At 39.4% G+C, this 461373-nt stretch carries 436 protein-coding genes, 1 other RNA gene, 10 pseudogenes and 4 riboswitches (1 of these 451 only partly in view); of the genes and pseudogenes, 89 read left to right on the top strand and 358 right to left on the bottom strand.

Features of this window, described 5'->3' with window-relative positions:
- The first annotated feature begins 718 nt into the window (after positions 1 to 718).
- From ACIQZD_RS11225 to ACIQZD_RS11240, 4 genes are all read left to right on the top strand, one after another.
- Complete coding sequence (locus ACIQZD_RS11225; RefSeq protein ID WP_402902122.1) at positions 719 to 1384, top strand: HAD family hydrolase; 666 nt, start codon at positions 719 to 721, stop codon at positions 1382 to 1384.
- A gap of 215 nt (positions 1385 to 1599) precedes the next feature.
- Positions 1600 to 2829 (top strand): FAD-dependent monooxygenase, encoded by a 1230-nt coding sequence (locus ACIQZD_RS11230; RefSeq protein WP_402902125.1) that lies wholly within the window; start codon positions 1600 to 1602, stop codon positions 2827 to 2829.
- Positions 2830 to 3269: 440 nt separating this feature from the next.
- A complete protein-coding gene (locus ACIQZD_RS11235; protein WP_402902128.1) occupies positions 3270 to 3764 on the top strand; it encodes a cysteine hydrolase family protein in 495 nt (164 codons plus the stop codon).
- 1021 nt (positions 3765 to 4785) lie between these two features.
- On the top strand, positions 4786 to 5130 hold the full coding sequence (locus ACIQZD_RS11240) for a hypothetical protein (RefSeq protein WP_402902131.1): 345 nt from the start codon (positions 4786 to 4788) through the stop codon (positions 5128 to 5130).
- A gap of 1099 nt (positions 5131 to 6229) precedes the next feature.
- Here the strand turns inward: ACIQZD_RS11240 and ACIQZD_RS11245 are convergent.
- From ACIQZD_RS11245 to ACIQZD_RS11345, 21 genes and pseudogenes are all read right to left on the bottom strand, one after another.
- On the bottom strand, positions 6230 to 6454 hold the full coding sequence (locus tag ACIQZD_RS11245; protein WP_402902134.1) for a hypothetical protein: 225 nt from the start codon (positions 6452 to 6454) through the stop codon (positions 6230 to 6232).
- Between the two features lie 930 nt (positions 6455 to 7384).
- Positions 7385 to 8362, bottom strand: a complete 978-nt coding sequence (locus ACIQZD_RS11250) for an NAD(P)H-dependent flavin oxidoreductase (protein WP_402902137.1) — start codon at positions 8360 to 8362, stop codon at positions 7385 to 7387.
- A gap of 71 nt (positions 8363 to 8433) precedes the next feature.
- A complete protein-coding gene (locus ACIQZD_RS11255) occupies positions 8434 to 10323 on the bottom strand; it encodes a sigma-54-dependent Fis family transcriptional regulator (RefSeq protein ID WP_402902140.1) in 1890 nt (629 codons plus the stop codon).
- A gap of 201 nt (positions 10324 to 10524) precedes the next feature.
- The gene (locus tag ACIQZD_RS11260; protein WP_402902142.1) at positions 10525 to 11301 is read right to left on the bottom strand and encodes an acetoin reductase; all 777 of its coding nucleotides are present in this window, start codon (positions 11299 to 11301) and stop codon (positions 10525 to 10527) included.
- Between the two features lie 19 nt (positions 11302 to 11320).
- Positions 11321 to 12703, bottom strand: a complete 1383-nt coding sequence (lpdA, locus tag ACIQZD_RS11265; protein WP_402902145.1) for a dihydrolipoyl dehydrogenase — start codon at positions 12701 to 12703, stop codon at positions 11321 to 11323.
- A 16-nt stretch (positions 12704 to 12719) separates the two neighbouring features.
- Positions 12720 to 13943 (bottom strand): dihydrolipoamide acetyltransferase family protein, encoded by a 1224-nt coding sequence (locus tag ACIQZD_RS11270; protein WP_402902147.1) that lies wholly within the window; start codon positions 13941 to 13943, stop codon positions 12720 to 12722.
- A gap of 107 nt (positions 13944 to 14050) precedes the next feature.
- Positions 14051 to 15085: an alpha-ketoacid dehydrogenase subunit beta gene (locus tag ACIQZD_RS11275; protein ID WP_241591709.1), complete on the bottom strand. Its 1035-nt coding sequence runs from the start codon at positions 15083 to 15085 to the stop codon at positions 14051 to 14053.
- Positions 15086 to 15102: 17 nt separating this feature from the next.
- The gene (locus tag ACIQZD_RS11280) at positions 15103 to 16095 is read right to left on the bottom strand and encodes a thiamine pyrophosphate-dependent dehydrogenase E1 component subunit alpha (protein ID WP_402902152.1); all 993 of its coding nucleotides are present in this window, start codon (positions 16093 to 16095) and stop codon (positions 15103 to 15105) included.
- A 311-nt stretch (positions 16096 to 16406) separates the two neighbouring features.
- Positions 16407 to 16949 carry an NADPH-dependent FMN reductase gene (locus tag ACIQZD_RS11285; protein ID WP_402902154.1) on the bottom strand — a complete coding sequence of 181 codons (543 nt, stop codon included), beginning with the start codon at positions 16947 to 16949 and terminating at the stop codon, positions 16407 to 16409.
- Between the two features lie 73 nt (positions 16950 to 17022).
- The gene (locus tag ACIQZD_RS11290; protein WP_402902157.1) at positions 17023 to 17346 is read right to left on the bottom strand and encodes a putative quinol monooxygenase; all 324 of its coding nucleotides are present in this window, start codon (positions 17344 to 17346) and stop codon (positions 17023 to 17025) included.
- A gap of 109 nt (positions 17347 to 17455) precedes the next feature.
- Positions 17456 to 18049, bottom strand: a complete 594-nt coding sequence (locus ACIQZD_RS11295; RefSeq protein WP_402902160.1) for a TetR/AcrR family transcriptional regulator — start codon at positions 18047 to 18049, stop codon at positions 17456 to 17458.
- 213 nt (positions 18050 to 18262) lie between these two features.
- Positions 18263 to 20251, bottom strand: coding sequence for an acetoacetate--CoA ligase (locus ACIQZD_RS11300; protein ID WP_402902163.1), 1989 nt, complete (start codon positions 20249 to 20251; stop codon positions 18263 to 18265).
- A 106-nt stretch (positions 20252 to 20357) separates the two neighbouring features.
- On the bottom strand, positions 20358 to 21629 hold the full coding sequence (locus ACIQZD_RS11305; RefSeq protein WP_402902166.1) for an ATP-binding protein: 1272 nt from the start codon (positions 21627 to 21629) through the stop codon (positions 20358 to 20360).
- Between the two features lie 176 nt (positions 21630 to 21805).
- Positions 21806 to 22029 (bottom strand): annotated as a pseudogene (locus ACIQZD_RS11310) (Lrp/AsnC ligand binding domain-containing protein); the annotation flags it as partial.
- Between the two features lie 167 nt (positions 22030 to 22196).
- Entirely contained in the window at positions 22197 to 22529 is a 333-nt protein-coding gene (locus ACIQZD_RS11315; RefSeq protein WP_402902168.1) for a (2Fe-2S) ferredoxin domain-containing protein, read from the bottom strand.
- A 21-nt stretch (positions 22530 to 22550) separates the two neighbouring features.
- Positions 22551 to 23414, bottom strand: coding sequence for a hypothetical protein (locus tag ACIQZD_RS11320; protein ID WP_402902170.1), 864 nt, complete (start codon positions 23412 to 23414; stop codon positions 22551 to 22553).
- Between the two features lie 28 nt (positions 23415 to 23442).
- On the bottom strand, positions 23443 to 25863 hold the full coding sequence (locus tag ACIQZD_RS11325) for a heavy metal translocating P-type ATPase (protein WP_402902173.1): 2421 nt from the start codon (positions 25861 to 25863) through the stop codon (positions 23443 to 23445).
- Positions 25864 to 25981: 118 nt separating this feature from the next.
- On the bottom strand, positions 25982 to 26191 hold the full coding sequence (gene copZ / locus ACIQZD_RS11330; RefSeq protein WP_402902176.1) for a copper chaperone CopZ: 210 nt from the start codon (positions 26189 to 26191) through the stop codon (positions 25982 to 25984).
- Positions 26192 to 26308: 117 nt separating this feature from the next.
- A complete protein-coding gene (gene copZ / locus ACIQZD_RS11335) occupies positions 26309 to 26515 on the bottom strand; it encodes a copper chaperone CopZ (RefSeq protein ID WP_402902178.1) in 207 nt (68 codons plus the stop codon).
- Positions 26516 to 26634: 119 nt separating this feature from the next.
- Positions 26635 to 26841 (bottom strand): copper chaperone CopZ, encoded by a 207-nt coding sequence (gene copZ, locus ACIQZD_RS11340; protein WP_402902180.1) that lies wholly within the window; start codon positions 26839 to 26841, stop codon positions 26635 to 26637.
- 15 nt (positions 26842 to 26856) lie between these two features.
- Positions 26857 to 27198 carry a metal-sensitive transcriptional regulator gene (locus ACIQZD_RS11345; protein ID WP_402903696.1) on the bottom strand — a complete coding sequence of 114 codons (342 nt, stop codon included), beginning with the start codon at positions 27196 to 27198 and terminating at the stop codon, positions 26857 to 26859.
- Between the two features lie 332 nt (positions 27199 to 27530).
- Here ACIQZD_RS11345 and ACIQZD_RS11350 point away from each other — a divergent pair, with 332 nt between their 5' ends.
- Positions 27531 to 28142, top strand: coding sequence for an urease accessory protein UreH domain-containing protein (locus ACIQZD_RS11350; protein WP_402902183.1), 612 nt, complete (start codon positions 27531 to 27533; stop codon positions 28140 to 28142).
- A 55-nt stretch (positions 28143 to 28197) separates the two neighbouring features.
- Here ACIQZD_RS11350 and ACIQZD_RS11355 read toward each other — a convergent pair whose 3' ends face one another.
- Positions 28198 to 28887 (bottom strand): C40 family peptidase, encoded by a 690-nt coding sequence (locus ACIQZD_RS11355; protein ID WP_402902186.1) that lies wholly within the window; start codon positions 28885 to 28887, stop codon positions 28198 to 28200.
- A 296-nt stretch (positions 28888 to 29183) separates the two neighbouring features.
- On the opposite strand from ACIQZD_RS11355, the gene asnB reads away from it, so the two are divergent.
- Entirely contained in the window at positions 29184 to 31079 is a 1896-nt protein-coding gene (gene asnB / locus ACIQZD_RS11360) for an asparagine synthase (glutamine-hydrolyzing) (RefSeq protein WP_402902190.1), read from the top strand.
- Positions 31080 to 31279: 200 nt separating this feature from the next.
- Here asnB and ACIQZD_RS11365 read toward each other — a convergent pair whose 3' ends face one another.
- From ACIQZD_RS11365 to ACIQZD_RS11390, 6 genes and pseudogenes are all read right to left on the bottom strand, one after another.
- Positions 31280 to 32677: a HAMP domain-containing sensor histidine kinase gene (locus tag ACIQZD_RS11365; protein ID WP_402902193.1), complete on the bottom strand. Its 1398-nt coding sequence runs from the start codon at positions 32675 to 32677 to the stop codon at positions 31280 to 31282.
- Positions 32674 to 33372 carry a response regulator transcription factor gene (locus ACIQZD_RS11370; protein WP_402902196.1) on the bottom strand — a complete coding sequence of 233 codons (699 nt, stop codon included), beginning with the start codon at positions 33370 to 33372 and terminating at the stop codon, positions 32674 to 32676. Before ACIQZD_RS11370 ends, ACIQZD_RS11365 begins: the two co-directional genes overlap by 4 nt.
- 695 nt (positions 33373 to 34067) lie before the next feature.
- Positions 34068 to 34670, bottom strand: a complete 603-nt coding sequence (locus ACIQZD_RS11375; RefSeq protein WP_402902199.1) for a YdhK family protein — start codon at positions 34668 to 34670, stop codon at positions 34068 to 34070.
- Positions 34671 to 34763: 93 nt separating this feature from the next.
- Entirely contained in the window at positions 34764 to 35684 is a 921-nt protein-coding gene (locus ACIQZD_RS11380) for a F510_1955 family glycosylhydrolase (protein ID WP_402902202.1), read from the bottom strand.
- A 58-nt stretch (positions 35685 to 35742) separates the two neighbouring features.
- Positions 35743 to 36413 (bottom strand): annotated as a pseudogene (locus tag ACIQZD_RS11385) (response regulator transcription factor).
- On the bottom strand, positions 36413 to 37786 hold the full coding sequence (locus ACIQZD_RS11390) for a sensor histidine kinase (RefSeq protein ID WP_402902205.1): 1374 nt from the start codon (positions 37784 to 37786) through the stop codon (positions 36413 to 36415). The pseudogene ACIQZD_RS11385 and the gene ACIQZD_RS11390 overlap by 1 nt, the downstream one beginning before the upstream one ends.
- Before the next feature lie 156 nt (positions 37787 to 37942).
- On the opposite strand from ACIQZD_RS11390, the gene ACIQZD_RS11395 reads away from it, so the two are divergent.
- Complete coding sequence (locus tag ACIQZD_RS11395) at positions 37943 to 38269, top strand: four-helix bundle copper-binding protein (RefSeq protein ID WP_402902208.1); 327 nt, start codon at positions 37943 to 37945, stop codon at positions 38267 to 38269.
- A gap of 121 nt (positions 38270 to 38390) precedes the next feature.
- Here ACIQZD_RS11395 and ACIQZD_RS11400 read toward each other — a convergent pair whose 3' ends face one another.
- Both ACIQZD_RS11400 and ACIQZD_RS11405 read right to left on the bottom strand, forming a co-directional pair.
- Positions 38391 to 39851, bottom strand: coding sequence for a UDP-N-acetylmuramoyl-L-alanyl-D-glutamate--2,6-diaminopimelate ligase (locus ACIQZD_RS11400; protein WP_402902211.1), 1461 nt, complete (start codon positions 39849 to 39851; stop codon positions 38391 to 38393).
- A gap of 240 nt (positions 39852 to 40091) precedes the next feature.
- Positions 40092 to 41006: a plastocyanin/azurin family copper-binding protein gene (locus ACIQZD_RS11405; protein WP_402902214.1), complete on the bottom strand. Its 915-nt coding sequence runs from the start codon at positions 41004 to 41006 to the stop codon at positions 40092 to 40094.
- A 339-nt stretch (positions 41007 to 41345) separates the two neighbouring features.
- On the opposite strand from ACIQZD_RS11405, the gene ACIQZD_RS11410 reads away from it, so the two are divergent.
- Positions 41346 to 41903 (top strand): TVP38/TMEM64 family protein, encoded by a 558-nt coding sequence (locus ACIQZD_RS11410; protein ID WP_402902217.1) that lies wholly within the window; start codon positions 41346 to 41348, stop codon positions 41901 to 41903.
- Between the two features lie 136 nt (positions 41904 to 42039).
- Here the strand turns inward: ACIQZD_RS11410 and lgt are convergent, their stop codons facing one another.
- The 4 genes and pseudogenes from lgt to ACIQZD_RS11430 form a co-directional block, all read right to left on the bottom strand.
- Positions 42040 to 42846: a prolipoprotein diacylglyceryl transferase gene (gene lgt, locus ACIQZD_RS11415; protein ID WP_402902220.1), complete on the bottom strand. Its 807-nt coding sequence runs from the start codon at positions 42844 to 42846 to the stop codon at positions 42040 to 42042.
- A 235-nt stretch (positions 42847 to 43081) separates the two neighbouring features.
- Positions 43082 to 43159: pseudogene (locus tag ACIQZD_RS11420) on the bottom strand (hypothetical protein); the annotation flags it as partial.
- Positions 43160 to 43419: 260 nt separating this feature from the next.
- Positions 43420 to 43971, bottom strand: a complete 552-nt coding sequence (locus tag ACIQZD_RS11425; protein ID WP_402902223.1) for a TlpA family protein disulfide reductase — start codon at positions 43969 to 43971, stop codon at positions 43420 to 43422.
- 779 nt (positions 43972 to 44750) lie between these two features.
- Positions 44751 to 45566, bottom strand: coding sequence for a ZIP family metal transporter (locus tag ACIQZD_RS11430; RefSeq protein ID WP_402902226.1), 816 nt, complete (start codon positions 45564 to 45566; stop codon positions 44751 to 44753).
- 338 nt (positions 45567 to 45904) lie between these two features.
- On the opposite strand from ACIQZD_RS11430, the gene ACIQZD_RS11435 reads away from it, so the two are divergent.
- Positions 45905 to 47509: a multicopper oxidase family protein gene (locus ACIQZD_RS11435; RefSeq protein ID WP_402902229.1), complete on the top strand. Its 1605-nt coding sequence runs from the start codon at positions 45905 to 45907 to the stop codon at positions 47507 to 47509.
- 105 nt (positions 47510 to 47614) lie between these two features.
- On the opposite strand, the gene ACIQZD_RS11440 is transcribed toward ACIQZD_RS11435, so the two are convergent.
- The 9 genes from ACIQZD_RS11440 to ACIQZD_RS11480 form a co-directional block, all read right to left on the bottom strand.
- The gene (locus ACIQZD_RS11440) at positions 47615 to 47806 is read right to left on the bottom strand and encodes a metal ABC transporter solute-binding protein, Zn/Mn family (protein ID WP_402903699.1); all 192 of its coding nucleotides are present in this window, start codon (positions 47804 to 47806) and stop codon (positions 47615 to 47617) included.
- A 231-nt stretch (positions 47807 to 48037) separates the two neighbouring features.
- Positions 48038 to 48565, bottom strand: a complete 528-nt coding sequence (resA, locus tag ACIQZD_RS11445) for a thiol-disulfide oxidoreductase ResA (protein ID WP_402902232.1) — start codon at positions 48563 to 48565, stop codon at positions 48038 to 48040.
- Positions 48566 to 49449: 884 nt separating this feature from the next.
- Entirely contained in the window at positions 49450 to 49752 is a 303-nt protein-coding gene (locus ACIQZD_RS11450) for a hypothetical protein (RefSeq protein ID WP_402902237.1), read from the bottom strand.
- Between the two features lie 246 nt (positions 49753 to 49998).
- Positions 49999 to 51264, bottom strand: coding sequence for a D-alanyl-D-alanine carboxypeptidase family protein (locus tag ACIQZD_RS11455; RefSeq protein WP_402902240.1), 1266 nt, complete (start codon positions 51262 to 51264; stop codon positions 49999 to 50001).
- Positions 51265 to 51614: 350 nt separating this feature from the next.
- Positions 51615 to 51743 (bottom strand): hypothetical protein, encoded by a 129-nt coding sequence (locus ACIQZD_RS11460; protein ID WP_402902243.1) that lies wholly within the window; start codon positions 51741 to 51743, stop codon positions 51615 to 51617.
- Positions 51744 to 52139: 396 nt separating this feature from the next.
- Positions 52140 to 53279, bottom strand: coding sequence for a stage II sporulation protein P (gene spoIIP, locus ACIQZD_RS11465; protein ID WP_402902246.1), 1140 nt, complete (start codon positions 53277 to 53279; stop codon positions 52140 to 52142).
- 192 nt (positions 53280 to 53471) lie between these two features.
- Positions 53472 to 53816: a hypothetical protein gene (locus ACIQZD_RS11470; RefSeq protein ID WP_402902249.1), complete on the bottom strand. Its 345-nt coding sequence runs from the start codon at positions 53814 to 53816 to the stop codon at positions 53472 to 53474.
- Positions 53817 to 54461: 645 nt separating this feature from the next.
- Positions 54462 to 54713: a chromate resistance protein ChrB domain-containing protein gene (locus ACIQZD_RS11475; RefSeq protein ID WP_402903702.1), complete on the bottom strand. Its 252-nt coding sequence runs from the start codon at positions 54711 to 54713 to the stop codon at positions 54462 to 54464.
- 113 nt (positions 54714 to 54826) lie between these two features.
- Positions 54827 to 54994 (bottom strand): hypothetical protein, encoded by a 168-nt coding sequence (locus ACIQZD_RS11480; RefSeq protein ID WP_402902252.1) that lies wholly within the window; start codon positions 54992 to 54994, stop codon positions 54827 to 54829.
- Between the two features lie 213 nt (positions 54995 to 55207).
- Here ACIQZD_RS11480 and ACIQZD_RS11485 point away from each other — a divergent pair.
- Positions 55208 to 55810, top strand: a pseudogene (locus tag ACIQZD_RS11485) (cell division protein FtsZ); the annotation flags it as partial.
- A 264-nt stretch (positions 55811 to 56074) separates the two neighbouring features.
- On the opposite strand, the gene ACIQZD_RS11490 reads toward ACIQZD_RS11485, so the two are convergent.
- From ACIQZD_RS11490 to cdaS, 5 genes are all read right to left on the bottom strand, one after another.
- A complete protein-coding gene (locus tag ACIQZD_RS11490) occupies positions 56075 to 57223 on the bottom strand; it encodes an acyl-CoA dehydrogenase family protein (protein ID WP_402903705.1) in 1149 nt (382 codons plus the stop codon).
- 110 nt (positions 57224 to 57333) lie between these two features.
- Positions 57334 to 58581, bottom strand: a complete 1248-nt coding sequence (locus tag ACIQZD_RS11495; protein WP_402902255.1) for a GTPase family protein — start codon at positions 58579 to 58581, stop codon at positions 57334 to 57336.
- Positions 58582 to 58698: 117 nt separating this feature from the next.
- Positions 58699 to 59451: a PadR family transcriptional regulator gene (locus tag ACIQZD_RS11500; RefSeq protein WP_260357622.1), complete on the bottom strand. Its 753-nt coding sequence runs from the start codon at positions 59449 to 59451 to the stop codon at positions 58699 to 58701.
- A 244-nt stretch (positions 59452 to 59695) separates the two neighbouring features.
- Complete coding sequence (gene map, locus ACIQZD_RS11505; RefSeq protein ID WP_402902259.1) at positions 59696 to 60442, bottom strand: type I methionyl aminopeptidase; 747 nt, start codon at positions 60440 to 60442, stop codon at positions 59696 to 59698.
- 254 nt (positions 60443 to 60696) lie between these two features.
- A complete protein-coding gene (gene cdaS / locus ACIQZD_RS11510) occupies positions 60697 to 61317 on the bottom strand; it encodes a sporulation-specific diadenylate cyclase CdaS (RefSeq protein WP_402902262.1) in 621 nt (206 codons plus the stop codon).
- Positions 61318 to 61592: 275 nt separating this feature from the next.
- On the opposite strand from cdaS, the gene ACIQZD_RS11515 reads away from it, so the two are divergent.
- Positions 61593 to 61913 carry a 2Fe-2S iron-sulfur cluster-binding protein gene (locus ACIQZD_RS11515; protein ID WP_101222115.1) on the top strand — a complete coding sequence of 107 codons (321 nt, stop codon included), beginning with the start codon at positions 61593 to 61595 and terminating at the stop codon, positions 61911 to 61913.
- An 81-nt stretch (positions 61914 to 61994) separates the two neighbouring features.
- On the opposite strand, the gene ACIQZD_RS11520 is transcribed toward ACIQZD_RS11515, so the two are convergent.
- Both ACIQZD_RS11520 and ACIQZD_RS11525 read right to left on the bottom strand, forming a co-directional pair.
- Complete coding sequence (locus ACIQZD_RS11520; protein ID WP_402902266.1) at positions 61995 to 62375, bottom strand: VOC family protein; 381 nt, start codon at positions 62373 to 62375, stop codon at positions 61995 to 61997.
- A gap of 189 nt (positions 62376 to 62564) precedes the next feature.
- Complete coding sequence (locus ACIQZD_RS11525; RefSeq protein WP_402902269.1) at positions 62565 to 63056, bottom strand: hypothetical protein; 492 nt, start codon at positions 63054 to 63056, stop codon at positions 62565 to 62567.
- Between the two features lie 153 nt (positions 63057 to 63209).
- Here ACIQZD_RS11525 and ACIQZD_RS11530 point away from each other — a divergent pair, with 153 nt between their 5' ends.
- The 4 genes from ACIQZD_RS11530 (at position 63210) to ACIQZD_RS11545 (ending at position 65750) form a co-directional block, all read left to right on the top strand.
- Entirely contained in the window at positions 63210 to 63677 is a 468-nt protein-coding gene (locus ACIQZD_RS11530) for a DinB family protein (protein WP_402902272.1), read from the top strand.
- Positions 63678 to 63740: 63 nt separating this feature from the next.
- Positions 63741 to 64154, top strand: a complete 414-nt coding sequence (locus ACIQZD_RS11535) for a VOC family protein (RefSeq protein WP_402902275.1) — start codon at positions 63741 to 63743, stop codon at positions 64152 to 64154.
- Between the two features lie 310 nt (positions 64155 to 64464).
- Positions 64465 to 64965, top strand: coding sequence for a VOC family protein (locus ACIQZD_RS11540; RefSeq protein WP_402902278.1), 501 nt, complete (start codon positions 64465 to 64467; stop codon positions 64963 to 64965).
- A gap of 233 nt (positions 64966 to 65198) precedes the next feature.
- Entirely contained in the window at positions 65199 to 65750 is a 552-nt protein-coding gene (locus ACIQZD_RS11545; protein ID WP_402902281.1) for a DUF402 domain-containing protein, read from the top strand.
- Between the two features lie 74 nt (positions 65751 to 65824).
- Here the strand turns inward: ACIQZD_RS11545 and ACIQZD_RS11550 are convergent, their stop codons facing one another.
- The gene (locus ACIQZD_RS11550; protein ID WP_402902284.1) at positions 65825 to 66472 is read right to left on the bottom strand and encodes a lysozyme family protein; all 648 of its coding nucleotides are present in this window, start codon (positions 66470 to 66472) and stop codon (positions 65825 to 65827) included.
- Between the two features lie 229 nt (positions 66473 to 66701).
- On the opposite strand from ACIQZD_RS11550, the gene ACIQZD_RS11555 reads away from it, so the two are divergent.
- Positions 66702 to 66857, top strand: coding sequence for a DUF4021 domain-containing protein (locus ACIQZD_RS11555; RefSeq protein WP_402902287.1), 156 nt, complete (start codon positions 66702 to 66704; stop codon positions 66855 to 66857).
- Positions 66858 to 67075: 218 nt separating this feature from the next.
- Here the strand turns inward: ACIQZD_RS11555 and ACIQZD_RS11560 are convergent, their stop codons facing one another.
- The 5 genes from ACIQZD_RS11560 to ACIQZD_RS11580 form a co-directional block, all read right to left on the bottom strand.
- Entirely contained in the window at positions 67076 to 67861 is a 786-nt protein-coding gene (locus tag ACIQZD_RS11560) for a glucose 1-dehydrogenase (RefSeq protein WP_402902290.1), read from the bottom strand.
- 52 nt (positions 67862 to 67913) lie between these two features.
- Positions 67914 to 68666 carry an SDR family NAD(P)-dependent oxidoreductase gene (locus ACIQZD_RS11565; protein WP_402902293.1) on the bottom strand — a complete coding sequence of 251 codons (753 nt, stop codon included), beginning with the start codon at positions 68664 to 68666 and terminating at the stop codon, positions 67914 to 67916.
- Between the two features lie 34 nt (positions 68667 to 68700).
- A complete protein-coding gene (locus tag ACIQZD_RS11570) occupies positions 68701 to 69489 on the bottom strand; it encodes an SDR family NAD(P)-dependent oxidoreductase (protein ID WP_402902296.1) in 789 nt (262 codons plus the stop codon).
- Between the two features lie 113 nt (positions 69490 to 69602).
- Positions 69603 to 70253 carry a GntR family transcriptional regulator gene (locus ACIQZD_RS11575; RefSeq protein ID WP_402902299.1) on the bottom strand — a complete coding sequence of 217 codons (651 nt, stop codon included), beginning with the start codon at positions 70251 to 70253 and terminating at the stop codon, positions 69603 to 69605.
- A gap of 254 nt (positions 70254 to 70507) precedes the next feature.
- Complete coding sequence (locus ACIQZD_RS11580; protein ID WP_402902302.1) at positions 70508 to 71305, bottom strand: DUF2935 domain-containing protein; 798 nt, start codon at positions 71303 to 71305, stop codon at positions 70508 to 70510.
- A gap of 183 nt (positions 71306 to 71488) precedes the next feature.
- Between ACIQZD_RS11580 and ACIQZD_RS11585 the strand changes: the two are divergent.
- Positions 71489 to 72163, top strand: a pseudogene (locus ACIQZD_RS11585) (formylglycine-generating enzyme family protein).
- A gap of 240 nt (positions 72164 to 72403) precedes the next feature.
- Here ACIQZD_RS11585 and ACIQZD_RS11590 read toward each other — a convergent pair.
- A complete protein-coding gene (locus ACIQZD_RS11590; protein WP_137023549.1) occupies positions 72404 to 72664 on the bottom strand; it encodes a hypothetical protein in 261 nt (86 codons plus the stop codon).
- Between the two features lie 177 nt (positions 72665 to 72841).
- On the opposite strand from ACIQZD_RS11590, the gene ACIQZD_RS11595 reads away from it, so the two are divergent.
- Entirely contained in the window at positions 72842 to 73555 is a 714-nt protein-coding gene (locus ACIQZD_RS11595; RefSeq protein WP_402902306.1) for a class I SAM-dependent methyltransferase, read from the top strand.
- Between the two features lie 102 nt (positions 73556 to 73657).
- Here ACIQZD_RS11595 and ACIQZD_RS11600 read toward each other — a convergent pair whose 3' ends face one another.
- The 12 genes from ACIQZD_RS11600 to ACIQZD_RS11655 form a co-directional block, all read right to left on the bottom strand.
- Positions 73658 to 75208 carry a histidine kinase N-terminal 7TM domain-containing diguanylate cyclase gene (locus ACIQZD_RS11600; RefSeq protein ID WP_402902309.1) on the bottom strand — a complete coding sequence of 517 codons (1551 nt, stop codon included), beginning with the start codon at positions 75206 to 75208 and terminating at the stop codon, positions 73658 to 73660.
- Between the two features lie 232 nt (positions 75209 to 75440).
- Positions 75441 to 77240 (bottom strand): S9 family peptidase, encoded by a 1800-nt coding sequence (locus tag ACIQZD_RS11605; RefSeq protein WP_402902312.1) that lies wholly within the window; start codon positions 77238 to 77240, stop codon positions 75441 to 75443.
- Positions 77241 to 77539: 299 nt separating this feature from the next.
- The gene (locus ACIQZD_RS11610; RefSeq protein WP_402902315.1) at positions 77540 to 78541 is read right to left on the bottom strand and encodes a C40 family peptidase; all 1002 of its coding nucleotides are present in this window, start codon (positions 78539 to 78541) and stop codon (positions 77540 to 77542) included.
- 25 nt (positions 78542 to 78566) lie between these two features.
- Positions 78567 to 79649, bottom strand: a complete 1083-nt coding sequence (locus tag ACIQZD_RS11615) for a dipeptide epimerase (protein WP_402902318.1) — start codon at positions 79647 to 79649, stop codon at positions 78567 to 78569.
- Between the two features lie 15 nt (positions 79650 to 79664).
- On the bottom strand, positions 79665 to 80825 hold the full coding sequence (locus ACIQZD_RS11620; RefSeq protein ID WP_402902321.1) for a DUF819 family protein: 1161 nt from the start codon (positions 80823 to 80825) through the stop codon (positions 79665 to 79667).
- A 162-nt stretch (positions 80826 to 80987) separates the two neighbouring features.
- Entirely contained in the window at positions 80988 to 81305 is a 318-nt protein-coding gene (locus ACIQZD_RS11625; protein WP_241591774.1) for a DUF3870 domain-containing protein, read from the bottom strand.
- 291 nt (positions 81306 to 81596) lie between these two features.
- On the bottom strand, positions 81597 to 82463 hold the full coding sequence (locus tag ACIQZD_RS11630) for a carbon-nitrogen hydrolase family protein (RefSeq protein WP_402902324.1): 867 nt from the start codon (positions 82461 to 82463) through the stop codon (positions 81597 to 81599).
- Between the two features lie 71 nt (positions 82464 to 82534).
- Positions 82535 to 84019 (bottom strand): sodium:solute symporter family protein, encoded by a 1485-nt coding sequence (locus ACIQZD_RS11635; RefSeq protein ID WP_402902327.1) that lies wholly within the window; start codon positions 84017 to 84019, stop codon positions 82535 to 82537.
- Positions 84016 to 84216, bottom strand: a complete 201-nt coding sequence (locus ACIQZD_RS11640) for a DUF3311 domain-containing protein (protein WP_137016757.1) — start codon at positions 84214 to 84216, stop codon at positions 84016 to 84018. Before ACIQZD_RS11640 ends, ACIQZD_RS11635 begins: the two co-directional genes overlap by 4 nt.
- 129 nt (positions 84217 to 84345) lie before the next feature.
- Positions 84346 to 85578: a Zn-dependent hydrolase gene (locus ACIQZD_RS11645; RefSeq protein ID WP_402902330.1), complete on the bottom strand. Its 1233-nt coding sequence runs from the start codon at positions 85576 to 85578 to the stop codon at positions 84346 to 84348.
- A 106-nt stretch (positions 85579 to 85684) separates the two neighbouring features.
- Positions 85685 to 87304, bottom strand: coding sequence for an amidohydrolase (locus ACIQZD_RS11650; protein ID WP_402902333.1), 1620 nt, complete (start codon positions 87302 to 87304; stop codon positions 85685 to 85687).
- A 307-nt stretch (positions 87305 to 87611) separates the two neighbouring features.
- Positions 87612 to 88496 carry a hypothetical protein gene (locus ACIQZD_RS11655; RefSeq protein ID WP_402902336.1) on the bottom strand — a complete coding sequence of 295 codons (885 nt, stop codon included), beginning with the start codon at positions 88494 to 88496 and terminating at the stop codon, positions 87612 to 87614.
- 164 nt (positions 88497 to 88660) lie between these two features.
- Between ACIQZD_RS11655 and ACIQZD_RS11660 the strand changes: the two genes are divergently transcribed.
- Positions 88661 to 89392, top strand: a complete 732-nt coding sequence (locus ACIQZD_RS11660) for a hypothetical protein (RefSeq protein WP_402902339.1) — start codon at positions 88661 to 88663, stop codon at positions 89390 to 89392.
- Between the two features lie 94 nt (positions 89393 to 89486).
- On the opposite strand, the gene ACIQZD_RS11665 is transcribed toward ACIQZD_RS11660, so the two are convergent.
- From ACIQZD_RS11665 to ACIQZD_RS11675, 3 genes are read right to left on the bottom strand one after another with little or no spacing between them, the layout of a single operon-like run.
- Positions 89487 to 89660 (bottom strand): hypothetical protein, encoded by a 174-nt coding sequence (locus ACIQZD_RS11665; protein WP_402902342.1) that lies wholly within the window; start codon positions 89658 to 89660, stop codon positions 89487 to 89489.
- Complete coding sequence (locus ACIQZD_RS11670) at positions 89651 to 90091, bottom strand: MFS transporter (RefSeq protein ID WP_402902345.1); 441 nt, start codon at positions 90089 to 90091, stop codon at positions 89651 to 89653. The genes ACIQZD_RS11665 and ACIQZD_RS11670 overlap by 10 nt, the downstream gene beginning before the upstream one ends.
- Before the next feature lie 28 nt (positions 90092 to 90119).
- Positions 90120 to 90545 (bottom strand): hypothetical protein, encoded by a 426-nt coding sequence (locus ACIQZD_RS11675; RefSeq protein WP_402902349.1) that lies wholly within the window; start codon positions 90543 to 90545, stop codon positions 90120 to 90122.
- 492 nt (positions 90546 to 91037) lie between these two features.
- On the opposite strand from ACIQZD_RS11675, the gene rocF reads away from it, so the two are divergent.
- Complete coding sequence (gene rocF / locus ACIQZD_RS11680) at positions 91038 to 91988, top strand: arginase (protein ID WP_402902353.1); 951 nt, start codon at positions 91038 to 91040, stop codon at positions 91986 to 91988.
- A gap of 370 nt (positions 91989 to 92358) precedes the next feature.
- Complete coding sequence (locus tag ACIQZD_RS11685; protein ID WP_402902357.1) at positions 92359 to 93795, top strand: amino acid permease; 1437 nt, start codon at positions 92359 to 92361, stop codon at positions 93793 to 93795.
- A gap of 293 nt (positions 93796 to 94088) precedes the next feature.
- Here the strand turns inward: ACIQZD_RS11685 and ACIQZD_RS11690 are convergent, their stop codons facing one another.
- A complete protein-coding gene (locus tag ACIQZD_RS11690; RefSeq protein WP_402902360.1) occupies positions 94089 to 94367 on the bottom strand; it encodes a hypothetical protein in 279 nt (92 codons plus the stop codon).
- Between the two features lie 389 nt (positions 94368 to 94756).
- On the opposite strand from ACIQZD_RS11690, the gene ACIQZD_RS11695 reads away from it, so the two are divergent.
- Both ACIQZD_RS11695 and ACIQZD_RS11700 read left to right on the top strand, forming a co-directional pair.
- Positions 94757 to 96088 carry an oligosaccharide flippase family protein gene (locus tag ACIQZD_RS11695; protein ID WP_053534965.1) on the top strand — a complete coding sequence of 444 codons (1332 nt, stop codon included), beginning with the start codon at positions 94757 to 94759 and terminating at the stop codon, positions 96086 to 96088.
- A gap of 172 nt (positions 96089 to 96260) precedes the next feature.
- Complete coding sequence (locus tag ACIQZD_RS11700) at positions 96261 to 96452, top strand: DUF3934 family protein (RefSeq protein ID WP_402902362.1); 192 nt, start codon at positions 96261 to 96263, stop codon at positions 96450 to 96452.
- A gap of 194 nt (positions 96453 to 96646) precedes the next feature.
- Here ACIQZD_RS11700 and ACIQZD_RS11705 read toward each other — a convergent pair whose 3' ends face one another.
- Together ACIQZD_RS11705 and ACIQZD_RS11710 are read right to left on the bottom strand one after the other, a co-directional pair.
- Positions 96647 to 97012 (bottom strand): DUF948 domain-containing protein, encoded by a 366-nt coding sequence (locus tag ACIQZD_RS11705; RefSeq protein WP_402902365.1) that lies wholly within the window; start codon positions 97010 to 97012, stop codon positions 96647 to 96649.
- Positions 97013 to 97104: 92 nt separating this feature from the next.
- Positions 97105 to 97494 (bottom strand): DUF948 domain-containing protein, encoded by a 390-nt coding sequence (locus ACIQZD_RS11710; RefSeq protein WP_101222076.1) that lies wholly within the window; start codon positions 97492 to 97494, stop codon positions 97105 to 97107.
- A 161-nt stretch (positions 97495 to 97655) separates the two neighbouring features.
- Between ACIQZD_RS11710 and ACIQZD_RS11715 the strand changes: the two genes are divergently transcribed.
- Positions 97656 to 97985: a four-helix bundle copper-binding protein gene (locus ACIQZD_RS11715; RefSeq protein ID WP_402902368.1), complete on the top strand. Its 330-nt coding sequence runs from the start codon at positions 97656 to 97658 to the stop codon at positions 97983 to 97985.
- Positions 97986 to 98216: 231 nt separating this feature from the next.
- Positions 98217 to 98528 carry a hypothetical protein gene (locus tag ACIQZD_RS11720; protein ID WP_137023222.1) on the top strand — a complete coding sequence of 104 codons (312 nt, stop codon included), beginning with the start codon at positions 98217 to 98219 and terminating at the stop codon, positions 98526 to 98528.
- 113 nt (positions 98529 to 98641) lie between these two features.
- Here ACIQZD_RS11720 and ACIQZD_RS11725 read toward each other — a convergent pair whose 3' ends face one another.
- The gene (locus ACIQZD_RS11725; RefSeq protein ID WP_402902372.1) at positions 98642 to 99313 is read right to left on the bottom strand and encodes a hypothetical protein; all 672 of its coding nucleotides are present in this window, start codon (positions 99311 to 99313) and stop codon (positions 98642 to 98644) included.
- A 230-nt stretch (positions 99314 to 99543) separates the two neighbouring features.
- Between ACIQZD_RS11725 and ACIQZD_RS11730 the strand changes: the two genes are divergently transcribed.
- On the top strand, positions 99544 to 99753 hold the full coding sequence (locus ACIQZD_RS11730; RefSeq protein WP_402903708.1) for a YqaE/Pmp3 family membrane protein: 210 nt from the start codon (positions 99544 to 99546) through the stop codon (positions 99751 to 99753).
- Positions 99754 to 99829: 76 nt separating this feature from the next.
- Here the strand turns inward: ACIQZD_RS11730 and ACIQZD_RS11735 are convergent, their stop codons facing one another.
- Positions 99830 to 102400: a DEAD/DEAH box helicase gene (locus ACIQZD_RS11735; RefSeq protein WP_402902375.1), complete on the bottom strand. Its 2571-nt coding sequence runs from the start codon at positions 102398 to 102400 to the stop codon at positions 99830 to 99832.
- Between the two features lie 571 nt (positions 102401 to 102971).
- Between ACIQZD_RS11735 and ACIQZD_RS11740 the strand changes: the two genes are divergently transcribed.
- Positions 102972 to 103931 carry a sensor domain-containing diguanylate cyclase gene (locus ACIQZD_RS11740; RefSeq protein WP_402902378.1) on the top strand — a complete coding sequence of 320 codons (960 nt, stop codon included), beginning with the start codon at positions 102972 to 102974 and terminating at the stop codon, positions 103929 to 103931.
- Positions 103932 to 104208: 277 nt separating this feature from the next.
- Here ACIQZD_RS11740 and ACIQZD_RS11745 read toward each other — a convergent pair whose 3' ends face one another.
- Both ACIQZD_RS11745 and ACIQZD_RS11750 read right to left on the bottom strand, forming a co-directional pair.
- The gene (locus ACIQZD_RS11745) at positions 104209 to 104388 is read right to left on the bottom strand and encodes a hypothetical protein (RefSeq protein ID WP_076369116.1); all 180 of its coding nucleotides are present in this window, start codon (positions 104386 to 104388) and stop codon (positions 104209 to 104211) included.
- Complete coding sequence (locus ACIQZD_RS11750; RefSeq protein WP_350302866.1) at positions 104385 to 105131, bottom strand: type II toxin-antitoxin system SpoIISA family toxin; 747 nt, start codon at positions 105129 to 105131, stop codon at positions 104385 to 104387. The genes ACIQZD_RS11745 and ACIQZD_RS11750 overlap by 4 nt, the downstream gene beginning before the upstream one ends.
- A 311-nt stretch (positions 105132 to 105442) precedes the next feature.
- Here ACIQZD_RS11750 and ACIQZD_RS11755 point away from each other — a divergent pair, with 311 nt between their 5' ends.
- Entirely contained in the window at positions 105443 to 106528 is a 1086-nt protein-coding gene (locus tag ACIQZD_RS11755; protein WP_402902381.1) for an MBL fold metallo-hydrolase, read from the top strand.
- A gap of 40 nt (positions 106529 to 106568) precedes the next feature.
- Here ACIQZD_RS11755 and ACIQZD_RS11760 read toward each other — a convergent pair whose 3' ends face one another.
- Positions 106569 to 107516 (bottom strand): DMT family transporter, encoded by a 948-nt coding sequence (locus ACIQZD_RS11760; protein ID WP_402902384.1) that lies wholly within the window; start codon positions 107514 to 107516, stop codon positions 106569 to 106571.
- Between the two features lie 272 nt (positions 107517 to 107788).
- On the opposite strand from ACIQZD_RS11760, the gene ACIQZD_RS11765 reads away from it, so the two are divergent.
- Positions 107789 to 108115 carry a YnfA family protein gene (locus ACIQZD_RS11765; protein ID WP_101222067.1) on the top strand — a complete coding sequence of 109 codons (327 nt, stop codon included), beginning with the start codon at positions 107789 to 107791 and terminating at the stop codon, positions 108113 to 108115.
- Between the two features lie 156 nt (positions 108116 to 108271).
- Here the strand turns inward: ACIQZD_RS11765 and ACIQZD_RS11770 are convergent, their stop codons facing one another.
- From ACIQZD_RS11770 to ssrS, 3 genes are all read right to left on the bottom strand, one after another.
- Entirely contained in the window at positions 108272 to 108706 is a 435-nt protein-coding gene (locus ACIQZD_RS11770) for an MFS transporter (protein WP_402902388.1), read from the bottom strand.
- A gap of 788 nt (positions 108707 to 109494) precedes the next feature.
- Complete coding sequence (locus ACIQZD_RS11775) at positions 109495 to 110862, bottom strand: MFS transporter (RefSeq protein WP_402902391.1); 1368 nt, start codon at positions 110860 to 110862, stop codon at positions 109495 to 109497.
- 286 nt (positions 110863 to 111148) lie between these two features.
- Positions 111149 to 111336: non-coding RNA, 6S RNA (ssrS, locus tag ACIQZD_RS11780), on the bottom strand.
- 363 nt (positions 111337 to 111699) lie between these two features.
- Here ssrS and tatA (ACIQZD_RS11785) point away from each other — a divergent pair.
- Positions 111700 to 111906: a twin-arginine translocase TatA/TatE family subunit gene (gene tatA / locus ACIQZD_RS11785; protein ID WP_101222064.1), complete on the top strand. Its 207-nt coding sequence runs from the start codon at positions 111700 to 111702 to the stop codon at positions 111904 to 111906.
- Between the two features lie 325 nt (positions 111907 to 112231).
- On the opposite strand, the gene ACIQZD_RS11790 is transcribed toward tatA (ACIQZD_RS11785), so the two are convergent.
- Both ACIQZD_RS11790 and bcaP read right to left on the bottom strand, forming a co-directional pair.
- On the bottom strand, positions 112232 to 113530 hold the full coding sequence (locus ACIQZD_RS11790) for a protoglobin domain-containing protein (RefSeq protein WP_402902393.1): 1299 nt from the start codon (positions 113528 to 113530) through the stop codon (positions 112232 to 112234).
- Between the two features lie 469 nt (positions 113531 to 113999).
- Complete coding sequence (gene bcaP / locus ACIQZD_RS11795) at positions 114000 to 115412, bottom strand: branched-chain amino acid transporter BcaP (protein ID WP_402902396.1); 1413 nt, start codon at positions 115410 to 115412, stop codon at positions 114000 to 114002.
- 508 nt (positions 115413 to 115920) lie between these two features.
- On the opposite strand from bcaP, the gene ACIQZD_RS11800 reads away from it, so the two are divergent.
- Positions 115921 to 116982 carry a DUF3900 domain-containing protein gene (locus tag ACIQZD_RS11800; RefSeq protein ID WP_402902399.1) on the top strand — a complete coding sequence of 354 codons (1062 nt, stop codon included), beginning with the start codon at positions 115921 to 115923 and terminating at the stop codon, positions 116980 to 116982.
- 252 nt (positions 116983 to 117234) lie between these two features.
- On the opposite strand, the gene ACIQZD_RS11805 is transcribed toward ACIQZD_RS11800, so the two are convergent.
- The 4 genes from ACIQZD_RS11805 to ACIQZD_RS11820 form a co-directional block, all read right to left on the bottom strand.
- Positions 117235 to 117495, bottom strand: a complete 261-nt coding sequence (locus ACIQZD_RS11805; RefSeq protein ID WP_402902402.1) for a hypothetical protein — start codon at positions 117493 to 117495, stop codon at positions 117235 to 117237.
- 162 nt (positions 117496 to 117657) lie between these two features.
- Positions 117658 to 117906: a hypothetical protein gene (locus ACIQZD_RS11810; RefSeq protein ID WP_402902405.1), complete on the bottom strand. Its 249-nt coding sequence runs from the start codon at positions 117904 to 117906 to the stop codon at positions 117658 to 117660.
- A gap of 98 nt (positions 117907 to 118004) precedes the next feature.
- Positions 118005 to 118559: a hypothetical protein gene (locus ACIQZD_RS11815; protein WP_402902408.1), complete on the bottom strand. Its 555-nt coding sequence runs from the start codon at positions 118557 to 118559 to the stop codon at positions 118005 to 118007.
- Positions 118560 to 118812: 253 nt separating this feature from the next.
- The gene (locus ACIQZD_RS11820) at positions 118813 to 119037 is read right to left on the bottom strand and encodes a hypothetical protein (protein WP_402841928.1); all 225 of its coding nucleotides are present in this window, start codon (positions 119035 to 119037) and stop codon (positions 118813 to 118815) included.
- A 189-nt stretch (positions 119038 to 119226) separates the two neighbouring features.
- Between ACIQZD_RS11820 and ACIQZD_RS11825 the strand changes: the two genes are divergently transcribed.
- Positions 119227 to 119496: a hypothetical protein gene (locus tag ACIQZD_RS11825; protein WP_137016856.1), complete on the top strand. Its 270-nt coding sequence runs from the start codon at positions 119227 to 119229 to the stop codon at positions 119494 to 119496.
- Positions 119497 to 119557: 61 nt separating this feature from the next.
- Here the strand turns inward: ACIQZD_RS11825 and ACIQZD_RS11830 are convergent, their stop codons facing one another.
- The 4 genes from ACIQZD_RS11830 to ACIQZD_RS11845 all read right to left on the bottom strand — a co-directional run bounded on the left by ACIQZD_RS11830 (position 119558) and on the right by ACIQZD_RS11845 (position 122030).
- Positions 119558 to 119719, bottom strand: coding sequence for a hypothetical protein (locus tag ACIQZD_RS11830; RefSeq protein ID WP_402902414.1), 162 nt, complete (start codon positions 119717 to 119719; stop codon positions 119558 to 119560).
- A gap of 53 nt (positions 119720 to 119772) precedes the next feature.
- Positions 119773 to 120048 (bottom strand): hypothetical protein, encoded by a 276-nt coding sequence (locus ACIQZD_RS11835; RefSeq protein ID WP_402902418.1) that lies wholly within the window; start codon positions 120046 to 120048, stop codon positions 119773 to 119775.
- Positions 120049 to 120337: 289 nt separating this feature from the next.
- Positions 120338 to 120589, bottom strand: a complete 252-nt coding sequence (locus ACIQZD_RS11840) for a hypothetical protein (protein WP_402902421.1) — start codon at positions 120587 to 120589, stop codon at positions 120338 to 120340.
- A gap of 541 nt (positions 120590 to 121130) precedes the next feature.
- Positions 121131 to 122030: a R2-like ligand-binding oxidase gene (locus tag ACIQZD_RS11845; RefSeq protein ID WP_402902424.1), complete on the bottom strand. Its 900-nt coding sequence runs from the start codon at positions 122028 to 122030 to the stop codon at positions 121131 to 121133.
- A 575-nt stretch (positions 122031 to 122605) separates the two neighbouring features.
- Between ACIQZD_RS11845 and ACIQZD_RS11850 the strand changes: the two genes are divergently transcribed.
- A complete protein-coding gene (locus ACIQZD_RS11850) occupies positions 122606 to 123358 on the top strand; it encodes an alpha/beta fold hydrolase (RefSeq protein ID WP_402902427.1) in 753 nt (250 codons plus the stop codon).
- A gap of 7 nt (positions 123359 to 123365) precedes the next feature.
- Positions 123366 to 123962, top strand: coding sequence for a TetR/AcrR family transcriptional regulator (locus ACIQZD_RS11855; RefSeq protein WP_402902430.1), 597 nt, complete (start codon positions 123366 to 123368; stop codon positions 123960 to 123962).
- A gap of 246 nt (positions 123963 to 124208) precedes the next feature.
- On the opposite strand, the gene ACIQZD_RS11860 is transcribed toward ACIQZD_RS11855, so the two are convergent.
- The 4 genes from ACIQZD_RS11860 to ACIQZD_RS11875 form a co-directional block, all read right to left on the bottom strand.
- Positions 124209 to 125807, bottom strand: coding sequence for a phosphodiester glycosidase family protein (locus ACIQZD_RS11860; protein ID WP_402902433.1), 1599 nt, complete (start codon positions 125805 to 125807; stop codon positions 124209 to 124211).
- A 428-nt stretch (positions 125808 to 126235) separates the two neighbouring features.
- Complete coding sequence (locus ACIQZD_RS11865) at positions 126236 to 127162, bottom strand: acyltransferase (protein ID WP_402902436.1); 927 nt, start codon at positions 127160 to 127162, stop codon at positions 126236 to 126238.
- Between the two features lie 427 nt (positions 127163 to 127589).
- A complete protein-coding gene (locus ACIQZD_RS11870) occupies positions 127590 to 128561 on the bottom strand; it encodes a peptidoglycan-binding protein (protein WP_483878405.1) in 972 nt (323 codons plus the stop codon).
- Positions 128562 to 128710: 149 nt separating this feature from the next.
- The gene (locus tag ACIQZD_RS11875) at positions 128711 to 128920 is read right to left on the bottom strand and encodes a hypothetical protein (protein WP_350302574.1); all 210 of its coding nucleotides are present in this window, start codon (positions 128918 to 128920) and stop codon (positions 128711 to 128713) included.
- 694 nt (positions 128921 to 129614) lie between these two features.
- Here ACIQZD_RS11875 and ACIQZD_RS11880 point away from each other — a divergent pair.
- The 3 genes and pseudogenes from ACIQZD_RS11880 to ACIQZD_RS11890 all read left to right on the top strand — a co-directional run bounded on the left by ACIQZD_RS11880 (position 129615) and on the right by ACIQZD_RS11890 (position 132288).
- Positions 129615 to 130439, top strand: a complete 825-nt coding sequence (locus ACIQZD_RS11880; RefSeq protein ID WP_402902444.1) for an alpha/beta fold hydrolase — start codon at positions 129615 to 129617, stop codon at positions 130437 to 130439.
- An 18-nt stretch (positions 130440 to 130457) separates the two neighbouring features.
- Positions 130458 to 131671: pseudogene (locus ACIQZD_RS11885) on the top strand (SpoIIE family protein phosphatase).
- Between the two features lie 371 nt (positions 131672 to 132042).
- Positions 132043 to 132288: a hypothetical protein gene (locus ACIQZD_RS11890; RefSeq protein WP_402902447.1), complete on the top strand. Its 246-nt coding sequence runs from the start codon at positions 132043 to 132045 to the stop codon at positions 132286 to 132288.
- Between the two features lie 377 nt (positions 132289 to 132665).
- On the opposite strand, the gene ACIQZD_RS11895 is transcribed toward ACIQZD_RS11890, so the two are convergent.
- The gene (locus ACIQZD_RS11895) at positions 132666 to 132905 is read right to left on the bottom strand and encodes an MBL fold metallo-hydrolase (protein WP_402902450.1); all 240 of its coding nucleotides are present in this window, start codon (positions 132903 to 132905) and stop codon (positions 132666 to 132668) included.
- A gap of 370 nt (positions 132906 to 133275) precedes the next feature.
- Entirely contained in the window at positions 133276 to 133377 is a 102-nt protein-coding gene (locus ACIQZD_RS11900; protein ID WP_402902453.1) for a hypothetical protein, read from the bottom strand.
- On the opposite strand from ACIQZD_RS11900, the gene ACIQZD_RS11905 reads away from it, so the two are divergent.
- Positions 133343 to 134227 (top strand): iron-hydroxamate ABC transporter substrate-binding protein, encoded by an 885-nt coding sequence (locus ACIQZD_RS11905; RefSeq protein WP_402902456.1) that lies wholly within the window; start codon positions 133343 to 133345, stop codon positions 134225 to 134227. The two genes, ACIQZD_RS11900 and ACIQZD_RS11905, sit on opposite strands and share 35 nt — an antisense overlap.
- A gap of 176 nt (positions 134228 to 134403) precedes the next feature.
- Here the strand turns inward: ACIQZD_RS11905 and ACIQZD_RS11910 are convergent, their stop codons facing one another.
- The 11 genes and pseudogenes from ACIQZD_RS11910 to ACIQZD_RS11960 all read right to left on the bottom strand — a co-directional run bounded on the left by ACIQZD_RS11910 (position 134404) and on the right by ACIQZD_RS11960 (position 142826).
- A complete protein-coding gene (locus ACIQZD_RS11910) occupies positions 134404 to 134871 on the bottom strand; it encodes an antitoxin YezG family protein (RefSeq protein WP_402902459.1) in 468 nt (155 codons plus the stop codon).
- A 57-nt stretch (positions 134872 to 134928) separates the two neighbouring features.
- Positions 134929 to 135054 (bottom strand): annotated as a pseudogene (locus ACIQZD_RS11915) (recombinase family protein); the annotation flags it as partial.
- 539 nt (positions 135055 to 135593) lie between these two features.
- Complete coding sequence (locus tag ACIQZD_RS11920) at positions 135594 to 136079, bottom strand: antitoxin YezG family protein (RefSeq protein ID WP_402902462.1); 486 nt, start codon at positions 136077 to 136079, stop codon at positions 135594 to 135596.
- A gap of 2 nt (positions 136080 to 136081) precedes the next feature.
- Positions 136082 to 136750 (bottom strand): annotated as a pseudogene (locus ACIQZD_RS11925) (DNA/RNA non-specific endonuclease).
- A 711-nt stretch (positions 136751 to 137461) separates the two neighbouring features.
- Positions 137462 to 137917, bottom strand: coding sequence for an immunity protein YezG family protein (locus ACIQZD_RS11930; protein WP_402902465.1), 456 nt, complete (start codon positions 137915 to 137917; stop codon positions 137462 to 137464).
- Between the two features lie 21 nt (positions 137918 to 137938).
- Positions 137939 to 138745: a DNA/RNA non-specific endonuclease gene (locus ACIQZD_RS11935; RefSeq protein WP_402902468.1), complete on the bottom strand. Its 807-nt coding sequence runs from the start codon at positions 138743 to 138745 to the stop codon at positions 137939 to 137941.
- Positions 138746 to 139135: 390 nt separating this feature from the next.
- Positions 139136 to 139639, bottom strand: a complete 504-nt coding sequence (locus ACIQZD_RS11940) for an Imm6 family immunity protein (protein ID WP_241635939.1) — start codon at positions 139637 to 139639, stop codon at positions 139136 to 139138.
- 13 nt (positions 139640 to 139652) lie between these two features.
- On the bottom strand, positions 139653 to 141635 hold the full coding sequence (locus ACIQZD_RS11945; protein WP_402902471.1) for a ribonuclease YeeF family protein: 1983 nt from the start codon (positions 141633 to 141635) through the stop codon (positions 139653 to 139655).
- Positions 141632 to 141922 (bottom strand): YwqI/YxiC family protein, encoded by a 291-nt coding sequence (locus ACIQZD_RS11950; protein WP_063593419.1) that lies wholly within the window; start codon positions 141920 to 141922, stop codon positions 141632 to 141634. Before ACIQZD_RS11950 ends, ACIQZD_RS11945 begins: the two co-directional genes overlap by 4 nt.
- Positions 141922 to 142350, bottom strand: a complete 429-nt coding sequence (locus tag ACIQZD_RS11955) for a YwqH-like family protein (protein ID WP_336862378.1) — start codon at positions 142348 to 142350, stop codon at positions 141922 to 141924. The genes ACIQZD_RS11950 and ACIQZD_RS11955 overlap by 1 nt, the downstream gene beginning before the upstream one ends.
- A 227-nt stretch (positions 142351 to 142577) precedes the next feature.
- Positions 142578 to 142826 carry a hypothetical protein gene (locus tag ACIQZD_RS11960; RefSeq protein WP_402902476.1) on the bottom strand — a complete coding sequence of 83 codons (249 nt, stop codon included), beginning with the start codon at positions 142824 to 142826 and terminating at the stop codon, positions 142578 to 142580.
- Positions 142827 to 143170: 344 nt separating this feature from the next.
- On the opposite strand from ACIQZD_RS11960, the gene ACIQZD_RS11965 reads away from it, so the two are divergent.
- A complete protein-coding gene (locus tag ACIQZD_RS11965) occupies positions 143171 to 143575 on the top strand; it encodes a hypothetical protein (protein WP_241588676.1) in 405 nt (134 codons plus the stop codon).
- 171 nt (positions 143576 to 143746) lie between these two features.
- On the opposite strand, the gene ACIQZD_RS11970 is transcribed toward ACIQZD_RS11965, so the two are convergent.
- From ACIQZD_RS11970 to pruA, 21 genes are all read right to left on the bottom strand, one after another.
- The gene (locus tag ACIQZD_RS11970) at positions 143747 to 144040 is read right to left on the bottom strand and encodes a hypothetical protein (RefSeq protein WP_402902479.1); all 294 of its coding nucleotides are present in this window, start codon (positions 144038 to 144040) and stop codon (positions 143747 to 143749) included.
- 335 nt (positions 144041 to 144375) lie between these two features.
- Entirely contained in the window at positions 144376 to 145401 is a 1026-nt protein-coding gene (locus tag ACIQZD_RS11975) for a serine hydrolase domain-containing protein (RefSeq protein ID WP_402902482.1), read from the bottom strand.
- 127 nt (positions 145402 to 145528) lie between these two features.
- The gene (gene nadE / locus ACIQZD_RS11980) at positions 145529 to 146359 is read right to left on the bottom strand and encodes an ammonia-dependent NAD(+) synthetase (RefSeq protein ID WP_402902486.1); all 831 of its coding nucleotides are present in this window, start codon (positions 146357 to 146359) and stop codon (positions 145529 to 145531) included.
- Between the two features lie 34 nt (positions 146360 to 146393).
- Positions 146394 to 147863 (bottom strand): nicotinate phosphoribosyltransferase, encoded by a 1470-nt coding sequence (locus ACIQZD_RS11985; protein ID WP_402902488.1) that lies wholly within the window; start codon positions 147861 to 147863, stop codon positions 146394 to 146396.
- Between the two features lie 61 nt (positions 147864 to 147924).
- Entirely contained in the window at positions 147925 to 148476 is a 552-nt protein-coding gene (locus ACIQZD_RS11990; RefSeq protein ID WP_402902491.1) for a cysteine hydrolase family protein, read from the bottom strand.
- A 15-nt stretch (positions 148477 to 148491) separates the two neighbouring features.
- Positions 148492 to 149256, bottom strand: a complete 765-nt coding sequence (locus tag ACIQZD_RS11995; RefSeq protein WP_402902493.1) for an NUDIX domain-containing protein — start codon at positions 149254 to 149256, stop codon at positions 148492 to 148494.
- A gap of 194 nt (positions 149257 to 149450) precedes the next feature.
- Entirely contained in the window at positions 149451 to 150980 is a 1530-nt protein-coding gene (locus ACIQZD_RS12000; protein ID WP_350302525.1) for an acyl-CoA carboxylase subunit beta, read from the bottom strand.
- 23 nt (positions 150981 to 151003) lie between these two features.
- Complete coding sequence (locus tag ACIQZD_RS12005; RefSeq protein ID WP_402902498.1) at positions 151004 to 151786, bottom strand: enoyl-CoA hydratase; 783 nt, start codon at positions 151784 to 151786, stop codon at positions 151004 to 151006.
- Positions 151787 to 151805: 19 nt separating this feature from the next.
- Complete coding sequence (locus tag ACIQZD_RS12010; protein ID WP_402902501.1) at positions 151806 to 152705, bottom strand: hydroxymethylglutaryl-CoA lyase; 900 nt, start codon at positions 152703 to 152705, stop codon at positions 151806 to 151808.
- 17 nt (positions 152706 to 152722) lie between these two features.
- The gene (locus ACIQZD_RS12015) at positions 152723 to 152935 is read right to left on the bottom strand and encodes an acetyl-CoA carboxylase biotin carboxyl carrier protein subunit (RefSeq protein WP_034312225.1); all 213 of its coding nucleotides are present in this window, start codon (positions 152933 to 152935) and stop codon (positions 152723 to 152725) included.
- Positions 152936 to 152973: 38 nt separating this feature from the next.
- On the bottom strand, positions 152974 to 154323 hold the full coding sequence (locus ACIQZD_RS12020) for an acetyl-CoA carboxylase biotin carboxylase subunit (RefSeq protein ID WP_402902506.1): 1350 nt from the start codon (positions 154321 to 154323) through the stop codon (positions 152974 to 152976).
- 12 nt (positions 154324 to 154335) lie between these two features.
- Positions 154336 to 155973, bottom strand: coding sequence for an AMP-binding protein (locus tag ACIQZD_RS12025; protein ID WP_402903712.1), 1638 nt, complete (start codon positions 155971 to 155973; stop codon positions 154336 to 154338).
- 124 nt (positions 155974 to 156097) lie between these two features.
- Positions 156098 to 157240, bottom strand: coding sequence for an acyl-CoA dehydrogenase (locus ACIQZD_RS12030; RefSeq protein WP_402902510.1), 1143 nt, complete (start codon positions 157238 to 157240; stop codon positions 156098 to 156100).
- Between the two features lie 60 nt (positions 157241 to 157300).
- Positions 157301 to 157912 carry a TetR/AcrR family transcriptional regulator gene (locus tag ACIQZD_RS12035; RefSeq protein WP_402903714.1) on the bottom strand — a complete coding sequence of 204 codons (612 nt, stop codon included), beginning with the start codon at positions 157910 to 157912 and terminating at the stop codon, positions 157301 to 157303.
- Between the two features lie 207 nt (positions 157913 to 158119).
- Positions 158120 to 158875 (bottom strand): hypothetical protein, encoded by a 756-nt coding sequence (locus ACIQZD_RS12040; protein ID WP_402902512.1) that lies wholly within the window; start codon positions 158873 to 158875, stop codon positions 158120 to 158122.
- Positions 158876 to 158903: 28 nt separating this feature from the next.
- Positions 158904 to 159950, bottom strand: a complete 1047-nt coding sequence (locus ACIQZD_RS12045; RefSeq protein WP_402902515.1) for a cytochrome d ubiquinol oxidase subunit II — start codon at positions 159948 to 159950, stop codon at positions 158904 to 158906.
- Between the two features lie 15 nt (positions 159951 to 159965).
- Positions 159966 to 161327 (bottom strand): cytochrome ubiquinol oxidase subunit I, encoded by a 1362-nt coding sequence (locus tag ACIQZD_RS12050; protein WP_402902518.1) that lies wholly within the window; start codon positions 161325 to 161327, stop codon positions 159966 to 159968.
- Between the two features lie 649 nt (positions 161328 to 161976).
- A complete protein-coding gene (locus tag ACIQZD_RS12055) occupies positions 161977 to 162231 on the bottom strand; it encodes a biotin/lipoyl-containing protein (RefSeq protein WP_402902521.1) in 255 nt (84 codons plus the stop codon).
- A 612-nt stretch (positions 162232 to 162843) separates the two neighbouring features.
- Complete coding sequence (locus tag ACIQZD_RS12060) at positions 162844 to 163350, bottom strand: acyl-CoA thioesterase (protein ID WP_096338503.1); 507 nt, start codon at positions 163348 to 163350, stop codon at positions 162844 to 162846.
- Between the two features lie 554 nt (positions 163351 to 163904).
- Positions 163905 to 164819 (bottom strand): proline dehydrogenase family protein, encoded by a 915-nt coding sequence (locus ACIQZD_RS12065; RefSeq protein WP_402902524.1) that lies wholly within the window; start codon positions 164817 to 164819, stop codon positions 163905 to 163907.
- 72 nt (positions 164820 to 164891) lie between these two features.
- Entirely contained in the window at positions 164892 to 166460 is a 1569-nt protein-coding gene (gene pruA / locus ACIQZD_RS12070) for an L-glutamate gamma-semialdehyde dehydrogenase (protein WP_402902527.1), read from the bottom strand.
- 839 nt (positions 166461 to 167299) lie between these two features.
- Between pruA and ACIQZD_RS12075 the strand changes: the two genes are divergently transcribed.
- Positions 167300 to 168694, top strand: a complete 1395-nt coding sequence (locus ACIQZD_RS12075; RefSeq protein ID WP_402902530.1) for an amino acid permease — start codon at positions 167300 to 167302, stop codon at positions 168692 to 168694.
- A 1191-nt stretch (positions 168695 to 169885) separates the two neighbouring features.
- Here ACIQZD_RS12075 and ACIQZD_RS12080 read toward each other — a convergent pair.
- Positions 169886 to 171583: a sigma-54 interaction domain-containing protein gene (locus tag ACIQZD_RS12080; RefSeq protein ID WP_402902533.1), complete on the bottom strand. Its 1698-nt coding sequence runs from the start codon at positions 171581 to 171583 to the stop codon at positions 169886 to 169888.
- Between the two features lie 751 nt (positions 171584 to 172334).
- Between ACIQZD_RS12080 and ACIQZD_RS12085 the strand changes: the two genes are divergently transcribed.
- Positions 172335 to 173783: a flavin monoamine oxidase family protein gene (locus ACIQZD_RS12085; protein WP_402903718.1), complete on the top strand. Its 1449-nt coding sequence runs from the start codon at positions 172335 to 172337 to the stop codon at positions 173781 to 173783.
- Between the two features lie 93 nt (positions 173784 to 173876).
- Here the strand turns inward: ACIQZD_RS12085 and ACIQZD_RS12090 are convergent, their stop codons facing one another.
- From ACIQZD_RS12090 to ACIQZD_RS12100, 3 genes are read right to left on the bottom strand one after another with little or no spacing between them, the layout of a single operon-like run.
- On the bottom strand, positions 173877 to 174989 hold the full coding sequence (locus ACIQZD_RS12090; protein WP_402902536.1) for a Ger(x)C family spore germination protein: 1113 nt from the start codon (positions 174987 to 174989) through the stop codon (positions 173877 to 173879).
- Positions 174986 to 176080 (bottom strand): GerAB/ArcD/ProY family transporter, encoded by a 1095-nt coding sequence (locus ACIQZD_RS12095; protein WP_402902538.1) that lies wholly within the window; start codon positions 176078 to 176080, stop codon positions 174986 to 174988. The genes ACIQZD_RS12090 and ACIQZD_RS12095 overlap by 4 nt, the downstream gene beginning before the upstream one ends.
- Positions 176077 to 177507, bottom strand: coding sequence for a spore germination protein (locus ACIQZD_RS12100; protein WP_402902541.1), 1431 nt, complete (start codon positions 177505 to 177507; stop codon positions 176077 to 176079). The genes ACIQZD_RS12095 and ACIQZD_RS12100 overlap by 4 nt, the downstream gene beginning before the upstream one ends.
- Before the next feature lie 205 nt (positions 177508 to 177712).
- Between ACIQZD_RS12100 and ACIQZD_RS12105 the strand changes: the two genes are divergently transcribed.
- From ACIQZD_RS12105 to ACIQZD_RS12120, 4 genes are all read left to right on the top strand, one after another.
- Positions 177713 to 179239, top strand: a complete 1527-nt coding sequence (locus ACIQZD_RS12105; protein ID WP_402902544.1) for a spore germination protein — start codon at positions 177713 to 177715, stop codon at positions 179237 to 179239.
- 18 nt (positions 179240 to 179257) lie between these two features.
- Positions 179258 to 180349, top strand: a complete 1092-nt coding sequence (locus ACIQZD_RS12110; protein ID WP_402902547.1) for a GerAB/ArcD/ProY family transporter — start codon at positions 179258 to 179260, stop codon at positions 180347 to 180349.
- On the top strand, positions 180346 to 181431 hold the full coding sequence (locus ACIQZD_RS12115) for a Ger(x)C family spore germination protein (protein WP_402902550.1): 1086 nt from the start codon (positions 180346 to 180348) through the stop codon (positions 181429 to 181431). Before ACIQZD_RS12110 ends, ACIQZD_RS12115 begins: the two co-directional genes overlap by 4 nt.
- 254 nt (positions 181432 to 181685) lie before the next feature.
- On the top strand, positions 181686 to 182237 hold the full coding sequence (locus ACIQZD_RS12120) for a RidA family protein (RefSeq protein ID WP_402902553.1): 552 nt from the start codon (positions 181686 to 181688) through the stop codon (positions 182235 to 182237).
- A gap of 111 nt (positions 182238 to 182348) precedes the next feature.
- Here ACIQZD_RS12120 and cysI read toward each other — a convergent pair whose 3' ends face one another.
- A complete protein-coding gene (gene cysI / locus ACIQZD_RS12125) occupies positions 182349 to 184067 on the bottom strand; it encodes an assimilatory sulfite reductase (NADPH) hemoprotein subunit (RefSeq protein WP_402902556.1) in 1719 nt (572 codons plus the stop codon).
- Positions 184068 to 184093: 26 nt separating this feature from the next.
- The gene (locus ACIQZD_RS12130; protein ID WP_402902559.1) at positions 184094 to 185908 is read right to left on the bottom strand and encodes an assimilatory sulfite reductase (NADPH) flavoprotein subunit; all 1815 of its coding nucleotides are present in this window, start codon (positions 185906 to 185908) and stop codon (positions 184094 to 184096) included.
- A gap of 327 nt (positions 185909 to 186235) precedes the next feature.
- On the opposite strand from ACIQZD_RS12130, the gene ACIQZD_RS12135 reads away from it, so the two are divergent.
- Positions 186236 to 187144, top strand: coding sequence for a LysR family transcriptional regulator (locus ACIQZD_RS12135; protein ID WP_402902562.1), 909 nt, complete (start codon positions 186236 to 186238; stop codon positions 187142 to 187144).
- Between the two features lie 312 nt (positions 187145 to 187456).
- Positions 187457 to 187771, top strand: a complete 315-nt coding sequence (locus ACIQZD_RS12140) for an iron-sulfur cluster biosynthesis family protein (protein ID WP_402902565.1) — start codon at positions 187457 to 187459, stop codon at positions 187769 to 187771.
- Positions 187772 to 188018: 247 nt separating this feature from the next.
- Here ACIQZD_RS12140 and sigH read toward each other — a convergent pair whose 3' ends face one another.
- Both sigH and ACIQZD_RS12150 read right to left on the bottom strand, forming a co-directional pair.
- On the bottom strand, positions 188019 to 188666 hold the full coding sequence (gene sigH / locus ACIQZD_RS12145) for an RNA polymerase sporulation sigma factor SigH (protein ID WP_402902567.1): 648 nt from the start codon (positions 188664 to 188666) through the stop codon (positions 188019 to 188021).
- Positions 188667 to 189290: 624 nt separating this feature from the next.
- Positions 189291 to 189794, bottom strand: a complete 504-nt coding sequence (locus ACIQZD_RS12150) for a DinB family protein (protein WP_402902570.1) — start codon at positions 189792 to 189794, stop codon at positions 189291 to 189293.
- A 325-nt stretch (positions 189795 to 190119) separates the two neighbouring features.
- Here ACIQZD_RS12150 and ACIQZD_RS12155 point away from each other — a divergent pair, with 325 nt between their 5' ends.
- Together ACIQZD_RS12155 and ACIQZD_RS12160 are read left to right on the top strand one after the other, a co-directional pair.
- Positions 190120 to 190434 carry a MerR family transcriptional regulator gene (locus ACIQZD_RS12155; protein ID WP_402902573.1) on the top strand — a complete coding sequence of 105 codons (315 nt, stop codon included), beginning with the start codon at positions 190120 to 190122 and terminating at the stop codon, positions 190432 to 190434.
- 56 nt (positions 190435 to 190490) lie between these two features.
- Positions 190491 to 190877, top strand: coding sequence for an FCD domain-containing protein (locus tag ACIQZD_RS12160; protein ID WP_402902576.1), 387 nt, complete (start codon positions 190491 to 190493; stop codon positions 190875 to 190877).
- A 390-nt stretch (positions 190878 to 191267) separates the two neighbouring features.
- Here ACIQZD_RS12160 and ACIQZD_RS12165 read toward each other — a convergent pair whose 3' ends face one another.
- The 12 genes from ACIQZD_RS12165 to ACIQZD_RS12220 all read right to left on the bottom strand — a co-directional run bounded on the left by ACIQZD_RS12165 (position 191268) and on the right by ACIQZD_RS12220 (position 203225).
- Entirely contained in the window at positions 191268 to 192227 is a 960-nt protein-coding gene (locus ACIQZD_RS12165; RefSeq protein ID WP_402902579.1) for a VOC family protein, read from the bottom strand.
- Positions 192228 to 192267: 40 nt separating this feature from the next.
- Positions 192268 to 193056, bottom strand: coding sequence for an SDR family NAD(P)-dependent oxidoreductase (locus tag ACIQZD_RS12170; protein ID WP_402902584.1), 789 nt, complete (start codon positions 193054 to 193056; stop codon positions 192268 to 192270).
- Between the two features lie 42 nt (positions 193057 to 193098).
- A complete protein-coding gene (locus ACIQZD_RS12175; RefSeq protein ID WP_402902586.1) occupies positions 193099 to 193608 on the bottom strand; it encodes an aromatic-ring-hydroxylating dioxygenase subunit beta in 510 nt (169 codons plus the stop codon).
- A gap of 21 nt (positions 193609 to 193629) precedes the next feature.
- On the bottom strand, positions 193630 to 194931 hold the full coding sequence (locus ACIQZD_RS12180) for an aromatic ring-hydroxylating oxygenase subunit alpha (protein ID WP_402902589.1): 1302 nt from the start codon (positions 194929 to 194931) through the stop codon (positions 193630 to 193632).
- Positions 194932 to 194969: 38 nt separating this feature from the next.
- Positions 194970 to 195755 (bottom strand): aspartate dehydrogenase, encoded by a 786-nt coding sequence (gene nadX, locus ACIQZD_RS12185; protein WP_402902591.1) that lies wholly within the window; start codon positions 195753 to 195755, stop codon positions 194970 to 194972.
- 16 nt (positions 195756 to 195771) lie between these two features.
- Positions 195772 to 197217: an aldehyde dehydrogenase family protein gene (locus ACIQZD_RS12190; RefSeq protein WP_402902594.1), complete on the bottom strand. Its 1446-nt coding sequence runs from the start codon at positions 197215 to 197217 to the stop codon at positions 195772 to 195774.
- Positions 197218 to 197229: 12 nt separating this feature from the next.
- Positions 197230 to 198918 (bottom strand): thiamine pyrophosphate-binding protein, encoded by a 1689-nt coding sequence (locus tag ACIQZD_RS12195; RefSeq protein WP_402902597.1) that lies wholly within the window; start codon positions 198916 to 198918, stop codon positions 197230 to 197232.
- Positions 198919 to 198947: 29 nt separating this feature from the next.
- A complete protein-coding gene (locus ACIQZD_RS12200; RefSeq protein ID WP_402902600.1) occupies positions 198948 to 199739 on the bottom strand; it encodes an SDR family oxidoreductase in 792 nt (263 codons plus the stop codon).
- A gap of 81 nt (positions 199740 to 199820) precedes the next feature.
- A complete protein-coding gene (locus ACIQZD_RS12205) occupies positions 199821 to 200759 on the bottom strand; it encodes a VOC family protein (protein ID WP_402902603.1) in 939 nt (312 codons plus the stop codon).
- Between the two features lie 122 nt (positions 200760 to 200881).
- The gene (locus ACIQZD_RS12210) at positions 200882 to 201415 is read right to left on the bottom strand and encodes a cupin domain-containing protein (RefSeq protein WP_402841450.1); all 534 of its coding nucleotides are present in this window, start codon (positions 201413 to 201415) and stop codon (positions 200882 to 200884) included.
- Positions 201416 to 201705: 290 nt separating this feature from the next.
- The gene (locus tag ACIQZD_RS12215) at positions 201706 to 202521 is read right to left on the bottom strand and encodes an IclR family transcriptional regulator (RefSeq protein ID WP_137020733.1); all 816 of its coding nucleotides are present in this window, start codon (positions 202519 to 202521) and stop codon (positions 201706 to 201708) included.
- Between the two features lie 473 nt (positions 202522 to 202994).
- Complete coding sequence (locus tag ACIQZD_RS12220) at positions 202995 to 203225, bottom strand: hypothetical protein (protein ID WP_402902607.1); 231 nt, start codon at positions 203223 to 203225, stop codon at positions 202995 to 202997.
- A gap of 678 nt (positions 203226 to 203903) precedes the next feature.
- On the opposite strand from ACIQZD_RS12220, the gene ACIQZD_RS12225 reads away from it, so the two are divergent.
- Positions 203904 to 205193 (top strand): MFS transporter, encoded by a 1290-nt coding sequence (locus ACIQZD_RS12225; protein ID WP_402902609.1) that lies wholly within the window; start codon positions 203904 to 203906, stop codon positions 205191 to 205193.
- A gap of 262 nt (positions 205194 to 205455) precedes the next feature.
- Positions 205456 to 205638, top strand: a complete 183-nt coding sequence (yppF, locus tag ACIQZD_RS12230; RefSeq protein ID WP_402902612.1) for a YppF family protein — start codon at positions 205456 to 205458, stop codon at positions 205636 to 205638.
- Between the two features lie 207 nt (positions 205639 to 205845).
- On the opposite strand, the gene ACIQZD_RS12235 is transcribed toward yppF, so the two are convergent.
- The 9 genes from ACIQZD_RS12235 to ACIQZD_RS12275 all read right to left on the bottom strand — a co-directional run bounded on the left by ACIQZD_RS12235 (position 205846) and on the right by ACIQZD_RS12275 (position 215720).
- Positions 205846 to 207171 (bottom strand): GntT/GntP/DsdX family permease, encoded by a 1326-nt coding sequence (locus ACIQZD_RS12235; RefSeq protein ID WP_402902615.1) that lies wholly within the window; start codon positions 207169 to 207171, stop codon positions 205846 to 205848.
- A gap of 56 nt (positions 207172 to 207227) precedes the next feature.
- On the bottom strand, positions 207228 to 207950 hold the full coding sequence (locus tag ACIQZD_RS12240; RefSeq protein ID WP_402902618.1) for a GntR family transcriptional regulator: 723 nt from the start codon (positions 207948 to 207950) through the stop codon (positions 207228 to 207230).
- A gap of 16 nt (positions 207951 to 207966) precedes the next feature.
- Positions 207967 to 208980, bottom strand: a complete 1014-nt coding sequence (locus ACIQZD_RS12245) for a sugar kinase (RefSeq protein WP_402902620.1) — start codon at positions 208978 to 208980, stop codon at positions 207967 to 207969.
- Positions 208973 to 209728 (bottom strand): 2-dehydro-3-deoxy-phosphogluconate aldolase, encoded by a 756-nt coding sequence (dagF, locus tag ACIQZD_RS12250; RefSeq protein WP_402902623.1) that lies wholly within the window; start codon positions 209726 to 209728, stop codon positions 208973 to 208975. The genes ACIQZD_RS12245 and dagF overlap by 8 nt, the downstream gene beginning before the upstream one ends.
- The gene (locus tag ACIQZD_RS12255; RefSeq protein ID WP_402902626.1) at positions 209725 to 210834 is read right to left on the bottom strand and encodes a DgaE family pyridoxal phosphate-dependent ammonia lyase; all 1110 of its coding nucleotides are present in this window, start codon (positions 210832 to 210834) and stop codon (positions 209725 to 209727) included. Before ACIQZD_RS12255 ends, dagF begins: the two co-directional genes overlap by 4 nt.
- Entirely contained in the window at positions 210812 to 211915 is a 1104-nt protein-coding gene (locus ACIQZD_RS12260; protein WP_402902629.1) for an amidohydrolase/deacetylase family metallohydrolase, read from the bottom strand. The genes ACIQZD_RS12255 and ACIQZD_RS12260 overlap by 23 nt, the downstream gene beginning before the upstream one ends.
- A gap of 765 nt (positions 211916 to 212680) precedes the next feature.
- Positions 212681 to 213112 (bottom strand): hypothetical protein, encoded by a 432-nt coding sequence (locus ACIQZD_RS12265; protein ID WP_402902632.1) that lies wholly within the window; start codon positions 213110 to 213112, stop codon positions 212681 to 212683.
- Between the two features lie 247 nt (positions 213113 to 213359).
- Positions 213360 to 214949, bottom strand: a complete 1590-nt coding sequence (locus ACIQZD_RS12270; RefSeq protein ID WP_402902634.1) for a long-chain-fatty-acid--CoA ligase — start codon at positions 214947 to 214949, stop codon at positions 213360 to 213362.
- A 324-nt stretch (positions 214950 to 215273) separates the two neighbouring features.
- On the bottom strand, positions 215274 to 215720 hold the full coding sequence (locus ACIQZD_RS12275) for a MarR family winged helix-turn-helix transcriptional regulator (RefSeq protein ID WP_402902637.1): 447 nt from the start codon (positions 215718 to 215720) through the stop codon (positions 215274 to 215276).
- 123 nt (positions 215721 to 215843) lie between these two features.
- On the opposite strand from ACIQZD_RS12275, the gene ACIQZD_RS12280 reads away from it, so the two are divergent.
- The gene (locus ACIQZD_RS12280; RefSeq protein ID WP_402902640.1) at positions 215844 to 217031 is read left to right on the top strand and encodes an MFS transporter; all 1188 of its coding nucleotides are present in this window, start codon (positions 215844 to 215846) and stop codon (positions 217029 to 217031) included.
- Positions 217032 to 217118: 87 nt separating this feature from the next.
- Here ACIQZD_RS12280 and ACIQZD_RS12285 read toward each other — a convergent pair whose 3' ends face one another.
- The 26 genes from ACIQZD_RS12285 to ACIQZD_RS12410 all read right to left on the bottom strand — a co-directional run bounded on the left by ACIQZD_RS12285 (position 217119) and on the right by ACIQZD_RS12410 (position 247651).
- The gene (locus ACIQZD_RS12285; protein ID WP_402902643.1) at positions 217119 to 217583 is read right to left on the bottom strand and encodes a hypothetical protein; all 465 of its coding nucleotides are present in this window, start codon (positions 217581 to 217583) and stop codon (positions 217119 to 217121) included.
- 253 nt (positions 217584 to 217836) lie between these two features.
- The gene (locus ACIQZD_RS12290; RefSeq protein ID WP_402902646.1) at positions 217837 to 218880 is read right to left on the bottom strand and encodes an oxidoreductase; all 1044 of its coding nucleotides are present in this window, start codon (positions 218878 to 218880) and stop codon (positions 217837 to 217839) included.
- Between the two features lie 45 nt (positions 218881 to 218925).
- The gene (locus ACIQZD_RS12295) at positions 218926 to 219354 is read right to left on the bottom strand and encodes a DUF1801 domain-containing protein (RefSeq protein ID WP_402902649.1); all 429 of its coding nucleotides are present in this window, start codon (positions 219352 to 219354) and stop codon (positions 218926 to 218928) included.
- A 369-nt stretch (positions 219355 to 219723) separates the two neighbouring features.
- Entirely contained in the window at positions 219724 to 221199 is a 1476-nt protein-coding gene (gene nagE / locus ACIQZD_RS12300; protein ID WP_402902652.1) for an N-acetylglucosamine-specific PTS transporter subunit IIBC, read from the bottom strand.
- Between the two features lie 189 nt (positions 221200 to 221388).
- On the bottom strand, positions 221389 to 222627 hold the full coding sequence (locus tag ACIQZD_RS12305) for an exo-beta-N-acetylmuramidase NamZ family protein (RefSeq protein WP_402902655.1): 1239 nt from the start codon (positions 222625 to 222627) through the stop codon (positions 221389 to 221391).
- A 13-nt stretch (positions 222628 to 222640) separates the two neighbouring features.
- Entirely contained in the window at positions 222641 to 224581 is a 1941-nt protein-coding gene (locus ACIQZD_RS12310) for a glycoside hydrolase family 3 protein (RefSeq protein ID WP_402902660.1), read from the bottom strand.
- Between the two features lie 210 nt (positions 224582 to 224791).
- The gene (locus ACIQZD_RS12315) at positions 224792 to 225802 is read right to left on the bottom strand and encodes a MupG family TIM beta-alpha barrel fold protein (RefSeq protein ID WP_402902666.1); all 1011 of its coding nucleotides are present in this window, start codon (positions 225800 to 225802) and stop codon (positions 224792 to 224794) included.
- Positions 225799 to 227169, bottom strand: a complete 1371-nt coding sequence (locus tag ACIQZD_RS12320) for a PTS transporter subunit EIIC (RefSeq protein WP_402902669.1) — start codon at positions 227167 to 227169, stop codon at positions 225799 to 225801. Before ACIQZD_RS12320 ends, ACIQZD_RS12315 begins: the two co-directional genes overlap by 4 nt.
- Before the next feature lie 32 nt (positions 227170 to 227201).
- Complete coding sequence (locus ACIQZD_RS12325; RefSeq protein ID WP_101221915.1) at positions 227202 to 228059, bottom strand: MurR/RpiR family transcriptional regulator; 858 nt, start codon at positions 228057 to 228059, stop codon at positions 227202 to 227204.
- Between the two features lie 11 nt (positions 228060 to 228070).
- The gene (murQ, locus tag ACIQZD_RS12330) at positions 228071 to 228979 is read right to left on the bottom strand and encodes an N-acetylmuramic acid 6-phosphate etherase (protein WP_402903721.1); all 909 of its coding nucleotides are present in this window, start codon (positions 228977 to 228979) and stop codon (positions 228071 to 228073) included.
- Positions 228980 to 229251: 272 nt separating this feature from the next.
- The gene (locus ACIQZD_RS12335) at positions 229252 to 230433 is read right to left on the bottom strand and encodes an ABC transporter substrate-binding protein (protein ID WP_402902673.1); all 1182 of its coding nucleotides are present in this window, start codon (positions 230431 to 230433) and stop codon (positions 229252 to 229254) included.
- A gap of 22 nt (positions 230434 to 230455) precedes the next feature.
- Entirely contained in the window at positions 230456 to 231163 is a 708-nt protein-coding gene (locus ACIQZD_RS12340; RefSeq protein ID WP_402902676.1) for an ABC transporter ATP-binding protein, read from the bottom strand.
- Entirely contained in the window at positions 231156 to 231920 is a 765-nt protein-coding gene (locus tag ACIQZD_RS12345) for an ABC transporter ATP-binding protein (protein ID WP_137018495.1), read from the bottom strand. Before ACIQZD_RS12345 ends, ACIQZD_RS12340 begins: the two co-directional genes overlap by 8 nt.
- A 2-nt stretch (positions 231921 to 231922) precedes the next feature.
- Positions 231923 to 232918, bottom strand: a complete 996-nt coding sequence (locus tag ACIQZD_RS12350) for a branched-chain amino acid ABC transporter permease (RefSeq protein WP_402902681.1) — start codon at positions 232916 to 232918, stop codon at positions 231923 to 231925.
- 1 nt (position 232919) lies between these two features.
- Positions 232920 to 233783, bottom strand: coding sequence for a branched-chain amino acid ABC transporter permease (locus tag ACIQZD_RS12355; RefSeq protein ID WP_230176387.1), 864 nt, complete (start codon positions 233781 to 233783; stop codon positions 232920 to 232922).
- Positions 233771 to 233902, bottom strand: coding sequence for a hypothetical protein (locus tag ACIQZD_RS12360; RefSeq protein ID WP_402902686.1), 132 nt, complete (start codon positions 233900 to 233902; stop codon positions 233771 to 233773). Before ACIQZD_RS12360 ends, ACIQZD_RS12355 begins: the two co-directional genes overlap by 13 nt.
- Before the next feature lie 749 nt (positions 233903 to 234651).
- A complete protein-coding gene (locus ACIQZD_RS12365; RefSeq protein WP_402902689.1) occupies positions 234652 to 236349 on the bottom strand; it encodes a sigma-54 interaction domain-containing protein in 1698 nt (565 codons plus the stop codon).
- A 128-nt stretch (positions 236350 to 236477) separates the two neighbouring features.
- On the bottom strand, positions 236478 to 236879 hold the full coding sequence (locus ACIQZD_RS12370; protein WP_402902692.1) for a MaoC/PaaZ C-terminal domain-containing protein: 402 nt from the start codon (positions 236877 to 236879) through the stop codon (positions 236478 to 236480).
- The gene (locus ACIQZD_RS12375; RefSeq protein ID WP_101221909.1) at positions 236876 to 237328 is read right to left on the bottom strand and encodes a MaoC family dehydratase N-terminal domain-containing protein; all 453 of its coding nucleotides are present in this window, start codon (positions 237326 to 237328) and stop codon (positions 236876 to 236878) included. Before ACIQZD_RS12375 ends, ACIQZD_RS12370 begins: the two co-directional genes overlap by 4 nt.
- Positions 237329 to 237345: 17 nt before the next feature.
- Positions 237346 to 238110: an SDR family oxidoreductase gene (locus tag ACIQZD_RS12380; protein WP_063233562.1), complete on the bottom strand. Its 765-nt coding sequence runs from the start codon at positions 238108 to 238110 to the stop codon at positions 237346 to 237348.
- Positions 238111 to 238130: 20 nt separating this feature from the next.
- On the bottom strand, positions 238131 to 239306 hold the full coding sequence (locus ACIQZD_RS12385) for an acyl-CoA dehydrogenase family protein (RefSeq protein WP_053534833.1): 1176 nt from the start codon (positions 239304 to 239306) through the stop codon (positions 238131 to 238133).
- Between the two features lie 26 nt (positions 239307 to 239332).
- Positions 239333 to 240484: an acyl-CoA dehydrogenase family protein gene (locus ACIQZD_RS12390; protein ID WP_063233560.1), complete on the bottom strand. Its 1152-nt coding sequence runs from the start codon at positions 240482 to 240484 to the stop codon at positions 239333 to 239335.
- Positions 240485 to 240524: 40 nt separating this feature from the next.
- Positions 240525 to 242126 (bottom strand): long-chain-fatty-acid--CoA ligase, encoded by a 1602-nt coding sequence (locus ACIQZD_RS12395; protein WP_402902699.1) that lies wholly within the window; start codon positions 242124 to 242126, stop codon positions 240525 to 240527.
- A gap of 329 nt (positions 242127 to 242455) precedes the next feature.
- Positions 242456 to 244900 carry a DNA topoisomerase IV subunit A gene (gene parC, locus ACIQZD_RS12400; RefSeq protein ID WP_402902702.1) on the bottom strand — a complete coding sequence of 815 codons (2445 nt, stop codon included), beginning with the start codon at positions 244898 to 244900 and terminating at the stop codon, positions 242456 to 242458.
- Positions 244890 to 246875 (bottom strand): DNA topoisomerase IV subunit B, encoded by a 1986-nt coding sequence (gene parE, locus ACIQZD_RS12405; RefSeq protein ID WP_402902704.1) that lies wholly within the window; start codon positions 246873 to 246875, stop codon positions 244890 to 244892. The genes parC and parE overlap by 11 nt, the downstream gene beginning before the upstream one ends.
- 365 nt (positions 246876 to 247240) lie before the next feature.
- On the bottom strand, positions 247241 to 247651 hold the full coding sequence (locus ACIQZD_RS12410; RefSeq protein WP_402902707.1) for a CoA-binding protein: 411 nt from the start codon (positions 247649 to 247651) through the stop codon (positions 247241 to 247243).
- Between the two features lie 495 nt (positions 247652 to 248146).
- Between ACIQZD_RS12410 and plsY the strand changes: the two genes are divergently transcribed.
- Positions 248147 to 248734, top strand: a complete 588-nt coding sequence (plsY, locus tag ACIQZD_RS12415) for a glycerol-3-phosphate 1-O-acyltransferase PlsY (RefSeq protein WP_402902710.1) — start codon at positions 248147 to 248149, stop codon at positions 248732 to 248734.
- Between the two features lie 75 nt (positions 248735 to 248809).
- On the opposite strand, the gene ACIQZD_RS12420 is transcribed toward plsY, so the two are convergent.
- On the bottom strand, positions 248810 to 249091 hold the full coding sequence (locus ACIQZD_RS12420; protein ID WP_402903724.1) for a protoglobin domain-containing protein: 282 nt from the start codon (positions 249089 to 249091) through the stop codon (positions 248810 to 248812).
- A 34-nt stretch (positions 249092 to 249125) separates the two neighbouring features.
- Positions 249126 to 249326, bottom strand: a complete 201-nt coding sequence (locus ACIQZD_RS12425) for a hypothetical protein (protein ID WP_402902713.1) — start codon at positions 249324 to 249326, stop codon at positions 249126 to 249128.
- 327 nt (positions 249327 to 249653) lie between these two features.
- Between ACIQZD_RS12425 and ACIQZD_RS12430 the strand changes: the two genes are divergently transcribed.
- Positions 249654 to 249803 (top strand): YycC family protein, encoded by a 150-nt coding sequence (locus ACIQZD_RS12430; RefSeq protein ID WP_065310839.1) that lies wholly within the window; start codon positions 249654 to 249656, stop codon positions 249801 to 249803.
- A gap of 400 nt (positions 249804 to 250203) precedes the next feature.
- On the opposite strand, the gene ACIQZD_RS12435 is transcribed toward ACIQZD_RS12430, so the two are convergent.
- On the bottom strand, positions 250204 to 250689 hold the full coding sequence (locus tag ACIQZD_RS12435) for an NUDIX hydrolase (RefSeq protein WP_402902718.1): 486 nt from the start codon (positions 250687 to 250689) through the stop codon (positions 250204 to 250206).
- A 91-nt stretch (positions 250690 to 250780) separates the two neighbouring features.
- Between ACIQZD_RS12435 and ACIQZD_RS12440 the strand changes: the two genes are divergently transcribed.
- Positions 250781 to 251077 (top strand): HesB/YadR/YfhF family protein, encoded by a 297-nt coding sequence (locus ACIQZD_RS12440; protein WP_402902721.1) that lies wholly within the window; start codon positions 250781 to 250783, stop codon positions 251075 to 251077.
- Between the two features lie 36 nt (positions 251078 to 251113).
- Here the strand turns inward: ACIQZD_RS12440 and ACIQZD_RS12445 are convergent, their stop codons facing one another.
- From ACIQZD_RS12445 to acnA, 7 genes are all read right to left on the bottom strand, one after another.
- Positions 251114 to 251407 (bottom strand): hypothetical protein, encoded by a 294-nt coding sequence (locus ACIQZD_RS12445; protein ID WP_137018483.1) that lies wholly within the window; start codon positions 251405 to 251407, stop codon positions 251114 to 251116.
- Between the two features lie 25 nt (positions 251408 to 251432).
- Complete coding sequence (locus tag ACIQZD_RS12450) at positions 251433 to 251864, bottom strand: acyl-CoA thioesterase (protein WP_402902725.1); 432 nt, start codon at positions 251862 to 251864, stop codon at positions 251433 to 251435.
- A gap of 158 nt (positions 251865 to 252022) precedes the next feature.
- Positions 252023 to 252268 (bottom strand): small acid-soluble spore protein Tlp, encoded by a 246-nt coding sequence (gene tlp, locus ACIQZD_RS12455; RefSeq protein WP_402902728.1) that lies wholly within the window; start codon positions 252266 to 252268, stop codon positions 252023 to 252025.
- Positions 252269 to 252330: 62 nt separating this feature from the next.
- Complete coding sequence (locus ACIQZD_RS12460) at positions 252331 to 252474, bottom strand: acid-soluble spore protein N (protein WP_057275900.1); 144 nt, start codon at positions 252472 to 252474, stop codon at positions 252331 to 252333.
- Positions 252475 to 252603: 129 nt separating this feature from the next.
- Positions 252604 to 252732, bottom strand: a complete 129-nt coding sequence (locus ACIQZD_RS12465; protein WP_072272906.1) for an FbpB family small basic protein — start codon at positions 252730 to 252732, stop codon at positions 252604 to 252606.
- 375 nt (positions 252733 to 253107) lie between these two features.
- Entirely contained in the window at positions 253108 to 253641 is a 534-nt protein-coding gene (locus tag ACIQZD_RS12470) for a TlpA disulfide reductase family protein (RefSeq protein WP_350302459.1), read from the bottom strand.
- A gap of 204 nt (positions 253642 to 253845) precedes the next feature.
- On the bottom strand, positions 253846 to 256557 hold the full coding sequence (gene acnA, locus ACIQZD_RS12475; RefSeq protein ID WP_137023029.1) for an aconitate hydratase AcnA: 2712 nt from the start codon (positions 256555 to 256557) through the stop codon (positions 253846 to 253848).
- A 385-nt stretch (positions 256558 to 256942) separates the two neighbouring features.
- On the opposite strand from acnA, the gene sspO reads away from it, so the two are divergent.
- Positions 256943 to 257095: a small acid-soluble spore protein O gene (sspO, locus tag ACIQZD_RS12480; RefSeq protein WP_034312428.1), complete on the top strand. Its 153-nt coding sequence runs from the start codon at positions 256943 to 256945 to the stop codon at positions 257093 to 257095.
- A 141-nt stretch (positions 257096 to 257236) separates the two neighbouring features.
- Here the strand turns inward: sspO and ACIQZD_RS12485 are convergent, their stop codons facing one another.
- The gene (locus ACIQZD_RS12485; protein ID WP_063593346.1) at positions 257237 to 257500 is read right to left on the bottom strand and encodes a hypothetical protein; all 264 of its coding nucleotides are present in this window, start codon (positions 257498 to 257500) and stop codon (positions 257237 to 257239) included.
- Between the two features lie 116 nt (positions 257501 to 257616).
- Between ACIQZD_RS12485 and ACIQZD_RS12490 the strand changes: the two genes are divergently transcribed.
- Positions 257617 to 257760, top strand: a complete 144-nt coding sequence (locus tag ACIQZD_RS12490; protein WP_083450736.1) for a small acid-soluble spore protein P — start codon at positions 257617 to 257619, stop codon at positions 257758 to 257760.
- A gap of 186 nt (positions 257761 to 257946) precedes the next feature.
- On the opposite strand, the gene ACIQZD_RS12495 is transcribed toward ACIQZD_RS12490, so the two are convergent.
- The 21 genes from ACIQZD_RS12495 to ACIQZD_RS12595 form a co-directional block, all read right to left on the bottom strand.
- On the bottom strand, positions 257947 to 258966 hold the full coding sequence (locus ACIQZD_RS12495; protein ID WP_402902735.1) for a thiazole biosynthesis adenylyltransferase ThiF: 1020 nt from the start codon (positions 258964 to 258966) through the stop codon (positions 257947 to 257949).
- On the bottom strand, positions 258963 to 259730 hold the full coding sequence (locus ACIQZD_RS12500) for a thiazole synthase (protein WP_063233542.1): 768 nt from the start codon (positions 259728 to 259730) through the stop codon (positions 258963 to 258965). The genes ACIQZD_RS12495 and ACIQZD_RS12500 overlap by 4 nt, the downstream gene beginning before the upstream one ends.
- Before the next feature lies 1 nt (position 259731).
- The gene (gene thiS / locus ACIQZD_RS12505) at positions 259732 to 259935 is read right to left on the bottom strand and encodes a sulfur carrier protein ThiS (RefSeq protein WP_063233541.1); all 204 of its coding nucleotides are present in this window, start codon (positions 259933 to 259935) and stop codon (positions 259732 to 259734) included.
- 14 nt (positions 259936 to 259949) lie between these two features.
- Complete coding sequence (thiO, locus tag ACIQZD_RS12510; RefSeq protein ID WP_402902739.1) at positions 259950 to 261074, bottom strand: glycine oxidase ThiO; 1125 nt, start codon at positions 261072 to 261074, stop codon at positions 259950 to 259952.
- Between the two features lies 1 nt (position 261075).
- Positions 261076 to 261687 carry a thiazole tautomerase TenI gene (gene tenI / locus ACIQZD_RS12515; protein WP_402902742.1) on the bottom strand — a complete coding sequence of 204 codons (612 nt, stop codon included), beginning with the start codon at positions 261685 to 261687 and terminating at the stop codon, positions 261076 to 261078.
- 40 nt (positions 261688 to 261727) lie between these two features.
- Positions 261728 to 262504: an energy-coupling factor transporter transmembrane component T family protein gene (locus tag ACIQZD_RS12520; RefSeq protein WP_350302441.1), complete on the bottom strand. Its 777-nt coding sequence runs from the start codon at positions 262502 to 262504 to the stop codon at positions 261728 to 261730.
- Positions 262505 to 263968, bottom strand: a complete 1464-nt coding sequence (locus ACIQZD_RS12525; protein ID WP_402902750.1) for an ABC transporter ATP-binding protein — start codon at positions 263966 to 263968, stop codon at positions 262505 to 262507.
- A gap of 12 nt (positions 263969 to 263980) precedes the next feature.
- A complete protein-coding gene (locus tag ACIQZD_RS12530) occupies positions 263981 to 264565 on the bottom strand; it encodes an ECF transporter S component (RefSeq protein WP_402902753.1) in 585 nt (194 codons plus the stop codon).
- A 14-nt stretch (positions 264566 to 264579) separates the two neighbouring features.
- A complete protein-coding gene (gene tenA / locus ACIQZD_RS12535) occupies positions 264580 to 265263 on the bottom strand; it encodes a thiaminase II (protein ID WP_241588766.1) in 684 nt (227 codons plus the stop codon).
- A 135-nt stretch (positions 265264 to 265398) separates the two neighbouring features.
- Positions 265399 to 265528, bottom strand: a riboswitch (TPP riboswitch).
- 460 nt (positions 265529 to 265988) lie between these two features.
- Positions 265989 to 267350 (bottom strand): MFS transporter, encoded by a 1362-nt coding sequence (locus ACIQZD_RS12540; protein WP_402902757.1) that lies wholly within the window; start codon positions 267348 to 267350, stop codon positions 265989 to 265991.
- Positions 267351 to 267375: 25 nt separating this feature from the next.
- Entirely contained in the window at positions 267376 to 268149 is a 774-nt protein-coding gene (locus ACIQZD_RS12545) for a 2-keto-4-pentenoate hydratase (RefSeq protein ID WP_402902760.1), read from the bottom strand.
- Complete coding sequence (gene dmpG / locus ACIQZD_RS12550; RefSeq protein ID WP_402902763.1) at positions 268146 to 269165, bottom strand: 4-hydroxy-2-oxovalerate aldolase; 1020 nt, start codon at positions 269163 to 269165, stop codon at positions 268146 to 268148. The genes ACIQZD_RS12545 and dmpG overlap by 4 nt, the downstream gene beginning before the upstream one ends.
- 34 nt (positions 269166 to 269199) lie before the next feature.
- Entirely contained in the window at positions 269200 to 270081 is an 882-nt protein-coding gene (locus ACIQZD_RS12555; RefSeq protein ID WP_402902766.1) for an acetaldehyde dehydrogenase (acetylating), read from the bottom strand.
- Positions 270082 to 270097: 16 nt separating this feature from the next.
- On the bottom strand, positions 270098 to 270880 hold the full coding sequence (locus ACIQZD_RS12560) for a 2-keto-4-pentenoate hydratase (protein ID WP_402902769.1): 783 nt from the start codon (positions 270878 to 270880) through the stop codon (positions 270098 to 270100).
- An 18-nt stretch (positions 270881 to 270898) separates the two neighbouring features.
- Positions 270899 to 272374, bottom strand: a complete 1476-nt coding sequence (locus ACIQZD_RS12565; protein WP_402902772.1) for an aldehyde dehydrogenase — start codon at positions 272372 to 272374, stop codon at positions 270899 to 270901.
- Positions 272375 to 272423: 49 nt separating this feature from the next.
- Complete coding sequence (locus ACIQZD_RS12570) at positions 272424 to 272885, bottom strand: RidA family protein (protein WP_402902775.1); 462 nt, start codon at positions 272883 to 272885, stop codon at positions 272424 to 272426.
- Positions 272869 to 273894, bottom strand: a complete 1026-nt coding sequence (locus ACIQZD_RS12575; RefSeq protein WP_402902778.1) for an amidohydrolase family protein — start codon at positions 273892 to 273894, stop codon at positions 272869 to 272871. Before ACIQZD_RS12575 ends, ACIQZD_RS12570 begins: the two co-directional genes overlap by 17 nt.
- Positions 273879 to 274439 (bottom strand): 3-hydroxyanthranilate 3,4-dioxygenase, encoded by a 561-nt coding sequence (locus tag ACIQZD_RS12580; protein WP_137018463.1) that lies wholly within the window; start codon positions 274437 to 274439, stop codon positions 273879 to 273881. Before ACIQZD_RS12580 ends, ACIQZD_RS12575 begins: the two co-directional genes overlap by 16 nt.
- A 43-nt stretch (positions 274440 to 274482) precedes the next feature.
- Complete coding sequence (locus ACIQZD_RS12585; RefSeq protein ID WP_137018462.1) at positions 274483 to 275232, bottom strand: IclR family transcriptional regulator; 750 nt, start codon at positions 275230 to 275232, stop codon at positions 274483 to 274485.
- A gap of 31 nt (positions 275233 to 275263) precedes the next feature.
- Complete coding sequence (locus ACIQZD_RS12590; protein WP_402902783.1) at positions 275264 to 276745, bottom strand: 4-hydroxyphenylacetate 3-hydroxylase family protein; 1482 nt, start codon at positions 276743 to 276745, stop codon at positions 275264 to 275266.
- Between the two features lie 11 nt (positions 276746 to 276756).
- Complete coding sequence (locus tag ACIQZD_RS12595; protein WP_402902786.1) at positions 276757 to 277224, bottom strand: flavin reductase family protein; 468 nt, start codon at positions 277222 to 277224, stop codon at positions 276757 to 276759.
- A gap of 326 nt (positions 277225 to 277550) precedes the next feature.
- Between ACIQZD_RS12595 and ACIQZD_RS12600 the strand changes: the two genes are divergently transcribed.
- Positions 277551 to 278279, top strand: a complete 729-nt coding sequence (locus tag ACIQZD_RS12600; RefSeq protein WP_402903727.1) for a protein kinase domain-containing protein — start codon at positions 277551 to 277553, stop codon at positions 278277 to 278279.
- On the opposite strand, the gene ACIQZD_RS12605 is transcribed toward ACIQZD_RS12600, so the two are convergent.
- The 17 genes from ACIQZD_RS12605 to ACIQZD_RS12685 form a co-directional block, all read right to left on the bottom strand.
- Positions 278276 to 278443 (bottom strand): hypothetical protein, encoded by a 168-nt coding sequence (locus tag ACIQZD_RS12605; protein ID WP_153246085.1) that lies wholly within the window; start codon positions 278441 to 278443, stop codon positions 278276 to 278278. The genes ACIQZD_RS12600 and ACIQZD_RS12605 overlap by 4 nt on opposite strands.
- 292 nt (positions 278444 to 278735) lie before the next feature.
- The gene (locus ACIQZD_RS12610) at positions 278736 to 279008 is read right to left on the bottom strand and encodes an HU family DNA-binding protein (protein ID WP_063233522.1); all 273 of its coding nucleotides are present in this window, start codon (positions 279006 to 279008) and stop codon (positions 278736 to 278738) included.
- 166 nt (positions 279009 to 279174) lie between these two features.
- Positions 279175 to 280692, bottom strand: a complete 1518-nt coding sequence (locus ACIQZD_RS12615; RefSeq protein ID WP_402902791.1) for a cobyric acid synthase — start codon at positions 280690 to 280692, stop codon at positions 279175 to 279177.
- A gap of 12 nt (positions 280693 to 280704) precedes the next feature.
- On the bottom strand, positions 280705 to 281241 hold the full coding sequence (locus ACIQZD_RS12620; protein ID WP_402902794.1) for a cob(I)yrinic acid a,c-diamide adenosyltransferase: 537 nt from the start codon (positions 281239 to 281241) through the stop codon (positions 280705 to 280707).
- A 14-nt stretch (positions 281242 to 281255) separates the two neighbouring features.
- Positions 281256 to 281819, bottom strand: coding sequence for a nitroreductase family protein (locus ACIQZD_RS12625; RefSeq protein WP_402902797.1), 564 nt, complete (start codon positions 281817 to 281819; stop codon positions 281256 to 281258).
- Complete coding sequence (cobA, locus tag ACIQZD_RS12630) at positions 281798 to 282607, bottom strand: uroporphyrinogen-III C-methyltransferase (RefSeq protein WP_402902800.1); 810 nt, start codon at positions 282605 to 282607, stop codon at positions 281798 to 281800. Before cobA ends, ACIQZD_RS12625 begins: the two co-directional genes overlap by 22 nt.
- A gap of 39 nt (positions 282608 to 282646) precedes the next feature.
- Positions 282647 to 284038, bottom strand: a complete 1392-nt coding sequence (locus ACIQZD_RS12635; protein ID WP_402902803.1) for a cobyrinic acid a,c-diamide synthase CobB — start codon at positions 284036 to 284038, stop codon at positions 282647 to 282649.
- A 15-nt stretch (positions 284039 to 284053) separates the two neighbouring features.
- The gene (locus tag ACIQZD_RS12640) at positions 284054 to 285178 is read right to left on the bottom strand and encodes a cobalt-precorrin 5A hydrolase (protein WP_402902806.1); all 1125 of its coding nucleotides are present in this window, start codon (positions 285176 to 285178) and stop codon (positions 284054 to 284056) included.
- The gene (gene cobM, locus ACIQZD_RS12645) at positions 285175 to 285951 is read right to left on the bottom strand and encodes a precorrin-4 C(11)-methyltransferase (RefSeq protein ID WP_402902809.1); all 777 of its coding nucleotides are present in this window, start codon (positions 285949 to 285951) and stop codon (positions 285175 to 285177) included. The genes ACIQZD_RS12640 and cobM overlap by 4 nt, the downstream gene beginning before the upstream one ends.
- The gene (gene cobI / locus ACIQZD_RS12650; protein ID WP_402902811.1) at positions 285948 to 286655 is read right to left on the bottom strand and encodes a precorrin-2 C(20)-methyltransferase; all 708 of its coding nucleotides are present in this window, start codon (positions 286653 to 286655) and stop codon (positions 285948 to 285950) included. Before cobI ends, cobM begins: the two co-directional genes overlap by 4 nt.
- A complete protein-coding gene (gene cbiE / locus ACIQZD_RS12655; protein WP_402902814.1) occupies positions 286648 to 287862 on the bottom strand; it encodes a precorrin-6y C5,15-methyltransferase (decarboxylating) subunit CbiE in 1215 nt (404 codons plus the stop codon). The genes cobI and cbiE overlap by 8 nt, the downstream gene beginning before the upstream one ends.
- On the bottom strand, positions 287846 to 288958 hold the full coding sequence (locus ACIQZD_RS12660) for a cobalt-precorrin-5B (C(1))-methyltransferase (RefSeq protein ID WP_350302418.1): 1113 nt from the start codon (positions 288956 to 288958) through the stop codon (positions 287846 to 287848). Before ACIQZD_RS12660 ends, cbiE begins: the two co-directional genes overlap by 17 nt.
- A 5-nt stretch (positions 288959 to 288963) precedes the next feature.
- Positions 288964 to 289611, bottom strand: a complete 648-nt coding sequence (locus ACIQZD_RS12665; RefSeq protein ID WP_034312499.1) for a precorrin-8X methylmutase — start codon at positions 289609 to 289611, stop codon at positions 288964 to 288966.
- Between the two features lie 12 nt (positions 289612 to 289623).
- The gene (gene cobK / locus ACIQZD_RS12670; protein WP_402902823.1) at positions 289624 to 290394 is read right to left on the bottom strand and encodes a precorrin-6A reductase; all 771 of its coding nucleotides are present in this window, start codon (positions 290392 to 290394) and stop codon (positions 289624 to 289626) included.
- Positions 290391 to 291323 (bottom strand): sirohydrochlorin chelatase, encoded by a 933-nt coding sequence (locus tag ACIQZD_RS12675; protein WP_402902826.1) that lies wholly within the window; start codon positions 291321 to 291323, stop codon positions 290391 to 290393. The genes cobK and ACIQZD_RS12675 overlap by 4 nt, the downstream gene beginning before the upstream one ends.
- Positions 291324 to 291341: 18 nt before the next feature.
- A complete protein-coding gene (gene cobJ / locus ACIQZD_RS12680; protein WP_101221873.1) occupies positions 291342 to 292979 on the bottom strand; it encodes a precorrin-3B C(17)-methyltransferase in 1638 nt (545 codons plus the stop codon).
- Between the two features lie 14 nt (positions 292980 to 292993).
- On the bottom strand, positions 292994 to 293362 hold the full coding sequence (locus ACIQZD_RS12685; RefSeq protein WP_402902830.1) for a (2Fe-2S) ferredoxin domain-containing protein: 369 nt from the start codon (positions 293360 to 293362) through the stop codon (positions 292994 to 292996).
- Between the two features lie 150 nt (positions 293363 to 293512).
- A riboswitch (cobalamin riboswitch) is annotated at positions 293513 to 293702 on the bottom strand.
- Between the two features lie 201 nt (positions 293703 to 293903).
- Positions 293904 to 294099: riboswitch (cobalamin riboswitch) on the top strand.
- Here ACIQZD_RS12685 and ACIQZD_RS12690 point away from each other — a divergent pair.
- The 5 genes from ACIQZD_RS12690 (at position 294083) to ACIQZD_RS12710 (ending at position 296959) form a co-directional block, all read left to right on the top strand.
- Positions 294083 to 294241: a hypothetical protein gene (locus tag ACIQZD_RS12690; RefSeq protein WP_336862461.1), complete on the top strand. Its 159-nt coding sequence runs from the start codon at positions 294083 to 294085 to the stop codon at positions 294239 to 294241. Its footprint overlaps the riboswitch before it by 17 nt.
- Before the next feature lie 34 nt (positions 294242 to 294275).
- Positions 294276 to 295019: an energy-coupling factor ABC transporter permease gene (locus ACIQZD_RS12695; protein WP_402902834.1), complete on the top strand. Its 744-nt coding sequence runs from the start codon at positions 294276 to 294278 to the stop codon at positions 295017 to 295019.
- A gap of 1 nt (position 295020) precedes the next feature.
- Positions 295021 to 295332 carry an energy-coupling factor ABC transporter substrate-binding protein gene (locus ACIQZD_RS12700; RefSeq protein ID WP_402902837.1) on the top strand — a complete coding sequence of 104 codons (312 nt, stop codon included), beginning with the start codon at positions 295021 to 295023 and terminating at the stop codon, positions 295330 to 295332.
- Positions 295319 to 296095, top strand: coding sequence for a cobalt ECF transporter T component CbiQ (gene cbiQ, locus ACIQZD_RS12705; RefSeq protein WP_137023627.1), 777 nt, complete (start codon positions 295319 to 295321; stop codon positions 296093 to 296095). The genes ACIQZD_RS12700 and cbiQ overlap by 14 nt, the downstream gene beginning before the upstream one ends.
- An 18-nt stretch (positions 296096 to 296113) precedes the next feature.
- The gene (locus ACIQZD_RS12710) at positions 296114 to 296959 is read left to right on the top strand and encodes an energy-coupling factor ABC transporter ATP-binding protein (protein ID WP_402902841.1); all 846 of its coding nucleotides are present in this window, start codon (positions 296114 to 296116) and stop codon (positions 296957 to 296959) included.
- 104 nt (positions 296960 to 297063) lie between these two features.
- Here ACIQZD_RS12710 and ACIQZD_RS12715 read toward each other — a convergent pair whose 3' ends face one another.
- The 8 genes from ACIQZD_RS12715 to ACIQZD_RS12750 form a co-directional block, all read right to left on the bottom strand.
- A complete protein-coding gene (locus ACIQZD_RS12715; protein WP_137018441.1) occupies positions 297064 to 297282 on the bottom strand; it encodes a YozQ family protein in 219 nt (72 codons plus the stop codon).
- A gap of 179 nt (positions 297283 to 297461) precedes the next feature.
- A complete protein-coding gene (locus tag ACIQZD_RS12720) occupies positions 297462 to 298889 on the bottom strand; it encodes an alanine/glycine:cation symporter family protein (RefSeq protein ID WP_402902845.1) in 1428 nt (475 codons plus the stop codon).
- Between the two features lie 465 nt (positions 298890 to 299354).
- On the bottom strand, positions 299355 to 300929 hold the full coding sequence (locus ACIQZD_RS12725) for a class I adenylate-forming enzyme family protein (RefSeq protein WP_402902848.1): 1575 nt from the start codon (positions 300927 to 300929) through the stop codon (positions 299355 to 299357).
- A 26-nt stretch (positions 300930 to 300955) separates the two neighbouring features.
- On the bottom strand, positions 300956 to 302128 hold the full coding sequence (locus ACIQZD_RS12730; protein ID WP_402902851.1) for an acyl-CoA dehydrogenase family protein: 1173 nt from the start codon (positions 302126 to 302128) through the stop codon (positions 300956 to 300958).
- 168 nt (positions 302129 to 302296) lie between these two features.
- A complete protein-coding gene (locus ACIQZD_RS12735; protein ID WP_402902854.1) occupies positions 302297 to 303202 on the bottom strand; it encodes a LysR family transcriptional regulator in 906 nt (301 codons plus the stop codon).
- 118 nt (positions 303203 to 303320) lie between these two features.
- Positions 303321 to 304559, bottom strand: coding sequence for an MFS transporter (locus ACIQZD_RS12740; protein WP_402902857.1), 1239 nt, complete (start codon positions 304557 to 304559; stop codon positions 303321 to 303323).
- A 265-nt stretch (positions 304560 to 304824) separates the two neighbouring features.
- Entirely contained in the window at positions 304825 to 306816 is a 1992-nt protein-coding gene (locus tag ACIQZD_RS12745; RefSeq protein WP_402902860.1) for an alkyl/aryl-sulfatase, read from the bottom strand.
- Positions 306817 to 307192: 376 nt separating this feature from the next.
- On the bottom strand, positions 307193 to 308071 hold the full coding sequence (locus tag ACIQZD_RS12750; RefSeq protein ID WP_402902863.1) for a LysR family transcriptional regulator: 879 nt from the start codon (positions 308069 to 308071) through the stop codon (positions 307193 to 307195).
- Positions 308072 to 308306: 235 nt separating this feature from the next.
- On the opposite strand from ACIQZD_RS12750, the gene ACIQZD_RS12755 reads away from it, so the two are divergent.
- Together ACIQZD_RS12755 and ACIQZD_RS12760 are read left to right on the top strand one after the other, a co-directional pair.
- Positions 308307 to 308936, top strand: coding sequence for a chromate transporter (locus ACIQZD_RS12755; RefSeq protein ID WP_402902866.1), 630 nt, complete (start codon positions 308307 to 308309; stop codon positions 308934 to 308936).
- A gap of 48 nt (positions 308937 to 308984) precedes the next feature.
- Positions 308985 to 309530 (top strand): chromate transporter, encoded by a 546-nt coding sequence (locus ACIQZD_RS12760; RefSeq protein WP_402902868.1) that lies wholly within the window; start codon positions 308985 to 308987, stop codon positions 309528 to 309530.
- A 197-nt stretch (positions 309531 to 309727) separates the two neighbouring features.
- Here ACIQZD_RS12760 and ACIQZD_RS12765 read toward each other — a convergent pair whose 3' ends face one another.
- From ACIQZD_RS12765 to hutG, 4 genes are all read right to left on the bottom strand, one after another.
- Positions 309728 to 311044 (bottom strand): Na+/H+ antiporter NhaC family protein, encoded by a 1317-nt coding sequence (locus ACIQZD_RS12765; RefSeq protein WP_402902871.1) that lies wholly within the window; start codon positions 311042 to 311044, stop codon positions 309728 to 309730.
- A gap of 189 nt (positions 311045 to 311233) precedes the next feature.
- Positions 311234 to 311341, bottom strand: a riboswitch (SAM riboswitch).
- Positions 311342 to 311619: 278 nt separating this feature from the next.
- Positions 311620 to 312291 (bottom strand): SOS response-associated peptidase, encoded by a 672-nt coding sequence (locus tag ACIQZD_RS12770; protein ID WP_402902874.1) that lies wholly within the window; start codon positions 312289 to 312291, stop codon positions 311620 to 311622.
- A gap of 60 nt (positions 312292 to 312351) precedes the next feature.
- Positions 312352 to 312507: a hypothetical protein gene (locus ACIQZD_RS12775; RefSeq protein ID WP_153246094.1), complete on the bottom strand. Its 156-nt coding sequence runs from the start codon at positions 312505 to 312507 to the stop codon at positions 312352 to 312354.
- A gap of 283 nt (positions 312508 to 312790) precedes the next feature.
- Positions 312791 to 313747: a formimidoylglutamase gene (gene hutG, locus ACIQZD_RS12780; protein ID WP_402902878.1), complete on the bottom strand. Its 957-nt coding sequence runs from the start codon at positions 313745 to 313747 to the stop codon at positions 312791 to 312793.
- Positions 313748 to 313870: 123 nt separating this feature from the next.
- Between hutG and ACIQZD_RS12785 the strand changes: the two genes are divergently transcribed.
- On the top strand, positions 313871 to 314773 hold the full coding sequence (locus ACIQZD_RS12785; protein WP_402902881.1) for a LysR family transcriptional regulator: 903 nt from the start codon (positions 313871 to 313873) through the stop codon (positions 314771 to 314773).
- A gap of 145 nt (positions 314774 to 314918) precedes the next feature.
- Here ACIQZD_RS12785 and ggt read toward each other — a convergent pair whose 3' ends face one another.
- The 4 genes from ggt to ACIQZD_RS12805 form a co-directional block, all read right to left on the bottom strand.
- Positions 314919 to 316994 (bottom strand): gamma-glutamyltransferase, encoded by a 2076-nt coding sequence (ggt, locus tag ACIQZD_RS12790; RefSeq protein WP_402902884.1) that lies wholly within the window; start codon positions 316992 to 316994, stop codon positions 314919 to 314921.
- Positions 316995 to 317211: 217 nt separating this feature from the next.
- On the bottom strand, positions 317212 to 319206 hold the full coding sequence (locus tag ACIQZD_RS12795; protein ID WP_402902887.1) for a TRAP transporter permease: 1995 nt from the start codon (positions 319204 to 319206) through the stop codon (positions 317212 to 317214).
- Positions 319199 to 319705 carry a DUF1850 domain-containing protein gene (locus tag ACIQZD_RS12800; RefSeq protein ID WP_402902890.1) on the bottom strand — a complete coding sequence of 169 codons (507 nt, stop codon included), beginning with the start codon at positions 319703 to 319705 and terminating at the stop codon, positions 319199 to 319201. The genes ACIQZD_RS12795 and ACIQZD_RS12800 overlap by 8 nt, the downstream gene beginning before the upstream one ends.
- Positions 319706 to 319790: 85 nt before the next feature.
- Positions 319791 to 320765, bottom strand: a complete 975-nt coding sequence (locus ACIQZD_RS12805; RefSeq protein ID WP_402902893.1) for a TAXI family TRAP transporter solute-binding subunit — start codon at positions 320763 to 320765, stop codon at positions 319791 to 319793.
- Positions 320766 to 321203: 438 nt separating this feature from the next.
- On the opposite strand from ACIQZD_RS12805, the gene ACIQZD_RS12810 reads away from it, so the two are divergent.
- Entirely contained in the window at positions 321204 to 322112 is a 909-nt protein-coding gene (locus tag ACIQZD_RS12810; RefSeq protein ID WP_402902896.1) for a LysR family transcriptional regulator, read from the top strand.
- Positions 322113 to 322435: 323 nt separating this feature from the next.
- On the opposite strand, the gene ACIQZD_RS12815 is transcribed toward ACIQZD_RS12810, so the two are convergent.
- The 5 genes from ACIQZD_RS12815 to ACIQZD_RS12835 all read right to left on the bottom strand — a co-directional run bounded on the left by ACIQZD_RS12815 (position 322436) and on the right by ACIQZD_RS12835 (position 327375).
- Positions 322436 to 323428 carry an NAD(P)/FAD-dependent oxidoreductase gene (locus ACIQZD_RS12815; RefSeq protein WP_402902899.1) on the bottom strand — a complete coding sequence of 331 codons (993 nt, stop codon included), beginning with the start codon at positions 323426 to 323428 and terminating at the stop codon, positions 322436 to 322438.
- Positions 323429 to 323644: 216 nt separating this feature from the next.
- Positions 323645 to 323893, bottom strand: coding sequence for a ferredoxin (locus ACIQZD_RS12820; protein ID WP_350302385.1), 249 nt, complete (start codon positions 323891 to 323893; stop codon positions 323645 to 323647).
- Positions 323894 to 323961: 68 nt separating this feature from the next.
- Entirely contained in the window at positions 323962 to 324756 is a 795-nt protein-coding gene (locus ACIQZD_RS12825) for an alpha/beta fold hydrolase (RefSeq protein WP_402902902.1), read from the bottom strand.
- A 200-nt stretch (positions 324757 to 324956) separates the two neighbouring features.
- Positions 324957 to 325745 carry an SDR family NAD(P)-dependent oxidoreductase gene (locus ACIQZD_RS12830; RefSeq protein WP_402902905.1) on the bottom strand — a complete coding sequence of 263 codons (789 nt, stop codon included), beginning with the start codon at positions 325743 to 325745 and terminating at the stop codon, positions 324957 to 324959.
- Positions 325746 to 326094: 349 nt separating this feature from the next.
- Positions 326095 to 327375, bottom strand: a complete 1281-nt coding sequence (locus ACIQZD_RS12835; RefSeq protein ID WP_402902907.1) for an MFS transporter — start codon at positions 327373 to 327375, stop codon at positions 326095 to 326097.
- A gap of 558 nt (positions 327376 to 327933) precedes the next feature.
- On the opposite strand from ACIQZD_RS12835, the gene ACIQZD_RS12840 reads away from it, so the two are divergent.
- Positions 327934 to 328956 carry an NAD(P)H-dependent amine dehydrogenase family protein gene (locus ACIQZD_RS12840; protein WP_402902909.1) on the top strand — a complete coding sequence of 341 codons (1023 nt, stop codon included), beginning with the start codon at positions 327934 to 327936 and terminating at the stop codon, positions 328954 to 328956.
- 226 nt (positions 328957 to 329182) lie between these two features.
- On the opposite strand, the gene ACIQZD_RS12845 is transcribed toward ACIQZD_RS12840, so the two are convergent.
- The 25 genes from ACIQZD_RS12845 to ACIQZD_RS12965 form a co-directional block, all read right to left on the bottom strand.
- On the bottom strand, positions 329183 to 329938 hold the full coding sequence (locus tag ACIQZD_RS12845; RefSeq protein ID WP_402902912.1) for an IclR family transcriptional regulator: 756 nt from the start codon (positions 329936 to 329938) through the stop codon (positions 329183 to 329185).
- Between the two features lie 258 nt (positions 329939 to 330196).
- Positions 330197 to 331924 (bottom strand): sensor histidine kinase, encoded by a 1728-nt coding sequence (locus tag ACIQZD_RS12850; RefSeq protein WP_402902915.1) that lies wholly within the window; start codon positions 331922 to 331924, stop codon positions 330197 to 330199.
- 23 nt (positions 331925 to 331947) lie between these two features.
- Complete coding sequence (locus ACIQZD_RS12855; RefSeq protein WP_402902920.1) at positions 331948 to 332409, bottom strand: GAF domain-containing protein; 462 nt, start codon at positions 332407 to 332409, stop codon at positions 331948 to 331950.
- Entirely contained in the window at positions 332399 to 333052 is a 654-nt protein-coding gene (locus ACIQZD_RS12860) for a response regulator transcription factor (RefSeq protein ID WP_402902924.1), read from the bottom strand. Before ACIQZD_RS12860 ends, ACIQZD_RS12855 begins: the two co-directional genes overlap by 11 nt.
- Positions 333053 to 333141: 89 nt before the next feature.
- Positions 333142 to 333792: a sensor histidine kinase gene (locus ACIQZD_RS12865; RefSeq protein WP_402902927.1), complete on the bottom strand. Its 651-nt coding sequence runs from the start codon at positions 333790 to 333792 to the stop codon at positions 333142 to 333144.
- Between the two features lie 198 nt (positions 333793 to 333990).
- Entirely contained in the window at positions 333991 to 335496 is a 1506-nt protein-coding gene (locus tag ACIQZD_RS12870) for a nitrate/nitrite transporter (protein ID WP_402902930.1), read from the bottom strand.
- Positions 335489 to 335776, bottom strand: coding sequence for a hypothetical protein (locus ACIQZD_RS12875; RefSeq protein WP_402902933.1), 288 nt, complete (start codon positions 335774 to 335776; stop codon positions 335489 to 335491). Before ACIQZD_RS12875 ends, ACIQZD_RS12870 begins: the two co-directional genes overlap by 8 nt.
- Positions 335763 to 336074 (bottom strand): hypothetical protein, encoded by a 312-nt coding sequence (locus tag ACIQZD_RS12880; RefSeq protein ID WP_096338631.1) that lies wholly within the window; start codon positions 336072 to 336074, stop codon positions 335763 to 335765. Before ACIQZD_RS12880 ends, ACIQZD_RS12875 begins: the two co-directional genes overlap by 14 nt.
- 186 nt (positions 336075 to 336260) lie before the next feature.
- On the bottom strand, positions 336261 to 336788 hold the full coding sequence (locus ACIQZD_RS12885) for a Rieske (2Fe-2S) protein (protein ID WP_402902937.1): 528 nt from the start codon (positions 336786 to 336788) through the stop codon (positions 336261 to 336263).
- 11 nt (positions 336789 to 336799) lie between these two features.
- Positions 336800 to 337360, bottom strand: coding sequence for a 4Fe-4S dicluster domain-containing protein (locus ACIQZD_RS12890; RefSeq protein WP_061462858.1), 561 nt, complete (start codon positions 337358 to 337360; stop codon positions 336800 to 336802).
- The gene (locus ACIQZD_RS12895) at positions 337361 to 339529 is read right to left on the bottom strand and encodes a molybdopterin oxidoreductase family protein (RefSeq protein WP_402902942.1); all 2169 of its coding nucleotides are present in this window, start codon (positions 339527 to 339529) and stop codon (positions 337361 to 337363) included.
- Positions 339516 to 340598 carry a hypothetical protein gene (locus tag ACIQZD_RS12900; RefSeq protein WP_402902945.1) on the bottom strand — a complete coding sequence of 361 codons (1083 nt, stop codon included), beginning with the start codon at positions 340596 to 340598 and terminating at the stop codon, positions 339516 to 339518. The genes ACIQZD_RS12895 and ACIQZD_RS12900 overlap by 14 nt, the downstream gene beginning before the upstream one ends.
- Before the next feature lie 374 nt (positions 340599 to 340972).
- Positions 340973 to 341968 carry a 5-oxoprolinase subunit C family protein gene (locus ACIQZD_RS12905; RefSeq protein WP_402902948.1) on the bottom strand — a complete coding sequence of 332 codons (996 nt, stop codon included), beginning with the start codon at positions 341966 to 341968 and terminating at the stop codon, positions 340973 to 340975.
- A complete protein-coding gene (pxpB, locus tag ACIQZD_RS12910; RefSeq protein WP_402902951.1) occupies positions 341965 to 342720 on the bottom strand; it encodes a 5-oxoprolinase subunit PxpB in 756 nt (251 codons plus the stop codon). The genes ACIQZD_RS12905 and pxpB overlap by 4 nt, the downstream gene beginning before the upstream one ends.
- Positions 342721 to 342742: 22 nt before the next feature.
- On the bottom strand, positions 342743 to 343534 hold the full coding sequence (locus ACIQZD_RS12915) for a putative hydro-lyase (RefSeq protein WP_402902954.1): 792 nt from the start codon (positions 343532 to 343534) through the stop codon (positions 342743 to 342745).
- 89 nt (positions 343535 to 343623) lie between these two features.
- Complete coding sequence (locus ACIQZD_RS12920; RefSeq protein WP_402903730.1) at positions 343624 to 344763, bottom strand: NRAMP family divalent metal transporter; 1140 nt, start codon at positions 344761 to 344763, stop codon at positions 343624 to 343626.
- A 120-nt stretch (positions 344764 to 344883) separates the two neighbouring features.
- Positions 344884 to 345642, bottom strand: a complete 759-nt coding sequence (gene pxpA / locus ACIQZD_RS12925; protein ID WP_402902957.1) for a 5-oxoprolinase subunit PxpA — start codon at positions 345640 to 345642, stop codon at positions 344884 to 344886.
- A gap of 252 nt (positions 345643 to 345894) precedes the next feature.
- A complete protein-coding gene (solA, locus tag ACIQZD_RS12930) occupies positions 345895 to 347034 on the bottom strand; it encodes an N-methyl-L-tryptophan oxidase (RefSeq protein ID WP_402902960.1) in 1140 nt (379 codons plus the stop codon).
- 94 nt (positions 347035 to 347128) lie between these two features.
- On the bottom strand, positions 347129 to 348688 hold the full coding sequence (gene hutH, locus ACIQZD_RS12935; protein WP_402902963.1) for a histidine ammonia-lyase: 1560 nt from the start codon (positions 348686 to 348688) through the stop codon (positions 347129 to 347131).
- An 82-nt stretch (positions 348689 to 348770) separates the two neighbouring features.
- The gene (locus ACIQZD_RS12940; RefSeq protein ID WP_402902966.1) at positions 348771 to 350156 is read right to left on the bottom strand and encodes an MFS transporter; all 1386 of its coding nucleotides are present in this window, start codon (positions 350154 to 350156) and stop codon (positions 348771 to 348773) included.
- 214 nt (positions 350157 to 350370) lie between these two features.
- Positions 350371 to 350523 (bottom strand): hypothetical protein, encoded by a 153-nt coding sequence (locus tag ACIQZD_RS12945; protein ID WP_402902969.1) that lies wholly within the window; start codon positions 350521 to 350523, stop codon positions 350371 to 350373.
- A 227-nt stretch (positions 350524 to 350750) separates the two neighbouring features.
- Positions 350751 to 352049 carry an imidazolonepropionase gene (gene hutI, locus ACIQZD_RS12950; protein ID WP_402902973.1) on the bottom strand — a complete coding sequence of 433 codons (1299 nt, stop codon included), beginning with the start codon at positions 352047 to 352049 and terminating at the stop codon, positions 350751 to 350753.
- On the bottom strand, positions 352046 to 353722 hold the full coding sequence (gene hutU / locus ACIQZD_RS12955; protein ID WP_402902978.1) for a urocanate hydratase: 1677 nt from the start codon (positions 353720 to 353722) through the stop codon (positions 352046 to 352048). The genes hutI and hutU overlap by 4 nt, the downstream gene beginning before the upstream one ends.
- 195 nt (positions 353723 to 353917) lie before the next feature.
- Positions 353918 to 355387, bottom strand: coding sequence for a helix-turn-helix transcriptional regulator (locus tag ACIQZD_RS12960; protein ID WP_402902981.1), 1470 nt, complete (start codon positions 355385 to 355387; stop codon positions 353918 to 353920).
- 313 nt (positions 355388 to 355700) lie between these two features.
- Complete coding sequence (locus tag ACIQZD_RS12965; RefSeq protein ID WP_402902984.1) at positions 355701 to 357020, bottom strand: MFS transporter; 1320 nt, start codon at positions 357018 to 357020, stop codon at positions 355701 to 355703.
- Between the two features lie 329 nt (positions 357021 to 357349).
- Here ACIQZD_RS12965 and ACIQZD_RS12970 point away from each other — a divergent pair, with 329 nt between their 5' ends.
- From ACIQZD_RS12970 to ACIQZD_RS12980, 3 genes are all read left to right on the top strand, one after another.
- Entirely contained in the window at positions 357350 to 357955 is a 606-nt protein-coding gene (locus tag ACIQZD_RS12970; protein ID WP_402902987.1) for a TetR/AcrR family transcriptional regulator, read from the top strand.
- 167 nt (positions 357956 to 358122) lie between these two features.
- Positions 358123 to 359553 (top strand): FAD-binding protein, encoded by a 1431-nt coding sequence (locus ACIQZD_RS12975; protein ID WP_402902990.1) that lies wholly within the window; start codon positions 358123 to 358125, stop codon positions 359551 to 359553.
- A complete protein-coding gene (locus tag ACIQZD_RS12980; RefSeq protein WP_402902993.1) occupies positions 359550 to 360119 on the top strand; it encodes an MFS transporter in 570 nt (189 codons plus the stop codon). Before ACIQZD_RS12975 ends, ACIQZD_RS12980 begins: the two co-directional genes overlap by 4 nt.
- Before the next feature lie 253 nt (positions 360120 to 360372).
- Here the strand turns inward: ACIQZD_RS12980 and ACIQZD_RS12985 are convergent, their stop codons facing one another.
- Together ACIQZD_RS12985 and ACIQZD_RS12990 are read right to left on the bottom strand one after the other, a co-directional pair.
- Positions 360373 to 361257, bottom strand: coding sequence for a DMT family transporter (locus ACIQZD_RS12985; protein ID WP_402902996.1), 885 nt, complete (start codon positions 361255 to 361257; stop codon positions 360373 to 360375).
- A complete protein-coding gene (locus ACIQZD_RS12990) occupies positions 361258 to 362214 on the bottom strand; it encodes a DMT family transporter (protein ID WP_402902999.1) in 957 nt (318 codons plus the stop codon).
- Positions 362215 to 362330: 116 nt separating this feature from the next.
- On the opposite strand from ACIQZD_RS12990, the gene ACIQZD_RS12995 reads away from it, so the two are divergent.
- On the top strand, positions 362331 to 363674 hold the full coding sequence (locus ACIQZD_RS12995) for an aminotransferase-like domain-containing protein (protein ID WP_402903006.1): 1344 nt from the start codon (positions 362331 to 362333) through the stop codon (positions 363672 to 363674).
- Positions 363675 to 364158: 484 nt separating this feature from the next.
- On the opposite strand, the gene ACIQZD_RS13000 is transcribed toward ACIQZD_RS12995, so the two are convergent.
- The 5 genes from ACIQZD_RS13000 to ACIQZD_RS13020 all read right to left on the bottom strand — a co-directional run bounded on the left by ACIQZD_RS13000 (position 364159) and on the right by ACIQZD_RS13020 (position 370136).
- Positions 364159 to 364758 carry a nitroreductase family protein gene (locus ACIQZD_RS13000; RefSeq protein ID WP_350302356.1) on the bottom strand — a complete coding sequence of 200 codons (600 nt, stop codon included), beginning with the start codon at positions 364756 to 364758 and terminating at the stop codon, positions 364159 to 364161.
- A gap of 111 nt (positions 364759 to 364869) precedes the next feature.
- Positions 364870 to 365847, bottom strand: a complete 978-nt coding sequence (locus ACIQZD_RS13005; RefSeq protein ID WP_402903011.1) for a ring-cleaving dioxygenase — start codon at positions 365845 to 365847, stop codon at positions 364870 to 364872.
- Between the two features lie 482 nt (positions 365848 to 366329).
- A complete protein-coding gene (locus ACIQZD_RS13010; protein WP_402903014.1) occupies positions 366330 to 367253 on the bottom strand; it encodes a DMT family transporter in 924 nt (307 codons plus the stop codon).
- A gap of 891 nt (positions 367254 to 368144) precedes the next feature.
- Entirely contained in the window at positions 368145 to 369128 is a 984-nt protein-coding gene (locus ACIQZD_RS13015) for an alpha-ketoacid dehydrogenase subunit beta (protein WP_402903017.1), read from the bottom strand.
- A 12-nt stretch (positions 369129 to 369140) separates the two neighbouring features.
- Complete coding sequence (locus tag ACIQZD_RS13020; protein ID WP_402903020.1) at positions 369141 to 370136, bottom strand: thiamine pyrophosphate-dependent dehydrogenase E1 component subunit alpha; 996 nt, start codon at positions 370134 to 370136, stop codon at positions 369141 to 369143.
- 474 nt (positions 370137 to 370610) lie between these two features.
- Here ACIQZD_RS13020 and ACIQZD_RS13025 point away from each other — a divergent pair, with 474 nt between their 5' ends.
- From ACIQZD_RS13025 to ACIQZD_RS13035, 3 genes are read left to right on the top strand one after another with little or no spacing between them, the layout of a single operon-like run.
- The gene (locus ACIQZD_RS13025; protein ID WP_402903023.1) at positions 370611 to 371090 is read left to right on the top strand and encodes a MarR family winged helix-turn-helix transcriptional regulator; all 480 of its coding nucleotides are present in this window, start codon (positions 370611 to 370613) and stop codon (positions 371088 to 371090) included.
- The gene (locus ACIQZD_RS13030; RefSeq protein ID WP_402903026.1) at positions 371087 to 372811 is read left to right on the top strand and encodes an ABC transporter ATP-binding protein; all 1725 of its coding nucleotides are present in this window, start codon (positions 371087 to 371089) and stop codon (positions 372809 to 372811) included. The genes ACIQZD_RS13025 and ACIQZD_RS13030 overlap by 4 nt, the downstream gene beginning before the upstream one ends.
- A complete protein-coding gene (locus ACIQZD_RS13035; RefSeq protein WP_402903029.1) occupies positions 372808 to 374667 on the top strand; it encodes an ABC transporter ATP-binding protein in 1860 nt (619 codons plus the stop codon). Before ACIQZD_RS13030 ends, ACIQZD_RS13035 begins: the two co-directional genes overlap by 4 nt.
- 123 nt (positions 374668 to 374790) lie before the next feature.
- On the opposite strand, the gene ACIQZD_RS13040 is transcribed toward ACIQZD_RS13035, so the two are convergent.
- Positions 374791 to 375243 (bottom strand): MarR family winged helix-turn-helix transcriptional regulator, encoded by a 453-nt coding sequence (locus ACIQZD_RS13040; RefSeq protein ID WP_063233436.1) that lies wholly within the window; start codon positions 375241 to 375243, stop codon positions 374791 to 374793.
- A 123-nt stretch (positions 375244 to 375366) separates the two neighbouring features.
- Between ACIQZD_RS13040 and ACIQZD_RS13045 the strand changes: the two genes are divergently transcribed.
- Positions 375367 to 375804 carry a GNAT family N-acetyltransferase gene (locus tag ACIQZD_RS13045; RefSeq protein ID WP_402903033.1) on the top strand — a complete coding sequence of 146 codons (438 nt, stop codon included), beginning with the start codon at positions 375367 to 375369 and terminating at the stop codon, positions 375802 to 375804.
- Positions 375805 to 376496: 692 nt separating this feature from the next.
- Here ACIQZD_RS13045 and ACIQZD_RS13050 read toward each other — a convergent pair.
- Both ACIQZD_RS13050 and ACIQZD_RS13055 read right to left on the bottom strand, forming a co-directional pair.
- Positions 376497 to 377765, bottom strand: coding sequence for an erythromycin esterase family protein (locus ACIQZD_RS13050; protein WP_402903036.1), 1269 nt, complete (start codon positions 377763 to 377765; stop codon positions 376497 to 376499).
- Between the two features lie 29 nt (positions 377766 to 377794).
- Positions 377795 to 378166 (bottom strand): hypothetical protein, encoded by a 372-nt coding sequence (locus ACIQZD_RS13055; RefSeq protein WP_402903039.1) that lies wholly within the window; start codon positions 378164 to 378166, stop codon positions 377795 to 377797.
- A gap of 314 nt (positions 378167 to 378480) precedes the next feature.
- Between ACIQZD_RS13055 and ACIQZD_RS13060 the strand changes: the two genes are divergently transcribed.
- The gene (locus tag ACIQZD_RS13060) at positions 378481 to 379005 is read left to right on the top strand and encodes a divergent PAP2 family protein (RefSeq protein ID WP_402903733.1); all 525 of its coding nucleotides are present in this window, start codon (positions 378481 to 378483) and stop codon (positions 379003 to 379005) included.
- A gap of 170 nt (positions 379006 to 379175) precedes the next feature.
- On the opposite strand, the gene ACIQZD_RS13065 is transcribed toward ACIQZD_RS13060, so the two are convergent.
- The 12 genes and pseudogenes from ACIQZD_RS13065 to ACIQZD_RS13120 all read right to left on the bottom strand — a co-directional run bounded on the left by ACIQZD_RS13065 (position 379176) and on the right by ACIQZD_RS13120 (position 392988).
- On the bottom strand, positions 379176 to 379883 hold the full coding sequence (locus ACIQZD_RS13065) for a GntR family transcriptional regulator (protein WP_402903042.1): 708 nt from the start codon (positions 379881 to 379883) through the stop codon (positions 379176 to 379178).
- 271 nt (positions 379884 to 380154) lie between these two features.
- The gene (locus tag ACIQZD_RS13070) at positions 380155 to 381207 is read right to left on the bottom strand and encodes a YeiH family protein (protein WP_402903045.1); all 1053 of its coding nucleotides are present in this window, start codon (positions 381205 to 381207) and stop codon (positions 380155 to 380157) included.
- A 45-nt stretch (positions 381208 to 381252) separates the two neighbouring features.
- The gene (locus tag ACIQZD_RS13075; RefSeq protein WP_402903048.1) at positions 381253 to 382002 is read right to left on the bottom strand and encodes a PIG-L deacetylase family protein; all 750 of its coding nucleotides are present in this window, start codon (positions 382000 to 382002) and stop codon (positions 381253 to 381255) included.
- A 148-nt stretch (positions 382003 to 382150) separates the two neighbouring features.
- The gene (locus tag ACIQZD_RS13080) at positions 382151 to 383503 is read right to left on the bottom strand and encodes an aminotransferase (protein ID WP_402903736.1); all 1353 of its coding nucleotides are present in this window, start codon (positions 383501 to 383503) and stop codon (positions 382151 to 382153) included.
- Positions 383504 to 383652: 149 nt separating this feature from the next.
- Positions 383653 to 385416, bottom strand: coding sequence for a sulfoacetaldehyde acetyltransferase (gene xsc / locus ACIQZD_RS13085; RefSeq protein ID WP_402903051.1), 1764 nt, complete (start codon positions 385414 to 385416; stop codon positions 383653 to 383655).
- A 175-nt stretch (positions 385417 to 385591) separates the two neighbouring features.
- Positions 385592 to 386405: pseudogene (phnX, locus tag ACIQZD_RS13090) on the bottom strand (phosphonoacetaldehyde hydrolase).
- A 97-nt stretch (positions 386406 to 386502) separates the two neighbouring features.
- Positions 386503 to 386961 (bottom strand): hypothetical protein, encoded by a 459-nt coding sequence (locus tag ACIQZD_RS13095; protein WP_402903054.1) that lies wholly within the window; start codon positions 386959 to 386961, stop codon positions 386503 to 386505.
- 173 nt (positions 386962 to 387134) lie between these two features.
- On the bottom strand, positions 387135 to 388547 hold the full coding sequence (locus ACIQZD_RS13100) for an amino acid permease (protein WP_402903057.1): 1413 nt from the start codon (positions 388545 to 388547) through the stop codon (positions 387135 to 387137).
- Positions 388548 to 388931: 384 nt separating this feature from the next.
- Positions 388932 to 389549, bottom strand: coding sequence for a YitT family protein (locus ACIQZD_RS13105; RefSeq protein WP_402903060.1), 618 nt, complete (start codon positions 389547 to 389549; stop codon positions 388932 to 388934).
- A gap of 563 nt (positions 389550 to 390112) precedes the next feature.
- Positions 390113 to 390814, bottom strand: coding sequence for a twin-arginine translocase subunit TatC (gene tatC, locus ACIQZD_RS13110; protein WP_402903739.1), 702 nt, complete (start codon positions 390812 to 390814; stop codon positions 390113 to 390115).
- Between the two features lie 148 nt (positions 390815 to 390962).
- Positions 390963 to 391175 (bottom strand): twin-arginine translocase TatA/TatE family subunit, encoded by a 213-nt coding sequence (locus ACIQZD_RS13115; protein WP_063233420.1) that lies wholly within the window; start codon positions 391173 to 391175, stop codon positions 390963 to 390965.
- Positions 391176 to 391245: 70 nt separating this feature from the next.
- Positions 391246 to 392988 (bottom strand): alkaline phosphatase D family protein, encoded by a 1743-nt coding sequence (locus tag ACIQZD_RS13120; protein ID WP_402903063.1) that lies wholly within the window; start codon positions 392986 to 392988, stop codon positions 391246 to 391248.
- 478 nt (positions 392989 to 393466) lie between these two features.
- Between ACIQZD_RS13120 and ACIQZD_RS13125 the strand changes: the two genes are divergently transcribed.
- Entirely contained in the window at positions 393467 to 393649 is a 183-nt protein-coding gene (locus tag ACIQZD_RS13125; RefSeq protein WP_402903066.1) for a Spo0E family sporulation regulatory protein-aspartic acid phosphatase, read from the top strand.
- A 697-nt stretch (positions 393650 to 394346) separates the two neighbouring features.
- Here ACIQZD_RS13125 and ACIQZD_RS13130 read toward each other — a convergent pair.
- Complete coding sequence (locus ACIQZD_RS13130) at positions 394347 to 395267, bottom strand: patatin-like phospholipase family protein (protein WP_402903069.1); 921 nt, start codon at positions 395265 to 395267, stop codon at positions 394347 to 394349.
- 954 nt (positions 395268 to 396221) lie between these two features.
- Here ACIQZD_RS13130 and ACIQZD_RS13135 point away from each other — a divergent pair.
- Positions 396222 to 396725, top strand: coding sequence for a DinB family protein (locus tag ACIQZD_RS13135; protein ID WP_402903072.1), 504 nt, complete (start codon positions 396222 to 396224; stop codon positions 396723 to 396725).
- 195 nt (positions 396726 to 396920) lie between these two features.
- Here the strand turns inward: ACIQZD_RS13135 and ACIQZD_RS13140 are convergent, their stop codons facing one another.
- The 6 genes from ACIQZD_RS13140 to ACIQZD_RS13165 all read right to left on the bottom strand — a co-directional run bounded on the left by ACIQZD_RS13140 (position 396921) and on the right by ACIQZD_RS13165 (position 403137).
- Positions 396921 to 399308 (bottom strand): heavy metal translocating P-type ATPase, encoded by a 2388-nt coding sequence (locus ACIQZD_RS13140; protein WP_402903742.1) that lies wholly within the window; start codon positions 399306 to 399308, stop codon positions 396921 to 396923.
- Positions 399309 to 399411: 103 nt separating this feature from the next.
- On the bottom strand, positions 399412 to 399618 hold the full coding sequence (gene copZ, locus ACIQZD_RS13145; protein ID WP_053534714.1) for a copper chaperone CopZ: 207 nt from the start codon (positions 399616 to 399618) through the stop codon (positions 399412 to 399414).
- 16 nt (positions 399619 to 399634) lie between these two features.
- Entirely contained in the window at positions 399635 to 399964 is a 330-nt protein-coding gene (locus ACIQZD_RS13150) for a metal-sensitive transcriptional regulator (protein WP_402903075.1), read from the bottom strand.
- 589 nt (positions 399965 to 400553) lie between these two features.
- Positions 400554 to 400856: a hypothetical protein gene (locus ACIQZD_RS13155; RefSeq protein ID WP_402903078.1), complete on the bottom strand. Its 303-nt coding sequence runs from the start codon at positions 400854 to 400856 to the stop codon at positions 400554 to 400556.
- A gap of 138 nt (positions 400857 to 400994) precedes the next feature.
- The gene (locus tag ACIQZD_RS13160) at positions 400995 to 402245 is read right to left on the bottom strand and encodes an ABC transporter permease (RefSeq protein ID WP_402903081.1); all 1251 of its coding nucleotides are present in this window, start codon (positions 402243 to 402245) and stop codon (positions 400995 to 400997) included.
- Positions 402238 to 403137 (bottom strand): ABC transporter ATP-binding protein, encoded by a 900-nt coding sequence (locus ACIQZD_RS13165; protein WP_402903084.1) that lies wholly within the window; start codon positions 403135 to 403137, stop codon positions 402238 to 402240. Before ACIQZD_RS13165 ends, ACIQZD_RS13160 begins: the two co-directional genes overlap by 8 nt.
- 394 nt (positions 403138 to 403531) lie before the next feature.
- Between ACIQZD_RS13165 and ACIQZD_RS13170 the strand changes: the two genes are divergently transcribed.
- Entirely contained in the window at positions 403532 to 404290 is a 759-nt protein-coding gene (locus ACIQZD_RS13170) for a GTP cyclohydrolase II (RefSeq protein ID WP_402903087.1), read from the top strand.
- 687 nt (positions 404291 to 404977) lie between these two features.
- On the opposite strand, the gene ACIQZD_RS13175 is transcribed toward ACIQZD_RS13170, so the two are convergent.
- The 4 genes from ACIQZD_RS13175 to ACIQZD_RS13190 form a co-directional block, all read right to left on the bottom strand.
- Positions 404978 to 405205 carry a hypothetical protein gene (locus ACIQZD_RS13175; RefSeq protein ID WP_402903090.1) on the bottom strand — a complete coding sequence of 76 codons (228 nt, stop codon included), beginning with the start codon at positions 405203 to 405205 and terminating at the stop codon, positions 404978 to 404980.
- Positions 405206 to 406393: 1188 nt separating this feature from the next.
- Entirely contained in the window at positions 406394 to 407407 is a 1014-nt protein-coding gene (locus ACIQZD_RS13180) for a bifunctional metallophosphatase/5'-nucleotidase (protein WP_402903094.1), read from the bottom strand.
- A 46-nt stretch (positions 407408 to 407453) separates the two neighbouring features.
- On the bottom strand, positions 407454 to 407681 hold the full coding sequence (gene tatA, locus ACIQZD_RS13185) for a twin-arginine translocase TatA/TatE family subunit (protein WP_402903099.1): 228 nt from the start codon (positions 407679 to 407681) through the stop codon (positions 407454 to 407456).
- Positions 407682 to 407736: 55 nt separating this feature from the next.
- Positions 407737 to 409182, bottom strand: coding sequence for an alkaline phosphatase PhoX (locus tag ACIQZD_RS13190; RefSeq protein WP_402903102.1), 1446 nt, complete (start codon positions 409180 to 409182; stop codon positions 407737 to 407739).
- 611 nt (positions 409183 to 409793) lie between these two features.
- On the opposite strand from ACIQZD_RS13190, the gene yyaC reads away from it, so the two are divergent.
- The gene (gene yyaC, locus ACIQZD_RS13195) at positions 409794 to 410309 is read left to right on the top strand and encodes a spore protease YyaC (protein ID WP_402903104.1); all 516 of its coding nucleotides are present in this window, start codon (positions 409794 to 409796) and stop codon (positions 410307 to 410309) included.
- A 94-nt stretch (positions 410310 to 410403) separates the two neighbouring features.
- On the opposite strand, the gene ACIQZD_RS13200 is transcribed toward yyaC, so the two are convergent.
- Both ACIQZD_RS13200 and ACIQZD_RS13205 read right to left on the bottom strand, forming a co-directional pair.
- Positions 410404 to 411714: a CitMHS family transporter gene (locus tag ACIQZD_RS13200; RefSeq protein WP_402903745.1), complete on the bottom strand. Its 1311-nt coding sequence runs from the start codon at positions 411712 to 411714 to the stop codon at positions 410404 to 410406.
- A 249-nt stretch (positions 411715 to 411963) separates the two neighbouring features.
- Complete coding sequence (locus ACIQZD_RS13205) at positions 411964 to 412827, bottom strand: LysR family transcriptional regulator (protein WP_402903107.1); 864 nt, start codon at positions 412825 to 412827, stop codon at positions 411964 to 411966.
- A 146-nt stretch (positions 412828 to 412973) separates the two neighbouring features.
- On the opposite strand from ACIQZD_RS13205, the gene ACIQZD_RS13210 reads away from it, so the two are divergent.
- Positions 412974 to 414101, top strand: a complete 1128-nt coding sequence (locus ACIQZD_RS13210) for a 2-methylaconitate cis-trans isomerase PrpF family protein (protein WP_402903110.1) — start codon at positions 412974 to 412976, stop codon at positions 414099 to 414101.
- 507 nt (positions 414102 to 414608) lie between these two features.
- Here ACIQZD_RS13210 and tcuA read toward each other — a convergent pair.
- A complete protein-coding gene (gene tcuA / locus ACIQZD_RS13215) occupies positions 414609 to 416114 on the bottom strand; it encodes an FAD-dependent tricarballylate dehydrogenase TcuA (protein WP_402903113.1) in 1506 nt (501 codons plus the stop codon).
- 268 nt (positions 416115 to 416382) lie between these two features.
- Here tcuA and ACIQZD_RS13220 point away from each other — a divergent pair, with 268 nt between their 5' ends.
- The 3 genes from ACIQZD_RS13220 (at position 416383) to ACIQZD_RS13230 (ending at position 420131) form a co-directional block, all read left to right on the top strand.
- Complete coding sequence (locus ACIQZD_RS13220; RefSeq protein ID WP_402903116.1) at positions 416383 to 417243, top strand: LysR family transcriptional regulator; 861 nt, start codon at positions 416383 to 416385, stop codon at positions 417241 to 417243.
- 44 nt (positions 417244 to 417287) lie between these two features.
- Entirely contained in the window at positions 417288 to 418415 is a 1128-nt protein-coding gene (locus tag ACIQZD_RS13225; RefSeq protein ID WP_402903119.1) for an AbrB family transcriptional regulator, read from the top strand.
- A gap of 393 nt (positions 418416 to 418808) precedes the next feature.
- Positions 418809 to 420131 (top strand): CitMHS family transporter, encoded by a 1323-nt coding sequence (locus ACIQZD_RS13230; RefSeq protein WP_402903122.1) that lies wholly within the window; start codon positions 418809 to 418811, stop codon positions 420129 to 420131.
- A gap of 653 nt (positions 420132 to 420784) precedes the next feature.
- Here ACIQZD_RS13230 and ACIQZD_RS13235 read toward each other — a convergent pair.
- Positions 420785 to 421105, bottom strand: a complete 321-nt coding sequence (locus ACIQZD_RS13235) for a hypothetical protein (protein ID WP_402903125.1) — start codon at positions 421103 to 421105, stop codon at positions 420785 to 420787.
- 332 nt (positions 421106 to 421437) lie between these two features.
- Between ACIQZD_RS13235 and ACIQZD_RS13240 the strand changes: the two genes are divergently transcribed.
- Positions 421438 to 421920: a DUF456 domain-containing protein gene (locus ACIQZD_RS13240; protein ID WP_402903128.1), complete on the top strand. Its 483-nt coding sequence runs from the start codon at positions 421438 to 421440 to the stop codon at positions 421918 to 421920.
- A gap of 203 nt (positions 421921 to 422123) precedes the next feature.
- On the opposite strand, the gene ACIQZD_RS13245 is transcribed toward ACIQZD_RS13240, so the two are convergent.
- The 10 genes and pseudogenes from ACIQZD_RS13245 to ACIQZD_RS13290 all read right to left on the bottom strand — a co-directional run bounded on the left by ACIQZD_RS13245 (position 422124) and on the right by ACIQZD_RS13290 (position 427204).
- A complete protein-coding gene (locus ACIQZD_RS13245; protein ID WP_402903131.1) occupies positions 422124 to 422903 on the bottom strand; it encodes a sulfite exporter TauE/SafE family protein in 780 nt (259 codons plus the stop codon).
- A 51-nt stretch (positions 422904 to 422954) separates the two neighbouring features.
- Positions 422955 to 423182, bottom strand: a complete 228-nt coding sequence (locus ACIQZD_RS13250) for a sulfurtransferase TusA family protein (protein ID WP_402903134.1) — start codon at positions 423180 to 423182, stop codon at positions 422955 to 422957.
- Positions 423183 to 423224: 42 nt separating this feature from the next.
- On the bottom strand, positions 423225 to 424352 hold the full coding sequence (locus tag ACIQZD_RS13255; RefSeq protein WP_402903137.1) for an MBL fold metallo-hydrolase: 1128 nt from the start codon (positions 424350 to 424352) through the stop codon (positions 423225 to 423227).
- Between the two features lie 47 nt (positions 424353 to 424399).
- A pseudogene (locus ACIQZD_RS13260) lies at positions 424400 to 424677 on the bottom strand (DsrE/DsrF/DrsH-like family protein).
- Positions 424674 to 425246 (bottom strand): sulfurtransferase TusA family protein, encoded by a 573-nt coding sequence (locus ACIQZD_RS13265; protein WP_402903141.1) that lies wholly within the window; start codon positions 425244 to 425246, stop codon positions 424674 to 424676. The pseudogene ACIQZD_RS13260 and the gene ACIQZD_RS13265 overlap by 4 nt, the downstream one beginning before the upstream one ends.
- Positions 425247 to 425301: 55 nt before the next feature.
- Positions 425302 to 425598, bottom strand: coding sequence for a rhodanese-like domain-containing protein (locus ACIQZD_RS13270; protein WP_402903145.1), 297 nt, complete (start codon positions 425596 to 425598; stop codon positions 425302 to 425304).
- 18 nt (positions 425599 to 425616) lie between these two features.
- Positions 425617 to 425976: a rhodanese-like domain-containing protein gene (locus ACIQZD_RS13275; RefSeq protein ID WP_402903747.1), complete on the bottom strand. Its 360-nt coding sequence runs from the start codon at positions 425974 to 425976 to the stop codon at positions 425617 to 425619.
- 22 nt (positions 425977 to 425998) lie between these two features.
- Positions 425999 to 426478 carry a DsrE/DsrF/DrsH-like family protein gene (locus ACIQZD_RS13280; RefSeq protein ID WP_336866487.1) on the bottom strand — a complete coding sequence of 160 codons (480 nt, stop codon included), beginning with the start codon at positions 426476 to 426478 and terminating at the stop codon, positions 425999 to 426001.
- A gap of 120 nt (positions 426479 to 426598) precedes the next feature.
- Positions 426599 to 426904, bottom strand: a complete 306-nt coding sequence (locus ACIQZD_RS13285) for a monooxygenase (RefSeq protein ID WP_402903147.1) — start codon at positions 426902 to 426904, stop codon at positions 426599 to 426601.
- A gap of 39 nt (positions 426905 to 426943) precedes the next feature.
- Positions 426944 to 427204: a metal-sensitive transcriptional regulator gene (locus ACIQZD_RS13290; protein WP_402903149.1), complete on the bottom strand. Its 261-nt coding sequence runs from the start codon at positions 427202 to 427204 to the stop codon at positions 426944 to 426946.
- 611 nt (positions 427205 to 427815) lie between these two features.
- On the opposite strand from ACIQZD_RS13290, the gene ACIQZD_RS13295 reads away from it, so the two are divergent.
- Together ACIQZD_RS13295 and ACIQZD_RS13300 are read left to right on the top strand one after the other, a co-directional pair.
- On the top strand, positions 427816 to 429450 hold the full coding sequence (locus tag ACIQZD_RS13295) for an acetolactate synthase large subunit (protein ID WP_402903152.1): 1635 nt from the start codon (positions 427816 to 427818) through the stop codon (positions 429448 to 429450).
- Between the two features lie 28 nt (positions 429451 to 429478).
- A complete protein-coding gene (locus tag ACIQZD_RS13300; protein ID WP_402903155.1) occupies positions 429479 to 430912 on the top strand; it encodes an aldehyde dehydrogenase family protein in 1434 nt (477 codons plus the stop codon).
- 403 nt (positions 430913 to 431315) lie between these two features.
- Here ACIQZD_RS13300 and ACIQZD_RS13305 read toward each other — a convergent pair whose 3' ends face one another.
- From ACIQZD_RS13305 to ACIQZD_RS13420, 24 genes are all read right to left on the bottom strand, one after another.
- A complete protein-coding gene (locus ACIQZD_RS13305) occupies positions 431316 to 431717 on the bottom strand; it encodes a YybH family protein (RefSeq protein WP_402903158.1) in 402 nt (133 codons plus the stop codon).
- Between the two features lie 140 nt (positions 431718 to 431857).
- Positions 431858 to 432664 (bottom strand): sugar phosphate isomerase/epimerase family protein, encoded by an 807-nt coding sequence (locus tag ACIQZD_RS13310; protein WP_402903161.1) that lies wholly within the window; start codon positions 432662 to 432664, stop codon positions 431858 to 431860.
- 21 nt (positions 432665 to 432685) lie between these two features.
- On the bottom strand, positions 432686 to 434032 hold the full coding sequence (locus ACIQZD_RS13315; RefSeq protein ID WP_402903164.1) for an MFS transporter: 1347 nt from the start codon (positions 434030 to 434032) through the stop codon (positions 432686 to 432688).
- 199 nt (positions 434033 to 434231) lie between these two features.
- Positions 434232 to 435599 carry an MFS transporter gene (locus ACIQZD_RS13320; RefSeq protein ID WP_402903167.1) on the bottom strand — a complete coding sequence of 456 codons (1368 nt, stop codon included), beginning with the start codon at positions 435597 to 435599 and terminating at the stop codon, positions 434232 to 434234.
- 198 nt (positions 435600 to 435797) lie between these two features.
- Entirely contained in the window at positions 435798 to 436610 is an 813-nt protein-coding gene (locus ACIQZD_RS13325) for a dioxygenase family protein (RefSeq protein WP_402903170.1), read from the bottom strand.
- Between the two features lie 27 nt (positions 436611 to 436637).
- On the bottom strand, positions 436638 to 437831 hold the full coding sequence (locus ACIQZD_RS13330; RefSeq protein WP_402903173.1) for a thiolase family protein: 1194 nt from the start codon (positions 437829 to 437831) through the stop codon (positions 436638 to 436640).
- 4 nt (positions 437832 to 437835) lie between these two features.
- On the bottom strand, positions 437836 to 438174 hold the full coding sequence (locus ACIQZD_RS13335; protein ID WP_048687694.1) for a DUF3870 domain-containing protein: 339 nt from the start codon (positions 438172 to 438174) through the stop codon (positions 437836 to 437838).
- A 75-nt stretch (positions 438175 to 438249) separates the two neighbouring features.
- Positions 438250 to 439365 carry a muconate cycloisomerase family protein gene (locus tag ACIQZD_RS13340; protein ID WP_402903176.1) on the bottom strand — a complete coding sequence of 372 codons (1116 nt, stop codon included), beginning with the start codon at positions 439363 to 439365 and terminating at the stop codon, positions 438250 to 438252.
- Positions 439366 to 439385: 20 nt separating this feature from the next.
- Positions 439386 to 440018: a 3-oxoacid CoA-transferase subunit B gene (locus ACIQZD_RS13345; RefSeq protein WP_402903179.1), complete on the bottom strand. Its 633-nt coding sequence runs from the start codon at positions 440016 to 440018 to the stop codon at positions 439386 to 439388.
- Positions 440011 to 440700, bottom strand: coding sequence for a CoA transferase subunit A (locus ACIQZD_RS13350; RefSeq protein WP_402903182.1), 690 nt, complete (start codon positions 440698 to 440700; stop codon positions 440011 to 440013). Before ACIQZD_RS13350 ends, ACIQZD_RS13345 begins: the two co-directional genes overlap by 8 nt.
- Before the next feature lie 21 nt (positions 440701 to 440721).
- Entirely contained in the window at positions 440722 to 441441 is a 720-nt protein-coding gene (locus tag ACIQZD_RS13355; RefSeq protein ID WP_402903185.1) for a carboxymuconolactone decarboxylase family protein, read from the bottom strand.
- A gap of 14 nt (positions 441442 to 441455) precedes the next feature.
- The gene (locus ACIQZD_RS13360) at positions 441456 to 442142 is read right to left on the bottom strand and encodes a cyclase family protein (protein ID WP_402903188.1); all 687 of its coding nucleotides are present in this window, start codon (positions 442140 to 442142) and stop codon (positions 441456 to 441458) included.
- A gap of 240 nt (positions 442143 to 442382) precedes the next feature.
- A complete protein-coding gene (locus ACIQZD_RS13365; protein WP_402903191.1) occupies positions 442383 to 443216 on the bottom strand; it encodes an alpha/beta fold hydrolase in 834 nt (277 codons plus the stop codon).
- A 278-nt stretch (positions 443217 to 443494) separates the two neighbouring features.
- Positions 443495 to 443956 carry a pyridoxamine 5'-phosphate oxidase family protein gene (locus tag ACIQZD_RS13370; RefSeq protein WP_402903194.1) on the bottom strand — a complete coding sequence of 154 codons (462 nt, stop codon included), beginning with the start codon at positions 443954 to 443956 and terminating at the stop codon, positions 443495 to 443497.
- Positions 443957 to 443991: 35 nt separating this feature from the next.
- Positions 443992 to 444567: a non-oxidative hydroxyarylic acid decarboxylases subunit B gene (locus ACIQZD_RS13375; protein WP_402903197.1), complete on the bottom strand. Its 576-nt coding sequence runs from the start codon at positions 444565 to 444567 to the stop codon at positions 443992 to 443994.
- Positions 444568 to 444605: 38 nt separating this feature from the next.
- Positions 444606 to 446093 carry a UbiD family decarboxylase domain-containing protein gene (locus ACIQZD_RS13380; protein WP_402903200.1) on the bottom strand — a complete coding sequence of 496 codons (1488 nt, stop codon included), beginning with the start codon at positions 446091 to 446093 and terminating at the stop codon, positions 444606 to 444608.
- A gap of 129 nt (positions 446094 to 446222) precedes the next feature.
- A complete protein-coding gene (locus ACIQZD_RS13385; RefSeq protein ID WP_402903203.1) occupies positions 446223 to 447050 on the bottom strand; it encodes a MerR family transcriptional regulator in 828 nt (275 codons plus the stop codon).
- 544 nt (positions 447051 to 447594) lie between these two features.
- A complete protein-coding gene (locus ACIQZD_RS13390; protein ID WP_402903208.1) occupies positions 447595 to 447849 on the bottom strand; it encodes a hypothetical protein in 255 nt (84 codons plus the stop codon).
- Between the two features lie 494 nt (positions 447850 to 448343).
- Complete coding sequence (menC, locus tag ACIQZD_RS13395; protein WP_402903213.1) at positions 448344 to 449459, bottom strand: o-succinylbenzoate synthase; 1116 nt, start codon at positions 449457 to 449459, stop codon at positions 448344 to 448346.
- A gap of 93 nt (positions 449460 to 449552) precedes the next feature.
- Positions 449553 to 450383, bottom strand: a complete 831-nt coding sequence (locus ACIQZD_RS13400) for a GNAT family N-acetyltransferase (RefSeq protein ID WP_402903216.1) — start codon at positions 450381 to 450383, stop codon at positions 449553 to 449555.
- Positions 450384 to 450539: 156 nt separating this feature from the next.
- Entirely contained in the window at positions 450540 to 452024 is a 1485-nt protein-coding gene (locus tag ACIQZD_RS13405; RefSeq protein ID WP_402903218.1) for an amino acid permease, read from the bottom strand.
- Between the two features lie 36 nt (positions 452025 to 452060).
- On the bottom strand, positions 452061 to 453191 hold the full coding sequence (locus tag ACIQZD_RS13410) for an amidohydrolase (protein WP_402903220.1): 1131 nt from the start codon (positions 453189 to 453191) through the stop codon (positions 452061 to 452063).
- A gap of 34 nt (positions 453192 to 453225) precedes the next feature.
- Positions 453226 to 454080 carry a MurR/RpiR family transcriptional regulator gene (locus tag ACIQZD_RS13415; RefSeq protein ID WP_402903223.1) on the bottom strand — a complete coding sequence of 285 codons (855 nt, stop codon included), beginning with the start codon at positions 454078 to 454080 and terminating at the stop codon, positions 453226 to 453228.
- Between the two features lie 202 nt (positions 454081 to 454282).
- Positions 454283 to 454486 (bottom strand): hypothetical protein, encoded by a 204-nt coding sequence (locus tag ACIQZD_RS13420; RefSeq protein ID WP_402903226.1) that lies wholly within the window; start codon positions 454484 to 454486, stop codon positions 454283 to 454285.
- A gap of 612 nt (positions 454487 to 455098) precedes the next feature.
- Here ACIQZD_RS13420 and ACIQZD_RS13425 point away from each other — a divergent pair.
- On the top strand, positions 455099 to 455515 hold the full coding sequence (locus ACIQZD_RS13425; protein WP_402903229.1) for a PaaI family thioesterase: 417 nt from the start codon (positions 455099 to 455101) through the stop codon (positions 455513 to 455515).
- 157 nt (positions 455516 to 455672) lie between these two features.
- Here the strand turns inward: ACIQZD_RS13425 and ACIQZD_RS13430 are convergent, their stop codons facing one another.
- From ACIQZD_RS13430 to ACIQZD_RS13455, 6 genes are all read right to left on the bottom strand, one after another.
- Positions 455673 to 456245, bottom strand: coding sequence for a hypothetical protein (locus ACIQZD_RS13430; protein ID WP_402903232.1), 573 nt, complete (start codon positions 456243 to 456245; stop codon positions 455673 to 455675).
- Between the two features lie 610 nt (positions 456246 to 456855).
- A complete protein-coding gene (rbsK, locus tag ACIQZD_RS13435; RefSeq protein ID WP_402903235.1) occupies positions 456856 to 457776 on the bottom strand; it encodes a ribokinase in 921 nt (306 codons plus the stop codon).
- 13 nt (positions 457777 to 457789) lie between these two features.
- Positions 457790 to 458803 carry an aldose 1-epimerase family protein gene (locus ACIQZD_RS13440; RefSeq protein ID WP_402903238.1) on the bottom strand — a complete coding sequence of 338 codons (1014 nt, stop codon included), beginning with the start codon at positions 458801 to 458803 and terminating at the stop codon, positions 457790 to 457792.
- A 78-nt stretch (positions 458804 to 458881) separates the two neighbouring features.
- Positions 458882 to 460228 (bottom strand): L-fucose:H+ symporter permease, encoded by a 1347-nt coding sequence (gene fucP / locus ACIQZD_RS13445; RefSeq protein ID WP_402903241.1) that lies wholly within the window; start codon positions 460226 to 460228, stop codon positions 458882 to 458884.
- A gap of 60 nt (positions 460229 to 460288) precedes the next feature.
- Complete coding sequence (deoC, locus tag ACIQZD_RS13450) at positions 460289 to 460951, bottom strand: deoxyribose-phosphate aldolase (RefSeq protein ID WP_402903243.1); 663 nt, start codon at positions 460949 to 460951, stop codon at positions 460289 to 460291.
- A 102-nt stretch (positions 460952 to 461053) separates the two neighbouring features.
- Positions 461054 to 461373, bottom strand: the 3' portion of a protein-coding gene (locus ACIQZD_RS13455) for a LacI family DNA-binding transcriptional regulator (RefSeq protein WP_402903246.1). The gene runs 703 nt beyond the window's last position; the window shows 320 of its 1023 coding nt (coding positions 704–1023); its start codon lies off the right edge, out of view — the gene reads right to left on this strand; its stop codon occupies positions 461054 to 461056.

The raw sequence follows: 461373 nt of genomic DNA on the forward strand, positions 1-461373 counted from the left end.
CCCACGGGCAGGAACGTTCTACCCCAGCTACCGTTATCATATATCGATATAAAAATTGTTCAACCAGAAATATCTGGCTGACCTTATAATACGAAAGGGGCAGGATAGTTCAAGAAGATGTATAATATTGGATATATTTAAGGGGGGATTCTGATGTTAATCAGAGAGGCCAAATCTGAGGATGCTGAAAGTTACGATTGGCTAATGAAGCAAGTTGAAACTGAGACTGATTTTATGCTTATAGTAGGAGGTTGAAAAGTGAAATTCTTATTTTGGATAACTATTACAAATATTTTTATTGGATTCGTTCTGACTTATATAACAAGAAATATGGAAAGTAAAAAAAGTATCAAAGTTCAATCTTCAGTTTGGGGGATAATGTGTATAATTCTTATATTATGGTGGTTATTTACTAAATGAATAAATGGGATTTAGGAGTAGCTTTCTAAATCAATTATATAGGTCCCTAGAAAGCTGATTATGGTAACTATGGTTTTACATATAACTGTTTGATCATTAAAGATGTAGTTTTAAAATCAAGTCGTACCATTTTGAATAAAGTTTAATCGTTTATAAAAATGATAAACCGAAATCAATACTTGATTTTGGTTTTCCTTAATGAACAAAAGGGGCAGGATAGTTCAACAAGAGTTGGAACTTATTTGTAATTACTATGGTAAAATTAGGGTGACTATTAGATATAATAAGGGAGTTTAATATGGATAATTACAAAGTAATTTTATTTGATTTAGACGGAACACTTTCAGACCCCAAGGTAGGAATAACTAAATCGGTTCAATATGCATTACAAAAAATGAACATTGTTGAGCCTGACATTGATAAACTTGAATGTTTTATTGGTCCACCACTACAAGTTTCATTTGCTGAATATTACGATTTTGGCGAGAAAAACACACAAAAAGCAATTGAATTCTATAGGGAGAGGTTTAAGGAAAAGGGAATGTTTGAGAATGAGTTATATTCAAATATTGCATCACTATTAAAATCGTTAAAAGAAAAACAATTTACTTTAGTTGTAGCAACTTCAAAGCCTACTGTATTTGCTAAACAAATACTAAAGTACTTTAATATTGATCAATATTTTGAACTTACTGTCGGAAGTAACCTTGATGGAACAAGAGGTTCAAAAACTGAAATAATTCAATACATACTAGATAAGTACAAGGAACATACGCTTAGTGACTTTATTATGATTGGTGACAGGAAGCACGATATTATTGGTGCAAATAACACTGGAATTAACTCTATTGCAGTAACTTATGGATATGGTTCATTTGAAGAACTAAGTCACTCTAACCCTACTCATATTGTCAAAAGTGTAAGCCAGTTAAAGGATATTTTGATGGGTAGTCAAGTTAAATAAAGATCTTGAACTAAAGAGTGTGTTAGCTGAAGATTGGAGCAATCTTTAAGGCAGCCTTTTCGTATGGAACTATAGGGGCAGAATAGTTGAAGAGTGCTGTCTGATCTTTATTCAACAATTGGGCCATATTCTTGAATAACAAAAGCAAGCATTACATCGGTTTTTCAACATATAATTCCATGTCGACATTTGAATATAGGGAGGAAATATGTGTAATGATTGATGAAAAATTACAAAAGGATGTCATTGTTGTTGGTGGAGGACCAGCAGGTATGATGCTGGGCTTATTACTGGCTAAGGTTGGTGTTCAAGTAATCGTCTTGGAGAGCCACGATAATTTTGATCGTGAATACCGTGGAGAAGTGCTTCAGCCTCGTTTTATTCAATTGCTTAATCAATTGAAATTACGCGAGTATATCGAACAATTGCCTCATTCTAAGCTAAAGAAAGGTGCTTTTTATCATTATGATAAAAAGAAAGGTGACTTTGATTTTACTTCCATGATTGCAGAAGCACCTTATGCTCTCTGGATTCCTCAGCCTATTTTACTTCAAGCACTCTACAAAAAAGCAAAGGAATATCCAACGTTTGATATGATGTTTCATACCCCGGTAAAAAAACTACTCGAGAAGGACGGAACAGTAACAGGAGTGGTTGTTGAGCGAGAAAATAAAGAACTGCTTGAAATTCAGGCGAAAATAGTAGTCGGAGCTGATGGACGGTTTTCCACGATTCGTCGTTTAGGTGCTTTTGAATTAGAATATCAACATTATCCTGGTGATCTAATCTGGTTCAGTGTAAAACGGCCTTCTCATTGGGGAGAAGAATTACGATTTAAAATCACAGAGGGACACAGCTATATAACACTGCCGAAATACCCTGATTTACTTCAAGTAGGCATTGCTTTACCACGGGGTGAATGGAAAGAAACACAGCGTCAAGGGATAGAAAATTTTCGTCAGGAAATTATGCATGCTAACAAAGGATTTGATGAATTTGCTGAATCTTTGGTTGACTTTAAACCATTCGTACCACTTCAAGCTAAAAATCATATGGTTAAAACGTGGGCAAAGAATGGCTGCTTGCTGATCGGTGATGCTGCTCATTGTTCATCTCCTGTAGGAGCAATAGGAGTTTCTTTAGCAGTAACGACAGCAGTTGTGGCGGCTGATGTTATTTGGGATGCGCTACAAAAATGTGATGTCTCAGCTAAAGTTCTCTGTAGAGTCCAAGAAATTCGAAGTGAGGAGATTGAGGAAATTCACCAAATTCAAGAGCGAATGGGAAATATGTTTTTTACTTCGTCAAAATTTGTGAAAGGGATCCGACCATACATCGTATCTGCTGCTTTCAAGACTCCCCTTTTTTCGATGATCCAGAAGAAGCTATTTGTCATGAAGAATCCTATAGGCATTAACCCTGCATTTATTTTCAATGAAGAATAATTTTGTTCTTGCTGTCTCAAGATTATCTTGATGATGAAAATAAAAATTGGCTACAAAAAGCAATACAATCATAATAGCCAGAACATAAATGGCTGCGATTATTAACATAATCTTGTTCAACAAACGGGCGCAATTCTGCAGCAAGAACTGTGCTTTTTCTTTATGTTTAGGGCGCGATTGCTTAAATAAAGGTAATCGCCTTTTGTATTGAAGTATGGGCTATTTAGTTCAATTTGGTAAGATGAGTAAAAAAGCTCTGACTCGAGACTTTTGCTAAATCATCTTCTGTTAATAAACGAATGGTACCATCCAAATCATCTGCACCCTTTGAGAATTTTTAGTGCATCTTTTTTCCAAGAATAAAAAAAGAACATAAGGAAAATTTTATGATATCGTTAAGTAAATTAATTATTAAAAAAGGTATGAGGAGAATAATAATTATGGAAAATACAGCATTAATAATTATTGACTTACAAATTGGTGTTCAGCCTGAAAATGTTCCACTTTATAACTTAGCGAATGTATTAAATGGGGTTAATCAAAGAATTCGTTTATTTAGAGAAAAAAACAATCCTATAATTTTTGTTCAACATAATGATAGTGATCTGGTTCTTAATTCTCCAGAATGGCAACTATTTCCGGAATTAGATGCTAAAGATACAGATATCTATATCAACAAAACACATGCAAACTCATTTTACAAGACTGATTTGAATGAACAACTAAGGAGATTAAATATAAATAAACTTGAAATTTGTGGCGCACAAACTGAATATTGTGTAGATACAACTATTAGAATGGCTCATGGATTAGGATATAAATTATTTATGAAAAAAGGGTTCACTACCACCCTTAATAGTGAACTTCTAGGAGCCAAAACAATCATTGAACATCATGAGAATCTCTGGAATAATAGATTTTTAACTTTTTTATAGAAATGAATTGCTTTTATCAAGATAGTAGTCCTTAACAAATACCCTGCTCCAATGGCCATAAAATTTTTTTTGTATTTAAAAATATGGGTTCACTCTAGCTAATGGGTGCTTACCTTCAATAAGATTAATGATCTTCAGCAATCGGGCGCGATTCTTGAAGAAGTTTCGCTTTTCTTATAGAACTACCATGAAAATAAGTTTCTTTAAAAATGAAAAGTGACAATACTTAAGAAGACCCTGCTCAATCGTTTTAAAAAAGAGGAGAGCATTAATTAATTAGTCTATGGATTAGGGTTGACTGGATTAAGGTCAGTATCAGTAATGACACTTCCTAACCATTTTCATTCTTTGTGGGTGAATCGCCGATTTTTGCGATTCATGGATGGCTAACGGGTGCGTTAGCTTAAGATCGGTGCTATTGGTAATTATATATGCTTACGATGCTGTTTAAGGAGTGAGATAAAATATAAATTTACCAAACTTTTCAGAAGTGAAGATATTAAAACTATCTGTTCATGCATTGTTAATAGGTGTTTTATTAACTTTAGTTAGTTTAATTGTTAATGATGTTATTTCAATTGTTTTTCATGAAAGAATTACAATGAATTTATTTTTTATTAATTTAATTATGGTTTTTTGGGTTTTGTGGGCAATGCAAAATACAAAATATCAAAAATAATGAACTTGAGTTTAGTTAAATAAAGTGTTTGTTATTTAGCTAACGGTCGCTTTACTTCAATAAGAGAGGTTGCTTCGGCAGCCTTTTTCTTATGGCACTAACGGGACAGGATAGTTGAAGAAGAAAAAAAATGATAAATAGGAAAAATGGAATAATATGGATTATTAATGTATAATTGGATTGAAATTAGAAACGGTGGAAAATAGGGGGTATGAAATGAAAGGCTTTTTTAGATTATTTATAGGAATGTTTTTAATTTCTATATTAACAGGATGTATAGGATAAGATTATGATGTTGGTGTTCCAACTGCTCATTTATATTCAGAAGACCTTGCTACATCTGTGCAATTAGCAGAAGGAAATGTCAGTTGGAGTTCATCAAGTGGAGATGTAGATCAAAAAATAGATGATATTCAAGAATTCGGATTATCACAAGAAAAAATGAAGGTTACTGCTAACGAAAAAATTTCCTTAGATTTTCAAGAGAACGCAAGAAATGGTGGAGATATTTGGACAGACCCAAAAATAACAGTTGCCCTACTGAAAGACGAACAACGAATTGAACTCGAATTGCATGAAAATAGGGAATTTCAAATCCCCAATAACAAAGGGGGGTATGTTTTAGAAGTTGTATTCACAAGTTCAAGAGGTACTGCCCAATATGTAGGGAATATCTTAATTCAGTGATACAAAAATACCTTATTTTTGAACGGAAAAATACTAGAAGCTTGGAGATACATTTTCAAGCTCATTATAAGTGTATATTTGCTTAAGTTTTTCACCTTAGAATGCGGTGTTTGATACCATAAACGCTTATGATTTATTCAAAATCAACCAAGAACTCTAACATAGCCTTTTTCTTATCTAGAAACGGGGCAGCATTCCTGTATTAACTGAAATACTAAAAAGTTTGTGAAGAAATCTACTTAAACTAACGGGTGCGTTAGTTCATTTAGGATCACAAAAATGATCAATCTTTTTTATAAAGTAATCAAGAAGATTATAAAAATAAGTTGTGTTCAAAAAGGGGAGGGTATAGATATTGCCTTCCCCTTTTTGTTTACAGATAAATTTATATAACTGTATTGTTTATAATGTACTCGATTTTGTATCTCAAAACAGTTAGAGATTGAATTGATGCGGTGTTGAGTGGATTAATAACTCTATGTACTCAAATTCAGGTCCCCAATGTACTTAACTTTGTGTCTTCGTACAGGAATATGAGGCTGTGAACATTTATTTATTATTATTTTTTCTAGTTTACATAATATATATTATAGGAAGTTATATTTTTAATGTTAATTTTGTCTCATATCTTAAGAATACTTAACTTAGTGAGATGAAACGCGAATTTTTATATTTAATCATGGCTATTATTTATCTATAATCTTTTTATCTGATTAGTCATTGTTGATTTATACTTTAAAACTTTAAGTATATCTTGTTGCAATTAAAATGATTGATCTTTAATTTAAAATTCGGATAAACTTTTCGCAATAAGATTTTTTGGATTTAAGCTAATTTCACATCAGTTACGTCATTAAAAAATTTCCTGATTTTTATTTTGAATTTTAATTTATCTGCTAATTGTTAACATAGTTCGTTTTCGGTCATTTTTATGATATAGGTTGGAATATTCAATTCGTATTTATCATCCTTAGTCATTTCACTCTAAGGATCTCCAATTGCTTGGTTGTAGTAAGCAAGTCTATTGTATTATTTCCCTTCGTGTAGAAAACGGAAGCTCCTTCACTTTTCCCCTTTTTCCATCCATTCGCTTTAAGGGCTAATTCATATCCCCATATGGTATGCCATTTTCTTCAGAAGCCCTTGACCATTCATTTCTATTCCCTTGATCATTTATCTGGACCAATTCAGCGTTTCTAGGTACAGGGAATTCGTATAAATCTTCTGTAGTTGTGTATGAAAAAGAAATGAAGTAATAAATGATTGCCCCGCCCATTATTAATAAAGCAGCTATGATAAGTGCCCCACTAATCATTTTCTTCATATTGCTTCTCCCTTTCCTTTCATTTCCTAAAGACCTATTTAAGAAATCGTTATCTAATAATTCTGTATTAATCTAAATTAATCCTTCTTAACTGACTTGATTTATCAACTTTGTTATTCTGATATATAAATTAAATGGCAAAATGAGAAAAATCACGGGTTAACACTTCTATAAAGTTATATAAATATAATTTATCTCGATGACAATTCAAAGGTTTTTATCATGAAAGTTCCGCTTTCTTCCTGTGAATGATGATAGATCCTCTGTTTAACAACATTATCTCCTATAAGACAAATTCACTTAACTTATAGCATGAATAACCTTTGATAAATGTTTAAAGCTTAATGATGTTCAAGCCTTGACCGCTTTCATAAGTGCAATAGCATGCTGTGAAACAATAGGAAGCTGCTATGGGTTATAGGGTAAACCATCAAATCGAATTTGTTTAGAAACACTGCCTACCTTCAGAAATCATTCCTTGGCTTTCATGAGTCCACTTCATTTATATATAAATCTTAAAAGTCGATTTTTACATTTTATAAAAAGGTATTTAATAAGTTTCTGAAATCATAGAGAAATGCCAGATGGGATTAGAATGGTTTAAAGATCTAAGGTAGTCTGATAAAGCGGAATAATAATATTATGTAAACATTAATCACGAAATGTTGATTACCTATTTCTTTGTTTTTTTTACGCTGAAAGTTGGTTAGCAAGTAATTGATGAGATATGTACCTTTTTTTCTGTCTTGAAATGTCTTTTCGCGTTAGGGTTGCGAATAAACCAGTCTCTCCTTCAACCTTCTGTTATAAATAAGGGTAATGCACTTTTGAAAAAGCCTATACTTGGGCACCTATAACCTTATGTCTAATAAATAAAAAGGAACACGAAATCGCACTTGATCTCTTGTTCCTTTTTGTAAGATAGGCTATTTATGTTCGAATGGATTCGATACGGCTTTGGATGAATTCGAACGAGGTTTTTGCTTCTTGGACGATTTGTTTTATTAGTTCATTGACGGTCAATATTTCTTTTATCAGTCCTACGGATTGACCGCATGACCAGATGCCTCCGTCTAAATTTCCTTCAAAGTATACTCCCTTGCTTCTTTGTCCCGTAATTAGCGGAATCAATTCCTCTATAGTGGCACCTTCATTTTCAAGTTTGTCCACTTCTTTACTGACGGCATTTAATGCTACACGCGACGGACTGCCTATATTCCGTTGGATGACAACGGTATCCGTTTCATTGGCCGATACCATCCACTGTTTTACGTTATCATGAATCGGCGCTTCTTGCGTTGCCATAAAGCGAGTGCCCATGACGATACCTTCAGCACCGAGTGACAAGGCACTGATAAGGCCTCTGCCATCCGAAAAGCCCCCGCCTGCTATTACTGGTATATTTACAGAGTCAACGGCTCTCGGGAGCATGACAAGCGTTCCTACATCCCCCATGCCTGGATGTCCGCCTGTTTCATTCCCTACAATAATAATGGCATCGACTCCTAATTTCTCTGCCGACATTGCGTTTTTGACGTTCGCTACCTTATGTATCACGGTAAAGCCGTGCTCTTTAAGTCTGGGCATTAAACTTTCTGGGCTTCGGCCACTCGTTTCAACGATTTTTACATCTTCGTCAATTAAAATATTGATGAACTCATCATTCGGGGTTGCCGTTTGACTTGGAAACAGGTTCAGGTTGACAGCAAAGGGTTTCTTGGTCAAAGTTTTCACTTTCTGTATTTCATCACGGAGACCTTCTGGTGTCACCTGTGTTTTCGAAGTGATGATACCAAGTCCCCCCGCTTCTGAAACAGCGGCTGCGAGCGGGGCTCGGCCAACTTGAAACATCCCGCCGCAAATAATCGGATATTCAATCCCCAATAATTCAGTAATTCTCGTTTTCATTTGCCATACCCCTTTCATTTTTCAAGGATTTCTATAAGTCTGCTTTTCTTACAAAATGTACACACGCATGTCTATATACCATACTTATGGAGCCTTTTGTAAAATGTACTTCTTGGTATATCCATCAGCTTTGCTGCAGCAGTGACATTTCCTCTGGATTTTTGTAATGCCTCTATCATTAGATCCCGTTGAATTTTTTCACGGATCGTCAGTTCATTTCCCTTGATCCCTTTTTTACCACCAGATTCCTCCCATGCAGGGAAATCATCATGCCGTGTAACGGGCTGTGAATGCATGGAATTCAACACTTTAACATAATCCAGAGGTCCTTCTGCAAGTAAGATGGTCAATCGCTGAAGGACATTCTGCAGCTCTCTAATATTGCCTGGCCAATTGTACTCCTTTAAACGATTCAATAATTCTTCTGTTAACGGAATATTCCAATTATTCTTCGAACACAAGTAGTTGACTAGATAAGGAATGTCTTCAATCCTTTCCCTTAATGGAGGTACATGAATGGGGTAAACGTTCAACCGATAGTATAAATCCTTACGAAAAGACCCTTCATTGACAAGCTCTTCAAGATTACGGTGTGTTGCAGTGATAATGCGAATATCCAATGAAATGCTTTTTGTGCCGCCGATCGGAACGATTTTTCTTTCCTGAAGAACACGCAGTAAGGCAACCTGCATCGCTGAAGGGATTTCACCGATTTCATCGAGAAAAATGGTCCCTCCATTTGCCTGCTCGAACTTCCCTTTGTGCCCTTGCCGTTTAGCCCCCGTAAAAGCGCCATCAACATACCCGAATAATTCACTTTCCATTAAATCTTTAGGTATGGCTCCACAATTTATCGTGACGAACGGTCCTTTTTTGCGCTTGCCATTTTCATGAATAGCCTTGGCAATAAGCTCTTTCCCGACCCCTGTTTCACCGGATATATACACATTTGCTTCTGTTGGTGCAACAAGCTTCACTTTATGTAATGTGTTATGAAAGGACTCGCTAATCCCTCTTTCCCCTTTGAAGGCAAACTCTTCTGAGGGCATTGAAGCAGGAAAAAGCCTATTGGTTTCATGACCATTATTCTCTGATAAGAATAAACACTTACCGGAAATCCTATTATCCTCTTTGGATAGAAGCGGATTTTCCTTTACGATTCGATATCCATGATTTAACAGATCGGCCAATGTCAAACCAATGGATTGAGGAATTTTTTTGCGAACTTGTTTACTGGCGGAGATTATTATTTCTTTATGATTACAGACGATAAAAGGCAGATCTGGATAGGTTTCTGCAAGTTCTATCGAGTGCTGGGTCAGTGCCAATTCCTTTTTATAGTAACGCACCCCCATTTCCTGTTCGATCGTATACGCCAGATTGGCTACCATACCCAGCATGGATGGATGGAAATATTCTACTGGACATGATATATCCAAAACTCCCAATATCTTACCGTCTTCATTTAAAATGGGCATCGCAGAGCAACTCCATTTGTGTGAGGCAATTGAATAATGCTCGGTACCTTGAATCATTACGGCTTCACCCGTTTTCAACGCTGTTCCAATTGCGTTCGTTCCGACTTCACCCTCCGTCCAGCATACACCTTCCACAAAATTTATTTTGCCTGCCTCATCGAGGATTTTCTCGTTTCCGGAAAGTGAAAGGACATATCCATCCGGATCGACCAATAAGGCCATCATTCCTGATTCTTTTATCGATTGATTCATCCTGGATAATTGGGGTGATGCCACTTCTAATAGAAAGGAGTTTTTTTCTCTTTTAATGTCCAATAATTCATTCGTCAAAATGTGTTTGCCTTTATTAAGGTATGGATTCACTTGATCTTTTTTGCAGCGATGCCAGGATTCCATTATTCGCTTGTTCAGACGATTTGAATCGAGAACACCTTCACTGACAAAGCGTTCCCATGTACGTAGATAACAACTAGTGGATAGCATATAATCCTCCTCTAATCATTTGGTTTAAACCTTCATTTGACCAGTCAATCTAGAGGAAAAATACCATGGAGTATAAAATAGGATGTTAATCGAGGTCTTTTTTAATTATAGTAGATTATGTATTCGCTTACAATATATAGATTGAGTTTACAAAAAAAGCATCATGTGATCATTCACATGATGCTTCTCTTCTCCATCGGTTTATGAGAAAATAACTCCTCCATCAATCATGATGGATTGACCTGTCATATAATCCGAATCCGGTGAAGCAAGGTAAGAGACGAATTTCGCCACATCTTCTGGGGTTTCGGAGCGTCCTAAGGTTATGGAATCTGTAAACTTTTTAAATGTTTCCCCTTTAGCAAGATTCATATATTGACCCATTTTTTCATCGATTAAATCCCACATTTGCGTCCCGACAATTCCTGGACAGTATGCATTCACCGTAATGCCAAACTGGGCTAATTCCTGTGCTGCCGCTTGTGTAATTCCTCTTACGGCAAATTTCGTGGCCGAGTATGTACCTAGCAAGCTAAAACCTTTATAACTGGCGATGCTGGCAGCACTTATGATTTTCCCGCCCTCTTGCTTTTTCATTTGTTCAGCCGCGGCTTGCAGACAAAAGAGGACACCATTTACATTTATATTGAAAATCTGTTCAAGATCCTCTTGAGTTACTTCCAATAGAGGCTTTATTTGTGCAATTCCTGCATTTGAAACCATAACATCCAGTTGTCCAAAACGTTCCACAACTTGCTTCACCATTTCGAATACTTCCGGTCTATTGCTTACATCCGCTTTGACGGCAAAGCTTTCACGTCCAAGTTCCCTAATCTCATTCACAACCGATTCAGCCGTATCCAGATTGACGTCATTAATGACCACATTCAATCCATCTTTAGCTAATCTTAATGCAATGGCACGTCCGATACCACGACCTGCACCAGTGACTACCGCCGTCCGTTGACCGCTAGCCATACAAATTCCCCCTTCAGTTTTAGCAATGCACAGCTTGACCTACAACATTTAAAAGAGCTTCATGTATGGATTCCGACAAGGTTGGATGTGCCGCTACTAAATCTTCCATCATATCTGCCGTTATTTCTGCATGCAGCATGACCGTTCCTTGACCAATCAATTCTGTTGCATGCTGACCAACAATGGAAAAACCTAGAATTTCATTATATTGTGGGTTCACTAGGACTTTGACTTTTCCTACCGGTTTATTGGAAAGGACAGCTTTCCCGTTTGCCGAAAAAGCGAATTCACCAACTTTAATTTCCCCATATTTTTTACGCGCTTCTTTTTCGGTCAAGCCTACACTGGCAATCTCCGGGGAAGTATAAATGCAGCGAGGGATTGCCCGGTAATTCACTTGTGCAAATTGACCGCAGGCATTCAGAGCCGCCACTCGCCCTTCATGAAAAGCTACATGGGCAAGTTGTATGCCCCCTATCACATCGCCACAGGCATAAATTGAAGGATTGCTAGTTTGCATTCGATCATCCACCGAGATGCCAAGTCGGGAAAAATCAATATCGTTTCCCTCTAAGCCCATTCCGTTCACTCTTGGTTTTCTCCCTATTGATACGAGTACGTAATCTGCATGAAGTTCTTCCAATTCGCCATCACTTTTCTCCAAAAATACCGTCTTACTGGCTGCATTGATGTTTTTGACTGATGTGGAGGTATGGACTGTAACACTTTGGTTTTTCAATTCGTCATGAAGGATGCTTGTGATATCATCATCTTCCCCTGGAAGCAGCTTTTCCCCCATTTCGATAACGTTGACATTGGTGCCCAACCTGCTATAAATACTGGCAAATTCACATCCGATGACGCCGCCTCCGACAATTAGCAGTGAATCGGGAATGGCAGGAAGTGACATGGCATGGCCACTGTGGATGATCCATTCACCATCAAACGGTGCAAAAGGTAGTGGAATCGGTTCTGACCCCGTTGAAATGATAATCTTACTAGCTTCAATTATTTCATTTTTATTATCGTTCTCGATCCGCAGTCGATTGCTTGAAAGGATAGAAGCCCTTCCCTGAATGACCTTTATTTTATTCTTACTCATTAAATATCTAATGCCGTTCACTAGTTTAGATATGACATCTCTCTTTTGTTCCTGTACGGTATCCCAATCGACTTCAATCGAATTGGAGGGAAGGCGAATTCCCATTTGCCCGGCATTTTTCACCAAGTCATACATATCGGCACTTTTCAATAATGATTTCGTTGGCATGCAGCCTTCATTTAAACAGGTGCCCCCCAATGGCCCATCGACTACCAATATGACCTCCTTATCCTGCTGGGCAGCAGTGATTGCCGCTACATACCCTGCAGGACCTCCGCCTATAATAGCTATATGATTCAAGAGTTTCACTCCTTTTCTATAAAATCACGGTAATTGGCTCTTCTAAATACCTTTTTAGTGTTTGTAAAAAGGCAGCCGCGGGTGCCCCGTCGAGTACACGGTGATCAAAAGTTAAACTGAGTGGCAAGATCGTTCTCTTCTCCAATTCTTCGCCAATATAAAGCGGGGTATCGTAAGCAGAGCCGATTCCGAGTATCCCCGTTTCCGGTGTATTGAGAATAGGGGTAAAATGCTCAACGCCATATGCCCCGAGGTTACTGATAGTAAAAGTGGACCCTTGCATGTCTTCAAGGGGCAATTGAGAGTCACGTGCACATCGGGCCAATTCCTTCCCCTTACTCGATAACTGCCTTAAGGTATAATTTTCGGCATTTCTTATGACGGGAACAACGAGTCCATTCTCCAAGGCCACCGCTAATCCAAGATGGATATGCTCATACAAAATGATGTTGTCTTCAATATAAGCACTATTCATTTTAGGATGCTCTTTAAGTGAAAGCACGACAGCCTTGGCAACAAAGTCCGTTATAGTCAATTTAGTTGATTCATGTTTTTGCAGTGTTTCAGCAGCCTGTTTTTGCAAAATGACTAGATCAGTGACATCCACTTTCATCGTTATAGTTAACTGGGCACTGCTTTGCAAGCTCTCCTTCATACGTTTAGCGATGATGTTCCTCATTCCGGTCACAGGAATCTGCTGCGGACTCTCTAAAGTAGGTTGGGGTGGGGGAACTATGCTTTTTTCTGTATTTACCGGCATGGAATCCCTTTTCTCCATTACTTTTTGTACATCTTCTTTTGTGATTCTTCCGCCTGGCCCGGTGCCTTGTATCTTCTCGATGTCAAGATTCGCTGCCTGTGCCATTTTTCGCGCAACCGGGGTGATCATCAGTCGATCTCCCATTGGCAAAATGGGTGACTCTTTTGTTTTCGGCTTTTCTGGTACAGCGATTTTCGACTGTGTTTCTTTCGCAACAGGTTCATCGATCTTTATTTTTTCATTCGGATTTCCAATATGACAGATAACGGTTCCTGGAGGTACTCCTTGTCCTTCTTGAACAGCTATATTCAGCATCGTACCTTCAGCTGGAGATTCAATTTCCATTTCTATTTTCTCTGAATTGATACTGGCTATTGCTTCACCTTTTTCTACTGGATCCCCAACAGCCTTACTCCATAACGAAACAGTGCCTTCTTTCATTGCCATGCCCAATTTCGGCATTACCACTTCGACCGCCATATCTTTTTTCTCCCTTCAGATTGGTTTCTGTGTCCATCATCGGTTTTGTTGCTCCAACTTTTGCAGTTCTATGCGAAAAAGCTGGAGCATGCATCATATTGATTTAATTACACCCCAAGAATGGAAGGCTCCCCCAATAATTCTGAAACGACTTGTATCACTTTTTCTGATGTTGGAAGGTAAATATCTTCAAGCGGTGGAGAAAAAGGTACAGGTGTATGTGGTGCCGTAATCCTCTTAATTGGCGCATCGAGCGTGTCAAATCCCTTATCCGCCACCAATGCGGCAATATCCGTTGCGACGCTGCATCTTGGGTTCGCTTCATCGATCACGATCAAACGATTTGTTTTTGCCACAGAGGAGAGAATCGATTCTTCATCCAGTGGTGACAAGCTCCGCGGGTCGACAATCTCAACTTCAATGCCTTTCGCTGAAAGTTTTTCAGCAGCCTCCATCGCGGTGTGAACTTGTTTACCGATGGCAACGACCGTCAAATCCGAGCCTTTCCTTTTAATTTCAGCTTTGCCGATTGGGATTGTATAGTAGCCTTCCGGAACCTCCCCTACCATGTTGTATAGCGTTTTATCTTCAAAAAAGATGACAGGGTCATTATCTTCAATGGCTGAAAGTAAAAGCCCTTTTGCGTCATAGGGGGATGAGGGAACGACGACTTTCAATCCAGGAATGCTAGTGAACAAGGCATAGAGGCTTTGTGAATGCTGAGCTGCAGCCCTGAACCCTGCACCATGCATCGTACGGATCGTCACGGGAACCTGTGCTTTTCCGCCAAACATATAGCGGAACTTCGCACCTTGATTCAATACTTCATCCAAACAGCTGCCAATGAAATCGTTGAACATTAACTCGGCAATCGGTCGTAAGCCTGTTGAAGCGGCGGCCATTGCCGCTCCCATATATCCTGCTTCCGCAATGGGTGTATCAAGAATTCTATCCCGTCCAAACTCTTGAACCAATCCTTTTGTGACACCTAAAACGCCACCCCATGCTTCGTCATCCTGCAAATGATCGACCTCTGCACCGCCGGCTACATCTTCTCCCATAAGGATGACATTTTCATCTTTTCTCATTGCCATGGCCATTGCTTCATTTATTGCTTGTGACATACTGATTTTTCTACTCATCTCAATTCCTCCTTAGTTTAATAGGATACATAAACATCGTTTAATAAATCGGATGCCTCTGGATACGGGCTATCTTCACTGAACTTGACTGCTTGTTTAATAGATTCCTCAACGGCATTCTCAAGAGAAATCAGTTCTTTTTCCGCCAGCAGATTCTGATTCAGCAAGTAATTCCTAAATAGGGCAATCGCATCTTTCTCTTGTTTATGCTCCTTTTTGTCTTGTTCTTTTTTATACTTCTGTGCATCTCCCTCGAAGTGGCCATAATTACGATAAGTAACGCATTCGATCAATGATGGGCCTTCTCCCCTGCGAGCCCTCTGAACGGCTTCTTCAGCAGCCTTATACACAGCCAAAACATCTTTCCCATCCACCCGGACACCCGGGATATTGTAGCTTATCGCCCGATCGGCTATCGTTTTACAGCTTGAAGCATAGTTGAAAGGCGTGGCTTCACCATACCCATTATTTTCAGCGATGAATATAACGGGCAGCTTCCAGATTGCCGCCAGATTTATCCCTTCATGGAATGTTCCATGATTGTTGGCACCATCACCAAAAAAACAAACACTAACATGATCGGTCTTTTTATATTTGGCAGTTAATGCTGCCCCGCATGCGAGCGGAAAACCACCACCGACTATCCCGTTCGCACCTAACATCCCTTTATCCAAATCGGCAATATGCATGGACCCGCCTTTCCCTTTGCAAAGCCCTGTCACTTTCCCATAGATTTCAGCCATCATCCCGTTAAGATCGCATTCTTTTGCAATACAATGGCCATGCCCCCTGTGAGTGCTTGTAATGCTGTCCTTTTCGGATAGGTGAGCACATACTCCGACAGCTACCGCTTCTTCCCCTGCATATAAATGGACAAACCCTGGTAAAATCCCCTTTGCAAAAGATTCATGAACTTGGTCTTCGAATTTTCTGATTTCCAGCATTTTTTTGTACATCCAATAAGCATTGTCCTGTGATAACTTTATTTCATTCGATTGAACCGTTTCCATTTTTCAGCCCCCAATCATTTAATGAGTCATTCTATATATTGATATTGCAAATGCCGTGCCAAAATGGGAGGTCGGTAAAATTAGGATTTTATCTATTTTCAGTCGAAACAAAACGAGACAAAATGAGATTGTTGTCTCGTTTTGTCTCGTTTTTTTAAACTATACTATCCCAATTCATTTATCATTGAAGTGAAAAGATGGTTTGAATATGGAAGCAGCCTGCTTAACCATTTATTTAAGTTTCAGTACTTACTGACATGAATTTTGTTAAATAGTTAGAGGGGAAGGACCTAGCTAGTAAACTATCAAGCTTATCGTAATCTTTTTAAGGCACCGCTCCATGCAATCGTTTGATCTAACATTGCATGGACATTACCAAGGTGTAAATCAGCGGGTTTAAACGTCTTGAAGTTTTCAAAGTCTGTAAATAGCGATAATGTTGGATTTACCCGAACGTCCGCAACTAGTAATTCCCCTAAGATGCCACGCAAATGTTCGGCTGCACGGGCTCCGCCAGTTGACCCATAGCTCACGATGCCCGCAGCTTTGTTGTTCCATTCATCACGTGCGGAATCAAGTGCGTTTTTTAATGCCCCTGTAATACTGTGATTGTATTCTTGTACGATAAACACAAAACCATCCAAGCTAGAAAGTTTTTCTGACCAAGCTAATAATCCCCGTTCTTTACCAGTGCCTTCTCCAACAAATGGCAAGTTAAAGTCTGCGATATCGACGATTTCATAATTTGCATCTTCTCGTTTATCAGCTATTTCTTTAACCCAATTTCCTACTTGTGGACTTACGCGTCCTATACGTGTGCTTCCTAAGATAATTCCAATCTTTAATTTTTCCAATGTTTTCTCCTCCTCGTAAAAACTGACTGGCAAATTAATTGTTTAAGAATAAAAACTTCATAATTTGATGGATTTACATATTTTCAATCTCTTCCACTAACGTGTAGTACCCACCTTCTGTATCTTCAATGAGATGGTTTATTTTGTTAAGATGTTCTCTAAATTCACTTTTTTCTAACCAATTTTCATGAAAATCAATACTCTCAAAGGTAGTTACCATAATTGCCTTATTATTATCTACAGAACGATGCCAACGGCTACTGATCCAACCAGGAACAACTTGTGATCCCTTCTTAAAATTGAGTAGTTCTTCAGCTTGGATAGCAACCAATTCATCTAGTTTGCCTGGTTTAGCTGTAAATACATTAATCCATACTATTGTATTACTTGATTTCATATTCATAATCTCCTGTCATTTAACATATTTTTTTCAATTCATTAATAATCGGAATTCCTTTTATCATCAAGGTGTGTCAGTGCTGACTATCATTATTTTTAATGAAAAACTAGGGAGTTAAAGCCCTAGTAAATGTTTGTACACTCCCCATTATAAATGCCTCCAGGGACACGGTTGGATAGTTTTCATCAACATCCAGATTGTTCATAAAGGCACCAAAATTCATCATCATGAACGTCAACGCCTGAAGCTCTGGGTCTGTGTGAATAAGCTTTCCTTTCTCATACATCGTGTTAAAATAGTTTGTCAAAATTTCCAGTAACTGTCGAGGTTGCTTTTGTGTTTTTTCTCGAAACCCAGGTAAATTGCCTTCCTCCTTGATACTAATCATAATCATTTTCCGGTTACGATTCATGATTTCATGATATGTTCGACTGATCAGTTGTAAGTCTGAATGTAAATCCCACACGATTTGCTCTTCATTAAAAAGTCTTGTCATCTCTTCGGCATAATGATATCGATCAAATGCTGTTTCTAGAAGATTTAGCTTGCTTCCAAACCTACGAAACAGTGTTTTTTCACTCAAACCTGCGGCCCCGGCAATTTCCTGAGTAGTAACACCATTATACCCCTTCTCTGCGATTAGATCGATTGCCGCCAACAGCAGCTTATCATCGGTACTTAGCTTATTACTGCTGCTCATGCTCTCACTTCCTCTAAATGGACTGTCAGTACTTACTGACTATATATTTTATTCTATTCAGCTGTTTTGAAATTGTCAAGGAAATATTTCCAGCAATGCATATTTTTTTTAAGATGGTAGGCCAATCCCAATGATAGAACCTTATTCGGGAATTAACACCAATCCCATTCAGGAAAACTAATGATAGACGGAGCATTTTGCTCCGCCTGATTGCTAGAATATTTTTTTCTCATTCAACTCGAGAGCTAATTCTTTAAAGAACTGTAGCGATTCTGGATTTCCCATGGAGTCTGCATTCACTACTTTATCAAACTCGAAACCTAATAACACTTTACGTATCGGGACTTCCATTTTCTTTCCGTTCAACGTTTTAGGAATTTGTTCAACGACATGGATTTGGTCAGGGATAAAGCGAGGGGACACATGCCCTCTTATTTGTTCCTTGATTTTTGCCGTCAATGCTGTATCCAGGCTATTACCGGGCTTAAGGACAACGAACAGCAGCAGTGAGGAACCGCGGCCAAGCACTTCCCTATCAATGACAAGGCTTTCCATCACCTCATCGATCGCTTCGACGACCCGGTAGATATCACTAGTTCCCATCCGTACACCAGAACGGTTGATGGTCGAGTCGGAACGACCATAAATGATACAGCTGCCCTTTTCGTCAATCTTTATCCAATCACCATGTTTCCATATGCCAGGATACGTATCGAAATAACTCTCGTAGTATCTTGTCCCGTCATGATCATTCCAGAAGTATAGCGGCATGGATGGCATCGGTTTGGTAATGACTAATTCACCGACATCATTAATCAATGTTTGACCATGCTCATCAAAGGCTTCCGCACAAACACCCAATGCCCTTCCTTGTATCACTCCGATTCTTACGGGCAATGTTGGAACGCCACCTACAAATCCGGCACAAACATCGGTTCCGCCACTGGATGAACTGAGCCAGATATCCTTCTTGACATTCTCATACACCCATTTATAACCGTCGCCAGACAATGGAGCCCCAGTTGAAAAAAGAGCCTTCAATTTCGATAAATCATATTTTCCCATTGGCTTGTTTCCTAACTTCATGGAATTCGTAAGGAATGGTGCACTTGTTCCAAAGAAAGTCATGCCTGTATCTTCAGCCAATTCCCAAAGGGCATCCATATTCGGAAAAGAAGGACTGCCGTCATAAAGAACGATGGTCCCTTCATTAAGTAAACCGCCCATAAGGAGATTCCACATCATCCAGCCTGTAGTCGTAAACCAGAATACAGTATCCTCGGAAGTCATGCCTTGATGGATTCTTGTTGATTTTAAATGCTCCAATAATATACCGCCATGCCCTTGCACAATTGGTTTTGGCATTCCGGTTGTGCCTGATGAATAGAGAATCCAAAGCGGATGATCGAACGGAACATTTTCAAAAGATAATTCTGCCTTTTCTTTTAAAAGGTCATCCCAAGGAATCGTATCTGCCAGATTCACTTCCAAAATATTTTTTTCTATGTAAGGAACCAGCACGGTATGCTTTACAGTGACCAATTCCTGTTTAAGCTGGGAGAGGACTGATGTTTTATCATATACATTTCCATTGTACTGATATCCATCAACCGCCAGTAATACAACCGGTTCAATCTGTTTGAAACGATCTATGACGCTTCTTGCCCCAAAGTCAGGTGAACAACTGGACCAGATGGCACCTATGCTTGCAGTTGCCAAGAAAGCTATGACAGCTTCAGGTATGTTTGGCATATAGGCAACAACACGGTCACCGGATTTCACACCAAGTTCCCTTAATGAATGGGCGACAGAAGCTACTTTTTCTTTCAGCTCTTTCCAGCTGACTTCCTGCTGCCTGATATGTTCGGAACGAAAAAAAATTGCCGTTTTCTCTTCTTGCTCATTCCATAATGCATTTTCAGCATAATTAAGCCTTGCCCCCTCGAACCATTTGGCACCTGGCATTGATTGCTCCGTTAAAACCCTGTCATATTTCCTGGCTGCTTTTACATCACAATAATCCCAAATTGAAGCCCAAAATTCCTCCAGTTCATCTACCGACCATTTCCATAATTCATGATAATCATGAAATGTTAAACCTTTCTTTTCTTTTAACCATTTCACATATTGAGTCAATACCGTTTGCTCGATTTGTTCCTTTGTCGGTTCCCAAATGATTTGTCCATCTGTAAGCGATTTCATACAATCATCTCCCTTAGGTATCAAATGCGTCATTGAATCATTTCATAATATTGGTAGTTTACTTAAATTGTAATCTATGAGTGTAAAACCGTCAATTTACACTAAACTAAATAGGCTCGTATTTATGTATGGGCAGGTTAATAGAGAAACATGTCCCTTTCCCTTGTACACTTGACACATGTACCGTTCCTTCCATGCTTTTGATAACGCTATATGAAACCATCATGCCTAATCCCGTCCCTTTATTTTTTGTCGTGAAGTAAGGCTCACCTAAACGGTATATCTGTTCCTGTGTCATTCCAATTCCCTGATCTTGGATCTTAATTTGGATGGTGGAGGCAGCACGAATTAAATCTATGTATATTTCGCCAGCATGGTCCATCGATTCTATCCCATTCTTTAAGATATTGAACAAACACTGCTGGAATTTCTTCCTTTCCCCCATGATATAATAAGCTTCATCTTCGAATAAGGATAATTTCACTTCTGTACCATTATTGCTAGCCAAGGGTTTTATGCTGTTCACGACATGCTGAATTTCTTCTGATACCCTTAATCGCTCCGTGTTTTCAGGGCTTATGGCAGCAAACGTCAAATAATCATTAATGACATCCGTGGCCCTGTCCAATTCCTTCAGTGCAATATTTGCATATTTGACCTTTGTATGGGAAGACACGTCTTCGCTTAACATTTGAATATATCCCCTGGTAACTGTAAGGGGATTTCTGACTTCATGAGATATGCTTGCAGCCAGATGACTAACGATCTGCAATTTTTCCGCTTTCACTAATTTTTCGAGAACCTGAAAATTAGTGAGGATGACCTCCCAAAGTAAGATTACAACAACGATTCCAATGACTTGGATCGTGAAGTATTGTTTCCATAGGCTTATGCCGATAGTAAGTTCAAATACGACTGTTGAAATAAACTGCGTAAGAATATGGACAATGAATATTAATGATATACCAATAAGGATTTTTTTACTGACAGACATTTTTAGATAGTACTTAGATATAAAAAACAGGGAAATTCCCATTAGTGGAAAAGTGATGCATGATATATAAAATCCATTATCACCCCCTGATAAATAGCGGATAACAAGAGTGATGACTATCAATATGATTCCTAACCGGTAGCCTCCATATAAACCGCCTAATAGAAAAGGGATCCATCTAAGATCCCAAACAAAATCCTCTTCTATAACAACGGGAAATAACATGCATAGAACAAGTGAAAGAATAGGGAAAATCGATAGGAAGGATCCTTTTAATGCATCTAAACGGTATACGTACTTCACTAGATAGCTCATTTGCAATAAAAAGATCGGAAAAAGGATAATTAAAAAGTTAATCAGTAAATCTTTTGTCATAAGATTCATTTTTACACCGAACTTTCGATATTTTTCGAAGATTTAGACAGGTATATCAATCATAACAAGATAGAGAATGATAAGCTAGTGAAATTAATATGAGGGAATTAAAAGTTTCCTCTTCCGCCATCCAGGAAAGAATTTGAGGTAATGTTATTAAAAAAATACCCGTTCGTAAGGGATTTTTACGAACGGGTATTTTCTTCCCATATTGTAAAACTGTTGAAATTTCTAAGAGCTAGGCTAGTTAGAGTTCTTGTAATCCTAGTTTATTTAACTTTTTAATAAATATTTCTAATTCCTTCCGATCTTTGTTATCCACTTGATAATCATACTCACCTGTTAAACAATGAAACTCCAATACTTCTGACAGAGACGCTAATGCCCTTTCCAAAACTTCCATTTTTTCTAAGAGAACAATTTCAATTAGTATTAATGGGGAGAAGTAAACCCTATTGATGGAAATATGGACTTATTGGTAAAAATGATCAGTCCATTGAATATCGCAATTTTTTTCTTCCAGAAAAGCGCCCTGAACAGAAACCCTTTTTAGATATAGAAGTAAGATGTTACAGTTCATTCACTCTCATGGTTCTTGAATGTTTTCCCATCATGGTAATAAAGTTCAGAGCCTAGATGAACATTGTCATTTTCTTTCAATTGACGAATAAGTTCTTTACTTTTTGTTTTATTCATTTCTTTATACCAGGTTCCTTGTGGATATAGAACAGCGATCGGGCCATGCTTGCATTGGCCGTTGCATAATGTTTTTGTTGTGTGAATCTCATTTTGTAGCTCTAAGTTTTTCAATTCTCCTCTAATGGTCTCTGTTACTTCTTCTGCTCCATTTTTCGTGCATGTTTTCCCGTTGCAAATTAATAGATGTTTGCCAACCCCATCTAAGTTCATATAAATTCCCCTTTTTCCTTTTTATTTGACCTCTATAACAAATGGATAGCTATTGACTTTACCATCAAATTTAAATTCTCCCCACACTTTGTATATGCCAGGTTTATCAAATTTTGTTTCAAATAGTGTCCTTTCTTCTGATGTAGGGTGCACATGAACAAATTTTTCACCCTTATCATCCAAAATAACAACATGGCCTAAAGCCCCCAGATAGGGCTCTGGAGTAATCCCTTTCGTATCAAAGCTTAACGTCACATCTTTGTTTATTCCTGGCTCTTTAGTTGTTAATTCAACTGTCTTTTCATTGATTGTTTTTGTTAAGTTTGTATCAACCTTTAGTGAGTTTTCCTCATTTTCACCATGACCTTTCCCCACATGCAGTTCTATCGGACTAACCTTATAGGCAAGGTTTTTTGGTTTAATATCAACAAACGCTTTATAAGAGTTTTCAGGTAGGTCGAATTTCAGAGTATAAACGCCATTTCCTTTTTCCTCAGGATGTAAATGATAATAATCTTCTAAGTCGGCACTTACAATAATTAGATGCATAATCTTTTCATGTGAAATTTCTAATTCAGGTGAATTTTGATCTTTATCCTTCACATCAATGGTAATTAAGCCATCTTCATACTTTACGTTTGTGACCAATTCACTTTTTGAATGAGCTACATGATCTGAATGCCCTGAATCCTTACTATGATTATCTTTATGTGTTTGCTCTTTAATAGATTCTTTTTCCTCGTTACCATTTATTTTTGCCTCATCATGGGTATCAGTGTGATCGTTATTACTGTCCAAACTTGCAGATACGGAATAACCGCCAATTACCAACCCGAGATAAACAATGGCTGAAATCGCCCAGGTTAAAATGTTTTTTTGTTTCATAAAAACACTCCTTTCTTAATAGATAAGATTATCCTTTTAACTTAATCCTTTGTAATCTGAGTGCGTTTAAAACAACTGAAACTGAACTAAATGCCATTGCTACTCCTGCCAGCCATGGTGCCAGAAAGCCTAGGGCTGCAATTGGAACTCCTATAGCATTATAAGCAAAGGCCCAAAATAAATTTTGCTTGATATTTCGAATCGTCATTTTACTCATAAAGATGGCATCGGCAATACTATTTAGGTCTCCTCTTATTAAGGTGATATCAGCAGCTTCCATTGCTACATCCGTACCCGTACCGATGGCCATGCCAATATCAGCGGTAGCTAACGCTGGAGCATCGTTAATTCCATCACCGACCATTGCCACTATCTTTCCAGCTTTTTGAAGCTTTTTAACTTCCTCTGCCTTTCCTTCAGGGAGGACTTCTGCTATAACATGGTCAATTCCGACCTCATTTGCAATTGCTTGAGCTGTCTGCTTGTTATCACCTGTAATCATGACGACTTCCAGACCCATCTCTTTTAACCTTTCAATTGCTTTCTGAGAGGTTTCTTTAATTGTATCTGCGACAGCAATCACTCCAGCGAATTGATTATCAATGGCTACTAGCATTGCAGTCTTGCCTTGTTTCTCTAAGTTTTCCATTTGCGGTAATATGTCTTGAATATTAATCCTGTTTTTAGCCATTAAACGGCGAGTTCCAATTAATATGGATTTGTTTTCAACTGTAGATTCAATACCAAAGCCAGGAATAGCTTCAAAATGTTCAGAGTTGCCTAGTTCAATCCCTTTTTCTTTAATGCCCTCAACAATTGCCTCAGCTAACGGATGTTCAGAATTTCTTTCTGCAGCACCGACTAACTTTAAAAATTCCTTTTCTTCAAACCCATTTGAGAGAATAACATCTGTAAGTGTTGGTTTTCCATTTGTTACAGTGCCCGTTTTATCAAGAATCACTGTATTCACTCGATGAGTCGTTTCAAGATGCTCCCCGCCTTTAAACAAAATCCCATATTCAGCTGCGCGACCTGATCCAGCCATAATGGATGTCGGAGTAGCTAGGCCTAGAGCACATGGACATGCGATAACTAATACGGCAATTAACTTTTCAAGAGCTACTGCAAACTCTCCCGGACTTACAGCAAAGTACCACACAAGAAACGTAATAATCGCTATACCCACTACAATAGGGACAAATATTCCTGAGATGACATCGGCTAAGCGTTGAATAGGCGCTTTTGATCCTTGTGCTTCTTCGACTACTTTGATAATTTGAGCTAAGGCGGTATCCTTTCCTACCTTTGTTGCCTTAACCTTCAGAAACCCGTTTTTGTTAATTGTTGAGCCAATTACTAAATCTCCTACTGTTTTATCAACAGGAATACTTTCACCTGTAATCATTGACTCATCTAGGGCAGATCTCCCTTCAAATATTTCTCCGTCTACAGGTACCTTTTCACCTGGTTTAACATAAACGATATCTCCAGCTATTACCTCTTCGATAGGTAAATTCATTTCTTGACCGTCTCTTAATACTGTGGCTGTTTTGGCTTGCAGACCCATAAGTTTTTTTATGGCCTCCGATGAACGCCCTTTTGCTTTTGCTTCAAATAACTTACCTAATATTATAAGTGTAATTAACACAGCACTTGTTTCAAAATATAATTCAACCATGTGAGCATCGGACCCTATTGACAGAATGCTTAAGTAAACACTATAGAAATAAGCTGCAGATGTTCCAAGTGCAACTAATACATCCATGTTTGCACTTTTATTCCTTAATGCTTTAAAGGCGCCTACGTAAAATTGACCTCCAACTAAGAATTGAACAGGAGTCGCAAGTGCAAGTTGCACCCATGGATTCATGAACATCTCTGGCAGCCAAATAAAAGATGTAAATTCAAAATGACTGACCATCGCCCAAAGTAAAGGGATGGACAAAATAGAAGAGAATATGAATTTTCCTGTTTGTTTCTCAATTTCCTTCTGTCTATGATCAGCCTGTTCGCCTGTAGTTACTTGCTTTTGTTCTAAACGATAACCCAATTTCTTAATGGCATCCTTCATATCTGGGACCGAAACTTCATCAGGATTATATTCTACAAGGGCTGATTCTAAGGCGAAGTTTACAGTTGCATTTTGAACTCCATCCAGCTTGTTTAAACGTTTTTCAATCCTGTTAGCACATGCTGCGCATGTCATACCAGATATATCAAATTCCGCTTTTTCACTAACCACTTTATACCCTAAGGATTCAACTTTATCTTTAAGTTGGTTAACACTAGATTTTGATGGATCAAACGTTACTTTTGATTTTTCTAACGCAAAATTTACGCTTGCATCCTCTACTCCATCTATTTTTTTGAGACCTTTTTCTATTCTCACTGCACAGGCAGCACACGTCATGCCAGCTATTTGAAGTGTTGTTTCTTTTTTATCGCTCATAACCTTACACTCCTATCACCACATACTACAGTGGGGTATATTTTTTTGAAAACGTGCCGGGGCGAGACAGCACGTTTTTTCAATTCCTTAGTGACAACTTTGATCTTTAGGTAATTTACTAAAGCTCTACTTCATAACCTTGGTCCTCTATAATGTCAGTAATCCCCTTCAAAGAAACCACTTTCGAATCAAATGATACATTCACTTTTCCTTCATTTAAGTGAACCTTTACAAAACGTACACCGTTTAATTTTCCCACATTCCCTTCAATTGAATTTATACAATGCCCACATGACATTCCTTTCACTGCTAATATTTCATTCTCCATTTTTTTGTCCTCCTTAATTATGTTCGATGATTTATTTTAATAAATAAACCTTACCCTGGTATAGTATATGAATTTCCGAAAGAAATTGTGCTTTAATCAGCACGTTCTTTATTAGTATTATTGTATATCATAACCTTGATCTTCTATAACGTCAGTAATTCCCTTTAAAGAAACCATTTTCGAATTAAATGATACCTCTACTTTTTCTTCATTTAAGTGAACTTTTACAAAATGAACACCATTTAATTTTCCTACATTTCCTTCAATTGAATTAATACAATGCCCACATGCCATTCCTTTCACTGTTAATATTACATTCTCCATTCCTTACTCCTCCTTATTTTATGTCAGATGAACTATTTTAATACCATAAACCATACCCCAGTATAGTATATTAATTTCTGAAAGAAATCGTGCTTTAATTAGCACGTTCTGTATTAATGTTATTGTACATCATAACCTTGGTCATTAATTGTTTCTTTGATCTTATCAATACTAACTTCGTTCGGATTAAACTCCACACTAACAGTTCCAGAATCTAAGTTTACTTTAACAGTGGTAACTCCAGATAATTCACCTACATTGCCTTCAATTGAATTTATACAATGCCCACATGACATTCCTTTTACGTTTAGAGTCATTTTTTCCATATCACTAGTCTCCTTTTATTTTTTCATTAATTTTTGAATTGTCACCATTACCTCATCTAAAATCTCCGTATCCCCTTCTTGAATTCTTTCAAGAACACATGTCTTCATATGCCCTTCAAGTAAAATACGAGCGGCACTATTTAAAGCTGATTGAGTCGCAGATATTTGAGTAATGACATCATCACAATAGGTATCTTTTTCAATTAATCCTTTTATTCCTCGAATTTGTCCTTCAATTCGATTCAATCTTGTTACTAAATTATTTTTCACATTATCTGAATGATGGCTCTTTCTTTCACCGTCTGATGAGCAGCATTGATCGATTTCAACAATTTTATCAAGACTTTCTGAATTCATCGACATTGCCTCACCTCCTTAATCACATAATACTATACCCTCCTATGGTATGTGAAGGATTTCTTATAAAAATTTTTAAAATAGGTATTTGACATAGAATAAATTAAGGCTGTTTAATTAATAATACTTGAGTGAATCTATACAAGAATCACCTTATCTATGCATTACAAATTGAAGTGTTATTTTGCACATACAACTTTAAAACCCAGCTACCTTCACATGAGAAGATTAGCTGGGTTTCTTAATTATTTACATCCACTTATTTATAGAACTATTCGAATCCGACTAGTATAAAAGCGACTGCTCATTGTTCAGCAATCGCGCCGGGTTCCTTGGCACCCTGTCAGATTACTGGGAATTTCACTTCAATTGCCTATTTCGGAAATAAAGCAGTGGGGAAAAAAGCCCCTTGGGTGGAAATATCCTTATTCATCCTGGGAAAACTAGTGGTATATTCCCTCTTTGGAGTTTTAATTTGGTTATTAGGAAGAGAGTTTCAATCTACCTTAACCACCTATTTCGCGTATTTTCGCAAAAGCATTGGATTCTTAAACATAATTGTTGGCCTTTTTCTATTTGGTTATTTAAAATTCATTTGGATTTCGCATTTTTTTAAGTGGAGGGGATTCAAACATTCAGACGGGAAATTAGGAGCTCTTTTATTAGGCATAAGCTATTCAGTCGCCTTTTGCCCAACTATGTTTGTCCTATTTTTTGTACAACTTATACCTTTGGTATTTTCTACCACCTATGGTTTTGCCTTGACATCCATTTTTGGGATTGGAACTGCTTTACCCCTACTTATTACCCCATTATTAATTTGGAGTTTTGGCGCAGAGGGTTCTTTAATAAAAAAAGGGAAGAAGTTTGGTAATACCGTTCAAAAATGTGCAGGGACGGTTATCATCATCATAGGAATTCTCGGTATAGTTACCTATTGGTAGAATAGTATATATAAATAAAAGCCAGTCTCTTTAATAGAACTGGCCGCTATCTCTATTACATTCTTTTCGCACCTAAATATCTCTTTTTCCAATAACTATTATCCATAGAGGAAATGCTTACACCTTTTGAGGAGCTGTGTATGAATTGATTATCCCCGATATAAATACCTGCATGTGAGGCACCAGGTTTATAGGTTTCATAAAAGACCAAATCCCCAACTTTTGGTTTGGACACCTTTGTCCCCTTTTTATAAATTTCCGATACAGTTCTCGGTAAAGTGACATCTGCACTTTTTTCGAAAACATATTTTAGGAATCCGCTGCAATCAAACCCTTTTGGCGTAGTCCCACCCCATACATATTTTACATTCAAGTGTTTTTTTGCTTCCTTTACTATCGCTGTAGTTTTATTGCTTGAATTATTCACATTAGCTACCTTGGTTGTCTGCTTTTTTACGCCCAATGCTTTATACGTATTCGGACCTACAATACCGTCAGCTTTCAAGCCTTTGCTTTTTTGAAACTTTACTACTGCACTTTTAGTAACGGTCCCAAAATAGGTGGTTGTATCTGTTTTAAAATATCCCTTTTTCTTTAAATTCTCTTGTAATTGTTTTACATCTGTATGAGTCATTCCACTTTTTAACGTTCGATCTCCTAATGCAGCATTACTGACCAATGGATTTGATAGCAACAAACCAGTCACAACACCGGTTACAACAAACGAAGATATAATTTTTTTCATTTTCTATTTTTTCCCCCGAATTATTTCTTTTTTATTATTCTATCATCCTTAAGTGACACGCATATTTACCTGAATTTACATTTTCATTACAAATTTATGCAGAATGTGTGCACAAATGACAAAACACCTATAATAACCCAAAATTCTTCCAAAAAACGATATGACTATTGTGCACCCTGAAATAATTACAATTTTTATGTAAACTCCATAATTTCTACATATTTTGTTGTTATCTTTCTTGTAGTTCCTTAAAAATTTTCAAGGAAGCTCAAAATAACAATAGGTAGGTGGATTTTATGTGCGGTTTTGTTGGATGTGTTCATAACGGGCCTAAAGCCATACATTCTGATATAAGGGAAAAGTTGAAAAAGATGAATAACATCATTACCCATAGAGGCCCGGATGATGAAGGGTATTTTTTCGATGAATTTGTGAATTTTGGCTTTAGAAGATTAAGCATCATCGATATAGATAACGGAAACCAGCCCCTCTCATATGAAAATGAAAGATACTGGATTATTTTCAATGGCGAAATTTATAATTATATTGAACTAAGAAAAGAATTAATCGATAGAGGCCACGAATTTACGACAGATTCTGATACCGAAGTCATTATAGCCCTCTATAGTAATATAAAGGAGCAATCCGTTCGTAAACTGCGTGGGATGTTCGCTTTTGTCATTTGGGACAAAGAAGAAGAAAAACTTTTTGGTGCAAGGGATCACTTTGGGATAAAACCCTTTTTCTATTGTGAGCTAGATGTAACTACTTACTTTGCTTCCGAGAAAAAAAGTATTCTTACGGCAATCAGTGAAGATTTAGATGTAGATTCTTTACAACATTATCTTAGTTTCCAATATGTACCGGAGCCTGCGACCCTTTCTAAATCAATTAAAAAGCTACCACCTGGACATTTCTTCACTAAAAAACCAAGGGGAAAAATGGTTATAAAAAAATACTGGAAAGCGAATTTCCAACCCTCAAATATGGAAGATTCCAAATTAATCAAAGAAGTCCAAGATACCTTGATCGACTCAGTAAACGTACATATGAGGAGTGATGTTCCAGTTGGTTCCTTCTTATCTGGAGGAATCGATTCTTCATTTATCGTTTCAATTGCGAAACAGATTAATCCTAAAATTAAAACCTTTTCCGTAGGTTTCGAAAGAGAAGGTTATAGCGAAATAAACGTTGCAGAAGAAACAGCCAACGCTCTAAATGTAGAAAATATTAGTTATGTAATAAGCCCTGAAGAATTTCTTGCTGAGCTACCAAAAATCATTTGGCATATGGACGACCCTTTAGCTGATCCTGCAGCTGTGCCTTTGTACTTTGTTGCGCGGGAAGCCAGGAAACAAGTCAAGGTGGCTTTGTCCGGTGAAGGTGCAGATGAATTATTCGGCGGTTATAACATATACAGGGAACCTCAATCCATTCGCATGTTTTCCTATATCCCGTCTCCAGTAAAACATGTTTTAAAAGCCCTCTCCTCAGCTCTTCCAGAGGGAGTAAAAGGAAAGAGTTTTATAGAACGGGGGGTTACCCCCTTAGAAGAACGGTATATCGGAAACGCAAATATGTTCAATGAAAAAGAGAAAAAACTTTTGCTTATTAATTATCTAAACAATTTGGAGAATGAAAAAGTGACGGGTTCCATTTATTCCAGTTCTTTAGATTATGACGCGATTACAAAAATGCAGAATATTGATATTCATACATGGCTAAAGGGAGACATTTTGCTGAAAGCCGATAAAATGTCCATGGCAAACTCCCTAGAAGTGAGAGTACCCTTTTTGGATAAACATGTCTTTAATATCGCATCAAAAGTTAGCAGTAATCAAAAAGTACGAAATGGCACGACTAAATATATCCTCCGTAAAGCTGCAGAAGGTATAGTTCCAGAGCATGTATGGAGCAGAAAGAAACTAGGGTTCCCTGTCCCCATCCGCCATTGGTTGAAAGCAGAACTTTATGATTGGGCCATGCAATTAATTCATAATAGCCCTACTGACTATATTTTTAGCAAACAGGAAATCCTAAAGCTATTGGACAATCACGTTCGAGATAAAATGGACAATAGCCGTAAACTATGGACTATTTTAATCTTTATGGTATGGCATCAAATTTATATTGAAGATTTATATGAATTTGAATCATCAAGACAAAAGATTTTGCAAATAGCAACGAACTAATTAATTAATAAAATTAATCGCTTATTTTCCCATTTTCACCCATGTATCTATGAAGTTTGCATGGGTGCCTTTTTATTTTTTTCGCCAGTCAATGGATTTTAATTGATACATAGTTAATAAAAGGGATTCAAAAGAACGGCTTTTGGACCATTTTCATAATAAAAAAAGACTAAACGATTGTTTAGCCATACACATTACTTTTATACTTCTATTGGTAGGGTAATGATAAATTCAGTCCCTTGTCCAATTGCACTATTAACTTCTATCGTCCCGCCTAATACGTTGACCAACTCCCTAACGATAGCGAGTCCAAGCCCTGTCCCTCCCATTTGCCTAGATCGAGATTTCTCTACTCGATAAAACCGTTCGAAAATAAAGGGCAAATCATTGGGAGGTATCCCTATTCCTGAATCTTTGATAGTGATGATGACGAAATCCTTATTTGCTCGGGAGGTAATAACAATTCCCCCATGATTTGTGTACCTTATAGAATTTTCGATAAGGTTAGTTAGGATTTGTTCTAATCTTATCCCATCTGATAAAATCATTTTCAAATGTTTACCGGGTTCATATTTCAAAGTAACATTTTTCTTATTTGCGCTCAGTTTGGACCTGTTCAGGACCCCCTCAATTAATTCTTCGACATCAATCCATTCTTTATATAATTCAATCTTGTTTTCTTCCATTTTTGAAAGTTCAAACAAATCATTAATAAGAAGTGTCAATCTCGAGGCTTCATTCTCTATAATAGCTAGGTACTCTTCCTTTTCCTGGTCATTATTGTATAGATTTTTACTTATCACCGACGCATATCCAGATAAATAAGAAATAGGGGTTCTAAGCTCATGAGAAATATTTGCTAAAAATTCACTTCTATTTGTCCGATATTCCTTTAGTTCTATGGCAAGGTCATTAATGGCTTGAGCGAGAGATCCAATTTCATCGTTAGACGATTTTTTGATATTTATATTAAGATCGCCTTTTGAGATCCTTCTAGTTATCTTTTCCATATCAATAAGAGGCTTTGATAGCTTCTTGGATACAAAGAAAGTAAAACCCGCAGCAAGCAGTAATGCACCTAAAATGGCAATAACAAGGTATGTCCTTAATTTGTGTATCGAATCATGAATGGAATCTAAAGAGGAGAATACAAAAACTCCACCTTCAACATTTTCATTTATTATAATTGGGCGTCCAGATAAGAAATAATAATTTTTAGTTTTGGGATTTACATAATCCTGGTGAATTTTATTCGTTTTTTTAATTTTAGACAACAATTGAGCGTTAAAACGCGTACCTTTTTCATAAAGGTTGGAGCTTGTAAGTACCTTACCAGCCTTATCGACGATCACTAACTCGGTTTTCGTATGATTCGCCATTTTTTCGTATATTCCCAATTCATTTTGATCATCGAGATTTGTTATGGAGTTTATGAGGTCTATAGAAACTTCATCAATATATTCATGAGTTTGACCATAATAGAAACCGAAAAATATTCTATCTATTACATAGCCTAAGGGCACTAAAATAAACATAAATAAAATCATTATAGTAATGCCTAACTTACCACCTATACTATTAATTTTGATTTTCTTCATGGCTTGCCCATATCCTCAAATTTATAGCCGATTCCCCAAACTGTCTTTATTGGGTTAGATTTGCACTGAGTATCCCTTAACTTCACTCTTATGTTCTTAATGTGTGTATCCACTGTTCGAAATTCACGTTCATCATGTATTCCCCATATTTTGTCCAGCAATAATTCACGAGTGAAAATTTGAGTCGAATTACTTGCCAGTAGCCACAATAAATCAAACTCCTTTGGAGTGAATTCCACTATTTCACCCTCTATTTTAACTCTCCTGCTTTCATAATGGATTTCTAAACCACTTGAAATTATTACTTGCTCTTTTGGCTCAATCGTTTGTTTTACTATTGACCTTCGAATTAAAGCATGTACACGTGCTGCCAATTCCTCAAATGCAAAAGGTTTGACTAGATAATCATCTGCCCCTATCTCAAATCCACGAACTTTATCTTTCAATTCATTCCTTGCTGTTAGCATTAAAATCGGTATATTATATTTTTCTCTAATAATTTTACACATTTCCCAACCACTTATATACGGCATCATAATATCTAAGATAATTAAATCAAATGACTGCTTATCTAGGCATTTCAATGCCTCATGCCCATTGTCTGAAACGACAATATTATAGGTATTAGATAAATGTATCTTTATTAGATTTAACATATTCCATTCATCATCAACAACTAATACATTTCTTTTCATTCTAATGACCCTCCAAAGGAATATTACGTTTTTTAGCCACAAATAGAATAATTCATATGTCAAGGACCCTTAACATCATTCTAAAAGGACGCAATATAGTATCCCAATAATTCTTTTACAACGACTCCTTAAAATAAAGTTGCCATTACGATTATATAAAAAATTCATGCAGAAAATATGGAGATTTAGTAATATCATTAGACAATATTATTGGGATAATTTACATTAGAATAAAGGACTGAATTTCTTTATAAAAAACATCGAACAATCCTAATAAAAAATTCGTTCAAAAAACTAAACGTTTGTTTTCACTTTTAGGAAATTACATTTCTTTCTCCAAAGCTTAGGTGCCCTTTTTAAGCAAAATATTAATCGGGTTTATGTTAGGTAATTCGTATTCACAGTTTCATTTACTTTCTCTTACGTTGTAATTCAATCTTTTTATAAACTAATACAGAACCAAATAGTTCTCCAAAAGAAGGGATAATAGCGTCTGGTCTTCCTTAACATTTCTTACTAATAATCATTAAATTTTTAAAGCCGCATATAAACTAGCATTTTCATAAGTGAAACTCTATTGTGGTTAGAGGGATTCTCCTTTCAAGCATACAAAACCCCAAAATAACCTCAAGTAAAAGAGCTTATCCCTTTTGGGATAAGCTCTTTTTTTAAAATATTTTCATTTCGTTAAAACATTATTTTACCGGTGATAATTCACTCTCTGTTACCCATTTATGATTTTTAACTTCCTCTCCACCTGTAGTCGATGTGTAATCAACCACATACACAGTCGTTTCTTCGGCAGAATCAATTTCAGCTTTCGCGCCATCCATCCCTTCCATATGAGCAGCATCTACTGTAACTTCTGCTCCAGGTTCTAACGGTTCGTCACCAGCATCTTTAATCTCTTCCTGGATAACCCATTTGTGATTTCCCACTCTTTCTCCACCAGTAGTCGGAGTATACGAAATAACATAGGCCGTCGTATCATAGGCACCCACAATCGTTGCTTTGGCACCCTTCATACCCTCCATGTGATCTGTTTCGAGAATCGCTTGACTTCCAACTTCATAGGTTGGATTCTTTGCTTCTTTCAAACCTTCAGGAACTTCTTCTGAGCTAGAATGGTCCATATTACCATGATCCATGCCTTCCATGCTCTCTTTTTCTTCTGTTTTCTCAGTGCTATCTTTGTTTTCTGTTTTTTCATCATTCGCATTGGCGCAGGCACCCAGTATTAAGAAGAGGGCTGCAAATAACGATAAGATGACGGACATTTTCAATCTTTTTTTCAACATAAAGATTCCTCCTTTGGCTTTAGACAATATCATAATACCAATAATATGTGCAGAAATTGTGGAGCACGCTCATGAAATGATAAACTGAGCACCTTACTCGGTTTCCCCGTTTGATAGAATTTTATTCCACTTCTTCTCCTGTCCTTCGCTAACAAACACATCATTCTTTGTGGTTACCATCATCATTTCGCTTTCTTTCAATGGATTAGCCTCTAGGTAAATCGGTATGTTTTCTTTATCCAAGGAAGGGGCAACTAGTGAAGTATCCTTTTTATCGTTCAAACTTATTTCATGAACGCTCACTTTTTCACTTTCAAGCATGGAATAAACTATGGAATCTTCTTTAAAGGCTAATGAAGTCACCATAGAAGTTGTCGGGATTAGTGAAAAGTCCTTTCCATAGTTTTTAGATAAAAACACTCCTTCCTCTCCATAAATGGCAATCATGTTATCCTTTGATGGATGGATATCTAGGCCCTCAATAGCGGTAGAAGTCATCCCGTTGAGCTCTAATTGTGTCCAGTCTTCCCCTTCATTTTTGGAATAAAAAAAGCCTGGTCCCAATTTGGAGTTTTTAGCTTCATTATATGTATAAACAGTACCGGTTTCATAACTGGCCCCTAAGTAATGAAAGTCCGTTTCTCCATAGAAAGCAAGCTTTTCCAGGCTTTCCCCTTTGTCTGTACTTTTCACAAGACCTAAAGGATTTTTCAAATCTGAACCCTCTTCAGGGTGCCCGCTTGAATAGAAACCGTCTTTTATTGTCTGGAACCCCATGTAATCATGATTGTTATGTGAAGTTTTGTACCAGGATCCATCCCTATATTCAAATGGCCCTCCATGGGTTGCTATAACTGGGGTTCCCTCTTTACCCCAGTATCCCGCTCCATGGATATGTTCAATTGTTTCATTCTCTGCTTTAATAAAGTACTCCTTTGTCTCATCATTTGAACAGGCTGCTAGAAGTAAGTTTATAGATGTGAAAGATAATAAGCCCCATTTTAAGTGTTTCAATGGTATCCTCTCCTGTCTTATTTGCACCTTTTTTATGTTTTTTAATGAAAAATTTTCGTTATTCCTTGGGCACCCACTTATATCCAACTCCCCAAACAGTTGAGAGATATAGATCTATGGGAAAATTCGCCTGCCTTAATTTGTCTCGGATATTACGGACATGGGAATCTATCGTCCTATCCTCTGTAAAAGCTTTATTCTCCCTTCCAGTAAATGTGCCCGAGAAAAAACTTTGTTTGGGTTTTTTAATAATAATCCCAGTAAGGAAAACTCCTTTGGAGTGAGTTGAATCTGCTGTCCTTCATACGTCAATTCATGAGATTCCTCATCCCACTTTAATCCCTTGAAATGAACTGCCTTGGTGTCTTTATCATCCATTCTTCTGAAAAGTGCATCTATTCTAGCCAATAATTCCCCCTCATCAAATGGTTTTGTTACATAATCGTCTGCCCCTAATTGGAAACCCTTAACCACATCCGATTTTTCATTTCGAGCCGTCAGCATGATAATGGGTACTTTAGAGAGTTCACGAATTTTGGCGCAAGCACTCCAACCATCCATTACCGGCATCATCACATCTAACAAAATTAAATCGGCATATGAATTTTTCATATGAACAATGGCTTCATGTCCAGAGTTCACCTTAATACAGTGGTAAACGGGAGATAAGTATATATTCAACAAATCGAGCATTCTTTCTTCATCATCAACAAGCAATAAGGTTTTCATTACGGCAACTCCTTTAACGAAATAAAAAAGGCTGTCCCTTTTCCTTGTTCACTTTTTACCTCTATCGTACCATCGTGAGCTTCTATTAGTTCCTTAACAATGGATAGTCCAAGCCCTGACCCTCCAGTGTCCCTAGATCGAGATTTATCCACCCGATAAAAACGATCAAAGATATAAGGAAGGTCTTCTTTAGGAATCCCATGACCTTCATCTTTTATTATCAGCACTATCAATCCCTTTTCACTTTTTACAGATATACTTGTTTTGGTAGTAGAATCAGAATATTTGATTGCATTATCTAATAAATTAAAAATTACCTGTTCAAATCTCATAGGGTCTATGTTGACCTTTACACTTTTTTTGCATTCAACGACAAGATCCATTCCTTTTTCCGTGAAAGCAGGTAGCATTTTTTCATAAATAGAGTGTAAAAAGGAACAAAGCTCTACTTCAACACGATTTATGACAAAGTTGTTTTTGTCTAACTTAGCCAAATCAAATAAATCTTTTATCATATCAGACAATTTTTTTGTTTCCTCAAAAATAATGCTCAGATACTGATCGCGGATGGATTCGTCTATATCTTTTCTCCTTGATACGTCTGCATATCCCTTAATATAGGTAAGCGGTGTTCTTAACTCATGAGAAATGCTTGCCAAAAACTCAATTCTTTCCCCCTTTAGGTGTTTTAAGTCCTCCGCAAGTATTTTTATAGATCTGGATAGCTCTCCCAACTCATCATCACCCATGTCAGGGAGATTGACAGAGAAGTCACCCGTGCTAAGTTTCTCGGTAGCCCGCTTCATCCTGATCAGAGGCCTAGTCAAAGCTTTGGATAAAAATAGGATGGTGATGATCATTAAAGAAAGAATCATGATGGCACCTGCAATAAAATGATGGTTAAGTCGGGAAATTAAACTTTGAATCTGATCCGTTCTCCGGAACATGTACACATACCCTTTTTGCTTTTCGTTAATTTTAAAAGGAGTTACCGTTGAAATATACTTTTCACTTTTCCACCTATTTTCCAGTGTTTCTCCATCGCGTGGTACTTGCCCTATTTCTTTGGTAATTATCTTTTGCTCTTCATTATCTAAATTCGAGGATGAAATAAAAATGTTTTGATTTTGATCCGTGATAATGACCTCTGTATCAGCTTTTGCTTCCATTACAGCAATATGATGTAATGTTTCCTCATTATATGAATTTTCAAGCACGTCCCGATGACTATTCCCTCTTGCCTGAAGTGCAGCTAATTCTTCTTCTATTCTGGAATCTACAATGCTTGTATGGAGAAAAAAGAACAAAAATATTTCAAGAATAAGCATAGCACCTAAAAACCAGATCCCGAATTTCAAGGATATTTTATTCAAATTAATCACCGCTTTTTCGAATTACTATCACCATCATAATGAAAAAATATCAAAAAATTGTGCAGTTTTTAAGGAGTTTTTGATATTTCGTTAAATAATAGTTGAGCTGGGTAGAATATGAGTGTTAAACAACAAAATTCTTAGGAGGTTTTATTTATGAATACCACTTATGAAGAATGTATTAGAGCGTGTCTGGAATGCATGGAGGCCTGTAACACATGTTATGATGCATGCTTAAAGGAAGAAAATCTTAAAATGATGGCTTCTTGTATAAGGATAGACAGGGAATGTGCGGATATCTGTGCATTTGCAGCTAAAGCCATGCAATCCAACAGTCCCTTTGCCCATCAGATTTGTCAACTTTGTGCAGACATTTGTGAAGCATGTGGAGACGAATGCAAAAAGCACGATCATGAACATTGTCAAAAATGTGCGGAAGTATGCTTCAAATGTGCAGAAGCTTGCCGTAAAATGTCCGCTTAATGAAGGTTGAACAATAATAATGTACATGTGACACCAGAAAAACCCATTTCCATCACTCTAATTTGGAAATGGGTTTTCTATTTCCCTCCTTAAATACGAAATGATTGTGCCTACTAAACAACTAAATCGTCCTATGTTTTTTATCTAATAAATATAGGATTGTTTCTTTATCGGAAGTAGCTGGCAATGAAAAGTCTTGTTTATAACTCTCATGTCCTTTTCCCGTAACGATTACCCAATCACCTTTTTTGGCCATCTTTAGGACAGTCTGTATCGCCAATGTTCTATCCGGAATTACCAGACCATTCTCAGCGATATATTTGTGATATAGATCGATTAAAGTAGCTTTCATTTCCTGATAGTCCTCTGTATTTAAATCATCGAGAGTTAAGATTGATACATCGCTCAGTTCTGAAGAAATCTTGACCATTTCAGCTCTCTTGTTTTTGTCACGGCCACCTCTAAAGCCAAATATATGAAAAATCCGCTCAACACCTAATTCCTTAGCTGTTTGCAGGCAGTGAAAAATTGCGTCTGCCGTATGGGCATAATCAATAACAATCGTTGGGCTATCTTCGTCCTTATACACTTCAAATCTTCCTGGAACACCAGGGAATTTCTTAAGAGCTAGGAGAATATCCTCTTTTCCAATCGTCAGCTTCCGAGCAACTGCGTATGCTACTGCTGCATTATATAAATTATGCAGTCCAGGCATTGGCAAATTAATTCTTATGATCTCGTTCCCATCATTCAGTAAAACAAAAGGCTTAGTTGCCGTATCATAATCATGGATTGATAGATCACAACACTTGGATTCGCCAATGGTATACGTATTCACTTTTCGCTTTTTCAGGTACTCATGCAGCTTTTCTCCCCAAAAATTATCTTCATTAACGATGGCCATTCCATTCGGCTTTAACTTTTCAAATAGTAGTGCCTTTGCCTGAAAATACGCTTCCATGGTTCCGTGATAATCGAGGTGGTCATGATAGAGGTTGGTGAAAATTCCATAATCAAATTCAATTCCCTCTAAACGGTATTGAACTAATGCATGTGAAGACACTTCCATTATGACTACCTTGTCCTTGCTGGAAGCGAGTAAGGAGTTTAGTTCAATCGCACTTGGTGTGGTATTATGTGAATCAATTGTTTTTCCATTAACAATATGTTGAATCGTCCCTATGACGGAGCACGCAATCCCACTTTCTTTTATAATTTGATGCAGCATATAGCTTGTCGTTGTTTTTCCGTTGGTTCCGGTAATTCCAATCATGATTTTTTGCTTACTTGGATAAAAATTCTTCGCAATCTTCCCTAATGCTTTTCGACTGTTTTTCACTTGTAAGTAAGGAACCTCCAAGTCTCCAATATCGAGCTCACCAATAATCGCTGAAGCACCAAGTTGCACGGCATCCTGTATATAATCATGACCGTCAACACTATACCCTCTTACAGCCACAAAGAGATATCCTTTTTGGATATCTCTCGAGTTATCCGTAACACCTAAAATCGAAATATCTGCAACATTCATTTCTGATAAATTCTGTGTACCGGCATCTTTTATCAATTTTTTTAACATCATAGGTTGGTTTGACTCCTTATTTTCAAATAATCCCCCTTATCTTAGTTTTTAAATATGTAGAAATTATGGAGAATCATTATATAAAATCTTAATATTATTAATTGAAGTGCAACAGTTATTTTTTCGGGGAGTAAATCTATCCTTGTACTCTTTAATCCTCTCATTTTTTTATAAAAGCATTTATAAATGAAATGAGATAAATATATACTTTACTCCTCAAAGAAGCATCCTTAAGTTTAGTTACATTACAGTAATTTCCCCAACCATTCCCGCTTCCTTATGTCCGGGAAGTGTACAATAAAATATATAGTTTCCCTCAGGCAGAGAGCCTATTATTGTCGATGCAGACTCTCCCGCTTTTGCATGTAAATGCAATCTCCCCACTCCATGAAAATCTTCTGCATTTTTTTTATAAAACTCATCACGGCTAACTATACTTATATCATGCTCGTCTTTCCCGACATTTTTTAATGTAATTTCATACTCTTCCCCACGGTTAATGGATATATTTCGTGGCTCATAACTAAAATCGAGAGCCTTGATCTCTAAGGCATAGGAGCTACTCATGTTTTCTTTTGGTACAGTTTCTTTGTGTTGATGCTGCTCATTTCCGATGTCCTTTGCTATTATTGGTCCTGTAAAGTTTAATAAATATATCGAGCAGAACAAAAATCCACCAGAAAATAAAGGGTTTTTCACTAGCTTAACCATCATGTTGGTTTGATTTTCTCTCATTTCAGACAAAAGAAGATAAATCATAAGTAGATGGACACCGATAAAGAGAATAAATAATATCTTTAACAGCTGTTCGATATTTTCAGGGGGGATCATTTCCCCAAGCATGGCTCCCATCATTCCTCCCATAAGACCTGACAATACACCATCTGTTACAGCTAATATTCCAAAGGGCAGACCCATTATAAATCCAATAAATAATCCAACAAGAACTCCCCATACCGTAGATTGAAATAAATCTTCTGAAAGATATATGGCAATGATGGTACCACCAACGATTCCACTAACCATTCCTGTAGCCATAGAGATCATCATGCCCGACATAAGTCTAATCTGTTTGTACAACACGGCACACAATCTGAAGATGCCTACCAACAATCCTATTGAAACGATTAATATCCAAAGCAGGGAATTAGACAAGAGGATTCCTCCCTAAAAAGTATGTTTGTACATACCTATTGAAACCAACAAAAAAAAAAGACTAATAAAATACAGATATAGCTTAGGATATTGTAGGAATTGTAAAAATCCATATAATCTTGATAAAGCCTGCTAACTTTCTTCACATTTATTTCTTATGATTTCTTTTTAAGGTATCTAATAAAAGTACAGGGATGGATTTATTCAATCATCCAATAAGCTCTAAGAATTTTATTAATGCTTTCAGCTTGCTCCTGTACTGTACACAATGTGAAATGAAATGTCTCGATTAACTGGTCTGGGGTTATAAAATGTAATATGACTAGGAAGGGTACAAAGATGGATGAATTAGTTTTATATTGGTTTTCACTTTCGGGATCTTTTTCTATTATGGTGAGTATTATCCTGAATATTGTTATAAGTATATTCGGAGTAATACCCAGTTTTTTTTTAACAGCCAGTAATATTACTTTTTATGGATTTGAAAAAGGGATTTTTATTTCCTATATTGGTGAGTGCTTGGGTGCTTGCATAAGTTTTCTCTTATATAGAAAAGGAATTCAATATGTGAAACATCCTGCTCCACCAAATTCAAAATATCTTAATAAACTCATGAGGTCAAAAGGAAAAGAGGCAGCTATATTAATTGTATCACTTCGGCTTTTTCCTTTTATGCCATCCGGATTGATCAACCTCGGAGCAGCCTTAAGTAAAATCAACTTACTTCACTTTACATTAGCTAGTGCTATAGGAAAAATTCCGGCAATGCTAATAGAAGGATACTCCGTTTATGAAGTGTTATCCTGGGAAGCTGAAGGGAAAGTTGCCTTATTTATAGTTTCATTGTTGATTTTAGTGATTAATTGGTTGATAAAAAGAAAGCGTTCCGGCGGTTAAGTCTTTCCTTATTTAAAAAAGAGGCAGATTCGAAAATCCTGCCTCTTTTCTAATGTACTAATCTAACTTCTCTTAAACATATTCCCCTTCCCTTTGATAAGGTGAATTAATTCAACACTTAAAGATCGTTTCTAAATCAGGAATCCTGATATGCCGCATAGCCCCTTTTCCTTCGAATTATCATAATGATAACGGAACCTAAAATTAGTACCAGTGACATGAGTTGTGCCATTCTTATTTCATCAAATAGCATAAGCGAGTCTGTACGCATTCCTTCTATAAAAAACCTTCCAAATGAATACCAAATTAAATAAGACAAAAACATTTCCCCATGACGGATATGGGTTCGTCTTAAGAAAAGTAAGAATAGAAACCCTGTAACATCCCATAGTGACTCATATAAAAAGGTAGGATGATGATAGACACCATCTATATACATTTGATTAATAATAAAATCCGGAAGCATAAGGTTCTCTAAGAATCCTCTGCTTACATTCCCTCCGAATGCCTCTTTATTCATAAAATTTCCCCATCGGCCTATCGCCTGGCTAAGGATAAGACTTGGTGCAGCTATATCAACAATCTTCCAAAAAGAAACCTTTTTTGCCCTTGAAAAAAAGTATGTTGTTACGAGAGCTCCGATTAGAGCTCCATGAATAGCAATCCCACCGTTCCATATTTGAATAATCTGTTCTGGATTCTTAGAGTAATAGGACCATTCAAACAGTACATAATAGATTCGAGCCGTTACAATGGAAATAGGTACAGCCAAAAGAATTAAGTCCATAAATATTTCCTTATTAAGACCTCTTTTTTCAGATTCTTTTATTGCAATCAATAAGCCAATTAGAACTGCTGCCGCGATGATTAGTCCATACCAGTAAATCTCTATAGGTCCCAAACTTAATGCGATTGGGTCAAGAGGCAGTTTTTCGTTTTTCAATGTATGTCCCCCTGTATTCTGATTTTTTTATTTTTATTAGTATACAGAATAATTTTGCAGAATTTATGAATTCCTATAAATCATACGGGAAACTTTATTATTATTAACGAACAATTAAACATTAAAAGACGTTTTTATGCAATAGACTTAGTTAAACTCAAATAAACTTTATGAATGATTCTAAGCGGACAAAAAAACTTGCCAAAATATTGACAAGCCTGTGGAACATTAAATCCTAATATTCAGTCGTTATTATTGGTGTACCCATTGTAATCTGAATCTCTTTATTTTCAGATTTTCTCAAACCGATTTGAACATTAAATGCCTCTAAGTATTGGTCTGAATGTTGTCATCAAATTTATTAGAGAGTTGGAAGAGAACAGGACCAAATTTCCAAGTGAATAAAAGTAAAAATGCTGCCCCAGAAAATATGTCTGTCACTTGTTTCCTAAAGGGATTTTTTATGTACCTAAATCGAAAATCTAATATAAGATAACCGGCTATTCCGCTAATGATGATTATAAGCAGTTTATATTGTAATAGAAAGGGCCCTACATTTATGACGTCATCCATTTATTTAACCTCATTTTCGACTAATTTTTGAAATTTTTCTTCAAATATTTTTTCTCCAGCAAAACCCATAATTTGATCAACAATAATTCCATCTTTATTGATTAAAAAGGTAGTTGGAATAGCTTGGATATGATACTTTTTAGACACGGCATCATCAACATCAAGTAAAACTGGAAATTTAAATCCATAGGTTTCAGCAAAAGTCCGAGCACCATCTATAGAGTCACCTGATGTGATGTTAACAGCATAAATTTGTACCTTTTCCCCGTATCTTTCGTTTAATTTTACTAACTCCGGCGCTTCTATTTTACATGGGCCACACCATGAGGCCCAAAAATTAATCACTAAAGGTTTTGATACATCAGACGTTGAGTATTTTTTTCCATCTAACGCCTTTAGTGTAAAACTAGGTCTCTTAAAATTTACTTGGGGAGCCTCTTCCATCTTATTTAAATTTTCTGCGGAAGTGGTTAGGATATTTTCCTTATTAATTGTAGTAACAAAAGTCCATAATAAAGCAAATAATAATATACCGCTTAGTAATTTCTTCACAATACTCCCTCCAAATCTAATAGCTAAAAAATATAGATTTTTTTATTGTCCATCCTGGACTCTCCTTGACAGTGTCAGAAACATTCTATATTGCATTAGTAAAGTAGGCTATCAAAATAATAAATATGGACCATATAATAAAAAAAACACAGGTGAAATCCTTTCCTTTTTCCTGGTTTTTCGTTTGCTGCAGCAACCCATCTTACATCTCCCATTTCTTATTATTAATTCTTGTGGTTATTTTACACCTTAAATTTGCAGAATTTATGAAATAAACTAAAGAAAGCCATAATTACCTATGTGAGTAATTCATTATTGTATGGAAAATTCCAATAAAACACGTTTACATCCTCTAATTACTTGAAATTCGACTTCCCCTTTTTTTCATAATTTTTTATTTTATGCAATTTATAAAGCTAAGAAGGAAAAACATTGGTTGTTCCTCCACAATTGAGAATATTTAGGGTTAAAAAGATTGAGCATGCTGATTATTCTTTTCCTTTCAGGTAATTGTATTAGTCTGGGATAACCTGCTTATCTGAATAGAGTTAGCCTAAAATAAAAGCCGCATTTCTAATGAAATGCGGCTTTTTCCAAATAATTTGTTAACTCAAAAAATTGTATAATAGGGTGTATTGCTCACGTCGAACAGGGATAATCCCAATACCCATAAATTTAAATGGTATTACTTCTTCTTTAACCTTTGTGTATAACTTAATGGATCCTGTTTTTTAACTATGGGATATCTCTTGACAGGAATTACAGATCAATTGTTTCATTTACCCAAGTGCTACATCCAATATCATCATTATTGTAAATCCTATCATTAAGCACATAGATGCGAAATCTTTATTTCCGTTCTCTTGGGAGCCAGGAATAACCTCTTCAACGACTACAAAAATCATGGCTCCTGCCGCGAAACTTAGTGCGAAAGGAAGAAGTGGTTCAATTAGAGTAACTGCTAAAACTCCAATCACAGCGGCAATAGGTTCAACCATTCCCGAGAACTGCCCATATAAAAAGCTTTTCCGACGGGACATCCCCTCTCTTCTCAAAGGCATTGAAACAGCAACACCTTCTGGAAAGTTTTGAATACCTATCCCAATCGCTAAAGCAATGGCACCGGACAAAGAAGCAGAGGGAAAGCCTGCTGCTACAGCTCCGAAAGCAACCCCCACCGCAAGACCCTCTGGTATGTTGTGTAATGTAATGGCCAACACAAGTAGAGTGCTCCGTCGCTTTCTCTTGGGATGTAATCCCTCTGCATTCTCCAATGAAGAATTAGGGTGCAAGTGAGGAACGATCTTATCCACTCCCCATAGAAATACGCCACCCAATAAAAATCCTATAGCAGCAGGTAACCACACTGGTAAAGTACCACTCTCTGCCATAGAAAGAGCCGGTGATAGTAACGACCAAAAGCTTGCTGCAATCATAACACCACCAGCGAAACCTAACATCCCATCAAATAGCTTAAGGTTCATCGTTTTTGTCGTGAATACTAAAGCAGCACCAAGTGCCGTCATGCCCCATGTAAATAGTGTTCCAATTAATGCCTGAGTTACCGGATTTAAAGTTGAGAAAAAATCAACCACTTAATTTTAGCTCCTTCCAACTAAATTTCAGAAATTAAATTTTTAAACCCCGAGGGTAAGTAGCCCATTTATTGTCTTTATTCCCCAATTGTTTTACAGCTAGTGTATGCAGTTACCATTAAATGTTCGCCTAAGGAAAGAGTATAGCTATAAGTTCAAAAGTGTCAATTTTCTTATTAACTTTACAAAAGGAATCTATTTTTATTTAGTGTTAACATTTATTATTTGTTTTTCCCAAAACAAATTGTAAAATCCTTAAATCCTACAAACTAAATTCATAGTTTCTGCAAGTTTTTATTATAAGATTAAAAATGAAAATGAATGGAGGAGGCAGCAGTATGAACCTAAAAATCATTGGATTTCTTACTATTGTAATATTACTTTTAACCGCATGCTCATCAACTGGAAATATGGGCAATATGGATCATGGCAACATGGAAGAGAAAGATACAAACAAGGAACAAATAGTGGATAAAAAACTTCCTAAAACATCAAATACAGAGATTTTAACTGGTAAAACATTTAATATCGTCGCAAAAGAAGCAAATCACCAATTAAATGAAAAAGTAAATGTTACAGCGTGGACATTTAATGGTTCAGTCCCTGGTTCCCAAATTCGGGTTAAAGAGGGTGAAGACCTAAAAATAAACTTAAAGAATGAGCTTCCTAACCCTGTCAGCATCCATTGGCACGGAATTCCTCTTCCTAATAAAATGGATGGTATTCCTGGAGTAACCCAGAATGCCGTTCAGCCTGGTGAGTCCTTCACATATAAATTTAATGCCTCAGTACCAGGAACATATATGTATCACACGCACCAGGATGGCGTAAATCAATTGGATAAAGGCCTTTACGGCTCATTAATTATTGAACCAAAAGAAGTAACTTATGATCGTGATTACTCCCTTATGCTGGATGAGTGGATGAGTAACCCAGAAGAGGGAATGGATATGGAAGGAATGGATGATATGGAAGGCATGGATCATTCAAACATGAGTGGGATCGCAGATAGCGATACTGAAGCAGATAAGGACCAGGATGAAGGAACTGAAGATACCAAAAATATGGCACACGATATGAGCAATTATGACATCTTCACCATCAATGGTAAAAGCGGAAAAGATGTTGAGCCTATAAACGTAAAAGAGGGTGAGAAAGTCCGATTACGATTAGCAAATATCGGATATATGTCTCATAAAATCCATTTACATGGACATAACTTCAAAGTGGTTGCCATAGATGGCCAAGAGTTAAATGAACCCCAAGAAATAAAGGATCAATTACTGCCTATCGCACCAGGGGAACGATATGACATTGAGTTTATTGCTGACAATCCAGGTCAATGGTACCTAGAGTGTCATGGAGAGATGGATGGCACGGCTGGTATGAAAACGGTCATTCAATACGACGGAAGCAACGAATCAAATGATAAACCAAATGAAAAAGAAGAACTTCCTGTCTTCAATTTCACAACCTATGGTAAAAGTACAGAAACTGAATTTACTTTGGACCAAAAATATGATGTAGAATATACGATGGATTTGAATACGCAAATGAAAGATAATGAAATGGCCTATACAATCAATGGAAATACGTTTCCTGATACAGAAAACTTGGAGGTAAGTGAGGATGATCTCGTCAAAGTGAAATTGGTTAATAATTCTGAATCTGATGATCACCCTATGCATTTGCATGGTCACTTCTTCCAAATTTTAAGTGAAAATGGAAAGCCCGTTAAAGGTTCACCCATCTTTAAAGACACGGTTAATTTAAAACCTGGTGATGAATATGTGGTTGCCTTTAAAGCAGACAATCCTGGTAATTGGATGTTCCACTGTCATGATTTACACCATGCCTCAGCCGGTATGATGAACATGTTTAAATATAAAGGTTTTGAACCTGAATTCACACCAGATCCAGCTGCTAATAACAAGCCAGAATAATCGGGGTATACTTTAATTTCCATATAATAAAAAATGCGATCCGCTTTTAGATCGCATTTTTTGTGCTTTACAAGGCCTTTTTATTGTAGTGCCTGCCTTAATGTTTCAATATTTCTTTTGCATAAGTGATACGTAATCTTCCTTATTTTGAACATCTTTTGGGATTAATGCTTCTAAATTATGAAGTTTCAGCGTTTTTGCTCCAATTTCTCGTTCAATTACTTTTGCCACCTGATTTTCCGCATTTTGTTCAAACAGGATATATGGAATATTTTCTTCTCCAGCCTCCTTAATGATTCCCTCTAGTTGTTTTCATAAGTCCTCCTTTAATAATTACAAATAGTAATAATTACGATTTATAATTTATATATGCATTTGTATTGCATTTAGCAACAAAATTTCAAGCCATATGGAACTGTCAATAAAAGACACAATATCATTTGGTATTCGTATGTATTTACTGACAGTCCTTTTTTATACTTTAAACTATTTTATCTACTTCTTAATATCTTTATCATTATTCTTTTCCTATGGCTTAATTCTCTCCATATGCGTTTTAATATCTTCTTCTGTTAATCCCCCTGTAATTTCATCAATAACTTTTCCATCCTTATCTATTAAGAAGGTAACGGGCAACGGATTTACCTTATACGCCGATTGAACCTCTCCACCTTTATCGTTTAGAATGGGAAATGAAAGTATATATTTGTCAGTGAAGGTCTTCACTGCATAATCAGATTCTCCTACATTCACAGCCAAAATTTGGACACCCTTTTCTTTGTAATCCTGGTATTGGTTATCCATGAATGGCATTTCTGTTTCACATGGTTTACACCATGTACCCCAAAAATTAAGAAAGACACCTTGTCCTTTGTACTCAGAAAGCTTATGTTTATTACCTTCCATGTCTGTAAGGATAAAATCAGGAGCTTCTGAGTTTAATTCGATTGAATTCATTTTATCTTTGTTAAGATTGGTATATAAAGCGTATACCACTGCTGCTGACAACCCTATAAGGATAAACGTTCTCATAATAAGCCGCTTTTTTTTATCCATCAACTTCACCCCCTATCCAATGATTCCTTTAAAGACACTCACATGCACTCATACATAATCACCTCCGAAAATCCCTCCTTTTCAAACTATTAAGAAAGGCTTAAGGACAAAAGTTGTTTGATAAAAAAGAGTTGTTCTTTTAAATCCTCACTTCTACCAATTTTTCATTTTGATTTTTTTATCATACCTAAAAAGTTTGCAGATTTTATGGAAAAAATGAAAATATTTAAAGAAAGTATTAGAACTTGGTCAACAATCCCCCCCATACTTGTTTGTGACAAATTTTGTGATAATGAAGAATTCACCTACTTCTCCATATATACCCTTCAGGGAAAAATCACCTTCTGGTAAAGTCCCGTAAAAGGTTTTATTTTTGCAAATTGTAATTTCCTATCAGAGTCTTTTCACTAAGAAAAAAGTTAATTCATCACTGTATCACAATGATGAATTAACTTAATACATTTAGTCCTTCTATTCACTTTCTTTTTTGAATCTCCTGTTGTTTCTCGATTGTATTTCTATAATCGTTATCCTAAGGATTTATAGGCTTAAACCCTTTCGGAGTATAAAAGCGTAAAAGGTCTCCGTATAGGACTTTGTCTGAAAATTGGAGTCTATTCTCGACCATCTTTTCAAAAACATCAATTTCTTTATTTTTGTCCACTTCTTTCCTAGTTGATGTTTCATAGTATTTATCATCAATCTTGGTGACGGAAAGGTACTAATTGTGTTCGATCACTAGCTTTCCCCCCCTTTCTTCGTCTTTAGTTGTTATTTTGAATTTAAACGTCAGTTTTTCACAGCCAAATCGAACATAATTTCACTTCTGAAAATCATGTTCGATTCAATCAGCCTTATAGAAGATAGTGAGTACGATTACGCACTCATTTTCTGATTATTACCTTTTCACCATCAATTGAAAGTTCCATCGCAAGTAAGCTTTTGTGGTCTAACTTCTGAAGTTTCCTGATTTCAGCAGGGATGGTAATTCCACCATAGTGAAAGACACACTTATTATAAATATTTTCTTCCAGACTCTTTTCGATAATTATATCGCTACCTTGTTGATAAACAGAAACCATTTCACCTTCCCTGAATGGCAGGAAATTTCTAATGGCTTTTGGAATATATAGTTGTCCGTTCAAATTAATTTTTAAAAATTCCTTGATTATAACATTATTACTCAACACTATCAGTCCCTAATTGAAATGAGAAAATTTTTAAGGTGTTAACTCCAAATCAGCGAAAGAACCCCCACGAGGGCTGTAAGAAACTGTTGATCGAATAACCTCTCTGACCTTTATCGAGTTATTATAAAAAGAAATGTGGAGAAATTGTGGAGATTGTTAAATTAGTACAAATAAACAACTTTCATCTGATCTGAATCTTTCTTTATTAAATAATTTATTGGAGTAACCACAAGGAAAAATTTTCTAACGGTATTTTTTGAAACGCCTTTTGTTTCTTCTAAATCCGATGAAGAAGTAAAGTACAGAAATACCTAAAAGTAAAGAAACAATATGATAATAAGAATAATATTTTTTTGGGTTTAAAGCTTCATCATGTTTTTCTTTTTGCCTGACTTCAATCGCTTCAGGCTTTTTTGCTTTATTTAACTGAAAGGAAGCAATAAGAGCCTGGTTTTGATTCCTGATTTCAAGAACCCCCGCATCCGTTATGTCTTCTCTGACTTTTTCATTTTTTGATATAGGAAAGGATTTATGAGCCTCAGTAATGAACGTATTGTTATTAGTCTTAAATTCTTTTCCCTTAGGGATATCGATAACTTTAAAACCATTAAAGGCATAGTCTAAAAGCTCGATTGTATCGTTATAGGACACAGCTTGTGTCTGCCCTTTCAATATTACAGCAATTACCGACATCCCTTCTCTCGTAGCTGTGGTAATTAAAGTTTGGCCAGACTGGTCGACGTAGCCAGTCTTACCTCCTGTTACCCCTTCATATGGTCGTTCCCTCATTAATTTATGGTGATTAAAAAGAGTGGTTTCCCAAGCCTCTCCTTTCCACTTCAGCTCTTTCGTTCCAAAGATTTCACGAAATTCTTCATTTTTCATGGCATATTTTGTAACCTTTGCTAAATCACGTGCAGTAGTTGTATGTTTGGGATTAAATAAACCATGTGGATTTTCAAAGTTAGTATCTTGCAGTCCAATTCCCCGCATATATTTGTTCAAGTTTGTTGCAAATGCCTTTTCTGAACTATCCAGGTGCTCTGCAATGGCCACACCTGCATCATTTCCAGAGTTAATAAGTAAACCCTGTACCAGTTTTTTCAATGACACCTTTTCATTTTTTTCTAAATAAACCCTTGTTCCATCCACATACCTAGCATTTTTACTAACCGAGACGATATCGTCTAAATTCCCCTTTTCTATTGCATAGATGGCCGTTGCCACCTTTGTTAGGCTTGCCGGGTACATGTTCAAGTCCGCATTCTTTTCATAAAGGACTCGTCCCGTTTTTTCTTCCATTAAAATTACCGCTTCACTATTAACATGAGGTGAATTTTTGGAATCCGCTGCTAGCACCTTAGAATAAAAAGGGGTATTCAATGTTATGGTAATCAAACAAAAAAACAATATTTTCTTCATAACTCCACGTAATCTATTGGCAATGACCAGCACTGTTTTTTTATCAGAATGTACACATACTTCTCTTATTGCGTCCTTTATAATCATAAAATTTCTACTCCTTATTTATTTAGCAAGCTAAATCACCGTTTATGTTAGAGCAAAAATATGAAGAAATTGTGGAGAACTAACTTTTGTAATATAGTATTAACAATAGTTTGTGTATTGTAATATAAAATGAAAGAATTTGTCTGATTAATTGCCATATATACACGAATTGTATGGAGACATAATATTTATCCATGTTTATTTAGATGTGAAATCCATTCACACATTTTTTTAGTATTTCTCCAAAATGATACAAAAAAAGCATGAAGATAAGTCTAATAAATTGGACTGTCTCTTCATGCTTTTATAGTTTTGGAAATTGAACTACCTCAACCCTCAATGTTTAATTACTATTTATGTTCATCCATATCCATATTATTCATATCTTCCATCTTCTCGCCCTTGCCGTTCTTCTCTTCGTCATTATTTGAACAAGCCCCTAATGCAAGAAATGTCGCTAAAATAATGGATAAGCTCAATGCTACCCTTAACCTTTTAAATACAGTATCCCTCCTAGGATAATTAAGTGGATATTTTGTCATGAACATGTGTAGAATTTATGGAGATGGTACTAACTAAAGATTATTCGAGTAAAGGAATATACGGAATATAATTTTGTTATTCCGAAGATTTTATATATAGTAAGATTTCTCAGCTTTTTGAATTTGCTAATAAAAATATCCATTTTCACTACCTCCATAAGCCATAATTTTTTTTATTTTCGTGATATCTCCTCGGAAACCAAATTTACTGTCGCTATGGTCATGCCCGTACCAAAACAGGCTATCACAAAGCTAGATAAACCAAAAAAATTATACATACATAACGTAATAGCAAAAGTTAACATCAAAATAATATGGGAACGTTTCACTATCTTATCCATTCACTTCCTCCGCTTCCCAATAGTTATCACTAAAAACCTCTGCAAATGCTTTAATGGTATTGGAAAGTTCAGTTAAATTGTTATCAACACCACCAAATTCAACCAATAAGGCTTTTTCGGAAATATCTTGGTTGTATATCCCATTCCCCTCGTCTTTCCCTTTTATGAAAACCCCACGACTTAGTCCAGGATATTTTTCCTCAAATTTTTTGTTGATTTCTTTTGCGTATTCTAAATTTTTCTCGTAATTTTTATGCTCTTTTCCAACAATGAAAAACAGCCTTGCATACTCTTTACCTTGAATAGTAGTTGTTGTGACTGCTTTACGTTGTGAATCTCTATGGATATCAATCAGTATTTTTAATTTATCGTTAGATCCCATTGCTTCCTGAACGTCTTTGCGAGTTAAATTGTATGAGCTTCTGTAGTCCAATTTTTGACTTTTTAAATTTGCAGCCATGTTTTCTGTATTGTGCTCTACCCCTATCCCTTTATTGATTAATTCATGGCTTAATAAATCGCCCACAGCAATTACATTGGCCCTTTGATCGGAACTAACAGCTTCATTTGGTGTTGTTGCCCCTTTTATAAAGGGGAGAAAAGCCTCCCAACTATGTGAATGATAAATATAGACAGCTTTTTCCTTCGGATTTATTGCATCTTCATGTTTTCCATCCTCTTCTGGTTGTTTTAAATTCTCTTCGGCAATTTCTCTATCTTTAAGGTAAATATCTAATGGTGGCCCTGATTCAACTGGCAAATTTGTTATATTGGTTCCTTTCCCCGCCACAGCGATTTCCGTGTTATAGATCGATAAGCCTGGTAATTCCCGGCCAAGCAATGTGCGAGTGTCATTTATTTTAAAATTTGTCATTGATTCAAAAGATAATTTCATGAGGGATGGGGAATTCATACTTTGCTTTTGATAAAAGTAATGATTCTCACTGTTTAATGCCAATATTAATGCTTGATCTATAGCAGAGTTGCCAATTATGCCATTTACAGTTCTGGAAGTGAAATTTAATGGGGATGTGACGAGAAAAGCTACTAATGAAAAGGTTAGTATCATTCCAACAAGTACCATTGCCATGTACCTGATGGGAGTAGTTATATATCTTTTTCTATTGTTCATATAATCACTCCTTTTCCCCAATTAAATATAAACGGGTAATCTAGAATCTTTTTTTATTCAATGTATCTGCCAATAAGTTATCTTTATCAATCTCATCTCTTATCTCTCAAATGAATCTGCTGAACATAATGTTAGGTCTTTGGTTGAGATACATGAGAATATAAATTAAAGGGCGAACCATTACAGGCAAAACTAATTGTATATTTTATAACGAATATAATTGTAGTTTGATGTTGGAACAACTTTTAAAACCTTTCCACTCTGATTTTTGTAGAGTTCATATTCACGATAAGTTTCTACAAGATAACCATCTATAACTTCCTTATTAATAAGCCTTTCATCTAATTCAAAGGATAATGATTCTTTCTTTTGATCAGATTCAGCCATAGCTGGTTCACTTTCATTTTCACTTTCTTGTCCAATTAAAAGGGGTTCTGTGTTATACAAGGACTCCAAATAAGACGATTCTAGATATAAAGTAGGTATTATGATCATTAAAAGAAAAACTATAGGACTGATTTTCACCCTCTTTTTCACTAAAAGATCTTCCTTTCCTGGTCAATTTTATTTTTTAATCATTTTATGGGTACCCATTCAATTAAATGTCATTATTGATAAATATGCAGATTCTATGGAGATTCTTATCTAACGATTTACTGGATAAATATATAGGCATCACAGAAGATTATATTGATTAAAGATTACATCGGATCAGAGAAGATACTTTGATAAAAGTAAAAACATTAGAGAATATCAAAATAAAAAAACTCATCTAGATTTGACGAGTTTTTCGTTATTGCTATTCATTACAGTTCATCAAACGCACCTCTTCTATATCAAAGCCACGCGAACTTAATATTGAAAAGAAAAATTCTTCATCTTGTTATAATACTCTTCTACAAAAACACTAGAACGGTGTTTATAAGCTGATTTATAATCTGTTTGATGATATAACGGTATTCTTGTTAAGTTTTTTATTGGAATATATTCCTCTACAGTAAGAGGACATATATTTATGCTTTCTAAGTGTCTTTCATCTAAGGTCCTATCTATATTTTTTTTACTTTGCAGATCCCCCAATATATAACTTGTTTTAACGATATTTGAGCATACAAAGCATCAAATAAGATACTCCCTCTCTCTAAAGCCGTTATATCATCAGGACTAGTTAATCGAATTCCGTCACAAAATAAAATCAAGTCCCGGTGCAATTGGCTCCAGAAATACCTCTTGTATGGTATCAGCTTGATCTACAATTTGAGCTATTCGTTCTAATATCGGGTCTTTAATTTTAAATTCTCGCAACATGGTGTGGAATGAACAATGTCCTCTTCGATGAGAAAGTCGAACCCCAGGAATATCAAATGGTTCTGCTTCTTCTGGTAATGGCTTCTGACCGTTTGGAACAAATAAAAATTCTGCTTCTGAATCAATCCACTATATGATGAGCCATGAACAAGCCATTCTGTCTACTCCTACATTTTCCCAGGTAACCGATTTCATCCATTTATCCCTCCTCTGGCATTTTGCAATTCACTCAAAACACGTTACCCTAGTTCAGATTCAAAATAATCTTTTATTTTAATTTGCTGATATTTCTTGGAGAGAGAAACAAGGTCGATCTGTTCTTTTTTTAACTCTGCTAGTATTTCGACGTACTCCTGTTCAATTTGCTCCTTAAATTCTTTGATTATATCTTCATCTTTCATACCCAAGAACAGTTGTGATTCCCATAGAGATGCTTCTCCTCCTAGTTCTTTGATTTCTACAGTTAACCATTGAAAATGCTCCTTAGTCTTTACCTCACGTTAGTTGCTTTGCCGACTAATCCGTGCTTCACTTTCAAATGGGAGTTAATTAAATGACCGTGTAACCTTAAGATCCGATGAGTTATGCGATTGTTTAATGTACTACAAATGTTGCCATATAAGCGTGCAGCACAAGCAGCAGGCGGAATCGTTTCAATGAAGAAAGTAGTGGACACATTAATTGTTATTCCAAACGATCGCTTATTGGAGATTTTACATAAAAATACACCCATGCTTGAAGCATTTCGTGAAGCGGATAATGTTCTTCGCCAAAGTATCCAAGGTATATCGGATTTAATTGCTGTTCCAGGTTTAATCAACATTGATTTTGCAGACGTGAAAACAATCATGGCCAATAAAGGGTCTGCCTTAATAGGAATTGGCAGAGCAACAGGTAAGCATCGCGCTGCAGAAGCTGCAAAGAAAGCCATTTCCAGTCCGTTACTTAACACTTCCATTGACGGAGCCCAAGGTGTGCTAATGAAACTCACAGGCGCCAATATAAGTCTATATGAAGTACAAGAGGCAGCAAATATTGTTACTTCTGCGGCAGACTACGAGTTAAATATGATTTTCGGTTCTGTTATTAATGAAAACTTAAAAGATGAAATTATAGTAATTATCATTGCCACTGGCTTGAATGATCAGGAGGTTCCATCATTAAAATTGTCTGCCCGTCCTTTAATAGCAGAAATGGAAAAACAATTGTCACAAGAGTTTTGATGTAAAAAACTCACGTTTAGTATTTGACCCAACCCTGGAAGTGCAATACCCAAAAACATGTAAAATTATTGAAGAATGCAAAATACGAATATTATAAATCACCAAGACCACTGTTAGATGAAGGTCAAATAGAAGGTATGGAGCAAGAATTATCTGAAAGTCTAGAAAATCAATCCAAGAAAACATCTATGTTAGAAAATGAACAGAAAAAACACTGAAACGAATAATTCATTTCAGTGTCATCAATAAATATGCAAATCGTACTTAATAAAGAGCTGATTTTGCGAGCATCGTGATAGTCGCATCATCCATCGGAGGATTATGAAGACCTGCACGTACATCCCTGTAGTAGCGTTGCAGGGGATTATTCCGTTGTAAACTTTTGGCTCCGACGACCCTCATCGCTTTATCGACGATGGAAATCGATTTGTTGACGACCGATAACTTAACAGCACCCAATTGCTTCGATAATTCATCATGATCTTCAGGCTGCCGCACCCATTTTTCTGCGACAGAGTAGAGGAAATGGTGTGCTTCGCCCAATGCCAGTTCCATCTCCCCAATGGTACGTTGGACATTCGGGAGATCCCTGATTGGTCCTGGTAAGCTATTGGGAGAATAGGTTTTCGCAAATTCGACTGCGTAATTTCTGGCAGCCACTGCAATTCCCAAGTAGCAAGCCGGTATATGTAATAGCCACGCTTCAGGTTTTCTTTTTTCACCAGGATTGCTTTTTGTGACATAATACTTTTCAGGCAGGCTGACATCAGTTAACACCAAATCATGACTTCCTGTCCCCTGCATGGAGATCATATCCCAAGTTTCTTCTATACTTACACCCGTTACATCACGATGAACTAAAAAAGTGCCTAAACACTCATCCTCGGGTACCCATGCCGTTACAAGAAAAATATCAAGGATGGGGGATAGTGTAGTAAAAGTCTTTCTGCCATTCAAATTCCATTGTTTACCCTTTTTGATAGCGATCGTTTCCGGTCGGCCTCCGCGCGTCGGGCTTCCCGTTCCAGCCTCAGATGCTGCCGTATTGATTAGAGCTCCTTTCGACACTTCATCAAACAACTCTTTCATGACTTCTTTTTCCCACGGTCTCTTCTCCGTTAAGGAGAGGACGGTTCCGACATGCCAGCCTATTCCTAAGGCTGTTGGGCCGCAATATTGAGCTATTTTTTCTTGGCATAGGAGAAAATCATATAATGAACCGCCGTACCCTCCATCCTCTTTTGCTAACGTTAATTGGGGATATCCGAATTCTTTTAACTCCTGAATGTTTTCAAAAGGAAATCCCTTTGACTCATCAAGAGCCTCAGATCGGCCGGAAAAGGACTGAATCGCTTCCTCTAATTTTTTTATATATTCTTTTTGCTTCTGTGATTGAAAAAATGAAATGAAAATCACCCCTCCTATAGTAAACAAAATTCCTGAACCATCCAGCAGCAGAAACAGAACTGCTAACTCCACTTTATCATATCACCTTAGTGTAGTTTATGGTTCGAATCTGCCCATTAAGAGTCGATGTCTTCATTTTTATATTCTTTGTTCGCGTTCTTGTAAGCTTCCTTAGCCTGATCAATATTTTTGTTTTCGAGAAAGTAAGCTATCGCTGCTTGCCCGATTCCATATGTGACTGCGCCCGCTACCGCACCCGAAACGGCTAGGCCGGCTCCTGGGATGAAACGTACTGCAGCCCTGACACCTTCCCTGACAAGGAGACCGATTCCGACATTGATCCCTAATGCTGCAATGAATTCACTTGCCGTTTTTGTATTGATTTCTTTATCCGCGATAAAACCAATCACCACAATCATCAAACCTTGAATGCCGGTCAAAATTGGAAAGTCAGCAAAAGGTATTGGCTCTGCACCGATTAAACCTGCGATTGCCGTAAACGTTCCCACTATCGTCCGTGCGAATTTCTTCTTTACGAATTGGCTCTGCATCGCTTTGGCTGTCTTCAGCTTCGCTTCACTGGGTAAGGCCTCAATCAAGTAATCAGAAAGCAAATCTATGTTCCAACGCATATCATATTCAATATTTCCGCTTTCATCAAAATCAATATAAGAACAGGTAGGAATGATGTTCAAAAGTGGTATTTCACTCTCTATAAATCGTTTTGACATCAAAGCGATGGCTTCATCAATATTCTGTTTTTTCTTAGGATTGGCATCAAAAGGTACTTGCTTATAATGTGGCGGATCTAATTCATCCACTTGGGTGACCACACAGATGACGGGTACATCATAATGGTGATTCTCTTTAACGATCTTACGAAGCTTATTCAATTCTTGTAAATCTTCTTCAATCCGTGAATCCGTTTCTTTTGCTTTAATCAAGAAAAGAAACACATCAGGCTGTTCTTCGGTTACCGCTTTTATCAATTCATCCAATGGTGTTTCTTCTTCGAACTCTTCCGTAGGAGCTTCACTCTCACCCAGCCCCCGTGAGTCCAGCAAACGGATTTTGGGCTCGGCATCACTCGGGTACCATAGCCATTTTCCCTTACCCGTTCCAGATTTAACGGAACTGACATATTGCCGTTCCTGACCAAACATCGCATTGATCAGTGATGATTTTCCAGAACCTCGCCTTCCGACAAGAGCAATTCGCGGTTCCCTTGCATCGACTGTCATCGTTTTAAGCTTTAAGAGCTGGTCGAGCATTTTGTTCTTTTTCGATTGTGAAATGGGCAGCTTATCTACCTGGCCTTTAATGAAACTGAATATGCTTCCCATTTCATCGTGTTTTCCCACCATCACTCATTCCCCCTTGTTAAGAAGTGTTTTAAGTAACATTTACCCTTGAACGATTCAATTTAAGCATGTAACTTCATTCTCCTTGCAAAATTAAGGGGCTCCATTTCTTATATTCATTTAACTCTTTTCTTTTAAGAACATAATGACACTGGCCATGTATTTTTGGATTTCCTGGACTTGAAAGGCGGCAGAATCCGCAATCTGTTTGTAATGATGCTGTCCTTCGTCGGTGATTCGTAAATAGCGTTTAGTTCGTTTTTCACTTTCCCACCTGCCGACAAGAAGCCCGTTCTCTTCCATTTCATGAGATAAATCGTATAAATAACCGTTAGAAGCGATCCAACCGAACTGATTCTTAAGCAGATCGCCAATTTCCCCCATGTAAATGGGCTTCTTAGTGAAAGCGGCTTTTAAGGTTACATAACGGACAAGATCCTTCACCGATATTATTTTCGAGAAATACGACCTGTATTCTTCTGGAAGCTCATTAACAACCGGTGGGTTTTCACCAGATCCCCTTAAATCGAACATGAAGCGATCAATGACCTTTTTCACTTCGGAAAACCGTTCCAGGAAATTTTCTTGGTACCATATGTAAAGCTCTTTGCCTTTTTCCGTTATTTGATAATAATTTCTTCCCTTATTCGTATATAAGGATAAATGATTGGAATCGACTAGCGTATTGGATATTTTACATAAATAGTCATAGCTATGCACTTTTCCAGTGAACGTATTTTTCAGGTCCTGATGAATCGCCCTTGGATAATTCGCTTTTATCCTCAAAGAGTGAAGTAAGAAAATCGTTAAAAATTCCCGCTGGCTCAACCCAACCGTTTCAACCGTTGCAGACAGTTTCTCCCCTTTCTTCACTGTCAAAACCCCCTTTATATACTGTTTTTATAACACATCATTAAATATTTCTTCCTTCCCCTTATTATCCTGTGCTGCCACATAATAGTAAAGTTTTTAATGCCTAACTGCCTAGTACTAATTTTTCGGATTCGATCTATTGTGGGATGGATTGAATTCTGAGTATTCTGTCGAGGTTTATTATGAAATAGTTTAAAAATAAAAAGAAGAAACGGCCCATGATAAGGCCGTTTCTTCTTTTGGTTTACTGTTCCGTTAAAATGATCGGTTCACCTTTTGTAATAACAAGGGTATGTTCATATTGTGCGGAAAGCTTTCCATCTGCCGTTCTCGCCGTCCAGCCGTCTTGGTCCATTTTCATATGCCATGTTCCTGCATTCAGCATTGGCTCGATCGTGATGACCATACCTTCTTTTAGACGGGAACCTTTACCTGGCTTACCATAATGTAGGACTGTTGGGTCCTCATGCATGGTTTTACCAATTCCGTGACCTGTAAAATCGCGAACAACAGAAAACTTTTCACCTTCTGCATATGACTGGATTGCATGCCCGATGTCCCCGAGACGATTTCCTGCCCGTGCAACTTCGATGCCCCTGTATAAAGCATTCTTGGTTACATCCATTAAACGCTGAGCTTCATCGGAAACTTCACCGACCGCATATGTCCAAGCGGAATCCGCCAAACCGCCGTTAAGGTTCACCACCATATCAATCGTAACGATGTCTCCCTCTTTTAGGGCTTTCTTTTGCGGAAAGCCGTGACAAATTACATCATTCACTGACGCACACGTTGCATATTTGTAGCCGTTATAGCCCTTTTGTTCAGGTGTAGCACCATGCTCTGCCAAGTACTTATCGACAAATTCTTCGATTTCCCAAGTCGTGATGCCCGGTTTTATCATTTTTGCAATTTCTCTATGCGTCGCAGCAAGAAGTTTGCCCGCTTCATGCATCAAATTTATTTCTCGTTCACTTTTAATGGTTATCATTTAAAATCCTCTTTCGTTTTATAACTTTTCTGATTGAGACTCCTTGTTTATCATATGCCTTTTTTTATATAAAAAGCAACCAAAAACCCGGTAAAAATCACCGGGTTAATTAATTCATGGCCTTTTTTGTACCTGTAATTCCGAGAAAAATAAAAAATGAAAGCCAGCGTTTACGTCTTTTACACAAATGAATATTCCAGGTGAGAATTACCTAGAATCTATAATCACGATTGGACATAATTGTCTCATAAATTTTATATAGGCCCATGTGTATTAATCGGGTACAGATTTCCATCTAACGCAAATGAAACTCTTCCTGTTTCTTCTGATACTACCAATACCAGGGCATCACTTCGTTCAGATAAACCTAATGCAGAGCGGTGGCGTGTTCCAAGTTTTTTCCCCCCTGTTGATCTGTCTGAAAGCGGAAGGACATTTGCTGCGGAAACAATCTGATTTTTATTAACCAAAACGGCACCATCATGCAGTGGATTTCCAGGGAAAAAAATTGATTCGAGTAAAGAATGGGTTAACTCCGCTCCTATTGAAATACCGGGTTGAATCAATGAATCAATAGGGTCTCCCCGTTGAATCACAATCAAGCCGCCATGTCTCAAATTCGACAAATTTTGTACGCAAGTTGATAACTCGGGATATTTGTCCGTAAACGGTGACAAATAACAATTCAAATAAAATGTAGCTGCTTTCATATCGATGTATATAAATTTTTCCTTTATTTTCTCGAAATTTCCAAGAAGACAATAATTTTCATCACCCATTGCTTCTAAGTTATCCTGTAATGCTGATATTACTTGTCGTAAATCCTCTTTTAACATTTGTTTCATTGGTGAAAAATCACAATTGCCATTATTCACAGTCATGCACCTCCCCTTTATTATTTCACTCTCTTTCTTTCAATAAATCTTAATTGGCCTCTAAAAGACCAATCTTATTTTTCGTACCTCTAGTTATGCCTAGTTAAATTTATAATTATGAATGTACTTAAAGTTTGTCTTCACGATAATTAATTATTCATCTTTACTATCAATTCAGTAATGACTTCACATTTTTTTATGTCATATGGACAAGGTAAAAGAATAGATATATTAATGACCTGTTGAAAGATATTCTAAATAAGAGGTGGTATTAGATGCCTTATGTAACCGTATTTGACCAAGGAACGTTTGAAGTTGAAATGGGAAAAAAATTAGTATTAGCATTGGAAGATAACGGTATAAATATTCTCCACCGATGCGGCGGGAAAGCTAAATGTACAACTTGCAGAGTTGAAATATTGGCAGGTGATTTTTTGGAGGTCACACATAAAGAAAAAAAGATCTTTGAGGAAAAAGGAATGGAAGATCATTTACGTTTATCTTGTCAAATTTACGTGAATGGAGACATTACCGTTCGGCCGATCAAGACGGTAGAAAACTCTGGAATTCCTGCTGGGCCAAGGCCTGCTGACTGAATAGTTTCATAAGTGTCGCAGTTTAATCAAAAAACATCAAAACAATTGTTTTGATGTTTTTTTAATCTTTAGCCAAATGAATTACTTCTTTTCCATGACCGCAAAGTAATTATCTTCATTATCAGCAAAATTGAAGACTCTTCCAGATGGCATATTTACAAGCTCTCCCACTTTGATATTCTTCTCTGAAAAGTCTTTATATAATTCATCAAGATTATCCGAGTAAAACATTAACGAAGGTGTATTAAGATTTAATTCAGGCTGCATTTTAGCAATGAATTCCTTATTATGCAGGATGATACTCGTTTCTGCTCCCTTTGTTGGGGCTATTTCAATCCATCTTAGCCCTTGGCCATTATCTTCTTCAGAAATTACGCTAAAACCGAATTTTTCCGTCCAAAATTTCAATGACTCGTCTTGGTTATTTACATATAACATAATTTGACCGACTTTATTAATCATTTGCTTCTCTCCCTTTCTGCTGGTTCCGTTATTAATTGAATCATTTATGTATAAGCATCATGTTGCTTGGAAATATATAACTGATTAAATGGTATTATAAATGCAAGATTTAATCAATATTTACCAAAATTGAATTTTCTTAGGGGAGTTTTTGAACCTGCACAATTGCTTAAGAAAAGCAGTGATCTCTTACGAATTTTGCTTAATTGTTTCTTCTACATATTCCAAGAAATCTGTATGTGTCGAATTCCCTTCCAGATATTGCGCTACCACAGTTAATGGAACTATAACTCTATCACTCTTTTGGGAGTAAAGAACCGTTTCTGTTTTAATGCCCCTATTCACTCCATCAAGTGCAGAAGAAAAATGATATACAGAATCATATTCATACCACTTAAAATCTTGATTTATATTCCTTTTTATAATTTCTCCAATATAGGCACCTATTCTTATCACAAAATTATCAAAATGATTCTTTAAAAGTTCACTGCCCGCTTGAGTAGTACATAATCTTTTCGTATAGGCATCTATATAGCGAATGCTTTCAATAGTGAAATCTAAATTTCTCTTTGTTAGGTTCTCTTGATCCCAAGTATCTTTTGAAACATCCTGATACATTAATTTCGCAATGCCTTTTAAATCATTTTTTATTAATTTTGTTCTATTTAAGGAACTGAACATATGACATTTCCCCTTTATTAATTATCTAAGTGTTAATTATAAGTCTACACCGGTAGATAAAAAAAGCTATGCAATCTTTATATACAGAAATTTGCAGGACTTTTCGAATTTTCACAGAACTTCTATACAGAGTATTTCTCAAAGGAGAGTGAAATGGTGGTTCTATCGAAAGAGGGTTTGTTAAATATATTGGAAGGCAACAGGAGCTTGACGTTGCGGGTGGTTGAAGCTTTCCCTGAAGAGGATTTGTTTCATTATACACCGGCCGGGAAACTTCGCCCTTTCGCAGAGATGGTTAAAGAAATCATGAACATTGAATCTGCATATATGCGTGGAATTGCACTTGGTGTATGGAAGTTTCCAGATTCGTTTGCCGGAATTTCTACCAAAGAAGAACTTGTATCAGCATGCGAAGCAGTAAGGGATGATACAAGGAAACTGTGGGAGGAAATGACCGAGGAAACGCTTGGAGTGGTTGAAAAGGATCCTTTTTTCGGTCCCTCACAAAGCCACTTTGATAGACTTCAATATGCCTTGGAAAATGAAATCCACCATAGGGGACAGGGTTATATCTACCTTAGAACACTCGGAATTGAACCACCGGAATTTTTCGTAAGATAATAATGCATCATGTAAATAAATTTGGAGCAATGAATAAGTAATAAGAAAGTAGGAGTGAGATAAATGTCAGTTGATGCATATCTTAATTTTAATGGGAATTGTCGACAAGCAGTAGAGTTCTACGCAGAGGTTTTTGGAACGGAACAACCAAATATCATGACCTTTGGGGAAACACCGCCTAATCCGGAATTTACCCTTCCAGAAGAAGCGAAAGATTTAGTCATGCATACAAGGCTAAATATTAGTGGAAGCAATATCATGTTTTCAGATACTTTTCCTGGTATGCCTTTTGTAGAAGGAAACAATATCAGCCTGTCATATGTTAGTAATGATTTAGATGAAATTAAATCGATTTTTAACAAACTAAGTGAAGGCGGCAAGGTTGGGCTAGAGCTACAAGAAACATTCTGGAGTAAAATTTACGGTCAGTTAACCGATAAATTTGGGATCCAATGGCAATTTAACTTCGAGAGCTGAGAAACAAAATTTGGATATAGGACTTTTCACTGGGTGAGAAGTTTCTATATCCTTTTGTGTTTCCATCACCGTGAGGCAAGGATCTTGTAACTGGCATAGGATTATGGGGATTAGTTAAATGATGGGTTAGAATACACAAAACGGCACACTACCCCTTACATAATTTTCTTGGGTCATGATAAATGGTATATAGTAATAGGGTACCTTCAAGGTATTTAATCTTATCGAATAAATTCGCATTTCCATGATAATAGCAGCGTTTAGTTTTCCTGGCTAAACATGAAAACAATACAATAAAGGAGAAAAAATCATGAAAAATAAAATTCAAAAAATTACAACCAACTTGTGGTTTGATACACAAGCTGAAGAGGCGGCGAATTTCTACACTTCCATATTCGAAAATTCTAAGATCGGAAGAATCACTCGCTATGGAAATGCAGGAAATCAAATCCACGGGAAGCCAGAGGGATCAGTGATGACCGTGGAGTTTGAACTGGACGGACAAGCATTCGTAGCATTAAATGGCGGTCCGCAATTCAAATTCACCGAGGCAATATCATTTATCATCAATTGCGAGGATCAAGAAGATGTGGATTATTATTGGGAAAAACTCTCCGAAGGCGGAGATGAAAAGGCACAAGTGTGCGGTTGGCTAAAAGATCGATTTGGTGTGTCATGGCAAATTGTCCCTGAAAATCTAACCGAGATGGTAAACGACTCCGCCCCTGAAAAATCGGAAAGAGTAATGAAAGCGCTGCTCCAAATGAAGAAAATTGACATTAAAACTTTAAAGCAGGCGTATATAGGATAGGTTCCTAAGAAACATCTATCTAGTAAGTTATATTCATTCCTGAAAAGGATACGATTTTGAAGTAACTAAAGCCTAGTTTCTCGGTATTGCAAGTGTGAAATAAGGTTTGATATTTGAATTTCCTAAAAGTTTAAATCCGCATTTTCCTGGCGATGGCCCTATTAGAAAGGATAAACTTTCTTAAGTATAATATCATAAATGATCTAGATGGTTTTAAGGGAGAAATAGAAACAATGGACAATATATTAATACCAGCACTTAAACAAGGCGATGAAATCATAGAAAGAAAAATCCGCTACGACTCCATAGTTGTAGAACATAACTGTTTGCTGTTAAAAGCACAAAATCAACATGTCGTGCTTTTTCATGAAATCATGGATTCGTTCACGATGAAAGCGGGTCCTATAAAATTAACCATTCCTGTAGGCAGTTATACGATTGCTTATTATTGGAAAGACCGTCCTTATAATTTATACATTTGGAGAGATAACGATGGGAATTATTTAGGATCCTATTTTAATATTGTAAGAAATACATATATGGCGGATAAGTTGGTATCCTTTGAGGATTTGATCATTGATATCTTGGTGCTTCCGGGTGGGGCACATTTTATTTTAGACGAGGAAGAGTTACCTGTGCCATTAGAGCAATTTGAGAGTGGTTCTGTTAAACAAGCTCTAATCTCTTTACTTGATTCCATTGATATTGTTCTTTCACAAACCATTTCAGAATCCGAGAAGCTCTATAAACATAAAGACCTCCTTCCATTGCTGAACAACAAATGACATTGGCTTTGATTCTTTAAACCCGAAAACATGAACAAAAAGCCTACTTCATTAAGTAGGCTTTTTGTTCTCCCTCACTCACCATCAGCTTGAGCCGATATACTGTCGGCAAGCTCCTCAATGTTCTTAGATACCTTCGCACTGTATGAGTAGTCACCGTAGCAATATGGGTATCGAAAATTATCTTTGTCACCGCCGCAATCATAGAGCGTGGGATTTTTTTCGACCTGAAGCATGGAGAACTTTTTTGCAAGCTCTTCATTATGCTTGCCCCCTTCATTCGCAACGAAATCAATATAACCGATTCCCATGTTATATGCTTGAAGGATCGTGGCAAAATCCACGCCCTTTTCATTGCCGTATTCATTGATCCTCTTAAAATGTTTCACTCCATACTTAATGCTTTCCGTTGGATCTGTGATTGTATTTGGATCAAGGCCCGCTGACTCAGATGCCTGCATTGGGTCACCGCCCCGTCCTCGGCTTTCCTGCTGCATCAAAGCAATCAATGTCGAAGTATGCTCCTCAAGTCCGTATTTAGCCAACTCGTCTCGCAGAAGTGAACTATACTTTTTCACGTTCGCAAAAGAATCAAGCGTATTTACTGATGTGGTAACATTTTCGGAATAGGGGGTTTGCATAATCTCCTTAATGAGCAAAAATACGAAAATCAGGATGAAAATGGTAAAAACTTTCTTTGATTTCTTACGTTTCTTCTTCACATTCTCTCTCCGTTATCTCTAAGTTAATATATTTATATCTTAACAAATTGTAAGAGTAATAACTATTTAGAATACCCAATTAAATGTTCTGCAAACAGGATTACTATTAATTGTAATTAGTGGATTTTCTCCACCTCTTAACTTAGCCGCAAAAATCTTAAAAGGAATAGAGTCACACAGTGCATATTTTTAGGACAATGAGACACCCTACTGGTTGGAGGTGATATGTATGGACAAGAAGAATGAAAAAGAAGAAATCCTTGATGATAAAAAGAAAAAATATAGAAACGAGTTTGGGTCAGATCCAGATGAACAAGAAATGAATGGTCTGTATGGTATGTTGGAAACTGAATATGAAGATAATCTACACGATAAAGAAAAGTAACGATGGGTTTCTTGAATATTTGTAAATCGCCTTATATGGCGTTTTTCTATGTGTTCATATTCTAAAGGTTCGTATATAGTTTCATATGAACTGATTTTTGGATATGAAAAAAAACGAAAACCGAGAAAGTCTTCGTTTTTTCCAAATTTAAATTCATTTGGTCATTAACTAAAAGGATACGTAAAAAGGGAGTGACCTACTGTCACTCCCTTGCTCAATTAGTATTGTGAAGATTGTCCGCCATCAATCGGAATGACTACACCGTTGATGAACTCTGATTCCCCTGATAATAGGAAGGCGACTAAACGGCCAACTTCTTCAGGTTTACCGAAGCGTTTCTTAGGATTCACACTGACGAAATCCGCCATTGCTTCTTCCCAATTCTCTCCGCCTATTTGCCTGAATGATCCCTCTACCATCGCTGTTAAGATTACACCTGGTGCAATGGCATTTATGCTGATACCATATTGACCATATTCTATGGCAGCTGTTTTTGTTAAGCCTGCTACAGCATGTTTACTTGCAACGTACGCAGCTTGGTTAAGCACAGCACGAATCCCGCCTACAGAAGCCACGTTCACCACTGCCCCTGAACCTTGTTCCTTCATGATTGGCAGAATGTATTTCATACCATAGAATACACCATTGATATTGATGTCCGTTACTTTGTTGAAAACGTTGCTATCGTATTCAGCCATAGGAGCCTGTTTACCTTCGATACCCGCATTATTATAGAATCCATCGACTCTGCCATATTTGCTGACTGTTTGGTCTACATAATTCTTTACTGCTTCTTCATCCGATACATCTGCCGTGACCAGAAGCACTTCCGATTGTGGTGCAATTTCTAAGATTAATTTTTTTGTCAATTCCAAAGATGCATCGTTTAAATCAACTAATGAAAGTTTAGCCCCTTCTTTAGCCATTTCCAATGCGGCTGCTTGTCCTAAACCTGACCCTGCCCCAGTAATGATTACAACTTTGCCATCGAATCGTTCGCTCATTTGTCAAAACTCCCTTTTTAAGTTATTTCGAAATTGTATTTGATTATATTGATTAGCCCTTAAAGCTTAAGAATCCATCATCAACAGGAATGACTTGTCCATTAATGGCATCCGCTTTTTCAGAGAACAAGAACGTTACAACTTCAGCAACTTTTTCTGGCTGAATCAATTTTTTCCTCATATGAAGTTGTGCCAAACTGTCCAGGAACTCTTGATCTTCACCAATGATCGGCGTTTCGATAAACCCTGGTGCCACACCGACAACACGAATCCCATATTGCGCAAGTTCAATTGCACCGGATTTAGTCATCGCGATGACTGCTGCTTTTGCAGCATGGTAATTAAAGCTGCCAATAGAAACCATCGTCCCATATATTGATGCTGTATTAACGATCGTTGCGCCAGTTACACCAAGCTCGACCATCTTCCTTGCTGCATAATACATGCCATAATAAACGCCATGTTGGTCAACATCAACTACTCTGTGGTATGATTCTGGATCCATCTCCAAAAATGGTTTTACTAGTCCAATTCCAGCATTGTTGAAAATGCCATTGATGGTGCCATGATTGGCAATTGCAGCTTCGACCATCGCTTCCACTTCTTCTGCTTTAGCTACATCCACTTTCACGAAAGATGCCGTGCCTCCCTTTTGTTGAATAGCTTCAGCCGTTTCCTTAGCGGCAACATCATTGTAATCAGCAGCTACGACAATAGCTCCCTGTTCAGCTAATTTATATGCCGTTTCCTTCCCAATTCCGCTGCCTGCTCCTGTAATTAATATGACCTTTCCTTGTAAACTCATGTATTCGTCCCCCTTTAACAAAGTTTGTTGCTTATTAGATTAAAATGGCCCCTCCGTCGATTACAAGTTCTTGACCCGTAATGTGGCTAGAAAGATCGGATACTAAGTACATCATTAGATTTGCAATTTCCTGCGGCTCAGCATACCTGCCATCCGGAGTCGTTGCTTCCAACTGTTTTCTAGCCGCTTCAGCTGCCTCGGAATCACCTTGACCAAATCCGCTTTCAATCGACCGCATCATAGCCGTGTTGACGACACCTGGGCAGACGGCATTCACCCGGACACCATGTGGAGCAACTTCGACACCAGCTGTTTTCGTCATTCCTAGAACCGCATGTTTACTAGCGCCATACGCCACCATGTTTGGCGTTGCCAGTAAACCAGCTCCAGAAGCTGTATTCACGACCGCCCCGCTTTTTTGTTCAATCATATGGGGCAATACATGTTTCATGCCCAAGAAAACACCGCGTACATTTATTGACATTAATTGATCGAAAACCTCAGCAGGATAGTCGATAAGCGGCATAATTTTGCCTTCCCACCCTGCATTATTCAAGAAAATATCGATTTTCCCATAGAAATCTATCGTTTTTTGAACATAATTTTTTATATCGTCTTCCTTAGTAACATCGGCTTTTACGAATTTCGCTTCGCCGCCTTTTTCTTTGATTTCATTTACCGTTAGCATGCCAGCCTCTTCGGAAAGATCTACAACAACAACTTTGGCTCCATTTTCTGAAAGAGTAATAGACGCTGCCCGGCCGATACCCCCGCCGCCACCGGTAACAATTGCTACTTTCTCTGTAAAATCAAATGCTTGCATAATATTCTCCCTTTCTCCCTTTGTTCTTGGTGATGATATTCTTGTTTGAATACGGTTACATCATAACATTATTTTTGTCGATTGTCGACAATTTGCTTTTAGAGTCAAAGACTCTACATCACTCCACGATTCAAAGCTTCATGAATTTCATTTTTTGCTTTAACTAAATCATCTTCTAGAATGGCCTCAATAGACATTTTTAATCTGAAATGGAAACTTTCCATCGTTTCCGTATTCCATTGACTTTGGGCAAAAACCATGAGAATATGACTGGCTTCTTCAAAAAATCTTGATAATGCTTTGTTATTAGCGATTGAAAAAATATATCGAAATATCTGTGTTGCCCTTTTTTGATACTCGATAACATTACCTTTTTCACACTCATCGGTTGCACTTTCCAAATGCTTTCGTAATGATTGTTTATTTTCTGCATGCCACTTTCCTTGGGAAAATTCAATGCACATCTGGATCAGTCCGATTGTAACATCATTATATTCAATGATTTCCTTTTGTGAAAATGGCTTGACGATCGTTCCCCGCCTCGGTATTCTCTCAACAATACCGTCAACCTGCAATAGATAAAGGGCTTCGCGTACTGGTGCACGGCTAGTATTCAATTCTTTGGAAATGTCTTCTTCGACGATTTTCTCTCCAGCTTCTATTTCACCTTCAATTATTTTTTTTAAAATGTGTTTAGCGATTTGTTGTGGTAACGATTCTCCAAAATAAATGTCATCTGTCAAATTGGAAGTATTTCCAAACATCTTTCTGCACTCCTATACTTCTATAATTAATTGTGGTTCTTTTAGTATAACATAAGGATAGGAATTAACTTCCTTTAAAAATTACATCCTTTAATGCTAACCAGCCAAGAAAAACGTATTTTCCTATATGGAAAAAGTTCAAAAAGACTTAATGTCAGATCGTCTTCGAAGAGTTTTACATATGCTACTGATTTTGGGGTTAAAAATGCAACAGATCTAGAGCCCCTTTTAATAAAGGGCTCCATGTGTACTTTTTAATCAACTAGCCTCGGTTTCGCTGGATCGCAGTTTGGCTTTACCGTGTCTGTCGACTCAGCGAGTTTCGTTAAATAATAACATTCTTCACGCCACATATGATCTGCCATTAATGGCGAAAGCGTTCCAAGAGCCTGCGCACTAAGGTCAAGCTCCTCCAATTCAAGCAGGAAGTGCTGGAAGAATTTAATTTCCAATGTGACGTCCGCATTCATTTTTTCCAATGCTGGGAATGTTGACAGATTGGTTCGTAAAAATCCAGCCATTTCAACAGCTTTTAAATAAAAATCATTAAAATGTTTTTTATATTGGTCACTTTTCTCTTTTAACCTTTTTTCAACGTCATCCATATTGGATGATATTGCACCTGCATGTCCTGCTGCATCTAACAGCCAAACTAAATGGTGATGAAGTTCATGAAAAACCGGCGGCATTTGATCTGAATTGAAGTATTTCAATAATCTTAAATATTCTTCTAATTCGTTCACCATATGATTAAGGAATGAGGGTGAAAGATGTATTTTTATTTTACCTACCAGATGTTCTTTAATTAGGCTTAACTTAAATTCTCGAAATCTTAATGTCTCTTCTTCTGCGATGGCAGTAAGTTGCGAAATCTCTTCCGAATTGGCTTGACCAAGGAGAGCATCAAAAACTTGAATGAATTCAGAGGCAATTTCAATGTTTTCCACTTCAACCGGCGCTAAAGACTCATGGATGAACCTGGCATGGTCTCCTAAGATTTGCAGCCAAAACCGATGCTCGAATCTTGCTGTTTTCTCCAAAAACTCATTCATTTTCTCCCCCCATAATTTAAAGTATAAGAAACTCACTTATAATTTGTATTCCTATACTTACAAACATATTAATATAAATTAAATGGGGCGTAATGAAGCCTTAACTTGATCCTATACCCGCAGATTGCTCACACACCAACAAATTAATGTGGTCTTGGAGTTGCTTCAAAAAGGGTCATTTTAATGTCAACGGAAATAATGAGTTACATTGACTATCCAATGGAGAAAATTCCAGGAGGAGAAATAGAATTAAGGGACGATAGAATTAAAAGCAAATGGAAAGCTGAAATAAGACCGTTCCTTCTTGCCCGGTATCCTATTACTACGGATTTCTACTATGCCATTACAAATAAATCACCTAATTCTTTTGATCGGGATCTAAAAACCGTTGTGAATATTTCTTGGAATGATGCAATTTCTTTTTGTAATCTACTTTCACAGAAAGCTGGACTGGGAGAGTGTTATTCTAAAAATGGGGAAAACATTGTTTATGATTGGGAATAAATCGGTTTTCGACTTCCTTCAGAAGCAGAGTGGCAATATGCATGTAAAGCCGGGACTGCTGGTTATAGATACGGAGAGCTGAATGAGATTGCCTGGTATAACGAAAATTCAGGGGGCATGATCCATGAAGTAGGAACAAAGGAACCGAATCCATGGGGGCTGCATGATATGTTAGGGGATGTTTGGGAATGGTGCTGGGACTTATATGATGAACAAGTGTACGGCACCTACCGTATTTTTCGAGGAGGTAGCTGGGCTGAGGATGCCAGAGGTTGTGGAGCTTCATGTCGCCGGCGCAGCCATCCGACATTTTGCATAGACGACCTAGGATTCCGTCTTGCCCGGTCTTTTTAACCTCAGCAAGCCAACTTCATTCAAGGCTTCACAGTATTAGTAACGGATATCAGGAGGAAACCAGAGAGATCAGCTGTATGTTTATGCATGATGACCAGAAAAAAGTGAATCCCCAAAACAATCCGTCTTATATGTATCTTACATCTATTCATATTTATTACCTGTTTCTTGATAGGATTCCGATGGGAACAAAATAAAAACCTGAAAATTTTTCAGGTTTTTTATTATTTCTTCATTCGATTACCAGAGAAATGCGAGAAAAACTAAAGATGCAATTGCACCAAAGGCAAATCCATTTGCGGCACCCCAACCATATCCTGCATTAAAACCTCCATAACCAAAACCCCCAAGGTTTCCGCCACCGTCAAATGGACGAATATATACACGGTTCGGTGTAACCCGGTGTATGATTCCCCGATGTACGGTTCCTCTGCTTGTACGAATTTCAACCGGTCTTCCCACACCTTGCCTGCATTTATGATAATAATTATGATATCCCATTTTGCACTCCCCTTGTCATTCGATTTTACATCGTATGCATTCGGGGACTAGCCTGCATGGATTAAATACCCACCAATCCTTTAAAAGTCTTTCCCATTTTCCTTATCAAAAGGTTAAAACACTCTTTGAAACCAAAGCATAAAATACATTTATACATGTACCAAAGGAGATTATGCCATGAACCACTTATACCAAGACGCACTAGCCATACTTGGAATTGAAGGGGCCCACCCTGGTGGATTTGAACTGACTAAGCAGCTCTTGAAAAATGAAAAAATCGATCTTACGTCAATAATCCTTGATGCCGGATGCGGGACAGGGCAAACCTCATCTTACTTGGCAAAAACGTTTCTTTGCAAAGTATCCGCGCTTGATAATCACCCTGAGATGGTGAAACATGCAAAAAAAAGATTCCAAAAGGCTAACTTAAGCATTGACCTATATAAGTCTTCAATAGAAGAACTGCCTTTTGACAATAATTCTTTTGATTTTATCATAGCCGAATCAACGACTGCATTCACGGATATACAAAAATCACTCCGAGAATTTTACAGGGTCCTTAAACTAGAAGGAACTTTGTTATCCATTGATATGACAGCAGAAACCAGCCTTGATCCTGCCTCAAAAAAAGAAATCATGAACTTTTATAATTTAAGAGAATTATTGACGGAATCCGAATGGTTAAAGGCCTTCCAACAAAACGGATTTACAGATTTAAAAATCTTGAGATCGAGTACCGTCTTAGAGGAATTAATGAATTCTTCAGCATCAAATAGCCCCATTCAGCCTTTGAATGGATCCTTGGAACGAGTCATGGACGCACATTACCGCCTCATTTTATCTTACGGAAACAGACTCGGTTATAGAGTATACAGAGCAAGTAAAAAATAGGGCATTCATCATGAATAACGCAGCTTAAGATGTGTCTGGAATCTTGAACACAATGAAAAAAACTAGAACAAGTTCAAGGTTTAAAGGGATGGTCCTATTATCTTAGGCGATGATCTGTACACAATTCCGGCCATTCTTCTTTGCGGCATATAAGGCTTGGTCGGCCCGTGGCATCAATGTTTTGATGGAAATGCTTCGGTCACCAGCTTCAATTAATGCAGTAGTCACCCCAAAACTGCAGGTAACGGAAATCTTCTCTTCATTAACCACTGCAATACTTTCAGAAACCTTTTCCCTTATCATATCGGCCAACACATATGCAGTGGGTAAAGTGGTATTCGGCAAACATATGATAAATTCTTCACCGCCATAGCGCCCGAATAGATCTCCGTCCCGAATGTGTTCCTTTGCAGTATTCGCCACAAGCGTTATGATCGCATCCCCTGCTTCATGCCCAAAGGTATCATTTACATTTTTGAAATGATCGATATCAAACATGATAACTGAAACATTGCCGCCTTCCATGCTTAGAGCATCAAATAACATTTCCGATTTTTTGATGAAAAATGTTCTATTCAATATTTGGGTTAATCCGTCCAAGCTGGCAAGTTGCTTCATCTTTTCCAGCATGAGCACTCTTTCAGTTACATCGGCGAAGGTAATGATCTGTCCGATAGACAGGTTGTTTTTGTTGAACACGGGTGAAAAACCAATATGGTAATGTACCCTATCACCATTTATGCTGCAATTAAAGTCACTGTCTTGTTTAAGGTCGATTATTCCCCTAAGATGTTGATTCCCATTTAGCACACTTGTAATCGGTTTACCTATGGAATGTTCATCCAACATGGGCATGACTTTGCGCATTCCACGGTTATAGTCGACAATCACCCCCTGTTGATTTAAAACGATGACTCCCTCTTTCATACTTTCAAAGACGGTTTCCCGAGCAATTGGGGCTACATTGAACATTTGAAAAGTCAAAAGTGCCGCACCATGAAAGATAAACGTGATACTCATGGATACAGGACCAAGATCGATACCATATGAGCTTAATCCATTTATATAATAATAATTTGCTATTATAGGAATAAGAAGACCTGCCACCATCATTGATATTTGCATCTTGAATCTGAATGAAGATTTTTTCACCTGTTTTAGCAATATTATTATACTTATCATCACACATAAAAAAAGAAACAGGGAGTGTACGTAAAACCAAGGGCCGCCCACCAGTTTAATAATTGGAAAAGGACTATCGCTTCTCAATTCCATTGATTTGTAATATAAATGATGAAGGTCATTTGTATAATGCATGAAAATGGTGATGAACGGTATGATGAAGAGTGCATATTGCCAGACCTTCTTAATTCTCTGACCTACATATTCAATGCACATCAACAAAAGGAATACTGGGATGAATGGTAAAGCCAAGTACTCGACCCTTAACCAGAATATGATTTGTTCTAACGATGTACTGGAAAGTTCGAAAGCATAGGAAAAAGTAAAGATGGAAGACAATAATGTCACGAGAATATAGGGTTTTGCTCCAGGTGCATCCTTGATCTTTAACTGAGCAAATAAACACAGAAACAAGCTTGAAGCACCTGCTATTATGACTGCGAGTATGTATAACAATAACTCCCGTGGCAATGCGAATCAACTCCGTTTAACAAAAAAACAGTTTTTCCGTATATTATATAGCACTTTATGACTAGGTGACTAGAGTTTGTTCAGGGAATTCTGAATTTTAAATCCCCTATTTACTTACACCCCAAGCCGCCGAACAAAATAAACATCCAGTTCATGATAAACCCTGCTTCATCACTTTGAACGTGAGTGGCAGGGTTTCTAATTCAAATAAATGAAGTATTTAGATGCTTGATTATACCTTCTCTGTTACTGCTGTGAATCGCTTTAAGAATGAAAGTATTTTTTGGTAGACGGCAATTTCATTTTCTTTTTTGGAAAATCCATGTCCCTCATCTTCTAAAAGCATATAATCGACATCTCTTCCTTTATCCCGCAAGGCTTGAACGATTTGATCTGATTCCTCTTTGACGACACGGGGATCGTTTGCTCCTTGAATGACAAGCATTGGCTTTATCATCGATTCTAAATAGGTGATAGGCGAATACTCGATTAATTTTTCTTTATCTTTATCCGGATTTCCTACCCACTGATCCATGATTGGTTTCCAATCTTCTGGAACGGATTTGATAAATGAGAAGAGGTTGGATGGACCGAAAATATCGACAACCGCCTTAAAATAACCTGCATGTCGTCCGTGCAGCAGAAGTGCCATATACCCTCCGAAGCTTCCGCCCATCAATAGGATATTACCTTTTTGTGCATGTCCTTGGTCTATTAGCCAATCAAGGCCGGCTACATTATCAAGTCTAGGCCCATTTCCCCAATCTCCCTCTACCATTTTCGTGAACTCCAAACCATAACCGGTAGAACCGCGGAAGTTTGGCGCAAAAATACTGTAACCGTGATTCAGGAAAAATTGAAATGAAGCTCTGAAGGACTTCCGTTCTGCCGCTTGAGGTCCTCCATGAGGCCAAAAAATGACTTCACCATTGTCATTTTCCTTTTTTGCCCTAAAAAATAACGACTCGATCTCCAGGCCATCAAAGGAAGGGTATGTAATGATGTCGGGTTCAACCAATGCATCAGAATCGACGCCAGGAACAGTATATTTAGTTAATGATACCCACTCATCACCTGTATTTTTATAGATATTATGAGGCTTTGTTGCGCCCATGCCAAATAAGTAAAGCGTGCCTGATGCAGCAACCTCAAGCTTATTAATGACGCTGCATGGCACGGGGATGTTTCTCCAATTTTCATTTTGCAGATTGAATTCATATAATTGATCTTCTACACCCTTTTGACTGGTTATATATAAAAGTTGATTCTCTTTACTATAATTAATGGCAGTAAAACTTTCATTCTCCAATTCTTTAACTTTACAGAATTTGTTTGTTTCAAGATCGTATGAAGCCAAATAGGTAAAGTCCGAATCATAATCAGTCAATAAATATATCATCGAATCCGAAACAAAAACACCATCATTCACTGTGTGCTGTTTCTCAGTGGGCGGAGTGAGCAGGATATCTTCGTTCCCTTGTTTTGCATAGAGAAGGGTATTTGTATTGGAAAAGTGTTTATAGTAAAGTAGAGTTTCTTCATCAGGGCTGAAGCCAAATAAATAGGTCGCTGCATCCTTCCCCTCCAATACCAGCTTTTCCTGTCCCGATTCTAAATCTAAACAATAGGCATTTAGAAAGGAAGCATTTCCTCTGGATGTCGTGTAATAGAGCTTTTTACTGTCATTCGATAATTTTGGCATGAAATTACGTGTATTTTCATGATGGACGATTTCCTTCATTGTCCCGCCATTCAAGGGAACCCCGTAAAACTGGGTATTTTCATTACCGTCTTGATCGAAACCAGCAATTATGAACCGGCTCTTCTTATCATATATCAGTGCTTGGCAGCTTTGATCAATGGATGTAAGCGGATAAGGAAAGGAGTTTGGCAAATCCATTCCCCATAAATTATACTTGCCGCTCAAATTGGTACTGAAAACCAGATGTTTTTCATCTGGACTTACGGCAAAATCAGCAATGGAAAAAGTTCGTAAAAATTGCTCAACATCAGGTTTTGGAAAAGTGATCATTTTGGCAGCCCCTCACATTTATAATATTAAGAAATATCCGTAAATAATTATACCATATTTTTCCTTACTGGTATAAGTAAACTGTCTATAGAAGTAGAGGATTCTAGTTTGCTATTCTAGTAAAAAAACTTATGTAACTATTTTTACTATGCCACTAATTTGGAAAAACGATTGTTCCGATTTATGCTTAATTCTAAAGCCGTCAGGGCATCGTTTTGTCATCCGATTGGAATGATGTGAAAAGCATGTTAAAATATGAAAAAAGCTCAAGAGCATTGTGCTCTTAAGCTTTTTAAGCATCAATCGATATATCTTCTTGCTCCGGCATATTCCTCTCCGTATCCCGATGTTTTTATTTCATCTATCCTTACATGTGTTGAGCTGTTAGGCGAATGGATCATTTTCCCGTCACCGATATACATGCCGACATGATGGACCCTTCCTTTCCCTTTATCATAGGCAAAAAATAGTAAATCACCTGGTTGAAGATTTTCTTGTTCCACCTTTTTGCCATGTTGCGCCTGAATGGAAGAGTCCCTTGGAATCGTTATTCCATTAGCATGGTACATTGTATAGGTAAATCCAGAACAGTCAAATCCAAAACCGGACATTCCAGCCCATAGGTAAGGAAGTCCTAAAAACTCTTTTCCTGATTCAACGATGTCCATTCCGGTTGGAGCAGGTATTTGATTTTCATTTTGATGGACTGACACGTCCTGCTTTTCTATCCATTTTGCTCCATTACTCGGTGTCATCACCTTCACTTTACCTTTTTTCACCTGTAATAACGGGAGGCGGGTATTGAAGCTGATTTCCATGAATTTGGACCGAAGTTTCGACTCCGAATAAAGCCAAGTCTTTGGGGCATTTACAAGGGCAAATCCTCGTTTAAATTGCTTCTCAAAAGAACTTCCGTCTTTTAATTGTGCCTTTGGCATCCATCCTGGATAACCAATATCATTACGGGGCGTCGGTTGATTGGCAACGGCTACTTTCACCCATTCACCCCGTTCTTCTAAAATCGTCACTTTTGAACCATATAACGCTTGTGTTTCCAGGTTACCTACAAGCCACAGTTTGTCTTCATATTTCATCGAGCCGATCCAAGCATTCAAATCAACGGGATTCGATGCAGAGGGTGCATCGATTTCCCTTAATAATCCCGGCTCAGTCCAAAGAGTGGCCACGCTTACATCAACATAGGCAATTCTCTGCTTCTCTCTTGAACTAGCTTCATTGGGACTGAATACTAAAATACCAATAGCAAATAAAGATAGCACAAAAACGGTTAACCTTTTCAAAATAATCACCCTTTCGAATTTGTTTTTATTGAGTAAAAGAGGATTTCCTCTTGACTCCCAGTCCAGGTTTATCGGAAATTAGAAGTTGATCTTTCATAAATTGAATGCCTTCAAATGGCTCATTCTTAATCCATAATGGGGCATCTAAATCAATCTTCGTTATATTTGGATGGGCGGTTGCCAGATGAGCCGCGGCCGCTACACTCACGGATGATTCCATCATACTCCCGATCATGCATTCCACCCCGGCTGCTTCTGCCATATCGGCAATTTGGAGTGCACGTCTAATTCCGCCTGTTTTCATTAATTTAATATTGAGGAGATCAACAGCATGTTCATTCAGGAGTTTCATGGCGTCACGAGGGGAAAACAAACTTTCATCGGCCATGATCGGCACTTGGACAGACCTCTTTATTTCTTTCAACCCTTCGATATCATGGGCTTTGACGGGCTGTTCCACTAAATCAACATTCAGCTTTCTTTCCTCAAGTTCATGAATGATGGAAATCGCTTGTTTTGTTGTCCACCCTTGATTTGCATCAATCCTGATCATAACCTGGTCGCCAACAGCAGCACGAATGCAGGCAACCCGCTCCACATCACTCTTCCAATCTTTCCCCAGTTTTATCTTCATCGTAGAAAAACCGCCATCAATGAGGGACAATGCCGCCATTGCCATTTCTTCGGGTTCACCAACGCTGATTGTCATATCATTTTTAAGGACATTCGATTTACCGCCAAGATATTGATATAAAGGGAGCTGCCATCGTTTACTGACTGCGTCGTACAAAGCGATTTCAACAGCAGCTTTTGCACTTGTGTTACCTACACAGGATCGTTGGATCAGCTGAGACAATACGTTGATATTCTCGATGTTACGGCCAATTAGATGTGGTGTGATCACTTCTTCAATGACCGTCATGATTCCTTTTGTAGAGTCACCTGTGATGGCAACCGTAGGGGCTGCGGCCCCCAAACCTTCCGTTCCATCCTCCAACTTTACTGAAACCATGATATTTTCAATTTCCATTGCTGTACGTAATGCAGTCTTGAATGGCTTGACAAGTGGCAAGTTTTCCACTGATACTTGTAATCTTTCAATCTTCATATTAACAACCCTTCCTTAAAAGCTTGAGAGTATATATGATGTAAGAATTCCAAAATAGGTGCCCAGAAGACTGCCAAGTACAGCCATCAATATCCCGACCGGTATTAGCGCCCGGTTGAAAGAACCTGCCAATATAGGGGCTGATGCCACACCTCCTATATTGGCCAATGAGGCAACTCCCATTGTAAATAGATCCAACTTAAAGATCTTGGCCAAAATGACCATGATCAATCCATGAAAGAATAGAATCATAAATCCGGATAAAATATACACAGGTGCTTGAAACAGCTGTGAAAAATCGGCATGGGAAGCAATTAAACCAATGACTATATAAAGCATGACTTTGGAAATTTCCATGGAACCGGCAATACGTCCAACCTTCGTGACAGCCAGAATTAAACCTACGGTCGAAGCGATGATGATCGTCCAAGTGGTACCATTCACTGCGGCACCCAGAACAGGCAGTCTTTCACCAATTTTTGTTGCCCCTGCTGAAATAATTAAAGCCAGCGCCAAGAATCCGATCAACTCCACAAATCCAAATTCCGTCTTGGCGGTTTCACCCGCTTCAAGCTCGGAAGTCATTTGATCAATGTAAGATGTATCCGCTTTAGTCCAAATATTGAATTTTCCAGCAAGAGGCACCAGCCAAAACAAGAACATGACCCAAATGGAATAATTAACTGTATCCATGATTAACGCATAGCCAAAAATATTTTCCGGCACATCGAGTATGCCTTGCAATATCACCATATTGGCAGAGCCCCCTGTCCAGCTTGCGCTTAATGCCGAGAATGCCTTCCAAGTTCCTTCCGCATAGAAGCCATTCATTAAGACGTATGTAAAAGTGAACCCTGCAATGATGCTGAATGAAGCTGCAAAAAAAGTTAACAGCATTTTTGGTCCAAGTCTGATTATTTTCCGCATATCGCATTGCAAAAGCATCAGCATCAACATGGCAGGCAACAGAAGTCCTCGTATGGTGCTATACGCACTTTCGACTGACTCACTATCTGAAAAGACCCCTAATGTTTTCATCAGAGCCGCTCCAATATAAATAAGGACAATACCAGGAACATACTTGAAGAACTTTCCTCCGATCTTTTTTTCCGCTACGGCAATCACGGCAGTAAATGCCAATAAAAAACAGACAAACATCACACCATCTTGAATCATATTCCATACCTCCTTATATTTAGGGGATTTCATGATAATGAAATCTATTCAAACACGCCAATGAAGTCTTTCATGGCCCTACATAAAAAAAATCCAGCTGCCAAAGAGCGCGTATACACTCTTTAACAGCTGGATTTCAATTGCGACTGACAAATGAAGCAGCTATAACTTATAAAGTTGCTGATATTTAATGCTGGCATTTCTAAGAGCGACGGTCAGTGCTTTCTGGGATGAACCAAAGTACCGTTTCTCAATTTCTTTCTCCATTTCATCAGGCCTAAGAATGGATTTACCAACTAACATGGAATGAATGAAGCGTGATGTAATCGATATCGTGGTCGAGCATTCCGCATCCACTATTTCATGCGTATCACGATCAATGACGAATCCGATAAAAAAGCAGTTGAATTGCTGTGTAATTGGATTATTGGACGCCGCCTTCGATTCGCCAACTATATATACTGTATTCTGCTGAAACATACTTATTGTGCCTCCTGCCATTACAGACATCATAACAGGTATAAATAGGGTGACTATCTACAATATGAAATGGTTACATATATTCTAATATACATAGCCAGCATTTGACAATATATTTCGTATATTAAGTCAATTACCGATTCCTGCGCAATAGAATAGATAAGTTCTATAACTAATTCGATCATCTAACGGGAAAAATCACGAAAGATACTAGGCATTGTTAATAAAACAGGGTTCAGGGGGCATTTTTTGACTTACCCCGCACTTTATTCGGCCGTTCATCCCAACAGATCATTTCAGCCCTTCATACGGCTTATATTTCGCATACAACTCTTTTCGGCGATTTCGATCCTTGAAAGTGGTTGCTGCACCACTTTTTCGATTCTCATAAAGCTCGTCCATATCGACTGTACCGGTTATGATCGTATGTTCATTCATTATCGCCTCGGCTATTATTCCATTTGCTGGCCAAGCGCTGTCACAGGGGCTAAGAATACTGGCACGGCCATACCCGTTCGGCAGGGGTGACCCTGGTTCACCAACAGTGGGGCAATGAACAAAATATACCTGATTCTCGATTGCACGCGCATGAGCGCAATGGCGAACTCGCCAAAAACCAGCCTCTGTAAATGTGTATGATGGACAAAAAATGATGTCGGCCCCATTCACTGATAATATCCTTGAAATTTCTGGTATCTCCGCTTCATAACATACCGCTATTCCTATCTTAACCGGACCTATTGAATAAACTTCAAGATCACTCCCTTCAGAAGTATGCCAATTCGCTTCAGCAGGAAAGATATGAGTTTTTTTATGCTCAACGACTGATCCGTCTTTATCAAAAATGTATGCAATATTGAAGTATTCCTTTCCGCGTCGTTCCAGATGCGTGCCGGCAATGATGACCTGCTTTCTTTTTCTTGAAAGTGACTTGAAAAGATCTTTGTATTGATTGGTATATTCATCAATCCTGGTAACGGACAAAGCATCCTGTTCTCCAAAGGCCGCTGATAAACCGATGGTTAACAGTTCAGGAAAAATGATATAATCCGAGTCTTCAGGAACTTGGGTGATCAAGTCTTCTACTTGTTCCTGAAATTCATTGAAAGTTGACACTTTTTCTACACGAAATTGACAAGCCGTTATTTTAATTTTCACAAAAGCCCTCCCAAATCAGTGCTTTATCCGTTCTTCGAGTCAGAACTTCCATTAGTCTTGTTTAAAAGAAATCAGGATATCTTATCCAGATCATTTATTTCGGTCTGTTGCATAGAGATATGTTTAGTCAGTGCACTTACAATGAATGTTACTAATATATTAATCAACAAGGCTATGACGCCTGTACTGATATCATTAATTATATGTGGGGTATCCGGCAGGAATGTAGCAACCTTCACATCTGCAATTGTCGCATATAAAACAATCATGACGCCTGCCAATATTCCTGCCATTGCACCATACTTATTGATTATATTGGTTTTTGGCAAACTGCAAAACAAGGAAGGTGCCAGTTGTGTAATTAAACTGTATGACATGATATTCAAGATGGCCAAAGCCTCGCCGCCCGTTACCGTTACAATTAAGGCAATGATTGAGATACCAATAATAATGATCCTTGAGACAATCAATTGATGTGCTTCAGTTGCAGCAGGAACCAGAACTTTATAAAAGCTATTTGTCAGACCTACCGATGCAGCCATTAGCATGACTGAAGCCGGTACAAGCGCCGTCAATAAACCTGCAGCTCCGATAACCCCTATCACCCATGGATCGAATGTTTGGATCGCCAGCCTTAAAAGTGAGAGATCCCCATCAGCTCCTTGCAAACCCGGGATTTCCATGATGGCTGTAAATCCAATGAAAAAAACGAAAAGCAATAACAATGTGTATAACGGTAAAGCAATCGCATTTTTGCGAAGGGTCCTTTCTCCATTGGACGATAAAACGACCATGAATGTTTGTGGCAGCAAATAAAATCCTAATGCATTGAGCAAAACGGTGGACACAAACCAGGACTGACTCAATCCCTGATCTGCCAAAACCAACATTTCCGGTTTAGCAGCCTGCACGGTCTCGAACATTGGCTGTATGCCTCCGAAATAATGAAATGGAATGTAAATCCCTAAAAAGATAACGACCACCAAAATCATGAAATCTTTCAGTATGGCTGTCCATGCTGAACCATGAATGCCTGAAATCATTACATAGGTAGTTACAACTACAGCACCGATGACACTTGCAGCAACTGGTGAAATTGCTCCGTAAGATGCTTCGGAAACAATGATACCTAATCCTTTGAGCTGTATGACTATGTACGGCACGAGGGCTAAGCTTCCCAATACAGCAACGATCATTCCCATTGACCTGCTTTTATATTTAGACGCAAAATACTCTGGCTGAGAGATAATGGAATGACGTTTTGAATATCTCCATATTTTAGGAACGAGCCAATATGATAGGACGTAGGCTAAGAATATATAGGCGGGAACATAATAAGCAGCGGCACCTTTCGAATAAGCCCACCCACTTCCGCCCAGAAATGTAAACGTCGTATAAATTTCACCTGCTATCAGCAGAAATATGAAGAATGTACCGAAGCCCCTGCCCCCTACGGCAAATTGCTCCATGTCCATATCCTTCCCATTTCTTGCTTTTATCCCTAAATAAAGTGCTAGAACCAAGAAGATGGAAATGATGAGTAATGAGATATTCATTCAGAATCACTCCCTTTATTATCAGGATCGAACTTATAGACAATCATTAAGATAATCGATGCCATCACCATCCAAAATGCAACCCAAAATAACAAAAAAGGCATCCCCAATATGTACGGTTCTATTTTATTTGCATAGGGCAAAAAAACTAAAAACCCTATAAATGGAACAAAAAGCAATAGCTTAATAGCATCCAAAATTATACCCTCCCCAAATTAGGTTCCTAACATGGATGCATCACCATCAGTCAAGCCGACTTTCAAACTGAACTGATGGTTTGATAGCATCCTTTTGTTAATGTCATTAGCTGCATTCAACCAAACGTCTTAAGATGACTGGATGGCAAGGACCGTTTCCAATATTACATTGACGCCTTTTTCACAATCTTCCCAAGTAGTAAGTTCCTCTTCACAATGGCTTTTACCGTTGATGCTTGGGACGAAAACCATGGCAGTAGGTATATAACTAGCTATAAACTGTGCATCATGTCCTGCACCGCTTACCATTCTTTTATAAGGTAGGCCTAATGAATTGCTCGATCTCTCTAGCAAATTGCAAATGGATTTGTCGAACCAAACAGTATCCCTGTCCCACAATTTTTTCACTTGGATGTCGCAGCCGCTTTCCGTACCTGTAGTTTTAAGGCTTTCAATGACTTTCTCCACCTTTTCGATGACTTTGGAATCCTTATGTCTCGCTTCTAGCGAAAAAACCACTTTATTGGGGATCACCGTATGGATATTAGGAAACACATTTACCCTTCCCATCGTAAAAACCAAATCGTCATCAAGCATGCCTAGCTTTTGACGAGCCTCCATAATCAAGCTATTCGCAGTGAAGAAAGCATCTTTTCTCATATTCATCGGAGTGGTTCCTGCATGATCGGATTCGCCTGTAACTTCTATCTCATAGCACACCATACCAAGGACACATTCTACGACACCGATCGTTAGTGATTCACGTTCAAGGATGGGCCCTTGTTCAATATGCAACTCTAGAAATGCAGTCGCTTCTTTTAAACGAGACTCTTTATCCCCTGCATATCCAATGGCATTCAAAGCACTTTCGAAAGTCGTTCCTTCGCTATCAGTCTTTTGCAGCATGATGGATTTTTCGAATTTCCCTGAAAGAACTCCAGAAGACATCATGGAAGGTTCGAACCTGGCTCCCTCTTCGTTCGTAAAATTGACGATCATTACCGGAATTTTAGGTTGGATATTATTTTCCACCAGAGTCCGCACGACTTCCAAGCCTGCTGCTACACCCAAGATACCATCAAACCGTCCGCCCTTTTTTACGGTATCCATATGTGATCCCATTACAATAGGCGGTTTGTTTTCAAGTCCCGCCAAAGTAGCGTAAATATTCCCCATATCATCAACCTTAATGGTCATACCCAATTCTTGACAACAAGCGCAAAAATAATCACGGACTAATCGATCTTCTTCAGAAAGGGATAGCCGTGTGACTCCGTTGTTTTCTGTTCGTCCAAAATCAGCAAATTTCTCTAGCGTACGACTCAGCCTCTCACCATTAATTAATAATTTTTGCTTTCTCATAGCGAATATCCCCCTTTTTTTAATAACTTGCTAATTCCCACTTACGTTCGCTTAAGCCAAAAAAATGAAAGTGAAGGTCTTGTTGTTTTAGAGTAGTTACGCTAGATTATATTTCTACCAATGTTTCCCTATGATAAAGAATCTCCCCATTCAGAATCGTTGATTCAACTTTCAAATCCTTGATATTTTGTGAATCCACTTTCAATATACTATCATTCAATACTACTAGATCGGCCAGCTTACCTGCCTCCAGGCTGCCTTTGACATCTTCATCGAAACTCGCAAACGCGCCATTCCATGTGTATAGTTTAATGGCTTCCAAAACGCTAATAGATTGAACCGTACCTATTTTCGTACCTGACCTGCTTGTTCTATTAACAGCAACGTGTATGCCTAATAAAGGGTCGTGATCAGTAACGGGAGCATCGGAACCGCCTGCGGCCAAGATCCCATTATCAATAAAATCACGGGCGGCGTACATGTGGTTGACCCTACTGCCGTAATGTTCAATATATATATCACCGAATTCATAAGGAAATGGGGGGTTGGGGATTGGGATGATTCCAAGTTCTTTCATCCTCATTTGTAAATCTGGAGAAGATATTCCGGCATGCTCGATCCTATGTCTATGATCTTTTCTTGGTGATTCATTCAAAGCCTTTTCCACGCAATTTAAATACATCTCTATCGCTTTGTCCCCTTGGGCATGGACTGTAATCTGATAGCCTTTTTTATGTGCCTGACCTAATACTTGATAGATTTCCTCTTCTTTATAATAAAGAATTCCAGAATAACCTGGATCACTCGAATAGGGCTCACGGGTAGCAATCGTCGGACCGGTACTGCTGCCATCCGTAAACAATTTGGCTGGTCCGATTTTGAATCTTTCGTCCCCAGTTCCGGTTATGACTCCTGAATCCACCATTTTATTTACAAATTCATGAGAATTATTCAATGAACCGACCATCGCATAGATACGGACACGAATATCCTTATTTTTTATGGCCTGCTGCATTAAACGGAAACTTTCAGGACCATGAGCACCTGCTTCATGAATGCTTGTTATGCCTGCTGCGATGAAATGCTCAGATGCTATTTTCACTGCTTTCAACAGTTCACTCTCAGAGTAACTTGCCCTGTCGGCCATTATCATATTTGCCGTTTCAATGAGTTTGCCTGTAATTCTCCCCTCCCTATCCTTTTCAATGATCCCTCCAGTTGGATTCTCTGAGTTCTCGTCTATTCCGGCAATCTCTAAGGCCCTGCTATTCACCACACTAATATGGCTGCATGTACGGGTTACGATAATGGGATGGTCTGTTGAAATAGCATCCAATTCCGCTATTGTAGGATAACGTTTTTCTTTCACAGCAGTCTCATTGAAGCCCCAGGCACGAATCCATTCACCTTTAGGGATAGTCAAAGCTTTCTCCTTCAGATCGATTAACAAATCTTCTACAGATTTGATATGTTCAGCTTTACAACTTACTGCCAATTGATTGACACCGTACAATATTAGATGAATATGAGAATCTATAAATCCAGGTAGTAATGACTTTCCCTGCAAATCAATCACATTTGTTTCATCACCTATAAATACCTTGATTTCCTGATTCGTTCCGACTGCCGAGATACGATTACCTTTAATAGCGAGGGCTTCTGCTACTTCATTTTTTTGATTTACGGTTATGACCTCGCCGTTTATGAATACAATATCTGCTTTCAAACAACACACCCCTTCCTTATTGGTCATACTCATTCCAGTTCACATCATTTACTGCCTTCCACTCTCACTTATCGGAATTTTCTGTTTTTGACAGATTCATTATATCCACACCAGTTAGTGAAATCATTAGACAAATAGTCAAAAATTTCATCGTTTTTTTATACCTTTTATATAATTATGTCTTATTTCCAATGGTTTGCTGGCCCAGCCCCCTTTTTATCACGCCTAAAGGATAAGGGGACTATAACCATTCAAAAAAAAGGATAGATAGCTGCTGATATGCTTATCTATCCCTCCATTTTTCAATTTACAACCCATTCAATCTCCCGATAATGCCAATGGTCAAATACTGTTTGTTTGCATTAAAATCCCATGTCCAATATCGAAGGCTTAGTTCGCTTTTATCCACTTTTTCAATAAACGTTTTTACCCCTATCAATGCTGCCCCATATCCCACGTTCGAGGCCAATGCAAAGATGGCATTCAGCCCTTCATTAATGGTATCCATATACTCAGGTTCGATTTTTAAGATATCAGACCATGTAATACTGAATCCATTTTGCTTGGCACATTTAGATATAGAGTGATTCATTGTACGAACGATTTCATCCCTTAGATCTAAAATTCCATTTTTCAGCTCTTCTGCGTCTCCATTCTGATAGTGGTTTGCATGATCAGAAAGCAGTTCCTTGGCCCAATTATAAAATAGTTGGGTATAAATGGCGGAAGTTGCCACGATATCAAAATCATTATAATAATTAGCAAAAACCCTTTCAGAAAGCTGACCTAACCGATTCTCGGTATCCTTTAGATATTGAATAATTCCCTTTGCCGTTTCACCACGATTCAGCATGGAAGATAGGTGGTGATCAAAATCCACTTTATCGAGGCCTGTTACATCGATTGCAACAAGTTGAATTTTCTTCCGAGTCCGTTCAGGCAAATTCGCCGTACCCTTTTCCATACTTTCCATATCAATATCAAATAAATATATGGAGTTGCATTTAGTTGCCAGATACTCTAAATCCAAATCATCGCAATTGCCTGCACCAATGATAGCCACTTTATCAACGAACGCTTTTTTCGAAAAAACAGCTTCGAATAACCCTTTAACTTGTAGACGATGCTGTTTCCACCGCAACTTTCTGTATTCATCCCGATTATGATTCATTTTTCTTTGATAGGTTTCCAAGTTGATCTCTCCCTTTAGGTACTAACCATTTATTTATTGTAACAAAGTACCCCGATATTTTGGAGGTCAGGTAATTTAGATTTCGCATAGTAAAATAAGCGTTTAAAATGTTAGATTAATATGGGAATTATTGAGAAGTAGCAGAGATAACAGGAGGGTGTTCCTTGAGCAAAACTAAAAAGGTTTTACTGACTATGCTAGGTGTTTTTTTAATCATCTTGGCAGGTGTGATGATCCTTATGTTTTCATTTACACAGAGTATGAAAGCAGATCCTGATGAAGAAAAGAAAGTCCGGGATCCAGCTGAACGATATTTAGAGAAAACTTTTGATGAAGAAACCGAAATATATGATGTCTTATACGATAATATGGGAAACTGGGGCTATTTTGAATACTCAGCTAAAGTGAAACATGAAAAATATGGGACTCAATTTCTCGTTTTCTTTAATGATGAAACAGGGGAAATGGAGGATACATTCCTATCTGATAAATGGCAAGATGATGCAGAAAAAGAAATCAGGCCTTATGTTGAAAAAGAACTGGGTGACGTGTTGATATCCAAGGAACTGGGAGATATTACAGAGAATGAAGATTGGGAGGAGATTCAAGAAGAAATAGGCGATTATAATCAATTACTCTTGGTGTTTGATGAGGGTGTCGGGAAAGAATTGAAGATTGATCCGAATAAACCGGCCAGCTATAAAGAGTACGATGTTTCCCCAACCATACGGATTACACTTTCACGTAAGAAACAGGACGCAGATGAAGACCGCTTTACCGCAGTTATCAATGCCCTAAAAAAAGATAGAGTTCTTAAACATGGAAATATGATTGTAGAATATATCAGTACCAATGGTGTGCCACTTGAAGATGAGGAATGGAGTGAAAAATTTTAACGGTAAGGTAAAGAGCAGCAATCTAGCCTGCTGCTCTTTACCTTTTTTGTTTACGGAAAATACACCCTTCCATTTGACTTTTATCTCTGGCAAACTATCCAATTTTTTGGTCGGAAATATTTTTAATTCTTCTGATCGTCTTTTTTTTCATGCTATTTGCCGCTAGTACACAAACCATGCTGAAGATGAATAAACAAAGGAAGAAGATCCAGGCTGCACGATAGCTTTCTGTCAAATCATAGATTACACCCGAAACGATCACACCCAATGAGCCTGCCGCCACAAAAAAACTTGCACTATGCCAAAGATGGAGCCGAAGTCCTTTTTTCCAAAGATATCATTTGTCATGAAGGGAGGCCCTAGAGTGGATATCACAATGCTAAAGCCAAAGGCGATGGCGAATAAGAATGCGAATGCCTGTGTCTTAGCTAATAATAGCGCTGCCATAGCAATCGTCATGCAAGCGCCTACATAAATGGCGCCGCCTGCCGTACCGTACTTATCCAAAACAGCTCCTAAAATCAATTTCCCAACCGTATTTGCCAAAGATCCAAAAATGGTGCCAGCAAAGATGGCTGGATGCCCTATATCGATCAAGTATGCCGGGATATGCATTTGCACCCCGCCAGCGACTAATGCAAAACAAACGATTCCGAGCACGAAAATCCAAAACATTGCTGTCTTCTTTGCTTCCCCCATCGTTAAGCCATTCCGTTCAGATTCCACATTAGATTTGGTAAATTGAATCTTCCATTAATTGTTTATCTTTTAAAACAGCATGATTTTTTGTAGAAACCCTTTCATATTCACTTAATAGATAGAATACGACATGTTGGGAAATATGTGACAATGTTTCGTTTCTCGCCGTTAACCTCAGCTTGGAAAATAGCTCTTCATTCTCTTTATATGCTTGTTCCCAAATAACAAAACTTTTATTGTTCAATCCATCTTTAAAGGTTAGAAACCCCTTCGAATTTTTTAATTTGTGTGTTTTGAATTTATTATTGAAATCATGATATTGATTGTTTTGCTCATATATGCAAAGAACCAAAAAATTATTAATTTGGCTTGACCAGCGGTTCGATATATACTTAAGGCTCTCATTCTTTTGGTTCGGTTCCATTTTTCCACTCTGTCTATCATTGCAATTCAACTTGAATACCTCCTAGTAACTGCGTCTAAATACAAAGTACTCAGTGTGTTAGATGAAAAAAAGTCATGATATTCTAAATGCAACTAAAATTTTTTTAGTTTTTTTTAGTTTTTTTTTATATATTCCATATAAAAATGAAAAATCCTTCCATGCATTATAGGTGAAACTGCCCCATTTCCTGAATAAATGTATCTAGTAAAATATAATCAATACCTTCTGAATCATCCTTAGCGAAGGATACTGGTTGGTAGCGCTATCACTTCCATTCCTGGGATAAAAATCTCAACAATTGCAGTTTTTACAAGGATTCATCCATTGTACTCAATACCCCATAAGGTAATATATTATGTTCATAAATAATCAGTAATAGGAATTTTAACCCAAGACTTTCACCCTTTTCTCAATCGTATAAATATTCAAAAAAATGTCGAGTTGAGTCATCACTCCTTTTACCCTTATACTAGGGAAGAAAAATCGAAGGAGGAATTACACATGAAGAAGGAAATTTCAATTATTGGTGTGCCAATGGATCTTGGTCAAACTAGAAGAGGAGTAGATATGGGGCCTAGTGCCATTAGATATGCAGGGTTAAGTGAAAGACTTGAAAACATTGGCTATACTGTTCGTGATGAAGGTGATATTAAAGTAGAAATACAGGAAAGGGCACAAAGTGATAGCGACACAAATTTAAAGAATCTGCAGGATGTAGCAGAAGGTAATGAAAAATTGAGTCAAAAAGTGAATGAAGTCATCCAAGCAAATCGTTTTCCTTTAGTTTTAGGGGGAGATCACAGCATCGCTATCGGGACATTAGCCGGTTTAGCGAAGCATTCTGAAAACTTAGGGGTAATATGGTATGATGCACATGGAGATTTAAATACTGCCGAAACATCCCCATCTGGAAACATACATGGTATGTCCCTAGCAGTAAGTTTGGGCCTTGGCCACCCTGCACTGACTAATATTGGCGGATACTCTCCAAAAGTCAAACCAGAGAATATTGTCATCATTGGTGCCCGTTCTTTAGACCAAGGTGAAAAAGAGTTAATCAGGGAAAAAGGAATTAGAGTCTATACTATGCATGAGATTGATAGAATGGGTATGACAAAAGTGATGGAAGAATCGATTGCCTACCTGAAAGAACGTACGGACCTTGTCCATTTATCTCTTGATCTTGATGGTCTTGATCCAGATGATGCACCAGGGGTCGGAACGCCTGTAATGGGAGGTATTAGTTACCGCGAAAGCCATCTTGCCATGGAAATGCTAGCTGAAGCTAATATCATTACATCAGCAGAGTTTGTTGAGATAAACCCAATATTGGACGAGCATAATAAAACGGCTGAAGTTGCTGTTGCATTAATGGGCTCATTGCTTGGGGAAAAATTACTATATGGAGCGGAAGATCATATCACTCCTGATTTATTGGCTCATGTTAAATAATCGGACTCTATTCTTTTGATAGAAATATAGAGAGTTCGTTAAAGTGATGCTCCATAGGGAAAAGCCCATACTTCTTTTATGTGCTTCTTCCCATTGGCGGATGATCGACATGAATCAATTTACATCCCTAGTTTCCTGACGCTTGGCTTCTCTTTCTTTATTAAGCGGCGCTTTCGAAATTAATTCTGCATAGGCACCTATGTTCATTGACTCATGCTTCTTAAATGCAGAAGTAATCTCTTTTCGGAAGGAATTCGACATCATCTAAGAATCAGAATCAAAGCTATTAGACTTGTGAAAACACAAATTCCTTAATAACGTCCCAACATAAATGAAACCGTTTGCACCCATCAGGTAAAGGAGTTTTTCAATGAAAACAGCAGAAAATCAACCAAATGAATTAAAACGGAGCATGAAAGCAAGACATTTATTTATGATTTCAATAGGGGGATGTATTGGTACGGGCTTTTTCATCGGTTCAGGCTATACCATTCATGAAGCAGGAGCATTCGGTGCTATCCTCTCTTACATAGTCGGCGGCTTCATCATGTATTTAACGATGCTTTGCCTAGGTGAACTATCCGTTGCCATGCCTGTTTCCGGTTCGTTTCAGACATATGCGACTAAGTTCATCGGTCCTGGAACCGGGTTTGCCATTGGATGGCTATACTGGTTAGGTTGGGCCGTTACAGTTGCCTTGGAGTTTTTGGCAGCAGGACAGCTAATGCAAAGATGGTTTCCTGAATCACCCGTATGGATGTGGTGTGCAATCTTTGCTTTTCTCATCTTTTCACTAAACGCCTTATCAGCAAAGGCATTTGGAGAATCGGAGTTTGTTTTTTCTAGCATAAAAGTATTGGCCATCATTCTTTTCATCATCGTTGGCGGTGCTGCTATGTTTGGTATGATTGATATGAAAGGTGGACAAGAAGCTCCATTTTTCTCCAACTTTTTCGCTGAGGGTCTTTTCCCCAATGGGATATCGGCCCTGCTAATCACAATGATTACAGTGAACTTTTCCTTCCAGGGCACTGAATTAATCGGGATAGCAGCTGGAGAAAGTGAAAACCCGGAAAAGGTGATACCAAAATCCATCAAACAAACCGTTTGGAGAACCCTTTTCTTCTTTATTCTTTCTGTCACTGTACTTTCGGCGATGATCCCAAGGGAAAAAGCCGGTATCTCAGAAAGTCCATTCGTTGTTGTACTTGATAGTATCGGAGTTCCGTATGCAGCTGACATCATGAACTTCATCATTCTTACAGCACTATTGTCAGTGGCGAACTCCGGTCTTTATGCTGCGACACGTATGCTCTACTCGCTTTCAAGGGAAGGTATGGCCAGTCCGAAGCTCGGTTTGGTGAATAAGAGAGGGATTCCGCTCAATGCCCTGCTCATCACCCTGGCGATTGCCGGTTTGTCTTTACTTTCAAGTGTAGTAGCTGCAGACACAATATTTGTCTTTCTTCTCTCCCTTGCAGGGTTAGGTGCACAAATTGGCTGGATTGCCATATCGGCTAGTCTTCTTGCTTTTAGAAGATCCTATACCCGCCAAGGCGGAAAGATAGAAGATCTGAAATTTAAAGTTCCGCTATACCCATTCATCCCCATACTTGCATTAATAACAAACTGCATCGTCATGATCAGTTTAGCATTTGTTCCTGAGCAGCGAATGGCCCTTTATTGCGGGGGAGCATTCTTCCTTGGATGTTATGCGGTTTATCACTTTAGAGTGAAGAAAATCAAGAAAATAGAAACTCCCAAGCAGGAAGTTGAATTAAATGCCGGTAAAAAAATGGTCATTTGATCCAGAATTCCGCGGAGTAGAGTAAGTGGTGAAAAGCGATCTTTACAATCCATTAAGATTGATTTTCAAAGAAGAAATACCCTGGATGTTTTCACACCCAGGGTATTTCTTTTATTTAATCACCATTTCCTGCAATAGCTAGCAAATGGTAAACCGCTGTAAGGATTCTTCCTTTTCCCTTCCAACTTTTTAGTTCCTCAAACTATACCCTGTAATATTACGCATATAATAGGAAGTTAAATTTTCAGATCCATTCAGACAATAAAAACAAATATCAAAACAAAAAAATCATCTTAATCGATGATTTTATATTGTGCAAATTCCTTTAATCTAGGCAGTATTGGCTCTAAAATTTCCTTGGCTATGTAATCGGTATCCAATCCAATGAAGCGTTCACTTTCCATGTCGACCGATCTCGCATTTTCCGGGTCATCACAAAAAATAAACGATATGATTCCGTTATCTTCCTTCATATCTACATATTTAAATGTAATGTCATGTTTCGTAAGACAACTTTCAAACGCAATGCACAATTCATCTATATTTGATTGACTAATAGATGTGAATTTCATATTGATCATCCCCTCTGCTAAAGGATAGCAAAATAAAGCATGAATTTCAAAGCGAAATTCATGTCCCATTCTTATATTCATGATTCATCTGATACTTTTGAAAAGGAAAATGCATAAAAACTTGCCCTTGTTTGGAATATCACCCGTATGAAGCCTTTTGATGAAGATTGTATGTGTAAGGATTTCCCCATTAGAAATGAATGTAACCAATCGATTTCATTCAATTTCCCACCTTTACCCTGATTTAATTTTTTATCTTTCAACAGCGATTAATAAGGATTGCCCCAGGCATAACCGCATTTTGTTTCGCCGGGATATGCAGTTCCTCATGAATATTCCATGGCATGTCTCATATCTTTATACAAACACCTTGTTAGGAGTGGACCAACATGAAGTCTTTTTATAAAGGAACGCTCATTTTGATTGTCGCAGCGTTTTTTGGTGAATGTATCGAATTTTTAGTGAACATGCTCCTAGCCAGGGAATTACACGAAGAGGGCATGGGGCTTTATATGTCCATATTGCCAATTTTCTTTTTGATATATGTGATCGCCAGCCTTGAATTACATATTTCCATTTCAAAATTCGTTGCGGAAAATAAACAGGCAATGCATTATAATCTTATCATTCATGCACTTAAAATGGCTGCAGTCGTCGTATTGGTAATGTGTGTAGTCATGCCTTTCATACTTTCCTTCTCATCCATAATGGACAAATACCATCCCTATATTAAATGGCTGCTCATCACATTGATCCCAATAGTTGCCTTTTCGTCGATTGCAAGAGGCTATTTCATGGGAGTCCAGCAAATGGGGAAGATTGCCTTTTCCAACTTTTTGAAGGATATCATTCAATTCGGCTTGCTTTTCCTCATCTTTAACTTATTTCATTTTAACCAGGAAAAGTCATTGTTGATGGCCTTTTTTGTTTTGATTGGCAGTGAGTTCCTCGTTTTTCTATACTTGATCAACCTTTTGATTCTTCAAATGCGAATCATGAGGCGCGGTACAAACTCACGGACAACCGGTAAACATGCCCGGCAAAAGTTATTGGCGGTTTCGCTGCCCACCATGGGGCTAAGGATCTTTCATGCGATAACAAATGCGATCCAACCTTTTTTGATCCACACTGCCCTTCTCTCGGCAGGATTCGGTGCGGTAGTGGCTACAGAGCATTTTGGGATGCTCACTGGAGTAGCGATGACGATCGGCTTCTTCCCAGCCTTTATCGCACATTCCTTAATGATCATGCTCATTCCGAATGTTTCGAATGCTTACAAGAGGCAGGATAAAGAAAAATTGAGGGTTTTATTGCAAAAGTCGATGTCTTTCACCGTACTGTATGGAGTTCCGGCTGTAATCTTCATATATTTCTTTGCGGAACCTTTGACCTCCCTCTTTTTTTCTTCAACATCTGCTGCATACTATTTAAAATTATTATGTCCTTATTTCCTTTTTCATTTTTTTGTCATTCCCATGCAAGCCTATCTCATCGGCCTTGGTTTAGTGAAGGATGCTTTCATCCATACCGTATGGTCCCATATTGTTGCCTTTTTAATGATGTATATCCTAGGGTCTCAGGCTTCTCTTAATATGGGAGGAATCATTCTAGGAATGAATACAGGTGCTGTATTATTAACTTTCATGCACTACTTGACCATTTGCAAAAAAATCGGCATAAGCATCTTACTGACGAAATCAAGATCGATATCGATAAAGTGAGGCAAAAACTAAAGCAAAATCGCTTGCTGTTATTGCTATATAAAGATTTAGATTAAAAAAATTGAGCCTTTCCCTGTACATATCACCTTCGTTACTGTATATTTCAACATACTTGGGTAATAATCAAGTAAAATGGTTTAAACTAACCATACAATAGTAATGGAGTGATTTCATGAGTAAAGCTAAGGCTAAGAGCGGAACGGGTAAAGGTACCGGCACAGGAACGGGCAAGAAGGGCTGGAATCGTTGGAAAACAAGTGCCAATAAGAAAAAAAGCGCCAAACCATATGTAAGTAAAGGCGTCAAACATTCCAATGACTCAAAAGCATCCGGTCATGCTTCAAGTGACAAGACAGATAAATAAGTGCTTGTCCTAAAACCCATACAAAATTAAGTTTGTTCCATATTCTCATACAGGGTGTTAAGTGATCTGTATGAGAGAAATGGGTCTTATATATTTAAACCACGGGCGATATCCATATCACGCCTATTATACATATCATCAAAAAAGACACTCCAATTCCCGGTAGTGTCTTTCATTTTTTTTATATTTTCTTTTTATCTAAATTGGCTTTTGGGTTTGATAGCATTGATTTTTTTAGGGGGAAAATCTGTACGGAAGCCGTTAGTGGCTTTTTTAACAGAGTCTGTAACTGAATGTATCGCTTCACCAACATCCTGTGCAGAATCCAATAATGGTTCAACCGTTTTCATTTTAGTTTTTACATCGTCGGTGATTTCATTTGCAGCTTGCAATAGTTGTTTCGATTCGCCCGATAGATCGTGGATGGCATTTCTCACTTCAGCCAAGGTTTGATTGGCTTCCCCTATCGTGACCATTCCCTTTTGAAGGGTACTGATTAAAAATACGACCAACCAAATGAAGGCTAAGGCGATCGCAGCCACACTATATTCAATAATCAAGATAAAGCTCCCCCCTCTAAATTAAATAATAGAAACTATTGCTTCAAATATGTTAGTGGATCCCGGGGTGCCTGTTTTTAATGTTAATGGTACTACTTGATTTTGATTTGAACCCCCTCAGCTTCAGTTCGAGTCAAAGGAGCTGTCGGAGCGGATAATTCCTTGTGGCGGCCTTCCAAACTGGCTTCCTTCATGGAATTGGTTACATTATGAATCATTTCCCCAACATCTTGAGCGGATTCTAGCAATGGATCGACATTTTCCATCTTCCCCTTTACATCCGCTGTAATTTGATTGGCAGAGTGGATCAATTGTTTAGACTCTTGCGTCAATCCATGTACTGCATTCCTTACCTCTTCCAGTGTCTTATTTGTTTCTTCAAGCGTCCCCATTCCTTTACGCAGCGTCTGGTTGACATTATATATCAAATACACGACGGCTCCGGAGACACTGGCCACACTTAATTTAATGAACATTTTCATATATCCACTCCCTTCATTTCAATTTATGCACTGTCCCTTCCATTCATTCCCTAAAGTCCATTACTTGTCCGGTCAGTTTTAAAGAACCTTTTACCTTTGTCCTAAAAGAAGTTTAAAGGTTAATAGTAAGGGAGAGACCATATTTAGGAGGAGATTTGTTCATGACACATGAGAATTATTCATCTGTTATCCAAACTTTAAATGATTGTATGACCGCGTGTAATCATTGCTATGACGCATGTTTAAAAGAAGATCATGTAAACATGATGGCGGAATGCATTCGCTTGGATCGGGAATGTGCGGATATTTGCTCTTATTTAGAACAGGCGATAGCAAGAGGAACACCGTTTATTTCAGAGTTGGCTGAAGTGTGTGCCAAGATTTGTGAAAGCTGTGGAAACGAATGTAAAAAACACGATCATGAACATTGTCAAAAATGTGCTGAGGCATGCTTGAGATGCGCAGAAGAATGCAGAAAATTAGTCGCTTGATGTAAGGAATAGCAATAAGCTATTCCTTTTATTATCCTCCCCCCTTACCTACCCATTACTTTGTTAAATCTATTAAAGGATGATGAGATAATAGATATATTCTAACGAGGTATATGTTGAAATTTTAAATGCCAATAAATTATTTTAAAAGATGAAATTTTTAAAATATCAAAAACATATATTGAAAACCTCCCTTTTTAGGCACACTAGTATTAAAAACAGGAGGATATTATGACACCTCGGAATGTTCCTGCTAAAGATGATTTAGAAGTGAAAGATACCCCCGCTTCACCTGATAAGGAAAGCGAAACAGCCAAACTCAATCGGTTACTAGGTGCGGTCATGCGATATTTATCAGATGATGAGCAAGAAGAAATTGATATAGAGTATCTTCTTGAAAACACCGAAGGGCTTCGGGATTGGTGGAGCGAATATAGGGAGCTTGATCGAAAACGGGTCGAAGAAGAAATAAAAAATTCCCTGACTGATCTATCCCTTGAAGAACTTGAAAACATCCGTGAACAAATCCGCACAAAGGAATAATAAAAAAAATCCCTGCATCGGGATTTAACCTGATCATGCAGGGAATTTTTCTTTCCTATTATATACAAACACATATTTTTGAATTTACGTTCATGTGCGACACCAGAAATCCTTTATTCAACACTCAATGACCTTAGTTCCAGTTGATCCATCATGTAATCCACTAATGCATGCAATGGATTTAAAACTGTCTTTCCTGTCTCAAGCTCATATCTCATAGCTGCTTCGACCATTGATAGTTGAGCCACCGACAGCGGTCTTTTTTCGTTATTAAACTGGTATAGGAAGTTCATGATTTCCTGGTTATATTTTTCTCCCAATCCCTGCATAATCAATTCAAAGGCATTGTCGATAATGATAACTTCATAATCCACAGCCCCATATTTTTCAGCATGGGCATTTAAACGTTTGACTGTTCCTTCAACAGTTGCTGGGTTCGTGAATAAAATCATTTGCGGTTGCTGCAATTGGCAAATTTGCTCAAAATATGGTTCATCGATTTTAATGATAGGCATGGGTAAGGATAGTTGTTCTTCGTTTAAAATGGCGATGTAGTTTGTACAGGTTATCAGAATGGCATCCACTTTACATTCGGCAATCCATTCGACCTGTTCTTTTACCCTTTTTTGAGCATCCGAATTGTTAAAAGTTGCATCAGATGACACCCGATACATCAATCCCGGATCAACAAAATGAAGCCATTCAATATCGAATTTCGAGAATGCGGCTTCTATGTATTCTATATTTGTATAGTGTGCATGCAAACAGCCTATCTTTTTTTTCATAAATCTCCCGCCTTCATCAGTTAGTATTCTGATTATTCTAACACAAAAAGCGGCGTTACATTGACTGCAGCCAGCAAAAACGATTATTAGCCATGGGCAAAAAGACAGCTTCTTTGAGCCAGAATGCTCTGTTGGTATGAATCTGGCTCTCGAACATATATTTATCAAGGCGATAGCAAGAGTCAAACCGTGATAGTCATTAAAAATCAATATATTGGAGAGTGTTCACCATTCTTTATTTAATTGCGATTATTTTCCCTCCATTAGCCGTATTATTAGCCGGTAAACCCGTTCAGGCTGTGCTTAATTTGGTCCTCACACTATTTTTTTATGTCCCTGGTTTAATTCATGCAATCTTAGTGGTGCATGATAAGAAAGCTGATAAACGAATGAAGGAGCAAGCTGCAATTATTTCTAAATCGAAACAAACGACTAAGTGATTTAGACAACAACTAATAACCCGAATGAAGCACCAAGGTGCATTTTATTCGGGTTATTACTATCGAAAGAATTCGTTTAATTGAATCTGTGCGTCTTCCTAAGCCCCCTATGATAACAAGCGTCACATATTTGAAAACGCGAGTCATCTGGCAGCCTTTTTCCACAGCGCTTGCATTTTTTTTGATAATTCAACATTTCGTCTTTTAACTGATCATGAACGCCATCACTGATTTCTTCACGGATACGCTCCCAATAAACAGCTTCGGTCCGCTTACCCATCCGATATAAAAATAATAGATGAAGACCTATCGCTTTATAAGATAGCTCCAATTCCTCCAGATTCCTTGTTTTGATGACCGGTTCAGGAAGATCACTGTTCTCGGCAATCGCTTCGACCGTTTCCAGCCACTGTCTGATAAGACTTGGTTCTTTTGCCGAAAAAGGAATATGCAGGAAACCATATAATTCCATTAAAGAAAAACGCGCTTCGATTTCAGTATCCCGTATTAGTTCGTAAAGCTCCCTTTCCTCGGATAGCGATGCCTTTTTCGTACCTTTAGGGGGTTCAAACCTCTCCCACATTTCGAAAAATGTCCCTAGGTTCCGGTAATATTTTTGAAAACGTTCAAATACAGCAGAGGTTGGGGCGATTGTGAAGGTTTGAACTGGCTCATCTACCTGTTCCAGCAACTTATTCATGATTTTGATATCTGCTGTAAATGCTACCTTTCCAGTGTCATAAATCCCCTTTCTACCCGCTCGACCTGCGATTTGTTTGATTTCTTGGGAAGTCAACCTTCTTCTTCGTGTCCCATCGAATTTTTCATTTTCAAGAAAGACGATACGGCGTATTGGCAAGTTCAATCCCATTCCAATTGCATCGGTGGCAACGACAACTGATGTTTCACCGCGATTGAATAGCTCTATTTGCCGTTTCCTATTTTCAGGAGGCATACTTCCGTATATCATGCTGACATTATGTCCACTCTCTTTTAGCCGGGACGCGGTTTCGAGTACCTGCCTTCTCGAAAAACAAATAAGCGCATCCCCTTTTTTCGTATACTTCAGTCCAAACTCCTTTTGTTCTACCTCAAGCGGTATTTCCCGTCTGTATTCGTGGAGTTCCAAATCAGCTTCATTCAGAAGGTTCAGAAGCATCATTTTAATATTATTGCTCCCGATTATGTGTACTTCTTTCGCATTAGCCTGCGTGATTGCCCTAAACCATGAAAAGCCCCGATCTTTATCGGCAATCATTTGGGCTTCATCTATGACGATTACTTCATGGTAGTCTTTTTCATGAAACATTTCAACTGTGCTGGAGACATGTTTAGCACCAACCACTGCCTTTTCTTCTTCACCGGTTTTTAGTGAGCAAGGTACACCGTCAGCATTTAATTTATCAAACACTTCAAGGGCCAGCAATCTAAGGGGAGCTAGATACAAACCGCTTTCCGCTTCTTTCATTTTTTCCAGGGCCTTATGCGTCTTCCCGGTATTTGTCTCTCCTATATGCAAAACATATTGAACTTTTTTCCCTAATGATGGAGTATAGGCCTTACCGATGATATCATCGATCATCCTTTGCTCTTCTGCCCTCTTCCTGGCTTGCTCTGCCAATACTTCAGCTTTTCTTCTCTCTCTGTTCTCCACGTCTTTTTCGTATATTTCTTCGTGCAATGTTTCATTAAAAGGAATTCCTTCAAGCTTCAGTAAATCAGAAAGGTATTCTTCCTGAAGTTCATCAAAACAGGACTGAGACAAATCAGCCAATTCATCGCTTAGTATACCTTGAAGGGTATCAACCGTCAGCCTTTCCCCATATGACTCCAAAAAATCATGATGCAGTGCAGCAGATAGATGGTTCAAGTATTTGTCAGGGGCTAATTTCATTATGAAATCCGAAACTAATCTTTCATACCTGAAGAAGTAATTTTCATATTCATAACGGTTCCTTCCCCAACCGACTAACGAGTGAATATCTCCTGTAAGCTCTTCAAAAAAATCAGTGACCATTAGGTATTCGGCAGCTTGAAAGCCCCCCTCTTCCACCAATTGTTCTTCAAGCAAGTATGGATCGACATATTGGAATTTAGGCTTATTCTTAAGATCTTTTGTCAATATACCGGCAATATAATACCTGACATGTAAATATAATAAAAGGGAGTTATTTTCGAAAAATGTATTGGCCTCTTCTTGAAGCCTCGCGCGTATTTTCCAACGCTGCTTGGCAAGCCGCTGTTCTTCTTGTCGCCTAAAGAATTTTTCCCTTGCATTTTTATATCTCTTTTCCCACTCTTCTTGATTGTCAGCAAAGGTTTTTTTTATCCATGTTAAGCCATCAAACGGGCGATACTTCTTTAATTCGTTCCGGAACATGCTATTGATCAGCTTATGATCTGAACCTTCCGTTACAAAACCCCTTTCGCTTAAAAACGCCTTTTTTTCCTTTCTGGGCACATCATTTGACGCTTTATTTATCCAAACATTTATCCAAATTTGCTCAATAAAGGTCGTCCTGTCTGATATATATGCTGAATAAGAAGGCATTGTCTCTTGATTCTCTAAATAAAAATCCATATCCTGGATTATTTTTTCCTTTGTATTCTCAATCGCAATAGGATATATACTTTCTAATTTTCCCATAATGATCCCCTTTTGAATTATCCAATATGTACTTTATTACTTCCTTTTATCCTCCCCAAATTTTTGTTTAAAATGAGCGCGGGTACATTCGTTTTATCTATTTAAATTCAAGTGCTCTGTTATCATGAGAAGGTGAAGACATGCCAAGATGCTTTACTTCCAAGATAAATATGAAAAGCTACCAAATATGTACATCGGAGTTACTCTTACCATTTCATTTACAGTATAATTCATGAAGAATAGACTGATCATTGACTTGGACTTTATGGTTTATGCCCATCCCGGAAATCGAGAAATCCAGAAATGGATACATAGGTTTAGCTATTTTGTAATGAGGCAAATAAAAATTTAATGATATTGAAAAAAAGCCGAAAATAAAGTAAAGGTCAATTTTTAAACTTTCTCGATAACATTATTCATCGATAAAACGAATCCATCCCCTTAATTGAGTTTAGTGGAAATTCGGACAACTGTCACGGTATTGAGATTCCGCTTTTGTGTCCTTGGCATTCAATATGAGAATTAACATCCGGAAATCTAAAAAGACTATAAATAAATGAGGAGCCTGAGTATGATTCAGCAAGATATCAACTATTATAAGAATTTCGATTCCATCGCTAAAGAAGTATTAGCACTATTAGGTCAAACCATTGAGGTCAATACATTCTTCGTTTCCATATTGAATCCCATACATAGTTTCATGATCAAATCCTTCAATAGAAATGCAAAGTTAATTTGTGAAGGTGATATCCTTCCTTATAATATGGTTTATTGCAAATTAGTTGCTGAGAATGGCTTGGAACCACTCGTTATCCCTAATTTAGGGGAACATGAATTGACTAGTGGCCACCCCGCAACGAAGTTTATAGGAAATGGGTGTTTTATGGGAGCTCCCCTTACTGTTGAGGATGAAATCATTGGAACATTATGTGCATTCGACATTAAAACTCATGATTTTAAAGAATATGATCTGATCCTCATTAAGTCTTTGGCAGCTTTGATTAGTCACACCATCAATCTTGAAAAGGGGATTATCAGGGATCCTTTGTCAGGTCTTTATAATCGGAACTTCATTTATAATTATTTTGATTATCATAAAGATAAAACAAACGATGAATTGGCCCTTCTTTACATCGATCTTGATCATTTTAAATTTTTTAATGATTCCTATGGTCATGATACTGGTGATGACGTTATTAAAAAGGCAGCCGAATGTTTTTTGCAAACCGTCCCCGAAGGCAGTCATGTGGCTCGAATTGGTGGTGATGAATTCATTGTATTATTACATCCAGCGTATGGTGAGGATTTAATGAAATGCACTCAGCAAAACGCTGAATTAATATTGAACCGTTTATCCACCATGGCCATTACCATTAATGGAAATGATCATTTTGTATCAGCCAGCATAGGGATAAGTTTTTATCCTCATCAAGGTACGGAAATGGACTCACTTTTGAAAAAAGCGGACCGTTCCATGTATATGGCTAAGAAATCCGGCCGTAAGAATATTCAATACTACCACCCGCAGTGATTATCATAAAAATAAAAAAACCAGTTCTCCTTAGAGACTGGCTTTCTTTTACCTTAAAAAAATCCAACGTTTAGCTTTCAGCCTTTGCAAAAGCTTGAGCAGATCAGCATTTCCCTTATGTATCCGTTTTTCGGATGGTGAAGCGGAGGGGATCGGGATGTTAACTCTCTCGGGTTTTTTGTTCATATTCTGAAAGACCCTTCCTATTCTTTGATTTTGAATAGTATATGCGGGTTTTCCATTAAATATCATAAGGAAAGGAAAAACCCCTTCCCTCTTATAAAACATTTTTTAACCGGCTGAAGCGTGCAGCTTTTTCTTTTTGTTTCAGGATAATGCGTTCGTTCTGTTTCATCACTTTTTTAGTGTGGGGACTCAAACCTACATCGGGTATTTTTACCTGTGGTTTGATTACGGCAACTGACACATCATTGCCGGCTTTATCATAAATGCTCATTTATCCTCACCACCTGGTTTTTGTTTTATGACCATATCGAACATCATGATTAATAATGCTATTAATAAACAATCGACTTCTGAAACGAAGCTTTCCGATTTAACGTCAAGGATATAGGGTTCCATCAAAATGCTTACAGGCTGCAAAGCCATTTTTTCTTCATCATTATAATACGTATCTTCTCTTTCCAATGTAGCACGGATGGTACTGCCATTCAAGTTCGGATGCCCATTTATCACCAATTGCTTGTCCTGTTCCGTTTTGAAAGGAAGGATTTTCACGTTCATCCCTTCCTTAGCTGCATACGCTTGAAGGAGAATGCTCAAATAAGCCAAGTATTCCTTATTCGATTGATAATACTCAGGTATTCCTTCTTTCTTTAGGAGATGAAACATATTTTTGACCTTTTCCCTATTATCCGTTAAAAGTTTGTCACTTTCCGCAACCGCTTTTGTTGCATAGGACAGCTCGTTATCGCCAATCTTCGATATATACATGCTCAAGAACACAAACATATCAATAAGGATGAATACGATAGCCATAATCAAGAAATTTTTCCACTCATTAAAAATGCTCATCGGATAGAAATTCCAATAAATCAAAGCTCCCAGTATGAAAATGATATACCAGGTTTTTCGAATCGCTTCAATCCTTTTACTTACCTTGTCCTTATATTTCCAAGAAAGTATGACATAAGCTAATAAAGCAATAAATACTACCCATACAAAGACTCTGAAAAACATTAACAATCGATTTATCACCTTACCCTTCAGCTGCTACATTCCTTATCCCGCTCTCTATATTATTCATTATATATACCTCTATTCCCTGCCTAAGACGGGTGAAACTTAAACACTTGCCAGAAGTTTTCACTAGCTGAAAAACACTCCTCCCAATGTGAGTTTACATTTAATGAATCATATGTTTCAGCATCCATTGCCTTTTTTTTCAGAAGGGTATTTTTCTTGTGGGACATCATAGTAAATAACCTTATATATTCTGTGATATGATATGTTTTAACAAAAAGGCATGATTAATATGGGAGGAAGCTATCATGATGAAAATTATTAAGATTCTCATTTCTTCTTTTGTAATATTATTACTGTTCCTAAACCTCTATCCTCCACTTGGAAGACGGGCAAACAAAGAAAAAGTGAGAAGTTTCACTACAAAAGAGAATTTTTCCAAGGGAAAATTCCAAAATCAGATTCCAGCCAGTCAAGCGATGAGTCTTAAGTATACTGGTTCGATTTTACGTGATTTCATAAAACCTAATCCAAAAAGGAGGCCCGACCAGCCAATCGTAATTGGAACAAATGAATCTGGATCTATGAATTCCAATAAAATAACCTGGTTTGGTCATTCTGCATTCATGTTGGAGTTAGATGGGAAAACCATTTTAGTGGATCCCATGTTTGGCAAAGCACCAACTCCCTTTCCTTGGTTTGGGAACAAGCGCTTTAGCGGGGAGCTGCCTATTGATTTGGATATGCTGCCTCCTATCGATGCCGTCCTGCTCTCACATGATCACTACGATCATTTGGATTATTACTCAATAAAGAAATTAAAAGATAAGGTCAGTCAGTTCATTGTCCCACTAGGTGTCGGCGGACATCTTGAAAGATGGGGCGTTAAACAAGAACTGATTCAGGAACATAATTGGTGGGATGAGATTTCATTCAAGGATTTGCAATTTGTCTGTACGCCTGCAAGGCATTTTTCTGGAAGAAGTTTACGAGATGGCAATACGACACTTTGGTGTTCTTGGGTAATTAAAGGCAAACAAGAAAAGGTATTTTTCAGCGGAGATAGTGGATATGGCAGCCATTTTAAAGAAATCGGCGAAAAATACGGGCCTTTTGATATAACTTTAATGGAATGCGGCCAATATGATGAACGCTGGTCATCCATCCATATGATTCCAGAAGAAACTGTTCAAGCACATATCGATGTACAAGGAAAACGGATGCTCCCCATTCATTGGGCTGGTTTCACATTGTCTTTTCATGACTGGACAGATCCGATAGAACGGGTAACAAAAGCGGCCAATGATCTTGGCGTCCAGGTCTGCACACCTCAAATAGGCGAACCAGTAGTGATAGGTTCAACGGATTTCCCTCAAACAAGATGGTGGAAATGAAAAAGGTCCATCCCAAATGGGATGGACCTTTTTCATTCATTCACAGTTTCCCTTCATTATATTCTAGATTCACTTTTATTGAATGCTCTTTCTTCACTCCAAAATAATTCGTGCCTATAACACCTAAAATGATTAGTATCGACCCCAATATATCGTAGATTGTAATCTTTTCATCTAGTATGAGAGCTCCTGCTGCAATCGTGACAACTGTGGAAAGATTTGCAAACACACTCATTTGGGACGCTTTGATTTTTGATAAAATCGTATTGGATAATAACGAAGTGACCAATGAAGCCAATATTCCCAAATACAAAATGGAACTGATGAATTCGATACTCGACCATGGTGTAAAGAAATCCGGCGTCGTTCCTTGTTTTAAGTGGGTGAAGAGCGCAGCCACGTTAAAAATGACAAAGCCCGTTCCCATCATGAAAAAGGACATTTCACCTGGTGTATAGTCATTGGCAAGGGAACGCGTCATCGTTGTATAACATGCAGTTACAATACAGGATAGCAGGATCAACACCATCCCTAGCATGTCGGAAAAATTGATTGTGCTCCCTTTCATCGCAAAAATAAAGATGACCCCAACTACCGACAAGACAATCGAAAGTTTTTGATATAAAGATGTTTTCTCTTTAAGGAAATATCCAGCTATCATCAATGTTAGAATCGGGGTGACCGCAGACAGAATTCCAGCATCGGTGGATTGCGAATACTTAAGTCCGAAAGTTTGAAAGGCAAAGAAAAGAGTTGGGAATAACAAAGATAACGGAACAAGATTTTTAACAGACTCCCAGGAATAATTCACCTTAATGACTTTAACGGCGACCAGGAATAAAATGATGACGAAAGAAACGGAGAACCGGAACGCCAAAGTATCCAGCGGATTCGATTCTGCAATCGCCATTTTCGTGAATAAGAAAGATAGGCCGACAATACTTGAATGAAATAACGCTAACATGTATGCAAATGTTCGGGTTTTCATGGCTGCATCTCCTCAACTAAATTACTATATTCCTATTTAGGTATAGTACCCTTTGCATCTGTATTGCAATCCAAGTTAGAGTCAAAAAATAAATATGGCATTTTTTCAAGCTAAACTGTTCAACTATCAGCACAAACAACCTTTTTAAAGATCATTTTCATGCCTTAACGGTGATGCTCCAGTTAACTTTCAATTAGTAAGAACTCTGTAAATTATGTCATTTGCAGTTTCATATATGATAAAATTTCAACCAGGAAGAGAGGTATACATATATGTTAGTTACTACCGTAATATTCCTTATGGCTGGTCTAGCTGAAATTGGCGGCGGTTACCTTATTTGGCTTTGGTTAAGAGAAGGTAAATCCATTTATCTAGGTTTAGCCGGAGGTTTTGGGTTGGTGTTATACGGCATCATTGCAACATTCCAAACGTTCCCTACCTTTGGACGTGTATATGCTGCATATGGCGGGGTTTTCATCGTTTTATCGGTTTTATGGGGATGGGGCATCGATAAGAAAACCCCTGATTTATATGATTGGATTGGAGCTTTAATCTGCTTGGTCGGGGTTTCAGTCATTATATGGGGCCCTAGACAATAAAAGAATTAAAGGGCTTTATGCCCCTTTAATTCTTTTACCAAGATCTCAAATTGTTGTTTTAACCGATCTTCATTTGAACATTTTCATAAAGTGATTCAGCTGGGTGTTTATTATATCAAATTCTTTTCCTGCCTGTTTGCGGTCATATTACTGAAGTTATCCTGAATGAACCAAATCGCCATTGCTGCAATGATGCATGATATGGCAAAAGCTGACTTGTAATGATAACTTCATATCAAGCAGGACCCCGCAAAAAGTAGGAGCGAGTATTCCGCCAATTCTGCCGATACCTAATGCCCATCCGACTCCTGTAGAAAGGATTTCATTCGGATAATACTGGGATACATATGCATTCGTTACAATTTGTGTACCTGTTGTCGTACCTCCTACAATCGCAATCAGTATATATAGCATGATCATGCTTGGCTTGAAGCTCAGCATCGTAAGGGTAATGGATCCAATGACCAAGAAAGTAACCAGAATCCTCTTGGAACCATATCTGTCTGCAAGCTTCCCTCCAACGATCGCTCTAAGGTTCAATACGACTAAGAATGTCAGGCTTGAACCTAATTCATATCCTGCCCCTCCCATGATTTTTGTTCATCAATCATTTCAGACACTTGGGTCATGCGCATTTCCTTCCCCTCTTTCTGCTTTTCCTTTTGACATAGTCTTAAGGATGTCTCTATTTTTTTTGCCGAGCTAACATTTAATGACAACTGATATTGTAGTCACAAATACGAATTATATACATATAGAACTAAGTTCACTATATATTAACTCTATTTTAGAATATTGCCAATTTCCTATGTCAATTAGCCATATTAATCAACAAAAAAACCCTCTTATCAAAGAGGGTTTTTTAATGAATATAAGATTAAGCGTCCAAGGCTTCTTTACGCTTTCTTTTCCTTGATTCTGTTATAAGATCATATCCGAGATAAAGGATGATGGCTCCACCTAACAATTTAACATATAACGGAATGTCCGCTACAAAGAAATAAATCATAGAGAATAATGTCCCTATAATGCTTAACCAAAAAATTATATGTTTTAAAATTTTCAAAGTAATGACTCCTCACAAAAGATGAGATTAATTTATAGTTCACTCCACTTCAAGGAGGAATTAATTATCCATATCATCATTCTAACATTTATTCTTTATATTAAGAGTGACTCGTATTGCGAAATTATGAACATTTAAGCAACTTTTCTCAAGGATAGGTCAAGCGAAACAATTCCCGGAAAATCTTTACACTAATTGTTGTAAATTTGCAGTTTTTATATAGATCGATTACTAAGGAAAAAAAGGCAACTAAAACAAATAGGCATGAAATGACAGCGAGGGTATCCCAGCACTGCATTTCATGCATTTAGTTTCACAAGACGTTCATTTTATTGGATTCTACGACCTTTTCTTCAGTTGGTTCCGAATGATCATGTTTATAATAAGCCATTTTCACTGGTACGAATGATAAGGCAACCGCAGCAATGAGACCCGGAATGGCGAAGGCAATGAAATTCAATTGGATGGGTAGCGAGATGGATAATAAAAATCCGCCGAGTATCGGACCGAGCATACCGCCTATCCTTCCGATTCCAGATGCAACCCCAAGTGCAGTCGATCTAATATTTGGAGGATAGTACTGGGAAACATAGGCTTGTACAAGGTTTTGAGCACCAATGGTACAGGCTCCTGCAATCGCTACCAATGTGTAAATCACGAAGGAGCTTCCGCCCATTCCCAATAGCGTCAAACTGACAGCCCCAATTGCATACATCGGCACAAGCATTTTCTTTGATCCATAACGATCACAAAGTTTAGCGATGATAAGCGTGCCTACGATAGCTCCCCCTTGAAGAACGATCAAGAAACCTAAGCTTGAATTCAGCGCATACCCTGCCTCGATCATTAGCTTTGGAAGCCATGTATTCAATCCATATACCATCAATAGGCACATGAAAAAGGCGATCCAGAACATCAATGTGCTAAGAGCTCGGGAATCCTTGAACAATCCAACAATCGGCATATTGGCTTCTGTTTTTTTCACTTCCACAAGTTCGTCCTTGATGTCGAATTTACTTTCCGGACTTACCTTGGATAATATTCTGATCAGTTCTTCCTTTTTGTTAATTCTGATCAGATGCGTAGAAGCCTCTGGTAAACGCTTCATCATGAAGGGTAAAAATAACAATGGTATTCCGGCAAACCAGAATATTGATTCCCAACCTAGTGTCGGCATAACCAGGATGCCCAGTATCGGCGCAAGCATCCCTCCGAATGAGTAACCGCATAATACGATTGAAACGACCATGCTCCGCATCGTTTTCGGTGCATAATCCGTCAATAAGGCAATGACGTTCGGCATGATGCCCCCAAGCCCTAATCCCGCTAGAAATCGGAAAGTTGAAAACATCGTAGGCGTATCCGCAAATCCACATAAAAGCGTAAATAAACTAAATAAAATGAGTGTAATCGCGATTACGTTTTTTCTGCCAATCCGATCTGCTAATGTACCAAAGAAGATCGCCCCGAACAACATTCCAAATAGACCGTAGCTGCCCATAGCCCCCGCTTCCACGGAAGTAAGGTTCCATTCCTCCGTCAATAACGGGACGACCGTACCGTAAACGACAAGGTCATAGCCATCAAAAAGGATAATGATAAAACACCATGCCAGCAATCCAAAATGAAAGCGGTTAAATTTACTGTTGCTAATTACCTCGGTCGTATTAATTTTAGCCATAAAATTTTTCTCCTCTCTAGGTGACTGCAGTAATTCCATCTAAATGATAGCGCTTACGTAATCATTTAAAAAATATTCGATTCACATATTTTTATATAAATAGTGAACTTAGTTATCTAATTATTATTATAAATGCTAATTATCTGATATTTCAATAAAAACTTTCACATATTTTTCATAAAATCTTAAAATGTTTTCTAATGCTATCGTTAATTACAAGTTTTGAACATGCGTAAAAACAACAAAAAACCAGTCCCTTATCGGAACTGGTTTCTAATTAGTAAAGTAGGAAGCCGCCATTGCCGTATTAAAGTAAGAAAGTTTTAAACCACCACTCCTCAAAGTGGGTGTTTGCAGAAACAATCCTGTTGTCCAAGTCAGTGACGAGGCATAACATTCCTGTTTCAATATAAAACTCCCTATTACAGCTTAAAGGTTAAAACTTAATTATCATTACGAACAACGCAGCTTGTATAGTTATAATACCGAAATATCTTCAATCTTGCAAGTTTAATCATTCCCAGACAACAAAAAAATTTCATGTTACACATTAAGCAGGTGGAGCCAAATTATTCATGCCCAAACGTCAAAATTAACGGCTGCACTTTGATTTCTATTACCGTCCCCCACTTTCATTGATATCTTATTACGTAATAGCATACTTGGTTAAGTAATATTTTTAGATAGAATGTGCAAGATAAAATTGGACGGAGCTGAAAGTGTTGTCTTGTGAGAATCATCGGTTGCTGAACTCTATAATATATCCTAAATAACATTTGCAAATACATGGAAGGAGTCTATAATATTAAATAACAGATTTGATTGGAGTGACTAGTTATGCTTTCAAACATTGGTTTTCCCGGTTTAATTTTAATCCTTCTTTTAGCTTTAATTGTTTTTGGACCGAACAAGCTACCTCAAATCGGACGGGCAGTCGGCACCTCGCTTAGGGAATTTAAGGATGCAACCAAGGGAATAACAGAAGAAATACAAGAGGAATTCAAGGATGACGTACAAGCTGCAAGAAAAGAATCGATAAAATGAAAAAGACGCCTGCACGCAGCAGGCGTCTTTGATGCGTTTGTGGCGCAGAACCGTCAGGCCACATCCCGACGTTTAGCTAAAAGCACGTTCTTCGACTTACACAAATTAGCTCATCGCTTTATTAATATAACATTAAACTTATTTTATATCAAGTGATTTATTGAGCAGCCTGTTAACGGCATCCCCTGGAATTGTTTTAATCTTTTCAAAGTATGTTCTTATTCTATAAACCGCTTGGGGCTTGTTCAGAAATATTCTATCGAGTTGTTTATTAAAATACGAACGGGCCCTATAAAGCTGTTCTTACAAAAACCATTGAACTCCATTACAAGTTCATCGTCAATTGAGTCAATTGATCCGAGGAAACGGCCACTTGGTTGAACGCTTCATTAATTTCATCGAATATATCATTCAGCTCTGTCATTTCCTTGGTGATCTTAATATTCTGCTCTTTAACAGAAAGCATGGACTTTGCTATATCAGTGAAAAATATGCCAGTTTCTTTTCCTTGTTTCGTGCCTTTAGTAATTTCCCCGCTAACCATGGAAATTGACGTGTTCATGACATTGGTAAAATGAGCAATTCCATTAACCAGTTTCACTACTTCCGAAACTGAGTCCTTGGTATTTTCCGACAGCTTCCTTACCTCACCAGCCACAACCGCAAATCCTTTACCATTTTCACCAGCTCTTGCCGCTTCAATCGCTGCGTTCAACGCCAACAAATTCGTTTGCTCTGCAATTGAAGTGATGATCGTGACAATTCGTTCAATTTCCTTTGAAGTATTGGATAGCTGTTCCATATCTTTTGAGATGATCGTCATTTGCTCCTGCGTTTTTACCAATCTTTTCTCTAATCCCTGTAACAGTTCGACTCCCTTTTTTGATTTTCCCTCTGCATGTATCGCAATCTCTGAGCCCTTTTGAGTGAAATCATGAATTTCGACTACCTTATTTGCCATTAATTGAGTTGCTGAACTAGTCTCTTCACTGATTGCTGCCAATTCCTCTGCATTATGATTGACCTGCAGTTTAATCGTTTCTTTTTCTGCCAGGTTTTTTTGGCGGATCTTCTCATTTTCAAGTTCATATGCCTCTAAAACTATTTGCTGCTCCAGATTAAAAATTTTAGTGACAGCCAGAATGTTTTCTTGATATTGCCCTATATTCTTTATATTGGAAATTACATGAATGATTAATGACTGCAATAAATCCTGAAAAGCACTCATATACCATTTTGGCTGCAATCCAATTCGTACATGTACTTGTGCGATAACATAACGCTGTTTAATATACGCATCATCAATGTTCCCGCTAAACATTTCGAACATATGACGATGCAGTGTCTTTTTCAACCTATCGACAGCACTATTGTCTGATATGATTTTCATTAATGAGGGTTCATTTTCTAGATTTTTATAGAAATTTCCTACTATTTGGGTCAAATGTTTTTTCACTTCTTCCTGTAAAGAACGAATTATGCACAAATCCCCCATCGTCAAATGAATCATTTCCACTTGATTCAATACGCTCGGATATTCCCTGATATCAATACCGACGTTTTCCTTATATTGCATATAGTCTATCAAATCTATCTTTTGTTTACTTCTCCATATACTTTTCATGATTAAATTGCCTCCAATTTTTTCTACCCATATATACTATTTCGACATAAAGTCTGCTAATCTTAATTCACTTTGATAAATTTTCTTCTTACACACAAGACTTATGAACTATTTATGTCCAAATAAAAAAAGACACTCCAGAGAGTGTCTAAGTCTGTAGACAAATTCAAAGAAAAGTCTGTTTGCCTACAGATTTTCTAAAAAAATATTAAGTTGATTTCAGAAACCCGCTCCCTTTCCGCCGACTGTCTGCCAAGCCTCCTCGACGCAAGCGTCTGTAGGGTCTCGGCTAGACAGTTATTCGGCAGGAGTGTCGCAAATTTCTTCAATCTATTGAGGGTTTCATCACTATAAAAAAGTAAAATACTGGAATTACCATCAGGCTTTCTTTTGAATTTCATAGTTCGGGGTGAGAGGATTCCGAACCTCTTTTTGTTTTCAAACTGAAACACTCCAGAGAGTATCTTTTTCAATGTTCATTTTCCTGCTGGTTAAGATTCGAGTGCTTACGGGAATAAGTGAAGTAAATGACTACTCCGATAGCCATCCAGATCAAGAACCTTATCCATGTATGACTCCCTAGCTGAACCATCAAGAATACGCAAAAAACGATTGCCAGGCCTGGAACGAGCGGTACAGCCGGACAATAAAAAGCACGTTTCATATCAGGTCTTGTTTTCCGTAACACGATGACCGCAATGGAAATCATCGTAAACGCAGTCAATGTTCCAATGTTGACCAGCTCAGCCAATTCACCAAGCGGTATGAATGCCCCCAATAAGGCCGCTATCAAACCGAATATCCATGAAGCCGCATAAGGTGTTTTATATTTTTTATGAAGTTTTGATAAGGATTTAGGCATCAGCCCATCTCGTGACATCGCAAACATGATTCGTGTTTGTCCATACAACATAACCAAGATTACCGTTGTCATTCCGAGGAAGGCACCTAGATCGATGATACCTGCAACCCAATTTTGTCCTGCGCTTTGCAAGACCAAAGAAATCGGATGGTCAAGAGCCTTGCTGAATTGTGCATACGGTACCACACCTGTCATGATCAAACTTACCGCCATATAAAGCACTACACAAATGACTAATGAACCGAGAATTCCACGTGGTAAATTCCTACCTGGATTTCTTGTTTCTTCAGCCGCAGATGCAACTGCATCAAAGCCGATGAAGGCAAAGAACATTAATGCGGCAGTTGAAAATACCCCATCGATCCCAAATGGCATGAATGGCTGCCAGTTTTCCGGTTTCACATAATATATAGAAGAAACGATGAACAACAAGACTACCAACACTTTAATAACGACCATTATATTATTGATTCTAGTCGTTTGTTTCGTACCTATGGAAATCAAAAAGGTAATCGCTATGACTATCAAAAAGGCTGGTAAGTTCATATAAGTCGTGACACCGTCGACCGAACCCGGTGCTGCCGTCAATTTCTCCGGAAAGTTAATTCCGAATCCACTTAAAAATGATTGGAAATAGCCCGACCACCCCGCCGATACGGCACTGACAGCCAATAAGTATTCAAGGATTAAATCCCAGCCGATTATCCAAGCGGCGAACTCACCTAAAGTTGCATAAGCATACGTATAAGTCGAACCTGATACCGGCACGGAAGCTGCAAATTCTGCATAAGAAAGTGCAGCGAATAAACAGGCCAGACCAGCAATGATGAATGATATTGAAAGTGCAGGACCAGCATTCACTGCACCCGTGCCTGTTAGAACAAAAATGCCTGTCCCAATAATCGCTCCAATTCCTAGCATCGTTAAATCCCAAGCTCCCAGTTCCCGTTTCAATCCCTTACCGCCGGAACCTGCGTTTTTCAACAAGTCCTCAATGGACTTCTTTCTAAAAATACTCATGTTCTCTCCTCCGTAATTTTATAACTATTCTGAAAACTATAGACAAATAATTTCACTCACCATTTATATCGGATAAATTTCGACAAATTTCCGCAATTCCTGAATTATCTGACTTTCAAATTATACGCATTAACCTTTTTATCGTCAATGATTTATTATTGTAAAATTCTGCTTTTTGAATCTTTTTCGGAACGAAAGCCTTCTTATCCAACATAAATATGCATCATTAACAAAATATAATTAACAATTCATTATTGTAATATTAATAAAGCGAGCTATTGAAGTATTTACTGTATTCCATTAATTTATCTTGTAAAAGTTCTAATTTTTTTAATTCTATAAAAAAATCATTATTTATTATTCACTAAGTATTATTATGAAATAATACACCAAAATTATTCTAAACATTCATGCGCCAATAGTTTGACGGAATCAAAGTACATCACTATACTTATTAAGTCTAAAAAAGTACTGGAATCATGCTTAATAATTGAAGAAGGTGACATTCATGGATTTTGCGATTACCTATCTGTCTTTTTATTTAATCCAAGTCGAAGGCAAAGGCGATCAGGCTGATAAACGTTTTAAACATTTCCAAACTCTTGATACTGAAGAATACGAAGAAAGTCCTCTAAAGGATTTTTTGGATGGGGAATTGATGAAGATTTCCAAACGGAAAGTCGACCGGCATCCAAAAACTGAACAAATACCGACGAAAATCGGTTCTTTTATTGTCGAAGAAGGACATGCACTTGATTCCAACCCTAATTACAATGTATTTAACCGTGTTCGATATGCAAAAACAAAACAAGAATTCCAAGAGGAAAATGAACAATTCACGCGGTCTTATATTGATACAAGTGCCGTCCGTGGCGGTGTCTTCATAATCGCTTCGGCAAAATTAACTAAATATCTTGATGAACCATTCGTTTTCTTATTAAAATGTGATTTCGAGCCGAAAGTTGCTTCCATTTCTGATGAACGGACCTTGATTAGGCACGTTGAAATGGCAATCACCACTAAAAATATGAAATCCATACAATACCCATACATGCCCGAAGAAGGTATGGTCGAAGAAGGCGAACTGAAGATCCACCAGGCTTCACATGCCCGCTACTTCGAGGACTTCCTGAAATTCGTCGAATATGGCGAATCGATGCCGGAAATCATGAAAAACCAGGTCATCCACATGGTCCATGAACATGTATCCACCCAATTCGAAGAAAACAGTGACGAGCTGCAGAAATTCGAACAGGACCTGGAAATCTGGGAAACAAGCGATAAACGGGAAATCCAGGAACGCCTTGAAACCCATCAGGTCGTCGAAGCCACAGCCCAGATTGTCGAGCATACACCTGAAGCCGAGCTGCGAATGAGGCTTGGCAGTACATCTGTCAAAGGACTGTTAGCCGATTTCGGCGACAGCATCCATTTAGGGAAGATCAACGGGAAGTATGTATTGATGATAGAATCGAATACAATAGAGTTCGATAAAGGCGTTTCACCGATTGAATTTCATAGGCCGGATGATTTACAAGTACTAATTGATAAAATCATAAATAAAAGTTGATAAATAGTCCGAGTCACACGAAATTTGATGATTTGTGACTCGGAACGTGACTCAAATAAGTGCCTAATAACAAGGGTTTCAGTCAAATCTGTGACCAATTTTGTGACCAATAATTAAATTAAAAAATTTCACACTCTCAAACCACTATTATTTACTCTAAGTTTAATCACAACTACTAACTGTTGGTTAGTAGTTTTTTCTTGTAATAAAATATTGACCTAGTTTCATTAATGTTATTTATGGTGTGACCCATTAGCTAATCACCCGATACTCACAAACATAATCAACTGGAGAATCATAAGGAAATTGTTCTTCATGCCATTGAACCACACCCTCTGATGTTTCTACGTTGTATGTAAACACTTCGCCAGTTCCTGCTACGTAATCGTGTAGGTCATCTATAGTAGCAAGTTTGTATTGGAATCCTGCTTGCATTTCTTCTTCGAATACGATCCATTGTGCTTGATTGTCTGTTACAAATACCTTTTTCACTTCGATTGTTTGAATTTTCATTATAAATATCCCCTTTTTAATTCAATTTTTTTTTGGGTTCACATTGAACCTGACACTGATTTATGTAGGTAGGGTCAAATTTGACCCCCCTTTTAAAATTCCCTGATTTCGCTGGTTCCTGATTCAATTAATTTGAAATCTATGATGCCCATTTCCCTCCTTTTATTCATCATAGAAATTAACTTCCACTACCGCTGCCATTATATCCACTTGAATATGTGAGTTTAGAAGCTGTTTAGTACCTACATCGGCATTATAATAAGAAGTAGCAACTAGCCCTTCATCATCACCTTGTAGCTCTGCAGCAAACGCATAATTCTTTATTTTACCTTCCCTAGCCTGATGTGTTATGTATTCCAACTGTTCAATTAAATCTTTATCCTTATTTGGAAAATGTATAATTTTAGGCATGACTTCTCCTCTTTCCATATAAAAAGAACGCACCAATCACTGAGTATATTAATCAATGATCAATGCGTTATTAGTTTAGTTTCGAAGGACTTGCTTTATTAACTTTTTTTCCAGCTATCGAAAAATAAACCTACTTGTGTTTCAGAGCGCAAAGTACTGAGTCCCCGTTCTTGAGAAAACTTAGAAATAAACTTACCTAATACCTTCAGATTTGGTGTACCAATTGAACTTGTCACACCACCACTTTTTTCGTAGGTACATTTGTACTCTACCCCATTTTTTATTTTTTCCCTTGTTTCCTCTAAATCCTTTAATTGATAAGGAGTCATCTTTTCTCTCATGATCTCTTCCTCATCATCCATCAGGAAACCAAGCTTTCTTTTTTCTTCTAAAATAGCTTCTTCAATCCGATCCTCATCTGCGAACTTAAATTTGATGAGTACGTTGTCAGCTAATTTGATCCAACTTTCATTGATTGAATCATATTCTTCTTGTTTTTTCCTCGCTTCTGCTAGTCCGTCTTCTAACTCTTCCATAATCGCTTTTAGCTGTTCCTCGTTCTTTCCTATCAGCTTTTCATCGTTGTACTTATTTTTCCATTCTTCACGCAACATTTTTACATAATCAATTTTCTCTTCCTTTTTTCTCGCCAATTCACTTAGTCCTTTCATGAGTAGTGTATATAGCAAGTTTCCCCTTTCTAAATGGGAAATATAACCATTAACATTTACTCTCAGAAAGAAAAATCGGAATATACCCTGCGAAAGAATTATGTAGAAAAATAATTTCGATAAATAAAAAGCACCCAATGAATGGGTGCCTTCAAATTCTTTATTTAGTATGTAACAATATGTTTGCTTCCAACAACTCCTAGATCTAACATATTGATTACTTCTTCCGTTTTTCTTATTTTAATTGTTCTATTAATGTATTCTTTTGTTCAGAACTTAAATCATGATTGCTTTTAAGCCATTCATGAACCAATTTATACATTCCCTCAGGCTGTAATCCAATTTTTGTATCTCCAAAACCTTGTTGGATTCCTATGTCTACTTTTCCATTAGTAGACACGATAAACCATGGTGAATCCGCAAAATTATATTGACTTAGATCTTCTTTATTCCAACTCATTTTACCATCTCCTTTACTAACAGTTCGATAAAAGGTGATGATTTCCTGCAAATAAACACCAGATTACTCAAATCCCTCCTTTATTCTGCAATTCATCAAATCTTTACATGATTAATACATTTATTGAACTTATCTATTTTATAATCAAATTACAATTTAATAATTCATCATCATATGGAGGGTACAATCATGGAAATAAATGAAAGGCAACCATTTGAGTCTTTTTTATCTCCTCGTCAACTTACTGAGCTAAAAATCTTATCAACTAAAACAAACATAGCTTTCCATGAATTATTAGCAATGCCATCAATAGTCTCACTTCTAGAGAAACTGGACAATACTACCGAACTTAATGATGAGCTTAATAATAAAGAAATGATATTAAGAAATAAAGTTTTCATTAATAAAAATAAAGAAGTATTAAATAAGACTCAAAAAGCACTCGACCATTTAGGTTAAGTGCTTTTTCTATAAATAAAGTTCATCCAAATAAAAAAACACCCGATTACTCGGATGCATCCTACTCTAATACTAAATCTTTATCCAATGAAGTCCAATACTTCTCACCGTCACGTTCCTTTATTCGTATATACACTCCATATACATCTTTCTTTGCATCAATAACAGTGAAATCTTTTGTTATTGTACCCTTCTTCCCTATAAGATCCTGAATATTATTCATTTTTAATAGCTCCCTTCATTAAAAAAGACACTCTTATATAAAATGTTTATCCATTAATCAATTTGCCTTAGTCTTCTAAGAATTCTTCTATTTTCATTTACCTGGGTTATAATTTGTTCAAAAGCTGTAACTGATTCAGTTTCTTTATCAACATCATTTACAACGAATTTATCCAGTTGACTTCTTGAAACTCCAATAATCTTATCTTCTTCAGGGTCAAAATATCTAATTTTATCAATGATTGCATTAGGCGAATGGATAGCAGCCAAAACAATAGGGTTATTGTTAAGTTCACCTTCGCTTGTAGTTTTTATATGGACCATATCCATATGTGAATCATCATTATTCCAATAGTTAACAAACTGTTGATTAATTCAATATCCTCAGCAACTTGAGATTCTAATTGGTTTCTCTCATTAAGTTTATTCACAAGGATTTCTGTAACTCTATGAACATTAAATAGCCTTAAAAATAATTCATTGTCTTCTGGTAAAACTGTAGGAATAATATTGAAGTTACTTTCGAATACTTCTTGAAAAGCATTGTTTAAGATCGCCTGAATTCTTGTTAGAGTTTTACCTGGATCTAAGTTTTTTGGAGAATATTTTCTATTTTGAACTAAAAATGCCCTAGTAGAAAAATCAAACGCAAAGCGAGTCCGTTCGTACGGTTCGAATTCATCAAGATTCCTGATAGATATCTCCACTCATTTTTAAGTTTCCCTAAGTCCACAACCTGATGAACCTCTACTTCATCATTTTCATACTCTTTACTAGTCTCGCAAATCTCATATAAACTTTCTACTAACTCTGTATTATCCCAATTCCTTACCTCTAACTGTACGAATTTTTGGCATTTCTTTATTTTCATTTTCTTCACTCCTAGATTTTAAAGGATAAGGGATATTGAGTACTCCTAGTTGATTTAGTTTTGTTAAATTACAACCCTATGGTTTTTTGTTGAAGTATCCTTAGTGCTAATATTAGAATCATAACTCTTAGCATAATGAACCTGAACTTGATTAGAGTCTTTGTCTTTAGTTGTCCACTACTTTACAGACAAAGTCGTTCCATCTTCATACATGGGATTATATATAACTTCACTTGTTGTACCCTTTTCCAATGCGGCTTCTCCTTAAAATTCAATGGTATCTAATTATTTCAATCTCTCAAACTCCGCCCAATCCCAATCTGCTTCTTCTGCAAAAGAAATATTAATACTACTAAACGTGAACACTCCTACTATTAATAGTTAAACTAAAAAACGATTATACATTTGTCCATCTCCCTGTCAAATTTTAATTAGGAAAAAACATAAATTATACCAATGTTTATTCATTTTTTTCATTAAAAAAAATGATAATTTTATAAAAAAATCACCAATCATATTGACTGGTGATTTCTAAAATCTGTCATTCTAGACCTTTTTTTAGTTTTGAGTTTCCTCCAGTAGATCGATAAATTTCTTCCATTGTCTGTCCCTTCGCCCGTGCAAGGATTTCTATTCTTACCATTAACTGTTTTTCTGAGTATTTCTTAATATCAGAATGGTATTCCTTTACTTTTTCCCCCTCTCCAATAACGCCCTCTGCATTTAAGGAGATAGAAATTGGTGCCAATTCCTCAAGCTTCTTAACCACCCTGTCAAAAATATGAGGATGTTCACAAATCAAGCGCTGAAGAAGAAATGTTCCATATGCAATATGCCTTGATTCATCTTTCTTTAAATGGTCAATGCCCTCTAAAAGTCCGGGCATTTTACCTATCTTTTTAAGTCCATCGTAAAATGATTTATATCCAGTTTCCGCCAACACTCCTTCTGCAAACATATTGTACACTGTAGCTGCGTCAGCTATTACCTCAGGGGTTTGTTCATGCCATAGCCGTTCCATTGTTTCGGGGAGAATTTCATAAAAAAACTTACGATAGGATTCAGAATGCAAGTGGGAAAGATCGCCTTTTTCACCAATAGCATTTAACACCAGTCGAAAGAATTCAGTATGTTTAGCTTCATCACATAAAAAGGTTGTAAGGAACATCTCTTCTTCCAATCTACCTTCTCTCGCAATCACCCTTAGCAAAGGGAGTAAGTCAAGAGTAACCGCCTCTTCCCCTCCTTGAAATTGCGCGAGAAGTTTCAGCACCCAGTCTTTTTCTTTAACAGATAGTGTTTTCCAGTCCTCTTGATCCTGTGAGAAATTGATATCTTGGGGATTCCAAATTCCAAACTTTTTTGCCTTTTGATACAATTGGTAGGGATATGAATCTTCCATCAAACCCTCCGAGCTCGTCGTTAAGAGTTTCTTTCTCAAGTATATTCCTCCTTCGAATTATATATTTACCAGTTTATGCAAAAAGGGAATTATACGTATGGACAAATTCAGGTCTGATGCAAAATTAAAATAAAAGAGAATAAAAGACTTTCTGCATTAATGGTATTGCACTCTATAAGAAGTAATACAACTAATTAATAGATCAATAGTCGCCTCTGATACCACTTTTTCAAATTGTTAAAAATACAACATTTTTTGCTCAACACAAAGATCGCATAAGAAAACCTGAGGAGATGGAAATCCAGGAACGCCTTAAGACCCACCAAGTCACCGAAGCCACTGCCCGGTTTGTTGACCATACACCTGAAGCAAAATAGCGCATGAAGCTAGCAGTTTTAATCACTGTAACGTAAGATTAAGATATAGAAAATGGTAATAAACAAATTAGGAACCGATTAGAATTGCCTTTTGCAAAGGTAATGGAGAGATTCCGATGCTCCCCTCCCTGCTTGTTCAATAATAGGGGAATAATTATTTGTTCTTTTTCTATTGACTATACGTTCATTCAATAATAAAATAAAACTGAAAATTCAGTGAAAAACGGAGGGGTTGCATTGGATTTACATTTCGAGATTACTGGCAATGGTCGTCCTGTTGTTCTTATTCATGGTGGTGGGACTGATTTGAGGCAATGGACATTTTTAGCATCTCTTTTATCTAAGGATTACAAAGTTATTGCTTTTGATGGCCGTGGTGCCGGTAAATCACCATCCCCTATAAAACATGTAAACTATGTAGACGAAGTACTGGCACTAATGAATTACCTTGAACTTAATCAGGCAACAATTATTGGCCATTCCATGGGCGGGCAGATTGCAACTGATTTCGCTCTTAATTACCCTGAAAGAGTATCGAAACTTGTCTTAATTGCTCCTTCTTTAACTGGTTTTCCCTATTCAAAGGAGTTTGAACAATATCATGACAGAATATTGGAAAGTGCACCCAATATAGATAAGATGTTAGAGCTTGCCCTTCATTCACCAACATATCAGGTGGTTATCGATAGTCCGCACAAAGATCTCCTTGTTCAAATGCTCAGGCATCATTTCGGGCGCATGCTTAAGTGGCCCGTTGATTTCTGCATGAAATGGCCTCAGCCCCCAGCAATGGAACGATTAGAAGAATTGAACACCGAAACATTATTTTTTATCGGCAAAAAGGACTTGGCAGATAATTTTCGAGTTGCCGATTGTTTCCGTAAGGTTCCAAACATCGGATTCATCGAAATAGAGGATGCCGATCATATGCTGCCCCTCACCCATTCTGAAGTTTTATATCAAGAATTCACTGCTTTTATGGAGGATTGAAGTTAAAATGCCACGTACACCCGAAGAAAATGACCGCATTCGCCAAGCTTCCAAAGAAAAAATTCGCGCTGCTGCCATGGAGTTATTTATAAAACAAGGATATTACGCTACTTCTATAAGCGATATAGCCAAGAAGGCGGGTATTTCTAAAGGGTTACTCTATAATTATTACAAAGGAAAAGAAGAACTGCTTTCTGAAATGGTCGAGGCCAGAATCAGGGAAGTGGTTGAAGTAATGGAAGAAGCGTTCACCTTAAATACACCTCGTGAACAGCTTGAACATTTAGTAAATGGTGCCATTGATAATATCCACAAAAAACCGGAAGTACATCGGTTTTATCTGCACCTGCAAACTCAGCCAGAGTCTGATGAAGAGTTGATAAAATACAGTCATCGCATTATTGAAGAAAATGCTAGACAATTTGAATTTCAATGTACAATATTTGAAAATATGGGTGAAAAGGAACCAAGGAAACGATCGTTATATTTTTCATCTGTGCTGCAAGGCATTATGTTGATGATATCCACCTACCAACAAGGTTTTCCGATTGAAGAAATGAAGAACCAGATTATAAGTGAGTTTTGTAACGAGTCTACCGTTTAATAGGATATATCTTGAATGAAGTTTAAATAAGGAACTTCCTCAATCGGGCGATAAGTAAAAAGCTATTATCTATAGACCTTATATTATGCCTGAAGTTCAAACAATTAATAGCTGAATTCTTTGTGATTCTTGAACGTATGATTCCGTTAAAAATCTCTTCAGAAACCTATCTGAAGAGATTTTAAGTTTATTTGTGGCGACTGGCTTGAACTAAAACTATAAATGAAGTCGTTAATCTCTGCCCATCTATTCTACTAACATTATACCTTCGGCAATCGGGCGTTCACCTGCTGCATCAGAGGGTCTTGTGACTCGGTCATCCCCAACTGTCATGGTCGTCGATCCGCCGCCGTCAAGATTGATGGCATCGATGGCCCCTAATGACTTCATGACTTTCGCACTTTCTTCAAAATTAGCCCCCACACTCCATCCGGGTGCGCGTCCATCGATGGTGACAAATAATAGATTGCCATTCTCTTTGATTCCAGCAAGCGTTCTAGGGTTACGGCGCTCCCCAAAACGATAATAAAACCCAGGATCCTCTTCCCAGTGGAAGCCTTCCTCTACGGCATTGATGGAAATTTCCCCATTTTCCAATAAACGAGGACCTCCATTAATCATACTGGTGGTTTGGTCTAATTTTAATAGCTTTCCATCCCCGATGATTTCACTCTTCACCTGAATCTTCATCCCTTGTTGGGCATGTTCACGAAGCCACTCTGCCGCCTCCCCCGTTCCCGCAAGAACAGAAACACTGCCCGGAATGACTCCTCCACGATGGTCACGAATTTCCGCCACTTCTCCGGCATGATTTACGACCACTTCCACACCGGCGCCCGATTCTGTCTTTCCTCCAAATACGGACGTATATTGGATTAGCTCACTTTCATCATTACAAGTAAAATCATGTTTCGCCCGTTCTGTTGTCGTATCTCCTCCAACACCGCCACAATTGCGGATTAATCCTGGCTTCCGATTTAATCCATCCACTTCCCTGACCGCACCATCAGATGACGTAGCCTGAATTGACGTGGAAACAGACGCAATGTTTGCCTTCTCTTCAACAGAAGATAAAATCAGAGCTGAACGGCCATTTATCGCCTCACTGAAAAGTTGACCTTTGCTGGCGAATATACCGGCAAGATCGCCTGGTGTTCCATCCTTCTCTCCTACAACAAAGTATCCGGCATTAACTCCTGCAATGGCATCATTTCTGTCAGCGATTTGGGTCAATGTTTCTTTCCCTGTCACTGCATCATTTGCCAATTCAGGCTCCACATGCCCTTGAAATCGATCCTGATCCACTTCAAGGACGTTCACTACCCATGGTCCTGTTGTTTTCTCTCCGTCTTCACCCGTATACACAGTCCGTAGACCTGAATATCCCTTTTCCGATAACTTGTTTCTCATTTCGGCTGCATCCGCTTCCAGCTGATATTGGCCGATGCGGACAATGTATCCAAGTGGACCTTTTTCCCCATCATCCATGGCCCGATCCGGTTCTCTTATGATACGAGCATTTTTGAAACCATCTCTCTTTAAATTCCCCAACAATATCTTTGCCTGCTTCTTTGTTTTTACAAATGCCACATCCACTGTGAAATAGTCTTTAGAAGATGCTTCACCACGATGGATTTTGGTATACGTCACTCCTGGTGCTGGATTCATGGAAGTTCTTTGCTCAATCAAATTAGGTATTCCTAACGGAAGCGCATGATTCTTCACTTGTAATTGAGCATTCAATTCCGCTTGAACTGGAGTCTCTGGAATGGCATTTACAATCATCATAGATGCTAGACTAATAGTGGCGATAGGCAAAATGGGCTTCTTCCTTAATTTTTTCATTTTTTCCTCCAATAAAGTTATGTCCTGCTTTAACTTTATTGGAGGAATATGGTGGAAAATTAAAAAGACTATTATATTTCAGTCAATTTTAAGTGAACAAAAATGAGCATAAATACTCGATAAATATTACAATTCATATTTGTGAAAGGTCAACTTTTAGGACATCTTCACTTTGATAACTTAAATAACAATGTTTCCTTTGAAGAAAAATGTAATAGATGTCCAAACTGGATTTATTTTTGGTACGATAAGAGCCTTTAGGGTTTTCCATTTTGGTTGAGTTGTCTGTAGTGAGTTAAGTTTATCAATGTCCAAAAATTTTTATACAAATAATTTTCTGTAGTTTTAAAAGAAAGTCGCACTGTTTATAAAAAAAATAACGAAAGCAACTCAAAGTTTTGATTTATTTTTTGAGATAAATTCATTCATTACTTCTTGCCTCCTTTGCGAAAGATTCGATCGAGAAATGTTTTCTTTTTCTCTGGAGGCACAGGAAGAAAGAAACGATTCTTACTTGTTACATTAAGATAAGGCGTTAATATGTCAGTCTTCTCCTCTACAGAAGTTGCGGTATTAAGCTGTTCTTCAATTTTCGCAAAATGTTTCGCTGTCGAGCCTTTTGGCGTATAGACAAAACGCCCATCCGGGAAATTTTGTGATTCAACTGTTTCTTTTTCAGTATATGCATGTACAGATGGTCGTGCCCAAAAAACATTTTTCCGCACCACACGTGCAGGACTTCCTGCAGCTGCTACATTTGATGGGATAGATTTTGCCACGAGTGACTTTGCACCTAAAATTGAACCTGTACCTACTTCTACTCCTTTTAGGATCATGACGTCCTGCCCAATCCAAATGTGGTCACCTAAGTACACACTCTTTGTTGGGTTTATCCGTTTTTGAGTTGTTACATCGTAGATCAAATGTGGATCTGCCAAACGAACGACTACACCACTTGAAAACATATTATCATCACCGATGAATAGATTCTTTTGCTCAGAGAGAATAAATCTCGCTAAACCATTAAATGAATAGTTACGACCAAGGAAAAATGTATTATCATTCCAAACACTGACGCTCATCGTTGCATTGCGATTTGATTTCCCAATGATTATGAGCGAGTTGTTGCCATTAAAATTTAGCGTTACATTTTTAAATTTTGATCCGCGTTCAATAATTAACCGATTTCCATTACCCAAAAATTTGATTTTACTATTCACAAACGAAATCTCATCTTCGGTATTTCCTATAAAGTGTATTTCATTATTTGTTTCCGGTTTATGCAAGATGTTAGAAATGATTTCCATGCTGTCTATACCCACTTTCAAAATGTTAAAAACGCTTTCATTATACATTATTTATAGCTCACCACAAAGACCGCATAAGAAAACCTGAGGAAATGTAAAGTGAAGCCTTCGAATTTCCGAAAAACGGTAAATGAATTGAAGGTTGTAAATCAATAGGAACAATTGCTGGTAGATAGTCGTGAAGTTGCAGAAATGGTTGGGAAACTTCATGACTATTTAATTTGAGATATTAAAGGATACGTAAAGGTTTTTTAAGAGGTGTCCGTCAGCAACTAACCTTTTTCGCTTCCGATAAGCTTTCAAAGCTACTTTCGTTTCCTCACCTTAATATCTATCATCAGCTTCGATTTTTAAACGATTGGGGTATTTACTTTTAATGACTGCTATTATTCATACAAAAAAAGCCCTCATTTTAAGGGCTTTTTTGCTAAGCTAATTGTATTTAAGCATTATATTCTATTACATTTCATATATTTCATCCTAATAATTTTGCGAAGGTATTTTCACCGGCGACCCCGTCTGCAGATAATCCATTGGCCCTTTGAAATGCCTTCACCGCTATTTCCGTTCCGCTTCCAAAGATACCATCTATTCCATGTGGATTATGTCCTTCCAAATAAAGTGCAGCTTGAAGGATAAAAGTGATATTCCCTTCCGCCCCTTCCCTAACATTAGGTGAAGCCGCTTTTGTTTGGGGTCCCCATATTCCATCAACATTAATCTTTGCACCATATTGTTTATTCAATTCGGTTTGAAAACCCTTGATCAGCGCTTTTTTAGTATTGGGACCATAATAACCATCAACATCTATTTTTGCATTATACCTGCTATTTAGTGTCCTTTGAATGGACTTGATAGTTTGATTGCCGCTGTCCTTTGCAGGCGTATCTTTAACAATGACTTCCGAATCGACTTGTGTTGCTGGTGGAGCGGTTCCATTGACTTTTGATATCAGTACAGGCTTTGCTCCCGCTTTTAACTGGGAATAAGAGAGTCCACCCGTCATATCCAAGTGCGGGTAGTCTTTAAAGCTTGACCAATCCCCACCCCATGCAAATCCCAGGGATTTACCAATAGCCGCTACCCGTTTCCATTTTGCATCAACTGTCCATATGGCATTCTTTCCATCATTGCTGACTATGAAATAATCAATGGCTAGTCCATAGTTATGGTAAGATTGACCAGGCATCGCGTTGGTCACTCTCGGTTTCGATAAATCACTATAGTTTTTACCATCGTAGATATATCCTAGGCGACCTTGACCATATAGCTTTGCTTGCTCTTCCATAGACCGATAACCTGTGCTGATTTGAACGAAAATACCTTCTTGGTATGCCCGTTTAACCATTTCCAATGCTGATTCTTTTACGACTGGATGAATGCCGCTGCCCATATTCTTTTCTGAACGATCCAATAAAGTTTCTAATTTAACTGTCAATTTAATCACCTCCTAATATGTTATGGTGCTAATTAGGAAATGCTTGTACACCTACCTTGACGTTACAAAAAAAACGCCCTTTTATGTGGACATAGTATAGGTTCATCGTTCTTAAATAAAAAAAGCACAACCCTAAATGGGGCTGTGCTTTTGATCTATTATAAAGGCATATTTTGATCTTCTTTTTCTTTACCAATTACCCTTATCAACTCATCCAGCTTTTCATTTCTTTCTTGATCTAATCTTGTCTTTGCATTGATGAATTTAATTATCTTAATTATGAAATAAACACTTAATACAATAAGTCCCAAATAAAACAAAATCGGTATGATTGCAAAAAGCCCTATTAAACTGCTGGCTTGGTCCATAAATACTTCCTCCCAAATGTAAAATATAGTATTATTATACAGGAAAAACAAAGAAGGCGTCCGATATTGATTTATTATTTAAATAATTATTTCACAAAAAAATTGAAGGAAATGAGTCAGAAAAAGGGAGAAGTTTAAGTTACCCATAATAAAAACCCCCATCTTATCTTCACATAAACAGTCAATACTTCTCTAAACCCACTTATCCCTTCTCTATACAAAATGTTTTCTAAAAAGAATTTACACTCTAGAACAGTGGAATGAATCAAATCATGGCCATATATTTCGAGCTAATTAAAAAATCCCCCGTGAATCCCCTATACATAATCCCTTTTATAATTAGGCTTTGCAAAGGCTAATTATCAAGGAACGTTGTCGACCTTTTCGGGTATAAGAAGTTCGTGTATACGTAAGTCTAAGAGTTTCCAAAAGTGATGGTTTGAGAAGATAATGTGGTTCCTCGTACTCACTGACCAGCAAATCTGAGTCTATGAAAACCGATCATTACTTACCATGGTACAAGGGTGACAGAACTTTTAAGGTAAATAGATGCTAAGACAATTTTCAGTTCAAGTAAATCCTGGTGAAGTTAAAGATAAGTTCCACTGGTATTGTACTAAAGTGTAATTCTTTAATTCGAATAAGGTTAGTGTTAACATATAGTAAGTATATCCTCTAAATGAAGGAGCTAATTATGAATCCCAATATTTTATTGCGTAATAATGTAAAGTTTAAAGGAAGTGGTACACGACCAATGATATTTGCTCCAGGTTTTGGTTGTGATCAAAATGTCTGGCAATCAGTTGCAAAAGACTTCGAAGATGAATACCAAATTATCCTATTTGACTATGTTGGGTCAGGTAATTCAGATATACAGGCATATAACGTGGAAAGATACAGTACTCTTGAAGGGTATGCACAAGACGTACTTGATGTTTGTTCCGCATTAGACCTAAAAGATGCTATATTTGTTGGACACTCTGTTGGATGTGTGATTGGCATGCTGGCATCAATTAAACATCCTGAATATTTTTCTAAACTTGTTCTGGTTGGTCCTTCCCCTTGCTACCTGAATCTGCCTAATGATTATTATGGAGGATTCGAGAAAGAACAACTTTTAGGATTGATTGATATGATGGAAAAAAATTATATAGGCTGGGCAACTGCCTTTGCTGGAACGGTAATGAATAATCCAGATCGACCAGAGCTTAAACGGGACCTAGAGAATCGTTTTTGTTCTACTGATCCTATTATCGCTCGACAATTTGCGGAGGTTACCTTCTTTGCAGACAACCGTAAAGACTTACCAAAAGTAAAAGTACCATCACTCATTTTGCAATGTTCAGAAGATGTTATTGCTCCGTCAGCAGTAGGTGATTATATACATAAGCATCTTCCTAATAGTACATTGAAATTGATGAAAGCAACAGGACACTGTCCACATATTAGTCATCCTGAAGAGACGATATACCTAATTCGTCAGTATTTGGATGAATTTCCGACAAACGATTTACGGTAAGGGATGGAGTTGATTTTTGTGAATGAACAATTGAATGAGGCTCCCTGCGGATATTTGACACTATCAGAAGAAGATACTATTTTATCCGCTAACCAAACCTTACTTAAAATATTGGGGTATAATCTCGATGAATTGAAGGGACAGCATATTAATTTTATCCTTTCGGCTTCTGCTATACTCTTTCATCAGCTTTATCTGGTTCCTCTGATTAAGTTAGATAATCACATTGAGGAAATATATATATCCTTAAAGTCTGAAGACGATGAAGAAATACCTGTGTTACTAAATGCTGTTCAAAGAGAGCGAGATGGAAGAACTATTATTGAGTGTGTAGTGATTCCAATGCGAAAAAGAAACGAATTAGAAAATGAGCTTCTTATAGCGAAAAAAGAGGCAGTGACAGCTCTAAATGCTAGGAATAAGGCTTATTCCGATTTAGAGAATGCTCATGAAACGATGAAAGTTCAAAAGGATAAACTTATTGAATTAAACGAAAAAAACGAAAAATACAAAGTAGATACAGAAAGAGAAATGGATCTTGCTAAAAAAATCCAGGAGACACTATTAACTGTTCCTATTATTAATGAACATCTTGAAATTCAAGCGTATTATAAAGGTTCCAATCAATTATCAGGTGATCTATATGGCTTCTACCAAATTGACGCCCAACGGTATGGGCTTATCCTACTTGATGTGATGGGGCACGGGCTTTCTTCAGCTCTCATAACCATGTCACTTCATTCCATATTTCAGAGATTAATTTTAAAAGGTTCTGAAGAGTGAAAACTGTGATGAAGGAATTAGATGATCACCTTCATTCTTTATTCAAAAACACAAGTGAAACTTGGCATTACTGCACAGCCGTCTACCTTTTAATCGATACTGATAAGAGAGAAATTAATTATATCAATGCAGGCCATCCTTCCGTTCTTTTACAGGATAAAAACGGAAAACAATATCAGTTGCGTTCTAATCGGCCTCCACTCGGGATGTTTGAAGAAATTATTTTTAAAACAAATACCCTTACATACAATAAGGACAGTAAGCTGTGCCTTTATACAGATGGAGTTGAAGAACCTCTAGGTTCAGACCGTTTATGCTCATTGTTAAAGGCCTATTCGGCTGCCCCTTTATCTACACTTAAAGAGGAAATTATACAATCGCTTAGAAATGAAGAAGACACTGACCAACGTAAAGATGACCAAAGTCTTATTTTGGTTAAACTTAAATAAGACTTTGGGGTTGCGCTATCCGTTACATAAACTAATACAGGTTACTGTTCCATTTCTTGGGCTATATTCGCAAATCAATTATCTTAGTTATAAAGGGCTTAAATTTAGTTGGTCGAAAACCGAGAGTCTTAATGGACCAGTTTAGTAATTGGCATAAAATAAAACAAATGAGGAGCTATCTATTTTAGGTAGCTTCTATTTTTTATGCAAGATAATTATCAAAAACCGATCCATAAATCATCCAGCTATCAGCACACTTTCAATCGATTTAACCAGCTTTCCATTAATTTTCATTCATTTTGTTCTCCGCTTTGCCTTCCAATCCTTTCCATCATATAATGAAGCTATTAAAGAGGAAGGGGGCATGGCAAATGAACGAAGGTAGATATCCATTCGTTACTTCACTCGCTTCTCATTTAAACATGCGGCTCACTCGTTTGGCAGAAGAAAGGGAAATCCCACTGGAAAGATTATTGGATAAATCCGTCGAATTGTTACTTGAATATATGGAAGACAATGAATTGATCAATGACCATGTTAAATTAAACAATGTTGAAGCGATTAATAAAAATAATGAAATCATTCAGCAAAGCAGGCAAATCCTTAAGAAAGACTAGCTTAAAAACACTCAGCCATTACGGTTGAGTGTTTTTAAGCTTTTAAATTTTCAGAGCATTACTCACCATCAACTTCATGTCCAAATAAAAAAGGCGGTCACTAGGACCACCCCTGTTTAACAACTGTTTTACAGCTGCTTCATTCTTTTGTGATTAATAAAAACGATGCTTGTTTTTTTTGCACTTCTTACATTTACAACGCTTTCCAGGAAACCATACTGTACTCGGGTCATTATTCTCATAACATTTCTCTTCAAAACAACAATATAGCTGCATCCTAACACCCTCCTTACTATTGTATATGCCTGTACTGATTATAGGTGTGGACAAGTTAATTAAAGTTTAGAGTGAATCCGAAAACAATTTTTTCATTGATTCTAGCCAAATTCCAATGTATGTGGAAGCAAAACCGAAATCTCCCCAAGTTTATGACTAGGAATAACAATTTTAGAATCTTTGTATACATACATTAAATTCATCATCGTTATTGGCCAAGCTTTCATGATAGCTTCATCAGTTATCCCCGAATTCTTTTGTTTCATATTTCCAACATTTAAAGTTGATGCCATCGAATCCAGTGAAGGATCAGGCATAGGATATTTGAATTCTTTTGCCAATCATAATTTAAAACCCTTTTTTTAACTTTTTCATTACTTCTTTCTTTCAATACTATATTTATAGAATTATATATACCTCCAAATTTCAGTTCAAATAAGGATGATTTCACAACGATTAGACCATAATATAGTTATGTAAACAAGAATTAATCAAATAAAATATTAGAGATTAATAAAAATTTAAAGAAGTCTTCAACAAGTATTTAACGACGCAGGCAGAAAATGATGACTGGGAACACTGCAATTTTTTAGTACACAATTTTAGTCATCTGGCGAAAGTTATTGACAATGATTATCATTACTATTAATATATTGATGTAATCATTGAAAATGATTATCATTATTAATTAGACATTTTTTTGATATGTTTTTAACCTACTCTATAATTAATAAGGAGAAAAATCAGAATGAAGAAGCTATTCATCCCCTTCCTACTCTTGTTCGTACTTATTCTTAGTGCTTGCGGGAACAAAGAGACAGCGAACGAAAATAATGCATCCAAGGCTAAAAAAGAAACAGTTACATATCAATCAGAAACTGGCCCTATTGAGATTCCTAAAAATCCAAAAAGAATAATTGCTCTCTCTAATGGACCTAATGTATTGGCTTTGGAAGGCAATGTCGTTGGAATAGACCAATGGACTAATATGAATCCACTTTTTAAAGAAAGACTAAAGGGTGTGGAAGTCGTATCAGAAGATAACCTCGAGAAAATCATTGAACTGGAACCGGACTTAATCATTGCGGGATCCGAGATGAAAAATATTGGAAAGCTAAATGAAATTGCTCCAACTGTAGTATTCACTTGGGGAAAATTAGATTATTTATCACAGCAAATAGAAATCGGAAAACTCTTAAACAAAGAAAAGGAAGCAAAAGAATGGGTTAATGATTTCGAAACGCGTGCAGAATCCGCAGGAAAAGCGATACGTGCAAAAATTGGTGAAGATGCAACCGTTTCTGTCATTGAAAATGATGCTAAGGAGTTTTATGTATTTGGAAATAACTATGCACGTGGAACTGAAATATTGTATCAAGCAATGGATTTGAAAATGCCTGAAAAAGTAAAAGAAAAGGCACTTAAATCCGGCATTTATGTCCTCTCATCTGAAGTGCTTCCTGAGTATACTGGAGATTATATTATCTTTAGTAAAAACCCGGATGTGGTTAATTCATTTGTGGAGACCGAAACATGGAAAAATATACCTGCAGTTAAGGACGATCGTATATTTGAAATAAATAGTAAAGCATCCACCTACAGTGATCCAATCACTCTAGAACATCTTCTGGAATTTTTCGAAAAATCATTTCTTAACAAATAGTATGCAAAGAAGGAATTCTTTAATGTGTTTTATACTTGTATCTTCGAAAAAACAAAAAGCACTTTTGCCTAAAAGGCAATCAAGTGTTAAATCCAACGGATATTCATATCAACAATGAAAAGACCTTAACATTAGCGTTAAGGTCATACAAAAAAACAAGCTTTTCTTATCCTCCATTATTCTTTCTTGAGGTATTCTTCAAAAATACTCTTATCATATTCAGTTTCAGGTAATAGGCCTAAACGAGTATATTCCCAAATAACCCTTCTTTCGTGATCATCTACATCTAATAGATCTTCATAATCATAGTCAACCTTAAATTCCCCTGTACTTTCTAAAGTAAAAGTTAAATTGGTCCATTGTTCTTGATTATTATCTTTAAATTCATCTGACAATACTTTTAGTTCATCTAATAATCGATACCATAATTTACCATATTCTTCTTCATTTAAACTATATATTTCAGGTATATCATGGCTATAAATAGGCACTTCACTATTAGTAGTATAATAAAAAAAGAAAGCAGTACCGGTACCGTCAGCAATTTCACCGTACATTAATACCTTTGACCATTCCTCTGGTATAGTTTCATTAATAGTTTGGGCTATTTTTTGATAAATACTATTAAGTTTAATTTCATTCATACTTACCTACCTCCTGCTCAATTTTCAAATGTCCATATCTCCAATATTCCTTACTGGTAGGTGTATCAAGTTCAAGCCTTGTTCTTCACAATATGCTTTAATTTCATCTTCTTGATATTTCAAGCTATATCCATCTCTTACCTGACCTTTAGTTGAGACTCGTATATACCCAACAACGTTCAACTTTTCACCCTCCCGTTACGAAATTTACAATTTATGTAACGCTTTTTAAACGATCTCGCCCATTTCTCTTTCTTATTCAGTTCCGCCAAGTATTAAAACGATACTCCTTGATGGTACAACCATCATGAGCTTTCGATTTTCAAGTAAATCATTTTCCTTTTGTCTACTTAACAGTGGGTGCTTCACTTTTACGTAATCCATTACTTTATCGTTACGAGCATTGTCATATTCGTTAGTTTATTAACTACTCCCAGTAATACTGCACCCACTATATAAATGTCATCTCGCCTATTTCACGTGATTCTCACAAAATCAAAATCATTAAATCAATACTCCATGAAGGTACTACCTTCATGAGCTATGAATTTCAGTAAAGCATCATTCATGTTATCCAAAACATAATTGTCTAATAAAAAACAAAGCACTTGTTACCTAATCGGCAATCAAGCGCTTTATGGTTTGCTATATATAATAAATCTTTCCTTCTTTAAACCCACGAGCAAATATAGCCATTTATTTTTTCCATCTTACTTGTTAAATTAAATAGGATTATTCGGAAATTCACTAAGATACTTATCAATTAATGCTTTATAATTTTCATCAGTTGGAATCTCACCTAAATATTTATTTTTCCAAATAATCATTTGGTCACTAAAACTATATTCTGTATCAAACCAATTTGTATAATCATAATGTAACTTAAATTTCCCACTACTCTCTAGAGACATTGTAAAAGAATACCACATTTCCTGCTCATTATCTTTAAAAACCTTTCTTAGTTCCTTACTCAATTTATATAACACATCTTCTTTTCTCTCAAATTCATCTTCATCATTTTGAAATTTGAAAGGAATTTCCAAACTATATTTATATTGCTTATTTTCAAGTGTATTATAAAAAAAGTAAGTTCCTCCTCCATCTTCTGATATTTGAGCATAAAAATAAAATTTATTCCAATCTTCTGGAATCATTTCATTAACTGTTTCAGCTATCTCTCTATATAATCTATTCATTTCCTTTTCCATACTCAACCTCCTGCTCTATTCTCAATGATTTTCTTAAATATTCCTTTACCTTCAATTTCATAAACTACTCTATATGAATCTGGTCTTAATGAATTCCCAACAAAAACTGGCTTAATTTTTACAGATACTTTTTTCGGTGGAATCTCTTTCAGAGCGTTTGCCCACTCAGTCTCCATCTTGTACCATTCTCCACCAGAGCGATTAATGTGCCTATTCTGGGCAAGCAAATTATCAATATCTCAAGAGCCACGAAACTGAGTTCCTATCAAGTGTCCACCATCATCATCAATCAACCTATCTTCTCGACCTACTGCCACTTGCATTGCTGTATTTCTTTTCCCTTTTCCAAGTATTAATTCTTCTACGTTTACATCTACTATTCTACCAAGTTCATCAGTTGTATATCTATAATTTCCCTCAGTTATATAGCGTACATTCGGAGCTAGTTCTTTCCTTCCATTCTTTCCTTTAATGATATGATTACCGAAATTTTCAGCTGTTATTTCGGTTATCATACTATCATTACCCGTACCCTTAGGAACACTCTCCCCTGAAACAGTCTCTACTTTTCTATCCTTCACCGTGAATCTCTGATAGGCTTCCTTAATTGTCTGCTTTTCCATCACAACTTGGGGAAGGCTTGGTCCTCCTGCGAGGGAAACTTGTTCCACACTTATACGTTTAGGAATTTCCTTTTTACCTAGTTCTTCACCTATATTTTTTAACGTGGTTTTTCCGGATCTCGTTATGTCTGTTATTGTAGCTTGTGCCTTCTGAACCTGCTTTTGCGCATACTCCTTACTGTAAGGGACGAACTTTGTACCACTTGCTAATTTTTTCTAATCCAACTTCCCTGAGTATATCCATATTTTTTTAATAGAATGATTTTAATACCTCACGGCATAATATCTGAGGTACCCGAAATGGCTTTAGTTGATTTTTCTCTAATGAAAATTTTTAAAAAAATTCTGCTGCTAATTCTTTTAATTCGTCTAATAATTGATACTTATCTATCGATACTTGTGTTTCCATTACCCAATCATCGCCTGTTCTCCTCCTATTTATGAGCGTACTCGTATAAAAAATTTAACACGTGGTACACTAATTTAATAATAATGATCGCTTTAATCCATGTATGTAAACATGCATAAAAGCACTCGTCGCCTATAGAAGACAATCAAGTGCTTTAAGTTCATACATGTTTTAAGTTTAGTAAAATCTTTGAGTTTTCATATGTTTGTAAGTTTCATGTTTTTATATTGACAGTACGACATCTTTTTTTATGTCATCTCGCCCTATTCTCGTAACATTGACACTCCTTGAAGGTACTACCTTCATGTAGCATGAATTCAAATTAGAGTGTATCTTCGATTCTAAACAATTTAAAGGTTATTATTTTTTATCTCCTCAAACCACTCATTAGCAATATGATCCGCCGTTTTAATATCATCATTCGTATATACTAAATCATACTTGTATTCCGCTTTGAAGTTACCACTCTTAACATCATATATTAATTTCATCTCAGTGGGCATGTCTCTATCATATTCTTTACACAATAATTTTACTTTTTGGATATCTTCACATATTATGCGCAATACCATAGACTGTCGTTTTGTAGACACATCATATCTTTCGTCCCCATTCTCCAATGCATCGTTCACCTTATGACATTCTACATACTTATTATTAATCAAATAAAAGAAACCGCTCGAAATAATTCCTTCTTCACATGAAGCATAAACATACACTTTATCCGCTTTATCCTCAACATATTCCACACATATAGAGACCATATCTGCTTGCAATTCACTAAATCTATCTTCAAATTCTTTCATACTACTTTTTCACTCCTTAGATTAATTTTCAATAATTCTAAAACCTGACTTACCATCAATTGAGTAATTAACTATAAATTCCTTTGGGCGCATATCATTTCCAGAATAAATTATTTCAACATCAACTGTTACTTTTTTGGGAGGCGTTTCTTTTAAAGCTGTAGCCCATTCCTCTTCAATCTTCTTATATTGCTTCAAATTAACATCAGATAATTGCGATACCAAATTGTCAATTTTAGGTGATCCTCCAAATCTATCACCTGCCAAATGCCCTGCATGGTCTTGACCTTTTACTTTACCAGGTGTGTTTTTGCTGTGTGACAATCTATCTGTTCTCGATGTTAATTGTAAATTTTCTGTTTCAAATTTTACAATCCTACCTACATTATCTGTTTCATAAAAGTAATCATACTCTCCTGTTTTATACCTAATATCAGGCTTTAACCTATTTTTTCTTCCGTTTGTAAACTGTTGTCTGTTGTCCACTAATGTTTTAACTTCACTTACTTCAGCACTTTTACCCGTACCCTTAGGAATACTCTCCCTTGAAACAGCCTCTACATTGCTATTCTTCACCGCAAATTTCTGATAGGCTTCCTTAATTGTCTGCTTTTCCATCATAACTTGGCGAAGGGTTGGTCCTCCTGCGAGGGATACTTGTTCCATACTTATCCGTTTAGGGATTTCTTTTTTACCGATTTCTTCACCTATATTTTTTAACGTGGTTTTTCCTGATCTCGCTATGTCTGTTATTGTAGCTTGAACCTTTTGAACCTGCTTTTGCGCAAATTCCTTGCTGTAAGGGACGAACTTTGTACCACTTGCCACTTTTTTCTAAGCCACCGTACCTTAAGTAAATCTATATGATTTTAGTCCTTACGGCCTTTTAACTGAGGAGCCCGATATAACTTAAAACGATACATATTCTATTTCTACAATGAAAAGACCTTAACTTTTGCGTTAAGGTCATACAAAAAAACAAGCTTTTCTTGTCCACGGTTATTATTTCTTAAGGTATCATATTATGTTTCACGTAAAAGACCTAAACGAGTATTTTCCTAATTTCCTCTTTCTTGATCATCTGCATTGGATATTTCCTCATATTCACAGTTAACCCATCTGCTAACAATTTACATAACCTACTTTGTTGTTTTATTAGCCCGTATAAAACAAGAACTTAAAGGCATAAAGCTGAACAGCCCTTTGTATAATTACTTATTAAATGCTAGATAAAATTTGTTTTCTTATATTTGCATCAATTTTATTATTTGAATAATTATCTTGTAAGCTATCAATTAAACGATAGATCATTTCATCCGTTCCTTGGTTAATTTCTAAGAAATTATTTAAGAAATGATGGAATAGATCTTCATCCACTGATTCTATTGGAGCAGGTAAATATTTTTCCCCTTGCTCAATGTAAGCTTTCCAATCAGTAAAAGCAATTGCATCAATAATGCAGTTCCAAGCCTTCATCTTTAATTCGTTCTCCTCAAATTGCATTAGAATGAATAGACCTGTTTCATCAGCATTATCTAAAAATTGATAGATAGTATCTCCAGAAATGTTTTTGTTTTCAACCCAACTCCAGCATAAGTCAATTGCTTCTACTGCATCTTTATACCCAGAAGAGTTCGAAAGCATGCCAATAACTTTTTCAGACAAAGTTAAAAGAAATGCTACCTGTAAATCAGCGTTCATGTCATTAATTTTTTCTATCACAAACTTTTCCTCCTTATTCAATCAAAACTCCATTTTTCAAAATAAAGGATAATTTCCCAGCAGGTTTAACCCCCTCTACTGTCTCAGAAGATAACTTTATGGTTAACTCAGGGTACCTTTTACTTAGTTGCATGAATATTCCTGGTTTAACATTTGGATTAACAATTCCTTGTATACAAGTTGTACAGGCACCTTTTGGATTAGATTGATGTAAATTTAATGTACCGGTAACCTCCTCTGCCTTCAATCCTACTCTTTCAACCTCCAAAATGAATTCATTAATTACACCTTCCTCAGCATGTCTAGTAGATAAAGGATGGGAAGAAGGTGACTTAATTGGCCTATTGGGCATTACTGTGTCTAAATCAGGTAAACCTGCTTCTTTTCTAACTTTAGGTGAGCCACCCTCAAATATTTTACCTTCTAAACCTTTTACATCTGTTTTTCCAATAGCAATTGTTTGAGTTTCAGGAACACCTAGTTTTATTCTAAGAGTTTCCAAATCCTCTTTCCCAATGTTAATACCCGGTTTACTTCCAGTTCCATTTAAACCCTTACCACCATCACTCTTCACCGCAAACTTCTGAACAATTTCCTTAACCGTCGTATTATCAAAAGTGACATGCTTGTAGTTATTTCCATACACCGTCGCTAATTCTTCGACCCTTATACGGAGAGGCACTTTCACTTTACCGATTTCCCTGCCGAAGGCTTGAACCTTCTGAACCTGCTTTTGCGCAAATTCCTTGCTGTAAGGGACGAACTTTGTACCACTTGCCACTTTATCTGCGACCTTCGCCGCACCTGCCACACCGCCAATCCCGAGTGCCATCAGCAGTCCGTTCTGGCGCTGTTCCTCGGTTAACTGGTTGCCGAACATGTCTTTGCCGGTGACGGCTTCGCCGAGGCCATTGGCTGCGAGGAGCCCGTATATCCCGTATTCGGTTTTCTGGAGGAGGCTAAAGCCTTTTGTCGTTTTATAGGCATCGAGCGCGTGGTCCGCTGCGTTGAGCCCTTTGGCCGTTTTGTATAGGGCGCTGCCACCTTTGATGGCCCTGCCGGCCCAGCCGACGACTGGGATGAAACCAGCGGCTGCCATGGCGCCTGCGGCGATTCGTTCGGCATCGGACAGCTTGCGCCCTGTTACTGGATCGACTCCGGTTGAAGCCCTGATAGAATCATAATATCCCGTGAATTCCCCTGTAAAGGTTTTTGTCGTATCCCAGGCTTTTTCGTACCATGGGCGGTTTTCGAGTTCTTCCATTTCCTGTTCGATTTTCCGGGCTTCGGCTTGTTCCTTTTTAAAGGTCTGATAGTCTTTCATCTGACCGGCGACTTCATCCTTCATTTGATAGACGTCACTGCTCTTGAATGCCGATTGATCGAACGTCATCGGCGAAACGTGGCCGTCTTGTTTGGTGGCATCAAGCAAGGCACGGAAGAGGCCAACGGCCACGTTTTCCTGCCCGACGGACACATCATATTCCTCGACCAATTGCCGGTCGACATTCTCGACCTTTGTCACGGTGTCATCCAGTCTATGTCCGGCCAGCGTGATTTTTTCATTAAAGTCCTTTTGGTCGAACATATCAAGAGGCAGGATATCGTCAATGCTATTAAGGATCCTTTGAAGATCGTTCGCTTGTTCATCGACAAGCGACTTCGCTTGGTTGATGCCGTTTGAGACTTCGCCATCTAAAAAGGGGACCTCGACCACCGTATTTCCGGAGAGGTCCGCTTCTTCCAGACTGGCCGGTATGCCTTCCAAAAAACTGATCTGGGTCGTGAATAGTTCCATCCAGGCGTCCGCCACCTCGATTTGCGCTTCATAGAAGCTTTTGATGGCGGCAGCACCGGCTCCCTGGAACTCGTTATCCAGGCCGACGATGCCCTGAAATTCCTTTTTCAGGGCTGTGACTTCCTTCTTTAGTTCTTCATATTGCTTGGCGCGCGACTTGGTTGCGGCCGTCAATGTCTCGGCTTCATATATTTTCATCGCGTAGGATACCCATGTGAAGACGTATGGGCGATGGCTTCATCCTGTTCTTTTAATAAGTCAATGTTGGCACGGGTATCTTCCACATTTTTCTGGACGATTTTGATATATTGTTCAAAGACCTTCTCCAGGTTCGTTTCCCGGTCGATCCATTTCGAAGTGAATTCCAATTTATTGTTGCCAAGCTCGCCTGCCGGCAAATTTCCAAGCGTGACTGTACCAAGTGCCGTCTTCACCTGATCGACTTGCTTCATTACGGCAGGATGATTCAGTTTGATTGTCGTCATTAAAACAACCGCCTTTTTAAATCGGATATTTTACTTTCCAGCTGCTCAAATGCCTCTTCACCTTTGCTCAAAAGGGAGTCGGCTTCTTGGGCTATATTCCCCGCTATGCTAAGAAGCGTATTCTCGGCATTCAGCTTTGTAATCATCGCTTCGATTTTCCATTGGTAATCATCATAATCGTCATGAATGATACTAAACATCACATTATAGGCATCATGACGGGCATCCTGAAAGTGATCCGAACGGTTCCCTGTCCAGCTGCCACCAAGCTCAGGCTCTTTTATTTTCCTAATCTCGTTAAGACACATGCTCTGTTCTTTTATAATATCGTTTTTCGCATTTTCTAATCGATCAATTTTCACATTTAAATCAGCTTTTTTACTGGAGATAGCAGAGTGTATATTACTCAAAATATCTGCATATACCATGAAACTCACCTCAGAAACAGTATAATCCTACACTAAATGTCATATTTTCCTATTTAATATTATAAGGATTATAGTCCGAGAGTTAAATAGGGAGAAATATGCTATTTTGTCAGTTGAAAGAGAAGATTGGCATAAAAAAGTTCCTACATACCATATTCTTTATACCCGGCATTTTACCAATTTTAAACAAGTAACCCCCTGAATTCTCTATAAAAATTTCCAACACTTCATTCAAATTGTCCTTGACTGTATCTATGCAGCAGGTCATGCCGAACAAATTCCCTGCAAGAGGAAGATAAATGTGACCGCTCGGGATGTATCAAATCACCAAAAGGCAAATCACCGACAAATTTAACTTCACCTTCAAAATCCTGTCCGGATTCAGCATCAAAACCGATGACCTTCACAAAGCAAGTTTTGTGTCCGGTTTTCATAAAATCAATTACCGTTAACACATGATTATGTACATCATCCATCCTTTTTTCCTCCAACTCTAAGCATTAAGTTTTACCACTTTATAAATAAAGAAACCGATCAAACAACCATGGCTGAGATTGCTAAAGGCATTAAAAACATTGGAAATAGGCACTCCTGCTTTCCATGTATTACTTTATTTTTCTATGTATTTTGTTCAATCTACCCTTATTTAGCTGAAGTTACATGAACTGATTTCTTCATTCATTTATGTTTTTTTTCGTTTCCAAGCATGTTTATGATTTCCCATTACTTCCACCGAAGGTCAATCTGGCAGCCTCGAGGACCTTCCCTCTTCTATATAGATTTATAACCTGCTATAATCTAAGGATTGGAGGTGTGAGAAATGAAAGAAATCATCCAGATATTAGCTGAAATCGTCAATAATCTTCACGATTTCATCCTATTCTTTGTAAGTGACACATTAAATTCAAATGCAACGGACAAAGATTTGCATTTTTGGATAATGGGAATCATCGGTATCATCATATTTTTGTTCGTGTTAATTTTATCTAATTTAATTTCCCGGATGCGTTTTGGGATAACGATACTCTCTTTCCTTTATACCTTTACAGTCATGGTTGTTTTAGTATTTGCCATTGAAATACAGCAAGCCCTTACCAGCAGGGGGAATATGGAGTTTCAAGATGCGGCGGTAGGACTTTGGGGATTCATCGTATTTTTCTTGGTTTTTGCTGTACTATCGTCCATTTTCCTTTTGGTGAAGAATTTTTTCAAGCAATCAAAATAAAGGTAACGAAAGGTCACCTTGCTTAAAACATTCCAAATGGCCTTTTAATAACTTTAAATTCGGATTTTTGTATTGGCGGGAATGATAAAATCTCTGTAGCATCAACTTAAACCGGAAGGAAGGTTACAGAGAAGTAAATTTGATTCGGGGTAAATAAGTATATACGATCAATTACTTCGATTCACTTTCATTGAATAAATCAATGCTAAACAGATTGAAAGAATCGTCGTCATTAATACGTTCCTGGTCATTTCCGGGTATATCAGGACTATTTTCCCTGCGGCGGCGATTTACATCCCTTAATTCCGCTTCCAGAAATTCCGCTTGTTCGTGGGAAAGCTTGATCGTAATTTCATTATTTTGATCATCTGCCGCTTTCAAGAGGACATAACTATCCGCCGCATTACGTAAAGTCACATTGCTTACTGTTAAGTTCATGTTCGCGAGTTCATATCTTGCCTTCATAAAGTAAAAGGAACCTCCATCGGAAAATACCGGTTAAAATAATGTTTATTAAATATACTTTACTTCAAGATATCTAAATATACAAATTCTTTGTTTGAAAAAGCTTTGATACCTAAAGAAATCTGCCTCCTTAAAGTGCTTCCCAACACAAAAAATACGCCGCGTCTTGATAAAGATACAGTTGAAGTATCTTCACTATTCAGAAGTTCTGGAAACATTGGAGCAATTGAATGCGAATTCGTCCCTTTCTAAAATCTAAAACATGATATCCATGATTGAATTCAATTTCACTATAAACAAAGGGAACCCTTCACAAGCAGAAAGGTTCCCTTTGTTTATAGTTCTTTTTCAATCGCGCAAGTAATATGGTATGGACCCATGCTTTCATTTGAAGTAATGACGGTTCTCAATCGATTTGCCGGATATACCGCAGAATTGAAACTTACACCCGGATCATACCCCATAAGATGATATTTGAAAATCTCGTCATTTTTTTTACGGATCCATATACCATACCCATAGTATACCCCTTCATCTCCAGTAGCAATATGGGCTTCCAATAAGAGAGTGGTATATTCTTGATTCAGTAACTGATTGGAAAATAACCCATCCCAAAACCTGAACATATCTGATGTTGTAATATACGCCCCTCCATCCGCACCGCCTTTGATGGGAAGGGAATAAACGTTGGTTCTCCATGCTCCATTTTCTTCGTCTATGTACCCTAATGCAGTATTTTTAGGAAGCTGGTCCATGGAAAAATAACCGGAATTTATCATTTCACAAGGAAGAAAGATGTTCTTGTCGATATATTCAGAAAATTGGAGTCCGGTTAGTTCCTCAACAATCAATCCTAATAAAATATAGCCTGCATTATTGTAATGAAAGCTTTCCCCGGGTTCAAACATCATCACATCATCTTTAAACATTGGGAGGAAATCTTTTAATCTTTTTATATGGTACATGGGATTTTTCTGCCAAAGCTCTTCAAAATCATCCATCACTTTCTCATCAAAGTAATCAGGAATGCCCGAAGTGTGTGTTAAGAGGTGATGAATGGTTACATTTTGATGGAAATCAGGAAACACGATAGGAAGACAGTCTTTAAGCTTAGAATCAAGCCTAAGTTTTCCTCTTTGTATGAACTGGCAAATGGCTATCGCCGTAAACAGTTTACAACCGGAAGCAATTCCGAACCTTGTTTCGGTCGTATTCATGATTTCATCCGCTCGATTGGAATAGCCATGTGCTGAGCTATGGATCAGGTCATCTCCCGCTTTTACACCGATAACACCCGAAAATTCAATTTCCTTGCATGTTTCTTCAATAATCCTGGATATATCCATATGTAGAGTCGACATTTCGTTTTCCCCCTTGCCGGTAAAATTTTCATAACCGATGTGTTGGCCAAGGTGCTCATTAGGTCTTGCCAAAAAACCCGCATCTTATGTGATGCGGGATAACTTATTTCAGATTTCACTCGTTCTTTTATTTCCACCAAGTATCATAAACATTAATGGCTTCATTGCGTTTATGTTCGGTTTTAGTATACCATCCTTCGATGATTTCGGCAGCTTCCGTTCTGATTTCCTTGCCTTCAAGATAATCATCGATTTCATCGTAGCTAACGCCTAAAGCCACTTCATCAGGAAGTAACGGTTTGTCATCTTCCAAATCGGCCGTTGGTATTTTCGTATAAAGACGCTCAGGTGCACCGACGAATTTCAGGATTTCTTTTCCTTGCCTTTTATTTAATCGGTATAATGGAAGGATATCCGCTGCGCCATCACCATGTTTCGTAAAGAAACCTGTGATCGCTTCAGCTGCATGGTCCGTACCAAGCACAACGCCTTTATACAGTCCGGCTAAATCATATTGTACCTTCATTCGCTCACGTGCTTTGACATTTCCCCTTAAGAAATTCGATAGCTTTTCAGAAACCGCTTCTTCCACAGCTTTTACTGAAGCATCCACCGCTTCCTTGATGTTAACAGTAACCGTTTGGCTTGGCTTGATGAATTTTAAAGCCAGCTGCCTGTCATCTTCATCTGCCTGTACTCCATATGGCAAGCTTACAGCAACAAACTTATAGTCGCTGCCATTTTTTTCTTCATTCAATTCATTGACAGCGGTTTGAGCAATATACCCCGCCAGTGTTGAATCTTGACCTCCGGATATCCCAAGTACAAAACTTTTCAGAAACGCATTTTTCTTCATATACCCTTTTAAAAGATCAACACTTTTCCTGAATTCGGCTTCAGGATCGATCGTTGGTTGGACAAGTAATTTTTTTACGATTTCTTTTTGTAATGGACGCATTGGCATAGCCCCGCTTTCTAATAAAATAGATTGGTCATTTCGTTAGCATTCTTTCTACATTTGCTTTAACTTCATCTATATTCCTCATTTTATTATCCCAACAATCCTGGCTTAGATCTACCGGGTATTCTTCAGGATTCAGTGCACGAAGGTACTCCGGCCATAATACTTGGAGATTTTTTTGAGTGAAGGCCTTGATTTCATCTATGGTCGGCAATTCATAAATCAAACTTCCATCCTTGAATATATCCACATGCAGATCAACCGCATCGAAATCCGTGACGAATTTACTTAGGAAGGTATGGACAGGATGAAACATTTTTAATTTTTCCTGTTCCTGCGGCTTCTCATATTCCATCGCCAAATAATCACCTTCAGCATGATGATTCACTTTATTAATGATTCGGTATACTCGTTTTAAGCCAGGTGTCGTAACCTTTTCAGGGTTAGAAGAAATTTTGATGGTATCTCTCATATTCCCATCTTCGCCCTCTATTGAAACCATTTTATAAACGGCACCGAGCGCTGGCTGGTCATAAGCCGTAATCAATTTGGTTCCGATGCCCCAAATGTCAATCCTTGCTCCTTGTTGTTTCAAATTGATGATCGTATATTCATCCAGGTCATTGGAAGCGACAATCTTCGCATCATGGAACCCTGCGGCATCAAGCATACGCCGTGCTTCTTTTGATAAGTAAGCTAAGTCACCGCTGTCAAGACGGACGCCAATGAAGTTGATTTTATCGCCCAATTCCTTGGCAACACGGATTGCATTCGGGATGCCTGAACGCAATGTATCATAAGTATCAACCAAGAATACACAGTCTTTATGGGAAACAGCGTATTTATGAAAAGCTGTATATTCATCTTTATAAGCTTGAATCATGGAATGTGCATGCGTCCCTGAAACCGGAATGCCGAACAGCTTTCCAGCACGTACATTACTAGTGGAATCAAAGCCAGCAATATAGGCCGCTCTCGCTCCCCAAATTGCAGCATCCATTTCTTGCGCCCGCCTTGAACCGAATTCAAGGGCAGATTCCTCACCGATTACCTGTTTGATGCGTGAAGCTTTTGTTGCCACGAGTGTGTGATAGTTCACAATGTTAAGCAACGCAGTTTCAATGAGTTGAGCCTCACCAAGCGGTGCCTCCACCCGTAATATCGGTTCATTGCCGAAAACGAGCTCTCCCTCTTTCATGCAGCGAATCGCTCCAGTGAAACGAATGTTCTTCAAATAATTCAAAAATTCTTCATCATAGTGCAGATCATTTTTTAAATATTCGATATCACTTTCCGAGAAGGAAAAGTTTTGAAGGTAATGGACAATTTTTTCAAGTCCTGCAAAAATCGCATATCCGCTATTAAATGGAAGCTTTCTGAAAAATATCTCGAAAACTGCCTTTCGGTTATGTGTTTTGTCCTGCCAATAAGTTTGGGCCATATTGATTTGGTAAAGGTCAGTGTGTAATGCGTAACTGTCGTCGTTGTACTTTTTTTCCATGGATAGTTCCTCCCAAAAGAGAAGCATTCGCTTCCCTTCTATTCTGTTGCTTGAATGGATTTTATAGAATGGTTGCTCCAAGAGATCCTTTAAAATGTCCAAGCGCCCAATGGTGACCGGCATCATTGAACGAGGCCACTGCATTTTCATATACAAAGATATTATAGCCTAGATTATAAGCGTCGATTGCCGTATGCAAAATACAGATATCTGTACAAACCCCGACTAAATATACATCGGTGATGTGACGTTCCCGCAGGCGGATATCAAGGTCCGTTCCTGCAAAGGCCGAATAACGTGTTTTATCTATATAATGAACATTCTTTTGATTTTTATTAGTTTCATATTCCTCTTTTAACGCCCCGTATAAGTCTCTACCCATTGTACCCCTAATATTATGCGGTGGAAACAAATTCGATTCGGGATGTAAGCGGTCTCCTTCTTCATGTAAATCAATCGCGAATACCGTATATTCGCCGTGTTTGATAAAATCCCTGGTTATATTGACTAATTCCTTCTCGATATCCTGACCTGGCTTCCCGCAGGTCAATGAACCCCCGTCTGCCACGAAGTCATACGTATAATCTATATTGATCAATGCCTTTTTCCCCATATCACCAATTCCTCCTCAATAGTAAATAGAGTCCATGACAATCTCTGCATTAAATCGGTAAAGCTGTGAAGGCCGATACGAATTCCGTTTCGTTTTCTTCTGCATTCCCTTTTCATCCAAGACTTTCTCCAAAAACGGGAGCTTCGGGGCTTTTGCATAAAAAAGTGAGTCTGCACTGATTTTTGCATCATCTCTGGCTGTCAGCAATACCCGTTGCAGCTCAGAAAGTGTAAATTCATCCGGCAGGAATTTTTGGGCTATCGTCGTTTGCACCATTTCTTTTTTCATTAAATTCATCGCATCGTTAATAATTGTATAATGATCGAATGCAAGATCTAATTGTAAGGCTTCCTGAATCGTGAACAATTCAACCTCGGCTGCGTCGTCATTCGCTTTTCTTTGATGAAGAAACTCTTCCTGGACAATGGCATAGAAAGCATTGGAAATGATCCAGCCCCTGGGATCGCGTCCTGGCCGGTCATAAACCCCGAAATGCTTGACATGGAATCCAGCTACGCCCGTTTCTTCTTTCAATTCTCGTTTGGCTGCTTCATAGGCAGTCTCGCCAGCATTGACAAAGCCTCCGGGCAAAGCCCATTTATCTCCTTCAACATTGGGGTTTCCTTCCTTATCTTTTGTGGCACGTTTGATTAATAATAGCTTCAAAAACATTTCAGGGGGGGCTTTCTCTGCCGTTTTCTTTGTTGTAATAGTAAAGATCGCAATATCTGCTGTGTATCCATCTGGTGTAATATATTTCTTTTTTTCCTGCTGAGCCATGGCAACTCTCACTTTCTTTCACTAAGTATGGAATTTAAGTAATTAGTAAATCATTAATTACTAATTATAGTACTCTTCCTTGTTTGATTTAGCAACTCTAAATCAGAAAAATTTTCTAATTATTTAAATAATCATTTATTTTATTACATGAAAACAAGCCCGGTCATGATGACCGGGCTTGTTTATTGAATTCTTTAAACGGGATAGACCCCATGTTTTCGATCGGTAAAAGTCAATTGCTTACTGCTATACGCTTCAAAGCGGGCGCTCAATTCATCACGCAGGTCATTTGGCTGGATGATGCCATCAACAATCATCTCGGAGGCTAAGCGGTAGATATCGATGTCTTCATTATACTCATTGCGCTTCTGTTCGATGAATTTAGGGCGCTCTTCTGGTTCCATTGCATTGATTTTATTGGCATAGACTGCATTGACCGCAGCTTCTGCCCCCATGACCGCTATCAATGCCGTCGGTAAGGCCAGAACGCAGTCCGGTTCAAAAGCTGGACCTGCCATCGCGTATAGTCCAGCACCATAAGCCTTACGGACAATGACAGAAATCTTGGGAACCGTGGCTTCACTCATGGCCGAAATCATTTTCGCACCATGGCGAATGATCCCTGCCCGTTCGACCTTCGTCCCAATCATGAACCCTGGAATATCCACCAGGAATAACAACGGTATATGGAAAGCATCACATAAATTGATGAACTTGGCTGCCTTATCAGCTGAATCATGGAACAGGACGCCGCCCTTGACACGCGGCTGATTGGCTATGATCCCTATCGTTTGTCCATTTAGCCTTGCAAGCCCAGTGATTAATTCAGGGGCAAATAGCTTCTTGATTTCACAAAACGATTGCCTGTCTATAATCCTATCGATCAGGTCATACATATTGAAGGCTGCATTCTGATTTTTAGGAATCAGTTCTTCCAACGTTTTTTCGAAATCCGCAGGCAGCTCAGGTTTTACGCTTTTTGGCCTTTCTTGATAATTTCCTGGAAAATAGCTTAAGTACCTGCGCGCAAACGCGATCGATTCTTCTTCTGACTTGACAAGCACATCCCCGCATCCTGAAACGGAACAATGCATTTTCGCCCCGCCCATTTCCTCTTCACTCACCTTTTCGCCAATGACCATTTCTGCCATTCTCGGTGAACCTAAATACATGGATGCATTGCCATCAACCATTACGACGATATCACAAAAAGCTGGGATATATGCCCCGCCGGCGGCAGACGGACCGAACAATAGACAAATTTGAGGGACTTTTCCTGATAACTTTACTTGGTTATAAAAGATGCGTCCTGCTCCGCGGCGTCCCGGAAACATTTCTACTTGATCTGTAATTCGTGCCCCGGCAGAATCGACTAAATAAAGAAGGGGCAGCTGTAACTTCTCAGCTGTTTCCTGAATGCGAATGATTTTTTCGACGGTTCTTGCTCCCCAGGAACCAGCTTTAACAGTCGAATCATTGGCCATGACACAGACCCTTTGACCATTGATTTTCCCGATGCCTGTAACCACACCATCGGCAGGCAGACCATCACTGGCACAATTAGCAAAGAATGCGTCCTCTATTTCAACCCCTTCATCGAAAAGCAGCTCGAGCCGTTCACGTACGAAAAGCTTTCCTTTTTCAGCGTTTTTTTGATGATATTTTTCTAAACCGCCTTTTTTAATCGTCTCAACCGTTTCGGTTAGTTTATCCGTCGTTACCATCCCTGTTCCTCCTTCAATTGAAATCATTGGCCCTTAAATACCGGTTTGCGCTTTTCCTTGAATGCTGACAGACCCTCCAGTCGGTCACGGGTTTTTAAAGTTGTCTGATAGCAGTCTTTTTCAATTTGCAATCCTGTTTTCAAGTCAGTCTCAGCCCCTTGATTGATCGCCGCTTTTGCAGCCCTGAGTGCCAATGGGGCATTGACCGCAATTTCCTTAGCCAATTTTTTCGCTTCCTCAAGTAAATGCTGGGGTGAATATACATGACTGATGATTTTCAATGCATGTGCCGTTTTTGCATCCAGTCTCCTAGCCGTATAAATCAGTTCTTTCGCTGTCGGCACTCCGACTATCCGCGGCAGTCGCTGTGTACCGCCGGCGCCTGGGATGATGCCTAACGATGTTTCTGTCAGTCCCACCTTCGCCGTTTCCGATGCGATGCGTATGTCACAAGCTAGTGCCAACTCCAGCCCTCCGCCAAAAGCCGAACCGTTAATCGCGGCGATGACCGGAACTGGAAGGTTTTCTACAGCAGTAATCGTATCTCCAATCAACTTGACTGTCTCCCTGACTTTATCATCATTCATACCTGCTCGTTCCTTAAGATCCGCACCTGCACAAAACGCCTTTTCACCTGCTCCCGTTATAATGACTGTTCGTAAATTGGAATCGCTTTTCAATTCCTCCAGCCCTTCAACTAAGCAATGAAGCAATTCCGTGGATAAGGCATTAGCAGCATCCGGCCGATTCAAAGTCACGAGGGCAATTCCCTTTTCTTCATGACTGATGTCAACTAATGAAGTCATAAATTCACCTCACTTTCTCTTATTGTGCGTTATAAACAGCCATCTGATGGCTAGGCAATGGTTTTTCCAAAAAGCTTTGCATCATGGCCGCAGCCTTCATTAGTTTTTCTGGATTGATACCCGTGTGAATTCCCATTTTATGTAGCATATGAATCAGGTCATCCGTTGCCACGTTTCCGCTCGCACCTGGTGCATACGGGCATCCTCCTAAACCTCCGAGCGAAGAGTCGAAAGTGTCCACACCATAATTAAGTGATTCAAGAACATTTGCGAGTGCCATTCCCCTTGTATCATGAAAATGGAGGGCAATCCGGCTTATATCATATCTTTTTACAGCCTGTTCAAGGAACAGTGCAACCTGTCTTGGAGAAGCGACCCCAATGGTATCACCCAATGAGACTTCATTGATTCCATATTCAAAAAGTTGATCACAAACACGGAAAACCTGTTCGGTCGAAACCTCCCCTTCATAAGGACAGCCGAAAACGGTTGAAATATAGCCCCTAACCGTTTTCCCGCTGTCAGCTGCTGTCCCGATGACATCCTTCATTATTGGAAAGGTATCGGAAATCGACTTATTGATATTTTTAAGATTATGCATTTCACTGGATGACATGAACACGGAAATTTCATCGATATTGGCTTCCAGAGCCGACTCCAGTCCCCTTTGATTGGGTACAAGGGCCGCATAAGTGATACCGGGATTGCGCTTTATTCCCTTAGCCACCAGGGCGGCATCACTCAATTGGGGAATCCACTTTGGATGGACGAAAGAAGTCACTTCTATATAAGATAATCCTGTATCGGAGAGCTGATCGATCCAATCCATTTTGCTTTTTGCAGGTATCATGACCTTTTCATTTTGAAGTCCGTCACGAGGACCCACTTCCTTAATTGTCACATTTTCAGGCCAATTCATCTTACCCCTCCGTCCCATTATTCAATGACGGCCAAAACGTCGCCCTCATTCACGAAATCCCCCTCATTCACTTTAAGTTCTTTAATTGTGCCAGCTTCCTCGGCTGCAATGGGGATTTCCATTTTCATCGATTCCAAGATAATGATATCCTGTCCGTCGGTTACACTTTGCCCCTCGTTCGCTACGATTTTCCAAACGCTTCCTGCCATGCTTGCCTTTAATTCTGCCATCTTACATTCCTCCTGATCATTATGTTTTAAAATATGCGTTATACAGTCAATTTTTTTATATATTTTGCAATGAAATCCGTAGTCGTATCTCCTTGGGAAAATGCTTCATGAGAAATGATTTCCATCAGCAAAGGAAGGTTTGTTTTAATTCCTTCTATTTTATAGCTTGCGAGCGCTTCTCTTAATCTCTCGATCGCTTTATCCCTTGAATCGCCGCTCACCACCAATTTGGCGATCATCGGATCATAAAAATGGGATACGACCGAAGTTCCATGAACAGCCAATTCATGACGGATCCCTTCACCTTCCGGAAGTTCCATGCTTGTGATTTTCCCCGGTGCTGGATAAAAGGTTTTCGGATCTTCAGCATATATGCGCACTTCAATGGAGTGTCCATCCTGTTTAATCTCACTTTGCGTGAATTCCAATTTGTCGCCAGATGCAATTTTAATTTGCTGTTCAACCAAATCCAGCCCCGTAATTTCTTCGGTGACAGGATGCTCCACCTGAAGGCGTGTATTCATTTCCAGGAAATAAAAATTTTTATTTGCATCAACTAAAAATTCGAGGGTGCCCGCGTTGCTATAACCGATGGATTTTACCGCTTTCACTGCAGCCATTCCCATCCTGTTTCTTGTTTCTTCGTCAAGGAAAGAAGAGGGAGCCTCTTCAACGACCTTCTGGTGCCGCCTTTGAACGGAACATTCCCTTTCCCATAAGTAAACAGCATTCCCAAAGGAATCCGCCAATACCTGAATTTCGATATGACGAGGCTTCTCAATCAATTTTTCTATGAACATATCTCCATTGCCAAAAAACAATTGGGCACGTTTTTGATTCCCCTCGAAGGCTTTGGTCAGTTCATCTTCATTAGCAACCGCCTGCATGCCGATTCCCCCGCCGCCTGCTGCTGCTTTTAACATGACTGGGTAGCCAATCTTTTCGGCAACGGCTGCCGCTTCTGCACTATCAATTAACGGACGTGAAAATCCAGGCACCAATGGAAGACCCGCTTGCTCCATCTTTTTCCTCGCCTCGACTTTATTGCCCATCTGCTGGATGATCTCTGGTTTGGGACCAATGAATATCAAGCCGGCTTCTTCGCATGAACGTGCGAAATCTGCATTTTCACTAAGAAATCCATATCCAGGATGAATGGCATCCACTCCGGTTTCCTTAGCTATTTCCAAAATCTTATTGACGTTTAAATAGCTTTCCTGTACTTTCGGGCCACCCAATAAATATGCCTCATCCGCCAATCCCACAAATGGCGAATCCGAATCTGCTTCCGAATGTACGGCGACAGTAAGTATCCCCAGCTTCCTGCATGTACGAATAATGCGTGATGCTATTTCTCCCCTGTTTGCGATAAGAATTTTTCGAATCATTCGATATCCCCCTTATTTAGTGCGTTCCGATAGTAGGTCAAGAGTTTGTTGCCGAAGCTTATACTTTTGGATTTTTCCGGATGCAGTCATTGGATAAGCATCGGTAAATTGAATGTAACGGGGAATTTTATGAAAAGATATTTTCCCTTTGCAATACTCTATCAATTCTTTCTCCGTAAGGGTTTCTCCTGCTTTCAAAATGATCCATGCCGCTACCTCTTCCCCGTACTTCTGATCTGGAACGCCGAGTACCTGGACATCAACAATTGCAGGATGTTGATAGAGGAATTCTTCAATCTCACGGGGGTAAATATTTTCCCCTCCGCGAATGATCATATCTTTCAGCCGGCCTGTAATCTTGCAATAACCCCTTTCATCCATCACCGCCAAATCTCCCGTATGAAGCCAGCCTTCCCGGTCAATCGCCTGCTCAGTGGCTTCCGGGTTATTATAATATCCCTTCATTACATGGTAACCCCTAGAACAGAGTTCACCCTGTTTGCCCCGCTGGACTTCTTCCCCGGTAGCTGGATCGACAATTTTCACTTCCACTTTCGGCAAAGCCCTTCCCACTGAAGAAACACGAAGCTCGATCGGATCGTCCGTTCTTGTCATCGTAATTCCTGGAGAAGATTCCGTTTGACCATAAGTAATCGTAATTTCCGAGATGCCCATCTTATTCACCACGCTTTTCATGACTTCGATCGGACATGTGGATCCTGCCATGATACCAGTCCGTAACGAACTTAAATCATACTGGTCAAAGTCATCGAGATTAAGTTCAGCAATGAACATCGTCGGTACACCATGAAGCCCCGTACATTTTTCGGCTTCAACTGTCTGAAGGACAACGCGTGGATTAAATTCCACTATCGGCACCATTGTTGCCCCTACTGAAACAGAGGCCATCGTGCCAAGGGAACAGCCGAAACAATGAAAAAACGGAACCGGGATACAAAGCCGGTCAGCTTCGGTAAGCTTCATGCATTCCGCGACATTCAATCCGTTATTGACCAAGTTGGAATGAGTCAGCATCACTCCTTTTGGAAATCCTGTCGTCCCTGATGTATATTGCATATTAATCACATCACCGGGAGCCAATTCCTCCATCCTCATGTCCAGCGATTCCTCCGAAACGGATTCACTCCCGATAATGACTTCATCCCACGAAAATGTTCCGGGATAACGCTTTTCACCTAAAACGATGATATTTTTCAATTTTGGCAGTTTCTCAGATTGTAATTTTCCTGGTTCTGCATTTTTCAATTCAGGAACGATTTCGTACAGCGTATCTATATATGAATGATCCTTATATTGTTCCATAAGGATGATCGTCGTCGAATCGGATTGCTTGAGCAGGTATTCCAGTTCACTTGTACGGTAATTAGTATTGACCGTTACCAGCACTCCGCCCATTTTCGCGGTCGAAAATTGGGATATAAGCCATTCCGGTTTATTGGATGCCCAAATGGCGATATGTTCCCCTTTTTTAATATCTAGTGACATGAACCCCCTAGCCGCCTTTCGGCACATCTTTTCAAATTCGCGATAGGAATGGCGCAGGCCTAGCTCATGGTACACAACCGCTTCATTATCACCGTATTGTTCAGCTGTCCTTTCAAGCAGTTTCCCGATAGTAACATCTAGCAAATCAGACATCAAACTCCTCCTAATCAAATAAAAGTAAGAATGAACGCTTTTTGCTGTATAGATAACATCTGCTTTTCACCAAAATGAACCAAAGCATCAATGTTCATTTTACGTTCCGTAAAGATTAACAGCCTAATTGCCTGGCGATAACGAGTCTTTGAATTTCGGATGTGCCTTCACCAATCTCCAATAACTTAGCATCTCTTAAATAGCGTTCCACCTCATATTCGCGCATGTAACCAGAGCCGCCGTGTATTTGAATCGCTTGATTGCTGGACCGGAACGCGGTCTCACTTGCAAAAAGCTTGGCGTATGCCGCTTCCTTTGCAAAAGGTTTTTTATTGTCTTTTAACCATGCAGCCTTATATACCATATTCCTCGCCAATTCAATTTCCATGGCCATGTCTGCAAGCTTGAATTGAATGGCCTGGAAATTTGATATGGTTTTACCGAATTGAATGCGTTCTTTTGAAAAAGCTAAAGCTCTATCAAAGGCAGCCTGAGCGATACCGACAGCCAAAGCTGCAATGGAAATCCTTCCTCCATCAAGCGTGAATAAGAATTGTTTGAACCCTTTGTCTGGATCTCCCAATAAATTTTCCTTTGGCACCCGGACATTATCCAGAATGATTTCACAAGTATTGGAAGCTCGAACTCCCATTTTTTCATAATTGCTATTGATCGTTAGTCCTTGGGTATCGGTTGGCACGATGAAGGCCGAGATGATATTTTTGCCATTGGAATCTTTGCCCGATACAGCCGTGACGGTAACCGTTCTTGAATAGCTGGCATTAGTAATCCATGTTTTCTCGCCATTAATCACATATTCATCACCCTCCAACACGGCAGTCGTTTTCGTACCGCCAGCATCGGAGCCCGCATTAGGCTCTGTTAACCCGAAAGCTGCCAGGGTTTCACCGGTCGTGATTGGAACCAGATATTTTTGTTTCTGTTCTTCGGTTCCAAAATAGTAAATTGGACTTGCCCCGAGCGAAACGGCTGCTGCATAACTTAAGCCGGTTCCACCGCATGCCTTGCCAACCTCTTCAACTGCAATGGCATACGAAATCGTATCTCCGCCCGAACCGCCATATTCTTCAGGAAACGGAATTCCAAGCAACCCTAGTTTCCCCATTTTTTTGAATACATCCTCCGCAAACATGGACTTTGCATCCAACTCTATAGCAATGGGTTTAATTTCCTTTTCGGCAAATTCCCTAACCATTTCCTTAATCATCTGCTGTTCTTTTGTAAGTGAAAAATCCATATATTCATTCCCCTTTCTATTGAGACCGACTAGTTGGTCTGTGCAAATCAAGTTTATTGTTTAATCCACAACAACTTGGTTCTTCAGTAAAAATGGCTGGGTGATTTCCGCTTCTTTTTGTTTATCTATCAATAGGGCATTCAGAATTAAATCTACGTAAATATCACCGATTTCATCAATCGTTTTTCCACCGTCCCTTTTGTACCATTTGTAGGACCAGTTCACCATGCCCAGAATTGACATTCCGGTAATTTCCACTGGCAATTCGCTGCGGAACACTCCCTTGTCAATACCTTCTTTGATAACGGAAAAAATGATTTCTTTATACATTTGACGCTTTTTTTTGATTGCTTCAACATAGGGCGGTTTTAAGTAAATGCTTTCTTGATAGAAAACTGAGATGTGTGGTTTATAGAGGTCAAAAACTTTAACAAATGATTGAATGATCTTTTGCATTTTTTCTGTTGGATGGGTACTTTCTGAGATGGCTTCCTGTGCTTTTGTTAAAACATATGAAATAAAGTAATCATGGATGACAAATAAAAGTTCATCTTTCGAAGAGAAATGGTGATAAAAACCACCCTTGCTAGTTCCGCAAGCCTTAACGATTTCGTTAACGGAAACACCATGAAAACCATGCTGGTCGAAGAGCGTCAACGATGTTTCAATTATTTTTTCTTTTAACTCCGTAAGACTGCACCCCCTTCTTGTATCCGCTTACATTTAACAACATAAAGAGATGTGGTTATGTAGTTAACTGGATTTATTTAGATTTTACCAAATATTTAAATATTGTCAATTTTTAATTATCAACAAAAAAACAGCCCTCAAAACCAAGAGCTGTCAACCTAGTTTATTTAAGAAGCAGTCGATACCATGTCATTCACTACCCTTGACCGGTTTAACCTGGGCTTTTACAAGCTGCCATCCATTGTCATACTTCCATACTGATTTGATCTTCAAAATCGGAACAATTCCATCGGACCCTTTTACGTTTTGGACTCCCATAAGTGCTTTTCCTTTTCCAAAAACAGTCTTGGGATCCAATGAGGAGTATGGATCAACCAAAAGCTCTGTCGGTTCATTTAGTTTTCCATTTCGATAAATACCTAATTCATCATACGCTTGTTTTCTGGAACTGACATCTACCACCACAGGCTTTTGACCTTCGATAATGATTTCCGCTTTGTAACCGTCAAGAAATTGTGCGATTACGGGGACGGATGGAGGGACTTCCAGTTCCTTCACTTTTCCATCCTTGAACGTATAGGCGTAACTGGAGATCAACCGCTCTCTGCCTTCCATCAAAACAGTGACCAATACATCCTGGACTCCATCATTATTCAAGTCCGCCACCTTTAGATCTGGAGTATACCCAGCTTCAAGCGGGACGCTGATTGTACGGCGATTGCTTTCCACACTTAACTCAATTTTCTTCAGAAACTTGCTTCCTTCCTCAAATGGCAGTCCCTGAACCTGGATGATGTCTATTTTCTGGTCACCTGTTACATCTCTTTTTGTTGATATATATGTGCCATCTACCTGAAAATTTTTATCATGCGCTTCAACCGCTTGATAGCTCAAAAATAGTGAGATGACTAAAACCGCATATTTTAGCAGATCTAACTTTTTCATAGTGATAACCTCTCTTTTCAAAGATGAACTAATTTGACATTTGTCGCCGCTTGAACTTTCGACGCTGATCTTTCATGAAGATGGACCAGAAATAATAGAACCCTGGCACTAATATCGCAAAGCCCACGATATATGTGGCAAACACGGCCCGGAATGAGGTTGGATCGGTAAATCCTGAAAGAATCGTGACATTTGGATATATGATATAAGGTAAATGTGCGATACCATAAACATAACTGCCGATTAAGTACTGTATGATGATCGCTATTACAGCGAGGCGGGGCATCCCTTTAACCTCCTGCTTAGAAAAATAGGGTAAGTACAGTGCTATCCCGCTAATGATGAAAAAAATGAGCGAGACGAATAACAATGCAGAGTTTTTCATCATTCCTTGGTAGATCCAATTTGCTTCGTTTCTTAACGTGAGCATAACCAACAGAGCCATGACCAACATAAGCGGTCCCGTTATCATGGCATCCCTGCGATATATTTTGTATGCTTTCATTTCATCGGCTTGTTTTGAGTAATCGGACAGGAGCAAAGATGATAAAAAAAGCGTGCTCATAATTCCGAACCCCACAAATGCATACTCATTGGGACTCGTGAAAAGTTTCGATAAATTCAATTCTTCATTTCCTCTTACGCCTTCAACAAATCCAAGATGGGTGATTGGCAAGACGCTGATTAATAGCCCGGGTATGATCAATCCCGTCAATCCTGAAATATACGTTAACGCTTTTTCATATTTGTCTACGCTATGAGAGAAAACCAAGAAAGCACTCCTAATACAAAGCAGGACAAGTATCAGACTCGCAGGAACGATCAAGGCTACCCCTATCGGGAAAACCGCACCTGGAAATAAACTGTAAATCGCAATCACCAGACCAACGACAAAAGTATTGGTCACTTCCCAAGTTGGTGATAAATAGCTATTTGCGATCTTGGTAGCATTCGTTTCTTCCTTTTTAATGTAAGACATTGCCCAGAAGCCAGCGCCGAAATCCATAGAGGCCATGATGGCATAAAGAAAAATAAAACCCCAGACCAGTGTTATTGCAAGAAGAGCATCACTCATTCGCCTTCCCCCCTTTTATGAATTCGAATCGAAAAGCCTTACATCTTTCTGTTCGGCCTTATATATATCATCCATTACGGAATGACGTTTGAAATAATACAAAAGTGTAAACACGACAGAAACGCATAAAATGATATATACAATAATGAACATCGTGAATAAAAATCCAAGGTTTTCGTACGAAGTGACTGAATCCTCCGTTGTCAGCATCCTGTATATCGTCCATGGCTGTCTGCCTGTACAGGCAAAAATCCAACCGCATTCTATCGAAATCACCGAAAGCGGCCCTGACGCAACAAACAGCCAAAGAATCCATTTCGGATATGTCTCCTTTTTCAGCCATTTATTCCATACCAATGCAAACAGTGCCAACGCGATTAAGCCTGAACCAATGATGACCATGGCGTTGAATAAGATATGGACATAAAGCGGCGGCCAATACTCTTCCGGAAAATCGTTTAAACCGGTCACGACCGTATCGAAGCTATTACCAGATAGAAAGCTTAATAACCATGGGAATTCAATCCCATACTTCACTTCCTGGGCTTCCCTATCGGTATAACCGAACAAGGTAAGTCCGGCATGGTCCTGTGTTTCAAACAACCCTTCTGCCGCTGCCAGTTTTTCCGGCTGTTCCCTATATAAATGCTGTGTAGTCGCATGACCGTTCAATGCCGTCAAAAAAGAAAAAACCAAACCCAAGACAAGACTGAGCCTCAGTGCTTTTTGGTGAAAATTAAATTCAGCAGTGCCATATTTATTTTTCAGCATCTTATAGGCTGCAACAGCCGCTACGACAAAAGCGCCTGTAGTATAAGCAGTCAGGGCCGTATGTCCTGCCGTCACCAAGAAACTTGGGTTGAAAAAAGCCGCCCAAGGATCGACATCGACGATTTCCCCATTTTCAAACCGGAACCCCGCCGGTGTCCCCTCAAAAGCATGGACATTCGAAATCAATACAGCCGAAGCCAATGCTCCGAATGCAACAAAGAATAAACTCACGATTCGGGCCCATGGCTTGATTTTTTCAGCAGCATACACGTAGATTGACATGAACAGCGCTTCAACCATGAATGCATAAATCTCGATCTGGAATGGAAGCGCCATGACACGTCCAATCACTTCCATGAACCCAGGCCATAATAGTGACAGCTGCACACCAGCAATCGTACCAGTCGGAATGCCGACCCCAAGTAGAACCCCTAATGTTTTCGTCCAGCGTTTAGCCATGACGACATACTGTAAATCCTTTGTCCTTTGATACATCAATTCCGCTGCCAACATCATCATCGGCAACCCGACGCCGATCGTTGCAAATATGATATGTACAGCCATATTCGTCCCGAACATCGCACGGGCCATTTGTATATGATCCATACTGTCTTCCTTTCTAACCTTTGTCTCTTGGTAGTATCTCCTCTGGAAAGGAAAATATTTAATAATATTCCACAAACTAAGTTTTCTTGGTTTTGCAGAAAGACAGTATATTACTTGATGATTTTTTTGATTGTTTTATTTAAATATTCTATCGAGGTTATTATTGGGATATATTTCCTCTGGCTGATCGCTTCTTAACATTGCTTAGGTGCATAATAAAAAAATACACACATACCCTACAATATAGTAGTCCATGTGTGTATTTGCGGTCGGCATTGACTTTTGCCCAATTTACCTTTAAGCACGGGGACTAGCCTATATATATTTTTTTAATCCATGGAACTGTCTTCGACATAAAAAAAACTCTACCATATCGTAGAGCCTTTAAACATATGTGCAATAACTAGTACTATTATGAATGGAAAAGAATGAATGAACTCTCAGCAAATTTATTAAATAAGCTTTCTTTCATTATAAAAAAGGGATTACTCCGTTTTAACTAATTAGAAACTCTTGCTTTAATTCATTTATTCCGCTTTGCCTAATTAAAATATACAAAAAGTTCTAAATACTCAATATATACTACTACAAAACTTAATTTAGGAAAATCCATATTCAGGATCCTAAATCTTAAATACCCACCTTTTTATCAATCACTTCCTGTGACTAATAAATCATCCTGTAACTGGATTAACACTGTTTCATTATTTACATTTTGATTTTTTGTTACTTCAATTGAAACAACATGACCACTTACACCAGTCTCAATTTCTACTTTTTTATTGTCCGTTGTATGAACTACCATTAGTTTTTCCCATTCATATACATATGAACCTTGACTAACAAATATGTTTTCAACTTTTCCACAACAAGGACTATAGACAGTTTCTATAACTTTTTTCACCTTAAAAACCTCTCTTTCTAAAGAAATAAATTAGAGATTCCAAATATCATACTTACACCGAGCCATGTTCGCAGCTAGACGCATATCTATTTAATAATTTTCTGCTATGGAAGAAACCTTTTGAAAAGAATGACTATTATTTCGTAATTTTTGTGCCGTTTTTTCTGTCCAATAATAACCTGATTGTTTTGCATCCATTCAAAGTATGAAGCCGTTAATCAACCAGAACTATAATCTCTTTGGTTGTTCCAACAATTTGTCTAATCGCAGCCAAATTTCCTCGACTTAACCGATCTAATTAAGAAGAGGGCATGTTACGGGGTATCGCAAATAATAAGCCTTTTGCTCTATCAATAGGAAGATCAATAATCCCAAATTTTAAATTCATCGACATGGATAAATCAATTATTTCTGGATGAAAACGAACTCGTCCCTTTGCAGGCCCAACTAATCATTATGTTGAGAACGATAGCCGGAAAAAAGACTGGGGTGAGCTTAGTAAAACTAATACTTCACTTTGCTTATTGTCCGGCTTTTCAACTTGATCGATATTGATAAGGATTGCCTCTTACATTCTTTGCACCTCGTAGGTTATAAGTTACTATATGAAAGTTAAGGATAATCTACATTTAAAAACATAGCCACATCTTTGCTTTTTTGTTTTCTCTGTTGCCGCATACTTGCTCGATCTAATGCCGTTTCATGTAATTTTTTTTCTTCTTCTGTCTCCGGAATAACTTTGGGAACACGTGTTGGACGTTTATGTTCATCTAGTGCAACAAATGTTAATAGAGCTGTCGCGGCAATTCTACGAACACTGCTTTTTAAATCTTCAGCAATAATTTTTACAAAAACCTCCATTGAAGATGTGCCGGTCCATGCCACATAAGATATGAAACAAACTGAATCTGTTGTACGAATGGGATGTAAAAAGTCAACTGAATCTGTTGAAGCAGTCACACATTCACTTCGACTATGACGTGCTGCAGAAATCGATGCTACTTGATCGACATCACTCATTAATCTGCCGCCAAATAATGTATTATGATTGTTCACATCATTTGGAAATATACGACTCGTCCTTATGACCCTGGATTCACTGCAATATTTCGCTTCTATAAACCCGTCCTCCTAAAACATGTGACCTGAAATCATCACCTATGTAAACTTTTAGTATATGGTTATATTATGATACAATTTTGCGTTTTTTAACCTTAAAACACTATCGGCGTGTGTAGCCAAGTGTTCCGAGAATACGAAGCTTGCTTTAAAATATCATTCACCATCTGCTGTTGCTCCAGTTCTTTACGTAGCATAAAAAGCTCTTCCTGCTCGAGTGAACTTGTTGTCATTCTCTTGGAAGGAACCAGACTTTTCATACTGGTGAATCCACCGGTCAAGTGAGGACGGGGTCGTATTATTTCTTCACTAAGCGCCTTTCTTTGATTTCCTGTTCTAGTTGAAACTGCACCATTATTAATGAATTCGACTTATTTATCAACAACGTAAATCTTCCTTATGCATGTTAAATCGGAGAAGGAGAGAAGATTCATGCTTATAATTTTCTATTTTAGAAAGAGTGGTTGTGCCTATCTGTTTAGTTTCCCAGTTACTTAACTCTAAAATAAAATAACGTTCTATGATATCTGCACCCATTTTAATAAACTCATCAATTATTTAGAAAAGAATCCTTTAAGGGCAAAAGCAATATTTTGGGGTCTTTCTGCCAAGCGACGCATAAAATAACCAAACCAGTCGTTACCAAAAGGAATATACACACGCATTGTATATCCTTCTTTAGCTAAACTTAGCTGCATGTCTGTTCTAAATCCATATAACATCTGAAACTCAAATTGGTTACGTGGAATATTGTGTTTTTGAACAAACTTTTTTACACTGGCAATGATACGATGATCATGGGAAGCAATCGCCGTATAGCTGCCACTCAGTAAATGCTCTTCAATGATTCTCATATAGTTTTTATCTACTTCTTCTTTCTCTTGATAAGCCACAGAAGGTGATTCTTGATAAGCTCCTTTAACTAAACGAAGGGGAATTCCTTTTAATTCTTTTACGTCCTGTTCCGCCCGATATAAATAGGATTGAATCACTGTTCCTACATTATCGTATGTTTCGCGTAATTCTCTCAGGATATCTAACGTGATTTGGCAATGTGCATGATCTTCCATATCGATTCTGACAAAATTGTTGTATTTCTTGGCTGTCTCAAGAATTAGATACATATTTTCAACACAAAAATTCCGATCAATATCCAAACCGAGTTGGGTCATTTTTACAGATAAGTTACTATTTACTCCTGCACTACCCATAGCTTCCAACGTTCTTACGTTATATTCCGTTGCCTCTATTGCCTCTATTCTACTTGAAACAAATTCCCCTAAATGATCCAGTGTACAAATCAGGCCTTTTTCATTTAATTCTTGAACTTTCTTAATCGCACTTTTGATAGTATCTCCAGCCACAACTTGGGAAGCCCCAAATCGAAGGCCCCATTTTTTCGCAGCTTTATTTAACGCTTTGTTGTTGGAAGCGTGAAGAAAAATATTTTTTGAAACATCTGCCAGCATGAATATATCCCCCTAAATACATGTCCTCGTTTTATTAAATGGGGCAACCTTTTTAAATTGCCCCAGCTCTTATTAAAGTGTTTCACTAGTTGTTTTCGCTTGCATGTGTAGAATCAAATAATCAGGGCCACCTGCCTTTGAATCCGTTCCAGACATGTTGAACCCACCAAACGGATGATACCCAACGATTGCTCCTGTACAACCGCGATTAAAGTATAGATTACCTACGTGGAACTCTTCTTTTGCCCGTTCAATATGATCAGGAGTGTTAGAAAGTAACGCACCCGTTAAGCCGTAGTCTGTGTTGTTCGCTATTTCCATCATATGATCGAAATCGCGCGCTTTACAAAAGGCTATAACTGGTCCAAAAATTTCTTCCTGCATCAGACGTGCTTTTTCATCAATATCCGCAAAGATGGTCGGTTCAATAAAGTAGCCTTTGGAGTCGTCCCCTTCTCCACCAGTCATCAATTCGCCTTCTTCCTTTCCTATTTCAATATATTTCATGATTTTATCGTAAGAAGCCTGGCTGATAACGGGTCCTATATAGGTATTTACATCTTCAGGGCAGCCATTCGTTAAAGTCTGAGTTAATGCCACTGCTTTTTCAAGGACTTCGTCATAAACATCCTGATGTACCACTGCACGTGAACCAGCCGAACACTTTTGTCCGGAGAATCCAAAAGCAGAGTAAACAATCGAAGAGGCCGCTACATCCAAATCCGCGTCTTTATCTACGACTACAGTATCTTTTCCGCCCATTTCGGCAATCACACGCTTTAACCAAATTTGACCCGGATGCACTTTTGCCGCGCGTTCATAAATGCGGCAGCCTACTTCACGCGAACCCGTGAAGGAAACAAAGCGAGTTTTCGGATGATCAACAAGATAATCGCCTATTTCCGAGCCGCCTCCTGGAATATAGTTAAGTACACCATGAGGAAGACCTGCTTCTTTCATAACTTCAACGAATTTCGCTGCAATCACTGGTGTGTTATTTGATGGTTTCAGAAGAATCGTGTTTCCGGCAACAATCGCTGCAGCTGCCGTTCCGGCCATAATAGCTAATGGAAAGTTGAATGGAGAAATGATGACACCTACACCAAGTGGAATATAGTTGAACTTGTTTGCTTCTCCCTCTCGACTTTTTACAGGTGCTCCGTCTTTTAATTGCATCATTTGACGGGCATAGAATTCAAGGAAATCAATTGCTTCAGCCGTATCTGCATCAGCTTCTTTCCATGGCTTTCCAGCTTCTTTAACTAAATATCCTGAAAATTCATGTTTGCGACGACGAATGATATCCGCAGCACGAAATAAAATGTTAGCACGTTCTTCTGGTTTTTCTTTTTTCCATGTGTTGAATGTAGACAATGCTGCTTGCATTGCTTTCTCAGCTAATTCTTTATTCGCTTTAGAAACTCGACCGATTACTTCTTCCTTATTTGCTGGATTTATCGATACGATTTGTTCATTTGTTGTAATGAATTCTTCTCCAATGACAAGTGGATAATTTTTTCCTAGCTCTGAATGTACAACTTCTAAAGCTTTTTTAAATTCACTTTTATTTTCTTCAAGCGAAAAATCTGTAAATGGTTCGTGTTTATATGTTTTAATGTCCGTATTGTTTGTTGTAATCATGTTATTCTCTCCCTTAAAAAATAGATTTGTATAATCGATGTTATGGCGCATCAACTTAAGTTAATTAAAAGTAATGAATAATTTTCAAATGATAGTGGCTGCCTCTAATTTTTTAAACTGAAATACTAATTCTTCTTTTATCTTTAATGGATGTTTGTGAAAAAAAGTTTGCTAATCCAATATTGCCTCCTTTATTAACGGAAAATTTATAATACAAACAATATTCAAAAACTTAATATAAACATATCATAATTCCTTTTACACACTTTTGTATACAACTTTTAACAAAATTGTCTAAATTAATTAAAAATTGAACACTTTTGTTTAATTAGATATTCATTTTTTCAAAAAATAGATTACTATACTAGCTAATTAAGCTAATCTAAACAGTATATGGATTAATTCATTTTATCTTGGGGAGAGTTCACCCCCTATTAACCCGCTTTTTTTTAAATCAATTGCATAGCTTCTACACCACACAGTTTGTAAATGGCTGTAGGAATGCCCTCAATCATAACAACAGAACGAGCTCGCTTTTCGATTACTCAATGATTATGTTTTTTTAATAACTTAAAAGTATACATAACTGTACAGTTCATCTTCCATTCCGGGAAATAAATAGACAAATATGCACAAAATGTATTATCATATAATTCTTAATATTTTTTAATCTTTTATTTGTAGTCTATATGTATATTGAATTTTTAATTCTAATAAGTAGAAGAAATAAAAGAGGAGATTTGTTAATTTTTTAAAGGGTTTTCATTTTCTGCTATTTTTTTGAAAGATTTGAATCCCCTTAATTTTTTTGTTTTTACGTTATAGAGAGGATGTAGGATATGAATCATCAACAACCTGTATTAAAAAAAGAGTTGAAAATTCGGCATATTACCATGATTTCTCTCGGAGGAATCATCGGTGCTGGGTTATTTGTTGGAAGTGGCCCGTTAATTAATACGGCTGGGCCAGGTTCTATTTTTTCATATGCGATAGCAGGATTACTGGTAATTTTGGTGATGCGGATGCTTGGGGAAATGTCAACGGCAAATCCATCAAGTGGCTCTTTTTCCACTTACGCACGAGAAGCGATCGGCCCGTGGGCCGGGTACACGATTGGCTGGTTATACTGGTTTTTCTGGGTAATTGCCATTGCAGTTGAAGCAATAGCAGGTGCAACAATTATTCAATATTGGTTTCCTTCTTTGCCTTCTTGGTCAGTCAGCCTTATGCTTACTTTTTTATTAACCCTAACTAACATCTATTCTGTTAAATCATTTGGTGAGTTTGAGTATTGGCTGTCTATGATTAAAGTTGTCAGTATCATTCTCTTTTTAATTCTTGGAGGGGCCATTATATTCGGTTTCATACCAGGTATAGAATCACCTGGTACTTCAAACCTTCTACATAGAGGTGGATTCCTGCCCTCTGGAATAAGTTCTGTCTTTATAGGAGTTGCCCTTGTTATGTTCTCTTTTATGGGGAGTGAAATTGTGGCGACTGCAGCAGGAGAAACATCGCATCCTGAAAAAGCCATGAGGGTTGCTACAAATACCGTTATCTATCGTATTTTAACTTTTTACCTAGGTTCAATTTTAATAATCGTAACAATTCTTCCATGGGACTCTTCCAGTTTGATGAAAAGTCCTTTTGTTTCTGTCCTTGAACTTTTAAATATACCAGCTGCAGCTCAAATCATGAACTTCCTTCTTTTGACGGCAGTACTTTCTTGTTTGAATTCTGGTATTTACACAAGCTCACGTATGTTATTTTCGATGGCGGAAAATGGAGATGCTCCCCGAATGTTTTTAAAGGTAAATAAGAAGGGGATACCAATGAATGCGATTTTAGGATGTACCGTTATTGCTTATATTAGTATTGGGTTCAATTACATCTCTCCAGATAAAGTATTTCTGTTTTTAGTTAATGCTTCCGGAGGTGTAGCACTTCTTGTTTATCTAGTGATTGCCTTCTCTCAGTTACGCATGCGAAGAAAATACGAAAAAGAAAATCCTGGAGCACTTAAGATCAGAATGTGGTTATTTCCTTATTTAACATATGCCACGATTATTACGATCACTAGTATATTTATCTCAATGACTTTCATTGCTTCCTTACGTTTACAATTCTTTTTGACACTGCTTCTTACTATACTGATTGTCGGTTCTTTCTTTGTCTTAAAGAAAAATAAATCATCGGATTTATTATCAACGAACCAAGAAAAAAATGCCTCTTAATTACAAAACAAAAGGAAATATGTCATAAATAATGGACTCTTTTAGAAATTTGGCACGGGCTGGCGCATTAAAAAATCCCTACTCAGATTAGTCATTTGATTTACCTCTTTCAAGTAGACAGTCATAAAAAGACTACAGCCATCGAGATTCGATATTCAATCGGAGCTCGGCGGCTGAGTCGTTTTTGGAATCGTTTGCAGTTGTAATAAAGAATTTCTTCCATGCCTTGAATCAGTTTAATAATGATTTTGATTCAACATCTCTAATTTACAATGTAGAAAGAACGATTCCACTCAGACATTATCATGTTCGTTTCATTTAATACAAGCTACTGAAGTCGTACATTGTTTGCATGGGAGGTGTATCAGAAGCCTTGATCCGAATGGAGAATGGTTCTGTATACATCCCTTTTTTGTGGATAAACCATCAAACGTCTCAGATACTAGTTTGAGCTGATTACGTTCCCATGAAACAATCTCTTTGTTATGGAGGTCTTGTACAACGGAACCTTTTTATGGTAAACGAAGAATGGCTCCTCCCCCTGTAAAGCATTTTTCATGCGAGTTTAGCCATTCTATTTATGCTTGAGGCGAATCGATTTAATCGTTCCTTTTAACTGTTTATCATGTTCAAGAGGCGTGTTTCGTTTGCCTTTAGAGTTGATGTCATTTATAGTGGCTTGACCAGTGTCAATTTCATGTAAGCTGTTTTTGCATGATATCGTACTTCTCGACGTGATTCTGGGTTCCTTCATTTACCGATTTGCATAACGCTTTTTCTGCATTTTATCTGCACTTTATTATAATCACACTCTGATACCATTCAATTGATTTGGTAAAACCTTTTCCACCCATAAAACTTCTTTAACCATGCTTTTAATTGAGTACTACTACGAAGGCCTACGTTCTACGTAATCGGTTCATAACCACCTTCCCCATTCCAATTCATCTGTACAGCTTTCATTTTCTTTTCCTGTGAATATTTCTCGAACTGCCCTTTTTTAGCCATAATAAAATCCCCTCCAGATAGTGGTGTAATATCCACGATTGTTTGTGGTCTTTTTACACGGTCTACCTTAAGGGGATATTATCAAAGCAGCCTTATCAGAAACTGGCTCTCGTTTTATTTATTTATCGCCGACAAAAGTTTCAATAGAGGGCGTAACTGGGAATTAATAATATGTCAAATAAATCAATTTAATCTGTATTCTTTAATCTTATTGTAGAGCGTTCCTCTAGACATACCGAGCAATTTGGCAGCCGCACTTTTATTTCCATATGTCTTTCTTAAGGCTTCTTGAATCATGGATAACTCTTCTTTTTCCTCTTCCTGAAATGATGTTTCTTGTGATTCTGAGATATGGCTATTATGAACATAATAGCTACTAGTTATGTTTTTTTGAAGATGATTGCTTTTAATAATATTTTCATCATTCAGAAGGATAACACGTTCCACAACATTCCGAAGCTCGCGGACATTTCCTGGCCATTCATAGTTAACTAATATATTTATAACTTCCGATCCAATTTTCGGAACTGGTTTCTTATACTTAGAACTGAACTCTTGCACAAACTGTTCAACCAATTTGACAATATCTTCTGGCCTTTCACGTAAAGGGGGAATATCAATGTTAATTACAGTTAAGCGATAATAAAGATTTTCGTTGAATTTCCCTTCCTTTACCATTGCTTCTAATGTCTGAGATGTAGAGGCAATTACACGTGTATGTGTCGTCAATAATTCCGTTGTACCTACACGATAAAATGATCCATGTTCTAAGTAATGTAGAAATTTTTCTTGAATGTCTAATGGCATTTTATCAATTTCTTCAATAAATAATGTTCCATTATGTGATTGTTCAATTTTTCCGTTTTTTCCAGTCTTCTTATCTGCTGTAAAAACTCCTTTTTGATATCCAAATAATTCAATCTCTAAAAGAGTGGAAGGAATGGCTGAACAATTAATAGATATAAAAGGGCCGGTACGCTTTGAACCGCCGTAATGAATTGCTTGTGCTAACATCTCTTTTCCTGAACCTGGTTCTCCGGTTAACAGAACCGGAATGTCTGCGTAGGCAACTTTTTGCGCTACCTTCACGGCTTTTTGAATTTCTACATTAACTCCAATAATAGAGGAAAAAGGGTTGTCCTGATGGATAAGTAACGGTAACGAAGAATCAAGTTCCTCGTTTAAACGAACAATTTGAGTAATATCGTGTTCTGTTGCAATGCCTCCAATAACTGTATTATCCTTTATAACTGGGGAGGCATTTACTAATACGTGATTATCATTATTAGGGCGATGATAAGCCCCACGAACGGGACGTCCCTCATTTAATATACGATGTAATATAATAGACTCTGATTGAAAATGCTCTCCAATCTTTTGACCAAGGATATTTTCACGTTTAATGCTGTATGTTCCCTCAGCAACGGTATTCCAGCAGATAACTTTCCCCTCTTGATCCACAGCTGTGACTGCGTCATTAATGGTTTCAGCCAATGTAGAAAAGTATGCGGATAGCTCCTCATTTTTCAATTCCAGCAGTTGAACCCATTGGTTTGCAGTTATGATTCCAATAATTCCTTCTTTTTCTGGATCTTTAATTAAGACCGGTCTGCTCCAATCAGTTTGTAACATAGAAAGTTCATCTATTGTAGAAATGGTAGAGGGAGTCCACTTTACCTTTTCAATCCACTCGATTACAGACAGTGATTCATCCATTAATGCCAAGAAATTGTATTCATTCTTTGAAACAATGTAGTATTCCTCCGCTGAAATGATTACAAAATCATACTTTAAAAAGTTATTCTTTATATCCATTAAAGATGTATAGGGTTTCACTATAGTGAAGGAGTTGTCTAGGTTAATTTCTTCCATTTTAAACATAATAAACTCCTTTTATTATATATTTTATGAGAAAGTATAAGAATTTATACAGTATCATCTTCTAAAACAATCATAAAACAAATATGTTTAAATAAAAACTAATAACTTTATTATAATATAAACTTCACTCTATGTTTCTATCGATTGATTTTCTGTAAAAGAAATAAGGAATTCTATAAAAAAACTCTATCATAGAATAGAGTTTTTTATTATATGTTGAGGAATTAGCGCTTTTACGAATGATGATAATAATGATATCCCCCACCCCAAGTATAAATAAAATGATTCATGGGTCACTAGAGAACGATAATTGCCCCAGTTATCCGCTTTTTTATTGCTTAATCAACTTTTATATATAGATTGGTGAGTTTTTTCCGAAATAAGGTTGCGAATAGCATTCTTCGTTATTCATCCCATTGTTCAAAAAAGCTGAACACTGCTTCTAAATTTCGGCTGCATCATAAATAGTAGTCTTAAGATAGTTAGCTTCCGAAAAAATGACATCATCTTTTAACAACAAATCAGCTTATTCATCTCCTGAACTTTTAAATTATCTAATAATTGAGTATTCCACATAAAGGAGAAACCTAGAGGAATATGATAGCAATAATCAATCATGACAAATTATTGAAGATCCTTCATAAATGGTGACCCAATAGGAATAAGATAGCTTAAATCCCATATAGAAAGTGTAACAAGAGAGGAGAAAAACACTTTGTCCTTTTTCAAAGATCCGCTTTCACCCGAGCAAATGCTTGCAGTTATCAGAAATGGCCTGGGGCCTTCCCAGATCCCCAAAAAAATCATTATCATTGGTGCCGGCATGTCTGGGTTGGTTGCAGCATCCCTTTTAAAACAAGCGGGGCACGAGGTTACGATATTGGAAGCAACCGGGAGGGTCGGAGGGCGTGTTTTGACCATACGGGAGCCATTTTCAGAAGGTTCCTACCTTGAAGCCGGTGCCATGCGCATTCCGAATTATCATTATTTAGTTGCGGAATACATCAAGAAGTATGGTTTACGAGTCAACACCTTTGTGAATGCGACACCTAATGACCCCATTTATGCCAATGGAATCAAGACGACCGCTGCCATATATCAACGGAACCCGGATATACTGAGGTACCCTGTAGCTCCCCATGAAAGAGGTAAAACAGCTGAAGAATTACTGAACATGGCAATTAAGCCTGTGACTGACTTCATCATTCAAAACCCACGTAGAAATTGGGAAATAGTCATTAAAGAGTTTGATAAATACTCGATGAGCTTCTTTTTGCAGTACAATCCAGTCGGAATCAGTCTTTCAACAGGGGCGATTGAAAGCATCAAAGTCCTGATGGGTTTAGAAGGATTCCCTGAACTTTCTTTTCCGGCCATACTTCGGGAGCTTATGCCGCTCTTTAATCCAGACGTAAATTTTTTTGCAATCGAAGGAGGAAACGACCGGCTTCCTTATGCCTTTCTACCGGAATTGAAGGATAATCTAAACTTCAGATATGAAGTGACAAAGATTGTTCAACATGATAATCAAGTCACCATCCATTCCAAACATACTCAAAGCCAAAACCCCTTAACGGTTACCGGTGACCTAGCCATCGTGACAATCCCTCTTCAATTGCTGCAATTTATGGATATTGAACCCCGGAATTCCTTTTCCCATAATAAGTGGAAGGCAATAAGGGAACTCCATTATGCTGCTTCCACAAAAATTGGACTTCAGTTCACGCATAGGTTTTGGGAAAAGGAAGGAATCTTCGGCGGTAAATTAACGACCGATTTACCTATTAGATTTTCTTATTACCCCAGCCAAACGAGCAACCAGAGTGAAACCGGTCTCATCTTAGCAAGTTATACTTGGGAAGATGATGCCACCTTATGGGATATACTTCCAGAAAATGATCGTTTACGACACGCATTAAAAAATTTAGCAACGGTCCATGGAAAACAAGTATATGATCATTTTTTATCGGGAGCTTCATATAGCTGGACACTGAATCAGTATGCCTACGGCGCTTTCTCCATGTTTAAACCCGGTCAGGAAACAGACTTGTTTCCATACATCCCAACTCCTGAAGGAAGGGTCCACTTCGCTGGTGAGCATACATCTACCGTACCTGCTTGGATTGAAGGAGCCATTCAATCCGGCATCAGGGTTGCACATGAAGTGACGAATCTGCCAAGAACGTTCGGTGAGCCTTGACTGGTCCTTTTCTTTGCCTATTAAATAATCGATAACTTAAGTGCATTGACAAAAAAACCTTCCCATTTGGAAGGTTTTTCTTCTTATGATCATTCACTTTATCCCTCCTTTTGAACCAAAGTCCACGATCCTTATGTCCACTTGATAATTAATATCAGCTTTACTGAAAACTTCGTCCCATTTCTGCTTATTTTTCTCCCAAAACTTTGGATGCTGATTTTGCACATAACGATACAATCCTGCTACCCCTGTTTTATATTCATGCTGTAATTTGTATATGATTTTCTCGACATCCTTCTTAACTTCATCCTCGGCAACACGCTCAACATCTTTTAAATAGCCTTCCTTAAATGAATTTTCCTTACCATACCAATCTTCCGAAAGTCTTGCTGTGTAATCGACTTCAATATTGATCGTCAAATGATCACCGTTCAATTCCGTCGTGATTTTCCTCCTTGTCCTATTGATCACTTCAGCACTTAAAGGCTCACCGTGTTGGACCGCTTCGATTATTCCGCCCTTTACCTCTCCGTTCAACCAATTTAATGCAGCTATATCCTCATCATTCATGACCCCGACCAACTTTGAATTGTTGATCACCCCAGCACCCTCCAAAATTAATTTCCCGCCCTTAATATCAACGGCCTGAATGGCAAAGCTTCCATCTGATTGCAAATTTGAAGATGCTTTGCCTAGTGTTAAAGGCGGAAGTATCTTATTCGTTCTGTTCTCATTATCTTTCAATTCATAGATAACATTCGAAGGGATCTCACCATCTGCGGATCGTCCCAAAATTTCTTTCGTCGGTCTCTTTGTTAAATAAACATGACAGCTTCTCCTTGTATTATTATCACGTATCGACTGATTAATGATCGCTTCCATCGGGAATTTCCTTAATACATCTTCATTAATAAGGATGATACGCTGATGATTGGTTAAAACCGTATTGGTTATGAGTAACGAATCCCTTATTGCTTCATGCAGCGTTTTGGCACTGACGGAAACATTTTTATATTTTAATTGAGCTTGATTCTCCTGAGCACTATTTCCTGGAGGCACCAGAATTTGCTCTGTTAACATGATTTCGTCTTTCTTTTTGCTTTTATCGATTCCCACTCCAACCACAAGCGATAATTCTTCTATATTTACACTGTCCCAACAGCCTGTAAGGAAAGGAATAAGCAAAATCAACCATAATCTTTTCATCCGCTTCTTCTACTCCTTTTCACTTGAACGATTACGAATGTAATAATGGGCAAACCAATCAATATAACCGGAAATAGATATCCCAGCCAATCGCTCATTTTAAAGATGTCGATTGTATTTTTAGGAATTTTGGCCAGAAAAAAAACGACGGGAACCAGTACAATGAGATTAGTCGTATATGAATTGTTAAAAATTTTCGTCAGTCCTTCTGCTGCGAAGTAATAGTAAATCGTATGTGTTAAAAAAAACTGAAGAATCCAGGTTATTAAGAGAAATAGCTCCATACGTTCTAAAAATATGCCTGTTACTTCATAGGACTGAATAAAAGAAATGGTTGGCCACGTAACTGCTTTGACTTCCGGGACAGTCAGTGTAGCCACTACCAATACATATGTAATCACATATAAAATCAGCGGTATGAAAAAACCGATTAAAACGCCACTTTTTATTTTGTTTTGATTTTTAACGACGCCAAACAAAAAGATGAAAAGTTCTATTCCAAAAAAAGACAAAGTTCCGGAGCCCATTCCTTTCATGACAGGAAGAAATCCTTTCGCAAGAACAGGCTGGAGGTTTTTTAACTCGACTACTCTGAGACTGAACAAATAAATGAGCAAGACGATGACTATTGTCAAAGGAAGAAAGAAGACACAAGCCTTTGCTATGGCTTTAATTTTTCCTGTCAAAAGATGCACACTAGCTAAAATCATGGTAAGTATCACGATCTCAACTGGGGTTTCCTCCAACAAATAAAACCGGACCATTTCACTCATCGCAAGAACTTCAAAGCTGGCCACGCCTATAAAATACACGACCACGATCAATCCAATAAGTTTGGAGAGCCACTTTCCATAGGCCTCCTCCATGTATGTGTAATAGTTAGCGACCTTATGTTTTTTTAACAGAACAACCAATAAACATATCAAAAGGGCAATAGCGATCCCATTAAAAATCAAGACGATCCATCCATCGGTCGAATCGATTTTTTCCGTTATCGTCCTGGGAAGGGTCAGCATTCCAATTCCTAGCATGCTGCAAGAAATGATCGCAGCCAATTCGCCACTAAGAATTTTGCCGTCGGATTGGCTCAAAAGAATCCCCCCCCTTTTTTCCGCTTCGGTAACCGTAGGAACGCATCCTTCCAGGTCTTTTTACCGATAAAATCCATTGGTTGAAAATAAGGTTCTTGAAAGCTGGTCAGTTTTGACAAATGGCTGATAACGATGATAAAGAATAGTGTGGTTCCGTATAAACCTAAAACGGCGGCAAAAATCATCGCTCCGAACCTTAAAGCCCTGAACGCCAGTCCAAAGCTATATTGTGGTACCGTAAAAGAGGTAATCGTCGTGATCGAAACGATTATGACCATCAGGGAACTTACAATATTGGCTTGAACGGCAGCTTGTCCAATAATGACTCCGCCAACCAATCCGACCGTTTGACCAATCGGCGATGGGAGCCGAATACCTGCTTCGCGAAGCAGTTCAATCGTTACTTCCATGATGATAGCTTCAACAAACGGCGGAAATGGCACGTTCTCCCTTGTACCCGCAATCGTCATCGCCAATTCTGTCGGCAGCATTCCAGGGTTGAACGAGACCAGGGAAATATAAATCCCTGAAAGAAATACGGTAACAAATAAAGATAAATAGCGAAGGACACGTAAAAATGATCCTGCGACCCATCTTTCATAATAATCATCCGGTGACTGCAGCAGCATCGTTATCGTCGTAGGTGCCATCAGCGCAAATGGCGAGCCGTCAACCATGATGACCACCCTGCCCTCCTGCAGTGCAGCCAATACTTTATCTGGACGCTCCGTATTTTGGATCTGCGGGAAAGGGGTTAACGCTGTATCTTCAATTAATTCCTCAAGCATCCCCGAGTCTTGAAGATCAGTAGCTCTCACTTCATTTATCCGTTTATTCACTTCTTTTAACAAAGAATCTCTTGCTTTTCCTTCATAATAGATCAAAGCAACTTCCCGTTTTTCCATCGTCCCGAACTTCTGTTGTTTGACGATAAGGTTGGGATGGTTTGAATATTGCCTTATCAATCCGATATTTTCCTGAAGACTTTCGATAAAACCAAGCTTCGGTCCACGGACAACCCTCTCTGTCGAAGGTTCGCCCAGTGTACGAACTTTTTCCTTTTCCAGATTCAAGGCATAACCATTTGCCATTCCATCTATAAATAAAAGCGTTTTTCCGTCAAAAATATACTCTTTAGCTGTTTCATATGTTTCAACATCCTGTTCCCTGACTGAACAGATTTTGGAAATGACCAGCTGCTCGATTGAAACCGGATGCCTGGTTTCCACCTGGGCAGCCGATAAATCCAGGACTATCTCATTGAATGCAGGGTAATCCATCGTTCCATTGACAAATACAAATAATCCCGAAACTTCATAACCGGGAATGAATATCTGTTTAAAAACTACATCATCCTGCATATTCAATTCAGATTTCAATTTTTCCTGTTTTTGATCCAATTTAATATGCAAGGGTTTACTTTTCATGGTGAACTCCTTTGATTAAATGAGTTTTTATTGTATCAGTTTCCTCTATTTTCAATTTTTTTATGCGAACAGGATATGGAGGCAACTTTTATATGAATTTAATGATTTTCCTTTCTGAAGCGAGCGACATTAACATCCAAAATGGTTAATTTGTAATTAAATTGCAAATGCTAGGATAATAAGCTTTAGTGCAGAGGTGACAACATTGTTTAACCGCAGAACGTTCAAAAAAAAGCCAAATCAACCAAACGAAAAAAATGAAGAATTAAATAAAGTTTCGGAAGTAAGGGACCTTTTCAATACCCTATCTTCATCCAATGATTTCATAAACCATCAAGGAACATATAATGGCATAGGCTATTGGGTCTCTTTTTATCGTTCTTTGATCGATGCACAGGTACTTCATGAAAGTGTTCTTTCGGTCATACCTACTCTGGAAACGATAAATTTGGAGCAAATAAAAGAAAACATTCCTATTGAAAATACACTGATCACCAGTACCAAGGTTGTAATCGAAGAAAGGATCATGAGAGGCGAAATTGCACTTCGTTTAGATGGAAATCTTGATGAATGCCTATTAATCAATGTTTCGGCACAACAAGGAAGACAAGTTGAGAAACCTGAACTTGAATTTGGAATCATAAGTGCTCAAGAAGCATTTGTCGAGGATCTTGATATCAATCTTAATTTAGTCAGAAAAAGGCTTCCTGTCCCTGGGTTGCAAGTAAGTGAAATGATTGTGGGATCCTTGTCTAAAACGAAAGTGGCAGTTTTATCGATAGAAGGGATCGTTGATCAGGAAAATGTTGATAATGTTATACAAAGGATTAATGACGTAGAGTTTGATGAAATATTGGACGGGTCCTATCTCGCGCAGATGCTATATGATAATTCAAATACCTTATTTCCCCTTTTTCTAAATACGGAAAGGCCTGATCGCATCGCAAGTGCATTGGCTGAAGGTAAAGTAGCCCTGTTAATCGATAGGTCGTCCTCTGCACTTATTACTCCAACCATTTTGTTGGAATACTTTATCACCATGGAAGATTATAATATGCCGTGGATTCCGGCATCTGCGTTCCGTTTATTAAGGATATTCGCGGTCGCTTTTTCGATATTTGCCACTCCCATTTATGTTGCCGTGCTGACCTATCATTATGAACTGATTCCTAAAGATCTCTTGGAAACGATCGTCACTTCCAGGAACTTAATACCTTTTCAGCCATTGATCGAAGCATTATTCCTGGAGATTTCCATTGAGTTATTACGGGAAGCGGCTGCCAGGCTGCCAACAAAGGTAGGTCAGACATTAGGTATCGTCGGCGGTATCGTTATCGGTCAAGCCGCCGTTGTAGCTGGTTTGACCAGTAATATCTTATTGATCATCGTTGCGCTCTCGGCATTGGCATCATTTGTTACTCCCATTTATAAAATGGGGAATGCCATTCGGCTGCTGAGGTTCCCCTTCTTAATCGGGGCCCAAATTTGGGGGCTGCTGGGCATTACCATAGCAGCCGTGTTTTTAATGACCCACCTTATCAAATTAACGTCAATGGGACACCCGTACCTCGAACCGATATACCCATTCCGCATGCAAGATTGGAAAGACAGCTTTGTTCGGCTTCCATTTAATCTTTTCAAATCGCGGCCTGTAAATTTACGTCCTGATGATATATCCAGACAGCCACAGCCCAAAAAAGCAAGAATCAAAAAAAATGATTTTAATGAATGATCTAAATGAGGGTCCTATATGAACCAAGCTGGAGTTAATGAAAAGTATAAAGTATCACCGTTCTATGTGTTTTTTTTAGTGCATTCCATACAAACAGGAGTAGGCGTTTTGAGTTTTCAAAGAGTTTTAGCGAAGTCAACGGGAACGGATGGCTGGATTTCGATACTGCTAGCGGGCCTGATCGTTCATATAATGATTTGGGTCATATATAAAATCTTCAGTATCGTTCCTGGTGATATCATTTCTGCAAATAATCAAGCATTTGGAAAATGGATGGGGAATTTCTTCAGTCTATTATTCATTCTTTACTTTTTGATCCTTGGGATGACTGTCATGATTAGCTATATAAATGTCATACATGTATGGATGTTTGAAGAGGTACCATCTTGGGCATTTTCAGTGGTCTTCCTGGTTTTGATTTATTATATTCATACGGGAGGATTCCGAACAATTACGGGTATTGCCTTTTTAAGCGTCATTTTGACATACTGGCTTTTATTTGTCCTATTCTATGCCATGAAATATTCTGAATTCAACAATTTGCTTCCTGTTTTCCACCACACACTATTGGATATATTGAAAGGAACCAGAAGCACTTCATTAACGATGCTTGGTTTTGAAATGATCCTGATGTATTACCCGTTCATCAAAGATGCTAAAACTTCACAAAAATATGCTCATGGCGGGGCCTTAACGACAACCTTAATGACCGTATTCGTTTATTTGGTTTCACTTGTTTTTTATTCACAAAAACAGTTGGAACTGACTATATGGCCGACACTGTCACTGACCAGCATTGTCGAATTGCCCTTTATCCAGCGGTTTGAATATATAGATGTTTCTTGGTGGGCCATCGTTATCATACCTAACATGACCATCGCCTTGTGGGCAGCAAGCCGTGCCTTCAAGCGCTTATTCAATGTTCAGCAAAAGTATCCATTATGGGGGATGTCGATCATTATCCTGCTTACCAATATATTTATTTTTGATATCGATTCCCTATATATCTTGAATAAAATAATCGATCCATACGGCGTGCTCTTCCTTGTTTTATACTTGCCTTTTCTTTTGGTCATCATCTATATAAAGAAAATGAGGAAACGTATATGAGAAAATTATTTCTTGTTATCTTGGCTTTTCCCCTCCTATGCAGCTGCGCCCAGCCAAGGGTGGTTGACGAAGTCAATATGTCCCAGGCCATTGGCTACGATATACTGAAGAATGATAATGTCGAAGGATTGTTCGTCATCCCCATCTTCCAACAGGACAAAATGGGTAAATATCAAATTTTAACTGGAACATCGACGACAACGAGTGATGTCCAGGCTGTCGTTTCCAAAAAAGCGGATAAGCCGGTGTTGCTTGGACAGACACGCATCATTTTATTTAGCGAGAAAATGGTTCGGGAAATCGGAATAACAGAACTGACCGATTATCTCTACCGTGAGCCACAACTTGGAAACAGGGTCATTTTGGCCATCGTTGAAGGAAAGGTCAAGAATGTCATAAATTCGAAACCACCAAATACGAATGTGAATATTGGAATCTATTTATCGGATTTAATCAATCAACAAAATGAAACAGGGAACGGACCGGATACTAACCTCCATCTTTTTTTAGGAAACTCACTAGAAACTGGCGGCGATTCGTATCTTCCTTTAATTAAATTGATTAATAATGAAGTTGCGGTTTCTGGAGTCGCCCTATTTCATGAAAATAAGATGGTCAGTAAAGTCCCCACGGATGATATGTTCATTTTCAAGACATTAGTTCAACATCACAGGCGGGGAATATACAAATTCAAATTAAAAGACAAGCAAGAAAGCGATATCGTAGTGGAAAGTATCCGAAGCGGTTCAAGTTATGAGGTATCCAGCTCAGAAAGAAATCCCTCGATCACGATCAAGATCAAAATTAAAGGACAAATCAAGGAATCCATGCGAAGTGAAAACCTTACCAATAGAAAGATGATAAAAAAAATTGAAAAGGAAATGGAAGCAGATTTAACGAAGCAAGCAAACCGTCTTATGAAAGGTTTTCAGAAAAAATCCCTTGATCCGATAGGTCTGAAGGAAAAATATCATGCCAAAAATAAAAAACTGACCTATGAACATTGGAAAAAGATTTATCCGACAATGGACATTAATATAGAAACCAAAGTTAACATCATCCAAACAGGGGTATCAGAATGATGAATTGTCGATAGGCCAATTAGAATTCTTCATCTGGTCGGAAGACTATTTTCATATTAAGTGGGCTACAAGAATGCTTGTGAACAGCTCAGTTATTTAACTGGATGGCTGGCAGGTGTTTTGAAAAAGCAAGTATTGTGGTTAGCCGGATTCATGAAGAATTTTTAAAAGAAGGTAAAGTACCTTCCAAAGCAGGACAAATGAATCAGATTCATTTACCTATCGTTGTTACATAAATAACAGGAGCTGACTTTATGAAAACACCTATGAAATCGATCATCGCTGCCTCAGTATTAGGTATAAGCATAATCGCAGGATTCTCTTTTGCTTCTGCAGATAACGAAAAAGATGAATTGAAATCAGATAAAGTGACCTTCTTTGGGTCCCCAACTTCTGAGATTTCCAGTTCAGTTGCTGTACCTCAAAGTTATAACCGGATATTGTTTAGCGGAACAGTAGCTCCTCTTTTAAACAAGGATGGAAAAACCACTTATGAGAGATATGGCAATACAGAAAAGCAGGCAATCGGGATTTTAGAGAAATTAAAAGCAGATCTGAAAACAAAAGGACTTTCCCTTGCTGATGTAACCTATCTGCGTGTGTATGTCGCGCCAGATCCGAACAAAGGAGATGCACCAGACTATCAAGGTTGGTTCGATGCCTATGCTCTGTTCTTTAATACAAAAGAAAATCCAGTGAAAACAGCTCGTTCAACAGTAGGCGTTGAAAGTTTGGTTTCGCCGGATTTCCTCATTGAGATTGAAGCAGAAGTAGCCTATAAAAATAACAGCAAGTCAAATAAATAGACGATAGAAGTGTATGGTCATGATTCAACATATCGGTGTCCCAGGCACTCCGGAAAACCTTTCGAATACCAAAAGAGACAGGAAGTTATTCCTGTCTCTCGTTTGTTTTAATCAATCATGAAAATTCGTTCCATCCGTCACTTCTTTAACAATGCCTGCATTGATGACGAAGTCGCCGAAATGCTCTCCTTGCTGACGTTCTTTTGCGTAACGGGAAAGAAGTACACGCAGCTCTTTTAATATCTCTTCTTCACCGATGTTTTCACGGTACATTTTACTTAATCGGCTTCCGTCGAATGCAGCACCGAGATACATATTATATTTGCCAGGTGCCTTACCGATAAAACCAATTTCCCCGAGTGCATGCCGGGCACATCCATTCGGACAACCGGTCATGCGAATCGTGATTTCTTCGTTCCTCAGGCCGTTTTCATCAACGATGGTCTCGATTTTATCAAGCAGAACCGGCAAATAACGCTCTGCTTCGGCCATTGCCAACCCGCATGTTGGAAGCGCCACACATGCAATCGAGCTGCGTCGGAGCGCCGAATGATGAGCACCATCCGTCAAACCGTATGTTTCAAGCAATTCTATGATCTTTTTCTTTTTCTGGCTTGACACATCTGCAATGATAAGGTTTTGATTGGCCGTCAAACGGAAATCACCCGTATGGATCTTTGCGATCTCGCGCAAACCGGTCATCAGCTTGTATTCATTGATATCGGCAATTCGGCCACCCTCGACAAATAGTGTAAAATGCCATTTTCCTTGCATCCCTTTTACCCATCCATAGCGGTCACCATTATTATCGAAATGATAAGTTCTCTCTTCCTCCAGCTTCCAGCCTAAACGATTTTCCAGTTCAGCCTTTACCGCTTGGAGCCCAAGCCGGTCTACCGTATACTTGAACCGAGCATTTTTCCGTACAGATCGGTTCCCGTAATCTCGCTGAATCGTAATGATTTTTTCAGCCACATCCAGTATTTTGTCTGGCTGGCAAAAGCCGATTACCTTGGCTAGTTGAGGATATGTCGCCTTGTCACCGTGGGTCATTCCCATTCCGCCGCCGATCGCCACATTAAAACCAACGAGTTTACCATTTTCAACAATTGCTATGAAGCCAAGATCCTGGGAGTAAACATCAATATCATTGGATGGAGGAACGGCAATGCCTATTTTAAACTTCCTTGGCAAATAAAGCTTTCCGTACATTGGTTCGACTTCCTCCACTTCAGGAGAACCAACCACTTTTTCTTCATCCAGCCAGATTTCATGGTACGCCCTTGTACGCGGCAAAAGATAATCACTCAATTTTTTCGACCATTCATATACTTCGGAATGGATCTCGGATTGAAATGGAATCGAATTGCACATTACGTTCCGGTTTACATCTCCGCATGCAGCGATTGTATCCAGCATGGAAGCATGGATTTCCTGAATGGTTTTTTTCATATTCCATTTTAAAATACCATGCATTTGAAACGTCTGTCTTGTTGTTAATTTCAAAGTTCCGTTACCGTATTTCTGAGCGAGGTCATCCATAACAAGCCATTGAGAAGGCTGTGCTACCCCGCCGGCCATGCGGACACGCAACATAAACTGATAGGCAGGCTCCAGCTTTTGTTTTTGACGCTCATTGCGTAGATCCCGGTCATCCTGCAAATAGCTGCCGTGATGTTTCATTAATCGGTTGTCATCATCCGGGATACCAGCGCTGATCCGATCCTGCATCACTTTTCCAAGTGTACCTCGCAAATAATCGCTTTTTTCTTTAATTTGCTCAACATCACTGGGCGGGCCTTCTGGTGCTTTTAATAGTGTTTTCACCATGTTGTTATCTCCTTTTCATCCAAATTTCAGTACACATCACGTTGATAGCGTTTATTCTGTTGCATTTCTTCAAGATAAGCCTTCGCATCAGCATGGCTCATATTGCCTTCTTTTTCAATGATCTCAATAAGCGTATTATGGACATCATGTGCCATGTTTTTCTCGTCACCGCAAATGTATACAGCTGCACCTTCTTGAAGCCATTCGTATAATTCCCCGCTGTGCTCGCGCATCCGGTTTTGAACATACACTTTTTCTTCAGTATCTCGTGAAAAGGCAACATCCATTTTCGTAAGTACACCTGTTTTCAACCACTTTTGCCATTCGGTCTGATAAAGGAAATCCGTCACGAAATGCTGATCGCCGTAAAAGAGCCACGTTTTTCCTTTCGCTTCAGCTTCTTCGCGATCCTGGATAAAGGATCTGAACGGAGCAATGCCCGTTCCCGGTCCAACCATGATAATTGGAGTGTCTGGGTTCTCCGGCTGCTTGAAGTTCTGGTTATGCTGAATGTAAACGGGCAGCGTGTCCCCTGGCTGTAATCTGTCCGCACATAAAATGGAGCAGACACCGTTTCTTTCCCGTCCGTGACTTTGATACCGGACAGCTCCGATTGTCAAATGCACTTCATCCGGATATGCGGATAAGCTATTCGCAATCGAATATAGACGGGCTGGCATTTTCCGGAGTATCGATACGAACTCTTGCGCCGATTCGCCCCATGAGCCAAAATCACGGACAAAATCAAGCAAATCACGGCCTTCACGATATTCTTTCAACCTTTCTTCATTACCAGGCTCTAAAAGCTCCTTTAAATCCTCGTTACCTGAAAGCTGTGCCGCTTGTTCAATGAGCGATTTTGTCAAAACCGTAATTTCAAAATCGGAGATGAGCGATTCCCTAAGCTGTCGAAGGTCTCCCTGCTTATTGACCTTCACGGTTTCTTCAGGGTCCCAATTGAGTTCCGTAAGAAGCATATCCACTAAATCCGAATCATTTTTCGGATAAACACCAAGGCTGTCACCAGGTTCGAATGTAAGACCTGAGCCCTCAAGAGATAACTCAAGATGATGTGTCTCTTTATTGGAGCCACGGCCGTTCAAATTTATATTTTCCAACACTTCCGCTTTAAACGGATTTGTTCTCGAATACGTTTGTTCACTTACTGAGGCTTTCGCTGCGGGAACTGCAGCAATTGAACTGACTTCCCCTTCACTTAAACTAGAAAGTACTCCTTCCAGCCATTCGCTAGCAGGCTCATCATAATCAAGGTCACAGTCCATTCTCGGAAATAACCGTGTCCCGCCAAGTTCCTCCAAGCGTTTATCGAATTGTTTTCCCGTTTCACAGAAAAACTCATATGAGCTGTCCCCTAGCGCCAATACCGAAAAGCGGAGACCTTCAAGGCTTGGTGCCCTCCTGCCATGAAGGTACTCATGGAAGGACAATGTATTATCCGGCGGATCACCTTCTCCATGCGTGCTAACGGCAATCAGAAGATTTTCGATTTTTTTCAAATTGTTGACTTTAAAGTCACTCATGGATGAAATGGTAACCTGAAAGCCATTACCCTCAAGCTTACTCGCCGCATTTTCTGCCAGCCCTTGAGCATTACCCGTCTGTGAACCAAAAAGAATGGTCACCTCTTTTGAAATTGTCTTCCCGCCGCTTTGAGCTTCCAATACCGGGGCGTCGGCTGAACTCATATTCGAAACTGACAAAGATGCAGTCAGATAACCGCTCAACCAAATTTTTTGTGTTTCTGTCAAGCTTGGCAGTAGGCTGTTAAGGAGCTCTGCCTGCTCTTGATTAAAGGGACTGTTACTTACCTGAAGTTGCACGATTTCCACCTCACAAAGGGATATTAACTTATCTTAGTTGACTATTATGTATAACGAGTGGGTTTAAACATTTTTATATCCATCCATAAATCAATTAACTCGTTTACTCCTATAGACCAAGTCGGTTTTAACTGCAAAAAAAATAGTCATATAGTTCATAGCACGCAACAAATAAAAAATAAGGTTATAAAGGACAATAGCCTTCCCCAGCCTATACTCTTCCTAAAATAAGTTTCTCATTAAAACTTTACTGGAAGTCACATCATTAGTAAAATATATATAATTTATTGTAACTATTAAGAATATTAATAATAAGGAGAAATTTCTATGTACTATGATGCTCTAAAAACATTCGTGACCCTTGTGGAGGTCAAAAATTTTACAAAAACAGCAGAAATGCTTCTTATGTCCCAACCAAGTGTAAGTTTACATATAAAAAAATTGGAAGAAGAGTTTCAAACGAAATTATTTCTCCGTTCTCCTAAATTCCTAAAAGTCACCTTGACGGGAGAAATTCTTTACGACCGGGCCAAGCAAATGATCACAATCTATGAACAGACCAGACAAGACATTCAGGAACACGATAGTTCCATCAAAGGCGAATTAAAGATAGGGGCAAGTTTTACAATAGGAGAGTATATCCTTCCTTCTTTACTCATCGACCTTCAAGAGGACTATCCTGAACTTGAACTTCAAGTCGTAATTGGAAACACGGAAGAAATCGTTCAAGCCGTTCGGCTATACAAAGTGGATATTGGTTTAATCGAAGGTCAAACTAATGAAAAAGAGCTTTCTGTTCACCCATTCATGCAAGATGAGCTATTCATTGTATCTTCTAACAATCATGAACTCGCTAATAAAGACGAAGTGGAGATTACTGATTTACATGACCAAGCATGGGTAACCAGGGAAGTTGGATCTGGTACTCGCGAATACCTTAACCACGTCATACGTTCCAATGGATTGAAAATTAAATCGATACTCACGATAAGCAGTAATCAAGGAATTAAAGAAACACTTATAAAAAACGGCTTAGGGCTGGCTCTGCTTTCCCGAAGTGTAATTGAAAGGGATGTACAAAATAAAATCCTTTCTATTATTCAGGTAAAAAATGAATCCTTTAACAGGACACTTTCGTACGTCTATTCCCCAATTATGGAAGATAAAAAGAATGTCAAGACTTTTATAACTGAATTAAACAAAAAATGGCCCATGAAAGCAAAGCCGATAGGATGATCATTGCGAAGAATGCTGTTTTATGAATGAAGTTACAGACTGGGAAATCCGGGAGCACGGTGTTTAACAGGTTGCTTATGTACACAAAACGCGGAAAAGTTGCATTAAGTAAATATCGACAATAAAGCCGAGTTTCCCGACGTTAAGGAAATATACTTAATTAAGAAGTCTAAGTAAATCCCAACTTGTCATTCTTATACACATTAACTTATAAACAATTGGGTATACGAATAACTAGAGGATTCATCATGGATTGATTTTTTTCCTTGTATAGATAAAAATAATATCAATTTTTGTATGGGAGCGGGTTTTATGAATATTGAGATTAAAGAAGCAGCGATTGAGCAACTATTAAAAGTGGATTATAAAGAGAATGAAGGTGTTCGTATCGAAGCCATTTATGTTGGAAGCTGTTCGATTTATGTGGAACACGAATTGAAAATTGATAATAAGAACGAAGATGATGAGAGATTCATAATTAATGGGGTCCCCATCTTAATATCAAGTGAGTCTAAAAAGCATCTTCCGGATAAAGTCTTTCTTAACTACAGTGATGGACTTGGATACAAATTATATTCAGACGAAGAAACATTGAGATATAATCTCCAGTTGAATAGAGTGAATTGATTTAAAATGAACATAGTAAAAGCCCTTCTGTTTCAGTTGGGCTTTTTGTGTTTATACTCAAGGAATTTATCATCGTCATTTACCTAGAGGGATTTTAATTTTCCCATAGGATTGCACTGCACTTATAGCCCCATTACCAGGGATGAATGCATTTAACTATTGTTTTAATCTATTTTATTTATTATTACTAAATCGTTTCGACGTTGTTGCAAATAATAATGAATGAAAATTCAAAGAATTATAGTTATTATGCTTCCAACCTCCTGGACTCGAAGTACCGCTCCAACTTCCTTTTTACCCGCTGAAGCGCATTATCGATCGTCTTTTTTGGAACATTCAAATCCTTTGATATTTCAAAATAAGTTTTTCCTTCCAGGTACAAGTCCACAACACTACTTTCCAACTCACTAAGGACTTCTGTTAAAATTAGCTCAATATCGCAAATTTCTTCTGATTTAATTAAGATCGTGACTGGGTCATTTTGTCTCTGTTCAGGGATTAGATCAATTAGGTACTGCTCCGACTCCCCTTGATAGATAGGCTTATACAATGAAACATAATTATTTAAGGGAGAATGCTTTTGGCAAATAGCCGCTTTAACAGCCGTTATGATTTGTCTTGTAATGCACAGTTCCGCAAATGATCTGAAAGACGACTTTTTGCAATTCTTGTAGTCCCGAATGGCCTTATATAGTCCAATCATCCCTTCCTGAAAGACGTCTTCCTTATCTCCACCTGTTAAAAAATACTTCAAAGCATTTGATTGAACGACACATCTGTATTTTTTGATTAAAAATTCCAGTGCATCTTCATCACCATTATGGATTTTCCCAACCAATATTACATCTTCCATATGAGCATAGTTTTCCTGTTTCTTCTCGATGATTACACTCATTTATTTTCCCCCACTCACTAAGTTGAGCCCCGACATAAAAATTGCATTATCACATCAATGTATTAAAGTACATTTAATATAATAATATCTCAGAAATGACGATAATGATATTCGCAAATTACGACATTTTTCAACAAAATTCTGATATTTATAAGTCCTGCACTATAACTATACATATTCGGTCAGCTTTAATTGATTTGGTAAAGATCTCGTCATTATAGTCGTTTTGTTTAACTCCTTATCATTGACGGATACAGTTGTGCCGGTGGTTGTGGCAATTACGGTGGGAGTTCAGGTTATGGAGGCTTAATAATAGCATAATTATAAATAATACTACTAAAGAACTATTCTGCAATAATGGTTTAACATAGCCTATTCAAAGCAAAAGACTGGAATCTATTGCACCTTTTACTTTTACTTCAATAGCTTTAATTGAAAAAAAGGAGAACGCCATTTAAAACATCTTCACTAATTCAGGTTTCATTTAAACCCTTCTTTGGCAAAAAAGCACCCTTCAAAGGATGCTTAATATATTATTTACTCAGTTATAAAATTGAGAACTGGGATTTAAATATTCGCAAATTCCCCGTTAGTTAAGATAATTACTTAAGCATGCATAAGTTATTAAAGTGGTGGACTCTCCACACCTAGATGAATCCAATCTTCTTTAGGCGGTCCATAAACCCCATAAGGTTTTATTCCTGCTTGACGCATCAGAACCGTAACTTGTCCGCGATGATGAACAATATGCTTGATTAGCCCCATAAGGATGGAAGCATTTGTTTCCTGTCTTCCAAAAGCTTCTTGTATTTGCTTTAGGGATGCGTCTGTCCATTGTTGTTCAATAATTTTGGCTGCGTGAGAACTTACATTTTTAAAAGTGATAGCAATTTCCCGGGCTGAAGATGGGACGTTTTCCGAACTTTCTATCCGGTCTATCTTTAACCCGAAATGATCTAGATAATCTGGAATATTCGTAGTGAAATGCCACGCAATTCTTCCTAAAGTGCGACCTTCGGGATAAACTTGTTGTTCTAATGAATCATCTGTCAAACTATCCAAAACATTCTGAGTCAGTATGGCTTCTTTATTCCATTCATTAATAAAATCCGAAATTGTACTATACATATAATACCTCCCCTATTCCGTTAGATAATTACTTTCTCAAAGCACATTATAAAACATATGTTCCCTCATTACAAATTCCTTATTAATCATTTTATTTTGAAACTAAACTTTCAGTCTTATCGAACGTCCATTGACTTTATATTTAAATGGATAACCAGGTTTAAATCGAATACTGGACGGTAAGTTTGTGACTGCAATTTTATGGACGTGGTGCTCTACAAATCATCCTACTACTAGCTATACACAACAAGAATCACTACTTTATAATAAGGGGTAATCATGTTATTAATATAGATAAATTCAGTGTTGGTTAGGAGATAAAGCCATGCAAAATAAGCTGAGTATAGGTGAAATGGCAAAGTTGCGAAGCGTAACGGTAGATACATTGCGTCATTACGATAAAACTGGATTGCTAAAGCCCTATCATATTGACCCTGAAACTGGCTATCGTTATTACTCCATTTCCCAGTATGAAGTTCTCGGAACGATAAAAGAATTAAGGGGAATCGGGTTTTCCTTAGCGGAAATCAAGCAATTTCTTACGAATCGCAATGTCAAAAAGTCGGTTCAATCGCTTAAAGAATCAATGGCCAATATACAGGAAGAAATTAAGAAATTGCAAGATATCCATAATATATGATGACACGATTATACAATATTGAACATTTCACAAACAGTTACAGGAATTCGGATATCGTGATAAAACATTTTGACGAACGGGAATACATCCAGCTAGCCAGTCCGGTAAGTTGGGGGGATACAGAAAATCTATATCTTGGATTCTTGGAGCTCGAAAACTATTCGATACAAAAAGCTTGTGAAGGAATTACGGAAGAGGAATTAAAAAAACTGGAATGGGCAACGGATAAACTGCAACAGGCGATTAATAGTAATGACCGAATAGCGGCAAGCCGTGCAAACATTGAATTTCACCGCTTATTATATTCCTACTCGAGAAATACCTTTCTCCAAAAGACTACGGATTCATTATGGCTTTCTTTTCGAATTTCCTTTTTGTCCGCCCGTAATGAATGGTTGATAAATCTTGTTATGAGGAACGAAACAACGAGCACTTACAGGTAATCCATGCCATTCGTGACAAAGATGCAGAAAAAGCAATAAAGGTCAATACGATCCATATCTTATACCTAGATTACATAAAACGTGTGTCACAATAAAATTTACATAAAAGGGTGCCTATTTTTGTTTTTTTTAAAATATTAATATTCTGAATTATTTGTCAATTTTTTTCCGTTTTGTTATTAATTTTCCCCCCTTTATTCCCGTACAAGGCCATGGGTGATGTCCCCTTCCTGCCCCATTGCCTTGTATATGCTTACTACGGTTTTCACTTGTCTAAGGAAATCTAATGACTAGGGTAATGCTGCGGTTCATCATTTCTAATTATGTAAGTTCCAAGTGCTCAGTCAATTGCATCCAGAACACTTCTTGATGATCAGAATTGAAACCATTTTACTCATCGAAACGTTCTAGCAATTCAATAATCACTTTATAGGTCGATGTTGTATCCATATAGGCATATCGGCCTTTTCCGTTAAAAAAGTTACCTGTCTGGATGACCGGATAGCCCATTTCTTCTAACATCTTCATTTTATCCTCCATGTCTTTAACGACAAAAGAGATATGGTGAACACCCTCACCATATTTTTCAAGATGATTTTTCCACGTGCTGGGTGATTCACCCGGCTCGATCAATTCAATTTGAATTAACGGCGTATCGATGAACATATATTTTGACTTTCCTTCAGTGGGCTTCCCTTTGTAAATCACGTTTGTAATATCGGTTGGACCAGAATGGATGATCGGAGGTTTTTCAATCCCCAACAACTTACAATATGCTTCTGCAGCCGCATCGAGGTCTTTTACAACTAACGCAATCTGTTCCACCTTGTTTGTCCCTAATAGCGGCTGAACGCTAGCATCTTCTGGTCTTTCCCATGCCGTTTCTCTCGGCTCTGCACTTTCAAGCATTTCAATTAACGTTTTGTGATCATCTAGTGTATCCACATATACATATCGGCCGTCACTTGAAGTGAATTCTCCCGTTTGCAAAGCTGGGTATCCACTTTTCTCCATGATTGGCAGCCTCTTTTGGATAGAGTCTACATCAAAAGCAATATGGTGAATCCCTTCACCTACTTCATCCAGGAACTCACGCATCGTTCCTGGATTTTTATCGGGTTCTATTAATTCAAATTGGACGGTTGGTGTATTCAGGAAAGCCAGTTTGGATTGTGATTCCGTTGGTACACCTCTAAAAGTGACTTTCGAAACAGAACTGTCACCAGTTAGAAACGGTTCTGCCTTCTTAATGCCAAGCAGTCTTGTGAAAGCTAGATTAGCAGCTTCAATATCTTTTACAACAAATGCGAGTTGATTAATATTCCTATTGCCCAATAGTGATTCAGCCATACTTATAAACCTTCTTCCCGTAGTTTATTTTGTTATGAACTCAACCCAGTCCGCGAACTGACAATCCTCCATCACTGGAGATGACTTCGCCGGTGATTGCACGTGCTGCGTCCGATGCTAACAGGACATATGCAGCTACATGATCTTCGGGCATCTGTGCAAGCTGAAGAGGGTTTCTTTTTTTAATGCTATTGGCCTTCGTTTCATTATCCACGATTTTAACGAATGGACGTAGGGGAGGAATGACCGATAATGCCGTCAGAGTGCCACCAGGCGCTACAGCATTCACCCTTATGTCAGGAGCAAGTTCAAAAGCAAGTTGGCGCATCAGACCTATTTGGGCATGCTTGCTTGCTGTGTACCAAACCCCGCCGCCATCCGGATAGAAACTAGCACCGGATACGGTGAAAATAATATTGCCATTCGATTTTTGCAGTTCTTTAAGAGCGGCTTTAGCACCGAAGAAAGATCCTTTAACGTTAATATCGATCAGAAAATCAAATGCTTCTGAAAGTGCATCGGGCGTTACGTCGGCAAATTTTGCAAATCCATCAAAGACTCCTGCATTGGCAACGAAAACATCCAGCTTTCCAAATTGCTTGACAGTGGCCTGAACAGCCCTTTCATTGTCTTCATATTTGCTTACATCGCCTTGGTTAATGAGGATTTCTTCACCAAATTCCTCTTTCATTTTATTTAGCGTTTCTATCGAGCGGCCGATAATGCTGACTTTTGCCCCTTCTTGTATAAAACGCCTAGTGACAGCCTCTCCGATACCTGAATTGCCTCCAGTAATCAACACCACTTTATCCTTTAACGCCATTGACATTGTAACCAGCCTCCTTGTTATCTCTTTTTATTCAAATCAATATTATACGAAGATAGCAAGATTTCTGGTATTTATCGTTGATTGATCAACAATGAATATCCGTTTGGAAAGTTTCCATTTACCTGCTTCGAAAATGAATTCATCATTTCGTTCCCCTGAAATCAAATCATGCTGAATATCCGTGCTGCGGCTCCGATAGATAAGCAGATAGCTCTTGACGACTGCCTTTTCACCTTCAACATAGTCTTTAACGCGTACATTAGAGACAAAACGCCGTGTTCTTGATGGCGGTATTTCCGCCCAAGCATAATCCGTTTTCAAACGATCCACGCGCAGTTTCAGCAGCTCAATATCATCATTAAATGTAAACATTTCCGTTGAATAATCCGGGCGTTCCACCCCTTCTTTATTAACACGTACAGGCATTTGATAACGTAAGCTCGAGTGCATTAAATCGAACCAATCATCAAATTCAATATCATCGAGTAATTGAGCTTCATCATACAGCCACTGTTCAAATTCACATTTAAGCAACATTTTCTCCACATTCATTTCCGTTCCCCCTCCCGCTTATCATTTCGTCATTAACTCCAGCCAGTACTTGTAGAAATTCCGTTGGCTCGCTTCCGTGAATTTATCATCGTAAGCAACACCCGGTCCTATAAAGTCAACTGGTTCACGATGGAGTCCCATTGTATAATTGTAGTTTAAATTCTTTAGGAAAGGCATTGGGCCTTGGGCTGTTTCAGTAATATCCGTAAACACTTCCGTATCATCCTGTTCGAAAATACCGGATGGGCTAAAGGTCAAGATAAATGAATCTCTTGATCTATCTTTCCAGTCTTGGGTTGCGTTCTTTTCCACGAGCATCCAAGCGATCACTTCCATTTGATTGTGACCGATTGGCCGCCACATTCTAATAGAAGTGTTGGAGATGAACTGGTCTTTGATTTTTGTATGGGATATTAAAAATGATAAGTTGGGGAAAACGTTCCCGATCATATTCTTTAAGTTTGATAACACTTCATACTGTTCTTCAGACAAATTAGTTTTAAATTCATCTTTCAATTCTTCCGGGAAAGCGAAGTCAGGGTTAGGTGTCCCTAAGTTCAGTCCATGACCGTTATCCATATGGATTTGAAAACCACGCTTTGAATAGGTAGCATTGGGCACCATGCCCAGTTTTGCAATGGAACCGTGTGTGACCATCGTGTGATAGGAATCACCAACAAAGTTATCGGAACCAACTTTCCAGTTGGATTTAACTATGAATCTTTGCGGGACACCGATAACTTCCATTTCTGCACGTCCTACAAGGATATCCAAATACCATTTTATGTCTCCAAGAAACTCGTCAAGTGGCTCTGCATCTTCATTCCAAGTTCCAAATAAAAGACCTTTATAGGATTCAAGCTTCACTTTGTGAAGGCCCAATTCCGACCGGTCAAGGTTGCCCCCATATATGTCCTTTTGTAATGGCACCCCTACGAGCTCTCCAGTGTTTTTAAAATTAAATCCATGGTAGGGACACGTAAATAATGACTTGTTCCCTTTATCTGCCCGGCATAGTTTCATTCCGCGATGGGTGCACATATTATAAAACGCCCTGATTTCCCCTTCAGCATCACGTGTGATGATGAGCGAGTAGCCAGCTAGTTCACGGGTCATGAAGTCTCCTTTGTTGGGTACTTCAGAATCATGACCGATAAAAACCCAGGTTTTCAAAAACACTTTTTCATGTTCTATATCATAAACCTTTGGGTCTCCAAGGAGGTATGCAGGTATAACGCCTTCCTCTGGTTTAACCGTTTCGTTCAAATAGTTAACAACTTGCTGTTTTGACATTTCTTCTAAGGACTTATCTGTTTTAAGCATACTTTTTCTCTCCCTTCCAAGCTTTACATCAAAATTCTTTACCCGATTTGAACGCACTTTTCCTTATTTTGCAGAGTAGCCAATACACTTAATGCCGCTAGATAACTCGTTTTCGGATTATTTGGCATCGGATCATTCTCCACTTCCAGTTTCAGTTTCCCGAACGAACCTGACGCTTCTATCAGGTGAATGTTCTTTAACACATTAGGATCGGCAATGATTTTCACTTTCGTCTTTTCAGATCCAAGACCAGCCAAAGACAGCACAATCGCAACATTAATGTTTCTCGGAAACTGTTTGATCGCTTCTGCAGCAGATCCTTCAAATAATACCGTTTCTTCTATCACTGAAGACCCAGCAGGCAATGCGCTTGGCGGTTTTCTTGTGGTGATGCAAACAGATTCAAGGCCATTCACCGCTTTTGCCGATTTAAGTACATCGAGACCCCCAATCGCACCAGACGGAAGGAGAATATTCACGTTATTCATTTTGCAAATCCGGTTTGATTGTTCTTCAAAGGCAGAATTCGCCATCACGCCAATGCTGCTCAGCAAGAGATCCTTCCCGCTTTTAAGCACTTTCAATGCATACTCTTCAGCTGCTTCAATCGTTGCAGCCTCTATGACCATATCTACATCGGATTTAAGGAGTTCGTCGACATCACTAAATGACTGTGTCCTGAATTCTTCTGCTAGCTGTGCCGCGATTTCTTCACGGCGGGCATAAATCGAAACGATTTTCCCACCTGGAAGAAGCCCGTCGTTATTAATGGCCTGAAGCAGAAATTTCCCGATATTACCGCACCCGATTAAACCTAACTTCATGTAGTTTCATCCTTCCTCAATCAGCAAACCCGTATGAGTCCGCAAAGAATTCCAACCCGCAATGTCTTGTTTCCCGCGAAACACCACTTTCTTTTAAGCCAGGGAAATCCAGAGCCAAGTCGCTGAAAACGGTATGATTATTATGGAAAACCGCACCAGCTTCAAGGCGATCTGCCATTTCGACAGCGATATCTTCATTCTCGGTCCAAACAGATGCACGCAGCGCAAACTCACTATCATTCGCTAATTTTACAGCTTCATCAATATCATTGAAAGGTAAAATTGGAATGATGGGTCCGAATTGTTCTACCCGAACCAATTCGCTCTGTTGATCGACGCCAGTAATAATGGAAGGTAGCATATAATAACCTTTATCCCAAGTTTCCGGATTCAGCTGAATGCCGGTGGTGATTATATTTCCTCCTGACTTAGCGGTACGTTCGATCAAGCCATTCACAAAATCATATTGTGCTTTATTATTCAATGGACCCATAGTTACATCTGGCTGAATGCCATCACCAATTACCATCCGGCTAAACTCTTTGGTCAGCTTTTCCACAACCTCATCATAACGTGATTCTTGGACATACACTCTTTTTACAGCAGAACAGACCTGACCCGCTGCTCGTAAAATCCCCATCCTCAAACGTTTGATAGCCGCTTCATCCATATTGGCATCTTCCAAGATGATTGCAGGATCATTGCCGCCAAGTTCCATATATACTTTTTGCAGATTTCCAGCTGATTTCTGCATGATATCTTTTCCGGTTTCCGTACTTCCGACAAACGCCAATGTCCGTACGCGTGAATCGGAACATAGTGTATCGCCGATTGCTTTTCCTGATCCTGAGACTATATTGATGACTCCTGGAGGAAAATGTTCGGCAACTACTTTTAAACAGGTCATAATCGTTAAAGGACAATTAGTTGCAGGTTTTACGACAACGGCATTGCCTGCCAAAACAGCAGGAATGACCCTTTTAAATGTTAATATCATCGGAGAATTCCACGGTGTGATGATGGCCGTGACACCTCTTGCCCTTCTTCGGATTTGGACTTTTTGGTTTCCTGAAACCACTTCAGGCTTCCACCAATCAAGTAACTCAGCTGCACAGCCCTTCATGACTTCAACACAGCGCAGTAAATCCTTTTTGGCTTCAACAAGTGTTTTGCCATTTTCACGTACAAACACTGTAACATTTTCCTCGATAACTTTTGAAAGTTCTTCTGCCGCAGTGTTCATCCGGTTAGCCCGTTCCCCGATATCAGAGCGGGACCACGTTTCAAAAGCATTTTCTGCAGCTTCAATCGCGTCATTCACGATTTCTTCAGAGCATTTTGCCACCTGGCCAACTACTTCGGATGTATTTGCCGGATTTACTACATCGACTTTTTCCGGTAATTCTATCCATTCTCCATTAACTAGATATTTTCCTGAAACAAATGGGTATGTCGAAATCATTCTCAATCCTCCTTATAGTTTTTTGGGCTTAAATGCTTCCGCAGCTCCTGGCGGTCCGCCAAATGGCTTGGCCATTGGCCCCACAGCCTCCATATCAACAACGATCATTGAAGGTTTACGTCTTTCTTTTGCCTTTTTCAGTTCGGATATGAATTCATCTCCAGAACCAATACGTACTGCATCAAAATGCATGGACTCAGCCAATTTCACAAAATCAGGACTCAATAAATCCACGGCTACCTGCCGACCATATGCGGCTGTTTGAATGTTGCGAAGAACCCCATAGCCTGAGTCATCGAACAATACGATGATAACTGGTAAGTTTTCTTCGGCTGCCGTGACCATTTCCCCGACATTCACCATAAACCCTCCGTCTCCAGCCATCAGAACGACAGTTTTATCTTGACACCCCATTTGGGCACCGATTGCTGTTGGAAGACCTTGACCGATTCCGCCGCCTGATGCATGAATGGATGTTCTCGGTTCATAGATTTCAAATAAACGGCTGCCCCAAACGTTTGCCTGTACGGTTACATCACGAACTAAAATGGTATCCTCTGGTAATATCTCCCTCATACCATCTACAAATTGCTCATAAGGTCCAAGCGTTTCCCTGAGTTGGGCGCGCACTTCATTTCTAAGCGAAAGAACTTCTTCTAAATAAGAAGGCTCCGCATGAACTGAATGTTCTTCGAGCTTTTGAATGATGGCAGCTAACATATCTTTTGCATCGCCAACCAAACCTATAGTTGCTTTATAGTTCCTGTTAATGGCCTGCCAATCAGCATCGATCGCTATATGTTCTTGTGGCACAGGCACTTTCCAGTTGGATGTTTCATTCCCCCTAAACCTTACACCTACACTAATCAATAAATCAGCATTTCTTAAAAACTCTTTTGTTGTTTCATATGCAGCAAAATGTCCGATGCATTGTTCATGGTTTTCTGGAATCGAACCTTTTCCTGACTGACTGGTTATAACCGCTGCACCAAGGATTTCCGCTAATTTTCGGAGCTCTTTCGAAGCATTGGCACTGATGACTCCGCCACCGGCCCATATTACAGGACGGCGTGCCCCAACCATTTTTTGCACGGCTTGTTCAGGAATGAATGGCAATGGATTTGTTTCAGATGTTGAAGCTGGTAGCCCTTCTAGTGAAAGATCTTCTATGATCGCCGATTGATAGTCAATGGGAATTTCCAATGTAACCGGACCCGTTGGTGCAGTTAACGCTTCTTGGATCGCCTTCCTTACAACCGCGGCACATTGCTCAGGGTTTCTAAGCCTCACTGCATTTTTACATGCTCCGCTCATCATTGATAGCTGGTCTTTACACTCATGTATGTATCCTTTGCCTGTACCAAGATAAGAAGAAGCCACCTCACCGGTAAGATGAAGAAGGGGGACGCCAGCTGCCCACGCTTCCACCAGGGAACCAGCAGCATTTCCTGCCCCTGTTCCAGTACTGGTAATCACAACACCCAATTTCCCAGTGGCACGGGCATAGCCATCAGCCATGTTTACGGCACCGCTCTCACCGCGTGAACAAATGAGTTTGATGCTCCCTTCTCTAAGAATTGCATCATAGATGGGCATATTGTGAATACTGACAATCCCGAAAGCAGTTTCAACTCCTGCTTGAACCAGCTCCTTTACGATGGAATCGGCGGTCGTAAACTCTATTTCTTCTTGTATTTTCATCGCGTTATCCTACCTTTTTAGTAATATATTTAAAGTGCCTTTCCGATCGCTCCTGCCGTCTCAATCGTCGAACCTGCTACATAACTTGCTTTGTCTGAAGCAAGGAAAACAATGACACTGGCCACTTCTTCCGCTTCCCCTACGCGTCCGAGAGGGATATTCCGTTTTTTCGCAAGGTCTCCGTAATATTCTTCAGGGTCCATATCGGGCGCATTTTTCAATCTTCTTCGCTCCCATTGATCGGTCCGGATCAATCCAAGACTCACTGAGTTTACCAATATATTGTCAAAAGCCAATTCCTGGGATAAAGTTTTGCTTAAATTAAGGAGACCAGCCCTTGCTGCTGCAGTCGCTACCATATGACGTTCAGGTTCTTTAGCGAGGGTTGCATTAATATTAATAATCCGCCCTCCTCCCCTTTTCACTAAATGAGGATGCGAAGCACGAACAGCATATATGATGGCAAAGAATTTTAACTGAATCTGTTCTTCCCACTGCTCATCCGTTATGTCAAAAAAGTGACCCATCACGCTTTGACCGGCTGCATTCACCAATATATCGATTCCGCCAAACCTCTCAGCGGTACCATTAATGAAAGAATCTACATCCGATTTTGAGGTGACATCACATGTTGATGCAAAAATATCTGCCTTTTCACCAAATGAGAGCAAATGACTTTGTGCATTTTCCATACGCTCTGCACTTCTGCCGCATATAGCCACTTTCGCTCCTTCAGCTAAAAACATTTCTGCAGTTTTTAATCCCACGCCCGACGTGCCGCCCATAATGACAGCCACTTTTCCTTGCAATCCTAAATCCACTCTCTTCACTCCTTTTCAAAGCCATTTTCCTCAAACGCTGTAACTACGCGCAAGAATAATGGGAGGAAATCAAAATCCTCCTCATTTTTTTGCCAAGACAGAACCATCTATATGAGAATCAACCCAGCCTGGATCGGGATCGCCTCCCATTGCTTTGCGGGCTTCAGGTTTCGGCGGCCCTGCAATCCCCCACTGATCCATTAAATGCGGGACCCGTTTCCATACTCGTGCTCTCCACTCAGATTCATCTTCGATCGTTTCCAGATAACATGTATACTCCATAACAAAACCGCCTGGGTCTTGAAAATAACAGAAAATATTGTCTCCAGGCCCATGACGTCCAGGTCCCCAAAGTTCTGACAAGCCTGATTTTCGCACATTGCTTATTCCTCGCATCAATTCATCCACGGAATCGACTTCGTATGCGATATGATTGACTGACGCATGCTCATCTTGATTGAAGGCAATGGAGTGATGTTTCCTGTTGCATCGCAGGAATGACATTTGGTGCTCACTCCAATCAGTAACTTTAAAACCAAGTACATCCGTATAAAACTCAACGATCATATCTAAGTTCTTCGTGTTCATTACAACATGGTTCAATTTCACTGGGTCAACATTTTTCTTGCTCCAAATAGACGTTTGTACTTCCACCCAAGCTGAAAGCTCAATCACGCGGTTTTCCGGATCAATAAACCGGAGGCCATAACCGGCACCTGCTTCATCCAAATATCCAGGCGGTTCAATAATTCGAACGCCCTTCGATTGTAATATCCCTGCTGCACGATCCACCGCATTTTTATCGACCATGCCAAAAGCTATATGATGCAAACCACGTTTTTCTCCCTTGTGAAGGCTTAAAATATGATGTTCCGGTCCAGCCCCGCGGAAATAAACCGTATTCTCCTCTTCCGGAACATCCACTCTATCCAGTCCCCAAACCTTTTCATAAAACTCTGCTTGATCGTCGAAATTCGGAGTTATCATGCTTATATGTCGTAAATGAGTAATCCCAAGCATTTTTTATACCTCCCATAATTTAATTGGACTTTAGATAAATTGCATTGGCCATATTTAACAATCTAATCGAAAAGGGCGCCTCATTAATTTTCATAATGCAGGTGCCCTTCTCAGCTAAATGATCACTCTTTAATAATGGCTTCTCTTTCTTTAGCGCGTTGTTTACGCAGTTCTTCGAGGTCACTGCCTTCAGGATAAGTCGGCAAGTTAGGTTTCACTGCCCCTAGCATCACGAGCATCCGCGCCTCCACATCACCATCATTCCTAATTCCCCGATAAACCCCTGGTGGGCTGCTGATGCAATCTCTTGCACTTAATTTAATTTCATGAACTTCACTGTAGCTATCCTCTTGAATTAATGCCGTGACTTCACCCTCAAGAATGAAAAACACTTCTTCAACATCGTCGTGAAGGTGCAAAGGACCGATACATCCCGGAGGAAGCACCATTGTACTTAAAGTGAAATGTACACCTGCAATTACATTCGTATCATTATTGGCAGTGGCTCCACGTCCGATATATCTCATCTGTGCACGTCTATAAGCGGGATCGATTTCTTCTTGGAACTTCAAGACATCCCAATCAAGCGAACGGTCTTTCAATCGGGCAACATATTTTTTTTCAAAATCCTTCACTGAAAAAGCTTCTTTTGTCATTTTAAAATTCCTCCCTTATTTGTTGTTTCTAAACCGTATTATGTTTCATAAGCAAAACACTGTTTTGTCTATGAATTAAGTCTAAAATGAAAACGCTTCATTGTCAACGAATTTTTAGAATATTTAAAACTATTTTTATAATCCGTGTGTTCATCATTTTGCGATAAGCTTGTAATGATTTAATCTACTATCCGCCTTTCTTCAAAAAAAAAGTGTGGATACCCTATTGGGAGATCCACACTTTCTAGAAAAGTTATTCACTTAATAATAGATTGGCACTTTTAAATTGTTCAGACATCTTCGTGTTGATACGGCTTAACCCCACTATATCCCATATAAACGGATAACTGCCGAGAAACTTCCAACAATTTCGGCAAGGCAATTTTATCGATAAAATCCTCCTGGTAAGCAGACTCTGTTGCCACGACATTCAATGCAGCTAATACTTTCCCAGTCCTGTCAAAAATAGGAGCGGCAACAGAACGGATTCCAGGATGGAATTCCCCGCTTGTCATCGAATAGCCATTCTGCCGAATCGATTCCAGCTGTTTTTGAAATTCACCCGGCGCGGTGAGTGTTTTATCTGTATAAGGAGTTAGATTTGAAATTTTAAACATTTGCATCAGCATTTCTTTCGGTTGATATGCCAAAAGTAATTTTCCATTGGCCAAAGCATGTGCGGGCAGCCGCAAACCTATGTTCACATTGACAGCGGATACGCCTCTGATTGGGGCACTTCCAACATAAACAACTTCCTGTCCATCCAAAATTGAAAGATGGCAGGAGGCTCCGATTTCATCACGCAAAGTCTCCATATAAGGCTGGACAATTTCCTGGAATTTCAAGCTGTTCAAATAGCTAAATCCCAATTCAAGAACCTTTGGCGTTAAACTATAACGTTTCGTATGTTCATCCTGAGACAAATAACCAATATTTTGTAATGTGAATAATAAACGATATGGTACCGTTCTGCTTACTCCCAGTTGTTTTGCAATTTCTGAAAGAGACAAACTAGGCTGTACTTCATTAAAGAGCTTAATGATTTCCAACCCTCTAACCAATGAATTAGCACTATATTTCTCTTTCTCTTTTTCTTCGCTTGCCATTCGAGTATTCCCCCCGTTGTGAATAAATCTCATTTTCTCCTGACTATAACACTTTCAGTAAAGCTTTCTTCAGACCTAGAAAGAAGAACTTGCAGTATATGTACATCTTTTTCTGTGTTTGCTGAATGCTTTTGATGCATACTTAATGGTTGCAAACCTGTTGTAAGTAGCATCCGTACACCCCAAGATCCTGCTGATACTTAAATGGCCGGTCTTCCGGTACAATGGAAAACCCGGAATTAGGCATCAATTTTTAAAATATTCTTGTCTCACTATCAGGTCTGACCTGATTCAGTTCACCACACAAGACCAATATCGGGACAGATATTGAAGATAGGATGTCCATTTGATTTAAATTTGATAAAGAGAATTGAAATGACCGGTATCCTGACGTAAGCAATTGCGCTTCCTTAACTAGACAGAAACATTTGGCGCCAGTAGCGCACATATGATCACATTTCGATGGATTGTAATCACTTCAGAAGTTTCCGTTTACTTTCTATCATACTAACAACAGCTGCTCCACGAGTCACATCAGATATAATCAACACTTTCACCACTTCCGGAAAACGGCTTGTAAAAGCCGAGAGCGATAACAGAGCCGGTGTCTCCTTGTTTCCCAAGCACTGTAAGATAACAAGCTCATTCCTAACTGATAATGAATCGGGCAGTTCTTCTAATTGGCAACCATTTCTACCTCGCAATCCTTTACTCTTCATGTATAAATAGAATAGTGTATATGTGTCAATTAAAGCATATTTACATATATAAAACTATTTGGAAGGCCTAGCTTAATTCACTTATCAATAGAAAAGCTTGTTGTTATATAACCAAATATAACCAATTATACAAGTAAAAACAAATAAAGAATTTTAATACATCGATATTCTCTACCCAATCACGGAATTTTCCAATATTAAGTATTTCATATATAAAACAATATAAATGAATTATAGATTTTCCTGATTTTAAATTCAATATCAACAAGTCAGAATTTTTAATAATTTGATAATAATTTGTTTTTTTGACACAAAGAATTAGATTTACATACATTATAAGTCCTTGCTTGATAGAGATCCATTTACTCAAAAAAGATGAAACAGAGTTCGATTTTTTACTGAAAGCGCTTATAAGATTGTTTATTCTAAAAATATAAAATTGTCAAAATATTAAATTGACAATCAAATTATTTTAATTTATCGTTAAGAAAGTAAAACTTTGTTTTCCTTACAAAACACTTCTGTTCCTTTTTATCTATCAAATTTATAATGAAAGGCGGGAAATATCAAAACTGGTACCTTTCTAAAGGGATAACCGTAAAACACTTATTCTCTAATGTAAGTGTTTTAAGGAATGTTAAAAAGCGATAAGGAGATGGTATTATGTTAAATGGGCAAAAAAGATGGTTGTATATTGCCGTTCCAATTTTTTTCTTTTGGTTTTTCGGACAAATTGATAAAGTTGGCATTTCCATCATTCAAACAGATCCGGAATTCTTGCATGCACTCGGTATTACAGGCGATGACAAAAATGCAAAGATCGGTCTTCTATCATTTGTATTCACCATTGCTTATGGAGTTTCAAATCTTTTTTGGGGCTTCATCATTGATAAATTAGGTGCACGTAAAACAGCAATCGCCGGTTTATTCGTTTGGACACTCACGATGATCACGTCAGGTCTGGCAAATTCATATGAAATGTTTTTAATAAGCAGGATCATTCTTGGTTTTGGTGAGGGGATGATGATTCCGGTTTCCGGAAAATTCATTTCTAACTGGTTTAATAAACGGGAATTGGGGAGGGCCCAGGCATCTTGGCTTACCGGAAACTATTTAGGACCGGCAATGGGAGCCATTTTCTTGGTGCTCGTGATATCTTTACTCCACTGGCAAGCAGCTTTCTTTATGCTTGCAGCTTTCAACTTATTTATAAATATCCCTATGTTCATCTTTATGACAAGGAATACACCAGAAGAGCACCCCTGGATAAGTAAGGAGGAATTGGCTTTCATTCGCCAAACGGATGATGAAGTGACAGAAACCGCCCGCTCCGAGAACAAGAGTTTCGCTCAAGATTATCGTTTCTGGATTGTTTGGTTCGGCATGCTCGTATGCTCCTTCTTATTTTTCGGAATCAGCATTTGGCTTCCTACCTACCTCATTGAGGCAAAAGGATTCGAAAAGGAAGGAATGTCGAGCATTACTTCACTTTCCTGGCTATTCGCTTTAGGATTTGTCTTGGCGTGCGGTTTTCTGGCTGACAAAACCAGACGTCCAAGTTTGATGGCCACGATTCTATTTTCATTGACGGCTGTCTTTTTGACTGTAGCTGTCTTCATCCCCAATCCTATTTTGGCAGGACTATGCATGGGACTGGCAATGGGATGTCAAGGCGGTGTGTTCCATCTAAGTAATATGCTCATGGTAAAATACTCAACACCTGAAACCGCAGGACGAGCCGCTGGTCTAATTGGATTCACGAATATCATGGGCGGCTTTTCGAGCTATATCATGGGATGGCTTCGTGACTTGTCTGGCGGGGACTTCAGTTCATCGATCGCCATGCTGATTTTTACAGCCTTCTTAGGTTTGGCAGCTTATTTATTCTCCATTAAGAGAGAATCCGCAGAACTGCGCTTATCTCCTATACCTGTACAAAAGATACAAGCATGAAGTCGTTGCAAAATCAGTTTTTCACCTAAATCAACAAAAAAACCCTTGAATTATCAAGGGTTTTTTTGTGCCGACTTAACAGCAAGTCGGTACAATAACGTTCTTTTTGCATTTCCCGATGAAATTTTCCACCGCTTACTCCGAATCACTCCTTTATTTGTATAAATATGTCGATAGTTAAAATATTCAAAAAATGATATTTTTTTGAATACCCATGTTATATTGTTAATGGAAAAAAATACTTGTCAAGTAAGGTGAGTGTGTGAATATAGAAGTTTTAATTCTCCATTATATTCAGGAAAAACGTCAAAAGCCTAACCATGCCAATGAATTATTGGATTATATTCAGAATGAATATGTAAACGGGAAGCTGTCAATCTTGCAATATAGAAGTCTCTGTCACGACTTATATCTTCGAGGAGCCAAACAAACGTCTCCTGGATGAAACTACACCCTTGTCACTAGTCATACTACTTTCAATTGTGAATAGTTTCTGTTTTTTCCGCAACGACCTATCTTTAAGAGTAAAGCCGGTCATTTTCTCCCTCCCCAGTATGTTCATAACTAAATAAAAGCCTCCGTGATCTGTCACCCCAAGACAGTTCACGGAGGTAAATGCAACTTAATCAGACATTGCAACAATTTTCTTTAATTAAATGAATATATCGAAAATTAAAACCAAACCGAATGCCACGAAGGAAAGTAAGGTTTCCATGACTGTCCAAGTTTTGAAAGTTTCTTTAACGGTTAATCCCATGTATTCTTTTACTAACCAGAAACCGGCGTCATTAACATGGGAGAACATAAGTGAGCCTGCTCCCGTGGCAATAACGAGCAATTCAAGATTAACACCCGTCATATTGGCAACGACCGGTGAAACGATTCCTGCTGCCGTGGTCAAAGCGACGGTTGCAGAACCTGTGGCAATCCGAATCAGTCCGGCCACAAGAAATGCAAGAACGATCGGTGATAAAGAAATTTCTTCAGACATGGAAGCGATCGCAGTCCCTACGCCACTATCAATCAAAATTTGCTTGAATCCTCCGCCAGCACCGATAATAAGAATTATGGAAGCTAATGGCAATAAGCATTCTTCCGTCAACTTTTTAATTAGTGATTTGTCCATACCCTGTCTGTAGCCCAAGAAATAGTATGCTGCAAAACAGGAGATTAATAGGGCGATCACTGGACTTCCGATAAACAATAAGAATTTTTCAATGGAACCCGGTATCGCCAGATAAGGCGCCACTACCGTTAAAACCATCAACAATACCGGCAAAAGGATGATGAAGAACGAAACTCCAGTGCCTGGTAATCCACTTGACTTTGTTTCCACCCGGATCAATTCCGGTTCTTTAACAGGAATGACCCGTTTATGAATCCATTTTGCAAATAGAGGTCCCGCAATTACAGCAGTCGGGAATGCGATGATCAATGAATACAGAAGTACTTGTCCCATGTTAGCATTATAAATTCCAATGGCTGTCATGGCTCCAGGATGCGGAGGTACCAGCCCATGTACGATCGATAAACCAGCAAGTACTGGAATACCAATTAACAAGATGTTCACTTTGGTAGATTTCCGAATGGAAATGACCAAAGGAAGCAATATTACTAAACCAACCTCGAAAAATACCGGAATGCCGATGATGAAACCAGATAAAAGCATGGCCCATGGCAGTTTTTTCACGCCGAATTTATTAATGAAAAAGTCAGCAACCTGCATACCGGCTCCAGAGTCGGACATCATCTTTCCTAAGATGGTACCTAAGGCCAATATTCCAATAAGGTGACCAAGGACCGCTCCGACACCTGTTTCATATGCCCCAACAATCTTGTCCATTGGCAGTCCAGAAAAGACCGCTAAAAATAAACTGGCTACAGTCAAGCTAATGAATGCATGCCATTTCCACCATGATACCCCCAAAATAACTATTACGATTGCTATCAGCGTGATTCCTAATAAATATAGATCCATATGTTCTCCCCATTCCCAAGAAATCGCTTACAATCAAACCAATACAATAAATGGGATTATTGTACCGGCTCGTTATATGTCACAATGTAGTTCTGTCTAGCCGTGTTGTAATATCCTTCACTGTATTCCATAACATTTCCGTCCCCATCACTGGAAATCCGAATCCTCTTTAGTACTGGACTATTGTTTTCGATTTTCAGTGTTTCGCAAATGTGATCCGGAGCGATAGCAACGGCAAACTCATCTCTGAATGTTTCAAGTTTGACGTTTTGATCTTCCAAAAATCGGTACAAAGAATTGATCTGGACCTCTTTCATATCTTCTTCGTTCATATCGAGTGAAATATAATGCGTAAAGTAAATATAAGGTTCATTGTCCAATAAATATATCCGTTCGATACTTATGCAATGGTCACCAAATAAAGAATGCAGCTTAGAGTCTGAAGAAAGGTCAACATGACTTATGTTTAACACCTTTTTTAAAATGGAGTGCCCTTCCTCCACCAACAGCTCTGTGAAACGCTTTCCTTTGGAAAGTTTGACAATCGCACCATTAGCTATGACCCTAGTGCCTTTGCCGCTTTTCTTTTCAACATAGCCCTCTTGCACGAGTTCTTTGATTGCATTACGGACAGTGACCTTACTTACGTTAAATTCTTCTTCCAAAAGAGGCTCAGAGGGAATGTTTGTGTCAATGGCATAAACCCCATGTAAAATACGATCCTTTAATATTTCTTTTATTTGTAAATACATCGGTCCATTTTTTCTGTTCACATTCATTCCTAATCTCCTGCCTTTATCTCTTAATATCTTCCATTTTACCTTCCATTGCCGAGAGTATCTCCTTTTCGGTTGCCAATGGAGTATCTCCAACGACAGTACACGCCAGCATTCCTGAAACAGCCGCAAACCGAACTGTCTTTTCAGGGGAATATCCTAGCAATTCGCCATGTAGGATTCCACTTGTGTAAGCATCGCCTGAACCTATTCTATCATATACGGAAAATGATAGGATATCGGAAAAGTAAAATGTCTCTTCCTTGTATATATACCCCCTCAATGTATGGCTATTATCACTGTTGATTGAACGATGTGTCCCTGCTATCGATTGAATATTGAATTTCTTGGCTACTTCAGGGATCAACTCAATAAGCTGCTCTTCCCTTGTGGAGCCTTCTGACTTCATTCCTAAAATATATAGGGCGTCTTTCTCATTCATCATGACGATATCAGCCAGAGAAAGCATTTCTTCATAATGAGGCTTTGCGTCAGCGTAACCTCCCTCCCATAAAGAGGGACGGTAATTGCAATCGAAACAGACTGTACCGCCTTTCTCTTTGACTTTTCCAGCCAGCGCCTTCATACTTTCCCGTACATTTTCCGCCATTGCAAGCGTGATTCCGCAAAAATGGATGATATCCGTACTTTCCGAAATCCTATCCATATCATAATCGGATAAGGTGGCTGTATTAAAACTGCTTTCCAGTCGATTGGAATATGTGACACGGCTCGACCGCTGTCCAAAACCATTTTCCAAAAAGTACATCCCCATGTATTTGCCGCCTCTGGAGATGAAGCTCCTTCCAATTCCTAAGCGCTGCAAAGCTGAAATCGCTGAATCCCCAAGGGGGTTATCCGGTAACTTGGTCACGACATCCCCCTCATGTCCAAGCTTTGTCATCGCAGAAGCTACGTTTACTCCCGTGCCTGAAAAGGAGTATTGCAGAGTGTTAGCCTGTGATAGCAATTCATACCCTGGTACCTGCAAACGCATCATAACTTCCCCGAATGCCACAATCCTTTTAGGCATATTTTTCAACCAATTTTTTTGTTATGGCCAATAATTCCCGTACATCCTCACCATTCGTTTTACCAGTCTCTTCATCGATGATGGAAGAATATACATGGGGAATGACTTTAGGCACTTTTGCTTCTAATGCAATTTCTAAAATGGTCTCGAAATTATTCAAATCGATTCCACCTGTTGGTTCCAAAGCAAATCCCTCTTCACCACAAGCTTTTGCCACAGCACGATATTCATCTTCATGCTTCAGGCCTTTCATCGGAAAGTATTTTAATGCATTTCCTCCCATATCGCGAACAAGCGCAATGGCAGCTTTGATAGGCACAATGGCAGTTTCACTTGCACCTGCACTTACTGGACCAGTGGAGATATTCACATAACCGACTTTCCCAGTTGGAGAAACAAGTGAATTGATCCAACTATCCTTCTCACCTAAATTGGCCCTCGTAGCACCAACAGCCGGAAAAACCTGGTTAATATGACTGCCTGGATAGTATTTTGCTATTTCTGCGACAACTGCTGCCTGTCTATTATCGCCCGCGCCCAATCCTATTGAAACGGCCTCATCAATGGCTTCCCCGTATTCTTTCATTGCTGTAACACCAGCTTCCACAGTTGGATAATCTTTTGAGAGTACGCCAACCAATACATGGCCTTCCGCCGCTTCAAAGACTTCCACTGCATTTTCTACACTATTTGCAAGTACATTTAAGGCTACACGATCATTCAATAACCGTTTGTTTATGTTTGTCATCCTTGTTTTCCTCCTAATATGGTTCTTAATTGTGCTTCAATGACATGTATATCATCACCTTGCAATGGACGCGGATCTATATCGAAAAACCCTTGCCGTATCCCATAATCACGTGTATAAATGGCAATATCCCCATTTCTGAGCTGCTCGTTCACTTCTTTCGCCGTTGTTTCCGTTATCAAAGGATCAATGGAAATACGGGCTCTATATATGGCACGGCCGGCTTCATCCTGCACTATCGTTACTTTTACGCCATCAATGGAGTCAAGTGATGTGAGAACTTGTAAACTAGCTTTTTCTTTTTCGCTATTATCTGTCTTGACAAAATACTCATCCAATGCCTGAAGCAGCCCAAAGGTAGTTTCCTTTCCAACCTTCATGCTCCTTCCGATACAGTGCAGTTGAACCTTTACCCATTCGATATACTTTTTTCCGCCAGTAACGATACCTGATGTGGGTCCTTCAATGGCTTTTGATCCACTATAGATCGCCAAGTCGGAGAATTGTACATATTTTTCCAAATCCTCCTCGGCTGCTGCATCGATAATCAGAGGGATGCTATTCTTTTTGGCCACTTCCCATGCTTCTTCGACCGATATCATATTTTTCTGGACAGCATGATGCGATTTCACATATAAAATGGCGGCAGTATTTTCATTTATGGCATCCGCAATATGTTCTGCCTTCCCTTCATTTGCATACCCAACTTCAACCAACTTTCCGCCACCAAGGTAAATCATGGTTTCAACCGGTGCACCATACTGAACGTTATGGCCTTTCAGCATGATGATTTCATTCTTTTGAATAAGGTCTTGATGAAGCCTTTCACTTTTCCTTCTGTTTCCTTCAGTCACGATCGCCGCTACGGAAAGCGCAATTCCACTTGATGCTGAGTTTACGACGACCGCTGCTTCAGAATGAAGCAAATTCGCTATATGCTGGCCTGACTTATCGACTAAATCAGAAATTTCAACATAATTTTGCCCACCTTTTTTCATCGCGTCCATCACTGTGTCAGTTGGGGCAGAAACCCCTAATATGCTCATTCTTCCGCTTGCATTTATGACTCTTTTCAAGCCGTATTTAGCATTCAATGAATTCTCCATTTATAACCACTCCTTTAACAACAACTCTTTTTTCTGCCATCCTTTTTTCGCCGTCGGAATCCAATAAAAGGGTCTGTTCATTCTCAATCGAGAATAAGGTTAAGTTTGCAATATCCCCAGTTGAAATCCTGCCAAGCTCTGGTTTATGCAACCAAGCTGCTGCATTGACCGTAACGGCATCTATTACTTCTTTTAATGGATAACCGAGGTACAAAAATTTTGTAAGCACATTTGCCATATTAAAAACTGGCCCATTCTCTCTGTTTTTACGATATATATCCGTACTGATCGTATTGAAACGGATTCCCCGCTTTTTTGCCATTTCGGCAGTTTTAAAAGAAAAGCTTGCCGTTCCATGACCTACATCCAAATGAACACCACGTTCAATCGCCTTACTTAACTCAGGCAGTGGCTCTTCTCTTACGTCAAATAAATTATTCGCTTTACCATTTAAGAAATGTGTAATAATGTCCTTTTCCTCAAGTAAATCAAGGACTTCCTTAATATCAGGCGGCCCTGAACCGATATGGACCATTAATGGTAAACCAGTTTCAGCCGAGAACTTCCTAGCGATCTTTAATGGCTCGACACCATTTGGACCAACCACACTTTTACTTATTCTCGCTTTAAGTCCAACGACAAAATCCCCGTACTTGGAAATTGCCTTCCTTAATTCCCCTTCGTCCAGCCATGAAATATCCGATAACTCATCAATCCTTTTCAATCCAATCCGTGAAATATTCAGAAAGGCGAAAACATTCGTTTTGGAATTTTCACAACTGCTAACCAGATCAGATATCCTATCTGCCCCCGTGCTTCCTGCATCAATGACCGTTGTTACACCAGTTTTATATCCAATCTCATCAACCTCATCACCATAAGGATCGAATTCCGGGAAAGCATGTACATGCATATCAATCCATCCGCTCGAAACAAAAACTTTTTGATCATAATCTATTATCTTATCCCCTGTTGCAGTTCCGGGAAGTGCGATTTCTTTAATCATCCCATTTTCCAGTATGATGTCCGCTGCATTTCCCTCTAACATCTTTACATTCCTCAGAACTAACGTATCTGTCATCTCCCTCATCCTTTTCGATACTTCCTATCGATTGCAAGTACTTTGTATACGGTTACATTGAATCGTATGAGAATTCATTTCATTTCATTTCATTTCATTTCATTTCATTTCTCTTTACAAAAATAGATTATCATATTTTTTCGAACTAATCAATATAACGTTATAATGTTTGATTTAAATTTACAGAATTTTTAATAGATCATCGTTTGTTTTTCGATGTGCTTCTTAGTTTCTTCATATAATATGATCTCATTAGGTTTTTAAAAATTTTTCGTGCTATTCATAAAAAAAGGAGGGAGTAAAAACAGATTGTTTTTACTCCCTCCTTTTATTTTTTTAAGAGTTGTTACAAATAACCAATGCTGTAAGTTCCTACTCTAATTATCCGGAAATGGTGCTTTTAAAAACAAACTCAAAAAGATTTTAAGGGTTTGAACAGTTTGGACAATTTGAACGTTGCCTCCAAACAATCGCTCCAATCAACTTTGTTTCAAAATTTAGATAGAACCCATTTTGTGTACAAACTGATTTATATCCTTTTTTTCTTTTTATTCAACCATATAATTAATCCAATTATTGCTATAAATAAAATTAATAAGTCTATGTTGTACATAGAAAATATATTTCGATCAGCTATTATTACTAGGGCATCCTGATTATAAAACCTAGACATATAGAAATAATACAATCATTACTGTTTTAAAACCTTTTTCCTTAGTTTCCATATTTACCTTGCCCCCCCATATATAGTTATATAGTATTAGATTATACCAAGATTTCATAAGGTAGTGTTATGAAAATGAAGAAAAAGCCCTTATTTTCACTACTAATAATAAGTTTATTAGTAGTCTCACATGTCCCCAATACATTGGCAAAAGAGAAAAATGAAACAATACCTTCAACAACAGTCAACCCTATTGTGGAAGTTATTTTAGATAAACTTGTTTTTTTACCACTAGCATAGACTGATACATGATAAGCGTGTTTTCCGGAATAATATGCTGCTATTAAACTGTTAGGACTGCCAGCAAGTGCTGATGCTAGTGCAGTAGCTACTCCTGCTGGTGCGGTTGGGCCACCTGCAAACACAAGAGTACTTACGATGCTTAACCATGATGTTCCCTTTTGATGAGCCTTTACCATCCTTCCTAATTGGGTATTTGTTAGTTTTGCTTGATGAGCAATAGGTTTGCTCATTTCAATGATGCTTGCTGTTGGTTGAATTTGTATAAAATCATCACTAATATATATTACACTAAGTCAAATCTTTCATTTAGAAGCCCTCGTTAATTAATTTATCCCGCTCCTAGTATTACAGAGAAATGGGTGCTTTCGATAATTATAAAAACCAAGAATGCTATTTTAAAAGCATCCTTGGTCTTGTTATTTGCAGCACTTTATTTGATTTTATGACAACCCGTCCCTATCCCTATAATGAAAGCCTTTAATTTACCTTTTTCGATCCTTTCCAATGGATTTCCCTCAAACGGTATTTTTGTAGCTTACCTGTTGCCGTTTTCGGTAAAGACTTTACGAATTCAACTTTTGTCGGAGCTTTAAAGTGGGCCATTTTTGAGCGGCAAAAGGTAATGATCTCATTTTCTGTCACTTCCGCATTGGGATGCAGCACAATGATTGCCTTAGGCGTTTCTCCCCATTTATCGTCTGGGATGGCAATGACCGCCGCCTCCAAAACATGTGGATGATTATACAATACCCCTTCCACCTCTGTTGAAGAAATATTTTCCCCGCCGGAAATGATTAAATCCTTAGCCCTGTCCTGTATTTCAATATATCCATCAGGATAGGTCACCGCCAGATCCCCTGTATGAAACCAGCCATCCCGAATTGCTTCGGCCGTCTTTTCCGGATCCTTATAATATCCCTCCATTACAACATTGCCGCGAGTTATGATTTCCCCCAGTTCCTTTCCATCCCAAGCGACTGCTTTTCCATCTTGATTGACTACCATCGTTTCCCCATTGAAAACCAATTCAATACCCTGTCTTGCCTTTATTATTGCTTGTTCGTCCGCCGACTTAGCTTCAAACTCTTCCTTCCACTCGTTATATAGGATGAAAGGGGAAGTTTCTGTTAATCCATAAACGTGAATCATATTCAAACCAAGGATTTCTTGTGCCTTTTGTATAAGCGCTGCTGCTGGAGGAGCACCTGCTGTTGCCATCCTTGGACGCACTTTGATATTTGTTTCTTTTGCTTTAGGATCATTCACTAGCATATTGACGACAGTAGGTGCTCCACATAATAATGTAATATTATGCCGGGCGAATAATTTGAGGATAAGAGGGGGATCAACTTTCCTTAAACATACATGGGTCCCGCCAGTAGCCGTTACCGACCATACACCCCCCCACCCATTTGCATGAAACATTGGCAGGGTATGTAAGTATACATCGTCATGCTTCACTCCAAGGTGATAAATGAAATTAGCTGCATTCATGTAATTCCCGCGATGGGTCAACATTACCCCTTTTGGTTTTGAAGTCGTTCCACTCGTGTAATTTATAGTCAAAAGTTGATTTTCATCAATCGTAACCTCTGGCAGTCCATCATCATTTGCATGCAAAATGAAATTCTCATAGTCTATCCCAGTTAAAGTGGTTTCATGTCCTTCAACAGGCACGATAATGATTTTTTCTAATGATAGTCTAGTAATGACCTTTTCGATCGGAGCGGTGAATTCTTCATCGACTATCAACATTTTTGAATCGCTATGCTTGATGATATATTCCAAATCCTCTGCAGCAAGCCTATAATTCAAAGGAACCATTACCGCTCCCATTTGACAAATGCCATAAAAACATTCCAACATATAATGCGTATTTGGCAACATTACTGCAATATGGTCGCCTTTTTCAATTCCCGAAGAATGCAATGCTTTGGAAAGTTGATCTGTTCGCTGCCCGAATTCCTTATATGTAAACTCTTTCTCTTCATCGATGACTGCCACTTTATGAGGATAATATTTTACGGCCCTGCGCTTCCAATCCATTGGAGTTAATGGGGAAAACATTTTACCATCTCCTTCTTTTCAGATTCTTTGTATACAGCACCCTGCCTGGTTCGTCATGATGAATCCTGAGAAAAAAACTTCTTATCCTTTTGATACATATTCATTTTCCAGCCGTCATACCTTCTTTAATGGATTACTTACACCATAAAAAAATTATTGAATGACGTTTATACTTGAAATATTTTTTAATTATTCTGATAATTAACCTCCTAAAAACAGTGAAATTCACTGCTTTAATAAATATTTTTTTCAAAAAAGGCAACATAAAAATTAATATAGTGCTTCTTCTTTCTATTATAATGGAAACTGTACACGTCAGGAAGACTATATTTTATTCTCTATGCATGACGACAGATGTTCGGTAAGTTTCCCAACGATTTGTTTGAGCCGTTCCGTTTCCTCTTCATTTAGGACGCTATAAAAGTCACGAAAGATTTTGGTAAAACACTTATTGATGGAATGATAGGTATTCCTTCCACTTTCGGTGGATTGGATAAAAACTACCCGCCGATCATCCTCACTGTGTACCCTCTCAATCAACTTCTTCCGTTCAAGCCGATCAATTAGTGCAGTTCCTGCCGCAGGTTTAATCTTCAAATGATTCGAAACATCTTTAACAGCTATGGAGTCATTCAAGACTATTAATTGCAATGCGCGATACTGTACAGAAGTTAAATCATATTTAACCAATAACGGTTCAACCAATTCTTGTGATAGGCTGCTTAGTTCCCTGATCTCTAGATGTAAATTATACAATTCACTTGAATTCATGTTTGACAATCCTTTCTTATTGACACTATCTGTCTAAAACTATAACATAATTAACGTATCAAAAAATTAACCATGCGAATTAAATTGGTTATTGATTTTTAAAGAGAGAGAGAGAGGCTGTCCATGTCAGCAGAACAACGCAAAAAGATCATTATCCTCATGATCAATATGTTTATAGCAATAGGAAGTTTCGGTATCATCATTCCCATTTTACCAGCATACCTGGCCTCCATTAATCAAGGCGGAACCGCCGCTGGCCTAATGATCGCCATTTTCGCGGGTGCACAACTTATCTTTTCGCCAATTGCCGGAAAATGGACTGACCAATTCGGGCGGAGAAAAATGATTATTTATGGATTGGTCGGTTTGACATTATCCATGTTTATTTTTTATGCAGTGAATTCCATTTGGTTATTATATGCTTCACGTATCATTGGCGGGATCGGAGCAGCTTTGCTTATACCCGCAATTTTTGCTTATGTAGCCGATATAACCACATTTGATCAACGCGCCAAAGGCAATAGTTTAGTATCTGCCGCCATGTCCCTGGGAATTGTAGTCGGTCCGGGAATTGGAGGTTTTTTAGCTGACTTTGGCTTGAAGTTTCCCTTTTTGATTTCTGCGCTGGTATCCCTATCAGCTGTGGTATTTTCGATTTTTGTTTTAAAAGAAAGCGAAACGGCACAGGTTGCACAATCCATGGATGCAAAAACTGAAACGATGATTCGGAAGATTGCCTTATCCGTGAAAATGCCTTATTTCATACCACTCATCATTACTCTTGTAATGAGCTTTGGCTTAATGGCATATGAATCTGTAATTGGTCTTTATCTTGATAATCAATTCAATTCAAGTCCTAAGGACATCGCCGTCATGGTTACAGCCACCGGTATCGTCAGTGTAATAGTGCAACTGTTTGTCGTCGACCGGATCGTACAGCGATTCGGGGAAGTGAAGGTGCTGAATATCTTTATCAGTGTTGCAGCAATCGGTTTCCTTCTATCACTTTTTGCTACAAGTTACCTGATTTTCTTTTTGATTTCACTTATCATCTTCCTTTCCACTTCCATCTTGCGTCCAGTTCTTAACACACTGATTTCCAAGATGGCAGGGAATGAGCAGGGCTTTGCAATGGGTATGAATAATGCTTATATGAGCATCGGAAATGTGCTCGGACCTACACTTGCCGGAATGATGTATGATGTCCACATTACCTATCCGTTCATGTTGGGCCTTATCCTTTTATTCATTACTTTGATGATTACCATGGCTTGGCAAAAACGATCTCTTCATGCAAAGGCATTATCCTAGAGCTTAGAAGGCATTTCAAGTTTCATGCCTTAACAAAACCCCCGAGTAGCAGCCGCCATTCGGGGGTTTTTCATTATGATTTTTATATCAATTGAAATCCTCCAAAACTGTATATTCACGAGTAAACGCCCAATCTCTTGGATATTCGCTCCAAATTTCATGCTGAAACTGCTCAAAATCTTGCGTAACATTCGAATTTACGAGTATTTGCTCCAATTTCACGAGTAAATGGATGAATTTCACGAGTATTTGCTCCAAACTCACGAGTAAATGGATGAATTTCACGAGTATTTCCTCCGAATTCACGAGTAAACGCTCAATCTCTTGGATATTCCCTCTAATTTCATGCCGAAACAGCTCAAAATCTTGCGTAACATTCGAATTCTCGAGTATTGGCATAAAATTCACGAGTAGATGGCACGAATTCACGAGTGAACGCCCAATCTCTTGAATATTCGCTCCAATTTCATACGAAAACAGCTCAAAATCTTGCGTAACATTCCAACTCACGAGTAAATGCTTCAAATTCACGAGTAAATGGATGAATCTCACGAGTATTTGCTCCAAACTCACGAGTAAATGGCACGAATTCACTAGTAAACGCTCAATCTATTGGATATTCGCTCTAATTTCATGTGGAAGCAGCTCAAAATCTTGCGTAACATTCGAATTCTCGAGTATTTGCTCCTTAAGTTAATGATTTTATTTGACCAAAACAAAAAGCGGCCTTTTTCCTCTAAAAGAGAATAAGGCCGCTTATCATTCAGTTTTTCTCATTTATATTGTTATTAGGGGAAAATGAATTTCATTTAATATATACGGCTTTTTTCCCTTTACTGCTTTCAAAAGCCGCATCAATGATTTTAATGACCGATAATCCCTCTTGGGCGGTTACTGGAGCTTTTTTCCCGCTCAATATACTATCGGCAATTTCCTGGTAATATGTTAAATAAGATCCATGCAGTGTTTCAATGGTTTCATGTGTCTCATTTTCACCTTCAACCGTAACCAGCTTACCATAGAATTCGGGTTCATCTGCACCCCAAGAGTCATCCATCGGTTTTTTTCCCTCACTTAGGGCTGCCTCTTGGCAGTCAAGACCGTACTTGATAAATGATCCTTTACTTCCATGCACCTGATAGCGCGGTCCATTAAACGGAACGATTGAGCCTGAATGCAAGATAACTCTCAGCTTTTCATATCCTAATATTACATGGAAATAATCATCCGTTTCTGCATTTTCTTTTTGGGAAAATACATCTGCCCAAACGAATTGCGGCAATCCAAACAAATGAAGTGCTTGATCGATGAGATGTGATCCTAAATCATAAAGCATGCCTGATCCCGGGCCTGGTTTTTCCCTCCATCTATCCCTGACCACAGGCCGGTATCGATCATAATGGACTTGGTATGTATTGATTTCCCCAAGCACTCCATCATCCATAAGTTTTTTCACGGTCAAAAAGTCATTATCCCATCTCCGGTTATGATAGACACTTAACAGCAGATTCTTTTCCTCGGCAATCTTAATGAGCTCCTCCGCCTCCCAAGCTTCCACTACCATTGGCTTTTCAAGGATGACATGCTTCCCTGCTAACAAGCTTTGCTTGGCCATTTCATAATGTAAACCGCTCGGTGTCGTAATAACAGCCAAATCAATGGACGGGTCTTCAAGTATTTCCTCTAAGCTGCTTACCACTTCCACATCTTTCAAATCTTTTTGGACTTTTTCCTTATTGGAGCTGACAACTTTCGCTATTTGAAACTGCCCTAAAACACTTAGTAATGGCGCGTGAAAAGTAGCTCCTGACAATCCGTACCCAACTATGCCCACTTTAATTTTTCTCATTTTCGTTCCCACTCGCTTTCTTGTTCCTCTTAATCATACATTTTATTATATTTCATTGTCCGGGTATGTATCTCTCAAAAACTTGACAGATTGATTAATCAATTCTTTCAATACATTAATATTGATATCTGCCACTTTATTGATGTACACACACGCTTTTCCGGAAGTGTGTTTTCCAAATGCCTGTAACAATTCTTCTCTTTTTTTGTCTCCCGGAGCAAAGTATAAACTGATTTTTGCTTTTCGAGGCGAGAAGCCTACCAGGGGGGCATCGCCTTCGTGACCTGATTCATATTTATAATGATAGGTACCGAACCCAATTATGCTCGGTCCCCACATCTTTGCCTCATAACCTGTCGTTTCGGTAAAAACATCCAACAATTCGTATGCATCTTCACGTTTTTTCGCATTATCGACGTTCTCAATGAACTCAATGACACTACTGTCAGTTTCTTTGGTTTTTTGTTTATACATGACCGGAACCTCCCTTATATTAAAAGGTAGAAAAAATTCATAAGATATCGCTTGCTCAGTATCTTAGTACCCTATAAAACGTGTTTTTAGGTTGATATGTATGTATACAGCCTTCATCACCGATGTATCAATGATTGGCGGACGATCTTCATTACTAGTTCTCCAAGCTTCCTGGCAAATCCTTCATTCAATACCCTTATATATTATAGAACATTGATTCGTTTTATTCTATTTTAAGAGCAGAGTTTATAAAGATAAATCTTTTGTGCGTTAAAAATCAGTACTTTATCATAAAAATCTCTACGATCAGAAAATATAATTCTGATCGTAGATTTTTGCATTAAAAGGCAAAATGCAGTTTATCCAGACCTATTGCGGCCGGATTTTTTCAATTTCATCAGCTATGAATTGTACCTGTGTCCCTACGATGACTTGAATGCTTTGGGGACCCACGATATTGATTCCAGCAACCCCTGTTGATTTGATTTTATTCTGATCGACAGCTCCCATATTTTCCACTTCAACTCTTAAACGGGTAACGCAGTTATCTACAGATGTAACGTTTGCGTCTCCGCCTAATCCCTCATAAATAGCGGAAGCCATTCCAAAGAATTTACTCTCATTATTCCCGCCTTGACTGCTGTCTGCTTCCGCAATCGCTCCTCCGCCATCAAGCTCATCTTCTGTATCATCTTCTCTGCCGGGAGTCATTAAATTGAACTTTGTTATCAAGAATCGGAATAAGAAATAGTAGATGACAGCAAAAGCCAGTCCTTGAAGAAGTAGCATATACGGTTCATTGGCCAATGGCAACCTTGAACTTAAAACAAAGTCAATGAATCCTGCACTAAAACCGAACCCTGCTGTCCATTGGAAAGTCGCAGCAATAGCTAATGATATTCCTGTTAATAAGGCATGCACAACGAATAGGGCTGGTGCAACAAACATGAAAGCAAATTCCAACGGTTCAGTGACGCCTGTGAAAAATGATGCGAAACCGGCTGCTAGCATTAATGAGGCCACTTGTTTTTTCTTCCGTGATTTTGCAGTATGGTACATGGCAAGAGCCGCTGCCGGCAAACCGAACATCATGACGGGAAAGAATCCGGCTTGATACATGCCTGTGGTTCCTTTTATTCCTGTTCCAGCCCAGAATTTACCGATATCGTTAAGTCCTATTACATCGAACCAGAATACGGAGTTTAACGCATGATGTAAACCTGTTGGTATCAAAAGCCGATTAAAGAATCCATAGAGTCCTGCTCCAGCAGCACCTAATTCACTTATTCCTTCCCCAAATATAACTAACCAGGAGTAGATGAGTGGCCATACGAAGAATAATATAAGGGAAACCAGTAACATGACAACCGCAGTAAGGATCGGGACAAGGCGTTTACCACTGAAGAAAGCGAGTGCATCCGGCAGCTCGACCTTACTGAACCGATTATACATAGCTGCCGCTATAAGGCCCGAGAGGATTCCGACGAATGCATTTTCTATTTTCACAAATGCTGGATTTACATCTTTTGCATCAATTCCCTGCAGCATCGCCACCGAGTCCGTGGAAAGCAATGTCGTTACAACTAGATAGGCTACCAGCCCGCTCAAAGCGGCGGCTCCATCTTTTCCTTTCGACATCCCCAACGCCACTCCAACAGCAAACAAGATAGCCATATTGTCAATGATCGAAGAACCTGCTTTTATTAAGAAAGCTGCTAACGGACTTTCCGCTCCCCATCCTGCCGGATCTATCCAATAACCGATCCCCATTAAAATGGCGGCTGCCGGCAATACGGCTACTGGCAGCATCAAGGAACGTCCAATTTTTTGAAGATATTTTTTCATCCCGCTTTCCTCCTGTCAATTACTGATTTAGGGCAAACCCCATATTCTATTAGACAACGGTTCCTTCCATTTTAGAACTTCATTTCATTTATAAAGTTGGCTATATTCAGGAATAAGTCTTAGCGATTTACTCCTCCATCGAAAGTTCATAAAAAAAAGAAAAGCCCAACCGGACTTTTCTTTTTTCACTTATTTATAGAGCAAGTAGTTTTTACGAACCTTTTTAAAAGCATCCTGCTTTACTTGATATTCTTTCATGATTTCATTGACTGATGAACCTTCTTCAATTCTTGACATTACCCAGCCATTGCCTATCAATAAATTGAAATTTTTGGCTGCAAGGAATTCGAAATCACCAGGATATAGATCCTGAATGGTCTTGATGATGTGAAGTCCAGTAGGGACAGCCTTGAATTCCTCTCTATCCGTTATATAAATTTCCACTCCGTGGCTGAGTTTACCTGCATGTTTTGAAAATGTAGGTGTAAAGGAGGCTGCCCTGAATTTTACGCCAGGTAACCTTAAATCATTTAATTTCCCAGCAAGCTCATCACTGTTTATATAAGGAGCACCAATCAATTCGAATGGTTTAGTCGTTCCTCTGCCTTCCGAGACATTCGTTCCCTCGATCAAGCCTGTAGCCGGATATACGAAAGTAGTGGAAACTGCCGGCATATTCGGTGACGGCAAGACAAAAGGGAGACCAGTATCATCATAGTCCATATCTCGCTTCCAGCCTTGCATCTTGATGACCTTTAGATCTGCACCAATTTTAAATTCCTTATTGAACAAAGTAGCGAGTTCCCCAACTGTCATCCCATGCTTTAGCGGTATTGGGTACAAACCGACAAACGATGAGAATTCAGGTTCAAGTACCGGCCCATCTACCGACTCCCCGCCCTGTGGGTTCGGCCGGTCCAGCACGATAAAGGGGATATCATTTTCTTTGGCTGCTTCCATTGCATATGCCATCGTGTAGATATAAGTGTAATAGCGTGTTCCGACATCCTGGATATCAAAAACAAGGACCTCAACATCCTTTAACATTTCAGGCGTCGGTTTTTTCGTTTTGCCATATAAGCTATAAACGGGCAACCCTGTTTTTTCATCAATATAATATTCAACGCTTGCGCCAGCTTGCGCATCTCCACGCACTCCATGTTCAGGACCAAATAACGCTGTCAAATTAATGTCCGGATCATCATGAAGTAGATCGACGATGCTGGTTAATTTTGAATCGATGCCAGTTGGGTTCGTAATCAAACCGACTTTCTTTCCGCTTAACACGTTCTTTTCTTCTTTTAAAAGGACTTCAATACCGGGACTGACCTTTTGTTTTTTCTTCTCTTTAACAGCGGTTACACTTTTTGAGGAAACAATGCCGAAAGTCAACAGACAAATGGTAAATAGGACTATCATTCTTTTCAAAATGCTTCCCTCCCTATTTTTTAATGGGTCTTCCAGATTTAATATCTAATCCATATCCAAATTTATAAAGACTTTCAGAGGGCTTAGTTACTGATGGTATATCGACCGGCAACGTGCCTTTAGGTTTTGATTCTCCAAAAACGGTAGAGATGCCTGCCGGGATATTCGGCTGTCTATAACGCCCATTCGAATACCCTTTGAACCCGTAAACTGCAAGAACCGCTTTCGCTTCTTCAAAGTTTGCAACATCATAAGGGTTTCTTAAACTCATTAAAACAAATTCTTTATCTTTCTTATTAGCATGATTCATGACCGCTCTAGGGAAGGCTGTTGCCCACTTCGAAGAATCTTGAATGCTATCATCGATCACTCCATCATTGACAGCCGGATCGTTTTTGACAACATAGGAACCAGTTATGACGAAGTCCGATTCATCAATGAGTCTGGCCACTTGATCTGTAAATGACTTACCTGAAAAACTCATACCTGTTATTTGGACTTTCTTTATTTTCTTTTTATCAGCTAATTCGCTGATGCTCCTGGACATGGATTCAACTTGGTCATCAAAAGGAGCAAGAATTAAAACTTTATCATTTTTCTTAGGTTTGAAAGGCAATGTTTTGTCTTCATTTTTCAATAAGGTGATGGCATCTTCCGCGATTTTCCTTTCTTTTTTCAAATGATCTTCATTCCCTACCACTTGAAGCGCGGTTTCGATTTTTTTATCTACCGGAGTTTCATCAGGGTTTAATATCCCTCTTTTCACTTTTAGTTCAAGTATCCTCGTTACAGATTGATTGACTTGATTTAGAGGAATTTCCCCACTTGCCACTGCTGCCTTCACTGCATTGAATACAGAGGTTAAATTCTTTTCCATTTGAAGCGAATTAACCTGTGCAGGCATCAATGCAATATCAACTCCAGACTTCAATGCAAGGACAACAGCTTCTTCCTGTCCGAAGTTGTCCGCGATGGCTTTCATATTCAATGCATCTGTAACCACAACACCGTCAAAACCCATTTCTTCACGTAATAGACCCGTGATGACCTTATGTGACAACGTTGCAGGAACCATAATCTCTTGACCGTCTTTTTTACTGATATACGTAGTGTCATCGAATGCAGGAAATTGAACATGTGCAGTCATCATCATATCAACTCCAGCTTCGATGGCCCTTTGGAATGGCATCAACTCGATGGAACGCAAACGTTCTTTATCATGAGAAACAAGGGGGAGACCATAATGACTATCGACTGCTGTATCTCCGTGACCGGGGAAATGCTTGGTCGTCGCTATCGTGTTCTGATTTTGCAATCCTTTTATCGTTTGAATGCCCATCTTTGCTACAAGTTCCGGATCAGAACTGAAGGAACGAACGCCAATAACAGGATTTCCAGGATTATTATTGACATCGACAGAAGGCCCGAAATTGACATTTATGCCAAGTGACGACAATTCCTTGCCAATGATTTCTCCAGATTGATAAGCATAACTCTCTTTTCTGGCTGCACCAAGTGCCATATTACCAGGAAGGTTCGTTCCAGTTTGAAGGCGAGTTACGATTCCCCCTTCCTGATCAATCGTTATGAACAGCGGAAGGTCCGGGCTTGCCATCTGCAAACCATCGGTGAGCCGTACCGTTTGTTCGGTATCGACTACATTCTCAGCAAACAGAATAACACCGCCCAGATGATATTTTTTGATGATGCCTGCAACTTCTGAGTTCATTTCAATAAACCCCGTCGCCTTCGCTTCTCCTTGTTTTTTCCAATTGCGAAAATCCGGCATGAGCATTTGACCGACTTTTTCATCGACAGTCATGTTTGCTACGATTTCCTGAATATCCGATACCGTTTTTTCAGTCTCTGATCCTTTTGCTGTCGCATTCCCTCCCAGAATGGATATAACCAAGAATAATGCGATTCCAGCAGGGGCACATATCCTTTTTATCATTTAGGCTTCCTCCCTTGTATACTTTTTAGTTCTTTTAGCAGCATTCCATAACCCCTACCATGAAGGGGTATAAATGAATGGAAAAGAACTATATAGATCCTATAAAGAAATCAAGGCAGCATTGGGAATCCCGTCAGCCGCCTCTTTTAACAAGCCATTATGAAATATATCCAGTTATCCCTGTATAATTGATTCATAGAGCCCAATTGGTCACTCAATTATAAGTTTTATCGTTTGACCAGGCTTTAGAAGGGACAGCAAGGGAATATCTTCTTCTATAATTCGCCCTATCACATTAACTCGGTGATTTGCCCCTAGGTCTCTCTTGCAAATTTGGACCTCTCCCCGATATCTTCCGTAACCATCATTGTCCATCGTTATGGAACCAAGGCTGCGTGCAACTGTATTACTCGGCTCAACATTTGCTGTGACCCGGGTATTCTGCAGCCGGAAAACATCTTGAGAAACATCTGGCCTCAATTCGTACTGACCGGTATGCAAGAGTCGGGATTCCGCTCTAACAGTTAGAATATTTTGATTTTTATAGGCGGTCAGATTCTCAAGCAGATTATTCTCCGTTCCTTGATCTCCAACGTAAACTCCTTCCACATGCTGAAACAGATCGATACCGGCAGCGTAAGGATTCATCAACCTGTGTTTTTCAAGCGTTGGAAGACCTTCATGAATTGGACCGCGTTTACTTCCTGCACCCGGGATGAAAGCAAAGATCGGTATGCCGTATTTCTTGAACATTCGATTTTGTTCATGAAAGAATTCTTCCTCAAGGCCCGTTTCAGGCCTTGGATAAAAGTTGTGCCAAGCTATCAGATTTTCCGGTTCCACACCGTCTCCAAGCACGGCTAAAAGTTCATCTTCATTCAACGTACTTGCATTCAGTGAAAGTGAAAACACCTTAGATAAAGATATGACCGTTTCTTTATCAAATCCATCATCAAGGCGAATACCTTTAATACCTAATGGCCATAAATCCGTAAATTTGCTAATCCCCCAATGATCAAGCGTGTTTATTGAGACATCTGCATGGATTTCCATTCCGTAGGACTCTGAAAGCTTTAAAAGCCTGATCATTCTCTTCACGAGGTCGCCCTTTTCTTCAGGAATATGAAGCGAGGTAAATGCTCTCTTCACTCCCAGGTCAGCAGCATGTATGATTTGTGTTTCTGCATGCGGGTCTTGTAGATAAAAAGAGATTCCGATCACTTGAATTCAACCGCCATTTCATCTTTAAATCCAAACAGATACGTAAAAATAAATCCTGCTATATAGGAAATGAACAATCCAGCGAGGAACAGAGCGATTTGATTTGGATGAACTAAAAAGGTAAGCGGCAGTCCGGAAACACCGATGGACGACGTTGCGATTCCGAATTGAGCCTGGAATGCTCCGCCTACTCCTGCACCTAAACATGCCGTTAAGAAAGGCCGGCCCAATGGCAGTGTCACTCCAAATATAAGAGGTTCGCCGATACCAAGCATCCCGGAAGGAAGGCCTCCTCCGATTGCTCTCTTCAAACTTGCTTTCTTCGTTTTCATATAGATGGCAAATGCCGCTCCCACTTGGCCCGCGCCACCCATCGCCAAAATGGGAAGCAGTGGATCATCTCCAATCGAATTTATCAATTCTAGATGGACAGGCGTTAAACCTTGATGTAAACCAGTAATGACGAGAGGGAGGAAGGCCGCACCAAGGACGAATCCAGCTACAACACCGCCGAAATCCAATACATTCAATAACCCAGTCGTAATGGCATCCGATAAAAACCCACCTACCGGCATAAATACAATGTAAGTGACAATGCCGGTAATGAGTAAAGCGATGGTTGGCGTCAAAATGATATCCAGTGATTGAGGAATGAATTTCCTGACCTGTTTTTCCACCAAGGCTATGAAAATAGCTGCAAAGAGGACTCCTATCAATCCACCGCGGCCAGGTAGCAAATTTTCACCGAACAATGAAATGTCGCCGACGGCGGGGTTGATGACCAAAATACCTGCAAGTGCACCAAGTGCAGGTGATCCACCGTATTCTTTTGCTGCATTGGTCCCAACCAAAATCCCCAAGTAGGCAAACAGCCCCGATCCGATAACGGTTAAAATGATGGCTAATTGTGATTCTGCTGCTAGCCAGCCTGCTTGAACGATTGCTTTTGTAATACCGGTAATCAAACCTGATGCCACTAGGGCGGGAATTAAAGGGATGAAAATACTTGCAATCCTGCGTAAAAAAAGTTTAAAAGGTTTTGCATTTTTCCTATCAATCTCTGATTTATTCTTCGAGGCTACGTCCTTTAAGTTCAAATTGCCTGAAGAATCTTCCAAAAGCTTTTCAAATTCTGTATGAACCTTGTTCACTACGCCTGGCCCGAGGACGATTTGTATCGTTTCCTCTTCAATGACGCCAAAAACGCCTTCAGTATTTTTTATATCTTCCATTTTTACTTTCGAACGATCGATTGGAAGTACCCTTAGTCTGGTCATACAATGTGCAGCATCCGCAACATTTGATGCCCCGCCTAATTTCCCCAATAATTCTTCGGCTAAACTGGCGTACTTATCCCCCTTACCCATTCAAAAGCCCCCTTTGTCAAATCTCGTATCAATCATTTATATCGATCTGTCATCGATTTAATGGCAGACCTGGTGTTATCAATATATTGGACAGTCTCTTCATATTGCTCTGAAGCCATCCCCAAAAACAAAATGTCAATCATATATAATTGTGCCAATCGTGAGGATGTGGCTGCACTTCGAAACGGTGCTTCATTCGAAAAGGATGTATACAGTGTGGCGTCACACAAAGAAGATACCGTTGTTTGGCCATAATGAGTCAGCCCGATCGTCTTGACCCCACGCTCTTTTGCCAGCTTCAATATATTGACAACTTCAGGTGTTTCACCTGAGAATGAAATGGCAAAAACGATATCATTTTCATCAGCATTTGCAATCAAGGTTGCAACTAAATGCATATCTGTAAAAGCCGTTGCCCCTTTATTGATGCGAAGTAATTTTTGCTGAGCGTCAGCCGCAACTATATTCGAAGCACCGACACCGCAAAAGTGGACGGTTTTAGCATTCAGCATCAGCGTTATCGCATGTTTGAGATTATCGTGATCGATTATTTCAGATGTGTCCCGGATGGTCTGAATCGAATTACTCGTTGTTTTCTCCACAATCCGATACAGTGATTCGGAAGGCTCGATATCCCGGTAGCCCTGTTCAACGGTCTTCATCAAATCTCCAGCAATCCTTATTTTCAGATCTTGAAATCCTTTTATGCCAAGCGACTTACACAACCTAATAACAGCAGCCCCGCTTGTTTGGGCAGACGTACTTAATTCCTGTACAGTGCTGTTCACAACTTCATGAGGATTTTTGAGAATATATTCTGCTAATTTTTGTTCAGATTGCGGCAGCTTGCTCAACATCGTCTGTATGATTGATAATCCTCCTGTAGCCATTTCTTCCCTCCTTAATCTTCATAGATTGAGATGGCTTTTCTGACATCTCCATCCGCATTTTCCAGTAACTCCATTGCTTTTTCATAATCTGTTGCCGTTTTTATCATGACAATCGCTGGCTTAACTTGATTATTTGCCTTTTCAAGCGTATTCAATGCTTGATCATAGTCAGCATTCGTTACAGTTTCTATGATGCTTATTGCACGGTCCTTCAGTTTTTGATTACTGACATTTACATCAACCATCAGATTTTCATAGACTTTTCCCAGCCGGATCATGGTTGCCGTTGAAATCATATTGAGTACCATTTTATGTGCGGTTGCCGCTTTCATTCTCGTGGATCCTGTTAACACTTCCGGTCCGACAACCACTTCAATCCCTATATCAGCTGCTTCTGTGATGCTCGCGTTTTTATTGCATGATAAAGCGACCGCTTTAGCCCCGACTTTTCTTGCATAACGTAAAGCCCCCTTCACATAAGGGGTACGGCCGCTTGCCGCAATGCCAATAACCGTATCATTAGCTGTAAGGCCCACATCCATCAGATCACATTCCCCAAACTCTTCTTTATCCTCTGCTCCTTCAACAGCCCGAACAAATGCCTTTTCCCCTCCTGCGATTATTCCCAGTACCCTATCAGGCGGTGTGCTGAAAGTCGGGGGACATTCCACCGCATCCAGCACACCGAGTCTTCCGCTCGTTCCTGCTCCGATGTATATGAGTCTCCCTCCTTTTTTTAACGATTCGCAAGCCCATTCAACCACCGTTTCAATTTCTGGCAATACCTCCTCAACCGCTGCTGCCACTTTAAAATCTTCTTTATTGATTGCAGAAATGATTTCCATCGTATTTACACTGTCGATATTCATTGTCTTTTCGTTCCGTAATTCAGTCGTTAATGAACGCAAGTGTTCTTCCATAGACAATTAAATCCTCCCATAAACAATTACTTAAATATAATTTCATTTTTTAATAGAAAATAATGAAATTATATTTCATATTATATTCAATGATAGCGTTTTCATTACTCGGATACAAGATATTTTTGGTGATTTTGCACACAAGATTTTTTTCAACAATAAAAAAACGTGTACCTCCCCCAATCTTGGGAACGATACACGCAAAAGTAACATAACAAAATGCCAAACTAGTATACTACGCCGGCCCCTGGATACCTCATTCCTTTATCCAGTTAACGGATAGGGACTACTTTCCCGTTTTCTACTGCACCTACGACAATAGTTGATGCAAATCCTCCATTTTCATCAATCGTGGGAATATCGTATATTTTTTGATCTGGCCCTATATTTGAAAGTCCATCTTGCATATGCTTACGGATGGCCTTGGCATCATCAACGCTGCCAGCAGATTTCATCGCTTCCACAAACGCATACATGGCGATATAATTCAAGCCTACTTCTGAGCTTGGATCTTCCTTATAATTCTTTTGATATTTCTCAACGAAAGCAGGTACTGCTTCTTCATCTGAGGCCATCAGTGGCAGAACGCCAATCGAGCCTTCCAATGTTTCATATGACCCAGCAATCGGCTTCATTTGATCCAGCTTTGCTTGATCCATGATGATGAAACCACCCTTAAATCCTAGCTCCCGAGCTTGCTTCGCTACTTTTGCCGTAGGTTCCGAAGCACCACCGATAAATAGCACATCAGGATCTTTTTTCAAGGCATTGGTGACAATCGTAAAGAAATCGGTTTCTTTGGCGAAATCAATCGATGAATTATAAACGACTTTTCCGCCTTGCTTTTCCCAATGTGGGAGCACGGCTTCCGTCCAGTCTTTACCGTATTGCGAAGATGTTGGCAAAGCGGCAATCTTCTTGCCGAAATGTTCCATTGCATATGTTGTAAAAGGTTCAATATATCCCTCGTAATTAGGTGGAATTCGAACGGTTAATGAATTTCCGCTCTCGGTCACTGCCGGTTCACTTGTATATGCCCCAATGATGAATTCCTCTTGTTCATTAAAAACCTGAAGTGCCAGCACACCTCCGCTATGAGGCGTGAAAATGATCGGCGTATCATATTCCTGAATTAACCGTTTAGCATTCGACCCTGTTTCATTGGGTAGGTATTTATCATCCAACGAAACTAAATTCAATGTGTATTTCTTACCATCTACTTCAAACCCACCAGCATCGTTAATTTCATTGACAGCCATTTCCACACCATTCAATGTCCGTTTCCCATATAACGCTGCTGCCCCGCTTAAAGGACCGCTAAAACCGATGTTAACGACATTTTCACTTTTACCTTTACTGCCACTGCTTGACACAGGGCTATCCCCTTTATTGCACCCGGTCAACACAGTGATCATTAGCAGGAGAAAAATAAATAATATTTTCAGTTTTTTCATAAGAATCCCCCATTCAATTTTTTCAGGCCCCAATATACGCTTTCCTTACTTCATCATTGGCTAATAACTCACTTGCTGTCCCTTGAACGACAATTTCCCCATTTTCAAACACATATCCTTTATCTGCAATGCCGAGAGCAGCATTCGCGTTTTGTTCAGCAAGCAGGACCGTGATTCCTTCGCGGTTTATTTCTTCAATGACCCGAAACATTTGTTCGACAATAAGTGGAGCGAGTCCCACCGAAGGCTCATCAAGCATCAACAATTTCGGTTTCGACATCAAGGCTCTTCCAATTGCGAGCATTTGCTGTTGGCCGCCGCTCAGGCTTCCTGCTTCATCATGATGCTTTTCTTTTAAAATCGGGAATAAGTGGTAGACGTATTCCAAGGAATTCTTGATCTCTGCTTTCTTCTTTCGATGCACATAAGCACCCATCCTCAGATTTTCCTGGACGGTCATCTGCGGAAACAGTTTACGTCCTTCGGCACACTGGACGATTCCCTCCCGAACATTCTTATCCGGGGCACGGCCCCCTATCGGCATGCCCAGAAAATCAATTTCCCCCTTGGACAGCTTACTGATTCCGCTTATGGAACGAAAAGTCGTGCTTTTTCCTGCCCCATTAGCTCCCAACAAAACAACGATATCTCCCTTGGCAACTTCGATATTCACATGTTTTATCGCAGTGAAACTTCCATAATTCACGGCGACATCGGTTAACTTAAGCACTGGCACTCCCTCCCAAATAGGCTTTAATCACCGCTTCATTTCCGCGGATTTCCTTAGGTGTGCCCTCGGCAATTTTTTCCCCGTAATTAAGGACCATGATGTGGTCTGCCAAGTTCATGATCATATGCATTTTGTGCTCGATTAAACAAACGGTCAGTCCCGATCGATTCAATTTTTTAATCAGTTCTGTCAAGCCTTCCGTTTCATCCGGATTGATTCCTGCAGCAGGTTCATCAAGAAAGATAATTTCCGGTTCAGTCGCAAGGGCAAGGGCAATGGCTGTCCGTTTCTTTTCCTCCTGCGAGATGCTGGAGACCATTCTGTCAGCCGATTCCGTTAATCCGACAATATCAAGAACCTCCATTGCCTTATCCCTGCAAGCCGCTTCCTCCCGTTTTAAACGTTTTGTTCTTAGTATGGCATCCACCAGATTGGATTTGGTTCGCAGCCTATGACCGACAATGACATTATCCAACACGGTCGTTTGATCAAAAAGGCTTGTCGTTTGAAAGGTTCTTGAAATTCCGAGCCCCGCTATTTCATTGGCAGGAAGTTTGGTGATATCAATCCCCTTAAAAAGGACCGTCCCGGAAGTTGGTCGATGAAAGCCACTGATCAAGTTGAAAAAAGTTGATTTTCCTGCACCATTTGGTCCGATTATTGCATTGATTCTACCTTTTTCAATCGTAAAATCCACATTATTGACGGCCGCCAATCCTCCAAACCGTTTTGTCAAATTCTTCGTTTCGATTAGCAAATTCATCCCTCCTCAACTTTTATGTGCATTTCGCTTCTCACCCTGGACAATTCATTATCTTTTCGCTTTCTTTGCCAATCAAAGAACGCCCCTGCGATTCCGCGCGGATAAAAGATAATGATCACCGTAAGCAATGGCCCGAATATCAACATTCGATATTCTTGAAGGAATTGCAGATTCTGCGAAAGGATTACTAACAATAATGTTCCTACCAACGGACCTGAAAGTGTCCCTATTCCACCAACCAATAAATACATCAATAGATCGAACATTATGGCAGTTGATCCGATATCGGGTCCAATGAAACGAATGAATGAAGCATACAAAGCACCTGCCAAACCTGCAAAGAATGTGGAAAGGACAAATGCGGTTAACTTATTCTTCATTGTGGATATACCAATGGTTTGTGCAAGGTCCTCGCTGTTCCTGATGGCCATATACGTCCTGCCGGTCAACGAGCGTATAATTCGATACACGATTAAAATCACTGCAAGCAGGAAAATGAGGACTAGATAATATTGGGATGCTGCAGAATCGAATGTGATCGGCCCTATATTCCCAGGAGCAGGGATACCGATCAATCCCCTAACCCCCTCTGTAAGTCCCTCCCATTTATCGATGACCAGATATATGATGTAACCCACACATAGGGTATAAATCGCGAAAAAGTGTTCCTTTGTCCTCAGCGCGATCAAACCGATTAAAAACCCAATTGCACATGTGATTAAACATGCACATACAAGTGCCAGCCAAAAGTTCATTTCCGCTTTTACCGTCAGGAGGCCAAGTGAATATGCTCCAATCGCAAAAAATCCAGCATGTGCAAGCGAGAGATATCCAGTGTATCCTGATAATAAATTGATTCCATAAACAGCTATCGCCCAGATGAACGAAAGTGTCAGCATATGGAGATAATAATCGTTTTGAGCGATAAAGGGGAATGAAAAAGCAAAGATGATAAGAGCGATAATCCCATTTCTTTTCGTTAATATCTTCACGCTACCTCTCCCCCTTGGCAAAAAGACCTGTTGGTTTCACGGTTAATATTACGACTAAAAGAATGAATGCAATGATATCTTTATAATCATTTGAAATATAAGTTGCGCCCAGGCTCTCACTGAAACCTAGGATATATCCGCCTACGATCGCCCCCGGGATGCTCCCCATCCCGCCCAATATGATAATGACGAATGCTTTTAGGATGACTAAATGCCCCATGCCGGGAAAAACAAGGTTAATCGGTGATGCAAGGGATGAAGCGATGGCTGCTAATCCACCCGATATCATGAAGGTAAGCATTGCGACTTTATTAATGTTGATTCCCACTAATGAAGCACCTTCACGGCTTTGGGACATCGCTATTATCGTCGAGCCGGCATAAGTTTTCTTTAGGAAAAGGTAAAGTAAAACCATCACTGCGATAGCTGATATGATGATCAATAATCGCTGAAGTGTGAACGTCAGGCCCATGATATTGACCACTTGGCCGTATGGAGAAGTCATTGTATGGAAGTCGGCACCCCAGACAAATTGGGCAAAGGCTTCAAGAAAAAGGAGAATTCCGATTGCCGCTATCTTATCGTGCAATGGAGGTGCCTCCCTTAACAAGCGAAACACGAAACGTTCCAAAAGGACTCCCAACAAACCAACAACGATAATGGATACGAACATGGCAATCCAGTAATTGACCCCATATAAGGTCATCATTGATAACGTGATATATCCACCCAACATATATAGGGCACCGTGGGCAAAGTTCGGGATATGCAATATTCCATATACTAGCGTCAATCCCAGGGCAACAAGACTATATACGCTGCCAATCGTCAAACCATTAAAAAGCTGCTGGATCAAAATTTCCATTTACTTCCTCCTTGAAAATTATTGAATTTCACTTTGCTGTTCATTCCCTGGCCCACCATCCTGTCCATATTTTGAAAGCACACCTCTGCGATGAAAAACACATCCAATTTTTTCCTCACAAATTCAACCTCCCGGGGAGGAACAATAAGTATTATTTCCCTATATTCTCCACCTACAGATATAGCTTAGGTGTAGCGAAAAAAACACTCGATTGGTTGTTAGCGCTTTCATTTATAATGACCACTTATTACAGTACATGCACCTCACGTTTTTGTTCTCACTCTTTCTGCCTAATAAATCTAGGCAGTACGATTGTGCAGACAAGCATATGCTGTTTTTAGGGATAGCCAATGATTCCATCTTCTCTTTAATAAAGGTTTACCCATGGTAATCGTCTGGTCGTTCACCCCTTCCACACCTCTAAAGAACCATTACGTAGATTAATTTCCTGTATGAAGATTATTTCCTGTATATAAATGCAAGTGCCGTGCCAACATTAACTCACCGACAATAAGGCTATTCACCAGTCAGTGAATTCATTATTGAATTGTAAAAATCAAAAGTAACGATTCCATACGGGATGTCCGTCATTCACTATTGACTGAAAAAATCATTTCTGAATCAATAAAAGAATTAAATGAAGACATAAAATGAAATGGAACCAAAAATAACCTTCACAACAACAATCATTTCATGCGATAGCAGGTAATAATGCACATAAATGCAACCTTAAAACTAATAATGAATTTATGATTTTCCCCCTTCAAGTACTTAAACCCATGAAATTTTTCACCTATCGAAAAGTCAAAAAAAAAGCACCCTCCATTGTTGGATGGTGTCCAACAATGGAGATGCTGTTCATACTTATCTATTCTTTTCCACTGACCTTTAATCGATATTTTTTAAGTTTCCTCACAATTGTTGCCTGACTGGAATCAAGGGCCTCTGCGATTTCATATGTAGTTTGGTAGGTTTGAGCCGCTTTCGTCAAGATTTCCTTTTCGGCTCTTTCCACCGCTTCCTTTAAAGTTAGGGCAGCATTGAGGTTCGGCTGATTCCGATTTTCCGGCTGATATTCTTCCGGAAGGTCGTTAATCGATAATATTTGATTATCCGTCAGCACGACGAGCCTTTCCACTATATTAATCAATTCACGGACATTTCCTGGCCAATCATGTTGATAAAAATATTCCTTCAACCGCGAATCTATTTCTTTTGAGAATTTATATTGTTCGTTAGCTTTTGTTAAAAATAAGTCAGTCAATGCCAAGATATCCTCTCTTCTTTCCCGTAGAGGAGGAATCGTAATCGGAATGACATTCAGCCTATAAAAGAGGTCTTCACGAAACTCACCAGATTTGACCATTTCAGATAGATTTCGGTTCGTGGCTGCTATTATGCGAACATCGATCTTCTTTGGCTTTGTACCACCGATTCTTTGAATCTCCCTTTCCTGAAGGGCCCGAAGCAGCTTCACTTGAAGTTGCAGGGGAAGCTCACCGACTTCATCCAGGAATAAGATCCCACTCTCTGCAAGCTCAAACATCCCTGGTTTGCCTTTTTGATTGGCTCCGGTAAATGCCCCTCCTTCATATCCAAAGAGCTCGGATTCCAATAAATCAGCGGGAATTGCCCCACAATTTATTTTGATGAAATCTCCTTTTTTAGATCGGATGCTCCGATTATAAATATTGCGGGCAAGGACATCCTTTCCAACACCCGTTTCTCCCAGAATGAGTACTGTCGCATCAATATCCGATATTCTTTCAGCAATTTCATAAATCATTTTCATTTTATCACTGACAAATACGACTCCATCCTTGCTTGTTATCTTCCGCAGTTTTTCAATTTCCTGCTTATATTGATTATTCAGTTCATTAACTTTCGTCAACTCGTGCATCAGTTCATTTAAATCGGATAAATCCCTTATATTCGTAACGACTTGCTCTATTTCCCCTTCTGCATTAAAAACGGGACTTCCTGTAATCAATGTTTCCTTTCCAGCAAAATTATCCTGTACGACAGATACCGTTCGTCTCAGCTTAACTACCTTATGCGTCACCGAAGCATTAAGTATGCCGCGTTTAATCAATTGGTCCACCGATTTGCCGATATAATACTCTTTTGGTATGCCAGTGATCCGTTCAATTGCCGAATTGGTATAAAGCGTGATTCCATCTTGATCGGTGATGTATATTCCATCATAGGAATTTTCTATAATGGCATCCAGTGCGCGATTCAATTTATCCGTTTCATGCGCATCAATCAATAAATCGTCCAAAAATTCTGTTTCACTGCCTATATATAGAATATTGTCAGCATCCATTTGTTTCATTAATAAAAATAAATACCGCTTATCATGCAGCCTTGCAGCTGCAAGCCTTTTATTATCGAGAAATTGCCACTCATCGAATTGTTCGGTTAGTGTATTATTGCCATCTTGACTTAACGATTGATTAAAATAGTTGCCCCATTCCCTTATCCGATTTGCAGAATCCACGACTAGTGCAGGAAAGGTCGACTCTTTAAGCAAATTAATCCGAGAATCCTGTTTCACTTGATTCATTACTATTCACCGCCGCAAAAAGAATTCTTTTTAAGTACAATTCTGGATAATTTTCGAATCTCCTTTAAAATTGTCGAATTTCGCTCCAAAAAAAGTAGTGATGAAATAATTTTCATCACTACTTTCCCTCAGTAAGTCTTAAAAATAACCTCTCCACTGATCGCTTCCTTACCTGACTGGTTAGTGGCCGCAACGTTGAAAAAATATCTATCCCCATTTTTTTCTTTTAGATCCGCTTGAAGAGTTATGACATCATTCAAGAAAACCATACCTTTGAAACGAATCTTGTATTCTTCGATAAAACCAATTTCATAAAGATTACTGAAAAGCTTTGCGAGGTTTCCCATCGTCCACATTCCATGCGCGATGATACCGGGAAGACCAGCATTTTTTGCTTCCTCATCAATCGTATGAATGGGATTGTAATCACCAGATGCACCGGCATATTTAATGAGGTCCAATCGCGTTACAGGTGCAAGCTCGATTGAATGTAACGAGTCACCAATATGAAGTTCGGTTAATGTCGTCACTTACTCATCACCATCCTTCTGATCGTTTCATTTATAATGACAAGCTGTTCAGCAGTGAAGACAATTTCCCCATTTGCATCCGTCCCATAATTTTTAAAGGCTAGAAATCCCATTTCCCCTTGTTTTCCTTTTTTCTCGTAATAGTCTTTCACTTCCGTATAACAGGTGATTTCTTCCCCTACCTTCAGCGGCCTGTTATAGCGATATATCTGCTCACCGTGAATCAACCCTTTATTTGGAAGATTTAAGCTTTCAATTGTCCCAAAATCAAAGACCCTTGGGAAAGTTGGTGGAGCGATATTCGTTCCGTACCTTGATTGCCTGCCTATTTCTTCATCAATGAAAATCGGGTGGGGATCACCAATCGATAATGCGAATTTTTTAACGGCTCCCCGTTCAACTATATTTTTAACGGGGTTGGATCGTTTTCCAATACTTTCGTTGAACATAACATCCCGCCTTTTCCTTAATTTTTTGGACCGCCCGCAACATATAAAACCTGCCCGCTAATGAATGAGGATGCTTCGTCGGCAAAGAATGCAACAGCATGAGCAATATCACTTGGCAAACCGCTTCTTGCAACCGGAATACTATTTGCCCTATCCTGGATGAATTGCTCAAAACTCACTCCCACCCGCCTAGCTGTTTCTTTCGTCATTTCGGTTTCGATAAAACCAGGTGCAACCGAATTAGCCGTTATCCCATATTTGCCAAGTTCGATCGCCAGTGTTTTTGTTAACCCCTGAAGCCCGGCCTTAGCGGCTGAATAATTAGCCTGCCCGCGGTTCCCGAGGGCCGAGGTGGAAGATATATTGATGATCCTTCCGTATTTATTTGCAACCATATGCTTCTGGGCGGCACGTACTGCATTGAAAGTACCTTTTAAATGCACATCCATTACCGTCTGCCAATCTGAATCGGTCATTTTGAAAAGTAGATTATCCCGGATGACCCCCGCATTATTCACGAGAATATCAAGCGATCCGAATGTATCTGCTATTTCTTTTATGGATGCTTCCACCTCTTCGGAATTGACCACATTGGCCACTTTGGTAAAAATGGTATAACCCTTATCCCTTAATTCATTTCCTGTTGATGTCAACACCTCTTCGTTGATATCGATAATCGCCACGTTTGCACCTTCACTTGCAAATAGTTCGACGATCGCCCGGCCAATCCCCCTGCTTCCACCTGTAACTAAAGCCGTTTTCCCTGAAAATCTCCCTGTCATAATCATTTCCTCCTAATCCATTATAAAAATTGTCCTAATTTAACATGCCCCTTAATCAAATTTCGGGAAATGATCATACGCTGTATTTCATCTGTACCATCATAAATCCTCCAAAGCCTGGCCTCGCGGTACCAACGCTCGATGGGAAGCTCCTTCGTATAGCCCATGCCTCCGTGTATCTGCAATACGCGATCAACGACCCGATTCCCCATATTGGCTCCATAAAGTTTAGCCATTGAAGCTAAATGGCGATTGTCTTCTCCATTATCAAGTGTAAAAGCCGCATTCAATACAAGCCATCTTGCAGCTTCGATTTCTACGGCCGAATCAGCTATCTGCCATTGGATGGCCTGGCGCTCCGCGATCGGTTTACCGAATGTGACTCGTTCTTTAGCGTATTCTATAGCCATTTGCAACAATCTTTCTGCAGAACCGACAGCGCGTGCGCCCACGATCCATCTTGCAAACCCAATCCATTCCAAGCCTAGTTTATAACCGCCATGAACTTCCCCTAAAATGTTTTCTTCGGGTACCCTGACATTATCAAAAACTAAACCGGCCGGTCCCCATTCTCCCATCGTATTGATATACTCTGATCTCCAGCCCATATCACGGTCAACAATGAAACAGGTTACCCCTTCCGTTCCGGTTGCTTGATGACGTTCTTTGTCAGTTACAGCAATGACCATGACGAAATCGGCATCATTTCCTCCAGTAATGAAAGTTTTTTCACCGTTAAGCACCCATTCGTTCCCTTCTTTAACTGCCGTCATTTTAATATTTCGCGTATCGGACCCAGCCCCCGGCTCCGTCATGGCAAAACAGGACTTTTTCTCACCGTTAATCGTAGGGATCAGATATTTCTGCTTCTGTTCTTCATTTGCATAATAAAGTATGTTATCAGCCGAACCTCCAAAGCTGAATGGTACAAACGTTTTTGATACTTCCATCAAGACAATTGCCATCATAAGCTGCCCTAGGTCAGCCCCGCCAAATTCCTCTGGGGTATTGATCCCCCAAAACCCAGCTTTTTTTGCTTTTTCCTGTAAATCTTTCAATGTCCCCTCTGGTAAACTAGGTTTCCCTGCCATTTCATTGCGAAGCACTTCATTTTCCAAGGGAATCAATTCATTTTCCACGAACTTGCGTATTGTTTTTTGTACCATTTTTTGTTCATCTGATAGTCGTAAATCCATTTTAACCCCTCCGCTTTCCAATTAGACTAGTTTTGATACTTTCTCTTCAATTGTCCGGTAATGATATTTTTTTGGATTTCGGACGTGCCTTCATATATTCTAGTGATTCGGGCATCCCGATAGAAACGTTCAACTGGATAATCCTTCATGTATCCCATACCGCCATGAATCTGAACGGCCTTATCAGCGACACGATTATATACTTCCGAACCATACAACTTTAGCATTGCCGCTTCTTTAATGATTTTTTCTTTCTGATCGACCATCCATGCGACCCGGTATGTGAATGAGCGAAGTGCTTCTATTTCCATTGCCATCTCGGCAATCATATGGGATACTGCTTGGTGATCTATGATCGGGACATTGAATTGTTCACGTTCTGTGGCATATTTAGTAGATAGATCGAGCAAGTACTGACAGGACCCTAAATTACGGGCAGCAAGGCCTGCCCGGCCATTTGCAAGGATCTTCAATGCATTTACATACCCTTGTCCAACGTCCCCCAGTACATTTTCGGCAGGAACCTCGCAATCTTCAAAAACCAATTCGGCCGAATGTGAGCCTCGAAGACCCATCTTCCTTTCCAGGCTACCAACTCTAAAACCCGGAAAATCCTTTTCTACTATGAATGAGGTGATTCCTTTTGCCCCTTTATCTTTGTCCGTTACGGCCATAACTGTAAAAATATCTGCTACATCAGCATTCGTTATATAATGCTTAGTCCCGTTAAGTATATATTTATCGCCATTTTTGACTGCCGTCATTTTGAGATTCGTAGCATGTGACCCCGCTGCAGGCTCAGTTAAAGCAAAAGCGCCAATTCTATTACCGCTTGCCATATCTGGTAGATACTTTTCCTTTTGCATTTCATTGCCCATTTCGACTATCCCTACCGTACCTATGCCGGTATGGGCCCCAATCAGAGTGGTATATCCATTATGTGTTTTGCCGATTTCCTCATATAAAGCGCATTTCCCCACCATACCGATTCCGAGCCCGCCATACCTTTCCGGGATACTAAGCCCGAATAGCCCGATTTCCTTCGATAAATTTATAATGGATTCCGGGATATGATCTTCATCCTCTATCTGCATGGAAAATGGATCGATTTGCTCTTCGATAAACTGGCGTATATTTTCTTTTAATAGCAGGATGTCTTCATCTAAGCGAAAGTCCATTTGCATTCCCCTCTATCTCCCGAATTGGTTGTTAACGCTTTCATATATTATCCGAATAAGCAATATGTTTTTCCTGAAGTTTGCGTTTTAAGATTTTACCTACTGCCGTCTTCGGAAGTTCACTTTCAAATGTGATTGCTTTTGGGACTTTAAAGGCAGCGAGCTGCTTTCGGCAATAATCCTTCAATTCGTTTTCAGTTATTCTTTCACTTGGTTTTAGAACTACCACTGCATGTACCGTTTCACCGCGATATTGATCGGGAACGCCAAAGACGGCAGCTTCCAGAACCTTAGGATGGCTGTATAATATATCTTCAATTTCAATTGGATATATATTGAATCCGCCTGCTATGATCATCTCTTTCTTCCGTCCCACAATGTAAAAGAAGCCATCTTCATCCATCTTGGCCATATCACCGGTATGCAGCCATCCGTTTTGAATCGTCTGCCGCGTCTCTTCAGGCATGCCCCAATAACCTTTCATTACCTGTGGACCCTTTATGACCAATTCACCTGGTGTATCAACCAAGAGGGCAGGCTCCCCTGTAATACTGTCAATTATGGCGGCATCCGTATTTTGTATCGGAATCCCGATACTTCCGGGTTTCTGCAGGCCGCTAACTGGATTTCGGTGCGTGACTGGTGACGCCTCGGATAGGCCATAGCCTTCTGCAATCTTTGTCCCGCTCAATTCATTAAACCTTGACAATACATTCAATGGCAATGGTGACGAACCCGAAACGCAAGATTTCAATGCATGCAAATCAAATGGATGGGACTGGTAATATTGTAATAAAGCAATGTACATCGTCGGTACCCCTGGAAAAATAGTCGGTTTAAGATTATTGATAATATCGACGATCTCCGTCACCTCAAACCTGGATACAAGAATTAATTCCCCGCCATTATAAAACGTCAGGTTCATCCCTGAAGTCATGCCGTAAACATGAAATAATGGGGAAACGCCAAGTACCCTTTCCTTACCCTTTTGAGTATTGATTCTTGAAGTGGCTGCACTCTGCAGCGTATTGGCTACGATATTACGATGGGTTAGCATCGCCCCTTTAGAACGCCCTGTCGTTCCTCCTGTATATTGGAGAACGGCGACATCTCTAGCAGGATCAATCTCCACACTGAAATCCGCTTCTGTTACTGATAGCAGTTTTTTTGTCATTTCACATTTGCCCTTTTCCAGCGACACGCTCAATACCTTTTCAACATCGGTTTGAGCTATGACGGCTTCAACTGTTGGCAATAAATCGTCTAGTACAATGATGTGCCTTGCACCTGAATCCTTCAGGACATGCATTAATTCGTTCGCCTTATACATTGGATTGACTTGGACAATAATGGCTCCATTCAAAAGGGTTCCAAAAAAACCAATTGGATATTGTGGACAATTAGGAAGCATAAGAGCCACTCGATCTCCCTTTCCAATCCCTTCAGCAGCAAGCAAGCGGGCACATCTTTTCACTAACGTCCCCAACTCTGAATATGTATACCTCTGCTCCCTGAACGTAATCGCTGTTTTATCCGAATATTGTTCGACTGATTGATAAAATAGTTCCGTCAAAGACATGTCAGGAATATCAATCTCGCTTGGATTTCCTTGCGGGATATGTTTTTTCCAAGGTCTATCCATTGGCCCTCCCCTTTCTTCATTCAAAAAAATAAAGAAGTCATACTAAACAATATGCAAGGAGTGTGCCAAAAATAAATCGTTATGTTACGCTGATTCAATCAATGGTAAAATTCAAAATTGAATTATTTGCTGCGCCCTTAATAATATTAGGTTCATAAATGCTAGGATTTAAAATTGACTCAAGAAGTCATTTTTGAATTTAGCGATACTTTCGTAAAAGGACTCAACTTGTAGTGCGGGGCATGTGGGGATTTTTTCTTAAAGAAGGATATTATTTGAAAATAAAACGGGATGCTGATCAAGATCAGCATCCCGTTTTAAAAAATGATTCACTGCTCTATGGCGGAGTCATCTTCCAATGATATTTTCCATAATTCTTTCGCTTTTCCACTGACCGTTTCATCAAAAACAAATGATCCATTCGTATATCGATCATGATTTTTTAATGAAGCGGCATGAATCGTTTCAATGGTTCCCTTTTCAGAAAGAATGAATAGACTGTCCGTTTTGTTAATGATATCAAATCCAATGACCCTATGAGGATTCGATTTCAATTCCCTCAAGACCACGACACCGCGTTTTGCCCGGCTCGTTTTTTCAAACTCGGTTAATTTCATTTTCTTTATGGCCCCGCGCTGTGTAACGATAAAGATAGATTCTTTACTATCCTTGGCCAAAACCTTTCCGCCAATGACATAGTCATCTTCTTTCAAATTAATCCCTTTGACTCCTGCTGCCCGAACACCGACAACACTTACTTCTTCTTCATCAAACCATAAACCATAGCCGTTATGGGTGACCAGGAAAAGGTCAGCCTGTCCATCGGTATGATGGACATCGACAAGTTCATCGTCACCTTTTAAATTGACACCAACCAGCGGTTTTGAATGACGCTGGGCTTTATAGGAAGCTAATTCTGTCTTTTTCACCATACCATTTTTCGTGATGAACACTAAGAATTCCGGCACGGCAAACTCTTTGATTGGAATCGCTTTTATGATTTGTTCTTCCCTGTCGATTGGAATGATGTTCGCAATATGCTGACCGGTTTCCTTCCAGCGAATATCTGGAAGCTGATGAACTGGACAATAGAGGTAGTTCCCTTTGGATGTGAACAGCAACAAGACATCCGTTGTATTCATCTCCAGCCTCTGGAGCAGGCGATCGGAATCCTTCATGCCAAAATCAAGACCGCCTGATGCTGCATAAGATCGTAACGAAGTCCGTTTAACATAGCCTTCTTTCGTCACGGTCACCATCACTTCCTCACTCGCAATCAAGACTTCAAGATTGATTTTGATTTCTTCAATTTCTTTTTCGATTTTGGAACGCCGTCCGTCATCAAAGCCCTTTTTAATGAATCGAAGTTCTTTTTTAATTACTTGAAGAAGAACTTTTTCACTGCCAAGAATCTTTGTCAATTCCTCAATTTTGTTTTTCAATTCCGCTGCCTCTGCTTCAAGTGCTGTAATATCCGTATTTGTCAGCCTGTATAGCTGCAAGGAGACAATGGCTTCAGCTTGCGCTTCTGTAAAATCGAATTTAGCAATGAGGTTATCTTTGGCATTCCGTTTGTCTTTAGATGCCCGGATAACAGCGATGACCTCATCTAATATGGACAAAGCCTTCACTAAACCATCAACGATATGTGCCCGGTCATGTGCCTTTTGCAACTCATAACGTGAACGGTTCACGATTACCTCTTTACGGTGTTCGATATATGCATCGAGCATTTTTGGCAGGCTCATCAATGTTGGCCGTTTTTTGTAAATCGCGACCATATTGAAATTGTATGCAATTTGGAGATCGGAATTTTTGTATAAATAATGCAGAACTCCATTTGCATCTGCTTCTTTTTTCAGTTCGATGACAATGCGCAGTCCTGTACGGTCGGTTTCATCCCTTACTTCGGCGATACCTTCCACTTTCCGGTCTAGGCGGAACTCATCCATTTTCTTAACAAGGTTGGCTTTATTGACTTCATATGGGATTTCAGTGATGACGATTTGCTGTTTGCCGCCCCGAATCGTTTCCACTTCCGCCAACCCGCGAATGATTATTTTCCCTTTACCTGTTTCATAGGCCTTACGAATGCCTTCAATGCCTTGAATGATACCGCCAGTAGGAAAATCCGGCCCTTTAATGACCGTCATTAAGTCAGCGACAGTCGCTTCCGGCTTATCGATTCGCATAATGGCCGCATCAATGACTTCACCTAGTTGATGTGGCGGGATTTCAGTGGCATAGCCTGCTGAAATTCCTGTAGAGCCATTTACAAGCAGGTTAGGGAACATTGCAGGCAATACAATGGGCTCTTCTGAAGTGTCATCAAAGTTCGGTACAAAATCGACCGTCCTTTTTTCAATATCCCGCAGCATCTCGGAGGCAATCGATGAAAGCCTTGCTTCCGTATACCGCATCGCAGCAGGCGGATCGCCATCAATACTACCGTTGTTTCCGTGCATTTGGACCATGACCTTCCGCAACTTCCAGTCTTGGCTCATCCGAACCATTGCCTCATAAACGGATGAATCTCCATGAGGGTGATAGTTACCAATTACATTACCGACCGTTTTTGCGGATTTCCTGAATCCTTTTTCCTGGGTATTTCCTTCGACATGCATCGCATACAATATCCTGCGCTGCACCGGTTTTAAACCGTCCCTTGCATCTGGAAGTGCCCGATCTTGGATGATATATTTACTATAACGCCCGAAGCGGTCACCAATTACCTCTTCTAGCGGCAAATCTCGAAACGTTTCTTCAAATACCATCGTTAATGACCTCCTCTTCAATCGACATATTTTCATTATCTAAAATATTCGATTCCTCTTCGAGACCAAAAGCGACATTCGCTTCAATCCACTTACGACGCGGTTCAACCTTATCTCCCATCAACGTTGTCACACGTCTTTCCGCACGGGCACCATCATCGATCTTCACACGTATCAATGTCCTTGTTTCCGGGTTCATGGTGGTATCCCATAATTGATCGGCATTCATCTCACCCAGCCCTTTATAGCGCTGAATCATATAGCCTTTCCCCACCTTGTCTATCGCTCCCTGAAGTTCTTCATCGCTCCAAACATATTCAATGACTTCTTTCTTCCCGGTCCCTTTACTCACTTTATATAAAGGGGGCAAGGCAATGTAAACCTTTCCTGCCTCTATTAACGGCTTCATATAGCGATAAAAGAATGTCAGCAGCAGCACTTGGATATGGGCTCCATCCGTATCGGCATCAGTCATGATAATCACTTTATCATAGTTAGTGTCCGGCGTATTGAATTCCGCCCCGACACCTCCGCCGATTGCATGGATGATCGTATTTATTTCCTCGTTTTTAAAAATATCCGCAAGTTTTGCCTTTTCCGTATTGATAACTTTACCCCGTAATGGCAGCACTGCTTGGAAACGGCGATCCCGTCCTTGTTTAGCTGATCCCCCTGCAGAGTCCCCTTCTACAAGATACAGTTCATTCCGTTCGGGATTTTTCGATTGAGCTGGTGTTAATTTCCCAGAAAGGATGGCATCGGATTTTTTTCGTTTCTTCCCGCTTCTTGCGTCTTCACGAGCCTTGCGTGCCGCTTCCCTTGCTTGGAACGCTTTAATCGCTTTTTTAACCAATAGGGTACTCGTGGTCGGATCTTCTTCAAAAAAGTAGGCTAAGTGCTCTGATACGATGGAATCGACTGCAGAACGGGCTTCACTTGTTCCAAGCTTGCTCTTGGTTTGTCCTTCGAATTGAAGAAGTTCTTCAGGGATACGTACTGAAATTATTGAAGACAAGCCTTCACGTATATCGGTACCTTCGAGGTTTTTATCTTTTTCCTTCAATAGCCCCATCTTTCTGGCATAATCATTAAATGCCCGTGTCATGGCTGTTTTTGCGCCAATCTCATGGGTGCCTCCATCTTTTGTACGAACATTATTTACAAAGCTTAAAATATTCTCTGAATAGCCATCGTTGAATTGAAAGGCGAGTTCGACTTCTATACCATTTTGTTCCCCTTCTAAGCTGACTACACTATGAAGGGTCTCTTTTTCTTCATTTAAATAATCAACAAACGCTTCAATGCCATTTTCATAGTGAAAAACTTCATTATGGTCGTTACGTTCATCCGTCAATTCTATCTTCATGCCTTTTAAAAGAAAGGCTGATTCGCGAAGACGCTCACATAGGATTTCATAATTAAAAGTAGTCACCGAAAATATTTTTGGATCGGGCTTGAAGTGGATCTTGGTACCGGCTTGATTGGTTTTACCAATTTTCTCCAGTGTGGTTTCTGGCTTTCCGCCATTGAAAAACCGTTGTTCGTAAATGAACCCGTCCCTCTTGATCGTCACGACAAGCCATTCAGACAACGCGTTAACGACCGAAGCACCGACTCCATGAAGGCCTCCACTCGTTTTATATCCGCCTTGTCCAAATTTACCTCCAGCATGAAGAATCGTCAAAATGACTTCAGGCGTCGGTTTACCTAATTTATGCATGCCAATAGGCATTCCGCGCCCTTTATCAGACACACTTACACTGTTATCTTTATGTATTTTCACACTAATTTGGTCTCCATATCCAGCTAAAGCCTCATCTACGGAGTTATCTACAATCTCGTACACTAAATGATGAAGTCCGCGTGCATCAGTACTGCCGATATACATACCGGGACGTTTTCTGACCGCTTCGAGTCCTTCCAGTACCTGAATTGCATCATCATTGTACTCGATTGTTTTTACTTTCTTTGCCACAGAAATTCCCCTTTCCTTACTAAAACACAATTTCCGGGCCAAATCATACTGCAATGAAATGACTCACTAGCTTAACAAATCCATTAATACGTTAATATCATATAAAAAGTATAATACTTTTACGAACAAAGAACAAGTGTTCTGTTTTTTTGCCCTTTTTATTAGCGTTAGCACATTTATGTGGAACAAAACGTATCATAGCTACCTTTCTAATTGTAGCGGTAAATTTTCATTTGGCAAATATACTTTTACTATTTTTAATCAAATTAAGCGTCCATGGCTTAAATTTGCCCTGCCTTTTGGTTTTCTTTCGGTCGAAATACAGCCACACCTTAAAAAAAAGAGCGGAAGTTCCGCTCTTCATTTTACTTAGTAAGGGCGTGTTCGACTTTTATACATCGATTCATGATGACAGTATATCCTTTTTCTTTCAAAAAATTATAGGCTTCTTCATTTTCCAACCCTTGCTGCGCCCAAAAGATATCAGCATCGATTTCTGCAAATTCCTTGGCTATCTCCGGTAGGAACTCTGAACGGCGGAAAACATTGACGATATCGACGTGCCCTTCAATATCTTTCAGGGCTTTAACTGCCTTGACACCCAGCACTTCCGATACAGCAGGGTTTACCGGGATGATTTCATAACCGCTTTCCTGCATGGCCTTCGATACCATATAAGAAGTACGCTCAGGGTTATTAGATAAACCAACGACAGCGATGCGCTTCGATTTTTTCAACATCTTTCCCATTTCTTCTCTGCTTGGATTTTCTATCATACTTTTCAATCCCCTTTATAATAAAATGTAATATTTGAATAAAGAGTATTCCTTAACAAAGGTATTTTACAGAGGAAAGCTGTTTATTACCATTATTAAGAAAAACCATTATACAAGAAAGAATAAGATTCGAAAAGGCATGTCTCACTTAACTTTCTTTATGTTCATACAGACTACCACGTATTGTAACTATTTATACAAGAAGGCATCCTTCATTTTATATTTACGAAAATAAGGAAGCCTAAACCTTTTACCCTTCATGAACTTAACGTATATCAAAAGATGTAAGTTCATCAAGGAAAATTCATTTTTTTAATGGATTTTTTTTTGGACAGCCGTACCATTTTGTCACGAAAATGTTACAATAAGAGAAGCTTAACAGGTGTTTTAAGGCTGTTTTTGGCTATTTCTACACGTTTAGTTTTGAAAAAGGGAACAATCGCCCCTTGAACGTGATAAAAAAAAAAGATTTTTCTTAAAAGAAAGGGTAATAGAATGCTTACATTTATCACTATACTGGCTGCCTACCTGATCGGTTCGATTCCTTCCGGTTTAATAATCGGTAAAGCTTTCTACAAAATCGACATCCGGGAGCATGGCAGTAAGAATCTAGGCGGGACAAATACCTTCAGGACACTTGGTGTCAAGGCAGGGCTTACCGTTACTATCATGGATATACTTAAGGGTACCCTAGCAACTTTACTGCCGTATATGCTTGGCCTCGAAATGAATTTATTGCTAGCCGGAGTTTTTGCGGTCATCGGTCATATGTTTCCCATTTTCGCAAACTTTCGGGGCGGTAAAGCTGTGGCAACTTCTGCTGGTGTCATTCTTGCATACGAACCATGGTTTTTTGTTTTTGCCATTTTTATATTCTTCATATCCTTATACATATCCAAATATGTCTCGCTTTCTTCCATGATTGCTTGTCTACTTGCTCTCATCTATAGTTTAGTGTTTCATACTGATGATTTGCCGCTCATTATTGTAATCGGTATATTAACGATCTTCATTTTTTACCGGCATCGCGCAAACATCAAGCGGATTATCGATAAAACTGAACCGAAAGTAAAGTGGTTGTAATAACATGCGCATATCCAAGTGAAAATAGGCCCGTATGGATGGGCCTATTTTCCATTTTACAATTCATTTGCCGTGTTATTCAGGATACCGGCATGCCTCAAGGACTAACTGCTGTTCCAGATTGAGCATTTTTCCTATCGCTGATATTAATGCCTGCTGCTCCACTTCATTCTTGGTTTGATCAAAGACAATTCTTTGCAAGTAATTTTGAACATTTTGAAAACCAGATGAATACCACAGGGGCTGTAGGCCAATTCGATAATGAGTCTTCGCCACCTTATTCCGCAATTCAACAAACTCATCGTCAATCACACCATTGAATAAAGATAGCATATGGGTATTAACGTTTTCCTCAATTTTCCCACCGTGCTGTGTTCAGTGATTATCCCTTTCAATTCAGGAACCTGCAGAATCGTTTGATAAAAGCATCAACAACTCCCTCTACCTGGGGATCAGCTTTGAATTCAGTTAAATCGATGATAGTCACCTGCAGTTTCACCTGTTCACTGCTTACATCCAATATGCCATCTGTTTCTTTTGCTTTTTGAAACCAGATTGCTTTTTTCGGCTTCGCTTTCATGAAGATCCCCATATCCCACTCCCCCTGATTTTGTAATTCACGATAAAGCGGATCCAAGATATTCTACCAATATTATATAAGTCTTTGTATCCAACGAAAATAAAATGAATCAGATTCATATAAATAAAATAATTCATATAGACTACATATATTTTTATTTCGACCTCAACCCAAGTCATTTGTCAAGGTAAAAGGACCTATAATACTTTTACATTAACTTCCCATGAAATGAATAATATGCTTTTCGTTTAATGGATAAATGGTCAAGTAAGGATTGAATAATTGAAGAACAGAGTCTACACTGGAACTAGCTATTAAATATCGATAGGAGAAAGTGCCATGAAGCCATTGCAAATATCACCGGAAACCGCATTAAAGTTATCCAAGTCACTAAACTTGCCTTTAGAGCAAATCATGCATATGCCTACACCCGTTTTGCTGAGAAAGCTTGCCGAGGCTGAAGCAAAAGAAAAAGGAAATACAAAATAGCTGCAGGAATCTGCAGCTATTTTTGTGAATACTCATATATGTGCGAAACGATCTTACGGATTAGAACCGAGCAATCAATTTCGTCGAGTATTTCCTTTTCGATCCTCTATGGAATCCTCTCAGTAACTAATTAAATACTCTTGCCTTATAAATCGGGATATAACATGCCTTCTTTATAATGTAAATAACCCCCACTTAACTGATTGAGCTGGATGATCTCATACCCATAAATATCCTTTTGAGCCAATAATGAAAACAGCACCATTTCCGTTTTCCATAAATTACAATAAATAATTTCAGTACCTTGCTTAAAAATACCAAAATTCCTAATATTCTTCTGCTACTTTGTGATATTTAGCTTAGAATCAAAAAAAGCGAAAAAACCGCACATGGGCATTTTTCAATTGAAAGTCAATTCTTTTGCCCAATCAGGCAAAGGCTTTTTTTTGACTGATATTAATTGTTCATTTTCATAGGTACAGACAAATTCTTGTGGTGGTTCATCCTGTAATATATCTTTTAGGTAATACTTTATGTTGGACACAACATCACTTGCCTCCATAACCCATTGATATGGCTTCCAGGCAAGTTCCCCTTCATCACAGGCAGATAGCCCGCCCCCTGCATCTTCAGCTCTGTAAACATACATTCCACCCGTTTGATTCCATGTCACGATTCCTCGAAAGGTCATCCCCCTTACTTTCAATCCAGTTTCTTCAAAAATTTCGCGTTCCATCGATTCATCGATGGTTTCACCTTGTTCTATCTTCCCGCCTATACCATTCCATTTATGCTTATTGGGATTCTTTTGGCGAAATAGCATCAACACTTCGACTTCATCGAATTTTTTTCGAGTTATGAAACAAATATTATAAATAATATCCATGGGTTATATCCTTTCTTGAACGCACATTATTCGCATCTACTTCATAATTACTTTATACTTAAATAACGAACCTCTAGGAAGGAGAATGAGTATGAAACTGACCATTTCCGATCAAGCAGCTAAGTGGTATATTGATGAGCTGGGGCTTCAAGAAGGCTCTCATTTGCGCTTTTATGTAAGATATGGCGGGCATAGTACCGTCCAAAGCGGCTTTTCATTAGGTATCATGCAGGAAGAACCTGAAGCTGCAGCAGCCGCAACAACTATGAATGAGATTAATTTTTATGTAGAAGAAAAAGATTTATGGTACTTTGATGGTCACGATTTACTTATTACTTTTAATGAAAAACTGACTGAACCTGAATTTCACTATGAAAAGAATGCTTGACAATAAAGCAGCGGTGTAACCGCTGTTTTTTCTTGTTCAATCAAGCAGACGCTCTTTAATATCTTCCGCACTAAGAATTTCCGCTTGCTTTTCCCCTAAAAGATCGAAATGAGAATAGCCATCCTTCCTGTGATGAATCCACTCTTTTTTAAGTCCGTATTGCTTACCCCACTCCGATAAACGCCGTAAATCTTTGCATCCGACTTTTGTAACCGTCTTGCAACCGGGAAATCGGTCATCCAGCCAATAATGAGTTAAAAAAGCTATTTGGCCTTGATCGATTTTCTGCTTCCAGGCTACGACGTCTACACGTTTAATCCCAAAAGCCATTTTTTGATCACCTCAATAATTGTAATTAAATCAATTCATCCTGTTTTTTATTTTTTTCATAGGCCTCATGCCATTCTGGATACATGCGTTTAATCGATATCGGGCGGAAGCTCTCCTTTTTAACGCAAACGTGGGAAGAATGACCTGTAGCAACCACTTCATTTTTCCCGTTAACGATCTCATACCCATAAATGACCCGCAAGCCGTCATATTTTTCAATCCAGGTTTTAACTTTTACCTTATCACCATATCTAACGGGGGTTTTATACGAAGCCTGAATATCCATAACAGGTGAGAGGATGCCATCCGCTTCCATATCAGCATAATAAAATCCTAAATCATTTATCAATTTTGTCCTGCCTAGTTCCATCCATATAAAATAATTCGCATGGTAAACAACACCCATTTGATCTGTCTCTGCATACCGCACTTCAATTTCGTTTTCAGCTATGAACATTTTGTTTCCCCACTTTCATTTCTATTGCAATAAACATTTTACCATAACAATTGTGCAAATTTCATTTAAGCTGTCTTAATCTGGACTGCTTCCCTTCAATGAACCTAAATAAAAGAGGAGAAAGATTTCTCGCCTCTTTCTCCCCTTTACCTAGTCGTTTACATATTATCGTTACTATAACCGCTTTCCCGTGCTTCCTGCTCATCTTGCATTTCTTCCTTCATTCCATCAATGCTCTTTCTTCTTCGGTCATTTTTAGCCTGAATTGCCTGTTTTTCCTCGCCTGAAGAGAATGATAACGTTTCATTTGCTGCGATTATGTTCTCTTCCGTATTTTCTATTGCATCTTGAATTTTTTCAACATTATCCAAACGGTTATCCGGATTGTGCTTATTTGTGCCCATTAATTTCACCTCATGTTTTTTTATTTACATAATATTATTACGATTACTTTATTAAGCCTTGATTACTCGCCTTTAGTTTGAATGACCTGAGGATGTTTCCCGGATTTGTCCTGCATTTTCTTACCGTTATTCCCACCTGCTGCTATTGGTTGTGTCCCTAGATGGCTCGGTCTAAAGTGTTTGGAATCTTTTTTTGGATTACCCATTTTATCGCCTCCTTCTCTTATCATGGATAAAAAAGAGGAAATTCATGAATGCCAGTTTTTGAAAAAGCCATAAAAAAAAACCAGCACCTTGAAGGGACCTTCATGGCACTGGCTCTTTTTAAGCAAAACCTATTCAGCCTTTTGCATATGTTTTTTTTCAAGACGTTCCTCAAGTCTTTCCATTTGCTTAACGTCCATCAATAATTCCCTTTTGTTTTCTTTAATTAATTCTTCAAATGTCCTTTTTCTTTTTTTCATGCTTTTCACCTACTTATTTTAATATAATTTTCAGTATTGCCAAATTAACGTAAAATTATGACTATATGGTTTACATCCCTTTAATTGTCATAATTATCAGATTTTTAATCTGATTAAAATTCCATTTTTCCGCTCTCTATACTTTAACCCTTTTTCCATGAACATTAACTATAATTTTTTAAATTTTTAGATTTTTCCATTAAATTTTGACAACTTTGTTAACATACAATAAAACGGAACCTCATAAAGGTTCCGTCAGACTGTAATCAAAAACATTCCTTGTTTTCAGAAATCGCCCTCCGACTGCCGCCAAGCCTCCTAGCCCTAAGCATCTAGCCCGGTTGGCAGGAGTTTCGCTAACTACATAAAGTTCCCCTACTGCATACTATTTATATTTCGTTCCATATCTTTTAATTGCATGGCTGAAATTACCTTATTCCTGATGATGCCTTCTTTGTCGATGAAGTAAGTTGTCGGTATGCTAAGAATCTTGTAGCGCTCATTCACTGGATTTTTGGCACTTTGACTGTCCAGCGGTATGGTAAAAGTAATTCCATTATCCTCTACAAATGCTTGTACATCATTTTCAGGGTCAATATTGACGGCAAGTACGACGACATCATCACCCGCTTGCTGTGTATATTTCTCCATATCAGGCATTTCTTTCTTGCAAGGCGGACACCACGTTGCCCAAAAATTCAGCATTACCTTTTTGCCCTTGTAATCCGATAATTCAACTTGTTTCCCATCCAAAGTTTTCAAGGAGAAATTCGGTGCTTTAGCTCCTATTTTCAATCCGCCTAAAGCATCTTTTTCGTCATTTTCCTTTGAGTCATTATCCATCGCCTGCACGATCGCTACAGTAATAAGTGATAGTAAGGCCACTGAAGCAATAATTTTTTTAAGCATACTCGTCCCCCTAGTCCCATTACAATAAAAATATTAGTCCATTACCAGAAATAGAACAACTTCCCTATTCCATCTTAACAATAAAAGGATATTCGGAAAAGTGCAATTCCTTTAAATAATATCATATATCACATTGTTTCATAAACTTGACACAAAAAAAGCGGTAAACCTGATAGTAGGTTTACCGCTTCCTAAAAGCTGAAATTAGCCTTTTAATTTATTACGTAATACCATTTGAAGGATACCACCGTGACGGTAGTAGTCGATTTCGATTTCGGAATCGAAACGAACAAGTACATCAAATTCTTTTACGTTTCCAGCTTCATCAGTAGCTGTAACTGTTACGATATCACGCGGTTTAACTGTTTCGTCGATTTTAACTGCGATCGCTTCTTTACCAGTCAATCCAAGCGTTTCAGCGTTTTCGCCTTCTTTGAATTGAAGTGGAAGAACACCCATTAATGCAAGGTTTGAACGGTGAATACGTTCAAAGCTTTCAGCGATGACTGTTTTGATGCCAAGAAGGTTAGTACCTTTCGCAGCCCAGTCACGAGAGCTTCCCATACCATAGTCTTTACCAGCGATGACTGCAAGACCTGTTCCATCAGCTTTGTATTTCATACAAGCATCATAGATAGCCATTACATCGCCTGTTGGCCAGTAAGTTGTGTATCCACCTTCTGTACCTGGAGCAACTTGGTTACGGATACGGATGTTCGCGAACGTTCCGCGCATCATCGCTTCATGGTTACCACGACGAGAACCGTAAGAGTTAAAGTCACGCGGTTTCACACCGTTTTCACGAAGATAGATACCAGCTGGTGTATCTTTACCGATTGCACCTGCAGGAGAAATGTGGTCAGTTGTAACTGAGTCACCGAATTTACCAACTACACGCAAGCCGGAAAGTGGGTTAACTGAACCCGGTTCTGGTGATAATCCTTCAAAGAATGGAGGATTTTGAATGTATGTTGATTTAGAATCGAAAGCATAAATCGCTTCGTTGCTTGTTTGGATTTCATTCCAACGTTTGTTATCGTTGAATACTGTTTCATATTCTTTACGGAATAATTCCGGTGTAACTGTTGCTTTAACAGCAGCGTTAACTTCTTCTTGTGATGGCCAGATATCAGCAAGATATACATCGTTACCATCTTTGTCTTTACCAAGTGAATCATTGTTAAGATCGAAGTCCACAGTACCAGCAAGTGCATATGCAACAACCAAAGTTGGAGAAGCAAGATAGTTTGCTTTCACTAGTGGATGAATACGGCCTTCAAAGTTACGGTTACCAGAAAGTACTGAAGTTACTAGAAGATCTGCTTCAGCAACTGCTGCTTCGATTTCGTCAGCCAATGGACCTGAGTTACCGATACATGTTGTACAGCCGTAACCAACTACGTTGAATCCTAATTGATCAAGGTATGGTTGAAGACCTGCATCACGAAGGTAACCAGTAACAACTTTAGAACCTGGTGCCAATGATGTTTTTACATAATCCGGAACAGTCAAGCCTTTTTCAACTGCTTTTTTAGCAATAAGACCTGCTCCAAGCATTACGTACGGGTTAGAAGTGTTCGTACAGCTTGTGATTGCAGCAATTGCAATCGCACCTGTTTTCATTACCGTTTCTTTGCCATCGGCAAATTTAACAGTTACTTCTTTATCCAATTCAGAATTGTCCATGCCAAAACCTTGGTTGCCCATAGGTGCATTGATCGCGTCATGGAAAGATTTTTTCATTTGAGAAAGTGGAATCAAATCTTGCGGGCGTTTAGGGCCTGAAAGGTTTGGTTCAATTGCTGAAAGGTCGATTTCCACAACATCATTGTATGCTGGATCTTCGTTTTCAGGAGAGTAGAACAAACCATTTTCTTTGCAGTATGATTCAACCACTTTAATTTGTTTTTCATCACGGCCTGTTAAGCGCATGTAATCGATAGCTTCTGCATCAACAGGGAAGAAACCAACTGTAGCACCGTATTCAGGAGCCATGTTAGCGATTGTTGCACGGTCAGCAAGTGGAAGGTATCCTACTCCTGGGCCGTAGAACTCAACGAATTTACCAACTACGCCATGTGCACGAAGAACTTGTGTTACTTTCAATGCAAGGTCAGTAGCTGTTGTACCTTTAGGAAGTTGACCAGTCAGTTTAACACCAACCACTTTTGGAACTGGGAAGTAAGATGGCTGTCCAAGCATTCCTGCTTCTGCTTCGATACCGCCGACACCCCAACCAAGAACACCAATACCGTTGATCATTGTAGTATGTGAATCTGTACCGAAAACAGAATCAGGGAATACTTCGAAGTCGCCGTTTGGAGTTTCAACAGCATGAACAACGTTCGCAAGGTACTCTAGGTTAACTTGGTGAACGATACCAGTTGCCGGTGGAACTGCACGATAGTTGTTGAATGATTTTTGAGCCCAGCTTAGGAACTGGTAACGCTCTGCGTTACGTTCGAATTCAAGATCCATATTGGCATCAAGGGAATCCATCGTACCTGCTTTATCAACTTGTACAGAGTGGTCAATTACAAGGTCAACCGGGATTTCCGGGTTGATTTTGTCAGGATCTCCACCAAGAGCTGCGAAAGCATTACGTAAAGAAGCTAAATCAACAACAACTGGAACACCAGTGAAATCTTGTAGGATTACACGTGATGGCTTGAACGGAACATCTATATCTTGTTGCTCGCTTGTTCCCCATTTAGCAAGGTTCGCAACGTGTTCTTTAGTGATTACTCTTCCGTCTACTTGGCGAAGTACCGCTTCAAGTAATACTTTAATGGAATATGGAAGGCGTGATACTTTGCCATCCCCTGCTTTTTCAATAGCGTCTAGGCTGTAGTAGTTGTAGCGTTTCCCTTCAATTTCAAAGGACTTACGCGCTTGGTATACGTCATTTTTCGTCATGAATATTACCCCCTATTAAACTGTCAGAACGTATTCTGCACATAAAAGTAAAACCTGGTTCACTGAAACCATGTTTACTATAAATATAAATAAAAAAGTTAGTTTGTCGAATTTTCTCTCTCTTCTCCCATCCTAACTCTTCCTTCAACTTAATACTAATATAGAAATGAGTATAAGTAAATAACAAGAAAGTTATTGTTTTTGATAAGTTTCTCTTATAGAAAAAAATCCCCCACATATTAAAGTGCATTTAGGAAGCCTTGCTGATATGAGTTTTCTTGAAAATCCCCCTATTTATGGCCTGATAAATTATTCCAGCAAAACATATTAGTACTTCATACATAATCATTCGACATTATCGCATTCTATGGGTGGAGGTGTCGAAATGACAAAACAAAAGGCAAATCATGTTATACCGGGTATGAATGCTGCAAAAGCGCAAGGTAATGGAGCTGGATACAATGATGAATTGGGAAATGAACCGCCATTATCGGAAATGCAAAGGCAAAACAATAAAAAAAGAAAGAAAAACCAATGATTTCCCTAATTTCTAGGCTTTAAACAGGATAGGCTTTTTGAAATGGCAGTTGTACTGCATTTTTCAAAAAGCCTATTCCATTCTAAATTCAAGAAACGCAAAAGTAAAACGCGCAAAACTCATGACGATAGAACCTGTCACTCAATAGTCCTCAGAATTCACCTCATTGACGATTGCCTGAATATCCTGTTCGAATTTTTTCAATTGTTCTTTCTGATGTTCGGAAGCGGTGACTAAAGCAGATTGTATTTGCTGATAGGCCTCGTTCACTTCCTGCTTCACATGTTTCAATTCCGTTCCGTAATTCGGTGCGTTCTTCTCAATGGATGAATATACATCAAATACTTGCTGATAACTTTGCTGGGCTTCCTGGAAAGTCCTTCGCTTATCTTGTTTATCCTGCATTTGGGTTCAGCTCCTTAAATATAGTGTCCATCCATAGCATGTACGAGGTTTGCAAATATATGTATGTGAATAAAATTTCACGGACTGATTATCTTAAGAGATAGGAGGGATCGAACATGAACAAAAACGATGGTAAAGATATTCGAAAAAATGCTCCTAAAGGAAATAATCCAGGTCAACCTGCACCGTTAAGCGGTTCTCATAAGGTGAAAAACAGACAGCACTCCCGTCAGAAGCATAATAGCAGTCATGATATGTAAGCTGCTTAAATAATCGTTCCATAACAAAGCGGTGCCGCCCCAAAAAGGCAGACACCGCTTTCGTTTTATATTTGTGCAGCAAATAAGTCACATGGAAAATGTTCGATACCTTCCTATTATAAGGGCATCTTTTTTTGGCACCCTTTTTCGGTTTAAACGTGAATTCCAAGTCCGTGTCAGTCCATTTCAGCCAAAATAACGGTGATATAATGTTTTTGCCTCTGCAATATCTTTTGTTCCATGAATCAACGCCCGCCCATCTTTAAAAACGACCAACCGATGGGTTCCGATAGTAAATGAAAGTAAATAAGGATTCCTGACGATCTTACCACCTTGTGCGAGAAGATATTCTTCGAGTTCCGCTAAGTCTCGTTCAAGCTTCATTGCCGGCCGAATCTGGACAGAATCCCTTCCGCATAAAACGGCTGTTTTTGTTCGATTTGAATAAGAGAGGTGGGGATACGTTCGATTTGATCCACATGACAAACAAGTATCTTTTTTTAATTGCGCTACATTTATGGATGAATGTTCATTTTTCCAAAGATCAAATGATACGATTTTGTTTCTTAGCGATGCATGATCTTCGACAAGGATTTTTAAAGCTTCCGCCATTTGATGAGCAACGACCGTTTGAACAGCAGGGCTGATGATTCCCGCCGTATCACATGTCAGTCCTCCCATTGGGACCGTTTCCAGCAAACAATTCAAACATGGGGTCGCCTCTGGAATCACCGTGTAACTTATCCCATAACTTCCTACACAGGCCCCGTAAATCCAGGGTATTTTATATTTTTGCGCAGTATCGTTAATAAGCATCCTGGTGTCGAAATTATCAGTGGCATCCAATATTAAATCCACGCCTTCAACCAGCTTCGCCAATTCATCAACCGAAACATCCGCCACATATGAATTTACGATAACGTCCGAATTTAGCGCATTCAAACGATTCTTCGCTGCCACTGCTTTCGGTATTCTTTTTTGTGCATCATCTTCACAATAAAGCTGTTGTCTTTGAAGGTTGCTCCACTCTACATAATCTCTGTCCACAATGGTGAGTTTCCCAATTCCGGCTCGTACAAGACCTTCCGCAGTTCCTGTACCGAGAGCACCCGCTCCAATCACCAAAACGTGTTTTTTGCGAATTTTCAATTGCCCTTCTGCTCCAATAGGGCCAAAAAGTTCCTGACGTGAATAACGTTCATTCATCCAATGCTCAATCCTTCAACTGGGCTGCTTGCTATCGCATAATCATTTTTTTCGATTCTTCCTGCTTCATACCCTAATCGACCTGCCTCAATGGCAAGTTTCATTGCTTTCGCCATTTTGACTGGATCTTTTGCTCCCGAAACAGCAGTGTTAAGCAATACGCCATCCGCCCCTAATTCCATGGCGATTGCCGCATCAGAGGGCGTTCCAATCCCTGCATCAACAATTACTGGGACCTCTGATTGTTCCATGATGAATCGTAAGTTCAGTGGGTTTATAATGCCCTGACCAGAGCCAATTGGTGAAGCTCCAGGCATGATTGCATGGCATCCCACTTCTTCCAGGCGTTTAGCGAGCAACACATCATCCGAAGTATAGGGTAATACGGTGAATCCGAGTTTCACTAATTCTTCAGCAGCTTTCAATGTTTCAATCGGATCAGGCAGCAGTGTTTTTTGGCAGCCAATGACTTCTACCTTAATCATGTCACATAAGCCAGATGCCTTTGCGAGATGGGCTATGCGCACTGCTTCCTTGGCTGTTTTAGCTCCTGCTGTATTGGGAAGGAGTGTGTATTTTTTCAAATCAAGCTTTTCTAAAAAATTTGGCTGACTGGCTTCAAAAATGTTCATTCTCCGGACCGCAAATGTTAATATTTCCGTCTCCGAAACCTCCACTGATTGCTTTTGAACATCGAAGTTTGGATATTTTCCAGTACCTAATAACAATCTTGAAGAAAATTCATAAGAACCAATCTTTAACATATCATCCGCCTCCTACAAAATGTACAATCTCTACCTTGTCTCCATTTGACAAAAGTGTTTCACTTAAACTTTCTTTTGCTAATATTTCATCATTCAATTCAACAATCACTACTTTTTGATGTAAATTAAAGTGTTGCAAAAGCCCTGTAACTGTTGATTCATCGGCAGGAATCCGTATTTTTTCGCCGTTAATGATCAATTCCAATTCATCCACCTCCATTAAGAAAAAAGGGTCTGTATCGAACGATCCAATCGAAAAGCGGACCATTCGGGATTTGTCTTCCTTTCTAAAATATCTGCTATAAGTACACCTGTAATTGGAGAAAGCAGGATGCCATTCCTGTAGTGCCCCGTTGCAATGAAAAGTCCTTTGCATGCCGGATGTTCACCAAAGTACGGCAAGCCGTCCCCGGTTTGGGGGCGTATACCTGCCCATGTCTTTTCCAATTCGGTTCCTTTAATCGCCGGAAGCAATTGCGTTGCTCTTTCTATTAACGTAGAAATCCCGTCAAGACTTACCTTTTGATCGAAAGTGTTCGCTTTAACCGTTGCCCCGACAATGATTCTTCCGCCAACTTTGGGCACAAGATAGCAGCCATGTGAAAAGATCGTTTTTTCAAGCAATGGACGATCGGTCAGGACGGAAAGGCACTCTCCCTTTACAGGATAACTGTCGAGTTTAATCCCAGATTTTTCAAGGAGGAAAGCACTCCAAGCTCCACCTGCCACGATGACATTTTCACTTGAAAATGCACCTATGTTCGTCACCACTCCCGTTACACATCCGTTTTCAGTAACTAAGTCGGAGACATGAACAAATTCCTTTATATCTACACCAAGGGCAGCGGCAGATTCAGTAAAAGCGAGCGACAGCCTAGTGGCTGAAACTTGTCCATCCTTCGGAATGAACATGGCTCCCTTAATCTCATCCGATAGAAGCGGTTCCGTTTTCCTTATTTCGGCAGTCGATAGCCACTCAGCCTCAAGTCCCGCATCTTGCTGGGCTCTGATCATGTTCTTTAACTCGGCTACCTGATCATTCGTTAGCGCCACCTTAAACATGCCCTTGTTCACTAATTCGATGTCTATTCCACTTATGTCTTTTAATTCTTCCGACAGTGCAGGAAACATCCCCCTGCTTCGGCTTGCCAATGTAAAAAGCGGGTTATCAGCATCTAACTCGGCTTGTGCCCCTAACATCCCGGCTGCAGCACTGGATGCTTTACTGGCAAGTCTATCTTTTTCCAATAAAAGGACCTTTTTACCTCGTTTGGCTAATTGAAAAGCAATGGATCCACCTATTACTCCTCCCCCAACAATGATTGCATCATATATGGAATTCATCTTATGTCTCCTTTCCCAAAGACTTCGAATATTCTTTAACGGCTTCAATCGGATTTTCAGCTTCAAGGACGCCTGACATGACCGCAATTCCACGTGCCCCCGCATCCAGCACGACTTGGCAATTGAAAGGTGTTATTCCGCCTATCGCAATTATCGGAAGATTGACATTTCTGGAGATTGCATGAAGCTCCTCAACTCCCCTAGGAGGAAGGCCGATTTTTGAATCCGTTTCAAAAACATGTCCATATATCGCGTAATCGGCCCCTTTGCGGAATGCGGCATTCGCTTCATCCATGGAATGGATCGAACAGCCAACATTCATCCCTGGAAAAGCTCCTTTTACGACTTCTGCATCTAAACTATGAAAAGCCAATTGCACACCAAATACTTTGTGTACCCAAGCTACATCCACCCGGTCATTAATGATGATCTTAGAAAGCGGAATCTTATTATCATGTAGTAGGGTCACTGCTCGATAAAGTTCCGATGCACTCATATGCTTTTCCCTTAGATAAAAGAAATCAACATGTTCCTGAATGTTTGAAGCGATTTCCACAAACTTTTCAATTGGCTGTTTCCCAGTAGAAATAATATGCAATTCATGTGCATTCATACTAAGGACTCCTAACAAGTAAAGTTACAATCTCATAAAATCAAATAGAAACTAACGGGAATTGAATCGACAGATAAAAGCCGGCCAACAAGAGGATGATAAAATACAGAATGAAACCATGGTCCTTTTTTGAAAACCCAAATTCATAATAGAATGTTCGATCCCGTGTGTCTGTAAATCGCTTTGCTTCCATCGCAACCGCGATTCGGTGAGCACGTCTGATGCTTCCGGATAACAACGGGATGGAATAGGCTTTCATTTTAAAATATAACGCTTTTATCCCTTTTCCCCTTTCGAAGCCGCGTACCTTCATCGCGTTTCGTATCGTTTGGAACTCCTCCATCATGATGGGAATCAGCCTTAATGCCGCCATGAAACTATAGGCATATTTCGGTTTAAGCTTAACTTGCTGCATTAACGAATAAAACAAGTTCACTGGTCTCGTCGTTAAGGAAAAAGTTAAACCAAGGATCGCAAAGAACAAAGCTCGAAAGCCTACCAGTAATCCCCTCATGAAACTTTCTTCCGTAATCGAAATAAGGCCCCACTCAAACCAAAGCGTCTCACCTTGCCCGAATAATATCATTGCAGAAGAGGTGGATATAAAAATGAAACAAAAGGGAATCGACAAAAGTAAGATGCGTTTTATCGAATGCCCGGTAAAAAACAAAAATAAAAGTAATACGCCAATGGTGATATTCATCATATAATTCAGGTCATGAATGAATAACGCCACGATGCATAACACAATCAGTACACCAAGTTTAAGGCTTGGATTAATTCTATGGAGCCATGTTTCTGCATTTGAAACATTCATCTACATGACACTCCTTTTAACTTTGGCATCCACAAATCCTGATTGCGCAAAGTTTTCATCACTAATTACGTTTCCGTCCTTAACCGTCCAGATCCTGGTTGCAAAGTTTTTTGAAATATGATCGTCATGAGTTACCATGATCACTGTTATTCCGCGTCTTCGATATTCCTCAAACCATTCCAGTAATGCAAAGGTATTTTTCGAATCTTGGCCAAAGGTTGGCTCATCCAGGAGAATGATTTTTTTGTCTATTACGATTGAGGCGGCTACGCTTAAGCGACGCTTTTGACCCATTGATAATTGAAACGGATGTTTATCCCGATGTGCCTCCAGGCGGAACACTTTAAGCAATGAGCGGACTCTCTCATCTATTTCTTGTTGCGGCCTTTTATCTATTCTCAATGAATAAGCAATCTCTTCATATACAGTATTTGCAACGAACTGAAACTCAGGATTTTGAAAGACAAACGTCATATGATCCGTTGGATTTTTCACCTTTTTAATGGGTGTTCCCAATAATTCATACTTACCATTCGTTTTTATGAACTGCATCAGTGCATGCAAAAGTGTACTCTTCCCCGCGCCATTTTCACCCCTGATTACAATCCATTCACCTGAATGTACCTTCAGCTCTTCAACCTTGATTTTTTCCTCTTTATTCCGAAAACCGCTAAAGCCTTGTACATCCATAAGAGGTGAATCATCTGTAAATGGGTGTTCCCGAATCGGTGCATACTTCTGTATATATTCATCCCAAACACCTGGGAACCAAATTCCATGTTCTTTCATTTCATTTTTATACAGTGAAAGAATGGTGTCTCTTGGACCATCAGCTATGATTTGACCATCATCGTTAAAAAGCACGATTCGTTCGATGAATTCTAAAACATGGTCAATTTTGTGCTCGACGATAATAACCGTTTTGTCTCGTCCGACTTCCTTCAACAATTCCCAGATTTCTACCGTTCCTTCCGGATCAAGCATGGCGGTTGGTTCATCTAAAAATATCACTTCTGGTTCAAGGGCCAATACTGAAGCGATTGCCAGACGCTGTTTCATCCCGCCTGATAATGTTTCAATACTTGTATGGCCTAGGTTCAATCCTACTTTACGGAAATGATTTTGAATCTTCTCTTTCATTTCTTCTTTAGGGACGGAAAGATTCTCAAGGACGAAGGCAATTTCCTCATCGGCAAATGGCATGCAAAACTGACTATCAGGATCTTGAAAAACATACCCCCATGAAGAAGGGCATTTCAATTTCTCCGTTTTCATCGGTACTTCGATGGAATTCGGAATCAATCCGCTTAACACTTGTAAAAGAGTCGACTTACCACATCCTGACGGTCCTAACAATAGCACTTTTTCTCCTTGATCAAACGATAGTGATAGGTCCTTGAATATCAAAGATTCATCACCGGGAAATTTCATTCTTAACTTTTCAACAGAAACGATTGGTTCCATGGCCCTCAACCTCTACTTTTGATCCAGTTCTGCATAATCTTTATTTGAAACCGGACGCACAAGATTAGTTACTCCTGTTGCTTCCAGGACTTTAACTAGATAATAAGCGGTCACACCTGCAAAGAATATGGAACCCACAAACCTCGCTATCATGAATAGCGATAGATTCCAAGTTGAAAGCGCACCTATTTCCCCGTATGCAAAATCCATGATAACTGATGCCAGGCAGGAAGCTATCGCAGCTAAAACGGCCACCGGCAAATTGAATTTTTTATATTTGAACGCCATGAACACCAGTTCCGCGAACAAACCTTGTACCACCCCATATAACAGTACGGTCAGCCCCCATGGTGAACCAAGAAAGAACTCCCCGGAAGCTGCAGCTATCTCCGCCAAAAGTGCCACACCCGGTTTCCGTAAAATTAAAAAGGCGACGGGGCCAGCTATAAACCACATTCCATAAATAAGTTGATCCAGATGTAATCCTAACGGTTTAACGGAATAATAAATCGAACCCCAAAGAATATAAACGATTCCAAATGCTACCGCAATCACGATCGTGACCAATATGTCCGTTAATTTCAATCCTTTTTTCATTGTTTCATTCCCCTTTATACTTCTAGAGTTTCCTTATGTACAGGCCATGTCTCTAAACGATAAGCCATTTCCCAAAATGAGTATTCATATTGGCTGCTGAGGATAAAATGCTCTTTCATTCTTTCCTTATCTTCGTCTGTCACTTTTTCAGCAATCTCATCAAGCCTCGCAATTTGTTCTTCCACCAAAGTGCGGAACCACTCTCCTCCGTAAGCCGCTATCCATTCTTGATAAATCGGCTCTTCCGGCATGCATCCTTGCAGTCTTTCACCTATTTCATAATACAGCCAGTAACACGGCAAGATAGCTGCAATAACATCTCCTAAATGTCCCGAATATGCCGCACGATACATATGGGAAGTATAAGCATAAGCAGTCGGGGCAGGTTTGAAATTATCCCGTTCTTCTTTTGTGATGCCTAATCTCTCGGAAAAATTCTCATGAAGCTTCAACTCCGCTTCATATGTTCCTTGTGCATGGCCGGCAAGCCTGCTTGTTGTATGTAAATCTGTAGCTTTGACTGCCCCTAAAGCTTGAACTCTAGCAAAATGAGATAAATAATAGGCATCTTGCATGACATAAAAACGAAAACTCTCCAATGGCAATGTGCCATCACCTATTCCTGCAACAAACGGGTGATTAAAACTAGCTTCCCAAATATGATCAGCTTCCTGACGAATTTCCTCTGAAAACTTCATGTCCATTACCTCCAACTTATATTTTTCAAGAAATGTTACGGAAAAAAACCTTTTATCACCCCTTTTTTTGCAAACAAAAAACCACTTTCTTAAACGTAAAGAAAGTGGTTGTACTTGAAATAATACAGAAACGTATTGTTCCAGACCCCACTTCCCTACGCTGGTATAAACCAGATCAGGTTCTAAGGGTCTTAAAGTCATACTTTAATCTCAGCTTCTGCGGTAAAAATCAACTTTCACCTATAAAGCACCCCTAGTGGTACAAATTGTATATCAAATTTCATTTGCCTTTATATTAACACGATAAATCCAATTGTCAAACGTATTACGGAAAGTTTTCAACTTAATGATTTAGGGTTACTAACCTTTCAATCTTGCATAAACCCCCATTTACCCGGCGTTTAACGGCACTTTAATCAATGATGTTCAATACGTAATTCACTCGTGAATTTAGCTACTTTACTCGTGAGTTTGGCCGGTTTACTCGTGAAATTGATGTTTACTTGGGATTTCTGCTGCTTTACTAATGAGTTTAGCCGCTTTAGTTATGAGTTTGGCCGGTTTACTCGTGAATTTAGGTGTTTTACTCGTGAATTCAACTGGTTTACTCGTGAATTTAGCTGTTTTACTCGTGAATTCTATTATTCTCTAAAAAATGGCCTATATGTCAGGGAACAGTTGCATGACTGTCCGCTGACATATAGGCCATCTACTAAAAAACAATATTATACATTCGACGTTGCTTTTAGTTTTATATTTCCCTCAACCTGTAGTTTATCATAGCTGCCATACCTCTCTTTCACAACGAGTAACGCCAAGGCAGCCATTATGCTCGGAACCGTGAAGGCCATGAATGCATTTTGTGGTGAATAGTTTGCAGCCAGCAGTAATCCTATTAATGTTGGGGCAACAATCGCTCCCATTCTACCAAAAGCCAAGGCCCAACCTATCCCGGTGGACCTTATCTCCCGCGGATAATACTCGGATATATACGTATTGGCCAAATTCATCGTGCCGACTGTACAGGCACCTCCAAAAGCGATCAGAATATATAATGCTACTTCATTTGAGGTCAAACCTAATATGACAAAACAAACAGTACCCATGGCACAGAGGGATAAAAGTACTCTTCTATGGCCTATTTTCCCAACTAAGTACCCTCCAATTATCGATCCGCCAATTTGTCCTATTCCCGATATAAGATTGAAAGATAAACTGGATGAAAGGCCGTATCCGGACTGCTGCATGATTTTGGGTAACCATGTATTGAGTCCGTATACCATAAGTAAACAATTAAAGGCAGCTACCCAAAACGCAAATGTGCTAAGAGTACGCTTATTTTCAAAGAGTTTCTTGACTGGAAAGCCCTTTGCCCTTTCTTGGACTTTGGCAAACTCATAATCATCCGACTCTTTATAGTCGCCGTCTGGGTCAATGCGATTCAGGATTCCAGCTAGCTTATCTCCTTGTTTTCGAATAACATAATAGGAAAGCGATTCAGGAAATTGCTTCATGAAGAATGGCAGTGCCAGCAAGGGAAGCGCCCCTATCCAATACAAAACCCTCCAACTCATTTGTTCCATCACATACATTCCAATTAAAGAAGCGAGTATGCTTCCGATAGAATAACCGCAGTACATAGCGGTTACAATGAGCACCTTATTCTTTTTGGGTGAGTATTCCGCCATTAAGGAGATGACGTTTGGCATTAATCCTCCCATTCCCAAGGCTGCTATAAATCGCATAACCGAGAAAAAGGCAGGATGCGGGGCAAAACTTGAAAGTAATGTAAAAACACTGAATAGACATATACAAATGGCAAGCACTTTTTTTCTCCCTATTTTATCCGCCAGAGGTGCAAAAATGAGTGCCCCCACCATCATTCCGAACAATGAGTAACTTGCTATTCCGCCAGCTTCGACTGGCGTCAAGTTCCATTCCTCCATCATCAAAGGCAAACCTACTCCGTACATGGCTATATCAAATCCATCGAAGGTAATTGCGAACAAACACCACATGAAGACCATTATATGAAAACGGCCAAATCTACTATTACCTACAACTTCCGAAGCATTGACTTCACGCAATTAATTCCCTCCTCTTTGCCATATTTCACGCTATAACATGTAATGTCAGTTTCCCTAGTTCACCGTAATCTGCTATTATTTCATCACTTGCCTGTATGGATACGGCATCTGTAATTCCGCCTACTAAAACAATCATTCCAGCCTGAATGGAAAGTCCTTCCCGGCTAATCATTTTTACAAGTTCCACAATTGAATGAATCGGGTGATCGAGCACAGCTTCACCGCGACCCCTCTTTTGCATTTCACCATTTTGATAAAGCGTAACTTCTGCTTGAGCCCAGTCCGTGTGATACGGTGAATAAGCTTGATTGCTAAGCAGGATTTTTGCTGAGGATGCGTTATCCGCTACTACATCGGTAAGTGTAAAAGAAAAATTTTTATAACGGCTATCAATAACTTCCAGAGCAAGAAATACACATTCTACAGCCGGCCAGACATCTTTCGCCGTAATATTTGCACCTTTCAGTTCTTCCTTGAACAAAAAAGCAAATTCAGGTTCCACTCTCGGATGAATGAGTTCCCCAACTTTTAATACTGGTTTAGTTAGCTCCATGCCAGATGTCAACCTGCCATAGATTGCTTCCTCTACCCCTACTTGCTGTTGTTTGGCTTTGCTCGTCAAGCCCATCTTCCATCCGATGAATCTGTTATCACCAGTAAGTGTCTCATTTATGCTCAACTTCTGGATTTCATACGCTTGATTTACTGTTAGTTCAGGATTGGATAATGTAAGCTTATCCATTTCACGACCGTTTTTTTGCGATTCGGCAACCCGTTTTGCCAGTTGATCTAGTTTCATCTTAAAGTCCCTTCTTTCTGAAACGCCATTTGCTTAGCTACTTCAATTATGGTATCTTCCTGACCACCAACCACTTTTTGTCGACCAAGCTCCAACAAAATATCCCGGGCGTCAACTCCATACTTTTTCGCCGCTTTATTTGCATGCAATAAAAAGCTGGAGTACACGCCACTATAACCCATGATTAAACTAGAGTCTGTTATTTCCTGGGGCTTGGGCATGATTGTATTTCCAACTTCCTCCGAAAGATCAAGCATTTTATATAAGTCAATTTCGGTACGGATACCCATCCTATCCAGAACGGCAACAAGCACTTCCGTCTGGGTATTGCCAGCACCTGCACCGAGACAGCGGATGCTGCCATCGATTCTATTCGCCCCTTCTTCAATTGCCATAAGTGAATTTGCCACAGCGAGCGATAAGTTATTGTGAGCATGAAAACCAATATCGATTTTAAGCTTTGATCTTAATAAACTGATCCGCGCCTTCACATCTTGGGGCAAAAAAGATCCGGCGGAATCAACAACATACACAGCATCAGCTCCATAGGATTCCATTAAAGTGGCTTGCTCAAGTAGTTTTTCCGGAGATGCCATGTGAGACATCATTAAAAACCCGATTGCTTCCATACCGAGATGTTTCGCTGCTTCCAGATGTTGCTTTGAGACGTCCGCCTCCGTTACATGGGTTGCAATCCGCGCCATTTTCGCCCCAACGTGAGCGGCTTCTCTTAATTGGTCGATTGTCCCTATACCAGGGATTAAAAGTACTGAAATAACCGATTGGCCAGCAGCTTCAACAGCGGCTTCCACCAATTCAATATCATTCACTTTTGAAAAACCATATTGTAAGGATGATCCGCCCAGTCCATCTCCATGAGACACTTCAATATAAGGGACACCCGCAGCACTAAGTTTCCCAGTCATGTTCTTTACTTGATCGATGGTGAATTGATGTGCAACTACATGGCTCCCATCCCGCAATGCAACTTCAGTCACCAATACATCTTTACGCAAATGAACCCCACCTTTACAGTTCCGATTATCTTTTTCAAACATAGTGTTCGAATTGGCATTTAGCGATCTCTTCCCCTACTTTTACAGCTGAAGCCGTCATTATATCCAAATTACCTGCATATACGGGGAGAAAATCTCCTAACCCTTTCACTTCCAGAAGGACTGTTATTTGTTTCCCATCGAATATCGGCTCTGTCTTCAGGCGGTATCCTGGAACATATTCAGAAACTTTTTCCGCCATCTTATTTATGGACGCTGTTATTGCTTTCATATCAAAGGAATCCGATTGAAGCAGACAATGAATCGTATCCCTCATGATGAGTGGCGGTTCTGCCGGATTCAGCAGAATAATAGCCTTCCCCTTTTTCGCTCCACCCACCTGTTCCAGGGCCCTTGCCGTCGTTTGTGTGAACTCATCAATATTTGCACGGGTTCCGGGACCGGCACTCTTGCTGGAAATTGTCGCTATAATTTCGGCATATTCGACCTGGGCCACTTGACTGATTGCATGAACGATGGGGATTGTCGCCTGACCGCCGCATGTGATCATGTTAACAACCGCCTCATTCAAATTTTCTTTTAAATTCACGGAAGGAACAATGAACGGTCCGATTGCGGCAGGAGTCAAGTCTATCAGCTTCTTGTTCATCCTTTTCAAGGCTTCGCAGTGAAAAACATGCGCCTTCGCAGATGTGGCATCGAATAAAATATCTGCAAGCTCCGGCCTTTCCAAAAATCCATCCATGCCATTTGCAATGACATGATGTCCATGCATCCCAGCTTTCTTCAAACCCTCCGATTCCGTGTCGATACCAATCATCACCGACATTTCCAGAATATCCGACCGATGAATTTTCATCATTAAGTCCGTGCCGATATTCCCTGAACCTATAATGCCTACTTTTAGTTTTTTCAAGGCCGCTGGGCTCCTTTCACTCAAAATTAACCGATACCTTTCCAAGTTTTTCTCCAAAGTCAGCAGAAAAATGGTCACCCGGTTTCGCTTCGATTGCTGCGGATAATGCACCGGATAAAATGACTTCGCCCGCTTTCAAGGAACCTTTGAAACGATGCAGTTCATTTGCTAGCCAGGCTACGCACGTTGCTGGATTTCCAAGTACTGCTTCACCTGTTCCCTGGTTAATGAGTCCGCCATTTTTATATAGTCTCATTCGAATGGAAGGGAGGTCGATTTCACTCAAATGAATTTTGCGATTCCCCAGAATATATAAGCCCGATGATGCATTATCCGCCACAGTGTCTGCAAGTTTGATCTCCCAATCCTTCACCCGGCTATCAACCACTTCGATCGAAGCAACCACATAATCAGTTGCTTCGATTACATCATCAACCGTAATATTGGGGCCATGTAAATCTTTCTTTAATATAAAAGCTACTTCTGCCTCCACTTTTGGTTGGATTAACCGCAAACTCGAAATACAGCCGTTATTTTCTATTTCCATCGCATCAAGTAAATGTCCGTAATCTGGTTCATTCACTCCCAGAACCTCCTGCATAGCCTTGGAAGTCAAGCCTATTTTCTTACCTGATATTTCCAGACCGGACTGGGTTTTCATTCGAATCGTTTCAAGTTGAATTTGATAGGCATCCTCCACATCCAAATCCGGAATTTCACTGGTGGGGGCCGATATTCCTATGCCTGTTTTTTCCGCTTTCAAAAACCTGGCAGACCATTCTGTTAAACTAACGATCATGAATGCCTCCCTCCTTCTTTATAATTTAATCGTGACGTTAGACAATTCACTGTAAAATTCGAAACTATGCGACCCGCCTTCGCGGCCGATGCCGCTGTGTTTCATGCCCCCAAATGGGGTACGCAAATCACGTAAATACCAGGTATTCACCCAGATAATGCCCGCTTCTATTTTAGAAGCGACACGATGCGCCCTCCTTAAATCATTGGTCCAGATCGTTGCCCCCAGTCCGTAATGTGTGTCATTAGCATGCTCCAGTGCCTCTTCTTCCGTTTCGAAAGGCATGACCGTTACCACAGGACCAAAAATTTCTTCCCGTACACAACGGGATTCACGCGTAACTCCGGCAATGATTGTCGGTTCAATGAAAAACCCTTTTTCAAACTGTCCTGCTCTTCTTCCTCCAGTTAATATTCTCGCTCCTTCTTCTTTCGCCAAATCAATGTAACTCATCACTTTGTCATAATGTTCTTTTCCTATTACAGCTCCTACTTCCGTATCTGAATCAAACGGATCACCGACTTTTAATTTTTTTGTTCGCGCGACCATCTTTTCAAGGAATTCGTCATACAAACCTTGCTGAACATAGATTCGTGATCCGCACAAACAAACTTCACCTTGATTCATGAAGCTTGATTTCAATGTCGTTTCGATTACTTCATCAAGATTCGAGTCAGCAAACACAATATTCGGATTTTTCCCGCCCAGTTCAAAAGAGATTTTTTTCAATGTGGGCGCGGCAGCTTTCATGATCGCTGTTCCCGTTTTTGTTTCCCCTGTGAATGTAATCGCATCGACGTCCGGATGTTCACTTAGAGCGGCTCCTGCTGAATTTACACCATATCCATGCACAAGGTTGACAACTCCATCGGGAACCCCCGCTTCCTTGCATATTTCCATTAACTTTGTCGCTGTCATCGGTGTCAGTTCAGCTGGTTTCATAACCGCTGTATTGCCAGCTGCCAGGCACGGTGCCAATTTCCACGTCAACAATAGCAAAGGTAAATTCCACGGATTAATCATTCCTACCACCCCTACGGACCGCCTAATAGAATAATGAAGTGCAAGATTGTTCTGATTGTAGGATTCATTACCAAGTGCAGTGATATAGTCCGCAAAAAAGTGAAAATTGTGAGCTGAACGCTTGATGTCCATTTCAAGTGCAAGGCTATATGGTTTCCCTGTATCAAGGGTTTCCAACATTGTCAGTTCTTCCTTCTTTTCCAAAATGAGATCGCCGATACGCCTTAGAAGCGCAGAGCGTTCATTATCGGTAAAAGATTTCCAAGGACCTTTAAGCGCACGTCTTGCTGCAGAAACAGCCTGATTCACCTCCTCTTTACCTCCTTCTGCAACCCATCCAAGTTTTTCTTCCGTTGCGGGATTGATATTGTCAAAAGTCTTGGATAGATTTGGATTCAGGAATTCCCCATTAATAAAGTGCCGGCAATCTATTGATTTAGCTGTATTTATACTAGCTTTTGCTGCTTGCATGAAACATCCCTCTCCTTTTATTGAGACGCTGGCTTAGTAATCAAGTGCCTCAATCTTGTATTTCCACAATCATTTCAATTTCAATTGCAGTGTTATTTGGAAGCTGGGCCATCCCCACCGCTGACCGGGCATGTCTGCCCCTCTCTCCAAAAACGGCAACAAGCAGATCTGATGCACCATTCAATACTTTAGGCTGTCCTGTGAAATTTTCTGTTGAATTTACCATTCCGAGAATTTTGATTACCTTCTTCACTCTGGATAGATCTCCAAGCTCATCCTTAAGCACCCTCAGAATATTAATCATGGACTGCCTCGCTGCCTGATATCCTTCTTCTTCCGTCAGCTCTTTGCCAAGCTTGCCGTGGAAATCATCAACACCTTGTCCGGATGTGAAAATCAAATTTCCCACCCGGACGTGGCTGACGTAGTTGCCGACCGCTTCCCTTGGCGGCTCTAGCATGATCCCAAGTTCCTCAAGGACTTGTTCTGGCGCTTTAATCTGTTTTTCCATGCTTCTCCCCTCGCGATTCCAAATTTAAAAACCTCAATGCATTTCGACCAAGAAGATTCGCTTTCACTTCATCTGAAAGATTTAGAGTGTCATCAATCACTTGACCTGGAGGCTTTTCTCTCAATAAAAATGGATAGTCGGAACCCATCAGCACTTTCTTATATCCAAAACGGTCAATCAGATACTGAATATTCCGGGTATCATAGTTCAGGGAATCAAAATAAAACTTTTGTGCATAATGGCTTGGTGGCATTGATGTTTTTCTTAATTCAGGCCATACTTCCCACCCCTGATCGATCCGCGGTAAAATATATGGAAATGAGCCCCCGCCATGTGCAAAACAGATTTTCAGATCCGGGAACTTTTCCATGACGCCGCTCCATGCAATGCTTGCTGCCGCCAATGCCGTTTCACTCGGCATCGCCACTGTATACATGAGGTTATGCCGTTCCGTTCGGTCTTTTGCCATTGTCTCCCATGGATGTATAAACAGTGGGACATTCCATTTTTCAGCCATTTGGAAGAATTCCAATAAAACAGGTGAATCCAGATTTTCTCCGTTTACGTTAGTACCGATTTCGATTCCCGCCAGGCCAAGCTCAAATTTACAACGTTCCATTTCACCAATTGCCACTTTCAAATCCTGAAGCGGTACAGTACCGAGACCGATGAACCTGTCAGGATGCCTGTTCACAGTCTCAGCAATGAAATCATTCTGGAACTGGGACATATATAGCGCCTGGTCAATTGGCGCCCAGTATGAAAATGTCACTGGCACCGGTGAGAGCACCTGCATATCGACTCCTTCGGCATCCATATCCTGAATGCGTTTTTCCGGGTCCCATACCTGGTCAGTCACTTTCCTGAACAGCTTTCCGCTTACCATGATATCCGCCCCGCAAGAACATTTCCGCTCTAGTACCGGCCAGCGTCCCTGACCAAATTTACCGGTTAAGTCGGGGAGGTCCAACGGAAGAATATGTGTATGAAAATCTATTCGCATTTCCAAGCCTCAACGTTTTCTGACATGACATGACCGCATTCACTACAGGTGCGAAGTTCTTTACTACCGTTGAAAGCCTCGATGGCTTCTTTCACCTGGATCTCAATATTCGTCAATTGGATGGTAACTTTGTGCATCTCATGGTTACAATTCCCGCAGAACCAAACAAAATCTTCAAGCTCATCTTTAGCACGCTTGCGTTCTATGACAATGCCGTAAGTATCAGAAACACGATGAGGAGAATGAGGTACATCAGCCGGCAGCATGAACATTTCCCCTTCTTTCACTTCCACTACTTCGCGTTCGCCGTTTTGGTTGATGCATTCTACATAGCAGGAGCCTTTTATTTGATAAAATAGCTCGTCAGAAGGGTCTACATGAAAATCACGCCGATAATTCGGACCACCCAGTAGCATGACAATGAATTCGGAATCTTCCCAAAGCACTTTGTTATTAACCGGCGGTTTCAATAAATTTTTATTGTCTTCAATAACTTTTAATAGATTTAATGATTTAGCCTGTAATTTTGAAGATTGAGCATATCCTTTCATAAAAAACTACCTCCCATTTTAATTTTCATAATAGTCAAAAAACTCATACCAGCGACATATAACCAACTTGTTTTGAAATCATTTGTGCCGAACGAATTACCGACTGAATAATTCTCGTTTTTTCTTTCCCAATCATATAATTTCGATCCCCGACAAGGTTAAGTGCCGCAATGACTTGGCCATTATAGGATTTAATGGGTGCTGCTACACCATATAACCCATAATCATTTTCATCATCACTAATCGCAAATCCTTGTTTGCGGATGTCCTTTAACTCTTCATTCAATTTATTAATGCAAGTGATCGTGTTAGTTGAGTGCTTTAATAGCCCTTTTGCAAGCGTAGGCTGAATGAAGGATGGGTTAAAGGCAAGTAATACTTTCCCGGTGCTCGTACAATAAGCTGGTTTTCTTGCTCCTATATATGTGGTCATATGTTCGGCATGAGGGGACGACATTTTCATCACAAACCTGACTTCGCCTTCGTGAAACATACCGATGTGAGAATTACCTCTAAATTGCAGGACAAGATTACTGATAATTGGACCTGCCTCATAATGAATATCCTGCTGATACATGACTTTACTGCTCCACTCAAGTAACTTCCAACCAAGCCGGTACTTTCGATCTTTGCCTTGGATCAGCATCCCATCCTTGCACATCGTTTTCACTAGATGATGGGATGAGCTCGGACTCATATTCAATTTTTCAGCTATTTCCTTATTTCCAAGCGCGGGTTCTTCATTAGTGAATAAATCAAGTATCTTTATAAGCTTCTCAACGGACGAAATCATGACGGCCCCCCTCCCTATTCAACTATTAAAATTACTGATTAACCGCATCGATGGCTACTTGCATCGGTTTGTTAAGCACCTCATCGACCATGCTAAAGTTCTTGTTTTTCTTATATTTATTATAAAAAATCGCTCTTTTCCTAACAGGATCACCCGTGTAATAGCGTTCGTATTGAAGGAGGCGCTGTCCAAATGCTTCCCCGCATAAATCCCAAGCCAGTTTAAACACCCGAACGCGCTCTTCCGCTGAAACCCCGCTTCGTCCTCCATAATATTTATCGATATCGCTGCGCAATTCGGGATTATCAAAGTCGGCCCCTGTCGGAGACATCAAAAGCCCTCCAGCTCCTATGGTCTGTATCACCTCTATGGCACGGGGATACATCTCCGGAAGGAAGCCGCGGATCGTTTCCAATGCATCCGGATTTGGCCGGGCCTCACCGTAGTCATTGATCATGTACTCATATTCCGCTACCCGAAGCAGTGAACGGATGACTTCGACGGATTGAACAAGTTCACCCAAATCACGCTGTACATGCAGGAATCCATCAACCCCGATAGAGTCTGCCACTTTACAAGCAACCTCAACGGCAAATGCCAGTTTAATATACCCACGCACGCCCGATTGGTGAGCAGGCTGTTCAGCGATCCCCGTCATTGGATACAAGCGGTTTGCCGCCTCCACATTGTTGTATAAAAAGACGCGGTTCCAAGGAACCAGGACATCATTAAATACAAGCAGGGCGTCCATTTCCTCATAGCGGGAGGCAAGTGGATGGTCAAACATCGAGCGTGTTCCGTCCTGCATTGGTTCCCGGCAGATTATACGAAGTCCAGGCGTATCGATCGGCAATGCAAATGCTACCGCATGACGTTCATCCCCTGGTGTGAATCCTGGGAAAGAATAGATAATCACCTCATCGGTGATCGGTGCCAGGGTTGCTAACATTTTTGCACCGCGTACAAGTATTCCTTCTTCTTTTTCCTCAACGGTCCCTAAGTGGGTATATGTTTCTTTTTGCTCATGAGATTGCTTGCTTCGATCATTTTGAGGATTAATGATCGCATGCGTTAAGAATAAATCATTGTCACGAATATAGGTATAATAATCCTTGATGTTCTTTGACCAGTCTATGTTGTATTTATCAAGAAACCAGGAGTTATGTGCCATGGAAGTGACCACGACATTTAAAAAGTCCGGCGTTCTCCCCATAAGTCCATATGTCATCCTTGCATACACTTCAAATAATTTACTTCTTTTTTGCAAATCCTCCGATGTCTTCGGGAATAAGAAAGCATTGTTAACACGTTCTCCGGTTTCTTTGCAAATGTGGGTGATTTCATCTTGATATTCCGGGTCATGTTGAATGTCATACAACTTCGCAATTTCTTGTATCGGCTGTTTAAAAATTGGCTCATTATAAATATCCTCAACCACTTTTCCGCCAAGCCAAACTTCTGGCTTCCTTGATTTAATTCTATTAATATATTCTTCGCCGGTTTTAATGCCCATAAGAATCCCCCTTATTTTACAAGTTGTTTAGCAGACCCCATTTTCCCTTGATAAAAAGTAAGCGCTTCCAAATCTTCGAAGTGTAACTCCTGGATCTCACCTATGAACAATACATGATCACCAGCATCATACTCTCTCCATGGTTTGCAATCCATCCATGCAACACTTCCATTTATTTTTGGCGAGATCCCCCTGTTATCCCAGTCAATTTCAACTGTTTCCTGTTTACTTCCTGCAAATTGCCATGCTATGGATTCCTGTTCATCCGACAAAATATTAATGGTAAAAGATTTATCTTTCATGCTAGTGCAGGCTTTTGCTTCTTTATGAATTGATACTAAAGCAAGCGGGGGATCCAAGGAAACCGAGGTAAATGAATTCACAGTAATGCCCTTTTGAACTTTCCCATCAAACCAGCTCACTATCGTGACTCCGGTAGGAAATTTACCAAAGCAATTTCTCAACTCGCGCCCATCCATCTTATCACCTCATACTCTTTTATTATGAATTCATTATAGTAAACTTAATATTTTTAAAAACCATATAATTTCATAATGTGAAATTATAGGAAAAATTTATTTTTAATTGTGAACTATCAAAAGAACTCCCCGAAGAAAAGACTTTCATTACCGCAATATCAAAAATCAGTGTTAAACTATCCATGTTCATTCATATTTCCAGCTTAATTAATAATGGACTTTTTTGGTCTTGACTTGAAAAGATGAAAGTGGTGAGGAAAGTTTCAATTTTGCGAACATTTAGAAAGTTATACCAATTTTTCGTGGATATTCCTTTAAAAAAAGGAGTGGTTTTGAATTACCGTTACGAGGTAAAAGCTGTAATCGGAACAGGAAGCTACGGTATTATTTATCTTTGCAATGATTTGAAAATGAATGAAAATATAGTGATCAAGCAGCTCCGGAAAAGTAAACGCCGCAGCAAAAAAGAGCTGAGGCAGTTTGAAAATGAAATTTCCATATTACGAATGTTAAACCACAAAAACATCCCCAAATTTCATGAGAAAATTTCACTTAAGGGAAATGTATATTTTGTGATGGATTTCATAGAAGGAGATAATTTGGAAGACCATATTTTCTTGAATCATATAACATTCAATGAGAAAGAGTCTCTTTTTTTTCTGGATGAGCTGGTCGGTTTAGTATCTTATCTACATGACCATGACATTTTCCATCAAGATTTACGTATACCAAATATTTTACTAAAGAACAATCAGCCCATTTTGATAGATTTTGGTTTGTCTAAAATGATCAATTCGGCCGATTTTACTGAAGAATCCATTTTGCAGCTGAAAAGGCAGGATTTTTACGACTTGGGGGAAATACTTCTATATGTACTTTATACGACGTACGCCTCCAAAAGTAAAAAGACTCTTCCTTGGACAGAAGAGCTTTCGTTAGAAAAAGAAACCGTGCATTTACTGAAAAGGTTATTAAGCATCCAAGAACCTTATTCAGATATTAAAGAAATCACAATGGACCTGCAGGCTGCATTGAAGTCAAAGAAATTGAATTAGCTGCTGCTGCCGCGCCCTTTTCTCTTGTAGCGGTCACTTCCACTCATGGGATACCTTTTGTAACCTCGGCTGCTGCTGCTGCTGCCTCGGCGATAATGACCATGTCTTCGCTCACTGCTGCCTTGGGAAAGCTGTTTGATTTTTTTCATTATTTTCTTCAGCATATCTTTCACCTCTTTTATTTTGGTTTTAAAACTTGTTATTACTTAGCCTAACATAGTCACAGTATAAACCTTACTAATAAGTACTATAATTTTTTTTCATTTGTGTTACATTACATTACCGCTTAATGGAGTGGGCTTCTTCCATTGTTGGCCATGAGAACGCCCTATACGCCTCCGTTTGAAAATGGCACCGAATATAAAAATGACTGTCATTTACTGCTTTTCGAAGCACATGACAGTAAACAAAAAAACCTGGCGAATATCGCATCGCCAGGTTTTTTTCGTTACTCGTTTATTTAACAGCTTCTTTTAATTCCTTACCTGCTTTAAAAGCAGGTACTTTACTAGCTGCAATTTGTATTTCTTCGCCAGTTTGCGGGTTTCTTCCTGTACGGGCAGCGCGGTCACGCACTTCAAATGTTCCAAAACCAACTAATTGGATTTTTTCTTCTTTAGCAAGTGTAGCCGTGATTGTTTCAAACAATGCGTCCACTACTTTTTTTGCGTCGTCTTTTGTCAGTTCAGCTTGTGCTGCAACACTGCTCACTAATTCTGTTTTATTCATATGAACACCTCATCCTTTTATTTTGTATAAAGTATGTAGAGTAGACAACATAACATATCTTGTATGTCTCTGTCACTTAAAATGGCTAAATAAAAGGAATTATCGCTCTAAATTGATCTTTTTTAAAGGTAAAAGGGCTTTGATCAACATTAACCTAATGACCTTTTCAACTTTCTGCAGTTTCCAGCTGCAGCCATTGATAGATCGTATCCATATCTATGTTCTCCTCCAAATGGGAAGCCAAGAGATTGTAAGCTTCCTCCCTACGCTCCGAGTCGCTTTGAACATTTTCCTTCACTTCTTCCAACCCCTTGTCCCGTCGAATTTGGTTAACTAGTAATCTAGTGAACAAGCGATTATGGAATATCCCATGAAGATATGTTCCCATTACCTTGTTGTCATTGGTAATGGCTCCATCCTCTCTTCCATCCTTCAATAAAAGAAAGGGCCTTACTTGTGACTTCAATGTCGTTCTGCCTAAATGTATTTCGAAACCGTTAAGATTCATTTGACCTTCCATTATCCCGGCAGAAAGGACACCTTCCATTTGTACCGTTTTCTTTTCTGCTTGAAAAATGGTTTCCACCGGAAGAAGCGAAAGCCCTTCCGCGTTCTCACCGTCACCCTCGACCGCGTCGGGATCAAAAAGTTTTGTCCCTAGCATTTGAAAACCGCCACATATGCCGAATATCATCGTTCCTTGTTTCCGCAGTTCATTGATGGCCCGATCCAATCCCATACGTTTCAACCACTCTAAATCTTCCATCGTGTTTTTTGTACCCGGCAAAATTAGCAGATCGGGATTACCTAACTCATGGACACTGCTTACCAGGCGGACACCTACTCCGGGTTCATCAAAAAAAGGATCCACATCTGTAAAATTGGAGATCCGCGGAAATCTCAAAACGGCAACATCGATCGGAAACTCAGCCTTTTTAGGTTTTTTAAAACGTAAGGAAGAGAGGGCAAGTGAATCTTCCGCTTCAATATTCACGTCTAGATAGGGCAGCACCCCGAGAACCGGAATCCCGGTTTCCTTTTCCACCCATTCAATGCCATCGTCCAATAATTCACGCATGCCACGAAATTTATTGATGATGATGCCCTTTACACTATCTCGTTCATCTTGATCCAATAAGGCAAGTGTCCCGATAATGGACGCAAATACTCCACCACGATCAATATCGGCCACTAAAATGACAGCCGCATCCGTTAGTTTCGCCATTCGCATATTCGCTATATCCCGGTCCTTAAGGTTAATTTCAGCCGGACTTCCTGCCCCTTCGAGTACAATGATGTCATATTCATCTTGAAGTTTTTCCACCGATTTACGGATGATGGGCATGGCTTCCTGGACAAATTGGGACCGATAGCTTTTTGCATTCATATCAAGGAAATGCTTTCCGTGCACAATGACTTCCGAAACCATATCCTGTTTCGGTTTCAGTAATATCGGATTCATATCGGTCGTTGCCGTGATCCGTGCTGCTTCCGCCTGTACTCCCTGTGCCCGTCCGATTTCACCGCCATCCAAGGTTACATAAGAATTCAAAGCCATGTTTTGTGATTTGAATGGGACGACACGTAATCCTTTATTGGAAAATACCCGGCAAAATGCCGTACAAATCAAACTTTTCCCTACATCAGATGACGTCCCTTGTATCATGATGGATCGTGCCTTCATTCCGTTCACCCCCTAAAACTCTAATCCTTTGACAGCGCCGATACCCTCGTCATAATAATGCTTGGTCGCCTCGATCGATGAAACCAAATCCGCGATTTCCATAAGCTCTGGCTTGGCATCCCTGCCTGTAATGACTATATGCATATGTGCGGGACGATTTCGAATTGCATCGATGACATCAGCCAATGGCAAGACATCTTCAATCGGGAATTTGGAGATCGCTAAAGCATTGTTCAACTCATCCAAAACAAGTAAATCAATATCCGGATCAGTAAGTGCCAGTTTCGCCTTTTCCCAAGCTAACGCTAATGCATTGCGATGCTCTTCTGGTGTTTTTGTCCATGTAAAACCAATACCTAGCTGTTCCATTTCAACTCCTAATTTTCTCAAAGCCAATGCTTCCCCATATGTACGCTCTGGAGATTTTATGAACTGAAGGTATTTGACATTCATTCCTCTGCCGATTGCCCTTAAAGTCACCCCTAATGAGGCAGTCGTCTTGCCCTTTCCGTTTCCTGTATAAATGAGCATTAATCCTCTGCGTGCCACTCACTCACCTACCTTCATAGCCAAACTGTTTTTTCTATGTATGAAGTCCTTTTAGTAGCAGGAACCGGCTGATCGCCTTTAGGGTATCCGACAAAAATGGTGCCGATCACTTTTTTGTTTTCCGGTGAACCGATAAATTCGTGCAGGCGTTCATCCCTGACAAGGCCCACTCCTCTAGTGCGCCAAACGAATCCAAGACCAAGTTCTTTTGCGGCAAGCCACATCGAATGGACGGCACAACAAGAAGCGAATACATTGTCTTCGGATGAATCTGGATCGTCAGGCAAAATATCAGCAGTCACGACTATGATAAGCGGTGTCGTCTTTACAACTTCCAGTGAACTGTCAATCAATTTTGGTTTGGTCGGGAAGCGTTCATGTAAATACCTTTCTGCCAATCTTTCATAACGGTGCTTCGCTTCCCCCTTGATAACATAAAAACTCCAAGGTTCACGCAATCGGTCGTTAGGGGCATAGGTAGCCGCTTCCAATAACTTCCTGATTTTTTCGTCTTCCACTTCTTTTTCTTCGTAATTCCTTATTGCCCGGCGTTCCTTCAATTCTTGAATGATGGACATTCAGACTCATTCCCTTCCTTAATGGACTCTGATTCAATCACTCTTTCAAACCATTGGATTTTTTCTCTTAATTGGACGACATCCCCTACTAGAAAGATTGACGGATTTTGAATTTCTTCTGTTATAGCTTTCAAGGAAATCGAACTTAAAGTACCGGTAATCGTCCTTTGTTTATCTGTCGTGCCCCATTCAATGACGGCCACTGGCGTTTTACCGTCCCTGCCATGCTCCATCAATTTTTCACAGATGAACGGCATATTACCTATTCCCATATAAAAGGCAATGGTATCGATGCCTTGAGCCAATGCTTGCCAATTCAGGTTATCCTGCCCCTTGTAATCACGGCCATGGCCTGTCACAATGGCATAACTTGAGGCATGTTCACGGTGGGTTACCGGGATGCCCGCATAAGCCGGTGCTGCGATTCCCGCTGTGATTCCTGGGACGATATCATATTCAATCCCGTTAGCAGCCAGTATTTCCGCTTCCTCACCGCCCCGCCCAAAGACAAATGGATCTCCACCCTTCAGACGGGTGACGTTTTTCCCCTGTAAAGCTTTTTCCACTAAAAGTTCATGTATTTCATTTTGAATGAGATGATGTTTCCCTGGTGATTTCCCGCAATACACCAGTTCTGCATCTTCTTTTGCATAGTTTAATAGTTCTGGATTGACAAGCCTGTCATATGCAATGACATCCGCCTTTTGGATACATTCCAGTCCATATACCGTAATCAATTTCGGATCTCCGGGACCCGCACCGACCAGATGAACTTTTCCCGGTTTCATGCTCGCGCCTCCTCTTAAGCTTCAAAAAATACCTTTTTCCTAGTTGATAGTTTCATGGGCAGATCTGTTTTTTTGTTTTAAGCAAGCATCGATCCAGTTCTTTGCAAGTGCTGGATTGGAAGCAAAATGAAAGTGGGTATACCCAGCAACAAGGTTGCCCAATACACACCCCTCTTGTTTCGAACCGAATCTGCCTTTGGCTTCATAAGCATGTGCAAGATCATCATCCGCTTCAAATGTCGAGTAGTGGAATTCATGACCTTTTGCATGCTCCATTTCATTGATCAAAAAATTGCCTGGAGTTCCTGTAATTTCACGATACCCAAGTGCTGCAAGCTTTTTCTGCATTTTAATCCTGCCCGGGATCATTCCTGCCATCTGATGCGTTTCTCCGGAAGTTGTTTCAATTGATTTGCTCAAAAACATGAAACCGCCACATTCCGCAAGAGTCGGCATCCCCTTTTCAATGGAGCTTCTGATGGATAAGATAGCATCCACGTTACCGGAAAGTTCAGCTGCAAATTCCTCGGGAAAACCGCCTCCAAGATATAAACCATCAGCATCCAATGGTACTTCATCCCCTTTTAATGGAGAAAAATACTTGATGTTCGCCCCATATGCTTCAAGCAGCTCAAGGTTTTCCTGATAATAAAAATTGAAGGCTGCATCTTTTGCGACGGCAATGCACACGTCCTTTTCATTTTTGGGTTGAAAAATATTTGAGTCTCCACTGGTAACGGAGCTTGTCTTGGATAAACGGTACAACTGCTCGATATCGATCGTTTCCATGACTAATTGTGCAAGCTTATCGAAAAACGGATTTAGTTCCCCGCGTTCAATAGCTGGAATTAAACCTAAATGACGGCTTGGAATATCAATATCCAATTCCCGCTTCATATAACCGAGCACCGGTACATCGCATTCTTGCTCAATGGCTGATTTGACAATTTTGTAATGACCTGCACTTCCCACTTGATTGGCAATGACCCCAATGATGTTCGGGCCGGTCGAAAAGTCCTGAAATCCTTTTACAATTGCAGCTGCACTCCGTGCCATGCTGGCACAGTTGACTACCAACAGGACAGGGCTTTGCGTGATGATGCTGATTTCAGCCGTCGATCCTGTATTGGCTAATGGACTTTTGCCATCGAAGAAGCCCATGACTCCTTCGATGATCGATATATCAGCTCCGGCACCTGCTTTGTTAAGAATTTCTCGAACTGTGTCATGTTCAAACATCCAACTGTCAAGATTGCGTGAAACCCGTCCTGTAACTGCAGTATGATAAGTAGGATCAATATAGTCAGGACCACATTTGAATCCTTGAACGGTATAGCCTTTCTTCTGGAGGGCTGCCATGATTCCGATGGTCAATGTCGTTTTACCGACACCGCTTCCGGTACCTGCAATTACCAATCTTCTATCGTTCATATTTTTTCTCCCTCCTTAAAAAGGAATGATCCCAACTGATATGGTTACGTTCCCCGATTTTTTCTTAACCAGCTCCAATTGTTCAGCTTTAGTATAAATCCTCACAGCCGGTTCACTCACACCATATGCTCCCGTGTATTTAAATACTGTATCCGATGGCGCTTCGATTTTGGCTTGATTAAGCTCTTCCGGTTCATAATGCACGAATTCCCAGCCATATTTTTCAACTACTTCAATCAAACCGAGTTCGTCTTTCTTCAAGGAAATCGTACAGATCGCCTTAACGCTTTTTAATGAAAACGATAATTCGGCTAGTGTTTCTGCAATCACCTGCTCAATTTCAGCAGCAGCAGTTCCCCTATTGCACCCAATACCAAGAGCAATGACCTTGGGACGATATACGATTCCATTTTCCAGGATTCTCTTTTCCGACTGCTTAAGCATGCGGTGAGTCACGACCAGAGCTGCTTGCGGCTTTGCTTGAAGCGCTTCTTCAATGGATGGGTATACGATAATTCGTTCAGGTAATGCCGTTTCATAAGACCACCAATTCCGTTCACCTGATTCCTGTACAACGGCAACATGCTCTTCATTTACAACGGACGCACTTACTGGCGTCAATTTTTCTGCGGAATCCCAAATCCAGCCGAAGCGCTGGCCGAATAAGTCGACAGGAATCGTTTTTTGTACATCCGAAGCCGTGGTGATTATAGCTCTTGCATCAAGGGCTGCAGCAACTTCCTTAGTCAGTTCATTTGCCCCTCCCAGATGCCCTGAAAGTACACTGATAACATTTTCCCCTTTATCATCAATGACTACGACACCTGGATCCGTTTTCTTATCCTTCAAAATTGGTGCAATCATCCTCACGACTGCCCCGAGTGAAATAATTAAAATGATTCCCTTATATTCCTTGAATAAAGCTGGCAATAGCATACGGACACTGCCCGAAAAAAGCTGGATCTGCTTATGCTCTTCGTCCCCTTTTTCAAACTTGCTCATGTAATAAAGATCGGAATTCGAAAAAACGGTATGTAATTTTCGTGCCAGCTCGACACCATGCTTTGTAATCGCCACGATCGCATAAGTGTGGGACCGTTTAATGGGAGCAAGTTCCGCTTCTTTCAATTCAATGATCATGGTTTAACACCTTTTCTGAAACCGTGGGTAAAACTCGCATCATATAGTTTGGAACGGTATTCATCTTTATCATGGATGTCAGGGTCCAAAGCCCATCCAGCCAAAATCATCGCATGCTTGCGGATGCCATTTTGACGCATATCATCATCTAAGTTCACTAACGTGGTGCGGACGATTTTTTGGTCCGGCCATGTTGCCCGTTGAATGACTGCAACCGGTGTATCATCCTTCCAACCGGCTTCCTGGAGTTCTTTAACGATTTTTTTGGTCAAGGTCGCACTCAAGAAAAGGGCAATCGTACAGTGATGACTTGCCAAATCACGTAACTTCTCAAATTCCGGAACAGGCGTACGTCCTTCTGCCCTCGTTAATATGAGTGTCTGGGTTAAATCAGGGATGGTCAGCTCTGCTCCTATTGCCGCTGCTGAGGCGAACACCGAACTAACGCCAGGAATCACCTCATAACCGATACCCTCTTTCTTCAATAGGACAATTTGTTCCATGATTGCACCGTACATGGCAGGATCCCCTGTATGGATTCTGGCAACCATCTTTCCTTCCTTAACACGATCAACCATGACGCCAACAATTTCCTCCAAATGCATTCCAGCCGTTTTGAGCACCTCGGCATCTGGTTTTGCCTTAGCAATCAATTCTTCATTCACTAATGAATCCGTATATAAAATCACATCAGCCGTTTGGAGAATGTTCAATCCTTTTACAGTAATCAAATCCGGGTCACCCGGTCCGGCACCTACAATATATATCTTCATTTTCTCACCACCATCAATGTTAAGTATTCCAGTTCAATTCCTTCCAATTCACTCACTTTCCAAATCACTTCCTCATCGGAAGTGACTTTGGTTACGACCGAGGCCTTTTCAAGCAAGTCCAAATCTTTTAAAACGGTAATCATTAAATCGATGACCTTTGCCACTTTGATGAACACCACGGCATCATGATCTTCGATGGCCTTCTTCATCGCATCATAATCATCCCTTGCAGGAACTATCGCAACATGATCATCACCATCAGCCAAAGCGATGCCCAGCCTTGATGCTGATCCATTAAAAGAAGAAATGCCCGGGACTGTCTTGATTTCGACCTCGGGATGCAACTCCTGCATCAATTTCATCATATGTATGAATGTACTATATAAAAGCGGATCGCCTTCCGTAACGAAAGCAACATCTTTTCCTTCATTTAATTTTTGCCAAACCTTTTCAACCGTTCCGTTCCATTCCCGATCCAAAATGGCTTGATCTTTCGTCATCGGAAAAACAAGGCCCAGCATATCCTTCTCTTCAGGACGAATGTAAACTTCAACAATGCGATGGGCGTAGCTTTTACTCCCTTTTCTTTTTTTGGGATACGCAATGACCGGAGATTCCTGAATCACGCGAAATGCCTTTACTGTAATTAACTCTGGATCGCCCGGGCCCACGCCAAGGCCATATAATGTACCAAGATTACTCATTCATGTCTTCCTTTCGTTGTGCAGTAATGATATACACCGGATTAAGAGGTACAAATCTGTTCATTCCCAATATTGGCTTACTTCTGGAGATTTGCGCATGCATGATGGAAGTGTGAAAACCAGCTTCCGCAAATGCCTCATTAGCCCTGTAAAGATTCTCAATCGTCGCAGCATTAAGAACGATCCTGCCGCCTTCTTTAAGCCGTTTGCAGCAAGTATTGATCAGCTCTCCCATTTCGCCGCCAGTCCCGCCAATGAAGATTGCATCAGGATCAGGAAAATTTTCCAATCCCTGCGGGGCTTTACCATGAATCGCCGTTATATCGGTACGGAATTTACGTTGGTTTTGATAACAGTTTTCTAAATCAGGCTCATTTTTTTCAATCGCGAAAATTTGACCTTCGGATGCAAGCTTGGCCGCTTCAATTGCCATTGAACCCGTACACGTCCCAACATCCCAAACTATGCTGTTTTTCCTGAGCTTCAACGCATGCAGGCTTAATACCCGAATTTCCTTTTTGGTTATGAGTCCTTTGTCGGGCTTACGCTGCGAAAATTCTTCATCTTCTATCCCCAAGGACCAGCTTGGACCTTCTGATTTTCTTTTCAAAATGACGACATTCAACGGTGAAAATTCCCGCTCCATCATTTCATCAAGTTCATACCAGCCAGATTCTTCTGTTTCCCCTTGAAGATTTTCAGCCACAAATGCCCGGTATTCCGTAATTCCGAATGAAAGGAGATATTTAGCCAGTTGATTGGGGCTATTTTCGCTGTCAGTAAGCAAGGCAACTTTCGCTTTCCCATCAATCCTTTGGGCCAGCCCTTTCATACTGCGTCCATGAATACTTACGAGAAAGGCATCTTGCCAGCTTTCCCCCATTTTTGCAAAAGCAAGCTGAATTGAACTGAAATATGGGTAAACCTCCATGTTGATTTTGCTGGAAAGATAACCTCCCATTCCATAAAACATTGGGTCACCCGAAGCTAAGACAACTGTTGGACGAGTTTCATCCTGCAGTTGCTCCACCACCTTTTTCAAACCGCCCTTTATGACAATCTTTTTGCCAGAATAGTTCGGAAAGAAGGATAAGACCCGTTCACCTCCGACCAGCACTTCACTTTCTTCTATCCATTGGGCATATTGAGGCAGTAAGCTTTCCTGACCGTTATCCCCTATCCCGATTAATTTAATCGATTGACTCAATTCCAACAGCCCTTCCCAGTAATTGTCCTTTCAACGAATAAATCGCCGTTTCCATTTCAATGCCGCCCTTCACTTGGTTTATGGCAGAGTGACAGCAGGATTCACATAGTTTATTAAAAAAGTCAAAATTATTAATGGCTGACATCATATCCCCGACTTGTGACGCTGTGTTTGCATTCTTGATTTCAAGAACAAGATCATCATCAGCTCCGACGCTTTGGGCTATTTCCGAAAGAAAACCGAAGTCGACCGGGGCACTTTTTGAATGCACCATCATCACACCTTGGGCCACTTTGGAGAATTTGCCCATCATGCCGACCAGTGAAACCTTTTTAATTCCCTGCCTCTTACATTGCTTAAGTGAGAAGCCCACAAAGTCACCCATTTCTATAAAGGCTTCCTCAGGTAAATCCTGGAGAAGGCCCATGGCATACTTTTCACTGCGCCCGCCAGTCGTTAAGACAAGATGCTCACACCCACTGGCTTTGGCGACACTGATAGCCTGGACGATACTTGCCATATAGGCGGAACTGGAAAAAGGGACGACGGTGCCCCTTGTTCCCAAAATGGAAATGCCTCCCACAATCCCCAAGCGGCCATTTAATGTTTTTTTCGCTATTTCTTCACCTGCGGGCACGGAGATGACGACTTTCACTCCTCTATTGATCTTAAATTCTTCCAGTGTTTGTTGCACAGTGGTTAAAATCATTTTGCGCGGTACAGGATTAATCGCCGCTTCTCCAACTGGAACGGGAAGTCCGGGTTTGGTTACACGACCAACTCCGGTCCCTCCATCCAAGATAATCCCAGGTGCATCCGACCAGCTGACAGTAGAGATAATATGGGCCAAATGTGTGGCATCGGGATCATCTCCGGCATCTTTAATCGTTTCTGCACTAACCGCATTTTCCGATATTTCATATTTCTCAATAGTGAAAGTGGCATCTCGGCCGATTGGCAAGGAAATGGTTGCCTCCTCTAGTGCATCCCCAGTGATCAAAGCGGTCAATGCCGCTTTGGTCACGGCTGTCGAACATGCTCCCGTCGTATATCCATGACGCATTTGTGAGGGGTCTTTTTTCACTTTCTTTTCCATGTTTTTTAACTATCAGCTAAAAGGGAAATCGCGTTCAATGCTGCAACAGTGACAGTACTTCCACCTTTTCGGCCAATATTCGTAATGAATGGCACTTCTGTGATCTTAGCCAGTTCCTCTTTCGATTCTGCTGCAGAAACAAACCCAACAGGCATTCCAATGATTAAGTCCGGTTTTGCAATCCCTTCTTTAATAAGTCGAATGAGCTCAAGTAAAGCGGTAGGTGCATTGCCAATCGCATAAATGCCCCCTTCATTTTCCTTTACCGCTTTTTGCATCGAAATGATCGCCCTTGTCGTATTCAAACGTTTTGCCTCGACCATCACATCCGGATCTGAAATATAGCAATGGACGTCCCCGCCATGTTTTTGAAATCGTTTTTTGCCTGTACCGCTCTCGATCATTTGAACATCCGCAATGACATGTCTGCCTTTGCGAATTGCTTCCACACCAGCTTGAATGGCATTTGGATGGATGATGACACTTCTTCCCAATTCAAAATCCGCTGAAGCATGAATGACCCGGCGGACGATCTTCCATTCATCTTCAGAAAAATCATGATTGCCCATTTCTTCAGCAATGATTGAAAAGCTATAATCATATATTTTGTCAGGGTCTACCGTTAGTGGTTTAAAATCCGTTTTAAAATCCATCTTGCATTCCTCCTATTTTTCATTTAACTGATTATTCAACTCGGCAATGACATGTTCAAAACTGGAATGAACATTCTGATAGTCAACATCCGGTCGAGATATCATGATCGTCTCAATTCCACATTCCAACGCGGCTTCCAATTTCTCATCAACCGCACCGACCTTGCCGCTTTCTTTCGTTATCATCAATGTGACCCCATATTGTTCATATAGAGCTTTATTTAATTCTTTGGAAAACGGCCCTTGAATCGCAACGATATTTTTTTGTTCGATGCCCAGCTGTGCACATTTTTCCATATTGTCCATGCGTGGCAGCATTCTCGCTATGACTCTGGTATTCTCGAGCCCTACCAATTCTTTTGCGAACACGGATAGTGTTTTACTTCCGGTCGTGAGCATGATGACTCCCCGTTTTGCAGCGGCAAGCTTGGCAGCTTCCTCATAATCACGGACAACTATCAATTTATCATTCTGAAACCGTTGACTTTCACGCTCATAACGAATATAAGGAACATTTGCTGCCTTTGCTCCGTTAAGGGCGTTTTTGGATGCTTCTTCGGCAAATGGGTGACTTGCATCGACTACAGCGTGAAAACCTTTTGCAGTGATTAAAGATGTCATATCTTCTGCAGTTAATCGGCCAATCTGGGTGGATATCCCAGCATCTTGCAAACTCTTAGCCGCCGATTCGGTTACAACAGTTGCCAACACCTTGAATCCCACCTGCTGCATCTCAATCGCTAATTCCCTTGCATCACTTGTACCCGCTAAGAACAAAATCATTTTGATGTCCCCACCACTTGCCCATCATGATCGTGGTGATGATCGTGGTGATGATCGTGGTGATGATCATGGTCGTGATCGTGATCGTGATCGTGGTCGTGATGGTGATGATGGTGAGCATGTCCATGTTCCTCGACATGTTTACGATAGTTTTCCAGATCACGCGCCCCGCTTGACCTGCCTTCACTGGCTTCAATTACTCGTTCTTGCAGAATGTTCTGTAATGTTGGATGATATCCAAAATACTTTGCCAAAATGAAATCTCGATCATGATATTGCTCTTGATAGCCTTTCAGCATATCCTCCATTCTTTCCATCAACACCCCAGTGAAGAGGAAATATGGCAGCATCACTATTTTTTTTGCCCCTAATCGGATGCATCGTTCAATACCTTCATCAACGTGCGGGTCCGTTACACCCATGAAGGCTGTTTCGACCCATTTAACGTTTAATTTTTCCCATAATAATCGTGAAATTTTATATATATCACTATTTGCATCAGCATCACTTCCACCTCGGCCAATTAGCAATATCGCTGTCTCAGAATGTTCAGAGGTCGTATCGAATCCCGCCTCCTCAAGACGGTCTGTCAGGATCGTCAATACATCATGGTGGACCCCGATCGTTTGGCCATATGTGAATTTCACTTCTGGATACTTGGTTTTCCCATCCTCTATTTCAGCCGGTATATGTAATTTCGAATGTCCTGCATGCAACAAAATGATCGGTATGACGATAACTTCAGTAGCCCCTCGTTTTACACAATTATCAATGCCTTTGGATATATTCGGTGCCGCAAATTCCAAGAAGCACGTTTCAACTAGGAAACGCTCGTCCATTGCCGGAATCATATTTTCAATAAAATGACGGACTTCATCATTTCCCGAAGCCAACCGGCTTCCGTGTCCTACGAACAAAACTGCTTTCATTTACTTTCCCCCTCTTGATTAATCTTCACAAGGCGCAGGCTCTATGTTTATTTTGGGAGCGATGTCCTGATAAGAAAAATTCTGTATCTTTTTCGAACGTTTGAAGTATTTAAAAAGCCGCTCATTTGGATGGGCATTTTGCTTATACTCCCCGACGATGTCCGTGATCAGTTCAACAAGCTGTTCCGGTTCAATGCCTTCCGCAACCGGCTGACCCGGATGGGCTGTTCTTCCAACCGGTTTTGCTCCAAGAAATAAGTCGAACTTCCCTTTTCGGAAGACAATCCCGATATCATCCATCACAGCACTATAACAAGCCATCCCACACCCATTAAAACCGATGTTCAGTTCCTTGGGCATTTTCATTCCGCCAAGCACCCGGTGTATTTCATCCGCATAAGGAATGGATTCCGCTTTTTCACCATCACAGAAATCACAGGCTTTTAATGTCAGTACATCTCCAATCGGCGACAAAAGAAAGTTTGCTGATTGTAATTTCCCCGTAATGACTTCCGGATCCGTTGTCGGAATCTTTAAGACGATTTTATGATTTGGCGTGTATTCCATCGTTCCCTTTTCCCCGACAACTTCCGCAAGTGTCATCATTTGTTTGGGAGTGAATTGTTTATTCGCCACACCTGGACTAACGGCAAGTTCGAATACCGACTCCATTTTTTGCTGAACAATCGGCTGAATGGATTGCTTAACGGTTTGACCCTTGACTCTTGACAGGGCCTCCATTGCCATTTCAAAGGAAGCCGGCTTCTTTTCTGGTGCTTTTGTAAGTAATCCAACTCCTCCAGCGGACTCTGTTAAGGCTTCTTGATCTAATGCCCACGGTTCCGCTTCTTTTTGCAGTCGCTGATGCGGCTTCAATGTTTGCTTTTCCGAATTCAAAGTATATTTTCTCTGATAGCCTCTTGGTGTGATGATTTTGTCATCATATAAAAAGGTGGATGAATTACCGATAATGACGGTGGTCAACATTCCAATATCGTGATTCAACATATCCTGCAAATTGGTTATGACAATATCCTGCCTATCGCGATAAGCACTTTTCACCAACCCGACAGGTGTATCCGGCGAGCGGTAGCGAAGGAGAATTTTCTGTGTTTCAACAATTTGCCGGGTCCGCCTGCCGCTGCGCGGATTATAAAGTGCAATGACAAAGTCTGCCATTGCAGCTGCTTCAACCCTTTTAGCGATCAGTTCCCAAGGAGTTAAATGATCACTGAGGCTGATCGTACACGAATCGTGCATGACTGGTGCCCCAAGTAAAGACGCACATGAGTTGATTGCAGAAATGCCAGGAATGACTTCAATGCCCACTCCAGTTTCTTCTTTCCAGCCTTTCTCAATCAATACTTCATAAACCAACCCTGCCATCCCGTAAACTCCGGCATCCCCACTGGAAATCACCGCCACTTTCTTTCCCAGCTCCGCTTGTTTCACTGCTTCCTGTGCACGTGATACCTCTTCAGTCATCCCCGTACTAATGATCGTTTGATCTGTAAGCAATCCCTGAATGAGTTCAACATAAGTTTTATAACCAATGATGTAGTCACTTTCTTGAAGGGCTTCGACGGCACGTTTGGTAATGTGTTCAAAATTCCCGGGCCCAAAGCCCACGACGAATAATTTACCGTTTGTACTCATTAAGACATCTCCTTTTACGCTTTGTTCTTTGAAATACCCGTATGAGCAGGAAAATCTGGATTAGGGGTCATTTCCCCATCATAGAATTGATAGACCATCTGTGGAACAAACTCACCATCAGCGATATTACTGACGATCTGCCGACCGAAATCAGGCGTTTCCACTCGATACCAGTTTCCTTGGGGATAGGCAATCACAACGCAGGCATCCTTACATCTTCCGTTACAGCGTGTCCTGGTTGTATGGATTTTCAGATCCAGTCCTTTTGAAGTAATTTCATCGCGAATCGCTTGGGTTACTTCTTCCCCGCCCTTTTTCATGCAGCTGCTCCCATTACAAATCAACAGATGCGTATTTGTACCCGTCAAGTTCCAAGTAGTCATCTTCTTCCTCCTGAGTTCAGGGAAAAGGCAAAATAAAAAACCTTAACATTAGAGTCAAGGTTTTAAAAAAACTATATGATGAGGAGCCAAAGGCAAACATGCCAAATCTCCCAAAATCGTCATAGTCCTTCTACCTTTCCCTCCGAAAAGTATCATGCAATTTTAAAAGCAGGTTTCCTGGCTTACGCTTCATTTTACTTTGTCCCTTCCCGGCATCATGCCAGTGGCTATCGACAATTTCATCAGCGTTTACAGTAGCGGGGGCTGCATCGGATTATCACCGATTTCCCTATTATCCCTTGCTTATTAACACAAGGGCACTTTTAAAATGAAATATTTGGTTTTATTATACATTCTAACTAACTTAATCTATCATATAACAACTTTATCAAAATTCAATAGTTTATTCCGACTGTTTAGAAAAGTTTAAAAGTGTAAAACCAGTTAAAATCCTTTCCTTGCAACAAACTTCGTCCCTAAAAAAAAAGATAGTGTAGCTGGAATTATTTCTTTATGGTACACTATACGAGAATTTTCAAAATAATTACATAAGTTTCATGGTGTTGAATTTCTCGGAATTCAGCTTAAAAGGGAAGCCGGTGAAAATCCGGAGCGGTCCCGCCACTGTAAAGGGAAGTCCTATTACTTTAACTTTAATCCACTGTCAAATGAGATGGGAAGGATGTAATCGGATGATGAACCAAAGCCAGGAGACCTGCCATGAAGCGTGAAACTGTTTCAGCCTACGAGGATGGGCGTGCGGATCAGGCAGAATGGCCCATGGTTGGTTCATGCTGCAAAATTCCTGTTCATTACGCACTTCTTTCCTTTGAGAGAAGTGCTTTTTATGTTGGGCGCCGCTTTTCTTCTCAAGATTGATCAGAAAAATTTAAAAGTGTTGAAAGGAGAAAGAATGAAAAGAACCAATTGGAAAATTATTTATTTTGTCATCTTACTGCTTTTTGTCCCGAACCGGGCAATGGCCATGCATATCATGGAGGGCTTTTTACCCATTGAATGGGCTATATTCTGGTGGGCCGTGACGTTTCCATTTTTAATCTTGGGTTACCGGTCCATTAGGTCCAAAGTAAGGGAAAACCCAGAAACAAAAATGATACTTGGCCTATCGGGCGCATTTGTATTTATTTTATCTGCCCTAAAGATTCCTTCCGTTACGGGAAGTTCTTCACACCCTACCGGAGTTGGTTTGGGTTCCATATTATTCGGACCATTGGCCATGAGTGTCGTTGGCTCCATCGTTCTGTTATTTCAAGCTGTTTTACTGGCTCACGGAGGATTGACGACATTAGGGGCCAATGCATTTTCCATGGCCGTTTGCGGACCGTTCATTGCTTACTTTGTCTTCAAGGGCGCAACTAAATTGGGGTGGTCTTTTTCACTTGCCGTTTTCTTGGCAGCTGCTTTTGGAGATTTAGGAACCTATGTGGTCACTTCCGTTCAACTTGCTCTTGCGTTTCCATCCGAGGTAGGAGGATTCATGGCCTCTTTCAGTAAATTTGCAGGGATTTTTGCCCTGACCCAAATTCCCTTGGCAATCAGTGAGGGGTTTTTGACAGTCGTCGTGATGAATTTCTTGAAAAAATACAATCTAGGTGAATTGAAATTGCTGCGAGTTTTATCTAAGGAGGCCCGTTAATATGAAAAAAAGTCTACTGCTGCTTTTCCTGGTTGTCATTCTTGCAACCATACCGTTAATCACCCAACAAGGAACGGAATTTGGCGGTGCCGATGGCGAAGCTGAGGAAGCCATCACTAAGATCCATCCGGAATACAAGCCATGGTTCAACAGTATTTGGGAGCCGCCAGGTGCAGAAACCGAAAGCTTATTATTTGCGCTTCAAGCTGCAATCGGAGCCGGTTTCATTGGATATTTCATTGGCGTGATGAGACAAAGGAATAAGCAAACCAAACAAGAATTGGAAGAAAAATCGAAGCATGTTACTCATTGATAAATATGCCTATTTCAATGGGCTAAAGGATGTACATCCGTTGGAAAAGATGGTTTTTGCACTTTCCCTTTTGCTGTTTTCGTTAACGGTAAGGGATATGGCCGTTTCGCTCATCACTTTTACGGTGATGAGCGCTTTAATCATTTTTGCGGCAAAAATCCCGCTTTCCTATTATCTGAAATTACTTCTATTGCCAGGATTTTTTATACTATCGGGAACAATTACCATCCTTTTTTCTTTCACAAGTAAATTTACATCGATATCGAATATATGGTGGTCCTGGAAGGTCGGGAACTGGCAAATATTCATCAGCGATGACAGCGTCGGTACAGTGGCCAATTTGATCACTGTCGTATTAGGCAGCATCAGCTGTTTATATTTCCTTACCTTAACTACACCCATTACCGTCATCCTATCTGTGCTGCGAAAATTTAAAGTGCCTTCCTTATTGATCGATTTAATAGAATTGACCTATCGCTTCATCTTTATTTTTTTAGATACAGCTTTGGCCATTCACCAAGCACAAGCTTCACGGCTGGGGTATGTTTCATTAAGGAAAGGCATACGATCTCTCGGATTACTAATCTCGTCTTTATTTTTAGGAGTATTGCAGCGCTCTGGACAATTGACGATGGCCATGAACGCAAGAGGCTATCAGGAGAATCTTTCCTATATCGAGGATACTTACACCTATTCCTCACGCAATTGGCTGATCGCGATTGCAATATTAGGAAGCTTAATCTTTATTAATGGATATTTGTAAATTGGAGGCAACCCAACAATGGACGAGCATATTTTTCATATAGATGGCCTCACCCATCAATTCGCAGATGGAACGTTCGCTTTAAACGATCTGTCGCTAACGATTAAACATGGTAAAAAAATTGCATTATTAGGCAATAATGGTGCCGGTAAATCGACTTTTTTCCTCCATTTAAATGGTCTTTTACAACCTACAGCAGGAACAATCAGATTTAAGGGCAAGAAAATGAAATATGACCGTAAATCATTATTATCATTACGAAAGCAAGTCGGGATCGTTTTTCAAGATCCCGACTCGCAGCTCTTTTCCGCTAATGTACAACAGGATATATCGTTTGGACCGATGAATTTAGGATGGGATAGAATTAAGGTCCAGGAGAAAGTAAATTGGGCAATGGCCCAAACGGAAGTAACGGAACTGAAAGACAGACCTACCCATTTTTTGAGCCTTGGGCAAAAAAAACGTGTCGCCATTGCGGGAATACTCGCCATGGAACCCGATGTCTGGCTCTTGGACGAGCCTACCGCTGGATTGGATCCTTATTTCTCAAGACAGATCATGGCTCTGCTGGACAGTATCCACGCCCCTGAGAAAACGATTATCCTATCAACTCATGATGTTAATTTGGCTTATCAATGGGCTGATGAAGTCGTTGTCATGAACGATGGTAAGGTCATATACCAAGGGGACCCTATTTCCGTTTTCCATGATGAAGACGTTTTGCTGCAGGCACATCTGGAGAAACCGTGGGTTTTTGAAATGTTTCAAGCCCTTCTTCAATCAAGGAACCCTGCAGAAAGGGACTTTTTCCCAAGAACGAAGGAAGAATTGCTTCAAAAGTTGGAGACAGAAAGAATTTATTAATTATGTTTCCCCTAGCTCTTGTTTAATCAGAAGCTAGGGGAACTAACCGATATATCTATAAAATAGCAGGCGATAATTCTTGTTCCTAAAAAAAACAATTTTTATTACCTTTCTTCTTTAGATCTTTCTTTTGCAATTTCAATATCTCTTCCGTTTACATCATCAATGACTGCCTTTATTTCGCCTTCCGCATAAGTATCGGAGACTTGTTCGTGAGTTCTGGCCAGTCCAGAGGATAATGGATCTTCCCGTTTATAATCGCTGACATCATATATTCTTCCGGCAACTTCTGAAGATTCATTTTTTGACTGCTTGCTATCCATTTTTTTCACTCCTAGTTTTTAAATTGTCCAAACATTTTGATAAAATCACTAAAGACAAAGGTATTTTGTGTAAAAAACGAAGCAATATTCAATAATGTTAAAAAAGGAGGAAAAAGGCAAAAAAAAGCTTACAAGTAAAATCCCCTTTCAAGGACTTAACATGTAAGCTTAATGAGAGCTTAGCCCTCCTTCTTCACATCCATATTATCGGATGGGTCACCCCAACATTCCACATTCTTCAAACCTTTAATATTGTTCACATGGAAGACAGGATTTTTCCCACTTTTCTTTTGCCTTTGATAATCCGCCAGTGCAGCAAAAGCAATCTTTCCAAGTAAAGCTATGGCGATCAGGTTGATAATGGCCATAAGGGCCATCAGCAAGTCAGCCAGTCCCCAAACAAAATCCAGTGAGGCAAGCGAACCGAATATCACCATCCCTACGACTGCAACCCGATAGATGTTTAACCAAACCTTATTTTCATTGATGAAGCCAATGTTCGACTCTCCATAATAATAGTTGCCCACAATGGAACTAAAGGCGAATAACAATACAATAATGGCAAGGAAAATACCGGCCCAAGATCCCAATGCCGTTCCTAGGGCATTTTGGGTAAGGACGATCCCATCCGTTTCCTTCGATGTATAAAGACCTGAAAACAGTATGATGAAGGCAGTAGAACTGCAAATGATGAGCGTATCGACAAAAACACCTAGAGACTGAATGAGTCCTTGTTTGACAGGATGGCTGACATCAGCCGTCGCACCAGCATTAGGTGCACTACCCATACCTGCTTCATTTGAAAATAGGCCGCGCTTGATTCCCTGCATCATGGCAGCTCCCAAAACTCCGCCAGCCACTTCTTTAATACCATCGAATGCACTTTCAAAAATCAAAGCAATGACACTCGGTAACTCGGTAATGTTTATGATGATTATAATCAACGCCACTATAACATAGGCTCCTGCCATAATCGGGACGATGACTTCAGAGACCTTTGCAACCATTTTGATTCCGCCAAAAATGATGACAGCCGTGACGATAGCCAAGATGATTGCAGTAACCCACTTTTCAATCCCAAATGATTCGTTGAATGCGCTCGTAATCGTATTGGCTTGTACCGAGTTGAACGCTAGTCCAAATGTAAGCGAAATCAACACAGCGAATGTGATGCCCATCCAACGGGCATTCAATGCTTTTTCCATATAATACGCAGGACCGCCGCGGAATGCATCCCCATCCTTGACCTTATAGATTTGGGCAAGTGTACTTTCAATGAATGCGGAAGCAGACCCGATCAGTGCTATTAACCACATCCAGAAAACAGCTCCAGGTCCGCCCATCGTGATTGCGATGGCAACACCTGCAAGGTTACCCGTTCCTACCCGTGATGCAGTGCTTATGCAAAATGCCTGAAAGGATGTTACACCTTTTTTATCCGCAGAGGCCCCTTCTCCCAAAAGCCGGAACATTTCCCCTACCATTCTGAATTGGACAAACTTCGTGCGGACGGAAAAATAAAGTCCCAATCCAATCAACATGATGATCAATATGGAAGACCATAACACATCATTTGTCTCACTAATAAATTTTTCTAACATCTCCATTAAACCAAACCCCTCTACTTAACTCTAATTATTATTATAAAAACATATACAACTATAATTTATTTCCCAATACATCGGGGAAATAAACAAATGAAGCCCATAAAAAAAGGAAATTCCAGAATCAATCTCCAATACAATAATATATTATATCCTAACAAACAATTTTTTTCATTCATGAATTGATGGAATCAATCGATTAATATAATATTTCAGTATTATTACCTATAGATAATAATGTTTCTTCCTCACATCATTAACGTTCGTTCAAAACGAAAATAAATTCCATTGGTATCCTTACTATTTTAAAAAAACACCTAGAGATATAATGCAAAAAAAGCCTCACACGTCCTGATTTCAGGTTAACGTGTGAGGCTTTTTTGCATTCCTCTGCTCTATCTTATATTCTGGTTTGCTGTAGGTCTCAATGTTAAAATTAGGTATTATGATATCCTTGTTCTGCCTCTACTAGATGGTTAGAATACCTTGTGCAAACATCTTTCGTAATTCTTTCTTATCAATTTTTCCAATCGGAGTCAATGGGAACTTATCAAGAAAATAGGCTACTTTAGGAACCATATACTTAGAGGTTCTTTGTTTGCAGAAATCAATTAATTCCTCACTCGTACAGTTCGATCCTTCTCGCAGTGATACCACTATACACACTATTTCTCCCCAATCTGGATGGGGAACACCTATGCAAGCACTTAATGCAACAGCAGGGTGCTGGTTCACCACCCGCTCCACTTCTGAAGAATATACGTTCATCCCGCCCGTAATGATCATATCTTTCTTCCTATCCACAATATAAAGGTAACCGCTTTCATCCCATTTGCCAATATCCCCCGTGTAGAACCAGCCATCACGGATGTATTCTTGGGTAAGATCCGGTCTTTGATAATAGCCTACCATCATGGCTGGTGATTTTACGATAATTTCTCCAAGCTCGGTTGGTTTTACATCATTTCCATCTTCATCAATCAGTCGAACTTCGGTAAGAATGCACGGTTTCCCACAGCTTTTCAAAATTTCCGAATTGTTATGATAAGCCCATACATGAGCGCTCTTCGATAGTCTGGCAATGACTATATTGCATTCAGTCATGCCGTATTGCTGGCGCATGATAGGCCCGAATACTTCAAAAGCTTCTTTAAGGCGCTTTTGAGAAATTGGTGACGCGCCGTAGAAGATATTGCGCATGGAGCTCATATCATATTCCATCTTCTTTGTCTGATCAAGGAGCCTGTATAACATGGTCGGTACCATGAATGTCGTCGTGATTTTATGTTCCTTTATCGCCTGTATGAAGGCTGCAGCGTCAAATGAGCCCATCACATAGACATGGACGCCCGAAACAAGGGATCTCCAAAGTAATGAACCGGCTGAATGCACAATGGGCGTACTTAGCAATACCCGGTCACGGTCGTCCAGCGGGTCTTCGATAGCTGCAGAAAGCATGGCGGCGCCGAGTCCTTTCTGGGAATGCATGACGCCTTTGGGTGTGCCCGTTGTCCCGCCTGTATATGACAGAAGGGCAATGTCTTCCTCCTCAGCTAATGGCAAGTCTAGATTATTTATTTCGCCGGGCCATTGAAACAGTTCAAACTCCTCCGGATAATTAATATGAAAACCTGGGAGCGCAATGACATGGACATCTTCCTTCTTCATTTCTTCCAAATACTCAAAGAAGGTGTCAAAGTGAGTCTGTGTAGCTATTATGACCACTTCTGGTTTTGCTTCCTTTAAAATGAATTGTATTTCTCGTTTCCCCAGTTTTTCACTTAATGGCACCAAGGTGGCTCCACATTGCTGGATGGCCAAACCAAACATCACACTTTCTAAACTGTTTGGAATGATGGTCGCTATGCGGACACCCCTTCCTGCACCTAAACGAAGTAGATAAGAAGTGATAAGTTCTGTTTTCCTCCATAACTCGTCGTAGGTTACCGTTTCACCGTTTGGCAACAAGGTAATAGCCGGCAGTTCGCCGAATCGTTTCATTCCTTTATTCAACAGTGACTGAAATGTCATCTTGTGCAGCATGTATATTTCCTCCCTCGAAAAAGGTTTTACCCTTTTAATAATGCTTTGGCAATTGTATTTTTTTGAATTTCTGAGGTTCCGCTCAGAATACGATACATCCGAGCACTCCTGTACATTTTTTCTACTGGATGCCCTTTTACCAAGCCTTTGGAGCCAAAGATTTGGACAGCCTTGTCAGCCACACGGCAATTTACTTCTGAAGCAAACAGCTTAGCCATGGACGTGCCGGCTCGATCATCATTTCCTTGATCAATTTTTTCAACCACATCATAGACCATGCACTTTGCTGCATAGATTTCAGTTGCCATATCTGCGAGCATATGCTGAATTGCCTGGAAGTCACCGATGGGCCGGCCATGTTGGACTCGCGTTTTGGCATGTTCAATAGATAAATCGAGAAGGTGTTGAGCCATTCCGATAAAGCCGGCTGCATGGGAAGCGCGATTTGTGTTTATTCTTTTCAATCCGAGCAGCAACCCTTTTCCTGGTTCTCCGATTATATTGGCGGCAGGCACTCGACATTGATTGAAATTCAATTCAGCATGTATGCGTTCTCCTGATAGGGGAACTTGAATGGCTCCTAGTTCAAACCCCGGATGTTGGGGTGTTTTTTTATCAACTAGAAAAGCAGTGATTCTTTCTTTTTCTCCATTCTGAGATTCTTTCGCTATGACAATGGCGAAATCAGCATAGGGGGCAGCACTGATAAAATGTTTTTTTCCGTTTAATATATAATCATTTCCGTCTTTCACGGCTGTTGTTTCGATAGCAAAGGCATCCGATCCGGCATTTGGTTCTGTAAGGGCAAAGCAGCAGCTCGCTTCTCCCGTCACAACGGGCATCACATATTTTTCTATTTGCTCCGGTGTAAAACTTTCCAACATCTGACCAATTCTTAGCGGCCCGCCAATCTCGCCAATAACCTGTCCCCATAAAACCGCTCCGGAACGGGCCAATTCTTCCTTGAACATGCATAAGCCTTTTAAGCTAACATTTTGTCCGCCAAAAGTTTCAGGGAGGTTAATTCCGTAAAACCCCAATTCCCTGGATCGTTTCCTTGCCCATTGTATAGCTTCCATCGGGATATCCTCTTCAGCGTTCAATCCATGCTCCTGTTCATATGGAAGCAATTCATTTTGGATGAAATCCTGCAACTTTGTTTGAAGTACCTCTAATTTCTCTTCCTGGGTCGTTACCATAAGTGTCCCCTTTCGGTTTTTATTTTTTTTGAACTTTTTAATTATTTAAAATGTTATAATATTAATTTTAAATGTAAATAATATTTAAGTAAAATAAGGATATATGATATAAATATAAAAAATATTGATGTAAATAAAAAAATATTAGTTCCCTATCATCCTAGGAAACTAATATTTAAGAGTAGTATAGAAATCGAGACATTTAATAAACTCCCTGGCAGCTTTTGAAAAATACTGCTTCTTAGAGCGGACGTAACCGAATTCCATTGTATTATTTTCCAGCTCCACCAAAGGTATGGCCACAAGTTCCCCGCTCAGGAAATAGGGGTCGCTGTTAACTCCAATATCATAAGAAAAGGCAATCGCTAATCCCTCAGCGACGGTTTTTTTGATGATCTCTGTATTATTTGTGAAAAACAAAATATTCATCTCACCGTAATGATCAAAAAAACCTTTAATGAACGACTTCATTCTTGGTCCATTGTAAATGACCAAATTTTGGTCCATTAGCTCTTTTGGGGTTATGCTTTTACGGTTCACTAAAGGGGAGTTCTTACTGACCATCACTATCACTTTAGCTTCCATCAAGGGTTGGAATTCCAGCTCGATTTCTTTTGATTTAATCTTTGGGATATTCAATAGCCCGATGTCTATCTTACCATTCAGTACTTCTTCGGTTATCTCTTGTCCCCCTTTTTCTTCAATGACAATTTTCACCTCGGGATACTTCTTCTTAAATAAGGCCAAGGATTTAGGCAAAACCGTCAGAAATAAACCTTGTGTTGATGATAGGCGTAACTCTTTTTCCATCGTATCTGAATGTATTTGGGCACTGTCTCTTATTTCTTCCAATTTGCTTAATACTTCAAGAGCTTTCTGGATGATTTCCTTTCCGTCTTCTGTAGGTATGGTTCCTAACCTTGACCGCTTGAAGATTTTTATACCTAATTCCTTCTCCAAACTCGTAATGGCCATACTGATTCCAGATTGGGAGATATGGAGGCTTTCTGAAGCCGTGGAGATCGAGTTAACCTCGGCTACCTTAATGATATATTCCAATTGTTCAATATTCATGATTCATTCTCCTTCTAGCCTATTACTAATATCATACCTCGAACAGAAAGCCCTTTCAATTTTAGAGAAGTGGATTCAGGGCACTTCAAACTGTCTCCTCAAAAGCAGAATGCCAGTTTTATACAATTGTAGTTGTTTTTTCGTATTCTTTAGCGGGTTGTGCCCGATTATTTTTAATAGATACGGCAACAATCGTTCCCAATAACGCTATTATCACCAAAAACAGGAAAGCTGCATTATAGGAGTCATTAAACAAACTGATAATCAAACCGAGGGCTAAAGGAGAAACCGCACCTGCAATTTGACCGGCAAAAGTTACGAGTCCGGAGGCAGAGCCCGTTAGTTCCTTTGGTGAGTATTTTATGATGATCGTATAAAGAACCGTTCCAAAGAAAGACAGTGCTACGGAGTTGAGAGTGAGATAAGTGATGATAAGTGCTATAGACGTGGCGTTAGACATTAGAAAGAGAAAAACTGCCGATAATAAAGCGCCTGCAGCGGCAAGATACTTCTCCCGGTTAGCCATATGCTTATCCAGAAGCCACCCGCTTACATTAAACATCAAGAAACCAAAAATATAAGGGATTGCCAATAAACCTCCGGCGGCTATTAAATCCACCCCTTTTTCTTTAACCAAATATATAGGCATCCAAGTGATCAGACCATAGTTGATAATATTTGATATAAACTTGAATGTTATGAGTTTCCAAATATTTTCGATTTTAAACAACAGTTTCAGAGCAACCTTTTTTTGTTTCGGTTTGTCTTTTTTAACCTCTTGATTTCCTTGAGGCTTTAGAATGAACCAAATTCCGAAAGAAGCTAATATCCCTAGAATTCCGGCAATGGTAAACATGCCCCGCCAACCGAATGCGACCACCATGGAAGCGGCAAGTGCAGTACCTAATATCCCGCCAATATTTTGGGCAGACAGGAAAAACGAATTTGCCCGGCCCCGTTCTTCTTCCGGGAAGTTATCTCTTATAGTGGACATACTGGCAGGATAGAAAGGCCCTTCACCTAACCCGAACAGAAAACGGATGAATAATAAAGACATAAATGACCAAGCTAATCCAGTCATTACAGTGAACAGAGACCAACTAAACAAAGAAACAGTAACCATGACTCTGGCTCCATACTTATCGGTCATCCATCCACCAAGCGGTTGCATGAGTGAGTAGCTAACAAAAAATATACTAATTAAAATACCTGTCTGGGACGTATTGAGATGAAACTCATCTGCAATAGGAATAATCCCGACATTTATGGCAACGCGATCAAAAAAACTTAAAATCATTCCAACAAATAAAAGGCCGCTAATCATTATTTTTCGTTTCTTACTTGCATATAACTGCATTCCCCATCACTCCATTTTTTTATATTTTCACAAAACCTCAGCCATATAGGAAGCGCTTACAATTCCTTTCGAATTACAAAACTTGAAATTTTATTTTTACGGTTATTGACGTTTGTTCTGTAACTATTAGGAGCGTTTTATAAAAAATTAAAAACGAAACAGGATGCCCACAGGATTAATTAATACATTCAAACCCACGAGACTACAAAGTAGACTCGTGGGTAACCGATCCATCCTGGTTTTCAGAATATGAAGTGGTTGATTATCACGGAGTTACGATATTAACCTTTGGTTGGAATTGATCCAGCAAAGTCAGGAAATCCTCAAACTGTTTTTTATCACCGGAAATGGCAACTTTACCGGCTGCTTCCATTTTGGATAAATCTTCACGTCCCATAGCAATCTGATAGAAGGCCATTCTATCTAATGTTAATGTTGCATCAGGGTTAGACGCCATTTTCCCTTTTTTGAAGTTCAATACAGAATTATTCAGATCGATCGTGTAATTGGTTTTCGAATCTGTAAATGTCAAATTGAATGTCATATTTTTATTTTCCGCTTTTAATCCGTTTAATTTAATGGACAAGAATTTCAGGAAATCATCCGTTGGCATATTGAGCAGCGTATCGAGATTCATCATTCCGCCACTTCCCTTCGAGTCTGCCACACCATTCCTTAACTCATCTGCGCCGGTAAGATAGAAATTACGCCACACAGAAGATTCGGCTGTGTATCCTAATTGCTCATATGCTTTAGCCAATAAATTTTTTGCTTCTGTATTTTTCGGGTTGGCCATGACGACATGCTTTAAGACTTGAGCCACCCAGCGATATTCCCCTTTTTTATAATCAAGTTTTGCCCGTTTAATGACCCTCTTTTCCCCACCCATATATTGTACATATTTAGCGCCTGATTCCTCTTGTGGTAATGGATCCAAGTCGGATGGATTGCCGTTGAAATATCCTAAATAAAAGTTGTACACCGCTTTTACGTTGTGTTTCAATGTTCCGTAATACCCCCGATTGGCCCAGACTTTATCCAAATTTTCAGGAAGTTTCAACTCTTCTGCGATTTCATCAGGTGTAAGACCTAAATTAGCTAATCGTATGGTTTGGTCATGAATATATTTGTACAAATCACGCTGACTTTCCAACTGCTCGAGAACATTGTCCCTTCCCCATATGGGCCATGTATGGGCCGTAACCATAGCATCTATATCTTCGTTTCCAAACAGATCAACTGTTTCATCAAGTGCTTTCACCCATTTTAAGGTATCTCTGGTTTTAGCTCCCCTTAATGTATAAATATTATGTAAAGTGTGTCCGGTGTTTTCGGCTACCACTAAAGTTTTGTAATCATTGATATAATAATGCATTTCAGATGGAGCTTCCGAATCCGGCGTCAATAAAAATTTAAATGTTATTCCGTCTATTTCCACCGTTTGAATATCATCCTTCACTTCCATTGTTGGAGGTAAATAGCTAAAAGTTCCGTTACTTAATCCAGGGCCAATACCAGAAGTAACAAATCCCCTTTCATTTGCGGGTAAGAGATTTCCAAACATATAACCTGCACGGCGAGACATTATATTGCCTAAAAGAATGTTTTCACTTAGCGCTTCATCGTTAAAACCTGCTGGGACAATAATCGGCACCTTAGCTGGATTTTCAGCGTATTGAGCAATGCCTTTCATACCTCCAAAGTGATCCGCATGACTGTGACTAATAACAATTGCACTTACCGGTTTTTTGGGCCGATGTTCAAAATAAAGCTCCATGGCTGCTTTGGCCGTTTCAATTGTAGAAAGTGTATCCAAAACTATTAATCCTGTTTTTCCTTCCACAATGGTAAGCACTGATAAATCTTGGCCCCGAACTTGATAAACGCCATCTACCACTTTAAATAAGCCTGTTATATTTTGCAATTGAGCCTGGCGCCACAAGCTTGGGTTGACAGTAAAACTTGCCGGCTGATCTTCTTTGATGAATGAATATCGATTACTATCCCAAACTACGTCACCTTTTGAATTTTTAATTGGATTCATATTCAAAGGCGCAATGAATCCTTTATGTGCATTCTTGAAATCTTCCTTATCTTTAAAATTCAACTGTTCATAAAAAGCCTTATTTGCTGAAATTGTTGCATCTGTCGCCGGCATCGGCTCATCTGACGCAGCCTTTGTAACAGAAGACCCTGCCAGTAAAACAAAAACAATGGGAACGGATACAATTCCTTTAATAAAAGATACTTTGGACATTTCATACCCCTTTCTAAGTAGATATCATGTATCTAATCCGAATGTTGCAGCAGTAAACTTTCTCATCTTTTAGAAATTTTTAGAATAATATGAATTCATTTTATAATTAATTTGCCTTTAAGTATATTTCCTATTTCTAATGGTAACTTCAATTTTATTTATATTAAAAATAACAATCCCTTTGTTTATCTAACCGAAGGCTGAACAACCAAATACAAAATGCCCCTCCCGATGGGGAAGAGCTTTGATGATACGCGATGCTGTATATTCAATTTGCTATGACTTTTGCAAGGCAAGGTGTCCGGGGCCACACCGTTACCCATGAAACTGAAAACGCTGCCAAAATGTAATGGTAAGCGAAGGTTGCTGTGATTCCTTATCGAAGAAAATCAACAAATTTAGACACCCCTATTTTATTGAATCGCTTGTTTTTCCTGACTAGCCATAAATTTCTTGTTATTTCTATTCTGGAAATACCCACTTTCCGCAAAAAGCCTTGCTCCAATTCCCTGGCCACTGTCAACCTTGGCAAAATGCTGATTCCAAGTCCAGCTTCAACCGCACTTTTTATCGCTTGTGTACTGCCAATCTCCATGTAGCTTTCTATTTTTTCTAAAACCCCATGCTCCCTTAACATGTTTTCTACGATAAGCCGTGTTCCGGAAATGGATTCACGCCAAATCATCCTTTCATTTCCCAATTCCTCTAGCTGAATTTCTTTTCTGTCTTTCCATGGGTGGTCGGATGGACATACCAATATCAATTCGTCTTCGGCGAACTTGTCTACAATAAAATCGGTGTTTTCCACAAGTCCTTCCACCAAGGCCAAATCAATGACATCGTTTGAAAGATCCTCCAGAACCCGGGGGGTATTTTTTATCGTTAAGGTAACTTTTATTTCAGGCTGTTGTTTTTTAAATCCCCCCAGCAAGCTCGGCAACAAATACTCACCGATAGTCAAGGATGCCCCTACTATGAGGTTTGCATTGTACTCTCCCGTTGATTGCTGAATCACTTCTTTTGAATGGTTGAAGTCATTTACAATAGCTTTTGCAAAAGGGTATAACAGCTTTCCTGCTTCTGTAACTCTCAGCCTTCCTTCCTCACGGTCAAATAACAAAGTGTTATAATAATTTTCCAGTTGATGGATTTGACGTGTTACAGCGGGTTGAGATAGGAAACTTAACCTAGCTGCCTGGCTTATACTTCCTTCATCCACCACTAAACAAAACATTTTCAGATTTTCCAATTTCAAGAAAACGACCTCCATGTTTTTAGATAGTTTATTAAAATGATAGCATCATTCGGTAAATGGTGAAATGAAAATAGTGTGATACATACTGAGGCTAGGCGGCATTCTTTATAAATCGGATAAATCTTCTGGGTATAACGTTTTGTTATACCCGATGATTTTGTTGCAATTTACCCATCCCTTTTTCTTTGATATGTTAATAATAAGATTTAAACAAAGCATGCAAAGGAAGTGACTGATGTCAATGAAAGGGCAATGGAAAATTCTATTCCAATTATTTTGGACCTTTTTTAAAATAGCACCTGTCACATTCGGAGGCGGGTTTGCGATGATCCCTTTAATCGAAAAAGAAGTGGTCGAAAAGAGAAAATGGATGAAAAGCGAAGAAGTTACGGATGTTTTTGCGTTATCTCAGTCCGTACCGGGAGCTGTCGCCATTAACTCCGCCACCTTTATTGGCCATCGGATTGCCGGAATGAAGGGGGCGATGGCAGCCATGATCGGTGTTTCATTACCTACCTTTTTAATTGTTCTGCTCCTCGGCATTTTGTATTTTTTCATTCATGATAACCCGAAGATAGAATCCGCATTCTTATCGATCAGAGCTTCCATAGTAGCCATCATCGCCTATGCGGCTATCAAGATTGGAAAAACGGCTATTGTAGACAAAACAACTTTCTGTATTTTAATAGTAGGAATTCCAGTCCTTTTCTTTCTGCACCCTGTGATGGTTATATTAGCAGGAGCTGTAGCTGGTATTGTGACCATCTCCATTAAGAGAAAATTAGGTTACGAAGTCAAGGTGGACAGAAAAGATATAGGAAATGAAGAAGATGATTTCGAACCTTTCATGGGTGCTGGCATATAGGTATATCAAAAAAGGGTCTAACTAATTTTCAAGAAAGTGTGTGATAGAATGATGGAATTGTGGGAGTTGTTTAGCACCTTCTTTATTATCGGCTTTGTATCGTTTGGAGGCGGATACGCCATGATTCCCGTAATAGAATCGGAAGTATCACAGCATGGATGGATGACGACGCAGCAATTTACTGATATCATCGCCATTTCCGGTATGTCCCCAGGACCTGTCACTGCCAATAGTGCCATTCTCGTTGGCTATTCGACTGCTGGATTTGCAGGAGCCATATCATCTGCTTTCGGAATCTTGCTTCCTGCTATTATATTCGTAACCGTTATAGCCACCTTCTTCATCAAATTGAATCATTACCCAGTTATTCACTCCATGTTCTATGGACTAAGACCCATTGTCACTAGTTTAATCCTCTTTGCAGCGATCAGCTTTGCACTTTCCAATCATATGATAGCGCTGAACTTTTCCTGGCATACGATAAGCTTATTACTCGTTTTTGGATTATCGTTATTTGCCCTAATGAAATTACGCTGGCACCCAGCCTATGTAATTATTCTTTCTGGTTTAGTTGGAGTCGTCCTCTATTCATGACAAATGTCGTACACACAACCATTATCTATATGGATTGGAATTAAGCAGATGAATTGAAAACGGCCTTGATTAATTTTTAAATACTGATACAGACATAAATGCGAGGAAGACTTTTGAATTGCTTATGTTTTAGTATTTCACCCATACAGAAAACACCCTGTATCCAATGATTCAGGGTGTTTTCTTATTATTCTCTTTTAAGAAGTACGTTTCTTCGTTTCATCATTACCCGGCTGAAACCGTGGAAAACCAATCAGGATGGCAATGACGCCACAAAGTCCAATTAGTATTGGATAATATGAATACTGCAAGATGCTTATCGGAGAAATCTTTGCTACTCCTGCTGCAACCAGCAGTTGTGCTCCATATGGTATCAACCCTTGGATACAACATGCAAATATGTCAAGCAAGCTCGCTGATTTACGCGGATCAATCCCATACTTTTCAGCGATATTTTTGGCAAGTGGCCCGGCAATGATAATCGAAATCGTGTTATTTGCCGTTGAAAGGTTTGTCAAACCAACAAGCCCGGCAATGCTGAATTCCGCGCCTTTTTTTGATTTGCTATTTCGGGTCACTAGGTGAAGTAGATAATCGATGCCACCATTATGTTTGATTACAGCTACCATACCTGCAATTAAAATGGCAAGGAAGGAGATTTCATACATTCCCGCCATTCCTTCTCCAACTTTTTGGATGACACCCAACGGTTGATAACTTCCGTCCGCCAACCCGATAATTCCGGCAAATACGATTCCGATGGAAAGGACCAAGAACACATTGACTCCTGCCAATGCAGTGATCAATACGCAAAGATATGGAAGAATCTTCACCCAATTATAAGACTGTTGGGAGATGTCGGCTTGTTCACCCATCGTTAAAATTCCTAGGATGGCACATGTGATGATGGCCGCAGGTAAAACGATGAAAAAATTCACTTTAAACTTATCCTTCATTTTCGTTCCCTGAGTTCGAACTGCAGCGATTGTCGTATCTGAAATGAAGGAAAGGTTATCCCCAAACATCGCACCACCAATAACGGCCGCCATTGAAAGGGCAAGCGAAATATCTGTTTGCTCACTAATCCCGACCCCGATAGGTGCCAGTGCAACAATCGTTCCCATGCTTGTCCCCATGGATAAAGAAATAAAACAAGCAATAATGAAAATCCCTACCATTAATAGATTTTGCGGAAAAACAGCTAAGGCAAGATTCACTGTTGATTCAACTGCCCCCATGCCATTGGCAACTTCGGCAAAAGCGCCAGCTAAAAGGAAAATGATAACCATTAGCATAATATTGGCGTCACCGGCACCTTTACAGAAGATATCAACCTTTTGATTGAATGTCTCTTTCCGATTCATTGCCAATGCAGCTGCCGAAGCAATTGAAATCGCTACAATCACCGGAAATGAATAAAAATCTTTAGTGATGATTCCGGACCCTATAAATAAAATTAAAAATACGACAAATGGGATCAATGCCCATGGATTCCCTTTATTGTTTGCACTCATGATGTACACCTCTTTTTATTTTTTCCGCGACATGTGTCACAGCTCTTATTCTATTAACAGTTTACGCAAATAACACCAGTTTTAACTTGATTATCAAGTCATGGAGCTATAGCAAAAAAACTGTCAGCATAAAAAAGACCCCTTCTATTTAACAACAAGAAGAGGTCTTTTAATTTATAAAAAACACCCTTCTTATCTTTCAGGCGAAAATCAGCCTGCTGGATTTGGCACAGCACTCCTATTAAGTCCGCTGCCGAGACATCTTCGGGCCAGTCCCTCCGTCTCTCTTGATAAGAAGATCTAAATTATATAATTTATCAAAAATTACGATGTCTACCAGAAAAGCACCAGGCTGGAAACCTGCCGAAACCAATCTAGTTTCTGAAAGTGACATCAAAGTCGTTTTGAAAAGCAAATATAAGAGTACAGCATTTTGTCTATTTTCGCAAGGTTTAATTTTAAATTATTTCACATGCACTCCTTACTGATTATAAAGAGATCTTGACATGTGCAGTTAATCAATTATTTTCATTTATCGGGACGGAATTCATATAAAAAAGAGGTCTAATGACCTCTCAGCAAATTTGTTGTATTAGGTTAGATGAATTATTTTTGGTCGAGTTCACATCAGTCGATACCTCAAAGGCTTCCATCTGTTCCGAATCGAATGACTTTAAATACTGCTGCAGATATGCAGGATCATTATTGGTTGGATTCAACCAATCTTTTTCATCTTCTGGTTTAAGGATGACAGGCATACGATCATGAATGCTGGTCATTAGCTCATTAGGAACGGTTGTTATAACGGAGCACGAATAGACGCTGATTCCTTCAGGAGATTTCCAGGATTCCCAGATACCCGCCATTCCAAATGGAGCATGATTCTTCAGTTTTATTCGCATCGGTATTTTTCTTTCCGGTGTCTTATTCCATTCATAAAAAGAGTCAGCGATTATCAAGCATCTCTTCTTTTTATACGCATTCCTGAAGCTTGCTTTCTCAGCAATGGTTTCCGCTCTGGCATTGATCATTTTGTAGCCCACTTTTTCGTCTTTTGCCCAGTAAGGAATGAGTCCCCACCGAAGATATCCAAGTCGATTCTTTGCCCCGTCATTAATGACAGAGAGCACGGATTGGGAGGGAGCAATATTGTAGCTGAATTGGTATTCCTCATCAAACGATCCTTGAATATCAAACCGATCTTTTATTTCTTCAATGTCAGTGAAAAGGGTAAAACGTCCACACATACTATCGCCTACCGTATTAGAATTTATTACAGTGTAACAAATCGAACGGACAGGCACAAATCAGCGTTCTAAAATCCTGATGTCGGTAAATGGTTGATTAAATAATTCGCTGGAAATCAAAAGAGTTCCAAGGACTTCTCTTTCATCTTCAGCTTTAATGATTTCCGACAAGATCAAGGTACTGCCATTCCTGACCGTCACTTTATATTCATTCATAAAAAATCCCCCCTAGATGGTTGTTATTATAAACCAAAAACCCATAAGTATCAGTAGTGAACTTTGGCAGAGCCATGGTTAATCCTATAACGGGGAGTCAAGCAATGGCTGGGGCCATTAACCCATATAAAGGAGGCGTAAAAAAGACTGTCCATGAATGATTCACGGACAGCCTGGGTGCTGTCAAAGGTTTTAGCTTCAATACTGATAATTGATCATGGATATAACATTGAGGAAAGCTGGAAGGACCAAATTGGAATTGCCCCTCTTCCATGTCCATTCATTATTTAAAATGCAGCAAAACTTCATTTATTAAATGTGCTGCCAATGTTACGGTTTTATTATTTTCGTCCAACGAAGGATTCACTTCCGAAATGTCAAAGGAGAGGATCTTTTCATTCGATACGATATGCCTAATAATCGCACGGACCAATTTCGGATTCAGTCCAAACGGCGATGGTGCACTTACCCCAGGTGCGTAGGCTGAATCAATAACGTCCGTACATAATGTAAGCATAATGCAGTCATTTTTATTAACGAATTCATTTATCCGCCGCTTTGTTTCATCCATTTCGTTCAATGACAAATCTTCTTCCAATATGTAGTCGACCTTACTTCTCTCAGCGGTTTCAAATAGTGCCTTCGTATTCCCCTGCTTCTGAATTCCGACACATAAATATCCACAACTTTGATCTTCGTCCAAGATCTGCTTAAACATCGTTCCTGATGAACTTTCTTTTTCATAGGGCCTCATATCAAAGTGCGCGTCAATATTAATGATCCCCAATCTAGCTTTTGGTCCAATGGATTTCCTTATCCCAAGATAATGGCCATAGAGGGTTTCGTGCCCTCCCCCAAGTATGATAGGAATCGCTTTAGTCTCCAATATCCGGTCAACAGCCGATCCCAATTCGAATTGGGCGGCCTCCATCTCCGTACTTTCACATATTACATCGCCAGCATCCACCAGCTCGGTTTGTGACGGTAAATGACAGGGTAATTTCGCCAAGTACTGCCTAATATGATCAGGGCCCTCTGCAGCACCAATCCTGCCTTTATTCCTTTTGACGCCTTCATCACATTTGAAGCCAATCAACCCAAAGGTCTTTGATGCATTGGAAGAGATGGCTAATTCCGATATCGGAGCCAACCGTACTCTTTGGTGGTATCTGAAGCTGTCCATGTCAGTTTGGGAATCAATTCTTCCATTCCAATATTTTGAAGTCGGATTAGTATACATAATTTCTCCTTTATTTAAAAAATTCCGAAATATCTTTTTTAAAAATTATAAATGAGATAATATATAATTACCAATACAAAAATTCGATATATCTATAGTTTAAAGCTATAGAAAGGAGAATAAATGGATCTTCGTCAACTTCGGTATTTCACTACCACCGTCCAGGAAAAGAATTTCTCAAAAGCAGCAAAAATGCTGCATATATCACAACCTTCCCTAAGTAATGCCATAATGAAATTAGAAAATGAAGTTAGTTTACAGCTTTTGGAACGTAATACAAGGGGTCTTGAGCTTACGGAAGCAGGGGGGGTTTTTTATGCGAGATCTGTTGATCTGTTAAGAAGATTCGATAATATGCAAGTGGAGCTTAAGGAAATGAAGGAAATTGGAAGCGGAACAGTATCTATAGGTTCCATAGAATCATTCAAATTTTGGTTCCCGAAGATAATCAGGAACTTCAAAATCAATTATCCTAATATTCATATAAAAGTAAGGGAAATATTAGGGGAAGAGAAAGTTTTCGATTCCTTAAATCGGTATAATGTTCATTTCACCATCACGAACCAGCCCATCAACAATGATGAAATTCTGTCCACTCCCCTTTATAATGAAAAATTCATGCTTTTGATCCATAAAGATGACGAGTTAAATCAAAAAGAGTCCATCACTTTCCATGACATTGCAAAGAAAGAATTGATCATCAGCACAACTGGATTTCAAACAAGAGATGATATCTTAAGAGCATTTAAGGATGAAAATGCAATTCCGAATATCCTATACGAAATAGAAAGGCTTGAAACGGCTTGCAGTTTGGTGGAAGAAGGTCTTGGGGTTACAATTTTACCGGAAAGCTATATAAAATCCGCTGCAACCCCCAATACTGCAATTCGTGCGATTGATTCGAATTTTTTGGAAAGGACTGTTTACCTGGCTTTTTTGAAAGATCGTTATCTGTCTCCTGCTGTATGTAGGTTAGTCGAGGACATACATAGCTTTTTTAGGAATGATGGTAAGGTTGATGCCTAAAAAAGAATCCAACGGTTCATTGAATAATGACCAAAAAATATTCCCCTTATGCACATTGCACAAGGGGAATGTTTTATTGCTCTTGGCCTTGATTCCTTATTAACATCTTGCGAAAGGTATTTCAGTCTATATTTACAGGATAAAATTAATTCGTGACACTGCCATCATCGTCTGGATCTTCAATATCAGCCGGATCTTTTTCCAAAAGTGCAACTTTGTCTTTTTCGTTCCATTTTGCTTTATATCCTAATGATTTTGCGACTTTTAGCACCGGTAAGTAGGATTTTTTATCTGGTTTAAATATTTCCAAATCCACTGTTTCAATTGCACCCAAACCTAGAAGCAATTTGTCTGATTGGATATATGGTTTTCCATCAATCAGTTTCATTTGTTTAGCTGTGTAAGGATAAATGGCTCCATTCACTTTTAAGGTAAACGGCCCCTTTTTTTCTTCTTTCATTTCTCTTGGCTGTTTCGATTTATAGGAAAACCCATCCACACCGAGAACTGTTCCTTCTCTTGTATTGTCGGCACCCCCATACATTCTTCCCCTTTCATAATCATAAATAACAGCTTGCACATTTCCGATATGCTGCGGTTTTTCTTCATAAACATGCCCTTTTGCCATTAACTCTAACCTTGTATTTTGCTCGATTCCCGGTTCCCATCTAACTGTCGGATAGCCAGCAGAGTAAACACGCGGCGTAAGTATCGCATCTTGAATTGTCATTTGATGATCGATCACATTCATGATCGTTTCAGATACCGATGCTATAATCGTGGCTCCACCTGGTGACCCAATGGCCATGAAAGGGTTGCCATCTTTTAATATGAAGGTCGGCGACATACTGCTTCTTGGTCTTTTTCCTGGTTCCACCTGGTTAACGCCACCTGGTGTGGCATCAAAATCCGTCATTTCATTATTAAGCATGAATCCATAATCAGGTACCATGATACCTGAACCGAATACTTGCTCTATCGTAGTCGTATAAGAAACCATATTTCCCCACTTATCCATTACAGAAAAGTGAGTCGTTTGTCCGATCGGTGTTTTCTCTTCTTTTACCTTCTCCATTGAAACCGGTTCTTGGTCTTCGTACTTCCATGGATCGCCTTCTTTGACATCGGCTGTTGCTTTATTTGGATTGATGAGTTTTCTTCTTTCTTTTATATATTCTTCATCTAATAGTCCTTTAGTGGGTACATCATAAAAATCTTCATCTGCCATATAGGCAGCTCGATCGGCAAAAGCCAGATGCATGGCTTCGGTTAGATGATGAAGATACTCAGGAGAGTTCGCCCCCATCTTTTGCACATCGTATCCTTCCATAAGCTCAAGAATCTGTTGCACAGTCAAGCTGCCTGAACTTGGTGAAGCCGCCCCGACCACTTCAAATCCCCTATATTCCGATTTAATTGGCTCCCTCTCTTTCACCACATAGTTTTCCAAATCTTCAGTTGTCATCGTCCCATCACGTTTTTGAACTTCTTTGGTGAGGGCTTCCCCGATTTCACCTTTATAAAAAACATTTGAACCTTGTTTTTTTATTAACTTAAGAGTCTTTGCCAGATTAGGCTGAACGAGGGTGTCTCCCTCTTCCAATGGTTTTCCGTTAGGCACAAATACTTTTGCAGCTTCTTCGTTATTTTCTAATTTTTTTACATTTTCATCGATATATTGCGCTGTTATCCAATTGACCTTAACTCCTTTTTCAGCTTGTTTAATGGCCGGGTCCATAACTTGTGATAATTTCAATGTCCCATATTTCTCTAAGGCAGCTTCCATCCCCTTAAGGGTTCCAGGAACACCAACAGCTTTACCGGTTGTGTGCCGTTTACTAAAAGGTACGGGTTTTCCCTTTTCATCTAAAAATAGTTCAGGCGTAACATTTTGCGGTGCCATTTCGCGGCTATCGATCATCGTTATTTTATTTTCTTTCTTATTATAAATCATGATAAAACCACCGCCGCCGATTCCAGACATCATCGGTTCAACTACATTTAACGATAATTGAATGGCTGCTGCTGCATCGACCGCGTTTCCACCTTGTTTTAATATCTTTATGCCCGCTTCAGCCGCTAAAGGGTGGGAAACTGATACGATTCCTTTTGTTGCTCCTTTTTTCATTGAAGTATCCACTCCAGGGACACTTGCAAAAGCTGGTGTGATCATGCAAAAGAAACTGAAAGTAACTAAAATAAAACTTTTTAAAAATTTCATGAATTAGTCTCCTTTCAAATTAAAACCAATTAGGGTTTTACCATAACGAAACTGAAATTACGACAGATGACCCTAGTAGGAATATGCTTGTTGTTCTCGAGAAAAGCAGTCTCACATTCCGATTGGGCATTGTGTTCTCAATGATGTTTCACTTCAAAAAATCACCCCCCGAATGGTTCAGCTCTATCATTTACTTTTAGGAACGATATTCTTAGACTCAATTTTTCTCTATGCTTTGGTTATTTTCCAAGATTTTGGGGCTGTGGTGATTGTCACTCTTCCAAAGATATTGTAAAGCCAGTAATACGATAAAAGCGGATACCCCAATGATGTCCGATATCGTTTCAGGATAGATTAATAGTAAACCAACGATTATCGCGAGGATTCTTTCTAACCAGTGCATCCCCCTCATCCAGTAACCTATAATACCCGCACCAATTGCAATCATGCCTGACATTGCTGTAAGTACGACCCAGGCAACCTCCATCCAATTTGTATCGATCATCAGCATTTGTGGGGAAAGAACAAAAATATATGGAATGATAAATGCAGCGATAGCAAGTTTTGATGACTCAATTCCCGTTTTTATCGGTTCACCACCTGCCACCCCTGCCGCTGCAAATGCCGCTAAAGCAACTGGAGGAGTAATATCTGCTATAATGCCAAAATAGAAAACGAATAAATGTGCAGATAAATCAGGAACACCAAGTAAAATGATCGCAGGTGCTGCAATCGTCGATGTGATGACATAATTGGCGGTCGTAGGTGAACCCATTCCTAATATAAGTGCCGCTACCATAGTTAGCATCAGTGTTGGAATCAAATATCCACCAGACAAATCGATCAAACCATTTGCCAGCTTCAGCCCTAATCCGGTTTTCGTAACGATTCCTACAATAATTCCTGCTGCTGCGGTTGCAGCTGCAACCGCAAGTGCCGTTCGGGCTCCATCCACCAATGCATAAATGATATCGATGAATTTCATACGGACATCCTTGTTTATGAAACCTACAAGAACCGAGATAGCAATGGAATACAGTGCTGCATGTGTAACCGTGATATTCAGCATGAGCAATAAAATAATGGCAAGGATCGGTATTAGTAAATAAAATTTGCCGAACACTTCCTTTTTACTTGGCATCTCTTCTTTCGTTAACCCACGCAGCCCAAGTCGTTTCGCTTCAAAATGGGTCATGATCCAAATTCCTGAAAAGTAAAGGATAGCTGGAATCGCAGCCGCCTTTGCTATATCCCAATACGTTATCCCATTCCCAATGAACTCAACCATTAAGAATGCCGCTGCCCCCATTACCGGAGGCATCAATTGACCGCCTGTCGAAGCGGCTGCCTCCACTGCCCCAGCGAATTCCTTCTTATATCCAAGATTTTTCATCATCGGTATCGTGAATGCTCCCGAAGTGACAACATTAGCTACAGAACTTCCGCTAATCGTTCCTTGGAGAGCACTGGAAAAAATCGCAACCTTTGCAGGTCCCCCTATCCTTCTGCCGGCAATGGCGGTTGAAAGATCATTGAAGTATTGACCGACACCTGTTCGGACTAGAAAGGATCCAAAGAGTAAAAATAGGAAGATGAATGTCGATGACACCGCTAACGGAGTGCCTAAAATGCCCTCTGTCGAGAAGAACATCGTTTGCACCATCCGTTCTAGAGTCAAACCGCGATGAGCGAGGAATCCTGGCATATACTGTCCAAAAATTCCATAGAAAATGAATATCAAAGCAATGACCATAATGGGAAGCCCCACTGCACGCCTGGTTGCCTCCAAAACCAGGAGAATGGCCATTAAACCAACGGCAAAATCCAATGCGCCCAAACGTCCTACATTCATGACGATATCTTCGAAAAATAAGGGCCAATATGCACCTACCCCGATACTAAGGATCGCTAATATGATATCGTACCAGGCAATTTGAAACTTTCCTTTTTCACGCTTCTTCCGGTTTGCTGGAAATAGTAAAAACACTAAGGAGAGTGCAAACCCTAAATGTATCGTCCGTTGGATTTGTGCTGTAAAAACACCAAAAATGGCAGTATATAATTGGAATAGCGAAAAAGCCAGGAGTCCAAAAAACGCAATGTGGCCCAAGACACCAGTTAATTTCCTAGTCCCGGCTTCTGGATCATATTTTTCCAATAACTCCTGCTGTTCCGCTTCGGTTAAATATTTGATTTTTTCATTATCAGCCACTAATCTTCACTCCCTTCAACTGTTCCCACAATGAAATTCTTTCCGATGAAATCCTGACCCATGTCCCTGGTTTAATGAAGTCTGCCAATGTGTATGGTTTTTCATCATATATTAAACGATGGTTAGCTTTAACTTGTCCTACCCGTAAATCTATATGGGTGAAATTGCGTTTCATATTTTTTATGAAATAGGTACCGTCTTTTTCTTCAAATACTTCCTCCCCCTCCGCATTAGAAGGCATACCGACTGCAAAATCATGATAAGAAAGTTCAGTTTGTTCGATTTGCTTATCCGATAAACGATATGATTCCAAAACATCCGTGAGGTGGATGGAGTGTGTATACTCAATCTTGAATTCTTTTTCTTTTTTCAAAGGAAAGTATGCGATTAATTCCCCTTGGTCCTCAAAGGAAAAGGCAATTACATGCTTGTAAGGAAAAAAGAATAAAAAAGCGATGAGCAGAGGTATACCAAATGCCATGAATCTCTTGAATTTCATAGGTACCCCTTTCAAAACCAGATATCCCATTTAGAAAAAAACGAAGCCGATAGGCCACATAAAGCGAGCTACCGACCCAATTGCATTACTTGGAAACACCTTTTTCTTTAAAGTATTTTGCTGCTCCAGGATGCACTTCCATTTCCCCTAATCCTTCTAGGGCAGTTTCTGCTGTAAGGAACTTGCCTTTTGCATGTGTAATTTGATCTGTGTTGTCATATACAGCTTTAGTCATTTCATAAACTAAATCTTCATCAAGATCCTTTGTAACCACTAACATCGCTTTAACTGCAACTGTTTTTACCTCGGATTTGATTTTGTACGTACCACTTGGAATTGTATCTTCAGCATAGTATGGATATTTTTTAACCAATGCTTGAATTTTGTCCTCTGCAATAGGCAGGATCATGATATCATTTTGTACGGACAGCGCCTCAACTGCACCTGTTGGTGTTCCGGCAGTAATGAAAGCTGCGTCAATATTTCCTGCTTGAATTCCTTCGGCCGACTCATCGAAGGACAGATTTTGTCCTTTAATATCTTTCTCAGACAAACCATGAATCTCCAGGATTTGCATGGCATTGATATATGCACCGGAACCCGGAGCACCTACTGATACCTTTTTACCCTTTAAATCCTCGATTGATTTAATTCCGCTTTTTGCAGTCGTTACAATTTGAACAGTTTCAGGATATAGAGAGCTGATCGCCATTATATTGTCAATGGGTTTCCCGTCGAACATTTCTGTTCCTTCAAGTGCATATGCGGCGATATCCGTTTGCGAAAAAGCGATTTCAGCCTCTCCAGCCCTTAACGTTTCCATGTTTTCGGCGGAGGCGCCAGATGTCTGAGGTGTTATGTTCGCTTTTGTTTTATCGGAAATGATTTTTCCAATTTGCCCTCCGAGCGGATAGTATGTACCTCCCGTACCACCAGTCAACAAACTCAAATTTTGGTTTCCGCTGCCCGAGACACCTGTTTTACTGTCTCCGCAGGCAGTGATAATACCGGATACCGTCAAAATCATGACCAATAAAAAGCACGTATGAAATTTTTTCATAAAACTCCCCCTCATGTGTTTTCATCATCTGCAAAAGATGATAATGTTATTATTCTACCGACCACCTTACTTTCCCTTTTTTTACAAAATTAGACACACCGTCCATAAGCACTAGTAATACATTAAATAGTTTTATAGAAATCCAATCACCAAGCTTAAATGTGTAAAAACACCTATTAAAAACAAGGGAAATTCGCTATCAAATAGTAATATTTTACCTTTTATTACCTATTCTTCCTTTCTTTAAGGATAATATTGACTCTTCCATTTTAGAAATATATTATTGTTATAAACTTATAAGTAGATGTTATAAAAGGATCTTCCTAGCCTTTAATCGTTATATCCAGCTTTATTTGAGAGGCAATCAACTGTCCAACCCTTTCTTTTACCAGCCATTTTAGCTCTGTATTTTCAAATCCAACTGAAGTGGGTGATTGTTTGAATTTCCTATCCCTCCGCTATTTCATAGAGGTTTCTAACCATCTTAGTTTCAGTGAGGCTTCCAAAACCCTGCATATATCCCAGCCCGGACTTAGCCAACAGATTTTATCCCTCGAAAAACAATTAGGCTTTAAACTATTGAATCGAACCACAAGAAAAATTACATTGACGGAAGAAGGAGAGTACATCTATAAAAAACTTGCTCCTTCCTTTGAAGATATTGAGAAAACAGTAAATTACATAGTTGAAAATAAAGCTATCCCCAAGCCTAAATTGAAGATAGCTACCGTACCCTCTGCGGCTAGCATATATATCCCGAAGTTATTGAAAAAGATCGTGGGGCAATACCCGGAAACAGAGTTTTACGTGCATGAAACAACATCCTCAAGGGCTGTAAAACTCGTAAACCAACAAAATTATCATATCGGTTTCATCAGAACGCCCATTCACAGTAACATCATCGCCAATGAAGGATTAAGCATGATTGAATTCATGAGGTTCCCTTTACAATTAGTCGTCTCCATTGATCATCCACTGGCCCAAAAGGATGCGATACATTTATACGAAGCAAAAGACGAACCTTTTATCCATTATGATGCCGTTCAAGCACACTCCCTTCAATTCCTTTTGGAAAAAGCTTGCATGACTGCTGGATTTTCACCTAAAGAATTATGTAAAGGCTCTGAATTACTGACGATCGCCAATCTAATATCCAATAACCTCGGCGTAGCCCTTATGCCGGAAGATATGGTGAGTTTGTTGGGAAAAAGCCAAGTTAAAGCCTTGAACATCGATAACTCGGAATTATCCAGTTCCATATCGGCAGTTTGGAAAAGCTCGGATGCATCCATTCTGACCAAGCATATTTTGAAAACGTTAGAGAATGATCATTCTCATGATAAATGAGATTCTAGATTGGAAAAGGCTGCAAAACGACAAATGTTTTTGGAGTTCCTGGAATTTGTCTTCGAAGAATTAAGCGGAGTATCACAATACGGGTATTGGTTAAAACAATCTAAAAAGTCGAATTCCTTGCTGAGAAGGAATTCGACTTTTTATTTTACTGTCATATTAGCCTGTTCCCTTTGTTAGGCAACAAAACCTGGAAAGCCTCTATTTACTTTTCATTTCCATTAAATTCAGGACAATCGCCCACCCCTATCCATCTTTAAGGGTCTCGCCTATGTACTCATTCATTTCTTCAGAAGAGCCTTGTAGCTAGATAGAGGTTAGCCAAATAAGGAAGTACTATGCAACGGCTGAACTTTCGCCATCGGATCAATATAGGCTTTGGCATTATTGACTGCCGTAGGACCTTCACCAAATCCGGATGCAATTAATTTAACCTTTCCATCATATGTACAAATATCCCCTGCTGCATAAATGCCTGGAATATTGGTTTCTTGTTTGGAATTAACGACAATTGCATTTTTGTTGATGTTTAGTCCCCATTCTTTAATCGCACCAAGAGAAGAGACAAATCCGTAATTAATAATTAAATCATCTATATCAATCACTTCTTTTTGTTGCGTCTTAGTGTGTTCTAAAACAATTTGCGTAATTCTTTCTGCTCCTACCAATTCGGAGGGAATATAAGGTGTTTTGACCTCAATAGAGGAATTCACTAATTTTTCCACACTATGTTCATGGGCACGGAATTTATCTCTTCTGTGTATCAATGTTACCTTTTCAGCAATCGGCTCTAACATAAGGGCCCAATCAACAGCAGAATCCCCACCGCCAAGAATCGCCACTTTTCTTCCTTTAAAGCGGTTCATATCATTCACGAAATAATGCAAATTCTTATTTTCGAATTGTGTTGAATCTTCCAATTCCAGTTTACGGGGCTGAAAGGCTCCATTTCCAGCAGTAATGATTACTGATTTAGAAAGATGAGTATCGAGGTTTGTAGTGATTTTAAATGTTCCGTCTGCTTGCTTTTCCATCTGTTCAACTGCTTCTTCAAGACAAATTGTTGGTTCAAATACTTTCATTTGTTCTTTTAAATTATCTATCAATTCCTGGGCCCTTACTTTTGGAAATCCAGCTATATCATAAATGAATTTTTCGGGATAAAGAGCTGATAGCTGTCCTCCCAATTGAGGCAGACTTTCAAGGATTTTCACCTTTGCTTGCCTCATTCCTCCATAAAACGCCGTAAACAAACCAACTGGGCCGCCGCCAATAATTGTTATGTCATAGACCGTTTTTTCTTCTGTCAATGTAATCACTCCTTTTCTTCCAGGATGGTTGCTCATACTGAATATCATTTATTGGTTGTAAGGGATGTACTAGCCTACAAGTAATTCTTCCTTTTTCCAATTCCAGAAATGATGGATAAGAGCAATTGTTTATCCACCCTTTCAAAGACAATCTGGATAGGTCACCAGTTTAAAAATCTATAAAGCTATTATCTGTCACAAACGCACCTAGAATTATTATTCAAATTTATTAGGGTTACCATCAAAGGATAATTGAGCCACTTTTATAGAATCGGTTGGACATCCTTCTGAAGCATCAATCATATCGTCCTCAAGTTCATCAGGTATAATCGCTGCCCCAACATTATTATCCAATATAACGAACGCAATACCTTCTTCATCGTAATCATAAATATCCGGAGCTGAAGCACCACAAGCTCCGCAAGCAATACAAGTTTCTTTATCCACGATTGTATAATTAGCCATTTTTTCTATCCATTCCTCTCTTTATCTAGGCCCTGGTTTTTTACTAAGGCATTTGTAGAAGCCTTTTCCTACTCAATATCGTTCAAAAATTCCAAAATGCTCGAATTAAACTTTTCAGGATTTTCCTGATAACACAAATGCCCGCCTTTTGGAATTATCACGAGCCGGGAGTTCATTAACTCTTCATGAATTGCTTCCGACTCCTTTATAGGAGTTACAGTATCCAACTCACCACAAATTACAAGAACAGGGACATCTATATGAGATAACAAACTCATTTGATTTAGATGATAAAGTGAATTTGCTACCGAACGATATCCTGCCGGTCTTATCTGTGTCATAATCTCTTTTACTCGCTTATAGACTTTTTCTGAAGCATGGGGAGATAGCAATGCTTGTATCCTCTTTTCCGCGATCTCCTCAGTAGAAAGGTTTTCAATTGAAAATAATCGATTTTTCAATTTCGTCTCGTTCTCCTCTGGGGTTAGAGCATCAGCCCCTCTTGTCGAATCGGCCAATATAAGTTTATTAATCTTATTAGGGTACAGGCTACAGAACTCTATCGCGATTGCCGCTCCCATTGAATGGCCAAGCAGATGGATTTTTTCCAACTCTAGCTGATCTAGCATGCCTTTCAGAATACGTGCAAACTCTTTGAAATACTTTAATTCTTCTGCTGGATCTGAACTTTTCCCATAACCCGGTGCATCCCATGCAATTACTGTATAATGCTCCTTTAATTCCTGGAATTGCTCCTTCCATGACTGTGAATTATTGCTCATGCCGTGTAATAATACTAAAGGTTCTCCATGACCTTCTATTTCATAATGAATGCTTAAATCTTCTACTTTTACGTATGGCATAATATCAATCCCCTTTTAAGGTGAATCTCTGATTCTTATAACACCTGTACTTGAAATATCTTTCTAAAAAATTTCTATATTTCGCTTGGAACTAGCTTTCGTTTCTATTATGAAAGTGCCTCCTATCCTGAAGTTAAGCAGGAAATTCCACTTCCGTTCCCTTTTAATTTAGCTAAAACAGTATTAAAAACTGTGCCAGCTTAGCCAAGTCCTCGCACTGACAATCCGCCATCGCTGGAAATGACCTCACCGGTGATTGCGCGTGATTCGTCGGAAGCTAACAGTACATACGCCGCAACGTGATCTTCCGGCATCTGGGCAAGTTGAAGGATATTCCGTTTTTTAATGCTGCTTGCTTTCGTATCGTTATCGATGATTTTCACAAATGGACGCAGCGGCGGGATCACAGTAAGTGCTGTCAATGTCCCCCCTGGGGCTACCGCATTTACCCGGATGGAAGGAGATAGTTCGAACGCAAGCTGGCGCATCAATCCAATTTGGGCGTGTTTGCTCGCTGTATACCAAACACCGCCGCCATCTGGATAAAAACTTGCACCGGAGACGGTAAAAATAATATTGCCATTTGTTTTTTTCAGTTCTTCAAGAGCAGCTTTCGCCCCGAAAAAAGAGCCTTTTACGTTAATATTGAGAAGGAAATCATACGCTTCGGAAAGCGCCTCAGGAGTCACATCGGCAAATTTGGCAAATCCATCGAACACGCCGGCATTCGCCACGAAAACATCCAACTTTCCGAATTGCTCAACAGTAGCTTGGACCGCTTGCTCATTGTCTTCGTATTTGCTTACATCTCCCTGATAAGTAAGGATATTTTCTCCAAATTCTTCCTTCATTTTCGCTAACGTGTCTTTAGAGCGGCCGATAATGCTCACTTTTGCTCCTTCTTGTATAAAACGGCGAGTGACAGCCTCTCCAATTCCAGAAGCTCCCCCTGTAATCCATACGACTTTATCTTTTAAGGCCATGCCCATTGTCTCCACCCCTTCTATTATCTTTCAAACGTGATGAACGGTTATACAAAGATCGGTTCCTTCAAGTTTACGGTCTTGCATGCGAGCACATATTTTTTATAACGACCACATTATGTTTTATATACAAAACAACGTTTTTTATATAAATAATTCTAAAATGTAATCGCTTTATTGTCAATGTAAAAAAACTGAAACAATCGTTCGGGAATACACTATCTATATCAATCTGCGGTTATCCTTACTACTGCGCTCGTCAAAAAGTATGATTTTTTTTGTGGTTTCTCAGTAAGATTCTAGCGCCAAATCTTACCGAGAAACCCTTTTAAAAAACATATTAACTTTTTAGCGCTTATAGTGTTACTTTTTTTCCTGTCGCATTACTTAGGTGATATTCGGCAACTTCTTGTTTAATCATAAATAAGTACGCCACAAACCCAAGAATGGCTGCTACAATCAGCATGGCAATGGAGGGTCCAAAATCACCGCCAGACAAATCGCGGCTCCACCCCATAATATAGCTTGAAAATCCCCCCATAATATTTGTGAATCCCATTAAACCGGCTGCGCGCCCAGCCGTTTCAGGAGTTGAAAATTTGATGATGAAGAAATTGGTCAGGTGAAACATTCCTCCTTGAGTTCCCATGGCGAGCCCCATGGAAACGCCAGCGAAAATAGGATTTGGTGCAATGACGGCGATTGTCAAAAATACAGCTGTTAGTATGAAAAGAATCGTCGCAAGTAAACTCGGACGCTTCGTTTTGTCTGCCAGAAATCCGCCAGCCAGGACAAATCCAAGCGCGAATAGCCACGATAATGAAGTAATACCAGTCATTGCTTCCCTTTCAAACCCTTTGGCCTCAACGAGATATGTAGGCAGCCAAATACTGATTCCAAAGAAAAGAAAGGACGACATCAAATTGCCAATCCAGACAATCCAATAACGATAATCCTTTGCAAAGAATTGCTTCGACTGCACATCATCCGCTTCGTCTTTTTGGCGAATATAGGAGACTTCTTCTTTACTCATGCGCGGATGCTCTTCTGGCGTATTACGAGCCAAAAACAGGAACATTGGAATATTTATAAACAAGTTAAAAGCGGCGAGACCAAAGAACGCGGCCTGCCAATGAAACGTTGAAATAATTAGTATGAGCATAACGGTACCCACTGCCGGGCCAAGGTAGTTTCCAGTGATCCAGAATGACTGTGCCCTGCCAAGCTCTCGTTTATTAAACCAATTCGAAATGAATTTTCCCGATATCGGGATCATCATACCCTCCCCAATTCCGAGGATTACCCTACTGATTAAAAACATTTCGTATGAAGTGGACAGTCCGCCCATTACCATTGTCGCTGTCCATACCAGCAATCCTAAAACTGCTGTTTTCCGTGCCCCTAACTTGTCGATGATAACTCCCCAAAAAATATTGGAACAGGAGTATGAAATCATGAATATAAAGGAGATCAAGCCAATTTTCGCATTTTTATCCGGGCCAGTTAAACCAAGATCACTTAAAAATCCCGGATCGGTTTGGATAACAGAGATACCTACTTTATCAATCTGACCGAAAAACCAGAAGAAAAAAATAGGAATCGCAATGTACAACCATCTTTTTTGACCTTGTAACATGTTATTTCCCCCTTATAGCAGTTCTTTTGAATGCACTTTCATGATTTCGATAAAGAAAATGCCTGTCAAACTATCAACTTCACCAATTCCCCCTTTCAAAAGATAGCAGCAACTATTGTTTTATATAAAAAACAATGTTACCGATATTTAATGTTATATTGAATTTTCATAATAGTCAATAATATTCAGGTTAATATTTTCCCAACAGAAAAAGTAGTTTTATATACAAAACTATTAAAGGTATTGCTTCGATTGAAACAACCGGAAACAATACCTTAACCCTTTATCACATAAAACCGGATAACGTTACTGCTAATTCTCGAGCCTTAGGTAAATAATTCCAAAAAGATGCTGCCGCTTGAGGCGTGAACCGCCATTTCACAATTCCCGCGATATGTAACCCCAAATTGAAGTATGATACTCCACTAATTCACCTCATTCATTGCCGTCTTTCCTTTTATAACGATTCATTATAAATATATAAAAATTAACTATTTTTATTATTTATCAGCCAATGTTAGCATTTTGTTATAAGTTATTTGAAAGGATGAGTGATGAATGTCTATGCACTATTCTGAATTCGCAGTATTCGGGCTGGGCCCCATCGGAATTGAAATTCTACGCAGTGCTTATCAAACGAATCCGCAATCTATTATCGGTGTTGTCGATATTGATCCCGATAAGGTAGGAGAGGATATTGGGTTACTAATCCATGAAAAGGAAACCAACAAGTGTGTAGTCTCTCATATACAGGATGTAAATAATGAAGCTGACCACCCTATCGCCCTACATGCAACCGGTTCCGACGCACAACAAGTATGGCCTCAAATCAAAGAACTTCTAGATCACGGCTTTTCAGTGGTTTCCACCTGTGAACAGCTTTCCTTCCCTTGGCATCGCTACCCCCTACTTGCAAAGGAAATAGATGATTATGCTAAAGCTAAAGGGCTTAGTGTCATAGGGACCGGAATCAATCCAGGGTACATCATGGATACTATGGCCATTTCATTTACAACTGTATTGACCACGGTTAACCAAATTAAGGTCAATCGTAAAGTAGATGTTTCGAAAAGGCGCCTCCCCTTACAAAAAAAGGTCGGAATCGGGATGACCAGAGAGGAGTTTGAATTTTTAGCTGAACGGAATAAAATTGGGCATGTAGGTCTTGAGGAGTCTGTCAGGTTAATCGCCTATGGGCTGAATTGGAAACTATCAAGTGTAACCAATACCATAGAACCCACGATTGCAAGCGAAGATATGACCGTTCCGCTAACTGCCTTAAAACCAGGGGATGTTAATGGGCTTCATCAAATTTCCACTGGCAAGACGGTGGACGGAAAGGAAATTTCCTTGGATTTAACGATGTCTGCAGGTATTAAACAGGAAGATGAAATCGTTATTGAGGGGAACGAAACCCAAAGGTTGATTGTTCCAAACGGCATTTTTGGAGATACCGCAACCGCAGCAATGATTATTAATACCGCTAAGCAAATTGATGCCCTCCGTAAACCAGGTTTACTTACAATGGCTGACATCGGGGTGCCGAGGAATATAGATCAATCAGACTTTGTGCATATTTAATGGCTAACCAACAATCTTGCGATATAGTTTTACGATATTGGAAAAGGTGAACCCCTAATGGTTCACCTTTTCGTTTTGGTTCAGCTGAGCATGCCAGCATGACAAAAAAACACCATAAGCGGTGGCTTTACTTCCTATATGTAGTATGTAGGAATCGACTATCTTATGAAAGTTATCTTATTTCAGAAAAATATATTCCGAAAATGACATGATTTTTCTATTTTCATTAATGTGTTTGAGAACCAAGTTTCATGGAAATGGCTTTGGCAGCTTTCGTTACTTTGTCAATCAATTCAGGCAAGCGATTTTCCTGAAACCTTGCTTCAATCCCAGCCACACTAATACCAGCTACTATTTCACCTTTACCATTGAGTATCGGTGCACTCACCGCTTTTGTATAATCCTCAAGTTCTGATGAAGTTATCGTGTAACCATTCATTCTCGCTTCATCCAAAGCGTGACGGAGTTCAGTTTTATCCGTAATCGTTCCAATGGCGATTGATTTTAATTGAATGATTCCCAAATAATTTTCACGCTCTTCTTCAGGCAAATACGCTAGGATGATTCGAGAATCTCCAGCATACAATGGCGAACGCCTTCCAATGGATGTATAAAGTCGAACAGGCTGCAGGGTGTCCACCTTTTCAATATACATCGCTTCATCCTTATCCCTCACAATTAAATTCACTGCTTCTTCAACATCATCCCGCAGGTCTTTCATGATGGGATAGGCGATTGACCTGATATCCAAACGCTCCCCAACCAGTTGACCAAACTGCAGGAATATCAGTCCAAGTGAATAGTGGCCATCATCGTCCTTTGTTAAAAACCCCATTTCTTCCAATGATCCCACCATACGGTGTAACGACGTTTTCGGCAAATTGGTAAGTTCCATCATTTCATTAAAGGTCAGTTTTGGATGATTTATGAAAAGGGTTAGGATTTGCATGGATTTCACGACCGTTTTGTTATGTGCCTGCATACAATGTCTCCTTTCATGATACATGTTTTCCTTAACTATCATTCTATTATAAAACATGGAAGAAAGGATGTAAGGAAAATAACCGTATTCATTGTTATTTCGTGAATGCTCTGACTGTATTCTCATTTGATTTTCCGGCATTATTTTCAATTTGATCGTATCATTTTATCATCCCGCAAGCCCATAGAACGAGTATTGATGGGAAATGCTGAAGCGTTTAGCGGATTAAGTTACTTGATCATTACGAAAATCCATCCACTACAAAGGCATTTTCAATATTACTTTTGTCCCTTTCCCTTCACGAGAATGAAGGATAAGGTTTCCGCCGCAAACTCTGGCTCTTTCCTCCATACTGAATAAGCCTACTCCACGGGTAACTTTTTCTATATCAAAGCCCTTTCCTTTGTCTTCTATTTCTACACGAACTTCTTCCTCTATTTCCTGGATCGTCACTGTAGCTTCTTCGGTTTGAGCATATTTCCTAATATTTGTTAATGCCTCTTGAATAATACGATAAATGGTAATTTCTTTGTTTGTATTCAGACGGCAATTCAAATAGCATTCAAAATGGACCTTGATATGATGATGCTCTGAAAATTGCCCCACTAAAGAGCGAATGGCAGGGAACAGTCCAAGATCATCAAGTACCGATGGCCTTAATTCCCAGGATAGATGCCGGAGTGCTTCGATAATTTCGGTCGCTTCATCTTGCATCTGATCTAACAGGGGATGATCCATTTCTGTCTGCAGTCTGTTAATCGTTATGAGATGGCTGTATAAGTTTTGTCCGATATCATCATGAAGCTCTCGGGAAATACGTTTTCTTTCTTCTTCCTGCACATCAATAATTTTCCCGGTCATTTTCTGAACCTCTTCTTCCGCAAGCTTACGCTGGGTAACTTCATAACGAATCGCTAAATATTGGTAAGGTTTCTGGAACTCATCAAGAAATGGAACGATTGTCGTATCCACCCAATAATAAGTATTATCCTTGGTCTTATTTTTAATTTCGCCTTTCCATACTTCCCCTGATGATATTGTTTTCCAAAGATTGTTGAAAAACTCTTTCGAATGAAATCCCGAGTTAATAATTCGATGATCCTGTCCGATCAGCTCTTCTTTTGAAAACTTTGAAATCCGGCAGAATTGATCATTGACATATTTGATCGTCCCTCTTTGATCGGTAATTGCTACAATTGAGGAAGCATCCAAAGCAAATTGGAAATCGGCCATTTTATTTACAAATTTCCCCAATTCCTCTAAAACTCGTTTATATTCGGTAATTTCCTTCCGAATTGCCAGGTATTTATAAGGGTTCCCTTTTTCATTTAAGAAAGGGACAATTGTGGTATCCACCCAATAATAAGTTCCATCCTTCGCTTTGTTCTTTATTTCACCCCGCCAAACACTTCCTGATGAAATTGTTCGCCAAAGCTCTTGCATAAATTCCTTTGAATGATAACCTGAATTGATAATTCGGTGGTCCTTCCCGATAAGCTCTGTTGCTGAATATTTGGATACCTCACAAAATTTCTTATTAAAGTTTATTATCTTGCCCTTTTCATCCGTAAATGCAACAATCGTTGATTCATCAAGTGCGTAAATTAAATCAACCAGTTCATTTATCGGATAGGATTGCTGCTGGTTAATCCGTGATTGGTCTTTCACTTTATGGACTACAATTAAGTAATAAAGCTCTTTCGCAAGCTGAAAGGAGTTCACCCTGAAAAAAAGCGAAAAAGCATGACCATCCCGGTGGATCCCCAACTGGTGGATAATCTCCCCTTCCCCGCTGTGCTGCAGGTTTACCCCTGGTATAAGATTCAGAAGCTTTTCCCCGTTCAATTCATGATGATCATAACCAAAGTTTTCATATACCTGTTGATTCGCAAAAGAGATGACTCCAGAATCATTGACAAGGATTGTCGCATCGCTAGATCCAGGCGTAACCCCTTTTTCCATTTCCAAATGTTTTTTCAAGTCCATACATAATCCTCCTTGTTGCCATGTTAAATTGAGCTGTTCAATTCCTTTTCCAGTTTTTTCGCTGCATCAAGGATTTTATGCTGGTCGCTTTCAGAAATAGGCTGAGCTGTTCGTTTACCTACTAATAATACCCCCTTGGGAACACCTTTAAATTGAATCGGAACTGCGAAGGCGCAACTGAGATTTTCCGCAAGCATGATGGGATAATCTAAAGCTTTGCCGTGGATATTATTGGGAAAACCCTCAATTTTCATCGGCGTCCCCGTTGATATGACCCTACCTGCTATTCCTTTTCCATATCTAACAGTTATCCTTTTGTACTTATCATTTCTGTTTCCGGCGGCATAATGCCAGCTTATGTCAGGACCTTTTCTGTTTTGTAAGGCAAGGCCTACAAAATCACCATTCATTTCTTCTAATACATGTTCACACGCTTTTTTAAATGGTTGATCCTCTTTCGATTGACTGTCCCCGTTAAATTCCATACCCTAATAACCCCTTTTTTAAAGCGAATGCAACAAGTTCATGCCTTGTTTTCATCTTGAGCTTTTCCATTAGGTTTCCTTTATGGCTTTCAACCGTTTTCACGCTTATGACAAGCTGTCCGGCAATTTCTTTATTGGAAAACCCTTTCGCAATCAACGTAAGTACCTCTTTTTCACGGTCAGACAACAGATTGATAGAATCAGCGGTTCCCTGCTTCACACTGCCTAAATATTCTTCCATTACCCTTTTTGTAGCAGATGGATGAAGGTAAGCATTTCCGTTCGATAATGATCGGATGGCTACCAATAATTCTTCATGTGGTGCACTTTTTAAAATACATCCTGAAGCTCCCGCTTGAATAGTTCTGAACAAATATTCATCATCATCATGCATGGTAAGTATTAATATGGCTACCTCAGGCATTAGTTTTTTCAGTTCGGAAGTAGCCGATAAGCCATCTTTCCCATGAGGCATGCTTAAATCCATGACTACCACATTAGGATGAAGCTCTAGTGCTCGTTCTATTCCTTCGTTCCCATCTGAAGCTTCCCCTATGACTTCCATATCAGCATGATTGTTTAATAGCATCTTTAAGCCCATTCTTACAACGGCGTGATCATCGCAAAGCAAAATTTTTATCAAAGCAGCTCCCCCTAGCTTTGTTCGTGTTTGTATCGTTATATGAAACAACAAGGGGGATTGCACAATTCGCAAACCCCTTGTTTAGCATTTTAATATAATGGCAGAGAAATCTCTATAGAAGTCCCATCATCTATTTTTGAAAAAATGGTACAATCCCCGCCAATCAAATGCATTCTTTCACACATGGCAGCAAGCCCGCTCAACTTATTCATGGCGGCTTCAACCTCAAACCCTTTCCCTGAATCTTTTATCATAATTAATAACATGCTTTTGTCCCATTTGAATATTATGCTTGCTTTTGTTGTATCAGCATACCTTGCTATATTCACCAATGCTTCTTGGCAGACCCTGAAAAGTGTAATGCTGTCTCTATCAGAGATTTGCGATTCAATTCCCAGATTCTCCATCTCAACCTCAATTCCATAGGTTGAAGTGTATATTTTTATGTAGCTTTTTATAGCTGAAATAAGCCCAAAAGTCGTAAGGGTAGGAGGATGCAATTCTACAGCCAAAAGCCTGATTTCTTGTATTGCCTTCTCCAATAGCTGTTTCATATCACCTGCATAGATTTTCATGGCAGGCTGTTCGATTGCCGTTTCAATGAGCTGCATTCCGGAAAAGAGACTGGAAAGGGACTGGCCCACACCTTCATGAAGCTCCATGGCAATTCTTTTAATCTCTTCTTCATGTGTTTGTATGATATAAGAACTGATGTTGTTTTTAAGTGGCTGAGTATTCATTCCCACCCTCCTTCTTCAATAGTCGCTGATTATTGGCCATTCAAAATGCGACATGCTCTCCCGATTTCACTTTCGGCGGAGTGGTGAGAACACTGACGTATACCTTCTTTCCCACCAGAGACCTAGCATTAGAACTTCTTGTTCTTGAAAACTCCAATTCAGCCTTCAAATCCAATCATTTCATGCGCGCAGTTCATTTTATGCTTTCTTCACTCTATGACTTGAAATGTCACTAAACATACCTGCATATTGAACGACATCCCCCGCATCATTCTTTATCGAACTAATGGTCAGCCATTGCAGATATTGCTGTCCATCCTTTCGGCTATTCCAGATTTCACCTTGCCAAAATCCATTTATCTCAATGGATTTCCACAAATCCTCATAAAAAGTTTGGGGCTGTTTACCTGACTTAAGTATACTAGGGTTCTTACCAATTACTTCATTTTCCTCATAACCCGTAATACTGCAAAACGAAGGGTTTACTGAAATGATCTTACCGGTGGTATCGGTAATAAGGATCCCTTCTATTGTATGATCGATCACTTCTTTGGCAAGCTCCATTTTGCCTTGGAAATACATCCAAACAACTAAAATCAAACTTGCGAGGGCAACTTCTGACAACGCCATGAACCCGATTGCATAATGTCCTGTTATATTGAATAACAAGGATAAAATTAATGGCGGGAAAAACCCTCCCAAACCGCCCATAGCGGAAACGATACCATTCACAATACCAGCCTGCTTTTGGAAATACATCGGCACCAGTTTAAAAATGACTCCATTTCCCATTCCAGCACATAGGGCAATACTCAAACAGCCAATAGTGTACCAGCCAATTGATGGAGCGAATGATAGGATCATCGCTGAAACTGTATACACTCCAAAAACGAACATGAGCAGCATGAGAGAATGAAAACGATCTGCAAGCCATCCGCCAATTGGTCTCATAAGGGTAGCAAGAACAATAAAGCCTGCTGTCCTTAAACCGGCATCAACCTTATCCAATCCAAAGTTAGCTACAAGAAAATTTGGCAGATAGATAGTAAATGCAACAAAAGAACCGAATGTTATAAAGTAAAATAAACTTAGCAGCCATAGTTTTTCATTTTTGTAGACACTCTTCACTTGTTCTAATAGCGGTGTTTTTACTTTCAGCTCTTTTTTGTCCCCTAACAGAAAGTTGCCTGTGATAAAGACTGCCAAAATCACAAGATAAAGCTGTACAGTTGTTGACCATCCATAATTCTCAGCTACAACGGGTGCTGCAAAAGCCGATACTGCCGTGCCAAGGTTTCCTGCACCGTAAATTCCGTTTACAAAGCCATGACGTTCCTTTGGATAATACTTAGGTAAAGAAGTTACCCCAACAGAGAATACGGCTCCGCCAATACCAAGGAAAAGTCCTCCAATCAACAAATCGGCAAGGGAATCGGCAATGCTGATATAATAAACAGGGAACAATAGTAAAATAAAGCTAATCAGGAAAATTTTCCTTGCCCCGAACTGATTGGCGTAAAAGCCAAGGGGGATACGAAGTACTGATCCCAAAATAACCGGAACGGCTGTCACCAGTGCAAGCTGACCTTCAGGTATAGCAATGTCTTCTTTAATAAAGGGCATCAGGGAAGAAATTAATACCCATACCATAAATCCTACTATTAAGTTTAAAGTCTGTAATGGAAGCTGTATTTTCTTAATCATTCTGATCACTCTCTCTTCTAATTACATATTGTAAACCCGTGTTTGCGTCAAAAGCTGACCACTCATTTTTGTTTCGAGCCATATTGCATGCCAAAGGGACAGCGAAAAAATTAAGGTGATCAAAATAAATGCGTATATGGGTCATGTCAGGACAAATCTCCACCTTATCTATCGTTTTAGTAACAAAAGGCGCTTTATCCTGCCCATCATCATCCAAGATTGACACTCTGGCTTTTTCCGAGACTAATGATTGTAAACCTTCCAAATTAATGTGTTCCACATGTATTGCACCCTCTCTTTGCACTGTATACATTTATTTGATAACCCTGTAAGTATTTCCAGAATCTATCATCTGCATGATTCTCGATAAATTCAATTGTTTCTTCTTCAGATTCCCATCCACTCATTCCCTTTACTTCTGCAACAACAATATCTATCCCGTTCATTGACTTTTCATCCAAATACCAGTTAAGGCGGAAGCCATTAAAAAGGTCTGAAAGCAGCTTATTGATTTCAGAAGCAAAGTTTACGGATGCTACTTTAACAAAACAAAAATCAATGTAAGTTTCGCTGTTCATTCGATTCACGCCTTTTCGTTTTTGGTTTTTTTATATGTAAAAAACGCTAAGGGAAACACAACAATGTTCAATCCACCAAATATTAGTACATTTATATAATTTTCATAATAAAATTGGTGAACCATAAATTGGGTAAATACAATATTCATCATCAAGAAGGCACAAAGCAATGCGACACCGATAAACTTAAACTTCATAACGCTTCACCCTTACTGCGTATACCGCCCCATTTTCCACTTTCACCTGAATCTCAGGCAGGGGCCTCCTTGGCGGCCCGGCAGTCGGAACACCTGTTTCAACATCAAATTTCCCATGATGGCAAGGACAGATCATTTCACCTTCTTCTTTCACCCAAAATACCGGGCAACGAAGATGTGTACATGCATTTTGGTATGCTACGTATTTCGTTTCAGACAATCTGATCAAAATGGCATCATCATGATCCCCTGGAAATTTAAACTCCACTGCGTCACCTATGGCAAGTTTGCTTACATCGGTGATTTTTTTGTGAGGATACTCCTTTTCCCCAAGACCCATCAATTCTTTAGCCGCAATCGCTCCCCAAGGGAGGGAGGAAATCGCGAATACCCCTGCAGCACCCACCATTGTTTTCATGAACCCACGTCTGTCAAGCTTTCTTTCATTATTCCGTTCAATATTATGAGTGTAATTATCTTCATTAAAGGGAATTTTATTATTTTTATCTGACGGCATCTTAATCCCTCCTAATATAGCTTGGTTATCCCCTGTAAAATACCTGGGAGATTTACCTTAACGTTCGTTTCACTTTCAAGATAAGGAAGGCTTGTCACCCATTTTCCATTATCCAGATTAAATTGTTTTCTCTTATTTTCAATTTCTTCATCTGTCAACCATTGAAGTGTATTGGAAGGACAAACACTTGCACACATTGGCGGGATACTGTCTTTTGTCCGGTCGATACATAAATCGCATTTGTACATTAAGTTTTGTTCCGTGTCAAATTTCGGTATTCCATATGGGCAAGCAATCGTACAATTTTGGCAGCCGATACATTTTTCAACGAGTGCTGATAATACGGCCCCTGTCTCATGGATTTGGATTGCCTGGGCCGGACAACTCCTAGCACAGGCAGGATTTACGCAATGAAGGCACATAAGAGGCATCGTTTGCCGATTGACCAGAGGGTTTACATCATATACATAGTTTCTGTTCCGCTCTTCATGCCCTCCGCATTGTGTACAAGCCGCTAGGCATGACCTGCATCCTATGCAGTTTTCAAGTTCTAAGTAGAGCCTCTTTTTCATTTATTGCACCTTCTTTATTTCGACTTTTTCCATTTGGGCTGCACAGACCTTGAATTCCGGCATACGGGACATTGGATCAAGCGCTGCAATGGTTAATAGATTGATAGATTGCTCGTGCCCAAAGTGGTATGGAACAAATACAGTGTCTTCGCGAATTGCTTCTGTAATTTTCACTTTATAGATTGCCTCACCTCTTCGGGTAAACAGGCGGACCTTATCCTCATGGTCCATATTGTATTTTTTTGCTGTATCCGGATGTACTTCCACGTAAGGTTCCGGACACATATCACGAAGGAACTGAATTCTTCTCGTCTGGTTCCCTGAAAGATAGTGGTAAACGACACGTCCAGTAGTTAAACGAAGCGGATATTTTTCATCTGGCTCCTCAGCAGGGGGACGGTAAGGAAGTGCACAAATTTTCGCTTTACCGTCTGCGTGATAGAATTTTTTATCCAAGAACATATGCGGCGTTCCCTTGTCATTTTTATCCTTACAAGGCCAAAATACCCCATCCTGTTTGTCAATCTTATCCCATGTGGCGCCGTAATAATCGGCATTTCCGCCTTTACTGGCCAGTCTGAATTCATCTGCCACATCTTTTGCAGTTTTCATATGGGAAAAATATTTTCCTCTCCCAAGACGTTCTGCAAGCTCTACTTGTATTTGCCAATCGGGCTTAGATTTTCCGATTGGTTCTTGTGCCTTATTTATCTTAATAATTCGCCCTTCAAGGTTTGTAACTGTACCTTCATCTTCCGACCACGTTACGGAAGGCAGGATCACATCCGCAAACTCTGCTGATTCGGAAAGATAGAAATCTGAACACAACATAAAATCCAGGTTTTTCATCGCACTTCTGACAAAATTCAGGTTAGGCGCAGATACTGCAGGATTGGAACATAGCAGATACAATCCGCGAATCGTTTTTTGCTCCATCAGTTCAAACATTTCATAAGCCGAAACGCCAGGCTTAGGCATTTCCTCCGGAGTGATATTCCATACGTTACAAACTTCTTTCACATGCTCAGGATTCGTGATTTTCCGGTAACCTGGCAATAAATCCGCTTTCTGACCATGCTCGCGTCCACCCTGTCCGTTTCCTTGTCCAGTGAAAGTTGCTACACCAGACTTCGGACGGCCAATCTTACCTGTCACAAGCGCCATGTTTGTATATCCAGAAACATTGTCAACGCCCTTATGCTGCTGTTCAATTCCACGGGCAAACATGACAACTGCATTCGGTGATTTTCCATAAATCTCTGCTGCGCGAATGATCTTTTCCGGTGCCACACCTGTAAGCTCACTCGTATATTCCGGTGTAAATTCTTTTACAAGCTCTTTTGTTTCTTCAAATCCATTTGTATGATTATTAATAAATTCTTCATCTGCATAACCATTTTGAATTAATAGATTTAAGATTCCATTAGCAAGGGCAAGGTCCGTTCCCGGTTTCAAGTCAAGATGGACATCCGCCCTTCTCGCAACAGGCGTTTCGCGGGGATCCGCCACGATAATGTAACCGCCCCTTTCTTGAACGTTCCAGACTCTGAACATGGAAGTTGGATGGCATTCTGCTGTGTTGCTTCCAGCAAGAAATAAGCAATCCGTTTCATGAATATCCGTCCAGGGTAATGTTGAACCTCTATCTACGCCGAAAGAACGAAGGAATCCCCCGGCCGCACTAGACATGCAGAATCGGCCATTATAGTCTATGTAGCGCGTGCCAAGAGCCACACGTGCAAATTTCCCTGTTAAATAACATTTTTCATTCGTCATTGATACGCCGCTGAAAACGGATAATGTATCTTTTCCATATTTTTTTTGAAGCTCACTGAATTTTTTCGCGATTAAATCATATGCTTCATCCCAGCTTGCTTCTCGGAAGCCTTCCTTTGTTCCCTTTAGTGATGCATCATCACGAATAAGCGGTGTTAAAATGCGATCATCATGATTCGTCTGCTGGTAAGCTGTAACCCCTTTTGGACACATTTTCCCAACAGTTACCGGCCAGTCATAACGTGGTTCAACCCCAATGATTTTATTTGTCGCTACATTTACCCTTAAATTCATCCCGCACTGCATTCCACAATATGCACAATGCGTTTTAACCAATGTTTCATTAGGGTGTAACACATTCTCTACTTCTTTGAAAAACTTATCCCTTTGCATCCTGGTTAGCCTCCTTAACTTTTACCTCGTGGATAGGAAAACCTGAAAATTGGGCAATCCGGTATTTTCTTCGGCAAGGTAGGCACATTTCGGCGAGATGGTGGCCATCCTTCGTTTGAAATTCTATATCATTCCTGCCGAGAACCTCTATGACATCATTTGATTGTTCTGTTGAAACAAACTCATTACCGCAAACTTTGCATTCTTTCATGGATTGTTCCGCATAATGCTCTCTGTAGTTTCTAGCAAATACACTCAGTGGGCGGAAAGGTATGTGAGCAAGTTTTCCGAACGGAAGATAAATCAAAGTAATAATGACTGACCACTGGTGAATCAGGGACATGGCTGGCTGTCCTGAACCGTGCATAAAGATGTTCATGAACGTTAATGCCAATCCTGTAACGCTGACCAATAACAGCATGAATAATGGAAGGAAGTCATACATGAATTTTTGTTCCGCCCTTGCCTGCATATTTTTCAAACGGCGGTAAAGAGCCATGCATACTCCGGCAATGACCATTACAGCAGTAATGTTCAGTGCGTTATATGATAACTTCGCAATAAGCCCATCAGCTGGCACTGTCATTACCTGGATCCCCATTGCGATGATGTTGTAGTAACCGTTGTCGTCCATTGTGAAGTACATCCATCCAAATACTAGGGGAAATGTCACAAAGCAGGAAAGTATGCAGCCCCAGCCCATTAGAACGTGCTGGGTCCATCGGTAAATTCCCCTATTCCAGATGAAATTGTATGTTGCTAAATGTTCGACTGTTGTTTTGGGCGTTGATCTTCTAAAGAGAATTTTGATTCCTTTTTTTATAAAAACCTTTGTTGGCGGCCTTTCTCCCCATGCGATAAATCTGTAAAAGAAACCCCCAATAAAAATAAACGTCCCCACCATATAGCCATAAAGGTTTAAATCCACATGTGTAAACATTCTCGTCCCTATAAACGATAAGGATACAAGTCCGCAAACTGCTAGAAACATAGACTTGGCAAAATGTGATGCAAAAGCATCATCAATCGATTTTCCTGTTTTTTGATTTACTGCGACTTTTGCCTGCATTATTAAATTCCTCCTCATTACAAACAATTACCATACCCTTATTGTAAGATCTTGCCTGATTGTTCGATATCAGGGAACTTCCCCATCCTATTGGAAAATTCCCCTTAACTTTTGAAAATAAAAAAAGCCGTTCTGATATCAGAACGGCCATTTCTTTAAAGTTCCTTTATTCCCCTTATCAACTTATTAGATTGGGAGTGGGATAATAATTAAATAAGCACGTGGGGGTGTTAGGTTTCAAGATTCCAAGTTTTTTGGGGTGAAAGATGTATTCGACTTCACCCCACTTCCGAATTGCATAACGGGGTCTATCAAAAAAAAGAAAGCGCTCATAAAGAGTACTTTCTCATCGTTTGCGTTTTTAATCGAAGCAATTATAAATCCAGCCATTTGTTCAGGGCCAAGGAAATCGAAACCTGCAATTCCTTCAATTGCCGTTCTTTTTGAAGCAAAAGCCGTTCAGCCTCCTTTAAGGTAACCCGTGAGAACTGCAGAGATTCCCCTGGTTTAACCTGAGCGATACTTGGTAAATCTGCCGTAATCACCTGAGCTATCTTTGGATATCCCCCCGTTGTTTGGCTATCCGCAAGGAGAATGATCGGGTTTCCATCAGGGGGAACCTGAACGGAACCATTTGTGACAGCTTCAGATAATAACTCCCCATTATCCTTTAATTCCAGTGTTGGGCCTGATAATCTATATCCCATACGGTCGGATTGATTGGAAACTTTAAAGGCCCCCGCTTCAAAACTATCTTTACTGAAATCCGTGAAATATTCATATTGGCTTCCATCGATGAAACGGATGAGAGGTTTTCCTCCTGGCATGAACTCCTTATCATTGACAAACCACTTTGGGAAGGAAAATGAACCTTTTAACACCCGAGCACCAATAATTTTCGAAGGTTCATTAAACTCCAAGACATCGTCAGCCTTTAATGCCCTCCCCATATAGCCGCCAATCCCAGCCCTTAGATATGTGCTTTTACTGGCCATCACTTCGGGAATAGCAAGCCCTCCCGCTACTGCTAAGTAAGCCCTGCAACCTGATTTACACCCTTCAAACCGAAGAATCGATCCTTTTTTCACTAGAATAGGCTTCCACATCGGTACTGCCTGATTATCAATTGTAGGTGATAAGTTTCCACCCGTTATCGAAATCAGGCAATTCTTCTCGACTTTAATGGTCGGCCCCATCAATGTAATTTCCAAGGCGGCTTCACCTTCTTCATTGCCAACCAACATATTGGCAATTCGTAAAGAATGTCCATCCATTGCCCCGCTTACAATCACCCCATGTTGCTGAAATCCTTTTCTTCCAAGATCCTGTATACTTGTCAATAATCCCGATTTGATTACGCGCAGGCTCACTGTAATTCCTCCTTAAGGATCATTTCTTTATATTCTTGATCCGAAATCGGTTGGAACTTCACAATGTCTCCTGCTTGTAATAGACTTGGAGGATTTACATTTGGTAAAAAAAGTTTGGTTGGCGTCTGTCCGATCAATTGCCATCCACCAGGTGTTGATATAGGATATACACCCGTTTGCATACCGGCGATTCCTACTGCCCCTGCCGGAATGGCCATTCGGGGCGAGGAACGCCTAGGTGTCGCGATTTCCTCTGACATTCCGCCAAGAAACGGGAAACCTGGTGCGAACCCAATCATATAGGCCAAATACTCCCCGGTTGAATGAATATGAATGACTTCATCAGTAGTCAAATCATTATAACGGGCAACATATTCCAAATCCGGTCCATATTCCTTCCCATAGCACACGGGAATGGAAACTGTTCGATGTGAGAGTTTCTTAGTTTCTTTTAAATCCTGTAATTTCATTTCCATGATGGAACGGACCACTTCAAAAGGAGATATTTCCGTATCATTGCTTTGTTTTTGATCCTTATAAACAACAAGTGGATCATAAAAAACCGTCAAATTAGTAAAAGCAGGTACACATTCTATAAATCCTGCAAAAGGTTCATCTTCAAGTAAATCCATTAATAATTTTATTTTTTTGTGTATGCTGTATTCCATTCCATTCCCGAATGTAATCACGATTGCGGAATCGCCCAATGGAGAAAGTGTACTTGCAGTTATATTCAATAGCTTTTCCGGCATAGGACTCATCTCTTTCTGTCAGTTATAAAACTCCTAATTTTTCATCACGAATATCCGTAATGAACATATGTCCAGGTGCATGCGTGATCATGATCTCCGGTTTAGTCTCCATAGCAATGGATTGAGGCGTTACACCACATGCCCAAAAGACCGGGACTTCCCCTTCACGAATCGTGACTGGATCACCAAAATCCGGATGCTGAATGCGGGAAACACCGATCGCTTCAGGGTCACCAATATGGATCGGAGCACCATGAACTGCAGGAAACCGCGATGTCACTTGAGCCGCCCTCACCACATCCTTTTGTGGTATCGGCCTCATGCTAGCCACCATTTTCCCATGAAAAATCCCTGCTTCAATACACGGAATATTGGTTTTATACATAGGTACATTGCATCCCTCTTCAATATGACGAATCGATATATCATTATTCAAAAGGGCGTGTTCGAATGTAAAGCTGCACCCGATCAAGAATCCAACCATATCGTCTTCCCAGTAGTTTGAGATATCCGTTACCTCTTCAACTAATTCACCATATTTATATATCCGGTATTTTGGAATATCTGTGCGTATATCTCCAGACTGAGCAGCAAATTTAGGAATGGGTGAACCAATTTCCGTAACGTCCAGCAATGGACAGGATTTAGGGTTGCGCTGACAGAATAATAAAAAATCAAAAGCATGCTCTTTTTTTAAGATGGCTAAGTTCGCTTGTGCATAACCGTTAGCCATGCCAGCGGTCGGTTTTATCAATTCGTTGTTTCGAATCATTGAACGCAACTCAGCCGGGGTAGCTTGAGAAAGGTCGATCATTAGTATTCATCTCCTATTAAGAACTGCAGCCAGTCACGAACTGGCACGCCACTTCCACCTGAATTTATTTGATTTTCATTCATTAATCATTAAAAAAGTGCTGGCAGTTGTTTCATTAATGTATATACGCCCATTAACGCCATGATGACTACCACGAATACACCGGAAATCGTTAACCATAAAGGATGCTTATAATCACCCACGATGTTTTTCCTATATGCAGCAATAAGTAATGTTCCAAGGGCAATTGGTAAAATGAGCCCATTAATGGCCCCAACTACAAGCAGCACTTTAACCGGTTGACCAATTAATAGAAAGCAAATGGTCGATACGACTATAAAGCCAACAATTATCCAGTTTGCCTTATTATTTATTTTTTCGCTGAAAGTTCTGATAAATGAAACCGAAGTATATGCCGCTCCAACAACAGACGTGATCGCTGCTGCCCACATGACGACACCAAAGATTTTATAACCTACATCACCGGCAGCGAGTTGAAAAACGGATGCTGCAGGGTTATCCGGATTAATTTGTAAACCTTTAGATACCACACCAAGTACTGCTAGAAATAACGCAACACGCATGACCGTCGTGATCAGTATCCCCATTACCGAGCTCTTCGTGACCTGAGGTAATGAGTCAACGCCCTTCACGCCTGCATCCAATAGACGATGGCCTCCCGCAAAAGTAATGTAGCCGCCTACAGATCCACCCACTAATGTAACGATTGCGATAATATCGATTTTATCAGGTGCAAAGGTCCTCACTACCGCTTCCCCTACTGGAGGTGAGGTTGTCCAAGCGACATAAATCATCAAACAAATCATGAAAAATCCGGCAATTTGCGTAAAACGGTCCATCGCTTTTCCTGCTTCTTTCACTACAAAAATCAGTACGGCGATGACTGCGCTTATTGCCGCACCGGCTGTTGGGGATATTCCCGTCATTGCATTAAGACCTAATCCAGCTCCTGCTATATTTCCAATATTAAATGCCAGCCCGCCCATAACGATCAGTGCTGCCAGTACATAACCCAGCCCAGGAAGGACCATGTTTGCAATTTCTTGACCCCGTTTTTCGGATACAGCAATAATGCGCCATACATTTGTTTGGGCAAATATATCAAGAATGACCGAAATAAGAATAACGAAACCGAAACTTGCGGCAAGACTTTGGGTATAAACGGTTGTTTGCATTAAAAAACCAGGTCCTATTGCCGATGTTGCCATTAGGAATGCCGCACCTAACAATAAAGTGCGGTTCGTTTTTGGCTTAGTCGGATTCTTTTTCTGTGCTGTTGTATTTTTGATTGGCTCCAATGGAATCTGCCTCCTGATTGTTTATTTTTTTCAAGTAAAGGACTTGACTGTTATTTCAGATAATTGCAAAGATTCCTTAACATGCCGAGCAAAGGATAAAGCATGTGCCCCGTCCCCGTGAATACAAATGGTATCTGCTTTTAAAGCCACATCTGAGCCTTGCTGAGACAAGACCTTACCTTCCTTCACCATGCGAATGACTTGGGCAACGGCATCATCATCGTTTTCGATCAATGCGTCCTTTTCCAATCGGGAAGTCAATGAACCATCATGTTGGTAGGTACGGTCGGCAAAAACTTCACTCCCGGTTTGCAATCCGATGGCCTGTCCGGCACGTATCAATTCACTGCCCGACAAACCAAATAAGATAAGCTCAGGATTCACTTTATATACCGCTTCGGCAATGGCCTTGGATAACTCTTTGTTCTTTGCGGCCATATTGTATAAAGCCCCATGCGGTTTCACATGCTGCATACTTCCGCCTTCGGATTGCAGAAAGCCATTCAATGCACCAATTTGATAGACGACAATATTATAAGCCTCCTGTGGTGAAATATTCATATTACGTCTGCCAAATCCTATTAAATCCTGTAAACCTGGGTGGGCTCCGATTTTGACACCTTTCCCTAAAGCAAGCTGGACCGTTTTTCTCATTACTGTCGGATCACCAGCGTGGAATCCACAAGCTATATTGACAGATGTTACATAGTCCAAAATCTCTTGATCATTACCTATCCTGTAAGCGCCAAAACTTTCTCCTAAATCACAATTCAAATCAACCGTGTTCATACTACCCTCTCCTTTATTAACGGAAATTTCAGTAAATAAAAATTATGTAGTTACTCTTTCAATCACTCAAATGCATGTGTACCGAAATTCGGAATTATAGTTTCATATTTCGGAATATTCTAATTCTAGCATATTTTAATTATTTCGACAATAGTTTGTTAGATAACCTAACATTATAGTTGGATATAAAAAAGCCGTTGTTTCCTTTGAAAGGAAGCAACGGCTGATTACAGCACTAAAGTTTGGAGTATATTACGACAATGAATTTTTAAATCGATTAATAGAAAACAATGTAATATCTTCCTTGCTCGCACCGGAGATAATCAAGTCACTCAAAATTTCTCCCATGACACTGCTGAATTTAAAACCATGTCCAGAGAAACCTGCTGCTATGGCAATGTGTGGATAATAAGGATGTTTATCCACTATAAAATGCTCATCAGGGGTCATGGTGTAGATGCAAGTTTTCCCATATTTCAATTTTTGATCAGCAGGCATATATTTCCCCAAAAACTTCACCAAATCTCCCTCATCTTCATCCAATTCACCAAAACCTTCAATACAGCCATCAGGATTTATACGGGTTCCCCCATCATGTCTCCCTACTTTCATTCCAGAACCATTTATACTAGGAAAGCCATAGTATATACCAACTGAAGTATCAAAAGAAAAAGCCGGAAAGTCATTATGATTATATAATCTTTCATTTGCATGAAACCAGGCAAATGTTTTTCTGATGGGTTCCAGCGGCAGATTTAAATCTAACATCGCCAATATTTTCGGTGCCCACGCCCCAACTGCAACCACTAAAGATTCTGAGTGGAATGTCTGTTCATCCGTTTTAATCGTGACCCCATTGCCATGAACAACTATCTTCTTCACTTCACTGTTTACCCTGATGTCGGCACCATGAGATTTCGCAAGTTGTTGATACGCCCTTAAGCACTCTTCACTTTTCAATACGCCCGAAGTCGATTCATAGCACCCAATGTAGTCTTCCGGCAGTCTTATTCCAGGCCATCTATCATGAATTTCATGGTAATCCAAGATTTTCATAGGTAACCCATATTCGTTTGAACCCGCTATCACTTGCTTAATGAAAGTGGAATTTTCGCTACCAGCATTCAGGACCCCCGTTGGAAGAAATAATTGTTTCCCCGAATTTCTTTCCAATTCACCCCATAGCTCCTGGGATTTAAGTGCCAAAGAAATATACTCCCTGCCTTCACCATAAGCATGTCTAATAATTCTTGTTTCCCCGTGATGGCTGCCCTTATTATGAGGAGGAGCAAAGGAATCCAATAATAATACTTTTTGTCCATTTTTTGATAGATAATAACCTGAAGACATTCCCATAGATCCAGCTCCAATTACAATTACATCATAATGCATCTTTCATCCCTCCTCCTTTAAATATGATCCTTCATTTTTAAAAAAGGAAGCCATTTTACCTTATTAAATAAAGTAAAACAGCTTCCTCATGGTTTTAGAACTCTATTTGCCCTATCGCCGTTTCAACGAACTTCACTATTTCCCCTTCATGAATTTGCCTATATATCGCTTCAATGTCAGGATGGAAAAAGCGGTCTTTTTCTACCATCGGGACTTCGCTCCGAACTAAATGATATACCCCCTCCGTAACCGGTGACGGTTTCAAGGGCAGATGAAAATCCATTGCTTGGGTTGCCGTCATCAGTTCAATGGCTAAAATATATTCAAGTTTCTTCGAAATCCGATAGGCTTTCTTCGCAGCGAAATAGGCAAAACTTATCACGTCTTCTTGATTTGCGCAGGTAGGGATATTATCTATTGTGGCTGGATGCGAGAGCACCCTGATTTCATTCAATAGCCCGGCGGCTGTATATTGCGGAATCATGTAGCCACTATTTAAACCTGGATTAACCACTAAGAAATTAGGTAATTCACTAAGGTGATGGTTTACAAGCCGGTCTATTCTGCGCTCAGTTATTTTCGCTAAGTTTGCTAACGCGATGGAAATCGCATCCGTATAAATCCCAACAAATGAACCATCAAAATTTCCCGCCATCATGGCAATTCCATCTTCCTCTTCCGGAAAAATCAGAGGATTGTCACTTACAGAGTTCATTTCATTCTCGATCGAAAAAGCAGCGTCCTTCAATACTCTTTTTATGGCTCCATGGACTTGTGGAATGCATCGTAAGCTAAGTGCATCTTGTAATCTATGTTCCTTGTAAGTTTCAATGATTTGGCTGCCTTCAAGAATCCTTGTAACATTTCTGGCTGTCTTAGCCTGTTCCTCATGTTTTTTCAATGCGTGGGGACGGGGATCAAATGCTTTTATTGTACCTTTTAGCACTTCTAAGGACATAGCTCCCGTAATGTCGGCGGTTTTCGCGGCTTGCATGCTATTGTATAAAGCCAGGACAGCCATCGCAGTAACGGAAGTAGTCCCGCTTGTAAGTGCCAATCCCTCTTTAGCACCCAACGTAACAGGTGCTAATCCAGCTTTCTCTAAAGCTTCCATGCCAGGTATGAGCTCATCTTTATACCATGCTTTCCCCTCACCAATCACCACTAAGGCCATGTGAGCTTCAGGAGAAAGATACCCCACTGACCCATCACCTGGAACATAGGGAAGTATATCGTGATTTAACAGTGAAGCGATAAGCTTTAAAACTTGTAAACGGACCCCTGAATAACCTTGGCCTAAATTCACGAGGATCATCAATTGAATGGCTCTTACGACTTCTTTTTCAAGAGTTTCCCCAACAGAAACGGCATGTGAACGAACAATATTACGTTGAAGGGTTTCGGCGTCCTGTGGAGAAATCACCTCCGTCATATTACTGCCAAAACCTGTCGTTACACCGTAAATCAATCTATTATCATCTAAAAACTTGTCTATTAAGCTACGTGATTTATCCACCCTATCACAATATGTTTGTGTAAAGGAAACTATCGCCCCATATCTTGCAACCGCAATTACCTCTTGGATTGAGATGGCATCATCTCCTAGTACAACCTCTTTAATATCCATAGGATGTAAACAATCGGTAGTTGTCATCCTTATACATCTCCTCTCATATGACTCATCAAGAAGGAGAAAAAAGTTTTGGTCCTTCTTATTTATTTGCTGGAAGTTAATCTTATGTTATTTTTTCATTTTTTGTAAAGGGAATAGCGGTTCCCTTCGGAGAATTCTCCGCTTCTAGCAAAGGGTCACTTGCTTCATGTAATGAAAGATTCTTCGTTTCAGGTGCCCAGGCGATCGATACGATCAAGCCAACCAGCAGAATGGCTGCCATTCCTGCCATTGAGGCACTTAATCCAAAAGAACTTAAAGAAACAGGCAGCAGAAATGTTCCAATTGCCGAACCAATCCGACTAATTGCCGTAACCATACCTATTCCCGAGCCACGGATCTCAGTTGGAAAAAGCTCTGCTGGGTATACTAATGTAAGGTTCGATGCTGCTGACATGAAAAAAGTAAAGATCAAGAAGGCTAACAACATTAAGAATTGAGAACCATTGTGCAAGAAGCTGAGTAAAAACAATGAAACGGTAAGGATCGTGAAAGCCCCGATGGTAAATCCTCTACGAGAAAATTTTGCAAGCAGCCATAGACCCACAATTGCCCCAACAAGCAAGAATAGATTTAACATTGTATCCGCAAAAAAGTTCTGTTCAAAACCCATTGTACTAAGTATAGACGGCAGGAAAGTGTAAATTGCAAAGTATGGAATAACAAGAGTTAATTTGAATATTCCACCAAAAGCCAAACGCTTACGAAGCCTTTTACTGAAAAGTCCACGAAATCCCAGAGTCTTTTGATTTTCTGTGCCAGTCGTCGTTTCTCCCATTTCAACGTTCGATCCAAGGTGTTTTTTTACAATTTGGCGAGCTTCTTCGACACGCCCCATGCTGACAAGCCATCTTGGTGATTCAGGCGTTCCTATTCTTAAGATTAAAACCACAATAGCCGGAATGGCAGCGCTGACAAGCATCCAACGCCATGAGTCTGAACCAACCTGTCCCAGGTAATGACCAACAAAGTTTGATGCTACATATCCAAGCGTCCATACTACGTTTATAGACGCGAGGAGCGAGGAGCGATACTTTTTTGGTGAAAACTCGGCAAGCAAAGTCGTACCTACAGCGTAATCTCCTCCAAGTCCAAATCCAATCAGCAACCGTAAAATAAAAAGCTCTTCTGGACTGCTAACAAAAAATTGTAAAATAGTAGCTACCGTGATAAGTAAAAAGTTCACGAGGAAGATTTTCTGTCTGCCTACACGATCAGAAAGTCTTCCAAGTATTAAAGATCCCGCAAACAGACCGATTAAAGCAGAGCTGCCGATCAGCCCTGTCCACATTGCATTCATATTCATTTGAGGCCCGAATACTGTCAGGGCCATCGCAATGATCCCTAAAGAATAGCCATCACAAAAGCTTGAACCGAACGTAAGTCCTGCAATTCGAAAATGAAACCTATTAAATGGGGCATCGTCTATAGTGAATTTTTGTTCGTTCAAAGAATCCCCTCCATTTTTTGATTTATTAGATATATCGATTCAAAAAAAACACTCTTCCTGTAAAACTCCAGTAGTGACCCTGAAATTGAATGAATCGATTAAGCTTAATACTATAAAAAAATTCAGCAAAGAATATTATGAAATAATACTCTTTTTATAAACTATATCAAATCATTCTACCTTTTAATTTCTATTTAATATATGAAAATATAGTTTAAGATTCGATCAATTGTTTATCATTGAAGTAAATGACTTCACTAAGTATTTTACAGCCTTCTATTACCTCGAATTTTTCCCTAGCTTCCTTTTCTGTGGTAAACTCAAACATTTTTATGCCATTTTTCGAATGGATAGTGATTATCCACATAAAATTCCCTCCACATGGAAGATTCATTTCCACGAATTCCTTAAAACACTTTCATTTAATTTCACTGTAAAGTGGTAAAGTGTTTAATGCTGAAAATGGGTAGGAAGATAAATCATCATCCTACGATTCAGCACCATTACATTTGTTGAATACTTCTAAAAGCCCATTCCATCCCCAGAATTTTTCAGCGGATGGAATGGGAAGACATTGATTGAGAATAGTGATTTTTAAAGGCCCGTCAGGCTTTTGGAATCAGTCTTCACTTTATCATTCACAACTTGAACACCGTTTTTCCATACAGTCTTAACGTGGTTAACCCCAAATAAATATTGCAACTCCTGATAGTTTTCAACATTCCATAAAACGACATCCGCTTGTTTTCCGACTTCAAGGGATCCGACCCTTTCTTGCCTGTTGATTGCACAAGCAGCATTGTATGTCGCCGCCGTAAGCGCTTCTGCAGGGGTAAGCCTCATCGAAATGCATGCCAGATTCATGACAAGCGGCATGGAAGTCGTCGGCGAGGATCCAGGATTGCAATCGGTCGAAATGGCAACAGCCACACCTTCATCGACCATTCGTCGTCCAGGGGCCGCTTCTTCTCGTAAATACAAGGCGGTGGCTGGAAGCAAGCAGGCAATAGTGCCTGATTTCGCCATAGCAGTAATCCCCTCATCCGAAGCTTTTAACAAATGCTCAGCTGAAATGGCTCCTATCTTCGCAGCTAATTCAGCTCCACCGTATGGCTCAATTTCATCAGCATGAATTTTAGGGATCAAGCCGTACTTTTTCCCCGCCTTTAAAATCCGCTCTGATTGTTCGGGGGTAAAAACCCCTTTTTCACAAAAGACATCATTGAATTCAGCAAGCTTTTCTTCAGAGACGATTGGAAGCATATCATTAATCAGATGATCGACAAATTCATCCTCACGGCCTTTATATTCCTTTGGAACCGCATGGGCTCCCATAAAAGTAGGAACTAGATCAATCGGATGCTCTTCCTGTAACTTCTTCATCACCCGCAACTGCTTCAATTCGGTTTCCAAATTCATTCCATAACCGCTTTTACCTTCTACTGTAGTCACGCCATGAGCGAGAAACGAATCAAGGCGGCGTATGGTTTGTTCCATCAATTCTTCTTCACTTGCTTCCCTTGTCATGCGGGTGGTTGCATGAATGCCCCCACCTGCGTTCATGATGTCCATATATGTTGCACCTTCTAGACGCATTTCGAATTCACGCTCACGACTTCCGCCATATACAACATGCGTATGGGGATCAACAAGCCCCGGTGTCACCAAATGACCAGAAGCATCGAAAACTTCAGCCTCATGGATTCTGTCAGCATAGAGTTTTTCCAATTCCTTGGTTGTACCGACAGCTTGAATCAACCCAGATTCCATCCATATACTTCCATCCTCTATCAAACCAAGCTCCGACATTCCCTCTTTGGAACGCGGACCTTTCCTTTCAGAGGTAAGGGTAGCAAGTTGAGCGGCATGTTTTATCCAAATTGGTTTTGTCATTGTTTATCAATTCCTTTATCAAGCATCGGGATATTAATGCCTCTTTCACGAGCTGTTTCCTCTGCAAGTTCATATCCTGCATCAACATGACGAACTACGCCCATCCCAGGGTCCGTTGTCAGTACTCGCTCAATCCTGGCTGCTGCTTCTTCGGTGCCGTCAGCCAAAATTACCACGCCAGCATGCATGGAGTATCCCATTCCTACGCCACCGCCATGATGTACGGATACCCAAGTTGCGCCGCCCACTGCATTCACCATTGCATTTAAGATCGGCCAGTCAGCCACTACATCCGATCCATCCTTCATGGCTTCCGTTTCACGATTTGGCGAAGCGACAGAGCCTGAATCCAAATGGTCACGTCCAATTACTATCGGGGCTTTCAATTCACCGCTAGCAACCATATCATTAAGGATTTTACCAAAACGGGCGCGCTCCCCATAACCAAGCCAGCAAATGCGGGAAGGCAGACCTTGGAACTGAATTTTTTCTTGAGCCATTCTAATCCAGTTACATAAATGTTCATTATCCGCGAATTCGCGTAAAATGGCTTGGTCTGTTTTATAAATGTCTTCAGGATCACCAGATAAAGCGACCCAGCGGAATGGACCTTTTCCTTCACAAAATTGTGGACGGATATACGCTGGAACGAAGCCAGGGAAGTCAAAAGCATTCTCTACGCCTTCATCTTTCGCAACTTGACGGATGTTATTGCCATAATCGAACGTCACGGCTCCTTTTTCCATCATTTCAAGCATCGCTCTAACATGTTTGGCCATTGAAGCTTTAGAGAGATTAATATACTCTTCTGGATTCGCATTTCGTAATTCTGCCGCCTCTGCCATTGACATACCTGAAGGTGTATATCCATTTAGCGGATCATGGGCGGAAGTCTGATCAGTCAAGACATCCGGAATGAAGTTCCTTGCGATCATTTCCGGAAGAATATCTGAAGCATTCCCAATCAAACCAATCGATAATGCTTTTCCTGCAAGTTTAGCTTCTTTTGCTAAACGAATGGCTTCATCCAAAGAATCCGTTTTCACATCGGTATAACGAGTCTCGATTCTCCGGTCAATTCTTGTCTCATCAACATCGATCCCGATACAGACTCCACCGTTCATCGTAACTGCCAGTGGCTGTGCCCCACCCATGCCGCCTAAACCTGCCGTAAGAGTGATGGTGCCTTTTAACGAGTTATTGAAATGTTGTTTTGCTAACTCGGCAAATGTCTCGTATGTACCCTGTACGATTCCTTGAGACCCAATATATATCCAGCTGCCAGCTGTCATTTGCCCATACATCATCAAGCCCTTTTTATCAAGTTCATGGAATGTTTCCCAGTTCGCATACGCCGGGACGATATTTGAATTGGCAATCAGGACACGGGGCGCATCAGTATGCGTTTTAAAAATTGCCACCGGTTTCCCTGATTGGACCAGTAAAGTTTCATCATTTTCAAGCTCTTTTAGTGATTTGACGATTGCATCAAAGCATTCCCAATTACGGGCTGCTTTCCCAATCCCTCCGTATACCACCAAATCTTCAGGACGCTCGGCGACTTCAGGATCCAAATTATTCATCAGCATTCTAAGCACTGCCTCTTGTTGCCAACCTTTCGTATGCAAATCAGTACCTCTATAACGTATAACCTTGTTTGTAATCGTATTCATTTTCACTTTCCCCCTTGGTTTGTTATATTTTCATTCTATAAGAAAAATTCAGAATAATTCATTATAATTTAATGATATTTTTATGATTTATTTCAACCTTTTGTAGTTATCTTTATTTTTTTATGAATAATTTCATGAATTACATTGTTATGAAATAAATAAAAAAGGACGATTCATTTATTGAATCATCCTTTTTTATAATCCAGACCGATATGCTGATGGTGTACAAGCTTCAAGCAATTTGAATTTGGCATTAAAATAAGTTTGATGTGAATAGCCAGCCAATTGTGAGATTTCCTCCAATGATAAATCCGTTTCCTTTAATAAACGTTTAGCTTCCCTAATTCGAACTTGATGGAGCGTATTTCGAAAAGACTCACCGGATTCAGCCGCAAAACGTCGGCTGAGCGTGCTTTTATTGATACGCAGAGTCTCTGCACAACTCGCTAGATTCCACTGGGCGTCCCAATAGTTGGACTCGATCAGCTCTCTTGCCTTTTCACTAATTGTGCGTGCCCCTTCCTGTAATTGTCCATGATCCTGCAGAAGCATGTGTGTCGTGAACGCATGCAGCTCTTTTACTATTTGATGAATGACGGGTTTATGTACAATTTGCTGAAATACATCATAGTATATTGCTTCTAAAGAGGCAGTTTGCAAGTTGTATGATTTCATATGCCTACGAATCTGAGCGAGTACGCTTGTAAGGCGGATACGAACGATTTCCGGGTCGGGGTATGGTCGTTCAAAGGTAAGGAATTCACGTTCAATCCAGTTCCTGATGGCTTTCGCATCCCGTCGTTCGAGCATTTCTATCCAAAGTCTTTGTTCAAGAGGCGTGAGGAATGGATCCATCTCTTGAGGCGAAGTTTGTTGACTTTCGGCTAAAATGATATCATATCCATCGAAAAAGATTTGTCTCGTAAATTCACGTGTTTGCTGATACATCCTTTTTAAAGACTCATCTGAAGATGCCGCTTTTATAATGATGGCAAGGGGCTCATCCATTCTTTCTTTCCAGTGGGCAAGAAACGCTTGGTACTCTTCCTTATAAACTTCAACTTCCTTTGTTTCCTGGACACATAAAATAAAATCCGATAAAGCGAAGATTTGATTCTTCCCAGTAAAAGAATATCGTTGCAGTTCATCATAAACTAATGGAAGGGTCTTGTTGTCAGGTGTCAAAAAAGCGACCATGGTTATTCGACTTTCATGCCTCCGGTCCGTCAAAAAGAAATCAGGATACCCAATATCCAGAGCATTCTCATCATCCATGGTGTTTGACGAGAGAAGATTTGGACCATTTCTCAATTGAAAACGCAATTGTTGGATATGTTTTACCAAATCCGCCGAAGAAAAAGGACGGAATAATACATCTTCAGCACGGAAACGTAAGGCTCGATAAGCCGTTTGAAAAATTCGCTCAGATGAAATCCCTAACCATCGAATTCCCCTTCGCTTTAATGAAACACCCAACGCCTCACTTTCATCCGTCCAAATATCCATATCCAAAATAACGAATTCCGGTTGCTGATTGCGGATGCCCTTTTCAAATTCTTCAATCGTTTTCCATAAGATCAGTCTAACTCCAGTTAGGTGGGACTCGACTATCCAACGAATTCCTTGAGCCTCAATCTCATCTTTTGCCACCAAATGAATTTCCACATCATCACCTCATTTCTGCTGATATTCGTGTAATGAAAATAAATATGAAGGCACAACTTGAAGAGAAAAGGAATGCCTGTTCTTTTCGAATGCACTTGTATCTCATCTCCATTCTAATCCCGCCTAAAACTACAAACAAGTCTTATTGGACAGAACCTGCGATTAAGATTAAATTTTTGACATGCTCAGCCGTTATTTTTATCTACTCGGGAAGTAGCCATATGAAAATATAAAAAGAAACATCATAGGAACTTTGTGATTTCCAATGATGTTTCTTTTTAGTCACTTTTAATCTTCAATACATTTAGAACCTTTATAATCGATTAATATTGACTTCAGCTTCTTTTACAATGTTTTCCGCTGAAGCATCTGTCAATTTTAATGATAATAGGGTAATGACTCCTATTACAAGTAATCCTGATAAAATAAACATACCTTGAGTAAATGCAACAGTTCCGAGAATCATCGGTCCTACAAAACCGCCTAAAGCCGCAAATGAATTGACGATGGCTATTCCAACTGGTGCAGTGGACTCAGTGAAGAAAAATGTCATATAGGCAAAGAAACATCCACTGAACCCGTATAAACCGAAAGATGTAATCGTTAACATAAGCACCATCATAAAAACACTATCTGAAAAGCCGCACCCGATAAATCCGACAACTGCTATCATGAGGCAAACGAGCAAGTGTGATTTATGTTCATTGGTCCGATCTGAATTCCAGCCCACAAACATAATGGCAGGTATGCCTACTAACGATGGAATCATCGCTAACCAGCCTATTTCTAAATTGGTTGTTGCATTTTCCGATAAAGATTTAATGATGGTTGGCATCCAGAATGACAATCCATAGATAGATGTGTACCCCGCGAAATAAAATAGGGCCAGCTTCCAAATTTTCGCATCTTTCAGCATATCAAGCTTTGTGACTTTATTTATTTTCGAGCTAACTTTTCTTTCCGCACTCAATTCCCCTTCTAACCAATCACTTTCTTCCTTAGATAACCATTTAGCGTTGGTCGGTCTATTAGTTAAATAGAAAACAACAACAACACCGATAATAATGGCCGGAATGCCTTCAAGGATGAACATCCATCTCCAGCCGGCCATACCGAACCAGGAAATATTGTCAAGTATCCACGTCGACACAGGCGCACCAATCAATCCGCCAATCGGTAAGGCTAAAAGCAGGGCCGCTGTTGCCCGTCCTCTCTCGCGGGCCCTGAACCAATAAGTTAAATACAAAATTATGCCAGGAAAAAAACCAGCTTCGGCAACACCTAATAAAAAACGGAGAATATATAAATGCATCGTTGTTTGCGCAAAACCTGTTAATATTACCACGAGTCCCCACGAAATCATTATGCGGGCAATCCATATCCGAGCTCCCACTTTATGCATGATCATGTTGCTAGGAACTTCAAAGAAGAAATAGCCTATAAAAAAAATGCCGGAAAGCAATCCAAAAACTTCAGCGGATAAGGCTAATTCTGCATTCATTTGTAAAGCAGCATAGCCTAAATTGACCCTGTCCAAGTAAGCAATGATATAAAGGAGCAAGATAAATGGAAGAATGCGTTTCATCGTTTTACTGATTGTTCTTTTCTCTATCTCACCACTGGAATGATTCATGATAATTTCCTCCCTTTTCCTGCTACTATTTCCCAAAAAATAATCCGTTTAACGCACATCACTTTTCCTGCTTCCCGATACTATGGTTCATTCCTAGGTCTTTAAGTTTATCCTGATACCCCCTCCTAATTTAAACTGAACTAACCTCCCCCATACTTGATCTCGAAACTTTGTAAACGCTTTCTAAAAATGCGAAATGCGATTAAGAAAACGTTGTGATTATTGATGATCTACGTTAGATTAAATAGACTACCAATCAGTTAACTAGACTGTAGTCTGATATTAAACTACACAGGAATATTCTGTCAATTATCATTTGGAGGTTTTTTATGATTGAGCCTAGAAAGAAACAGCTTAGGGGAGAAAAGACTCGTGAAAAAATATTAAAAATATCTTTAAAGCTATTTAGCGAAAAAGGTTATGATAAAGTCACCGTTGACGAAATCGTGAAAAAAAGCGGCACATCAAAAGGGTCATTTTACCAACACTTTTCAGCGAAATCGGATATTTTTTTAGTGAGATTCATAGAAGTCGATGATTACTATCGTGAAGTCTTCCGTTCGTTCCCAGTCGATATGGACGCTACCGAGAAATTATTTATTTTCATACGCAAATTGATGCGTTTTCTGGAAGAAGAAATGGGCAAAGATTTAATGAAAGTGATTTACAGTTCCGCTTTAGATTCTAAAGAACATACTTACTTTTTAAATTCAAATCGCTCACTCTTCCAAATTATTCGTTCAATAATTGAAGAGGCGAAAGAACAAAACGACATTGGCACTGACCAATCAGTTAACGAAATTTCACAACTTATCACCCAAAGCCTAATGGGAACCATCTACCATTGGGGATTAAACAACTCAGAACAAAGCTTGGAATCACTATCCATACCGCTAACCAAAACAATCATTAACGGGCTGAAAACTAAGAACTAATACTTAAATCAAAAGATTCATTTTCAAAAAATCTGACATTAATTCAATATTAACCCCAATCTCACTGAATGGTAGGGGTAACTACATTAATCTATAAAGTTCATACTTTTTCATTATTTTCAATTGAGTGTCAGACATATTAAACGAGGAGTCGAAAGCCAGATATCATGAAACGATTTTTATTTATCATCCTATATGCACTATTATTTGGATTATCGCTGCAGGCTTTTAATTTCAAGCTTGATCACCCTATTGCCAAAGATATCAGCCGGCTGATGCCGGTTAAAATGAAAACGATTAAGGCGGAAGATAGTGAAGAAGAAATCAAAAAGGTGGTTTTGGATGCCGAAAAAAACGATGATCCCATTTCCATTGCCGGAATGCAGCATAGCCAAGGAGGGCAGACATTATATCCAAATGGGATCCTGCTCGATATGAAGCACTATGATAAAATACTTGATTTGGATGTAAAAGAAAAACGCATCACGGTCCAAAGCGGAGCAACCTGGGCTGCTCTCCAGGAACATATCAACCCATATGGACTTGCACTGAAAGTCAGTCAATCTCAAAACATTTTTACCATCGGCGGTTCTTTGAGCGTTAATGTCCATGGCCGCGATATCCGTCATCATGCCTTGATAGAAACCGTGGAATCTTTTAGATTGCTTAACGCAAAAGGACAAATCCTAACAGTGAGCCGCGAAGAAAATTCGGAGCTCTTCCATTCGGTTATTGGCGGGTATGGTTTGTTTGGCGTAATACTCGATGTAACACTCCACCTTACCGATGACGAACTTTATAACATTAAAACTAAATCACTCCATTATGATGAATATACGTCGTACTTTAAAAGAGAAATTCTCCCAAACGATGATGTTAAAATGCATCTTGCGAGAATATCGGTTGCTCCTGGCTCCTATTTGGATGAAATGTATGTAACGGATTATTATACGGCAAATGACCAAACACAGCTATCTGACTACAATACTCTCAAACGGGAAACGATCATTGCAGTGCCTAAATTCTTTCTTGGCCTATCACGTTTTAATGACTGGGGTAAAAAAAGGTTTTGGGAAACTCAAAAAACCTACACGGCCAATATTGATGGCAACTTGGTTTCGAGGAATAATGTGATGCGGTCAGACTCAGCCTTTATGGATTACAGCAACCCTACCAAAACTGAAGTGCTGCAAGAATACTTCGTTCCGATTGATCAATTTGCTGATTATATCGATGATTTAAGAAATACCTTATCTGATGAGAAAGATTTTAATTTATTAAATATTACAATTCGTTATGTGGAACATAATGATGAATCACTCATGTCCTATGCCAAGGATGATATGTTCGCTCTTGTAATGCTCATTAATCAAGGGACAGATAACGAAAGTAAAGAAAATACGGGAAGGGTCATCCGTAATATGATTGATGTGACGCTTGACCATAACGGCAGCTACTATTTGCCCTATTATGGGTATCCAACCAAGACCCAATTATCTGAAGCGTATCCGCATACTGAGGAATTCTTTCGATTAAAGAAGAAGTATGATCCTGATAATCGCTTCATGAATCTTTTCTATGAGGAGTATCATCCATGAATTATAAACGTTTCGTTTTTTACCAAGGCACTGTTGGAATGGCTGCCAGCATGATTTTCCCTTTTTATATTTTGCTAATCAAAAATGTAGGTACAAGTTATTCACAATTCGGGTGGGCATATGGAATATTCTCACTGACTGCAGCAGTTAGTTATCCTTTAATCGGAAAATTCACTGACAAAGCCGGTGACAAGGCATTTCTCCTTATCTATTCATGGGGGATGGCACTAATCCTTCTTGCCTTTCCTCTCGCATATGAAATTTGGCATGTCTATCTCCTGCAAATCATTATGGGAATACTTGGGGCAGTGCAAAAAAACACTGAAAAAACCGTACTTGCAAGATATGTTACGAAGAAAACAGCGGGTGAGGAAATTGGAAACTACCATGTTTGGACATCCATCGGTGCTGCAGCTGCGGTGATTGCAACCGGATATTTAGTCGACTTTTTAACGATCGGCAGCATCTTTTACATTGCCTCCTTAATGTTTGCCTGGAGTGGATTTATTATAATGAAGATGGAGAAAAATACTTCACTATCTAATGCAGAAAAAATAAAAATATAAGCATTTATTACTGGTTAACGCCAATAAAATCAGTTACCCCTTTTAGTAGAAGAAGCATCTGCATTAACCTTAGCAGATGCTTCTTCTACTATATAATTCATTTGCGGATCAAAAAACAAAAAATGATCTTACAAAGATATATTAAACCTGCTGCCCTTTCCTCAATTTGGTTTCGTTAAATATACGAGTTCTAAACTTACTGCGTTTATTAGTACAATTAAAGATAACGGACCAGAGCACATATAATAAAATACTACTTTCTTATCAACTTGGTTATTATTTTTCCGTCTAAAAAAACTAATGACATCATAACTATTCCCATTCCAATCAACTGATGAATAGACAACACTTCATGTAAAAAGAAAAAGCCTAAAATCATTCCGATGACAGGCACTATATAATTACTATATGAAGTAAATAATGCGCCTTCTTGCCGAATCAGCCTATTAAATAATGCATAAACAACACCTGCATGGAAAATGCCTAAAATCGCTAAGTGGATAGATTGAGATCGTGCTAAATCCAATTTGAAAGATTGCTCAAACAAAAGGGACATGGGTATGAGCAATGCACTGGCAATCAGTAATACATTTCTCATATGAATAACGGAAGATCCCTCGTTTAATTTCTCCATGAAAATCAATGATAATCCAAAACTCATAGCAGCCAATATCAATAGGATGTTCCCCTGAATACTGTTAGAAAGGTCTTGGATTCCTTGTGTTGGCCAGGAAAGGAAGACAATACCTGCAAATCCGAATAGGATACTTGTAATCTCCGGCATTGTGCTTTTTCTTTTGAAAAATGCTAGTAAAAAGAGGATGGTAAAGACGGGAACCATTCCAATCAGCACCGCTGCGATACTGCTAGGCACCGATTTCTGGCCTTGTGCAATAAACACGAATGGTAGTACAACCTCGAAAAACGCAATGATTATATACCATTTATAATAACTCCTGGGTACTCTTCGCTCTTCTTTAGATAAAAAAAAACCAAAGAAGAGTAAACAGATACCGCCGATACATGCTTTGATGGCTGACAATGTAATAACCCCAACATTTTCTATGACTAATGCAATAAAGAAGAATTGAGACCCCCATATACCACTAATCAAGAGTAACAACACATATTTATTCATTCACTTTACCTCCCTTTTCAGCAATGGATCGGCAAAAGTCTTAGTATTATGCTTTGACCGATTTCCACCAAAATAGTTCGTGCCGATTACACCAACAAGAATAATCATTGCACCAATAACGTGATAATAATATATGGATTCATGTAAGAATATCACCCCTGCCATAACCGTAATCAATGTCGCTAAATTACTGAAAACGCTCATCTTAGATGCTGGTAATATAGATAATGCATAGTTTGATAAAAAAGCAGTAAGCAGTGACGACAATACCCCAAGATATACGATTGAAATGAGGAATGCACTACTTGTGAAGGGTAATAAAAAGCTACTAATAGATTGGTTAATTATATGGTTGATGACGGCCATACTATTAAAAGTCACAAAACCAAAGAACGTCATCACATAAGTTAACGTAAATAGTGAATATTGCTTTGTTACCTTCCTCGCTACCACATTATAGAGAGCGGCAGCAATCGAGGATAATAAGATCAGGATCGTTCCTTTCAAACTGTGAGCCGCAAGTTGCAAGTCATTCATGACAAAGATAAAGATAACCCCCATCACAGATAAATAAAGAAAAAATTTCTGACCTCTACCAGCGTATTCTTTCAAAAATAATGAAGCTGATAATAACGTGAAAATTGGTATGGTCGCTTGGATAATACCCGCTTCTGAAGATGAGGTATACACGAGACCAAACACTTGAAATATAAAGAAAAAAATTGGATAAAGAAACACCAATGGAAGAATTTTCAAAGTATCCTTTACACTTATTGTCACTGATGTCCCCCTATATAGCTTAAAAATTATGGCGATCAAAAAAGCCATCGTAAATCGATGTGCCAATGTATCTAGCGGACTCGCTTCCATTAATGATATTTTTGTAAAAATAAATGAAAATCCAATAATAAAGGCATATAATATCGCCGCAAAATAGGCTTTTTTATTTTCTGGCATATTGAGTAACTCCTCCTTTTCAACACCCGGCCGGTTGTAAGTATCGTATTAAAAGTTCCACTACGATACAATACAAATAAGAAGCATCTGTAACGGTACAGTTTTAGGAGGTATTCATGTTAAAATACGTAGCTTTGTGTAATGAATTTGAATCTCGCATCCAGAATGGACAGCTCAAAGCGGGCTTTAAGCTCCCATCGATTCGTCAATTAAGCGAACAACATCAATGTAGTAAAAGTACAGTTTTGAAAGCTCTGCAAGAATTGGAAAAGAAGCATTTAATCTACGCTGTTCCTAAAAGTGGATATTATGTCGTTCAAAAAGAATTTGATGGTAAACGTGAACCAACAGCGGAAATCGACTTTGTTACTTCCGCTCCCGATTGGCATCAATTTCCGTATCATGACTTTCAACATTGCATCAACAAAGCCATCGATACCTATCAGCAAGAATTGTTTATCTATGGCACTCCTAAAGGACTCCCCTCTTTAATTAAAGTGATACAAAAACAATTAGAGCAGTATCAGGTTTTCGCCAAAGTAGAACAGATTTTCATTACTTCTGGGGTGCAGCAAGCACTTTCCTTATTAACGTTCATCCCCTTTCCAAATGAACGTACTCATATACTTGTTGAGCAGCCTAGTTATCATCTATTTGTGGAGCAATTGAAAGCGTACAAGATTCCCGTGCTAGGAATCCAACGAACAGCAGAAGGTATTGATTTAGGGAAATTAGAACGGATTTTTAGTGATCAGGAAATTAAATTCTTTTATACGATGCCTCGTTTTCATAATCCGTTAGGGACTTCTTACTCTAAAATGGAAAGAGAGGAGATACTAAAGCTTGCAGTAAAGTATGGTGTCTATATTGTAGAAGATGATTATTTAGCAGATTTCGAAGAAAATATGAAGGTAGACCCTATTTTTTCCGGGGATACCCATAACATGGTCATTTATTTAAAAAGCTTCTCTAAAATAATGTTTCCAGGATTACGCATAGGTGTTGCCGTATTGCCTAAACCATTAGCGGATAGCTTCCAACTATATAAAAGAACAGCTGATATTGATAGTTCCATGATTTCACAAGCAGCCTTGGAAATCTACATAAAAAGCGGTATGTTTAAACACCATAGAAACAAAGTGCGTCTTTCCTATTTATTGCGAGCAAACTTGCTATACGATGCTCTAGAAAAGCACTCTACTCCAGGCTTTTATCGCCCAGCATCCATATGTATGAACGCTCATATCGTACTTCCTCATCGTTTAAATAGTACTCACCTCATCAATAACTTACAGAATCAACAAGTACTGGTAGAGACGATGGGTCAAAATTATTTAGATGGCTTTCACCAGGAAAAAATATTAAAATTAAACGTGTCCAATACAAATATACAAAAACTTGACCAAGGAATAGCTCTCATTTTTAAAGAATTGAATAACAAGCAGAACTATTACTTATAAAGCTTTTACATATGGTTTATAGTCACTTTTCACTCAGAACATTAAACAAAAAAAGCAGGGAAAATATTTTTCTGATAACAACGCAAAGCCATTAATTACAAACATTAACATTTGTAATTCTGAAAAAGCATATGCAAAATGAGCCCAACCAAAAAAAGAGCTAAATAGAATTGGCTCTCATTTTGTAGACAAAAGGGGTTCGGAATGGTCTCTTCCCGAATCCCGAATTTTAATGTTTTATATGGGATGGAACTATCACTAGGTTGAAGAAAATTGCGACACTCCTGCTGAATAACTGGCTAGCCGAGACACCAAAGACGCTTGCTTTGATGAGGCTTGGCGAGACAGTCGGCGGATAGGGAGCGGATTTCTGAAAACAATTTAAAGAAAAAAACTGCAGGCAAACTCGCTTTTCTTCGAGTTTGTCTACAGTCTGAGTGCCAATTAGAATTGGCTCTAAAAAAGTTTAACGTAATAGCCCACTTTATTTATAAAATTTTATACGATCCTCAAGTGGTTTGAATTCTTTATCACCCGGTTGAGCTGTTGGATTTCCAAATGGCATTTGTGCAATCAATTTCCAATTGCTTGGGACATCCCATTCTTTTTTCACTTCATCATCAATTAGAGGATTATAATGCTGTAAAGTTGCTCCCAATCCTTCTGCTTCAAGTGCAGTCCAAACAACTAATTGATGCATGCCTGATGTTTGTTGTGACCAGATTGGAAAGTTATCGGCATAAGTTGCAAATTGTTCTTGAAGTGATTTCACAACAGATTCATCTTCAAAGAATAATATTGAGCCATACCCCGCTTTAAACGAATCCATTTTTTGTTGAGTGCCAGAGAAATCCCCCTCACCAACCGCTTTCCTTAAAGCCTGCGTCGTAATATCCCATAATTTATCATGTGCAGATCCTGTTAAAACAACAAGGCGGGAAGATTGGGAATTAAAAGCCGATGGCGTGTGTTTTACCGCAAATTCAACTATTTCTTTAATTTTCTCATCCGATACTCCGACCTCTTTATTGATTCCATAATATGAACGTCTCTCTTTAATGGCCGTGTAAAAATCTTTTGTCATAAGTCATTCCTCCAGAGCATTTTTTCTATTTCAAATGATTATTCCATTTTTTATTTTCTACCTGTTTTAGTATGGGCATAAACCAATATATCATTCACTAAAGATTGTCAATTATTCTTTAATGAATTCTTTAGTGCTTCTTACTGTATCAATGGGACGGACCAACTTTTCAATTTGCTCCCTTTTTGGTTCTAAGAACGGTGGTAAAGATAACTTTTCCCCAAGCGTTTCATACGTCTCATCCCCCATAAATCCAGGACCATCCGTGGCAAACTCGAATAAAATCTGCGGCGCCACTCGGACGTAAAGCGACTCAAAAAAGTGACGATCAACATAACCGGACGTATGAAATTGGAAGCTTTCCATTCGTTTGATCCATTCTTCCAGAACGGAACGGTCTTCAACACGGAAGGCTGTATGGTGAACAGTCCCAAAACCCTGCCGTGCCTGAGGGAGGATCGAATTATGCTCGACGATCACTTGAGCACCATTCCCACCTTCTCCTACTTCAAATAGGTGAAATGATCCTTCCTTGTCTATTTCTTTGAATAATAGGACTTTTTCCATCATTTCTTTAAAGTAATCGAAGTTGGCGATCCGAATGAAAATTGGTCCTAATCCTGTAATAGCATATTCCAGAGGAATCGGGCCTTTTTGCCAAGGGATTCCAGCTGCAACCCCTTCATTATTTTCATCTGAAATCAATTGATATTGCTGATCATCAAAATCCACAAAAGATATGATCTTTTTGCCAAATTGTTCCTGGATCCCTGTATTCCCAACTTCTAAACGATCGAAGCGCTTAACCCAATACTCCAATGCCGCATCATTCGGTACACGGAAGGATGTTTTGGAAATTTCATTAGTCCCATGCACTCCTTTAGGAATTCCAGGAAAATCAAAGAATGTCATGTCAGTACCTGGGCCGCCAACATCGTCGGCAAAAAACAGGTGATAGGTTTGGATATCATCTTGGTTAACTGTTTTCTTGACTAAACGCATGCCTAATATATTTGTGAAAAATTCATAATTCTTTTCTGCACTGCTTGTTATGGCCGTTACGTGGTGTATACCTTTTAATCCATTCATAAATTATTCCTCCCATTAAAACGATTCAATTTTTGGATGTTCAGCTTTTTCATCAATTCCCTATATTTTTCCTTTAAGAATAGGTGGCTATTCAATAAAGAGGTTTAGAACACACTATTTATTATCTCGAATTAAATTATCTTTACTTAAGGATAATTTATCATGAATGCCATTCACTGTCAACAACATTATCTCAAATTAATATATCTCAAAATAAAAATAATTTCAGGCAAAAAAACACCACTGTCAATTTTCCTTTTTATAATAGAAGAAATTAATTCTAAACATTCTACGTAAGAATATCCATTCTAAAGCAAATGCCCTTATGTATATGGTTGTCTATAGCTATAAAAGCGGCAAAGACAATCAATCACTTCTTTGGCAAATTGGATCAGAATTAGTAAAACTATTCATTCGTTTCAATACGAAAGCCCCCAGGAACAAACAAAATCTTTACGTGAGGGCTATTTCGTTTTGGTTTCTTATTTTACGTGATGCAATTCCGCTTGTTTTCCGGATGAAGAGTTTGTGCCATCATTTTCTTTTAACTTCTTAGAAGAAAGATAAACTCCTGCGAAAATAATCAGCAGACCAATAATTACATTAGGATTAATCGCTTCTCCAAGCAGGAGATAGCCCCAAACCATAGCGGTTGCAGGAATAAGGTATGTAACCGATGCGGCTAACTCTGGGCTGCCATTTTTATTGATGTAGAAATAGATTAGCTGGCCAAGCCCAGAGCCAAAGCACCCAAGACCGACTATGGCGAAAACCGTCAGCGGTTCCATCAACATCACTGGCTTAATCGGCTCTGTTATTAGCATCCCGGTCAAACCGATAACGGCACCCGTGAGCAGCGTAAACGTCGTAATGACCAATATGCTGGTACTGGAAAGAAATCTTTTAGTAAAATGACCGGCAAAACCATAACAGATGGACGCTAGCAGCATTGTCCCAATCCCGATTAATTCCTTTCCGAAAAGCTGACCGATTTGAAAATCCATCAATACTAGTATTCCAAAGAAACCAATTAGAATGCCCATCCATTGTCGGGCGGTTAGAACGTATGAAAAAATGATAAATCCGATGATCCCCGTCCAGATCGGAGTGGTTGCATTTAGAATCGATGCCGTGCTGCTGTTAATCTCTGTTTCACTTAAAGGTATTAATCCCCATGCTAATCCGCAATTGAAGATTCCGACAACGACCAGTGCTTTCCACGGCAATTTCCAGTTGATTTCCCTGCGCTTCCACCATAAAATGGGAAGCAGCACAACAGCACCCGCCAAACAGCGGAGAAATACAATGCCCCAAATGCCCGCTGGCGGTAGCAGCCACTTCATAAAAACAAACGATAAACCCCATATCAAACTAAGGCCGATTAAAGCCCCGTATAATCGAAGCATGATGTTCCCCCTTCGTACTTTCAATTTCACCAATCACTGTGCCGCGTTCAACATTTAAAAATTCACAATATTTATTGCTATGTATTGGATTTCCCCTTTACTATCGACAATTACAATTTCATAAAATGTACTTTCAAACACCATATCTAATAGTTTATTATTGGAGAATTGTCCAGTATTCATCTTAAGCTCCTTTGCCTAGAATCCTTTACCATATAATACCACGCATTTTGTTCAATATATATTTACGAAGTGAAAATTTATCAAAAATCACAACTAAATAAAGTGTTCATTAAAAGAAATCGGTGGAGATATTATGTGCCCTCCCTAGCGTAATCAAACGTCTTTTCACGCTTCTATAGATGACTTCATTTATAGAAAAAAAAGCCTGGCAACCTTTTTTATAGTTGCTAGACTCAAAGATTCAACCCCAATATATTAACGGCCTTAATGATTATAATCCATATTATTTGAGCTATAATTATAAGGTATTACAACTAATAATGATTTATTAAATACTCATTTTGTTCGAACAATACGGTAAAAATATAATTAACTAATATCCTAACAATACTTAAAACTAAAAAATTCAACTTTTCCATTTCTCTTACAATACTCTTCAAGTGCTTGGTCTATACGAATCGCTGTAGTCTCGTCTTCAATAAATACTGGTATAGTTCATTTTTTGCCGACTTGCTTCAAATGTATAAGATTCGAGTAAATTCTAAGGCCGTTTCAGTGATTTTTTTATTTTTGCTTACTTTTGGTCAAGTTCACGGACATCCTTGGCGATTTCCTTAATTGGTTTTTCATCGGCACGATTAATCACGGGAACTAACAAAGGATCCCCCTAGTTGAGGGATGCTTTGTTTGTTCTATTTTAAGGTTTGTTTAATAGGCAGCCAGGTCACGCAGTGCCTTTTCCACTTTTTCTGGATTCACCATGAATGATTTCTCTAATGATGGTGAATATGGCATTGCAGGAACATCCGGACCCGCGAGTCTCATGATTGGGGCATCGAGATCGAAAAGGCAGTTTTCTGCAATGATCGCCGATACTTCACTTATGATGCTCCCCTCCTTATTATCTTCAGTAACCAATAGGACTTTTCCTGTTTTAGTTGCAGCTTCCATAATGGCTTCTTTATCTAATGGATAAACGGTTCGTAAATCAAGGATATGAACAGATATGCCATCACTGGCCAGCTTTTCAGCTGCCTGAAGCGCAAAATGAACACAAAGTCCGTAAGTAATTACTGTAACGTCCTCGCCTTCACGTTTTACATCCGCTTTACCAATGGGTAAAACATAATCATCATTCGGCACTTCTTCTTTAATTAGGCGATAGGCTCGTTTATGTTCAAAGAAGAGGACCGGGTCATCATCGCGAATGGCTGCTTTCAATAACCCTTTCACGTCATAGGGTGTAGAGGGCATGACAATTTTAAGTCCCGGTTGATTGGCAAAAATGGCTTCAACGGATTGTGAATGGTATAACGCCCCATGTACGCCCCCACCGTATGGAGCTCTGATGACGATAGGGCATTGCCAGTCATTATTGGAGCGATAACGGATTTTTGCAGCTTCTGAAATGATTTGGTTGATTGCAGGCATGATAAAATCAGCGAATTGCATTTCCGCAATCGGCCTCATTCCATACATGGCCGCGCCGATGCCAACTCCTGCAATTGCGGATTCAGCAAGCGGTGTATCAATGACACGCTGTTCACCGAATTGTTCGTATAACCCTGAAGTCGCTTTAAAAACGCCGCCTTTTATCCCTACGTCCTCACCTAATACAAATACACGGGAATCACGTTCCATTTCTTCCCGCATCGCCATTATCACCGCATCTATATAAGATATCACTGCCATTTTCTTTCCTCCTTACCTTTCTGCGTAAACGTACTTAAAGAGCGTGTCTTCATTTGCAAATGGAGCATTTTCCGCATAATCCGTCGCTTCGTTCACAACTTTCATTATTTCCTCATTCATTTGTTTCTCCATGAGATCATCCATTACTCCTGCTGCTTTTAAATAGGCGCCAAAAGTAATGATCGAATCTATTTTTTTTGCCTCCGATACTTCATCAGGGGACCTATATTGACTATCATCATCATCACTTGAGTGTGGTGTAAGCCTGTATGAAACCGTTTCGATTAAGCTTGGGCCTTCACCGCGCCTTCCTCTCTCAGCCGCTTCTTTCACCACCCGGTATACTTCGATCGGATCATTTCCATCAACCGTCACCCCTGGCATGCCGTAACCAATGGCCCTGTCGGACACTTTTCCGCAAGCCAATTGCTTTTCAATCGGGACGGAAATGGCATACTGATTATTCTCGCACATCAAGATGACCGGAAGTTTATGTACACCTGCAAAATTCGCTCCTTCATGGAAATCACCTTGGTTTGATGAACCCTCTCCAAATGTAACGAATGAAACAATATTTTTTCCTTCCATTTTCGCAGCGAGTGCAATCCCCACTGCATGTGGCACTTGAGTGGTAACTGGCGAAGATCCCGTCACGATGCGATTCTTTTTTTGCCCAAAATGCCCAGGCATTTGACGCCCGCCTGAATTAGGATCTTCTGCTTTGGCAAAACTGGATAACATTAAATCCCTGGCGGTCATCCCAAACGCGAGCACCACTCCGAGATCCCGATAATAAGGAAGTACATAATCCTTTTCACGATTCAATGCAAATGCAGCCCCCACTTGTGCTGCTTCTTGCCCTTGACAAGAAACGACAAATGGAATTTTTCCAGACCTGTTCAACAGCCACATCCGTTCATCAATTCGTCTTGCCAACAACATAACTCTATACATCTCAAGCACCTGCTCATCACTCAGACCTGCCTGTAGATGACGATTTTTATCCATATCTCATCATCCCTCCTAATACCTAATAATAAAAACATTTCCCTGTTTTAATTGGGCCCTGTATCACAAATTACCAATCTTTCTTATTAGCTGTTTGTTTGTCTCGCAAACTAAAATCCTGTTATGTATCTACGGAAGAAAAAATCTTATATGTATACATGCGCTTTCCATTTAACACCCATACATTCTCATTTGCGTTATCATCTAGTATTATTACCTGGTACTAACTCAATATTATCCTAACACTTTTCATCTCACATTTTCAAGTTAATTTCACTTTGTATGGGTTGTTTTCACGCGAAAGCCTTGCCTGACTTTAAAACTCATTTCCATATATGCACCAAAGACTAAACACTGGGGTGTTGAAGTTATTTTTTTGTTGACTAAGCGGATATATAGCTGTAAATTAAAATGATTCATAAAATTAAATGTTCGTAATGGAACAGTTCAAAACAGAAAGAATGGTGAAGTTGAGTGGAGAATGAAAAACAATTAATGCGTTCCGTACAACTATTGCGTTCATTTTGGAACGTACAGAAAAATATAATGCGGTTCGTTCAAAAGACTGCCGCAGAAAATGGATTAACAGTTCCCCAATATTCCATTTTGATGACCATTACCCTTTACAAAGAGACCACTCAAAAAAATGTCGGGGAGAAAACATTTCTTCCAAAAAGTACCTTGAGCCAAGCGGTCGATGGTCTCGTTCGCGCAGGCATGCTCCATCGTGAGCATGTGGAGGGCAACCGGCGTGAGATTCAGTTGTCAATCACAGATCAGGGGAAAGATTTATTAAAAACGATTCATTTTCACGAAGGAAGCATTCACCAAGTCTTTCAAACGGCCATTGAAATGCTTACTGAGGAACAGTTTGAAGAATTGATAGAAACACATCTTCAAATTACAAACTTTTTAGAAGCACAAGCAACTGAACAGGGAGAGTGTACAAAATGATAAAAATACTGAAAAATTTATCCGTTTATAAGTGGATTATTTCAGCCGTTATCGGTCTGGTTTTTATTCAGTCCATGTCCGACCTCTTTCTGCCTACACTAATGGCCGATATTATTGACAAAGGCGTCGTTCGAGGAGACACTCCTTATATTTTGAAAATCGGTGGTTTGATGCTGTTGGTTTCTGCACTTGGCGCTTGTGCATCCATAATCGCAAGCTACTATTCGTCCAAAGCGGCAATGGGGATGGGACGCGATCTCCGCCTGAGAGTCTTTAATCATGTTGAAAAATTTTCGTTACAAGAATTTGATGAAGTCGGTACGGCATCATTGATAACACGGACGACCAATGATATAACTCAAGTCCAGCAAGTGGTTATCATGATGCTTCGTATGGTTATCAGTGCACCCATCATGTTAATCGGCGGAGTGATCATGGCTGTATCCATGGATGCAAAATTATCCCTTGTCATTGTTGTCACAATGCCTTTGTTGATTGGCTCGATCTTGCTTATTCTATATAAAGGTGTGCCTCTCTTTCAAACGGTGCAAAAACGATTAGACCGGTTGAACCTTGTATTACGAGAAAATTTAACTGGTATTCGCGTCATTCGTGCCTTCAATCGTGAAACACAAGAGAAAGAACGTCTAAAGAAAGCGAATAAAGAATTGACGGATGTCTCAATCAAAGTCAATAAAATCATGGCCTTCATGATGCCTGTAATGATGCTTGTCATGAACTTGACGGTTGTTGGCATCATTTGGTTTGGTGGAGTTCGTATTGATAACGGTGGTATGCAGATCGGGGACTTAATGGCATTTATCCAATATGTTATGCAAATTATGTTCGCTCTCGTTATGGCATCCATGATGTTCGTTATGGTTCCACGAGCAGCCGTGTCGGCAACAAGGATAAACGAAGTCCTTGACATGAAACCTTCATTCCTAGATAAGGGGACAGAAAAGGCAGATCGTGAACACGGTACACTTGAATTTGAACATGTGACGTTCAGTTACCCAGGAGCAGAAGAACATGCATTATCGGATATTAGTTTTTCTGCAAGTCCTGGTGAAATCACCGCAATAATCGGTGGAACAGGTTCAGGGAAAACGACGCTCGTCAATTTGATCCCTCGCTTCTATGATATTTCAAATGGAACGATTCGCGTCAATGGTGTTGATATTCGTAAGTCATCACAAGATGAAGTTCGTTCAAAAATTGGCTTTGTACCACAAAAGGCCGTCCTCTTTACAGGTACTATCGCTGAAAACATTCGCTTTGGAAAACAAACAGCCACACAAGATGAAGTTGAGCATGCGGCTCGGATCGCGCAAGCGGAAGATTTTATCAGCAACATGAAAGACGGCTATCAGGCAGAAATCGATCAAGGCGGTTCAAACCTATCGGGAGGGCAAAAACAACGGCTTTCTATTGCACGGGCACTCATTCGGAAACCCGATATTTATATATTCGACGATAGTTTTTCTGCACTTGACTTCAAGACGGATGCCAACCTTCGTGCAGCCCTGAAAGATGAAACGAAAAATTCGACGGTACTACTCGTTGCACAACGTGTCAGTACCGTCGTGGACGCTGACCGAATCATTGTGTTAGACGAAGGCAAAATTGTAGGTATGGGAACACACCAAGAGCTGCTTAGTACAAACGACATTTACCGTGAAATCGCCTTATCACAGCTCACAGAGGAGGAAATTGCATGAGTAATCAAAAAAACCCTCAAGGCGGCGGTCAGGTTGGGCATGGTCCTGGTGGCGGTAACATGATGATGATGGGTCAAAAAGCAAAAGATTTTAAAGGAACACTAAAACGTCTATTGACCTATTTAAAACCTCGGCGCAACAAATTGATTTCCGTGTTCTTCGCTGCAATCATGAGTACGGTTTTTATGATTGTTGGACCAAAAATCATGGGAAATGCAATTACAGAATTATTCGAAGGAGCTTACGGGAAATTCCAGGGAATACCAGGAGCAGCCATTAACTTTGATAAAATTGGCCAAATCCTTCTACTCCTTGCCGGACTTTATGCTTTAAGCAGCCTTTTCAACTATGTACAACAATACATTATGTCAAGTGTTGCACAAGACACGGTATATGATCTTCGACAAGATGTGAACAAAAAGCTCGAGAAACTTCCACTCAAATATTTTGAAGGACGTCCAAACGGAGAAACACTTAGCCGAATGACAAATGATATTGATACAATCGGGAGCACCCTTCAACAAAGCTTAACGCAGTTCATCACATCAATCGTAACGATTTTGGGGATTATCATCATGATGCTTTCGATAAGCCCGTTATTGACATTAATCTCGATAGTCAGCTTACCTTTGTCAATATTTGCAATCCGGCCTATTTTAAAAAGATCCCAAAAATATTTTGCCGATCAACAGCGTAAACTCGGACAATTAAATGGTCACATTGAAGAAATATATACCGGCCATCAAGTCGTTAAAGCTTTCGGATATGAAAAAAAGGCGAGTGCCCAGTTTACTGAAGTTAATGAAGAATTGTATAAAGCGGGAAGCAAAGCCCAGTTTATATCGGGTATCATCATGCCCGTGATGTTCTTTATTGGAAATTTGAGCTATGTCCTCATCAGCGTTGTCGGCGGAATATTGGTAACGCAACGCTCGATTTCAATTGGTGACATTCAAGCATTCATCACATATTCAAAGCAGTTTACCCAGCCAATCACACAAACGGCTAACATCGCCAACATTATTCAGTCGACGGTTGCAGCCGCTGAGCGTGTTTTTGAACTGCTTGATGAAGAAGAGGAAATGAAAGAACAAACTACAGCTAAACTAAAAAGGGCAAATGGTGCTGTCTCTTTCGAACATGTGGACTTTGGATATGGGGAAGAAATATTAATTAAAGATATGAACATCGATGTCTTGCCTGGACAGACGGTCGCAATCGTTGGACCGACTGGTGCTGGAAAAACGACCATGATAAATCTCTTGATGAGATTTTATGAACTCAATGGTGGAAAGATTAATATTGATGGTCTTGATACGCGGAGTATGTCCCGTAGTGATCTTCGAAAGAACTTTGGGATGGTACTTCAAGATACCTGGCTCTTTAATGGCACGATTAAAGAAAATATCGCTTATGGCAAAAATGGAGCAACAGATGAAGAAATTATTGCAGCTGCTCGAACGGCACATGCCGACCATTTCATTCGGACACTGCCAGATGGTTATGAGACAATCTTAAACGAAGAAGCTTCGAACATCTCACAAGGCCAAAAGCAGCTTTTGACAATCGCCCGAGCGGTTCTAGCAGATCCACCAATCATGATATTGGATGAAGCGACGTCCAGTGTGGACACTCGGACAGAAGTCTTTATCCAAAAGGCCATGAACCGACTGATGGAAGGACGAACTAGCTTTGTCATTGCCCATCGTCTCTCAACGATTAAGGATGCAGATTTGATTCTTGTTATGGATCAAGGAAAAGTGATAGAGAAGGGAACGCATTCAGACCTTTTAAGGGAGAATGGTTTCTATGCAGAGCTATACAATAGTCAGTTCACTGAAAATGTAGCTGGATAATAAGAAAGAGGCTCAATTCCCAATCGGAACCGAGCCTCTTTTTTTAAATTTATTTCCAAAACCAGTATTAGCACTTTAACTAATGCTTCAGTCATCCATGAAGCGGATAACTTATAAACAGGATCAATACCCCCTTTTATTGCCCTTTTTCACAAATTCCCAATCTACCTCAATATTTTTTCTGACCCTTTGAAGAAGATGAAACATCGTTTCCGTTTCTTCCAAAGAAAATCCCGATAATGCAACCTTGTCGGTGTACTCTCCTTCTTTTTTCAAAAAGGGATAGACCTTTTCACCTTTATCGGTAGCATATAACTTTTTAATTTTTTTGTTTTCCTCATCATTTTTCTTTTCAATAAAACCTTGAATTTCCAGTTTTTTAATGGCCCGAGCTGCTGTCGTCCGGTCAACCTTTATCATCTCTGCTAACTTTTCCTGAATGATTCCTGGATTTTCACATATTCGAACAAGATACAAATACTGCCCTTTTGTTAGGTCAAATTCTTTAAATTCGATATTACTTATAGAGTCCAATGCCCTTGCTATCATTCCAATTTCACGGAGTATTTCTTTCATTCAAAAAGCCCCTGACTTTTTTGTTGTATTTACAACAAAATTAATTTCGTATATACTATAAAAAAGTTATACATATATTATGACTTGTCTTACTGAATAAATCTAGAAAAGGGATGAAGAACATTGGATTCAAAGAGAATAACTACAGAAAGTGATTTAAAAGTAGCCTTTCAAATCAGAAAAGAAGTATTTGTCGAGGAACAAGGCTTCCCTTTAGAAAGTGAATTTGATGAATACGATACACTTAATGCTTTATCTGAACACATATTAGTCTATTATAATGAAAAACCAGTCGGAACTGGGAGGTTAAGAGTTGTTGATGGTTTAGGAAAATTGGAGAGAATTTGCATCTTAGAGGCTTACCGTAAATTTGGTCTTGGAAAAATAATAATTAAAACGTTGGAAGAAATCGCAAAGAAAAAGGAAATATCCCAGGTGAAATTACATGGGCAAACACAGGCAGAGGGTTTTTATAAAAAACTCGGCTATCAGACTTCATCCGATGTCTTTATGGAAGATGGCGGTCCACATCTTTTAATGATAAAAAGAATTAATGAATGAAAAGTGTGCTAAATGTGAGTAAAACAAACATTAACCTAATTTGATGGGGATCATACTATTTACCCTTGGCTGTTCTTTAACCATAAAATATACTTACGTTGAACAATTGTAAATATAAAAAAAGACTATTTTCAGTCTTCTCAAACTGTAGACAAACTCGATGAAAATCAAGTTTGTCTACAGTTTTATGAGTGTTTGTAAAACCTCGACGTTGATTGGAACATAGGGCACTCGCTTTCCGCGGGCGGTCCGGGAGCCCCCTCGGCGCCTTTGCGCCTGCTGGGTCTCCCCTTTGACGCGCTTATCCCGCAGGAGTCTCGTACACCCGTTCCATTTAATATGGTCTAGGTCAATTGTTTTCTACATAATTGGTACTAGTTAATTTTAAACAAAGAAAAAAAGCTGATGTATCAGTCTTTTCAGGTGTAGTTATCTCGCACTGTCTTTGTCATTTTTCTTACCTCTTTCTTTATTACACCGTCTGTTTAGGATGCCCATCTGCAAGCAAATAGATATCAAGATAAAAACCTTTCTTAAAAGAATGGTTTTTAATTTAAATATTAAATCGCTTTGCACGCAACGATTTCATTAGCTTTTCATAAGTCATAAAAAAAAGGCAGCGTTAAGAATTGGCACGAACAAAAGACAAAGCCATTTATAAAACGAAAGTTATAAATGGCTTTATCTTTTTATTACATAACGGGTGCTTTTTCATGAACAAGCGGGTGAAGGGCCTGCGTTTCATCAATGTAAACAAAAGCATCATATCTATCTGACATTACAGAAGGTACATAGTTTCCGTATTGTTCATATTCCGGTCGGTATACAACCCCGATAGCCCGATGTCCAATTCTATCTTGGAATAGCTGACGATTTTCATCGGTGAAAATGAGCAACTTATCATACGCGCCTGAAAGGTGCATAGCCTCCTCCCAACTTCCATTCATAGCCGGGGGTACTGTTTTTATTTCAAAATCCTTGCCCCATTCATCTGCTGCAATAACAGTTCCCCTATAGGTTCCGAAACCTGTGATAAATACATCTTCAGTTGGGTTTTGTTCACGAATGACCTGGCCGACGTTAATCATCCCGGAATCTCTCATGTCTGTAGCGCTGGCATCGCCAACATGGGTATTATGTTCCCATACAATCGCCTTGCCTTCAGAACCGTAAAAATCCATAATTTCATTAAGTGCATCCACCATATGCATATCTCGAATATTCCATGATTTATCATCATGAACCACCATCGTCCTGTAATAATTTTCTGCATTATACGCTACCAATGCATTCACTTGAAGGTTCAAATTCAATTCTTCATGATGGGGGTATTTTTCTTTTTTTCGTTGAATAGTCGTCAGTAATTTGGCAACCTCCTCTATACAGTCTTCTGAAAAAATGCCTGCAGAAACTGCGTACTCTTCGTTATTCCGATTGAATGGCTCAAAACATGTGAACGCCTGTTTGGCAGCTTCGAGGTCAGGCGAATCAATTTGTTTTAAGTAATGGATGACTTCATCCATGGATTCCCAAAGACTATAGATATCTATCCCATAAAATCCAACTTTCGTTTGATTTTGTCCAGACTCATTGTATTCTTTCATCCATTCAATCAGGTCGATCATTTCCTCGTTTGCCCACATCCAGGTCGGCCAGCGGTCAAAACTTTTAAGTACATCCTTTGCGGATCTAGCCTCGAGGTCATAGCCTTTTACATACCTATTGATTGCCTGGCATGCGGGCCAATCGCCTTCAACGGCTACAAAAGTGAACCCTTTTTCTTGAATCAGTTTTTTTGTTATTTCAACTCGGGCCGTGTAAAACTCGGATGTTCCATGTGATGCCTCACCCAGCAAAACAAATTTGGAATTATTGACTTGTTGAACGAGCTTATCCCAATCTGCTTCACTTGTAAGCATGACTGATTGTTCGATTATTGACTGAACCAGATTATGATGCACTGTTTTTCCTCCTTGTTCTCTTACGAACATTATCGTTTATACTCAGCATTGTAAGAATTTGAACCTGCGTGTACGGACAGTAAAGTATCAGCGTATCCCACTAGACGATTTATAAGTTCATCACAAATAGAGTAAACCAGCTGAAAGTTTTCCACCTCAAATAAAACAGGGTCATCCAGAATGACCGTCGTGTTAATGAACATATCTTTGTTTCCATATAGATTGTAGTGAACTATAGCCTTTCCAGCAGCTCCACCAGTAACTGGATCATTAAAGCCGGGAATGAAAACAAACCATTCTTCAGCTGTAGCAGACCTGAAGTTTTTTGTGAAAGACATTCGCTCGGTTACCGTCATGATCTTTTTTAACTCTTCCGGATTCATATCCTTGATCTTGTTCATTCCATTGCCACCTTAACACCTGTTAATAATCTTCCGTTATATATTTTCCTTAAGTGACCCATCCTATAAATATTATTATAAAATGGTGACCTTCTCTGAAAAAAAGCAAGCCAGAACCCCTAGTTCGGAAATTAAGCTTGCACTGAATACGGACCCAGACAACAGTGTCATTATCTTGCATTGAGCAGGCTGTTATTAAATGCCGATAATCATGGAACTGCTGCATATAAAAATTATTATTGGGGTATCAAAAGAGGGAAGATAAAATCCCGGATTGGGTTGGACTGGTCTGGAGCGGAGTGGAGGAGTTGCTCATGGAAAAGATGAATCGGGGAATTTTAACGGCGCTGTCGGCGATCGGCATTGCGCAAGGGCTGAAAATTTTAACGCATTATAAACTGACGGGAAAGTGGGACTTGAAGCAGGCTTTCACAACAGGTGGCATGCCTAGTTCGCACTCTGCCGGTGTGGCCGCACTGGCATCCTATGTCGCAGCGAATAAAGGATGGCTGCATACGGAAACAGCGCTTGCGACAGTGTTTGGCGTGATTGTGATGTATGATGCTCAGGGGATCCGGCGCCATACAGGCGAAATTGCCAAGCTTGTGAATGACCTTGAAGATAATATGGCGAAATTTTCGGGAGAGTTTCCGAGCTTTGAATTTGTGGAGCGTGATAAGGAACTGAATGAACTGCTCGGACATCAGCCTGTGGAAGTGGGGGCAGGTGCGTTGCTTGGAGTGGTACTTGGACTTATCTCGGCTAAATTGGAGGATGGCAAGCCCTCCAAAACCAAAAGGCTGAAAACGTTGGGCAAGCCTAGATATTCCAGATCTTGAATAACATATATAATTTGATCATAACAATAGATTATATTAAAATATGCCTATGTTATAAACATAGACAAACTCTCCATTAAAAGTCGTATCATTGTATATACTGGTAGGATTTAAAATGACCTAGGCCTCTCATCTCTCTTAGAAAGGCATAGGTCATTTTATGTGCAAAATCAATTCTTCCGGGACATTTTCATTGCGAATGAGTACATATCAGATCGGAATAATCCTTTGTAATACTCTACTAAATTACCATCAGAATCAAAAATCATTCGTTCTGTAATCAACAAGCACATCGTTTCGGCTATACCTAAATGTTCTGCATCTTCTTTTGTTGGAAAGCCGCAGGTTATGATTTGTTCCGCTTCACAAAAGTCAATGTTTAGATCACCTTCGAGTGCATCATACAATACGGTTGTACTTAAATCGAATTTCGTCAATTTTTTTCCTAGGTCCAAAGAATAATAATGCAATTCAATGGCTATGGGGATATCCCCCTGTAACCGCAGCCTTTTAATATGGTAAGATTCATCTTCGAACCCATTTGCATCAGCAATATTTTCAGGTGTCATTACACGGCCATGATCTAGTAATTTAATTCCCATGCTTTTAGTGGTTTCAGTGAAACTTATCATCTTTAACCATTCTTGTACAGGTTTAAGGGAAACGAACGTTCCCTTTCCATGCCTCTTTTCCAATATTCCCTCACGAACCAGGATGGATACGGCTTCCCGTACAGTACTCCTGCTGACAGAATACATATCCATGAGTTCCCTTTCACTAGGGATTTTGTCTTTATAATAACCTTCCAAAATCTGATTTTCCAATATGGTTTTCAATTGAGCATGTAAAGGGATTGGATTTTTAAAGTCTAACTCCATAAAATTTCCTCCAAACAGAAAAAGACATCGTAATGTTCGTATCAGTTCTTATATTGTAAACCAAATAGTTATAATATTCAAACATGTCAACACTTATTTTTTTCCTTAAATTAGGATTTCGTCAAATTTCCACTCCTGCATTTCCAAAAACGTTTTCTTCGAATGAATAAAAAAAACCTGAATAGATTAATATATTCAGGGCTTATCCATATGCATTATTCATCACATTTTCAGGCTTATCTAACTGGGACAACAATGGAAAGCTTATATATTAAACGATAAAGTACGAAATGATGGAAAGCAGCAAAGAGGTAATTGTCATGGCTAAAAGAGGACGCATGGCTTTTGTACGCAGTGCCTGCAGGCTTACATTCAGTCCAAGACCGATCATGGCCATTGTCAATATAAATGTAGTCGTTTTCGAAATGCCATCCATTACGAGAGGAGACACCGTGATATACGTTCCAAACACATAGCTTCCAATTAGACTCATGATTATAAAACCAACGAGGAACCATGGAAAATCAATCTTGGCATCATGGCCCATCTTCCCGGATGTGCGTTTTTTCATCCAATACATAAAAATGAAACATAATGGGATAAGTAAAAAGACACGCCCCAATTTTGCGAGTAGTGCAATCGCTAGCGCATCTTCACCAGCCGGTGCTCCTGCCAATGCAACATGGGCGATTTCATGAAGGCTGATCCCAGACCAGATTCCATAATCCAAAGCAGACAGCGGAAGGATCGGACGTAAAAGGGTATATATAATCGAGAAAAGTGTTCCCATTAAAGCGATTATCCCAACGCCTATGGCTGTATCCTCTTCCTTCGCTTTCACGATTGGAGATATGGCCGCGATGGCTGCCGCTCCGCATATCCCGGTTCCTACAGCAAGAAGAAGGGAAATGGAAGCATCTGCCTTAAACCACTTTGCAATCAGGACCATCACGACTATGGCAAATGTTACTGTCCCTATGTCACGTACCAACAATGGCAGTCCTTGATTGAAAATCACATCGATATTTAATTTCAACCCGTATAAAATAATGGCAAAACGCAAAAGTTTTTTTGCGGAAAATTCAATTCCCGTCCGGAACTTTTCTGGATATCCCGCAATTTGACGATAAATCACGGCAATGATGATCGAGCATGCAAGAGGGCCGATTCGATTGAATCCTGAAATCTTGGACAGCCCCAAGCCTAAGAGGGCAATAAAAAAGGTGAAAGCGATACCGCTTAGCCACAAAAGCACCTTATTCTGAAGCGGTTTTTGCTGCACCTGAGGTGTTTCTTCCAGTGGCTCATATTTTTCTAATTCCATACATTCCTTCCCCCTTTCCAGATAAACTAAAGCCCAAATTACGTATCACCCCATCCTTTCAATCGTTTGAAAAAAATCGGTTTCTTCTATATTAGTAGGTGAATTCCCTTTGATAAAATACTCGGATTCCTTTAAAAAAGGCAAGCTAGGATTTTGATTCCCCCACAATTCAGGAACTGCTAGTGTCTGGGAACGATGGGACCTTAAGGCTCGGATCTTTTTCTGTAACGTCCCTGTTATATCCACTTCTGTGATACTGCTCAGCCCGTTTTCCTTAAACCATTCATCATAAAAAGCATGCCAAAGGACAAAGTACAGACTATGAACCTTAAAAGCTGGAAATACTGGATCTGGATAAAAATCGGGGTCACCGGATTTTAGAAAAGCAAATTCGGCAGCACGGCCAATCGCACAATGGTCTGGATGCCCCCCATATTTCTCATGGAATGTTACTAGTGCCTCCGGCTGAACTTCACGTATCACCTTTACGATTCTCTCCGCCAAAAGATCGAAGCTCTCAAATTCTATCGTTTTATCCCTTACGTTTAAAAATCGCAGGTTGCTGATCCCCAATTCTTCACAAGCGTTTTTTAACTCATTTACCCTTAGTCCGGGCAATGCCTCCCTTGTTGTAAGAATGGGATCTCCCATGCGCCTGCCCATTTCGCCTTTTGTCGCACATAGTAAGGTTATATGAACACCTTGCTCAGACATTTTAGAAATGGTTCCGCCACACAGGAATGACTCATCATCGGGATGTGCCAGAACCACCAATAACCTATGTTTTGATTGCATATTTCCTCCTACTCCGGATTCTTCAGTTTTCCCACACTGTTAGTCCCAATATCAAAAATGGACATGGATGTCAAAGCGGTTAGACAAATCATGCCCATCTTCATTTTTCGTCTATTATTTAGTCCCTAAAGTTCAATCATCTATTTGGTTAGCATAATTCATATAAAACGGATTTAACCGTTTCTATGACAAAGCGTAAATCTTCAACTGTCGAAGATAAAGGCGGTGCAATGATCAATACGTTTCCATATCCAGGAACTGTATCACCATTACGGCCGATAATAAGACCCTTTTCCTTGCAAGCCCCGATTATTTTACCCATGAACTCATCGGAAACTGGTGTTTTTGCCTTTTTATCTTCCACTAATTCAATGCCGTATAAAAACCCTACTCCCCGAACTTCCCCTACTTTATTTAGGGCTGTCAATTCAAATAGCTCACTTAGTGTCGATTCACTAAGTTCAGATACTCGCTGAACGATTTTTTCATTTTCCAAGATTTCAATGTTCTTTAGGGCAACTGCGCAAGATGCAGGGTGGCCTCCATATGTTGACACATGCCTGAAATGATTTAAATTTCCGTTCTCTTTGAATTTCTCATAAATCCTCGAATTCACTGCCGTTGCTCCAAGTGGAAGATAACCGCTGGTCAAACCCTTTGCCATTGTTACAATATCCGGTTGAACTCCATCGGAGTGCATGAACCCAAACATTTTTCCAGTTCTTCCAAAACCTGAAACCACTTCATCCACAATTAAAAGAACATCATGCTTCTTACATATTTCCGAAACCCTCGTTAAGTATTCTTTCGAAGGAATAAGGACCCCGCCACCAGAGATGAATGGTTCAAGAATAACACCCGCTACCGTTTCAGCTCCTTCAAAATTAATGACCTGATCGATATATTCAGCTGCAAGCAAGTCGGAGTTTCCAACGTTTTCCCCAAACGGGCTTCGATAACTGTACGGCGGTGGCACATGCAGGAAACCGGGAACCGCCGGATCATATTTCACTCTCCGGTTTGCCTGTGCGGTCGCGCTTAGCGCGCCAAAAGTATTGCCATGATAAGCTCTGTACCTAGATATGAATTTGTATTTACCCTGATTGCCATTTTGGGAATGATATTGCCTGGCTATTTTAAAAGCTGTCTCATTCGCCTCAGAGCCGCTGTTCGTAAAAAACGTTGTATAGGAGCCCTTTAGATGCTCACTTATTTTTGCAGATAATTCGATTGCCGGCTTATGGCTTAACGTTAAAGGGAAGTAAGATAAGTTAACCATTTGTTCATAGGCTGCCTGGGCAATCTCTTTTCTTCCGTGACCCAGGTTCAAGCACCATAAACCGGAAACCCCATCTAAATATTTATCCCCTTTAGCATCTGTGAACCATGAGCCGGATCCTTCTGTAGCCATCATGGGAGCATCCTTTTCATTATAGCGATGCATCGCATGCCATAAATGGTCTTTATCCATTTGAACAAGGTCTTTCGTTTCAGTTTCCATCTTCACTTTTGAAACCCCCTTATTATTCATCGAATGCAATTAAGTTAAGTTCCCATGTTGTTACAGACCTTTATAGAGCGAATGGGTGATGGTGCAATGACCCAAAATTCAAGTCATCGCACCTGTCATATCACTCTATTTCCATACCATTATTTATCCCAGTTTTTATGATCTAAATGAGAATATTTTTCTAATAATCTAGTAGGCATTTTTAATGCATCTTTTCTGAATGGCGGAGCCAATTGTGTTCCATCGACTTGTATATCAATGACAGTCGGTTTATTTGATTTTATTGCGTCTTCAATGACTGCCCCTAACTCGTCAGCTTTTTCGACTCTAATACCTACAGCACCCATTGATCGGGCAACTTCTGCGAAATCAGGATTTTGGATATCCGCCCCTACAAAACGGTTATTATAAAAATCGACCTGATTCTTTTTCTCTGCACACCATGCATTATTATTGAAGACACATGCTATGACCGGTATATTTTCTTCAACGGCCGTACTCACTTCATGTAAGCTCATGCCCCACGCGCCATCTCCAACAATGGCTAAAACAGGCGTATTCGGCTCAGCTAACTTGGCACCAAGTGCAGATGGGTAAGCAAATCCCGTGTTCCCGAATGTAAGCGCAGCAATATGCCTGCGGCTCTGGTTGAACTTCAAGTAAGCGTTTGCAGTTGACGATACATTACCGATATCTGTAGTAACTATGGCATTTTCAGGCAACACTTTAGTCAATTCCAAAAGGGCCCGACGCGGATTGATTGGCGTTCCATCGATCATTGCAAGTCTCACCAATTCTTCTTCCCATTTTTGTTTTTCATTCGTTACTTCGACCATCCGCTTTTTTTCTTGTTTTAGGTTAGGTTTACTAGCCTTCAACCGTTTCAAGATTTCATGGCTAGCTTCACGGGCATCTCCGATGATCCCAACTTCCACAGGGTGCGTCCTCGCTATTTGCCTCGGGTTAATATCTATTTGGATGATTTGCGCATCTTTAGGGAAATAATCAATGTCATAGCATGGTAGCGTTCCAAATACCGATAATCTAGTACCGACCGCCAATATGACGTCCGCTTTCTTAAGTGTATTCATGGCAGCCTTTGAACCCATGTAACCGATTGGGCCGACTGATAATGGATGATCAGCAGGAAAAGCATCATTATGCATATAGGAGACAGCTACCGGAGCTGTTAAATATTCTGCAATATTCTTAATTTCCTCAATGCCATCTGAATCGACCGTTCCCCTGCCGGAAATGATGACAGGATACTCAGCCTCAGCTAGAATTTCAGCCGCTCTATCCAAGGATGCAGAAGATCCGCAGCCCCGTTCATCTACGCGATATTGATGTGGTTGAAGTATTTGATCTTCCACTTCACCATAGAAGTAATCACGCGGGATATCGAATAAAACCGGTCCCCTCTCGGCATAGGCAATCCGAAATGCTGTCCTGAGGCAATCAGCGACCCGGCCTGGGTGTGTCACTCTAACCGTTTCTTTCGTGATTGCCTTGAAGATGGAAACCTGATCACATTCTTGAAAACCATCCCATCCAACCGTTGGTGTACCAGCTGAAGGTGATATGACCACCATAGGAGTATGAGCTTGATTGGCCGCTGCAACAGAGGTGACCATATTCGTCATTCCCGGCCCGTTTTGCCCGATGACAACTCCTGCAACACCAGAGACACGACAATAGGCATCTTCCATATGTGCTGCACTTTGTTCATGGCGGACACCAATGAAACGAATGCCTGCAGTTGGCAATAAATCAAGCATATCCATGAAAGCAGATCCCAGGATTCCCGAGATATGTTTAACTCCCTCGGCCACTAATGTCTCAACGATGGCTTCACTTGGTGTCATTTTAACTTTCGTTCCTCTTAACATTTTTGTTTCGACCATTGCACATTCTCCTTAATTATATTTATTTCTGATAATGACGTTGCGACGTCCGTACCAGTTATAAGATGTATAATACTACCATTGTGTGTAACAGTCAATGAATAAATTGAATATTTAGAATTTATTTAAAATCATTAACCATCAAAACTCTTGAATTACATCAATCAATCTATTTTTAGCCAATAAATATATCCTTTTTTTCTGTCAATCTATAGTTGATCCTATCGATGATCTCCAATAAATCACCTATTTCATCAATTACGAAATCGGCACCTGCATTCAAAAAACGGTTTTCTGCATTTTTCATCCTTTTTTTCAGATCATAAGGGTCCATTTCATTGATTTCTGCTTCTGAAAGTCCGATTTCACTGCCGCCTTTCAATACGCCAACAGTCCACATTCCCGCAGAAATGCCTTCTTTGATATCACTTATCGTATCACCCACTTTAACGATTTTGCTGAGTGGATACACTTGGAGATTCATCGCCGTCTTAAAGCACATCCAAGGGGCAGGCCTACCTGTAGGCACTTCGGTAGACGCAACGATGGAATCAGGTTGATAGCCCCATTTTTTCGCCTCTTCTTTAACAACATTAATCATTTCATGAGTATACCCTGTTGTCGAACCGATTTTTATTCCTTGCTGCCTTAAACGGCTGACTAATTCAATTACACCGGGTATTGGCTTGGCGTTCTCCTTTAGAACCTTAAAAAGCAAAGCCTCAAAATCCATATATAATGAATTTAGATCTCTTTCGTCCGGTTCTTTCCCGAATTTAGCAATCCATAAATTAGAGATTCGTTTCATTTTCAGGAGTTCCATAATATGATCCATTTTCAATAACCCCATAGGTTCCCTTGCTTCCTTAATGGTAATATCTAACCCCCTTATCCTGAATATTTCGACAAATGCTTGGACCGGCGCAAAACGTTCCTGCCCAATCGAATATCACTGCCTGAACCTCTTTGCATTCTTTTGCACTTACCAATCTAAGTTCCCCTCCTCATCCTTACCTCCTCCAAAATCACCAAACTTGCTAAACCTGTTAAAACCCATTAATCGCTTATCCTGGTTTAAAGAGAAATTCAATTCACTTCTTTCAAAAATAACTGTAAATCTTCTTTTGTAGCTTCAGAGAGTCGTTTAATCTTTTCAAGGTCCTTTTCTGGATTCCCAGACTCCCCAATTAATGGGTAAAGGTTTTTCTCAATCCTTTCATACCAATCGGGGTATTCATCTTCCACTTGCTTTTCTATCGAATCCCAAGTAGAACTGATATCTTTTCCCATTTCTTGAATTTCCTCTGAATCCGCCTCCGTACTTAATTCTGATTCCAATCCTTTTATGGATTGAATCACATCGCCGACACCTTTTTTAATAACCTCTGCATTTTGGGTTTCACCCGTATTTGAATCCGGATTTTCATTCATGACTGGACTTTTTTCTTGTTGAGCCTCGTCCGGTTCAGCTGAATTGTTGCAGCCTGACAGCAATATGGCTCCAAGGACAACTCCACTAGTTATTACACGGAAACCATTCAACATAACCCCTCCTTCATGAATTAAAAGAAAGATGTCACCAAGCCTTGTTAGAACAACTCTCTTTTTCTATGGGAAATCATATTCTAGCTGATTAGTGATTGAAGAATTTTGTCTGAGGAATTCCATAGAAGTAAACGAAGCATTACCTTAGATTAAACCAATGGTCTAGACCAAAGCTATAACTTTTCAGAATTAGGGGAACCAGAAACAATATTTAATTCATTCTCCATATACTTCGCTTTTTTTCGCCGAATGAAAAAGAATGAACAGATAACGATCAAGCTAAATAGCATGGTAAAGATAAACTGTGGACGCTGCGAATCGATAAATGCCATTAATATTAACACGGAAACCATGGAAATTATCGTTGCATAAGTCAAATACGGGAATAACCACATTTTGATCTTGAAAATTCCGGGATTTTCTTTCTCCATTCTCTTCCTTAATCGGAGATGGGAAACCGCAATGGCAAGATAAACAAGAATTCCGACTCCACCTGAGGAATTCACTAAAAAGAAAAAGATTTTATCAGGTGAAATATAACTGAAAATGGTGCTGATAAAGGCGAATAAAGTAGAGCCGACTACAGCAAATATAGGGACGCCGTTCTTGCTCACTTTTGAAAATACCTTTGGGGCGTCGCCCTTTTGTGCAAGTGAAAATAACATGCGTGAACTCGTATATAATCCCGAATTCAAACAGGATAGCAATGCAATGAGAATCACTATATTCATGATCAGGGCAGCAGAAGGGATCCCCAGCAATTCAAGGACGGCAACAAATGGACTTTTCAGCAATGAAGCCGAATTCCAGGGTAATAGCGTCACTAGTATCGCGATGGACCCAATATAGAAAATCAGGATGCGCCAAACGACACTATTCAATGCACTTCTAACTGATTTTACCGGATCACTGGTTTCACCCGCGGCAATTGCTGGAATCTCCACTCCAACAAATGCATGAAAAACAATGGCGACGCCAACAAGCACAGAACTTAGCCCGTTCGGAACAAAACCGCCAAAATTCAAAAGATTCGAAGCGCCAGGTGGTTTTATCGTTGGGATAAACCCTAATATCACTGCCACACCCAGGCACAAAAATAGTATGATACTGATTATTTTAATGATTGAAAACCAGTATTCGAACTCACCAAACGATTTAACGGAAAAAATATTCGTCATTTTCAATAGGATGATCAATGATAGACTTATGACCCAGACGGGGACGGAAGGAAGCCAGCTGTGTATGATTGCTGCTCCGGCTGTTGCTTCCAAAGCAATTACGATAACCCAAAAGAACCAATATAACCAACCTGTTGTAAAACCGGCCCATTCACCTATCCCCTCTCTTGCATAAACGGCAAAAGATCCAGTATTGGGATTAACTGTGGCCATTTCCCCAAGCATCCTCATGACTAAAACAACGATCAAGCCTGCCAAAACATATGATAATATCGCTCCGGGGCCCGTTTGACCAATTATGATACCGCTTCCTACGAATAAACCAGCGCCTATGACACCACTCAAAGATATCATCGTTAAATGTCTTTGTTTCAGACCTGGTTTCAGTTCTTCCTGTTGATGTTTCATACCCTCCACCAACTTTCAATATTTTGGGGAATCAACTAACATAATCGCTACTTGAATGTAAAAACAAGGCTTTTCAGCTGCCTGTCCTTTACACTTTCACAAAGATAGTGGGAACTTGGAAACATGGCATTTTAAAAACAACACAGGAGATGACTATGAAATTACGATTCTATATCACTATTCCTCCTTCCTTAGTGCTACTTTGAAATTCGAAGCGGATATAACATCACTACGTCATGATGTTAGTACCACTTTCTATGTGTATAATACACTCTGATTTTTTTAAAGTCAATTTAAAAATCAGAATATTTAGATAACAAAATGAAAATTTTTAAATACAACAAACGGTCTCCAGTTAGTCGGCAATTCTTTCATTTTACTTCTTTAATTGGTGGTTTCATCCAACGCACTTTCCACTGTTGACTTTACGGCCTTCTGCTTTCTATCCAGCATTTTCTTAAGAAGATATGAAAAAAACAATGTAAAAGCTATTCCCTTAACAATCGAAGTAAATCCGAAAACAAGAAGGCCCAATATGAGTACGATAAGATTAATAATCCTGATTGTCGCTGCAATATCAATTTTTTCATTTTTATGATGCAAAATTAAGGCTATCACGTCAAAGCCAACAGTGGAAGCATTTGCAGTTATACATAAATAATATCCTATCGCTATCAAAATCGACGAAATGATAATCACTAAAACGATATTTACATCAATATCAATGTTCAATGAATAAAAAAAATTGAAAAAAACCATATAGCTAAGGGAACTTACGATCGACTTAAAAAAGTACTCTTTCCCTAGAAAAACTAAACAAATGATTAACAGTAATCCTGTAACGAAATTGGCTAGCATGGCAATGTTATAACCCGATAATGCGTTCAATAATAATGCCGAGCTAGTTACCCCGCCATTGATAATTTCATTGGGAACGATTAAATAAGCATAGGCAAAGGTCATGGAAATGTTTCCTGCAATAATTTTCATCAAATCCTTCATAGACTTCTCACCATCCCTATTGTTTTTTTGAAAATGCTTTCCCCCCCTAAATATATATTTATACTTGAACCATATGATACGCATTCAACTCTTACACCAATTTATTCGACCCTTTTCCCTTTCGATATTTTTGAATGATTTTACGAAGGATGCATATTTTTGTTCAAGTGATTAGAATAATTCGCTAACCAGAATCCTCTCTCCTTCTAATAAATAAAATAAAACATCCCCCAAAAAAGTTGATGATTTTCTTGTTTATCACAAAATCATTTAGACATTGCAGAGTTTCTGTACAAATTTATCTGAATGAACTATATTCCATAGGGTAGTACATCGAGAAGGCATCTTATAATGCTCGCTTCAATGGAAATAGTTCGAAGATGACACCCCAAAAAACCTGACAAAATAGATAAGAAAAGCATTAATGTAAGAAGGCAAATGGAAAAGAAATCCCCTATCATTCCCCATAATATTATTCCGCAATAAAAAAGTTGAGGGACATGCCCCTCAACTTTTAGTAACTATTTCCTAAGAAATGTTTCATTCAATAGGTTGTTATCATTTTATGTTACAGGTAATGCTGACTCATCTTTCATAAGCCTTTTTCGGTAAACCATATTGGACAGCTGTACACTCACTTCATAAAGCACAAGCAAAGGGACGATAACCAAAATGTCCGAAATTATATCTGGAGGCGTAATCAGGATCGAGATTATGACCAGGACGAAATAAGAAATCTTACGAGACTTTTTCAACACTGCTGGATTGATGATGCCTAATCTGGTCAGGAACATGACCACAAGCGGCATCTCGAATAAAATCCCGAAAGGTAAGATCAAATTAATCATGAACCGAAAATACTTTTCCGCAGTGAACATCATCTCGAACTGCCCGGCCGATAGGGAAGTGAGGAAACCCAGCACTATTGGAAACAACACAAAATATCCAAATGAGATACCTGTGATGAATAAAATGAACAGCCCAGGTATGAAACGAAATGTAACTCTTCTCTCTTCCGGTTTCAAAGCTGGAGCCACAAAGCGCCATAACTGATAGGCTGCTAGCGGAATCGTTGCAGCTATTGCACAAACCCCAGCGATTATCATATATACCCACAGGATTTCACTCGGACCGAGCACGGCGAGCTTTCCTTCCAAATCCTTAATGAGCAGTTCATAAATATCCTGTACGAATATGAAACTCACTATGAAAAAAGCCACAAAACCTATCAGTGTTTTAATGATTCTGCTTCGGAGTTCCTCCATATGCTCAATAACGTGTAAATCCTTACTCTCCACTTTCACTCCTCCTTTTTAGACATTTTCTTGCACTATTGCAAATGGCACTTTCCCTCGAACTCTTCTCATGAAAAGAAGCAGGCGAGTCTTTCCGCCCGCTATATCTCATTTACCTTCATCCTTCTTTTTTAACAGCTCTTAACGCAGCTTTATTCTCGTTTTCATCCTCTTTTTCTGAATCATTCACCAAACCTTTGGTTGCACTTTTGAATTCGGACAATGTCCGGCCAAATGCACGGCCGATTTCCGGCAGTTTGGACGGTCCAAAAATAATCAGTGCAATCACGAGTACGATCACTAAACCGGGTATTCCTATATTTGAAAGCATTCTTATTCACTCCTCTGATCTTCTCATTTTTCTTCGCTATATCCTTGTCAAGCATCATAATGGTTCCCTATCAATTAGTCACTTTCCCCTGACTTTTCATTCTTTGTTTTTCATGTGCGCGATTATGGGCACGTGTCCGATCTTCCTCGACTTCGTTCGTTTTTTGTACACCTTCCATAACCGCTGCTGATGCAACCTTTCGCAGCCCTGTTTGATCCTTATCAAAAACAAAGGATGCTCTTGTCGATATATCCGCACCTGGTTCTGTCACGAATGGGACTACACGATAGTCAGCCTTCCATTGTTCTGGTGTTACTTTGCATCGGACATATCCCCGGTAATCATTAAAGAACTTTATATGTGGATTCTGACTTAGTATTTTATCCGTATCCGCACGCTTATCCGCTCCATTTCCACCAGATGTGATGGAAGTGCCGACAAACTCCACACCGAAAATCTTTGAATTTGGATCATCGAAATCCGCCTTTAAATTGGCTGCCCAGCTTGCATGTACATCACCGGTCAACACGACCAGATTTTCCAGGTTATTACTTTTGATTACATCAATTAAACGATCGCGTGCAGCCGGGTAGCCATCCCAGGAATCCATGCTGAACTTGGGAGCGGTTGGTGTTCCATAATTCCGTTGTGCAAAGAAAATCTGCTGAGGCAGAACGTTCCACTTCGTTTTTGATTTTGATAGATTGTCAGTTAGCCACTGTTCCTGCTCTGGACCTAACAATGTCCGTTTCGGATCAAGTGACTCAGGCGTTTGCGGTGAACTTCCATCGCCGTTTGCCTGATCATCCCTGTATTGACGTGAATCCAATACAAAGAAAGAGGCCAGGTCGCCATATGTGAAATTTCGGTATAACCGCATATCAGCTCCCTTAGGCAAAGATGATTTACGAAGGGGCATATGCTCATAATAAGCCTGATATGCGGCGGCCCTTCTCTTGATGAATGCTTCTACCGATTGTCCTTTTTCCGGGATGACATTTGCATAATTGTTTTCAACTTCATGATCATCCCATGTCACGACCCATGGGAAAGCTGCGTGTGCCGCTTTTAAATGGGTATCAGAGCGGTATTGTGCGTATCTATTTCGATAATCCTCAAGCGTGATGATCTCCGGACCACTATGTACACGGACATTACCTGTAGAAGAAACATATTCATTTGGTCCATATTCATATATATAATCGCCAAGGTGGAAGACAATATCCAGATCTTCTTTTGCCAAATGTTTATAGGCCGTATAATGACCATGCTCAAATTGCTGGCATGAAACAAACGCGAATGACAAGCTCGAAACACTTGAACCTACTGGCGGAAGAGTCTTCGTTTTTCCCGTCTGACTTACTTCCCCTCCGCTTTTAAAACGGTAAAAATAGACCTTATCAGGTTTTAACCCGCTTACTTCCACATGAACGGAGTGGCCAAGTTCCGGCCTGGCTATTTCCTTGCCTTGTTGGACAATCTTTCGGAAATTCTCATCCTTTGCCACTTCCCATTTAACGGAAATGGCTTCTTTTGGCATTCCTCCGCCATTCAACGGGTCAGGTGCCAACCTTGTCCATAAAACTACACTGTCCGAGAGCGGATCACCTGAAGCTACACCGAGAGTAAATGGATAATCACTGAATTTCGGGGCAGCATTCACTTCAATCCCGCCCATTGATTGGGCAAGGGCAAGACCTAATGAAAGTCCGGCAAGCTTACTTGCTCCCTGGATAAAGTTTCGGCGGTCCATATTCTTACCTATTTCGCTCCAATTCTTAATTAAATCATCCATTGCACTTTCATTATTCATTGATCTTTCCCTCCTATTATTTGAATCTGGTTCAAGTATAGAAGGCCATTTTTAAAGGTGTATGAAGATGTGTAAATCAATAAATTCCCAATTAGGAATTTTTAGGCAGGACTTATGGTACCTATTGAACGCAAAAGGAGTTTTGTTTCACTCATACATTTACATAGACCTACAAACTTTTACATATAACGACAGTCTTTCAGCCTAGTTCTCTTCATGAATCATTTATTTAATCGTTACAAATAACTTCCATGGGCTATTTTTACAATAAAAAATTTTTAATAGACTTATAGAAATCAAATCATCAATTATGATTCCTTGTACATTCTCCGGGAACTCAAAATTCCCAACTTGTTCGAATGCTTGAATAATATTTTATAAGTGAATACTTACTTTCGGTTTAAAAACATCCTAATTTATGTAATAATAGTTTCATAATAAAAAATGAAAGTACTTGAGGGATTCTGGATTGGAGAGTATGGAAGCATTATATGAAAAAATTGAGATATTGAGGAAAGAACTAATAACCACTGGATTGATATATGGATTTACCGCCCCAAAAACATTAAATAAAAGCCAGGAACTAGATAAATTGTTGAATTTACTCGGGGCTCAAAAAGAACCCAATGGTTTAGAATATGCAGGAATGAAACCTGTTTGAGCTTTCTATTGAACCTTTATGAGATCATTACAGCTGCAGGAACTTTAATGTCCATAACAAACAATCTATCTCATCTAAGTTTATGAATGGTGTGAGTTTTCAAATATCAACGATTCATTTAAATTGTTTTTCTATAAGAAAAGCAAGCGCTCCTGATACATGCGGGACGTCCATACACGTACCTGATAAAGCAGTATGTAGTTTACCAGATAAGTGGGACATTAATTGTTCGCCTAGCGTTGCTGAATTCACTTTTCTATTGGTATTAAATCTTAATGGAAGCTGGGATGGTTAATGGAGTTTCCACTACTTACTGATAAGCACCCGGAATACTGTTTTCATTTATTGTGAAGATTCCATCTCTTTGCACATTTACTACTACTATATTTTTTAACAGCATTTTAAAAGAGGAATGAAAGACTGGCTCATCATCCGTTCCTCACAGTGACATTAGGTTACACCTATCTCTTCTCCTTTTAGATCGAGGCATAGTTGTCTTGAGCTTAAAAGAAATAAGTGGAAATACGAAATCATAAAAAATTAACATGTGATATTATTTTAGAATTTTTTAAATGAATAAACGGAAATAAAAGAATAATATTAAACTATTGATTGTTAGTTCAATAAGAAAAAGAGCCGTTGTAACAGCTCCTTGTCCCCCTCTTTACCCTTTTGAAACGATAGCGTTATGTTTCTCCTACTTATTTTTTACTCTTTGCATCCGTTTGTGCTTATATTGTTCAAAATCCCACTCAGACAAAAATTCTTTTGCAGAAGTATAGCCTGATTTATAGAGAAAGTCGATTTCATCCTCATTCAGTTCAAAGTCCGTTGCGTTGATTCCGCCAGTAGGAATTTGAATTGTGCGTTCAATCGTTTCTTCGTTCATATGTCGTAAATCATGGGCTTGAAGCATCGTTTTAAATATATTTTTGAAAAGGTGGATTGGCGTTGGTATAACAGGATCTATGTTAACTTTATCCTTCACAAAATGGAATCCGAATGTTGGAAAGCGAGGGTTTTCTGTATCGAAAATCCATATTGGGAAGTTACTAAGCAAGCCGCCATCTAAAATGTAGGATTTTTTCCGGTCTTTTGATTTCCAAATAACCGGACGGAAGAAAAATGGTAAGGAGGCACTCATCATTACGGCAGTTGAAACTTTTAAATCAGCAGGAGACATCCCATAGCGTTCCAAATCATCTGGCAAAATAAGCATCTGACCATTCGAAACATCAGACGCAATTATCTTCAACTTTCCATCTGGAAGATCCGCGAATGTCTTAATCCCTTTTTCTGAAAGAAGAGAATCCACCCACGTTTCCAAATAGTCGTTTTTGTAAATCCCAAGATGAACCAGAAGTTCCAAAAAGAAGCCCAAAATGGGAATTCGGTTCAGAATTGTCCTGCCTCGCATCTTTGAGTAGTTGATTTCACTATACCGTTCTCTAATTTCATTGCTTTTATAGCCACTAGCCAAAAGAGCTGCGATTACTGCTCCTGCTGATGTCCCAGCAAGCCTTTCCCATTCTACTTTTTCCTCTTCCATTGCTTGAATCGCTCCAATAAAAGCAATTCCCCTGACCCCCCCACCTTCAAAAACGGCATCTGCTTTCATTTTTTTCCACCTCTCGATAAGAGTTATTATAAATATTAACAATAATTTCAAATAAAGCGAAATTTCACACTCTTGAAATCCAAAAATCAGCCCCGTCAGTTGAAGAATAAAACCGCTTGACATCGATGGTTGGAATTAAAGACGGTTCTATTTTTCTAATAAATTAATTCGCTAACAGTATCTAGATTCACATGGTTGTGTTTTTCAATCTCTAACACAACTTCTGTAATATCATGTTCTTTGACCTTGCCAGCTTTTCAGGTTGTTCGCATGATTAACCGCACTTCTAGACTCTGTTTATGCTCTTCAACCCCGATCAATTGGTTGCATATCTATCCATTTTTACTTTTTTATTTTTTACAACTTTTATTATTCATGTCTTTGGACTCTCTACTTGAGAAACCCTTAATCATTTACACTGGCTCTACTGTAATATTATTAAAAGGTGATAGACTCCCTTAACGCAACTTTGATGCTAATAAAACGTAAAAACAATAGTAGGATAGCATCTATTATCATGGTATGTATAAAACGAAGTTTTGCATGGACAAACTGTCAGATACCTTCTAAAAAACTTTATCGAATCTAAAAATTTTTTATATTGTTGAACTAATACCTCAAAATGGGTAGTCAGAATTTAATTATTTTTCTTTCTTCCAAAATAGTAAAGTGTCTACCCCTCCTCTTCTTTTATTTAGGCTCTACTAAACTTTAAGTTATCTCAATAGAAAATTATTGGATTAATAATTCAAACAACATCATTAAGAATATAGACAATAAGAATAGATTAGTATTGGGAACTAAGTGGAACGTTCAGCAGTTCTTTTTTGGTGAAAAACAAATTTATTCACTTATCAAAAAAGTAATTTTCTTTACAGGATGACCTTTATTTTTTATAGAGGTATTCTTTAATTTATGTCGAAAAGGATATGTAACAATTGAAGGAGTGAAAAAATGGAAAGTAACCGTGCCAAGAAAATGTATGATTACCACGTTTGGGCTAATCAGCAAGTGTTCCAAAACTTAAAACAATTACCGGCAGGAGTCTATGGCGACACGATAAAAAGTGTCTTTCCATCTATCAAGGAAGTCCTTGTTCACCTTTACGCAACAGATATTACCTGGTTGGAGATAATGAAAAGAAGCACAATTCAAGATACCTTTAAGAAAGTTGAACAGCGGCGGAAAGAAGTGGACGGAGTCACAATAAATGAACTTGAATCCTGCTATGATGATCTTGCAAAGGATTATGACAATTTTCTTGCTTCACAGCCTGATCTCGAACGGACGATTGTAACTGAACATCCCAAAATGGGGGTTTGTGAGTTTGTACTTGCTGACCTCGTCCATCATGTAGTGAATCATGGGACCTATCATCGCGGTAATGTGTCAGCGATGCTCCATCAACAAGGCGAGCGTGGCGCACCTACAGATTATGTATTTTACTGTTTAAAATAAGTGGTTTGGCAACCGAAAATTTGAAGGAAAAATTAATTAGGATTCGCTGTAAAGATACTAAAGCACCGTTCATTCCAGATGAAAGCCGATGATCCTCTTGCCAAGGAATCATCGGCTTTCATTATATGAAAATCCAAACGTCCGTGATATGGTTATCTTCAGTCAGTACCAATGCTTCATTAAGTTACATGATCTTTAGAGCTTTACCCTTTGAAGGCGAAGTGCATTCAATACGACTGATACAGAACTGAAGGCCATTGCAGCACCCGCTAACCACGGGGCAAGCAGTCCGATCGCTGCAATTGGTATTCCGATTACATTATAGGCAAAAGCCCAGAATAGATTTTGTTTGATATTCCGCATCGTTTTCCTGCTCATGAGGATTGCATCTGCAATACTGTTCAAATCACCCCGGATCAAAGTGATATCGGCAGCTTCCATGGCTACGTCCGTCCCGGTTCCTATAGCCATTCCTATATCGGCTAGTGCCAGTGCGGGAGCATCATTTATCCCATCTCCGACCATTGCCACTCTTTTACCGGCGGCCTGCAGTTTTTTCACTTCATCCGCTTTCCCTTCAGGAAGGACTTCTGCAATCACATGGTCTATGGCGACTTGTTTGCCGATGGCATTTGCTGTTCTTTGATTATCTCCGGTTATCATGATGACCTGGATATCCATTGCTTTTAACCTTTTAATCGCAGTAAGCGAGGTATCTTTTATCGTATCCGCAACGGCAATGAGTCCTGCATATTCCCCTTCAATGCTAGCGAGCATTGCGGTCTTCCCTTGCTCTTCAAATGCTTCCATCGCTGTTAGGGCCTTAGTAATATCCACGTTATTTTGCTTCATCAATTTTCGCGTTCCGACGAACAACACTTTTTGACCCACTACAGCTCTCACCCCGTATCCAGGAATCGCTTCAAATTCCTCAACCACAGCAAGTGATATCTGTCTTGCTTGAATTCCTTGAACGATTGATTGGGCAAGAGGGTGTTCAGATTGTTTTTCAGCTGCACCGATTAGAGATAAAAACTGTTCTTCCTCCATACCATTCTCGATGAGGACATCGGTCAGCACAGGGGTACCATTCGTTACTGTTCCCGTTTTATCCAAAATGACCGTATCTATATGGTGAGTGGTTTCCAAGTGTTCCCCGCCTTTAAATAAAATACCGAATTCGGCGGCCCGACCTGATCCTGCCATGATCGATGTAGGAGTGGCCAGACCTAAAGCACATGGACAGGCTATGACTAGCACTGCAATCATCGCTTCAAAAGCCGGGGTGAATTCTCCAGGGTTAACCCATATCATCCAAACCAGAAAAGTTAAAAGGGCGATCCCTACAACAATGGGAACGAAGACACCGGAAATTTGGTCAGCAAGACGTTGAATCGGAGCTTTGGAACCTTGAGCATCTTCAACCACTTTGATGATTTGGGAAAGAGCTGTATCCCTTCCAATCTTTGTCGCTTTCATTTTGAGAAACCCATTCTTATTCAATGTTGAACCGATTACAGTATCCCCGTTTGTTTTATCCACCGGAATGCTCTCACCCGTTAACATGGATTCATCAACGGCAGAGTTCCCTTCGACTACTTCTCCATCCACAGGTATCTTTTCACCTGGCTTCACCAAAATCGTATCTCCCACGATGACTTCTTCAAGTGGTATTTCCCGTTCTTCCCCATCCCTTAAAACCAATGCCGTTTTGGCCTGAAGCCCCATCAATTTTTTGATGGCCTCTGAAGAACGTCCTTTTGCTTTTGCTTCAAACAGCTTTCCTAAAAGAATGAGGGTGATAAGAATCGAACTAGTTTCGAAATAAAGCTGTGCTGTATTGTGATGGGATCCCATCGAGATGATCGCCTGATAAACACTGTAAAAATAGGCAGCGGATGTTCCCATTGCGACCAATACATCCATATTGGCACTTTTATTTTTCAATGCTTTATAAGCCCCAACATAAAACTGCCTTCCAATCAGAAATTGCACGGGGGTCGCGAATGCCATTTGCACCCAAGGATTCATTAGGAAATCAGGCATATAGATAAACGAAGTAAAACTAAAATGGCTTACCATCGCCCATAACAATGGAAACGACAATACGACCGAAATGATGAAATTATTCTTTTGTTTTTGAATTTCTTTTTGACGGAAATCCACGGAATCCATATTATCTTCCTTGATGACCGCCCCATACCCCAGCTTCTCCACCCGTTGAATGATGTCAGCTAGTGAGACAACGGAAGGATCATATTCGACGGTTCCATTTTCGAGCGCAAAATTCACAGTGGCCACGCTTACTCCATCCAACTTATTTAACCCTTTTTCAATTCGGTTAGCACAAGCCGCACAGGTCATGCCAGTAATCGTAAATTCCTTTTTCTCTTTTACTACATCATAACCAAGATCTTGAATTTTCTTTTCAAAGTCCTTGTTGCTTAATTTTTCCGAATCATATTTAATGACCGATTTCTCAAGAGCCAAATTAACGTTGGCTTCCTCAACGCCTTCCATTTTGTTTAAACCTTTTTCAATTCGGTTAGCACAGGCAGCGCAAGTCATTCCCGTAATATGCATACTTGTTTCTTTTATTTGGCCGCTCACATCATCCCCGCCTTCCTATACCGCTATGGGGTATATTTTTTTGTAAAAAAGAAGTGCTTAACAGCACTCTCATAACCTACTCGACATCATAGCCTTGATCATCGATTGTTTCTTTTATTTTCTCAAGTGATACTTTTTCCTTATCAAACGCTACATCCACTTTTCCTGCATCCAAATGCACTTTTACACTTTCAACACCTGCAAGTTTTCCTACATTCCCTTCAACTGCATTCACACAATGACCACAAGACATTCCACTTACATTCAATGTTACATTTTCCATTTCAACCACTACTCCTTTATTTTTTCATTAATTTTTGTATCGTTACAAGCACTTCATCTATAACCTCTGTATCCCCTTCATTCAAGCGTTCAACCACACAATTCCTTAGATGCCCTTCCAGTAAGATCTTGGCCACGCTATTCATCGCGCTTTGTGTAGCTGCTATTTGGGTGATCACATCATCACAGTACGTATCTTTTTCAATAAGACCCTTTATACCGCGAATTTGACCCTCAATTCGATTTAACCGGGTCGTTAAATTCTTTTTTACTGCTTCTGAGTGATGACTCTTTCGGCCGTGGGAAGAGGTCGTACAGCAATCTTCTTCATTCATCATTTCATCCATTAACCATCCCTCCTCGAAAATTAATATACCATACCCTACTACCCTATGCAAAGATTAAGATTAATGTTCCTTTTTATTACTATTCGTTTATTATCATTTTCTATTCTTAAGCTAATTGTGAGTTAAACAATCCAAATCCTTGCCTGCCAAGAGCCTATTTGCTGTATACAGGCAGTTTATTAAACATAAAAAACATTGGCGAACCTGTGTCCTCAAAATGGGGTTCTGAATGGATGAAACCTCGCTCGATTGATGTCATTTGCGATAATCCTTCCGAATAACAGGCAAGCCACTGGTCCCCACTGAAATTTGCGGCGCAAAGGCTTGAAAGGGAACGGATTATTATGAGATGAAGGTCGAATAAACTGTCTGAACGGTCGAATATTGTGCGGTGTAGGTCGAATAAATCACTTAACGGTCGAATTATATGCGATGTAGGTCGAATAACTGCGTCGACGGTCGAATAACATGCTCCGGCTGAAAGGAACTGCGACTTTTTCAAAGAAAAAAGTGCAGGCAACCTCTTTTTTCTACGAGTTTGCCTGCGGGCTTTTAATTTTTATTTAATTTTAGATTCCAAATGTGTTTATCACAGTTCTTTTGATATATTATTATTCCTTTTCTTTTTCACTAAAAGAATGATGGCGACGATAAAAGCAACGGCACTATATAACCAGGTATACATAAAGGCAAGGCCTAATCCGATATTTGCATCCATATAATCGTTTTTCACATGATCTATGGCTAAATATAGAAGCGGTGCAGCTCCAATGATGAACAGGATGACCCAGAGAATATTTCTTTTCGGATTCTTGGTTGATAAAATAATAATGATGAAGGATAGCAAGAGAAACGCTTCTGAAGCTATCGTCAACGTTACCAGATTGCTCATAATAATTCACTCCTAATCGTGGTTGAATAAATGGAATATATTTATGTTCCCTTATATCTATGCTACTTTTCGTTCCTATATTATTATCTTAAAAAAACCTGAATACCTCCAACAGGAATGAAGGATCCAGGTTTCATGTTAATTTTTCTTGGATAATTGCAAGGCATTCTTGATGCTTTTCAGTGATTTTGAGCTTCCATACATCAAGACACCACCCCGATAGATTTTTGCTCCGATTATTCCAAGTAAAACAATCGTTAAGATCAAGACTGCAATGCTGATGGCGATTTCCCAGAATGGAACTTCAAGCATCCCTACACGCAAGAACATGATCATAGGCGTGAAAAATGGAATGAATGATGTGATCATAATATAACTGGCTGACGGATTCCCCAGTCCAAACATCGCAATCATGAAGGCGATGACAACCAACATGGTCATCGGTGAAATCATTTGCTGGACATCTTCAATTTTGCTGACAACGGATCCAAGGCATGCCGCAAGAGTCGCGTACAGAAAATACCCAAGCAAAGCGAAGATGATTGCATAAATGATCGTTGAGATATCGGTGCTGCCGAAACCGAAAAAGGAAAAGAATCCTTCATCCATACCCGTCAAGTTTTGTTTAATCGAGAAATAGCCCACCCCAAAAAATAAAACCATTTGAGTAAGACTAAGTAAAGCAACACCCATTATTTTGGCAAACATCTGTGTGACTGGCGGGACACTTGAAATTAGGATTTCCATGACTCGTGATGTTTTCTCAGTAGCTACTTCCATTGCAATCATCGTTGCATACATCAACACACCGAAGTAAATCACGAATAGGAGAACATACACGAGACCTCGTGCTTGATTGAGATCCTCTTCCGTCTTTGCATTTTTCTGAAGCGCAATCGTATCAAATGCTGGCGGCGTATTCAATTGAGCGATTTGCTGCTCTGTCAAATTCAATTCCTTCGCGGTTATTTGCCCCTTCAATTGGGTTAGCGCTAAAAGCAAATCATTACTTACCGCAGAATCTGAAATTTGATTCGCTTTATACGTTCCCTTGAAGCCGAGAGTTTCATCCTTTTCGATTAACAAATACCCAACGATTTCTTCCGCGCTGACCATTTCCTCCGTTTCCTTTTCATCCTGGGCGGATATTATCGATAGGTCATCGTTCACACCTGCTACCGCTTTTTTATAAGGATCAAATAAGCTGCCTTCAGTCTGATCGATGACGGCAACCTTTTCCTTTTCATCACTGTCGAATTTATCAATAAGATTCGAAAGATTCGAAAGAACGAGAATCAGTGCCATCATAATGATTGTAGAAATGATAAAGGATTTCGTCTTTAATTTTGATAGGTATGTATGGGAAAGGACAATCCAAAATTTATTCATAGACGGCACCTACTTTTTCAATGAAAATATCCGTCAGCGATGGTTCTTCCAATTCGAATTTCCGGACGAAACCTCTTGGAACAAGATCACGTAGCATGTTCTCAGCCACATCTTCACCAGTAACTTGAAGAATTTTCCCTTCCATCGTGTTCTTGACTTTTGTTACACCTGAATAATTATCCAAGAAAGATAGATCAAAATCTGCTTTAATTGAGACATTCTTTTTACCAAAAGAACGTTTGATTTCTTTTAACTTTCCAGCCACAACAGGGGAACCTTTATGCATGATGCAAAGATGCTCGCACATCTCCTCGACATGCTCCATGCGATGGCTCGAGAAAACGATCGTCGTGCCGCTGTCCCTTAAGTCAATGACAGCTTTCTTCAGGATTTCCACATTCACTGGATCCAGACCGCTGAAGGGTTCGTCAAGGATAAGCAATTCAGGTTTATGGATCATGGATGCAATCAGCTGGATTTTTTGTTGATTTCCCTTTGAAAGCTCTTCAACTCGCTTATCGATATACTCGGGTACCATAAAGCGGTCCAGCCAATACTCCAATTCTTTCAAAGCATCCCGTTTGTTCATCCCTCTTAATCTAGCCAAATACACAATTTGATCGCGTACCTTCAGTTTTGGATATAGTCCGCGTTCCTCAGGAAGATAGCCAATCAAGGAACTGGTCGTATAATCGATTTTCTTACCATTCCAGATTACTTCCCCTTCAGTGGGGTCAAGCAGGCCAAGTATCATCCGGAACGTGGTCGTTTTCCCCGCTCCGTTCCCGCCTAAAAAGCCGAACATTTCTTTTTCGGGGATAGTTAAATCAAGCTGGTTGACAGCAGTGAAATCCCCGAATCTTTTCGTAACTTCTTTAATTTGTAAAACCAATGCGCAACCTCCTATTATATGATTCTTATTATATGTTACAGGAAAGGTTTTCCAATTTCAACTATCATCATGTACCGAATAAATCCATTTCCCTTCGATTATATGTAAATTCAATAAACAAATTTCACTATCTAACCCTTGAAAATAAATTAAATGTAAAATAGTGGGTGAAAACTGTAATTTTGCGTTATTGAGGTTGTTGTAAGGTTCTTGTTAAATTTTAGAGTATATGGATATGAAGTTTTCCATCACCAAAAAGGGAACTTTTTTTTGCATTAGTAAATTTGGAGTTTTTTTCTATTTATAAAAGATTCACAAAAGAGTGGATTGGGTACAATATGAAATGAACTAGTAAACGTTATCGTATTATTAGAAGTTTCGGGAGGAAGTTTATATGATTAATGAAAAAGTGGCTTTGATATTAGAAGATAAAATTAACGTTATTAAAAGTGATGAAACATCCATTTATTTAGTCGGCCCAATCAAATTACCCGTTAACTTAGAGGGCGAAACAATTATATTCCAGTGGTATTGCTGGTTACGATGTGAGAATATGGCGGGGCATTTTTGTGGTGACGGTACTTATAATATAGAAAAGATCATTGAAACTTTAGCCTCTTCCAACTTAGCGGAAATGCAGCAATCAAGTGTGTTACTGTATGGAGATTTTCAAAGCTCCTCCGATGCCCTTATCCGGATGCATAGTATTTGTCATACTGGGGATATATTTGGCAGCAAACGCTGTGATTGTGGCTTTCAATTAAAGCAGGCTATGAAAATGATTGCATCTCAAGGATCCGGAGCTTTATTTTATTTAGCGAATCACGAAGGAAGAGGCATCGGATTATTTAGTAAAGCCATGGCTTATGTTCTACAAGAAAAGGGATTGGATACGGTGGAAGCGAATTTGGAGCTTGGATTTGTGGATGATGCACGTAACTATGATGACGCCATTCGAGTGTTAAAAAAACTGCGCTCTAATCCAGTGACTCTTATCACCAACAATCCGAGAAAATTAGAAGCTCTTCAAAACTCAGGTGCCAACGTTGCAGGCAGAGTTCCGTTATGGGGAGATATTTCCGAGTTTAATGAAAAATATTTAAAAACTAAAGTGGTACGTTCCGGTCATTTAAAAGATATTAAAAATGAATGATTGAAATGGAAATCAAATGTGTTATATAAAAATATTTGCTTAAAAGTAAGAAAAGATTTTCGATTCGATCAAACTATTTGTTGAAAAGGAATTTATTCCAAAAAACATATTCAATACTGAGTTTCTCACAATGTCATTCAATTCAATTACAGTTTTTTGGATGAATTAAAAAAGAGGGAATATCTCCCCCTCTTTCTATATCATATTATATGTTGTTATATACCCTATGTCCAAATGGCAACAAGTTTGATGACCTTACATTCCTTATTTGCTTATGCTGCTCGTATCGTTTTGCAAAACACAATCATTCTTCCCGATGATATGGTCAATAAGCATAACAATTAAGGTTGTAACCGTGATTACCGATCGATACCAGACAGTTGTCGTAAGTACTGCAAAGAGCAATCCCAATACTGCTCTTCGGCCAATGCTAAAACCCGGGGAAATAAATCATCAAAACAACAATGACGGCTAGAGTGGTTCTTAATGCCTTAGCAAAGCAGACCGTGCTTAGTATATCTGGAGCAAAGAGCGCAATGGAATAGAAATCGGCTTATAACAATTGTAGCAGTCCTGGCAAATCGCAGTGATTTCTATTCATTATTTCTTTATTAAAAATTGGATATAGAAGAGAGCTGGAGTTAAATTACCAAAAAATCACTTAATGTTTTCCCTAACCCTTCTCAGTTAATCTTGGATTTTTCCATTAATGACAACACACTTCCCATTTGTAGGTTGCTTTATCAGCCTTCCATCCTTGATGTATACAGTGTAAGTATTATTGACTTTAGCATCTAATCTTGCTAGGTCTCCCATTCCTGCTATGATATTTTTGACAGCTTCCCTCTTCAGATTATTCATAACTTGCTTTTTCCATTGTTCCCGTTTGTTTTTTTGTATATTTTCATCAACCATCAGGATCCCATCCTTCTTGTTTGATTTATGTCTTCTCCGATAATAGTGTATTATTTTTTTATCATCTTGTTACCCATATGCTTTTCCTTATTGGGCGCTTTTATTTATAACAGCACAGGTTACGGTAAAAATGAAAAAATATACAAGTAAAGGGGATATAAATAAAGTGGCTCACGCTAGTGATAACAAGAAATTACATAAAAACAGGATGCAACGGAAAGTTGCACCCTGTCTGAAAAAGGGGTTTGCTTCATTTCGAATCAGCATAAATTCTCTGCGATAAACACCTCATCTACATTAGAGTAAATACGGGTATCTGACTAGAGTTTTCCATCCAAAGCAACCATCCCCTATATCTTAAAAGTTTTATCAACTTTCAAAGCATAAATGACAATTATTGAATGAGTTTTCTGCTTTTACGTGCAAGCGAACCATCTCCTTGCTCGAATCGATTTTTTAATGAAGCTACCTGTAGTTAAGTTAAACGTCTTTAACTAACACCTCATTTACTATATGATGTGAATCATACGTAATCAGTAGCCCCTTCTTCTTTATTTATAATGACCATCAGCGGTTAAAAAATAACTGGTTATTTATGGATATCGAGAATTGTTTAAAATCAATTTATAGCTATATAATGAAACTTGGTGAATGAACTCATTAGTACTCTTTCAAACGATTTTCAGCAAATAAAAAAGGCTACACCGTCTACACAAATGGAAAAGGAATAAATTATTTTTTACCGCTTTTATTTAGGAACTTATATAGTGAATAAAAGCCTATTGATTCTTTAGTTAAAGAATATTTTTATTGGTTCCATTATTTTCGGAATGGGATGGGGCGTTCTTATTATTGTCTTTTTTATCAGTTACTGAAGGTTATTTTCATGGTAATTTAAGTGAAATTCTTCGCAATCTCAATGGCATAACAAATGCTTTGTTCCCTATCGATCCTTTTTAGCACATCAATTAGAGGAATTAAGTTAAACTAATCAGATAAACTCTACACTAAGCTCAACTCTCGTCAGTGGAAATGGCAGGAAATGAGCAAAAATTAAAAGGCAACCAGCCAGTTAGTTTTCACCGACTTTCTGGACAGCCCCTTGCAGTCTTTACTTATCATTAATATAGAAAGGACAAAGCGAATAACCTCGCTTTGTCCTTTCCTCATAGCATTATGAAGACTTGATTATTGCGCTTTCAAATCTGCACGATAATCGTCTATAATCGCTTGTATCTCCGGATCTGCCGGAACATTTGTGACGTCGTAGAGGAATCCATCGGAATTGATCAAAGTCATTTTGGCGTCAACGACTTCAAAAGTCAAATTCAGGCGGCCCAAATAATGTTCTTGTTCTCCTCCAGCTTGAGTAATTGGCACCATCACCTCTCCGTTGAATTCATATTCGGGAGTTTCGATGACCTTGTGTGTATCTGCCCCGATTACCGCTGAAACTCCGGGAACCTGAGCCAGCTTATGGTCTTCAGGATTTCCGGCATGCGAAAGGACAATCTTAACGTCTGACTTTTCACTCACTTCAGGAAGCAACGCATTCAACGCTTCAACCGGTTCGATGAAATCGAGGTCTTCAACATCATCCCAACCGCGAATTTCCGGCTTCATCGATGTAAGGCCGATCATGCCGACTTTAACGCCATTGAAAGCAAAACTTTTCCAAGGTTTTACATTCTGAATGTACTTTCCTGTTTCCCTGTCAATTACATTACCAGTGAGGATGGGGAAATTCACGTTGCGGTGGTAATCCTTTAACTGTTCATAACGGCTGTCCGGTGTGCCCTCCCCGGCAGGGTAAACACGGAAGTCGTTGTTTCCTAGAGCCATCGCATCATAGTCCAAAGCTTTCAAAAGAGACGTCTCCAACTCTCCTTGACCCGCCTGAAACTCCCCGCGCAGGAAGACATCCCCGCCATCGACTAGAAGCACATTCTCCTCTTCATTGCGCACATTTTCAATGATGGTGGCATACTTCGCAATAGAATTGTGATGTAGAGTTCCATCATCCAGCGTGACGATGTCATCCAGATGACCATGAAAGTCATTCGTCTGGAGAATGGTGAGTTTAAACTTCTCTCCCTCCTTGAGCTTTTCCTCCGCATCTGCCGTAACGGGCTTTGCGACAAAAGCGGCAGCCATCGCCAGCGAAAAGCAGCCCGTCAAAAATATCTTCCCCATTTTTTTCATACTATTTCCTCCAAACACTTACTCTATAAATAGTAAAACAAGTTATTTAATTTCCAGTCTTTTCGGATTTCTCAAGATCTACTAGTTTATTTTTTTCTTCAGAGTTAGTTTTTTCTTCTTTGTCAGTACTGATCAAATCATTTGTTGCTTTTTTAAATTCTTTTAAAGTGTTTCCAAAAGCCCTTCCAATTTCGGGTAATTTAGAAGGACCAAAAATGATTAACGCAATGACTAGAATTAGAATTAGGCCAGGGATGCCGATACTAGATAACAAACGTCTCACCTCCTACCATGATGCTTTGAAAGTACTCAAAAAATGCGTTCATTACTTATAAAATTGGCATACCATGACGCTCTAAAGCTGCTGCTTCTAATATAGACATGCCTTGTTCTTCTGCGAATGCAGTAAGTTTATCCGAAACAACAGGGGCAAGACCTGCTGGCGGTAGAGCCTGGTTCATAGCTCGTCTACGGGTAGAATTTCTGCGTGCAAATGGTCCCCAAATCGCGAAGGTGATACCTGGTGTTTGCATATTTACAAAGAAAGTATTTCCATCTGGAGAAAATGTAGGGCCAGCAAATTCAGAACCGTTCATCATATTTTCAGCGAAAGTATAAATATTTCCTTCAGGAGTTAATCCGACAATACGATCATTACCGCCACCATCTTCGGCAATCCAAAGATCTCCCCAAGGAGTGATTGTAATGTTATCCGGTGCTTCTAAATCATTTTTATCAGTAGACTCATAGAATAGTTCTAAGGTGTTTGTCGCTGGCGTGTAGCGATAAACACGGCCAAGGCGTGCTGAACCTGCACTTGTATCATCAAACCATAAAGTACCTTCAGAAAAATAAGCCCCTTCTAAGCGGCTAAACTGAATACAGCCTTTATCCTTAGCATCTTGCTGTGCGATTTCAGGATTTAATTTTTTCCAAACAATCCCGAATTTTTGTCTAGTACTAAATTGACTTGCAGCTGCAGCCGGTAATTCATCAATCGCTGCTGCTTCAAGGATACCGCCCTTTTGCAGAGAACCTAGCTTTTGACTTCGGTCATGTGGTGTAAAGCGGTACAAGAAGCTTGGACTTGCGTCTTCGGTTAAATACCAAATTCCTGTTGAAGGGTCAACATGCCCAGCTTCATGGGAGAAATAACCCATATCACGGATCGGTGTTCTTGACATTTCGTTTTCAGGTTCAAGCGGATTTACTTCAAATACAAAGCCATGTCCCATATCACGAGTTTCTTCCATTGTTAACCAAGTGCCCCAAGTCGTAGCTCCACCCGCACAGTTACGGATTGTACCTGAACTTGATACATACTGATCAATGACCTTGTTATTTTGTCCAACGATTAATGTGGTTGTGCCGCCGGCAGCACCAGCACTCCAAGGTTTTTTTCCGTTTACAGGGTAATCTGAATTTGTCCCATTTTCATGGTTTCTTACAAGAATGGTTGTACCCTTCTCTCCTTTATAGGCAGCCATTCCATCGTGAGCAGAAGGGACAAGGTCACCATTAGGCATGACATCACCAGTTCGTGAAAGCATTTTGTAATGAAATCCCCTTGGCAGATCAAGAACTCCATTTGGATCTTTTACTAGTGGGCCATAGCCACCAAATCCACTTGCGGGATTGCTGGATTCCGCTGCAAATCCTTTTGTAGCACCTGCAAGAGAAAATACCCCGGTTGAACCAAGTGTTAATGCTAAAGTACTCATTCCGCCAACTTTTAAGAAATTACGTCTGTTTAAACCGCTATTGCTAAATTTCATCAACATTACCTCCAAAAAATCTTTTTGAGGGATGCTATATTCCTTATAGCAAACTCTACCCTTAAAATTAACAGACCTTTTTAAATGCTCTGTTAAACCCATGTGATTTTATTCCTTCACATGAAAGATAAACCAAAAGTCACGGTTTATACGAAACCTAAAGAGGTTATAACGACATTTATAACATGTAAAGGGTGGAAATTGATGGTATGAGTCAAAAATGGAGAAAAAACTAAGTATTTTGTCATAAAAAGACCGATGCAGAATATTAAAGCTTATTAATAGTTTGTAAATATAAGAGATACACTATGACAAACTAGTTAACCCGATTAATTCTATTCAAATCTAATAAAATTTTTGAAAGTGGAACGGCTAAGACATGCCATATAATTGATCTAGAAATATTCTGGTTGTAAACCTACCCCACTTCCTCGCCAAATAAATTAAAGGGCATGTTTTGAATTACTGCCTTTTTTCAGAGTGTTACATACTAATTATTGATTCACAAGCATACGCTTAGATTTACATGCATGATATCTTTTTAATTCGTATAATAGAATAAAGGGGAATCAAATGAGTCTAATTTACAAGAAGAGGAGCAGATTTGTTCTGTGGAACCAAAAGGCGAAGAAATAAACAGTTTAGCATTAAAAGTCAAAGAGATTATTCAATCATCAGGATGTCAAAATGAAGATGTAATCTTTCTGTGTATTGGTTCAGATCGATCGGTTGGGGATTCATTGGGCCCTTTAGTCGGGACGATGCTAAAAGAACACACGGTGCCTTATCGTGTTTACGGTACCTTGGAAAATCCCGTTCATGCATTTAATTTAAAAGACACGTTGAAAGAAATTAAAAAACAATTCAAAAAGCCTCTTATTTTTAGTGTGGATGCTTGTTTAGGGGATCAAAACCAGGTCGGTTATGTTTTCTTGAAGGATGGACCTCTTGTCCCAGGAAAAGCTTTAAAAAAAGTATTGCCCGAAGTGGGAGACTATCATATTATAGGAATGGTAAATTATATAGATCCGCTGCCAACGATGCAATTTCTAAATGATACTCGTCTATACACGGTTATGAACCTGGCGAAAAAAATCGTAAAAATCATTACTTCTGGAATTAAATAAAAGAATGGGCTGCGCCAAAACCACTAAAAATAATTGGGTTTTGGCGCAGCCCTACTTTGTTTAAATTCGAAGATTTTATTAGATAACATTATTCTTAAATAATAGCCCCTGTCAAGAAAGCAACAATGATAAGGGCTAATGAACAAAATAGAGCCCATTTTAATGCATACCGCTGTAGTTCCCCGATATCTGTCTTTACCATCCCTACTAGTAAAAGAGTCGATGCCACAAGTGGACTTAAGAAATGCACAGGCTGGCCCAGTACGGAAGCTCTGGCAATTTCTAAAGGACTCACTCCATAAGCTTCTCCTGCTTCGGCAAGAATTGGCAACACACCAAAATAGTAAGCATCATTGGATAAAACGAACGTAAATGGCATGCTGGTGAATGCAACGACCATCGGTAAAAAAGAGCCTAAAGAATCCGGAATGATGGCCACTAATGAATTTGCAATGGCGTCTACCATTTTCGTTCCGGAAAAGATCCCTGTGAAAATACCAGCCGCAAATACTAATGTGACAACGGTTATAGCGTTTCCTGCATGTGACACGATTCGCTCTTTTTGCTGTTCTAAATTAGGGTAATTAATGACCGAAGCAAGCACAAACCCAATTAGAAACAACACCGGTACCGGTACTAAGCCCATTACAAGAACGACCATGACTGTCAACGTCAACAAAAGATTGACCCATATTAATTTAGGGCGCTTTAAATCGTCTTGGATGGCGGAAGCTACCGCTGCTTCAGCAAGAGCCCCTTTCATTTCAGGTGCAGCTTTGATATAAACAACGCCAAGCCTTTTGCGCTCTTTTTTCCCAAGTACATAAGCGGTAAAAAGAATAGCAGCTATTCCTGCGAATAGTGTAGGGATAATCGGGACAAAGAATTCATTTGCATCCAAACCTAAAGATGCTATTGCTCTTGTTGCAGGTCCTCCCCAAGGAGTCATACCACTCATAATACTGACAGCCAGCATAGAAATAGTGGCAAGTATAAGTGGATTCATACCAAGTCGTAAGTAAAGAGGCAGCATAGCGGAAATCGTAATCATATGAGTCGTGGTACCATCACCATCTAAGGCAACGGTCATTGCGATTACTGCTGTTCCTATCGCTATTTTAACCGGATCCCCTTTTACGATTTTTAACATAGTTTTAATAAGTGGATCAAATAATCCAGCGTCAATCAGAACTCCGAAAAACAGAATAGCAAACAATAGCAAAGCGGCTGAAGGTGCGACAACCTTTATTCCATCCAGCATCATATCTCCGAGCTCTGGACCAAATCCGCCAATTAATGCAAAGATAATTGGAATGACTACAAGAGAAGTAACAGGCGATAACCGTTTAGACATGATTAAATAAGTAAAGACAACGACCATTGAAATTCCAAGTAACGTTAGAATATGAATCCCCTCCCATAAAGAAACCGCTTACAAATCAGATAAAAAGTGTGAATAGCTAATAAATATTACATATTATTTTCTTTTTCCTGTTGCTTTGTTTTCTATTTTTAGAATAGTTCATATCATTAAATAAGTGAAATACATATTTTTTTTACTTTTTCGAAAAAAAAACTTATAATCCATTTTATATTAAATTGATAAATCAAAAAAGCACAATGAAATTGGCAATAATTTCATTGTGCTTTTTCGTTAAAGATTGGAATTTTTATTCAAGAAATCAATAAAGTTTTTCACAGTAGAGAGTTTTAAAGAATCCTGGTTGTACATTAACCATGTATTTCTTAACACCGGCTTCCCATTTTTGTAGGATAACCCGTATGTATGCAAATTATCTGAAGGCTGCAGGCATATTTCTGGCAGAATAGAAACACCAAGATCATTTTTGACCATCTCTTTGCACGTCTCCTGCCGATCTGTTTCCATAGTTACGAATGGTGGCTCCGGGAATCTATCATGCCACCAGCCATTTATTAAGTTTTTTAAAGAACTGTCGGTTTTATAATTTATGAATGGAACATCTGGTAAATTATCCAAGTCTACCTCTTTCTTAGAAATTAAACAAAGTCTTTCTTTATGCAGTAGCGATTTGATTCCATACCATTCATAATTTCCACGCAGAATGCCTAATTGAACACTAGAGGAATCCAGAAGATGCATGATTTCAGTACTCCAGCCTGTATTCACATTAAATTGTACATGAGGATATTGTGTTGAAAACTTTTTCAATATTTCTGGTAGTTTATATTGGGCAAAGTTGCTGGAAACGCCAAGCCTTAACGTTCCTCTTACCTCATTTTTCATATTCAGCATATAATCTTTCGTTTTTTGCAACTTTTTCACCATTTCTTCCGCATAGCCCGCTAAATGTATCCCTTCTGAAGTGAACTCAATTCCTCCTTTTATTTTGAAAAATAAGTTCGTGCTAAATTCTTTTTCCAAATTTTTAAGCCGGTACGTTAACGCCGGCTGGGATATATATAAACGCTCTGCGGCACGGCTAATGTTTTTTTCTTCATATAGTACCCTTATCGCAATCCAATCTTTTTCGTCCACTTAACCATCTCCCACTTTTTGATTATAAGTTTTTTTATCATTTTTATTAAAAAAATATGTATTTTACTTATGATTGAACTTATCATACTATATTTTCAAAGGAACCGGTAGTCTTTAAATATTGATTGAAAAAGGGTGGTTATACAATGAAAGTGCCAGTAGTTGTAATGCGCGGCGGGACAAGTAAAGGTGTGTTCCTTAACTTTGAACATATGCCTTCGAATCCCTCACACTGGGAAGGTTTCTTACTTGACGTGATGGGCAGTCCTGATCGGAGACAGATTGATGGTCTTGGAGGAGCGAATTCATTGACAAGTAAAGCAGCGATTATCAAAAAATCAGATTCACCAGAATTCGATGTGGAATATACATTTGCTCAGATTAGCATCGATAATCAAATGGTTGATTTTAAAGGAAATTGTGGGAATATTTCATCTGCTGTAGGACCATACGCAATTGAGCAAGGATTAGTCCCTGCGAAAGAACCTGTTACAACGGTGAAAATTTTTAACGTGAATACACAAAAATTGATTATTGCAGAAGTAGAGGTTGAAAATGGACAAGTGAAATCAGAAGGATGCTGTTCAATTCCTGGGGTTCCTGGTAAAGGATCACCTATCTATCTTTCTTTTACTCGTGCAGAAGGAGCAGTTACAGGAAAACTTTTCCCTACAGGAAACCCGATTGACATGATAAAAACCAAGGATCGACTGATTCAAGTTTCAATTATTGATGTTGCCAATCCACTCGTTTTTGTAAGGGCACAGGATATTGGTCTAAGCGGGAGCGAGTTGCCTACTGATTATTCACAGGAAAAATTAAATGAACTGGAAGAAATTCGGTCAATTGCAGCTGAAATGTGTAAATTTTCCGATAAGAAATCAGCTACTGTGAAATCTCCTGCTGTGCCTAAAATGACCCTAATTGCTCCTCCTATGGATTACGTCGATCTAAACGGATCGGAAAGAAAAGCGTCAGAAATGGATTTGATGATCCGAATGATGTCCATGCAAAAGCCCCATCAAGCGCTTGCTATTACAGGAGCCATCTGTGCAACAGCAGGGGCTTACTTACAGGAAACGGTTTTATCTGAGATGGTGAACATTAAGCAGGAAATTTTTCGTTTAGCCCACCCGGCCGGGATAATGGAAACAAAGGTTGATTTCTTGGCAGGACACATACGCGCCATTAAAGTGGTACGCACAGCAAGAATCATTTTGGAGGGATACGTGTACACGAAAAAAAATTATGATCTTTCCTATCAATTAGCTTAATTTGAATTCATTTCAGCACAAAAATTTATTTATTAATTGGAGAATTCAAATGTGGGTCATCACAGTCTTTTTAAAAGAAAATATTAAAGGTAATAAAATTCTTTCTGAAATTGTTTACTTCAATGATCCTTGTTTTGTATAAGTGAGTATTCAATAGAGCCCAGACTTTAATGTATTTAACCAAAACAATGCCTTCAAAATTCACTAATAATCTAGGAAAGAGAATAGAAAACCTAGGAAAGCTAAAACTCTTATACAAATTTGGGTATAGATACTTAATCCAGGTTTTCATAGTAACTAGAGTAAATATACAAAGAAAGCTAATTGCTTTATATCTTCCTTATTTAGGGAAAAATATCAACATATAGATTTTTAATATTTTAAAATACCAAACAGCCAAGGACTTTTTTAAGCCTTGGCTATTTTTCATTCTTCTACTTCACGTATCCCTATCATTTTTTTGACTCATTCTTTTCTAATAAACCATTCAAGGAAAAGACTCAGTGATTATTGGATCGTTTCAACCTTATCTTGAGTATAGTGGGCTGCGGATGAACCAGCTAATTTTCCAAAGACTGCTCCAGACATTAACCCGGATCCACCAGGATAGTTTTCATAAAAAATCCCCCCAATCATTTCACCAGCCGCAAAGAGACCTTTTATCGGTTGTTCTTCTTTGTCTAACACATGACCCGTTTCATCTACATGCAAGCCACCGAACGAGAAGGTGATTCCGCACGTTACAGGAAAAGCATAGAATGGACCTTGCTCAATTCGAAGTGCCCAGTTGGATTTAGGAGGAGTAATTCCTTTCGTCCCTTTGCCATCTTTCTCTGCGGGTCTATACTCGCCATCTTGTACCGCACTGTTATACTCTTCGATCGTTTTAAGAAATTGTGTTTGATTGACCGGCAGTAAACTAGCCAACTCTTCAAGCGTATCTGCTTTATAAATAGTCGCTTCTTCAAGGTCATATTCTTTACGCAGCATCGGGCGTACCTGTGCATCATAAATTTGATATGCTACATGTCCAGGCTGTTTTAATACCTCACGGCCGTATTTGGCATAGGTGTAATTTCGTAAATCTGCTCCTTCATCAACAAACCGTTTCCCTTCATTATTAAGCATGACGCTGTACGGATAAGAATGCTTTTTAAATATATCTCCCGGCTTCGTGAAGTCCCCTACTTTTGGCGCATTATAATCTGTCCCAATAGAATGACATCCAGACCACTGCCCAAATTTTTGAGCACCCACTGCCATAGCCATGGAAATGCCGTCTCCTGTGTTGAACTCGGTTCCACGAACAATAGCCGCTTCCCATTCTTCACCAATATTTTCACTTCTCATTTTCTTATTGGCTTCAAAGCCCCCACAAGCCAAAATCACACCGGATGTCTGAACAGTTACCATTGTATGATCCTTCTCAACAACGACACCGGTTATTGTGTCATACTCTGATATAAGCTCCACAGCACGTGAATCGTACCAAACGTCGATGCCGATTTCTTCTGTCCGCGCGAAGAGCTGTCTCATTAAGCCAACGCCTTTATCCTCCGTTTTGATAGGCAGTCCTCCCCAGAAATTGCGCTTGCCATCTTGTACGAAGGATTGATTTTCATAATTCAATTCAAATTTTATTCCCTGATCACGCATCCACTTAATTGTTTCATACGATCTAGAAACCAGCTGTTTTGCTAACTCTGGATTACTTTGTCCACCTGTTACTCGCATTAGATCATTGTAATAATCGGATTCCGTGTATTCAGGCATTACAATTAACTCGGATTCTTCATCTGTTAATTCAGGTATTATATTTCTGATTGCGTCTAAATTATTGTATGCAACACGAATGGCCCCATCCGTAAAGAAAGAGTTCCCTCCACGCTTTTCCACTGGTCCCCGTTCTAATACAAGAACTCTAGCACCACCCTCTTTTGCTGAGATTGCGGCACATAAAGCTGCGTTTCCTGCCCCTACTACAACTACATCATAATTTTGTGTATTTGACATTTTTACCCCTCCTGTTAAGTAGTGATAACTCTTCATGTAAATAATAAGTGAAAATAAAGAATAAAAATAATATTGTTTTTTTATTCATTGCCATAGAAAAATTTTATGAAAGAACGCTGGAAACGTAAAACTATAGTGAGTCTGTTGATTTACATAAAAAGATAGATTTCTTTTTTCATTAGTTGTATTATACTTTTAGAAATCAAATAAATTATCATTATTTATAATTACCCATAAATATTTTTTATGGTTAAAGGAGAAAAATTTTATGGATGAAAAAGATTGGCTTATATTAATTACTCTTTACGAAGAAAGAAATATAACAAAGGCAGCACAACGACTATTTATTTCTCAGCCAGCTTTATCCTATCGTATAAAACAGCTGGAAAAAGAGTTCAAAACAAATTTAATCTCTAGAGGCAAAAGAGGTGTCGAGTTTACAGTTGAAGGGGAATACCTCGTTCAATATTCGAAAAATATGCGTAAGCAATTAGGAGCTGCAAAAGAACACATTTCAAATTTGGATAAAAAAGTAAAAGGAACTTTGCGATTGGGTGTATCTGGCTTGTTTGCCCGATATAAACTACCAGTATTATTAAAAGAATTTCTAACCCTATATCCAGAGGTTGAAATCAGTTTGAAAACTGGATGGAGTTCTCAAATTCATCAAATGCTTCAAAAAGAAGAAGCACATCTCGGGATAGTTAGAGGTCCTTACAAATGGCAGGAAAATAAAGTGTTATTTCAAGAAGAAAAGATTTGTATTGCCTCCAGTAAAAAAATTGAATTAAAAGAACTTCCTTTTCTTCCTAGAGTTAATTATCAGACAGACCAATCGTTAAGTAATACTATTGAAAACTGGTGGCAGGAAACATTTGCGTTACCACCTAAGATTTCAATGGAGGTAGATCGGATTGAAACATGTAAGGAACTGGTTCTTAATGGTTTAGGATATGCCATTTTACCAGAAATCTGTATTAAAAATGATGATCCACTGTATACTTTCCCCCTTGTATTAAGCGATAATAGCTATTTGCTTAGAGAAACTTGGGTTTTTTATCGGGATGTCTCTATGGATTTGGCACAAGTAAAAGCATTTATTAATTTTCTTAATGATACTAAACAATGATAAGACGAAACGAAGTAAAACTAATACAAAGGAAGAGAATTATTATGAAAAAGTGGGATTTAAATAATGCAAGCAAGACAATCCAATTTTCTGCTGCACTTCTAACTGCTTTTATTGGAGGCGGCCTTTTCTCTCTTATCAGGTTTCCAATCCCCTGGCTTCTTGGTCCAATGGCAGCCCTATTAATTGCATCACGCTTCAAAAACGTTAAATTAATTTGGCCCGTTTCGATGAGAAATACTGGGTTAATTATTGTAGGTTATTCAATAGGCATCTCCTTTACCAAGAGCTCACTGTCTGATATGATTAGTCACCTTCCCTCAATGTTGATCCTTACAACCTTAATTGTCCTTGTGTGTGCATGTTCTGCTTTTGTTATGTCAAAATATTCCGGCATTGACTATCCTACCTCTTTAACGAGTAGTATTCCTGGAGGTTTATCACAAATCGTTGTGTTTGCAGAAGAAATGAAAGGTATTGATATTACGACAGTAACCTTTTTCCATGTTACAAGAGTGATAATGGTTGTTTTCTTAGTTCCCCTTTTAATTATCAGTCCCATTTTTGCAGCGAATAGTACCAATGGTTCCTCTAAAATAATGGATAACGTTATTCCAGAGTGGAGTGATTTATTTCCTCTTATCTTTCTGTTCGCCCTTATTTGTTTTCTCGCAGCAAGAATAGGTAAAATTTTCAAATTACCAGCTCCTTACTTTTTAGGACCAGTAATCGTTGCTGCTGCAATAGGTCTTATAGGCTTGCAGGGACCACCACTTCCTCCTTCACTTCTTGATATATCTCAATTTATGGTTGGCGGTTATATCGGTTTACTATTAAAACCGGAACAACTTGACAACAAAAGAAAAACCTTATTATTGGCTTTGATGAACGGACTAATTTTGATCTGCGCAACAATGTTTTTTAGTTTTCTACTGACCCAGTATTATGATTTATCGACTATTACGGGTTTTTTAAGTTTAGCCCCTGGTGGAATGGATCAAATGGGAATCATTGCACAAGAAGTAAATGCTGATGTATCTACTGTTACCAGCTATCAACTATTTCGGATGGCTTTTATTTATGCCGCAGTGCCTCCATTACTAAAATTGGTATTAAAATTAAGTTTAAGAAAAAAAGACAAGAACAGTAATGTAAAACTAAATGTTAAATAAAAAAGGAGGAAGCTTTGCTCAAGGACAATGAAAAAGTCTTATTTATAAAGAAAAGAAGGTTATCATACACAATATTTAGATGATGACCTTCTTTTTAACACTAAAAATAGCATTAAATTTTTAAAAATTTCTTTATTGTATCTCTTATCCCTTGGCTTTCATTGCCCTCTCCGCAATCTTTTTTTAAGAATAAATTATTTTGATACCAATACAAAAAAAATATGTATTTAACTTATTGTTCTCCCTGTATTACCTTTAATAAAGAAAAGCGCATAAGCATAGTGTAAAACTTATTAGTCTACCAGTTAATTTTTCTGAAGAGTCACAAAATTATTTCTTAGTCATCCAGTGATCATTTGAAAGCGCATTCAAAATATGGGAGGGGATTTAATAATGTTTCTTACAATTTTAGGCATCTCCATGGTTACCGTTTTTACCTATTTAATTATGTCCAAACGTTTATCACCCATTGTTGCTTTAACTTTAGTTCCGATCGTTTTTGCAGTGGTTGGTGGTTTTGGAAGTAAAATTGGCACTATGATGATGGAAGGCATTAAGCTAGTCGCTCCTTCTGCAGCTCTATTATTATTCGCCATATTGTTTTTTGGTATTATGATAGACACGGGCTTATTTGACCCACTTATCAAAAAGCTATTAAAAGTTGTCAAGGGAGATCCTGTCAAAATTTCGATAGGTACCACAATTCTTGCATTACTCGTGGCCCTAGATGGAGATGGTACAACAACGTATATCATTACTGTTTCAGCCATGTATCCACTTTATAAACGAATCGGTATGAATCCATTGGTTTTAGCCACAGTAGCCATGCTAGCTTTAAGTGTTATGAGTGGTATGACCCCCTGGGGTGGACCTGCTACCCGAGCAATAGCAGTATTGGGACTTGATGCATCCGAATTTTTTGTTCCACTTATTCCTACCATGATCGGTGGTGCTCTTTGGGTTATTTTCGTCGCATTTATTTTAGGGAGAAAAGAACGTAAACGACTGGGTGTAATACACATTGAAGAGTTGAAAAATGAAATTGCTGCTACTGTAGAAAATGAAGCCAATGATTCATTTCCTCATATTGACATTAAACGCCCTCGTTATTTGTGGGTAAACTTACTAATTGTGGTAGGCATTATGGTCATTCTTATTATGGGATTGGTACCTTCCCCTATTTTATTTTTGGTCGGTTTCGCTATTGCTTTAATGATTAACTACCCTAATCTGGAAATGCAAAAAAGACGTATCTTAGCACATTCTGGAAATGCTCTAATTGTTGTTCTACTAGTTTTTGCGGCTGGAGTATTTGCAGGAATCTTTTCCGGTACAAAAATGGTTGATGCTATTGCTAATGGACTGGTTGCGATAATACCTGCTTCATTAGGACAGTTTTTCCCTGTCATTGTTGGCATTACAAGTATGCCATTCACTTTCGTTTTATCGAATGATGCCTATTATTTTGGAGTTCTCCCCATTCTTGCAGAGGCAGCTTCTTCCTATGGTATTAGTCCGTTAGAAATTGCTCGGGCTTCTATATTGGGACAACCCGCTCATTTAATGAGTCCACTTGTTGCATCAACCATTCTATTAGTTGGCATGGTTGATAAAGACCTTGGAGAATATCAGAAATTCGCTTACAAATGGGCCATCTTGACATCGTTAATCTTAACAGTATTAGCTATAATTAGTGGCGCTATTTCTTTTATGTAAATTATAAAAGTCTTTGTATACTTGTTTGCTAGTAAATATCCGCAGGATCCTTTCCACAAACAATTACTAAGGACTTTTGATCAATTTCATAATGATGAGGAACAAACAGCACTTGAAAGAAAAACTCGGTGGCTTATCAACAGATAATTACATATTCTTCAAATGGTACTCTCTAATACCCCATTTAAAAGACAATGAAGAAGATGAAATTAAACCCTCTCTTAAATAAATAGCCTAAATAGATATAGCATCTGATAATGTTTAGGGTTACTACATATGGAGGTTTTAAATAATTTAATGGAGGAGCTTTGGGATTGTACGAATGAATACCCAAATATTGAGCATGAAAAAATAAAAAATCTCTTACAGCTACTCGATCAAGAATAACCAAAAGAATTAATTGGGAAGAAGCAGTTAGTATAATGCAATTCTTACTTTATTTTATTATAAATGCACTATAAATATTTTATTGTTTGAAAGTTGAATAAGTAATAAGCTGCCTTAAAGACATCTTCAACCTTATTGATTGCTCTCAAATGACAACCAATTGTATTTGAACTATACCGTAAAAAACTTTTTCAAAAGCTAAAAGCAGTTGTATTTCTTAGAAGAAATCAACTGCTTTCTTTTTTTTATTTTCCCATATGGAAACCTTACTTAATAAATCCATTGAGAAATTGATATAACTCTTCTAATTCACTTTCTTTTGCCACAATACAGTTAGGGTATTGTTTTATCTCTGCTACGCTGGATAATTTAAAATCATTGGGAGTCGGGAGTCCAGAAGCACAAATCATTAAAAAGTCAGCAAAGTGAATTAACCCAGTCACTGATGACGTTTTTATGGTCATTTGCCCCATTGCTCGCCCTGCAAACAAACCCTTCATTGCACTTTTTCCACTTGTTCTTTCTATTACTATTCTACTTTCGTCTATTATTACTTTTGTTCCTGATTTTAAATCGAAAGTCTTCATCTTTAACCTCCTACTTTTCCTTTAATATTACAACATCTTTATAAGGAAATGGCTTATATATGTCATTTGCTTGAAAATGATCTTCAACTAACCTGCCCAGTTTTTTGAATAAGAAAAAGGTTGTCGCAACAACCCTAGTTAAAGTGTTATTATAAGGATTCATCAACAAGTTCTTTTTGGCAATTCACTCTAATTTTACGGATTATACATCTAATTTTAATAAAAGTGTGATGGATTCGAATATACAAAAAAAGAATAAATGGTTTTTGTCCCTAAATAGAAATATAATTTAGTAGGTATATGATAAGTAAGTACGAAAAGGTGGAGTTTTATTGGATATTTTATGGTGGGGGTTAACGATCGTCTTATTTGCTTTAAGTTTTGTAGGAATTGTCTATCCTATTATTCCTTCGGTTGTTGCTATTTGGGGAGGATTTGCAGTTTATCAATTCCTCATCAATTCTGATGGGTTATCGTTATGGTTCTGGATCAGTATGGTTGTGTTGAGCGGTGTATTAATCGCGGCCGACATTATCGCAAATAGTTATTTTGTTAAAAAGTATGGGGGGTCAAAAACATCCGAGACAATAGCAGCTATTGCCACGATTGTTGGTTCATTTGTCTTTCCTCCTTTTGGAATAATTCTCGTACCATTTTTAGCAGTCCTCGTTTCGGAATTAATCATTCAAAAAGATATAATGAAGGCTACTAAAGTTGGGTTTGCAACAATCATCGGTTTTTTAGGCGGCAGTTTAGCCAAAGTATTAATTCAATTATTGATGATTGTTTGGTTTATTTTAGCGGTAATTTTTTAATTATTTGTCAACGGCCACAATAAGAAAAAGCTGACTTTCAACAGTCAGCTTTTTCTATTAACAGAAGTCCCATTGACTTATCTGGTACAAGTTAATAAGAAAAAAGTGATGGAGGAAAAGGAATTAGTGAACAATTCTTTAACGATAGAACTCTTTTAGAATACTACTATTATTTTCACACCTGCTTCCTTCCTGGTCAAAACTCAAGACATGATCCCCACCCAAGTTTTCACAGCCGTTGCTAAAATCAATATAGCCAGTATGACTTGCAGCACTTTTACATTCATTTTTTTACCAGCCATCGCCCCAATCGGAGATGCCATTAAACTAGCAACTACCATGATCAATGCCGGATAGAAGTCAACTTGACCCGTTGAGATTTTCCCTGCTGTTGCACCAATGGATGAAATGAAAGTGATTGCTAATGATGATGCAATCGTTACCCTGGTTGGAATTCTTAAAACGATAAGCATGATCGGAACTAATAGAAAGCCCCCTCCGGCACCGACTATCCCGGCACCTAAACCTACGATTAAGGCAAGGATGGCCGCAAGCCATTTGTTGAATGTAACTTGATCCAAAGGGATGTCATCTATCCCTTTCTTCGGAATGAACATCATGACAGCAGCTATCAACGCCAAAATGCCATAGACGATATTCACTCCGTTTTCCGACATCGATTGTGATCCGAAACTTCCAACCACGCTTCCGATTAACACACTGATCCCCATATAGAGAATCAGCGTTTTATTTAAATGTCCGCTCTTACGATAGCTCCATATACCTCCGATGGAAGCAAATAAGACTTGTACAGCACTTATACCTGTCACATCATGGGCACTAAATGCCGCTAAACCGAAGATTGGGGGAATAAACAGCAGCATTGGATAATTTATTATCGAACCGCCGATGCCGAGCATTCCTGAAACGTATGAACCTATAAAGCCAATCAAAAAGATGGTCATGACAAAGGTGATATCCATTGTAAGTGCCTCCCTCAAAAGAAGGGAACCCTAATGGTTCCCTTCTCTTTATCAGCCTTTTCTAATCCAAAATTTCAGTATATCATTTTCTTCTGCCGTTTCCACCAGTTCATGGCCACCGGATTTTGACCAAGCGGCTAAGTCGGCTTTAGCTCCTTTATCGGTTACATGTATTTCCAGCACTTGCCCGGTTTGCAAATCATTCATCGCTTTTCTCGTTTTAACGATCGGCATTGGACACGCTATTCCCTTAGCATCTAACACTTTATCTGAATGCATATTTCATTCCTCCTATTTTCTTGGCTTCTTTTTTTATCGGTATTAACGAACCGCACAGCGATTTGGCCCGATTTCCATTTCGCGCTGTTTTTCATCATCAGGCTCGATTTTCCCCATATTGGTTTCACGAATTTCTTGATAAGCGTTTGGCTGAGGCGGTAAATTACCTGTTACCAGCTCTCTGAATTCCGTTTCATCTGCAATGTTCAATCCGTGATTTTCAGCAAACAGCGCATCCAACTTTTTAGCGACACTTCCATCTTCATTCAATTCATCAATGATCATAAAATGTGATGGCAATACGATTAACTCGTCTGATAATTCTCTATAACGTGTATACAGTGTTTCTCTCAAGTCGCCGACCCAATCCTCAGCCAGCCCTGCTAGGTCCGGTCTGCCAATCGAATCAATGAATAGTATATCCCCGCTTAGCAAGTATTTTTGATCGACCACAAATGAAGTCGAACCAATGGTATGGCCCGGGGAATATAATGCTTGGATATCAATCGCAGTATGACCAATCGTTATCACTTTCCCGCCTTCTAATGGCTGATATTCAAAAGTTACTTCAGCCGCATCTTTTGGCGGCAGCCAGTAAGCTGCATTTGTTACTTCCGCTATTTGTCTTCCACCTGAAATATGATCGGCATGTAAGTGCGTATCTAGAACATGTGTAATTTTCACGCCGATATCATTGGCGAAATCAAGGTAGGCATCAATCATTCGAGTAGAATCAATAACGGCTGCTTCACCATTGGAAACGACCATGTAAGATAAACAGCCTTTACCAAGTCGAACAAATTGGAAAAGTTCGCCGCCATTGGACAATTCGCCGATCCTCACTGGTTCCAAATGTTCACTCCATGCTTTCATGCCGCCCTTTAAATAAGAAACATCCAATCCAGCTTCAGATAACATTTCAGCTACCATAACGGATGAGCCTTCCTTTGCACAAACTACCAGTATTTCTTTATTTGCCGGGATTTGATCGAGAATTTCTTCCACGCCATCCAGTAGATCAAAGTAAGGGATATTAAGGAATTCAAAATTCTGCCCTTCAATTTTCCAATCATTGTAATCACTTTCATTTCGAACATCCAAAATAAATAAGTCAGTTTTATTGATTACTTTCTTTGAAACCTCAGCGGCTGTCATTTGCTTATACGCCATATTTTATACCCCCTATAGTATTAATGATTTCAAAAATTTTTCCTTCATTAAAAGGTTAATGTAACATCAGCATTCTTGGCGAACTCCGAAAATGTTACCGCTCCACCTACTTCGATACCGTCAACAAGCTTCTTATTCCATGCCCAAAACGTCCATGGTCATTTGACACCCAATAAACTTGACCGTCCATTTCCTGTGCCATGGTAACTAATTCTGGAATGGAAGGAACATTGGCCTTTCTAATGCCTTCGAAATTAAAGCAAATCGCCACTTCTTGATCTGTTGCTTCTGCCGTTGTGATGTTAAACACTTTATACTTTTTTATTCATTCACGGATTTTTGTGAAGGACCGTTCCATTGGCTCATGCCGGGTACAACATTGAATACTCGTTCAAAACCGGCCGCCGTCAGTTTTTGTGCAGCAAGATCACTTCGACTGCCTGTACGGCAAACCACAAAAATCTGTGACTCTTTATCAAGTTCACCCATATTTTGTTCCAATTCACCCATTGGAAGGGATCTAGCTGCTGGAATATGATTAAAAGCATACTCTGCCGATTCTCGTACATCCAGGATGATCATATTTCTGTTTTCTTGCATTAGTTGAAGAAGTTCTTCATTTGAAATGATTTTTTCATGCTTCTTCACTGCTGTTTCTTCTCCGATTGCTTTCCGAAGATAATGTTTTAGTGTTGTTCCTTCTTCAACCGTACCCAAATATTGGTGACCTGAACTTTCCGCCCAAGCTTTCATGTCGGCGGTTGACCCTTTATCAGTTGCTTGAACTTCGAGTACTTCCCCCGCTTCCAGCCCATTCATGGCTTTTTTCGTTTTTACGATTGGCATTGGACAAGCTAAACCTTTAGCATCCAAAACGGAATTTGTTTTAATCATTTTTTATTTCCTCCTTGTATCCTTTATAGGGATGGGGGTATATTCGGATATAAAATTATTCTGTGGGACCTTCCCATTCATTCATACCACCCATCATGTTCAACACCTTATAACCATGTTCCTCAAGTAACTGTGCCGCCCTTGAACTTCTGCCCCCTGAACGGCAGACGATGATATATTCTTTTGCTTTATCCAGATCCTGCATTCTAAATTCCACCAGACCCAACGGGATATTCAAAGCATTTGGTATTTTCCCTGCCTTTACTTCATCCACCTCCCGCACATCAATAATATGGACTGGCGAGTTTCCCTTCAATAAAGCGTTCACTTCATTCGGTAAAATTTCTTTCATTTTTTTAAGATCCTCCTTTTATTCGTGCCAAGAACTCATGCCGCCTTTTACGTTGGTGACTTCATTAAACCCGAGTTTCTTCAATGCTTTACTCGCATTACTGCTCCTCATCCCGCTTTGGCAGATTACAACCACTTCTTTATCTTTTGAAAGTTCATATGCCCTTTTTCCAAGTTCATTTAGAGGTATATTTTTAAAGTCCTTAATGTGATTGCCCCTATATTCATTAGGAGTACGGACATCAATGAATTGCTTATTTCCTTTATTATTCAACACAGCTTTTAACTCAGCCGCATTTATTTTTTTTATCCCCTTTGCCGGGACAAAGCGCTGATATAAAAACCAAACGATGTAACCTAATATGATGAGATTAAACATAGTTCCCATTTGAAACCCCCATTTATATAAATAAGTTTACATTTCCATCCTCTGCTTCAGCTAAATAAGCTGCAACACCTGCATACTCAATTCCATCCAATAATTCCTCTTGCTGTAAACCCAATAAATCCATTGTCATCGTACAGGCTATAAGTTTGATTTCCTGTTCCTGGGCCAACTCAATTAAATTTGGGAGTGACATGGCGTTATGCTTTTTCATCACATGTTTGATCATTTTAGGCCCCATCCCAGCAAAGTTCATGTTTGATAGACCCATTTTATCAGAACCACGCGGCATCATTTTTGCAAACATTTTTTCAAGAAATCCTTTTTTTAATGAGATCGGCTCATCCTTCCTTAAAGCATTCAATCCCCAGAATGTATGGAAGATGGTCACTTCATGATCGTAAGCCGCCGCCCCATTTGCAATGATATAAGCAGCCATAGCCTTATCATAATCACCACTAAATAATATGATCGTCGTTCTTTTCTTTTCAGTCATTATGTTTTCCCCCTGATTTATTTTTCATTTCACTTAAATACCCTACGGGGTATATAATATTCTAAAAAATATAGTTCGTCAACCCACTTCACTAAAAAACGAATGGAATGGGTTTTTTCTTTATTTAATTGGTCCATGGTTAATTGTAGTCAATCCTTCATTCACTTCGAATATTTTTCCATTAACCTTCTCTATACCAAACCCTTTTAACCGAGCTGTGTGCATAGTCAAGTATTTACATGCGGATTCTTTCGTTTCAAACAGATAAATGCCACCTACTTCCTTTGCCTCACTGTCTTCGGTCCAAATCTTCCAGATCAAGCCTTCTTCATCATTAATGGCTTTTGCTAAATCAGTAAATTCATTGACCATTTCGTGGCCAAATGGCCCCTCCATTTTAAAATCCACTTGTAAAATATAAGTCATGAAAAACACTCCTTTTTCTACTGTTCAGGTCAAATTCGTTTACCTGCTTTTAATCAGTAAATTAACCGCTTCCTTGACTAAATGATCAGTACTTTCGCCTTTCTCGACGTTTTCCCGAACGCATTGCTCTAGATTGGCACTTACGATGACACCCATGGTCCTATCGATGGCATTACGTGCAGCCGACAACTGAGTGACGATTTCCATGCAATCTTTTCCCTGCTCCATCATTCGAAGAACACCCTTGATTTGTCCTTCAATCCGCTTCAAACGATGAATGCTGCTTTTATTATACTCCATAGTCCGCCTCCCATCTATTTACAAATAGTCATAATGAATATATTCATTACCCTCTTTATCAACATTATCGTGCATATGATTATAAGCCCATAGCCAAATATATCGCATTTTACTCGCGAGTTTGCACGATTTACTCGTGAATTTGAGCATTTTACTCGTGAGTTTGTGTTTTCTTAACTTGTGAGTTCATATTATACCTATAGGGGTATATTGCCAAGCCGTTTTATTCACACTTTTATTTAAAAATAAAGCAACCTAATACTAAAGACACAAGTTTACAAATACATTCAACTAGTGAAAGCCGAATATAAAACGTACATATTATGTTCGAAGTCATCTCTTGAAAATGGCTTTCCTTCAGTTTCCACGTTAAATAAATATTGCTGAAATCCGGGCCGGATTTTTAGCGCATCAGTAGTATGGCGTGATGCTTCTGTTTTCGGTCAAATATTATTATATAGATTAGAACTGGCTTCCATATTCCCCCTCCTAGTTATGACACATAGAGTTGCAAATGTTCGAAATGGTTTTAATATACGCAAGTACATAATTTCTAGTGGGCAAAGCCAACATATAGGGAAAGAAATTGAAATGGTCGAGGAGGGAATAATTTGAAGGCATCTGATTTGTTTGTAAGATGTTTAGAGAATGAAGGGGTTCAGTATATTTTTGGGATACCTGGTGAAGAAAATACGGATCTTATTGATTCTCTAATAAACTCTGATATTGAATTTATCTTGGTTCATCATGAACAAGCTGCTGCTTTTATGGCAGATATATATGGCCGGCTAACTGGAAAGCCTGGCGTCTGCTTGGGCACATTGGGGCCGGGTGCAACTAATTTATTGACTGGAATAGGAAATGCTTATCTGGATTATTCCCCTGTTGTCGCGATTACAGGTCAGGCGGGCCTTGATCGCATTCATAAGGAGTCGCATCAATATGTGGACATTATTGGCGTTTTTGAGGAAGTAACGAAATGGAATCAACAAATTAAGGTACCAAATACTATTCCGGAAATTATCCGTAAAGCATTTAAGACAGCTGTCATTGAAAAGCCGGGAGCCGTACATATCGAGCTCCCTGAAGATGTGGCGATGATGGATACAGAAGGTGAACCACTAAGGGTTACACCAATGCCAAGATCTCGCCCTGCCGAGGAAGAAATCAAAAAAGCCGTAGAATTAATCAATCGCGCTAAAAAGCCGATTATTCTAGCTGGTAATGGCGTAGTTCGCGATGAAGCTGCTGAGGTTTTGCGGAAATTTGCAGAAGAGAAGCAAATTCCCGTTGTAAATTCGTTCATGGCCAAAGGAGTTTTACCTTCTGACCATCCATTGACCCTTTTTACAGTAGGGATGCAAGCAAGGGATTATGTTCTATGCGGGTTTGATTTGGCCGACCTTATTATCACCGTCGGCTATGATTTCGTCGAGTATTTGCCAAAGTATTGGAACGATGAGGCAATGAATCCGATTATTCATATTGATGCCCGACCGGCTGAGATTGATGCCTATTACCCCGTACATGCTGAATTGGTCGGGAATGTTACTGAGGCACTTGAAGCCTTGACCACTGGTGTAGCTAAAAGAGAACTTTGGCCAGAAGTTAAAAGGTTAAGGTCTCAGATTGTTGAAAAGCTTCATTCTTCGGATGAAGTATCAGGAAGCCCTATCATCCCTCAGCGAATTATTGCCGATATAAAAAAGGCGGAAAAAGGGAATGCCATTGTCATTTCGGATGTGGGCGCCCATAAATTATGGATTGCCAGGATGTATCAGCCGGAAAAGCCTAATCACACGATCATTTCTAATGGCTTTGCATCAATGGGTATTGCGGTTCCCGGTGCCATTGCGGCCAAATTGGCAAAACCTGATAAACCTGTCATTGCGGTTACAGGGGATGGTGGATTTCTGATGAATGGGGTTGAATTGGCAACTGCCAAACGTCTGGGTCTTGCCTTCGTTATTGTCATATTCCATGATTCAAAATTTGGCCTTATCGAGTGGAAGCAATTGAATAAATTTGATCGTACGAATGCGATTGAATTTACAGACCCAGACTTTTTAGGATTCGCAAAAAGTTTTGGGGTTAAAGGAGTGAAAGTAACCCACTCCGATGAATTGCTTCATGCATTAGAAGAAGCGATTTCGAGTCAGGAAATTGTCCTGATTGATGTGGATGTCGATTATTCGGAAAATGTAAAGCTATCGAAAACACTAGGTGATTATATTTGTAAATTATAAAGAGCATGTATTATTGGAGGAATGTCAAATGAAGAAAAAGTGGCAATTGTGGATCGGTGGCAAATGGCGGGAGGCTAAATCGTATGAGCCTTTATTCAACCCCCATACAAATGAAGAAATTGCACAAATCGGACAGGCTGAACCAGCAGATGCCATTGAAGCGATTGTTGAGGCAAATGCCGCTTTTCAGAAATACCGATCCTACCCGGCTCATGCACGAGCGGAAATTTTATTTAAAGCTGCAGCAATCATGGAAGAACGCAGTGAAGAACTTGCGAAAATCATTTCTCTAGAGGCGGCGAAAACGATTCGAAATGCTCGTGAAGAAATGAATCGTACGGTTCAGACCTATCGTTTTGCTGCAGAAGCGTCCAAGAACAATTATGGAGAACAAATCCCGATGGATGCGGCCGTGGGTGGGGTAAACCGCTTTGGCTTCACGGTTCGCACCCCGATTGGCGTCGTTACTGCGATTACACCATTTAACTTTCCCTTTAATCTGGTGGCACATAAAGTTGGTCCAGCTATTGCGGCTGGAAATTCGATTGTGTTAAAACCTGCCGAACAAACCCCGTTGAGTTCAATGGTTCTTGCCGATATTTTTAAAGAAGCAGGGTTGCCAGACGGAGTATTGAACATCATACCGGGCAAAGGGGATGTTTTGAGTGAAGCACTGACCACCCATCCACATGTAAAAAAAGTGACTTTCACAGGCAGTGTAGAGGTCGGACACCTTATCCAGCAGCAGGCAGGCTTCCGTAAGCTTACGCTTGAACTCGGATCTAATTCGCCGTTCATCATTGATGAAGGAGTCGACATCGATAAAATCATTCAAAGAAGTGTAATGGGGTCATTTACGAATAATGGACAGGTATGTATCTCGATTCAACGAATTTATGTCCACCAATCACTATACCAACAATTTTTAGATCGATTCGTCAGTGCAACAAAACAGCTTGTCATCGGTTCACCCCTGGAGGAAAATACAAATATTACAGCGGTTATTTCAAAAAAATCATTGGAGCGTTTACAAAGTTGGCTTGACGAGGCAGTACAGGAAGGAGCAAAAATTGAGTGCGGCGGTACAGTGGAAGGCAATGTACTATTGCCTACCGTCTTAACCAATGTAAATCGTGACTCAAAGGTATTTCGTTTCGAAGTATTTGGTCCAATTGTCTGCATTTTCCCATTCGATACGCTGGATGATGCCATCAATGATGCAAATGATTCACGTTACGGATTGAACTCAGGAGTGATGACTCCGAGTATAGAACGAGCTTTTTATGCAGCGGAACGCTTGGAAACAGGTGGAGTTGTAATCAATGACATCCCAACTTACCGGATTGATAATATGCCTTATGGTGGCTGGAAGGACAGCGGTGTTGGCCGAGAAGGCGTTAAATATGCGATGCATGAAATGATGGAGCAGAAGTTTATCAGTTTTAAAATAAGTGACAATTGAACATAGGGGATAATTATAAACCCGTATTATATGAGACGGCGATATCTTAAAGATTTCGTCTTCTTGTTTTGTCGTAAAATACTGTTTTTATTGTAGTCTTTGTTCTTAATGGGCGCAATCAGAAATTTTTATTCTTTCTTGAAGTTCTGCACGATCTCGGTCTCAATATGTACTATCGAGAAAGAATGGAGCACCTGATTTCAAATTATCCTTTATGGTTCGAGTAGTATCAGCTTCTCTCGTTCATCAACAATGAAATGAAGAACCAATATACAACTTGCCGCGTCGAACTTCAAGTCCGAAAGTGGTAAGTCGTAAATTATTCCTTGAATGAGATAGAAGATATTTATTTGCTGAGTCTTGAAAAAAATAAAAAGCCACCATATACGGCAGCTTTCACTTATTACTTCAATTCTTCAATTATTTCAGTACCATAAGAGTTGTCGATTATGCAGCGCCATGTACCGGTGGAATCCTTTTTAAATACATATGTCGCGGTTCTTTCCATAGAGAATTCGGAATCTTTCTTTTGATTGGCACTTAGCTGGGCTTTTGCCACAACCAATGCCGTATCACCCGTTTCGATTATTGCCATCTTATCTTGATTGACGATTAAGCTGTGATTAAAGTATTCGGCGATAGCAATGAATTCCCGACGAATTTCCGCTTTCCCTTTTGCAAATGTTCCAGGTTTTACAACTAAAGTTGCATCCTCTGAATAGAACTCCATTAAATGATCGAAATCCTCATTATTTATTGCCCTGTCCGCATTTTTTATGATTTGTTCCAGCTCATGATTCTGCATATTCACCATCCTATTCAGCTTCTCTTAATTGGACCGCTCTTATACCAATTGATGTTCGACTGTCATGAGGGGATATCCTGCTCAAGAAGCATAAAATTTGATATCCCATCGTATATCTTCAGCTAAAATACGTAAAGAAATCAATATGTCAGTTGCTGTTTCCATTGTTCTAATGAGGCAAGCAAGTTAGGCATTCCTTCCTGACCGAAATATTCCAGAGAAACAAAGCCTGTATAATTTCGCTTTCTCAATTCTTCGAGTAAGCGAATATTGTCAACATCCCCACTAAAAATGGGTGCTGGTTTGTTTTTATATCGCTCTTTGTGATTGTAGTGATAATTTTTTAAATGTACATGGCTGACATGGGGGAAGATGGATTCCAATACCTCCTTCGGATTCAATTGATCAACGTATAAGTTAGCACCATCGAAAATCAGTTTTATCCGTGGATGGTCAATATCTTCTAAAAGCCTTTGAATGGCTTCGAGGTTATCAGCAAAAGAGTCATAGTGAATTTCTATTGCTACATCCACTCCATAGAGATCGGCCATTTGCCCTAATTTATTTAATTCGGTTGCCGTTTCCGACCATTGCTCTGGTGAGGCATTCCTTGATGCTATATGTCCTGCAAAAGTCCGTATTAATGGGCAGTTTAATTGATGAGCCATATCTAACAATTTTCTTGCTTGATTGATTTCATTTTGATGTTCTTTTTGGTTCCAGAGTTTTGAAAAAGTCGTATATCCACTAATGGATGGTATTTGTAAATCATTGTTTTCAAGTAATTTGGCTAACTTGTCCAGTGGTCCGTGCTTCTCCTGAAATCGTTCTATATGTTTATTCCATAATTCAAGTCCTTTAACATCCGCTTGCAACGGAAGCAGCCAATTTATTATTTCTTCTATGTCCCATTCTTTAAATCCTGTAGTGCATAAACTCAGTTTCAATGTAATTCCGCCTTTCTCCTTTTATTTTTTCATTGTGATTTCTATACGCTGTACTTTTCCGAGAAGGAAGATATAAGCAAAAGCGCCAATTAGGGCCACTACGGATATAAAGGTTAACGCTGCTGCATAAGAATGTGTCGCACTAATGATTAAACCGACGATTAACGGAGATAATGCTCCGCCAATGTTTGCTACAAAATATAGTGAGGAACCCGTTAGGCCTACCATTCCTTTCGGGGCAATATCAGCTAAAAGGGCTCCGGTAACTGTTGATGCCATCCCCTGTCCAAAGAATGCTATCGCCATAAAGGTGATGACAATGTTTGGTGAATCCGTATAATTCCCCCCGAGAATCAAACAAGACAGTAACAATCCGACAATGATGGGAAGTTTACGTGCCAATCCTGTTGATACCCCGCGTGTCAGCATCCAATCGGAACATCGGCCGCCAATGAGGGTTCCTAATATGGCTACGATGTAAGGAATACTCGCATAAATTCCAGTTTTCAACATCGTCATTCCCTTTTCATCAATCAAATAGGATGGAAACCAAGTCATAAAGAAAAACAAAGTAGTTTGAATGGAAAATTGCCCGATGAACATTCCCCAAATTTGACGGTGTTTAAGCAGTTGGCCTATTCGGTTCCAGGAGAAAGGATGCTTCTCTTCAGTTCCGATCATCCCTCCGCCTTCTTTGATATAGTTTAGCTCTTCCTGAGAAATCCGCATATGTTCCTTGGGGTTCCGATAGAATCCATACCAAACAAATCCAATAAGAATCCCTATAATTCCGGCGATATAAAAAAGGTAATTCCATCCAAAGGTAATGATTATCCAAGTAAAAACTGGAGTCAGGAAGGCTAACCCAATATATTGGGTACCCGTATAAATCCCTACAGCAGTAGCACGTTCTTTTTTAGGAAACCACTCGGATACACACCAGGCATTAGTTGGTATGGAGGGAGATTCAAAGGCACCCAGTCCTATGCGATATGTAATCAGTGACGATATATTTTTCGCGGTTCCTACCATGAATGTAAATACAGACCATAAAATGAGGGAAACCGTGTATACCTTTCTAGGACCGAATCTATCAAGAAAGTATCCGCTGAATAGCATGGAGAAGGTATAGCTCCAGCCAAATACGGAAAATATGATTCCCATCATAGCCGGATCAATATGTAAATCGGCTTGAATATTCGGAGCTGCAAGCGAAATGATGGCACGGTCGATGTAATTAATACACGTGACCAAAGCAATTAGAAATAAGATGAACCATCGAACAGTTTTCTGTTTTCCTTTTTTTGATCTGTCAGTTACCGGTTCCGATGTGCGACCTTCTATTATTGCCTTTAATTCTGAGCTCAATATTTTTCCCCCTTAACCTAATGCCCAATATTAGTACATCGTTCTACTAAATTTTATAAATGCCACTATGTTTCCTTCCATTACTTACAACCTGGTTTAATATTTTCAAGAGCAGCCCCTAGGAACATTGAATTGCAGATCCCCTTGTTGCAATGTTAAACAACCAAGGGGATTGTATTCCGAATTGTGAATCATTTCTTTACATAGTTACAGTCTTCTCTGATTCTACCTCTTCATTGTCCTCCTTGACTACCCTGTCAAAAGATCCATGTTTTTCTTGGACCAGAATATAACCGACCGCTGCGATGATACTTGGCAGGGCAAATGTAGCAAAAGCAACCTTTGGATCCATGCCTGTTGACAGAAGAAAGGCAATTAAAGTAGGAGCGAGAATTGAGCCAATCCTGCCGATAGCTTGCGAATAGCCCATACCCGTCGTACGGATTTCACGGGGGTAATATTCAGTGATATACGGATTGGCTAAGTTCATGGCACCAACAGTACAGGCCCCCCCCATAAAAATCAGTAAATATACTCCGATGGTATTAGTCGTAGCGCTCAATGCGACAAAGGTAATGGCCCCTAATAAGAATAGTGTAACAAGAATTTTACGATGGCCCATTTTTCCAGCATAATAACCGCCTACTAAGGAACCTCCAATTTGACCAAGGCATAAAACCAGGTTAAATGAAAGGCTTGAGGTGATACTGAATCCGGAATCCTGCATCATTTTTGGAAGCCATGTATTTAATCCGTAAGCCATCATCAATGTACAGAACACAGCCACCCATATGGAAACCGTACTGAATGCCCGTTTGTTCGTGAATAGTTTTTTTACTGGAGATCCTTTTCTCCTCTGTTCAGCTTCACTAAGCCTGAAATCGTCTGTTTCTTTAAAATCCCCTTCTGGTTTGACTTTATTGAGGATTTCAACAACCTTACCAATTTCCTTCTTTGCTAAATAGTAGGAAAGGGATTCAGGAAACTGCTTCATGAATATTGGAAGTGTAAGTAATGGCAAAATTCCAATAAAGTATAATACACGCCAATCCGTATAAGGAATGATATACATTCCCACTAATGATGCCATGATTCCACCGATTGAATAGCCACAATACATCGCAGCTACAATGATGGCCCGATTTTGTTTTGGGGAATATTCAGTCATTAGCGATATTACATTCGGCATCAATGCTCCCATGCCAATTGCAGCAATGAAACGCATGACGGTGAACCATGTGAGGTTGGGTGCAATCCCTGCCCCCAAGGTAAATACGCTGAACAAAACCATACAAATGACTAGAACATTCTTCCGGCCATATTTATCTGCGATCGGTGCTAAAATCAGGGCGCCAATCATCATGCCGAATAAGGAATAACTTCCCACTGCCCCTGCCTGAATGGAAGTTAAATCCCACTCTTCCATCATCCAAGGCAAACCCACACCATACATCGCTATTTCATACCCGTCGAAAGCGATGGCATAAAAACACCAAAGAAAAACAAGTAAATGAAAGCGGTTAAACTTACTGACAGCAATGATTTCCGAAGCAACTACACTACGCATTTTCCGCCTCCCATCATTTTTAAAAATATCCTTCGAATGTATTTTCCGAGTTCCAAAATAGGAACTCGGAAAACAATCGGAAAAATCAGATAATATATTTTGAAATTGCCCATTAACAATACATCTTTAATATTTTTTATTACCTATGGGAACAAACTCTTTTTTAGAAAATCTTTGCATGCATATTCTTATCGATGATTAGTTTTTCACGACAGCCTTATTGAAAACAGGTTTATCTTGTAATCTAAGTTCAAAATCTAAATGAGCCGTATAATAATCATTTTTCAATCCTTTTTCTGCACCGGAATGTTTTTCTAACTTTGTAATTAAGCTTCCGCGAACACCTTGTGCAACATCATTTTCTAAATATTCATCGCCTTCAAAATATATTTGCGTTACTAATCTATCGCCATTTTCCGGTTGGAATAAGAGATGCAAATGTGCTGGACGAAATGAATGATGATCAATCCACTTTAAGAATTGACCAGAAGGTCCATCTGTTGGAATTGAATAATTACCCGGTACAACTGTTTTTATTTCAAAATTACCATTCACATCCGTATAAAAAGCACCACGTAAATTACCATCTGGAATACCTTCAGCGAAGTATGAGTATTCACCGTTTGCATCAGCCTGCCACATATCGATTTTGGTATTTGCCAACGGATTTCCATTAACATCTTTAACAGATCCTGAAAAGTAAAGAGCGTCACCTGGTTCATTTTCTCGTTGTGGCAGCATTCCGGGATTTTGAACGACTCGCGTATTTTCAATGTAATATGGTCCTAGAATAGTAGGTTCCGTTCCTTTTACGCTTTTATACATTTCCTGAAGTGCATGAGTTTCAAAGAATACATCCATAAATAACGGAATTTCCCCTGCCCTGCCTAATTGATCCATCCAATCAACAAGAGCTTGATAGTCATTATGATCTATTTCGTATTCACTAACTAATTCCTTGAATTTAACTACCAATCCATTATAAACGTCGATTACTTTTTGATTCTTCATAATACTTCCTCCAATTTTTTTAAGTTTTTATATTTGTTGATTTTCAATGATGGTACTGATTCCTAATCCACCTGCTATACATAGTGTGACTAGCCCATATCTTTTTCCGGTTCTTTCTAACTCATGTATCAATTTGGTTGCTAAAATTGCACCAGTGGCACCAATTGGATGTCCCATGGCAATGGCACCGCCGTTAGGATTCACCTTATTCATATCAAGTTTCAATTCTTTGATAACTGCCAAAGCTTGCGCAGAAAAGGCTTCGTTCAGTTCTATTAAATCAATATCATCCAGTTTCAACCCTGACATTTGAAGCGCTTTCAAGGTAGAGTTGACAGGCCCCAGCCCCATGAAATTCGGTGATACGCCTGCTGCCGCTTGAGCGATCACTCTTGCTTTCGGCTTTTTACCATGCCTTTTTGCTGCTTCTTCCGACATTAGTATCAGAGCGGATGCACCATCATTTCTTCCACTGCTATTTCCAGCGGTCACCGTTCCATTTTTCTTGAAAACCGGTTTTAAATCAGCCAACTTTTCCAGACTGGTTTCTCTTGGGTGCTCATCCTCATTAAATTCCATTAACCCTTTTTTCGTTTTAATTTGATAGGGAACGATCTCTTTCGTGAATATTTCAGTGGAAATTGCCCGTCTTGCATTTTCTTGGCTCCTTAAAGCAAATTCATCTTGTTCAGTTCTTGAAATGGAATATTTTTCAGCCAGATTTTCAGCTGTCATTCCCATCGTTAACATTCCGTAATCTTCAATGGGCTGTGATCCTGGCTGGCTTTCCGTATTCGGGTCCAATAACTGTCCATTCCCTGATTTCAATCCAAAACGGATATTTCTCATATAGTATGGTGCCGTGCTCATAGATTCCGCTCCGCCTGCAATGATTACATCTCCTAATCCGCTTTGTAATTGTTGACTGGCAGAATTGATCGCCTGGATGCCGGATCCGCATTGTCTGTGAACGGTATAACCTGGTACTTCTACAGGAAATCCTGCCCGGAGTGATGCAACTCTTGCCAAATTCGACGCGTCTGAACTTTGTTTGGCTTGTCCCATGATCACTTCATCAATACTCTCTTTAGGAATATCCGCTCTCTTGATAACTTCATCAAGGACAGCAGCTGCCAGGAAATCGGCAGGAACATTTTCCAATGCTCCCCCTAATTTCCCTATAGCGGTGCGAACCGAGTCTATAATAACTACATTGCTCAATTTTCTACCTCCTGCTATTTTTATTTCTTTCTTCTAAACTATCCTTATATCTCTGGTGAGCTATTTTCAGGGCAACAATCACCGATTGCTGCGATGGAGCTAAAAAATCCGTTTTAATATTCTCTATTAAAGAATCAATATCTTTACTAAAATCAAAACCAACTATCATTCGCTTAAAAAAATCCTGGGCCAAAGTTGTTAAAAACGTAAATTCTGCATTAATGATGATGTGACTTTCCTTGTGAATTTCCAATACCATCCCAGCGTATTTATAATTTTCATACATGCTCGTATTTTGCGGCGCCTTCGCATAGGCCGTGATTAATAATGTTGGCTGTCCCATATAAAACTACATCCTCTCAAGATTACTTGCATAAACTAGTGGGTTTTCCATAATCCCCTTTCCAGTTTATATTAATTAAAGACCTCTTGAAAAATGTTTTACTTTTTCCATATCTATCTCCATGCCAAATCCTGGACCATCCGGGATGATTATTTCATAATTCTCATATTTTATTTCGTTTAGCGTAATATTTTCTTTGAAAAGTAACGGACCAAATAATTCGGTACCGAATTCAAATTGGGGAATGGTTGAATAAAGTTGTGCACAAATGGCCGTGCCTAATGATGATTCAATCATCGTTCCCCCATACAAACCAAAACCTACGCCTTCAGCAATTGCAGCCACTTTTTTCGTTTGGGTCATCCCGCCATGTTTACATATTTTCAAGGCGAACGAATTACCTGCTCTATGTTTAGCTATTTGGAATGAATCTTGTAAAGAATTCAATGACTCATCGGCCATGATCGGGACCTTAAAACGATTGGTCAATCTTGACATCCCTTCATTATCCCAAGCTGGCAGCGGCTGTTCGACCATGGAAACCCCGCCTTCCTGTAAAGCTTCAATGCAATACGTAGCCGTTGTTTCATCCCATGCCTGATTAACATCAACCGTAATGCGTGCTTGATCTCCCACGGCTTCAATAATTTTCAATACATGCTCCACATTCTTATATGGATTCCCTTTGCCAATTTTCAATTTAAAGATATTATGACGTTTTTGATGTAGGGATTCTTTCGCTTCTTCGATATCTTTATTTGTATCCCCACTTGCCAATGTCCATGCCACCGGCAATGATTTATGAATTTGTCCACCGAATAATTCATAAGCAGGGATGTTTCTCCTTCTGGCTACTAAATCCACCATGGCTGATTCAACGACAGCCTTCGCAAAATTATTCCCTCTAACATTTAGTGAAACTTCATGCATGATTTTGTCATAATGGACGGGGTTTTTACCAATGATAAGCGGGGCGATATATGTATCAATATTCACTTTGATCGCCTCAGGCGTCCCCTCACCATATGAAGCCCCGCCTATTGTTGCCACTTCCGCCCAACCTTCCGCACCCTCTTCATCCAAAACACGGGCAAGAATGATCGTTTGTTCCACGATCGTATGCATGGCAAGCTGATGAGGACGAATTGTGGGTAAATCAATAATGTATACATCAACTGAACGTATTTTCATTTAATCCACCTTTTTAACATTTAATAGATAAAATCCGCTTCTGTTTTTGCTCTTACTTCTTCAATCGTTATTCCTGGCATTAATTCAATCAATTTCAACTGTTTGTCAATAACTTCAAAGACAGCCAACTCGGTGATGATCAAGTCAACGCTTCTAGTGGAAGTAATCGGGTAGGTGCATTTCTTTAAAACTTTACTTTTACCTTCCTTACTTGTATGAGTCATGGTCACGATCACTTTTTTGGCGCCAACCAACAGGTCCATCGCTCCTCCAACACCCATGATATTCTTGCCAGGTACCGCCCAATTTGCAATTTCCCCTGTTTGACCTACCTGCAAAACACCTAAGATGGCAACATCAATGTGTCCTCCACGGATCATTGCAAACGATTCTGCACTATTAAAGAATGATGCACCAATCGATTCCCCTACCGGTAACTTGCCTGCATTAACTAAATTGGGATCGATTTGATCTTCATCAACTTCTGCAACCCCTAATAATCCATTTTCCGTATGGAAAAAAACATTTTCATCATCAATGTATTTTGCAACCAAGGTCGGAATCCCGATTCCAAGGTTCACTATACAAGGACCCGTCAATTCTTTTGCCGCGCGTCTTGCTATCATATTTTGCATGAATTCTTTGTCACTCATAACCTTTGACACCTTCCTTCGTCAGGATTTTCTTTGCCTTAATAATTCCATCGACGAATAGATGCGGTGTTACAATCTCCTCTGGCGGGAGTTCTCCAGGTTCAACTATCTCATCCACTTCAGCAATTACGACATCTGCGGCCGTTGCCATGACCGGATTAAAGTTTCGAGCCGTTTTATAATAAACAAGATTACCAAGTGTATCTGCCTTCCATGCCCTGATCAAAGCTACATTTGCTCTTATGGCAGGTTCAAAAATATATGTAGCCCCATTTATTTCCCTTTCTTCTTTTCCTTTAGCTAAATCGGTGCCTACACTCGTTTTCGTATAGTAACCGCCAATGCCAGCACCGCCAGCACGAATGGATTCCGCTAATGTCCCCTGTGGCAATAGTTCTAATTCAATTTCACCACGTTGGTAAAACTCCCCAATTTCACGATTGCTTGTAAAATAAGAACCAATCGCCTTTTTTATTTTCTTCTGACTTAGGAGAACTCCCAGACCTTTTCCTTTCTCGCCTAAATTGTTACTGATTACTGTCAAGCCTGCTACATCCTTTTTGACCAAACCATCTATTAATGTAAGAGGGGCACCGATCAAGCCAAATCCACCTACCATTAATGTATGACCGTTCTTCACACAAGATAAAGCTGCTTCCATATCATGATGTACTTTCGTCATGTTTTCCCCACCAATCTCACGTTACTTATTTTCAATCAATGAATCACTTGCCTCAAACCAAGCAGGTATTCCAGCAGTCAATAAGCAAATCAGCCCCACTTCAGCTAATTGTTCTTCCGAAGCTCCATTTAACCTTGCCGCCTCCATCCATTCCCCAACCTGTTCCCCTTTTAATTCTGTAATGAATATTCCTGTCATCAGGAGATGTTTTAGCCTTTTTGAAACCACTGAATCACTTAATATATAATTTTTGAGGGAGTTTTGGTCTTCCGATTTAACCAGTTTCAAAACATTCGAGACGAATCCCGTCTCCTCATCCCCTAATAGTTCAATCATATAAAGCAGGATTTCTTCTGCTGTTCCTTGATGGCCACTTATTTCGGGATATCGAATGTCTTTAAGTGTAAGAGCATACTCCAAAGACTTCATTCCTGTTTTTAATGCTTCTGTTCCGTTATATAAGTAAGAAACAATTAGGTATTCCACAAGTTCCGGTATTGTTGCCCCGCCATCGATTGCCCCTTTGGTATGGTAAACCATACTCCGTTCATACAACCTCGCAGCATTCATGCCTACCAGTAAAATATCTTTTTCCTTCTTCGTCAAGGCTCCCTCTTGCATGATGTTACTGCGTAAGTTGGTATAGTGATCAAGTGCATTGGGGCTATAATCGTGCATTTTTTGCACCCAGCCTGGTACGGCATCATAAACTTTTTTGAAATACAATAATCCCTCGCTCATTCGTCTGCACCTCTTTAAATTAATTGTGAATCAAGTATCGATAGTGCCCTTATAGGTGAGGCTGTTGCATTTTTTAGTTTTAAAGGGATCCCGAAAAAAAGAAAGCGAGAATGCTTAGGTAGTTTTTCAAGATTCACCAGATTTTCAACGATATATATATCATGGTTCAGTAATTTTTGATGAATTCCACTTTCTGAATCCTGGTTCAAATCGGCATTTGGCAAATCCAACCCGACAATATGTATTTGCTTTTCAATAAACCATTGGGCCACACTATCATCTAAGGCCTGCGCTTCAAAAAAGCCTTCTTCCCCCCATGATTTCCCCCATGTCCTGATGAGGACAATATCGTTTTTTTCTACATACACCCCCTGCCTGCGTTCCGCCTCTTCAAGTAAAGCTTTCGTAACAGGTTCATGTGTCGCTTTTAACATGCTTACATCCAGTATGAGAGCATCCCCAAACATATTCTTCAGATTGATGTTTTCAACCGACTCCCCGTTTTTAAAGTAATGTGAAGGCACATCGACATGTGTCCCACTATGGTCAGAAAAAGAAATCAACTTGGAACGGTATCCTTTAGGAAGTGAATCAGATTTCCCCTTTTGTTCAAGAGGTTCATCTTTAATGCCTATTGCAGGTAAATCATTATTTGTAACTAGACCATCGTAAAGTTCCAATGTTAAATCAATGATTTTCAACCATAAAACCCCCAAATTCATTAAGCGTTTACATTATCACGACAAAAATGGCTACCCTAAACATTACTATCAATAATTGACAGCAGGTGTTTAAGGTAGCCAGTTGTTCACTAGTTGTTATTAAAAAAGGTTATTTTTTAATAGCTAATGAATAGGCAATAATTAAGTTTATTATATATTCTTAATATTACACTATTTTCTGTTAATTTCAATATCTTTTTTAAAAATAACTACAAAAAATCAAATTCGTTTTAAAAAAGATTTTATTCCTTCGTTAATCTCCACTCTATTTTCAAACACCATTGTATAGTGATTACATGTAGAAACGATCGTTTCGATATCAGGCGTATTTTTCTTCGTATCAGTATAGGCTTCTTCATAAAATAATGGAGGAAATTCCCCTATTTTCCCACTGGCATACACCAATAAGGTTTTACAGGAAATTTGTCTACAAACTTCTTTAGGGACAAAAGAATAAAAACTATCAAAATCCCTAAGAATGCTATCTTCTGATGATTTATTCTCCCAGTGACCATCCACTTCATGAATCTCATACTCCGCCACACTTTGCAGGTGATCCGTCCATTTGATACCCAAACGGCTATAGATTTCCTTAATTTCTGCAATATAACTTTCCTGAGATTCATATTCTTTACTTAATCGGCCTAGTGATGGTTGTACGATGTCCCTTTGCTGTTGAGAGCAATTGGCCGCACCATCCAATAATATCAGGGCCTGTACCGAGGTTAATTTGCTGGCTACAATGCTTGAGATGAAGGCTCCCATTGAATATCCGATCAAAATCGGATTTTTAATCTTTAACTCTTGAATTAACTCAATTACATCTTCTGCATGTTTGAAAAGAGAAGTCTGCACATCTGCCCTCGAACTATTTCCCCTCCCGCTTAAGTCAATCGAGATGACTCTGTACTCGCCTTTTAACATTTCTGCATAATAATGCATTTGCTTATGATTACCCGTTAAACCATGTATGGCGATGATTGGCCCTTTCCTTCCAGGATAATCTGCAATTTGAATTCTTTGGTTCCCCAATTCCTTTACATACATTTCCATAGTGTCACTCCTCCATTTCCATGATTATTAACATAAACCAACCAGCATATTTAATAAAAAAAGCTATCTTAACTTCACCATCAAGGCAACTTGATCGAGAAATTAAGATAGCCAGTCCGTTCATTAATTTTCATTAAAAAAGGTCTTTTTTTAATGGTTAATGAATAGGCAAGTTATAAATACATGTAATGATTCCATTTTACATGAACTTCTATTTATTTCAATCATAATTTGAAAATTTCGATTTCTCAGTAACTTAAAGTCGGTACCTGGGAATTTTATTGAAGGAGATCCTCTATGGTCTCACTCCAACGTTCAACAACTTCTTTAGGGTTTTTCAAGTCGATTTTAATTCCAGAGGTTATTTCAGCATACTTAGACATATCCTCCCGTGCCTCTACTATTTGGGCGTGGAATCTTTCTCTTTTGTATTGGACATTTGGCAGCTCTTTAAATCTCTCTAATGAAAGGCGAATATATTGTGCTTTACCTTTCCAAAACAAAACCAGTGTAGCTTTATGGGTACGAATGACATTGGCTGTAGTCGAAGTATCCGGCCATAGGCCGATCCTTAATTCGTTCCTGCTTACCGCTACGATCTCACCCACGCTAATCATTGCAGTATGTGGCCATCCTTCTTCACTTACCGTCAACAGCATCATGGCTTCATGCTGCTTGTCGACAAGTTCTTTACCATTTAACAAGTCGAATACCTCTACTGGCATTTCCATCCCATTCATTTTTTCACCTCTTTCTTTAATTCCCTAGTAATCTGTTATATTTTGGTGCGATATTTCATTCCGTCCCAACGTTTTGCACCGTCAGTATCGATTTCAAATTGATCTAACGCCCGATAAGCCAGATGGTCAATGATATCATTAACATTCTCAGGATGATTATAGAAGGCTGGCATCGGAGGGAATATAATGGTCCCCATTTTGGAGAGCTCCGTCATATTCTCCAAATGAATCGTATTTAAAGGGGTTTCTCTTGTCATTAGTAATAATTTTTTTCTTTCTTTCAACATGACGTCAGCAGATCGCGTTAATAAATTATCCGCTAGTCCCATGCGAATGGAAGCTAGTGTTTTCATACTGCAAGGTGCTACGATCATGCCATCAACTCGGTATGACCCACTTGATATTCTTGCTGCTTGATCTTTGTAAGAATAGGAATGATCAGCTAATCCTTCCACGTCTTTAACAGAATATGATGTTTCATGTTGAATGGTGGCATGTGCCCACGGGGACATGATTAAATGGGTCTCCACTTCACTGCTTTTAAGCATCTGAAGAATCCTAATTCCGAAAATGGCTCCAGTCGCTCCTGTTATCCCAACAATGATTTTCATTAATTCCCCTCCTTAGTCATTGAATCGAGACTTTATACTTATGCATTGGAAAATCCAGGCACAAATCGACTTGGATCAACCTCTTTAAATTCGGACCTTTTAAATTCATCTTTTAAATGAAATGGTACTGTGCAGTCAAAAATGGTCTTACAGGAAATCCCCTTTTCCTGAATGGTAGGACTGTATGCGGGATCTTGTGTAGGATCTAAGGGATGACAGCGCACTCCAGGAATGAAAACCGTATCAACATCACCTTGGTAACGAGTATTTAACGCCCATAAAACATCATTGCTATCGAAGGGATCCACATCTTCATCCACGATGAATACATGCTTAAGTTCAGAAAAGGCAGAGAACGCCAATAGTGCAGCTTGTCTTTGGCGCCCTTCATCACTTGGCTGACTTTTCTTGAATTGAAGAACAGCCATGTATTTACCTCCTCCTGAAGTATGGGCATAAACATTCAGTAATTTGCCTGGCATGGACTTTTCCACCATTTGCAGAATGCTTGCTTCAGTTGGAATGCCAGCCATATTCACATGCTCCTCACTTGGACCAATAACTGTTTGCATGATTGGATTGACTCGGTGCGTTACGGCTTTCACTTTGATTAGAGGCAGATCCGCAACAGCTGAACCTGTATAACCAGGGAATTCCGGCATTGCCTTTCCAGTATTGGTGTTTTGATCTTCCCGAACACGCACTCCGGGGACCAATTCCCCTTCTATTACATATTCAGCATTCGCGATAGCTTTTTCATCAATGGTCAAGCATTGGACCAATTCTACCGCTTCTTTCCTGATCGCCCCTGCTACACTCAGCTCATTAAAGCCAAGGGGAGTCGTAGGTGCTTCAAAACAAGCAGCGACTTCTATAGCAGGGTCAACACCGATACTAATGGAAATGGGTAACGGTTTTCCTGCTTTTTCAGCCTTTTCACGAAAAACTTCTAAATGGCGGCCAGGAACAAAATACATGGACATCTCATCTTTACTTTGTAAACATAATCGGTGTATCGTTATATCAGATTCACCGGTTTCTGAATCGGAGGCATAGCACATGCCTATGGTGATATACGGACCTGCATCTTCCTCTGTATTCGTAGGCGCAGGTATTAATTTTCTGATATCGAAATCGGGATCTTCTGCATAGTGAACCACTTCTTGAGATTTCGCTTTATCATTCGAAATGGTGATTGGATCAATGGGATTTTTTACAGCTTCATTTAAAAGGAACCCGAGCCGCTCAGGTTTTGTATCCAGCATGTGACCGACTCTCTCCCGGCTGGCTAAAAGTCCAATCACCACGCTTGAATCTTCATGTCCCAAAACATGATTGAAAACCATGGCAGGTCCGATTTTAGTTGGACGCATCACTGTCCCGCCAGCACCGACATGACGATACACCCCAGATAATTCAGCATGAGGATTGACTGGTTCATCCGTTTCAATCAATTGTCCTGGAATCGACTTCAGTAGTTCCAAGGCAGAACGTAAATCTGTCACTTTATTCATTTTTTCAGACATTAAAAATCCCCCTATCACTTTATGACAAGTATCCTATGTATCATTCAAATTCAAATAACCTATATGGTATCGGTTACAACTGTATTCTAAAGTGTATTTCTACTATACAGTCAATGGATATTTGAAAATTCAAGTAATTTTCTCTACAGGGATTTGCAGCTGACAAAAATCAACACTACTATCATTCTCGTAAAAGGTCGTATCCAATAAGCAAGCGTCCACAACGTCCCCTATAATTCTATAGTGATTTTCACTGATCCAATGAACCAATTCATTTATAAACTCAATGTTATATGGCATTCCATATTTATACACACATGCATATTGCCCAGCAGGCAACGTCATCATGTTATCCATATCAGGATCTATAAAGGGTAATGAAGTATATATTCCCGCACCCTCGAAAACATCATCCGTTCCAAGCTTATCTTTTAAAATAACCGTGCCAAATCCCTCTGATGGAAGCATCTCATGTTTACTTAATACATTCCAAGCTTTCATCAGCGTTAAATGTAATTCTTCTCGGCACAATTCATTTTCAAATGGAATAAATAAGACATGTCTTTTAGGAAATTCTTCTATAATAGGTTTATCCAATTCACTTTTAATATTTTTGGCTTCGGAATATTTCATTAATCTCTGTTGAATAAATGTACGTGTATTCATCAAGGCATTTATTTCTTTATCAATGAATTCTTGATGAAATTCCAAAAGTGACATGGCAGTGGTTAAATTACGATTTCCAATATGTTCCTTAATATCATTCAGTTTGATGCCAATCGACTTCAAAAAGCAAATTTCCCTTAGAAATGGAATCTGAACTGCACTATAGTACCGATAACCATGTTCATCTATATGTACCGGTTTAAATAGATCGATTTTATCGTAATAAATGAGTGTTTGCCTTGAGATACTGTGAATGGAAGCCATTTCACTGATTGATAAGTAATTGTCCATATGCGCTACTCCTCTGCAAATACTTTTTGTAAATTACTTTCTAAGTCTTATATCATATATTAACTTTTTAATTTCCCTCCTTCCATTCGGCAGCTACAACCGCTTGGAGAGGGTCAGTATTCTAAAGAAAACTTCATTCCCTCTAACTTTACCATTTTTCCATTTAAAATGAATGGATATTAAAGGTCCTGCCTATCGAAAAAATGGATCATATCAACATCTTTATTAATAGGCAATAAGTGAGAAAGTGAAATTTCAATAGTATCAAATTTTAAATTGAGTATAAAAAATAACCTCCTATGGATCAGAAGGATTATGGATTTTTTCATTATCGTCAGCAGTAACATCATTACTAGCTTTTATGTTTTTGGACTTAAACTGATTTTTGGAAGGAATATCATTTATTTAGAAGGGAATCAAAAATCAGACCACACAATGACCAGAAGGAAACAGGAGTTTACAAATACAATCAACTTGTGAAAGCAAAAAATAAAAACGTGCCTATTTGTGGACACGGTTTCATATGAAAGGAATTTCCTGTATCTTAATTTGCATACAATCGATATTGGTCGCTTAATGTATCTCCATTACCGTAAATATAGGCTATAGAGCCCGATGTATAGGAGGAATTGTCGTACTTCCATTTAATTCTGAGTCCCATGTTTCCGCCTGCTCCATATGTTTCATTGCCATTCTTCTTAATATATTGCGAGAAGCTATCCCACGTCTGGGGGCCAACCTCAACGTCAACCACTGCAGAATCCGTATAAAAACTCATGACATTCAGGATATACTGCATATTTCTGACTCCACCCCATGAGTGTCCTTCCGCAAAATAGAGTTTTTATCCCAGCTTTCGGGGTGGTGAAAACCTCCAGCAGATGCTGAAGCGGTGGAAAAAGATATCCCAAGGCCATTGCCAATACTACCAAACTAGTAAGTAATTTTTTCTTCATAGCTCCCTCTCCCTCTTTTTTGTACATCCGAACTACCTTACTATTTCCCTTCCGCCGATGTCCTGTTTTGACATTGCTAAGCAAACAGTGTCCCAGAAGGATTGAAACAGTCGGATATCTAGATAAAGTAGATCTCATAACGGTTGGACCAAACCACTTCATACGAAACTTGGATAAAGGAGTTCAATACATGGCAGAAAGTCGAATTACAATATATTTTAAATGGCAAATGAATGGCAGATAAAAAAGGCATGCTCCCTTTATCGGGAATCATGCCTATATGTAAGGAACATATATGTTGCAGGAAGTAACTACCCTAGCCGTTTCTATCAACATTCTAACTTAAATGATAGATTTGACTGTGTATAGTATACTTATTGATTTTTTCCATGCTTGGTTCAAAGCCAATACCGGGCAATTCTGGAACATTGATTATTCCGTTTTCCACTGTAACTTCAGGGTCAGTAATATCTTCTGCCCAATAGAGGGAGGAAGCTGCGGTATCGCCGGGAAGAGTGAAGTTTGGCAGTGAAGTGATTGCAATATTATGAGCTCTTCCAATACCTGATTCCAGCATTCCCCCACACCATAGCGGAATTTCATGTTCAAGACATAAATCATGGATTTTCCTGGATTCAGTCAAACCTCCGACACGGCCAATTTTGATATTAATAATTTTACAGCTGCCCAATTTAATAGCTTTCCTTGCATCCTCTAATGAGTGAATGCTTTCATCCAGGCAAATAGGTGTTTTTAACCTTGACTGTAAATCTGCATGGTCAATGATATCATTATAGGCAAGCGGCTGTTCAATCATCATTAAATTAAAATCATCCAAGGCGGATAACCGGTCTATATCTTGTAAGGTATAAGCTGAATTTGCATCTGCCATGAGCGGGATTTCAGGATATACTTTTCGGACCTTGTCTATTAATTCAACATCCCAGCCCGGTTTGATTTTTAGTTTAAAGCGTTTATAGCCTTCACCGAGACGAGCTTCAATTATATCTAGGGTCGAATCAATCGAATCCTTTATTCCGATGCTTACCCCCACTTCAATTTTCTTTTTTGTTCCACCTAACACATTTGAAAGAGAAGCACCCTGTTTTTTAGCATACAGATCCCAAACAGCCCCCTCTAAAGCGGCTTTTGCCATATAATTGCCGCGAATATGGGTGAAATATTTTTCGGAAATTTCATCAGGATGCTTGATTTCATTTTTAAGGATAATTGGAATTAGATAATCTTCGAGTATATGCCAGTTTGATTTTAAGGTCTCTTCATTATACAGAGGGTCGAGCATCGCAACGGATTCAGCCCAACCGGAAATGCCATCATCGCTTTTTGCTTCCACAAGGATAAAATCCCGATTGTATTCCGTCCCAAAGCTAGTTGTAAAGGGGTGAAGCAAGTCAAGCTTCAGATGCCTTAAAATAACTTGTTTAATTTTCACTAGTAGATTCTCCTTTTGGGGATAAAACTATTTACCCCAGTCTTTTTCAATAGCTGACAGCAGCCTATTGTTAATTCATTAATATGAACCTGCTTATTTCCTTGATAGCACATAAAACTGAACGGGAATTTCCGTCATGGAATTCTTAATAAACCCTGTTACCTGCCATCCTTGCTGAAATAAATTGCTAAAAATGTCCCTCGTTTTCATCCGCCATTCATTGGCCGCTTGAATATTTGTGACTCTTATTGTTCGGAAGTCCTTTGGAATGGCCACAAAAGCTGTATCACATTCTTGTTCAGGCAGCGGAAGAGTGTAAGAAGGAACAGGCACACCCTCTTCAATGGCATCCCATTGGATAAGCGAGTTTTCCATCACAAAGTCCAACGGTATTCCCTGTCCGCTAGAATCCGTTTTCTCCTTTTTACCAATATGCCATTCGACAAGAAAGCGGTCAGAAGGAATTCCGCTGTTTAAAAGATCTTCCATTTTACCATAGCAGTTTGGTATATATGTGGAACATACCCCGCCAAGCTTGGCTATATTTAAGTACCCATTAACACTTTCTAAAGGATCGTATGTCCAGGTAATAAGGGAATAGCCGAGCTTTATCGCCTCCTCACGTTGTGCTGACTTTAACTTCTCCCCTATACCTTTGTTGCGAAATTGCTCATCTATTCCTAGAATATGTGAACACAGATAGGCTGATTTCCCATTGAATCCCGGAAAGCTGTATTGAAATCCAATCAGCTTCTCCTCGCAATAAGCTCCTATAACCAAACCGCCGTTTTTCACAGCAGTTATGGTTTGGTGTGAAGGGATTGAGTCGGTTTCTCCCCAAATGGCGGATTCTAGCCTTCTTACTTCCTCTAGCTCTTCAATTCGATGAAGAGAACGAATTGAAATTTCATGTGTATTCGTCATGGTTAACCTCCTCTGAAAAGCACAAGCGCCTTAATCGACCCAACAAAAGATGTACAAGTAAGTTCCACAGCTGACGGCTTATCGTGCAAGGCGCTGGAGCTATCATTTAAATACTTTATGTTTACGAAATACTTTCTTATTTTTTAACAAAAGAAATTATTCCACTTTACTGAAATCAGCCTCTTGCAATGGAATCATTTTTGTTCTCTTTACGATTTTATAACCTAGAAAAGCCAGGAAAAATAAAGGAAGCCCGATATAAGAAATTAAAATTCCATACCAGTCAATCTCAGGACCGAAAAATGCAGAGTAATTTTGTCCCAGGATAGCCGTAACACATAAAAATGTCGCTAATATTGGACCGAATGGATACCATTTTGATACATAAGGCAAATCTTTCAAATCTCTTCCTTGTGCAATATATGCCTTCCGGAATCGATAATGTGTAATCGAAATTCCTAGCCAGGATAAAAAGCCGGATAATCCTGCAGCATTCAATAACCAAGTATAAATCGTGCCTTCACCGAAAAAAGAGGTCAGGAAAGCTGCCATCCCAACGATGGTAGAAAAGTACACAGCGTTCACTGGAATGCCGCCTGAATTCACTTTTTTTAGAAACGAAGGGGCTTTGCCTTCTTTCGCCAGCACCCAAAGCACGCGAGAAGCTCCGTACATGGCCGAATTGCCCGCAGAAAGAACGGAAGTAAGAATGACCACATTCATAACGGAGGCAGCGATGGCAAGCCCAGCGTTTTGAAAAACTAGCGTAAAGGGACTTATCGCAATATCTTCAATATCCGAGCTTAACAAACGCGGATCATTATAGCTTATTAAAAACCCAATCACGATTATTGCCAATACATAAAACAGGAGCAGTCTCCAGAAGATTTGCTTAATGGCCTTTGGTATATTTTTTCTTGGGTTTTCACTCTCGCCGGCTGCAATTCCTACTAACTCGGTGCCTTGAAAGGCAAACCCGACCACCATAAAGACACTTATAATGGATAAAAAGCCTCCCTTAAACGGTGCCTCCCCTTTGGTGATATTTTCAAAACCTACGGCATCCCCTCCCATGATTCCTACAATCATTAATAACCCTACTGCTATAAAGATGATAATCGTCAAAACCTTTATAATGGCAAACCAGAATTCTGATTCTCCATATCCTTTTACCGATAAAATATTCAGGCCAAATATGAGTGCAAGAAATAATGCGCTCCAAATGATGCCCGGAACAGAAGGAAGCCAATATTTCATAATAAGGGAGGAAGCTGCTAATTCCAACGCGACTACGATTGCATTGTTATACCAATAGTTCCAACCGATCGCAAATCCTAAAGCCGGATCGACAAACCTTGATGTATAGGTACTAAAAGAGCCTGTGATAGGCATAAGGGCAGCCATTTCGGCTAAGCTTGTCATCAGGAAGTAAACCATGATTCCGGCAATTATATAGGCAGCTACAGCTCCTCCAGGACCCGCAGTATGAATAATGGAACCGCTTGCTAAAAATAGCCCTGTTCCAATGGTTCCGCCGATTGCGATCATTGAAAGATGCCTTGGTTTGAGTTTTCGCTCCAGTTGTTTTTCTTCAGCAGCTGTTTGGTCCCCGGTTTGTGATGTTTGTGCGGTATTTTCCATAAAACACCCCTTCATTAATTTTTTTAGTGAAAAATTTTATTCTCCTGCCGTAATCATTACTGTGTTAATTAAAATCTTCGTTCCATAAATAAGTGCTTTTAAATTAAACATCATATCCGGATGGTGCAGACCAGGCGTTAAATCGCAGCCTAACCCTATCATGGTTGCTGTTAATTCAGGATTTTTGGCTGTATAAAAATGAAAATCCTCGCCTCCTTGAGAAACACAGACCGGAACGACATTTTCCGCCCCAAGGATATCTCCTATTGCGGCCCCAGCCAGCTTTATCGCTTTTTCATGCAAGGTCGCAGCGGGGACAAATTCTTCCGCAGACCAGGAGATGGATGATTCAGTTTGTTTCATTGTCTGGTCAATAGCATCCTTCGTTAAGCGATTCAATTCATTCATTACAGCATTAGACTGCGCTCTGGCATCAATAGCAAAGACAGCTGTTTCCGGGATGACGTTTGATGCTTTGTTGTTTGTTTCAAATTGAGTCATTTTGATGGAATAAGGAGTTTCGGTTTCCAGATTAATCTGCTGTAATTTTTGGACAAGCAAAGCTGCTGCCTCGATTACATTTATTCCATCTTGCGGACGGGATGCATGGGCCTGAATGCCTTTGATTGTTCCCCTTATTGTTTCGGCTGAGCCATGGACAATGACGGGGGAAGCCTTCATATAAGGAACCTCCGTACTGGGTCTTACATGTATCCCGAATAAATATGTAACATTCTCCAACGCGCCATCATTGATCATTTGAAGAGCGCCTTCCCCTTTTTCTTCCGCAGGCTGAAATATAAATCGGAGAGTGTGTTTAGGCCGGATTCCGCTGGAGGCAATGGCCAATGCTGTATATAAAACCATTGTGCTATGTGCGTCGTGTCCACATGAATGATTTGCCTTTACAACTCCATCTACTTCCTGAACAAGCGCATCCATATCAGCCCTTAATGCCACAACCTTACTTGAGATGCCTGGAATCTCGGCAATGATTCCATAATGATTCTGAAATGTTTTTACGGTTATTCCCGCTTCCCTAAGACATTTTAAAATATAGCTAGACGTTCTTTCCTCCTGCCAGCTTGGCTCAGCCAAGGAATGCAGGTCATGGTAGGACTTTATCAATGTTTCTTGATGCTGATCAATATATTGAATCGGGCTCATTATGATGCACCTCCCCCTTTACATGAATTTACACTCATTCATTAAACACTTCATAACTCGAATATAGCCTTTCTAATTTTTGCTGATGGGTATATATCCGTTTTGCGTCTTTTTGATGTATGCCTGCAATAACCAAGTCCAATAAGCTAATGACGGAAGCGATTGAATTCGTTCCGGTTTCTGCGTTTTCTTCAGTTGTCAGTGCAATATCAGAGATGCGGCCAACAGGTGACAGGAGGCGGTCTGTAACTGTAATTAAACAAACTCCTTGTTCTTTTGCACACTCCGCAACTTTTAATGTTTCATTCGCATATCTTGGAAGTGAAAATACAACTATCACAGACTTGTTAGTGAGATTACAAAACTTTTCATAGAAGTCACCTGTTGGTGAACATAAACTTACATTTTCCCTTAATGAACTTAGCGTATATGAGAACCAATAGGCGGCGGCATGGGAAATCCGATGCCCTGCAATTAATATTTGGTCAGCCTGAATCAGGACATCGACCGCTTTCCATATATCCTGAACGTTCGTATGATCTAATAGATGCCTTAAAATATGAACCTCGTTTTCTATCACTTTGGTAAATGGATCTTGCTTGTCATCAATGCTAAGAATGGAATCACTATTGGATATATCCGTTTGAGTTTGGTGCAGCAGCTGTTTTTGAATTCTGTCCTGCATTTTACTAAACCCTTCAAATCCTAATGAATAGGAAAACCGAATGACCGTCGTTTCACTAACCTCCGCTTCCCGCCCAATTTGAAAAGCCGTTTTAAAGGCAGCTTGATCCAAATTTTCAATCAGGTAAGCGGCAACCTTTTTTTGACCTGTCGATAGATGGTCAAATCTTTCTTTCACTAATAATTTAAATGGAAGATTTTCCACAATATCACTCCTTTCTGATGAATTAAATGCTTCTTCTTAAGAAAATGATGAAGGTAATACTTCTTTGTTTTATACACTATCACAATTTAATTAGAAAAAAAAGAAGATTTTTTGATTTTTTTGATAATTATTAACTTCAAATTTCAAGCACCAATTTGCCATCAGATAGTAAGCAAAAAAATGACTATTAAGAAAGTAGACTTTAGACAAATTCGAATAAAAGACCGTTTTGCCTGCAGTTTTTTATTTTAAAAAAATTCCCGTTGATTTCAGAAATCCGCTCCCTTTCCGCCGACTGTCTGCCGAGCCTCCTCGACGCAAGCGCCTGCGGGGTCTCGGCTAGCCAGTTATTCGGCAGGAGTGTCGCAAATTTCTTCAATCCAATGAGGATTACAGAAAAAACCATTAGGACAACCTGTTCTTAAACTTGGTTCGGAATGAGTACAGACTGCAGTTTTTTATTAAAAAGGCGGTCCCGTTGATTTCAAATATCCAATGAGGGTTTCATCTATTTAAAAAAGTAAAAAAACATGAACGATAACCAAGTTTTCTTTTAAAATCATGGATCGGGGTAAGACTGTTCCGAAACCACCTTTTTAGACAAAAGGGTTTCTATCTGAATTTTTTATACAAAGTTGATTGGAGCGGGTGTGCGAGACTCCTGCGGGAAAAGCGTGTCTAGGGGAGACCCCGCAGGCGGAAGCCGAGGAGGCTCCCGGGACCGCCCGCGGGACCTGGAGTGGAAATCAATTCCACCACCAAATAACATTTCATGGTTCTGTGTCTGACCATTCCGAGCCCCTTTTGTCAACAAACTTGAAGGTGTTCCTCCAAAATTCGTAACAACTGCGATAACAGAGAAAACCTTTTATTCATTTTAGAAATTCATATAACATTAAATCTTTCATAAGTGATTTCAATCTTTAATTACTTTATTTGTAAAGTTAACAACTTCATTGACATTAAGATCTATGTTAGAATATTCAGTAGTTTCAACTTATTCAAGGGGGGCTATTTAATGGGGGAACCATCTAAAGGACACGAACTTTTACAAGTTATAACGGAAGGGAAACAGCCTCCGAATTGTGATTTAACGTTGCAGATTGAAGCAAATTATGCACAGGATGGAATTGCTAGGGGACTATGGAAAGTGGATGAAAGATTCATAAACGGAAATGGTGTAGCAATGGGGGGATTTGTCACTTCTGCAGCAGATATTATAATGGCTTATGCGATTTCATCTAAATTAAGCATCGAACAATCCTTCGCATCGATTGATTTACATACTACCTTTCATCGACCAGTAAGAATAGGAGAGGTACAGGTTGAAGCAAAAGTAGACCGAATTGGAAAAAAAACAGCTTATGTACTGGCAGATTTATTTCAAAATGATAAAAAGGTGGCAAGCGTTGTGTCATCAATTATGGTCCTTTAAACCGGATAAAAAAGCATGTTGCACAAAAAATCCTTCGTAACATGCTTCTTTCATCTAGATAATTCGGTAAATCAAGAACGGTGCACAAGATTTACCGCTTCGCCTAATCACTTCATTGTGAGCTCCATTATATATTTCCTTGAAGATATCCCAATCATCAAACTAACCATCGCAGCACAGGGCTTTTGAGATCCATCGTGAATAGACCGTAATCAATGACGACCATTTCATCATTCTCGTTATATCCGACATTATCCAAACGTAAATCTATTGGGATAATACCGTACCTCAGGAGTTTTAATTCCAACTTGATCAGTTTCGTATATTCCTTGATTGCAAACGGCACTTTCGTGTCCACCTTCTTCATGATAATCCAGCCCGTCCCATGCTCCTTAACCGGACATAAATACTTTTTGACTTCCTCATTACAGTTATTATATATATAAGCTTCATTTGCATTGCTTATTAATCCTACTTCTGACAATGCAATTTTTAAAATATAGCCATTATTTAAATCATAGACGACCCGGTTAAGACCATGCCCGATCATTTTATACTTGAACTTTAGCGTTTTACTGGCAGTAGAAATTTTTTGTCCAACTGTTTTATAAAATGAGGATATCCCTATTTGAGATATCCAGGACTCAATGGCTCTTATCTCTTGCATGGACAACATTGTACTTTTATTCTGCTGATGTATCCTTTCCGTACCATTGTTAATAGGCCACATTCCCTAAATGTCTCCTTTTTTTAAAATTTTGTTACTAGAGAGATTGGGTTCATTGAGCTGTAACAATAAATACTTAGAAGATACGATAATAAGTAAAAGATTGTGTTTTGGCTGTATTTTTGGAATTCATTTTCTGAAAACAAACCACAAATACACATTTTCCATCCATAAAAATGCCAAGTATCTCGCCAGTTTCATCCGAATCTCTCTTCGTAATAAGATATGATATTTATGAAAAATGGCTTGTACAATTACTGAGAAATTCACGTTCAAATGGAATGCCCTGATATCCCAATGTGTCCAACTCTTCCCGTCCGTTAATTCACCGTTCTATATCTCAAGAAAGAGCAGCTGAATAATAGTAAAGTCAGTTTTCCTTTAATAAAAGAATATGAAAAGACAGATGACAAATAGTTTGCCATCTGTCCAGCTATACTTTACTTCGACTTGTATTAATAATAATTAGTCTTTTTTAAAAGTACTTATAGCGTTCAACTAGAAAAAACCTTAACAATCCTCTTTGTAAAGAAACTTCAATCCTAAAGCTGTGAGTTTCGCACGTGATTATGTTTAGCTTACAAAAGCGGCATTTCTGAATCACATACAATAGTTAATCACGCTTATTCAAAAACTCTTCTAATTCTTCAGAAGTTGGATAAGAAGACTGTGTGCCCCGTTTAGTGACACTTAATGCGGCATATGCTGTAGCCATTTTTATCGCATGAAGTACGTCGCCATTTTTCACAAAGAAATGTGCAAAGCATCCTATAAATGCATCTCCAGCGCCAGTAGTATCTTTCGCAGTTACTTTACATGACTCGACAGTTTGAGTTTTTTCCTTTGTTACCCACATGGCTCCCTTGCTTCCCATTGTCACAATGACATTTTTTACTCCTTTTTTAATTAACCCGGACGCTGCTTCTCTAATTTGGGCATCAGAGGCTACAGGCATTCCTGTTAAAATCTCCAGTTCGCTCTCATTCGGAATAAAAAAGTCACTTTTGCACACATAATCAAAATCAAGTTCTTTTGATGCCGGTGCCGGATTCAAAATGACTGGAATGCCATGCTCATAACCAAATTCGATTGCACGGTAAACGGTTGGAAGTGGAATTTCCAGCTGAAGGACAATTAAAGAGGATGTCTTAAGTTTATCAGTTGCTCGCTCCACGTCTGCCGGCATCAGGTGTTGGTTTGCTCCCTTAATAATCAGGATGCGATTTTTTGATTCTTGATCCACAAAAATTGGTGCAACACCGCTTGATGTTCCGCTGACTTTTTTGGTAAACTCAGTATCGATTCCGTGGCTTTTGAGGTTTTGAATGGTGTTATCGGCAAAGAGATCATCGCCAACCTTTGTTACCAACATAACCTTTGAGCCCATTTTGGCAGCTGCCACTGCCTGATTTGCTCCTTTCCCCCCGCATCCAATCTTAAAGTCCGGCGCCTCAAGTGTTTCTCCCTCTTTCGGCATTTTATCAATGTATGAAATCAAATCAACCATGTTCGATCCAATTACTGCTATATCCATTTCTTTTTCCCCCTTATTTCTTCCCGGTTATAATCGTGAAAGACCTCTCTTCCCCAACTTCAAGCGTAATCAATGTTCCAGCTTTTTCTGCAGCGTTAAAGCCTTCTGGACGGCATGTTGCAGGCAGCACGAATGATGCAACATGCTGATTTGCGTTGTGCAATAACCATCTTGTAGCATAATTCAATTCCGCTGTTGAAAAACTTGTAAAGAAAGTAACTCCATCTGGAGAAGCCATTTCAAACTCAACATCTTCTTGGTATAGATTCAGCTCATCCGCAAAAAAAACGATCTCCGGATCATACATTTCCGGTTTATTTAATACTGCGAGCGATTCTTCGCCTTTTAGCAGCTTCTTATTATAAACCAGCCATTTTTCTGTCGGCTTCACATGGTCTGGAATCGATTCTCTAAGCTTGAAAACACCGTCTGGAATGTTCTGCTTCATTACGGCATTTTCTAAATATGCATAGTTAGTGTGGCACATATACTGAAGTGGCATTTCTGCACCTGATAAATTTTTCACATTCATGCTCATTTTAATAAAACCTTTTTCTTTGAACATTTCAACGCTCGGAGTGGCAAGATAATGGTGACCAAACCCTTTGACGTACTCTGTCTGACCAATTATTTTTATACCAATATCCGTTATTTCAAGCCAAGCCCTATCCATTTCGGCACATGGCATTTCTCCATGCATTTCATGGTCATCATCCGATCCAGGACAGCCATTGCTGATTAATCCTGAATGAAAGGCAAAACATCCATATGTATCTACGATTCTCTCAACCTTTTTAGGTTGAGAGAACATACTCTTCATTTTAAGATCTACACCGTCAAATTCCAAATCCCAAATCATCTGACCCATATATGGGAGGACAACCATTCTTCCTCTTGAATTTGTTAGCTCAATCGCTTCAATACCTGATGGATAGCGGAATAAGTTTACACTGAGTTCATTGTTGGTAAAAAAAACTGTTTTGTTTTCCTTAAAAAAGTCCCGTTGCAGTTCTATTGTCCCCATCATACTTACCATCCCTTTCCTATTAAATCCAAAAAGGACAGCAAAGTTTATAACTGTCCTGGTCAGATGACAATTTTTAAATCAGACTGATTTCACTGGCTTTTCTGAAGGCTGGACCATTGCATTTTGCTTTTTCATTTCACCGAAGAAATAGCAGCCCACGTAGATAAAGCATGCCATCGATACAAGAAAAGCCAATTGCATGGAACCGAAGAAATCAGATACAAACCCTTGTACTGCAGGGATGACCGCTCCGCCTACAATAGCCATGACGAGGATTGCTCCTGCCGTTTCTGTATATTTCTTATCTTTTATAACTTCAAGTGTTTCAGCATAAATCGTCGCCCAGCATGGTCCAAACAGCATGCTGACAGCAACTGCAGCGTACACAGCTGTCATGTTCGGAACAAACACCACATACGCAAGAAGGGCTGAACCGATGATGGAGTAGCAAATCAATACCTTAGATGGAGAGAAGCGGGTCATCAAGAAATTGGCTATGAACTTCCCTACAAAGAAGGCACTAAAGCTATATACCATAAAGGTTGAAGCTGTACGCTCATTGATGTCAGGATTTAAATCGAGCGCAAGCCTGATGGTAAATGACCAAACCGTCACCTGCATACCGACGTATAAAAATTGTGCAGCAATTCCTTTTCGGAATCGTTTGTTTCCACCTAAGTATTTCAGAGTTTCAATGATTCCAGGTGTTTTCTCTGTAACTTTTCCGCTTTTCACTTCCGGCTTACAGGACGGGAACTTAGTGAAAATAAACAGTATAAGTACACCGATAAGGACAAAAATCATATATCTGTAAGGTTCTAGAGTATTTTCAAGCATTTTCAATCCAAAAGCCTGTGCCTCCGCCGGGGACATAGTCGCCAATTGCGCCTCAAGACTTGCTCCTTTTTGGAAAACAAGGTATTTCCCAAGTAAAATTCCTGAAATCGCACCAATTGGATAAAATGTTTGGCTGATATTCAATCGAAGAATCGCAAATTTGCGCGGACCAATCATGGAACTATATGTATTTGCAGCTGTCTCAAGAAAACCTAAGCCAATCGCGATGGAAAAGATTGCAAATAAAAACATTGTATAGGTAGCCATATGCGAAGCCGGGTAAAACAATGAGCATCCTACAATATAGAAAAGCAAGCCTGTAATTATGGCAAACTTATAATTAGTTTTCTTGATTACCATAGAAGCAGGTATAGCTATCAGAAAATATCCTCCATAAAATGCACTCTGTACTAAAGCACTCGCAAAATCACTTAACTCAAATACATGTTTGAACTGTGCAATCAAAATATCGTTCAAACTGGCAGCTACCGCCCATAAAGGGAAAAGCAGAGACAACAGGATAAACTGAAAAAAAGGTGTACGATTCAAATAACCATCTGGCAGCTGAATTATGTTTTGTTTTTTCATTATCTAACATCCCCTTGTGTCCATAGTTTTTAAATGCGCTTATACGACTCTTAATAAGTATCAGTATCCATCCAATACTGCTTCACCTTTCATAATCCTCACGCCCGAGCTTGCACCGACACGAGTAGCACCAGCCTCAACCATCGACTTCAAATCTTTTAAGTCACGAATCCCTCCGGATGCCTTAACGCCAGCCTTATCCTTAACAATCCTACGCATTAATGCAACATCCTCAACCGTTGCTCCCCCTGTTGAGAATCCAGTAGACGTTTTCACGAAATCGGCACCTGCACGAATTGAAAGTTCGCAAGCAAGAACCTTCTCTTCCTCAGTAAGTAAAGATGTTTCGATGATCACTTTAACAAGTGCCTTTGTTTTAACAGCATCAACAACAGCACGAATGTCAGCTTCAACCTCCTCATATTCGCCTGATTTCAATAATCCAATCGCTAAGACCATATCCACTTCTTCGGCGCCATTTTGTATCGCATTCTCTGATTCAATCACTTTTACTGCAGTCGTTGAGGCTCCTAGAGGACCGATGACTGTACATACCATCACATCGCTTCCTTTAAGTTTCTCTGCTGCCGTTTTCACCCAGACTGGGTTTACACAAACGGAAGCAAAGCCAAATTCTCTAGCTTCTTCACAAAGAGTCACTATCTGTTCTTTTGTTGCCTCAGCCTTTAACAAGGTATGGTCAATCATTTTTGCTGTACTCATTTTAATCTCTCCTCTTTCTTTAGTTAGAATAAAACGCTTTCAATATATAAAAAGGTAGCGGGCGACCAGATGTATTAAACTCCTAGTGCCCTTTTCATATAATCAGAATGTATGATCCACTAACCGGCAAGAATCCCTGATTTTAAGCTCGGGAGACAATAGATACTCCCGCTTCGGAAGCTCCCCTTTGAAACAAATCCGCTCATGCAAAAGCATAAAGGCAATCTCTCCTATAGCATTCATTGGCCTTGCAACTACACTAAGCTTCGGGCTCAAAAATGTCGCTATATCCACATCATCAAAACCTATAAATGACACCTCGCTTCCAAGCCTCCAGTTTAAATCGGCCAGCGCTTTCATACATCCGATAGTCATCATATTGTTGGAAGAAAAAATAGCAGTTGGCCTATCATCAAGCTCAA

Source organism: Peribacillus sp. NPDC096447 (assembly GCF_044762725.1).
In the GTDB taxonomy this organism is placed as follows: Bacteria; Bacillota; Bacilli; order Bacillales; family DSM-1321; genus Peribacillus.

Bases quoted from the DNA above. Each gene is read 5' to 3' on its own strand.
- ACIQZD_RS11225 (WP_402902122.1), top strand. From the start codon at position 719: ATGGATAATTACAAAGTAATTTTATTTGATTTAGACGGAACACTTTCA.
- ACIQZD_RS11230 (WP_402902125.1), top strand. From the start codon at position 1,600: ATGATTGATGAAAAATTACAAAAGGATGTCATTGTTGTTGGTGGAGGA.
- ACIQZD_RS11235 (WP_402902128.1), top strand. From the start codon at position 3,270: ATGGAAAATACAGCATTAATAATTATTGACTTACAAATTGGTGTTCAG.
- ACIQZD_RS11245 (WP_402902134.1), bottom strand. From the start codon at position 6,454: ATGAAGAAAATGATTAGTGGGGCACTTATCATAGCTGCTTTATTAATA.
- ACIQZD_RS11250 (WP_402902137.1), bottom strand. From the start codon at position 8,362: ATGAAAACGAGAATTACTGAATTATTGGGGATTGAATATCCGATTATT.
- ACIQZD_RS11255 (WP_402902140.1), bottom strand. From the start codon at position 10,323: ATGCTATCCACTAGTTGTTATCTACGTACATGGGAACGCTTTGTCAGT.
- ACIQZD_RS11260 (WP_402902142.1), bottom strand. From the start codon at position 11,301: ATGGCTAGCGGTCAACGGACGGCGGTAGTCACTGGTGCAGGTCGTGGT.
- ACIQZD_RS11270 (WP_402902147.1), bottom strand. From the start codon at position 13,943: ATGGCGGTCGAAGTGGTAATGCCGAAATTGGGCATGGCAATGAAAGAA.
- ACIQZD_RS11275 (WP_241591709.1), bottom strand. From the start codon at position 15,085: ATGAGTAGAAAAATCAGTATGTCACAAGCAATAAATGAAGCAATGGCC.
- ACIQZD_RS11280 (WP_402902152.1), bottom strand. From the start codon at position 16,095: ATGGAAACGGTTCAATCGAATGAAATAAAGTTATCACAGGACAATGCT.
- ACIQZD_RS11290 (WP_402902157.1), bottom strand. From the start codon at position 17,346: ATGAAATCAAGTAATACAATAGTATGGATTAATGTATTTACAGCTAAA.
- ACIQZD_RS11295 (WP_402902160.1), bottom strand. From the start codon at position 18,049: ATGAGCAGCAGTAATAAGCTAAGTACCGATGATAAGCTGCTGTTGGCG.
- ACIQZD_RS11300 (WP_402902163.1), bottom strand. From the start codon at position 20,251: ATGAAATCGCTTACAGATGGACAAATCATTTGGGAACCGACAAAGGAA.
- ACIQZD_RS11305 (WP_402902166.1), bottom strand. From the start codon at position 21,629: ATGAATCTTATGACAAAAGATTTACTGATTAACTTTTTAATTATCCTT.
- ACIQZD_RS11315 (WP_402902168.1), bottom strand. From the start codon at position 22,529: ATGAACTTAGATGGGGTTGGCAAACATCTATTAATTTGCAACGGGAAA.
- ACIQZD_RS11320 (WP_402902170.1), bottom strand. From the start codon at position 23,414: ATGAAACAAAAAAACATTTTAACCTGGGCGATTTCAGCCATTGTTTAT.
- ACIQZD_RS11325 (WP_402902173.1), bottom strand. From the start codon at position 25,863: ATGAGCGATAAAAAAGAAACAACACTTCAAATAGCTGGCATGACGTGT.
- copZ (WP_402902176.1), bottom strand. From the start codon at position 26,191: ATGGAGAATGAAATATTAGCAGTGAAAGGAATGTCATGTGGGCATTGT.
- copZ (WP_402902178.1), bottom strand. From the start codon at position 26,515: ATGGAGAATGTAATATTAACAGTGAAAGGAATGGCATGTGGGCATTGT.
- copZ (WP_402902180.1), bottom strand. From the start codon at position 26,841: ATGGAAAAAATGACTCTAAACGTAAAAGGAATGTCATGTGGGCATTGT.
- ACIQZD_RS11345 (WP_402903696.1), bottom strand. From the start codon at position 27,198: ATGAATTCAGAAAGTCTTGATAAAATTGTTGAAATCGATCAATGCTGC.
- ACIQZD_RS11355 (WP_402902186.1), bottom strand. From the start codon at position 28,887: ATGAAAAAAATTATATCTTCGTTTGTTGTAACCGGTGTTGTGACTGGT.
- asnB (WP_402902190.1), top strand. From the start codon at position 29,184: ATGTGCGGTTTTGTTGGATGTGTTCATAACGGGCCTAAAGCCATACAT.
- ACIQZD_RS11365 (WP_402902193.1), bottom strand. From the start codon at position 32,677: ATGAAGAAAATCAAAATTAATAGTATAGGTGGTAAGTTAGGCATTACT.
- ACIQZD_RS11370 (WP_402902196.1), bottom strand. From the start codon at position 33,372: ATGAAAAGAAATGTATTAGTTGTTGATGATGAATGGAATATGTTAAAT.
- ACIQZD_RS11375 (WP_402902199.1), bottom strand. From the start codon at position 34,670: ATGTTGAAAAAAAGATTGAAAATGTCCGTCATCTTATCGTTATTTGCA.
- ACIQZD_RS11395 (WP_402902208.1), top strand. From the start codon at position 37,943: ATGAATACCACTTATGAAGAATGTATTAGAGCGTGTCTGGAATGCATG.
- ACIQZD_RS11400 (WP_402902211.1), bottom strand. From the start codon at position 39,851: ATGATGTTAAAAAAATTGATAAAAGATGCCGGTACACAGAATTTATCA.
- ACIQZD_RS11410 (WP_402902217.1), top strand. From the start codon at position 41,346: ATGGATGAATTAGTTTTATATTGGTTTTCACTTTCGGGATCTTTTTCT.
- ACIQZD_RS11435 (WP_402902229.1), top strand. From the start codon at position 45,905: ATGAACCTAAAAATCATTGGATTTCTTACTATTGTAATATTACTTTTA.
- resA (WP_402902232.1), bottom strand. From the start codon at position 48,565: ATGGATAAAAAAAAGCGGCTTATTATGAGAACGTTTATCCTTATAGGG.
- ACIQZD_RS11455 (WP_402902240.1), bottom strand. From the start codon at position 51,264: ATGATTATAAAGGACGCAATAAGAGAAGTATGTGTACATTCTGATAAA.
- spoIIP (WP_402902246.1), bottom strand. From the start codon at position 53,279: ATGAACAATAGAAAAAGATATATAACTACTCCCATCAGGTACATGGCA.
- ACIQZD_RS11495 (WP_402902255.1), bottom strand. From the start codon at position 58,581: ATGGTGGGAAAACACGATGAAATGGGAAGCATATTCAGTTTCATTAAA.
- map (WP_402902259.1), bottom strand. From the start codon at position 60,442: ATGATAACCATTAAAAGTGAACGAGAAATAAATTTGATGCATGAAGCG.
- ACIQZD_RS11515 (WP_101222115.1), top strand. From the start codon at position 61,593: ATGCCTTATGTAACCGTATTTGACCAAGGAACGTTTGAAGTTGAAATG.
- ACIQZD_RS11520 (WP_402902266.1), bottom strand. From the start codon at position 62,375: ATGATTAATAAAGTCGGTCAAATTATGTTATATGTAAATAACCAAGAC.
- ACIQZD_RS11525 (WP_402902269.1), bottom strand. From the start codon at position 63,056: ATGTTCAGTTCCTTAAATAGAACAAAATTAATAAAAAATGATTTAAAA.
- ACIQZD_RS11530 (WP_402902272.1), top strand. From the start codon at position 63,210: ATGGTGGTTCTATCGAAAGAGGGTTTGTTAAATATATTGGAAGGCAAC.
- ACIQZD_RS11535 (WP_402902275.1), top strand. From the start codon at position 63,741: ATGTCAGTTGATGCATATCTTAATTTTAATGGGAATTGTCGACAAGCA.
- ACIQZD_RS11540 (WP_402902278.1), top strand. From the start codon at position 64,465: ATGAAAAATAAAATTCAAAAAATTACAACCAACTTGTGGTTTGATACA.
- ACIQZD_RS11545 (WP_402902281.1), top strand. From the start codon at position 65,199: ATGGACAATATATTAATACCAGCACTTAAACAAGGCGATGAAATCATA.
- ACIQZD_RS11555 (WP_402902287.1), top strand. From the start codon at position 66,702: ATGGACAAGAAGAATGAAAAAGAAGAAATCCTTGATGATAAAAAGAAA.
- ACIQZD_RS11560 (WP_402902290.1), bottom strand. From the start codon at position 67,861: ATGAGCGAACGATTCGATGGCAAAGTTGTAATCATTACTGGGGCAGGG.
- ACIQZD_RS11565 (WP_402902293.1), bottom strand. From the start codon at position 68,666: ATGAGTTTACAAGGAAAGGTCATATTAATTACAGGAGCAGGCAGCGGA.
- ACIQZD_RS11570 (WP_402902296.1), bottom strand. From the start codon at position 69,489: ATGCAAGCATTTGATTTTACAGAGAAAGTAGCAATTGTTACCGGTGGC.
- ACIQZD_RS11575 (WP_402902299.1), bottom strand. From the start codon at position 70,253: ATGTTTGGAAATACTTCCAATTTGACAGATGACATTTATTTTGGAGAA.
- ACIQZD_RS11580 (WP_402902302.1), bottom strand. From the start codon at position 71,305: ATGAATGAGTTTTTGGAGAAAACAGCAAGATTCGAGCATCGGTTTTGG.
- ACIQZD_RS11590 (WP_137023549.1), bottom strand. From the start codon at position 72,664: ATGGGATATCATAATTATTATCATAAATGCAGGCAAGGTGTGGGAAGA.
- ACIQZD_RS11595 (WP_402902306.1), top strand. From the start codon at position 72,842: ATGAACCACTTATACCAAGACGCACTAGCCATACTTGGAATTGAAGGG.
- ACIQZD_RS11605 (WP_402902312.1), bottom strand. From the start codon at position 77,240: ATGATCACTTTTCCAAAACCTGATGTTGAGCAATTTTTACGAACTTTT.
- ACIQZD_RS11615 (WP_402902318.1), bottom strand. From the start codon at position 79,649: ATGAAGATTGAAAGATTACAAGTATCAGTGGAAAACTTGCCACTTGTC.
- ACIQZD_RS11620 (WP_402902321.1), bottom strand. From the start codon at position 80,825: ATGATTCAAGATGGTGTGATGTTTGTCTGTTTTTTATTGGCATTTACT.
- ACIQZD_RS11625 (WP_241591774.1), bottom strand. From the start codon at position 81,305: ATGTTTCAGCAGAATACAGTATATATAGTTGGCGAATCGAAGGCGGCG.
- ACIQZD_RS11635 (WP_402902327.1), bottom strand. From the start codon at position 84,019: ATGAATATCTCATTACTCATCATTTCCATCTTCTTGGTTCTAGCACTT.
- ACIQZD_RS11645 (WP_402902330.1), bottom strand. From the start codon at position 85,578: ATGAGAAAGCAAAAATTATTAATTAATGGTGAGAGGCTGAGTCGTACG.
- ACIQZD_RS11670 (WP_402902345.1), bottom strand. From the start codon at position 90,091: ATGGGGGAAGCAAAGAAGACAGCAATGTTTTGGATTTTCGTGCTCGGA.
- rocF (WP_402902353.1), top strand. From the start codon at position 91,038: ATGAAGAAGGAAATTTCAATTATTGGTGTGCCAATGGATCTTGGTCAA.
- ACIQZD_RS11685 (WP_402902357.1), top strand. From the start codon at position 92,359: ATGAAAACAGCAGAAAATCAACCAAATGAATTAAAACGGAGCATGAAA.
- ACIQZD_RS11690 (WP_402902360.1), bottom strand. From the start codon at position 94,367: ATGAAATTCACATCTATTAGTCAATCAAATATAGATGAATTGTGCATT.
- ACIQZD_RS11695 (WP_053534965.1), top strand. From the start codon at position 94,757: ATGAAGTCTTTTTATAAAGGAACGCTCATTTTGATTGTCGCAGCGTTT.
- ACIQZD_RS11700 (WP_402902362.1), top strand. From the start codon at position 96,261: ATGAGTAAAGCTAAGGCTAAGAGCGGAACGGGTAAAGGTACCGGCACA.
- ACIQZD_RS11710 (WP_101222076.1), bottom strand. From the start codon at position 97,494: ATGAAAATGTTCATTAAATTAAGTGTGGCCAGTGTCTCCGGAGCCGTC.
- ACIQZD_RS11715 (WP_402902368.1), top strand. From the start codon at position 97,656: ATGACACATGAGAATTATTCATCTGTTATCCAAACTTTAAATGATTGT.
- ACIQZD_RS11720 (WP_137023222.1), top strand. From the start codon at position 98,217: ATGACACCTCGGAATGTTCCTGCTAAAGATGATTTAGAAGTGAAAGAT.
- ACIQZD_RS11725 (WP_402902372.1), bottom strand. From the start codon at position 99,313: ATGAAAAAAAAGATAGGCTGTTTGCATGCACACTATACAAATATAGAA.
- ACIQZD_RS11735 (WP_402902375.1), bottom strand. From the start codon at position 102,400: ATGGGAAAATTAGAAAGTATATATCCTATTGCGATTGAGAATACAAAG.
- ACIQZD_RS11740 (WP_402902378.1), top strand. From the start codon at position 102,972: ATGATTCAGCAAGATATCAACTATTATAAGAATTTCGATTCCATCGCT.
- ACIQZD_RS11745 (WP_076369116.1), bottom strand. From the start codon at position 104,388: ATGAGCATTTATGATAAAGCCGGCAATGATGTGTCAGTTGCCGTAATC.
- ACIQZD_RS11750 (WP_350302866.1), bottom strand. From the start codon at position 105,131: ATGTTTTTCAGAGTCTTTGTATGGGTAGTATTTATTGCTTTATTAGCT.
- ACIQZD_RS11755 (WP_402902381.1), top strand. From the start codon at position 105,443: ATGATGAAAATTATTAAGATTCTCATTTCTTCTTTTGTAATATTATTA.
- ACIQZD_RS11760 (WP_402902384.1), bottom strand. From the start codon at position 107,516: ATGAAAACCCGAACATTTGCATACATGTTAGCGTTATTTCATTCAAGT.
- ACIQZD_RS11765 (WP_101222067.1), top strand. From the start codon at position 107,789: ATGTTAGTTACTACCGTAATATTCCTTATGGCTGGTCTAGCTGAAATT.
- ACIQZD_RS11770 (WP_402902388.1), bottom strand. From the start codon at position 108,706: ATGGGAGGGGCAGGATATGAATTAGGTTCAAGCCTGACATTCTTAGTC.
- ACIQZD_RS11775 (WP_402902391.1), bottom strand. From the start codon at position 110,862: ATGGCTAAAATTAATACGACCGAGGTAATTAGCAACAGTAAATTTAAC.
- tatA (WP_101222064.1), top strand. From the start codon at position 111,700: ATGCTTTCAAACATTGGTTTTCCCGGTTTAATTTTAATCCTTCTTTTA.
- ACIQZD_RS11790 (WP_402902393.1), bottom strand. From the start codon at position 113,530: ATGAAAAGTATATGGAGAAGTAAACAAAAGATAGATTTGATAGACTAT.
- bcaP (WP_402902396.1), bottom strand. From the start codon at position 115,412: ATGAGTATTTTTAGAAAGAAGTCCATTGAGGACTTGTTGAAAAACGCA.
- ACIQZD_RS11800 (WP_402902399.1), top strand. From the start codon at position 115,921: ATGGATTTTGCGATTACCTATCTGTCTTTTTATTTAATCCAAGTCGAA.
- ACIQZD_RS11805 (WP_402902402.1), bottom strand. From the start codon at position 117,495: ATGAAAATTCAAACAATCGAAGTGAAAAAGGTATTTGTAACAGACAAT.
- ACIQZD_RS11810 (WP_402902405.1), bottom strand. From the start codon at position 117,906: ATGCCTAAAATTATACATTTTCCAAATAAGGATAAAGATTTAATTGAA.
- ACIQZD_RS11820 (WP_402841928.1), bottom strand. From the start codon at position 119,037: ATGAGTTGGAATAAAGAAGATCTAAGTCAATATAATTTTGCGGATTCA.
- ACIQZD_RS11825 (WP_137016856.1), top strand. From the start codon at position 119,227: ATGGAAATAAATGAAAGGCAACCATTTGAGTCTTTTTTATCTCCTCGT.
- ACIQZD_RS11830 (WP_402902414.1), bottom strand. From the start codon at position 119,719: ATGAATAATATTCAGGATCTTATAGGGAAGAAGGGTACAATAACAAAA.
- ACIQZD_RS11835 (WP_402902418.1), bottom strand. From the start codon at position 120,048: ATGGATATGGTCCATATAAAAACTACAAGCGAAGGTGAACTTAACAAT.
- ACIQZD_RS11840 (WP_402902421.1), bottom strand. From the start codon at position 120,589: ATGAAAATAAAGAAATGCCAAAAATTCGTACAGTTAGAGGTAAGGAAT.
- ACIQZD_RS11855 (WP_402902430.1), top strand. From the start codon at position 123,366: ATGCCACGTACACCCGAAGAAAATGACCGCATTCGCCAAGCTTCCAAA.
- ACIQZD_RS11860 (WP_402902433.1), bottom strand. From the start codon at position 125,807: ATGAAAAAATTAAGGAAGAAGCCCATTTTGCCTATCGCCACTATTAGT.
- ACIQZD_RS11865 (WP_402902436.1), bottom strand. From the start codon at position 127,162: ATGTATAATGAAAGCGTTTTTAACATTTTGAAAGTGGGTATAGACAGC.
- ACIQZD_RS11875 (WP_350302574.1), bottom strand. From the start codon at position 128,920: ATGGACCAAGCCAGCAGTTTAATAGGGCTTTTTGCAATCATACCGATT.
- ACIQZD_RS11880 (WP_402902444.1), top strand. From the start codon at position 129,615: ATGAATCCCAATATTTTATTGCGTAATAATGTAAAGTTTAAAGGAAGT.
- ACIQZD_RS11890 (WP_402902447.1), top strand. From the start codon at position 132,043: ATGAACGAAGGTAGATATCCATTCGTTACTTCACTCGCTTCTCATTTA.
- ACIQZD_RS11910 (WP_402902459.1), bottom strand. From the start codon at position 134,871: ATGAATGAAATTAAACTTAATAGTATTTATCAAAAAATAGCCCAAACT.
- ACIQZD_RS11920 (WP_402902462.1), bottom strand. From the start codon at position 136,079: ATGGAAAAGGAAATGAATAGATTATATAGAGAGATAGCTGAAACAGTT.
- ACIQZD_RS11930 (WP_402902465.1), bottom strand. From the start codon at position 137,917: ATGAAAGAATTTGAAGATAGATTTAGTGAATTGCAAGCAGATATGGTC.
- ACIQZD_RS11945 (WP_402902471.1), bottom strand. From the start codon at position 141,635: ATGAAAATATATGAAGCCGAGACATTGACGGCCGCAACCAAGTCGCGC.
- ACIQZD_RS11950 (WP_063593419.1), bottom strand. From the start codon at position 141,922: ATGACGACAATCAAACTGAATCATCCTGCCGTAATGAAGCAAGTCGAT.
- ACIQZD_RS11955 (WP_336862378.1), bottom strand. From the start codon at position 142,350: ATGGTATATGCAGATATTTTGAGTAATATACACTCTGCTATCTCCAGT.
- ACIQZD_RS11960 (WP_402902476.1), bottom strand. From the start codon at position 142,826: ATGGATGATGTACATAATCATGTGTTAACGGTAATTGATTTTATGAAA.
- ACIQZD_RS11965 (WP_241588676.1), top strand. From the start codon at position 143,171: ATGAAAGAAATCATCCAGATATTAGCTGAAATCGTCAATAATCTTCAC.
- ACIQZD_RS11970 (WP_402902479.1), bottom strand. From the start codon at position 144,040: ATGAAGGCAAGATATGAACTCGCGAACATGAACTTAACAGTAAGCAAT.
- ACIQZD_RS11975 (WP_402902482.1), bottom strand. From the start codon at position 145,401: ATGTCGACTCTACATATGGATATATCCAGGATTATTGAAGAAACATGC.
- nadE (WP_402902486.1), bottom strand. From the start codon at position 146,359: ATGCGTCCATTACAAAAAGAAATCGTAAAAAAATTACTTGTCCAACCA.
- ACIQZD_RS11985 (WP_402902488.1), bottom strand. From the start codon at position 147,863: ATGGAAAAAAAGTACAACGACGACAGTTACGCATTACACACTGACCTT.
- ACIQZD_RS11990 (WP_402902491.1), bottom strand. From the start codon at position 148,476: ATGGGGAAAAAGGCATTGATCAATATAGATTATACGTATGACTTCGTG.
- ACIQZD_RS11995 (WP_402902493.1), bottom strand. From the start codon at position 149,256: ATGGCTCAGCAGGAAAAAAAGAAATATATTACACCAGATGGATACACA.
- ACIQZD_RS12000 (WP_350302525.1), bottom strand. From the start codon at position 150,980: ATGGTAACGACGGATAAACTAACCGAAACGGTTGAGACGATTAAAAAA.
- ACIQZD_RS12005 (WP_402902498.1), bottom strand. From the start codon at position 151,786: ATGACTTCATTAGTTGACATCAGTCATGAAGAAAAGGGAATTGCCCTC.
- ACIQZD_RS12010 (WP_402902501.1), bottom strand. From the start codon at position 152,705: ATGAATTGGCCTGAAAATGTGACAATTAAGGAAGTGGGTCCTCGTGAC.
- ACIQZD_RS12015 (WP_034312225.1), bottom strand. From the start codon at position 152,935: ATGGCAGAATTAAAGGCAAGCATGGCAGGAAGCGTTTGGAAAATCGTA.
- ACIQZD_RS12020 (WP_402902506.1), bottom strand. From the start codon at position 154,323: ATGATTCGAAAAATTCTTATCGCAAACAGGGGAGAAATAGCATCACGC.
- ACIQZD_RS12030 (WP_402902510.1), bottom strand. From the start codon at position 157,240: ATGGATTTTTCACTTACAAAAGAACAGCAGATGATTAAGGAAATGGTT.
- ACIQZD_RS12040 (WP_402902512.1), bottom strand. From the start codon at position 158,875: ATGAAAAAGTTAGATCTGCTAAAATATGCGGTTTTAGTCATCTCACTA.
- ACIQZD_RS12045 (WP_402902515.1), bottom strand. From the start codon at position 159,950: ATGAGTGATGCTCTTCTTGCAATAACACTGGTCTGGGGTTTTATTTTT.
- ACIQZD_RS12050 (WP_402902518.1), bottom strand. From the start codon at position 161,327: ATGGATCATATACAAATGGCCCGTGCGATGTTCGGGACGAATATGGCT.
- ACIQZD_RS12065 (WP_402902524.1), bottom strand. From the start codon at position 164,819: ATGCTGGCAGATGTTTCAAAAAATATTTTTCTTCACGCTTCCAACAAC.
- pruA (WP_402902527.1), bottom strand. From the start codon at position 166,460: ATGATTACAACAAACAATACGGACATTAAAACATATAAACACGAACCA.
- ACIQZD_RS12075 (WP_402902530.1), top strand. From the start codon at position 167,300: ATGAATCATCAACAACCTGTATTAAAAAAAGAGTTGAAAATTCGGCAT.
- ACIQZD_RS12080 (WP_402902533.1), bottom strand. From the start codon at position 171,583: ATGTTTAAAATGGAAGAAATTAACCTAGACAACTCCTTCACTATAGTG.
- ACIQZD_RS12085 (WP_402903718.1), top strand. From the start codon at position 172,335: ATGCTTGCAGTTATCAGAAATGGCCTGGGGCCTTCCCAGATCCCCAAA.
- ACIQZD_RS12090 (WP_402902536.1), bottom strand. From the start codon at position 174,989: ATGAAAAGATTATGGTTGATTTTGCTTATTCCTTTCCTTACAGGCTGT.
- ACIQZD_RS12100 (WP_402902541.1), bottom strand. From the start codon at position 177,507: ATGAAAAGTAAACCCTTGCATATTAAATTGGATCAAAAACAGGAAAAA.
- ACIQZD_RS12110 (WP_402902547.1), top strand. From the start codon at position 179,258: ATGAACCAAGCTGGAGTTAATGAAAAGTATAAAGTATCACCGTTCTAT.
- ACIQZD_RS12115 (WP_402902550.1), top strand. From the start codon at position 180,346: ATGAGAAAATTATTTCTTGTTATCTTGGCTTTTCCCCTCCTATGCAGC.
- ACIQZD_RS12120 (WP_402902553.1), top strand. From the start codon at position 181,686: ATGAAAACACCTATGAAATCGATCATCGCTGCCTCAGTATTAGGTATA.
- cysI (WP_402902556.1), bottom strand. From the start codon at position 184,067: ATGGTGAAAACACTATTAAAAGCACCAGAAGGCCCGCCCAGTGATGTT.
- ACIQZD_RS12135 (WP_402902562.1), top strand. From the start codon at position 186,236: ATGTACTATGATGCTCTAAAAACATTCGTGACCCTTGTGGAGGTCAAA.
- ACIQZD_RS12140 (WP_402902565.1), top strand. From the start codon at position 187,457: ATGAATATTGAGATTAAAGAAGCAGCGATTGAGCAACTATTAAAAGTG.
- sigH (WP_402902567.1), bottom strand. From the start codon at position 188,666: ATGAGTGTAATCATCGAGAAGAAACAGGAAAACTATGCTCATATGGAA.
- ACIQZD_RS12150 (WP_402902570.1), bottom strand. From the start codon at position 189,794: ATGTATAGTACAATTTCGGATTTTATTAATGAATGGAATAAAGAAGCC.
- ACIQZD_RS12155 (WP_402902573.1), top strand. From the start codon at position 190,120: ATGCAAAATAAGCTGAGTATAGGTGAAATGGCAAAGTTGCGAAGCGTA.
- ACIQZD_RS12165 (WP_402902579.1), bottom strand. From the start codon at position 192,227: ATGGCTGAATCACTATTGGGCAATAGGAATATTAATCAACTCGCATTT.
- ACIQZD_RS12170 (WP_402902584.1), bottom strand. From the start codon at position 193,056: ATGTCAATGGCGTTAAAGGATAAAGTGGTGTTGATTACTGGAGGCAAT.
- ACIQZD_RS12175 (WP_402902586.1), bottom strand. From the start codon at position 193,608: ATGAATGTGGAGAAAATGTTGCTTAAATGTGAATTTGAACAGTGGCTG.
- ACIQZD_RS12180 (WP_402902589.1), bottom strand. From the start codon at position 194,931: ATGCTTAAAACAGATAAGTCCTTAGAAGAAATGTCAAAACAGCAAGTT.
- nadX (WP_402902591.1), bottom strand. From the start codon at position 195,755: ATGAAGTTAGGTTTAATCGGGTGCGGTAATATCGGGAAATTTCTGCTT.
- ACIQZD_RS12190 (WP_402902594.1), bottom strand. From the start codon at position 197,217: ATGATTTCGACATACCCATTTGTTTCAGGAAAATATCTAGTTAATGGA.
- ACIQZD_RS12195 (WP_402902597.1), bottom strand. From the start codon at position 198,918: ATGAAAATACAAGAAGAAATAGAGTTTACGACCGCCGATTCCATCGTA.
- ACIQZD_RS12205 (WP_402902603.1), bottom strand. From the start codon at position 200,759: ATGCTTGGGATTACTCATTTACGACATATAAGCATGATAACTCCGAAT.
- ACIQZD_RS12210 (WP_402841450.1), bottom strand. From the start codon at position 201,415: ATGACAAAAGAAGCTTTTTCAGTGAAGGATTTTGAAAAAAAATATGTT.
- ACIQZD_RS12215 (WP_137020733.1), bottom strand. From the start codon at position 202,521: ATGGCAAGCGAAGAAAAAGAGAAAGAGAAATATAGTGCTAATTCATTG.
- ACIQZD_RS12225 (WP_402902609.1), top strand. From the start codon at position 203,904: ATGTTAAATGGGCAAAAAAGATGGTTGTATATTGCCGTTCCAATTTTT.
- ACIQZD_RS12235 (WP_402902615.1), bottom strand. From the start codon at position 207,171: ATGGATCTATATTTATTAGGAATCACGCTGATAGCAATCGTAATAGTT.
- ACIQZD_RS12240 (WP_402902618.1), bottom strand. From the start codon at position 207,950: ATGAATGTGAACAGAAAAAATGGACCGATGTATTTACAAATAAAAGAA.
- ACIQZD_RS12245 (WP_402902620.1), bottom strand. From the start codon at position 208,980: ATGCCTAAAAGGATTGTGGCATTCGGGGAAGTTATGATGCGTTTGCAG.
- dagF (WP_402902623.1), bottom strand. From the start codon at position 209,728: ATGACAAACATAAACAAACGGTTATTGAATGATCGTGTAGCCTTAAAT.
- ACIQZD_RS12255 (WP_402902626.1), bottom strand. From the start codon at position 210,834: ATGGAGAATTCATTGAATGCTAAATACGGCTTGAAAAGAGTCATAAAT.
- ACIQZD_RS12260 (WP_402902629.1), bottom strand. From the start codon at position 211,915: ATGACAGATACGTTAGTTCTGAGGAATGTAAAGATGTTAGAGGGAAAT.
- ACIQZD_RS12265 (WP_402902632.1), bottom strand. From the start codon at position 213,112: ATGAGCAAACCTATTGCTCATCAAGCAAAACTAACAAATACCCAATTA.
- ACIQZD_RS12270 (WP_402902634.1), bottom strand. From the start codon at position 214,949: ATGTTTTCCCCATTAACTCCAATGGATTGGAAGCGCAGGGCCGTAAAA.
- ACIQZD_RS12275 (WP_402902637.1), bottom strand. From the start codon at position 215,720: ATGAATTCAAGTGAATTGTATAATTTACATCTAGAGATCAGGGAACTA.
- ACIQZD_RS12280 (WP_402902640.1), top strand. From the start codon at position 215,844: ATGTCAGCAGAACAACGCAAAAAGATCATTATCCTCATGATCAATATG.
- ACIQZD_RS12290 (WP_402902646.1), bottom strand. From the start codon at position 218,880: ATGAGAAAAATTAAAGTGGGCATAGTTGGGTACGGATTGTCAGGAGCT.
- ACIQZD_RS12295 (WP_402902649.1), bottom strand. From the start codon at position 219,354: ATGTATAAACAAAAAACCAAAGAAACTGACAGTAGTGTCATTGAGTTC.
- nagE (WP_402902652.1), bottom strand. From the start codon at position 221,199: ATGAAAAAATATCTTCAAAAAATTGGACGTTCCTTGATGCTGCCAGTA.
- ACIQZD_RS12310 (WP_402902660.1), bottom strand. From the start codon at position 224,581: ATGATAAAAAGGATATGTGCCCCTGCTGGAATCGCATTATTCTTGGTT.
- ACIQZD_RS12320 (WP_402902669.1), bottom strand. From the start codon at position 227,169: ATGGGTAAGGGGGATAAGTACGCCAGTTTAGCCGAAGAATTATTGGGG.
- ACIQZD_RS12325 (WP_101221915.1), bottom strand. From the start codon at position 228,059: ATGGCTACAGGAGGATTATCAATCATACAGACGATGTTGAGCAAGCTG.
- murQ (WP_402903721.1), bottom strand. From the start codon at position 228,979: ATGGAAGAACACTTGCGTTCATTAACGACTGAATTACGGAACGAAAAG.
- ACIQZD_RS12335 (WP_402902673.1), bottom strand. From the start codon at position 230,433: ATGAAAAAACTGAAAATATTATTTATTTTTCTCCTGCTAATGATCACT.
- ACIQZD_RS12355 (WP_230176387.1), bottom strand. From the start codon at position 233,783: ATGGAAATTTTGATCCAGCAGCTTTTTAATGGTTTGACGATTGGCAGC.
- ACIQZD_RS12365 (WP_402902689.1), bottom strand. From the start codon at position 236,349: ATGAATCAAGTGAAACAGGATTCTCGGATTAATTTGCTTAAAGAGTCG.
- ACIQZD_RS12375 (WP_101221909.1), bottom strand. From the start codon at position 237,328: ATGTTCAACGAAAGTATTGGAAAACGATCCAACCCCGTTAAAAATATA.
- ACIQZD_RS12380 (WP_063233562.1), bottom strand. From the start codon at position 238,110: ATGACAGGGAGATTTTCAGGGAAAACGGCTTTAGTTACAGGTGGAAGC.
- ACIQZD_RS12385 (WP_053534833.1), bottom strand. From the start codon at position 239,306: ATGGATTTACGACTATCAGATGAACAAAAAATGGTACAAAAAACAATA.
- ACIQZD_RS12390 (WP_063233560.1), bottom strand. From the start codon at position 240,484: ATGGACTTTCGCTTAGATGAAGACATCCTGCTATTAAAAGAAAATATA.
- ACIQZD_RS12395 (WP_402902699.1), bottom strand. From the start codon at position 242,126: ATGGATAGACCTTGGAAAAAACATATCCCGCAAGGAAATCCAAGCGAG.
- parC (WP_402902702.1), bottom strand. From the start codon at position 244,900: ATGGTATTTGAAGAAACGTTTCGAGATTTGCCGCTAGAAGAGGTAATT.
- ACIQZD_RS12410 (WP_402902707.1), bottom strand. From the start codon at position 247,651: ATGATAGAAAATCCAAGCAGAGAAGAAATGGGAAAGATGTTGAAAAAA.
- plsY (WP_402902710.1), top strand. From the start codon at position 248,147: ATGCTTACATTTATCACTATACTGGCTGCCTACCTGATCGGTTCGATT.
- ACIQZD_RS12425 (WP_402902713.1), bottom strand. From the start codon at position 249,326: ATGGGGATCTTCATGAAAGCGAAGCCGAAAAAAGCAATCTGGTTTCAA.
- ACIQZD_RS12430 (WP_065310839.1), top strand. From the start codon at position 249,654: ATGAAGCCATTGCAAATATCACCGGAAACCGCATTAAAGTTATCCAAG.
- ACIQZD_RS12435 (WP_402902718.1), bottom strand. From the start codon at position 250,689: ATGGATATTATTTATAATATTTGTTTCATAACTCGAAAAAAATTCGAT.
- ACIQZD_RS12440 (WP_402902721.1), top strand. From the start codon at position 250,781: ATGAAACTGACCATTTCCGATCAAGCAGCTAAGTGGTATATTGATGAG.
- ACIQZD_RS12445 (WP_137018483.1), bottom strand. From the start codon at position 251,407: ATGGCTTTTGGGATTAAACGTGTAGACGTCGTAGCCTGGAAGCAGAAA.
- ACIQZD_RS12450 (WP_402902725.1), bottom strand. From the start codon at position 251,864: ATGTTCATAGCTGAAAACGAAATTGAAGTGCGGTATGCAGAGACAGAT.
- tlp (WP_402902728.1), bottom strand. From the start codon at position 252,268: ATGGGCACAAATAAGCACAATCCGGATAACCGTTTGGATAATGTTGAA.
- ACIQZD_RS12460 (WP_057275900.1), bottom strand. From the start codon at position 252,474: ATGGGTAATCCAAAAAAAGATTCCAAACACTTTAGACCGAGCCATCTA.
- ACIQZD_RS12465 (WP_072272906.1), bottom strand. From the start codon at position 252,732: ATGAAAAAAAGAAAAAGGACATTTGAAGAATTAATTAAAGAAAACAAA.
- ACIQZD_RS12470 (WP_350302459.1), bottom strand. From the start codon at position 253,641: ATGCTTAAAAAAATTATTGCTTCAGTGGCCTTACTATCACTTATTACT.
- acnA (WP_137023029.1), bottom strand. From the start codon at position 256,557: ATGACGAAAAATGACGTATACCAAGCGCGTAAGTCCTTTGAAATTGAA.
- sspO (WP_034312428.1), top strand. From the start codon at position 256,943: ATGACAAAACAAAAGGCAAATCATGTTATACCGGGTATGAATGCTGCA.
- ACIQZD_RS12485 (WP_063593346.1), bottom strand. From the start codon at position 257,500: ATGCAGGATAAACAAGATAAGCGAAGGACTTTCCAGGAAGCCCAGCAA.
- ACIQZD_RS12490 (WP_083450736.1), top strand. From the start codon at position 257,617: ATGAACAAAAACGATGGTAAAGATATTCGAAAAAATGCTCCTAAAGGA.
- ACIQZD_RS12495 (WP_402902735.1), bottom strand. From the start codon at position 258,966: ATGAATGAACGTTATTCACGTCAGGAACTTTTTGGCCCTATTGGAGCA.
- ACIQZD_RS12500 (WP_063233542.1), bottom strand. From the start codon at position 259,730: ATGTTAAAGATTGGTTCTTATGAATTTTCTTCAAGATTGTTATTAGGT.
- thiO (WP_402902739.1), bottom strand. From the start codon at position 261,074: ATGAATTCCATATATGATGCAATCATTGTTGGGGGAGGAGTAATAGGT.
- tenI (WP_402902742.1), bottom strand. From the start codon at position 261,687: ATGAATGCACATGAATTGCATATTATTTCTACTGGGAAACAGCCAATT.
- ACIQZD_RS12520 (WP_350302441.1), bottom strand. From the start codon at position 262,504: ATGAATGTTTCAAATGCAGAAACATGGCTCCATAGAATTAATCCAAGC.
- ACIQZD_RS12525 (WP_402902750.1), bottom strand. From the start codon at position 263,968: ATGGAACCAATCGTTTCTGTTGAAAAGTTAAGAATGAAATTTCCCGGT.
- ACIQZD_RS12530 (WP_402902753.1), bottom strand. From the start codon at position 264,565: ATGAAAAAAGGATTGAAATTAACGGACATATTGGTCACGATCGTGATT.
- tenA (WP_241588766.1), bottom strand. From the start codon at position 265,263: ATGAAGTTTTCAGAGGAAATTCGTCAGGAAGCTGATCATATTTGGGAA.
- ACIQZD_RS12545 (WP_402902760.1), bottom strand. From the start codon at position 268,149: ATGAAACTAGATCAACTGGCAAAACGGGTTGCCGAATCGCAAAAAAAC.
- ACIQZD_RS12560 (WP_402902769.1), bottom strand. From the start codon at position 270,880: ATGATCGTTAGTTTAACAGAATGGTCTGCCAGGTTTTTGAAAGCGGAA.
- ACIQZD_RS12565 (WP_402902772.1), bottom strand. From the start codon at position 272,374: ATGCAAGCAGCAAAAGCTAGTATAAATACAGCTAAATCAATAGATTGC.
- ACIQZD_RS12570 (WP_402902775.1), bottom strand. From the start codon at position 272,885: ATGGAAAAACAGATTAAAGCGCCAGAACAAGTCCTTGAGGAACTTGGG.
- ACIQZD_RS12580 (WP_137018463.1), bottom strand. From the start codon at position 274,439: ATGAAAGGATATGCTCAATCTTCAAAATTACAGGCTAAATCATTAAAT.
- ACIQZD_RS12585 (WP_137018462.1), bottom strand. From the start codon at position 275,232: ATGATTTCGTCCGTTGAGAAGCTTATAAAGATACTTGATTTATTCACT.
- ACIQZD_RS12590 (WP_402902783.1), bottom strand. From the start codon at position 276,745: ATGGGCATTAAAACCGGCGAAGAATATATTAATAGAATTAAATCAAGG.
- ACIQZD_RS12595 (WP_402902786.1), bottom strand. From the start codon at position 277,224: ATGGATGGGCGCGAGTTGAGAAATTGCTTTGGTAAATTTCCTACCGGA.
- ACIQZD_RS12605 (WP_153246085.1), bottom strand. From the start codon at position 278,443: ATGCTGAAGAAAATAATGAAAAAAATCAAACAGCTTTCCCAAGGCAGC.
- ACIQZD_RS12610 (WP_063233522.1), bottom strand. From the start codon at position 279,008: ATGAATAAAACAGAATTAGTGAGCAGTGTTGCAGCACAAGCTGAACTG.
- ACIQZD_RS12615 (WP_402902791.1), bottom strand. From the start codon at position 280,692: ATGAAGGCACGATCCATCATGATACAAGGGACGTCATCTGATGTAGGG.
- ACIQZD_RS12625 (WP_402902797.1), bottom strand. From the start codon at position 281,819: ATGTCCATCATTCAAGAATTGAAGGAACGCCGGGCAATAAGGAATTAC.
- cobA (WP_402902800.1), bottom strand. From the start codon at position 282,607: ATGAAACCGGGAAAAGTTCATCTGGTCGGTGCGGGTCCCGGAGATCCG.
- ACIQZD_RS12635 (WP_402902803.1), bottom strand. From the start codon at position 284,038: ATGAACGATAGAAGATTGGTAATTGCAGGTACCGGAAGCGGTGTCGGT.
- ACIQZD_RS12640 (WP_402902806.1), bottom strand. From the start codon at position 285,178: ATGATCATTGAATTGAAAGAAGCGGAACTTGCTCCCATTAAACGGTCC.
- cobM (WP_402902809.1), bottom strand. From the start codon at position 285,951: ATGAAGATATATATTGTAGGTGCCGGACCGGGTGACCCGGATTTGATT.
- cobI (WP_402902811.1), bottom strand. From the start codon at position 286,655: ATGAGTAATCTTGGTACATTATATGGCCTTGGCGTGGGCCCGGGCGAT.
- ACIQZD_RS12660 (WP_350302418.1), bottom strand. From the start codon at position 288,958: ATGGAAAAGAAAGTGAAAAAAGACCCCTCACAAATGCGTCATGGATAT.
- ACIQZD_RS12665 (WP_034312499.1), bottom strand. From the start codon at position 289,611: ATGGATTTTAAAACGGATTTTAAACCACTAACGGTAGACCCTGACAAA.
- cobK (WP_402902823.1), bottom strand. From the start codon at position 290,394: ATGATTTTGTTCTTAGCGGGTACAAGTGATGCAAGGGAATTAGCGATT.
- ACIQZD_RS12675 (WP_402902826.1), bottom strand. From the start codon at position 291,323: ATGAAAGCAGTTTTGTTCGTAGGACACGGAAGCCGGTTGGCTTCGGGA.
- cobJ (WP_101221873.1), bottom strand. From the start codon at position 292,979: ATGAGTACAAACGGTAAATTATTCGTCGTGGGCTTTGGGCCCGGGAAT.
- ACIQZD_RS12685 (WP_402902830.1), bottom strand. From the start codon at position 293,362: ATGACTACTTGGAACTTGACGGGTACAAATACGCATCTGTTGATTTGT.
- ACIQZD_RS12690 (WP_336862461.1), top strand. From the start codon at position 294,083: ATGAAGCGTGAAACTGTTTCAGCCTACGAGGATGGGCGTGCGGATCAG.
- ACIQZD_RS12695 (WP_402902834.1), top strand. From the start codon at position 294,276: ATGAAAAGAACCAATTGGAAAATTATTTATTTTGTCATCTTACTGCTT.
- ACIQZD_RS12700 (WP_402902837.1), top strand. From the start codon at position 295,021: ATGAAAAAAAGTCTACTGCTGCTTTTCCTGGTTGTCATTCTTGCAACC.
- cbiQ (WP_137023627.1), top strand. From the start codon at position 295,319: ATGTTACTCATTGATAAATATGCCTATTTCAATGGGCTAAAGGATGTA.
- ACIQZD_RS12710 (WP_402902841.1), top strand. From the start codon at position 296,114: ATGGACGAGCATATTTTTCATATAGATGGCCTCACCCATCAATTCGCA.
- ACIQZD_RS12715 (WP_137018441.1), bottom strand. From the start codon at position 297,282: ATGGATAGCAAGCAGTCAAAAAATGAATCTTCAGAAGTTGCCGGAAGA.
- ACIQZD_RS12720 (WP_402902845.1), bottom strand. From the start codon at position 298,889: ATGGAGATGTTAGAAAAATTTATTAGTGAGACAAATGATGTGTTATGG.
- ACIQZD_RS12725 (WP_402902848.1), bottom strand. From the start codon at position 300,929: ATGCTGCACAAGATGACATTTCAGTCACTGTTGAATAAAGGAATGAAA.
- ACIQZD_RS12730 (WP_402902851.1), bottom strand. From the start codon at position 302,128: ATGGTAACGACCCAGGAAGAGAAATTAGAGGTACTTCAAACAAAGTTG.
- ACIQZD_RS12735 (WP_402902854.1), bottom strand. From the start codon at position 303,202: ATGAATATTGAACAATTGGAATATATCATTAAGGTAGCCGAGGTTAAC.
- ACIQZD_RS12740 (WP_402902857.1), bottom strand. From the start codon at position 304,559: ATGCAGTTATATGCAAGTAAGAAACGAAAAATAATGATTAGCGGCCTT.
- ACIQZD_RS12745 (WP_402902860.1), bottom strand. From the start codon at position 306,816: ATGTCCAAAGTATCTTTTATTAAAGGAATTGTATCCGTTCCCATTGTT.
- ACIQZD_RS12755 (WP_402902866.1), top strand. From the start codon at position 308,307: ATGTCAATGAAAGGGCAATGGAAAATTCTATTCCAATTATTTTGGACC.
- ACIQZD_RS12760 (WP_402902868.1), top strand. From the start codon at position 308,985: ATGATGGAATTGTGGGAGTTGTTTAGCACCTTCTTTATTATCGGCTTT.
- ACIQZD_RS12765 (WP_402902871.1), bottom strand. From the start codon at position 311,044: ATGAGTGCAAACAATAAAGGGAATCCATGGGCATTGATCCCATTTGTC.
- ACIQZD_RS12770 (WP_402902874.1), bottom strand. From the start codon at position 312,291: ATGTGTGGACGTTTTACCCTTTTCACTGACATTGAAGAAATAAAAGAT.
- ACIQZD_RS12775 (WP_153246094.1), bottom strand. From the start codon at position 312,507: ATGAATGAATATAAAGTGACGGTCAGGAATGGCAGTACCTTGATCTTG.
- hutG (WP_402902878.1), bottom strand. From the start codon at position 313,747: ATGTATACTAATCCGACTTCAAAATATTGGAATGGAAGAATTGATTCC.
- ACIQZD_RS12785 (WP_402902881.1), top strand. From the start codon at position 313,871: ATGGATCTTCGTCAACTTCGGTATTTCACTACCACCGTCCAGGAAAAG.
- ggt (WP_402902884.1), bottom strand. From the start codon at position 316,994: ATGAAATTTTTAAAAAGTTTTATTTTAGTTACTTTCAGTTTCTTTTGC.
- ACIQZD_RS12800 (WP_402902890.1), bottom strand. From the start codon at position 319,705: ATGAAATTCAAGAGATTCATGGCATTTGGTATACCTCTGCTCATCGCT.
- ACIQZD_RS12805 (WP_402902893.1), bottom strand. From the start codon at position 320,765: ATGAAAAAATTTCATACGTGCTTTTTATTGGTCATGATTTTGACGGTA.
- ACIQZD_RS12820 (WP_350302385.1), bottom strand. From the start codon at position 323,893: ATGGCTAATTATACAATCGTGGATAAAGAAACTTGTATTGCTTGCGGA.
- ACIQZD_RS12825 (WP_402902902.1), bottom strand. From the start codon at position 324,756: ATGCCATACGTAAAAGTAGAAGATTTAAGCATTCATTATGAAATAGAA.
- ACIQZD_RS12830 (WP_402902905.1), bottom strand. From the start codon at position 325,745: ATGGGCATGGCCTTAAAAGATAAAGTCGTATGGATTACAGGGGGAGCT.
- ACIQZD_RS12835 (WP_402902907.1), bottom strand. From the start codon at position 327,375: ATGTTACAAGGTCAAAAAAGATGGTTGTACATTGCGATTCCTATTTTT.
- ACIQZD_RS12840 (WP_402902909.1), top strand. From the start codon at position 327,934: ATGTCTATGCACTATTCTGAATTCGCAGTATTCGGGCTGGGCCCCATC.
- ACIQZD_RS12845 (WP_402902912.1), bottom strand. From the start codon at position 329,938: ATGCAGGCACATAACAAAACGGTCGTGAAATCCATGCAAATCCTAACC.
- ACIQZD_RS12850 (WP_402902915.1), bottom strand. From the start codon at position 331,924: ATGGACTTGAAAAAACATTTGGAAATGGAAAAAGGGGTTACGCCTGGA.
- ACIQZD_RS12855 (WP_402902920.1), bottom strand. From the start codon at position 332,409: ATGGAATTTAACGGGGACAGTCAATCGAAAGAGGATCAACCATTTAAA.
- ACIQZD_RS12865 (WP_402902927.1), bottom strand. From the start codon at position 333,792: ATGAATACTCAGCCACTTAAAAACAACATCAGTTCTTATATCATACAA.
- ACIQZD_RS12870 (WP_402902930.1), bottom strand. From the start codon at position 335,496: ATGATTAAGAAAATACAGCTTCCATTACAGACTTTAAACTTAATAGTA.
- ACIQZD_RS12880 (WP_096338631.1), bottom strand. From the start codon at position 336,074: ATGAACAGCGAAACTTACATTGATTTTTGTTTTGTTAAAGTAGCATCC.
- ACIQZD_RS12885 (WP_402902937.1), bottom strand. From the start codon at position 336,788: ATGCCGTCAGATAAAAATAATAAAATTCCCTTTAATGAAGATAATTAC.
- ACIQZD_RS12890 (WP_061462858.1), bottom strand. From the start codon at position 337,360: ATGAAAAAGAGGCTCTACTTAGAACTTGAAAACTGCATAGGATGCAGG.
- ACIQZD_RS12895 (WP_402902942.1), bottom strand. From the start codon at position 339,529: ATGCAAAGGGATAAGTTTTTCAAAGAAGTAGAGAATGTGTTACACCCT.
- ACIQZD_RS12900 (WP_402902945.1), bottom strand. From the start codon at position 340,598: ATGCAGGCAAAAGTCGCAGTAAATCAAAAAACAGGAAAATCGATTGAT.
- pxpB (WP_402902951.1), bottom strand. From the start codon at position 342,720: ATGCCGGAAAAGCTATTGAATATAACTGCAAGTACACTTTCTCCATTG.
- ACIQZD_RS12915 (WP_402902954.1), bottom strand. From the start codon at position 343,534: ATGATCGACCTTTCTCAAGCTACCCCGGCTGAGTTGCGTTCAATGATT.
- ACIQZD_RS12920 (WP_402903730.1), bottom strand. From the start codon at position 344,763: ATGGCAACATCGGCAATAGGACCTGGTTTTTTAATGCAAACAACCGTT.
- pxpA (WP_402902957.1), bottom strand. From the start codon at position 345,642: ATGAACACGGTTGATTTGAATTGTGATTTAGGAGAAAGTTTTGGCGCT.
- solA (WP_402902960.1), bottom strand. From the start codon at position 347,034: ATGCATTATGATGTAATTGTAATTGGAGCTGGATCTATGGGAATGTCT.
- hutH (WP_402902963.1), bottom strand. From the start codon at position 348,688: ATGACAACTACCGATTGTTTACATCCTATGGATATTAAAGAGGTTGTA.
- ACIQZD_RS12945 (WP_402902969.1), bottom strand. From the start codon at position 350,523: ATGTGGATAATCACTATCCATTCGAAAAATGGCATAAAAATGTTTGAG.
- hutI (WP_402902973.1), bottom strand. From the start codon at position 352,049: ATGACAAAACCAATTTGGATAAAACATGCCGCTCAACTTGCTACCCTT.
- hutU (WP_402902978.1), bottom strand. From the start codon at position 353,722: ATGAATACGATTACAAACAAGGTTATACGTTATAGAGGTACTGATTTG.
- ACIQZD_RS12965 (WP_402902984.1), bottom strand. From the start codon at position 357,020: ATGAATCATTCCAGTGGTGAGATAGAGAAAAGAACAATCAGTAAAACG.
- ACIQZD_RS12970 (WP_402902987.1), top strand. From the start codon at position 357,350: ATGATTGAGCCTAGAAAGAAACAGCTTAGGGGAGAAAAGACTCGTGAA.
- ACIQZD_RS12975 (WP_402902990.1), top strand. From the start codon at position 358,123: ATGAAACGATTTTTATTTATCATCCTATATGCACTATTATTTGGATTA.
- ACIQZD_RS12980 (WP_402902993.1), top strand. From the start codon at position 359,550: ATGAATTATAAACGTTTCGTTTTTTACCAAGGCACTGTTGGAATGGCT.
- ACIQZD_RS12985 (WP_402902996.1), bottom strand. From the start codon at position 361,257: ATGAATAAATATGTGTTGTTACTCTTGATTAGTGGTATATGGGGGTCT.
- ACIQZD_RS12990 (WP_402902999.1), bottom strand. From the start codon at position 362,214: ATGCCAGAAAATAAAAAAGCCTATTTTGCGGCGATATTATATGCCTTT.
- ACIQZD_RS12995 (WP_402903006.1), top strand. From the start codon at position 362,331: ATGTTAAAATACGTAGCTTTGTGTAATGAATTTGAATCTCGCATCCAG.
- ACIQZD_RS13000 (WP_350302356.1), bottom strand. From the start codon at position 364,758: ATGACAAAAGATTTTTACACGGCCATTAAAGAGAGACGTTCATATTAT.
- ACIQZD_RS13005 (WP_402903011.1), bottom strand. From the start codon at position 365,847: ATGAATGGATTAAAAGGTATACACCACGTAACGGCCATAACAAGCAGT.
- ACIQZD_RS13010 (WP_402903014.1), bottom strand. From the start codon at position 367,253: ATGCTTCGATTATACGGGGCTTTAATCGGCCTTAGTTTGATATGGGGT.
- ACIQZD_RS13015 (WP_402903017.1), bottom strand. From the start codon at position 369,128: ATGGCAGTGATATCTTATATAGATGCGGTGATAATGGCGATGCGGGAA.
- ACIQZD_RS13020 (WP_402903020.1), bottom strand. From the start codon at position 370,136: ATGGATAAAAATCGTCATCTACAGGCAGGTCTGAGTGATGAGCAGGTG.
- ACIQZD_RS13030 (WP_402903026.1), top strand. From the start codon at position 371,087: ATGATAAAAATACTGAAAAATTTATCCGTTTATAAGTGGATTATTTCA.
- ACIQZD_RS13035 (WP_402903029.1), top strand. From the start codon at position 372,808: ATGAGTAATCAAAAAAACCCTCAAGGCGGCGGTCAGGTTGGGCATGGT.
- ACIQZD_RS13040 (WP_063233436.1), bottom strand. From the start codon at position 375,243: ATGAAAGAAATACTCCGTGAAATTGGAATGATAGCAAGGGCATTGGAC.
- ACIQZD_RS13055 (WP_402903039.1), bottom strand. From the start codon at position 378,166: ATGAACAAGATCAAGGATATGAATCCGGAAGAGTTAAAAAAGATCATG.
- ACIQZD_RS13060 (WP_402903733.1), top strand. From the start codon at position 378,481: ATGGAAAAGATGAATCGGGGAATTTTAACGGCGCTGTCGGCGATCGGC.
- ACIQZD_RS13065 (WP_402903042.1), bottom strand. From the start codon at position 379,883: ATGGAGTTAGACTTTAAAAATCCAATCCCTTTACATGCTCAATTGAAA.
- ACIQZD_RS13070 (WP_402903045.1), bottom strand. From the start codon at position 381,207: ATGGAATTAGAAAAATATGAGCCACTGGAAGAAACACCTCAGGTGCAG.
- ACIQZD_RS13075 (WP_402903048.1), bottom strand. From the start codon at position 382,002: ATGCAATCAAAACATAGGTTATTGGTGGTTCTGGCACATCCCGATGAT.
- ACIQZD_RS13080 (WP_402903736.1), bottom strand. From the start codon at position 383,503: ATGGAAACTGAAACGAAAGACCTTGTTCAAATGGATAAAGACCATTTA.
- xsc (WP_402903051.1), bottom strand. From the start codon at position 385,416: ATGGTCGAAACAAAAATGTTAAGAGGAACGAAAGTTAAAATGACACCA.
- ACIQZD_RS13095 (WP_402903054.1), bottom strand. From the start codon at position 386,961: ATGTTGAATGGTTTCCGTGTAATAACTAGTGGAGTTGTCCTTGGAGCC.
- ACIQZD_RS13100 (WP_402903057.1), bottom strand. From the start codon at position 388,547: ATGAAACATCAACAGGAAGAACTGAAACCAGGTCTGAAACAAAGACAT.
- ACIQZD_RS13105 (WP_402903060.1), bottom strand. From the start codon at position 389,549: ATGAAGGATTTGATGAAAATTATTGCAGGAAACATTTCCATGACCTTT.
- tatC (WP_402903739.1), bottom strand. From the start codon at position 390,814: ATGGAGGAACTCCGAAGCAGAATCATTAAAACACTGATAGGTTTTGTG.
- ACIQZD_RS13115 (WP_063233420.1), bottom strand. From the start codon at position 391,175: ATGCTTTCAAATATAGGAATACCCGGTTTAGTGATCGTACTCGTGATT.
- ACIQZD_RS13120 (WP_402903063.1), bottom strand. From the start codon at position 392,988: ATGAATAATGAAAGTGCAATGGATGATTTAATTAAGAATTGGAGCGAA.
- ACIQZD_RS13125 (WP_402903066.1), top strand. From the start codon at position 393,467: ATGGAAGCATTATATGAAAAAATTGAGATATTGAGGAAAGAACTAATA.
- ACIQZD_RS13130 (WP_402903069.1), bottom strand. From the start codon at position 395,267: ATGAAAGCAGATGCCGTTTTTGAAGGTGGGGGGGTCAGGGGAATTGCT.
- ACIQZD_RS13135 (WP_402903072.1), top strand. From the start codon at position 396,222: ATGGAAAGTAACCGTGCCAAGAAAATGTATGATTACCACGTTTGGGCT.
- ACIQZD_RS13140 (WP_402903742.1), bottom strand. From the start codon at position 399,308: ATGCATATTACGGGAATGACTTGCGCTGCCTGTGCTAACCGAATTGAA.
- copZ (WP_053534714.1), bottom strand. From the start codon at position 399,618: ATGGAAAATGTAACATTGAATGTAAGTGGAATGTCTTGTGGTCATTGT.
- ACIQZD_RS13150 (WP_402903075.1), bottom strand. From the start codon at position 399,964: ATGGATGAAATGATGAATGAAGAAGATTGCTGTACGACCTCTTCCCAC.
- ACIQZD_RS13155 (WP_402903078.1), bottom strand. From the start codon at position 400,856: ATGAGCAATCTGGTAACGTTGACGATAGCTTCAGAAGCGTTTCTCTTG.
- ACIQZD_RS13160 (WP_402903081.1), bottom strand. From the start codon at position 402,245: ATGAATAAATTTTGGATTGTCCTTTCCCATACATACCTATCAAAATTA.
- ACIQZD_RS13170 (WP_402903087.1), top strand. From the start codon at position 403,532: ATGATTAATGAAAAAGTGGCTTTGATATTAGAAGATAAAATTAACGTT.
- ACIQZD_RS13175 (WP_402903090.1), bottom strand. From the start codon at position 405,205: ATGGTTGATGAAAATATACAAAAAAACAAACGGGAACAATGGAAAAAG.
- ACIQZD_RS13180 (WP_402903094.1), bottom strand. From the start codon at position 407,407: ATGAAAAAAATGGGGAAGATATTTTTGACGGGCTGCTTTTCGCTGGCG.
- ACIQZD_RS13190 (WP_402903102.1), bottom strand. From the start codon at position 409,182: ATGAAATTTAGCAATAGCGGTTTAAACAGACGTAATTTCTTAAAAGTT.
- ACIQZD_RS13210 (WP_402903110.1), top strand. From the start codon at position 412,974: ATGAAAGTGCCAGTAGTTGTAATGCGCGGCGGGACAAGTAAAGGTGTG.
- tcuA (WP_402903113.1), bottom strand. From the start codon at position 416,114: ATGTCAAATACACAAAATTATGATGTAGTTGTAGTAGGGGCAGGAAAC.
- ACIQZD_RS13220 (WP_402903116.1), top strand. From the start codon at position 416,383: ATGGATGAAAAAGATTGGCTTATATTAATTACTCTTTACGAAGAAAGA.
- ACIQZD_RS13225 (WP_402903119.1), top strand. From the start codon at position 417,288: ATGAAAAAGTGGGATTTAAATAATGCAAGCAAGACAATCCAATTTTCT.
- ACIQZD_RS13230 (WP_402903122.1), top strand. From the start codon at position 418,809: ATGTTTCTTACAATTTTAGGCATCTCCATGGTTACCGTTTTTACCTAT.
- ACIQZD_RS13235 (WP_402903125.1), bottom strand. From the start codon at position 421,105: ATGAAGACTTTCGATTTAAAATCAGGAACAAAAGTAATAATAGACGAA.
- ACIQZD_RS13245 (WP_402903131.1), bottom strand. From the start codon at position 422,903: ATGGATATCACCTTTGTCATGACCATCTTTTTGATTGGCTTTATAGGT.
- ACIQZD_RS13250 (WP_402903134.1), bottom strand. From the start codon at position 423,182: ATGCATTCAGATAAAGTGTTAGATGCTAAGGGAATAGCGTGTCCAATG.
- ACIQZD_RS13255 (WP_402903137.1), bottom strand. From the start codon at position 424,352: ATGGCGTATAAGCAAATGACAGCCGCTGAGGTTTCAAAGAAAGTAATC.
- ACIQZD_RS13265 (WP_402903141.1), bottom strand. From the start codon at position 425,246: ATGATTAAAACAAATTCCGTTTTGGATGCTAAAGGTTTAGCTTGTCCA.
- ACIQZD_RS13270 (WP_402903145.1), bottom strand. From the start codon at position 425,598: ATGAAAGAAATTTTACCGAATGAAGTGAACGCTTTATTGAAGGGAAAC.
- ACIQZD_RS13275 (WP_402903747.1), bottom strand. From the start codon at position 425,976: ATGTTTAATCTCATCATATTAGGTTACATCGTTTGGTTTTTATATCAG.
- ACIQZD_RS13280 (WP_336866487.1), bottom strand. From the start codon at position 426,478: ATGACTGAAAAGAAAAGAACGACGATCATATTATTTAGTGGTGATTAT.
- ACIQZD_RS13285 (WP_402903147.1), bottom strand. From the start codon at position 426,904: ATGACTTATATTTTACAAGTGGATTTTAAAATGGAGGGGCCATTTGGC.
- ACIQZD_RS13290 (WP_402903149.1), bottom strand. From the start codon at position 427,204: ATGGAGTATAATAAAAGCAGCATTCATCGTTTGAAGCGGATTGAAGGA.
- ACIQZD_RS13300 (WP_402903155.1), top strand. From the start codon at position 429,479: ATGAAGAAAAAGTGGCAATTGTGGATCGGTGGCAAATGGCGGGAGGCT.
- ACIQZD_RS13305 (WP_402903158.1), bottom strand. From the start codon at position 431,717: ATGCAGAATCATGAGCTGGAACAAATCATAAAAAATGCGGACAGGGCA.
- ACIQZD_RS13320 (WP_402903167.1), bottom strand. From the start codon at position 435,599: ATGCGTAGTGTAGTTGCTTCGGAAATCATTGCTGTCAGTAAGTTTAAC.
- ACIQZD_RS13325 (WP_402903170.1), bottom strand. From the start codon at position 436,610: ATGAAGAATCAAAAAGTAATCGACGTTTATAATGGATTGGTAGTTAAA.
- ACIQZD_RS13335 (WP_048687694.1), bottom strand. From the start codon at position 438,174: ATGGGACAGCCAACATTATTAATCACGGCCTATGCGAAGGCGCCGCAA.
- ACIQZD_RS13340 (WP_402903176.1), bottom strand. From the start codon at position 439,365: ATGAAAATACGTTCAGTTGATGTATACATTATTGATTTACCCACAATT.
- ACIQZD_RS13345 (WP_402903179.1), bottom strand. From the start codon at position 440,018: ATGAGTGACAAAGAATTCATGCAAAATATGATAGCAAGACGCGCGGCA.
- ACIQZD_RS13350 (WP_402903182.1), bottom strand. From the start codon at position 440,700: ATGACGAAAGTACATCATGATATGGAAGCAGCTTTATCTTGTGTGAAG.
- ACIQZD_RS13355 (WP_402903185.1), bottom strand. From the start codon at position 441,441: ATGAGCGAGGGATTATTGTATTTCAAAAAAGTTTATGATGCCGTACCA.
- ACIQZD_RS13365 (WP_402903191.1), bottom strand. From the start codon at position 443,216: ATGGAAATGTATGTAAAGGAATTGGGGAACCAAAGAATTCAAATTGCA.
- ACIQZD_RS13370 (WP_402903194.1), bottom strand. From the start codon at position 443,956: ATGAATGGGATGGAAATGCCAGTAGAGGTATTCGACTTGTTAAATGGT.
- ACIQZD_RS13375 (WP_402903197.1), bottom strand. From the start codon at position 444,567: ATGAAAATCATTGTTGGGATAACAGGAGCGACTGGAGCCATTTTCGGA.
- ACIQZD_RS13380 (WP_402903200.1), bottom strand. From the start codon at position 446,093: ATGTCTGAAAAAATGAATAAAGTGACAGATTTACGTTCTGCCTTGGAA.
- ACIQZD_RS13385 (WP_402903203.1), bottom strand. From the start codon at position 447,050: ATGGACAATTACTTATCAATCAGTGAAATGGCTTCCATTCACAGTATC.
- ACIQZD_RS13390 (WP_402903208.1), bottom strand. From the start codon at position 447,849: ATGCAGTATATCCTGAATGTCATGAGTTTTTATACGGATTCTGCAGTG.
- ACIQZD_RS13400 (WP_402903216.1), bottom strand. From the start codon at position 450,383: ATGACGAATACACATGAAATTTCAATTCGTTCTCTTCATCGAATTGAA.
- ACIQZD_RS13405 (WP_402903218.1), bottom strand. From the start codon at position 452,024: ATGGAAAATACCGCACAAACATCACAAACCGGGGACCAAACAGCTGCT.
- ACIQZD_RS13410 (WP_402903220.1), bottom strand. From the start codon at position 453,191: ATGAGCCCGATTCAATATATTGATCAGCATCAAGAAACATTGATAAAG.
- ACIQZD_RS13420 (WP_402903226.1), bottom strand. From the start codon at position 454,486: ATGGTTTTTTCTGTAATCCTCATTGGATTGAAGAAATTTGCGACACTC.
- ACIQZD_RS13425 (WP_402903229.1), top strand. From the start codon at position 455,099: ATGGGGGAACCATCTAAAGGACACGAACTTTTACAAGTTATAACGGAA.
- ACIQZD_RS13430 (WP_402903232.1), bottom strand. From the start codon at position 456,245: ATGTGGCCTATTAACAATGGTACGGAAAGGATACATCAGCAGAATAAA.
- rbsK (WP_402903235.1), bottom strand. From the start codon at position 457,776: ATGGATATAGCAGTAATTGGATCGAACATGGTTGATTTGATTTCATAC.
- ACIQZD_RS13440 (WP_402903238.1), bottom strand. From the start codon at position 458,803: ATGATGGGGACAATAGAACTGCAACGGGACTTTTTTAAGGAAAACAAA.
- fucP (WP_402903241.1), bottom strand. From the start codon at position 460,228: ATGAAAAAACAAAACATAATTCAGCTGCCAGATGGTTATTTGAATCGT.
- deoC (WP_402903243.1), bottom strand. From the start codon at position 460,951: ATGAGTACAGCAAAAATGATTGACCATACCTTGTTAAAGGCTGAGGCA.